A 450,977-nucleotide genomic window follows, 5' to 3' on the forward strand; every position below is an offset into this window, starting at 1 on the left:
CCTGGCGGGGGGGCGGCCGCGCGGTCGTGGGGGGGGGCCGGGGGGGGGGCCCCGCCCCCCCGACACTCGGGACGGCGAGTCGTACGTTCAGGACGGCGAGTCCGACGCTGGTGACCGTGGATTCGGGCGGCTTCGGCTGCTGTCGCGAGCGGGCTCAGGCGCGGCGGGTGCGGCGACGCCGGGCGTGCAGCGCGACCGGCTCCTCTTCGGGCTTGTTCCGGCGTTCTTCGAGGTACGACTGCCGGGTGCGGTCGGTGTGCTCGCGCATGATCTGGGCGGCCCGGTCGGCGTCTCCCCTGGCGATGGCGTCGATCAGCTTTCCGTGCTCCTGCCAGGATTTCTTGCCACGCTGGCGGGCGATCGGCGTGTAGTACCAGCGGACGCGGCGGTCGACCTGGGTGACGAAGTCGAGCAGCACCTGGTTGCCGGACAGCTCGGTGACGACGCGGTGCAGCTCGGCGTTCGCCGCGACCATGCCGTCGATGTCGTCGGAGGCGAGCGCCGCTTCACCGCCCGCGCAGATGTCGCGCAGCCGCTGCACACTCGCCTCGTCGGCGTGCTCGGCGGCGAGGCGGGCGGACTCACTCTCCAAAATGGACCGGACCGCGAGCAGCTGGTCGACCTCGGAGTCGGCGGGGGCGTGCACGAACGCGCCGTAGCCGGGGCGGAGGTCGACCCAGCCCTCGGAGTTCAGCAGCTGCAACGCTTCGCGGATCGGCTGGCGGGACACGCCGAGCATCTCGGCGAGCTCGCTCTCCACGAGATGCTGGCCGGGCGCGAGCTGGCGGGAAATGATCAGCTCCTGCATCGCCTGGTACACCCGTTCACGCAAAGGCACGGGCCGGTCGATCCGGCGCGCCGCCATCCCCTGCGGCAACTCACTCGGCGGCATGCGAACTCCCAGCATTTGGTCGACTGGCTACAGCATACAATGGACTGGTTCTTTCCTTCCCCGTGAGCTGCAGCACTCGCCAGAGTGATGCGGGGCGTGGGGGGTACAAGTGGCCACCAGGGCGCTCAGCGTTGCGGACCATGCCAGGCGACCACCCGGACCCCTAGCGTTGCGACCGCAGGTTGTGCGGCCACGCCAGGCGACCACGTGGTCCGCGGCGACGTCAGGTGGCCGCAGCGTCCTGCGGCGACACCAGGTGGCCGAGGAGTCCCCAGTCACGCCAAGGTGCGGCGGTGCCAGGTGGTCATGTTCGGTAGCCGCGCCGCTCGACCGCAGAGTCCACTGCCGGGGGCCATTCCCGCGAACCCTGGCGGTGACGGCAGGCCGCCCAGCTGCGCAAACCTCACCGTCGGACCCTTCTCTTCATACTGCATACAGTCTACAATATCCCCATGGACTTGTATGAGTTTCAAGCGCGAAATCTCTTCGCCGCTCATGGTGTGCCGGTTCTGCCCGGCGCTGTTGCGAGTTCCCCGGAAGAGGCGTTGGCCGCCGCCGAGCAGATCGGTGGGCAGGTTGTCGTCAAGGCCCAGGTGAAGACTGGGGGTCGGGGTAAGGCCGGTGGTGTGAAGCTGGCGAAGGATCCCGCCGAGGCCAGGGAGAAGGCGGAAGCCATCCTGGGTTTGGATATCAAGGGTCATGTCACGCACCGCGTGTTGGTGACGGAGGCCTCGGATATCGCGGAGGAGTACTACTTCTCCTTCTTGCTGGACCGCACGAATCGCACGTTCCTGGCGATGGCGTCGGCTGAGGGTGGGATGGAGATCGAGCAGCTCGCCGTCGAGCGGCCCGACGCGCTCGCGCGGATCGCCGTCGACCCGATCGCCGGGGTCGACAAGCCCAAGGCGATCGAGATCCTGACCGCGGGGAAGTTCCCGGAGGTGATCCTGGAGCAGGCCGCGGACGCGGTCGTCAAGCTGTGGGAGACCTTCGTCGCCGAAGACGCCACCTTGGTGGAGGTCAACCCCCTGGTGCGTGACCCGCAGGACCACATTGTGGCTCTGGATGGCAAGGTCACCCTGGATGAGAACGCCTCCTTCCGCCACCCTCAGCATGAGGAACTCGTGGACAAGGACGCGGAGGATCCGCTGGAGGCGAAGGCGAAGGCGAAGAACCTCAACTACGTCAAGCTCGATGGTGAGGTCGGCATCATCGGTAACGGCGCCGGCCTGGTCATGTCCACCCTGGACGTGGTCGCCTACGCCGGAGAGAAGCACGGCGGGGTGAAGCCCGCGAACTTCCTCGACATCGGCGGTGGTGCCTCCGCCGAGGTGATGGCCGCCGGCCTGGACGTGATTTTGAACGACCCGGCCGTCAAGTCGGTGTTCGTGAACGTGTTCGGGGGGATCACCGCGTGTGACGCGGTCGCCAACGGCATCGTCGAAGCGTTGAAAATCCTCGGTGACGAAGCCTCCAAACCCCTCGTCGTCCGCCTCGACGGCAACAACGTCGAGGAAGGCCGCCGGATCTTGGATGAGGCGAATCACCCGTTGGTGACGCAGGTGGACACGATGGATAACGCGGCGGACAAGGCCGCCGAGCTCGCGGCGGCAGGAGCCTGAACCATGTCGATCTTCCTGAATGCAGACTCCAAGATCATTGTGCAGGGTATTACCGGGTCCGAGGGCACCAAACACGCGACCAAGATGCTCGCCGCCGGTTCGACCATTGTGGGTGGGGTGAACGCCCGCAAAGCCGGGCAGAAGGTCACCATCGGTGGGAAGGACCTCACCGTGTTCGGCACGGTGGAGGAGGCCATCAAGGACACCGGCGCTGATGTGTCGGTGATTTTTGTGCCGCCGCGCTTCGCGAAAGACGCGGTGATCGAGGCCATCGACGCCGAAATCCCGCTCGCCGTGGTGATCACCGAAGGCATCCCGGTGCACGACTCCGCCTACTTCTGGGCGCACGCCGTCGCCACCGGGAACAAGACCCGGATCATCGGCCCGAACTGCCCCGGCGTCATCTCCCCCGGCAAGTCCAACGCCGGCATCATCCCGGCGAACATCACCGGCCCCGGCAAAATCGGGCTCGTGTCGAAGTCGGGGACTCTCACGTATCAGATGATGTATGAGTTGCGGGATATCGGGTTCTCGACCGCGGTCGGGATCGGCGGTGACCCGATCATCGGCACCACCCACATCGACGCCCTCGAAGCCTTCCAGGCCGACCCCGACACCGAGGTCATCGTCATGATCGGCGAAATCGGCGGCGACGCCGAAGAACGCGCCGCCGCCTACATCCAAGCCAACGTCACCAAACCCGTCGTCGGCTACGTCGCCGGATTCACCGCACCCGAAGGCAAAACCATGGGCCACGCCGGCGCCATCGTCTCCGGCTCCGCCGGCACCGCCCAAGCCAAAAAACAAGCCCTCGAAGCCGCTGGAGTCAAAGTCGGCAAGACGCCATCCGAAACCGCCGCACTCGCCCGGGAAGCGTTTCAGGCGTAGAGATCCCGCAACAGTGCCGCCTCAGCGGTGTGGTGGATCAGCTCGTCGACGATGTGCAGGGCGAAGGACCGCCGGGTCGCGTCACCGTAGCGCCCGGCGGGCCGCCCGATCGGCGCCCCAAAATCTTCCTCGGTCATCGACGCCAGATAGCCCCGCCACACCGCGAATGCCGACTCCACCGCGGCCAAAGCCGTTGCGGCATCGGACATTTCAGGCACCGGAACCAAAGACGGCGGCAAACCGAGCCAGCGGGCGTTGCGCTCCTCCCGCAGCAACTCGGCAATGTGCGCGAGCCGCCAACGCAGCGTGAGCCGGTCGTCAGCGGTGGGCTGCCAGCGCCACTCGTCGTCGGTCAGCCCCGCCATCCGCGCCCGGAACCGCTGCCAGCAGTAGTTGAATAGTTCGAGAATATCGTCGCGCGAACTCACCCGCGCCAGAGTGCCAGAACCGGCCGCCCCGGCTGCCGCAACGCTCCGACCAGCACGGCCGCGACCACACCGAGCACAGCCGTCACCACGAAACCCGTGGGACCGGCGACATACGCGGCGAGCAGCACACCGAGCAACCCACCCACAGCCTTGGCGCCGTAGAAGAGCCCGAAGTTCGACAGCCCGAGCCGTTCCCCGAAATGCCCTTCGACGACGCCCGGCAGTAACGCATAGCAAGCACCACACGCGGCCCCGGCCAGGCACGCCCCGACGAGTGTGAACGGCCCGATCACAAGTAGCTGCACCAAACCGGCCACCACCAACGCTCCACAAAGGACAACTCGACGGCCGAACCGGGCCCCTGCCCAGCCGACGCCGGCACGGCCGATCCCGCTCGCGCCCGCGAACAACGCCGCCGCCAGCAGACCCTTGAACGCCGACAGATAGGCGATGTCGAACAACAACACCGCGGCGGCACACGCGACCGCGAAGTACAGCGGGCGCGACTCCGGGCACCGCACGACCTCCGCGACCGAGTACTGCCTGATCGCCGGGCGGTTCCGCCGCAGGCTCGGGTTGACCGTCTTGTCCAGCGCCCACCGGCGCGGGTCGACGTGCTGGGGCCACCAGTCTTCCGGCGGGTTGCGCAGCACCAGCGCAGCCGCCCCGGCGAGCACCAGCACCACCGCCGCCGCGGGCCCGGAACCCAGCAGCATGAACGGAATCGCCCCGTACGCGAACGCCCCGCTCGTCAGCGCGACGCGCGACGAGCGCTCCGGATACCAGCGCGCGACCACGTTGACGCACGTGCCGTAGACGAGTCCCGCGCCGATCCCGCCCAGCATCGCATGGCTGACGAGCACGACCGCGAAGTCACCTGACCCGGCCAGCGCGACGAACCCCGACGCACAAAGCACCGCGCCCACTGCCAGCGCCACGGCCGGCCGCAACCGCGCCGCCGGGTACACGCTCGCGCTCTGACACACCGTCCACAGCGCGAGCACCCAGCAGCCCTGCGCCCAGGTCCAGCCTCGTTCGGCGACGAGCGCCGGCAACAGCGCGCCGTACCCGTACTGACCGACCCCGGCCGCGAGCATCGCCGCCCAGGCCGCGCCGAGCATCCAGCCGCGGGGCCTGCCGAGCAGCGCCCGGTCGCTCTCACCGATCCGGTAGCGCCTGCCGTAGAAGTCGCGAATCACTCCGGCTTTCTGCATACAGTATGTAGTATCCGCTGCAGATCACGTCCTGGTCGCGCGGAGGACTCGAAAGGGTGTACGCGTCACAGGCCCGCTTCGTAGGCTCGAACCATGACCGACGTCGACAAAGCGATCGCGGCCCTATCCCTTCCCGCGAAGGTTCGCCTGCTGACCGGTGCGGCGATGTTCAGCCTCCATCCCGACCAGACGATCGGCCTTTCCGCGCTGGTGCTCTCGGACGGACCGACAGGCGTCCGCGGCCCGGAGTTCACCGGCGGCGCGATTGCCTGCCTGCTGCCGAACGCGACGCTGATCGCCCAGCACTGGGACACCGCGACCGCCGCCGAAGCCGGTGCCCTGCTCGCCGAGGAGGCCACGGCGCAGGGCGTGCACGTCGTGCTCGGCCCGACGGTCAACCTGCACCGCAGCCCGCTCGGCGGCCGCCTGTTCGAGGCGTTCAGCGAGGACCCGCTGCTCACTGGCGCGCTCGCCGTGGCCTACGTGAAAGCGTTACAGGACAAGGGAATCGGTGCGACACCCAAGCATTTCCTGGCCAACGAGTCGGAGACCGAGCGGACGACGGTGAACTCGGTGGTCGACGAGCGCACGCTGCGCGAGGTGTACCTGCTGCCGTTCGAGATGGCGGTCCAGGACGCACATCCGTGGGCGATCATGGCTTCCTACAACAGGATCAACGGGGTCACGGCGACCGAGCACCGCGAGTTGATCGAGGATCTCCTCAAGGGCGAGTGGGGCTACGACGGTCTGGTGATGTCCGACTGGTTCGCCACCACCTCGACCGCGGCGAGCGCCAACGGCGGGCTCGATCTCGTAATGCCCGGGCCGGACGGGCCGTGGGGCGGCAAGCTGGTCGCGGCGGTCGAGGCCGGCGAGGTCGAGGAGTCCACTGTGGACGAGCACCTGCGAAGGTTGCTTCAGCTGGCGGACCGGGCGGGCGCGTTCGGCGAACAGCACGTCCGGACTGACCTCCCCGCGCCGGACAGTCCCCAGCGCCGCGAGCAGTTGCGGCGGATGGCGGCGCGGGGCATGACCGTCCTGGTCAACCGCGACTCGACGCTTCCCCTTGCGGGACAACGCATTGTGGTCGTCGGCCGGCATGCGCTGGAGACCATCGGACAGGGTGGCGGGTCCGCCCGCGTGCGGCCGCCGCATATCGTCACCATCGCGGAAGCGTTGGACGCCACCGTCGTCGACGGTGTCGAGGTGCGAACCGAACCGCTGCCGGCCGCGCCCGACGTGCTGCGCGATCCGGAGACCGGTGCGTTCGGCATCCGGGTGACCGCGCGGGACGAGGCCGGGGCTGTGCTCGAGTCCCGCGTCACCGACATCGCCGAGGTCACCGCGGGCGACGGCGGCTGGTTCGACCACGCCGCATCGATCGAGCTGTCCGCGGAAATCGTTGCCACACAACCGTTGGAGGCTGGACTGCGCGGCACGGGTGAGTGGACCTTCGAGGCCGGTGACCAGCGAGAAACGGTCCACCTCGCGGAACCGCCGGAACTCGGCGGCGCCGTCCTCAAGCCGCCCAGCTGGACGTTCGGGCAACTGGAGCCGGGAACCCAATTCAAGGCGATCACCACCGGTCAGCCGGGTATGCGCAGGCTCGGCCTGATCGCGCGGCGCCCGCCGCGGTCGGACACCGACGGCATCGCGGAAGCCACCGCAGCAGCCCACGACGCCGATGTCGCGGTGGTCGTCGTCGGGCTGACGCAGGAGCAGGAAACGGAAGGGACGGACAAAACCACGCTCGCGTTGCCGGGCGGGCAGGACGCGCTCGTGAGCGCCGTCGCGTCCGTCGCGAAACGGACCGTCGTCGTGGTCAACGCGGCGACGCCCGTGCTGATGCCGTGGCTGGACGAAGTCGACGCCGTGCTGTGGGCGGGTTTGCCGGGCCAGGAGGCCGGGGCCGCGGTGGCGGCCGCGCTCACCGGCGAGATCGAGCCGGCCGGGCGGCTCGTCACGACGTTCCCACGGCGGGACGGCGACGGCCCGGCCTGGTCCACCACCCCGGTCAACGGCGAACTTCCTTACACAGAAGGGACTTCGGTCGGCTACCGGGGTTGGACGAGCGAGCCGCTCTTCTGGTTCGGGCACGGACTCGGCTACACGGAATGGACCTACGGCGCCGCGCGCGTGGAGGCCGACGACGCGATCCGATCGGTGCACGTCGAACTGGCGAACACCGGCGACCGCGCCGGACGCGAGGTCGTGCAGGTCTACCTGCGGCCCGAGCACGAGCCGGTGCGGCTCATCGGCTGGGCCGGGGTCGAGCTGGACGCGGGCGCGCGCACCGAGGTCGAGGTGCCGTGTGATGCGCGAACGCAACGCCGGTGGGACAACGGTTCCTGGCGGCCGCTGACCGGCCAGGTACTGATCGCCCGCGGCCTCGGCGACCTCCGGATCACCGTGCGCTAGTCGTGCTCGTCGCCCAGGACGGTGTGTTCGAGGTCGAGCATCCGCTGGATCCGGCGGCGGGTGTGGTCGGTGATCTCCCCCGACTCGAACAGCCGCGCCAGTTCGGCCGCCTCCACCGCGAGCAGCTCGCGGCGCAGCCGGCGGTACGCCTGCGCGGTCGTCAGGGTGGTCATCTCGTCCGGCTCGTCCTCCGCGATCCGCTGCATCCGCGCCTTCCAGGTGTCGCGCAGCTGCTCGACCAGGAAGTCCGGCGCCGACTCGCTTTCGGTCAGCGCGTCGAGATGCTCCAGGCCCGCCTTCGCGAGCCGCAGCCGCGCCGCGCTGTGCTCCTGGCGGACGTGTTCCGTGGTGAGCCCGACGCCGGTCCGGCGCACGAGCGGTTCGAGCGTGAAACCCTGGACGACCAGCGTGATCACGATGACCGCGGTCGTGAGCAGCAGCACCAGCTCGCGGTATTCCGGTGGTGACGTCAGCGGGATCGACAGCGCGGCGGCCAGCGGCACCACGCCGCGGGCGCCCGCCCACGACACGACCGCGGGCACCTGCCACGTCGGCCGCTTACTCCGGCGCCGCTGCTGGATCGCGGACAGCGGGAACACCCACAGCACGCGGACGACGAGCAGCGTCGCGGCGATCAGCAACGCCTGCAGCGGCCACGGTGTCGTCGTCGACAGGGCACGCACGAGCTCCGGCAGCTGCAGGCCGATCAGCCCGAACACCACGCTTTCCAGCAGGAACACAACCGTGCCGTAGACGGCGCCGAGCTGGATCCGGATTCGCGCGCTGGTCACCTTGCTCGCCTGGGTGCCGAGGATGACGCTGGCGACGACGACCGCCGTCACGCCGGAACCGCCGACCGCCTCGGCGAGCACGTACGCGGCGTACGGCGTGACCAGCGAGATGATCGTCTCCAGCACGGGATCCTCGGTGTGCCGCCGGACGAGGTACGCGCCCGCGGCGACGAGACCACCGACAGCGAGACCGCCGACGACGAGCGTCCCGAACTCGGCGGCCGTGTGCCCCCACGAGACCGCGCCCGCGGCGATGCCGACGGACAGCGCGACGCGGAACAGCAGGAGGCTCGTCGCGTCGTTGAACAGGCTTTCGGCCTGCACGAGCGCTTGGACCCGGGGCGGCAGCGAGAGCCGCCGGCCGAGCGCGGTCACGGCGACCGGGTCGGTGCTGGCCAGGACGGCCCCCAGCACGAACCCCATGCCGAGCGGCAACGGCGTGACCGCCGCGGCGACGACGGCGACGGCCGCGGCGGAGGCGATGACCAGCCCGAACGCGAGGACGCTGACCGGCCGCCACACGGCGCGCAGGTCACGCCACGGCAACTCCTCCCCCGCCGCGAACAGCAACGGCGGCAGCACGACGAGGCTCACGATGTCGGGGCTGACGGTGATGTCCGGGACGCCCGGCAGCAGCCCGGCCACGACGCCGGCCACCACCAGCAGGGACGGTGCGGGGACCCGCAACCGCCCGGCGAACGCGGCCACCACGGTGGCGAGCACGACAAGAGCGAGGACGATTTCGACGCTGCGCATTTCCCGAGCAGATTACAGGCAGGGGTCGAAACCGCGCGGTAGATCAGGGCAGCCGGAAGTAGACCATCGGGTTGTCCCGCCCGGTGTGCACCGGGGCGGCGAGGCCGAGTTCGCGGCGGACTTCGGCCAGCTCAGCGGCCACGTCGACCGCTCTCACAGGCGCGGGTGTGAAATACGGGGTGCCGGTGGACTCCAGCCAGCGCACGAGCTCGGCGCCCTCGGTCAACGGCAGCGGTTTGGCGCGGTGGAACACGTCGTGCACGCTCACCGGCGTGCCGGGACGCAGGCGCGGGAAGACGTCGCCGAGATACCAGCGGGCGAAGCGGGCCCGGTGGTCCGCGTCGATGAACAGGTAGTCGAGTTCGGTCATCCAGTCCGTGGTCAGCGTGCGCGCGTCGCCCTGGCGGAACTCCCAACGGCCGGTCGCGAGCGGTCGCGGAACCGTCCAGGCGGCCGTGTCGAGGAGGTCCAGCGTGATCAGCCGGCCGTCGCCGTTGTCCGCGAGGGCGTGCAGGATCCAGCAGGTGGACCAGCCGTGCAGCGAGCCGATCTCGACGACCTTCGCCGGCCGGAAGTACCGGAGCAGCAGGTAGGTGATCTCGGCTTCGACGTCGTCGAGCTGGGTCTTCATCGCGGGCCGGTGCCGCCGGAGTGCCCGCTGGCTCTCGCGCACGGCGTGCAGCGCGCCGGCGTGTTCCCGGTACAGCCCGCGGATCAGGCCGAGGTCGATGGCCGGAGTGGTCCTGGCTTGGTTATCCATAATGGACACCAAGCTAGAATTCCTTGGCACTGACCGGAATCCGGTTGTCCCCGCGGTTGTGGTAGGGAAAACCCCGCCGGCCGGGGTCAGGTGCGGGAGAAGGCTGTGCGCATCCAGTTGGCGGCCAGCAGGATGATCGCGACCAGCGCGATGATCATGCCGATGCCCGGACCGCTGCCCGCGGCGTTGTTCGCGCCGGAGGACTGCTGCGACCACACCGCGAGCAGGCCGTCGACCGAGGAGAACCAGCCGCCGATCGCGCACACCCAGGTCAGCCACCAGCGCCGGGTGCCCAGCGCGAGCACCGAGCACAGCACGCCGATCCCGGTCGACGTGATCGCGAACAGCTGCGGAATCGTCCCGCCGTCGCCGAAGAGCACCTGCCAGCCGGCGTGGTCACCGACCCACGGCAGCAGCTGCCCGACGATCAGGATGAACACCAGCACGGAGATGATGAACCCGCGCCGCCCCAGTTCGACCGTGCGGGAGACCTTGTGGCCGATCGCGTCGACGTCCTCGGCCAGCCGCTCGACTTCGTTCTCGCTCATGCGCGCCCACCCGTCGCCCGACCGCCGCCCCTCATGGAGGCGCTTCGCACCACTGTATTTCCGGTCACCGTCGCCGGGGCGCCGAACGAGGGCAGCCCCAGGCTCACCCCGTCGGTCTTCGGCCGCAGCCCGGCCTCCACGTTGTCGCCCGCCCGCGTTCGCCGGTGGGTCAGCACATCCCCGTCCGCAACCAGGTGGTGCGGCGCGCCGTAGGTGATCACGGTCTCCACCACGTCACCCGGGCGCACGGCACGGTCCACCGCGGGCCCGGCCGGGGTGAAGTGGACGAGCCTGCCGTCGCGGGCGCGGCCGCTCATCCGGTGCGTCTCGGCGTCCTTGCGGCCCTCGCCGGTCGCGACCAGCAGCTCCACCTTGCGCCCGACGAGCTTCTTGTTCTCCTGCCAGGAGATCTCGTTCTGCAGCTCGACCAGCCGGTCGTAGCGCTCCTGCACGACCTGCTTCGGCAGCTGGCCCGGCATGTCCGCGGCAGGGGTGCCGGGGCGCTTCGAGTACTGGAACGTGAAGGCGCTCGAAAACCGGGCCTGCCGCACGACGTCCAGGGTCGCTTCGAAGTCCTCGTCGGTCTCGCCGGGGAAACCGACGATGATGTCCGTGGTGATCGCCGCGTCGGGCATCACGGCGCGCACTTTGTCCAAAATGGAGAGGTAGCGGCTGGACCGGTAGGAACGCCGCATTTCCTTCAGCACCCGGTCCGAGCCGGACTGCAGCGGCATGTGCAGCTGGTGGCAAACGTTCGAGGTCTCGGCCATCGCGTCGATCACGTCGTCGGTGAACGCCGCGGGGTGCGGCGAGGTGAAGCGGACACGCTCGAGCCCGTCGATGCCGCCGGTGGCGCGCAGGAGCTTCGAGAACGCCTGGCGGTCACCGAACTCGACGCCGTAGGAGTTGACGTTCTGGCCGAGCAGCGTCACTTCGAGCACGCCCTCCGCGACGAGCGCCTCGACCTCCGCGAGCACCTCGCCCGGTCGGCGGTCACGTTCCTTGCCGCGCAACGAAGGCACGATGCAGAAGGTGCAGGTGTTGTTACAGCCCACGGAAACCGACACCCAGCCGGCGTAGGCGGAGTCACGGCGGGCGGGCAGCGTCGAGGGGAACGTTTCGAGCGATTCGAGGATCTCGACCTCGGCCTCGGCGTTGTGCCGGGCGCGTTCGAGCAGCACCGGCAGGGCGCCGAGGTTGTGGGTGCCGAACACGACGTCGACCCACGGCGCGCGCTTGACGATCTCGCCGCGGTCCTTCTGCGCGAGGCAGCCGCCCACGGCGATCTGCATGTCCGGGTTGGCGTCCTTGGCCGGGCGCAGGTGGCCGAGGGTGCCGTACAGCTTGTTGTCCGCGTTCTCCCGGACCGCGCAGGTGTTGAACACGACGAGGTCCGGCGCGCCACCATCGGGGGCCGGCACATAACCGGCTTCCTCCAGCTGCCCGGCAAGGCGCTCGGAGTCGTGCACGTTCATCTGGCACCCGAACGTGCGTATTTGGTAGGTTTTGCCGACCTCTGCCGTAGTCATCGCCTACCAGGGTAAACCTGGGCCGTTCGCGCCTTCACAGACCCAGATGCACGCGCAGCGCGTGGTCCAGTTTCACCATCACCGAAGCCGGCACCTGACCCGCCCGGCGGCCGATCCGCTCCACCGACACCGACCGCACCTGTTCGGCCTGTGCCTTCGAGTCCACCTTCAGCCCGCACTCCGCCGCCCGCAGCAGCACCTGGAACGGATACACCCGCGCGACGTTCGAGGTGACCGGCACGACGGTCACCACCCCACGGCCCAGCCGGGTGGCGACCCCGTTGGCCCCGTCATTACTGACGATCACCGCGGGGCGCGTCTTGCTCGACTCGGCGCCACGGACCGGTTCCAGGTCGACGAGCCGGATCTCACCACGCCGCATCAGTGAGCCAGGCCGTCACCGGTCACGACGTCCCACACCGCACTGTCGACTTCCCATTCTTCCCACGCCGCCTCGTAGGCGTTCTCCAGCTGCGAGGCGCGCAGCAGGTCGATCGCGCGGTGGAGCACGGCCGAGCGGGACCCGGTCTGCGTCTGCGCCGCGTACTCGTCCAGAAAGGCGACGTCTTCCTCACCTAGACTCACACTCAGCTTCATGTCTATCATACTACCCCCAGTAGCATCAGTCTTCCTACCCTGATACTACCGCGGCCGCCCGACCAGCGCAGGTGTTGATCTCGTGACTAAGGTGCACCCGGTACCTAGATGACGCGTAGGTTGCGTTTAGTCCGATTCACGGGCGCCTACCGCCGCTTCGGTGTTAGATCGCCGGATGAGCCGGGGTTTATGGAGGGATCGATGACCGCAGCGACGCCGCCGATGATCAAGGCGGCCGGCGTGAACAAGTTCTTCGGCGAACTGCACGTGCTGAAGGACATCAACCTGGAGGTTCCGCGCGGCCAGGTCGTGGTGGTGCTCGGCCCCTCCGGCTCCGGCAAGTCGACGCTGTGCCGTGCCATCAACCGCCTCGAACCGATCAACTCCGGGGAGATCGCGGTCGACGGCAAGCCGCTGCCCGCCGAGGGCAAGGCGCTCGCGGCCCTGCGGGCCGACGTGGGGATGGTCTTCCAGTCGTTCAACCTGTTCGCGCACAAGAGCATCGTCGACAACGTGATGCTGGCGCCGCAGAAGGTGCGCAAGGTCCCCGCGGCCGAGGCTCGCAAGACCGCGATGGAGTTGCTGGAGCGGGTCGGCATCACCAACCAGGCCGACAAGTACCCGGCCCAGCTCTCCGGTGGCCAGCAGCAGCGTGCCGCGATCGCCCGCGCGCTCGCGATGAAGCCGAAGGTGATGCTCTTCGACGAGCCCACCTCGGCACTGGACCCGGAGATGGTCCAGGAGGTGCTCGACACGATGACCGGCCTGGCCAAGGACGGCATGACGATGCTCGTCGTCACGCACGAGATGGGCTTCGCCCGCCGCGCGGCGCACCGGGTGGTGTTCATGTCCGACGGCGAAATCGTCGAAGACGCCAAGCCCGACGAGTTCTTCACCGAGCCCAAATCCGACCGGGCGAAGGACTTCCTCGGCAAGATCCTGACCCACTAACCGATATCGAAGGGACCCGAACGAACCATGTGGAGTCGAATTCTGCGCGCCGGCGCGGCGGTCGCGGCGCTCAGCCTCGCACTGACCGCGTGTGGTGGCGGCGGGGGCAGCAGCAGCTCCGCGAACCTGGCCGACAAAGCGAAGAACGACAAGAAGCTGACCATCGGCATCAAGTTCGACCAGCCCGGCCTCGGCCTCAAACAGCCCAACGGCACCTATGCCGGCTTCGACGTCGACGTCGCGAAGTACATCGCCAAGCAACTCGGCGTCGACGAGAGCGGCATCACCTGGAAGGAAGCCCAGTCCGCCCAGCGTGAGGACCTGATCAAGAAGGGTGAGGTCGACTTCATCGTCGCCACCTACTCGATCACCGACAAGCGCAAGAACGAGGTCTCCTTCGGCGGCCCGTACTTCATCGCGCACCAGGACCTGCTGGTCCGCTCCGACGACACCTCGATCACCGGGCCGGAGTCGCTGACGGGCAACAAGAAGCTCTGCTCGGTCAAGGGATCCACGCCGGCGCAGAACGTGAAGGACAAGTACGCCAAGGAAGTGCAGCTCCTGGAGCGTGCCACGTACAGCCAGTGCATCACCTCCCTGCTCAACGGTGAGGTGGACGCGGTCACCACGGACGACATCATCCTGGCGGGCTACGCGCTGCAGCAGCCCGACAAGCTCAAGGTCGTCGGCAAGGGCTTCAGTGACGAGAACTACGGTGTCGGCCTGAAGAAGGACGACACCCAGGGCCGCACCGCCATCAACGACGCCATCCAGAAGATGGAACAGGACGGCACCTGGGCCGCGTCGCTCAAGACCAACCTGGGACAGGCGAAATACTCGCTCCCGACCACCCCGCCGGCCATCGCTCCCTGACGAGGAGCCGGCTGAACACGGAGACGGTGCGTCGCCCCCGACCGGCGGCGCACCGTTCCGCTACCTAGGGCAGGATTGGACACGGTGTTCGATTTCCTCAACAACCCCGACTACGACCTGGTCGGCGCCTTCTGGACGACCATCCAGCTCACGTTCTGGTCCGCGATCGGATCACTGATCTGGGGTACGTTGCTCGCCGGTATGCGGGTGAGCCCGGTGCCGCTGATGCGCGCGTTCGGCACCACCTACGTGAACATCTTCCGGAACACTCCGCTGACGGTCGTCATTCTGTTCACGTCGCTGGGCCTTTCCTCGACGCTCGGTATACAGCTCGCGTCGTCCAGCTCACCGACGTCGTTGGCGGACAACTCGTTCCGCCTCGCGATCCTCGGTTTCATCGTGTACACCTCGACCTTCGTCTGTGAATCGCTCCGGGCGGGGATCAACACCGTTCCCGTCGGCCAGGCCGAAGCCGCCCGCGCGCTCGGCCTGTCGTTCACGCAGGTGCTGCGGCTCATCGTGCTGCCGCAGGCATTCCGCTCGGTGATCGCACCGCTGGCCAACGTGCTGATCGCGTTGCTGAAGAACACCACCGTCGCCGCCGTGATCGGGGTCGGCGAGGCCGCGCTGCTGATGTCCACCATGATCGAGAACGAGTCGGACAGCCTGTTCCTCGTGTTCGCCCTCTTCGCGGTCATCTTCGCCGCGCTGGTCCTTCCGCTCGGCCTGCTGCTCGGCTGGGTCGCCAAGAAAGTCGAGGTCAAGCGGTGAGCACGTCCTCCGTCCTGTACGACGCCCCCGGGCCGAAGGCGAAGGCCCGCAACGTCCTCTACAGCATCCTGTTCGTCATCGCCCTGCTGGCGGTGGCGTACTTCGTCTACGCGGGGTTCGACAAGAAGGGGCAGTGGGCGCCCGCGCTCTGGAAGCCCTTCATCGAAGGCTCGACCTGGACGCAGTTCCTGTTGCCCGGTCTGCTCAAGACCATCGAGGCCGCGGCGCTGGCGATCGTGATCGCCTTGCCGGTCGGCGCCCTGCTCGGGATCGGCCGGCTGTCCGAGCACCGGTGGATCCGGGTGCCGGCGAGCACGATCGTCGAGTTCTTCCGCGCGATTCCCGTGCTGATGCTGATGGTCTTCGCCGCGGAGCTGTACGCGTACTACACCGACATCAGCTCCGACACCCGGCCGCTGTTCGCGGCCGTCACCGGTCTGGTCCTCTACAACGGCTCCGTGCTGGCCGAGGTGTTCCGCTCCGGGATCCTCGCGCTGCCGAAGGGACAGAACGAGGCCGCCTCCGCGCTCGGCCTGCGCAAGACACAGGTGATGACCAGCATCCTGCTGCCGCAGGCGGTGACCCTCATGCTGCCCGCCATCGTCAGCCAGCTGGTGGTCGTGCTGAAGGACACCGCGCTCGCCGGCCAGCTGACGATCGGTTATACGGAGCTGATCCGCACTTCCGGCACGATCACCGCCAACTTCAGCAACACGATCCCGACGCTGATCGTCGTCGCGATCCTCTACATCGTGCTGAACCTGATCCTGACGTCGTTCGCGTCGTGGCTCGAAGCCCGGCTTTCCCGCCGGCGCAAGTCACCGAAGGAAACGCCGCGCGGCGCCCAGGCGCCCGAGCCGGTGCACATCGCCACCGACCTCGACGTGGGCCGGGCCGTCTGATACCTGGCGGCTTCCGGCTCATTCCGGCGGATCGTAGACGACGTCCTGCTCGGTGGACATGATCGCCTTGTCGAGGCTGGCGTTGAAGGTGACCGGGACCTTCACGTGCTTCGCGACATGGGGCACCGGATTCGGCAGGTCGACATACGTCACCGGGAACCGGCAAGAACTCGATGCTTCGTTTTCATGTGGTCCGGACCTTTCAGCTCCAGCAGACGACCCCGGAGTACTGGGTGAGCACGGCACCACCGCCCGGATCACCGCTCAGCCCCGTGTAGTAGGCCTTCGCCGATGCGCAGTACTGGCTGAATCCCGTTGCGGGTGCGCTGGCCTGCGCGATCCGGCGCCGGATACCCTTCGAGGCGGCCGGAGCAGTTCCCCTTGCCGAACGGCGTGTCCGTGCCGGCATACGCCATTTCCCTTGTGATTACAGGAAATCCGAGTGGCACAAGTCACCCACACGTGCCCACCCCGGTCGGGACCGGCCATTGTGTACGGTGCGGTCAGTCGGCGCAGAGCCAGTCGAGGACGACGGCGGCGGTCCAGGACTGGTCCGTGCTGCCCAGCGGCTCACCGGTGAACGGCTCGAAGTACTCGCCGAACGAGCCGTCCTCGGTCAGCCGGATCCCGCCCTCACGCAGTTTCCGCGCCCGTTCGTGCCAGCCGCGCCGTTCGAAGGCCCAGGTGAACAACCAGACCACGACCGGCCATTGTGGACCACGCCAGTACTGCCGGGGGGTGAAACCGGGCCGCATCGGGGAAACCGAGGGTGGCACGGGCGCGAGCAGGCCGGGATGCCCGCACCAGCGATCACTGTCCAAAAGAGACAGTAGCCGTAACTGCACGTCGTCCGGCGCGCCACCGCACAGCAGCGGCGAGAACCCGGCGATGGTCTGCGTATCGAGCCAGCGGCTGGTGCGCAGGTCGCGGTCGCGCGCCATCCCCGAGACCGAGTGGCAGCTGGCCGCGACCGCCGTCCTGGCCTTGGCGGCCCAGTCCGTGAGGTCTTCGAGCTGCTCCCGTTCCTGCCCGAATTCCTTGCCCAGCTCGACCAGAACGTCACAGGACATCGCGAACAGTGCGGTGATGAACACGTCGCCGACCAGGAAGCTCGAGTTCTCGACCACCTTGCGCTGGTCGTAACCGGCGCGGCGCATCTCCTCGATCAGCCACAGGTAACGGTCGTACTCACGGTCCGTCGGCCGCTCACTCGCGTCACCCACGATCCGGACGTCCTTGCGCACATACGGCGGCAGCGCGGCGCCGGGCTGCACCGCGTCGTAGGGCACGTCCCAGCGCGGCGAGTTGTCCATGCCGGACTCCCACCCGTGCACGATCGCGACGAGGCCGCTCGACCCCGGCGTGCGGTACTCGACGAGCCAGCGATGCCAGGCGTAGAGCGAAGGCCAGATCCGCCGCGCGAAGCGCTCCGCGTCGATGCGGTCGTCCGGCCCCGAGAGACGGGCGATTTCGAGCACTCGCTGGACCGCGATCGCGTGCACCGGCGGCTGGCAGATCCCGGACGTGCGCACGTTCCGCGGTCCGTCCGGCGCCTCGTCGGTGCCCCACCGGTCGGGACCGGGGAAGTACGCGTCGTTCTCGGTGAACACGATGTGCGGCACCATGCCGTTGCGCCACTGCGCGGCGAAGAGCGTGTCCAGCTCCGCGATCGCGCGCTGGACGTCGAGCCGGGCGAGGCCGATCGAGATGAACGCGGCGTCCCAGCTCCACATGTGCGGGTACAGCGCGGGCGCGGCTGTGATGACGGAGCCGGTGTCGTTGTCCCGCAACACCCGCGCCGCTCTGGCCGCCAGTGCCGGGTGTGGGTAGCGGACCGGCCGTCTGTCGCCGGCGGCACGGGCCGCGCGCATCTGACTTCTCTCCGCATCCGGGGTTAGACTTTTGTCAGGCAATTGAACGTAAGTGTAGCTGGGAGAGCCTGCACCGTGCGACCGCATCCCACCGGCCCGCCGACCTCGGCCGGGCACATCCTCGCCGTGTTGCGCGCCGAGGGCCCGCTCACCCGCCTCGAGCTGCAGGACCGGATCGGCCTTTCGCGGCCGACCATGGTGGAGCGACTCGACGCGCTGCAACGGTTTCAGCTGATCCGCCAGACCGGGCTGCGGGCCTCCAGCGGCGGCCGCCCGGCGCAGATGCTCGCGGCCAACGACGTGGGCCGTACGGCCCTGGTCGCCGACATCGGGCAACGGCACGCCACGATCGCCGTGGTCGACCTGCGCGGCACCGTGTTCGCGCAGGTCCGCCGCCCGCTACCAGCAGGTCACGAGCCCGGGGAAACGTTTTCCGGGCTGCTGGACACCGGACGCGACCTGCTCGCGCGAACCGGGCGCGCGGACAGCCTGTGCGCGGTCGGGTTGAGCGTGCCCGGGCAGATCGACCACGGCGAGGGCACCACGATCGCGCCGCCGACGATGCCGCACTGGACGGGGGTGCGACTGCGCGAGCGGTTCACCGAGGCCCTGTCGGTGCCGGTGTTCCTGGAGAACGACGCCAACGCGCTCGCCTTTGGCGCCTACTGTGATCTGGGCCGCCCCGACGCCGCGCTGGTTGGGGTGAAAGTCGGCACCGGGATCGGCGCGGGGCTGGTGATTTCGGGCCGGGCGCATCGCGGTGAGACGGCGTCGGCCGGGGAGATCGGGCACATCCGGATCGAGGGCCGTGAGCAGCGCTGCGACTGCGGGCGGCGCGGTTGTGTTTCGGCGATCGCGAGCGGGCAGGCAGTGATCCGGGAGCTGCGGCCGACCGGTGTGCGCACGGCGGAGGACGTCGTGCGCAGGGTGCGCGCGGGGAACGCCGACGCGATCCGGGTGACCGCGGCCGCGGGACGGCTCGTCGGCACGGTGCTCGCCACCGTCGTTACCATCGTCAACCCGCGCTACCTGTGCGTCGGCGGCGCGGTCGGTGTGCTGCCACCGTTCCTGGACGGTCTGCGCGACGTCGTGCTGGCGAACGCGCACACGAGCGCACTGGACGGCGTGCACGTGGGCGCCTGCAAACTGGGCGTCGACACGACGCTCGCCGGCCTGGCCGGCCTCGTCGCGGACGAGATGCTCGCCCCCGCCGCGGTCGACGCCCTGGTGCACGCGTAACCGTGCCGCGCGGTGCTCCGGCACGCCGACATGGACATCGACCGGTGCTTCTACCCGGACACCCCGTTCCACACTTCCGACGCCCAGCCGTAGAACGCCGCGAACGCCGCACATCGTCATGCCGAGCTACACCAATGCCTGGAACTACTCGTCTTCCGGGCTCCGGGGCGGTGGTTCGTGCGGGATGATCTATAACAACAAGGCGGTCACTACAAGGGCCGGCCTTCTTCTACACCGGACGGGTCACCCCCGCCCGGCTCATCGAGTTGGCTGGGAACGGGTAGCTACTTCCGGCCACGCCCGAACAGGTTCGTGCCCAGCCAGACGATCGGGTCGTACTTGCGGTCCGCGACGCGCTCCTTCATCGGGATCAGGGCGTTGTCGGTGATGTGGATGCCCTCCGGGCACACCTCCGTGCAGCATTTGGTGATGTTGCAGTAGCCCAGCCCGTGCTCGTCCTGCGCGGCCTCGCGCCGGTCCGCGACGTCGAGCGGGTGCATCTCCAGCTCCGCGATCCGCATCAGGTACCGCGGCCCGGCGAAGTTCTCCTTGTTCTCTTCGTGATCGCGAACCACGTGACAGGTGTTCTGGCACAGGAAGCATTCGATGCACTTGCGGAACTCCTGCGAGCGCTCGACATCGACCTGCTTCATCCGGTATTCACCGGGCTCCAGCCCCGCCGGCGGCGTGAACGACGGGATCTCGCGCGCCTTGGTGTAGTTGAACGACACGTCCGTCACCAGGTCACGGATCACCGGGAACGTCCGCATCGGGGTCACCGTGATGACCTCGTCCTCGTCGAACACCGACATCCGGGTCATGCACAGCAGCCGCGGCCGCCCGTTGACCTCCGCCGAGCAGGACCCGCACTTGCCGGCCTTGCAGTTCCACCGCACCGCGAGATCCGGCGCCTGGGTGGCCTGCAGCCGGTGGATGATGTCGAGCACGACCTCGCCCTCGTTCACCTCGACCGTGAAGTCCCGCAGCTCGCCGCCTTCGGTGTCCCCGCGCCAGACCCGGAAGCTCGCCTTGTACGTCATGCCGTCCTCCCCGGGTGCCCCGCGAGCTCCCCTTCGGTGTAGTACTTCTCCAGCTCACCGAACTCGAACAGCTCCAGCAGGTCCGGCCGCATCGGCTCCTGGTCCTTCGGCTCGATGGCGACACCGTCCACACCGGACATCGAGCAGACCAGAAGCCTGTTGCGCCAATGGGAGTCCATCTGCGGATGGTCGTCCCGCGTGTGCCCGCCGCGGCTTTCCGTGCGCAGCAAGGCCGCCCGCGCCACACATTCGCTGACCAGCAGCATGTTCCGCAGGTCGAGCGCGAGATGCCAGCCGGGGTTGAACTGCCGGTGCCCTTCGACCCCGACGTTGCCGATACGCGCCTTGAGCTCGCCCAGCTTGACCAGCGCCCGCTCGATCTCCCCCGCCTTGCGGATGATGCCGACCAGATCGTTCATCGTCTGCTGCAGCTCATTGTGCAGGGTGTACGGGTTCTCCTCGACCCCCTGCTCCGGCGGGCCGAACGGCGCCACCGCGGCCCGCGCGGCTTCGTCCACATCGGACTGGGAGATCGCCGGCCTCGCGTCGAGCGATTCCACATAGGACGCCGCGCCGAGACCCGCGCGGCGGCCGAACACCAGCAGGTCCGAGAGCGAGTTGCCGCCCAGCCGGTTCGAACCGTGCATCCCGCCGGAACACTCGCCGGCCGCGAACAGGCCCGGCACCGTGGAGGACGCGGTGTCCGGGTCGACCTCGATCCCGCCCATCACGTAGTGGCAGGTGGGCCCGACCTCCATCGGCTCGGACGTGATGTCCACATCGGCCAGTTCCTTGAACTGGTGGTACATCGACGGCAGCCGCTTGGTGATCTCCTCGGGCTTCAGCCGGCTCGCGATGTCGAGGAACACCCCGCCGTGCGGGGAACCGCGCCCGGCCTTGACCTCCGAGTTGATCGCGCGGGCGACCTCGTCGCGGGGCAACAGGTCCGGCGTGCGCCGGTTGTTCTCCTGGTCGGTGTACCAGCGGTCGGCCTCGTCCTCACTGTCCGCGTACTGCCCCTTGAACACGTCGGGCACGTACTCGAACATGAACCGCTTGCCCTCGGAGTTCTTCAGCACGCCACCGTCGCCGCGCACGCCCTCGGTGACGAGGATGCCCTTCACACTCGGCGGCCAGACCATGCCCGTCGGGTGGAACTGCACGAACTCCATGTTGATCAGCGTCGCGCCCGCGCGCAGGGCGAGCGCGTGCCCGTCGCCGGTGTACTCCCACGAGTTCGACGTGACCTTGAACGACTTGCCGATCCCGCCGGTCGCCAGCACCACCGCCGGCGCCTGGAACAGGATGAACCGGCCGCTCTCCCGCCAGTACCCGAACGCGCCCGCGATCCGGCCGCCCTCGGTGAGCAGCTCGGTGACCGTGCACTCGGCGAAGACCTTCACCTTCGCCTCGTAGTCTCCGTACTTCTCGTAGTCTTCCTGTTGCAGCGAAACGATTTTCTGCTGCATCGTGCGGATCAGCTCGAGCCCGGTGCGGTCCCCGACGTGCGCCAGCCGCGGGTAGGTGTGCCCGCCGAAGTTGCGCTGGTTGATCCGGCCGTCGGGCGTGCGGTCGAACAGCGCGCCGTAGGTTTCCAGCTCCCACGCCCGGTCCGGGGCCTCTCTGGCGTGCAGCTCAGCCATGCGCCAGTTGTTGAGGAACTTGCCACCGCGCATGGTGTCGCGGAAGTGCACCTGCCAGTTGTCGTTGGAGTTCACATTGCCCATCGACGCGGCGAAGCCGCCCTCGGCCATGACCGTGTGTGCCTTGCCGAACAAGGACTTGCACACCACCGCGACGGACAACCCGCGCTGGCGGGCCTCGATGACGGCTCGCAGACCGGCACCACCCGCGCCGATCACCACCACGTCGTAGTCGAGCCGTTCGACCTCTGTCATTCAGCCACCTTTAGTTCACAAAACGAGGATCGGAGAACACGCCACTGGAAACGAGCATCACGTACAGGTCGGTGAGCACCAGCGTGCCGAGCGTGGTCCAGGCGAGCGCCATGTGCCGGTTGTTCAGTTTGGTGACCTGGGTCCACATCCAGTACCGCACCGGATGCCGCGAAAAGTGTTTGAGCCGGCCGCCGGTGATATGCCGGCACGAATGGCAGGAAACCGTGTACGCCCACAGCAGCACGACGTTCCCGACGATGATGATGTTCCCCAGCCCGAAGCCGAACCCGCCGGTACTGCCGTGGAAAGCCACGACGGCGTCATAGGTGTTGAGGACCGACACGATCATCGCGACGTAGAAGAAGTACCGGTGCACGTTCTGCACGATCAGCGGCAGCCGCGTTTCCCCGGTGTATTTCCCGTGCGGTTCCGCGACAGCACACGCCGGCGGGGAGAAATACACCGAACGATAATAGGCCTTGCGATAGTAGTAACAGGTCAGCCGGAATCCGAGCAGAAAGGGCAGCACCAGTGCGCCCAGCGGGATCCAGCTGGGAAAGTCGCCGAACCAGTGGCCAAGATGGCTCGAACCGGGCACGCAGGAAGTCGAGACGCACGGCGAATAGAACGGCGTCAGATAGTGGTATTCGGGCACCCAGTAGGCGGTCCGCACAAAGGCCCGGATCGTCGCGTAGATGACGAACGTCGCCAGGCCCAGTGTGGTCAGCAGCGGGGAGAGCCACCAACGGTCGGTGCGCAGTGTGCGCTCGGCGATGCGGGCCCGGCGTGGGGCCCGCACGCCGCCGCTGACCGCGTTGTCAGCTGGAGCAGTCACCTGTGATAGCCACCAATTCCTTCGTCGTCGGCCCCCTGCCACAGCGAGGGGTCGTAGGGGGCGTCGGGGATCTTGACGACCTCGCCGGGGTCGACCGGCTTGGGCTGCGCCGGGATCGGGCTGTCGAACTCGCCCGCGTCGATGTCGAGCCGTTCCACATCGTTGGCCAGACGGCGCACGGCCGCGGCATCGCCGTAGCGGGACCGCAGCGCGCCCATGCACTGCCGCAGCTGCCCGATCGTCCGGCGAAGTTCCGCGAGTTCGCTGGTGGACATCGCATACCTCCGAGTCATTCCGGCGGCGGAGTCGTCGCTAGCGACTCTGCCGTTCTCCTTGCAATGTGACAAGTAGCACACGGCTGCGACTCATGGTGATCGGTATCACCTTGATCGATGTTCTTAATCGATTTTGTTCTCGGCGGGTCTCGTGATTACTGTGGGAACCGTCACGACCGAACGACGTCAGCGCCGCCGTCGGAGGAGCACCCCCGAACCGAGGCGGTAACCGTGCAACCAGCACCGATCCACGTGAAAGTCGAAGAGGTCACCCGGCGCATCGCCGAGCGCAGCGCCACCACCCGCCGCGCGTACCTGGAGCGCGTCGCGGCTGCCCGGTCCGAGGGCCCGGTCCGCGCGGGACTGGCGTGCAGCAACCTCGCCCACGGCTTCGCGGCGTGCGGCGGCGAGGACCGGCTGGCGATCAGCGGGCTGCGTAAGCCCGGCGTCGCGATCGTCTCGGCCTACAACGACCTCCTCTCGGCACACCAGCCGCTGCACGAGTACCCCGAGTGGATCAAGGCCACGGTGCGCGAGGCGGGCGGTGTCGCGCAGTTCGCCGGTGGCGTGCCCGCGATGTGCGACGGGATCACGCAGGGCCGCGCGGGGATGGAGCTGTCCCTGTTCAGCCGCGAGGTGATCGCGATGGCCACCGGGATCGCGCTGTCGCACGAGATGTTCGACGGCGCGCTGCTGCTCGGCGTGTGCGACAAGATCGTGCCGGGGCTGCTGATCGGCGCACTGGCGTTCGGGCACCTGCCGGCGATCCTGGTGCCGGCCGGTCCGATGGCCTCGGGCCTGCCGAACAAGGAGAAGGCGCGGGTACGGCAGCTGTTCGCCGAGGGCCGGGCCACCCGTGAAGACCTGCTGGCAGCCGAGGCGTCGTCGTACCACTCGGCGGGCACCTGCACGTTCTACGGCACCGCGAACTCGAACCAGCTGGTCGTCGAGGTGATGGGGCTGCACCTGCCGGGCGCGAGCTTCGTGTCGCCGGGCACGCCGTTGCGGCGCGCCCTGACCGAGGAGGCGGGGCGGCGCATCGTGGCGCTGGCGCGCGACGAGTACACGCCGCTCGCGGAGATCATCAGCGAGCGGTCGGTGGTCAACGGTGTGGTGTCGCTGCTGGCCACCGGCGGGTCGACCAACCACACGATGCACCTCGTCGCGATCGCGGCCGCCGCCGGGATCCAGCTGACCTGGGACGATTTCGCCGACCTGTCCTCGGTGGTGCCGTTGCTGGCGAGCGTGTACCCGAACGGCAGCGCGGACATCAACCACTTCCACGCGGCCGGCGGGGTGCAGTTCCTGATCGGCACGCTGCTGGACGCGGGACTGCTGCACGAGGACGTGCGCACGGTGGCGGGCGACGGGCTGCACCGGTACCGCGCCGAGCCGGTGCTCATCGACGGAGTGCTGACGTGGCGCGAGGTTTCGACGCGAAGCCTGGATCCTTCGGTGCTGCGTCCCGTGCCGGATCCGTTCGCCGCGGACGGCGGGCTGCGGATGCTCAGCGGGAACCTGGGCCGCGCGGTGATCAAGGTGTCGGCGGTCGCGCCGGAGCACCGGGTGGTGCGCGCGCCCGCACGGGTTTTCACGTCGCAGCAAGGGTTTGCGGACGCGTTCCGGGCCGGTGAGCTGGACCGTGACGTCGCGGTGGTGATCAGGAACCAGGGCCCGCAGGCGAACGGGATGCCGGAGCTGCACGGGCTGACGCCGGCGCTGGGTGCGCTGATGGACCGCGGTCACCGGGTAATGCTGATCACGGACGGGCGGATGTCGGGCGCGTCGGGCAAGATCCCGTCCGCGATCCAGCTGACCCCCGAAGCGGCGGCGGGCGGCCCGCTGTCCCGGATCGAGGACGGCGACAAGATCGTGCTGGACGCCGACGCAGGCACGCTCGAGGTACTGGTCGACTTGGACGAACTCGCGTCGCGCCCGGTGCGCGATTCCGCGCCGGACGAGGCTTCGTGGATCGGGACCGGACGGGAGCTGTTCACCGCGCTGCGGCGCGCGGTCGGTCCCGCAGATCAGGGCGCGAGTGTCTTCGGCCCGATGACCCCGGGGCACTTCGGCGTCCCGGCCGGCGTCTGAACGCTTACGGTGGACGTGAATCGAGGAGGTCTGGTGAGCAACGAGTTGCTGGAACTGTCGCCCGTGATGCCGGTCGTGGTGCTGGAGGACGCGGCGGACGCGGTGCCGGTCGCGCGAGCGCTGCTGGCCGGCGGCATCGGGGTGATCGAACTGACGCTGCGCACCTCGGTAGCGCTCGCCGCGATGGAGCGGATCGCGGCCGAGGTGCCCGAGATCGTGCTCGGCGCCGGGACCGTCACCACCCCGGAGCAGGCCAAGCAGGCGGCGGACGCGGGGGCGAAGTTCCTGGTGACCCCGGGTGTCACGGATCGCGTGCTGGAAGCGGCGTTCGGCACTGGCCTGCCGTTCCTGCCCGGCGCGGGCACGGTGTCGGAGGCGATGCGGCTCGCCGAACACGGTCTCACCGCGCTGAAGTTCTTCCCGGCCGAGCCGAGCGGCGGGCTGGCGTACCTGAAGGCGATCGCGGGTCCGTTGCCAGGGCTGCGGTTCTGCCCGACCGGCGGGATCACCGCGGCGAGCGCGCCGTCGTACCTGGCACTGTCCACAGTGGGCTGTGTGGGTGGTAGCTGGCTGACACCGAAGGACGCGTTGGCGGCCAAGGACTTCGACCGCGTCACAGCTCTGGCGCGGGAGGCCGCTGCCCTGGCGGGCTGATCCGGCTGCCTTCGCTTGCCGGGGGCGCTATCCTCTGGGCGACATCACCCCGAGGAGACCGCCGTGGGATGGCACTGGTTCAGCGACCCCGACTACTGGGTGTCCCGGCTGGCCTTCCAGCGGATGCTGGCCGTCATCTATCTGATCGCGTTTCTGGTGGCTGTCAACCAGTTCCGCGCGCTCCTGGGCGCGCGGGGGCTGCTGCCGGTGCCGAAGTTCGTGGCGCGAGTGCCGTTCCGGCTCGCACCGAGCATTTTCCACCTGCACTACTCGGACACGTTCTTCGCCGCGGTCGCCTGGACGGGCGCGCTGGTGTCCGCGACGCTGGTGCTCGGCGTGTTCGACTCGGCGCCGGTGTGGGTTTCGCTCGTGGTGTGGGCGGTGCCGTGGGTGCTGTACCAGTCGATCGTGAACGTCGGGCAGCTGTGGTATTCGTTCGGCTGGGAGTCGTTGCTGCTGGAGGCCGGGTTCCTCGCGATCTTCCTCGGCCCGGCCGGGATGGCGCCGCCGGTGCCGGTGCTGTGGTTGCTGCTGTGGCTGCTGTTCCGGGTGGAGTTCGGCGCCGGCATGATCAAGATGCGCGGCGACCGGTGCTGGCGTGAGCTGACTTGCCTGTACTACCACCACGAGACGCAGCCGATGCCCGGTCCGCTGAGCTGGTACTTCCATCATCTGCCGAAGCCGCTGCACAAGGTCGAGGTGCTGGCGAGCCATTTCACGCAGCTGATCGTGCCGTTCGTGTTGTTCGCGCCGCAGCCGGTCGGCGGGGTTGCGGCGGCGATCATGATCGTCACGCAGCTCTGGCTCGTGGTGAGCGGGAACTTCTCGTGGCTCAACGTGCTGACCATCACGATCGCGGTGTCCGCTTTGGACAGTCGGCTGCTGCCGTTCTCCGCGACCGCGTTGACGGAACCGCCGGCGTGGTATCGGTTCGTGGTGCTGGCGGTGGCGGCGCTGATCCTGGTGCTGAGCTACCGTCCGGCGCGGAACCTGTTGTCCCGCAAGCAGATCATGAATTACAGCTTCGATCGGCTGCATCTGGTGAACACCTATGGCGCGTTCGGCGGGATCAGCCGGATCCGGCACGAGATCGTGTTCGAAGGCACGGACGAGCCGGAGCTGACGTCCACGACGGTGTGGCGTGAGTACGAGTTCAAGGGCAAGCCCGGCGATCCGCACCGGCGACCGCGGCAGGTGGCGCCTTACCATTTGCGGCTGGACTGGATGTTGTGGTTCGTGCCGATCTCGTTCAGGTATGGGGAAGCCTGGCTGGAGCGGCTCGCGGAGAAGCTGCTGGCCGCCGACCGTCCGATGCTGAAACTGTTGCGGTACGACCCGTTCGGCGGCGAGCGGCCGACTTTCGTGCGGGCACAGTTGTTTCGTTACCGCTTCAGCACCCCGGCCGAACGCCGCCGGACGGGCGACTGGTGGGTGCGCCGGCCGAGCGGCCCGGCGATGAAGGTGACCCGGCTGGGCCCCGACGGCGTGGTGGCCGCGGAGTAGCCCGTGTCAGTCGGTGACGGCGTCGTCCAGCGGGGTGGCGTCGGCACCGGCGTTCTTCAGTTCGTCACGGACCACGGCGTAGGCGAGCCCCTGCGGATATCCCTTGCGCGCCAAGGTACCGAGGAGACGCCGGACCGCGGTCTGCTCGTCGCGGGTGCTCATCGAGCGCAGCCGTTTGCGGACCAGTTCGCGGGCCCGGTCTTCCTCGGACTCGCGGTCGATCTCCCCCGCCGCCCGCGCGGCGATGTCGCTGTCCACGCCCTTGCGCTTGAGCTCGGCGACAAGGGCACCGCGCGCCAGGCCCTGGTAGGCGTGCCGCGAACGCACCCACTGCTCGGCGAACGCGGCGTCGTCGATCAGGCCGGAACTGTCCAGCTTGCTCAGCAGGCGTTCGCGGAGGTCCTCGTCGAAACCCTTGCGCCGCAACGCCTGCCGGAGCTCGTCCTTGGTCCGCGCCCGGATGGCGAGTAGGTCGAAGCAGACCTCCTTCGCCTTCTTCCACGCCTCGTCCGGCGACAGCTCAGCCGGATCGAACTTCGGCATGTTCCTCCTCGTTCCACATGCTCCAACGCACCCGCAGCCGGGGCCGGGGGTTCGCCCGGACGGGGCCAGGGAGCCCGAGGCTTCCTCCCGACGGGGCCAGGGTCCGGGGCTTGCCCCCCGGGTGAGGTCTGGGGTGGCACCCCCAGAAGTCACGGCGACAAGCCAGGCGAGCTGGCCCGGGTGTGGGTGTCCCGCAAGGCACTGCGCGAGCAGACCTCGCCCACGAGCGAGCGTCGAACTCGGCGTCCCGAACGTAGAATTCGGCGTCCCGAGAGTCGAACTCAGCGTCCGCAATGTCGGACTCGACTTCCCGAGCGTCGGACTCGGTATCGCGAGCGTCGGACTCGCGCGCGCTCCAAGAACCCGACGGGGGCTCCAGAACTCGCGCGCGAACTCTAGAACTCGACGGGGGCGGGGGCGGCGTCTTCGGTGTCCACCTGGGCGCCGAGGCCGAGCTTCTCCTTGATCCGCTTCTCGATCTCGTTCGCGATGTCGGGGTTGTCGCGCAGGAACTTCCGCGCGTTCTCCTTGCCCTGGCCCAGCTGGTCGCCCTCGTAGGTGTACCAGGCACCGGACTTGCGCAGGATCCCCTGGTCCACGCCCATGTCGATGAGCGAACCCTCGCGGGACACGCCCTGGCCGTAGAGCATGTCGAACTCGGCCTGCTTGAACGGCGGCGCGACCTTGTTCTTCACGACCTTGACGCGGGTGCGGTTGCCGACCGCCTCGCCGCTGTCCTTCAGCGTCTCGATCCGGCGGATGTCCAGCCGGACCGAGGCGTAGAACTTCAGCGCCTTGCCACCGGTCGTCGTCTCCGGGGAGCCGAACATGACGCCGACCTTCTCGCGCAGCTGGTTGATGAAGATCGCGGTGGTGCCGGAGTTGGACAGCGCACCGGTGATCTTGCGCAGTGCCTGGCTCATCAGGCGGGCCTGCAGACCCACGTGCGAGTCACCCATCTCGCCTTCGATCTCGGCGCGGGGAACCAGCGCCGCCACCGAGTCGATCACCAGGATGTCCAGCGCACCGGAGCGGATCAGCATGTCCGCGATCTCCAGGGCCTGCTCGCCGGTGTCCGGCTGGGAGACCAGCAACGCGTCGGTGTCCACGCCGATCGCTTTGGCGTACTCCGGGTCGAGTGCGTGCTCCGCGTCGATGAAGGCCGCGATGCCGCCCGCCTTCTGCGCGTTGGCCACGGCGTGCAGGGCCACGGTGGTCTTACCCGAGGATTCCGGGCCGTAGATCTCGACGACCCGGCCGCGGGGCAGGCCCCCGATACCGAGCGCGATGTCCAGCGCGATGGCCCCGGTGGGGATCACCTCGATCGGCACGTGCCCCTTGTCGCCGAGGCGCATCAGGGAACCTTTGCCGTACTGCTTGTCGATCTGCGCCATGGCGAGATCGAGCGCTTTGTCCTTGTCGAGTGCTGCTGCGGCCATCTGAAAATCCACCTCGTCGGTCGGAAGCCTGTGGGGGCTTGTCTCGGGTCTTCCAGCTGCTGGGCCCGACACTACGGGCGGGGGCCGACAATTCCTGATCGTCGCGAGTGATCTGTGGACAGCTGACCCCGATGTGGACAACACGATAGCCGAACACGTGTTCGACGCAAGGAGCGACACGCCTTCGGGGTGAATTTTCCGCCCAGCGGCTCAGCGACGCTCGGCGGGCACGTCGAACGCCAGGCACACCTCGCGCCAGATCTCCTTCGCCGAAACCCCCGCGGCCAGCGCCTGCTCGACCGTTCGCCCGCCCAGCCCGCTGAACACGTGATCCTTCGCCAGGACTTCGGCCCGGCCGGGACCGAACTCGTCCGCCATCAACCTTCGGAACACCGTGATGCGCATCGGAGACCAGCCTACTGTGGGGGTATGGCCTCGATCGCGCTGACCGTGGTGTCGATCGCCGTCCTCGTCGCGGCGCTCGTGGTCGCCTTGCGCGCGTTGTGGAACCTGCGCAACCGCCGCTGAGCGCTCACGGGGTGACGATCACCTTCGCCCGGGCGTGTTCCTCTTCGAGATAGCGGACGGCTTCCGGGGTCTTGCTCAGCGGGTAGGTGCGATCCACGACCGGCACGAGCACGCCGGCCTCGATGAGTTCGCGCAACGCCGCCAGGTCCGCCGTGCCGGGCCTCGCGCTGAGCACGTGCAACCGCTGACGGACGAAGCGCGCCAGCAGCATGCCCTTGACGATGAGGCCCATCGGCCCGATCAGGCTGCCGCCCTCGGACACCCCGCCGCCGGACAGGATGACCGTCCCCGCCGGGGTCGCCGCGCGCCGGAGCCTGCCCAGCGGGCGGTTGCCCACCAGATCGAACACGACGTCGTAGCGGTGCCGGTCGCGGGTGAAGTCGTCGCGCGTGTAGTCGATGATGTGGTCCGCGCCGAGCGAGCGGACCAGCTCGATGTTCCTGGTACTGCAGACGGCGGTCACGTCCGCGCCGAGCGACTTGGCGATCTGGACGGCGAAGGTGCCCACGCCACCCGACGCGCCGTTGACGACGACCCGGGTTTCCGGCCCTACCTTGGCGTCGCGCAGTCCCATCAGCGCGGTGATACCCGCCAGCGGCACCGCCGCCGCCTCCTCGAACGTGAGGTTCGCCGGCTTCGTGTCCACCACGTCGTCCGGGGCGCACACGTACTCCGCGAACGCTCCCGGATGCTCGCCGTACACCTCGTCACCGGGACGCAACCGCGTCACCGCCCGGCCGGCTGCCACCACCCGGCCCGCGAAGTCCGTGCCGCGGATCTTCGGCTCGGGTGCGCGCAGCCCGGCCGACAGGCGCGCCAGGTACGGGTCGCCCCGCATGATGTGCCAGTCGCGGGCATTGAGCGACGCCGCCTCGACCCGCACCAGCACCTCGTGGTCGCCGGGCACGGGCTGGTCGACTTCCCGCAGTGCCAGTACATCGGGTGAGCCGTACCGGTCCTGGACGATGGCCTTCATCGGATCTCCTTGACACTCGGAACGGGAGTTCGGCGGATGGCCCATTCGGCCACCGCGAGGTTGATCGCCCAGCCGGCGAACATCACGATCGTGTTGCCGAGCCGGCCGGGTGTGCCGGCGGCCAGTACCCACGCCAGGTTGGTGAAGACCTGCGTCCCGGCACCCATGGCGACGGCGTAGGCCCGGATCATCCAGGCGCGGTGGCGCGACACGTCCCGCCGCAGGATCGCGGCGAAACCGAGGACCAGGAACAGGATCCAGGCCGAGCCGAACACGAGCCGGAAGCCGGTGAGCAGGTCGCCGACGTTGCCGGGACGGGGATAGAACAACGTCATCCACAGGCCCGCGAGCGCGCCGGCGAGCCCACTGGGAACCAGCAGCCGCCCGGCCCAGCGATGCCAGCCGGGCCTTCGCCGGCGCAGGCCGGGCGCGAACTGGAAGGCACCCAGGATGGCGTACACGGTGACCGCGCAGATGTGTACGACAACGGGTAGCGGCGTGGCGAAGAACCGTGCGTTGTCCGGCGTGATCTCGGCGCCGGAGCTCAGTTCGGTCACCCGCATCGCGCCGGCCACCACCGGAACGACGCTCAGTACGAGCAGCCCGGCGGGCACGAGCCGGCGGGCCGCCACCACGGATATCCCCTGTTCGCTGGTCATGGGAAAAGCATGGCGAGCGCGGCGGCCGGGCTCATCGGACGACGGGCCCGACCTGGTCCGGCCGTGGGTACGGCGGCGAGCCGTACTTTCGGCCGAGGGTGATCAGTGCTTCACGCGGTTCGTCTCGTAGGCCCAGATGACGATCTCGACGCGGTTGCGGGCGCCGAGTTTGGCCATCAGGCTGCCGATGTGCGTCTTGACGGTGCTGAGCGTGATGTACAGCTCGTCGGCGATCTCGCTGTTGGTCCGCCCGCGCGCGACGGCGGTGAGGACCTGCTCCTCCCGGCCGGTGAGCGGCTCGATCGGTTGCCGCGGCGGCATTCCGGCGCCGGTCGCGGCGAACACCCCGAGCAGGCGCGCGGTGATACTCGGCGCGATGAGCGCGTCCCCGTTGGCCGCGGCGCGCACGGCCTGCACGAGCAGGTCCGTGTCGGCGTCCTTGAGCAGGAAACCGCGGGCGCCGGCACGCAGCGCGGCATAGACGTACTCGTCGAGGTCGAACGTGGTGATGACGACGACGGCGAGCGGGTCGTCGACGGCCGCGCCGGCGAGGGACCGGGTGGCTTCGATCCCGTCGACGACGGGCATCCGGATGTCGAACAGGCACACGTCCGGGCGCAGCCGCCGGGCGAGTTCGACCGCCCGCCGCCCTTCGGCGGCCTGGCCGATCACCTCGATACCGGGCTGGGCGTCGAGGATCATCGCCAGCCCGGTCCGGACGATCTCCTGGTCGTCCGCGACGAGCACGCGGATCGTCATCGGGTCGGCCCAGTCCGCGGTAGCACGGCTGTGACGGTCCAGCCCCGTTCCGGTCCGGGACCGGCTTCGCAGGTGCCACCGAGCAGGTCAGCGCGTTCGGCCATGCCGATGAGCCCGTACCCGGGCGCCGCGCCGGGGCGCAGGCCACCGGTCTCGCCGTCGTCGCTGACCCGCAGCCGAACCGACGTCTCGTCGACGGTGACCCGGAGCTCGATGCGGGTCGCGTGCCGGGCGTGCCGCCGCGCGTTCGTCACGGATTCCTGGGCGAGGCGGTAGATCGCGGCCGCGACGGCCGACGGCACCTCGTCGACGGCGCCGGCCAGATCGACGTCGACGGCAGGACCGGCGCCGGCCTCCCGGGCGAGTTGTTCGAGGTCGGAGATCCGCGGACCGGGCGTCAGCTCCGCCGGTTCGCTGCGACGCAAGGCATGCACCATGGTGCGCATCTCGGCCAGCGCGTTCGACGCCTCCGCCTTGATGACCCGCAGCGCGTCCTCCGCGGCACCGGCCTGCGACCCGGCGGTCGCGAGGCCGGCCTGGGCCCGGATCGCCATCGCCGACACGTGGTGGGCGACGGTGTCGTGCAGGTCGCGGGCCAGCCGCTCGCGTTCGAGCAGCCTGATCTGGTCGCGCTCGCGCAGCTTCGACCCCGCCCGGTAGCGCAGGGCGGCGCCCAGCGCGCACGCCGCGGACAGCACGACGAGCCCGCCCGCCGTGTTGCCGGGGCTGAGGTAACCGAGGCCGAGCGACAACGCGAGGTTCCCGAGCATGATCGCCGAGCCGGCCACCACCTCGCGTCCCGATCCCCACCGGAACAACGAGTACGGCAGCAACAGCAGAAACCCCATGGTGCTCAGCGGTGAATCGCCGCCCACCACGAGGGACAACAGGGCGGACACGGCGAACGCGATCGCGACCATCAGCAACGGCGAGGTGCGGCGCCACAGCAGCGTGCAGACCAGCCCGACGCCGACGATCACCGACAGCACCCGCCACGGGACTTCCGGCCGCAGGATCCCCTCCAGGACCACGCCCGGTACCAGCACGGCCACAAGTACCCAGTCGCGCCAGACCCGGGACGGCGCGTTCGGAGGTCGTGGCTCAGCCCAGCCGGACCACGCGGGTTTGCGCACCGGGCCATCGTACGAGAGCCAGGTCACGGGCGGCTCCACCCAAAGTACGGTGATGGGCGTGACGGGATACATCGAGGTGGCCGGGCGGCGCGTGTGGCACGAGGTGTCCGGCGAGGGCGATCCGCTTGTCCTGCTGCACGGCGGGTTCCTCGGCGCGTCCTCGTTCTTCGGGCAGACCCCGGCGCTGGTCGAGGCCGGCTATCGGGTCCATGTCCCCGAGCGCCGCGGGCACGCACACACCCCGGACGTCGAAGGACCGCTGAGCTACTCGGTGATGGCCGACGACATGATCGCTTACCTGGCACAGGAAGTCGGCGGGCCGGCGCACCTGGTCGGGTGGAGCGACGGGGCGGTGGTCGCGCTGCTGGTCGCCCAGCGCCGCCCGGACCTGGTGGCCAGGATGGTGCTGATCGGCCAGTACTACAACTCCGCCGGCCGGGTCGCCGGGCCCGAACTGGTGGCGTACCTCAACTCGCCGGACGCGATCACGTTCCTGCGCCGGGCTTACGACCCGTTCTCTCCCGACGGTCCCGACCATTTCCCCGTCGTGCACGCCAAGATGATGCACATGATCGCCACCGAGCCGGAGATCGCGCTGGACACCCTGGGCGGCGTCACCGCCCCCACCCTGGTGCTCCAGGGCGACCGGGACGAGGTCACGGTCGAGCACTCCCTGGCCGTCGTCGCCGCGCTGCCCGAAGCACGCCTGGCGGTGCTGCCGGGCACGCACACCCTGCCGATCGAGTACCCGGACCTGGTCAACCCGCTGATCGTCTCGTTCCTCCGCGACACCGACCCGGCTCCGGACTGGAACGCCTTCACCGGCTGAACCTAGGTTCCCGGCTGGACCGTCTGCTCGAAGTAGTCGGCGAGCTGCGACGCCGTCGACGCGGTCTGTCCGCTGCCGGCCTTCTGGTAGATCACCCCGGCGAGCGGGCGGTCGGCGACGGTGAACACCAGCACCGCCGAGATCTTGCCGCCGGCCGCGGAATAGTTGCCCGACAGCCCGTTGCCCTTCCACGGCGCCTGCACCTGGTCCCCGCCAACAGAACTGAGCAGTCGGTCGGTGTAGTCCTTCAGAGTGGCCGCGGAAGTGCCGTGCACGTAGGTGATCTGCGCCCCGGCGAGTGCCGGCGCCGAGCATGTGGTGAGCACGCCGAGGTTCGTCCCCGACGGCGGTGCGATGTCGCCGCTGCCCGCGCCGGCGACGCACTGCGAGGTGTCGGCGATCTTCCCAGCCAGCTGGCGCAGGCACCCGGTGAAGCCCTTCGCGTCGGCCTGCCCCGGCTGCGCGCAGTCCGCGGCGGTCAGCGTCGCCGTACTCGACGACGGCCACAGCACGTAGGTGAGCGCGGCCGCGAGCACGACCACCGCCGCCACGGCACCGAAGATGAGCGGTTTCCTGTTGCGGCGCTTGGGTTCCGCGGGCGGCGTGTAGCTGGGGAAGTTCGCCGGGGCCGGAAACTGGAACTGTGGCCGCGGTGGTGGGGCGGGGACGGCGGCCGCGACCTGGCCCGCGACGTTCTGGGTGCGCATGCCGATGCCGTCGCGGCTCACGTGGTGCGCGCCGAGCGCGACCGCGGTCTCCGGCTGGTCCAGGCTGGCCGGCACCACCCCGAGTTTCTCCGCGATCATCGAACCGACCAGCGGCAGCCGGCTCGACCCGCCGACGAGGTAGATACCGACCAGCCGGTCCGGGGTCAGGCCCGCGGTGGCGACCGTCCTGGACAGCAGCTCGACGCTCCGCAGCAGCGCCGGGCGCACGAGCGCCTCCAGCTCCCCGCGCGTGACCAGCACGTCGGTGAACGGTTCCGGCATCGGCACCTCGGTCTGCGGATGCCGCGACAACGCCTCCTTCGCCGCCTTGACGTCCTCCTGCAGCGCGCGCCGGGTGCGGCGGTCCGCGGTGGATTCCGGGCGGAGCAAACGCTGCCACCGCTGCGGGTCGCGATGCGAAACCTCGCGGCCGACGTGCACCATCAGCGCCTGGTCGACGTCGAGACCACCGAGATCGGGCAGGCCGTTCTCGGCCAGCACAGTGAAACCGTTCTGGGTGGCGCCGACGACGGCCACGTCGAACGTGCCGGCGCCCAGGTCGTAGACGGCGAGCGCCTGCCCCGGCGCGAGCGTGCGGCCGGGGAAGGACGCGAAATGCGCGGCGGCGGCCACCGGTTCGGGCACGAGATGGACCGGGCCGCGGAACCCGGCGAGCCGCGCGGAGGTCAGAAGTACGTTGCGGCGCAACGGACCCCACTCCGCGGGATGGGTCAGCCGCAGTTCCTCGGGCTGGTCACCGCCCAGCTGGCGGGTGGTCTCCTCCAGCACCCGGCGCAACACGGCGGCCAGCGCCTCGTTCACGGGCACCACGTCCTGCCCCAGCAGCAGCGTCTGCTCGTCGACGCGGCGCTTGGGGTTGGGCTCGAACCGGGTGGGGTCGAGACGGGCCCGCCGCTCGGCGTCGCGGCCGACCAGCAGCGTGCCGTCTTCGGCGGCGAACACCGCGGACGGCATGGTCGCGGACCCGTCCACCTCGACCACGCGTGGTGGCCTGCCGTGCGCCGACAGCACGGCGACGGTGTTGGACGTCCCAAGGTCCACGGACAGGATCCGCACTCCCGCTCCCCTCACGATCTCCCAGGTCGGACGTGATGCTGCCATGTTCACGGCCGGCCCGCGTGCGGTCCGCGCGAAAACTGTCGGTGGGTCGCGTAATGATGGATGGGTGGCAGACGCGCTCGAGGAGTTCTCCCCCGCGACCAGGGACTGGTTCGCGGGGGCCTTCGCCGCGCCCACCGAGGCCCAGACGGGTGCCTGGCGGGCGGCGCAGGCGGGCGAGCACGCGCTGGTCGTCGCGCCGACGGGGTCCGGCAAGACGCTGGCGGCGTTCCTGTGGGCGCTGGACCGGCTCGCGGCCGGGCCGCCACCCGAGACTCCGGCGCGGCGCTGCCGGGTGCTCTATGTCTCACCGTTGAAGGCGCTGGCCGTCGACGTGCAGCGGAACCTGCGCGCGCCATTGGCGGGCATCTCGCAGGCCTCGCGGCGGCTCGGGCAGACGCCGCCCGAGATCGCGGTCGGCATGCGCACCGGGGACACCCCCGCGGCCGACCGGCGGGCCTTCTCCCGCACTCCGCCGGACATCCTGGTCACCACGCCGGAGTCGCTGTTCCTGATCCTCACCTCGTCCGCGCGCGAGTCGTTGCGGGGTGTGGAGACGGTGATCGTGGACGAGGTGCACGCGGTGGCCGGCACCAAGCGCGGCGCCCATCTCGCGCTGTCGCTGGAACGGCTGGACGGGCTGCTTTCCCGCCCGGCGCAACGGATCGGGCTGTCCGCGACGGTCCGCCCGGTCGACGAGGTGAGCGCGTTCCTCGGCGGCGGGCGGCCGGTGCGCGTGGTGCAGCCGAAGCCGTTGAAGACGATCGAGGTGCGGGTCGAGGTCCCGGTCGAGGACATGGCGAATCTGGACGCGCCGTCGTCACCGCTGGAGTCGTTGCCGCTGCCCTCGGAGGGCGGCATCGGCACGAACGAGGAGATCTCGGGCGCGGCGGTGCAGCGGCCGTCGATCTGGCCGGCGGTCGAGGAACGGGTGCTCGAACTGATCCGCGAGCACCGGTCCACCATCGTGTTCGCCAACTCGCGGCGGCTCACCGAGCGGCTCACGGCACGGCTCAACGAACTCGCCACGGATGAGACAGAACTCGTTGCGGGGCAACGCTTCCCGGCCGAGGCGATCGGCGAGTCCGGGCTCACCACCGGCGCCGCGCCCACGATCGCGAAGGCGCACCACGGGTCGATGTCGCGCGAGCAGCGCACCCACGTCGAAGAAGAGCTGAAAACGGGACGGCTGCCGTGTGTCGTCGCGACGTCATCGCTCGAACTGGGCATCGACATGGGCGCGGTCGATCTGGTGGTGCAGATCGAGGCGCCGCCGACGGTCGCGTCCGGGCTGCAGCGCGTCGGCCGCGCGGGGCACCATGTCGGCGCGGTGTCCACCGGGGTGATGTTCCCGAAGTTCCGCGGCGACCTGGTTTCGTGCGCCGTGGTGTCCGAGCGGATGACGAGCGGCGCGATCGAAGCGGTGCGGTACCCGCGCAACCCGCTGGACGTGCTGGCGCAGCACGTCGTGTCGATGGTCGCGCTCGAACCGTGGACGGTCGAGGAGCTGGGCACGACGGTGCGCCGGGCCGCGCCGTTCGCCGCCCTGCCCGACGACGCTTTGCTGGCGGTGCTGGACATGCTGGCCGGGCGGTATCCGAGCGAGGAGTTCGGCGAGCTGCGGCCACGCATCACCTGGGACAGGGTGACCGGGGAGCTGCGCGGCAGGCCGGGTTCGCAGCGACTCGCGGTCACCTCCGGCGGCACGATCCCCGACCGCGGCCTGTTCACCGTGATGACCCCGGGCAGCGAGGCCGGGGCCGGCTCCCGGGTGGGCGAGCTGGACGAGGAGATGGTGTACGAGTCCCGGGTCGGAGACACGATCCTGCTCGGCACCTCGTCCTGGCGGATCACGGACATCACCCACGATCGCGTGATCGTCGTGCCGGCGCCCGGCGAGCCCGCGCGGATGCCGTTCTGGAAGGGTGACGCGCCGGGGCGGCCCCTGGAGCTGGGGCGCGCGCTCGGCGCGTTCGTCCGCGAACTGTCCACTTCGGACACCGAGAAAGCCCGCGCCCGCGCCGAATCCGCTGGGCTCGACGAGCGCGCCCGGGACAACTTGCTGACGTACCTCGAAGAGCAGCGTGCCGCGACCAGGCATGTGCCGAACGACCGGACGATCCTGCTGGAACGGTTCCGGGACGAGCTGGGCGACTGGCGGATCGTGCTGCACTCGCCGTTCGGGGCACAGGTGAACGCGCCATGGGCGCTGGCGATCGCGGCCCGGCTCCGGGAGAACCGCGGGGTCGACGCCCAGGTCATGCACTCCGACGACGGGATCGTGCTGCGCCTGCCCGACGCGCTGGACGAGAACGGGGCGGATGTCACGATCGGCGCGGACGACGTGCTGATCGACCCGGAGGAGGTCGAGCAGCTGATCGTCGGGGAGGTCGGCGGCTCGGCGCTGTTCGCGGCCCGGTTCCGGGAGTGCGCCGCCCGGTCGCTGCTGCTGCCGCGCCGTGACCCGCGCCGGCGCACGCCGTTGTGGCAGCAACGGCAGCGCGCGTCGCAGCTGCTGGCGGTGGCGGCGAAGTACGAGCGGTTCCCGGTGGTGCTCGAAGCGATGCGCGAGTGCCTGCAGGACGTGTACGACGTGGGTGGCCTGCGCGAGCTGATGACCGATGTGCGGGCCCGGCGGGTGAAGCTCGTCGAGGTGGAGACCCCGGCCGCGTCGCCGTTCGCGCGCAGCCTGATGTTCGGCTACGTCGGGATGTTCCTGTACGAGACGGACGCGCCGCTGGCCGAACGGCGGGCCGCCGCGCTCGCGCTCGACTCGGCGCTGCTGGCGGAACTCCTTGGCACGGAAGCGATCCGCGAGCTGCTCGACCCGGAGGCCGTCGCCGAAGTCGAGCGGTCGCTGCAGCGGCTCGCGCCCGACAGGCACGCGCGCAACGAGGAGGACGCCGCGGATCTGTTGCGGTTCCTCGGCGATCTGACGGTGGCGGAGGCCGCGGCCCGGGGCATCGAGGAGTCCTGGCTGACCGATCTCGTCCGGCAGCGACGAGTGATCCCGGTGCGGATCGGTGGCGAGGAACGGTATCTCGCGATCGAGGATGCCGGGCGGGCCCGGGACGCGCTCGGGGTCGCGCTGCCGATCGGGGTGCCCGAGGCGTTCACCGAACCGGTCGCCGATCCCTTGGGCGACCTGCTCGCCCGATATGCCCGGACGCACGGGCCGTTTCCCGCGCGGCAGGCGGCGGAACGGTTCGGCCTCGGCACAGCGGTGGTCTCCGGCGTGCTCGACCGGCTGACCGCCGAAGGTCGTGTGGTGCGGGGCGAGCTGAGCCCGGTCGAACGTGGGGCCGGGGTGGAGTACTGCGACGCGGCGGTGCTGCGCAGGCTCCGGCGCGCGTCGCTGGCCCGGTTGCGGGCGGAGGTCGAACCGGTCGAACCGGCGGCGCTGGGCCGGTTTTTGCCGTCGTGGCACGGGATTGGCGCGCGAATGCGAGCGGCACCGACGGCGGACGACGTGCTGTCGGTCGTCGAACAGCTCGCTGGGGCACCACTGCCGGCGAGCGCGGTCGAATCGCTGATCCTGCCGAGTCGTCTCCCGGGCTACTACCCCGCACTGCTCGATGAGCTGACGACGGCGGGCGAGGTCACCTGGGCCGGGTGTGGCGCGCTCGCGGGTGGCGACGGCTGGCTCGCGCTCGCCCCGACGGACGTGGCTGATCTGCTGCTGCCGGAGATCGAAGAGAACGCGCCGACCAGTCCATTGCACGAGGGCATACTGTCCGCTTTGGACGGTGGTGCGCTGTTCTTCCGGCAGCTCGTGGACCGGGTCACGCTGCTGGTCGACAAGGCGCCCAACGATGGGGAAGTCGTTGCGGCGCTGTGGGATCTGGTGTGGGCAGGCCAGGTCACCGGCGACACCCTGGGCCCGTTGCGGGCACTGGTGTCGGGCCGGGGCGCGACGCACAAGCCACGGCAGGCGGCTCCTCGCGGCCGGTACGCGCGGATGCGCGCGGGGCGGCCTGCGATGCCGTCGCGCACGGGTCCCCCGACCGTCGCCGGGCGATGGGGGCTGACGCCGTTGCGTGAAAGCGACCCGACCAGGCGGACGTACGCGCGCACCGAGGCGTTCCTCGAACGGCACGGGGTGCTGACCCGCGGGGCGCTGGAGACCGAACGGGTCACCGGCGGTTTTTCGGGGATCTACAAGGTTCTTCGCGGGATGGAGGACTCGGGGCAGGTCATCCGCGGGTATGTCGTCGAAGGGCTCGGCGCCGCGCAGTTCGCCGCGCGCGGCGCGGTGGACCGGTTGCGGGCGCTGTCGGACACCGCGGATGGGCGGCGGCCGTCCGATGCCGTGGTGCTCGCCGCCACCGATCCGGCGCAGCCCTACGGAGCGGCGTTGTCGTGGCCGGCGCCGGTCGGCGAGACGAAGCATCGCCCGGCGCGCAAGGCGGGTGCGCTCGTGGTGCTGGCCGACGGGGTGCCCGCGTTGTATGTCGAGCGTGGCGGGAAGTCGTTGCTGTCGTTCAGCGACGATGACACGGTGCTGCGCTCGGCGGCGCAGGCTTTGTCGCGCGCTGTCCGCGAGGGTTGGCTGGGGCAGCTCGCCGTGCAGCGCGCGGACGGTGAACAGGCGCTGACCTCGGCGCTGGCCGACGTCCTGCGGGACGCGGGTTTCCGCGCGACGCCGAAGGGACTCCGGCTGCGGGCGTGATCGCGGGCCGTAGACTTCCCGGTCGGCGGGAAGGATGGTGATCACGGTGGCGATGCGGGAGCTGCGGTACTTCGGGGATCCGGTGCTGAAGACGGTCTGCGATCCGGTGACGCGGTTCGACAAGGCGCTGCGGACGCTGGTGACGGATCTGCTGGACTCGGTGCGGCCCGATGGCCGGGCGGGGCTGGCGGCGCCGCAGGTCGGGGTGAGCCTGCGGGTGTTCAGTTATGACGTCGAAGGCCTGACGGGGTACGTGATCAATCCCGAGATCGTCGAGCTCTCCGAGGCGCGGCACGACATCGGCGAAGGGTGCCTGTCGGTGCCGGAGCTGTGGTTCCCCGTGGACCGCGCGGTGCACGCCGTGGTGCGTGGGGTCGATGTGGACAACGAACCCATTGTGGTGGAAGGGAAAGACGTGCTGGCACAGTGTCTGCAGCACGAAACCGACCACCTCGACGGAATGCTCTACCTCGACCGGCTGGCCACGGACACCAAGCGCGAGGCGCTACGCCAGGCGCGGGGAAAAGACTGGTTCTGGCGGCGCTGACCCCCGGTTAGCGCTTTCCGTGCGGCCACCCCGGTAGCGACCTTCCGTACGGCGCCTCGTGCGATGCCCGTTTTGGATGGCCAACCGAGCGCGCGGATCCCGAACGCCGAACCCGCGCGCGGCCAACATGCCCGCGGGACGCGCAAACACGGCCGCGCACATGGCAAACACACCGCCTCAGCCAGCCAACACACCGACGCCGACAGCCAACTCACCCGCGGGAGTAGCCAACACGCCCGCACAGGCGGCAAACACACCCGCGCGAACAGTCAACTCACCTGCTCGAACCGCCAACACACCCGACGCAGGCGGCAAACACGCCCGGACAGCCAGCCAACTCGCCGCGCAAGCGGCCAACACAGCCACGCAGCCAGCCAACTCACCGACGCAGCCAGCCAACACGGCCACGCGAGCAGCCAACACGGCCGCGTGCAAGCGGCCAACCCACCCGAGAGGGGCCAAGCTCGCGGGGGATCAGGCGCCGGTGAGGTGGCGCGGGGTCAGCGCGGCAGGGATGGTGATGCGAAGCAGGCCTTCCTCCTCAGGCTGGTCCGGAACCAGACCGGCGCGCCGGGCGGTGCGGAAAATCCCATCGCGGCCGGGCAGGGACACCGCCATCAGCTGCCGATGCCCTCGTGCCGCGGCAAGGACCGCGAGCCGCGCGAGAAGGGCCGTGCCGACACCCTTGCGTTGCCAGGCATCGTCCACCAGCAACGAGATCTCCGCGATCGCACCCGTCCCCGGAATGAGCTGCCCGAGCCCGATCACCTCGCGCCCGCACACCGCGAGCAGGCTCAACCCCCGCGGCGGCACCAGCAGCCGGTGCAGCCAGCGCCGCGGCACGGTCCGCATCCCCGTCCGATACCGCTGGAAAAGCGTTTCCGCCGAACAACGCTGGTGCAGCGCGAAGACCGCATCGGCGTCTCCGGGCTGCCCCGGTCTCAGCACGATCGACGCCCCATCCGTGCAGGTCGCCACCGCCGGGCCGGACACGTCAGCGCGCACGGTGTCGAGCAACCCGAGCAGCGCCTCGGCCCGCGTGAGCTCCAGCTGCACGAACGGCGCCCACCGGCGGCGGGCGACCAGCGCGCTCTCCCCGTCGACGCCGAACGCGGCCCGGTGCCCGCCCTCGGTCCGCCCGGGATTCGCCTCGGCCAGCGGCACGACCGTCACCAGATCCGCCGCCAGCACCTCACGCAGCACCTCCGCGTAGCGCGACGGGTCCTCGACCGCCCGGCTCGCCGCGACGAGCGTGGCGGCGGAGGCGTCGACCAGCTCACGGATATCCGCGTCGGTGATGGCGGAGCATTCGCAGCCTTCGCCCTGGATGGCGCGCACCAGCTGTTCCTTGGTCAGCCCGGCGGCCGGCCGGATCACGACCTCGTCGAGCACCCCGCCCGGCACCGGAAGCACTGTCAGGCCGAGGATGTTGCACTCCAGGTCGGCCATCCGGATCGCGATCCGGGCCAGCGTGCCCGGGTGGTCGTCCATCCGGATCCGCATGCGCCAGGTGATCGACACGGATTCCTCGGTGAGCGGCAGTTCGGCGTCCCGGATCGGCTGAACAGAGCGAATCTCCATTCGGTAACGATCGCCCATGCTTGTTGCTGGATGAGGACGCGTGTGTTTCGCGCGTGTCAAGCCTGGTCGAGCACCACGAACTCGTTGCCCTCACTGTCCCGCGCCTCCTGACCGCCCTCACCCACGACGGCGAGCCGCACCCGATTCGGATGGACCTTCGGATCTTCGGAAAGCAGGAATTCCAGCCACGGCCCGCGTCCGGTCGGCGCCCGGAGCCCGATGACGACCGGCTGCCGCGACCCGATCCGCCACCCGCTCCGCACGGTCCACTCCGACGCGAGCGTGGACGGATCGAGTGCGTCGACGACGATCGCCGCGAGTGCTTCGGTGCTGGTGTATCCGGGGCGCGGTTCGAGCACGCAGAATTCGTTGCCCTGCGGGTCGATCATGACCTCCCACGGCACCCGCCCCTGCCCGATGTCCCGCGGGCGCGCGCCCAGCGACTGCGCGCGTTCGACCGTCGCGCGCTGACCTTCCGGCGAATAGCTCGCCAGGTCCAGATGGATCCGGTTCTTCGTCTCCTTCGGACCCGGCTCGGGCACGAAGATCAAGTCCAGCTCACAGCCGTCCGAGGCGGGCGGGCGCACCACCTTGTCCCCGACGAGCTGCCAGTCCAGCAGCGCGGCCCAGAACCAGGCGAGCTCGGCGGGCCGGGTCGCGCCGATCCACACGGCGACCAGTCGTGTCGACATGTGTTGACGATATCGAGCCGCGCCACCAGGAAGTCTTGACGAGATCCTTACGCCCGCGCGGCCGCGAAACCGGCCGACCGCTGCATACTCTGCGTCAGTGCCATCTCCCACTACGGTGCTCAAACGACTGGTGGTGGGCCGTCCCTTCCGCAGCGACCAGCTCACCCACCAGCTACTGCCGAAGCGGATCGCGCTGCCGATCTTCGCCAGCGACCCGCTGTCCTCCGTCGCCTACGCCACCCAGGAGATCATCCTGGTGCTCGCGCTGGGCGGGGTCGCGTTCCTGCACCTGACGCCGTACGTGGGGCTCGGTGTCGTCGTGCTGCTGCTGGTGGTCGTGCTGTCCTACCGGCAGGTGGTCCAGGCGTATCCGAGCGGCGGCGGCTCGTACGAGGTCGCGTCGAGAAACCTCGGCCGCGGGGCCGGGCTCGTGGTCGCCGGGGCGCTGCTGGTGGACTACATCATGACCGTCGCGGTGTCGGTCGCGTCCGGAGTGGACAACATCATCTCGGCGGTGCCCGAGCTCAACCCGTACCGGGTGCTGATCAACATCGTGTTCCTGCTGGTGCTCACCGCGATGAACCTGCGCGGAGTCCGGGAGTCGGGGCGGGCGTTCGCGGTCCCGACGTACGCCTTCGTCGTGGGCGTGCTGGTGATGGTCGTGGTCGGGCTGGCGCGGACGCTGGCCGGGCACGCGCCGGTCGCCGAGAGCGCGGGCTGGCAGATCCGGCCGGAGCAGGTGGGACTTTCCGGGCTGGCGCTGGCTTTCCTCGTGCTGCGAGCGTTTTCGTCCGGCTGCACGGCACTGACCGGTGCCGAGGCGATCTCGAACGGCGTCCCGGCGTTCCGGAAACCGAAGGGGCTCAACGCCGCGCGCACGATGAGCGTGATGGGCGCGCTGTCGATCGTGATGTTCAGCGGCATCACGCTGCTGGCACTGATCACGCATGTGCGCGTCACCGACAACACGTGCGATCTCATCGGCTATCCCGGCGACTGCGCGAACGGCGCCCAGCGGACGGTGATCGCGCAGATCGCGGCCGCGGTGTTCGGCGGCGACCACAGTGTGCTGTTCTTCTACATGCAGACCACCACGGCGCTGATCCTGATCCTCGCCGCGAATACCGCGTTCAACGGTTTTCCGTTGCTGTGCTCGATTCTCGCGCAGGACAGCTACCTGCCGCGGCAGTTGCGCACGCGGGGTGACCGGCTGACGTACTCGAACGGGATCATCGCGCTCGCGCTGATCGCCGCGCTGCTGATCTACGCGTTCGAGGGCTCGACCACGCGGCTCATCCAGCTGTACATCGTCGGGGTGTTCACCTCGTTCACGCTTGCGCAGGCGGGCATGGTCCGGCACTGGAACCGCGCGCTGCGGGACGCCGAGACGTCGCAGCGGCCCCGGCTGCACCGGGCCCGGTTCATCAACGCGTTCGGCGCCTGCTTCACCGGGGTCGTCCTCGTGGTCGTGCTGATCACGAAGTTCACCCACGGCGCCTACCTCGTGGTGATCGCGGTTCCGGTGCTGTTCGCGGTGATGCTCGCGATCCGGCGGCACTACCTGCGGGTGCGCGAGGAACTGGCGCCGGACGACGCGAGCAAGCTGCTGCCCAGCCGCGTGCACGCGCTCGTGCTGGTGTCCATGGTGAACAAGCCGGCGTTGCGGGCGCTCGCGTTCGCGCGGGCCACCCGGCCCGACACGCTGACCGCGATCACGCTCAACATCAGCGAGGCCGAGACGCTGGAACTGCGGCGGCAGTGGGAGAAGCTGGGGATGCACGTGCCGCTGAAGGTGCTCGAATCCCCGTATCGCGAAATGACCCGGCCACTGGTGAACTACGTCAAGAACCTGCGCCGGGAGAGCCCGCGGGACATCGTCTCGGTCTACATCCCGGAGTATGTCGTGGGGCGCTGGTGGGAGAACGTGCTGCACAACCAGAGTGCGTTGCGGCTCAAGGGGCGGCTGCTGTTCGAACCCGGGGTGATGGTGACGAGCGTGCCGTGGCAGCTGCGTTCGAGCGCCCGCCGCGATCTGGAGCACACCGCTCCGCAGCCGGGTGACATCAGGCGCGGACTTCCCTGAGACACCGCGAACGTCGAATTCGCCGTCCCGAACGTCGGACTCGGCGTCTGGGGCGTCGGACTCGCGGGTGGTGCCCGGTGGGGTCAAGGTGTCAGCCTGACCTCACCGGAAACCCTTGTCCGGCAACGCTTCCCCACGCGCCGGATCACTTCGTGGCGAGCCGCATCAGCGCCCACATCTGGGCGATCGCGTCCTCGTCGCCCGACCATTCGACCTCCCGCAGGGGCAGCCGCCCCCACATCCACAGGTACAGGTGCCAGGGTGGCGCCGTGACCAGGCCGTCGGCGCGGGCAGCCTCTTCCGCCGAGCAGCGCCAGGCTTCGGTGAACCCCGGCCCGGCCCGCGCGATCCAGTGGTGCCCGCCGGTACTCACCCCGACCGAATGCCGCGCGGTGCCGGACAGCCCGATCATCGAGAGCCGCTGGCCGAACCACACGACGAGCGCCTCGTCGACCCCGTCGATCGCGAAGTCTTCGGCCACCTCGCCGGGATACGTTCCGACGGCGTCCTGGACGTCGTACCGGTGAATCGTGGTTTCGTGCGCCATGCGGCGCCGCCAGAACCCGTACGTGTGATCCGCGGGCCACCAGCTCGCGGCGTACGAATCCGGGGCGTGCACCGAAAATTCGCGCATCAGCGCGACGAGCCCGGTGCGCAGATAGTCCTCAGTGGACTGTCTGGGTGCCGGATTCCGCTGCCACTCCTGGGGAGCGTGCCCTTCGGTGAGCCACAGCCGGGCCACCCGGTAACCACCGCCCAGGTGCCGGACGACCTCGCCGACGGTGAACAGCGGGGAGCTCGGCACCGTGATGTCGGGCGACGCCGTGCGGGCGGCGCCGAGCAGCAGCTCCACCTCGGCCCCGAGCGCGTCCAGGAACCGGCCGGGTTCGATCAGGGCTTGCCCGGCCATTACCGGCGCTGGACTTTCGCACGCGCCGGCCGGGCCGTGTCGCCGCGCGGGTGCACCACGCGGCCGGCGAGCTCCACGAACCGGCCGGCCTGCTGGCACAGCTGGGCCGCGGAGCGTTCGGTGATGCGCCGGGTGATCCCGGCCTGCGCGGCCGCGCGGGCGGCCGAGTTCGCGGCGAAGTACGACGACCATTCGGCCAGCTCGGGGGCCGCCGTCTCGAGCAGCACCCACACGCTGGCCGGACGGGCGCGGCCACGGTGCGGGCGGCCGCGGGCGGCGAGTACGGCGGCGCCGGCGCGCAGGGCGGCCAGGTAGGAGGTGATGAACTTGGTGACCGGGTCCGCGGCCTGTTCGGCCTCGGCGAGACCGTGCCGGGCTTCGTTCAGCAGCGACACGGCGGCCGGTGCTACCGGCGGCCGCTCCGGCAGCGGCAGCCGGGGCTGTTCGGGTTCGGTGTGGGACGCGACGGTGGCAACGGACATTGCCCCTCCCTGTTCGTGCTGGTGATAGCGGTGCCCGGCGCCGAGACGCTTCCCCCGTCCCCGCCACCGGACACCGCTCCCGGCGAGCGCTACACCGGATGTCGAACTTGTGTTCGAGCAACTTCCACATTAGCTTCGAACACGTGTTCGTTCAAGCCCCGATCCGGCGAGGTCACACGTCTGGCCACAACACCGAAGCCGGCGTTTCCATCTCCTGTTCGAGGCCGCCGGCCTTGCCCTCACACGATCGGCTGAGCGCGGGAACCCGACCGCACCCGGAGACGACTTGGAGTACGTCACGCCGGGCCGGTCCGCCACACCGGCCCACCGGCCCGGCGTCACTTCCCACGGGTCGTCAGTTGTTGGGCAAAAGAAAGGCCTCGTCCCGGAAAAAACTCGGGACGAGGCCCCCGCAGCTTCGCTCGGCGGATGCCTAGCGACAGCCCGAACAACAACCGCATCCGGGCCCCTTGCATGATCCGCAACTGTTCCCACAGCAACTCTTCACGAGATCACCTCCTTTTCGTGGTGGTGGTGTCCCCGTACTGGTCGCAGACACCGTGCGTCGAGTTCCGGAGACCACCCGAACGTGGGCATTCGATTACGCTGCACTCATGAAGGTGCGCGAAATCCCGCCGGGCAGTGGTATCAACGGGCGACCGATCCTGGCCGGCCAACCGGGAGTTCGGCACATCGCGTTCTATCGCGGCGGCTACTGGTGGACGTGGTGTGGCGAACAGGTCCCACGCGACCACCTGTGCCCTTCCGACGCCGAAGTCGAGAGCAGTCCGCCGTACTTCCACAGGAACTGCGCACCCTGCCAAGCCGAGTACCTGAGACTCGACGGAAAGGCCTGGCCGAAGGCGCGGTAGCAGCCTGATCCCGCCGCAGCCTGATGCCGCCGCCGGCGAGGGTGGTTTCCCACCTGGGCCTGGAGCCGCTCCCGGCGCTTGCCATGGTGAGCCAAGAGGGGGCACACCGTCGCCTGCCTGGGCGGTCCGTGATCTCATAGCACTATGAGCAGCCTCGACCACCCGGCGGTCGCGAAGGTCGCCGCCGCGCTGGCGGAAGCCGGCCAGCAGCGCGCCGCGGACGGGATCCGGATCCTGCCCGCCGAGGTGCGCACCGCGGCCCAGGCGGCGGAGGCACTCGGCGTCGAGGTGGGCGCGATCGCGAACAGCCTCATCTTCCGGGCCGTCTTCGCCGACCGCACCGCGCCCCTGCTGTCGCTGACCTCCGGCGCGCACCGCGCGGACACCGGAAAACTCGCGGAACTGATCGGGGCCCTCGCCGTCGAGAAAGCCGACCCGACATTCGTCAAGGAACACACCGGGCAGGTCATCGGCGGGGTGGCCCCGGTCGGTCACCCGGCGCCGATCGAGACGCTCGTGGACACCGCACTCGAGCAGTACGACGTGATCTGGGCCGCCGCCGGGCACGCCAAATCCGTGTTCCCGACCACCTTCGCCGGCCTGGTGGCGCTGACCGGCGGGCGAGCCGCGGGAGTGGGTTCATGACCACCGTGTCGACACAGTTCGTGCCGCTGACCGCCGACGAGTTCCGCATCCGGCTCCGCGAAGCGCTGGCGATCTACGTGGAAGCCATGCGCTACCCGCCGGGCACCGCCGAGCAGCGCGCGCCGATGTGGCTCACGCACGCGCTGCGCGACGGCTGGCGCTGCTACGCGGCGCTCGACGGCGACGGCGCGATGATCGGCATCGCCTACGGGTACCGCGGCAGCCCCGGCCAGTGGTGGCACGAGCAGGTCCGGCGCGGGCTGGTGAAAAGCCGCGGCGAGCAGGCCGCCGCCGACTGGCTCGACGACTACTTCGAGCTGACCGAGATCCACGTGCGGCAGCGGAACCAGGCCGGCGGAATCGGCGAGAACCTGTTGCGCCGCCTGCTCGACGGGGTGGCGAACCAGCACGTCCTGCTGTCCACGCCGGAAGGCCCGAGCCGCGCCTGGAAGCTGTACCGCCGCGTCGGTTTCGTCGACGTGCTGCGCGACTACCACTTCGCCGGCGACCCGCGGCCGTTCGCCATCCTCGGCCGCACGCTCCCGCTGGAGCGTGCGGCCGAGTAGGTCAGCCTGCCGATGCTTCGAGGTCGGCCAGTGCCGCGGCGGCCCGGAAGAACTTGTTACGCCCCAGGTCGCGCACGGTCTTGATGTTGAACGCTTCCTTGAGCAGTTCGCCGTCCTTGTCGGTCACCCCGGCCAGCGCTCCCACCGGGGCGTCGAGCACCTCGGGCAGCGACGACCCTTCGTACGCCTTGTCCAGCACCTTGTCCAGATTCGCGGAAATCGCCATGCGTCACAGCTCCTTCATCGTCGAGGGGACAAAGCGAGTGTCGCCGCTGCCAAGGCGTCTCGCTCGGTAAGGACGGCCGATCTGACCCATGTGAGCGACCCGGACCCTCACTCACGCAGGTAACTGATCGCGAGCGCCACGACGAGCAGGGCGGCGCCGGTCCAGCCGGTCACGCCCAGTTCGTCGTGCAGCAGCACCGCGGACAACACCGCCGCCGTCAGTGGTTCCAGCAGTGCCGACAGCGCCGCGACGACAGGCGACGCTGTGCGCAGCGCCAGGAAGTACGCGCCGTACGCGATTCCTGTTGGTACCAGGGCGAAGTACAGCGCGACCGCGAGCACGTCCGGGCGCAGCGGGATCGCCATGCCGAACACCAGCGCGAGCGGCAACAGCAGCAGACCGCCGAACAGCAGGCCGAAAGCCGTGGTACAGAAGGAATCCAGGCCCGGCACCGGACGGCGGGTGACCAGGGTGATCGTCGCGAACCCGGCGCCGGCGGCGAGCGCGAGCGCCACCCCGGCAGACAACCGGCCACCGCCCGGGACACCTTCCGGGGACCAGGTCAGCAGCACCAGCCCGGCCACCGCGACCGTCATCGACACCAGTGTCATGGTGCCCGGACGGCGGCGATGCCGGATCGCCGTGGCCAGCGCGACGAACACGGGCACGCTGCCGATGGTGATCATCGTGGCGATGCTGACCGAGGTCAGCGTGACCGCCCCGAAGTAGCAGGCCTGGAACTGCGCGAGCAGCGCCCCGGCGACGACCAGCCGGCACAGCACCGGCTTCGTCCATTGTGGACGGCGCCCGGCCAGTAGCAGGAACAGCACGGTGCAGCACCCGCCCAGCAGCAGCCGGTAGGTCGCGACCGGCAACGGGGCCAGCCCGGCCTTCGAGGCCAGGATGCTGCCGGACAGACCGCCGGTACCCCACAGGATGCCGGCGAGGATCAGCGCGAACGCCGACCGGCCGCGCGCGGGCGCGGCAAGGGATGTGGACATGAAGGATCGCTCCAGCGTCGAAGTGTCAGGACAGCCGACGCGGGGCGAAAACGCTTACCCGGTAATCGCCCCGCTAGGCGCGGGGCGGTGGGGTGACGCGGTAGATCCGGTGCCTGTTACCAATCCGGTCGAAAGGTAGGCACACCCACATCAACCGGAAGCGCCCTACACAAGGCGGATCGCCGTGACTGTCGGCCGGATTGGTACCCATAGGCTCAGTAGTCCAGTTCGGCTAGTTGTGCGCGGAGGGTGTCGAGCCCCATCCCGCCGAGGCGGAGGGCCTTGGTGTGGAAGTCCTTGATGTCGAAGGAAGATCCTTGCCGCCGGCGGGCGTCCTCGCGGGCTTCGAGCCACAGCCGCTCGCCCAGTTTGTACGCGGGCGCCTGGCCGGGCCAGCCGAGGTAGCGATCGATCTCGTCGTGCACGAGCGGCGGGTCGGTGATCGTGCGGGTCAGCATGAACTCCAGGCCCAGCTCCGGCGTCCACCGCTCGCCCTCGTGGAAGCCGGTGCCGGCCGGGATCTCCAGTTCGAGGTGCATACCGAAGTCGACCAGCACCCGCCCGGCGCGGAACAGTTGCTCCGAGAGCATGCCGAACAGGTTGCCGTCGTCGGAGAGGTAGCCCAGGTCCTGCATGAGCCGCTCGGCGTACAGCGCCCAGCCTTCGCCATGTCCGGACGTGAAGGCCATCAGCCGCTGGAACCGGTTCAGCGAGCGCTCGTACACGCCCGTCCCGATCTGCAGGTGATGTCCGGGCACACCCTCGTGGTAGACGGTGCTGACCTCGCGCCAGGTGGAGAACTCGTCGCGGCCCGGCGGCAGCGACCACCACATCCGGCCGGGACGGGAGAAGTCCTCGCTCGGCCCGGTGTAGTACGCACCAGCGCCGCCACCCGGCGGGGCGATCATGCATTCGAGCGCCATCACCTCGTCGGGGATCTCGAAGTGCTTGCCGCGCAACGCTTTCAGCGCGCTGTCGGACAGATCCTGCATCCACTGCCGGAACTCGTCCCTGCCCCGCACGCGATAGCGCGGGTCGGCGTCGAGCGCCTCGGCGGTCTCGGCGAGTGACGCGCCCGGCTTGAGACGCGCGGCGACCTGGCGCATTTCCGTTTCCAGGCGGGAGAACTCGCCCCAGCCCCACTCGTAGGCCTCGCGCGGGTCGAGCGCGGCGCCGATGAAATACCGCGACCACAGCCGATACGCGTCTTCGCCGACTGCGTCCTTGGTGCGTGCCTTGGGTCCGAGCTCCGCGCGCAGGAACCCGGCGAGTTCGGCATACCCCTCGCTCGCCGTGCGGGCGCCGCGCTCCAGATCGGCGCGCAGGACTTCCGGCACGTCGGCGATGAGGTTCTCGAAGAAACTCTTCTCCCCCTTCAGGCCCGCCCAGGTCTCGGCCTGTTCGGCGACCTTCGTGACCTGGCGCAGCGCGGGCGGGTTACCCGCGTCCGCGGCGGCGAGCAGGGAGGCGCGAACGCCGTCGAGGGCTTCGGCGACCTTTCCGAGCCGCGCGGAGATGTTCGCCCACTGCTCTTCGGTGTCGGTCGGCATGAGGTCGAACACCGAGCGCAGGTCCTGGACCGGGCTGGCTATCACGTTGAGGGAGGCCTCGTCGAGACCGGCTTCGTAGATCTCCACGTCCAGCCCGACGCGTTCGGTGAAGACGGCCTTCGCGGCACGCGCGGCAGGGTCGGTGACTTCGGTGCCGGCGATCGCGGCCAGCGCCCGCCGGGCGATCGCGGCGCGCGCGGCGTGCCCTTCGGGCGAGTAGTCGGACATCTGGTCGTCGTACCCGGGGATGCCCATCTCGGTCGCCGCCAGCGGATGCGCCGCCGCGAAATCGTCGACGAACTGGTCGCTGACCTCGTGCACAGATGCCATGCGGCCCAACTTACCGGTCCGCGGCAAGCCGGTTTTTCTACGCCCGCGCGGGCACCAGACCCAGCCGGTGCACGACCTCGCGCGTGGCCTTCGACCGGTTGAACGTGTAGAAGTGCAGGTCCGGCACGCCCTCGGCGACGAGCCGCTCGCACAGCTCGGTGACCACGTCGAGCCCCTCGGCGCGGAAGGCCTTCGGGTCGTTCTCCAGCGGTTCGAGCCGGTCCAGCAGCCACTGCGGGCAGGACGCGCCGGACAGCTTGATCGTGGTCTTCAGCGTGCGCGGCGTGGTCAGCGGCATCACGCCCGGGATGAGCAGCGCGTCGCTGCCCGCCGCGGCCACCCGGTCCCGCAGCCGCAGGAAGTCCTCGGCCTCGAAGAACAGCTGGGCGATGCCGAAGTCCGCGCCCGCGTTGAACTTGCGCACGAGATACCTGGTGTCCGTGTCCAGATCGGCCGAGCGGGGGTGCCCGTAGGGGAATGCGGACACGCCGACGCAGAAGTCGCCCAGCGAACGGACGAGCTCGACCAGCTCCTCCGCGTAGTTCAGGCCGTCGGGGTGCGCGACCCAGTCGCCGTACGGGTCACCCGGCGGGTCACCGCGCAGCGCCAGGATGTTGCGCACGCCGACCGCCGCGTACCAGCCGATCACGTTGCGCAGCTCGGCGACCGAGTGGTTCACCGCGGTCAGGTGCGCCATCGGCACCAGCGTGGTCTCGGTGGCGACGCGGGCGATGTTGCGGATCGTGCCGTCGCGGCTCGAACCGCCCGCGCCGTAGGTGATCGACATGTAGGCCGGGTCGAGCGTCTCCAGCTCGCGGATCGAGCGCCACAACACGGCCTCGTCGGCGGCGTCGCGGGGCGGCATGAACTCCACGGAGAACACCGGAGACGTGCCCTGCAGGCGCTCGACGACCGATTTCATACCCTGATACTAATGGCGCGGCAGGCACGCGACATATGTCTTAGGTCCCGGTTTTCGGGTTGTCGCAGGAGCGAGTTCAGCCCAGCCAGAGCAGAACGAGCACGTCGACTGTCACGTCCCCGCGGGGGCGAGTTCGCCCTCGGGGATTTCGGCGGCCCAGCGGCGGGCGAGTACCGCGCAGATCATCAGCTGGGCCTGGTGGAACAGCATCAGCGGCAGCACGATCAGCCCCACGGTGTGCGCGGGGAACAGCACCGTGGCCATCGGCAGCCCGCTGGCCAGGCTCTTCTTCGAGCCGCAGAAGATGATCGCGATCCGGTCCTCGCGGGAGAAGCCGAGGCGCGGGGTGACGAATTTCAGCACGCCCAGCACCACGAAGAACAGCACCAGGTTCACCGCGAGCAGCCCCACCAGCGACAGCCAGCTGAGCTGGTGCCAGATCCCGGCGACGACGCCCTCGCTGAACGCGGTGTAGACGATGATCAGGATGACACTGCGGTCGGCCCGGCCGAGCACTTTCTTGTGCGCGGTGATCCAGCCGCCGATCCAGCGCCGCAGCAGCTGGCCCGCGACGAACGGCACCAGCAGCTGCAGCACGATCGACGTGAGCGCGTGCAGCGAAAACCCCGAACCGGTCGTGTGCAGCAGCAGGCCCACCAGCAGCGGGGTGAGGATGATGCCGATGATGCTGGAGAACGACGCGGCGCAGATCGCGGCCGCGACGTTGCCGCGCGCGATCGAGGTGAACGCGATCGAGGAGTTCACCGTGGACGGCAGCGCGCACAGGAAGATCACGCCGGCCGCCAGCGCCGGGGTCAGCACCGACGGCACGAGCAGCTTCGCGCCCAGGCCCAGCAGCGGGAACAGCACGAAGGTCGCGACCAGGATGGTCAGGTGCAGCCGCCAGTGCTTGAGCCCGGCCATCGCCTCCGCTGTGGACAGTCGCGCCCCGTAGAGAAAGAACAGCGCGCCGACCCCGATCGTGCTCACGGTCGAGGCGATGTCGGCGCCCTGACCCCGCGCCGGCAGCAGGCAGGCGACGCCCACCGCGGCCAGGATGGCGAGGATGAACGGGTCGATCCGGCTCTTCGTGAGCAGCGCGGCCCCACGCATGAATGCTCCCTTCGCTCACTGGATCTCCCGATCATCCGTTCGGCCACACCGATTGTGAAGTATGATCGCTGCCATAACTGTTATCACGGCACGTGATATACGGTTTTCAGCGTGCTCGATCCGGTGTGGCTCAAGACCTTTCTCGTGGTCGCCGAGACCCGCAGTTTCACGCGCGCCGCGCAGCGCCTCGGACTCCGGCAATCGACCGTCAGCCAGCACATTCGCAAGCTCGAACAGGCCAGCACGCAACAGCTTTTCGTGCGGGACACGCATTCGGTCGAGCTGACTCCGGACGGCGAGGCGATGCTCGGTTTCGCGAGCAACGTCATCGACACGATCGACCGCGCTATGAGCTATTTCACAGGCACCGAACTACGCGGAAGGGTGCGATTCGGCGCCTCCGAGGACTTCGTGGCGGGGCCGCTGCCGGAGATCCTCGGCGAGTTCCGCCGCTCGCATCCGCAGGTCGACCTGGAGCTGACCGTCGCGCTGTCCGGTGTGCTGCACGAACAACTGCGCGCGGGCGAGCTCGATCTGGTGCTGTGCAAGCGGCAGGCGGGCGGAGACGCCGCCGGTGCATTGTGGACGGAGCCGCTGGTCTGGGCCGGGCGCCCGGGCATCGAGCTGGATCCGGGCGATCCGGTGCCGCTGATCGCGTACCCGCCGCCGAGCATCACCCGCGCGCGTGCGCTGGAAGCGTTGCAGCGCAACGGAAAGCACTCGCGGATCGTGTGCACCAGCGGCAGCCTCAACGGGTTGCGCGCCGCGGCGCTGGCGGGGCTCGGCGTCGTCGTGTTCGCCCGCAGCCTCGTCCCGGACGGTCTCGTCGAGCTGCCGGAAGGGCACGGGCTGCCGGATCCGGGCTCGGTCGATTTCATCCTGAGCGCGCGGCGTTCGGCGCTGACCGGCCCCGCGGCCGCGTTATCCGAGGCGATCCAGGCCGGCGCCGGCCGGCTGCACGCCGCGCCCTGACCGTTCGGCGAGGAGCGCGCCCGGGGTGAGCCCGGCGAGCGCACGGACTTCGCGGGTCAGATGAGCCTGGTCGGCGTAACCGGCCACGGCGGCTAGATCCGCCAGCCCGGCTTTGCTCGTGTCGGCGGCGTGCAGGAAACGCTGGAACCGGCCGACCCGCTGCACCGCCTTCGGGCTGATCCCGGTGTGGTCGAGGAAAAGCCGTCGCAGGTGCCGTTCGGTGAGCCCGAGTCCGGCGGCGACTTCGGCGACCGCCGTCTCGGCCGACCACAGCTCGCGCACCGCCCGCCGCACCCGCGCGTCGACGGGGGCCGGCCGCAGGACGTCCGGGAAGCGTCCGGCCCACACCTGTTCGGCGACCGCACGCGCCACCCGATCGGGTAGTACTGCGGTCAACGGCAGCGTCCGGTCCCGCAACTCCCGCGCCGGCAGCCGGAGCAGGGGCCCGAGCGCCTCGGTCCGGAACCGGAGACCGCGCAGGTGAGAGCCCTCGGGCAGCGGTACCAGGTCGACCCGCATCGTCGGCCCCACCACCAGCGTTTCGCCGTCAGCGGACACGATCACGTCCGAGCAGCCGTCCGGGACCACGCGCTGCACGTCGTCGGCCGACGTGCGCTGCTCCCACCAGCAGCGGACCACGCCAGGCCCCTGACGTTCGCGGTAGAACGACACCTGCCGAGTATGACCGCGGTAGGTAACGGTCGCCGGTAACCGAACGACTACTCCCCTGTCCCGACCAAGAACGAACGGGGAACGGATGATCCGGGTACTCGGTGTGCATGGCATCGGCACCCACCGCTACCACCGCCGAACAGGTTCGCCCGAACAGGCGGCGACCGCACTCGCGACGGACTGGTTCCGTCACCTCGGCACAGCCATGCCCGCGAACTCGTCCGTCGACCTGCGAGTCGCGTACTACGCGCACCTGCTGCACCCCGAGTCCGGCCCGCCCGTGGACGAGGACCCGGCGATGCTGGCGCCTGCCGAGCAACAGCTGTTCCTCGACTGGATCGGGCTGCTGAACCCCGCGCTCGACGGGACCGTGGAGGCGGCCGGAGACTGGCTCGCCCGCACGCACGGTTCGGCCACCCGGCTGTTCGCGCTGACCTTCTGCCGCGAGCTGCACGCGTACCTGTCCGACACCGACGCCCGTGAGGCTGTGCGCCAGACCGTCGCGGAGGCGATCGACGCGGTCGAACCGGATGTCGTCGTGGCCCACTCGCTCGGCAGTGTCGTGGCGTACGAATCCCTTTGGGCACACCAGAATCGCGAAGTCGGCCTGCTCGTGACGCTCGGCAGCCCGCTGGCCATGCCCGGCGTCGTGGCCGACCAGCTGGAGCCGGGGGACGACGAGCGCCGGCCGCCACGGGTGTCCCGCTGGGTCAACCTCGCCGACCCCGGCGACATCGCCGCCGTCCCGCCCGGCGGGCTGGCGCGGCGGTTCGCGGTGGACGAGGACATCCGCATCACCGCGGGCATGTGGGAGTTCCAGACGCCCGGGGCCTACCTGCGCTCGACCGACGTCACCGGCGTGATCTTCGGCGCCGACTCGATCACTTGAACAGGTCGTCGGTGACGACGCCCGGTTCCTGATCGGGCCGGATGAACCATTCGGTGCCGAACGCGACGGCGAACGCCTCGTCCGGCATCGCGAGGAAAGCCGATTCCTCGCTGATCTGGCTGGGGTGGGCCCGCATCGCCTGCCGCTTGTAGGACAGCCACGGCGTCACGTCGACCACGGTTCCGATCTCCGCCTCGGGCGTGCCGACGGCCTGCAGCTGCTCCCGCGGCGGCATGGGCTGCCCGGACCGCTCCATGCCCGCGATCATCCGCTCGCGGCTCGCGGTGGCCTGGAACACCCGTGGCGTGCCGGCGAGCTCGGCCGCGCGCATCCCGACCCGGTGTACCTGGATGTGGTCGGGGTGGCCGTAGTTCCCATGGTCGTCGTAGCAGGTCAGGACTTCCGCGTTCTCCTCGCGCAGGATCGCGGCGAGCTTCTCCGCCGCTTCCTCGACGTCCGCGGTCCAGAACGACCCGGGCGCGTCGTTGGCCGGCTCGCCCATCATCCCGGAGTCGATGTACCCGAGGAACTCGACGCGGGCGACGCCCAGAATTTCCGCCGCTGCCTCGGTTTCGGCCACCCGGCGCCGCCACAGCGGTTCGCCCTCGGCCAGGAACCCTTCGGGCACCTCGCCGTTCTCCCCTCGCGTGGCGACGACGAGCACGACGCGGTGCCCGTCCTCGTAGGCTTTGCGCATCACACCGCCACACACGATGCATTCGTCGTCGGGATGGGCATGGAAGGTCACAAGAGAGGCCACGTCGCGAGATTACGTCGGTCGTCACACCGTCACCACCCCGCCGGGCGAAAGTCGCGGGAAGCCCGGACGATAGGGGCATGGAACACGACGCCGATCTGCCGGGCCGCGTCGAGCGCGTGCTGGCCCGGTTCCTGCGCGAAGCGGGCGAGCAGATCCAGGCGACCGAACCCGGGTTCGCCTCCGGCGTCGACGCGCTCACGGAATTCGTGCTACGCGGGGGAAAACGACTGCGGCCGACGTTCGCGTGGTGGGCCTGGCGCGGCACCGGCGGCGACGAGTCCGACGCGGAAGGCGTGCTGGAGGTGGTCGCGAGCCTGGAGCTGGTGCAGGCCTGCGCGCTCATCCACGACGATGTCATCGACTCCTCCGACTCGCGGCGCGGCCGGCCGACCGTGCACGTCGCGTTCGCCGATCTGCACACCGCCCAGCAGTGGTCCGGGATGCCGGCGGCGTTCGGGCGCGCGGTGGCCGTGCTCATCGGCGACCTCGCGCTCGCCTGGGCCGACGACATGTTCGGCGCGGCGCCGCTGCCCGAACGGGTCCTCGACGCGGCGCGCCCGGTGTGGCGCGCGATGCGGACGGAAGTCCTGGCAGGGCAGTACCTCGACATCCACACGCAGGCCACCGGGGACGCCTCACCCGAGGCGGCGCTGCGGGTGAGCCGCCTCAAAACCGCCGCGTACACGGTGGAACGGCCGTTGCAGCTGGGCGCCGCGCTGGCCGGGGCGCCCGCCGGGCAGGTGGCCGCGCTGCGGGAGTTCGGCCGCGATCTCGGGATCGCGTTCCAGCTGCGCGACGATCTGCTTGGGGTATTCGGCGATCCGTCGGTCACCGGCAAGCCCGCGGGCGACGATCTGCGTGAGGGCAAGCGAACCCTGTTGATCGCGCTCGGGCTGCGGCAGGCCGGTGCCGCGCAGGCCGGGATCATCACCGCGGCGCTGGGCAATCCGGCACTGTCCGAAAAGGAGGTCGACCAGGTGCGTGCGACGTTGCGGGAAGCCGGCGCGGTGTCCGCTGTGGAGCGCCGCATCGACGAGCTGACCGGTACCGCGCTTTCGGCTCTGCGTAAGGCGGATCTCACCGAGCCGGCGACCGCCGCGCTGACCGGGCTCGCGGCCAGAGCCACCCAGAGGACGTACTGAATGCGCACCGGTCAGGTCGTCGTGATCGGGGCCGGGCTCGCCGGCCTGTCCGCGGCGCTGCACCTGCTCGGCGCGGGCCGCGCGGTCACGGTGCTGGAACAGGAAGACCGGCCGGGCGGGCGGGTCGGCGGCCAGGAGTACGACGGGTACACGGCGGACACGGGCGCGACCGTGCTCACCATGCCGGAGCTGCTCGACGAGGCGCTGGCGGCGGCAGGCCAGCCGAACCCGTTGCGGCTCGTCCGGCTGGATCCGGCCTACCACGCGCGATTCGCCGACGGCAGCTCGATCGCCGTGCGCACCGACGGCGACGCGATGGAAGCGGAGATCCGCGCGTTCGCGGGCGCGCGTGAGGCCGACGGCTACCGGAAGCTGCGCCGGTGGCTGACCGAGCTGTACGCGGTCGAGAAGGACCGTTTCCTGGGCGCGAACTTCGACTCACCGCTCGATCTCGCGCGGCCGGAGTTGCTGAAACTGCTCGCACTGGGCGGATTCGGGCGGCTCGGCCCGCGGATCGGCCGGTTCCTCGGTGACGAGCGGTTGCGGCGGTTGTTCTCGTTCCAGGCGCTTTACGCGGGTCTGGACCCGCGGACCGCGCTCGCCGCGTACGGCGTCATCCCGTACATGGACACGATCGCGGGCGTGTACTACCCGCTCGGCGGCATGGGCCGGGTCGGGCGCGTGCTCGCGGACGCCGCCGAGCGGGCCGGTGCGCGGCTGCGGTTCAAGACCGAAGCCGCTTGGCTGGAAAGGGTTTCCGGGCGCGTGCGGGCGGTGCGCACGCGCGCGGGCGAGCGGATCGAATGCGACGCGGTCGTGCTGGCGACCGAGCTGACCACGGCCTACCGGCTGCTCGGCGCCCGGCCGCGGCGGCCGGTTCCGCTGCGGTTCTCGCCGTCCGCGGTGGTCATGCACGGCCGGACCGGCCGCAGCTGGCCGGAGCTGGGCCACCACACGATTTTCTTCGGTGCCGCCTGGAAAAGGACGTTCGCGGAGATCATCCGTGAAGGACGGCTGATGTCCGATCCGTCGCTGCTGGTGACCCGGCCGACCGCGACCGATCCGTCGCTGGCCTCGAGCGGGCAGGTGGTGTCCGTGCTCGCGCCCGCGCCGAACCTGCGCGCCGGCCGGATCGACTGGTCCCGCGTCGGCCCGGCCTATCGAGAGGAACTGGTGCGGGTACTGGCTTCCCGCGGACTGACCGGGTTCGGCGAGGCGTACCGAGTGGACGAACTGGTCACGCCACGGGACTGGGCGGACCGCGGGCTGGCCGCCGGCACGCCGTTCTCGCTGGCGCACACCTTCACCCAAACGGGACCATTCCGCCCACGAAACCTGGTGCGGGGCATGGAAAACGTGGCACTGGCCGGCTGCGGCACGACACCGGGCGTTGGCATCCCACCGGTGCTGATCTCCGGCCGTCTCGCCGCCGCGAGGATCACGATGATCACTTAAGCTGGGGCCATGACTTCTGCCGCAACCCGGCCCGTCCGCGTGGGCCTGCAGCTCCAGCCCCAGCACGCCGACTACAAGGCCATCCGCGAAACGGCCGCCCGCGCCGAGGATCTCGGCGCCGACATCGTCTTCAACTGGGATCACTTCTACCCGCTGAGCGGCGAACCCGAAGGCAAGCACTTCGAGTGCTGGACGATGCTCGGCGCCTGGGCCGAGCAGACGTCCCGTGTGCAGATCGGCGCGCTCGTCACGTGCAACACCTATCGCAACCCGGAACTGCTCGCCGACATGGCGCGCACCGTCGACCACATCAGCGACGGCCGGCTGATCCTCGGCATCGGCGCGGGCTGGTTCCAGAAGGACTACGACGAGTACGGCTACGAGTTCGGCACGGCGGGCAGCCGCCTGGCGGATCTCGCGGAGTCCTTGCCGCGGATCGAATCCCGCCTGGCGAAGCTCAACCCCGCGCCGACGCGGCACATCCCGGTGCTGATCGGTGGTGGCGGCGAGAAGAAGACACTGCGGCTCGTCGCACAGCACGCCGACATCTGGCACGGCTTCGGTGACCCGGCGATCGTCGAGCGCAAGGTCGGCATCCTGAAGCAGCACTGCGCCGACGTCGGCCGCGACCCGAGTGAGATCGAGATCTCGACGGGTGTCATCGGCGAGCCGGGCGAGCTCGGTCCGACGCTGCGCGACCTGGGCGTCTCGCTGTTCACCGTCGGCGTCAGCGGCCCGGACTACGACCTGGCCACGCTCAAGAAGTGGATCGACTGGCGGGACGCGCAGAACTCCTGACCCGGTGCGCGGCAACACGTTCCCGCGTCGCACAACGCGCTGAGCCATAGCGGCGCGGGGCGCGCGTACCCGGCCAGCGCGGCGTTGAGTAGCCCCGCCGCCTGATTCACGCCTCGCGCCGCGAAGATCGCGTCCTCGGCGATCGGCGGTCCGGTGTTCGGCGCACTGCTCGGTCGCCCGCACCGGCCCGGCCGTCGCGGGCGGCTGGACCTCCCAGCTGCCGCGCGGCGGCCACCCGCTGGCACGGGCGACGGCGCTGGATGCGATGACGTTCAGCGGCGCGAGCCTCACCGGCCCGGCGCTCGTCGCGGACCGGCTGGGCGCGCCGGCCGCGGTGGCGACGGCCATCGGGCTGGTCGTGCTGCCCGCTACTGGGCGCCGAGCGGCGCGAGCCGTGGCGGCGGCGCGAGCCGGGGCCGCGATCGCGGCGCTCACGAGCAACGCCCTCCTGGCGCGGCGGCCATGGCGCGGGACGCCGGACGGGCTGGTGCTCGCGAACACGCTCGTACTCGCCGCGAGCGCGGCCCTGAGCGCGTTACCCGGCCATCACCGGCTTCGCCGCGGCTTCGGCGCTCGCGGGCCTCCTGGCGGCCGGCTCGCTCACCGGCTGCCTGCTCGCGGCGGCCGCGGTTCAGCTGCTGGCGGCGGCCACGTACCTGGCGCTCAGAACGCCATTGCCTGCGCGCGCCTCTTGACCTCGGTGCCGTGGTTGGTGCGCAGGGCGTTGATCGGGGTGGTCCCCGGCAGGGACTCGTCCGCCGAGTACAGCCACCGCAGCATTTCCGTCCGGCTGAACCCGGCGTCCTGCAGCAGCGTCAGCAGGCCCGCCAGACCCTTCACCGGGGTCGAGCCGGCCAGGAAGTCGGCCGGCACGAACAGATCGCCGTCCCTGCGGACGGCGAGCAGCTGTCCATCACGCAGCAGCTGCCGCACCTTGTTCACGGACTGGCCCAACGCCTCACTGACCTTTGCCAGCGACAGCACGGCGACGTCCGGCCCGAGCACGTCATCAGCGACTGGAATCGCACTCACAGCTGACACTGTGCCACATCGGGCATCACCGAGGGCAATATCGAACCTTTGGGTTAACGAAACTTCAATCCGGCAGCCCGGGGGTTACCCACCCGGGTGGCGGAAGTCCGTACGATCGCCTCCGTGACAACCACCGACACCGGGCTGGCCGGGACGCTCCTGGAGCGGCGTTACCGGGTCGACTCACCGATCGCCAGGGGCGGCATGTCCTCGGTGTACCGGGGTGCCGACACCCGGCTGGACCGCCCCGTCGCCATCAAGATCATGGACCCGCGGTTCGCCGACGACCGGTCGTTCGTCGAGCGCTTCGAACGCGAAGCCCGCTCCGCGGCCAAGCTGCACCACCCGAACGTCGTCACGGTGCACGACCAGGGCGTCGATGACGAGCACGTCTTCCTGGTGATGGAGCTGGTCGACGGCGGCACGCTGCGTGACCTGCTGGAGGAGCGCGGCCGGCTCGACGTGCAGCTGACGCTGACCATCGCCGAGCAGATGCTCGCCGCGCTGGCCGCCGCGCACACCGCCGGTCTCGTGCACCGCGATGTCAAGCCGGAGAACGTGCTGATCGGGCGTACCGGCACGCCGCCGACGGGTGTGGTGAAGGTCGCCGACTTCGGTCTCGTGCGCGCCGTCGCGAGCTCGGGCACCACCAGCTCCAGCATCATCCTCGGCACCGTCGCCTACCTCGCGCCCGAGCAGGTCACCACCGGTCTCGCCGCCGAGCGCGGCGACGTGTACTCGGCCGGGATCGTGCTGTACGAGATGCTCACCGGCCAGGCCCCCTACACCGGCGACACCGCGATTTCCGTGGCGTACCGGCATGTCAACGACGACGTGCCCGCCCCGGGCATCGTCACACCGGGCATCCCGCCCGCGATCGACGACCTCGTACTGCGCGCCACCCGTCGCGACCCCGAAGCACGGCCGGCCGACGCGGGCGCGTTCCTGCAGGAGCTGCGGCAGATCAGGGCCGCGCTCGGCATGGCGCCGGTCGCCGTCCCGGTGCCGGGCAAGCCGGAACCCTTGCCGGACGCGGAAACCACCATCCCGGCGTTCGCTCCGGTCGGCAACACCGCGCCGGTCAGCGGACCGCGCGGCACGCGGGCGATCCCGATGGCGCCTCCCCCGCCCAGGTTCTCCCACACGTCGCCGCCCGTTCCGCCGGAAGAACCGCAGCCGGACGGCGGAACCGGGCGCCCCGCGCTGATCTGGTCACTCGCGGCGATCGCGATCGTGCTGTTCGGGATCGGGATCTGGTGGGTCACCGCCGGGCCGACCTCGGTCAGCAGCAGCTCCATCCCGCAGGTCGCCGGGATGGACCAGGCGACCGCGGCGAAAACGCTGACCGACGCCGGGTTCAGCCCCAAATTCACCCAGCAGCGCAACAACAGCGTGGCCGCGGGCCTCGCCGTACGCACCGATCCGGCGACCGGGACGGGCGCCGTGCGCGGGAGCAGCGTGACCGTCGTGCTGTCCGCCGGGCGCCCGACGGTGCCCGACATCGGCACCAGCACGTCGCTCACGCAGGCGGAGAGCGCGCTCATCGCGGCCGAGCTGATCCCGCAGCACGACGCGAACGCCGACCAGTTCAGCAACACGGTGGTCAGCGGGAACGTCATCCGGGTGGACCCGAAGCCGGGTACCCAGCTGGACGTGAACGCGCCGGTGTCGGTCATCGTGTCGAAGGGCCCGCCGCCGCAGCCGGTGCCCGACGTCGTCGGGCTGCCGCACGACCAGGCGTTCGCGACCCTGCAGCAGGCCGGTTTCCAGCCGTTCGACGCGGGCAACGAGTTCTCCAAGGACGTGCCCGCGGGCGCGGTCACGAAGACGAACCCGGCGGCCAACAGCTCGGTCTCCGACGGCACCATGCGGGTCGGCGTGTTCACCAACAACGCCGTGCAGGTGCCGTCCGTGGTCGGCCGGCAGATCCAGGACGCGATCCAGATCCTCCAGCAGGCCGGGCTGCAGCCGGACTTCAAGAGCGGCGGCGACCAGGGCGGGCGCGGCCGGGACAAAGGTGGGTTCGGTTTCGTGATTCAGCAGGATCCGCAGCCGGGTCAAGTGGTCAAAAAAGGCAGCAAGGTGGCGCTGAAAACCTTTCCCTGATCAACCGTAGCCGGCCGGAAAGCGAAATCCCTTTCAATACACAGCTGTCCTTTATGGACAGTGGGTCGTCCTTTAGAGTGAAGAAAGGCCGCTGTTAGCGCGGGCGAAACACAACGACTACGCTCTCGTCATGTCGGTGCGCTGCAGTAGTTGCCCCATCCTTTGCTGAAAAAACGACCACAGAAAGGTCGCCTATGCCCGGCCGCCAGCTCAGTGGGCTCGATGTCGCATTTCTCTGCCTGGAGGGGGAAACCTCCCCCATGCACATGGGCGCGGTGGTGATCTTTTCACCGGACGAGGAGATCCCGCCGTCGCGGATCGCGACCCTGCTGGCCGAACGAGCGGCGCGGGTGCCCCGGCTGCGGCGCCGGGCCAGCACCACGGTGCTGCCGCTCGGTGGCGCGCGCTGGATCGAGGATCCGGCATTCGACGCGGAACGTCATATCCAGGTGCGCGAGCTGCACGGTCAGTGCCGCGACGAGGCGCTCGCTTCCCATACGGCGCAATGGATCGAGGAGCCGCTGGACCTGCGCCGCCCGCCGTGGCAGGCACGCGTGGTGACCGGGCTGTCCGGCGGCAGGTTCGCGCTGCTGCTCAAGCTGCACCATGCGCTCACGGATGGTGCCGGTGCTTTTGCCGTCGCCGCCGGCCTGCTGGACGAACTGCCCGTCACCGCGACCCTCATGGCGGCGGCCGAGAAGGTGCCGCGCCCGCGCTCGCCGCTGGCCGCGGTGAAGGGCCGGATCAGCGAGGCCGGCGAGAACGTCGGGATCGCGTCGGCCATGCTGCGCGCCGCCCGGCCGTACCCGGTTTCGCCTTTGGCGGCACCGAATTCGGCCACCCGGCGGCTCGGGTTCGTCCGGCTGGAAGGCACCGACATCCGGGCGATCCGGAACGTGCACGGCGGAACGGACAACGACGCGCTGCTCGCGGTGCTTTCGGGCGCGTTACGGCGCTGGATGTCCGATCGGGGCCAGGCCGCGGGGCGCCCGGTGCGGGCGCTGATCCCGGTCAGCACGCGCGGGCGGGGCGGCGGGGCGTCGGCGAACCAGCTTTCCGGCTACCTGTGCGAACTGCCGGTGCACGTGGAGGACCCGGTCGAGCGGCTCACCGGGATCCGCGCGGCGATGGACGCCAACAAGGCGGCCGGGCCACTCGCCGGGGCCGGCGCGATTCCCGTGCTGGCGGGGCGGATCCCGGCCCAGGTGCACCGGCTGGCGACGCGTTTCGCCGGGCAGGCCGCGGGGTTGCTGTTCGACACGGTGATCACCAACGTGCCGCTGCCGAAGCTGGACCTCACGTTCGACGGTGCCCCGCTGCGGGAGGTCTACCCGCTGGTACCGCTGGCGTCGCGGCACGCGGTCGGCATCGCGGCGGCGACGTACCGCGGCTCGGTCCACATTGGACTCCAGGCGAACGGTGCCGCGGTGGCCGACATCGGCTCGCTGCGGGACGCGGTGCTGAAGTCGGCCGCGGAACTATATGAACGATCCGTCTGACTTTGTGACCTTGGTGCGTCAGAATTGAGTCATGCCGGTCCCCACTGCCGCCTGGCTTTCGCGCGCGACACGTAGCGCGCTCATCGTCCCGGTTCCCGAGACCGAACCGCTGGTGACGGCGCATCGGCGCACCCTCGGTGACGCGCCGGTGTCCACAGTGCCGACACACGTCACAGTGCTGTACCCATTCGTCCATCCGAACAGGATCGGGCCGGAGACGTTCGGTGAACTCGCGGCCGCACTGGCCGAGATCGCGGCGTTCGAGTGCGCTTTCACGCAAGTCAAATGGTTCGGTGCCGACGTCGTATGGCTGGAACCCAAGCCGGACGAGCATTTTCGCGCACTGACCGCGGCGGTCTGTAAGCGCTTTCCGGCACATTTGCCTTATGCCGGCGAACATCCGGACACGGTGCCGCACCTGACGGTGGCCGACAGCCGCAGCGGTGACGCGGCGGGCAAACAGCGCATCGCCGCGGATATCGCCGCGCACCTGCCGGTGCACGCCAGGATCGACCGCGTCCGGCTGGTGGCCGGCGAGGACGAATTCGGCCCCTGGCGCACCATCACCGAGTTCCCGCTCGCCTGACGGCGGGCGGCGTGGTGTCAGCCGCGGAGCATTTCGGCGACAAGGAAGGCCAGCTCCAGGCTCTGCTGCGTGTTCAGCCGCGGGTCGCAGGCCGTCTCGTAGCGGCCGCCCAGGTCCAGCTCCGAGATCTCCTGCGCACCGCCCAGGCACTCGGTCACGTCCTCGCCGGTCAGCTCGACGTGGATGCCGCCGGGGTAGCTGCCGAGCTTGTGGTGCACCTCGAAGAAGCCCTGCACCTCGTCGATGATCCGGTCGAAGTGCCGCGTCTTGTACCCGGTGGACGACTCGTGCGTGTTCCCGTGCATGGGGTCGCACTGCCAGATGACCTTGTGCCCGGTGGCCTCGACCTTCTCCACGATCGCGGGCAGCACCTCGCGCACCTTCCCGTTGCCCATCCGCGAGATCAGCGTCAGGCGCCCCGGCTCGTTGCGCGGGTCGAGCCGTTCGACGTAGTCCACCGCCTGGTCCGGGGTGGTCGTCGGGCCGATCTTCACCCCGATCGGGTTGGCCAGTAGCTCCGCGAACGCGATGTGCGCGCCGTCGAGCTGCCGGGTGCGCTCGCCGACCCACAGGAAGTGGGACGACAGGTTGTACAGCTTCGGGTTCGCCGCGTCCGCGTTGTCCAGCCGCAGCAGGGCCCGCTCGTAGTCGAGCAGCAGCGCCTCGTGGCTGGCGAAGATCTCCGTGGTGTGCAGCGACGTGTCCGTCACCCCGCACGCCGACATGAACCGCAGGCCGCGGTCGATCTCGCCGGCCAGCGCCTCGTACCGCTCACCCGCGGGCGAGGTGCGCACGAAGTCCTTGTTCCAGTCGTGCACCTGGGCCAGGTCCGCCAGGCCGGACGCGGTGAGCGCGCGCACCAGGTTCATCGCCGCACCGGCGTTGGCGTACGCCCGGATCATCCGGCCCGGGTCCGGGATCCGCAGCTCCGGCTTCGCGACCAGCGAGTTGACGATGTCGCCGCGGTAGACCGGCAGGCCCAGCGCGTCGAGGGCGTTCGACCGCGGCTTGGCGTACTGCCCCGCGATCCGGCCGACCTTCACCACCGGCAGGCTCGCCCCGTAGGTCAGGACCACCGCCATCTGCAGCAGCGTGCGCAGGTTCGCGCGGATGTGCGGCTCGGTGTTGGACTCGAACGTCTCCGCACAGTCGCCGCCCTGCAGCATGAACGCCTCGCCGCGCGCGACCATCCCGAGCCGCTCGCGCAGCCGGTCGATCTCGACGGGCACCGTGATCGGCGGCACGCTTTCGAGCACGGCACGGACCCGCCGGGTCGCGTCCGCATCCGGCCACTCCGGCTGCTGCGCGGCGGGGCGGGACAACGCGTCGTCGAGCCGCGCACGCAGCTCGGGCGGAAGCGGGGGCAGCTCGGGAAGGGTGTCGACGGGGACATCCACAGTCCAGTTCACAGCCACCAGGATATTCGCCTGCCTCCGCCGCCCTCAGCCGCGTCCGGTCAAGACTTGCTCGTAGGTCCCGGACGCAGAACTCGCCGTCCCGAACGTACGGCTCATCGTCCTGAACGTCGGACTCGCCGTGGTGCCTGCGAGTCCGACGTTGGCGACGGCGAGTTCGACAGTCGCGCCGCTACACCACGGCCAGCGGCAGGGCGGTCGGGTGCACGGGGGCGGGCAGGTCGCTGCCGCCGGTCAGGTACTGGTCCACCGCATTGGCCACGGAACGGCCTTCGGCGATCGCCCAGACCACCAGCGAGGCGCCCCGATGCGCGTCGCCGCAGACGAAGACGCCGGGGGCGTCCGTCTGCCAGTCGGTGCCGCACGAAACCCGGCCGTTGCGCGTCAGCTCGATGCCCAGGTCGTCCAGCAGGCGCATCTCCTCGACACCGTCGAAGCCGATCGCCAGCAGCACCAGGTCCGCCGGGATCTCCTCGACCTCGTCGCTCACCGGCACGACCTCCCGCACGCCCGTCTCCGGGTCCCGCGAGACGCGCACCTGCTGCAGCTCGATCGCCCGCACGCGGCCCCCGTCGTCGCCGACGAAACGCTTCACCGCGACCCCGAACTTCCGCTCGCCCCCCTCGTCGTGCGCGGGATACGTGCGCAGGATGTACGGCCAGGTCGGCCACGGCGACACGTCGTCGTCCCGCGTTTCCGGCGGCAACGGGTACTGGTCCAGCTGGGTCACCGACAGCGCGCCCTGCCGGGTCGCGGTGCCGTAGCAGTCGGCGCCGGTGTCCCCGCCGCCGATGACCACGACATGCTTGCCCGCCGCGTCGATCTCCGGTGGGCCGTCGCCCTCGACCTGCCTGTTGGCCTGCACCAGGTGTTCCATCGCGAGATGAACGCCGGCCAGCTCCCGGCCGGGGGTGACCGTGTCGTCCCGGCCACGCAGCGCGCCGACCGCGAGCACCACCGCGTCGTACTGCGCCCGCAGGTCCTCGACGGTCAGGTCCACCCCGACCTCGCACCCGGTGACGAACTGGGTGCCCTCCTTGCGCAGCTGCGCGAGCCGCCGGTCGAGGTGCTTCTTCTCCATCTTGAACGCCGGGATCCCGTACCGCAGCAGCCCGCCGAGCCGGTCGTCCCGCTCGAACACGGTCACCTCGTGCCCGGCCCTGGTCAGCTGCTGCGCCGCCGCCAGACCGGCCGGTCCGGAGCCGACCACCGCCACCCGCTGTCCCGAGGAGACCTCGGCCACCAGCGGCTCGACGAGACCCTTCTCCCAGGAGACGTCCGCGATCGTCGCCTCGACCCGTTTGATCGTGACGGCACCGCCGGACATCGGCGAGATGGCCAGCACACAGCCCGCTTCGCACGGCGCCGGGCACAGCTTCCCGGTGAACTCGGGGAAGTTGTTCGTCGCATGGAGACGGTCGCTCGCGGCCGCCCAATGTCCTTGCCGGACAAGGTCGTTCCACTCGGGAATCAGGTTGCCCAGCGGGCAGCCGGCACTTCCCGAGTGACAGAACGGGATACCGCAGTCCATGCACCGGGTCGCCTGGTGACGCACCTCGGCGTTGCGCTCGTCCGGCGGCGTGAGGTCGTAGACCTCGCGCCAGTCCCGCACCCGTTCCGTCCGCGGGCGCTTAGCCGGCTCTTCCCGGTCGAACTTCAGAAAACCACGGGGGTCAGCCACGAGCGGCCTCCATCACTGCCTCGTCGACGTCGCGCCCCATTGCTTTCGCCGTCTTCATTGCCTCCAGTACCCGCGCGTAGTCACGCGGCATGACCTTCGTGAACGACGCCGACCGCCGCGGCCAGTCGCCGAGCAGCGAAGCGGCCACCGACGAACCCGTCAGCTCGCGGTGCCGCGTCACGATCTCCTTGAGCCACACCAGATCCTCGGGCTCGGGCGGCAGCAGATCGACCATGTCGCCGTTGACCCGGGCGCGGTCCAGATCCAGCACGTAGCCGATGCCGCCGGACATCCCGGCCGCCAGGTTCCGCCCGGTCGGGCCGAGCACCACCGCACGGCCGCCGGTCATGTACTCGAACGCGTGATCGCCCACGCCCTCGGCGACCACGACCGCGCCGGAGTTACGCACACAGAACCGCTCCCCGACCTGGCCGCGCAGGAACATCTCGCCGCCGGTCGCGCCGTATGCGAGCGTGTTGCCCGCGATCACCTGCCGCTCCGCGACGAATTTCGCGTCCTCGTGCGGGCGGACGACGATCCGCCCGCCGGACAGGCCCTTGCCGACGTAGTCGTTGGCGTCGCCGATCATCTCGAGCGTCACGCCGCGCGGCAGGAACGCGCCGAGCGACTGCCCGGCCGAACCGGTGAGTCGCACGTGGATCGTGCCGTCCGGCAGGCCTTCGCCGCCGTAGCGGCGGGTGATCTCCGAACCGAGCAGCGTGCCCACGGTCCGGTTGACGTTGCGCACCGGCAGTTCGATGTTCACCTGGTGCGCGTCCTCCAGCGCCGCCTCGGCGAGCTGGATGAGCGTGCGGTCCAGCGCGTGCTCGAGGCCGTGGTTCTGCTCGCGGACCTTCCGCCGCGCGCCACCGTAGGGCGTCTCCGCGGGCATTTCGAAGATCGGCGAAAGGTCCAGACCATTGGCCTTCCAGTGCTCGACCGCTTCGTCGACGTCGAGCGCGTCGGCCCGGCCGATCGCCTCGTCGAGCGTGCGGAACCCCAGCGCGGCAAGGGTTTCCCGGACTTCCTGCGCCACGAACCGGAAGTAGTTCACGACGTGGTCGGCCTGACCGGTGTACCGCTTGCGCAGGTCCGGGCTCTGCGTCGCGACACCGACGGGACAGGTGTCGAGATGACAGACGCGCATCATGACGCAGCCCGCGACGACGAGCGGCGCCGTCGCGAAGCCGTACTCCTCGGCGCCGAGCAGCGCGGCGATCACCACGTCACGCCCGGTCTTCATGGCGCCGTCCACCTGCACGGTGATCCGGTCCCGCAAACCGTTGAGCATCAAGGTTTGCTGAGTTTCCGCGAGCCCGATCTCCCACGGCGTACCGGCGTGCTTGAGCGAGTTCATCGGCGAGGCACCGGTGCCACCGTCGTGCCCGGAGATGAGCACCACGTCGGCGTGCGCCTTGGAAACTCCAGCCGCGACCGTCCCTACTCCGAGCGAGCTGACCAGCTTCACGTGGATGCGGGCGTTTTCGTTGGCGTTCTTGAGATCGTGGATCAGCTGGGCCAGGTCTTCGATCGAATAGATGTCGTGATGCGGCGGCGGGGAAATGAGCCCGACGCCCGGCGTCGAGTGCCGGGTGCGCGCGATCCACGGGTACACCTTGTTCGGCGGGAGCTGGCCGCCCTCACCGGGTTTCGCGCCCTGCGCCATCTTGATCTGGATGTCGTCGGCGTTGACGAGGTATTCGCTCGTCACGCCGAACCGTCCACTCGCGACCTGTTTGATCGCGCTGCGCCGCTCCGGGTCATAGAGACGTTCGGGATCCTCGCCGCCCTCGCCGGTGTTGGAGCGGCCGCCGATCCGGTTCATCGCGATGGCCAGCGTCTGGTGCGCCTCGGCGGAAATCGAGCCGTAGGACATCGCGCCGGTGTTGAAGCGCTTGCAGATCGACTCGATCGACTCGACCTCGTCGATGGGCACCGGTGAGCGCTCGCCGCTACGGAACTTGAACATTCCGCGCAGCAGCCCGCCTTCCCGCGCCAGCCGGTGGACTTCCTCGGTGTACGCACGGTACGCCTCGTCCCGGCGGGTCGTGGCCGCGTGCTGCAGCAGGAAAACCGTCTCCGGGGTGAACAGGTGCAGCTCACCCTCGCGGCGGTAGGCGTACTCGCCGCCGGTGTCCAGCCGCCGGTGCGAACGCTCGGCCGGGTTGTCCGGGTACGCGCGGCGATGCCGGACCGCGACCTCCTCGGCGAGCACCTCGAGCCCGACGCCGCCGAGCTTCGACACCGTGCCGGTGAAGTACTCGTCGAGCACATCCTGGGACAGGCCAAGGGATTCGAAGACCTGGGCGGCGGTGTAAGCGCTCACCGTCGAGATGCCCATTTTGGACATGATCTTCTGGACGCCCTTGACCAGCGCCTTGACGTAGTTGCGCAGCGCGTGGCGCGGGTCGACGCCGGTCAGCATGCCCTGGTTGATCAGGTCCTCGATCGTCTCGAAGGCCAGGTACGGGTTCACCGCGGCGGCGCCGTAACCCAGCAGCAGCGCGATGTGGTGCACCTCGCGGGCGTCGCCGCTCTCCACGACCAGCGCGACGCGCAGTCTTTCCTTGGTGCGCACCAGATGGTGGTGTACCGCGGACACCAGCAGCAGCGACGGGATCGGCGCCATCCGGTGGTCGGAGTCGCGATCGGACAGCACGAGCGTGCGGGCGCCGGCCGCGATCGCCTCGGACGCCTCGCGGCGCACGCGCTCGATCGCCGCCCGCAGCGCCTCGCCTCCACCGTCCACTTCGAACAGTCCGGAAAGGACGGTACAGGCGAAGCCGGGCAGGTCGCCGTCGTCGTTGATGTGGATGAGCTTGGCCAGCTCGTCGTTGTCGATGACCGGGAAGGGCAGCTCGATGTGCCGGCACGAGGCCGGTCCGGGCTCGAGCAGGTTGCACTCGGGGCCCATGATCCGGCTCATCGACGTGACCAGCTCCTCGCGGATCGCGTCCAGCGGCGGGTTGGTCACCTGCGCGAAGCCCTGCTTGAAGTAGTCGTAGAGCTGGCGGGATCGCTGGGACAGCACCGCGGGCGGGGTGTCGGTGCCCATCGAGCCGATCGGCTCGGCACCGTTGCGCGCCATCGGCGTCAGCAGGATCTTGACCTCTTCTTCGGTGTAGCCGAAGGAAAGCTGGCGGCGGAGCACCGAATCATGGCTCTGCGTCACGTGATCGCGGTCGCGCAGCTCGGCCAGCTGCAGCAGGCCCGCGTGCACCCAGTCCGCGTACGGGTGCTTGCGGGCCAGCCCGGTCTTGACCTCGTTGTCGTCGACCAGCCGGCCGGCCTCGGTGTCCACCAGGAACATCCGGCCGGGTTTGAGCCGGCCCTTGGCCACGACGTTCTCCGGCGCCACGTCGAGCACGCCGGCCTCGCTGGCCAGCACCACCCTGTCGTCGGCGGTGCGCCACCAGCGCGCCGGGCGCAGGCCGTTGCGGTCGAGCACCGCGCCGACGAGCGTGCCGTCGGTGAAGGTCACGCAGGCGGGACCGTCCCACGGCTCGGTCAGGTTGGCGTGGAACTGGTAGAACGCGCGAAGTTCGGCGGACATCGCGGCCGTCGTCTCGTTCCGGTCGCCGACCGGGGTGTTCTCCCACGCCTCGGGGATCATCATCAGCACCGCGTGCGGCAGGCTGCGCCCGCCCAGATGCAGCAGTTCCAGCACCTCGTCGAAGGACGCGGAGTCCGAGGCGTCCGGCGAGCAGATGGGATACAGCCGCGACAGGTCACCGGGGATCAGGTCGGACCGCAGCAGCGCCTCGCGGGCCCGCATCCGGTTGCGGTTGCCGCGGACGGTGTTGATCTCGCCGTTGTGCGCCACGTAACGGAACGGGTGCGCCAGCGGCCACGACGGGAAGGTGTTGGTGGAAAACCGGGAGTGCACCAGGGCGATCGCACTGGTGAGCCGCTCGTCCCGCAGGTCGGCGAAGAACGCCGGCAGCTGCTCGGGCGTGAGCATTCCCTTGTACACCAACGTGCGCGCGGACAGCGACGGGAAGTAGACACCGTCGGCGCCGTCGGCCGTGGCGCTCATGCTGTCGTGCTCGGCACGCTTGCGCAGGCAGAACGTGAGCCGGTCCAGGTCCACACCGGACGGGCGGGCCCCGCTCGCGTCGGGCTTGCCCGCGACGAACAGCATCGCGAAATGCGGCATCACCGACCGGGCCGTGGGGCCGATGCCGGCGGCTTCCGCGTCGGCCGGCACGTCGCGCCAGCCGAGCACGTCGAGGCTCTCCTCGTCGGCCAGCCGCTCGATGAGGGAGACGGCCTTCATGCGCGCCTCGGCGTCCATCGGCAGGAAGGCTATTCCCGCCGCGTACCGGTGCTGCCCATGCGAATCCGGCAGCGGCAGCTCGAAGCTGGTCACCGCGCGCAGCAGCGCGTCGGGCAGTTGCAGCAGGATGCCCGCGCCGTCCCCCGACGTCGGTTCGGCACCCGCGGCACCGCGGTGGTCGAGGTTCGTCAGCGCCGTCAGGCCGTCGGTGACGATGGCGTGCGAACGCCGTCCGCGGATGTCGGCCACCATGGCGACACCGCAGGAATCCTGCTCTGTGGCAGGGTCGTACAGACCTTGCTTGCCTGGATTGGCGGAGAAGATCATACGGGGACCTCCTTCGTCGTCGTCGTGCTTGCGGAAAGTTCCCCCGGTTCTGCTCGCTCGGGACGACGATGGCCCGCTGATTAGCGCGACCTTAACACCCAGGAAACACAACGGCACCCTCTCGGACCGTGGAAATTCTCTTCGGTGAGGTAACGATCTGGCTGCGGCGAACGACATCGTTCTTGATGGGCTGGTTCGCATGCGAACGCGTGTCCAGGGCAGCTCGCGGCTATCCGTCAAGATTACGTGAGAGTTCCCCGAATCGCCCAGAAACCCTGGTGGTAGCGTTCCTCACGCTGGTCGGCGGCTCGCTGACCAGCGGACGTGTGCGGTCGCGAAATCCGGTGCGAACCCGGTGCTGTGCCGCAACTGTGATGGCCCGGACACGGTGTGTCAGGCCGAGCCAGGTCGCCTGCCGCACGCCGACGCCATCCACCTCCGGCGCAGAGGTGCGGCGTGACCGGTGACGGCACGGCGAAGCGCCGGGGCCCGTCCACAGAGGTCCAGATGTCGCGCAGATTCCCGCTGCTCATCGTCTTGCTCCTGGTGCTCGCCGGCTGCGCTTCGCATCCGCGGGACCAGGACTCCACCGCCAAACCCGACACCGAGGCGACGTTCCCGGTGACCATCGGCTCGGTGACGATCGAGCAGCAGCCGATGCGGATCGTGTCCCTGTCCCCCTCGGCCACCGAAACACTGTTCGCCCTGGGTGCGGGCCCGCAGGTGGTGGCGGTCGACTCGCAGTCGGACTACCCGCAGCAGGCGCCGCACACGTCGCTGTCCGCGTTGAGCCCGGATCCGGAGGCCATCGCCGGCTACCACCCGGACCTCGTCGTCGCGTCCGCGGACACGAACGGTTTGTCCACGGCGCTGGCGAAGACCGGCGTAAAGACGCTGGTCATGTCGGACGCGAAGACGCTCGACCAGGCGTACGACGAGTTCGTCCAGCTGGGCAAGGCCACCGGGCACCAGGCCGAGGGCGAGAGCCTGGCCAGCCAGACGCGCGGCGACATCGACAAGATCGTCGCCGGCACCCCGAAGCCGGCCAAGCCGCTGAGCTTCTATTGGGAAGTCGATCAGACCTATTACAGCGCGACCTCGAAGACTTTCATCGGTCAGGTGCTGAGCCGATTCGGCCTGACGAATATCGCGGACGGGAACGATCCGGCTATTTCCGGCGGCTATCCACAGCTATCTGCAGAACGCATTTTGCAGATCGATCCCGACCTCATTTTCCTCGCCGACTCGAAATGCTGCGGGCAGACCGCGCAGACCGTCGGCGCCCGGCCCGGCTGGAACACGCTGACCGCCGTCAAGAACGGCGACGTGTTCGCCCTCGACGACGACATCGCCTCGCGCTGGAGCCCCCGCATCGTCGACCTGGTCCGGGCCGTCTCCGATGCCGTGACGAAGGCGGCTCATGCCGGCTAGCGTCACCCGGCTGCGGCCGGTGACCGTGATCATCGCGGTGCTGGCGCTGCTCGTGGTGCTCCTGCTGGGCACCCTGATCGGCGCGGCGGACCTGGGCTGGCAGCGCGTACTCGGCGAGATCTTCGCCGAGGTGACCGGCGGGCAATCCCCTTTGTCCGCAAGGGAAGCCGCGATCGTGTGGCAGCTGCGCGTGCCGCGGGTGCTGCTCGCCGGGCTCGTCGGCGCCGCACTTGCGATGTCCGGTGCGACGTTCCAGGGCGTGTTCCGCAACCCGCTGGCCGACCCGTACCTGCTCGGCGCGGCCGCGGGCGCCGGGCTGGCGGCGACGATCGTCGTCGTGGTGTCCCCGGCGGCGGGTGGTTGGGTGCCGCCGGCGGCGTTCGCGGGCGCGCTCGGCGGGGTCGCGCTGAGCTGGCTGCTCGGCCGGGCCGGCGGCGGGACGGGCACCGCGACGCTGCTGCTCGCGGGGGTCGCCGTCGGGTCCTTCCTGACGGCCGCCCAGACGTTCGCGCAGCAGTTGAACACGGACACGATCCGGCAGGTCTACACGTGGATGCTGGGCGGGCTGAACGTCAGCGGCTGGCGCGAGGTACTGATCGCGGTGCCGTACATCGGCGTCGCCGGGGTGATCCTGTGCGTGTGCGCGCGGCTACTCGACGTGCTTTCGCTGGGCGACGCCGAGGCCGCGTCGCTGGGCGTGCATCCGGCGCGGGTCCGGCTCCTGGTGCTCGCGGCGGCTTCGCTGGCGACCGCGGCGGCCGTGTCGGTCAGCGGGCTGATCGGGTTCGTCGGCATCGTGGTACCACATGTGGTGCGGCTGCTCGCCGGCGCGAGCTACCGGGTCGTGATCCCGCTTTCCCTGCTGGGCGGGGCGGTTTTCCTGATCGCCGCGGACCAGGTGGCGCGCACGATCTTGCCGGGCGAGCTGCCGCTGGGGGTGGTGACCGCGTTCGCCGGGGCGCCGTTCTTCGTCGCGATACTGCGGTCTTCGCGCGGGAAGGTGTCATGAAGCTCCGCCTCGCCGGTGTGCACGCCGGGTACGACGGGCGCGAGGTCGTCCGCGCGGTGTCGGTGGAGGTGCCGCGCGGGAGCTGGCTCGCGATCGTCGGGCCGAACGGCGCCGGGAAGTCCACTGTGCTCAAGACGATGGCCGGCCTGCTGCCGAGTTCCGGTTCGGTCCTGATCGACGAGAAAGTGTTGTCGCGCAAGGAAAGGGCGCGACAGGTCGGTTACGCGCCGCAGGACCCGGTGCTCCCCGAAGGGCTCACCGTCACCGACTACGCGCTCCTCGGCCGCACTCCGCATCTCGGCCCGCTCGCTCGCGAGAGCGCCGCCGATCTGTCCATTGTGGAAGGAGTGCTGGACCGGCTGGACCTGACGGAACTGGCGTCCCGCAGGCTCCGCACCCTCTCGGGCGGCGAACGTCAGCGGACCGTGCTCGCGCGCGTTCTGGTGCAGCAGGCCGGACTCCTGCTGCTCGACGAGCCCACCACTGGTCTGGACATCGGGCACGCGCAGGCGATGCTGGAGCTGATCGACCGGCTGCGGCACGAGGACGGCACCACCGTGGTGTCCACTTTGCACGATCTGACGTTCGCCGCCCAGTACGCCGATCACGTACTGCTGCTGTCCGCCGGCGAGGTGGTCGCCGCCGGTACGCCGGCAGAAGTGCTTACGGCACAGGCACTCGAGCGTTACTACGGGGCAGCCGCGGACATCCTCACCGCCGGGCGCGGCGAGCTGGTGGTGGCGCCCGTCAGGCCTGCGCCGTCGGCCGCACGACCACCTCGCTGACGTCGACGTCCGCCGGCTGCTCGATGGCGAACGTGATCGCGCGGGCCATCGCCTCCGGGGCGATCGCGATCGCGTCCACCCGCGCCTTCAACTCGGGATCCGGCTTGCCGCTGCCGAAGTTCGTCGCGGTCATCCCGGGCGACACGACGGTGACGCGCAGGTTCGGGCCCGCTTCCTGGCGCAGCCCTTCGCAGAACGCGCGAACCGCGAACTTCGTCCCCGAGTAGACCGTCTGGCCCGGCACCGTCTTGAACGCCGCCGTCGAGGCGACCGTGACGAACTGCCCGTCGCCCTGGGCGCGGAACACCGGCAGGGCCGCGGCCACGCCGTACAGCACGCCCTTGAAGTTCACGTCGATCATCTCGTCCCAGTGCTCGACCTGTAGTTCGTCCAGCGGCTCCACGTACGCGATGCCCGCGTTGTTGATGAGCACGTCGAGCTTGCCGAACCGGTCACGCGCCACCGCGACGAGGTTTTCCAGGTCTTCCGGGCGTCGTACATCCGTTGCCGCGTAAGCGACTTCGCCGCCCGCCTCGCTGATCCGTGCCGCGAGCTTCTCGAGCAGGTCCGTTCGCCGGGCACCCAGGACGACCTTCGCCCCGCGCTCGGCCAGTAGCAGTGCCGTGACCTCGCCGATGCCGCTGCTGGCGCCGGTGATCGCGACGATCTTGCCTTCGATCATGGTTCCTCCCAATGTAAGACCCTACTTACTTTACACTGGGTGGGTGAGCAAGCGCGACAGCTATCACCACGGTGATCTACGTGCCGCGCTCGTCGAGGCCGCGCTGGCGCTGATCGCGGAGCGTGGGATCGACGCGCTGTCGGTGGCCGAAGCGGCCCGGCGGACGGGTGTCAGTGCGGCCGCGCCGTACCGGCATTTCCCGACGCGGCTGGCGTTGCTGAAGGCCGCGGCGACCCGCGCCGCGGAGTTGCTGGCCGAGGGTCTACGGGAGGTTCAGGAACCGGATCCGGTCGAGGCGCTCGCGGCGACCGCGCGGGTGTATGTCCGGTTCGTCGTCGAGCACCACGCCGGCCTGGACCTCATCTTCGCCGAGCAGCTACGCCCGCTCGCCGACCCCGCACTGGCCGCCGCGGGCCGCGCGGTGATCGATGTACTGTTGCCGATTGCGTTGGCACTGACCGGAAATCCCGTGTCGGCGCTCGATCTGCTGGAGCAGCACATCGCGGCCGCCCACGGGTACGCCGTACTGCACCTGAGCGGCTTCGCCCGCCGCCGCACCCCGGACGTCGAGATGGTCGCCACCGGAGCGGCGAACGTCAGCCGCGCCCTCGCAGCCGCCTTCCGCGGTTGAGCCGCCCACCGGCACCCCGCGTGGCGAGGCATACGCCGACCCGGCGCCGAGCGAAGCCAGCCACGCAGCGATCGCTACACCTCAGCGGCTTCGCCCACGCCGCACCCCAGACACCAACACAGTCGCCACTGAAGCGGCGAACGTCAGCCCCGCCCTTGCGCCACATTCCGCCACTGAACGGCCCGTCCGGCGCCGAACCAGCGCGGCGAAGCGGCGCTGAGCGAAGCCCGATACCGACACCGTCACCAACAGAGCAGCAAACGTCAGCAGCGCCCCGCAGCCACATTCCGCCACTGAACGGCACACCCGGCACCGAAACCAGCGTGGCGTGCCGGTGCTGAGCGAAGCCCGACGTCAACGCCGTCGCCACTGAAGCGGCCAACGTCAGCCGCGCCCTCGCAGCCGCCTTCCGCGGTTGATCACACGAACGGGCCGCCCGGCACCGAACGTCAGCCGCGCGCCTGCAACCGCTGCTCGCGGTTGGTCATGCGAACGGGCCGCCGGCGCCGAAGACCAGGGTGGCGAAGCGTTCACCGATGCGGCGGTGTGTGGCGGCATCGGGGTGAAGCCGGTCGGGCAGCGGCAGCTCGGCGAAGTCCGCCTCGCCGTACAGGTCGCGGCCGTCGAGGTAGTGCAGGTTCGGGTCCTCCGCCGCCCGCTGTTTCACGATGCGCGAAAGCTCCTCGCGGATCACGTTCAGCGTCAGCTTCCCGGGACCGGGCTCGCCCGTCGCCTGGAACAGCACCTGCCCGGTGCTGAAATCCGCCGCGCCGGGACCCGGGGTGTCCTCGTGGATCGGGCAGAGGATCGGCGAAACGACCAGCAGCGGGACGTCCGGCTGCCCGTCACGGATCGTGTCGAGGAAACCGTGCACCGCCGGGCCGAACGCCCGCAGCCGCATCAGGTCCATGTTCACCAGGTTGATGCCGATCTTGACGCTGATCAGATCGGCCGGCGTGTCCCGCATGGCACGGGCGGTGAACGGATCCAGCAGGGCGCTGCCACCGAGCCCGAGGTTGATCAGCTCCGCGTTGCCGGCCGCGGCGAGCGCCGGCCAGATCGTGGTGGCGCTGGCGGCGTTGGAGCCGTGGCTGATCGAACTGCCGTGATGCAGCCAGATCCGGCCCCCTCCCGGCGGCACGGGCTCGATCGGCTCGTCGGTGCGCAGCGCGACCAGCTCGGTGATCTCGTTGAACGGCAACCAGATCTCGACATCCTTCACGCGCTCGGGCAATCCGCCGAACCGGACCGTGCCGACCGGGCCGGGCTGGACTTCCGTGGCTCCGGTGGAAATGTCGATCAGCAGCACGTTGCCGCCGGTCACACTGCCCTGCGCGGCGAGGCTGCCGTCGACCAGCAGGTCGTACACGCCGTCCGGGCGCGGCGGGGCGCCCCGGTACTCCGTCTTGGTCCGCAGGGTGTCCAGCTCGACGATGGTGGCGCGGGTGCGGAACACCAACCGCACGCCGGACGGCTTCGCTTCGGCCTCCCGCAACTGCGGGTCGGCGCACTGGGCGCGGGCCCTCGCGGGCAGCCGGTGCGGTGCCAGACCGTGCTCGGTGCGCTCCAGCTCGAGCGCACCGCGCACCAGGTCCGCAGTGACGGGCGTGGTGATCATGAGCCCAGCCTGCCAGCGATACACCCGGTTCGCACGCGCATTTTCCGAACTAGAACCTGTTACTGTTCCGGGATGATCCTCGATCGTTTCCGGGTGCCCGGCAAGGTCGCCGTCGTCACCGGGTCCGGCCGTGGCATCGGCGCGGCGGCCGCCATCGCCCTGGCCGAAGCAGGCGCCGACGTCGTGCTGTCGTCCCGGACCGAGTCCGATCTGGCGAACGTCGCCGCGCAGGTGGCCGAGCGCGGCCGCAGGGCGCACGTGGTGCCGGCGGATCTCAGCGATCCGGCCGCCGCCGCGGCACTGGCGACCGCCGCGGTCGACACGTTCGGCCGGCTCGACATCGTCGTGAACAACGTCGGTGGCGCGTATCCCCGGCCACTGCTGGAATCCACGCCCGAGTTCCTCGAAGAAGCCTTCCGCTTCAACGTTTCCACCGCGCACGCGCTCACGACCGCGGCCGTGCCGGCGATGCTGGCGGCGGGCGGCGGCGCGGTGGTGGGCATCTCGTCGAACATGGGCCGGATCGCCGGGCGCGGGTTCGCCGCCTACGGCACCGCGAAAGCCGCGCTCGCGCACTACACCCGGCTGGCGGCGTACGACCTCGCGCCGAAGATCCGGGTCAACGCGATCGCCGTCGGCTCGGTGGCGACGTCCGCGCTGGACATCGTGGTGAGCAACCCGGAGATCAAGGCGAAAATGGAGGTGGCGACGCCGTTGCGGCGCGTCGGGGACCCCCGAGGACGTCGCCGCGGCGATCATTTTCCTTGTGTCGCAAGCAGGTGCGTACGTGACCGGCAAGGTGCTCGAAGTCGACGGCGGCCTGCAGGCGCCGAACCTCGACCTCGGCCTGCCGGACCTCTAAACCGCCTGTTCCTTCTCGTCGGACTTCGTGGCCGAGCTGAGCAGTTCGGGATCTTCGCGTGGACCGCGGCTACGGGCCACGATGAAGTACACGATCGCACCGATGAACACCACGGCCGAGGTGAACACGTTCACCCGCAGGCCGAGGATGTGGTTGGCGGTGTCGGTGCGGAGCAGTTCGATCCAGAACCGGCCGAGCGTGTAGCCCGCGACGTAGAGCGCGAACGCGCGGCCGTGGCCGAGCTTGAACCGCCGGTCCATCCAGACCACGAACCCGGCGACCGCGAGGTTCCACAGGAGTTCGTACAGGAACGTCGGCTGTACCGGGCTGTCGGGCAGCGGGATGGAGCCGAACGCGACACCGTCCGGGCCCTGGTCGGGGATCGTCGGGTTGTTCGGGTCGAAGCGCTGGTAGATCTCCAGGCCCCAGGGGAGGTTCGTGTGCGCGCCGTACAGTTCCTGGTTGAAGTAGTTGCCGAGGCGGCCGATGGCCTGCGCCGCCACGATCCCGGGCGCGATCGCGTCCGCCATCGCCGGCAGCGGGATTCCCTTGCGGCGGCAGGCAATCCACGCGCCGAGCCCGCCCAGCGCGATGGCGCCCCAGATGCCGAGCCCGCCGTCCCAGATGTAGAGGGCCTTGATCGGGTCCTTGCCCGGAGCGAAGTAGAGCTCCGGATCGGTGATGACGTGGTAGAGCCGCCCGCCGACGATCCCGAACGGCACCGCGAAGACGGCGATGTCGACGACCGCGCCCTTGGCCCCGCCACGCTCCTGCCAGCGTCGCTCGCCCCACCAGATGGCGACGATGATGCCGGCGATGATGCACAGCGCGTAGGCCCGGATCGGGATGGATCCCAGGTACCAGACGCCCTGCTGCGGGCTCGGGATCGTCGCGAGAAAGACGGAGTGCACGGGGCCACCGTAACCTGCGGCGGTAACGACCCGGTGTGCTGCCTCCTACGTGGCGATATACCGCGAGGAGTTCGTCGCGGTCAGTGCGACTCGCGGCCGTTGAGGAAGGCCGAGCCGACCGCCAGCACGCAGCCGGCGGCGAAGATGAGCGTCAGCCACACCGGCCCGCCACGCAGCCCGTTCCAGATCCCGGCGGCGGCCGTGAGCACCGCCATCACGATGTTGCGAACCTGCAGAGGTGTCGGCTTGGCCATACCGGCCAGCCTTGCACACGCGATCAGGCGCCGAGATCCACGGTGGCCGCCAACGGGCTGGTCAGGGTGATCCGGCCGGCCGTGCTGTGGGCGATCTCTCGGTACTCACCGTCGACCAGCTCGTGCAACGTGGCCTCGGCTGGCCGCGCGGCGGCGTCCACCAGCAGGTAGTAGCGAATGTTGGCCTCGGCGTACAGCGCACGCTTGAGCACCCGGTCCTGCATCTTGGTCGACGGAGACTCGATCTCCACCGCGAGCAGCACTTCGACCGCGGGGACGTACACGAGGTCCTCACCCGGGCACGTCACGATTACCAGATCGGGGATGAGCAGCCGTCGGCGGTTCAGGCGCACGTTGACGCCGAGCAGCATTTCGGTGCCAGCAGGAGCGGAATCGCGCAGGGAGTACAGGTTCCCCAGGATTCGTTGATGCCGCGTCGTCGGTGCGGGGCTCACGACGAGCACCCCGTCGACCAGCTCGATACGGCTGCCGCTGTCCTCGGGCAGCTCAAGGACTTCCTCGACAGTCCACTCAGCGGGGTGCCAGGGCACAAGGTTGTCAGGCTCGATATCAGGCACTGCGACCACGGTAGTTCACCCCCGCTCGTGACGAAAACAGCTCTGCACGACAAGCATGACATATCGACCCCCAGTTATGGACGAACATGGGGTTACCGTGCCACTACCCACCGACATTTCCGCTGCGCGGTGGCGCCCTGCCGCGAACCGTCGCGGTCAGGCAGAAACAGGCTGCCGGACGCCTTCGGCGAGTTCCGCGCTCAGCTCGCGCACCGCCGACGCGCCCTCGGCGGCCTTCGTCACCAGCGCCGACCCGACGATCACGGCGTCGGCGAAGCCGGCGACCTCCGCCGCCTGCGCACGCGAGCGCACGCCCAGCCCGACGCCGATCGGCAGGTCCGTGTGCACCCGCGCCCGGCGGACCAGGTCCGCGGCACCGGCGCCGACCTTGTCCCGCGCGCCGGTCACGCCCATCACCGACGTCGCGTAGAGGAAGCCCGACGCCGCCCGCGCGGTCAGGTCGATCCGCTCCTCCGACGACGACGGCGCAACCAGGAAGATCCGGTCCAGCCCGTGCTCCTCCGACGCGGCCAGCCACTCGGCCGCCTCGTCGGGGACCAGGTCCGGGGTGATCATGCCCAGCCCGCCGGCCGCCGCGAGATCGCGCGCGAACCGGTCCACGCCGTAGCGGTGCACCGGGTTCCAGTACGTCATCACGACCGCCCGTCCACCGCGCGCGGAAACCGACTCGACGACCTCGAACAGGTGCTTGATCCGGACGCCCTGCTTCAGCGCCGTGTCCGCGGCGAGCTGGATCGTCGGCCCGTCCATCACCGGGTCGGAGTACGGCATTCCGACCTCGACGAGGTCGGTGCCACCGTCGATCATGGCCGCGAGCATGTCCTTCGAGCCTTCGACGCTCGGGTACCCGGCGGGCAGGTAGCCGACCAGCGCGGCCCGGCCCTCGCCGCGGGTCTGCTCGAACAGAGCCTGCAAACTCACTTGCCCACCAACCCGAACCACTCGGCCGCCGTGTCCATGTCCTTGTCCCCGCGGCCGGACAGGTTGACCAGGATCAGCGCCTCGCGGCCGAGCTCCTGGCCCAGCTGGATCGCGCCGGCCAGGGCGTGTGCCGACTCGATCGCCGGGATGATGCCCTCGGTCCGCGACAGCAGCTTCAGCGCCTCCATCGCCTGGGCGTCGGTGATCGGCCGGTACTCGGCCCGGCCCGAGTCCTTGAGCCACGCGTGTTCCGGGCCGACGCCCGGGTAGTCGAGCCCCGCGGAGATCGAGTGCGACTCCATGGTCTGGCCGTCCTCGTCCTGCAGCAGGTACGACATCGCGCCGTGCAGGTTGCCCGGGGTGCCCTTGGTGAGTGTCGCGCCGTGCCGACCGGTCTCGACGCCGTCGCCGCCGGGCTCCAGGCCGACGAGCCGGACGTCGGGGTCGTCGATGAAGCCGTGGAAGATGCCGATCGCGTTCGACCCGCCGCCGACGCACGCGGCGACGGCGTCCGGCAGCCGGCCGGTCTGTTCCAGGACCTGCGCCCTGGCCTCCTCGCCGATCACCTTGTGGAAGTTGCGCACCATCGTCGGGAACGGGTACGGGCCCGCCGCCGTGCCGAACAGGTAGTGCGTCGTGTCGGCGTTGGTGACCCAGTCGCGCAGCGCCTCGTTGATCGCGTCCTTGAGCGTGCGCGAACCCGTCTTGACCGGCACCACCTCGGCGCCGAGCAGCCGCATCCGCGCGACGTTCAGCGACTGCCGTTGCGTGTCGACCTCGCCCATGTAGACCACGCATTCGAGGTCCAGCAGCGCGCAGGCGGTGGCCGTCGCGACCCCGTGCTGCCCGGCGCCGGTCTCGGCGATGACCCGCTTCTTGCCCATCCGCTTGGTGAGCAGTGCCTGGCCCAGCACGTTGTTGATCTTGTGGGAGCCGGTGTGGTTGAGGTCCTCGCGCTTGAGGAAGATCCGCGCGCCACCCGCGTGCTCGCCGAACCGCACCGCCTCCGTGAGCAGGCTCGGCCGGCCCGCGTAGTCGCGCAGCAGCCGCTTGAGCTCGGCGTTGAACGCCGGGTCCGCGCGGGCCTTGTCGTACTCGGTGGCGACCTCGTCGACGACCCCGATCAGCGCCTCCGGCATGAAGCGGCCGCCGTACTTGCCGCCGTAGTAGCCACGCTCGTCCGGGTCGTGCTCGGAGCGCGGGGAGCGCTCGGTCATCGCGCGGGCCTCGGGCAGGCCGGGTGCGAACCGGCGGTGACCAGTTTGATCAGCGCGCCCTTCGGGTCACCCGAGGCGACCAGGCCCTCGCCGACCAGCACCGCGTCGGCGCCGTGACCGGCGTAGGCCATCAGGTCACCGGGGCCGCGGACCCCGGACTCGGCGATCTTGGTGACGTCGAACGGCAGCCCGGGAGCGAGCCTGCCGAACACGTCGCGGTCCACTTCCAGGGTGTGCAGGTTGCGCGCGTTGATGCCGATGACCTGGGCGCCCGCCTCCAGCGCGCGGTCGGCCTCCTCGGCGTTGTGCACCTCGACCAGCGCCGCCATGCCCAGCGACTCGACCCGATCGAGCAGCGAGACCAGCGCGTTCTGCTCCAGCGCCGCGACGATCAGCAGCACCATGTCCGCGCCATGCGCGCGTGCCTCGTGCACCTGGTACGGGCTGACGACGAAGTCCTTGCGCAGCAAGGGAATGTCGACGGCGGCGCGGACCGCGTCGAGGTCGGCGAGCGAACCGCCGAAGCGGCGCTGCTCGGTGAGCACGCTGATCACGCGCGCACCGGCCTCTTCGTAGTCCTTGGCCAGCGCGGCCGGATCGGCGATCGCCGCCAGCTCGCCCTTCGACGGGCTGCGGCGCTTGACCTCGGCGACCACACCGATCGACGACTCCCGCAGCGCACCCGCGGCATCCCGCGGCGGGGCCGCCTTGGCAGCGAGAACCTTGAGCTCGTCCAACGGCAGTGCCTTCTCGCGCTCGGCGAGATCGACGCGGACACCGGCGATGATTTCTTCGAGAGCGCTCACCGGAAGCCCCCGTCCTCGGGTGTATCCGGATATTCACTCGAAAGCTGGCTCACAAACACCTTCCCCTTCCCGCAGAAAAGATGCTAACCCGCCGACAATCACGGGCCGGTCCCGGGTCGAACATGCCTTGGCAGCGGCCAAATCTCCACCACTACTTGTGATCAGTCGGGTCTTCTCCCTCGGAGAGCGCCTCCCACAGTTCGGTGTCGGGGTCACGCGCGGCCTTGCGCACGCTCGGTGCCGAATAGCGCGCGCCGAGGCGTGGCATCGCGCCGGCGCGCCTGGTGCTGATCAACCCGCCGAGGAGCACGAGAATTCCCGCGAGCAACGCGAGCCCACGGCCGAGGTAGATCTGCCAAATGGGCGCACCCGCGGGAAAACCGCCGAACGACACCCCGTCGACCGCGATCCAGCACGCCCACAGCCCGGCGACAGCGAGTACCCCACCGAGCACCCGGCGTGGCCAGCCGCCGGTCGCGATGGCACCGGCGACCCCGGCGACGGCGAGAAACGCCAGCGGCACGAGCGCGCCGGAGTGCTGCGCGCCCGTCTGGGTCTCCAGGATCGTGCCCCGCACGCCGGCGTCACGAAGCTGGGCCGACCAGACGAGCCGAGACGAACCCCACAGTGCCGCCGCCCCGAGGAGCAACGTCACCGAGACCGTCCACAGTGGACGCTTACTGGACGCTGGCGATGTCATCGGTCGGATCCAATGCCCTGGCGGGGGCCATGGTCTGCGCGGCGGCGACGGCCGAAAGCACCGTGCGCGCCTTGTTGAGCGATTCGTTGTCCTCGTAGTCGGCGACCGAGTCCGCGACCACGCCACCGCCGGCCTGCACGTACGCGACGTTGTCCCGCACCAGCGCGGTGCGGATGGCGATGGCCGTGTCGGCGTCCCCGGCGAAGTCGAGGTAACCCACGACGCCACCGTAGAGGGCGCGGCGGACCGGTTCCAGCTCCTCGATCAGTTCCATCGCGCGCACCTTGGGCGCGCCCGACAGGGTGCCGGCCGGGAAGCACGAGGCCACGGCGTCGAACGCGGTGCAGTCGTCGCGCAGCTCGCCGGTGACGGTCGACACGATGTGCATCACGTGGCTGTAGCGCTCGATGGTGAAGAAGTCGACGACGTGCACGGTGCCGGGCTTGCACACCTTGCCGAGGTCGTTGCGGCCCAGGTCGACGAGCATCAGGTGCTCGGCGCGCTCCTTCTCGTCCGCGAGCAGGTCCTTCGCCAGCTGGGCGTCCTCCTCGGGATCGACGCCGCGCCAACGGGTCCCGGCGATCGGGTGCGTGGTCGCGCGCCCTTCGTGCACGGTGACCAGTGACTCCGGGCTCGAGCCGACGATGTCGAAACCCTCCAGCCGTAGCAGGTACATGTACGGGCTGGGGTTGGAGGTGCGCAGCACGCGGTAGATGTCGAGCGCGCTCGCCTGGGTCTCGATCTCGAAACGTTGCGAGGGCACGACCTGGAATGCCTCACCGGCCTTGATCGCCTCGACGGCCGTCTCCACCGCCTGGTGGTAGTCCTCCTTCGTGCGGTGCCGGCGGAACTCCGGCGCGGGCCGGGAGAACACCGCGGTGGTCGACGGCGCGGCCACCCGCAGCTGCTCGGTCATCGCCTCCAGCCGGCGGACCGCGTCGTCGTACGCCGCGTCGACGCGCTCCGGTGAGTCGTCCCAGTTCACCGCGTTCGCGATCAGCGTGACCGTGCCCTCGTGGTGGTCGACCGCCGCGAGGTCGGTCGCGAAGAGCATCGTCAGCTCGGGGATGTCGATGTCCTTCTCGGCCAGCTCTGGCAGCTTTTCCAGCCAGCGCACGGCGTCGTAGCCGATGTAGCCGACCATGCCGCCGGTCAGCGGTGGCAGGCCGGGCAGCCGCTCGGTGTGCAGCGCGGCCACGGTCTCGCGCAGCACCTGCAGCGGGTTGCCCTCGGTGGGCAGCCCGACCGGCGGGGTGCCCACCCATACCGCCTTCCCATCACGCACGGTGAGCGCGGCGGGGCTGCGCACTCCGATGAACGACCATCGTGACCAGGACTGCCCGTTCTCCGCCGACTCGAACAGGAACGTGCCGGGCCGGTCCGCGGCCAGCTTCCGGTACACGCTGACCGGGGTCTCCCCGTCGGCGAGCAGCCGCCGGACGACCGGGATGACCCGGCGGCCCTCGGCGAGCGCGCGGAACTCGTCCCGCGGCGGGCTGACGGCACCGAGCCCGACGGGTACGGAACTCGCGGAGTGGACAGTGACCATGCGGAAAGCCTAGCCACGCGCAGCGTGTCCGTGAGGGGTGGTGGTCGGGCGAGGGGCTGGCGCTAGCCACGCGCCGCTGGGCACTCGCAGACGGCCAAGAATTCACCGCTCGTTGAATTCTGTGCCAGGGCGAGTCATGATGGACTGGTGAGCACGACTGATGAACCGAAGGCCGGCAAGCGGCGCGGCCGCCGCCCCGCCGGGGAGGACACCCGGACGGCGCTCCTGGACGCCGCCCGCGCGGTGTTCTCCGAGAACGGCTACGACGGTGCCACAGTGCGCGCCATCGCCGCCAGGGCGGGCGTCGACGCGGCCATGGTCAACCACTGGTTCGGCGGCAAGGACTCACTGTTCGCCCAGGCCGTGCTCGAATTGCCGTTCGACCCCCAGATGGTCGTCGACACGCTGCTCGAGGGCGAGGTGGACACGCTCGGCGAGCGGATCGTCCGCCGGTTCGTGACCGTGTGGGACTCGACCTCGGGCGGCGTTTTCCCCGCGCTGGTCCGGAGCCTGGCCAGCCATGACAAGGCCGCGATCGGCCTGCGGGACTTCCTGATCAAGAACATCCTCGACAAGATCGTGGCCCAGATCAAGACTGACCAACCCCAGTTGCGCGCCACCTTGTGCGCCTCCCAGCTGATCGGCATCGGCATGGCGCGCTACGTCGCGCGGTTCGAGCCACTCGGCTCGGCCGACACCGAAACGGTGGTGGCCGCGGTAGCGCCCACCCTGCAGCGCTACCTCACCGGCGACATCGGTTCCATCAGTTCGAATTAGCGTGCCGTTTGTCGCTGATCCGGCGGCAGCCACAGCGGAAACGGGTTTCTGCGAACAGGTCGTGTCCGCCTGCTTTCGACCGGATCAGTACCGCGCCGTTCGTCACCAATCCGACCACAGTCACGGGTTTCAGCCAGCAGGCCGGGCCGCGGACCGGCTTTTGCCGGATCGGTGACCTGGCTCGTTCACACGGCCGCTTTCTCCCCCGCCAGACCGAGCCTGCGCATCGCTCCCTCCACGTCGCTCGCGTGCGCCACCGCGATCCGTTCCGCGGCCCGCAGCGAGAGCCGTGCGGTGTCGAGGAACTGACGCAGGTCCTCACCGTCCGTTGTGGACAGTTCGCCAGGGTTGTCCATGTCCGCGCGCATGACCTCGTCCACGGCCCGGTCGATGGCCAGCACGCCGTCCAACGCGTCGTCGAGCCGGTTCACCAACTGCCGCGCCCTACCGCGCAATTGTTCGTAATAGAGTTGGGTGTCGCTCATGATCACTACCTTTCGGAACTGGTGGAAAACCTCGTGTCCCACAGAGTTCCGAAAGAAGTCCCCCTTGGCAACGAATCAGACAACGCGATCCGAAGTTCACCCGTAAGATCGATTTCGCCGACTTCGGGGCGGCTAGCCGCGGTCGTCCGACAGCAACAGTCTTTCCTCGGTGTCGAAGCAACTCCGGGTGTTCGTGTGGCAGGCGGGACCGACCTGGTCGACCCGCACCAGGACGGTGTCGGCGTCGCAGTCCAGGCGGACCTCGCGCACGTGCTGGGTGTGCCCCGACGTCTCGCCCTTGACCCACAACTCCTTGCGGCTGCGGGAAAAGTACGTGCCGCGGCGGGTGGTCAGGGTGGCTTCGAGCGCCTCGTCGTTCATCCACGCGACCATCAGCACGTCCGAGGTCTCGTGGTCGACGACGACCGCGCAGATCAGCCCGTCGGCGTTGCGCTTCAGGCGCGCGGCAAGCGCGGGATCGAGCGTCATGCCGCGTCTCCGAGCAGATATCGCCGCACGGGCCCCGAATTCAGCAGCACCCAGCTGTAGATGTAGCCGATCGCCAGCACCGCCGAGAACAGCTTGAACCACAGCACCGCACCGGCCAGCAACAGGAAAGCGTGCAGCAGCCCCAAAACCGCGGCCACGGCGAAGCCGAAGAACCGGGACGACGGCATCCGCAGCGCGAGCCCGCCCGCGACGAGCCCGCCCAGGACGACGCTCGCGACCGGCAACAGCAGCGTGCGCGGCGAGGCGTCGGACGTGGTCACGATGACGATGCCGAGCGCGAGGTAGGCCAGGCCGAGCCCGACCATCATCGCCATCGCCAGTTTCACTTCGATGGCCACCGATTTGAGCTTCACCGGATCTCGACTCCCCCGGCGCGCAAGGCATCCTTCACGTCGCCGATCTTCAACTGTCCGAAGTGGAACACGCTCGCGGCGAGCACCGCGTCCGCACCGGCCAGCACGGCGGGCAGGAAATGCTCCACCGCGCCCGCGCCGCCGCTCGCGATCACCGGCACCCGCACGACCTTGCGGGTCAGTTCGATCAGCTCGAGGTCGAAACCGTTCTTCGTGCCGTCCGCGTCCATCGAGTTGAGCAGGATCTCGCCCACGCCCAACTCCTCGCCGCGGGCGGCCCACTCGACGGCGTCGGTTCCGGTGCCCTTGCGACCGCCGTGCGTGGTCACCTCGAAGCCCGACGCGGTCCCGGGCGCGCGGCGCGCGTCGACCGACAGCACGATGCACTGCGCGCCGAACCGCCGCGACGCCTCGTGCAGGAACTCCGGGCGGGCGATCGCCGCCGTGTTGATGCTCACCTTGTCCGCGCCCGCGCGCAGCAGCCGGTCGACGTCCTCGCAGGCACGCACGCCACCGCCGACGGTCAGCGGGATGAACACCTGCTCGGCCGTACGGCGCACCACGTCGTAGGTGGTCTCGCGGTTGCCGGAGGACGCGGTGACGTCGAGGAAGGTCAGCTCGTCGGCGCCTTCCGCGTCGTACAGGCGGGCCAACTCGACCGGGTCACCGGCGTCACGCAGGTCGGCGAAGTTGACGCCCTTCACAACACGGCCGGCATCGACGTCCAGGCACGGAATCACCCTTACGGCTACGGACATATGCCCAGGATATCCGCGCACCCGGAGTTCCTAAGCTGGCGGCATGTGGTGGGGATGGCTGTGTGCGGTGGTGGCCGCCGTCGCGTACGGGGTGGCCTCGGTGTTGCAGGCGGTCGCGGCGCGCGCGGTCGACGGGGGTGAGCGCGGGGTCGATCCGCGGCTCCTGGTGCGCGTGTTCCGGCAGTGGCGGTACGTCGCCGGGACCGGGCTGGACGTGCTCGGCTTCCTGGCGCAGCTGGTCGCGCTGCGGGTGCTGCCGCTGTTCGCGGTGCAGGCGGCGCTCGCGGCGAGCCTGGCGGTGACGGCGGTCGCCGCGATCGGCATCGGCGCGCGGCTGCGCGCGCGGGAATGGGTCGCGGTCGCCCTGGTGTGCGGGGGCCTCGGGCTGCTGGGCGTATCGGCGCAGGGCGAGGGTTCGAACCCGGTCGGGTTCGGCTTCCACCTCTCGCTCGTGATCGCGGCGGCGGTGCTCGGTGTCGTCGGCATGGCGGCCGGGCGGGCCCCGGGGCGCGTGCGCAGCCCGGCGCTGGGCCTGGTCGCGGGGCTCGAGTTCGCACTGGTCGCGCTCGCCGGACGGATCGTCTCGGCGAACAGCCTCGGCGGGTTCCTCACCGACCCCGCGACGTACGCGATCGCGGCCGCCGGGGCGCTCGGCATGCTGTTCTTCGCCTCGGCGCTGCAACGCGGCAGCGTCACGACGGCGACCGCGCTGATGGTGGTCGGCGAGACCGTGCTGCCGTCGGTGATCGGCGTGCTGGCACTCGGCGACACCACGCGGCCCGGGTTCGGGATTCTCGCCGTGGCGGGGTTCGTCCTCGCCGTGGTCTCCGCGCTGGCGCTGGCCCGCTTCGGAGAAGTGTCTTGACCTAGGACGGCCACTGCCTCAAATTAAACACATGAGGAATTCAGCCGTCAGCGTCGACGGCCTCCGGGTGCGTCGCGGCGGGCGCGAGGTGGTGTCCGGCGTGAGCTTCGAGATCGCGGCGGGCGCCGTGACCGGTTTGCTCGGGCCGAGCGGCTGCGGCAAGACAACCGTCATGCGGTCGATCGTCGGCGTCCAGATCGTCGCGGGCGGCCGGGTGACCGTGCTCGGCGAACCGGCGGGCAGCCCGGCGTTGCGGCGCAAGATCGGTTACGCCACCCAGGATCCGGCGGTCTACTCGGATCTCACGGTCACCGAATCGCTGCGCTACTTCGCCGCGATCCTGCGTGCACCATCGTCCGATGTGGACAGAGTGATCGCGTCGGTCGGACTGGAAACCGAGGCACACAAACTGATCGGCGCGCTGTCCGGGGGCGAGCACTCGCGGGCCAACCTCGCGATCGCGTTGCTGGGCAAGCCGGAACTGCTCGTGCTGGACGAACCGACCGTCGGCCTGGATCCGGTGCTGCGGGACTCGCTGTGGGGGCTGTTCCGCTCGCTGGCCGCCGCGGGGACGACCCTGCTGGTCTCGAGCCATGTGATGGACGAGGCCGCGCGGTGCGACCGGCTCCTGCTCATGCGCGACGGCCTGCTGCTGACCGACGACACCCCGGACGGCCTGCGCGACCGCACCGGCTCGGCCGATCTGGAGCAGGCGTTCCTGCACCTGATCCGCGAACAGGAGGCGGCGCGACCGTGAACCCCGTACTGGCTTTCGCCACCGCACGGCGGATCCTGACCCAGCTCCGCCACGACCCGCGCACCGTCGTGATGCTGATCATCGTGCCGTCGCTGCTGATGGTGCTGCTGCGGTACGTGCTCAACTCGCCGCGGCTGTTCAGCGCCACCGCACCGGCGTTGCTGGGCGTGTTCCCGTTCCTGATCATGTTCCTGATCACCTCGGTCACCACGCTGCGCGAACGCACGACCGCGACCCTGGAACGGCTGATGACGCTGCCGATCGGCCGGCTGGACCTGCTGTTCGGCTACGCGCTGGCGTTCGGCGGGCTCGCGGTCGTGCAGGTCGCCGTCGCCGCCGGGGTGTCGGTGACGTGGCTCGGTCTCGACGTCCGCGGCTCGCTGTGGCTGCTGATGCTCATCGCGGTGCTCGACGCACTGCTGGGGATGGCGCTCGGCCTGTTCGTCAGCGCGTTCGCCCGTACCGAGTTCCAGGCGATCCAGTTCATGCCGGTGTTCGTGCTGCCGCAGATCCTGCTGTGCGGCCTGTTCGTGGCACGCGCGTCGATGGGCTGGGTGCTGCACTGGCTGTCGAACGTGATGCCGCTTTCCTACGCGGTGGAGGCGCTCGGCCGCGTCACCACTTCGTCCACAGTGGACATCACGTTGGTGCGGGACCTGCTGGTGGTGGCGGGCTGCGCGCTGCTCGCGCTGGTGCTGGGCGCGGCCACGTTGCGCCGGCGGACGCCGTGAGCACCGCTACTGTGGGCCCATGACGGAAGCCCTCGGCGCTGAGAAGTACGTGCTGCTGACCACGTTCCGCAAGGACGGCACCCCGGTGTCGACGCCGATCTGGGTGGCGGCCGACGGCGGCGAGCTGGTGATGTTCTCCGAACGCAAGGCCGGCAAGATCAGGCGCATCCGCCGCGACGGCAAGGTCCGGGTGCAGGCCTGCGACCTGCGCGGACGGCAGACCCACGGCCCCGAACTGACCGGCACCGCACGGTTGGTCGAGGGCGAGGACTACCGCCGCGTGCAGCGCCTGCTCGCGCGCAAGTACGGCATCATCGGGCAGGTCAGCTCTTCTTCAGCCGCCTGCGCGGGCCCAAGGACCGCACCGTCGGAATAGCGATCCGGCTCGACGCCTAGCGAACCGCGGCCAGGGCCTCGGGCAGGGTGAAGGCACCGGCGTAGAGGGCCTTGCCGACGATCGCGCCCTCGACGCCGTCGCCGGCCAGCGTCGCCAGCGCGCGCAGGTCGTCCAAACTGGACACTCCGCCGGAGGCGATGACGGGTGCGTCGGTGCGCGCCGCGACCTCGCTGAGCAGCTCGATGTTCGGGCCCTTGAGGGTGCCGTCCTTGCTGACGTCGGTGACCACGTAGCGGCTGGCGCCGTCGCGGTCGAGCCGGTCCAGCACCTCCCACAGGTCCCCGCCGTCCTTGGTCCACCCGCGCGCGGCGAGCCGGTGACCCGCCTCGGTGATGCGCACGTCCAGGCCGATCGCGACCCGGTCGCCGTGCGTGGCAACGGCTTTCGCGGTCCACTCCGGATCTTCGAGCGCGGCCGTGCCCAGGTTCACCCGCCGGGCGCCGGTGGCCAGCGCGGCCTCCAGTGACTGATCGTCACGGATCCCGCCGGACAGCTCGACCTGGACATCCAGCCGCGCCACCACATCGGCCAGCAGCTCGCGGTTCGAGCCCTTGCCGAACGCGGCGTCGAGATCGACCAGATGGATCCACTCCGCCCCGTCCCGCTGCCAGGCCAGGGCCGCCTCCAGCGGGTCGCCGTAGGCGGTCTCGGTGCCGGCTTCGCCTCGCACGAGCCGGACGGCCTGGCCGTCGGCCACATCCACAGCGGGAAGGAGCGTGAAAGTCACCCCGTCACTATAGGTGAGCCCGGTCAGAGGGTCCGCAGCCAGTTCTCCAGCAGCTGCGCGCCCGCGTCGCCGGACTTCTCCGGGTGGAACTGGGTGGCCCACAACGGCCCGTTCTCCGCCGCGGCGACGAAGTCCTCGCCGTGGTGCGCCCAGGTGACCTTGGGCTGCTGGCCGGGCAGGCCGGAGTCGAGCTCCCAGGTGCGCACGGCATAGGAGTGCACGAAGTAGAACCGTGCGTCCGGGTCGAGACCGGCGAACAGTTGCGAGTCGGCGGGCGCGCGCACGGTGTTCCAGCCCATGTGCGGCACGACGTCGGCGTGCAGGCGATCGACGGTGCCGGGCCACTCCCCGGTTCCCTTCGACTCCACTCCGTGCTCGACGCCGCGTTCGAAGAGGATCTGCATGCCGACGCAGATGCCGAGCACGGGGCGGCCGCCGGCGAGCCGGGTGCCGATGATCTTGTCGCCGTTGACGGACAGAAGTCCTTCGATACAGGCGGCGAACGCGCCGACGCCGGGCACCACGAGACCGTCCGCGGCCAGCGCCGCCCGCGGGTCCGCGGTCACTTCGACCTCGGCACCGGCGCGCCGCACGGCACGTTCGGCGGATCGAAGGTTCCCGGAACCGTAATCCAGAATCACGACACGAGTCACGACAGGAGTCTAAGGTGGCAGACCAACGGCTTCCAACAACGCCGCCCTCCCCTTGGTTTGAGTTTTTCCCAGGCGGGGAACAGTTCCACGGGCTGGCAGGCAAAGGGAGTGAGAATGCTTTCGCAAAGCGGTTCGACCACGAGACCGACCCGAAGAATCATCACGCTGGCCGATGAACTGGCCGACGAACTCTCCCGTTTCGACGCCGACGAGCTGGGCACGGCCGAACTGCGCGGGCTGATGCGCGGGATGACCGGCACCGCCTCGGCGCTCACCCGGATCCTCGACCAGCTGCGCGAGTGCCCTGTGCTCACCCAGTCCGAGCTGGACCGGCCCGCGCACCAGACGATGCGCAGCGAGCTGGACCAGGCGGCCGCCGCGGCCGAGGATCTGCGGGTGACCGCCGAGTCACTGTGCCGGCTGCTCCCGGTGGACATGTCCGGCCCGCTCAGTTCCCGCAGAAGTCGCTGATCGCGGCCTGCAGGCTGGGCAGGTCGAGGCCGTGAACGGCGTCGTGGTCGGCGGGGTTGCCGTAGACGCGCACCTCCGCGTCGCGGCGGACGCCCAGCGAACGCAGCCGGTGCGGCACGTCCGCCAGCGCCTGCGCGACCTGGTGTGCGGACGTGCCCGCCAGGTATGGCTCGACGAGCACGACGTCGGCGACATCGCCGATCGCGGCCCGTAAACCCTTGGCGTCGAAGGGGCGGATCGTGTTGGCGTACAACAAGGTCACATCCAGGTCCCCGGTCGCGGCGAGTACCCGATCCAACACGGGTCCGACGGCCAGCACGACGCCACGGCGCCCTTCGCGCAGTAGCTGGAAGCCCGCGCCGAGGTGTGGCCGCGCGTTCGTCTGGTCGCTCAGCCGCACGTAAACGGCGCTGTCGCCCGGCAAGGACTCGAGCAGCAGCCGTCGTGCCTCGCCGGGATGCCCGGGGACGTGCACGGTCCAGCCCGGCACGGTGTCGAGCAACGCGACGTCGGCCGGCGACTGGTGCGTGCGACCGGGCAGGTCGTAGGACGCGCCCGAGGACACCAGCACCGCGCCTACGCCTTGATGCGTCAGGTCGAGTTTGATCTGTTCGTACGGCCGCTCGACGAGGAAGGGCGCCAGGGCGTGCGCCACCGGACGCAGGCCGGCCAGCGCCAGCCCGCCGGCCACGCCGATGAGCGCCTGCTCGCGGTTGCCGACGTCGAGCACCCGGCCGGGATACCGGCGCCGCGCGTGCGCCACCGACTCCGCCGGGATGTCCGCGAGCACCAGCACCAGCCGCGGATCGGCGGCCAGCGCTTCGTCCATTGTGGACAGGAAGGTGGCGCGCACGGCTCAGCGTCTCGCCGGTTCGACGACCGCCACCACGCACAGCGGCTGGGCCGGATGGGGCGCGGTGAATGCGTCGTACAACGCTTCGTGGTCATGGCCGTCGACCACGCGGGTTGCCCAGCACTCGACCGCGAACCGGCGCTCGATGCCGCCGGGCCAGCCGTGGGTGGCCGACGCGCTGTCGATCACCACGGCGGTCAGCTGGTCCATCGCCAGGCGCCCGGCGAGCGCGATCGCCTCGGCGTTCGAGCCCTCGTCGAGCTCGGCGTCGCCGATGAGCACCATGACCTTCGGCCTGGTGATCCGCTGCGCGCGCAAGCCGAAGACGGTGCCGAGCGCCAGCGCCAGCCCGTGCCCGGGCGAGCCGGTCGAGATTTCCGCGCCCGGCACGCGGGTTCGGTCCGGGTGCGGGCCCAGGCGCGAGCGCACGGACGTCCGGTCGCCGAGTTCGTCCGGGTCGAGGAATCCTTTGGCGGCGAGCACGGCGTAGTACGGCATCGACTCGTGCCCGTCGGACAGCAGGAATCGGTCACGCTTCGGATCGCGCACCGTTTCCGGCGACACGTTCAGCACCCGGTCGAAAAGCACCCAGAGCACGTCCACAGTGGACCCCCACGCGGCCAGGTCCTTGGTGACGGTGGTCATGCCCCCACGGTGCAACCTCGACTTAAGTTGAAGTCAAGGCTACCCTGGCGGACGTGACCAAGCTTGCCGACCATCTCAGCATCGGCCAGGTCGCGGAACGCAGTGGAGTGCCGCACACGGCGCTGCGATTCTACGAGGATCGCGGTCTGATCTCCTCGGTGCGGTCCGCGGGCAACCAGCGCCGCTACGCGCGCACGGTCCTGCGCCGGATCGCGTTCATCCGGGCCGCTCAGCGGGTGGGTCTGAGCCTCGAAGAGATCAGCGAGGCGCTGGGCACCCTGCCCAGGGATCACGCACCGACGAAGGCGGACTGGGCGCGGCTCTCGCGCAACTGGCAGGACGAACTGGAGGCGCGGATCGACGCGCTGCAGCGGCTGCGGGACCGGCTCACCGGGTGTGTCGGCTGCGGCTGCCTGTCGTTGCGGATGTGCGGGCTGTACAACCAGGACGACCAGATGTCCCGCTTCGGCCCCGGCGCGCGCCTGCTCAGGCCCGCGATGGAGGGCGGCGCGTAGAAACCGCTTGCGCGGTAGGGGTGTTCCGTGCGCCAATCGAGGCAGCATGGAAAACAGAAGAATGATCTCGCTTTCGAAGCGACTTTCCCGGCATCTGCGCCACGCCCCCGAAGCGATCGGGGTGACCTTGGGTCCCGGCGGCTGGATCGAGGTCGAGGTCCTGCTCGCCGCGCTGGCCCGGCACGGGCTCCGGATGACGCGAGCCGAGCTCGAGGAACTGGTGGCGCGCAACGACAAACAGCGTTTCGCGTTCGATGACAGCGGCGAGTCGATCCGCGCGAGCCAGGGCCACAGTGTGGCGGTCGAGCTCGGCCCGCCGGTCGCCGATCCGCCCGCGCTCCTGTTCCACGGCACCGTCGAGCGGTTCCTCTCCGCCATTCTGAGCGAAGGCCTGCGGCCGATGGCGCGGCACGACGTACACCTTTCGCAGGCGCGCGAGACGGCCATTCGCGTAGGTGCGAGACGAGGGAAACCGGTCGTGCTCGAGATCGACGCGGCAGCGATGAGCGAGGCCGGGCACGAGTTCCGGGTGAGCGCGAACGGTGTCTGGCTGACGGCGCGGGTACCCCCGGAATTCCTCCGGCGGACGGAATGACACACATCCGCCCGGCGGTTCTCGCCGACGCCGACGCGGTTTTCGCGCTCCTGGCACAGTTCGCGACGAGCTATGAGCCGTCACGGGGGGCGTTCGACCGGAACTACGGACACCTGGTGCGGGGCGACGCCGACCTGCTGGTGGCCGAGGACGCCGGTGAGGTCGCCGGATATGCGCTCGCGACCCGGTTTCTGGTGCTGTACGCGAACGGCTGGGTCGCCGAACTGCAGGAGCTGATGGTCGCGCCGGCGTCGCGAGGACGCGGAATCGGGCGGGCGCTGGTGACCGCGATCGCCGACCGGGCCCGCGCCGCGGGGGCGGTCGAGCTCACCGTGCCGACCCGCCGGGCGCGGGACTACTACGTCGCACTGGGATTCACCGACACCGCGACCTACCTCAAACTCCCCCTGCCCTGACACCACGCCCTCCCCGGCGTGTTTGCCCCTCCCGCGCGCGTGTTTGCCGCCCACGTCGCCGTGTTTGCCCGTGGCGTCGGTGAGTTGGCCCGTGGCGTCGGTGAGTTGGCCGCCCAGGAAGCGGCGCCCGCGCCACCGGCAAACTCACCCGCACCACGCGCAAACTCACCCGCGCAGCGGGCAAACACGCGGGCGCCAGACGCAAACACGCGCGGCGGGGAGGGTCAGGCGGGGCGGCGGGGGCGGCCCAGGAGGCGGCGGCCGACGTCGAGGAGGTGACCGCGCAGGGTGTCGTCGTCGAGGGCGGCGAACTGCGGGGAACCGCCGGTGAGGGCGATGCCCGTGATGGCCGCGTGCGCGGCGATCGCCCTGTTCACATCGCCTTCCGGGCCCGTGAAGATCGCCATCATCGGCACGCTGAAGTTCTCCCGCGTCGCCCACGAAGCCGTCAGCACGCGCATGATCCCCGGGTCCCGGCTGAACAACGACACCAGCGTCCGGTGCCGCACCACGGTGTCCACGAAGCCGGTCAGCATGTGGTCGATCCGCGCGTTGCGGCCCCGCAGCCGGGAAGCCTCCTGCACCACCTGGTCCAGCTCACGCAAGCCCGGCTCGGCGACCGCGCCGGCGATCTCGTCCTTCGTCTTGAAGTGGTAGTAGACCGCGGCCTTCGTGACGCCCAGCGCATCGGCGATCATCTGCAGCGACGTGCCTTCCACGCCGTGCTCGGTGAACAGCCGCAAGGCGGTCGAGAGCAGTCGCGTCCGCGTGTCTTCCCGGCCGCTCTCAACCACAGCGGCAGGACCGGCTGCCATCGCACCCTCCCAGTGAACACGCAGAGAGTACGCGTCCCGCGCACCACCAATCAAGCCGAAACGCTAGCCGTGCGGCTAGTCACACGCTAGCCGATCGGCTTGTAAGTCCACTTGCCGATCGGCTAGCGTGGAATCACTCGATCGTATGACGGACGACCGTATTGGAGTCCTGCTCGTGGCCACTCTGCTGTACCGGCTCGCCCGCTTCTCGTTCCGCCGCCGCCTGCTCGTCACAGCCGTCTGGGGTGCCGTACTGATCGTGTTCGGGCTCGGCGCCGTGACGCTGTCCGGGCAGATGACGAACAACGTGACCATCCCCGGCACCGAGTCACAGCAGGCGATCGACCACCTCCAGGAGCGCTTCCCGCAGGCCTCGGTCGGCGGCGCGACAGCCCGGGTCGCGATCGCGGCACCGGCCGGGCAGAAGCTCACCGATCCCGCCAACAAGGCCGTGGTCGAGCAGCTCGTCACGACGCTCAAGACCGCGCCCAAGGCGCGCATGGTCACCGACCCGTTCCAGGCCGGGACCGTCTCCCCCGACGGCCGCGTCGCGCTCGCACAAGTCAGCTACGCGGTGCAGGCCTCGGACCTGACCGACGCCGACCGCCAGGGCGTCACCGCGCCCGCCGACATCGCCCGCCATGCCGGACTGACGGTCGAGTTCGGCGGCGACGCGATCCAGGGCGTGCCGGCGGTCGGTGGCACCGAAGGGATCGGCGTGATCATCGCGGCGATCGTGCTCACCGTGACGTTCGGTTCGCTCATCGCCGCCAGCCTGCCGCTGCTGACCGCGCTGATCGGGGTGGGCGTCGGGCTGGCCGGGATCATGACCGTCTCCGGGTTCACCGAGCTGAACTCGAACACCCCGATCCTCGCGCTGATGCTCGGCCTCGCCGTCGGGATCGACTACGCGCTCTTCATCGTTTCGCGCTATCGCCACGAGCTGGGCGAAGGCAACGAACCCGAGGAAGCCGCGGCGCGCAGTGTCGGTACCGCGGGTTCCGCCGTGGTGTTCGCCGGGCTGACCGTGATCATCGCGCTCGTCGGGCTGACCGTCGTGGGCATCCCGTTCCTCGGGCAGATGGGCATCGCCGCCGCGGCGACCGTCGCGGTCGCCGTGCTGATCGCGCTGACCCTGCTGCCCGCGATCCTCGGTTTCGCCGGCCGGAAGGTGCTCGGCAAGCGCGCCAAGAAGTCGGCGAAGATCACGAACGGCGAGCGCTGGGCCCGATTCGTGGCGCGGCACCGGATTCCGGTCCTGCTCGCGGGCGTCGCGGGACTGCTGATCGTCGCGATTCCCGCGCTGAGCATGCAACTCGGCCTGCCCAACGACGCGACGGCTGCGCCGGATTCGACGCAGCGCAAGGCATACGACCTCGTCACCGAGGGCTTCGGCCCCGGCGTCAACGGCCCGCTGGTCGTGGTGATCTCCGACGCGACCACCCAGAACACCGCCGAGGCCGCCGACCGGATCTCGCGGCTCGACGACGTCGCGGCCGTGACGCGGCCGCAGTTCAACGAGCAGCACGACACCGCGATGTTCACGGTGATCCCGAAGAGCGGCCCGGGCAGTGCCCAGACCGAGAAGCTGGTCGGCGACATCCGGGCGCACGCGGACGGCACGCAACTGGCCGTGACCGGGCAGACCGCGTTGCAGATCGACGTTTCCGCGAAGCTCGCGGATGCGATGCTGCCCTACCTCACGCTCATCGTCGGGCTCGCGTTCCTCTTGCTGATGCTCGTTTTCCGCTCGGTGATCGTGCCGCTGAAGGCGACGCTCGGGTTCCTCGGCTCGGTCGCCGCGACGTTCGGCGCGGTGGTCGCGGTCTTCCAGTGGGGCTGGCTGAACGACCTGCTCGGCGTCGAGTCGACCGCGCCGATCATGAGCCTGCTGCCGATCCTGCTGATCGGCGTGCTGTTCGGGCTCGCCATGGACTACCAGGTGTTCCTGGTGACGCGGATGCGCGAGGAACACGTGCACGGCGCGGACGCGCGGCAGGCGATGGTCAGCGGTTTCCGGCACGGTTCGCGTGTCGTGGTCGCCGCCGCGCTGATCATGGTCAGCGTGTTCGCCGGGTTCGTCCTCGCGGACACGACGCTCATCCAGTCGATCGGGTTCGCGCTCGCGTTCGGTGTCGCGGTGGACGCGTTCGTCGTGCGGATGACAATCGTGCCCGCGGTGATGTCGTTGCTCGGCGCGAAAGCCTGGTGGCTGCCCAAGTGGCTCGACCGGGTACTGCCCAATGTGGACGTTGAGGGCGAGAAGCTCACCAAGCGGCTGGACGAGAAGGAACTCGAGACGGTCTAGACGCTGGAACATGGCATTGCGCGTCTGAGCCATGGGAAGTCTCACCGCGGTCCGCTTCAATTCCAGGTATGACGAATGACAACCTGACTCTGATCCTTGGTGGCACAGGCAAAACCGGACGACGGGTGGCCGAGCGACTGGCCGCACTCGGCGTGCCCGTGCGCGTCGGATCTCGTGATGGCAAGCCGCCCTTCGACTGGGCGGACAAGCAAACGTGGGTGCCCGCGGTGCACGGCGCGACCGCGGCATACCTGTCGTTTTACCCCGACGTGGCCGTTCCCGGAGCCGCCGCAACGGTACGTTCGTTCGCGGAAGTCGCGGTCTCCCATGGGATTCGGAAACTCGTCCTGCTGTCCGGCCGGGGTGAACCCGAGGCACAGCTTGCCGAAGAGGCCGTACGAGAAGTCGCCCCGGATACGACTGTCTTGCGGTGCAGCTGGTTCAACCAGAACTTCAGCGAGGGCTACCTGCTGGATCCCGTGCTCGGCGGGGAAGTCGTGCTCCCGGTCGGCGACACGCCGGAGCCGTTCGTCGACGCCGACGACATCGCGGACGTCGCGGTCGCCGCGCTGACCGAAGACGGCCACGCGGGCCGGCTCTACGAACTGACCGGTCCCCGGCTGCTCAGTTTTGCCGGCGCGGTCGCGGAAATCGCGGCGGCGACCGGTCGCACGATCCGGTTCAAGCCCGTGTCGATCGACGAGTACAGGTCGATGCTGACCGAGTACGAGGTCCCCGCGGACGTGGTCCAGCTGCTGTCCTACCTGTTCACCGAAGTGCTGGACGGCCGCAATGCGTCCGTCACCGATGGTGTGCGACGCGCACTGGGCCGCGAGTCTCGCGATTTCGGCGACTACGCAAGGGAAACCGCGGCCACCGGCGTGTGGACCGTCAGCTGACGAACCAGACGATCCCGCCGCCGAGCGCGATCAGGGCCGCGACGAGCAGGACGATCGCCAGCCCTTTCGCGGTCTTGTAGGTGCTGTAAACGCCGCCGGCCAGGAAGCCCGCGACCGCCAGCAGCAGGATCCCGACGATCTCTTTGCTCACAGCACGCCCTTGGTCGAAGGGATCCCGCCCGCGCGGGGGTCCGGTTCGGTCGCCGCGCGCAGCGCGCGGGCGACGGCCTTGTACTGCGCCTCGGCGATGTGGTGCGGATCCCGGCCGTGTAGCACCCGCACGTGCAACGCCAGCTGCGCGTGGAACGACAGCGAGTCGAACACGTGCCGGGTCAGCACGAACGGATAGTTCCCGCCGATCGTGAAGGTGGTGAACTCCGGCGGCTCTCCCAAGTGGACACAGTACGGGCGGCCGGACACGTCGATCGCCGCGTGGGCAAGGGTTTCGTCCATCGGGATCCACGCGTCGCCGAACCGGCGGATGCCCTTCTTGTCACCCAGCGCCTGCCGGATCGCCTGCCCCAGCACGATCGCGGTGTCCTCGACCGTGTGGTGCGCGTCGATGTGCACGTCACCTTCCGCCTGGACCTGCAGGTCCAGCGAGCCGTGCACACCGAACGCCGTCAGCATGTGGTCGTAGAACGGCACCCCGGTGGCGATCTCCACCTGGCCCGTGCCGTCCAGGTCGAGCACGACCGAGATCGAGGACTCCTTGGTGGTCCTGGAAATCTTGCCGACCCGTGTCACCGGGGAACCTCCTTGCTCGCCGCGAGGAACGCGTCGTTCTCCTCTGGGGTGCCGATGGTCACCCGCAGGTGCCCCTCGATGCCGACGTCCCGGATCAGCACACCGTTGTCCACATAGGACTGCCAACTCGCCCTCGCGTCGGTAAACCGTCCGAAGAGGACGAAGTTGGCGTCGCTGGGCACAGTGGTGAAACCCAGGCCCCGCAAGTCTTCCACGACCCGTTCGCGCTCGGCGGCCAGCTTCGCCACCGAGGCGAGCGTCGCGTCCGCGTGCCGGAGCGCGGCGCGCGCGGCGGCCTGGGTCAGCAGCGACAGGTGGTACGGCAACCGGACGAGCTGCAGCGCGTCGACGACCGCGGGCGCCGCGGCCAGGTAGCCGAGCCGGCCGCCGGCGAAGGCGAACGCCTTGCTCATCGTGCGCGAAACGATCAACTTGGCGGGGAAGGAATCCAGCAGCTCGACCGCGCTCGGCTGCGACGAGAACTCCGCGTACGCCTCGTCCACCACGACGATGCCCGGCGCCGCACGCAGCACCGATTCCAGTTCCGCCAACGGGATCGAGCCGCCGGTCGGGTTGTTCGGGCTCGTCACGAACACCACGTCGGGGCGGCGCTCGGCGACGATCTCCGCGGCTCGCAAGGTGTCCAGAGTGAAGTCGTCACGACGCGGCGTCGGCGCCCATTCGGTCCGCGTGCCGGCCGCGATGATCGGGTGCATCGAGTACGACGGCTCGAAGCCCAGCGCTGTGCGGCCGGGACCGCCGAAGGCCTGCAGGATCTGCTGCAGCACCTCGTTGGATCCGTTGGCAGCCCACAGGTTCCGCTCGGACAGCAGCACGCCGGTGGACACCGACAGGTAGTCGGCGAGGTCCTGCCGCAGCGCGACCGCATTGCGGTCGGGGTACCGGTGCAGGCCCGCGGCCACCTCGCGGACCGCCGCGGTGACATCGTCCACAAGCGACTGTGGCGGCGGGTACGGGTTTTCGTTGGTGTTGAGCCGGATCGGTACGTCCAGCTGCGGGGCGCCGTAGGGGCTGCTGCCCCGCAGGTCCTCGCGCAGCGGCAGGTCCGCCAGCGTCACGTCGTCGCCGGTCACCGGGCTCCTCCGGAAAATCGGGCGGTCACGGCCTCGCCGTGGGCGGGCAGGTCTTCGGCTCCTGCGAGCGCGACGACCTTGTCCGCGACCTCGCGCAGCGCGTCCTCGCTGTAGTCGATGACGTGGATGCCCCGCAGGAAGCTCTGCACGGACAGGCCCGACGAGTGCCGGGCGAACCCGCCGGTCGGCAGCACGTGGTTCGATCCGGCGCAGTAGTCGCCGAGCGAAACCGGCGCGTACGGGCCGACGAACACCGCGCCCGCGTTGCGCACGCGGGCGGCGACGGCACGCGCGTCCGCCGTCTGGATCTCCAGGTGCTCGGCGGCGTACGCGTCCACCACCCGCAAGCCATCGTCCACAGTGGACACCAGCACGGTGCCGGACTGCCTGCCCGTCAAAGCTTCCGTGACGCGCTCGGTGTGCTTGGTCGCCTTCACTCGTACGGCCAGTTCGGCGTCAACCGCGTCCGCCAGCTCGACCGACGAGGTCACGAGCACGCTCGCGGCCAGCGTGTCGTGCTCGGCCTGGCTGATCAGGTCCGCGGCGACGTGCCCGGCGTCGGCGGTCTCGTCCGCGAGGATCGCGATCTCCGTCGGGCCCGCCTCGGAGTCGATGCCGATCAGCCCGCGCAGCATGCGCTTGGCCGCGGTCAGGTAGATGTTGCCGGGCCCGGTCACCAGGTCGACCGGCACCAGGGCAGTACCGTCGGTGTCCGTGCCGCCGTACGCGAGCAGCGCCACGGCCTGCGCGCCGCCGACCGCCCACACCTCGTCCACGCCCAGCAGCGCGGCGGCCGCCAGCGTCGTCGGGTGCGGGCTGCCGCCGAACTCCGCCTGCGGCGGCGTGCACAGTACGAGCGAGCCGACGCCCGCGGCCTGCGCCGGGACGACGTTCATCACCACACTCGACGGGTAGACGGCCAGCCCGCCCGGCGCGTACAGCCCAACCCGCTCGACCGGCACCCAGCGCTCGGTGACGGTGCCGCCCTCGGTCACCTTCGTGGTGACGTCGGTGCGGCGCTGGTCGGCGTGCACCGCGCGGGCGCGGGCGACGGACTCCTCCAGCGCGGCGCGCACGGCCGGGTCGAGCTCCGCCAACGTTTGCGCCAGAGCCGAAGCGGGCACCCGCACCGAGGACGGGCGGACGCGGTCGAACTTCTCCGTGTACTCGAGCACAGCCTCGACCCCACGGTCACGCACCGCTTCCACCACCGGCCGAACCTGATGCAGGGCCGCGTCCACGTCGATCTCGGCGCGCGGCAGCGTGGCACGCAGCTCGGCGGCGGACGGGGCCTTTCCACGCAGGTCGGTGCGGTTCAACATGGGTCTAGGGTACGGAGGGGGAGCCCGCCGGTGACCAGGGAGGTAGCGGTGCTGCGGATCGGCTTGTGCCAGGTCACTTCGAGCGAGGACCCGGCGGAAAACCTGGAGCTGATTCGTGGCGAGGTGGCCAGGGCCGCCGGCCGCGGCGCGCAGGTCGTGGTTTTCCCCGAGGCCGCGATGGTCCGCTTCGGGATCTCCCTCAAGCCGCTGGCCGAACCGATCGACGGGCCGTGGGCGAAGTCGGTGTCCGCGATCGCCGCCGAACACGACGTGCTGGTCGTCGCGGGCATGTTCACGCCGTCCGACGACGACCGTGTGCGCAACACGCTCCTCGTCACCGGGCTCGGCCGGCACCTCGGCTACGACAAGATCCACCTGTACGACGCGTTCGGCTTCCGCGAGTCCGACACCGTGGCGCCCGGCACCGACCTCGTCACGACGAGCGTCGACGGCGTCACGCTCGGTTTCGCCACCTGCTACGACATCCGCTTCCCGGAACTGTTCCGCCGCCTCGCCGACGACGGCGCGTCCGCCATCGTCGTGCCGACGTCCTGGGGCGCCGGCGAAGGCAAGCGCGAGCAGTGGGACGTGCTGGTCCGCGCCCGGGCCCTCGACTCCGGCTGCTGGGTGCTGGGCTGCGGCCAGGCCGACCCGGCGGCGACCGGCACCCGCGTCAATCCCAAGGCGCCCACCGGCATCGGCTACTCGACGGTCTCCGACGGGTTCGGCAAGGTGCACGCGAAGCTGGGCGCAGGGCCCGAACTCGTCGTAGTGGACGTGGACCCGGAGGTCACTGAGAAGGCACGGGTTGCGACGGGTGCACTCGCGAACCGCCGGCTGGGCTAGCTTGCGGCGCCACGAGGTGGTTACTGCGGTAGGCGAGGATCGCGATCCCCGCCACGATCACCGCGGCCGCCATCAGTTCCCCCGCGAGCACCCCCGCGCCGGTCGCCGCCGACTCGCCCATCCACCCGATCCCGATCGCGACCCCCACCAGCGGATCGATCGTGGTGATCACCGCGAGCGCCGGCGACATCGCCCGCCCCTGCTGGAACGTGTTCTGCGACAACAGGAACCCGATCGGCCCGATGACGCACACGACGTACAGCGCCCAGTGCGTGAACGGCACCCCCGCGCCCTCCCGCAGCTGCCCCGCGACCACCTTCATCAGCCCCGCCGTGACGCCGTAGAAGACGCCCGTCGCGAGCGCGAGCCCGAGCACCCGGCCGGCGCCCCGCAGCACCGTCGAGAGCCCGAGCCCGAGCAACGCGACCATCCCCAGCACCACGGCGAGCGGCCCCACGTCGCTCACCAGCTCGTTCGACCCCCCGGTCGGTTGAGCGAGTGCCAGGAAACCGGAAAGCCCGGCCACACAGACCAGCGCGCCGAGCACGACCACCCGGTCGGCATGCCGGTGGCTGAGCCATGCGGAGAACGCCGCCGCGAACGGCAAAGCCGTGACCAGCAACGGCTGCACCAGCATCAGCGGCCCGAAACCGAGCGCCAGCACCTGCAACAGCAGGCCGCCGATCGTCGCCACGATGCCGACCAGCCACAACGGCCGGTGTGCCAGTTTGACCAGGAGGCCGGGATCCAGGGTCTTGCCCTGTGGCACTTCCTTGGTGGCCTTCGCCTGCGCGGCCGACGCGAGGCCCATCAGTGCCGCGCCGACCACTGCCGCCGGCACCGCCACCGCCAGGCTGTCCCACTCCGCGGTCATCGGCTCACCTCCCCTTCACACAACATCCCACCACCTGCGGTCTCTTCCCGGATCCGGAAATTTCCCGGAGTGTTATCGAGACCCGACCCTGACTTCACAGGGTCACCGAGTACATTTGGCGGCTCCACCCGCCGCCCCGCCCCGTGCTCCCCCCGGCACGAAAAGAGACTGCGAGTTCGATGCCCCCGCACCTGACGATCCACCTGCCCGCCCTCGGTGCCACGCTGCGCCAGGGCGCCAAGAACCTGCTCGAATCGACGGTCGTCCCGCTCGGCCTCTTCTACCTTTTGCTCACGTTCGTCAGCTTCGACGGCGGTATCATCGCCGCGCTGTCGTGGTCCGTGCTCGCGCTGGGCCGCCGTATCGTGTTGCGCCAGCCGATCCCCGCGATCCTCGTGCTGACGACCGTCCTGCTGGTCGCGCGCACCGCCCTCGGGCTCGCCACCGGCAGCGTCTTCCTCTACTTTCTGCAGCCCACCCTGCAGAACTTCCTGATCGCCTTCGTGATGATCGCCTCGCTTCCGTTCGGCCGCCCGTTCATCGCGAAGCTGGCCGACGATTTCTGCGCGTTCCCCGCCGCGTTCAGTGAGCATCCGCGCGTCGTTCAGATCTTCCGCCGGTTATCGCTGTTGTGGGCCGTGGTGTTTCTCACCAACGGTGTGACGACCCTGTGGATACTGGCCCGCGAGAGCGTCGGCAACTTCCTGCTGGTGTCGACGGCCGGCACGTGGAGCATCGTCGGTCTGGCGATCGTCGTGTCGCTGTGGTGGTTCCGGCGCGTGCTGCGCGGCGAGGGCATCCACCTCCGCTGGGGCGCCCAGGCCCCCGCCGCGGTGGCCGTCTAGGAGATTCCCTCCTCGATGGCGAGCCGGGTCAGCTCCGGCCTGCGCCGGCGGCCCGTCTTGTCCCGGATGCGTTCGAGGTAGGACCGGACGGTGCGGACACTGATCGACATCGCCTCGGCGATGTCGGTGTCCCGCTCGCCCGCCGCGACCAGTGACAGCACCTGCCGCTCACGGTCGGACAGCAGGGCTTTCACCCCGCGCGTCGAGTTCAGCAGGAACGAAGCGAGCGCGGGCGAGACATAGGTGTTGCCGGCCGCGATCTCCCGGACCGCACGCAGGATGTCGGCGCCGTCGGCGTCCTTGGACAGGTACCCGCGGGCACCGGCGGAGATCGCGCCGAGCACCTCCTCCTGTCCGGCGTGCGCGGACACCACGAGGACCAGGTACCCCATCGTGACGACTTTCTGCACGGCGGCCGCGTCCGTGACACCACGCAGCTTCAGGTCGAGCACCACCACCGAGCCCGCGGGCTCGCGCGCCGCGGCGAGCCGTGGCACCGAATCCGCGACCGCGCCCAGTTCGATGTCCGCCGCCTCGCTCAGTACCCGGGCCACCGCGGACCGGTACAACGGGTGGTCCTCGACCACGCTCACCCGGATCCGCGCCGTGTTGACCGATTCGCTCGCAAGATCGCTCATGCGCGCGCTCCTCCTCATCGCGTCGGCGGCCCCCCGCTGACCCAGTGATTCTCCCGCATCGACCTGCCCTGTGGCTATTTCTACCGGCAGGAAAACGTGACGAACTTGACTATTCTGTCCCAGGCATCAACGAGAGGCGTCGAACGTGACCGCGGCCGGTGCATGGATCCGCACTTTGCCAGGGCCGCACGGCTTTACCGCCGTGCTGCCGGTACGTCCCGCCCAGATCATCGTGTGGGCGATCGCCCTAACCGCCGTGCTCGTGGACCGCGGCGCCATCGTCGTCCTGCTGGCCGCGCTGCTCATCGGCGCCACGTCGGTCCGGGTCGCCGGACTGTACCTGGCGGACTGGGTGTTCGTGTGGGTGCGGTACCGGCTGCTGCAGCACGACGACCGGCGGCTCGGCGATGACCCGTTGCTGGTGCTCGCCCCGGACTTCCGGCTGCGCCAGCACCACGACCGCGCCGGGAACTCGTTCGGCGTCGTGGGCATCGACGGCGGGTGGACCGCCGTGCTCCGGCTCGCGCCGGGCGACGAGCCGGACCTGGCGAAACTGACCGCCGTGCTGCGCGAAGCGTGCGACAACGCGGACATCCCGCTGGCTGGGGCCCAGCTCCTGGCGCGCACCGAGGGGGCGCGCCGGGTCTACCTGATCGCCGTGCGGTACCGGCCCGCGGAGGCACCGCTGGCCGCGCTGGCCCGTGGTACCGGCGAGCTCGGCGAACACCGGGCGATCGTGCGTGCGGCGCTCGGCATCGCCGGCCAACTCGCCGAAACGGGCGTCACCGCGACCGTCCTCGAAGCCGGTGACCTCGCCGCCGAATTGCGGGAAATCCTCGGCGTGAAAGGGGATCTGCTCGCGCGCAGGCACCGGCCGAGCGCCGTGGTGGACGGCTGGCGGTCGTGGTCGGCGGCGGGTACGACGCAGTCCTGCTTCACCCCGAAGTCGAGTCTTGAAAGCGCTTTCTCGGCGTCGGCCCGCGGTGCTGCGTTCACCGTCGTCTCGTACCAGTTACGCCGCACGCAGCTCGGTCGCCTGCACGAGGACGTGACGATTCGCGTCGTGAAGTACCAGGGCACGCGGCGGCCGCCGAACAGCGCGGATCTCGATGTTCCGGTGGTTCCGCTGTACGGGCGCCACGAAGCGTCCGTCCGGCACACGCTGCCGCTGGCCACCGCGCACTGACCATTTTTCCCGACTTCCGTAGGTATCAGGGCAACTCCTCCCGTGAATAGTTTTCGAGGACCTGCCCCACACCCCGGAGGTGCTCTGATGCGAAAGTCCGGTGCCGTTCTCGCCGCCGCCGCCCTGCTCGTCGGCGCGGGAACCCTGACCGCGGAAGCCGCGACGCCACTGATCATCGGCGGCGGCACGGTGAGCAGCGCGCCGTGGGGTGCCCAGGTCTACTGGGACGACGCCACGTCCTTCGGCGGGTTCGAATGCTCGGGCACGATCATCGCCGCGCAGTGGGTGCTCACCGCGCAGCACTGCCTCAACAGCCCCGGCATGCACGTCAAGGTCGGCAGCGTGACCCTGCAGCAGGGCACCGATGCCGATGTCGACCGCCAGCTCGCCTCGCCGAACGGCGACATCGCGCTGCTGCACCTGGCCACCCCGGTGAACACCACGTACATGCAGCTGGCCACCAGCGACCCGGCGACCGGCAGCACCAACCAGATCTACGGCTGGGGCCGCACCCAGGGCACCAACCCGCCGTCGAGCACGCTCAAGACCGCGAACGTCCAGGTCACCGGCACCAGCACGGACGCGTTCGGCGGTCCGGCCATCGCGAGCCGCGGGATCAACGGCTCGGCGTGGCACGGCGACTCGGGCGGGCCGGAGCTGTCCGGCGGCGTGCAGGTCGGGGTGTGCTCGACGGGCAACAACACCGGCTCGCAGACCAACGGCACGCAGAACTACGCGAAGGTGTCGGCCAGCCGCTCGTGGATCCGGCAGAACGCCGGGGTCTGATGCCTGTGGGACAGTGACGGGGTGCGTCCCTATGTCCTGGCCTCGGCGGCGGTGTCGCTCGACGGTTTCCTCGACGACACCAGCCCCGAACGGTTGCTGTTGTCGAGCCCGGCGGATTTCGACCGCGTCGACCAGGTCCGCGCCGGCGCGGACGCGATCCTGGTCGGCGCGAACACCATCCGGACCGACAACCCCCGGCTGCGGACGCGGTCCGGGCCGGATCCCGTCAAGGTCACGCTGACCACCAGCGGCAAGCTCGACCCTGATGCGAAGTTCTTCACGACCGGTGATGTCGCGAAACTCGTTTATGCGGCGTCACCGGTCGTGCCGTCTCTGGCCGCGTCGCTGGACGGACTTGCTGTTGTCGTCGACGCCGGGGACCCGCTCGACCCGCATCGCATGCTGGCGGATCTGGCGGCGCGCGGGATCGGGCGCCTGATGGTGGAGGGCGGGAGTGCCGTCCACACGCTGTTCTTCACCGAGGATCTGGTCGACGAGCTGCACCTGGTGGTGGCGCCGTTCTTCGTCGGCGAGCCGGACGCGCCCCGGTTCGTGGGCTCCGGACGCTTCCCGCAGGGCCGGATGCTGCTCGTCGAGACCCGGCAGCTCGAGGATGTCGTGCTGCTGCGGTACCTGACCGGCCAGGCGGCGGTGGACTACCGGCGGTTGCGGGAAGCCGTGGCGCTGGCGGATCTTTGCCCGCCGTCCACGACGTTCCGGGTCGGAGCCGTGATCACCGACGCCGCCGGGGAAGTGATCGCGACCGGCTATTCGGGCGAACACGACCCGCATGACCACGCTGAGGAATCGGCCCTGGCGAAGCTGGACGGCGACGATCCCCGGTTGGCCGGGGCGACGATTTACAGTTCGCTGGAGCCGTGTAGCGCGCGGGCTTCTCGGCCGGTTACGTGCACGCAGCACATTGTGAACGCGGGGATTCCGCGGGTTGTTTTCGCCTGGCGTGAGCCGGATCTGTTTGTGGACGCGCGGGGGGCGGAGTTGTTGCGGGGCGCTGGGTGTGAGGTGGTTGAGGTGCCGGATCTCGCGGCGTTGGTTCGGAAGGCGAATCGGCATTTGCCTGGGGTGGGGTGACTGGCGGCCTTGCGCCGGGCCCACCCCGATGCCGGATTGTCTAACGGTTGGCACGGCGTGTAAAGGGCGCCTTCGGCGTCGCTATCGCGATGACCGCTGGCGCGGTCACCCTTGACACGACGTGCCAACCGTCAGGGCGGCTTTCTATCGGGGTTGGCGGAGGTGCGGGTGGGCTGCTTTCGTGGTCGCCTTTTGTTGCCGGGTTCGGCTGCCGAGGGCGGGTTCCGGGGGCTCGGTGTGTTTGCCCGTTGCGCGGGTGTGTTTGCTTGTGGTGTCGGTGAGTTTGCTGGCTGCGCGCGTGAGTTGGCCCCTGACGGGGTTCGCTGGTGCTTTTTACCTCGGGACCCACATGGTGACTCGGGTTCCGTTGCCTGGGCGGGATTCGATTTGGCACCAGCCGCCGACCTCGGCGAGCCTTGCTTTCATCGACTCGCTCACGCCGAAACCTGGTGGGCGCGTGTATTCGTCGTAGCCGACACCGTGGTCGCGGGTGATCACGGCGACGCCGCCGTCCCGTTCTTCCATGCGTACCACGACTTCCTGCGTCCCAGCGTGCTTGATCGTGTTCCGCAGGGCCTCGCGCGCGGCCTCCCGCACAGCCACCCGTCGCACCTCGGACAGTTGATCGTCCCCGACATCCGAGATGGCCAGCTCCGCCCGCAAACCTTCCCGCGCCATCTCCGTGGCCAGCGTCGCCAGTTCGGCGGCCAGGCCATCCGGCGGATCCGACGCCCGCAACGACCGCCGCAAGGCTCCGGCCTGCGAGCGCGCCACATCCCGGACGCGCGCCAGCTGCCCCGGGCCGTCATCCGTCAACGCGATCGCTTCCAGGGTCTGCAGCACGGTGTCATGCAGGGTCCGCTCCATCCGCGCCTGCTCGGCGCCCTGACCCAGCCGCATCCCGATGGCGAGCGCCAGCCGTGTCGCGAGGCCCACCAGCACCAGGAAACCCACCCCACAGGCGACCGCGACCAGCACCATCCCCGCTGCGACCACGAGGCCGGCGATCTCGATCCGGCCGAACTGGGCGACCGGCCCCAGCCACAGTGTGACGCCTTCCAGCGCGATGCCGACCGCCGCGACCAGCAGCCCGGCCACGATCCCGCGGCAAATCGTCCACAGGGCGACCGTGCCGGTGAGGTACAGCAACGGGATCCACCCGTCGAGCCAGAACAACCCGGGCGGCACGGTGATGGTGAACAACAGGCTAGCCACCACCGCGAACAGCACGTCGCCACACAACAACCGCCACGTCAACCGGCCCCGCCGGTCGGGGACACGCAGCACCCACGCCACACCGGCGACGTTCGCCAGGATGCCGACCCACGTGATCGCGGTCAGCTCCGGCGTCGCGCCGAAACCCACCAGCAGCCACAACCAGACGACCGGCAGCACCAAGATCCGGTACGCCAGCGGCAACAACACCGCATACCGCGTCGCCCGGATCATCAGGGAATCGGTCGGGGGCGCCACCTCCGTGGCGGCCATCGCGCCCATCCGCCGCACAGCCGCGACGGGTTCGGGATCGTCAACCTCGGACGGCAGGTCCTGCGGCGTCGACGCGAGCACCGAGGCGCCCTGCCGCAGCAGTGCGCCCAGGAAAGTTGTGCCGCGTACCAAAATCCACCGCGCTTCCTCCCCCCGGTGGTCCCCTCACGGCAACCATAGCCCAGTGAGCCAGCCACTGACACCCGGCCGAATACGTCAGGGCAAGTCCAGCCCCAGATCGAGCGCGGGCGAGGAGTGCGTAAGACCGCCGACGGCCAGATAGTCCACACCAGACTCGGCATAAGCTCGGGCATTGTGGAGCTTCAGCCCACCCGAAGCCTCCAGCCGCGTCTTCGGCGAGCGCTTGTCCCGGATCCGCACGGCACTCGCGCAGTCACCGGGCGTGAAGTTGTCCAGCAGCACCTCGTCCGCGCCGGCCTCCAGCGCCTCCGACAGCTGCGCCAGGGTATCCACTTCGACTTCGCACGGCAGGTCCGCCGCGTGCGCCCGCACCGCCTCGATCGCCGCCGCGACCGAACCCGCCGCGACCACGTGGTTGTCCTTGATCAGCACCGCGTCGCCGAGCCCCATCCGGTGGTTCACCCCGCCACCGCAGCGCACCGCGTACTTCTGCAAGAGCCGCAGCCCCGGCAGAGTCTTGCGCGAATCCCGGATCCGGCAGCCGGTACCGTCCACTTCGGACACCCAGGCCGCGGTCGCCGTCGCGACGCCGGACAGATGGCACAACAGGTTCAAGGCCGTCCGCTCCGCCGTGAGCAGCCCCCGCACGGAACCGCGCAACACCAGCGCGGGCTCCCCGGCGACGAGCTTGCTCCCGTCTTCAACGGCGGAGATCACCTCGTAGTCGTTGCCCAGCACCTGGTCGAACACGGCGAGCGCGACCGGCATCCCGGCGAGCGTGCCGTTGACGCGCGGCGTGATCTCCGCCCGCGCGGTGGCGCTTTCGGGCACGGTCGCGTTGGTGGTCGCGTCCGGGCCGTACCGCAGGTCCTCGGCGAGCGCGAGCTCCACCACGCGCCGGGCGTCGTCCAGGTCCAGTGTCATGCCGCTCCCATCGCCGCGACCGGATCCGCCAGCACGGGCTGCCCCGACGGGCTGAGCCGGATCAGCTGGCTGCGCTGCCACGTTTCGTCGTCCCGGACCGGGAAATCCGCGCGGACGTGGCAGCCGCGCGACTCCGTCCGCCGCTCGGCCGCCGCCACCAGCGCCTGCGCGACCAGCGTCAGCGCCGCGTCCTCGACATCCCGGTGCGTCCGCAGTGGACGGTCCTGTGTGGACAGATCGAGTACCGAGCCCAGCACCGCGAGGCCATCGGCGTCCCGGCCGATGGCGGCGTACCGGCTCATCGCGCGCTGCAAGCCGTCGCGATCGGCGACCGGCGCGGTTTTCAACCGGGGTTCCCTGGCCTGCTTGGGATCCGCGAGCAGCCCGGCCGCGAGATCCGCGGCCACCGACTCGGCCGTGCCCGCGCCCGTCACCAGGCCTTCGAGCAAACTGTTGGACGCCAACCGGTTCGCGCCGTGCAGCCCCGTCCTGGCGACCTCGCCGGCCGCGTACAGCCCGGTCACTCCGGTGCGCCCGTCCGTCCCGGCCACGACGCCACCGCACGCGAAATGCGCGGCCGGGGTCACCGGGATCGGGTCCCTGGCCGGGTCGACGCCGATCGCACGGCAGGCCGCGAACACCGTCGGGAACCGCTCGGCGAAGGACGAAACACCTGTGGCATCGAGGAAAACGTGATCGTCGATCCCGCCCGGCGCCGTCGTCATCCGGCGCGTGATCGCGGCCGAGACGACATCCCGCGGCGCGAGATCACCCAGCGGATGCACGCCCCGCATCACCGACGCGCCCGCGCCGTCAACGAGGACAGCGCCCTCACCGCGGACGGCCTCCGTCACCAGCGGGCACCGGCCCCGCGCACCGGGCGTGTACAGGACGGTGGGGTGGAACTGCACGAATTCCAGATCCGCCGCCTGCGCACCCGCCCGCAACGCGAGGGCGAGCCCGTCGCCGGTCGCGATCTCGGGATTCGACGTCGCCTGGTACAGCTGGCCCAGCCCGCCGGTCGCGAGCAACACCGCGGGCGCGCGCAGCAGGCCCGGCACGCCGTTCGGATCGAGCACGGTCACGCCCCCGACCGCGCCGAGCGGCGTGAGCAACGCGTCGACCGCGATGTGCCGCTCCAGCACGGGAAGCCGCCGCCCGGTCGCCTCGGCGACGAGCGTCCGCTCCACCTCGGCACCCGTCGCGTCGCCACCGGCATGGATCACCCGGAACGCACTGTGCCCGCCTTCGCGCGTGCGCGCCAGCAACCCCGTGGCACCCGGATCGAACCGGGCGCCGACGTCGCGCAGCCACGAGACCGACCGCGGGCCGGCGTGCAGGATCGACCGCACCGCGTCGGGTTCACACAAGCCGGCGCCCGCGACGAGCGTGTCCTCGACGTGCCGGTCCACAGAGTCGCCCTCGTCGTGCTCGCCGTCCAGGACGACCGCGACACCCCCCTGGGCCCAACGCGTGTTGCCGTCCCCGACCGCGGCCTTGGTGACCACGAGGACGCGCAGCCCCAGCTCCTGAGCGCGCAGCGCGGCGGTCAGCCCGGCCACCCCGCTGCCCAGCACGAGCAGATCCGCGCGGGCTTCCCACACGGGAGTTTTCGTCTGATAGTCGGTAACCGGCGTGGTCATTCGCCGCCGCCCGGCTTGCCGATCTCGATCATCCGCTGCACCGAGGCGCGGGCCCGCGCGGCCGTCTCCGGGTCCACGTGCACCTCGTCGGCCCCCTCGCGCAGCGACCGCAGCAGTGCCGCCGGCGTGATCATCTTCATGAACCGGCACGACGCCCGCTCGTTCACCGCACGGAAGTCGATCCCCGGCGCGGCCTTGCGCAACTGGTGCAGCATGCCGATCTCGGTGGCCACCAGCACGGTCGAGGCCTTGGTGTCGCGGGCCTCGTGCACCATGTCGCCGGTCGAGAGGATCTTGACCCGCTCCGCGGGCACGGTGCCCTCACCGGCGAGATAGAGCGCCGAGGTGGCGCAGCCGCATTCGGGGTGGATGAACAGGTCCGCGTCCGGGTTCTCGGCGGCGCGCGCGGCCAGCTCGAGACCGTTGATCCCGGCGTGCACGTGGCATTCCCCGGCCCAGACGTGGATGTTGTCGCGCCCGGTCACGCGCTTGACGTGCGCGCCGAGGAACTGGTCCGGCAGGAAGAGAACCTCCTGGTCTTCCGCGATCGAGGCGACCACGTCGACCGCGTTCGAGGAGGTGCAGCAGATGTCGGTCTCCGCCTTGACCTCCGCGGTGGTGTTGACGTACGAGACCACGACCGCGCCCGGGTGCTCGGCCTTCCAGGCCCGCAGCTGCGCCCCGGTGATGGAGTCGGCGAGCGAGCAGCCGGCCCGCGCGTCGGGGATCAGCACGGTCTTCTCGGGCGCGAGGATCTTGGCGGTCTCGGCCATGAAGTGCACACCGCAGAAGACGATCGTCGACGCGTCGCTGGCGGCCGCGATGCGGGAGAGGGCCAGCGAGTCGCCCGTGTGGTCGGCGATGTCCTGGATCGCCGGGGCCTGGTAGTTGTGGGCGAGCAGCACGGCATCGCGTTCGCGGGCGAGCCGGCGCACCTCCTCCGCCCAGGCCTCATCGGGTTCGACCCCGGTGTACGGGGTGAGCTCCTGCAAAGTCGTCGAAGACATGTGGCCCTCCTGGACCGGCTCACTGGTTTTCGCCTTATAATCGAAAACCGTGCGTAGCCATATTAACAGCAGCGCCCCCCTGGCACACGAGGTTTTGGCGGCCGTATTACAGGTGCGTTACGCCACACTGCGCGTACTCCTGTGGCAGCGGGCGCTCGATCCACACGTCGGGCGCTGGTCGCTGCCCGGCGGCCGGCTCCGCCCGGACGAGGACGTGGAGACGTCGATCCGCCGTCAGCTCGCGGAGAAGGTGGATGTCCGGCAGCTGAAGCACGTCGAGCAGCTCGCGGTGTTCAGCGCGCCGGACCGGGTGCCGGGCCCGCGCGTGGTCGCGACGGCGTTCCTCGGCCTGGTGCCGTCCGACGTCGATCCCGCCGTGCCGGAGGACACGCAGTGGCACGAGGTCGACGCGCTGCCGCGCACCGCGTTCGACCACCGCGAGATCATCCTGCGCGCCCGCAACCGGCTGCGGGCGAAACTGAGCTACACCAACATCGGATTCGCGCTGGCGCCCAAGGAGTTCACCATCTCAGCGCTGCGCGAGGTGTACTCGGCGGCGTTGGGCTACAAGGTTTCCGCGACGAACCTGCAGCGGGTGCTGTCGCGGCGCGGGGCGCTGGTGCCGACCGGCCACACCGCTCCCCCCGGCCGCAGCGGTGGCCGTCCGGCCGCACTGTTCTCCTTCGCGAGCGAGGGAATCCAGGTGACGGACCCGTTCGCGGTGTTCCGGCCGCCGCCGAAACCACAGCCGAAGCGACGGTGAGCAGCGGGGACGGAATCGAAGTACCGTGTAGTCCGTGACGGATGCGGAACGGACCGGCGCCCGACAGGCGACGATTCCGCTGTTCCCGTTGCAGACGGTGCTGTTGCCCGGGGCGGCGCTGCCGCTGCACCTGTTCGAGCCGCGCTATCGCCAGCTCGCCGTCGATCTGCGCACGGGCCTGGTGCCGGAACGGCGGTTCGGCATCGTCGCGATCAAGGACGCGGCCGTCCGCGAGGTCGAGCTCGTCGAGCACGTGCACGAGATCGGCTGCACCGCGCTGCTGGAAGAGAGCGAACGCCTGCCCGACGGCCGCTTCGACATCCTGACCATGGGCGAGCGCCGCTTCCGGCTGCTGGAGATCGACGCGACCCGCGCGCCGTACCTCGTGGGCAAGGTCGAGTGGGTCGAGGACGACATGCCACCGCCGGGTGCGGCCGAAGCGACGGCCCGGCTGGCGGGCGCCGCCCGCGCGGCCTACCGGCGATACTGCGAATCCGCGTGGGACAGCGGAACCTGGACGACGCCCGCGCCGGAAACACGTGCGGTCGACCTGGCGTACCTGCTGGCCGCGGACTGCTTGCTCCCGCTGGCCGACCGCCAGCGCCTGCTGGAGGAGACGCATCCGTTGCGGCGCCTGCGAATGGTCGGCAAGCTGCTCTCCCGCGAAGCGGGCTTCCTCGCTGCCCTGCACGCGGTCCCCGCGCCGCCGGCCCAGCTCCCCCACCTGAACACCCGCGCCTGCCTGAACTAGCCGCCCGCGAGTCCGACCCTCACGACAGCGAGTCCGACGTTCGCGACGCCGAGTCCGACGTTCACGACAGCGAGTCCGACGTTCGCGACGCCGAGTCCGACGTTCACGACAGCGAGTCCGACACTCGAGGCCGGCGCGAGGCGGGGTCAGGCCAGGCGGCGGCCGAGGTCGTCGCGGCCGTTCCAGCCCGCGAGCAGGCCGTACACCAGCGCGGTCGCCAGCGGCTGGGCGACGAGCACCCACATCGACTCGAGCTGCGGCGCCTTGGTGAGCACATCCCCGAGGTTCGGCGTCCCGGTGATCGCGTAGTGGCTGTTGGCGAACGCGACACCCATCGACGTGCCGAGCCAGCCGGCGAGCAACCCACCCAGCACGGCCGCGATCATCATCACCGGCCCACGCCGTTCCCTCAGCAGCCACACGATCGCACCGGTGACGATGCCGGCCGCGAGCCCCAGCAGCAGGTAGATCCCCATGGCGTCGAACCGGTGCCAGCTCTCCAGCTGCAGCGGTACCAACTGGTTGCCGTCGTACACGCGGACCCGCTCGGGCGGCGCGAGGCGCGACCAGATCCAGCCGAGCGGGATGCCGACCAGCCCGATCAGCGACAGCACGCTCACCGCGGGCAGCAGATCGGCCTTGACCACCACGCGTGGCCTCGGGCGGGGCAGGCTGAACACCAGCCGTGGCAGTTCGTTCTCCGGTGAGCGTGACAGGTCGTCCGCGCCGACCGATCCCTCAGCCACTGGTGCCTCTCCTTCGCCGCGCCTGCTGGCACAGCGAGACTAGCCGGTCCCCTCACTCGTGCACGCACCGTGTCGGCTACATCGCGCGACCCAGCCCGCCGGGGTCACCTGCACGACCATCCGCCGCGCGCACTGCGCGCAGAACCGCGGCGGCTCGAGCGCGGTCCGCGGGTTGTGGCAGGCCGGGTGCTCGCCGCCGGCGAGCGACTGTCCGCAGTGGACACAGAACGCGACCGTCGCGGTCACAACGTCTCGCTCAGCGCCTTGATCGGCATCTTCAGCTCGTCGAGCATGGCCAGGTCCTGGCTCGCCGGGCGGCCCAGGTTGGTCAGGTAGTTGCCGACGATGATCGCGTTGATGCCGCCGAGCATGCCCTGCTCGGCGCCGAGGTCACCGAGGGTCAGCTCGCGCCCGCCGGCGAACCGCAGCATCGTGCGCGGCATCGCGAGCCGGAACGCAGCGACGACCCGCAGCGCGTCCGGGCCTTCGACGATCTCGTACTGCTCGTACGGGGTGCCCGGCTGCGGGATGAGGAAGTTCATCGGCACTTCGTCGGGCTCCAGCTCGGCCAGCTGCACCGCGAACTCCGCGCGCTGCTCGGCGGTCTCACCCATGCCGATGATGCCGCCGGAGCAGACCTCCATGCCGGCGTCGCGCACCATCCGCAGGGTGTCCCAGCGCTCCTCCCAGGAGTGCGTGGTGACGACGTTCGGGAAGTGCGAGCGGGCGGTCTCGAGGTTGTGGTTGTAGCGGTGCACGCCCATCTCGACCAGCTCGTCGACCTGCTCCTGCGTGAGCATGCCCAGCGAGCAGGCGATCTGGATGTCGTTGCCGTCGGCGCGAATGGCCTGGACGCCCTCGCGCACCTGCGACAGCAGCCGCTTGTCCGGGCCGCGCACGGCGGCGACGATGCAGAACTCGGTCGCGCCGGTCTCGGCGGTCTGCCGGGCGGCCTTGACCAGGCCCGGGATGTCCAGCCACGCCGAGCGCACCGGGGTCGGGAACCGGCCGGACTGCGAGCAGAAGTGGCAGTCCTCCGGGCAGCCGCCGGTCTTGAGGCTGACGATGCCCTCGACCTCGACCTCGGGGCCGCACCAGCGCATCCGGACCTCATGCGCGAGCGCGAGCAGGTCGGACAGCTTGTCGTCGGGCAGCCGGAGCACGTCGAGTACCTGCTGCTGGGACAGGCCGACGCCCCGTTCGAGTACCTGCTCCCGGGCGACGGCGAGCACGTCGGTCTGTTCGGGCGCTGAGGTCACGGACTCTCTCCTCTTCGAGCACGGCGCTGTCGGTAGTCATGCTGCCGGACGGAGCGCCGTAGGTATAGCGACGACGGTCACGTCCGGGCGGCGGCGGACTTCTGGAAGCTCTCGGGATCGAAGTCGCCGCCGAACCACGGCGACAGCCCGCCCCGCGCCTCGGCGAGGAACTCCGCCTGCTCCAGGCGCCCTGCCCCGGCCGGCAACGCGCCGAGCAACGGCGCGCCCGCGGCCACGGGCAGGTCGCCGACATTGGACAGCGCCGCGAGATCCGGCTCCGCGGGCCAGGAGCCGATCACGACACCGGCGACGTGCAGCCCGCGCGCGGTGGCGACCTCGGCGGTCAGCGCGGTCGCGTTCAGCGTGCCGAGACCGGCCTCGGCGACCACCAGCACGACCGCGCCGAGCGCCCACGCGACGTCCGTGAGGGTGGTGCCGTCCGGCCCGAACCGCACGAGCAGCCCGCCCGCGCCCTCGACCAGCACCAGGTCGTGCGTGTCATCGAGCTCGGTCGCGGCGCTCGCGATCTCGGCCGGGGTCAGCGGCGGAATCCCGCTGCGGCGGGCCGCCGCCTCCGGCGAGAGCGGGTCGGGATAGCGGCGAAGCTCCCGGGTGGTGACGTCCCCGGCCAGCCGGACCACCTCGGCGAGGTCACCCGGCTCGCTCGGCGCCACTCCGGTCTGCGCCGGCTTGAGCACCGCGACCCGCTGACCGCCGTCCCGGGCGAGCGCGGCGATCGCCGCCGTGACGGCAGTCTTACCGACGCCGGTACCTGTCCCCGTCACCACGAGCATGCTCACAGAACTTCACCGTAGTACCGGACCTAATTCCCCATGGTCACCGCCCGCCTGACCGGGCCGAAAGATCCCGTCTCGGGGTCGTACAGATGCACTCGCGCGCCGCCGACGTCGAAGTACATCCCCCACAGCTCCACGTCCCCGCGCGCCTCGGCACGCGCGATCGTCGGGTACTGCCGCAGCCGGTCCACCTGCTCCAGCACGTTGTGGAGGGCGAGCTGGTCCACGCCCGCCGGCACCTCGCCCGCGACGGCGATCGGCGGGCGGGTCCGCGCCCGCTCGAGGCTCGGCTCGGCGTACCGCAGCCACGAGCGCAGCGCCGTCGCGTCCTCGGGCGCACCGTGCAGCCGGGCGTTCATCGCACCGCACGAGGAATGGCCGCACACCACGATCTCCCGCACCCGGAGCACGTCCACCGCGAACTCCAGCGACGCCCCGATGGACGAGTCGGCGCTCGCGTGGTCGGGCACGAGGTTGCCGATGTTGCGGATGGTGAACAGGTCGCCCGGCCCGCTGCTGGTGATCAGGTTCGGCACGATCCGCGCGTCGCCGCACGTGATGAACAGCGTCTGCGGCTCGTGCACGTTGGCGAGCCGGCTCAGGATCGGCCGCACCAGCCGCGACGTGCGGCGGTCGAACTCGACCATGCCGCGCCGCATCGAGCTTTCCCGGCCGCGCTGCTCGGGCACCTGCGGGACGGCCTCCTGCCAGTCCGACCACGGCGCGAACCAGCGCGGCAACACCGGCGGCGCCTGCGCCTTGTGCACGGTCGGCTCACCGGCCTTGCCGCGCTGGAACCACGGGTGCCCGATCTCGTCCACGAGCACCGTGCCGCCGGCCTGCTCGTGCGAGTGCTGCCAGGCCGAGAGCAGCTCGAACGCGGCGTGGTCGAGGTAGTCGACGACCAGTTCCAGCGTCACCCGGCTGCCCTGCGGAATCCCACTGAGCACAGTGGACAGTCGCGGGATCGACAGTGACGACAGCGCGCCCTCGACGACCACCCGCCAGCCGTCGCCGTCCTGCTCGGCGTGGATCCCGGACCACAGCAGGCGCCGCAACATGACCAGGGCCGCCAGGCCGATGCCGATCAGCACGCCGGTCAGCAGGTCCACCGCTACCACGCCGACGAGCGTCACGAGGTACACGGGCAGGTCGCCGTGGCGCAGCACGTCCTTGATGTGCCCGATGTCGACCAGGTTGGCGCCGACGTAGACGAGCAGCCCGGCCAGCGCTGCGAGCGGGATGTTGCGCAGCAGCCCGGCGAGCACGGCGACGAACAGCAGGATCCACAGCCCGTGCAGCACGGCCGCGGCGCGACTACGCGCCCCGGACCGCACGTTCGTCGAGCTGCGCACGATGACGCCGGTGACCGGGAGGCCGCCGAGCGAACCCGAGGCCATGTTCGCCGCGCCCTGCCCGATCAGCTCGCGGTTGAGGTTGGCGCGCGGGCCGGTGTGCATCTTGTCCGTGGCGACCGCCGACAGCAGGCTCTCCACGCTCGCGACCAGCGCGACCGTCACGACCGCGAGCCCGAAGTCGTACCAGCCACCGCTGGGGAACTCGGGCACGAACCTGATGTCCAGCACGTTCGCCGGCACGTCGACCCGCGGCACGCTCATCCCGGCGGCGACCGACAGCACCGTGACGGCGACGATCGCGACGAGCGGCCCCGGCACCTTCCGGACCGCCGCCGGCAACCGGCCCCAGACCAGCAGGATCGCGATGGTCAGCACGCCGAGCAGGGTGGCGAGGCCGTGCGGGTTGAGCAGTTGCCGTGGCAGCTGCAGCAGGTTGCCGACGGGCGAACTCTGCGCCGTGCCACCGAGGATCACGTGCAGCTGCGCGAGCACGATCGTCACGCCGATCCCGGCGAGCATGCCGTGCACGATCGCCGGCGAGATGGCGAGCGCGGCGCGGGCGATCCGGCTCAGCCCGAGCAGGATCTGCAGTGCACCGGCCAGCACGGTGATCGCGCAGGTGACCGCCCAGCCGAACTCGGTGATGGTCTCGGCGATGATCACGGTGAGCCCGGCCGCGGGCCCGCTGACCTGCAGCGGCGATCCGCCCAGCAACCCCGCGACGATCCCGCCGACGATCGCGGCGACGAGGCCGGCGACGACGGGTGCGCCCGAGGCGAGCGCGATGCCCAGCGAGAGCGGAATGGCCACCAGGAACACCACCAGCGAGGCCGGGATGTCGTGCCTGAGGTTCTGGAATGCCTTGTGCCGACGGCCTTTCGGACGCGGTGGTGCGTGCTCGCGTGCGGTGATCACGGTGCCTCCCGGTATCGGTCCCCGATGGGGGTGGAGTGGGTTCCCGGCTCGTCCCCAGTGACCGCCGGTGACTCACTGATACCGAAAAACAGGCAGATTGTCCGTTATGTAAAGAACTCTCACGTTTTGTGCACAGCGGGTGGTGACCAGCTGACGGTGCCGGCGCCAGCGGAGTGCGTGATCATGATCACCCCATGGCGTCCACGGACGCGTTGGCCCCGACACTGCGTGACCATCCGCGGTGCCGTGTCTGTCGTCACACCAGATGGGGTGAAGTTCTCGCGAGAGGCCGTTCAGGCGGCGCGAGCGGCCGCCGTCATCGCCTCGGTGATGGCCCCGACCTCGGCGTCCGTGCAGATGTACGGCGGCATCGCGTAGATCAGGTCGCGGAACGGGCGCAGCCACACTCCGCGTTCGGTGACCACTTTCGTGGCCGCCGCGATGTCGACCTCGTGGTCCAGCTGGATGACCCCGATCGCACCGAGCACCCGCACGTCGGCGACCCCCGGCTGGTCCGCCACGCCGGCCAGGCCCGCGCGCAGGCCCGTTTCGATCCGCCGCACGGTACCCGGCCAGTCCTGGCCCAGCAGCAGGTCGATCGAGGAGTTCGCGACCGCGGCGGTCAGCGGGTTGCCCATGAACGTCGGGCCGTGCGCGAGCACCGGCAGCTCACCACGGGAGATCCCCGCGGCGACCTCCGGCGTGCACAACGCGGCGGCCATGCTGAGGTAACCGCCGGTCAGCGCCTTGCCCAGGCAGAACACGTCCGGCGTGACGCCCGCGTGTTCGGCGGCGAACAGCGTGCCCGTGCGCCCGAAGCCGGTCGCGATCTCGTCGAAGATCAGCAGCACGTCGTGCGCCTCGGTCAGCTCGCGCAGCGCGCGCAGGTAGCCGGGGTTGTGGAAGCGCATCCCGCCCGCGCCCTGCACGACGGGCTCGACGATGACGGCGGCCAGTTCGTCGGCGTGCTCCTCGATCGCGCGCGCCAGAATGTCCACATAGGACTCGTCGACGGGCGTATCGAACCCGCGGGGCGGTTCGGGCACGAACACCTGCTCGGGCAGCACCCCGCGCCACAGCGAGTGCATGCCGCCGTCCGGGTCGCACACGCTCATCGGCTGGAAGGTGTCCCCGTGGTAGCCGCCGCGCCAGGTCAGCAGGCGGCGCTTTCCCTTGCGTCCCACCGATTGCCAGTACTGCAGGCACATCTTCACCGCGACCTCGACCGAGACCGAGCCGGAGTCGCACAGGAAGACGTGCTCCAGCCCCGGCGGGGTCAGCTCGGCGAGCTTGGTGGCGAGCCGGATCGCGGGCTCGTTCGTGAGCCCGCCGAACATGACATGACTCATCCGGCCGGCCTGCTCCGCGAGGGCGGCGTCGAGCACCGGGTGCCGGTAGCCGTGGATCGCCGCCCACCACGACGACATGCCGTCGACCAGCTCGCGGCCGTCGGCCAGCCGCAGCCGCACCCCCGACGCTTCGGTCACCAGCAGCGGCTCCCCCTGGCCCGGCATCGGGCCGTAGGGGTGCCACACATGGTGCGCGTCGAGGGCGAGCAGCTGGGCGGGGTCCACGCCCCGCACCCTACGTCTGGTTTCAGCCCAGCCGGACCGGCAGGGTCTCCAGGCCGTGGATGAGCGTGCTGTCCCGCCAGCGCAGCTCCCCCGGCGCGCCGTCGAGTTCGATGGTGCCGAACCGGGCCAGCAGCTTGCCGATCGCGATCTCGGCCTCCAGCCGCGCGAGCGGGGCGCCGACGCAGTAGTGGATGCCGTGCCCGAACGCCAGATGGCCACCGGTGGGCCGGGTGACGTCCAGCTCGCCTGGATCGGGGAACCGCGCGGGATCGTGGTTGGCGCCCAGCAGGGACACCAGGACGAACTGGTGCGCCGGGATCTCCACCTCGCCGACCCGCACGGGTTCGACGGTGAACCGCAGAGTCGCGACGTTGATCGGGCCGTCGAAGCGCAGGAACTCCTCGACCGCGCCGGGCAGCAGCGCCGGGTCCGCGCGCAGCGCCTCGAGCTGCGCGGGCCGTTCGAGCAGCGCGCGCACGCCGTTGGCGATGAGGTTGACCGTGGTCTCGTGCCCGGCGACGAGCAGCAGGAACGCCATCGAGATCAGCTCGACCTCGGACAGCTGGTCGCCTTCCTCGGACACATGCACCAGGTCGGACAGCAGGTCCTCGGTCGGCTCGGCGCGCTTGGCGGCGACGAGCTCGGCGAGATAGGCGGCCAGTGCCGTGGAACTGGCCTGCAGCTGCTCGGGCGCCCCGGACGAGAGGATCGTGTTGGACCAGGTGCGGAACTTCTCCTGGTCTTCGGTGCGCACCCCGAGCAGCTCGCAGATGACGGTGATCGGGAGCGGGAACGCGTAGGCGTCCAGCAGGTCGACGCGGCCGGTGGTGGCGATCGACTCGAGCAGTTCGTCGGCGATCTGCTCGATACGCGGACGCAGCCGCGCCACCGTGCGCGCGGTGAACGCCTTGTTCACGAGCTTGCGCAGCCGGGTGTGGTCCGGCGGGTCCATGTTGAGCATGTGCGAGGCGAGGGACGAGGCGAACACGGGGCCGTTGGTGTTGTTGCTGTTGGCCTGGAACAGCTCGCGGGCGCGGTTGTTGTCCTTGCTCAGCCGGGGATCGGCGAGCAGCGCCTTGGCGTCGGCGTAGCCGGTGACGAGCCAGACCTTGAGTCCGCGGGGCATCACCGCCTGCCGGACCGGGCTCTCGGCCCGTAGCCGCTCGTAGAACGCGTGCGGGTTGCCGGAGAAATCGCTGTCGAGCCGGACCGGTTCGTCGAGCAGCCGCATTGCCTCGTTGCCTTTCGTTCAGCCGTTGATACCCGGACAACGGATCAACGGCGCTCATCGTGCCCGCTTCCCCCGATGGGGGACAATCGACGATCATGAGGTACCGCCCGATCTCCTTCGACCGGCTCGCCACCGAGCTGACCGAACGGATCCTCGCCCTGCCCGGGACGCCGTGGGTGCGAGTGGCGGTCGACGGCGCGCTGGACACCCGCGCACTGGCGGACGCGCTGGTGGATCCGTTGCGTGTCAACGGCCGCGCCGTCCTGCGGGTGTCCACTGTGGATTTCCTGCGGCCGGCCTCACTGCGGTTCGAGAAGGGCAAGGAGGATCCCGAGGCGCGGTATTCCGCCTGGCTGGACGAAAACGCGCTGCGCCGTGAGGTGCTCAACCCGTTGTCCCCGGGCGGCGACGGGATGGTGCTGCCCGCGCTGTGGGACGCCGAACGCGATCGCGCCACCCGGCTGGACAGGGTTTCGCTGCCCGCCGGCGGAATCCTCGTCGCCGACGGCGAACTGCTGCTCGGACGCGGCCTGCCGTTCGAGCTGACCGTGCACCTTTCGGTGTCGCCCAACGCTTTGCGCCGCCGTCTGCCCGATGGCGAGCACTGGGCGCTGCCGGCTTTCGCCCGGTACGAGGAGGAAGTGCGACCGGCGGAGGCGGCCGACATCCTGGTCCGCGTGGACGATCCCCGGCATCCGGCGGTCGCGGCCCCGGTGTGACCGGCGAGGGTCGGTCAGGCGCCGGTCAGCAAGGTCTGCAGGCGGGCTGCCAAGTGGTCCCAGCGCCAGTGCTCGCTGACCCACGCCCGGCCGGCGTCACCCATCTTGCGGGCCCGCGCCGGATCGGCGAGCAGCTGGGCCAGCGTCTCCACGAGCTGCGTGACATCGCGACCGTCGACCACATGCCCGGTGACCTCGTCCAGCACGGTTTCCGGCGCGCCACCGGAACGGCCGGCGACCACCGGCAGACCGGTCGCCGAGGCCTCCAGGTAGACCAGCCCCAGCCCCTCCACGTCGAGACCCCTGCCACGCGTGCGCGCCGGCATCGCGAACACGTCCCCGGCCGCGTAGTGCGCGGGCAGCTCCGGCCACGGCACCGAACCGGTGAACACGACATCGCTTTCGAGGTCCAGCTCGTGGACGAGGCGTTCAAGCGTCTTTCGGTACGGACCGCCGCCGACCACGAGCAGCGCGACGTCCGGAATCCGCTTCTGCAGCTCGGGAAGCGCGTAGACGAGCATGTCCTGGCCCTTGCGTGGCACCAGACGGGACACGCACACGACCGTGGGCCGGTCGCCCAGGTCGTGCCGGGCGCGGATCTCCTCGCGCGCGCCGTCGTCGGGCCGGAACAGCTCGACATCCACTCCGGACGGCAGATGCTCCAAGCCCGCCATCGGACCGAACGCGGACGCGAATCGGCGGCGGGTGTACTCGCTGATGTAGGTGACGACATCCGTCGTGTTACCAATGCGGCGCAACGCGTGCCACGCGCCCGGCACCATCGACCAGCCGACCTCGTGCCCGTGCGTGGAGGCGACCACCCGCCGCGCGCCGGCCGATCGCAGTGCGGGCGCCAGCAGCGCGAGCGGCGCGGCGGCGCCGAACCACACCGAATCGCAGTTCTCCGCGCGCACGATCTCCTTGGCGCGTTTGAGCACGTCGGGGGTCGGCAGCATCAGCGAGGTCGGGTGCCGCACGATCTCGAACGGCGCGGCCTCGTCGAACTCCGGATGCGAACCGGACGCCGAGCGCCACGACGGGGCGTAAACGACCAGGTCCTCCGGTGGCAGCCGCCGGGCCAGCGAGTCGAGATAGTTCTGGATCCCTCCCGGGCGGGGCGGGAAATCGTTGGTCACGAGCAGAGTCCGGGCCACGGTGGGAGATTACCGGCCACGTGGTGATGCCCCAGCGCAGACCAGGGGCGGCACCGCGCGCACGGTGTCCGCCCCTGGCCGAGTCCACGAAAGGTCAGTAGGCGACCCGGCGGGCTCCTGAATAGTCGTTCTGCAGCGGCGAGATCTTCACGACGTCACCGGTGTCGGGCGCGTGCACCATCTTGCCGTCGCCGAGGTAGATCCCGACGTGGTGCACGGGCGAGCCGAAGAACACGAGGTCACCCGGCTGCAGCTGGGATCGCGAAACCGCCATGCCGGTGCCGGACTGGGCCTGGCTCGTGCGCGGCAGGCTGATCCCGGCCTTGCCGTAGGAGTACAGCGTCAGACCCGAGCAGTCGAACGTCGAGGGACCGGTCGCCCCCCACACGTAGCTGCTGCCGAGCTTGCTGAGCGCGACGTTGATCGCCTGCTGTGCGGCCGAACTGGGCGCCGGGAGGTTCGGCGCCGCGCCACCGGTGTCGCGCTGGGCGGCGCGGTCGGCGTTACTGAGCCGGCTGCTCAGCTGCTGCAGCTGGTTGACCTGCGCCTGGAGCGCGGCGGAGCGCGTGTTCAGGTCGTTGAGCAGCTGCGCCGCCTGGTCCGAGGCCGTCTGGGCCCGGTTGCGGGCGTCCGTGGCCTGCTGGGCGGCGGACGCCGCGGTGTTGACCGCGTCGGTGTAGTTCTGCAGCGCCCGGTTCTTGTCGTCGGCCAGCACGGACAGCGCCGAGGACCGGTCCAGGAAGTCCTGCGCCGAGGTGCCGGTCAGCAGGGCGGACATCCTGTTCATCTCCGCGCCGCTGATGAACGACGCGTCGGTGAACTGGTCGACCACGACCTGGAAGCGTTCCTTGTCGGCCTGCGCCGCCTGCATCCGCTGGTTCGCGGCGGCGATGTCGCCGTTCGCCCTGGCGAGGTCGCCCTGCTTGGCGTTGAAATTGTCCTGCGCCTGCAGCTTCTGCTCGTTCAGCTGCTCGGCCTGCTGGGCGGCGGCCCGGTACTGGGCCAGCGCGTCGGCGGAGTTGGTGGGGGGATTCTGGAGGGCGGGGAGGGTGATCGCGCTGGCTGGACCACCAACGCTGACCGCGGTGATGACCGCGGTGGCTGCGATGGCTCCTGCGATCACGCGCTTGATCGGTTGCGACTGCACGCCGCGCGTGTCTCCTTTGCGGTCAGCCGCCTGCCGGTCGCCGCGCGCAGAGGTCGGGGGCCCTCTGCTCACCGGAGCGGGAAACTCACGCGTCCGGTGAACGGCATTCCCATGATGTTCGCCTGATCCGGGCACGGAGATACCGCACCTGGGTCATGCACATACACCATGGTTCCGGCACAGCTCCCCGACAAAGCTGTTTCGGCGGCGATCCCGCGTCGCTGTCGCGGGGGTGCGACGGCTGCCGTCCGCGAGATCTCGGCCAGGTTACGAAAGCAGGGCTGCCGCGTCCAGCGGGTGCCGGGTAAAAACTCTCCGTAACGCGCCCTGATCCCGTTCGGACCAGCACGGACGGCGAGGGTGTGACCAAGGTAACAATCTCCAGCGTAATGGCTACTGACCGTTCACCGACCTAAACGACCGTTTGTCGCTGACGAGGGACGAGTCCGCTTCACGCCGCATAATCCTGATGCCGATCGGTCATCGGCACGAGCCGGAGCCGCGGAATCAACCCGCCCTCGGCGAGTGCCTCGATCGCGGTCAATTCCTCGTCGTCCCATTCGATTGCCGGAGGCGCGTTCAACAGCACACTGACCGCACAGTCCGCACAGCCGATTCCGCGCACCACGCAGCGGCCACAGTCGACGATCACGGTGTCGATCACGGTGTCTTCGTGCATTTTCCTGTCTCCTTCTGCCTGCTCGGGCCGGACAGGAAACACGGTAAAGGCACCCACCGACAATTTACCGATGAGACCGAAAGCAAGCCGGCTCCAAAGGTGACCGGACCTGCCTGAACCGCTTGCTTTCGGTCGGTTCGGTATCTACCGGCACAGTTGGGCGCCTGTTCGAACGTTAGACCCGGCCGAGCCGTGTCAGCAGTACTGCGGAGGCGACCGGATGCGCGCCCGAACTCCTGGTCGAATCGGCCACCGCGCGATCCGAAGTGGCGACCACCAGCGGCCGCCCCGACGGTTCGGCGGTGACGAGCGCGCGGATCACGTCGTCGGCCAGCACCCCCGGATCGGAGAACAGCACCCGGACCCCGCGCGGCGCCGCGGTCGGCACGGACAACACACCGGCCCCGTCGAACACGACAGTCACCTCGGCGCCCGTCCGCGAGGCGAGCGCGCCGAGCTGGCGCACGAGCCGGGTGCGCTGATCGGCCAGCGGCAGCTCGGGATAACCGGTCTTGCTGACGTTGTAACCGTCCACGATCAGATGCACGCTCGGCAGCGCCAGCAGGTGGTCCAGCGCGCCGGGATCGCGCACCTGGGTGCCCCGTCCGCCAGACGCGGACGCGCCGCGCACCGCGTCCGCGGGACGGCGGGTGCTGGACCCGAGCGACAGCTCCCGGCGCAGCCCGGCGACGGCGCCGTCGATGGTGTCGGCGAGCAGCGCGAGGCGCACCTCGTCCGCCTCCCGGGCCTCGCGCGCGGCCTGACGCGCGACCTCCGCGTCCACCACGGCACGCTCCGCCCGCGCCCGTTCCGTCGCCACCCGCTGCCGCTCGCGCTCCAGCTGGGCGGTCAGCGCGGCGAGCTCGGCATCGCGCCTGCCGTCGGCATCGGCAACGCCGGCCTCGGCCGCTTCCGCCGCGTCGCGAGCCTGGCGCAGCAGCGTGCCCTGCTCCCGCAGCCGGCCGCGCAGCTTGTTCAGCTCGTCCTCACGTTCGCGGCGCGTTTCCTCGACGGCGTCCAACGCCTGGGCCAGCTCCTGCTGGAGGCGGGCGAGCTCGTTTTCCAGCTTCTGGTTACGCGCCACCGCGGCATCCCGCTCCGCGCGCAGCGCCGTCTCGGCGGCGTTCTTCGCGACCAGCCGCACGCGGGACGTCGCACTCGACTCGCCGAGCAGGATCGCGGCTGTGGCAGCGACCACCGAGTCCTCGTGGTTGGGGTTGAGCGCGTCCTGACGGTGCTCACGGACCCACTCCAGCACGGCCGTGCGGAACGCCGTCGAGTCCTGCAACGTCGTGAGCAGCGCCGTCGCGCCCAGCTTGGCGCGCTTGGCCGGGGCGAACTTCGCGACCGGGCGCAGCTGCTGGGGGACGTCGACCCGGGGCATCTTGCCCAGGGCTTCGGCGGCGAGCTCGGTGAGTCTGGCGCGCACGGGTTCCGGCAGGTCGCGCCAGGCGAAAGGCGGGGTTTGTTCGGCTGCCGGTTCCGCCTCCGGCCGCTGGGCAGCGTCGGAGCCGCGAAGACCGGGGTCTTCGGGCTCGGCGGCGTGCACTGAGGGCGGCATCCATCCAGGGTAGTCCGTCAGAGTTGAAGATCTCTCTCCCTGGGACTTCGGCACGCGGAATTGTCGGTGTCCTTACCTAGGGTGCCGATCATGCACGGTGCGCGGGATCAGCTGACCTTCGACGAGCTGGGCACGCCGCTCCGCGACACCACGTTCGTGGTGTTCGACCTGGAGACCACCGGCACCAAGCCCGGCCCGGACGGGATCACCGAGATCGGCGCGGTGAAGGTCCGCGGTGGTGAGGTGCTCAGCGAGTTCGCGACGCTGGTGAACCCGGGCATGCCGATCCCGCCGCAGATCGTCGCTCTGACCGGGATCACCGGCGCGATGGTCTACGACGCGCCGCCGATCGCGCGTGTCCTGCCCGCATTCCTGGAATTCGCCGCGGGCGCGGTGCTGGTCGCGCACAACGCCCCGTTCGACACCGGGTTCATGCGCGCCGCCTGCGCCGGATATGGCTACGCGTGGCCGAAACCGGCCGTGGTCTGCACGGTCCGGCTGGCCCGGCGGGTGCTCACCCGGCAGGACACGCCGAGCTTCCGGCTGTCCGCGCTGGCCGCCCTGTTCGGCTCGAAGACGACGCCGAACCACCGTGCCCTCGACGACGCGCGCGCCACCGTCGACGTCCTGCACGCGCTGCTCGAACGGGTCGGCACGGTCGGCGTGCACTCGCTCGAGGAGCTGATCGACTACCTGCCCGAGGTCACGCCGCAGCAGCGGCGGAAGCGGGGTATGGCGGCGCATCTGCCGGAGCTGCCCGGGGTGTACCTGTTCCGCGGCCCGAGTGACGAGGTGCTGTATGTCGGCACGGCGTCGAACCTGCGGCGGCGCGTGCGCAGCTACTTCACTGGGTCCGAGAGCCGGGGGCGGATCCGGGAGATGGTCGCGCTGGCCCAGCGGGTCGACGGCATCGAGTGCTCACACGCGCTCGAAGCGCAGATCCGGGAGCTGCGGCTGCTGGCGGCACACAAGCCGGCGTACAACCGGCGCTCGAAGAACCCGCGCAAGTCGTGGTGGGTGGTGCTGACGGACGAGACGTTCCCGCGGTTGTCCGTGGTGCGCGTACCCAAGGACGGCGCGCTCGGGCCGTTCACCTCGCAGGCGATGGCGAAGCTCGCGGGCGACGTCCTCGCGGGCGCGTCGGGCCTGCGGACCTGCACGCAGCGCATCTCCGCGGTGGCCCCGGCTGGCCGGCCGTGCGCGCTGGCGGAACTGGGGCGGTGCGGGGCGCCGTGCGCGGGGCGGCAGAGCGCGGAGGCGTACTTCCCGTCCGTGCGCGCGGTGACGCAGCTGATCGGCGGGCAGGGCACGGTGCCGCTGGAGGTCGCGTTGCGGCAGCTGGACGAGCTGGCCGAAGCGCAACACTACGAGCAGGCGGCGCGGCGGCGGGATGAGCTGGCGATCCTGGTGCGCGCGGTGGCGAAGGCGCACCGGCTGACGGCGCTGGCGGGTATCCCGGAGCTGGTCGCCGCGGCGCCCGATGGCCAGGGTGGCTGGGAGTTCGCGGTGATCCGGTACGGGCGGCTGGCGTCGGCGGGGGTCGCGCGGCGGGGAGTGCCGCCGATGCCGGTCGTCGACGCGCTGGTGGCGAGCGCGGAGACGGTGACGCCGGAGCCCGGGCCGCTGTTCGGCGCGCCTGCCGAGGAGGTCGGCCTGCTGCTGCGCTGGCTCACCCGCCCCGGCGTCCGCCTGGTACGGACGGCGATCCCGTGGGCCGAGCCCGCCCGCGGTGTCGGCAACTGGAACAACTGGCTGGAACGCGCCGCCACCGCCACGGCACTGGAAGAAGCGGTGGGCTGACTTCCGGCGATACGATCGCGGCGGTCACACTGTGCTCATTATTGCCAAGCCGACCGGCAGTCACGGCGATCGGCGAAACGTAGGTCGGCTGCCGGTTGGTCGGCTTGGCCTGCTTTCGGTCGGCTTGGCAACCGTTTGGAGGACGCTTTGATAACCGCGATCGTGCTGATTCATGCCGTGGCGGACAGCATTCCCGAGACCGCGCAGGCGATCGCGGACATCGACGGCGTGTCCGAGGTGTACTCCTGCGCGGGCGACGTCGACCTGATCGCCATGGTCGGGGTGCACACGCACGAAGAACTCGCCGACCTCATCCCGGCGAAGATCGGCCGCGTGCAGGGGGTCATCGACACCGACACCCACATCGCGTTCCGCTCCTACTCGACCGCTGACACCGAGTCGGCGTTCGCGCTCGGCGCCGACGAATAAACGCCGAAAGCCGGCTCCCCCGCGTGGGAGGAGCCGGCTTTCTCAGGCTGTCGCCTAGGACTCCGCGTGGCCCGACGTGACCTCTTCGGACGAGGACACCTGGCCGTTGCCGTGCTCGCCGTCGCCGTTGTGCCCGTTCGACCGGGCCCGCTCCAGGGCGGTGACCTCCTCAGGCGGGTCCGGCACGAGCAGCGCGCCCGCCACCGGGCGGCCCGCGGCACCGAGCTTGTTCATCTTCTTCGGCACCGCCGCGCCCTGGTACTCCAGCGGGATCGCGTGACCGTGGTCGTCCACCCCGCCCAGCGGCTGGTGCAGCTCGATGAACTCACCGTGCGGCAGGCGCTTGATGATGCCCGTCTCGATACCGTGCTCCAGCACCTCGCGGTCGGCCCGCTGCAGACCCAGGCAGATCCGGTAGGTGAGGAAGTACGCCAGCGGCGGCAGCACCAGTACCCCGATGCGGCCCGCCCACGTGGTCGCGTTCAGCGAGATGTCGAACTGGTCCGCGATGATGTCGTTGAAGCCGGAAGCCTCGATGACCCCGAAGAACGCCAGCGCCATCATGCCGATGCTGGTGCGTACCGGCGCGTCCCGCGGGCGCTGCAACAGGTTGTGGTGCGCCGTGTCGCCCGAGAGCCGCCGCTCGATGATCGGATACGCCAGCAGCAGCACGATCAGGACCGGCATGCCGACCGCACCGGCGAAGAACACCGCCGGCACCGTGTAGTTCCCGAGGTACAGCTCCCACGCGGGGAAGATCCGCAGCAGGCCGTCCGCCCAGGCCATGTACCAGTCCGGCTGCGAGCCGGCGGAGACCTGCGACGGGTTGTACGGGCCGAAGTTCCAGATCGGGTTGATCTGGAAGATGCCCGCCATGAGCGCGATCACGCCGGTGACCACCGTGAAGAACGCACCGGCCTTGAGCGCGAAGTACGGCATGATCCGAACGCCGACGACGTTGGTCTCCTTGCGCCGCACGCCCGGGAACTGGGTGTGCTTCTGATACCAGACCAGCGCCAGGTGCACGCCGACCAACGCCAGCAAGATGCCCGGCAGCAGCAGGATATGGATCGTGTACAGCCGCGGGATGATCTCGTCACCAGGGAACTTGCCGCCGAACAGCGCCCAGTGCAGCCAGGTGCCGATGACCGGGACCGACAACACGATGCCGGAGAGAGTCGCCCGGATACCGATGCCGGACAGGAGGTCGTCGGGCAGCGAGTAGCCGAAGAAGCCCTCGAACATGCCCAGCACCAGCAGCAGCACGCCGAGCAGCCAGTTCGCTTCACGCGGCCGGCGGAACGCTCCGGTGAAGAAGATCCGGAACATGTGCACCATCATCGAGGCGACGAACACCAGCGCGGACCAGTGGTGCAGCTGCCGCACGAACAGGCCGCCGCGCACGTCGAACGAGATGTCCAGCGTGGTCGCGAACGCCCGGGACATCTCGACGCCCTGCAGGTTCGTGAAGCTGCCGTGGTAGGTGACCTCGGTCATCGACGGGTCGAAGAACAACGTCAGGTAGACACCCGAGAGGAGCACGACGATGAAGCTGTAGAGCGCGATCTCCCCGAGCAGGAACGACCAGTGCGTCGGGAAAACCTTGTTCAGCTGGTGACGGATGCCTTTGGCCAGGTGGTAGCGCTGATCGAGGCCCGTCGCGGCCTCGTTGACCTGCCGCTCGACCAGGCTCGACCCCTTCGTCGGGGTGGTGAGTGAACTCATGACTTCCGCTCCCAAAAAGCCGGGCCCACGGGCTCGATGAAGTCGCTCCGCGCCACCAAGTATCCCTCAGTGTTGACAGTGATGGGCAACTGCGGGAGAGCGCGGGTCGCCGGCCCGAAAATCGGCTTGGCGTAGTGAAGTGCGTCGAACTGCGACTGGTGACACGGGCAGAGGATGCGGTTGGTCCGCTGCTCGTACAGCGACGTCGGGCAGCCGACGTGCGTACAGATCTTCGTGTACGCGTAGTACTCGCCGAAGTTGAAGTCCTCCTGGCCCTGGCGCTTGACCACCTGAGCCGCGTCTGCCGGCCGCAGACGGATCAGCATGACCGGGTTGTCCGACTTCACCAGCGCCGCGGCCAGCGCCTCGGGATGGCCGCGCTCCGACTCACGGAACGGGAATACCGTCTCCATCCCGCCCGCGTCCATGTCCTCCGGGCGCAGCAGCACGATCTCGTCCGTCTTGCCGGTGTATCGGCGCAAGTAGACGACCTCGCCGGGGAACTTCGGCTGCCAGCCGGTGTGCCAAAGATTGTCCGGGTCTTTCCACGGGTCCTTGATGAAGGAAGCGACCGGCAGGCCGACCAGGCCGAGCCCGAGCGCGCCACCCGCGAAGCCCATGCTGCGCTTGACCAGCGAGCGGCGGGCGATCGTGCTGCGGGCGCCGGCGTCCTCGAGGTGCGCGACGATCGTCTTCTTGTCGATCTCCGGCGAACCGTTGCCCTCGTTGTCGCTGCGCTGCTGGACCGCGAGCTCGTGCGGGATGAACTTCTTGACGTACACCAGAATGCCGACGCCGAGGCCGAGGACCGCCAGGCCCAGCGTCACGCCCAGCACCGGGGTGTAGAGCGAGTACAGGAGCGTCCCGTCCTGGCCGGGGGCCTTGTACCGCCACGGCCACCAGATGAGGCCCACCACGAACCCCAGTCCGGCCAGGCCCGCGATGATGAACCACAGCGCGACCTGGCGCTCCGCCCGCTTCTCCGCGCGGGTGCCCTTGACCGGCCACGGGTCCTCGTAGTCTACGAGCACGACCCCGTCGAGCTGCCCGCCCAGCTTGAGCAGCTGGTCCCGGTCCATCTCGGCGAGTTCCGCGTCGGAAGGCAGGTTCTGCTGCCCCTCGTTGCTCATACCCTCGATCCAATCCACAGGGTGACGCCGATCAGTGCGGCGATACCCACGATCCACGCGATCACGCCCTCGGAGGCCGGACCGAACCCACCGAGCGCGTCGCCGCCCGGATTGTTGTTGTTGTCCGTCACCGACTTGATGTACGCGATGATGTCCTTTTTCTCGTCCGGTGTGAGCTGGCGGTCGGAGAACTTCGGCATGTTCTGCGGGCCGGTCAGCATCGCGGTGTAGATCTGGTCCTCGGTCGCCGGGTCGAGCTCCGGCGCGAACTTGCCGGCCGAGAGCGCACCACCGCGACCGGTGAAGTTGTGGCAGGACGCGCAGTTGAGCCGGAACAGCTCGCCGCCGCGTGCCGGGTCGTCACCGCGCAGGGCCGCGCCGGTCTGGGCGGGCCGCTCGGGGCCGCCGCCGTGGGCCTGGACGTAGGCACCGACCGCGTCGATCTCCTCGGGGGTCAGCTTCGGCGGCTTCCGCTCGGCCTGGGCTTCCTGCCGCACCATCGGCATCCGGCCTGACGAGGTCTGGAAGTACACCGCCGCGTCGCCGACGCCGATCAGGCTCGGGCCGCGGTCCTGCACACCCTGCAGGTTCGCGCCGTGGCAGGTGATGCACGTGTTCTCGTACACCTGCTGGCCGAGCCGGAGCTGCGCCGGGTCCTCCTGTGCCTGCGCGGTCTGTGCCTTGGGCACGAAGACCGCGTACACCGCACCGGCGCCGAGCAGCGCGACGCCCAGCGCGAGCAGGCCGGCGATCCGCCTGCGCAGCTTGGTGCGCGCGCCGAGCCGGCGCCCGGAGGATTTCTTCGTGGTGGTCATCTTGCGGCAACCCTTGCTGTGTGAGGAGTCCGGGACGGGCTGGGCGGTCAGGGAATGATGTAGATGACCGCGAACAGGCCGACCCACACGATGTCGACGAAGTGCCAGTAGTAGGACACGACGATCGCGGAGGTCGCCTGCGCCGGCGTGAACTTGCTCAGCTTGGTGCGGATGAGCAGGAACACGAACGCGAAGAGCCCGCCGATGACGTGCAGCCCGTGGAAACCGGTGGCGAGGAAGAAGACCGTGCCCCAGGCCCCGGACGGGATCGTGACACCCTCGTTGATCAGGCTGGTGTACTCGCCCGCCTGACCGCCGATGAAGATCGCCCCCATGATCAACGTCAGCACGTACCAGCGGCGCAGCCCGTAGACGTCCCCTCGCTCGGCGGCGAACACACCGAGCTGGCAGGTGAACGACGACGCCACCAGGATGATGGTGAAGGGCAGCGCGTACGGGATGTCGAGGTGGATCGGCTCGCCGGTCGCCGCGTTGACCGGCGGCCAGATGCCGGTCGAGTTCTGCGCCTTGACGGTGAAGAACATCGCGAACAGCCCGGCGAAGAACATGAGCTCGCTGGAGAGCCACACGATGGTGCCGACACTGACCATGTTCGGCCGGTTCAGCGAGTGCACCCGCTGGCTGATGTTGGGAGCTGCCGTTGTCACGAGTCGCATTATGTCCTCCCACAATGGAGCCTGCCCGGTCGGGTCGGCACGTGGGTTGGTCACAGCGACGAATGCGGAGGGTGAGGAGCACCGGTGAGTCTGCTCGATCGAGTTCGTGACCTGCTGAGAAGGGTCCCCGAGACCGAACTGACACCCGACACGCCGGGGCTGTCGGTGGTGGCTGAGGCGTTCGACGCCGCCGAGGCGGACTCGGCGGTGCTGGCGAGATCACATCTGTGGGACCAGGGAAAACCTGCTGTGCTAAGGCATCACCTGACGCTGCCGGCGGACGGGATCGACGAGGCGGCGCGCATTCTGGCCCAGGATGGGTGGAAACTACGCACCGTGTCCGGTTCGGGCGAGGTGCGCACGGTGCACGCATTGCGCGTCCAGCACCTCGACGCGCTGCACTGCGCGCAGGAACGCGCGCGGATGGCCGGGCTCGCGCAACGGCTGGGCGGCGATTCGCTCGGCTGGGACGCTTTACAGCCCGTCGAGGCCCGCACGTAGTGGGCGCGAGTCCGCGAGCGGCCACAGAGGAGGACCGATCGGGTGCGGGTGTCCCGCATGACACCAGCCTCTCGGTGAAGCGGGGCACTGCGGATAGCATCGGACGCGTCACACTCTTACGACGATGCCGGAGGCTTGATTGTGACCGAGCAGCCGATGAGGATTCTGGTTTTCAGCCATCGGGCGGAAGTCCGTGAGTCGATCATCAACGCGATCGGCCGCCGGCCGGCCACCGATCTCGGCCGGGTGGACTACGTCGAGGCCGCCGGCGTGGCCGACGTGCTGGTCGAGATGGACGAGGGCGGGCTGGACCTGGCGATCCTGGACGGCGAGGCGCAGCCGACCGGCGGCATCGGGCTGTGCCGGCAGCTGAAGAACGAGATCCTCGACTGCCCGCCGATCGTGGTCGCCGTGCGGCGTAAGGACGATCGCTGGCTGGCCACCTGGTCGCAGGCCGACGCCGTGCTCGTGCACCCGCTCGACCCCCTGACCGCGGCGGAGACCGTCGCGGAGGTGCTGCGGGGCCAGCGGGTCCCGGCCGTCCACGCGTGATGACCGAGCATTCCTGGCCCGCGGTGCTTTCACGGCTCATCGACCGGGCGGATCTGTCCGAAGAGGACACCGCATGGGCGATGGACCAGGTGATGTCCGGCGAGGCGACGCTCGCGCAGATCGGCGGGTTCGCGGTCGCGCTGCGCGCCAAGGGTGAGACGCCCGCGGAGATCTCCGGCATGGCCGAGGCGATGCTCGCGCACGCCCGGCGGGTGCACGTCGAGGGCCGCGCGGTGGACATCGTCGGCACCGGCGGGGATCGCTCCGGTTCGGTGAACATCTCGACGATGGCGGCCATCGTGGTGGCCGCCGCCGGTGCGCCGGTGGTCAAGCACGGCAACCGCGCGGCGTCGTCCAAGGCCGGTGCGGCGGACGTGCTGGAGGCGCTCGGCGTCGCGATCGACCTGGCGCCCGACGGTGTGCAGCGGTGTGTCGCCGAGCTCGGCATCGGGTTCTGCTTCGCGCCGGTGTTCCACCCGGCGTTCCGGCACGCGGGCCCGGCGCGCAGCCAGCTCGGGGTGCCGACGACGTTCAACCTGCTCGGCCCGCTGACCAACCCCGCGCAGCCGAGCGCGGGCCTGATCGGCTGCGCCTACGCGGACCGGACGGAGCTGCTGGCGCGGGTGTTCGCGCGCCGCGGCGCCACCGCCATGGTGGTGCGCGGCGACGACGGGCTGGACGAGATCACCACCACGACCACCAGCACGCTCTGGCTCGTGTCGGACGGCGATGTGCGCGAGGAGCATTTCGACCCGCGGACGCTGGGCCTGCCGTATGTCGCGCCGGAGGACCTGCGCGGTGGTGACCCGGCGGCGAACGCCGAGGTGGTGCGCGAACTAGTGGCGGGGAAGCCGGGCCCCGTGCGGGATGCGGTGCTCGTGAACGCCGCCGGCGCGCTCGCCGCGCACGCGGGCTTTTCCGGGTCCCTGCACGACGATCTGGCGGCCGCGCTGACCCGGGCCGGCACCGCGATCGACTCCGGCGCCGCCGCCGAGCTACTGGTCCGCTGGGCCGCTTTCCGCTGAGCCACAGCGAAAAGGGCGCCTTCCCCGGCCGGGGAAGGCGCCCCGTTAGCTGTTAAGGGGGGGTGTTGGTGGGGGGGGCCGGTGTGGTACTCGAACACGAGACCGCCGACGGTGACCAGGATCAGCACGATCGCGATGACCAGCAGCCAGATGTGGAAGAACGCCAGCGCCAGGCCCGCTGTCGCGGCCGAGCCGGCCAGTGCGATCGGCCAGTAGCTGCCGGGGCTGAAGAAGCCCATCTCGCCGGCGCCGTCGCTGATCTCGGCGTCCTCGCGGTCCTCGGGGCGGGCGTCGATGCGGCGCGAGATGAACCGCATGTAGCTGCCGGCGAGCAGCGCGAGCCCGCCGGTCAGGATCAGCGCGACGAGGCCGACGACCTCGACGCCGTACCCGCTCCAGTAGTACGTGGTCACGCCGTAGACGATCGCGATGAAGAAGGCAAACACCGTGACGATGTCGAAAATCCGGGCTTCGACCTTCATGAAGCTGTCCTTACTCCTGTGTCCGGCGTCAGCGCGCTGTGCGGTCGGTGTTGAACGGCTGCGTGGTGACCGCGTGCGGGGTGCACAGCTCGCCGCAGTTCATCTTGGCCAGCGCCTCGGCGGCGGTGTAGGGCGTCCCCGTCGCCGGATTGACCTGCGTCCGCGTCTGAATGTACTGCTGGTACAGGTTGTCCGGCAGGGCACGGACCTCGAAGTTCATCATCGCGTGGTAGGTGCCGCACAGCTCCGCGCACCGGCCGACGAACGAACCTTCCTTGTCGATCGTGTTCTGGAACGACGAGTCCTGGTTGTTCTTCTCCGGGTACGGGAAGACGTCGCGCTTGAAGTGGAACTCCGGCACCCAGAAGGAGTGGATGACGTCGGTGGAGCGCAGGTCGTACTGGATCGTCTTGCCGACCGGCAGCACCAGCAGCGGGATCTCGCTCGAGCTGCCCACGGTGCGGATCATCTGGCCGGTCGCGTCCTTGGCCTCACTGGGGTAGTCGAACTCCCAGTTCCACTGGAACGCGGTGACGTTGACGGTCACGTCCGGGTTCGGCTTCTTGTCGAGCACCTGGCTCTCGGTGGTCGCGGTGAAGAAGAACAGCACGCAGACCATCACCAGCGGCACGATGACGCAGAACAGCTCCAGCGGCACGTTGTACTGGAACTGGCGCGGCAGCTCGGTCGGGTCCTGGTTCTTCTTCTTGCGGTGGAACGCCGACGCCCAGAAGATCAGGGCCCAGACGACGACGCCGACGGCGAGCGCGGCGACCACGGACCAGGTCCACAGCCAGCGCATCTTGTCGGCCTGCTCGGTGACACCCACCGGCCACCCGAAACGCAGTACCTCGTCACCGGAGCACCCGGTCGCCAACAGGGCCACGAGCCCGGCCAGCGCGGCGACCTTACCGACCCTCTTCAACCCAGGCCTCCTCGAATCCTTGCGTGACAGCCGGAGCCTAGCTGAGTTGACGTTTCCCGCTGACCAAGGGGTGACGGTTCGTGGCCGGGTCACCCGGCATACTGGCGTGCACTATCCGGCCACGAACCAGAGGTGTGTGAGTAGACGTGTGCGGCCTGCTCGGACTGGTCTGTCCCAGTGAGAACGAAGCGGCGAAGGCCCGCGACTCGGTCGGGGCGGCCCTGCGCTGCCAGCGGCACCGCGGCCCCGACGAGACCGACACCTGGGCAAACGCCGAGGTCGTGTACGGATTCAACCGGCTCGCGTTCATCGACGTGGAGCACGCGCACCAGCCGCTCGTGTGGGGTCCGCCGGAGGCCCCGGAGCGCTACACGCTGAACTTCAACGGCGAGATCTACAACTACCGCGAGCTGCGCGCGCAGCTGGTCGCGGAGCACGATGCGAAATTCGCCACAGAGGGAGACGGCGAGGCGATCGCCGCGGCCTTCCACTACTGGGGCCCGGGTGCGGTGAGCCGGTTGCGCGGCATGTTCGCGTTCCTGCTGTGGGACGCGCAGGAGAAGGTGCTGCACGGCGCACGCGACCCGTTCGGCATCAAGCCGCTGTTCTATTCGTCCGGTCCGGGCGGTACGGCGTTCTCCAGCGAGAAGAAGAGCCTGCTGGAGCTCTCGGACGTGCTCGGGGTGCGTGCGGATCTCGACACCACCGCGTTGCAGCACTACCTGACGCTGCAGTACGTGCCGGAGCCGGAGTCGCTGCACACGAGCGTCCGGCGCATCGAGTCCGGTACCTCGTTCACGATCTCGCCCGGCGGCGAGCCGAAGCAGGAGCGGTACTTCTTCCCGCAGTTCGCCGCCCGCCCGGTGACCACCGAGGCCGAGGCCGCCGACCTGCACAAGCGCATCGCCGACGTGATGCGCGATTCCGTGCGGAAGCACATGGTCGCCGACCCGGACATCACGGTCGGCGCCTTCCTGTCCGGCGGTATCGACTCGACCGCGATCGCGGCGCTGGCCAAGGAGCAGAACCCGAACCTGATCGCGTTCACCACCGGCTTCGACCGCGAGGGCTACTCGGAGGTCGACGTGGCCGCCGAGTCCGCGGAGGCGATCGGCGTCAAGCACATCGTCCGCACGGTGACCGCGGACGAGATGATGGACGTGCTGCCGCTCATCGTCTGGTACCTCGACGACCCCGTGGCCGACCCCGCGCTGGTGCCGCTGTGGTTCATCGCCCGCGAGGCACGCAAGCACGTCAAGGCGGTGCTCTCCGGCGAGGGCTCGGACGAGCTGTTCGGCGGCTACACGATCTACAAGGAGCCGATCTCCTTGGCACCGTTCGAAAAGGTGCCGGGCGGCGTGCGGAAGCTGCTGGGGAAGGTGTCGGAGCGGATCCCAGAAGGCACCCGCGGCAAGGACCTGCTGCGGCGTGGTTCGCTCACGATGGAAGAGCGCTACTACGGCAACGCCCGGATCTTCCGTGACGATCAGCTGCGCGGCGTGCTGCGCGACTACGTCGACGGCATCGGGCACCGCGACGTGACGGCCGAGCACTACCGGACCTCGCGCGGCTGGGATCCGGTGGCCCGCATGCAGCACGTCGACCTGTTCACCTGGCTGCGGGGCGACATCCTGGTCAAGGCGGACAAAATGACCATGGCAAACTCGCTGGAACTGCGCGTACCTTTCCTCGATTCCGAGGTCTTCAAGGTCGCCGCGAGCATCCCGCTCGACCAGAAGGTGACCAAGGAAACGACGAAGTACGCACTGCGCCGGGCGCTGGACGGGATCGTGCCCGCACACGTGCTGAACCGGCGCAAACTGGGCTTCCCCGTACCGATCAAGCACTGGCTGCGCGCGGAAATGTACGACTGGGCACGCGGCATCATCAACGACTCGCAAACCGACGCACTGCTGGACAAGCCCGCGGTGCTGCGGATGCTGGACGAACACCGGGACGGCACCCTCAACCACAGTCGCCGGCTGTGGGCACTGGTGGTGTTCATGCTGTGGCACGGAATCTTCATCGAACACCGGATCAAGCCAGAAATCCCGAAACCCGCCTACCCCGTCAAGATCTGAGGCGGCGGGCGTAAGCCCACGGGCCGAGTTGGGTGGTCATCCCGTCGCCTGAAACAGGAACGATCACTTTTCGTCAGGGCCGCAACCTGCGCTGGGTCCGGCGGCCGAGAACACAAAGCTTGCGGCCCTGAGGAAAAGTGATATTCGAAAACCGCAGGCGACGGGATGACCACCCAACTCAACCACCCACCCAAGGTGAGATCCCTTTGGGCCTGGCCATCCCGGAGCCAGCCCGCCGGCGAGGCATTCTTTTGATCTTTTGTCTTTGAACCGGCGGCAAGTGCCCTACCGGATTGTGTGGGAACCGGGCGCGAAGCGCCCTCGCTCCAGCGTTAGCCCTCCCCCGCCCCGATCTTTTAGTGTTCGCGGGAAGAACGGTTTATCAAGGCTGGAAAGAGTACCTTGACAAACCGTTCTGCCCGCAAGTGCGGCTTGGGATCGGGGTGGGGGAGGGTGTGGGCGGTGGCGGCGCTTGGGTTTGTGTTGCCGGGTGCTGTCGCGTTTGAACTGTGCTTATGCGCCTAGGATTGTGCCGATTTCTACGGCTGCGTCTGGGCCGTAGGCGTCCGCGATGCGTTTGAGGCCGTTCGGCTTGTCCAGTTGCCATTCTTGGGTGCCGATGGTTTCCAGTACCAGCACGGCGATGAGTGAGCCCAGTTGCGCCGCGCGTTCAAGATTCAAGCCCTCGTGCAGGCCCGCGAGGAACCCGGCACGGAAACCGTCGCCGACGCCGGTGGGGTCGGCTTTGGTCAGTTCAGGAATCGCGTCGACCTGCAGGTGCAAGTTTTCCGGGCCGACGATCTCCACACCCTTCTCGCCAAGGGTGGTGATCCGGATTCCAACGTGCTCCAAGACCTCGTCGGCACTCCAGCCGGTCTTCTGCCGCAGCAGTTCCCATTCGTAGTCGTTGGTGAACAGGTAAGTCGCGCCCTCGACGAAAGTGCGTGCCTGCGCACCGTCCATTCGGGCCAGTTGCTGCGAGGGGTCCACCGCGAACTCGTAGCCCCGCTGCCGGCACTCCTCAGCGTGCCGCAGCATGCCTTCGGGGTCGTCCGGGCTGATCAGCACCAAACCCAGCTCGCCACAATGGTCGGCGATCGGCAGCAGTTCGATGTTGCGGGCCTCCGCCATGGCACCCGCGTAGAAAGTCGCGATCTGGTTGAGATCTTCGTCGGTGGTACACACGAACCGCGCGGTGTGGGCGACCTCGGAGACCAGCACGCCCGCCGTGTCGACGCCGTGCCGTTCGAGCCAGGAGCGGTAGTCCGCGAAATCCTCGCCCACGGCCCCCACCAGCACCGGACGCACCCCGAGCACACCGAGACCGAACGCGACGTTCGCACCGATCCCGCCCCGCCGGACCACCAGATCATCAGCGAGGAAACTCAGCGAGACCCGGTGCAGCTGGTCGGCGATCAGCTGATCGGCGAACCTGCCCGGGAAATGCATCAGATGGTCGGTGGCGATGCTGCCGGACACCGCGATTCTGGCGTTGCTTGGCACCAGGTCTCCCCTGCTCTCGACACACGGATCGGCAGCCGAATTAACCCGTCTGAGGGAATTGGCCACCGCGCTCCGACACTACCGCCAAGTAGACCTGTCGCGGCAGGGCCAGGCGGCCTTAGCGTCGCGTTCGTGAACACTGCGACCGAACCCGAAACGCTCGCCGAACTGATCAGCGACTGCGCGGACATGCCAGCCGGACTCCGCCAGCAGCGGCCGACGGCCCCCACCCCGCCGGCCCCACGGGCCTGGACGGTCGACGACACCTGCCACTCCCAGGTCGAGGCCCTCGGCGAATACGCCTGACACGCGAAAACGGGCGCGGTCCTAGTCGACCGCGCCCGTTTCGTGTGTTCGGGGCTTAGTGGAACGAGTCGCCACAGGCGCAGGAGCCCGTGGCGTTCGGGTTGTCGATCGTGAAGCCCTGCTTCTCGATGCTGTCCACGAAGTCGATCACGGCGTCCTGCACGTACGGGGCGCTCATCCGGTCCACGGCGACGCGCAGGCCGTCGAAGTCACGGAACAGGTCGCCGTCGAGCTCGCGCTCGTCGAAGAACAGCTGGTAGCGCAGGCCGGCGCAGCCACCGGGCTGGACGGCGATGCGCAGGTGCATGTCGTCGCGACCCTCCTGCTCCAGCAGGGCCTTCGCCTTCGAAGCGGCCGTGGCGGTCAAGGTCACGCCGTGGGTGGCCTCGGTCTGCGGGGCGCCGGTCTCAGCGGTCGTCATGGCTCTCCCTCAGGTGTTGCTGTGGCGGGTACGGATGCCTCCTGAACCAGTCAACATCGCGCGTGCCCGTTCTGTTCCACGCCGGGGCGTTCAGTTCATCGTCGCATATCCGGCCACCGGCCGAACACCTGCGCGCCCGCCTGGAATACCCTGGTCCTGTGAGGTTCCTACGCCGCAGCGGCACGACCACCGAAGACAGCCCCGAGTCCGAGGCCGCCGAGGTGGCCGAAAGCGTCGAATCTCACAGTCGTGGGGTCACGCCGGCGAAGGGACGGGCCACCCCGAAGCGCCGCGAGGCCGAGGGCAAGCGCCGCGGCCCGGTCGCGCCGCCGCCCAAGACCACCCGCGAGGCGATGCGCCGCAGCAAGGAACTGCGCAAGTCGAACCCGCAGTCGCGGGACGACCGCCGCGCCGCCGCGAAGGAACGCCAAGCCCGGATGGCCGCCGGTGACGAGCGATACCTGCTGGCCCGCGACAAGGGCCCGGTCAAGGCGTATGTGCGCGATCTCATCGACTCGCGCCGCAACCTGACCGGACTGTTCATGCCGCTCGCGGTGCTGGTGCTGATCGCGATGATCGTGCCGTTCCCGCTGCTGCAGCAGTACGCGACGTTGCTGTGCACGGTGGTCCTGGCGGCGATGGTCGTCGAGGGCTTCTTCACCGGCCGCCGCGTCGCGCGGATGGCGCGCGAGAAGTTCCCGAAGGAGACGATCAACGGCCGGTCGCTCGGCTGGTACGCCTTCGTCCGCTCGAGCCAGATCCGCAGGCTGCGGATGCCCAAGCCGCGCGTCAAGCCGGGCGACGCGATCGCCTGAACCGCGACCGGCTGCGAGCGACCTTCACCGAGGACGCTGAACTCTACGACCGGATCCGTCCCGGCTATCCGGCCGCGCTCTTCGACGACCTCGCGACCGTGCTCGGCCATCGTGTGCTGGAGATCGGGTGCGGCACCGGGCAGGCGACCATGCCACTGGCGAAGCGCGGTTACGCGATCACGGCGGTGGAGCTCGGCGCCGAGATGGCCGCCGTCGCCCACCGGAAGCTCGCGGATTTCCCCGACGTCGAGATCACGGTCTCGGCATTCGAGGACTGGCCGTTGCTGCGCGAGCCGTTCGATTCGGTGTTCGCCGCGACCGCGTTCCACTGAGGTGCGGATGGCCAAGGCCGTGTCGAGGCATCACATCGCGGGTGGCAGCGAGCAGTTATTCGCCGATGGCAGTGCTGTTGCCAATCCGACCGAAAGTAGGCGGCGACCGTCCGCAGCGACCTGCTCATTGACACCATTATCCGCCGTGGCTGCCGTCGGGTTGGTAGCGACCGGCGCAGTACGAGCGCTTCAATCCGACGACGCCGCCCGGCGATATCCCTTGCGATACAAGCGAATTCGACGCGTCCGGGGACTTCGGGCCGAAGCGGTACCTCACCCAGCTCGCCTGGAGCCACTCCAGGTAGTTAGCTGGGCGAAGGACCTCGGTTAGGGTGGGGGCATGGAGTTTCGTCGTCTCGGCCGTAGCGGCCTCTCTGTCAGTGAGATCTCCTACGGCAACTGGCTCACCCACGCCTCACAGATCGAGGAGGAGCAGGCCCAGGCCTGCATCAAGGCCGCACTCGACGCGGGCATCACGACCTTCGACACCGCCGACGCGTATGCCAACACCGCCGCCGAGTCGGTGCTCGGGCGCGGGCTCGCCGGGCAGCGCCGCGAAAGCGTGGAGATCCTGACCAAGGTCTTCTGGCCGACCGGCCCCAAGGGCCCCAACGACAGCGGCCTCGGCCGCAAGCACATCATCGAGGCCTGCCACGGCTCGCTCCAGCGCCTGCAAACCGACCACATCGACGTCTACCAGGCCCACCGGTTCGACCGCTCGGTCCCGCTCGAGGAGACGTTCCTCGCATTCTCCGACCTTGTGCGCCAAGGAAAAATCCTCTACGTCGGTGTTTCCGAGTGGACCGCCGAGGAGATCACCCGCGGCGCCGCGATGGCCCGCGAGCTGCACGTGCCGCTGGTGTCGAACCAGCCGCAGTACAACATGCTGTGGCGCGTCATCGAGCCGCAGGTCATCCCCGCGTCCGAGCGCGAGGGGCTCAGCCAGATCGTCTTCTCCCCCATCGCCCAGGGTGCGCTGACCGGTAAGTACAAGCCCGGCCAGCCGGCGCCCGAGGGTTCGCGGGCGACCGACGAGAACGGCTCCAAGATGGTGCAGCGGTGGATGCGCGACGACGTGCTTTCGGCCGTCCAGAAGCTCGGACCGCTCGCCGAGCAGGCCGGGCTGTCGCTCGCGCAGCTCGCGGTCGCGTGGGTGCTGCAGAACCCGAACGTCGCCTCGGCGATCATCGGCGCGTCCCGGCCCGAGCAGGTGCACGAGAACGCCAAGGCCGTCGGTGTGAAGCTCGAAGCCGACCTGCTGACCGCGATCGACGACGCGCTCGCCGGCGTGATCGAGAACGACCCGCGCCGCACGGCCAGCGTGGTGCGCTAGTAGAACGTCAGGAAGACAGGACCTGCTCGGCGACAACGAGGTCGTGCGGGTAGGTCACCTTGAAGTTCCGCTCGTCCCCGGGCACCCAGTGCACCGGCAGCGTCGAGAACCGTTCCATCACCGACGCGGTGTCGGTGCCTTCGAAGCCTTCCCGCGCGGCCTGTTCATACGCGTCCAGCAACGGCGCGGCGCGAAACGCCTGCGGGGTCTGGGCACGAACGACGGTGCCGGGCAGGCGAGCGCCGTCCGCGGCGATGATGTCGTCGGCCGCCAGTCCGGGCATCGCGCCGCCGTATTGACGTGCGGTGTGCAGGACGCCGGTGATGAGCGACGGGGTGACCAGCGGGCGGGCGCCGTCGTGCAGCAGCACGGTGTCGATCGCGCCGCTGCCGATGCGGCCGGCGAGATGCCGCAGTGCGCGCAGCTCCGACTCCTGCCGGGTGCTGCCGCCGTGCACGACCTCGACCGGCGCACCCTGGTCCGCGAGCACCTCGGCGACCAGCTCCTCGTCCTGGGGACGCGTCACCAGGACGAGCAAGCCGATCTCGGACACCTTGGCGAACGCCGCGAGCGACCACGACACGATCCGGCGCCCGGCCAGCGGCAGGTACACCTTGTTCAGGCTCGCCCCGACGCGCGTCCCGGAACCGCTGGCCAGCACCACCCCGGCCGCAGAACGTTCTGTCACATGGGGGAATCTAGCTCCGTGACCCGACCCGAGTTCACCGTCCCCCAGCCCGACGAACCGGCCCGCGCCGAGGCGCTCCGGCGGCATGCGGCGCTGATCAAGCCCGCCGGCTCGCTCGGCCGGCTCGAGGAGCTGGGCGCATGGATCGCCGCGTGCCAGGGCGTCTGCCCGCCGCGCCCGTTCAAGCGGCCGCGGGTGGTGATCTTCGCCGGAGACCACGGAATCGCGGCGAAGGGTGTCTCGGCCTATCCCGTGGAGGCGACCGCCCAGCTGGTGAACGCGCTCGTGAAGGGCGACGGTGTGCCGAACGCGCTCGCGGGTGTCGCGGGCGCCGGTGTTCGGGTTGTGGACCTGGCCGTCGACGCCGAGACATCGGTGCAGGAATTCAAGGTACGCAAGGGTTCCGGCTCGATCGACACCGCCGACGCGCTCACCGAGGCCGAAGCCGAAGCCGCTCTGCAGGCGGGTGTGGACATCGCGAACGCCGAGATCGACGCGGGTGCCGATCTGCTGGCCGCGGGTGATCTCGGGGTCGGCGTGAGCACGCCGGCGTCGGTCCTCGTCGCGGCGCTGACCGGGAGCGAGCCCGTCGCCGTCGTCGGCCGTGGTTCGGGAATCGACGACAACGCGTGGATGCGCAAGGCCGCCGCGGTCCGCGACGCGCTGCGCCGGGCGCGGACGGTGCTGGCCGACCCGGTCGCGTTGCTGCGCACCTCCGCCGGCGCCGACATCGCGGCGATGACCGGTTTCCTCGCGCAAGCCGCGGTCCGCCGCACGCCAGTGCTCCTCGACGGTCTCGTCTCCGCGGCGGCAGCGCTCGTCGCGGAGGAACTGGCGCTGAACGCGCGGTCATGGTGGGTCGCGTCGCACAAGTGCGCCGAGCCGGCACACGACCTGGCGCTCGACCACCTGGACCTGGAACCGGTGCTGGACCTGAACATCCGGCTCGGCTGCGGTGCCGGCGCGCTCGCCGCGCTGCCGGCCCTGGCGATGGCCGCCCACCTGCTGACGGATGTCGCCACCTACGCGGATGCGGGCGTGCACCCGCCCGCATAAGGACAGGCCGCCGTCACCGGAGCGACGGCGGCCTGTCCAGCGGACATTGTCAGGACAGCGGGTGCATCCAGCCGTGCGGGTCGGGGCGGGTGCCCTCCTGGATGCCGATCAGCTCGCCGCGCAGCTTCATCGTCAGCTCGCCCGGCGCGCCGCCGCTCACCAGGAACTCGCCGCCTCCGTGCTTCACCCGGCCGACCGGCGTGATGACCGCCGCCGTGCCGCACGCGAACACCTCGGTCAGCTCGCCCGAAGCGGCGTCCTTCTCCCACTCCTCGGTGGAGATCCGCCGCTCCTCGACCTCGTGCCCGAAGTCCTTCGCCAGCCGCAGCAACGAACTCCGGGTCACGCCGGGCAGCAGCGAACCGCTCAGCTCGGGCGTGACGACCCGCGCGCTCGCGCCTGAGCCGTAGACGAAGAACAGGTTCATCCCGCCCATCTCCTCGACCCAGCGCCGCTCGCTCGCGTCGAGCCACACCACCTGGTCGCAGCCCTGCTCGACGGCCTGGGCCTGCGCGAGGAACGACGCCGCGTAGTTGCCGGCGCACTTGGCCGCGCCCGTCCCGCCGGGAGCCGCCCGCACGTACTCGGTGCTCAGCCACACGCTCACCGGCTGCACGCCGCCGGTGAAGTACGAACCCGCCGGCGAACCGATCAGCGTGTACAGGTACTCGCTGGCCGGCGAGTTCACGCCGAGCCCGATCGAGGTGGAGATCATGAACGGGCGCAGGTACAGCGTGTCGCCCTCGCTGGTCGGCACCCACCGCGAGTCGACGGCGATGAGCTCGTGCAGCGAGCCGAGGAACAGCTCGTCCGGCAGCTCCGGCATCGCCAGCCGCCGCGCGGAGCTGCGGAACCGCTCGGCGTTGGCCTCCGGCCGGAACGCCGCGATCGACCCGTCGGGCTGGCGGTACGCCTTGAGCCCCTCGAAGATCGACTGGCCGTAGTGCAGCACCGAGGTGGCGGGGTCCAGGGTCACCGGCTCGTACGGGCGGAGCCCGGCGTCGTGCCAGCCGCGCTCGGCGTCCCAGCGGGCGGTGACCATGTGGTCGGTGAAGTAACGACCGAAGCCCGGCGCCGCGAGTACCTCGGCTACACGTTCCGCGGAAGCGGGAGCCGGGTTCGAGGTACGCGTGAAGGGAACGGTCGTAGTCATGCCGGTCAGAATATCTCTTAGTTGGACGTCCGAGAATTCCCGCTTCCCCTAGGATCGGCGTCGTGACCGAAAACAGCACCGCCGTCAGCGTCGGCCCGGACATCCGTGCCCTGGTCGCCGCCGCCTTGCTGACCTACTCCGGTGGCGTCCTGCTGCTGGTCGGCTACCTGCTGCTGAACGGCGTGTTCGGGGCGATCCTCGGCCTCGTCGGCGCGGTCTTCGGCGTCATCTGGTGGCGCAAGGTGCACGACGACCAGGTGTTCCCGCGCGACCTGACGGTGCGGTCGCTGCTCGTGCTACTCGGGGTCGGCGTGGTGCTCACCGTGCTGGCGTTCGTGCTGGCCGCCTGAGCAGCACGCCCACCGCGATCGCGGCCACCGCGATCAGCAGGTCCATCGGCGGCAGCCAGGCCAGCAGCGTGATGGCGAGCGCCGCGCTCACCACGGACCGCACGTCCCGCCAGCGCGCGACCAGCGTGAGCAGGCTGCGCACCAGGAGTTCGGCGACAGCCAGCGCCGCCGCGACGAGCATCGCCTGGCCCGGTTCGAGCAGGACCGCCCCCGCCGCGGCCAGCAGTCCACACACGACGGAACCCCAGGGGCGCGGCAATTCCCCGCGCGCCTCGGTCAGCGCCCCGAGCGCGGCCGGTACCCCGGCGATCACCATGACGCCCGCCAGCAGGGGTGTGATCGCCTGCCCGTCGACGGCGGCGAGCAGGTCGTCGAGCGGTGCGTCCGACAGTGCCATCCGGAGCGGGCCGAGCTGGTAGAGCGCGGCCGCACTCACCGCCGCCGCGACCACGACCACGCCGGCCAGCCAGCGATCGGGTTTTCGCCGTTCGAGCAGCGGGACCAGGACCGCGGCGGCCGCGAACAGGCCGGTCACGCCCGGGCCCGCACCCATCCCGCGTTCGGGTGAGATAGCCAGGCACAGTGCGACCAGCCCGGCCGCGGCGACGAGCAGGATGCCGACGACCCAGCCGCGGAGGAACCGTGGCAGGGCGAGCCCGAACGCGTCCACCACGGTCACCACCAGCACGACCGCCACCGCCGCCGGCACCCGGTACTGCGGCAGCAGGTAGACCGCGACGACCGAGGCGAACACCGTCACCAGCGCCAGCCGCGCCATCAGCCGCGCACCGTCGGCGAGCGGTGTCATCCGCGGCGGCAGCTCGGCGCGCGGGGTCAGCCAGACGAGCACGCCGGCGAGCGCGGCGGCGGCCGGCAGCCACCAGCCACCCACGGCCGCGCCGACCGCGAGCGCGATCCCGAGTCCCGCGCCGAGCCGCACGCCCACCACCTGCCTTTCTTCGCTCGTGGTCCGCTTATTAGCATGGCGAAGCATCCACATCGTCCGATGCCCGCGAGGAGCCGTACGTGACCCTGCCGAAGTTTGCCCTGTACGAAAACACCGAGACCGCCCTGGGCAAGAGCCGCGCCGAGGCGGTCGTGATCGGCACTCTCCAGGGCGGCAAGGCGCCGGTGCTCGCACCCGGTGCGGAAGCGGTCGACGCGGCGTTCCACGGCAAGCTCGCGGAGGTGCTGGCCACGCTCGGCGCGACCGGCAAGGCCGAGGAGGTCGTCAAGCTGCCGACGCTGGGCAAGCTGACCGCCGGGGTCGTCTACGCCGTCGGTCTCGGCACCGCCGGTGAGGACGGCACGGTGTCGCCGGAGCAGATTCGCCGGGCCGGCGGCGCGGTGGCCCGCTCGCTCGCCGGTACCGCCCGCGCCGTGTTCGTACCGTCCACTTTGGACCTTCAGGCCGCGGTCGAGGGCGTCGCGCTGGGCGCGTACAAGTTCACCGAGTACAAGTCCGATGCCGGTGACGCGCCGGTGTCCGCTGTGGACTTCGTCCAGCCCGCCGACGGCCCGGCCCGCGCGCACAAGGCGGCGCTGAAAGCGGCGACCGCCGTCGCCGAGTCCGTGATCATCGCGCGCGACCTGATCAACACCCCGCCGAACGACCTGTTCCCCGCGTCGTTCGCCGAGCGGGCAAGGAAACTCGCCGAGGACAACGAGCTCGAGTACGAGGTGCTCGACGAGAAAGCGTTGAAGCGCAAGGGTTTCGGCGGCATCCTCGGCGTCGGCGGTGGGTCGTCGCGGCCGCCGCGGCTGGTGCGCGTGACCTACCGGGGCCCGAAGGCCGGCAAGAAGATCGCGCTCGTGGGCAAGGGCATCACGTTCGACTCGGGCGGTATCTCGATCAAGCCCGCGGCGAACATGGACCACATGACCTCCGACATGTCGGGCGCCGCGGCGGTGCTCGCGTCGGTCGTGCTGGCGGCGAAGCTCAAGTACCCACTGGAGGTCACCGCGAACATCCCGCTCGCGGAGAACCTCCCGTCCGGCACGTCGTACCGGCCCGGCGACGTGCTGAACATGTACGGCGGCAAGACGGTCGAGGTGCTCAACACCGACGCCGAAGGGCGCCTCGTGCTCGCCGACGCGATCGTGCGCGCCGTCGAGGACGACCCGGACTACCTGATCGACACCGCGACGCTCACCGGTGCGCAGGTGGTCGCGCTCGGCAACCGCACCGCCGGGATCATGGGCACGGACGAGTTCCGCGACCGGGTCGCGGCGCTCGCGCGGGCGACCGGCGAAGGCGGCTGGGCGATGCCGCTGCCCGACGAGCTGCGCGGCGACCTCGACTCGCGGCTGGCGGACCTCGCCAACGTGACCGGGCACCGCTGGGGCGGCATGCTCGCCGCCGGGATCTTCCTGCGCGAGTTCGTCACCGACGGCCTGCCGTGGGCGCACATCGACGTGGCCGGGCCCGCGTACAACACGGGCGGGCCGTGGGGGTATACGAGCAAGGGCGGCACCGGCGTCCCCGTCCGGACCATCGCGGCGGTCCTGGCGGACATCGCCGAAAACGGCTGAGCGCCCGCCGACCGCAGATCTCGCCGTCCTGAACGTCGGACTCACTGTCCTGAACGTCGGACTCGCTGTCCTGGGCGTACGACTCGCGCGCGCCCCGCGAGTCCGACGCTCGCACCCGCGAGTCCGACGCTCGCGACGGTGAGTCCGACGGTCGGGCTAGCCGTCCGAGCGTTTCTGGCGCTGGGTGTATTCGCGCATGCGCTTGGGGTAGCCCACTTTCGCGACCTCGTACACCGGGATGCCCCGCTTGCGGCCGAAGTGCTGCGCCGCGTCGAGGCTGCCGATCCGGCGGCGGGTCCACTCACCGTCGTGCGCGATGAGCACGACGGTGGTTTCGGTCACCGTCGTCCGCGGCTCCACGTAGGCTTCGACGCCGCGGCGCTCGGCCGCCCACGCCTCCAGATGCCGCGTGTCCCGGTCGTTGGCCCCCCGCAGCGTGCCGGGCCTGCGTCTCCTGCGCAGCGAGTCGAACAGACCCACCGTCCACCACCCCATTTCCAGCAGTTCTCACCAGTCATTATCCCGGTGCTCCGGAGTGCGCCCAGTAACACACCCGGCTACCTCGCAACTCGTAAGTCCCTAGTGACAAGATGATGAGGGTCGCGACGTAATACGACGTTGAACCGAACACTGACGAGCATCGCCGACAAGCTCCTCGAGGAGAACTGAAGTGACCGACGCTGGCGCCGACCTGGTGATCCTTGGTGGCGGATCAGGCGGCTACGCCGCGGCCTTCCGGGCCGCCGAACTGGGCCTTTCCGTGACGCTGATCGAGAAGGACAAGCTCGGCGGGACCTGCCTGCATCGCGGCTGCATCCCGACGAAGGCCCTGCTGCACGCCGCGGAGGTCGCCGACACGGCGCGCGAGGGCGAGCAGTTCGGCGTGAAGACGGTCCTCGAGGGCATCGACATCGCGGGTGTCAACAAGTACAAGGACCAGATCATCTCGCGGCTCTACAAGGGACTGCAGGGACTGGCCAAGGCGCACAAGGTCAACCTCGTCGAGGGCACCGGCACGTACACCGGCGGCACCAGCGTCGAGGTGGACGGCCAGCGTTACACCGGCAAGAACCTGCTGCTGGCCACCGGCTCGTACTCGAAGACGCTGCCGGGCCTGGAGCTGGGCGGCCGGATCATCGCCAGTGAGGACGCGCTGTCGCTGGACTACATCCCGGAGAAGGTCGTCGTGCTCGGCGGCGGCGTGATCGGGGTCGAGTTCGCCAGCGTGTGGGCCTCCTTCGGGGTGGACGTGACGATCGTCGAGGCGCTGCCGCGGCTGGTGCCGAACGAGGACGAGTTCGCGTCCAAGCAGCTCGAGCGCGCGTTCCGCCGCCGCAAGATCAACTTCAAGACCGGCGTCCGGTTCACCGGCGCGAAGCAGGACGACAACGGCATCAGCGTGTCGCTGGAGTCCGGCGAGACCCTCGAAGCCGACCTGCTGCTGGTGGCCGTCGGCCGCGGCCCGAACACCGCGGGCCACGGCTACGAGGAGGCCGGGGTCAAGATGGAGCGCGGTTTCGTGCTCACCGACGACCGGCTGCGCACCAACGTGCCGAACGTGTACGCCGTCGGCGACATCGTGCCCGGCCTGCAGCTCGCCCACCGCGGCTTCGCCCAGGGCATCTTCGTCGCCGAGGAGATCGCGGGCCAGCGGCCGCGCGTGATCGACGAGACGGGCATCCCGCGCGTCACCTACTCGCACCCCGAGGTCGCCTCCGTGGGGCTGACCGAGGCCGCGGCGAAGGACAAGTACGGCGCCGGCGTGACCACGTTCACCTACGACCTCGCCGGCAACGGCAAGAGCCAGATCCTCAAGACTTCCGGCGCGGTGAAGCTGGTCAAGGCGCCGGACGGGCCGGTCGTCGGCCTGCACCTGGTGGGCGACCGCGTCGGCGAGCTCATCGGCGAGGCCCAGCTGATCTACAACTGGGAGGCGCTCCCGGAAGATGTGGCGCCGCTGATCCACGCACACCCGACCCAGACCGAGGCTCTCGGCGAAGCACACCTTGCCCTGGCCGGCAAGCCACTGCACGTGCACAGCTGACACACCTCCGGACACCAGACCACCGCAACAAGATGTAAAGGGAGTCAGCGAACGATGGCCTACTCCGTCACATTGCCGGAGCTCGGGGAGAGCGTCACGGAGGGCACCGTCACCCGGTGGCTCAAGCAAGAGGGTGACACGGTCGCGGTCGACGAGCCGCTACTGGAGATCTCCACCGACAAGGTCGACACCGAGGTCCCGTCGCCGGTCGCCGGCGTCGTGGCCCGGATCGTCGCCAAGGAAGACGACACCGTCGAGGTCGGCGGCGAGCTCGCCGTGATCGACGACGGTTCCGGCGGCGCCGAGGCGAGCGCCCCGGCGCCTGCCGCGCCGGCCCAGCCCGAGCCGGCCGCCGAGCCCGCGCCGCAGGCGTCCGCGCCCGCGGCGGCTCCCGCGCCGGCCGCGCCCGCACCCGCCGCCGCGCCGAGCGGTTCCGCCACGGGCACCCCGGTGACCCTGCCGGAGCTGGGCGAGAGCGTCACCGAGGGCACGGTCACCCGCTGGCTCAAGCAGGTCGGTGACACGGTCGCGGTCGACGAGCCGCTGCTGGAGATCTCCACCGACAAGGTCGACACCGAGGTCCCGTCGCCGGTCGCCGGCACCCTGCTGGAGATCAGCGTCGCCGAGGACGAGACCGTCGAGGTCGGCGGCCAGCTGGCCGTGATCGGCGACGCGTCCGCCGCTCCCGCGCCGTCGGCTCCCGCACCGACGCCCGCCCCGGAACCGACGCCCGAGCCGGTGCGGCAAGCGGCTCCCACGCCGCCGCCCGCCCCGGTGCCGCCGCCCGCCCCGCAGGCACCTGCTCCGCAGCCCGTCGCACAGGCGCCCGCGGCAGCTCCGGCCGCGCAGCCTGCGGCGGCCGAGCCGGCCGACAACGGCAGCGGCCCGTATGTCACCCCGCTGGTGCGCAAGCTCGCCACCGAGCACGGCATCGACCTGGCCGCGCTCACCGGCAGCGGGGTCGGCGGCCGGATCCGCAAGCAGGACGTGCTCGCGGCGGCCGAGGCCAAGCAGCAGGCGGCGGCGCCCGCTCCGGCAGCTCCCGCCCCGGCGGCGAGTGCTCCGGCGCCCGCGGCCCAGCGGCCCAGCGCACCGGCCCCGGTGGCCTCGCCGGACCTCTCGGCGCTGCGCGGCACCGTGCAGAAGGCCAGCCGGATCCGTCAGGTCATCGCGCAGCGCACCCGCGAGTCGCTGCAGACCTCGGCCCAGCTGACCCAGGTGTTCGAGGTGGACGTCACCAAGATCGCCCGGCTGCGCCAGCTGGCCAAGGCGGGCTTCGCGGAGCGCGAGGGCGTCAAGCTGACGTTCCTGCCGTTCTTCGCGAAGGCGACGGTCGAGGCGCTCAAGCAGCACCCGAACATCAACGCGTACTTCAACGAGGACACCAAGGAGATCACCTACTTCGGTGAGGAGCACCTCGCGGTCGCGGTGGACACCGACAAGGGCCTGATCTCCCCCGTGATCCACAACGCCGGCGGGCTGAACCTGGCCGGTCTCGCGCGCGGTATCGCGGACCTCGCGTCCCGCACACGGGCCAACAAGGTCAAGCCGGACGAGCTGTCGGGCGGCACCTTCACGGTGACGAACCTGGGCAGCAACGGCGCGCTGTTCGACACGCCGATCATCAACCAGCCGCAGTCCGGGATCCTGGGCGTCGGCGCGGTGGTGAAGCGGCCGGTCGTGGTGCCCGACGCGGATGGGCAGGACACGATCGCGATCCGGTCGATGGCCTACCTGGCGCTGACCTACGATCACCGGCTCATCGACGGTGCCGACGCGGGCCGTTTCCTCACCACGATCAAGAACCGCCTCGAAGAGGGTCATTTCGAGGACGAACTCGGTCTCTGAGTACCGCCCGAAGGGCCGCTCCGTTTACTCGCGGAGCGGCCCTTCGTCGTCCTGGCGATAGGGTTGTGCCATGCGCGTCCTGGTCGCGGGTTCCCGCGGGCTCATCGGAACTGCCCTGGTCACCGCCCTGGCCGAGGCCGGACACGAGGTGCGCCGGCTCGTCCGCGGCAGCGGCGAGTACACCTGGGACCCGCCCGCCGGCCGCATCGACGACAACGCGCTCAAGGGCGTCGACGCGGTCGTGAACCTGTGCGGCTCGTCGATGGTCAACCGGTGGAGCGCGGCTCGGAAGCAGATGATCACCGACAGCCGGGTCGAGCCGACCGAGGTGCTCGCGGAAGCCGTTGCGGAGTACGAAATCCCGGTCCTGGTCAACGCGTCCGCCGTCGGCTTCTACGGCGATCGCGGGGACAGGGTGCTCGATGAGACCGAGCCGCGCGGCGAGGGTTTCCTGGCGCATCTGTGCGAGGCGTGGGAAGCGGCCGCGGCGCCTGCCAAGCGTGCGGGCGCTCGCGTCGTGCATGCTCGGACCGGGCTGGTGCTCAGCCGCCACGGTGGCCTGCTCGGCGTACTGAAACCGCTCTTCCGGTTCGGCCTGGGCGGACGGCTCGGCGACGGGAAGCAGTACCTGCCCTGGATCAGCGAGTGCGACGAGGCCGGTGCCCTGCGGTTCGTCCTCGAACACGACAGCCTGTCCGGTCCGGTCAACCTGGCCGGCCCCGAGCCCGTGACGAACGCCGAGTTCACGCGCGCGCTCGGGCTGGCGCTGCACCGGCCGGCGCCGTGGCGGGTACCCGCTTTCGCGCTGCGGCTCGCGCTCGGCGAGACCGCCGACGAGATGGCGCTGGTGTCACAGCGCGCCGTTCCCGCCGCGCTGCGCGACGCCGGTTACGCGTTCATCCATCCCACGGTCGATGCCGCGCTCGCGGCGGCGCGCTGAGCCGTCCGCGCGACCTGTGGCGCGGGTCCCACCGGGATCCGTATCTCAACGATTCCGCACCGGCGTAGCCTGCGTCTTGTGAGCGTTTCCTCTTGCCGCGCCGGCAGCGAGCCGGTCGACGTCCGGCCCATCGGCGTCATCGACTATCTCGAAGCCTGGGAGCTGCAGCGGACGTATCTCGCCGCCAGAGCCGACGGCACCGGGCCGGACACGATGCTGCTGCTGGAGCACCCGTCGGTGTACACGGCCGGCAAGCGGACCGAGGAGGCGGACCGGCCGGTCGACAGCACCCCGGTCATCGACGTGGACCGCGGCGGCAAGATCACCTGGCACGGTCCCGGCCAGCTGGTCGGCTACCCGATCATCAAGCTCGGCGACCCGATCGACGTCGTGCACTACGTGCGGCGGCTGGAAGAGGCGCTGATCAAGGTGTGCGACCAGTTCGGGGTGCACACCGGCCGGGTCGAGGGCCGCAGCGGCGTGTGGGTGCCCGCCGACGAGCGCGGGCCCGAGCGCAAGATCGCCGCGATCGGTATCCGGGTGCAGCGCGGGGTCACGATGCACGGCTTCGAGCTGAACTGCAACGCCGACCTGAGCGCGTTCGGCAAGATCATCCCGTGCGGGATCCGCGATGCCGGCGTGACTTCGCTGTCGTTCGAGCTGGAGCGGGAAGTCACCGTCGAGGAGGTCCTGCCGCTGGCGCGCGACGCTGTGCTGGCCGCGCTCGACGGCGAGCTGCCCGTCAGCGACGACCGCTGGCTCTCGCGGCCACCGGCGCCGCGGCCGTCCACCGCCACTTTCGCTTTGCAGCCATGAGAAAACGGCCCGCCCGAAGCGTTCGGGCGGGCCGCCCCGCTCAGTCCAGTTTGGACATGACCTCGGCCGCGATCAGCTCGAGGTGGTCGAGGTCCGCCAGGTCGAGCACCTGCAGGTAGGCCCGGCTGACGCCGGCCTCCTCGCGGAACCGGCCGATCTTGTCGAGCACTTCCGCCGGGGTGCCGGCCAGCCCGTTCTGCTTCAGCTCGCCGACCTCCCGCCCGGTCGCCGCGGCCCGGCGCGCCACCTCGGCGTCGTTCGCGCCGACCGCGACGGTCTGCGCGATGGAACGGGTGATCTCCTTGGGGTCGCGGCCGATTTCGCGCGCGGCGGCGTCCACCCGGTCGAACTGCACCTGGGCGCCCGACGGATCGACCCACGCCGCGTTGAACTCGTCGGCGTAGCGGGCCGCGAGCGCGGGCGTGCGCTTCTTGCCGGCCCCACCGATGATCACCGGCGGGCGCGGGCTCTGCGCCGGCTTCGGCAGCGCGGGCGCGTCGGCGAGCTGGTAGTAGTCGCCGTCGAAGCTGAACGTCGCACCCTCGGCGGTCTCCCACAGGCCGGTGATGATCGCGAGTTGCTCGGCGTAGCGGTCGAACCGCTCCTTCACCGGCGGCAGCTCGATGCCGTAGGCCTTGTGCTCCGCCTCGTACCAGCCCGCGCCGAAGCCGAACTCGACCCGTCCGCCGGACATCTGGTCCACCTGCGCGACGGAGATCGCGAGCACCGACGGGTACCGGAAGGTGGCCGAGGTGACCAGGGTGCCGAGCCGGATGCGCGAGGTCTCGCGGGCGATGGCGCCGAGCGTGACCCACGAGTCGGTCGGGCCGGGCAGCCCGGACCGGGTGCCCATGGTGAGGAAATGGTCGGAACGGAAGAACGCGTCGAAACCGGTTTCTTCGGTCTTCTTGGCTACGCGCAACAGGTCGTCATAGCTCGCCCCCAGCTGGGGCTCGGTAAAGATCCTTAGGTCCACGGGCCCCAGACTAGTCAGTCCGCCGGACCCGGGTGAGCAGCTGCAGGATCACCGTCTCGACCTGCTCGCCGACCTTCTCCGGGTCGGGTGAACTGGCGATTTCCGTTGCGGCGGCGGACAAAGCGCCGAACAGCAGGCGGGCGGTGATCTCCACCGGCACGCTGTCCACCTCGCCCGCCTGGATGAGATCCTCGAGGCTCGCCAGGATCAGCCCGAAGCTCGCGCGGTTCTCCGCCTCACGCCACCGTTCCCAGCCCATGACGACCGGGGCCTCGTGGATGACGATGCGCTGGTACGCCGGGTCGAGGCAGCTGGCGATGAACTGGCGAAGCCCGGCCAGCGCGCGCTCCCACGCCGTTTCGGGGCGGCGCATGATCTCGCCCAGCTCGCTGTGCACCCGGCTTTCCACCTGTGCGAACGCAGCTTCGAAAAGCGCCTGCTTACCGTTGAAATGGTGGTACAGCGCACCTTTGGTCACCCGTGCCCGCCGGGCGACCTCGTCCAGCGAAGTGCCCGCGTATCCCCGTTTGGTGAACAGTTCGACAGCACTGTCCACCAGGGCGGATCGCGTGGACTCCGAATAGTCGAGTCGCCTGGACCGCATTGTCGCCACCGACACAGCTTACGCCAGACCACCTTTCACATACCCGTGGTATGTTGTCGGTGTCGGCGCCATACCGACAGTATGCGGCCGACTCAGGGTATGCACAGGGTCACGGAAGGGGACTGACCCATGGGCTGGAACGACTTCTACCAACGACGAGACATCGCCGACGCGGTACTGCGACAGGCCGCGCGCGATCCACAGGCACCGTTGCCGTTCACCGAAATCCCTGGCGCGGCCGAGGTTTTCGGCACTGAGGAGCAACTACTCCTCGCACTCCGGTACCGCTGGAGCCGCCTGCTCAGCGGGTATCTCCGCAGCGAGTTCGAAGACGAGACCGGCGATCAGGTCGAGGCGGTAACCCGCGTGTGGAACCGTGCTGTGCGCCGGAATCGCACCCTGCGTGCGGTGCTCGACGCGCACGTCGAGGACTATCCCGAGCCGCGCCGGATGCACGAGGCCGAGCAGCGGATGCTGGCCGTCGCGGCGGGTCTGGCCGACCCGGGCGAGCCCGTCGAGGAGCTGGACAAGGTCGGCCGCGCGTTCGCCGCATTGCTGCGGCACGGGCCGGGTCTGGAGGCACCACGGCGCAACCCGTTCGGCCACCTGCTGAGGATGCTCGCGCCCACAGCCTGAAATGTAGTTAGCTAAGCTACATGTCGAAGTGGACGTACGCGGATATCCCGGACCAATCCGGGCGCACGGTACTGATCACCGGCGCGAACTCGGGACTCGGGCTGCAGAGCGCGAAAGTCCTTGCCGGCAAAGGAGCGCGGGTGCTGCTCGCGGCCCGCTCCGCCGAACGTGGTGAGCAGGCGCTGAGATCCGTCGAGGCCGTCGCCGAGACGAAACCCGCGCTGATCGGACTCGACCTGGCCGATCTCCGCTCCGTCCGCAACGCCGCCGCCGAGGTCCGCGAGAGCACCGGTGACCGGCTCGACGTGCTGATCAACAACGGTGGCGTGATGGCCACGCCGCTGGGCCGCACCGCCGACGGGTTCGAGCTGCAGCTCGGCACCAACTACCTCGGCCACGCGGCGCTGACCTGGCTGCTGATGCCCGCGCTGCGCGGCGGCGACGGCGCCCGCGTCGTCACGCTGACCAGTGTCGCCGCGATCGGCGGCAGGATCGACCTGCACGACCCGAACTACGAGCACCGCCACTACAACCCGGGCGCCGCGTACGCCCAGTCGAAGATCGCGAACCAGACGTTCGCCATGGAACTGGACCGGCGCCTGCGGGCGGCCGGGGAGGATGTCGTCAGCGTCGCCGCCGCACCGGGCTACGTCGGGACCAACCTCTTCCCGAACATGGTCGCGGCGTACTCGAACCCGCTGGCCCGGGCGGCGCTCTCCGGGGTGCTGAAGCTGGGTGCCGCGCTGCTCTCGCAGAGTGTCCAGAACGGCGCGCTGTCGCAGGTCTACGCCGCGACCGCGCCGGGGGTGCGCGGCGGCGTCTACCTCGCCCCGGCCCGCATTCAGATGTGGGGCCGGCCGTCGACCGTGCGGCCGCTCGCACCCGCCCGCGATCATGCGGCGGGGGCCGGATTGTGGGCGCTGACGGCGAAGTTGACGGGCGTCACGCCAGACCCGGCATAAAGGTCACCTGGGCGTACGCTGGCGATCGTGACTGTTGTGCCTGAAGGTCGGAAGCTGCTGCGGCTCGAGGTCCGCAACGCCGAGACCCCGATCGAGAAGAAGCCGTCCTGGATCAGGACCCGGGCGAAGATGGGGCCGGAGTTCACCGAACTCAAGGGCCTGGTCCGCCGCGAGGGCCTGCACACCGTGTGCGAGGAAGCCGGCTGTCCCAACATCTACGAATGCTGGGAAGACCGCGAGGCGACGTTCCTGATCGGCGGCGACCAGTGCACGCGGCGCTGCGACTTCTGCCAGATCGACACGGGCAAGCCCGCCGCGCTGGACATCACCGAGCCGCGCAAGGTCGCCGAGAGCGTGCAGGCGATGGGCCTGCGCTACTCGACCGTCACCGGCGTCGCCCGTGATGACCTGGAGGACGGGGGCGCGTGGCTGTACGCCGAGACCGTGCGCCAGATCCACGAGCTCAACCCCGGCACCGGTGTCGAGCTGCTGATCCCCGACTTCAACGCCGAGCCCGCGCAGCTCGCCGAGGTCTTCGCCGCACGACCCGAGGTGCTGGCGCACAACGTCGAGACGGTGCCGCGGATCTTCAAGCGGATCCGGCCGGGCTTCCGGTACGCGCGTTCGCTGGAGGTCATCACGAAGGCGCGCGCGGCCGGGCTGGTGACGAAGTCGAACCTGATCCTCGGCATGGGCGAGACGCCCGACGAGGTCGAGCCCGCGATGCGGGACCTGGTGAACGCCGGCTGCGAGATCCTGACGATCACCCAGTACCTGCGCCCGTCGGTGCGCCACCACCCGGTCGACCGCTGGGTGAAGCCGGAGGAGTTCGTCGAGCATTCGGCCGTGGCCGAGTCGCTCGGTTTCGCCGGGGTGATGGCGGGTCCGCTGGTGCGCTCGTCGTACCGCGCGGGCCGGTTGTACGCCCAGACGAAGCGGCACCGTGGTGAGCCGCTGCCGGAGAACCTGGCGCACCTGGCCGAGGCCGGGCCCGCCGCGCAGGAGGCCGCGAGCCTGCTGACCCGCTGATCTCAGGGTTCGTCCCGGAGGCCCCTTCCCCGCCGCTCGCGTACGTTGGGCGCTACGGCGACAAATCGGACAGGGGAGCGCGTGTGGTCACCGACATCCTGAACTGGCTGCAGAACCTGCCGCAGCCGGCGCTGGTCGGCGCGACCGGCCTGCTGGTGTTCCTGGAGTGCACCATCGGGCTGGGTTTCCTCGCGCCCGGTGAGTCGGGCCTGCTGGTGGCCGCGACGACGGCGCACACGGTGCCGCGGTTCCTGATCCTGTGGGGTGTGGTGACGGTGTGCGCCACGCTGGGCGACACGATCGGGTACGGCATCGGGCGGCGGTGGGGGCCGCGGCTGCGCGAGACGAAGCTGATCCAGCAGCACGGTGTGGACGCGTGGGACCGGGCGACCGGCATCCTGCACCGGCGCGGCGCGTGGGCGGTGTTCTTCGCGCGGTTCCTGCCGGTGATCCGGACCCTGACCCCGGCCGCCGCGGGCACGTCGGGCCTGGCGTTCCGGAAGTTCCTGCCCGCGTCCTTCGCGGGCGCCCTGTCGTGGTCGGCGCTGCACATCAGCATCGGGGTGGCGCTGGGCGAGGCGGCGAAGAAGCTCGAAAGCGCGATGAGCACCGGCGGGTTCATCGTGCTGGCCGTGTTGGCGGCCGCGGCGGTGTTCTTCTTCCTCCGCCGGCGCAAGAAGCGCGCGGCCACAACGGAAGACACCGAGTCGAAGGTCTAGGCGAGCCTCGACCTGCCGGAATACGAGTACGACGTGGCAGTCTCTTTCGCGGGCGAAGATCACGACTTCGTCAAGGATGTCGCACGAAAGCCGCAAGGCCACGGCGTCAGTGTCTTCTACGATCAGAAAGCCCGTTATGCGATTCTCTTCATCTCGCGTCATTACGCCGAGAAGAGGTGGTCGAGTTACGAGAGAAAGGCCTTCCGAGTCGTCGGCACAGATGGAATAGTCGAGGGAGTCCTTGCCAAACTGGGGTCTACGCGGACCGAGACCGCGTCTCGATTCGACGGAAAGGTCCCGAGGACCACCGACGCCATGAACCTATTGCTGACGGAACGCCCACCCGCTTGGGAGTATCTACCGTACGCGGCGGTGCTCCGGCAAGGAATGGATTCGCTCGAGGACCGGTCTCACGACTACCTGCTCGAGTACGCTCCTCGTCGCGACGAGTACTTCGACTCGGAGAATGTCTACGAAATCCTCAAGAACAATTTCGGCGCTCTCGATCGCATCATCAACGCCTTCAACAGGGTGTTCTCGGAAGACGTTCAGGAGCGGGCCTTCGGCAGACCAGGCGAAGCAGGAGACCCAGATCGGATAATCCATCTCGGGCGCCGGTTTTCCAGTGTATACGAGGAGTTGCTGGACTTCGCCAGCAAGCCGCGGTCGATGGATATCGGAGATGACAATTTGCGGACAGCCGCCCAGGTTCAGGCTCGCTGGGTTGGCCAGCCGTTGGATGCCTTGAGGTCCTTCGTCGACGACTTCGTTCGTGAGGCCGATACGATCTCCGCAAGGCTTGCATCCAGCGAACCCATCAACATTGAAATGACGGTTGTTCTGACGTTGGACTCGACCTTGACCGAAGCGATGGTCAAAGCTCTGGAACGGTATCTGCGCAGGCGCTAATCCCGCGCCGCACGCGCCAGTTCGATCAGTGCTCGGGAGGCGTCCTCGTCCAGGAGGGCGTGTGTGCCGTAGTCCACGGCGGACGGGGCGGCGGGGGCGGGACGGCGCGGGGCGGCGTGCAGGTCCCGGACGCCGGTGGCCTCGGCGATCGCCAGGGCGTTGTGGGGGCGGATGCCGCCGCAGGCCATGACTGCGAGTTCGGAGCCGGCGGCGGCGACCATCCGCCGCAGTACGGGCACGCCGTCTTCGGCGCGGGGCGCGGCGCCGGAGGACAGCACGCGCCGCACCCCCAGGGACGCCAGGACCTCAACCGCCGCAACGGGATCGCGGCAGACGTCGATCGCGCGGTGGACCGTCACCGGAAGCCCGTCGGCGGCGGCGATCAGGTCCGCGAGGACCGCGGTGTCCAGGTCGCCCCGGGTGTCGAGGGCACCGATCACGACACCCGCCGCACCGGAGATCGCCGCGTGCCGGACGTCGGTCAGCATGGCGTCCACTTCGGACGGTGCGTAGGTGAAACCGCCTTCCCGGGGCCGGATGAGGACGTGCACCTGCGCCCGGTGACACCGCGCCAGCACCGCCGCGAGCAGGCCCGGGCCCGGCGTCAGACCGCCGAGCGCGCCCGCCGAACAGAGTTCGATCCGGTCCGCGCCCAGCGCGTCCGCCGCGACCGCGCCGTCAACGGTGTCGGTACTGAGTTCGATCCGCAGAGCCACCGGCCGATCATAGGGTCAGCCGGTCACCCGCCGGTGCACCGACTTCTCCGCCGACTCGCCCGTCCGCCACTCCGAGATCCACGGGCCGGTGCCCTCACTCGGGTCGAGCACGCCCTCCTCCAACCATTCGTACCGTCCATTGAGGACATTCGCGGCGAGCTCCTGCGCCTCGTCATCGGTGTTGTCCCACAACGCATCGAACAGCGCCTCGACGCGCAGCCGTGACTGCCGGCAGAACACGTCCGCCAGCTCCCGCGCACTGTCGGTGTCCTGCATTCGCGCGCGCACGCAGGTCGCGGCCATCGCGAACAACTCGGCGCCGATATCGACGATCCGGCCCAGGAAACCCTGCCGCAGCTGGAGCGCCGCCTGCCAGCGCGCCATCCCGTAGAACGTCGAACGGGCGAGCTTCCGCGCGCTCCGGTCGAGATAGCGCAGATGAGGCGCGAGCACCCCGAACTCGTGGAACGACGTCGGCACGTTGCCCTTGCCGGTGACCAGCTGCGGCAACCACTTCGCGTAGAAGCCACTCGCCTTTGCCGCCGCCTTCGCCTTGTCCCGCGTGGTGGCGTCGATCTCGGCCAGCGCGCCCGCGGCCGCCAGGTGTGCGTCGACGGCCTCACGCGCGATGAGCAGGTGCATGATCTCCGTGGAGCCTTCGAAGATCCGGTTGATCCGCAGGTCCCGCACCAACTGCTCGACGCCGGCCGCCCGCTCGCCGCGGGCCGCGAGCGACGCCGCCGTCTCGTAGCCACGGCCACCCCGGATCTGCAGCAGCTCGTCGGCGACCTGGCACGACATCTCGCTCGCCCACAGCTTCGCGAGCGCGGCCTCGATCCGGATGTCGTTGCGGCCTTCGTCGCTCATGTGCGCGGACAGCTCCTGCACGGCCTCCATCGCGTACGTGGTCGCGGCGATGAACGAGATCTTGTTCGCCACGGCGGCATGCTCGGCGATCGGCTTGCCCCACTGGACCCGTTCGGCCGACCATTCCCGCGCGATCTTCAGGCACCACTTGCCCGCGCCCGCGCACATCGACGGGATCGACAACCGGCCGGTGTTCAGTGTCGCGAGCGCGATCTTGAGTCCCCTGCCTTCGCCGCCGACGACGTTTTCCTTGGGCACCAGCACTTTGTGGAACCGGGTCACGCCGTTTTCGATCCCGCGCAGGCCCATGAACGCGTTGCGCCGCTCGACGGTGATGCCCGGGCTGTCCATCTCGACGATGAAGGCCGTCACCCCGCCGCGGTGCCCGGCGGACTTCGGGACGCGGGCCATCACGACGACCAGTTCGGCGACCACCCCGTTGGTGGTCCACAGTTTCACGCCGTCCAGCTCGTAGGCCTCGCCGTCCTCGGTGGGCACCGCGGAGGTCGCGAGCCGGGCCGGATCGGAGCCGACGTCGGGTTCGGTGAGCAGGAACGCGGTGATCGCGCCGTTGGCGCACCGGGGCAGGAACTTCGCCTTCTGTTCGGGAGTGCCGGCGAGTTTGAGCGGTTCGGGTACGCCGATCGACTGGTGCGCCGAGAGCAGCACGCCGAGCGTCGGATGCACCGAGCCGACGAGCATCAGCGCCCGGTTGTAGGCGACCTGCGTCAGCCCGAGGCCGCCGTACTCCCCGGGGATCTTGATCCCGAAGCAGCCGAGCCTGGCCAGCCCCGTCACGTACTCGTCGGGGACCCGCGACTCGCGCTCGATGACGCCGCCGTCGATCGTCGCGCAGTACTCGCGCAGCCGGCGGAGGAAGTCGTCGGCCTTCCCGGCGGCCTCCGGCGTCGCGTGCGGATGCGGGTGCACCAGGTCCAGCCGGAACCGGCCGAGGTAAAGCTCCTTGGCGAACGAGGGCTTGCTCCAGCCGGCCTCCCGGGACTCCTCGGCCAGGGCACGCGCCTCTCGTTCGGTCACTTTCGGTTGCGTCGTCACGGGGCCTCCTCGACGTCGGCGCCAAGAGCTGTGTGAGGTGTGTTACCCCCGGGTAGCGACCGGCAAACCCCTCCGGCGAAAGGTCGCATTCGCCGTGACCGGAAATTCGGGCATGCCGATCACCACATCGCCAAGACGCGGCTCGCCCTGTACCCAGATGCGCCGGTGAAACCAGATGGCCGTGTACAGATCCAGCGGGCAGTCCTCGATTTCGACGTCGACAGGGCCGATTTCCGGCAGTACCGCCCAGGCCCGCACCCAGGGCTCGTCGTCTTCGGTGAAGTCGGCGTCGCCAACGGCGCCCGCCACCGCACGCCAAGCACGCGGCTCCGGCAGCTTGGACCGTAACCGGCGAGCCCAGAGCGCGAGAATCACGAGCGGAACGAGGACGAGCGCATACACGAAGATCGCCTCTCCGGTCTCGCCCGGCTCTGGCGGAGCGGCGATCGTGCCGGCAACCACCGCCAGCAGGGCCGCTGCGAAGAACGACGCGACCCCCGCCACTACATGGAACTTCGTGTGGCTCCCGCGGACCACCGGCTCGGGCCTGGCCACCCGCCCTGCCCAGTGCCCGGCCCTGGCGAGCCACGGCCGCCCGGATCGGTCGACACGAACGGCCGTGTAGCCGCGCGCAGCGCCGGCGAGCCAGACACGACCGGTCCGCGCGATGACGTTGCGGACGTGACGAGGCATACCGCACAAGACATAAACCGCGTCCCCGGCCACGATTCGGTTGCCGTGCAAGGCGACGTCGACCGGCCGCCACCGGTCCCGGAGCAACGGCTCCAGCAGCCTCGCACACCGGATGTACCGGCGCCGCCAGATCGTCCATCCGGTCCAGGCCGCAACTCCCGCACACACGCCGATGACGTCGGTCGTGGCGAACCCGAACACCGCGTGCAGGCCGGCCAGGACCACGATCCAGCCGAACCCCCACCACGGCACGGTTCCCCGGGCACGCAGATGCGCGAGGTGCAGGGCGGTGCTGTCACTCTCGCTCGCGGGAATGTGCGTCAACGGGATCATGGTGATGAGAAGGCTAAACGGGACGACCACCCCCGGCGATCGGATTTCCGTCGCACTCCTCACGACGAATGGCCGTACCCGGAAAGCCGAGAGACCATGGGCATCGAGGGGAGAGGGGAGGTCCCATGTCCGACGTCGTACTGCCCCGGCCGGTGGGGTTCGTGTTCGGCGGTGGCGGCAGCCTCGGCGCGATGCAGGTCGGCATGCTGCGCGCGCTCGACGAGCACGGCATCCGCGCGGACCTGGTCGCCGGCACCTCCGTCGGCTCGCTCAACGGCGCGGTGCTCGCCCACGAGCCGGACGACGCCGTGCGCCGGCTGCCCGAGATCTGGTCGCACATGACGCGGCACGAGGCGTTCCCCGGTGGCGTGTTCGGCCAGGTCCGCACCCTGCGCCACGCGAAGACCCACCTGTTCCCCAACACCGGCCTCGCCACGATCATCCGCGAGCACCTCGGCGAAAGTACGACGTTCGACGACCTCAAGCTGCCGTTCGGGGTGGTGACCACCGACGTCGACACCGCCGAGCCGCGGCTCATCCGCTCCGGCGAACTCCTGCCCACCCTGCTGGCCAGCGCGGCGATCCCGGGCATCTACCCGCCCGTCGAGGTCGACGGGCGGCTGCTCTACGACGGCGGCCTCGTCGCGAACGTGCCGATGCGGCAGGCCCTGAGCATGGGCGCGCGATCGCTCGTCGTGCTCGACTGCGCGTTCCCCGGCCAGATCCCGTCGCCGCCGCACACCTTCGCCGAAGTCCTGATGTACACGGCGATGATCAGCATGCGGAACCAGGCCGTGCTCGAAGCGCCGATCGCGGCCGCCGCGGTACCGGTCGTGTACCTGCCGGGACCGGTACCGGTCCGGTTGAGCCCACTGGATTTCAGCCATACCGCGCAACTGCGGACCAATGCCTACGAAGCGGCCCGGCGATATCTCGACGAGCTGGTCGTCGAGGGGCCCGGGCTTTACGGTGGACCGGGTGTGAAGATCCTGTCAGGCACCGAAAATGGCACGTGACACACGCCACTCTGCAACAACAAACCTCGTGGTGGGCCGTCTTGAGTAGCGCGGTAGTTTGAAGCCCGGCTGCCCTTCCGACCTCCACCAGAAGAGACTTTGATGTTCTTGAACAAGCCTTTACGTCCTTCCGGCAGATTGGGTTCCGGCATCCTCGCCGGACTCCTGGTGAGCGTGCTCGCGCTTTCGGCGTGTACCTCCGGCGATTCGAATACGGGTACCAACACAATTCCCGGAAGTACGCCGGTTTCGTCGGAGGCCGGCGCGGCGGTGACCGTGTCGATCGAGCCCGCCGCCGACGCCACGAACATCAGCCCGACCACCCCGATCGTCGTGAAGGCCGCGGGCGGCACCCTCAGCGACGTCACCGTCACGAACGCGGCCAAGGGCACGAAGGTCAAGGGCTCGCTGTCGGACGACAAGACGACGTGGACTTCGAGTGACGTCCTCGGTTACGGCGCGAAGTACTCGGTGGTCGCGCACGCTGCCGACCCGTCGGGCAAAAGCGTTGAGCAGCAAAGCACTTTGAGCACGATCGCACCGGCGAAGCAGGCGAACGCGAACCTGATCCCCGCGCCGTCCACGGTCGCGCAGACCGGGGTCGGGGTCGGCCAGCCGATCGTGTTCCAGTTCAGCTACGCGGTGAAGAACAAGGCGGCGGTGGAGAAGCAGCTGTCGGTGAAGTCGAACCCGCCGCAGCAGGGCAGCTGGTACTGGATCGACGACAAGAACGTGCACTACCGCCCGAAGGACTACTGGCAGGCGGGCACGACGCTGACGGTGAGCGCGAAGATCTACGGGGTCGATTTCGGCAACGGCGTGTTCGGCGCGGAGGACCGCACCGAGACTTACCACGTGCACGATTCGTGGATCGCGAAGGCGGACGGCAACACCGAGCAGATGCAGATCTTCCACAACGGGCAGATGGTCAAGTCGATGCCGATCTCGATGGGCAAGGACGCCACGCCCACCCACCTCGGCCCGCACGTCATCTCGTTCAAGTCCGCGAACTACACGATGGACTCGTGCACCTACGGCGTCTGCCCGCCCGACCCGAAGGCGTACCGGTCGGACGAGAAGTTCTCGAACCGCATTTCCAACGACGGCGAGTTCGTGCACGAGAACCCGAACAGCGTTGGCGCGCAAGGAAGTTCGAACGTGTCGCACGGTTGCATCAACCTCAACGAGGCGAACGCGACCTGGTTCTTCGACAACATGGGCCTCGGTGACGTCGTCGAGGTGACCAACTCGGGTGGCCCGCCGCTGCCGGTCTGGGACCTCTACGGCGACTGGGCGTTGTCGTGGGACCAGTGGCAGAAGGGCAGCGCGCTCAGCTGAGCGTTCCGGCTCACCGTGGCGGGCCGCCCGCCACGGTGAGCCGGAATCAGCCGACTGTCGGTGGCAGGTGGATGACCTGGTTCAGACCGCCGTCGACCGTGATGGCCGCGCCGGTGACGTAACTGGCTTCGGGGCTCGCCAGAAAGGCGACGACAGCGGCGATCTCCTCGGGCGTGCCCGTGCGGCGCATGGGCACGTGCCCCGCGTACGCCTCCATGGCGCCCGGGATCTCCCCCACCGGACCGGTCATGCCGGTCGGATAGATCACGCCGGGGTGCACCGTGTTCGAGCGGACACCGTCGGCGGCGTGTTCGATCGCGATGCTGGCGCTCAGGCTTTCGGCGGCACTCTTGGCCGCGCCATAGGCGGGCTGGCCGTAGTTGTTGTGCAGCGCGTTGGACGAGCCGATGTTCACGATGTTGCCTTTGGTCTTCTTCAGGTGCGGGATGGCGGCCTTGGCCGCGTAGAAGACCGCGCTCGCGTTGACGGCGATCATGTCCTGCCAGGTCTGTGCGTCCAGCTCGGCGAACCGGCCGACATCGCTGGCGCCCGCGCAGTTGACGAGCACGTCCAGCCGGCCGAATTCCTCGGCCGTGCCGTCGACCAACGCGATGACGGCGGCCTGGTCGCGGACATCCACGACCCGCTCGACGATCGCGCCGCTTTCAGGCGCCTGCTTCGCCGTCCGGCTCAGTTTCTCCGCATCCCGCCCGGCGATGACGACCGTCGCGCCCTCCTCGGCGAACCGCAGGGCGATCGCGGCTCCCATGCCGGATCCACCCCCGGTGACCAGGGCGACGTGGTCGGCAAAACGATTGAACCCCATGAAACTGCCTCTTCCCGCCACTGTGGGCCCGGGCACGAAGCCGAGCCGGTGGATGATCTTCCCGGTGGTCTCGACCGTACTGAACGCGATTCCGGCGCGGGGCCATCAGTTCCCTCGTGTGCCTGATCTGCCGCCCGGCGAGGCACCATCGAGCCGACGCCGGCCGGCTAGTCCGCCACCGCGTGGCCGTGGGTGGCGATGACCGTCGTCGCGACGAGGGCGGCGACCACGAGCGCCGCGAGGTAGACCGGCAGCGGCGTGAACGACACCACCACCACGAGCACCGCGGCCACCGGGTAGCCGATCGCGATCGGGCGGCAGGCGTTGCGCGGCCCGACGTGCAGCAGCCACACGCTGAGCAGGTACAGCGCGATCGGCACGGTGAGCGTCAGCGCGGTCCCGACGCCACCGAGATGGCTGGCGTGCGTGTCGTGGTCGATCACCAGCTCGAGCCCGACCCCGACGGCCGCGGCGGAACCGAAGATCACGTAGTGCCCGTAGCCCCAGACATAACCCTGCGTCGCCGTGGCCATCCGCACGTGCGCCGGCTGGTCGAAGTACAGCCACCACATCGAGAACACGATCACCACCCCGGCGATCCCGACCGCGACCAGACCACCCGCCGAATGCCCGCTGCCCAGCGCCTCCTGCAGCGCGTTGCTCGCCGCGAGCACCGACTCGCCGAGCACGATCAGGGTGAACAGCCCGTACCGCTCACCGATGTGGCGCGGATGCCAGCTCGTCGCCGCGGCCCGCTCGGCCCACACCGGCACCAGCAGCTCGGCCGCCATCAGCACGAGAAAACTCGGGTAGAACCACGACTCCGGCACGGCCAGCCGCAGCAGCCAGCCCACCTGCACGAGCGTGATGCCGAGCGCGTACCGCAGCGCGGCCGGGCGGCAGCGGGGCTCCTGCCTGGCCGCCCGCAGCCACTGCCCGACCATCGCGAGCCGCATCAGGACGTAGCCGGCCACCATGATCGTCAGGTCGCCGTGCCACGCGTCGGACACCCCCGCCGCGACCACGAGCGCGCCCACGATCTGCACGAACGTCGCGATCCGGTACGGCATGTCGTCGGTGTCGAAGGCCGATGCGAACCAAGAGAAGTTGACCCAGCCCCACCAGATCGCGAGGAACACGACGAGGTAGGAGGCAATGCCGTGCCCGACTTCGTGCTCGGCGAGCGAATGGTGCAGCTGCCCGGCCACCGCGCTCACCGCGACCACGAAGCACAGGTCGAACAACAGCTCGAGCGGCGTCGACGCGCGGTGCTTCTCCGAGCGGTCGCGGGCGATCATCGGCCGGTACCAGACCCGGGTCCGCCGCAGCGCGGGCTCGTCAGACATCTCGGCTCCTCGGTCAGGGGCAGGACGTCCGACATCCCATCACGAGCAGCGCTTTTGGGCCCGGGTGGGCTCGGCTCCCCCTATGTGCGAGCCCACCCGGGCGGTGCCTTCGCGCCGCTGCCGAACGGTCCCCCGCGGACGCCGACAACGGCGCCGAGAAATGAGCGTTTGTGGTCCCGTGGACTACTACGACTCGTCAGGCTGGTGGACCCATCCCCGGACCGCCAACCGGACCGCCACTTTCCGTAGCGAATCCCTCGAAGTGAAGGCCCGACCAGGTTTACCCGGTTGCTCTCAGTAGCGCTACTGAATTGGGTGGTGCATCACTCAGATGGAGCAGAGAGTGTGACTTACTGTAGTTGATTGGCCGAGCGCTGTGTTTGTCGTGGGTGGAGTTCGGCTATGGCTGTCCATGCCGCGGACACTAGGCAGGGCGGTGGGTGATCACTGGCTGAGGCTGATCATCGTGAGCTTTCGGCACTATTGGGAAGGAAGTCCGCCTGGGAGGGCTGGTGCGAGCGGCGGACTGGGGGGCGACGGAGAGTGATCGAGTCCCTCCATGCCGAGTGGGGGGCTTGCTTGGCGGTGGTGCTGTTTGGTGGTTCAGGTGGGCACCTTGGGGGCGCCACCGCCCCGAGCCCGCGAGTGTCTAACGGTCGCCACGCCGCGTCAAGGCGGGAAAGCGTGCCTTGACACGGCGTGTCGACCGCTAGGGCGGCGGGGATCGGGGTGATGGCTGCGGAGTGGACAGCTGTCTGGCGACTTTGTTGCCGGGTGCCGTTTTGTGGGTGGCGGGTCGCGTTGGGTTTGGTGCCGGGTGCCGTTTTGTGCGTTGGCGACTGTCTGGCGGCTCTGTCGGCGAGTGCGGGTTTCGCGGTGGCGGCTGTCTGGCGGCTTTGTCGCCGGGCGCGGATTCGTGGTTGGCGGGCGCGTTGGGCTTGTCGGCGGGTGCGGTCGGTTGTGCCTAGGCGCGGCTTTTAGGTGCCTGCGGTGATGCCTGGGATGCCTTTCAGCTCTCCCATGAGCATGCTGGTCACCTTGACCGGGTAGTCGTAGAGCGCGAAGACGGTTTCCCGCTGGCGGCCGATCAGCTTGAGGCGTACGGGGGTGTCGCCCTTGTGTGCCAACAGGGTCTGCTTCAGCTCACCGACCACGCTCTTGTCCAGCTTGTCCGCCGAGCAGTTCAGCATCAGCGGCGGGTCATCCTCGCCGTTGCCGATCTCCGACAAATCCAACGGTACGAGACCACCGCCGAAGACGGACATCTTGTCTTCGCGCCAGTTCACCCGGCCCTTGACCAGAACGGCGTTGTCCTCCACCAAATCCGCGGAGAACATCACGTACGACTTCGGAAAAAACAGCACCTCGAGCGAGGCGTCCATGTCCTCCACAGTGCAAATCGCCCAGGGCTCGCCCTTTTTGTTGACCCGCCGCTCCAGCGACGTGATCAACCCCGAGACGATCAGCTCGCCTTCCTTCGGCGGGTTGTCCAGGATCGCGGCGATCGGCCGGGGGGCGTGCTTGCGCAGGATCCGCTCGGCGCCGTCCAGCGGGTGCGCCGACACGTACAGGCCCAGCATCTCCCGCTCGTACGACAGCAACTGCTTGCGCGGCCACTCTTCCTCGCCGAACTTCAGATGCGCCAGCGGCGACGACGAAGACGCGGCGGCCTCATCTTCCCCGCCCGAACCGAACAGGTCGAACTGGCCCATCGCCTCCTGCCGTTTGAGCGGCACCACCGCTTCGACCGCGTCTTCGTGCACCTGGATCATCGACAACCGCGTGTTGCCGAGTGAGTCGAAACCGCCCGCCTTGATCAGCGATTCCAGCACGCGCTTGTTGCAGGCCACCAACTCCGACTTGTCCAGGAAGTCGGTGAACGACGAGTACTTGCCCTTCTCGTCACGCGTCTTGATGATCGATTCGACGACGTTCGCACCCACGTTGCGGACGGCGCCCATGCCGAACCGGATGGCGTCCCCGACGGCGGCGAAACGCTGGCCCGACTCGTTCACGTCCGGCGGCAGCACCTTGATCCCCAGCCGGCGGCACTCGGACAGGTACACCGCCGACTTGTCCTTGTTGTCTCCCACCGACGTCAGCAGCGCGGCCATGTACTCCGCGGAGTAGTTCGCCTTGAGGTACGCCGTCCAGTACGAGACCAGGCCGTACGCGGCCGCGTGGCTCTTGTTGAATGCATACCCGGCGAACGGGAGAATGGTGTCCCACAACGCTTTGATCGCGTCATCGGAGAACCCGTTCTCCTTCATCCCGCTGTGGAAACCCTCGAACTCCTTGTCGAGGACCTCCTTCTTCTTCTTGCCCATGGCGCGGCGCAGCACGTCCGCGCGGCCCATCGAGTACCCGGCCACCTTCTGGCCGATGTGCATGATCTGTTCCTGGTAGACGATCAGGCCGTAGGTGTCGGCCAGGATCTCCTTCAGGGGCTCTTCCAGCTCGGGGTGAATCGGCTTGACCTGCTGCCGGTTGTTCTTCCGGTCGGCGTAGTCGTTGTGCGCGTTCATGCCCATCGGGCCCGGCCGGTAGAGCGCGCCGACCGCGACGATGTCGTCGAACACCGTCGGCTGCATGCGGCGCAGGAGATCCCGCATCGGCCCGCCGTCCAGCTGGAACACGCCGAGCGTGTCACCTCGGGCGAGCAGCTTGTACGTCTCGGGGTCGTCGATGCCCAGGGTGTCGAGGTCGATGTCGACCCCGCGGTTGGCCTTGATGTTGTCGATCGCGTCACCGATGACCGTCAGGTTCCGCAGGCCCAGGAAGTCCATCTTCAACAGGCCGATGGCCTCGCACGACGGGTAGTCCCAGCCGGTGATGATCGAGCCGTCGTCCCGCTGCCACAACGGAATCGCGTCCATCAGCGGCTCGCTGGACATGATCACCGCACAGGCGTGCACACCCGCGTTGCGGATCAGGCCCTCGATACCGCGGGCGGTGTTGAAGATCGTCGAGACCTCTTCGTCGGTCTCGACGAGCGTGCGCACCTCCGCCGCTTCGCCGTACCGCTCGTGCTGCGGGTCGACGATGCCAGACAGCGGGATGTCCTTCGCCATGATCGGCGGCGGCAGCGCCTTGGAGATCTTGTCCGCGATCGAGTAGCCCGGCTGGCCGAAGTGCACGCGCGCGGAGTCCTTGATCGCGGCCTTCGTCTTGATCGTGCCGAACGTGATGACCTGGGCGACCTTGTCGGCGCCGTACTTCTCGGTGGCGTACCGGATCATCTCGCCGCGGCGGCGGTCGTCGAAGTCGATGTCGATATCGGGCATCGACATGCGCTCGGGGTTGAGGAACCGCTCGAACAGCAGCTTCTGCGGGATCGGGTCCAGGTTCGTGATACCCAGCACGTACGCGACGAGCGAACCCGCCGCGGAACCACGGCCCGGCCCGACCCGGATACCCACCTGGCGCGCATGGTTGATGAGGTCGGCGACGACCAGGAAGTAGGCCGGGAAGCCCTTCCCGATGATGACCTCGAGCTCCATCTCGATCCGCTCGGCATACCCCTCGGGGGCACCGTCCGGGAAGCGCCACTTCAGGCCGCGCTCCACCTCGGCCCGCAGCCAGGACGCCTCGTCATGCCCTTCGGGCACGGTGAAGACGGGCATCCGGTCCTTGTGGGTGTACACCTCGTCGTACGACTCGACACGCTCGGCGATCAGCAGCGTCGAGTCCGCCGCGCCCGGGACCTCGGAGTCCCAGTACTCGCGCATGTCCGCGGCCGACTTCAGGTAGTAGCCGTCACCGTCGAACTTGAACCGGTTCGGGTCGTTCAGGGTCTTGCCCGACTGCACGCAGAGCAACGCCGAGTGCGAGTCGGCCTGGTCCTTGGTGACGTAGTGCGAGTCGTTCGTCGCCAGCGGTTTGAGGTCGAGCAGCTTGCCGACCTCGATCAGGCCCTCCCGCACGGACCGTTCGATCGGCAGGCCGTGGTCCATCAACTCGAGGAAGAAGTTGTCCGCGCCGAAGATGTCCTTGTAGTCCGACGCCGCCTGGAACGCTTCGGCCTTCTGGCCCAGCCGCAGCCGTGTCTGCACCTCGCCCGACGGGCAGCCGGTGGTCGCGATGATGCCCGCCGCGTTCTCCGCGATCAGCTCGCGGTCCATCCGGGGCTTGCGGTAATAGCCCTGCATGGAGGCCACCGACGACAGCTTGAACAGGTTGCGCAGGCCGGTCGCGTTCTGCGCCAGCATCGTCATGTGGGTGTACGCGCCGCCGCCGGAGACGTCGCCGCCCTCACCGAACTCGTCCGCGCCACGCTGGTTCGACTGGCCCCAGAAGACGGGCTTCTTGGTGAACCGCGACTCCGGCGCGATGTACGCCTCGATGCCGATGATCGGCTTGAGCCCGGCCTTGCGGGACTCCTGGTAGAACTGGTCGGCGCCGTACATGTTGCCGTGGTCGGTCATCCCCACCGCCGGCATGCCCAGGCGTTTCGCCTCCGCGAACAGCGGAGCGATCTTCGCCGCACCATCGAGCATCGAGTACTCGGTGTGCACATGCAGGTGAACGAAGGAATCGTTCGACACCGGCGAAAACCTCCCCATGACGGTACTGCGCGACCCTGGACGGCCAGCCTAGCTCGCGGCACCGACAGTTTCGCGAAGGCGTGCCGGGCGTCCCGGGGAGAGACGTCCGACACGCCGTGCGGGGCGAGGGTCAGCCGGTGTAGGAGACGGTGAAGCCGTTACCCGAGGCGTTCGGGTTGGACGGCGTCGAGTAGTCGATACCGTTCTGTCGCAGGATGATCTTCTCCGAGCTCACCAGGCCCGGGTTCGCCTTGTTGACCTGGAGGTTGCTGAAGCCGAAGGTCGAGAAGTGCGCGACCGCCGCCTGCGAGCCGCCGACCGTCGGCGCCTCTTGGACGAACTCGGCGGACTGGCCCCGGCCGCTGTAGCTCTTCGTGGACGACCAGCTCTTGCCCGTCGTGTTGTCCTTGAGCGAAATGACCCATGAGGTACCGCTCGACTTCGCCACCGACGCGGTAATCGAATCGCCGGCCTTGACCGGGACACCGGTAATCGTCACGGAATACGCGGGCAGGATTTCCCACCACGCGGAATATTCGGCGCGACCGTTGACATAATCGGATTCGGTACCGGTCTGGATGAGGTTCGAGTTGCCGTCGCCGTCGATGCCGACCCACGCCGAGGAGTAGGTCGCGGAGCTCGTCGCGGACACCGACGGCACCGTCCAGGTCGCGGCCGCGGACGTGTAGCCGGTGCCGGTTTCGGCGTAGCCGGACCAGTTCGTGGAGTAGGACGCGTTGTGTTGATGGGAGATGAGGTGGTCGGCCGCGTCGACGGTGCCGGCAGCGGGGACGGTCGCCGCACCGAGCGTGAGCGCGGCACCGGAAACGAGAACAAGAAGCCGGCGAGGTGTCCGACTCATTTTATTTCTCCTTTACGGAATGGAGCGGGGAGTACTCCTGGAAAGAATTCCTAACGACCTGCCGGAGCCTTCGGCAAGAATTCGACCGCGAGACCCTACTTTGGTCGGGAACAAAAGGGACGAGGTATCCGCTAGCGGGCACGGTAGAGTCGGTGATCATGCGGATCGAGGATGTGCGGCGGTACCGGGACGAGACGCCGGGCGCGGCCGGTGTGGCGCACTTCAACAACGCGGGCGCCGCGCTGCCGCCCGCGGTCGTGACCGACACGGTGCTGGCGTACCTGCGGGAGGAGGCGCTGGCCGGTGGTTACGAGACGGCCGCCGCGGCCGCGGACCGGATCGACGCCGTGTATGGCTCCGTCGCGCGCTTGTTAGGCGCCGGCGCCGACGACATCGCGCTGACCGACAACGCGACGCGCTCCTGGCAGGCGGTGTTCTACGCGATGCGCTTCGAGGCGGGCGAGAAGATCCTGACCTGTCGGTCGGAGTACGCCAGCAACGCCATCGCCTACCTGCAGGTCGCGCGGCGCACGGGTGCGATCGTCGAGGTCGTGGACGACGACGAATCCGGTCAGGTCGACGTCGCCGATCTCGCCCGCCGGATCGACGGCCGGGTGAAGCTGATCTCGGTGAACCACGTGCCGACACAGGGCGGGCTGGTCAACCCGGCGGAGGAGATCGGCGCGGTCGCCGAGGAGGCCGGGATCCCGTTCCTGCTCGACGCGTGCCAGTCGGCGGGGCAACTCGATCTCGACGTCCGGCGCCTGCGCTGCGACGCGCTGAGCGGCACGGGACGCAAGTACCTGCGCGGCCCGCGCGGCACGGGTTTTCTGTATGTGCACCCGCGGCTGCGTGAGCGGCTCGAGCCCGCGATGCTCGACCTGCACTCGGCGGTGTGGACGTCGCCGGACACGTACGAGGTGCTGCCGACGGCCAAGCGGTTCGAGGTGTGGGAACGCAACTTCGGGCTCGTGCTCGGGCTGGGTGCGGCTGTCGAGTACGCGCTGGCGGTCGGACTGCCCGCGATCGAGGAGCGGGTGACGGCGCTGGCCGCCCGGCTGCGCTCGGAGCTGCGCGAGATCGACGGCGTGACAGTGCGCGACCAGGGCGTGAAGCACTGCGGGATCGTCACGTTCACCACGGAGCAGCTGCCCGCCGCGGAGATCAAGGCGCGACTGGCCGAGGCGAAGATCAACACGTCGGTGACCGGTCAGAGCTCGGCGCAGTACGACTTCACCGCCCGCGGCTTGCCGTCTTTGGTCCGCGCCTCGGTGCACTACTACAACACCGACGACGAGATCGACCACCTCACCGCCGAACTCGCGCGAGTCCTACATTCAGGACGCTGAGTCGGACGCCCAAGACGCCGAGTTCGACAGTGGCGCCACACCGTTTGTCGGACTCGCTGTCTTGAGTGTCGGACTCGGCGTCGCGAGTGTCGGACTCGCGGGTCAGGCCACGGTGGCTGGGGTGGTGAGGACTCGGGTGGGGCCGACTTCGCGGACCGAGCCCACGATGTCGAAGGAACCGGAGCAGGGGAGGTCGGCGGACGAAGGGCCGACGTGGACGTCGAAGCGGCCCGGTTCGACGATGCGGCGCAGGTCGAGGCCGGTGAAGCTGGTGCGGTCCGCGTGCAGGCCGAACGTGACCCGCCTGCTCTCCCCCGGCGCCAGCGCGACCCGGGTGAACCCGGCGAGCGCCAGCACCGGCCGCGTCACCTGAGCCTGCACGTCGTGCAGGTACAGCTGCACCGTCTCCTCACCGGCCCGCTCGCCCGCGTTCCGCACCGTGACCGACACGGACACCGTGCCGTCCGTGGGAATCTCCTTGGCGCTCAAGGAAAAGTCCGAGTACTCGTACGTCGTGTACGAGAGGCCGTGGCCGAACGGGAACAGCGGCGTCGGGTCGAGGTTGCTGATGCCCGCGCTGTTCCCGCCGAGCGGCGGGTGCAGATACGTCCCCGGCGACCCGCCCGGGACCCGCGGCACCTGCACCGGCAGCCGGCCCGACGGCGTGACCCGGCCGGACAGGATGCCCGCCAGCGCCGGACCACCCTCTTCACCGGGCATGAACGCCTGGATCATGGCGGCGGCACCCGCATGCCGGCCAAGCGCGTACGGCCGGCCCGAGACGACCACCACGATCACCGGCGTCGAGGTCGCCAGCAGGGCCGCCACCAACTCGTCCTGCACGCCGGGCAGGCTGAGATCCTCCGCGTCGCAGCCCTCGCCCGAGGTGCCTTCGCCGAACAGGCCCGCCCGGTCGCCGACAACCACGATGCAGACGTCGGCTTCTTCCGCCGCCGCAACGGCTTCCGCGAATCCTGAACGGTCCTCGTCCCGAATCGGGCAGCCGGCCCGCAGCGAGATCGAAGCATCCGGCAGCTCGGCCCGCAAAGCGTCCACAAGGGACGTTGCTTCGACGCCGATGCCCAGTTCCGGGAACCGCGGCAGGACGTGGTTCGGGTACGAGTAGCAGCCCATGAACGTCAGCGGGTCAGCCGCGCACGGTCCGACGACGGCGATCTTCCCGGCCGCCAGCGGAAGCACACCGTCGTTCGCCAGCAGCACCACCGACTTCTCGGCGATCTCACGGGCGATCGCGCGGTTGCGCGGCGAGTCGAGGTCGATCGCCTCCGCCTTCGGCGCCCAATCGGGATCGAGCAGCCCCAGCTCCGCCTTCTGCCGCAGGAGCCGGTGCACCGCCCTGTCCACCAGGTCCTCGGGCACCTCGCCGGACCGCACCAGCTCGATGAGTTCCTTGCCGTAGCAGAGGGTGTCGGGCAGTTCGACGTCCACACCGGCGGCCAGCGCGAGCGCGCCCGCACCACCGACGGAGTCGGCGACCCGGTGCATGCTCTTGAGGAACGCGATTCCCCAGTAATCGGAGACCACGACGCCCTCGAAACCCCATTCGTCGCGCAGGATTCCGGTCAGCAGCGGGATGTTCGCCCCGGCCGGGACACCGTCGAGGTCGACGTAGGCGTGCATCACCGAGCGGGCACCACCGTCGCGAATGGACATTTCGAACGGCAGCAGCATCACGTCACGGAACTCGCGCGGGCCGATGGACACCGGGGCGTGGTTGCGCGCGGCACGGGACGCCGAATACCCGGCGAAGTGTTTCAGCGTCGCCACGATCCCGGTTTTCTCCAGGCCGCGGACGTACGCCGAACCGAGCATGCCGACGAGATACGGGTCCTCGCCGAGAGTTTCCTCGACGCGGCCCCACCGGTAGTCGCGCACGACATCGAGCACCGGCGAAAGCCCTTGGTGCACACCGACCGCGCGCATGTCCGCCGCTATCGCCGCCGACATCCGTTCCACCAGCCCAGGATCGAACGTCGCGGCCCACGCGAGCGCGGCCGGGTAGACGGTGGCGCCGAACGTGGTGAACCCGGTCAGGCATTCCTCGTGCACGATCGCCGGTACGCCGAGGCGTGTCTCGTCGACGATCTCCTGCTGCAGCGCGACAACACGGGCGGCACCGTCCGCCGCCGACACCGGCGCGGTGCCGAAAACCCTTGTCAGATGGCCGATCCCGTCCGCGCGGACCTGGTCGAACGGGACCCCGCCGCGGGCGAACACGTCCTGCATCGGCGCCACGTTGCCGTTGAGCTGTTCGTTCCCCGGCCAGGCACTGCCGAGCTGCGCCACCTTCTCTTCGAGCGTCATCTCGGCTCGCAGCGCCTCGGCGCGCTCATCGGGCGAAAGCGACCTGTCGTGCCAGCGCGTCATCGTGCTCCTTGCTCGGAGATCGGGGCTGTCGAGTCGCGGACGACGAGGTTCGTCGCGAGTTCGACGTGATGGGAGTCCAGGGTTTCGCCGCCTGCCAAGCGAAGCAGTGTGCGCAGCGCGACGCGGCCCATGTCCTGCAACGGCTGGCGGACCGTGGTCAGCGCCGGAGTTGACCATTCGGCCAGCACGGTGTCGTCGAAGCCGACCAGGCTCAGGTCGTCCGGCACGCGCAGGCCACGGCGGCGGGCCGCTTCCAGCACACCGAGCGCGGCGGCGTCGTTGCCGGCGAAGATCGCGGTCGGCGGTTCGTCCAGCGCCAGCAGCCGGGTGCCCATGTCGAGGCCGTCGCTGTACTCGAAACCGCCGTGCAGCACCAGATCCGGGTCGGCCGCGCAGCCCGCGTTCTCCAGTGCCGCGCGGTAACCGTGCAGCCGGGCCTGGCTGCACGACGCCTGCGCCGGCCCACCCGCGTACGCGATCCGCCGGTGCCCCAGGCTCAGCAGGTGCCCGGTGGCGGCGAGCCCACCTGACCAGTTCGTCGCGCCGACGCTGGTCACCTCGACGCGCGGCAGGTTGAGCGGATCGATCACCACGAGCGACAGCCCGGCGCGGGCGAAACCCTCCACCTGGGCCAAACTCAGCTCGGAGGTGACCACGATGAGCCCCTCGCGACCGCTGCTCTTGAGCCGTTGCGCCCAGCTGTCCTCCGGGGTCAACGGTCCACTTTGGACGGGCACCGGCAGCCGGCCGATCACGACGTCCACGCCGGCCTCGGCACCGGCATCCGTGACACCACGCAGGATTTCGAGCGAGTAGGTGCTGTGCAGGTCGTCGAACACGAGGTCCACGACGCGCGCGGGCGGGACGGTGCGACGGCCCGTCTGCGGCACGTACCCGAACTCGCGGAGCACCCCTTCGACGCGGGCCCGGGTCGCGTCGGACACGTCGCCCCGGCCGTTGAGCACCTTCGAGGCCGTCGGCAGCGAAACCCCGGCGGCGTCGGCCACCATCGCGAGCGTCGCTCGCTTGCCCGAACCAGCCGGCACGCCAACCTCCCGTATCGGAAAAATTTCGGCCACTCTAACCCCGGCTATTCCCGTTGCACCAGTCCCTTGACGAGGCACAACGACCGGTTTAAGTTCCGTGCCACACCATAGTGTTTCCGAAACTTTTCGGAACCTTCGATGGGGAAGGCACGACGATGACACTGGGCAAGCGCCGGGTGGCGCTGATCGCGGCGGGCTTCGCCGCACTCCTGACCTTCACGGCGGCCTGCGGCAGCAGCGGTCCGTCGGGCGCGAGCGGCAGCACCCCGTCGGCCTGGGCGCTGACCGGCGGCGACGAGCAGACCTTCCGCACCTCCTTCACCGACGCCAAGATCGACGGCCAGTTCTTCGGCAACGACGCCTACAAACAGAAGATCCGGTCCGCCGTCGGCGCGGGCCAGGCACCGACGCTGCTGTTCAGCTGGGGCAACGGCGGCCTGCTCAGGTCCTGGGTGGACGCGGGCAAGGTCATGGACCTGACCCCCGAGGTGCAGAAGGACCCGACACTCGCGAGCCGGTACCTGCCCTCCGTCGCGCAGACCGGGGTGATCGACGGCAAGACCTACGCCGTGCCCAACAACGGCATGCAGCCGGTCGTGCTGTTCTACAACAAGGAGCTGTTCACCCGGATCGGCGCGCAGCCGCCGAAGACCTGGGACGACCTGATGGCGCTGGTGCCGAGGTTCAACCAGGCGAACATCGCCCCGTTCTCGATCGGCGGGCAGAGCAAGTGGCCGCAGCTGATGTGGGAGGAGTACCTCGTCGACCGGATCGGCGGGCCCGACGTGTTCAACGCGATCGCGGCGAACAAGCCGGACGCGTGGTCGGATCCCGCGGTGATCCAGGCCAACACGATGATCCAGCAACTGGTCGACGCCGGTGGGTTCATCAAGGGCTTCAACTCGATCGCCACCGACTCCAACGCCGACACCGCGTTGCTGTTCACCGGCAAGGCCGCGATGTACCTGATGGGCTCGTGGGCGTTCCCGACGATCAAGCAGGCGGACCCGGACTTCATCTCCGGCGACAAGCTCGGCTACGTCACCTTCCCCACGGTCACCGGCGGCAAGGGCGCGCCCGACGACATCGTCGGCAACCCCGCGAACTACTGGTCGGTCTCGGCCGGCGCCAGTGACCAGCAGAAGCAGGCGGCGGTCGACTACCTGCGCACCGGCGTGATGAACGACTCCTATGTGGACAGTCTGCTCGCCAACGGTTCGGTGCCGCCGGTGAACGGGATCGAGGCGAAGCTCGCCAAGACGCAGGACCCGCAGTATCTGTCCTATGTGTACGGTCTGGCGAGCAAGGCGCCGAACTTCCAGCTCTCCTGGGACCAGGCGCTCTCACCGGGACAGGCCGACGCGCTGCTGAACAACCTCGACCAGCTCTTCCTCAAGGAGATCACGCCCCAGCAGTTCTCGGCCAACATGAACGCCACGATCGGCCAGTGATGGACGCTCCCACGATCGCCTCCGAACCGGTCGAACTCGGGTCGAAGGCCGTCGGCAGGCCCGGTGCGGGACACCCCCGCACCGGGCCCAGCCCACTGATGGCCGTGCCCGCGCTGGTCTTCTTCGGTGTTTTCGCCCTGCTGCCACTGGGCGGGGTGGTCGTGCTGAGCCTGATGCGCTGGGACGGGATCGGCGACCCGTCGTGGACCGGTTTCGGCAACTGGGTCACCACCCTGTCCGACCCGGCGACCTACCACGCGATCTGGCTGAGCCTGCAGGTGATGGTGGTCAGCTGGCTCTTCCAGACCCCGGTCTCGCTGCTGCTCGGCGTGCTCCTCGCCGGGCGCGGCAGGTACCGGGCCGTGCTGGGCGTGCTGTACTTCCTGCCGCTGCTGCTGTCCGCGGCGGCGATCGCGATCGCGTTCAAAGCCTTGCTGGACCCCAACTTCGGGATGAGCCGGGCGTTCGGCGTCGCCGCGCTTTCGCAGGACTGGCTCGGCGACCCGACACTCGCACTGTATGTGGTGATCTTCGTGATCGGCTGGCAGTTCATCCCGTTCCACACGCTGCTCTACCAGGCCGGTGTGCGGCAGATCCCGCGGCAGCTGTACGAGGCCGCGGAGATCGACGGCGCGGGCCGGGTGCGGCAGTTCCTGTCGATCACGTTGCCGCAGTTGCGGTACACGATCATCACCTCGTCGACGCTGATGCTGGTCGGCTCGCTGACCTACTTCGACCTCGTGTTCGTGCTCACCGGCGGCGGGCCGGGCGACGCGACCCGGTTCCTGCCGCTGGACATGTACCTCAACGGGTTCTCCAACAACGACATGGGCCGCGCGAGCACGCTCGCCGTGCTGCTCGTCGTCGCCGGCCTCGCGCTCTCGCTCGGGCTCGCCCGGCTCGCCGGATTCCAGCGTGGCAGCCAGCTGGAGGGAGCCTGATGCGCGCCCGCCCCAACGTGCCCGCCGGGATCGCCGGGTTCGTCTGGCTCGTCATCGTGCTGGTGCCGGTGTACTACATCGTCGTGACGAGCCTGCGCGACCAGCGCGGGTTCTACGACGCGAACCCCCTCGCCATTCCAGCGAACCCGACGCTCTCCAACTACGATCTGGTGCTGCGCAACGACTTCCTGCGTTACTTCCTCAACAGCGCGGTGGTCACGCTCGGCACCGTCGCGATCACCGTCGCGGTCTCGCTGACCGCCGCCTACTACGTCGTGCGCGGGCGCACCCGGTTCTCCGGGGTGACCTACAACGCATTCCTGCTAGGCCTGGCGATCCCGTTGCAGGCGACGATCATCCCGATCTACTACCTGATCACCCGGGCACACCTCTACGACACGCTGCTCGCGGTCATCCTGCCGTCGGTCGCGTTCGCGATCCCGCTGTCCGTGGTCATCCTGGCCAACTTCCTGCGCGACGTGCCGAACGAGCTGTTCGAGTCGATGCGGGTGGACGGCGCCGGGCACTGGCGGATGCTCGTGAGCCTGGTGCTGCCGCTGGTCAAGCCCGCGGTGGTGACGGTGGCGGTCTACGACGGGCTGAACGTGTGGAACGGCTTCCTCTTCCCGCTGATCCTGACGCAGAGCTCTGACCAGCGGGTCCTGCCCATGGCATTGTGGGCATTCCAGGGTCAGTTCCGGGTCAACATCCCGGCGGTGCTCGCCGCCGTGCTGCTGTCCACGCTCCCGGTGCTGGCGCTGTACATCCTCGGCCGGCGGCAGCTCGTCACCGGGCTGACGGCCGGGTTCGGCAAGTGAGTTTCGAAGGAGTTGCAATGGCGGATTACACCCCCACCCGTGAGGACAGGTTCTCGTTCGGGTTGTGGACCGTCGGCTGGCAGGGTGTGGACGTCTTCGGCGGTGCGGCCCGCCCGCCGCTCGACCCGGCGGAGTCCGTGCACCGGCTGTCCGACCTGGGCGCCTACGGGGTCACCTTCCACGACGACGACGTCATCCCTTTCGGGTCCTCGGCGGCGGAGAAGGAGGCGGCGCTCAAGCCGCTGCGTGAGGCGCTCGCGGCGACCGGCCTGCAGGTGCCGATGATCACCACGAACCTGTTCTCGCACGCGGTGTTCCGCGACGGCGGGTTCACCAACAACGACCGCGACGTGCGCCGGTTCGCGCTGCGCAAGGTGCTGGACAACCTGGACCTGGCCGCCGAGCTGGGCGCGCGCACTTTCGTCTGCTGGGGTGGCCGCGAGGGCGCCGAGTCGGGCGCCGCCAAGGACATCAAGGCCGCGCTGGACCGGTACAAGGAAGCCGTCGACACGATGACGCAGTACATCGTCGACTCCGGCTACGACCTGCGGATCGCGATCGAGCCGAAGCCGAACGAGCCGCGCGGCGACATCCTGCTGCCCACCCTCGGGCACGCGCTCGCGTTCATCACCGAGCTGGACCGCCCGGAGCTGGTCGGGCTCAACCCCGAGGTCGGGCACGAGGAGATGGCCGGGCTCAACTACGCGCACGGGCTCGCGCAGGCGCTGTGGCACGGCAAGCTGTTCCACATCGACCTCAACGGCCAGCACGGGCCGCGGTTCGACCAGGACCTGCGGTTCGGCGCCGGCAACGCGCGCGGCGCGTTCTGGACCGTCGACATCGTCGAGAACGGCGGCTACGACGGGCCGCGGCATTTCGATTTCAAGCCGCCGCGTACCGAGGACTTCGACGGGGTCTGGGCCTCGGCCGCCGGCTGTATGCGCAACTACCTGATCCTGCGGGAGAAGGTGCGCGCGTTCCGGGAGGACCCGCAGGTACGGGAGGCGCTTTCCGCCGCACGGGTGGACGAGCTTTCCCAGCCCACGCTCACCGAGGGCGAGAGCCTGGCCGCGTTCCGCGCGGAGGAGTTCGACCCCGAGGCCGCGGCCAAGCGGGGGATGGCGTTCGAGGCGCTGGACCAGCTCGCCATCGAGCACCTGTACGGGGTTCGCTGAGCTGGTCCGTCACCGTCCGTGCGCACTCCGGTGCGCACGGCTCGCGGTGGCGTCAGCAGGCCTTGACCACGCCTGAATGGCCCTTCGCCGACGGGGCGCCGAGCGCCCGCGAGATGCCCCGGGCGGTCGCGGTGATCACCGGCACCAGTGCCCGCGGCTCGCAGTCGTCGATGTGCACGACCAGGCCCAGGGCGGCGACCACCTCGTCGCCCACGCCGCGGATCGGCGCCGCGATCGCCACGCCCTCCAGGGTGATCTGTTCCTCCGCGACGGCGACGCCGGTGTGCCGCACGTCCGCCAGCGTGCGGCGCAGCACGTTCGGGTCGGTCACGGTTTTCGCGGTGTAACGCTTGAGCGGGCCGTGCAGCACGCTTTCCTGTACTTCCGGCGTGGAATAGGCCAGCAGGACCAGACCGGTGCCGGTCACCTGGAGGGGCCAGCGCTGCCCCAGCCTGCTCAGCACGGTGACCGCGCCGCGGGCCCGGAGCGTTTCGACGTACACGACCTCCGACCCGTCGCGCACGGCGAGATGCACGTGGGCACGCGTGGAATGGAACAGGTCCTCGAGGTAGGGCTGGGCGAGTTCGCGCAGCTCCAGCCCGCGCGGGGCGAGCGCGGCGAGCTCCAGCAGGTGCAGGCCGATGCGGTAGTGGCCCTCGGCGTCGCGTTCGAGTGCGCCCCAGTTCATCAGTTCCCCGGCCAGCCGGTGCGCCGTGGTCAGGGAAAGCCCGGCGCGGCGGCTGATGTCGCTGAGGGTGAGGCTGCTGCGGCCCGGCGCGAACGCGTCGAGCACAGCGAGAAGTCGTCCGGCTGCGGTCATCGGCGTGGGCGCGTGCGACAGTAACCTCTCCATGGCGGCTCCTCGGGTCGACGGTGACCTGGGTCACCGCCAGGCTACCGCGATTCCGCCTCACCACAATGGTGCTTGATCACGGTTCGGCCACGACGACAGCGGGTAACCGCCGGTTGAAGTATCCAATGTGGACGGTCTGGCCCGGCTCGCCGAGGCGCGCCGGCAGCCAGGCGTAGGCGATCGCCGTGCCGATCGTGTAGCCGTAGGCGGCGCTCGTGACGTAGCCGACGCACGTTTCGCCGTCGTACACCGGTTCCTTGCCCATGACGACGTCGCCGAGCGTGAGGCGGCACAGCTTCCGCTCCGTGTTTTCCTTACGCCGCAGCACGGCTGCCTTACCGAGGAAGTCCTTGCCTTCGTCGACCGCGAAGCCGAGGCCGGCCTCGTACGGGTCGTGCTCGAAGGTCATGTCCGTGCCGAACGCGCGATGCCCCTGTTCGAGCCGAAGGCTGGTGAACGCGTCGTGCCCGGCCGCGATGACGCCGTGTGGTTCGCCGGCTTCCCAGAGTGTGTCCCACAGTTTCGCGCCCATGTCGGCGGTCGTGCACAGCTCCCAGCCGGGTTCGTCCAAATAGGACGAACGCAGTGCGGTCACCGGCACGGTACCGAGGTAGCCCGGTATGGTGATCAACGGTCGCACGACGTCGCGGGCCCGCGGTCCCCACACGCCCACACAGCAGGTTCCGGCTGTGCTGTCGCGGATCCACGTGTTGGCCGGGAGATGTCTTCGCAGCCAGTCGAAATCGAGGTTGCTGTTCGCGCCGATGAGGAACAGTCTGGGTTTGAGCCGGGCCACCGTGACGTCGCCGCGGATGCCGCCATCCTCGTCGAGGAGCAGGCAGTAGGCCACCGAGCCGACGGGTTTGTCGATGTCGCCGGTGACCATCCACTGCAGGAACCCGAACGCGCCAGGCCCGCCGACTTCGAGCCGTTTCAGCGACGTCATGTCATACAGGGCAACGTTTTCCCGGGTGGTCCGCGCCTCGGCGGCGCTGATCGGGGACCAGTACCACGCCACCCATTCGTCCGGCTGGGGCACGTCCCGCACCCGTCCGGCGTTCGCTTCGTACCATTGTGGACGTTCCCAGCCGCTCGCTTCCAGGAAGTAGGCGCCGAGTTCTTGTTGCCTGGCATAGAATGGACTTGTCCTCAGTGGACGCGGCTCCTGAATCGGTTCGAGCGGGTGCTTGACGTGGTAGACCTCGGTGAAGTTCTGGCACACTCGGGTGTGGACGTACTCTGGTGCGAGCTGGTGTGGTTCGAACCTGTTCACGTCGCACTCGTGGAGGTCGAACGATGAGCAGTACCCGTCGGCGATCCATTCCGCCATCGCCCGGCCGACGCCTGCCGAGTGTGTCGCCCACACCGCTTCCGCCACCCAGAACCCTGATATATCAGGGGATTCGCCGAGCAGTGGCATGTCGTCGGCGGTGAAGGAGAGGAGACCGTTGATGCCTTCCTCGATTTTCGTCTCACGGGTCGCCGGGAGGAGGGAATTCGTCTCGCGCCACGCTTCGGCGAAGTCCTCCTCGGTGAATGGCTGTATTGATGGCATTCCTTCGGCCGCGTCGACACTCAGGATGTCGTCGACGTCGACGGGCATCGGGCGGTGCCCGTAATATCCGATGCCGAGTGTTTCGAACCGCTCGCGGTAGTACAGATCTCCGTCCTGGTGCCGCACAATCGGATGGACCGCTTCCTCACGTTGGCCGGTTGGTATTTGTCCGGTCCACGCGAACTGGTGGGCGAGTGGGGTGAGTGGCAGGTTCATGCCGACCATGCGGGCGATCTTCGGTCCCCAGATCCCCGCGCAGCACACGACGATGTCCGCCGGCACTTGCCCTTTGTCGGTGATGACGCCCGTTACCCGGTCGCCGACTGTGCGGATGTCGAGGACTTCGTGTTGTTCGAGGACCCGCACGCCCCGATCTTGGGCGCGGCTGAGCTGCGCATCCACCGCGCCGACGGCTTTTGCCAGCCCGTCGGTCGGGACATGTAGCCCGCCGAGTACCTGGTCGCGGTCAAGCAGCGGGAAGAGTTGAACGCACTCGTCCGGCTCGATCACCATTCCGTCGACGCCCCAGGCGGTGAGCCAACCCTGGCGCCGGTGCAATTCGGTGAGACGTGCCGGTGTGGTCGCGATTTCGAGGCCACCTATGGGAAAATAGCACCCGAGGCCACGGAACTTGTCCACCGTGTACCGCGCGAATTGTGTCATAATTTTGGCACAATTGGCCTGGAACACCAATCCTGGTGTGTGTGACGATGATCCACCGGGTGCCGGCAACTCGCCCTGTTCGATGACGGTAATGTCGTCCCAGCCGCGGGCGGACAACTCGTCAGCGAGCGCGGCCCCCACAACCCCCGCGCCGACAATGACAACCCGCGATCCGGCCATCATGGCTCCCCCGGTGCGCTACAAGTAACACTCGGTGAGTGACGCGACAACCGTAACCGACCAGGTAGATCGCTACAAGCCTCGCTGACCTGGGAACACCGGCTCTCGGACACAACCCTCCCCGCTCCCCGCACCCCGCAATGAGCCGCGCCACCACCACCTCACCCCGCGCGCCACAGGCAAACTCACCGACACAGCGGGCAAACTCAGGCGCGCAGCCAGCAAACTCACCCGCACGGCAAGCCAACTCACCCACCCCACGGGCAAACTCACGCGCACAGCCAGCAAATTCACCGACACAGCGAGCAAACACGCCCGCGCCACAAGCAAACACGCCGGAACCTGGAACCCGGCCGCGAAACCCGGTCCACCGGCAAAACGCACCGGAACCCGGGCCACCGCCAACCAGCCCCCGGAACCTGGCAACGGAACGCAACAACGAAAGCAGCCCATCCACACCTCCCCCAACCCCGATAGAAAGCCGCCCTAGCGGTTGGCACGTCGTGTCAAGGGTGACCGCGCCAGCGGTCATCGCGCAGCGACGCCGAAGGCGCCCTTGATACGACGTGCCAACCGTTAGACGATCGGCCATCGGGGTGGGCCCGGCGGACAACGTCGCGCGGAGCGCGACGCCCTCGCGCGGAGCGCGAGGGAAAAGATCAAAAGATGTCCTCGCCGGACGGGCTGGCTCCAGGATGGCCAGGCCCAAAGGGATCTCACCTTTCCGAGGTGGTTGAGTTGGGTGGTCATCCCGTCGCCTGCGGTTTTCGAATATCACTTTTCCTCAGAGCCGCAAGCTCTGGTCTCTCGGCCGCCAGCCGGGCAGGAAGGTTGCGGCCCTGACGAAAAGTGATCGTTCCTGTGACAGGCGACGGGATGACCACCCAACTCGATCCGTGGCCGCTTCGCGCCCCGCGATCTGGGCTAGCGTCAACTCATGACGGACCCTGTCTTCGACATGGCGGACCTCTTCGGCGAGGACTACCTGTACTTCTATGCCGACCGGACCGGAGACGAGCGCAGCGACGCGGACACCGAGTTGATCTGGCGGCTCCTGGAACTCGAGCCTGGTATGGAGGTACTCGATCTCGCCTGTGGGCACGGCAGGATCGCGAACCGCTTGGCGGCGCGGGGTTGTCACGTCACCGGGTTGGACGCCACCCCGTTGTTCCTGCAGCGGGCGCGTGGGGATGCCGAGGCGTGGGGCGTTTCGGTCGACTATCACCACGGTGATGTGCGGGACCTGCCGTGGGCGTCGCGATTCGACCGGGTCGTGAACTGGTTCACGTCGTTCGGATATTTCGACGATTCCGGAAACCGTAAAGTAATCTCCGAGGTGGCCCGCGTACTCCGCCCCGGCGGGGAGTTCATTCTCGAACTCAATAATCTGCCGTGGCTGTTGCGAAATCTCCAATCGAGTGTCGTCATGGAGCGCGAAGGAAATCTGCTCGTCGACCGCAACGAGTTCGATCCGTTGACCAGCCGGGTATTGTCACGACGAGCCGTGATCCGCGACGGGAGACACCGTGACCTGCGGTTCTTCACGCGCACTTTCGGCTTTCCCGAGCTGCGGCAATGGCTGCACGAAGCCGGTTTTTCCACGGTCGCGGCATACGGCGACGGCGGTGATTCACTCACTGTTCACAGCCGGCGTTTGATCACCGTTTCCACCCACTAAGCGTCAATCATTTTCGGCGAAATTGCGCGGTAACGTTCCCGTTTCCGGAGACGACAGGGTGCACAAAGCGGCGAATGGTCGCACTCTGGAGGAAAAGGAACATTCATGCCCAAGATCAGTCGTGTGCTCGGTACGGCGGCCGCGGTCGGCGCCATTGCTCTGCTCGGTCCCGCGCCCTTCGCCCTCGCGCAGGGCGGAGTCCACTCTGCGGCGACGGCCGACAAGGACTGCGGCGATTTCCAGTATCAGGAAGACGCGCAGGCCGTCCTCGACGCGGACCCGTCCGACCCGAACCGTCTCGACGCCGACAACGACGGAAAGGCGTGCGAGACGCTGCCACACCGGGCAGGCCAGGCAGCCACCACGAAGAAACCCGCAACCACGACCAAAACCGCCAAGTCCAGCACCTCGGCCCAGGTGAAGGTCAAGCCGGTCGGCGGGGTGGACACCGGCGGCGGTGACAGCACCGGCGGCACAGGCAGCGACGCCGCGGCGTTCACACTCGGCGGGATCGCGCTCGCCGGGACGGCCGGCGCGGGAACCCTCTTCGTCATGCGGCGGCGCGCGCAGCGATGAGCCGTCCGACCTGGCGCCGGTGGCTCGCACTGCTGGCCATCGGCGCCACGCTCACCGCCTGCGGTGCGGAACCCCAAGCACCGCAGGCGATACAACAGGTCCAGACCGCACCAGCCGCCGGACCCCACCCGGCGACGCTGGAGATCCCGGCGATCGGTGTCCACACTGGACAGATCATCGATCTCGCGCTGACCCCGGGCGGGGAGCTCGAAGTCCCGAAGGACGCACGCACGACCGGCTGGTTCACGGGCAGCCCGGCACCCGGTGAAGTCGGCCCGGCCGTGCTGGCGGCACACGTCGACTACAACCACGTCCCGGGAATGTTCAACCGCCTCAAGGATCTGCACGCGGGTGACCAGGCGATCGTGCACCGCGCGGACGGCAGCACCGCGACGTTCACCGTCTACCGCGTCGCGAGCTACCCGAAGTCGGGCTTCCCGACGGACGAGGTCTACGGCGACACCGCGGGCCCCGAGCTGCGGCTGATCACCTGCGGTGGCGCGTTCGATCGGTCGAGCCGGAACTACGAGGACAACATCGTCGCCTTCGCGAAGATCACAGGCCTCGGTTGAGTGCCTTCAGCTTGCCGATCGCGGTGTCGTCGCCTTCGAACTCGACGCGGACCGCGTCGCGGCCGAAGACGAACAGCAGCAGCTCCACCGGCGCCCCGACGAGGGTCACCGGATCCGGCCCGGCCTTGACCGCCGCTTCTTGCCCGTCGGGTGTGCGCAGCAGCACGCCGACGGGCGACTTGCGCAGGTTGAGCTTCGACACCCCCTTCGTGGCCCGCCACGCGGCCTCGTCACGCGCCGGGTCGGCGTCGCGCGGCTCCCAGCCATCCTTGCCGCGGCGGACATCCTCGTGGTGCACAAGGAATTCCGAGCCGTTGGCCGCCTCGTCCACCGCGCCGATGCGCATCGGCGAGAACCTCGGCCCGGACCGCACGAGCTCGACGAGCTCGTTCCACGGTTTCGCGGCGTACCGGTCCTGCACCCGCTTCGTGTACGACGCGAGCTGCGGCAGCATGATGCCCGCGGCAGCATCCGGCCGGCGCTCACGCACCACGAGATGCGCGGCGAGATCGCGCGTCTGCCAGCCCTCGCACAACGTCGGCGCATCCGGCCCGACCTCATCGAACAGCGCACTGAGCGCCCGGCGCTCATCGGTGGCGATACCCATACCACGAAGATTACCTGCGAGTAGCGCGTAGCGTCGCAACATCGGGCCGGGTGCCGGCCACTGATGGGTGTGACCATTCAAGAGGGTGGCGTGGGGGTGCCGGTGGCCGCGGGGGACGGCGAGCTGTGGCGCCGGGCCGCGACCGGTGACCAGGGCGCCTTCACCGAACTGTTCGAACGTCATGCCCAAGCGGTGTGGAACCACGCCTACCGGCTCACCGGATCGTGGAGCGCGGCGGAGGACCTGACGTCGAACACGTTCCTCATCGCGTGGCGGAAGCGGGCCGACATCACCCTGCTGCGTGACAGCGCGCTGCCGTGGCTGTACACGGTCGCGGGCAACCTCGCGCGCACCGAGCACCGCGGCGCGAGCCGCCGCTTACGGCTGCTCCGGCGCCTTCCCGAGCCGCGTGAGGTGTCCGATCACGCCGACAGCGTCGCCGAGCAACTCGACGGCGAAGCGTTGCTGCGCACCGTGATCGCGGCCGTCCGCACCCTGCCACCCGCGCAACGCCAGGTCGTCGAACTGTGCCTGCTCGGCGACCTGTCGATCGCCGACGCCGCGACACTGCTCGACATCGCCGAGGTCACCGTCCGCGCACACCTGTCGCGCGCCCGCGCCCACCTTCGCACTCTGCTGGAGGACCAATGACGACCACCCTTCCCCCACGCCGCGAACTACCGCCGGAGGTCCGCGCCCGCCTGCGCGAGACCGTGCTGCGTGGGATCGACCGCCCGCCCCGGCGCGGTGGGCTGCTCGTCGCGGCCGCCGCGGTCATCGTGCTGGTCGCCGGCGCGGTCGCGGCCGTGCAGCTCGTGAAGCCCGTACCGGATCCGACAGCGTCCGACGGCGGCGGTCCGTTCGACCGGTGCTGGGCCGCGGCGGAACAGGCAGGCAAAACCGATCGGCTCCCGGCCCTGAACACCTGGACGATGATTTCCATGGCGTCGCAGGGCGACGACATCGTCATGGGCATCACCGCCTCGGGCAAGACGATGTTCTGCGAGATGACCGCGACCACGGTGACCCTCTCGGATCCGAACGCGAAACCGGCCTACGCCAAAGGCACCCACACCGCCCTGCTGCTCTACACCGCGACCGGACTCGCCGCGGGATTCGCCGACCCGTCCTGGCAAGGCGTGGAGCTGTCCTTGCCGAACGGGATCGGCGTGACCTACACCTGGTTCGACACCAAGGACCGGCATTTCGCGATGTTCACCGGGACCGATCCGGCCACGACCCAGCTGTCCGCGGGCAACTCGGTCAAGGGCCAGACCAAACGCCCTGGCCCGCGGGCAGCCCTGCCACCGGCGCCCGCGCCGCTGTTCAGCATCGTCGACCGGCCCGCGGACCGGGCGTCCCGGGAGGGCAGCGCGCTCGGCGCCTGCCTGGCGGCGCTGCCCGGACCACTCGACGGCGCCGACGGCTACCAACCCGGCGCGCTGCTCGAAAACGGGCCCTACCAAGTGATTCTGGCCCGGAACGCGGAACACGCGATCGCGTGCGTGACCGATCCGGCCCGGCCGAAGACCCAGCTTTACCAGGACACCTTCATCGGTGCGTCGATCCCGGTGCGGCGGCTGTCGGTGCCCGAACTCGGCGGGCGGGTACCGTTCGTGGGAATCACACCACCGTCGGCCCAGTCGATGATCGCCGACTTCGGGAACGGGGCACCTGTGTATCCCGAGGTCCTGCACGGGACCTTCGCGTGCTGGCTGCCGGCGGACGCGAAACCGATCGAGCGCGGGAACACCTGGGTCCGGGTGGATGACGACCGCGGTGCCGCCTTGTTCAACGGCTACATACCGATGAAATGAGTACGCTGGCCCGATGGCGGACGACGCCGAACTGATGACGTTGATCAAAGCGATCGTGGCTGACGACGCGGCAAAGGTGTCGGCGTTGCTCGCTGATGCACCGGCATTGGCGAGCACGCGAGCAATGCTGCGAGGTGCGACAAGGCAAACCGCGGAACAGTATTTCTTCGCCGAGATCGGGCATTACGTCTACGCGGGCGATACCGCCTTGCACATCGCGGCGGCCGCGTTCCGGGCGGCGATGATCAACGAACTCCTGGCCGCGGGAGCAGATGTGCAGGCCCGGAACCGGCGGGGCGCTCAGCCACTGCACTACGCCGCGGACGGCAATCCGGGGTCGCGGAGATGGGACCCGGAACAGCAACGAGAAGCGGTCCGCTGTCTCCTCGCCGCCGGGGCCGATCCCAACGCTGTGGACAAAAGTGGTGTCACGCCACTGCACCGCGCGGTGCGCAATCGCTGTGCGGCTGTCGTCGAGGCGCTCCTCGACGGCGGCGCCGATCCCCGCCGCCCGAACAAGAACGGCTCGACGCCGGCCCAGCTGGCGCGCTGGACGACCGGCCGGGGCGGGAGCGGATCCCCGGCGGCGCGGGAGCAACAGGAGGAGATCTTCCGTCTGCTGCGACGCCACGGCGTCACCGTCTAGGCCCAGGCACGGCAAAGGCGGGGTGGGCCCCCAGGCGCCCACCCCGCCGAAACCCGGTCTGCCGGTCAGCTGTCCCCGAAGCGGATCGACGCCACCTGCTTGTCGAACCCGATCGCACCGAGGTCCGGCACGCTGTCGGTGATGATCTTCGACTCACCCGTGCAGTTCGGGCCCTTCCACAGCTTCACCGGCCCGCCCGTGAGCTGGATCGAGGAAACGTTGGCAGGGTTGGGAACCGCGACACAGCCCGGACCGGCGACGCCCGACGATCCGGTGGGCTCGCTGAAGTTCTTGCCGCTGTCCAGGATCGCGCTGCCGTTGCCCAGTGTCACCGTGCCGGCCGACGAGGGCGCGGTGGCCGGCGCGCTGCTGCTCGCCGGGGCGCCGCTCGGCTGGGCACCGTCCTTCGGCAGCACCTTGCCACCGTTGGGCGAGACCGCGAACCAAGTACCGCCAACGCCTTCACCGTTGGTCTGGCCCGCCTTGGTGTCGCCGGAGAAGCGGTAGACGGCCCAGCCGTTGATCGTGACCTGACGCGTACCGTCGGCACGGGTGAGGACACCGATCTTCGAAGCCGGCACGCCGTTGACGAAGATCCGCGAACCGGGCTTCACCAGCACCGGCGGCCATTTCTTGGCGCAGTCGCCGTTGCAGTTCGAGGTCGGCGGCTTCGGCGAGTCGTTGTCGAAGCGGTACAAGGTGAATCCGGCGCCGTCGTGCACGATCGGGTTGAGGCCGCCGGCCGAACCGCGGGTCAGCTGCACCCATTTCATCGCCGCGTCGTCAGAGCGCGGGCCCTTGTAGAAATCGCCCGCGTTCGGGTCGGCGTTGTTCTCCTTCGCGGTGCCGGTCTGGAATTCGATGCCGCCGGGCCCGGTGCCGTTCTGCGCTTCCTGCGCCTTTTCACCGTCCGGCGTGCTGCCGAACCAGGTGCCGCCGATGCCCTGCCCGTTGGTCTGGCCCGCCTGGGTGTCACCGCTGAACCGGTAGAGCGCCCAGCCCTTGATGGTCAGCTGCAGGTTGCCGTCCTTGCGGGTCAGCACCCCGACATCGTTCTGGTCCACACCATTGACGAAGACCTTGCCACCCGGCTTGATGGTGACGGGCGGCCACTTGACGGCACAGTCACCGTCGCAATTGGACGCCGGCGGGTTCGCCGTGTCGTTGTCGAAGCGGTAGAGCACGAAGCCCTTTCCGTTGAGTACCACCGGGTTCAGCTTTCCGGCGGAGCCCGCGTCGAGCTCGACCCACTGCTGCGCGGCCGCGGTGCCCGGCGCCGCGAAGTCGCCGGTGTCCTTGGGTGCGTTGTTGTCCTGCGCCGTCCCGGCGACAAAGGCCACAGTGGACACCGCACCGGCGTCGAACACGGGCCGGCCCGCCGTAGTGTCCGCACCGCCGCCGCAGGCGGTGAGGGCGGCAACTCCGACCGCCGTCAGGGCAGCGAGCAGCACGGCTCGTTTACGTAGCATTTTCGGGAAACCCCCTTGTGGGGACCGGAATCTTCCGGCCGCTGAAGTCTTTCGGGGGGTAGACGGTCCCGGCGGGCGGGCGAGTTCAATCGACATCTGTGACCTGGGTCACAGGGCAAAACGTCAGATCGCGACCTGCACGAACTGCTTGCCATCGGTGTTCTCGACGAGCACCGAAGCCACATTCCCCGGGTCGATCAGCGCCGAGCCGTCGAGGTTGGTGCCTTCCTTGGCGCCCTTGTCCGACACCAGCCAGCTGCCCGCCTGTTCACGGGTGCCGTCCTTGCCGACGACCACGACCCGGCACTTCTGCCCGGCGGGAATGCCGGTGACCGAGGCGTTGACCCGCACCCAGCCGGCGGCAGGTGTGACGCCGACGGTGAGGCGTGCCCCGGTGGCCGCGTCGGTGCCGCTGGCGAACCGGGTGCCGGCGGGCTGGGCGGAGGCCGGCGGCGGCGCGGCGACGGGCGGCGCCGAACCATCGGTCGTGCGGCCGACGACGACGCCCACCCCGATCGCGGCGGCGGCCACGACGACGGCGGCCACGGCGGCGAACGCCCGGGTGCGGCTGCGGGCCCCGGTCGACTCCTTGCGGACCTGCCGGATCGTGCGCTGCAGCAACAGATCGGCGTCCGGGGGCGGCCCGTCCAGCATGGCTTCGGGCGGCAGCGCGGCGAGCTGGGTCTGGGTCTCGATCAAGGAGTCCACCTCTTCCCGGCACTGCGGGCACGTGGCCAGATGGTCCTCGACCGCGCGGCGCTCCTGCTCGCTCGGCTCACCGAAGAGATACTCGACGAGGTCGACATGTAGCTCGCCCTGATCGCTCATGCGACTCCCTCCGCCCGTTCCGCCTTGAAGAACTCGCGCAACGCCCGCAACCCGTAGTAGGACCGCGACTTCACGGTGCCCGGTGGGATGCCCAGCTCCTTCGCGGCCTCGTCGATGGACCGACCGCGCAGGTAGGTCTGCTCCAGCACCTCACGATGCTCCTGCTTGAGGCTGTCCAGCGCGGACAGGACCGTCATCGAGTTCACCACATTATCGGAGTGGTCGCGCTCGACCGGCACGGTCACCGGCGATTCGGCCACCTCGCGCGGGCGCGCCTTCTTGGCGCGCACCGAATCGATGACCAGGTTCCGCACGACGGTGAGCAGCCACGCCCGGGTCGAACCCTTGCCCTTGACCAGGATCTCCGGGTTCCGCCAGGCGCGCACGAGCGCCTCCTGGACGATGTCCTCGGCGGCCGCCCGGTCGGCGAGCAGGCGGGTGGCGTAGCCCAGCATCGCGTTCCCGTGCTCCTCGAAGAGGGTGCGCACGAGCGCTTCGTCGGCCACCTCACGGCGACGGGTCTTCAACCCGGCCATCGGCTGTTTCCTCCACGGTCTCAGGCAACACAGTGCTGTCCCGAGTTCACACAGGCTACAACAGCGGCCATCACCGCGTCAGGCATGACGTCGATGTAGTCCGCGTGATCGGCGATCGGGGAATTCTTCTCTTCGGGAAAGGTGTCGATGAGGTAATCGGCCCCGGCCGGGACCGAATAGGCAAGCTCGATGTGCAGCCGGGGCACCGGGAAGGTGCCGATCGGGCAGGCTCCCGCGGAATCCGGGAAGACGGTCTGCGACCGGTGGTCCGCGCTGTCGGTCGTGCGCCCGTTCCAGCAGCTGGGGAAGTCGTACCGGCGCAGCACCTGCTGACCGGGACCGCACCGCGGGTACTGCCGGGTGACATGCCCGCCCGCGCCGGAACAACTCCACTGCACGTGCTCGGTCATCTTGCCGCCGCTGGAAAATCCGTGCGCGTTCCCGGTACTGGCACGGAGAAACTCGGGCATCGGGACGACGTCCGCGACGGGGTTGCCCTGATACTCGATCACCACGGAATCCGGCACCAGGATCCGGCCGGCGACGCGCAGCACCGGCCAGTAGTAGACCGACTTGTCGCCGTCCGGGCAGGTGGTGCCGGCCGCGGCGAGACTTTCGTTGGTGGACAAGGCATTCGTGGACACGTTGCCGACGTAGTCGTGCAGGTGATGGGCCCCGCCGACCTGGCCGGGGCTCGCGACGAGGTTGTCGGAGTTGTACCTGCCCTCGGCGTTACGGCCGCAGTCGATGCGCCACGAACCGGGCGGTGGCGCGGGCGCGAGCGGGCCCGCGCGCAGATCCTGCTCGGTCGTGAAGTCCGTGAGGTCGACGACACCGTGTTCGTCGTGCGACGGCGGGGCGAGCACCCGGTAACCGAAAATCGACGCGGGAACCGCGGCCAGCACCAAGAGCACGGTGACGACGATCCAGCCGGTCGTCCACCTCTTCACGGTTTTCCACTCTACTGGGCGACAGAACTCAGCCGAACCGCCCGTTGACGTAATCCGCGGTGCGCTGGTCCATCGGTGCGTCGAACACCTTGCTCGTGGCGCCGTGCTCGACGATCGCGCCGGGCGTCCCCTCCTCCGCGAGGAAGAACGCGCACTGGTCTGACACGCGTCGTGCCTGCTGCATGTTGTGGGTGACGATGACGATCGTGACCTCGTCGGTCAGCTCGGCGATCGTCTCCTCGATCCGGCGGGTCGAGGTCGGGTCGAGCGCGGAGCACGGCTCATCCATCAACAGCACGGCCGGCCGCACGGCGAGCGAACGCGCGATGCACAACCGCTGCTGCTGACCGCCCGACAGCGCGCCGCCGGGCTGGCGCAGCCGGTCCCGCACTTCCTTCCACAGCCCGGCGCGGGTGAGGCATTCCTCCACGACGTCGTCCCGGTCGCCGCGGCGCACCTTGGTTCCGGTGAGCTTCAGCCCGGCCGTCACGTTGTCGTAGATGGACATCGCGGGGAACGGGTTGGGTTTCTGGAACACCATGCCGATATGGCGGCGCACCTCGGTCAGCTTCCGCGCCGGGTCGTAGACGTCGGTGTCGCGGAGCAGCACCTCGCCGGCGAGGGTGGCGCCGGGGATGAGCTCGTGCATGCGGTTGAGGATCCGCAGAAACGTCGACTTGCCGCAGCCGGACGGGCCGATCAGCGCGGTGACGGCGTGCGCGGGCATGGTGAGCGAAACCCGGTCGAGCACCTTGTGATCACCGAACCAGGCCGACACCGCGCGCGCCTCGAGCGTGGCGGAGCCCAGCTCCGCGTCCGGCAGGTCCAGCGGCTGGGTGATCGTCACGTCGTCCTCCATGTTCCTCCGTGTCACAACAGGTTCGGCAGCATCGAAGCGATCGCGTCCGCCACGGCGAGCCCGAGCGCGCCGAGCACCGGCACCCCGATCACCCAGCCCTGCCACAGGCCGAGCCGCTGATGGGTATAGACCACGCCGGCCGCGGCCAGCAGCAGCACGAACGCCCAGCTCACCAGCGGCACCAGCGCGCCCCGGTCGCCGGCCATCGCCTGCTCGTCGTCGGGCAGGGCGTAGGCGGGCAGCAGGCCGGAGCCCGCGACGGGGGTGCCGGTCAGCGCCGCGTCCACGCGCAGCACGTCAGTGGGCAGGTACGGCGGGCCGTCCGCGGTGACGAGGGTGAGCCTGCCTTCGTTCTTGCCCACCGCGGCGGGCTGCGGATCGCCCGCGTGCCGCACGCCGAGCACCTGGAACCGGTACTGCCCCTGGCCGGTCGTCACCGTGATCTGGTCGCCGCTGGCCAGTTCACCGATCCGCTGGAACGGGCCGCCGAACCCCGCGCGCCGCGCCATCACCACGCTCGCCCCGGGCTGCCCCGGCAGCACCGTGTCCCGGCGGTGGCCGGGACCGGACTTCAGTGCCTCCGCAGATGTGCCCTCGCCGATGACCTGCGACAGGTCGAGGCGCGGAATGCTCAGCAGCGCGACGGGAGTACCGGACTCCAGCAGGTGCCCGTCCTGGCCCAGCGGCCCGACCGGCGCGGTCGCGTTGGCCAGCTGCGTGCGGAACGCCGTGTAGGCGACGTCCTGGTCCCGGTTGTGCTGCAGGCCGCCGATGAGCACCAGCTGCACGAGCAGGCTCAGCGCGAGCACCCCGACGATCGTCAGCGCGTGTCCGGCCACCCGGACCGCGGCCGGTTTACCGGGCGGGGCAAGGGTTATTCCGGCCACTGCGACATCACGGTCTCGCGGCGCCGCCGGGTGAAGACCACCAGCAGGATCCCGGCGCCCAGCAGAACGACCCCGGCGAGCGCGAGGTAGCCGGCGGGGACACCGGTGTTGGCGAGTTTCCCGTCCGCGGCGGGCGAGACGTCACCAGCCGGTGTGTTCGGTGGCGCGCTCTGCGTATCCGTTGGCAGGGCACCGAATTCGCTGTCGGTGGTGCTGATCGTCGTCGATTCGGTGGTGCTGCTGCTCGACTCGCTGCTGCTGCTGGTTTCCGTGGTTTCGGTGCTCGACGAGGTGCCCGTCGTAGTGGTGCCGGTGGTGGGCGTGGTCGTCGTCGTGCTCCCGCCGGCCGGGTCGGTGGTCGTGTACTTGGTCGGTTCGGTGAACCACAGCGGCATGCTGAAGCTGCCCTTGACCTGCTGGCTGAACGAGTCCAGGCAGTTGGCCACCATGTCGTAGCGGCCCGGCTGGATCGTCGTCTGGTGGTCCAGCGCGATGTCCTTGAAGGACAGTCCCTGGTAGATCACGAAACCGCCGTCGTGGGCCAGGCCGACGTCCGAGGTCGTGGTCGCGATCAGGCCGCCTGCGAAGTCTCCGGGGCCGTAGATGAACATGTTGTACGCGTCGGCGTCGGCCGGGCAGCCCGCGGCGGTCGTGTAGTGCGGCGCGCTGACATCGAAGCCCGTCTTGTCGTTGTCCGAGATGGTGAGGGACCCGAGCGTGGCTTGCGGGACGGCGGCCTGTGCGACGCCGATCATCGTGCCGGCCGCGGCCACGAGGCCCAGCAGGGTCAGCGTGAGGGTGCGGTTACGCATGCTGCTCCTTCCGAAGACGGCGAGCGACCAGCAGCGCGACGATTCCCGCGCCGAGCAGCCCGACACCGGCGAGCGCGAGATACCCGGCCGGCACCCCGGTGCTGGCGAGCCCGGTGATCTTGGTGCCGACCGTCTGTGCCTGGGATCCGCCGTTCCCGCCGCTCGGACCCGGTCCCTGACCGGCAGGAATGTCGCTGGTGCTGGAGATCGTCGTGCTGGTGTCACTCGCGGACGAGGTGGTGTCGCTTGTGGACGTTTCCGAGTCGCTTGTGGACGTTCCGGTGGTGGTGGCCGACGTGGCCGTGCTGGTGGTGCCCGTCGTGGAGGTGCTCGTCGACGTGCTCGTATGGGTCGTGGTCGACGTACTCGTCGTGCTGGTCGGCTGGGTGGTGGTCGTGGTGCTCGTCGGCTGACTCGTCGACGTGCTGGTTTCCGTTGTGGTGCTGGTGGGCGACGACGTCGTTGTGCTGGTGGTGCTGGTCGGCTCGCTGGTGGTCGTGCTCGTCGGCTCCGTGGTCGTGGTCGACTCGGTCGTGGTGGTGGTGGTCGACGACGGCTCGCTCGTCGTGGTGGTCGTGCTCGTGGGCTCGCTGGTGGTGGTCGTGGTGCTGGCCGGCTCGCTCGTCGACGTGCTGGTTTCCGTTGTGCTGGTGGGAGATTCGGTGGTCGTGAGGGACGTCCCGGTCGTCGTCGTGGTCGTCGGCGGCGCGCTGGGATCGGTGCTCTGGTAGTGCGTCGCGTCGGTGAACCACAGCGGAGTCGCGAACGTCCCGATGACCTGCTGCGAGAACGCGTCCACACAGTTGGCCACCACGTCGTAGCGGCCGGGCTGCACGGTCGTCTGGTGGTCGAGCGCGATGTCGGCGAACGTCAGCCCCTGCTGGATCGGGAAGCTCGACGTGTGCGAGAGGTTCACGTCCGTGGTCGTGGTCGCGATCAGCCCGGCGGCGAACCCGCCGGGGCCGTACACGAACATGTTGTACGCGTCGGCCGTGTCCGGGCAGCCCGCCGAGGTCATGAACACCGGCGCGGTGATGTCCAGACCACTGGCCGGGGAGGCGGACAGCGAACCGAGCGTGGGCTCGGGCGTGGCGGCCTGTGCCACGGTCACCGCGGCGGTCGCGGCGACCGCGAGCAGACCGAGCCCGGCGACTGCGAGCTGGCGCTTCCTCATCTTCGTTCCTCCGTGGGGTTACCGGGCACGGTGCCTGCGCACCAACGCCGTCACGAGCACGACGGCGCCCACCGCGAGCACCAGCGCGACAATGAAAACCGTGGGTTGCGCCCAGCTGCCGCCCGACGCCGCCGGCCCGGCTGCCGCGGCGGGCGTGGCGGCCACACTCTGCGGCACCGTCTGCCCGGCGGGAGGCGGCGCGGCGGCGGCGCTGGGCGGCGGGCTCGCGGGCGCGGTCTCGAGTTCTTCGCGCGGCGCCAGGGTGTTCGGCCCCTTGGCCGCGCCGACCGCGGTGTACCGCCCGGGCGTGTCGACCCGGATGGTGGCGGTGAACTCGCTTTTCGCCTGCTGGGAGAAGGAATCGACGCAGTAGACCGACACCTGGTAGTCACCGCTGAGCGTCACGTTGTTGTCCGCTGCGAAATCGTGCAGCGTTTCCGCCGGGAACACCGTGAAGCCCTGGGTGTGCGACATGCCCGCGCTGGTCGTCGCGGTGATCACCACGCCCTGCCCGGGGAGACCTTTCCCGTGCAGCACGGCGTTGTACGCGTCCGCGTCACCGGGACAGCCCGCGTTCGTCTGCAATCGCATCGTCGCGGCGTCGGCGCTGTCGCCCGGCGACACCACGAGCGGCGGCTCAGCTGGCGCCGGCATGCTCGGTCACCTTCTGGGGATCGACGGGACCGGTGGGCGCGGTCCTGCCGCGGCGGCGGCGCCACAGCCAGAACAGCAGTGCCAGCAACAGCACGACGAGCGCGGCGAGGTAGAGCCAGGGCACCGCGCTGAACGTCACGTTCGCTTCGGCCGGCTCGCCCGGTGGGTCCGGATGTCCCGCTACCGCAACGGGATCGACGTGCACCGTGCCGGTGAGCCAGCCCGCGGGCAGCAGCCCGCCGATCTTCGTGCTCAGCTTCATCGACGAGCCGGGCAGCAGTTCCGGGATCGGCGCCAGCTCCGGACCGTCCACAGTGGATCCCCACGGGGCGGACACGTTGGCCCACTGCTTGCCGGACAGCCGGACGTTGCCGGTGTTGCGCACGACGTAGCTCAAGGTCACGTCACCGCGGCCGAGCAGGCTGCCGTGATAGTCGGCGTCGAGATCGGTGACCGTCAGCCCGGGATGCAGCTCCCCGCTGACCCGCAGGTAGATGCGCGCCCCCACGCGCTGTTCGACGGTGACCTTCTGGCCGTTGGCCTGGGTTTGGTCGGTGCTCAGCGAGGCGACGATGCCGCCGGCGTGGTCGCCGGGTGTGGCGTTCGCGGGGATGGTGAGTGCGAACGGCACGATCACGGTCGCGCGCCCCGGCACGGAGACCGCGTCCTGCCCGGGCGCGACCCAGGTGCCCAGGTCGACCGATTTCCGGTTCGAGGCAAGGAGATCGAACCCGGCCTCCGGGGTGTTGAACGCGTCGCTCGCGTAGATCCGCAGGTTCAGCGGGTGTTCGCCCACATTGGACACCGCGAGGAAGTCGGTGAGCCGGGCGCCCGGGGTCGCACTGTAGGTGAAGCTGCTGCGCTGGTCGGGCGCCTGCGCGGTGGCGGGCCGGACCCCGAAGGTCACCCGGTCCGCGGGCGGCGGCGGGGCGGGGGTCTGGGCGAGCGCGGCCGGCGCGAGCAGGACCAGCAGGAGCCCGGCGGCGAGCACACGCAGAAATGTGCGGATCATGGCTACCTTCCAGGGTCGGTTCCCCGGCGGGACGAGTCCCGCCGGGGAACCTGGTGTGGCGAATAGGTCGGGCTTCAGAAGCGGCGAAGCCGCTTGCTGTGGGCCGTCAGCTTGCGCCGACGCGGGTTCTGAGGTGGTTCCTGGCGAGGACAGCTCGAACGTGGTGAATTGGCATTCATGAGTTCGAGATCCCGGAGTCAGGGGCCGCCTCAGGTTCCGCTACCCGCACCGGCACGCAAGCCATTTGGAAACAGTCCTTAGATCGCGGTGAGAGTCAAAACCGCGGTGTAGGTGCCGGCGACGGTGGACGTCGGCACGTTCAGGGCCAGGCCGGCACCGAGGTGCGCGGTCCCGTTACCGCCGTTGGGGGTGGCGGTGGCCAAGGTGCGGGAGCCGGCAAGGCCGACTCCGTCCGGAGCGGTCACACCGGGGGCGACGGCCGCCGCCGGGTTGACCGCGGGGCCGGCGTTGACGTTCTGCGCGGCGAGCTTGTCGATCACCGACGGGGTCCAGCCGAGGTTGGCACCGTTGATCGAGTGCGACACGCCGTCGCTGAAGTCGGTCACCTGACCGGACACGTTCCAGCCGGGGTTACCGGCGCGGGTGTCGGTGACGGTGACCGGGTTGAGGTTGCCGGACGTCTGCAGCATCGAGGCGTCGGGCAGCATGGCGGGCGAAGGCAGCGTGACGTTCTGGTTCTCCACGCTGATCAGCAGCTCACCGGCGGTGACGGTGGTGGTGATGTTCTCCGTCGTCGCGACACCGGCGAAGGCCGCCACGGACAGCGGAACCGCACCGGACTCGGACGGCAGGAACACCGCCGCGTCAGTCGGCACGAACTTCGCGGTGAACGAGTGCGCGCCCACAGCGAGCGTGCTGGTGTTCAGCGAAGCCGCCCCACCGGTCAGCGGAACCGGGTTGCCCAGGTTCGCGCCGTTGTCGGTGAACTGGATGGCACCCGCGGCCGCACCCGGGGTCACGTTCGCGTTCAGCGTGACCGGCTGGTACTGGGTCGCGGTCCCGCTCGGCGTGACCGCCAGCGCGGTCGTCGTCTGCGTGGCCTGGCGGGCAGCCACGTCGTAGGCCACCGCGCTGGACGCCGAGCCGCCGATGTTCGGGGCGGCACCGGTGAACTCCGCGGTGAGCGAGTGCGAGCCGACGGTCAGCGTCGAGGTGCTGAACGTGGCCGTGCCACCGTTGACCGCCACCGGGGCGCCCAGGTTCACGCCGCCGTCCTTGAACTGCACGGTGCCGCCGGCCGACGCCGGGGTCACCGTCGCGGTCAGGGTGACCGGGTCACCGGCGGTCACCGGCGAAGCCGGGGTGACCGCCAGCGAGGTGGTCGTGCTCACCGGCTGGTTCGGGTCGGTGCTGGTGAAGTGCGTCGCGTCGGTGAAGTACACCGCCGTCGTGAAGGTGCCCTGCACCACCAGCGAGAACGAGTCGACACAGTTGATCGTGATGTCGTACTCGCCCGGCGTCACGACCGTCTGGTTGTCCTGCGCGATGTCCTTGAACGACAACCCCTGCTGCACCGGGAAACCCGAGGTGTGCGACAGGTTCACGTCCGTGGTGGTGGTGCCGATGAAGCCACCGGCCCAGGCACCCGGACCGTTGATGAACATGTTGTAGGCGTCGGCCGTGTCGGGGCAGCCCGCCGAGGTGGTGTACAGCGGCGCGTTGACGTCGAGGCCGTTGGCCACGGACACGACCGCGGTGCCGAGCGTTCCCGGCGCGGGAGCGGCCGACGCCGACACGGTGCCGAAGGCACCGCCCAGCGCGGCAGCGAGGGCGATCCCGCCCACCGCGACGCGACGCAGCATCTTCATGGATCTCATGAGTGTGTGCTTTCCTTTCGGGAAACGGGATCAGGGCGTGACGATGGAGGTGTCACCACAGTTCGGCGCGATGCCGAAGCCGTACTTGGTGACGACGTCCGTGTGCGTACAGATGGCCGAGCCGCTGCCCGGGAACACCGTGCTGTACGGCGCGGTGGCGAGCTTGCCGGTCGGCACGACGTTGTACACGTCCCGCTTGAACGACGAGTCGGTGTTCAGGTCGGTCGGGTTGATGCTGTTGAGCGTCGAGAGCATCGCCTTGCCGTGCACGTCCGGCACGACCCCGTACACCTGGGACTGGTACTGCGCGATCGAGTACGGCGCGACGTTCGCCGGGTCGGTCAGGTAGGTACCGGTGTTCTCTTCGATCGGGTTGTTGTTGACGTCCTTGTCCTTGACGCACGGGAACAAGGTCGTGTAATCAGCGGTGTTCGTCAGGCCGAGGCTCTGCATGAAGAACGCGCGGGTGCCCGAGCCGAACTGCGGCAGCAGCGGCTTGTAGGTGGTGCCGACACCAGGCGCGGTGCAGTTGTAGACGCTCTTGAGCTGAGCGGTGGTCAGCTTCTTGGAGACCGAACTGTCGGACCGCACCACGTAGGTCACCGCGTCCACGGCGAACGGGATGTAGGTCAGGTTCGCACCGGGGAACGTCGACGCGCTGTTCGCCGAGGAGCGGGCGAACTGCACGCAGTTGTTGCCCGCGGCCTGCGAGTTGACCAGCGCGGTCACGCCGGCGCCCGAACTGGCCGGGCGCGGAATGGTGCAGCCGGGGTTGGTCGTCGCGTCCTTGGTGGTGATGTTGGCGGACCCGACGGCGTCGTACGAACCGAGCACCTTGGTGCCGTTGATCGTGATGGCGTCGGCCATCCCGTTCATGATGCCCTGGGTGGTGTCGGAACCGACGCCGGCGAGGTCACGGAAGGTGGGGGTGCCCGACGGGTCGGCCTGCGCCGCACCGCCGATGGCGATCACCGCGGCCACCGCGGCCACCGCCGAAACGAGGAGTTTTCTCTTGCGTCCTGTCACTTCAAGTATCCTTTTCGCAGCAGGAGTGTCCGGGCTTGTGCCCGGATGTCTTCCGGCGCGGTTGGTGCGCCGGTCTTGCTTGTCGAAAGTCATCCGGCCGCGCCGGTGGCGGGAGCTGCCACTCCGTGCCCCGGCCTGGTCGGGTGCATCACCTCCTCATCCGCACCGACAGGCGCAGCAGGGCCGGACCGGCCCCGGCCGCGAGTCCGCCGAGTACCAGCAGCGCGGCGAGCACCCACCGCACGATGCCCACCGGTGAAGCCGGGGTGGGCCGCGCCTGGGCGACCGGCTGCTGGGCCGTGGTCTTGGTGGGCGGGGCCGCTTTGACGGGTGCCGGCCCCGCGGCGGGCGCCGATGTCGCGCCCGGCGCCGCTGTTTGCTGCTGTCCCGGCGAAGCGCCGTCCTGGCCGGCCGGGAAGGAACCGGACGGGCCGGGGAATCCGGCGCTCTCCGAGCCGCTCTCCCCGCCGTTGCCCGCCGGGCCGCCGACGGGTTTGCCGGCGAGGTCGGCGATCTGGGTCGCCGCGTCCCGGGCCTGCTGCCGCAGGTCGTCGGGCAGCGGGATGTAGCCGTCGGGCAGCTGGCCGGGCTCGATGCCCGGGGTCTGCCCGTCGCCGACCGCGTACCGGATGAACGTCGCGTAGTCCGCACCGCTCGCGGTGTCCAAAGCGGACGGTGCGGTCACCGCGTAGCTGAGGCTGGTCAACGGATACGCGCCGGCGGCCGCGGCCTGCGGGTCCGGCACCCGCACCCCGGGCACGCCGCTGTCCTTCATCGCGCCGGCCCCGGCGAGCAGGCTTTCCTGAGTGGGTGCGACGAACGCACCCGAGGAGTTGCGTAGTTTCGCCGTCGGCAGGCCGTACCGGGCCGCGGTCGCGGTGTCCACGATCGCGAGCAGGCTGCGCTGCCCCGTCGGCTCCCGGTCGCGGGCCTTGAGCTGCTTGCCCCCGTCGATCGGGTTGGCCAGCCCACTGGGCTCCTTGCCCAGGGTGTCACCACGGCTGGCGGCCCGCCCGGCGTCGTGCATGTCCGCGGCCAGCGGGTGCAGGTCCAGCGCGCAGTTCTCCAGCAGCCCGGAGCCGGCGCAGGTGAAGTCCGCCTTCGGGAAGTTCGACACGGGCAGCGCCAGGCCCTTGTACTTCGGGTTCACCGTCATACCCCACGGATCCGGCTTGCCGTCGAGGAAGGCGCGCGCGTCCGGGTCGGCGTTGATCCAGCTCCACAGCACCGCGGTCTCGTCGTAGTCCACTGTGGACACGAGGGCGTCTACAGTGGACATAAGCTTGCCGGCGTCCTCGAACTCCGGGTTGATCTTGAGAAAGTCGGGATCGCGGGTGAGGAAGTCGGAGTTGTTCTTCAGGTAGTCCTGGCGCACCGGCAGGGACAGCACGTAGGACTGGGTGAGCAGCTTCGCCAGCAGCCGCGGCGTGAGGCTCAGCGAGAAGATCTGCTCGCCGTCGCGCTGCCACACGCCGTCGGGCGCGACGCCCTCGCCGGCGGACTGGCGTTCCATCACGAACGCGACACTCAGCCCGGACAGCGCGACCGGCGCGTAGACCAGCGGCCGGGTGGCCAGGTCCGGTGGCACCGGGTCGGTCACGAACTCCAGGCCCGGCTTGTCCGACTCGACCACCTGCCGCGCCACCCCGTCGGGCAGCGAGACGTAACCGAACACCGTGCCGGTGTCCTTGCACAGCCTGGGTTGCCAGCGCAGGACGGCCTCGGAGATGAACTCGTGGCCCGACGTCAGCCGCTCGGCCGTGCCGATCGGGCAGGCCGCGCCGACCGGCTGGAAGCCCAGCTTGACCTGCATCCGCTGCGCCCAGTTCGTCTCCGACAGCGGCGAGGAGTCGAGCCCGGTGTGCAGGTAGTCCTGGCCCGCGACCTGGCCGTTGACCTCCTTCGTGCCGCGCGGCACGATCACCAGCCAGCACGGCCGGGGCGCGCCGTTGACCACGGTGCCGCAGCCGAGGCCGTAGGACTCGGTGGCGGTCTGCACCTCGAAGTCGGCCTCGCCGGTGCCGGCGAGCGAGGTCTTGGCGAGCGGGATCTCGTTCGTCGTGCCCGCGGTGAAGAAGTCGCCCGTGGCGGTGGTCGTCACGCCCGTCACCGAATGGAACGGGACGACGGCCTGGCCACCGGTCGCGGGCGGGGTCAGCGTCTCGAGCGGATCCTTCAACTGGTCGCCGTAGCTCACCTGCCGCAGCCGCACGAACGCGCCGGACGCCGGGGAGCCCTGGGCCGCGAGCCCGCCGAACTGGCACTGCTCGCGCGAGGGCCCCGCCGGGTCGTCGCCCCAGCACTGCATGATCTGCAGGAAGTTGGTGTTGAAGTTGCCCGACGGCCCGGTCGGCCCGCCGCCGGTCCAGTTCACGTGCACGGTCTGGTTGATCAGGTTCGTCGTCTGGCTGACGGTCACCTTCAGGTTCGCGAAATCGCCGGTGCCCGACACGGTCACGGCCGAGCCGGTCGCCGCCTGGGCGGGGGCGAGCGCGACCCCGATACCGGCCACCGTCAGCACGGCGGCGGCGAGCAGCCGCAGGATCCGGGTGATCACCGGTCCTCCTTCCGCAGCACGCGGGCCAGGATGGGCGGGCCGACGATGAGCCCGAGGAACAGCACCACGGCCAGCGACGCGAGCAGGGCCGTGGTCGTGTTGTCCTGCAGGCCAAGGGAAACCGGCTGGGCGAGCGCGCCGGAAGACCCACCGCGGGCGTTCACCGGCTGGCCGGTGTCGGGGTCGATCGCGACGTCACCACCGGCGTCCACCGCCGGGTTGTCCGACGGATTCGCGCTGTCGGCACCGGCTCCGTTCGCGCCATCGCTCGTGGAGCTGGCCCCCGCCGGGCCGCCCGGGCCGCCGTTGTTCGCCGCGCTGGTGTTGCTCGTCGGCGTCGGGCGCTTCGCCCCGCCGGTGCCTTCGGCGCACTGCGTCACGCCGATCTTGTCGCACGCGGACGGGAACGGCGCGCTGTTGGCGAGCGCGTTCCCGCCGTCCGGAGACAGCGTCGGGTTGTTGCACTTGTTGATGTCGGTGGGTTTCTTCGTCGATCCCGGAATGCGCGCCACCTGGTCCAGACCAGCGCGGACGAGGTTGATCGGCAGCGGCGAGTAGCCCAAACGATCGGCCTGTTGCTGTCCCTCGCAGAGGAAGTAGTACGCGAAGTCCGACAGCGTCCGTCCTTTTTCGACGGTGAACGGCGACTCGGTGCCGGTCGGCAGGATCATGTAGCTGTAGCTGGACAGCGGGTAGGTGCGCGGGTCGCCGTTGACGTACACGTCGCCGAGATCCTGGGTGAGGTCGGACCTGATGTGCGCCGCCAGCAGTGCCACCGCCACGCTGGGCGCCGTCGGCTCGATGTAGTACCCGGCCTTGTTGAGCATCTTCGCGACCGGGAAGCCCGAGTTGCGCGCGTAGGAGTACTCGACGTAGGTGATCGAGCCCTCGCTCTGCGGCTGCCGCACGTAGTTCGTCACGCCGAGCGAGCCGGACTGGCCGATCACCGGCGCGGCGGGCGGGTAGTTCGAGGTGAACCCGCACGGCGTGGCCCGGCCCGCGCGGCGGCAGAACGCGTCCCACATGCCCGGGTACTGGTTCGCCATGTACGTGGTGAACTGGGCGGTCGTGCCGGAGCCGTCGGAGCGGACCACCGGGATGATCTTGCGGGCGGGCAGGTTCAGCCCCGGGTTGTCCGCCTTGATCGCCGGATCGGCCCAGTTGGTGATGGCGCCGGTGAAGATCGCGGTGATGGTCTGCCCGGACAGCCGCAGGTTGGTCACCTGCGTGTTGCCGATCTTCAGGTTGTACATGAAGGCGGTACCGCCGGCCACGATCGGCATGTAGGCGAATCCCCGGGTGGGCTCCACGTCCTTGACCCCGCCGTCGGTGAGCCCGTACGGGATCTCCGACACCGCGAAGTCGACCTGGCCCGCCTTGAAGTCGTTGCGGCCGGCGCTGGAACCATTGGCGGCGAAGTTGATCCGCATCCCGTACTGCTCGACGTTCTTGCGCCACTGGTCGACCGCGTTGAAACTCCAGGTCGACCCCGAGCCGCTGATCGGCACATAACCCTGTGCGAACGCCGCCGGCTGCCCGGACAGCAGCAGCACGAACACGGCCGCCAGTAGGGCCCAACGCTTCACTGGTCCGTTCCCCCGTTCCGTTCGTTGATGCGCGCGATGAACCGCTCGCGGTCGGCCAGCGACGCGCGCCGGCGCCGTTCCCGCTGCCCGCGCGAGAGGTCACCGGCCGGGCGCCCGCCCAGCACCCTGGCGAGCACGAAAAGGATCAGCACGAGCAGCATCAGCACCGCGGCTGCACCGAAACCGCGTGACTTCATCGCTTCCTCCGGCGACGTGACGAGCGAGAAGGTCTCCAGTGGCAACGAAACCTGGGACCCGGAGAGTGGGTTGGTGTTGAGGTACGCGGTGAACCCGGCCGTGATCAGCACCGGCGAGGTCTCCCCGATCCCGCGCGCCGTGCCCAGCAGGATCGCCGTCGTCAGGCCCGACCGGGCGGTGGGCAGGACGACGTGCCACACCGTGCGCAGCTGGCCGGCGCCGAGCGCGAACGACGCCTCCCGCAGCGAACCGGGCACCAGACGCAGCACGACGTCCGAGGCCCTGATCACGATCGGCAGCATCATCACGCTGATCGCGCAGCCGGCGGCCAGCCCGGACCGTTCCAGGCCGAGGCCGAGGATCAGGGCGGCGTAGACGAAAAGGCCGGCGACGATCGAGGGCAGCGCGGTCATCGCGTCCACGATGGTGCGCACCAGCCGGGAGAACGCGCCGCGCGTCTCGTTGAGGAACACCGCGCAGACGAGCCCGAGCGGGACGACGATGATCAGCGCGATCGCGATCTGTTCGAGGGTGCCGACCACCGCGTGCAGGATGCCGCCCTGGGTGAGCGGATCCAGCGGTCCGGCGTTGGCCATGTCCTCGGTGAAGAAGTTGGCGTGCCGCAACGCCGCGATACCGCGCACCAGCGGGTATCCGACGATCACGATGAGCCCGACCAGCGCGACGAACGCGATGCTGTACACCAGCGCGCGGGCCAGCCGGTCCCGGACGGTCAGCGCGTTCTCCGTGAACGACGTGAGGAACCCGTAGAGGCCGAGGAACACCACCCAGGCGATGATCAGGAACCCGATCGTGCCACCGAACGGCGCGAGCCGGGTGAACACGAGCCAGGCCACCGCGACGGCGGCGGCCGCGGAGCCGATGAGCGCGACGACGTCACCGCGGTCGGCGGTGCCGGTCGTCCGGCGTCTTTCGGGCTCGTCCACAGTGGACATGTTTGTCACGCCTCGCTTTCCTGCCCGGAGCGGCTGCGCGCGATGATCGCGGAGGCGCCGAAGTTGACCACGAGGGTGAGCGCGAACAGGGCAAGCCCGGCCGCCATCAGCGCGGACAGCCCGAACGGGCTGGCCGCGCCCCACTGCTGCGCGATCATTGCGGACACCGAGTTGGCGCCGCTCTGCAGGATGTGCGGCTGGATCACGAAGACGGGCGCGATGATCATGTACACCGCGATGGTCTCGCCGAGCGCTCGGCCGAGCCCGAGCATGGTCCCGCCGATCATGCCGCCGCGCGCGAACGGCAGCACAACGGAGCGGATCATGCCCCACTTGGTGGCGCCCAGCGCGTACGCGCCTTCGCGTTCGCCGGGCGGCGCCTGGGAAAACGCCTCGCGCATCACCGAGCACGCGATGGGCATCACCATCATGCCCACGATGAGCCCGGCGAAGAACGTGGAGCTGGCGAACACCGTCTGACTGCTCAGCGGGTCGTCGGGATCGTAACCGTCCACTGTGAACAGTGGAATCCAGCCGAACCGGGTGGAGATCCAGCGCGGCACGTCGAGCAGGTTCCACTGCAGGAACACCGCGCCGAACAGGCCGTACACCACGCTGGGCACCGCGGCCATCAGGTCGACCAGACTCACCAGCGCCCGTCTGGCGCCGGGGGGCGCGTACTCGGAGATGAACAGCGCCACCCCGGCGGCCAGCGGGAACGCCACGCACAGCGCCACCAGCGCGATCAGCACCGTGCCGGCCAGCACGGCCGCGATGCCGAAGTTCCCGGAGTCCGGTTGCCAGGCCTGCGTCGTGAGAAAGGACCAGCCGGCCATGCCGAGTGCGTCGCTTCCGTTGCGCACCAGGAAAAGCCCCACCGTCGCCATGATCGCCAGCACGAGCACGCCGACGATGCGCAGCATGGCGCGGAAGACGCGGTCCGCCCCGCCGGGCGGCGCGACCCGGCGGCGCGCCTCCTCGGCCCGGGACGAGCTCATCGCGGTCCGCAGGCTTGTCATCGGCGCGCACTCCTCCCCAAAGTGGCAGTGAAATCTGGCAGAGACAGCCAATCCGGCGAAACTGGACGACCGGACGACGGATCATGAACGAGGGACGAACTGGCCCGCTCGTGAACCCTTCTCATCTTTCAGGTATCGGCACGGTCGAAAGAAACCAATTGAAGACCGGTGACATCGTGCACTTGTTTGGCCAGGGTGAGAAAGCCGCCACCAGCGGCGTGTGCCCGAATGCGGCGCTGGTACTGCCGGCTCGACACGGCCAGTGCGACCGCGCCTGCCCTGAGTTGCCAGTGCCACATTCCCTGTCCATTGCGGACGGTCACCACGTTGGCGCCGTCCAGGCCTTTGATGAGCTCTGTCAGGGAATTCAAGCAGGCATAGGCGTCGGGAAAATCGTGAACGGAACGCGCGATACTACGGTTGTTCGCCGAAAGAAAACGCCAGTCGACCCGATCGGTTGTGGCCTGGAACATCTGAAAGCGAGCGGCTGCCATCACAACTCTTTCCCCTGAAACTGCCCCCCACTTGCCGCGTAAGATTCCGGCCGCCTGATGGACGGCGTGCAAACTCCGGACGACGTGATCGTGGTTCGTCGCTTCACAAGGGATGAAGGCGCGATTCCGGCCAGAACGCTCGAACCGGGCCGAGCGTTACAAATCTTCGCCAGATGTCACCGGCGTCACGGCCACCCCGCGCGTTCGGCGGAACCCGTTGGGCCACTCGGCTTTCCGCAGTTCGCGCGGCGGTGTGCGCGCCCGGTCACCCAGCGAGCAGGTCCTGCAACTCTCCGACAGCGCGGGTGAGCTCGTCGCCGAAGCGGTACATCTCGCCGGCGACGTGGCGGGGTGTGCTCAGGTAGATGTTCCACCGGTCCGGCAGCAGCACGTACGCGATGCCGACGCACTGCGGGCTGGTCGAGCCGAACCCGAAGTACTGGATGTTCTGCGAGGGCGCGGAACTGGTGCTCAGATAGTCGTCTCGCATGACGAGCCACCCCGGCGACGAATACAGCGCCGGGCTTTCTTCGACACCGCGCCGTTTCTGGATCAGCTGCAACTCCCACAAATGCTGCTCCGGCGCGTCGCCCGCTTGACACTCCTTCGCGCGCGCCACGTGTTTCGCCGCCGCGGCACGGAAAGCCGTCCGGCGCGTTTCGACGGACGCGTCCGGGTCGTCCATCACCGCGACGAACGCCAGCACCTCGGGGGTGACGACGCGCATCGCCTCGGTCCGGCCGTTGCGGTACTGCCGGGTCGCGATGGACTCGTACGTCGCGCCGGTCAGGCCCTTGGCCCGCTTGTGCGCGAGCTGGTATGCCATCTGTGCGAAGGCGTCCGGTGACATTCCGAGTTGCTTCGCGCGGTCGGCCCCGAACTCGAACGACACCGTCTTCGTCGCCGTCGCGTTCGCGTAGGCGGCGAAGGACTCCCCGGCCGCGCGAGCGTCCTCACGCAACACATCGTTCAACACGAACTCGACGGGTTCGAACGCAGGCACACCCTCGGGCGCTTCGCGGCGCGTCCGTTCCTGGCTCAGCAGCGCGTCGGTGAAACCGAGGATCGTCGTCCCGTCGAGTTCGCAGTGCTCGACGTTGATCCCCGCCGTGCCGTCGGCGAACACCAGGAAGGAAACGGCCTTGTCGAACCACCGGTTCCCACTGTCGCCGTGCAGCAGGTTGTCGCACGCTTCCTGGGTGTCCGCCGGTGTGAAGTCTTCCAGGCACAGGCAGAACAGCGCCGTTTCGATGGTGTCGAGCGCTTCGGCGTTGCCCGCGGCCAGCAGTGCTTCGCGGCTCGACGCCCACTCCGCCCGCGCCTTGGTCGTGAAATGCCCGACCGCGGCTGCCGCGTCGTCGACGACCTTCCCGGTCTTCATGATCGACCGCAGCCCCGCCCCGAGCTGCTCCGGGTCGTACGGCCTGCCGTCCGGCGCCAGCACGTCCAGCCGGAACGGCGTGTCCCGGAAGAACACGACGATATGCCGCGCGTCCGGCGGGCTCGGCCGGTCCGTGCTGTACGGCGTGCGCGCGGAGTCCAGTACCTGTCCCGGAATCCGCGTCGAGGAGAACAGGTACTTGTGCTGCACCATCGACTGCGGCCGGCCGCGCAGGATCACCGGCGGCACCAGTTCGTCGTCCAGCTTCAGCTTGTAGTCCACCGCGGACGCGACCAGCTCGGCCGCGCGCTCGACCTGCCCGAGCGGGGATTTCCGGAAGAGGAAGAAGAAGTTGGCGTTGAGCGCGATCCGGTCGCGGCGGCCGAGGTAGCGGTACGGCCAGAACGTGTCCAGCCAGCTGTGCACGCCCTCGGACTTGTCGTACGCCTCCAGGGTCGCCTGGAGTTCGTGCGCGGGGCTGTCCGGTGCCAGGAAGTCCGCGACGGCGGCTTCGGTCCGCGCGAGCTCGTCCGGGGTCAGCAGCGGCGTACACCACTCGATGAACCGGCGGCAGGTGTCCTCGAGTGCGGGCAGCGGGACCCGGGGCAGGCTGTCCTCGTTGCCGAACGTACGGGTGGACCACTCCGGACTGCTCACGATCATCCTTTTCGTCGAAGGGTGTTCCGCGCGGACGTCAACCTAGTCCAGGAGTTCGTCGCCGCGGACGGCCTGGGCGAGATGTTCGGGCAAGACCCGGCCGAACAGCTGTCGGGTCCGCTCGGGGCTGCCGATGACCCCGGGGCGTTCGCTGTAGGCGAAGATCGCCGTGTGGCGGGCGGTCGTGCCCTCCACCGTGGTGACCCGGTGCAGCGAATACCGGCCGCGGAACAGCTGGAGATCGCCGGGACGCAGGTCCAGCCGGCGCACGAGTTCGGTCTCGCCGGCCAGCACCGACCGGACGTCGTCGAAGTTTTCGCTGGTGGTGGACCGGATGTTCGGGCAATAGTCGAACCGCCCGCCGCCGTCAGCCTCCTGGGTGAGGAGGCTGACCGTGAACTCGTTCAGGTCGAAGTGCCAGGGGTGCGCGCGGCCGGGCGCGATCACGTTGAGGGTGAGCCCGGACAGCGGGTCGGCGAGCGGATGCAGTGCGGGCAGGCCGAAGCAGTCGGCGACGAACCGCTGGAACACCGGCGCGGTGTAGAGCCGCTGGATGATCGTGGTGGCCGGGATGTGGTCGCGGGCAACGAAAGCGTTGCCGCGTTCCATGATCGTGCGGCCCGGATGATCCGGCGGCAGCGGCGTGTCGAGCGCGATGTTGTAGGCGTTGACCCGTTCCACGGTCGCGTACGCGTGTGGCGCGAGGGCGGCGCACTCGGCGCGCAGGACGTCTTGCCACTCGGGCCGGATGAAGTCCCGCAGCACGCTGCAGCCGGCTTCCCGCAGCTCGGCTCGGGTGCGCTCGACGATCTCCCGCCAGGCGGCGCCGCCGGGTTCGGTGAGCGGGTATCTCCCGGTGTCGGCGGCGTCGAGTGCGGTCGAGCCTTCAGCGGTGCTCATCGAAGGAAACGTGTAGCACAGGATCCACCGGATGAACCCGCAGTGTGTGACCGGCCACAGCCAGTGCTCGCCGCGCCGGGATCGGCCGTGGGACACTCGCCGGGTGCGTCGCATCCTGGGGATTGTCTTGTGCTCGCTGGCATTGCTGACCGCATGCGGTCGTCCACCCGCGGAACCGGCCGTCGCGCCGCCGCCGTCCGCGTCCACATCCGCCTCGCCCGTTTTCCCGCGAGACGAGGCGGCGACCCACGGCGGTGACGGCGCACCGCACGAGGCCGAAAACCGCGGCCCGCTGCAACGGAGCGATCCGCCACCCGAGTACAGCGGAACCGCCACCGACGCGGCCCACCGGATCGAGGCGGCACTGCAACCGTTGCGCGACCGGAACGACTTCCTCCCCGCCGCTGTCAGGCCCGCCATCATCGCCGCCGGATTCGGGACCGACAAGGTCAGCACCGTCGGCATGACACCGGCCGGGGTCCCCTACGACGCACCCCCGATCGGCACCTCTTTCGGCGTCTCGGTCGCCCCCCGCACCTGCGTCGTCGGCGCAATAGCCGCGGACCGCCTCACCGTCACCGTCGCCGGCACTTCCCCCGAATACGGCTGCCTAGAACCCAAACCCACTAACCGGGAGAGAGGCCAGCTGATGCTGGTCCCCACCGAACGTGCCCAGCGCCCGCCCACGCAAGAAGCTCGCACCGCGGGGGTGTGGGGGGTCGCCCCCCACAACGAGATGAGACACCGGGAAGGCGGCCAAAGGCCACCGAACACGGTGGGCGCAGCAGGGATCGAACCTGCGACCACCTCCTTGTAAGGGAGGTGCTCTACCGCTGAGCTATGCGCCCGGACCCCGGCGGCTGGGCTTGCCGCCGGGGCGAGGTGATCAGGCGGGCAGGGCCGCCATGGCCTTCTTCCACGCTTCTTGGTCGCGTGCCTCACCGGGCTGGTTGACCTCGGTGAACCGGACGATGCCGTCCTTGTCGACGAGGAACGTGCCGCGCAGGGCCATACCCGCGCCCTCGTTGAACACGCCGTAGGCCTTGGCGACGTCGCCGTGCGGCCAGAAGTCGGACAGCAGCGGGAACTGGTAGCCCTGCTGCTCGGCCCAGGCCTTGAGCGAGAACGGCGTGTCCACCGACACCCCGAGCACCTGCACGCCCTTGCCGTCGTAGTCGGCGAACTCGTCGCGCAGCTGGCACAGCTCGCCGGTGCACACACCGCTGAACGCGAACGGATAGAACACCAGCAGAACCGGCTTGTCGCCCTGGAAGGACGACAGCGTCACCTGCTGCTTGTTGGAGTCACTGAGTGTGAAGTCCGGAGCCTTGGAACCGACCTCGACCGCCATTCGGCGCACCTCTCCCGTCTCACCTGAGTCTGCGTGCCCCAACCCTACCGGTCAGCGCTTCGACTTCGACTTCGGTGAGACGAGTTTCGTACCGGCCCAGTTGGCTCCGACGCTGATGTTGGAGGTCTGCGCGAGCCCGACGGTGGGCACCGCCTCCGCGATCTCGCTCGGCTCGACGTGCCCGGGCTGCCCGGTCTTGGGGGTCAGCACCCAGATCACGCCGCTCTCGTCGAGCGGTGTCCGGGCGTCCATGATCGCGTCGACCAGGTCACCGTCGTCCTGGCGCCACCACAGCAGCACCACGTCGATGACATCGTCGGCGTCCTCCTCCAGGAGCTCGCCACCGATATGTTCTTCGACCGCCGCACGAAGGTCGTCGTCGACGTCCTCGTCCCAGCCGATCTCCTGAACCACCATGTCCGGCTTGATGCCAAGCCTCTCGGCGACGCTGTTGTAATCAGCGTCTCCAGCGGCGACCACTGCTGTCACTCCTCCAACTGAGACGGGCGACCGGACGATCCGGTCGCTCGGATACACGGATGGGGCTAGCGAACACGTCCGCGGCCCGCGGCGCAACCGTCCACACCGGATCTCTCCCAACTCGTTTCCCACGGTAGGAGCCCTTGAGCTCGGCGAACGGCCCTTCCCGACCGCTATTTCACCCCGCCGGATCACCGTGACCTAGGGTGGAGAGGTCTCGCGCGCGTGCGCGCGTGTGAATTATGCGAATCCGACCGCGGGACAGGCAAACGTTACCGCCCAGTAGCGATGACGGGGGCCGGGAAAAAGACGACGATGGCGGCAGGACACGGCCGGGAAAAGGGCCGTGTCACAGCCGCGAAGTGACGACTGGCGAGGAGATCCCTTGGCCCCCCGAAACGACCAGGCCGCACGCGACGACGCCGGCGACCGGCAGGCGCCGGCGCGGGTACGGGTCATCCGCGACGGATTGGCCGCGCACCTGCCCGACATCGACCCGGAGGAGACGGCCGAATGGCTGGACTCCTTCGACGAGGCCCTCGCCCGTGGCGGGCAGCAGCGGGCCCGGTACCTGATGCTGCGGATCCTGGAACGTGCTCGTGAGCGCAATGTCGGCGTGCCGCCGCTCACCGCGACCGACTACGTCAACACCATCCCCACCGAGAACGAGCCGTGGTTCCCCGGCGACGAGGAGATCGAGCGCCGCTACCGCGCCTACATCCGGTGGAACGCCGCGATCATGGTGCACCGGGCCCAGCGGCCCGGTGTGGGTGTCGGTGGCCACATCTCCACCTACGCCTCGTCGGCCGCGCTGTACGAGGTCGGCTTCAACCACTTCTTCCGCGGCAAGGACCACTCCGGCGGCGGTGACCAGGTCTTCTTCCAGGGCCACGCCTCCCCCGGCATGTACGCCCGCGCGTACCTCGAGGGCAGGCTCACCGAGCAGCAGCTCGACGGGTTCCGCCAGGAGTACTCGCACGCCGGTGAGGGCGGCGGCCTGCCGTCGTACCCGCACCCGCGGCTGATGCCGCAGTTCTGGGAGTACCCGACGGTGTCGATGGGCCTCGGCCCGATGAACGCGATCTACCAGGCGCGGCTCAACCGCTACCTGCGTGATCGCGGCATCCGGGACACCGACGACCAGCACGTGTGGGCGTTCCTCGGCGACGGCGAGATGGACGAGCCGGAGTCGCGCGGGCTCATCCACGTGGCGGCCGGCGAGGGCCTGGACAACCTGACCTTCGTCATCAACTGCAACCTGCAGCGGCTCGACGGCCCGGTACGCGGGAACGGCAAGATCATCCAGGAGCTGGAGGCGTACTTCCGCGGCGCGGGCTGGAACGTCATCAAGGTGATCTGGGGCCGCGAGTGGGACGCCCTGCTGTCCGCCGACCGCGACGGCGCGCTGGTCAACGTCATGAACACCACGCCAGACGGCGACTACCAGACGTACAAGGCCAACGACGGCGCGTACGTCCGCGAGCACTTCTTCGGCCGTGACCCGCGGACGAAGGAACTGGTCAAGGACCTGTCCGACGCCGAGATCTGGAACCTCAAGCGCGGCGGTCACGACTACCGCAAGGTGTACGCGGCGTACAAGTCGGCGATGGAGCACCACGGCCAGCCGACGGTGATCCTGGCGCACACCATCAAGGGCTACGGCCTCGGCCCGTCCTTCGAAGGCCGCAACGCCACGCACCAGATGAAGAAGCTCACCCTCGACGACCTGAAGCTGTTCCGGGACGCGCAGCGCATCCCGATCAGCGACGCGCAGCTGGAAGAGAACCCGAAGCTGCCGCCGTACTACCACCCCGGCCTGAACTCGCCGGAGATCGAGTACATGATCGGCCGCCGCCGCTCGCTCGGCGGGTTCCTGCCGGAGCGGCGGCCGGGCCGGGCCAAGGCGCTCGTGCTGCCGGGCGACAAGGTGTACGAGGCCGTCCGCAAGGGTTCGGGCAAGCAGGAGGTCGCCACCACGATGGCGTTCGTCCGGCTGGTCCGGGAACTGGCCAAGGACAAGGAGATCGGCTCGCGGATCGTGCCGATCATCCCGGACGAGGCGCGCACCTTCGGGCTCGACTCGATGTTCCCGACGGCCAAGATCTACAACCCGCACGGCCAGACGTACACCTCGGTGGATGCCAACCTCATGTTGGCGTACAAGGAATCCGAGCACGGCCAGCTGCTGCACGAGGGCATCAACGAGGCCGGCTCGACGTCCTCGTTCACGGCGGTCGGCACGTCGTACGCGACGCACGGCGAGCCGATGATCCCGATGTACATCTTCTATTCGATGTTCGGGTTCCAGCGCACCGGTGACGGCCTGTACGCGGCGGCGGACCAGATGGCGCGCGGGTTCGTGCTCGGCGCCACCGCGGGCCGCACGACGCTGACCGGTGAGGGCCTGCAGCACGCGGACGGGCACTCGCTGCTGCTGGCCGCGACGAACCCGGCGGTGGTCGCCTACGACCCGGCGTGGTCGTTCGAGATCGCGCACATCGTCAAGGCCGGCCTGCAGCGGATGTACGGCGAGACCGGCCCGGACGGCAACGGCGAGAACGTCTTCTACTACCTGACGATCTACAACGAGCCGTACCAGCAGCCGGCCGAGCCGGAGAACCTCGACGTGGACGGGTTGCTGCGCGGCCTGTACCGCTACGCCGAGGCGCCCGCGGGCAGCGGCCCGGAGGCGCAGATCCTGGTGTCGGGCGTGACCATGCCGGACGCGCTCAAGGCCCAGAAGTTGCTCGCCGACGAGTGGGGCGTGCGGGCCGCGGTGTGGTCGGCCACGTCGTGGTCGGAGCTGCGCCGGGAGGCCGTCGAGGTCGACCGGGAGAACCTGCTGCACCCGGGCGACGAGCCGCGCGTGCCGTACGTGACGCGGGCCCTGACCGGCCGGGGTGGCCCGGTCGTGGCGGTGTCGGACTGGATGCGCGCGGTGCCGGACCTGGTCCGCCCGTGGGTGCCGAACGACATGATCACGCTGGGCACCGACGGGTTCGGTTTCTCCGACACCCGGCCCGCGGCGCGGCGCCACTTCCTGGTGGACGCCGAGTCGATCGTGGTCGCGACGCTGACCGGGCTGGCCCGCCGCGGCGAGGTCGACCAGGCCAAGGTCGTCGAGGCGGCGAAGCGCTACCGGATCGACGACGTGTCGGCCGCGGGGCCGCAGCTGTCGGACTCGGGCAGCGCGTGACGAAGAGGCAGGTGCCGCAGGTCTCGCAACTCCGCGAGATCCTGCGGCCCAAGCCGTTCGTGCTGGACCCGGTCGAGCGCCGGCTCGGTAACGCACACACGATCGCCGACCTGCGCGCGATCGCCCGTCGCCGCACCCCGCGCGCCGTGTTCGACTACGCCGATGGCGCCGCCGAGCTCGAGGACAGCCTGCGCCGGGCGCGCGAGGCGTTCCGCCGGGTGGAGTTCCATCCGAACGTGCTGCGTGGTGTCGCCGACGTCGATACGAGTGTGACGGTGCTCGGGAAGCGTTCGGCGCTGCCGTTCGCGTTCGCGCCCACCGGGTTCACGCGGATGATGCACCACGAAGGCGAGCGCGCGGTTGCCCATGTGGCGCAACGGGAAGACATCCCGGTGTCGCTCTCGACGATGGGCACGACGTCGATCGAGGACGTCGCCGCGACCGCCCCGCAGGCCCGGAAATGGTTCCAGCTCTACGTTTGGCGTGACCACGGCGCGGGCCAGGACCTGATGCGGCGAGCACACGAGTCGGGCTACGACACGTTGCTGCTCACCGTCGACACCCCTGTCGGCGGGGCGCGGATGCGCGACGTGCGCAACGGCCTGACCATCCCGCCGACCCTGACCTTGCGCACTTTCCTCGACGGCGCAACGCATCCGGCGTGGTGGTTCAACCTGCTGACGACCGAACCGCTGCGTTTCGCCTCGCTCGACGCGTGGGGCGGAACCGTCCAGGAGCTGATCAACAAGCTGTTCGACCCGGCGCTCGATTTCGGTGATCTGGCCTGGGTCCGCGAAAGCTGGCCGGGAAAGCTTGTGGTGAAAGGGATCCAGAACCCGGACGACGCCAAGGACGTGGTGAAGTACGGCGCGGACGCGGTGGTGCTGTCGAACCACGGCGGCCGCCAGCTCGACCGGGCGCCCACCCCGCTGGAGTTGGTACGCCCCACACTCGACGCAGTCGGCGGCGACGCGGAAGTCTGGCTGGACACGGGCATCCTGTCGGGCGGTGACATCGTCGCCGCCATCGCCCAGGGCGTGACAACGTGTCTGGTCGGCCGGGCCTACCTGTACGGCCTCATGGCCGGCGGCGAGCGCGGTGTCCAGCGCTGCGCGGACATCCTGCGAACGGAAATCGTGCGGACGATGCAGCTGCTGGGCGTGCGGACCGTCGATGCCCTGCAACCGAGCCACGCCACACTACGCTGAACGGCTATCCGTCGGTAGGGCCCAGCAACGCGTCCAGGCTGAGATATTCCAGGAGCAGGTGCTTCAGATGGCTTCCTTCGATCAGCTGGATGCGGCCGTGACGGGCGGCGAAGTCGTGGGACGCCTTACCGAATCGTGAGGTCGTCACGAGTACCCCGCGGCTGGCACGTTTGTCGTCCATCACCGCGGCGAGGGCACGCACCGCATCCGGTTCGACCGTGTTCTTGTAGCGTTTGGCCTGGATCACACAAACGCCGCCCATGATCGGGTCCTCGTTCACGGCGACAGCGTCCAGGCCGTCGTCCCGGGATGCCTGGGTCACCCAGGATTTCATCCCCATGGCCTCGAAGAGCTGCTTCACCAGCACCTCGAACTCGAACGGCTTCGAAAGATCGGGGTCGAAGATCGGCCGGACGGCTTCGAGATCCCAAGGATGGGGCGACACGAGTGCGTTGAAGGGTCGTTCAGGGCGACCCGTCGCCCTGTTTCGCGTGGAGACGTGTGCGTTCACCGCCACTTCGTCGACGAGTTCGGCAGGGCGTACCTCGAACACGTCCCGCATTGTGCGCAGCACGAGCTGAGCCACCAAATCCGCGTAACGCTGCCTCACCTCCTTGACCGGCCGCGGTTTGGCGGTGATCTCGTCTCTCGTCTTGACGTAGGTGTACTCCCGGGTTTCGGGAATGATCTCGATCGGTGGTAGTTCCCGCACTACCAGCAATTTTCGCGCGTCCGGCTGATAAGCGAGTTCGATGTCCACAGCGATGTCGTCCGGCAGCGGGCTCGCCTCGACCAACAGCTCGTAGTAGTCCTCGACGGCCTCGGGCGTACGGGCTTTCACCCGCCGCTCGAGGTCGTCGACTTGCGCGTTGTATCGGTCCACTTCCTGGCGGCGTGACTCCTGCGCCTGCGCATGGCGGAATTCCGCTCCCGCCAACGCCGCCGAACGATCTCTCTCGTGGGCCTGAAAACGTCCTACGTCCTGTTCGAACCGGGAGCGCGCCTCCTGAACAGCTCGCTCGTGGCCGCCCTTGAACAACCGTGCCATTCCGGTCGGCGGCGGCGGTTCGTATCGTTCCCACTGTGGCGGATGGGCCGCCGTGGCCAGCTCCTGGTGGGGGGCCGGAACGGTTCCGGCCGGAATGTCTGCCGCAGCTGTGAGAACGAGAAAACCCCAGGATGCCGAAGACCGTCGGCAAGGATTGAACCGAGTTCGGCCACGCGCCGTTGAGCTGCGGCGGTCATCCCCGCGGCATCGGCCAGCTGGTCCTTCGTGCGCTGTTCCGGTTGTTCTCGCACGGCTTGCGCGTCAGCACGTTGTTGAGCGCGTGCGGCTCGCTCCTGCTCGCGAATGGCGCGTTGCAGGTCCAGCTGTGCTTGCTTGATTTGCCGCTGTCGTTCGCGCTCGCCGCGGACGCTCCGCATCGCGTGCGCAGCGGTGGCACTGCCGGCGAGGGGTTGCTAGCGGTGACGTACCTAATCGTGGTCGGGCAGGGCACGGTCCTCAGCGGCATGCTGCCCTGCGGCCGATGAGTTCCCGGCGGCCGCGGGGTCTGTCGTGGCATGAGTGACTTGGACAAGAGATTCACCGCGACCCTGCTGAAGAGCCCGAACGAGGGCGGCTGGACCTACGTCGTGATGCCCGGCTCAGCCGCGTTCTTCGGCACGCGGGGGCTGGTCAAGGTCCGCGGCACCATCGACGGGCTGCCGTTCCGCAGCTCGTTCATGGCGCTCGGCGACGGCACCCACAAGCTGCCGGTGAAGGCCGGCGTCCGGCGCGCGCTCGGCAAGCAGGCCGGCGCCGACGTGGAGATCCACCTCACCGAGCGGCTGGACTGACCGCCGCCCGCGCCCGCCGCGCCGACCGGGTCCAGCTCCACCAGCCGTGGATCACCAGCGCCGCGAACACCACGTAGATCGCCGCGGAGAAGTACAGCCCGGACGCGATCTGCAGCGGGACCCCGATCGCGTCCACCACCAGCCACACCAGCCAGAACTCCACCAGCCCCAGCCCCTGCGCGCCGAACGCGACCAGCGTGCCGACGAAGATGGCCGCGTCCGGCCACGGCGCCCACGACGCGTTCAGCGCCTGCAGCACCAAAGCCATCGCCACCGTGCCGACGCCGAACACCCCGGCCATCCCCAGCCGCTCGACGAGCCTGCCCTGCCGCACCACCACGCCGTATACCGGATCCTTGCGGCGCGTCCACGCCCACCAGCCGTAGAGCGAGATGAGCAGAATCGCCACCTGACGCGACGCCAGCCCACCCAGATGCGCCGACGTGTACACCGCGAACAGCAACACGGTCGCACCGACCTGCACCGGCCACGTCCACAACGTCCGGCGCTCGGCAAGGAAAACCACCGCGAGCGCGCAGATCTGCCCGGCCAGCTCGGCGATCGAGATCCACTGGCCGAAGACGGTCACACCGTGCTGCAGCAAGAAGTTCACACGAACATCAACTCGGCCGAAACGGCCAAGATTCCCCACCCACGGTAACTGTCGATCTCCACCCGCTGACCTGCGCCGCACGATTGGGTGAGTGGGGTAGCCAACGAAGATCCACAAGGTCCATAGTGGACTTACCGGTGGGGACCGGGGAGATGAGGCCGCTCGGGGATTCGATGAACCGAATCACCGGGCGGCCTCGCATATTCGCCCCTCTGTTCGCGCTGGCGCGCTCCCATCGGGGCGAGTCCGCGTAATTCTTGGGGGGCCGAGCCCCCCAAACCCCCGCGGTGCGAGCTCCTCCGGACCCAGCGTGGTTTCGTGAGCAGTCACCAGCGCTGGGCGCGTACCGCATGGACCATGCATTGGCGTCGTACCATCGGGGGGTTATGACGCAGACCAGTGCTCGGCCCTTGAAGAAGCATCATGGGCTTTCCGCGAAGACGTTGCGGGGGTTGGAGCGGGCGTCGGGGCGGCTGGCGTCGGCGAGCGTCGCCGCCATGGAACAACGGCTGCCCTGGTTCAAACGCCTCCCCGCCGACCAGCGCGCCAGCGTCCTGATGATCACCCAGACCGGCGCCGCCGGATTCGTCGACTGGCTCCGCGACTCCCAGGAAGCGCTCAAACTCACCAGCGAGGCCTTCCGCAGCGCCCCCCAGGAACTCTCCCGCTGGATCAGCCTCCGCCAGGCCGTCGGCCTCGTCCGGATGGCCATCGAGGTCTTCGAGGACGAACTACCCGCGTTCGCCGCCGACGACACCGAACGCGCCGCGCTCATCGAGGGAATCCTCCGCTACGGCCGCGAAATCGCCTTCGCCACCGCCAACTCCTACGCCGCCGCCGCCGAAGCGCGCGGCGCGTGGGACGCCCGCCTCGAAGCGCTCGTCGTCGACGGGATCGTCCGTGGCGACGCCGAAGAATCCGTCCTGTCCCGCGCCTCCGCGTTGGGCTGGGACCCCGCCGCGAAAGCCACCGTCGTCACCGGCAGCCCCAGCTCCGACGACCCGCCGACCGTCGTGTTCGAAGTCCGGCGCCTCGCCGCCCGCCTCGGCCGGCCGGTGCTGCTGAGCGTGCAGGGCTCACGGCTCATCGTCGTCGCCGGCGGCGAGGAGGACGGCATCGGCAAACTCTCCGTCGCCTTCGGGGACGGACCCGTCGTCGCCGGGCCCACCGTCGCCAACCTCGGCGACGCCCACCGCAGCGCGGCCGAGGCGCTCTCCGGGCTGCGCGCCGTCGTCGGCTGGCCCGGCGCGCCCCGCCCGGTCCGGTCCGCCGACCTGCTGCCCGAGCGCGCGCTGTCCGGGGACGCCGAAGCCGAACGCCTGCTCATCGAGGAAATCGCGCAACCACTGGAAAACGCCGGGGACACCGTGCTGCGCACCGTCGAGGCGTACCTGGAATCCGGCGGCGTGCTCGAAACCTGCGCCAAGACACTGTTCGTGCACCCCAACACCGTTCGCTACCGGCTGCGCCGCGCCACCGAACTGACCGGCCGCAACGCCACCGACCCACGTGACGCACTGGTGATGCGCGTCGCGCTGATGATCGGCAGGCTCGCCCGCGCCCGCGGTATCTGGTGACCGAAGTCACGCAAGCCACTGCCCGAACCATACAAGACCTTCTCGCTCCTTACCGACAACCGGTCAGGATGTTTGGAGGGTTTCCACAAATTCGCCGCGCGGACTTGGTGAGTCGCAGCATCCCGGTCATGGCCACGGACCGTGTTCCCTGTAGCAGTGACAGCTCTCCTCGCCCCCGGACAGGGGTCCCAGGCCCCAGGCATGTTCACTCCCTGGCTCGAGCTCGGCGGCACCCGCGAGAAGCTGCGACGCTGGTCCGACCGCGCCGGACTCGATCTCGTGCACCTGGGCACCGAGGCGGACGCCGAGACGATCCAGGACACGGCCATCGCCCAGCCGCTGATCGTCGCGCTGTCGCTGCTGGCCTTCGAGGAGCTGCACAACGTGCCGGCCGACGCGCCGGTGGCCGGGCATTCGGTCGGTGAGCTGGCGGCCGCCGCCATCGCCGGGGTGCTGTCCGCCGAGGACGCCGTCGCGCTCGCCGCCGTTCGCGGCGCCGAGATGGCGAAGGCCTGCGCGGCCGAGCCCACCAGCATGGCCGCCGTCATGCTCGGCGAGCCGGAGCAGGTCGTGACCTGGCTCGAGGACAACGGCCTGACCGCCGCGAACCGCAACGGCGCCGGCCAGATCGTCGCCTCCGGCGCCGCGGCCGCCATCGAGCACATCATCGCCGAACCCCTGGCCGGCACGAAGGTGCGCGCGCTCAAGGTCGCGGGCGCCTTCCACACGCCGTACATGGCCGCGGCGGAGGACGCGCTGCGCGCACACGCCGCGTCGATCACCCCGAACGACCCGACCCGCCCGCTGCTGTCCAACGCCGACGGCGCGGTCGTCACCAGCGGCGCGGAGTACCTGGAGCGCCTCGTCGAGCAGGTCACCCGCCCGGTGCGCTGGGACCTGACGATGGACGGGCTGATGGGTCTGAGCGTCACCGGGACCGTCGAGCTGCCGCCGGCCGGGACACTCACCGGGCTGGTCAAGCGCCAGCTCAAGGGCACCGTCACCACCACTGTCGCGTGCAAGACCCCGGCGGACCTGCCGGCTGCCGAGGAGGTTCTGTGAGCACGTTGCGCGTCAAGCAGGGTCCCGCCGCCACCCGCGTGCTCGGGGTGGGCAGCTACCAGCCCGAGCGGGTCGTCACCAACGACGACCTGTCCGAGACCATGGACACCAACGACAAGTGGATCCGCGATCGGGTCGGCATCATCGAGCGCCGGTTCGCCGAGAAGGACGAGCTGCTGGTCGACATGGCCGTCACGGCCGGTGCCGCCGCGCTCGCCGACGCCGCGCTCGAACCGTCCGAAGTGGACACCGTGATCGTGCCGAACTGCACGATGCCCGCCCCCATCCCGAACGCGGCCGCGCAGGTGGCCGACCGGATCGGGGTCAAGGCCGCCGGTGCCTTCGACCTCAACGCCGCGTGCGCCGGGTTCTGCTACGGCCTCGGCATCGCCTCCGACCTCATCCGCGCCGGCTCCGCGCGCAAGGTGCTCGTGGTCGGGGCGGAAAAACTCACCGACGTGGTGGACCCGACCGACCGCTCGAACGCGATCATCTTCGCCGACGGCGCGGGCGCCGCCGTGGTCGGGCCGTCGGACGAGCCGGGCATCGGGCCGGTGGCCTGGGGCAGCGCGGGCGACCTGGTCGACACGATCTACATGCGCGATCACCGGTACCTCTACCAGGAGGGCCAGGCGGTGTTCCGCTGGGCGACCACCCAGATCGCCCCGATCGCGCTCAAAGCGCTGGAGCTGGCCGGGCTGACACCGTCCGATGTGGACGCACTGATCCCGCACCAGGCCAACCTCCGCATCGTGGAAGCGATCGCGAAGAAGCTGCGCGCCGGCGGCGCGCGCGAGGACATGGCCGTGGCCGACGACATCAAGTACTCGGGCAACACCTCTTCGGCCTCGATCCCGATCGCGCTGGACCACATGCGCAAGGCGGGCACGGTGAAGAGCGGTGACGTGGTGCTGATGGTCGGTTTCGGCGCCGGACTGTCCTACGCCGGACAGGTCGTCATCTGCCCGTGATACCACTTACCCCGGCGGGCACCCGCCCGTCGGGGTGGAAGACCCCGAAAACCAGAAAGGGAAACCAACAGTGGCGGACAAAGAAGAGATCCTCGCCGGCCTCGCCGAGATCGTGGAGGAGGTCGCCGGTGTCGCGCAGGACGACGTGAGCTCGGAGAAGTCGTTCGTCGACGACCTGGACATCGACTCGCTGTCGATGGTCGAGATCGCGGTGCAGGCCGAGGACAAGTTCGGGGTGAAGATCCCGGACGACGAGCTCGCCAACCTCAAGACCGTGGGTGACGCCGTCGACTACGTCGCGGCCAACTCGAAGTAAGCATTCTCTGAACACGATTCCTCGGGGAGAGTTCATGAGCAACATCGATGTCGTGATCACCGGACTCGGTGCGACCACGCCACTCGGTGGAAACGTCGCGTCCACCTGGGACGGTCTGCTCGCCGGCCGCAGCGGCATCCGCCGGATCGAGGCCGACTGGGTCGAGCGGTTCGATCTGCCCGTGAAGATCGCCGCGACCCTCGCCGAGGAACCGACAGAGACCCTGCCGCGTGTGCAGGCACGCCGGCTGGACCGGTGTGAGCAGATCGCTGTCATCGCCGCACGGCAGGCGTGGGCGGACGCCGGGTTCACGGAGCCGACGGACGAGCACACCGACGTCGAGCCCGAGCGGCTCGGCGTGTCCATCGGCACCGGGATCGGCGGTCCGATCACCCTGCTGTCGCAGGACGATCTGCTGGAGGAGCACGGCATCCGCAAGGTGTCGCCGCTGACCGTGCCCATGCTGATGCCCAACGGTCCGGCCGCTCAGGTCAGCATCGAGCTGAGGGCCCGCGCCGGAGTGCACTCGCCGGCGTCGGCGTGTGCCTCCGGTGCGGAGGGCATCGCGAACGGGTTCCAGATGATCCAGAACGGGCGGGCCGACGTGGTGGTCGCGGGCGGCACGGAAGCCTGCATCATGCCGATCACGATCGCCGGGTTCGCCCAGGCGCGCACCGTGTCCACGAACAACGACGACCCGGAGCACGCGTCACGCCCGTTCGACACCGCGCGGGACGGGTTCGTCCTCGGCGAGGGTTCGGGTGTGGTGGTCCTCGAGCGCGCGGACCGCGCGAGGGCGCGCGGCGCCAAGATCTACGGCCGGCTCGCCGGCTACGGGATCACCTCCGACGCCTACCACATCACCGGCAACCACCCCGAAGGCATCGGGCAGATCGCGGCCATCACCAACGCGATCCAGATGGCCGGGCTGACCAGCGCCGACATCCAGCACGTCAACGCGCACGCCACCGCCACGACGGTCGGCGACATCGGCGAGGCGGCCGCGATCCGCAAGGCGATCGGCACGCACGCGGTGGTCACGGCGCCGAAGGGCGCGCTGGGGCACCTCGTCGGCGGCGCCGGCGCGGTCGAAGGCATCGCGACGCTGCTGTCGATCTACCACGGCCTCGTGCCGGCCACCCGGAACCTGGAGAACCTCGACCCGAAGGTCGACCTCGACGTGGTGTCCGGCGAGCCGCGCAAGGGCGATTACACCGCGGCGATCAGCAACTCGTTCGGTTTCGGCGGGCACAACACGGCGCTGCTGTTCACGGCCGCGTAGTTCGTTCGTTCAGCGAATCGGCCGGTTCCGTCGGGGGACCGGCCGTTTCAGCATCTGGCGGCTTCCGGGGTCGTGTAGCCGGCGACCGTGTCGACCCGCCAGTGGCCCGATTCGAGCGTGATCGGCAGCGTCAGCTTCCAGTGCACGCACGAGGCGCCGGGCAGTTCCTGGGGCGCGGCCTTCGGGTCCTGGACGCTCGTGAAGCCCACCAGCACGCGCAGGTCCTGTTCGGACACCGCGTCGATCCGGTAGACGAGGATGCTGCCGTCCTTCGTGGACAGGTAGTCCTGCTGCCAGGCCGGGCGTGACTTCGCCAGGATCCGGGCCCTGGTGACCGTCGTCTTCCACTGCTCGTAGTCGCGGTTGTTGATCGAGTCGAAGTACGTTTGCAGCAGCTGCCGGATCACCTCGTGCTGCGGATGCGCGGCCGCGTCCGGGGTCAGCTCCACGGTGCCCGGGCCCGGCTGCTGCGCGAGCGGGCGCGCGGTGGTGCTCGGCAGGGCGAGGATGGCGTCCGGCTGCGGATCCGGCACGCGGTAGAACTCCCTGGCCAGCAGCCCGCCCCCGACCATCAGGGAGACGACCACGATCACGGCGGGCAGCAACCAGCGCTGGGGACTCGGTGAGGCCGGCACAGCTGACACATCGGCAGCCTAGTAGGCGCCGTTAACTCACGCTGAGCAACCGGTGAACTCGCCCGCCACGTCATCGCGAATGTCGGACTCACCGTCCCGAACGTACGACTCGCGGGACCGCGCGCGAGTCCGACGCTCGCGACGCCGAGTCCGACGTTGGGGACAGCGAGTTCTGCGCTCAGCCCACGCGGTGCAGCCAGGTGACGGGGGCGCCGTCGCCGGCGTGGCGGAAGGGTTCGAGGGCTTCGTCCCAGTTGGCGGCCAGCAGCTCGTCGAGGCGGTGCGCGAAGGCCTCGCCCGCGCGGGCCTGGCTCACCAGGGCGCGCAGCTGGTCCTCACCCACCACGATGTCGCCGTTGGCGCTGGTCCGCCCGTGCCACAGGCCGAGCCCGGGCGCGTAGCAGTACCGTTCGCCGTCAACCCCGGGACTGGGGTCCTCGGTGACCTCGAAGCGCAGCATCGGCCACGCCTTCAGGCCGGCGACCAGTTTCCCGGCGGTGCCTGCGGGCGCGGTCCAGCCGCACTCGGCGCGGAGCTGTCCTGGCGCGGCGGGCTGCGCCGTCCACTTCAGATCCACTCGGGTACCCAGGGTGCCCGAAATAGCCCACTCGACGTGCGGGCAAACCGCAGACGGCGACGAGTGGACGTACACCACACCACGGGTGTTTCCACGGGTGCTCACTGCTGACCTCCGCTACTCGACGAGGGGCGTCTTCCCCTACGACCTCGCGAGCCTCGGTTGCCGTGCACTCATGACGTGGCTTAGCACATTGTGCACTGCGATCACCTGTTTGGCCACATGAACCTCAGGCGTCGCAGGCTTCACCGCCGTACGGGGCATCCCCGGCACCCGGAAATGCCCCGCACAGCAAGCATTCGTACGCGGAGCGTGCTACCCGGCGGCACCGAGTGACCGGGCGGCCGCGACCGTGTCGACGAGTCCGGTTCCCTTGTCGTAGCTGGAAGTGTAGGGACCGACCGGCTGGTACGGGGCCCCGTTCGCGTACTTGTGCGCGGTCGCCTTGATGGCGTTTTCGATCTGCCCCGGCGTCGCGCCCGGGTCCGCCTGGAACAGCTGCGCGACGATTCCGGTGATCTGCGGGGTCGCCATCGACGTCCCGCTGATCACGTTGTAGGTCCCGATGTCCAGCGCGCCTGGGCCGTTCTCCGGCTGCCCCCCTTCGGAACAGATGAGCAGATACGGCCGGCACGAGGACAGGATGTTCTCGCCGGGCGCCGACACGTCGGGCCAGGTGGCCGAATTGCTCGCCAGGCCACGGGAAGAGAAGTCCGACACCACGCCGTCGCGGGTCCCGGTGCCCTGGTCGTTGTAGGACGCCACCGAAATGATGCCGGGGGTCGGGTCCTGGCCGGGCGGGTTGGACAGGTCCGCCGACCCGTCGCCGCCGTCGTTTCCGTTGGCCCACACCGTGACCACGCCCTCGGCCGCGAGCGCGCGCTGCAGCTGGACCGTGGCCGAGCTCGGGTCGAAGGCACCGCCGCCGCTGGGGCCGTAGGAATTGTTGATCACTTTGATCGGCGGGCAGGTCGACGCCGGGACGCCCGCGCCGCACGGCGCGTTGTGGTTCTCCAGCACCCAGTTCAGCGCCGCGTCGGTGCCGAGCACGAGGATCGCCAGCCCGGTCGAGATCGCGACGATCTTCGAGCCGGGCGCGGAACCGCCGACCTTCGAACCGTCGGGCAGGGTGAACGCGTTGCCCGCCGCGATCCCGGTGACGTGCGTGCCGTGCCCGCCCAGCGACGTGGTGTCGGTGTCGACCGAGGTCGGCACGTCGAGGAGACACGACGTGCCGGTGCCGGCGGTGCACACGCTCTTCAGGCTGCGCACGACCCGGGTCTTGCCGTCGGCCTGGAACGCCGGGTGCGTCGGGTCGACCCCGGTGTCGATGATCGCGATCGAGACACCGCTGCCGTCGAGGGCCTTGCCGTTGGCGCCGGTGAGCGTGGTGCGGGCTTCGGCACTGCGCGTGGCCACCGTGCCCGAGCTGCCGTGCGTGGCGAGCTTGTCGTTGTTCTCCAGGTAGGTGACACCCGCCATTCGCCGGGCCGCCTTCACCTGCGCGGCCGTGCCCCGCGCGGCGACCACACCGATCTTGGCGAACTTCGTGATCTCGGTCAGCCCGGCCTGCTTGACCGCCCGCTCGGCGGTGGCGACGGTGCGCGCGTGCACCAGTGTGGTCACCTGGGTGGACGTGGAAGCCTTGCCCAGCAAGGTGTTCAGCGTGCGCGAGACCGGGGCGAGCGGTCCCGCGGCATCGGCGGCCGGGGCCAGGGTGAGCAGGGGTAGGACGAGCACGGCGGCGATCGCGGACGATCGTCGCCACCGTGGTGGGCTCCAGCGCATCGGCATCTCCTCGGTCGGGCAGCGGCCAGCAGGGGGTTACCTACTAACGAGTTACACACGTAAGAGTGATGACCCTCACGGATAATGACGCCTGGGCGGAGAGTGCCTGGGATTTTCACACCGCCGGTCCCACCGACCCGGCTGATACCCGCGCGCTAGCGTGTGCACCCAGCAGCCACTGTTCTGGGAGGTTCAGGTGCGGCTAGTCCGCCTCGGGCAACAGCCGTCTCGCGTCGCCGACGACATCCGCGCGGCACTGGCCTCACTCGGCCGGGGCGCGACCGTCGTCGGCGGGGTCGCGCTCGTCGGGGTGCGCCCGATGCCGTCGGTCCGCAGCGTCGACGCGGTGGTCGTGCTCCCGCGCGGCGTCCTGCTCGTGCTCGGCGTCGACCTGCCCGATCCGGCGATGAAGCTCGAGGCACCGCTCACCGGCCCTTGGAAGGCGGACGGGTGGCTGCTGCCCGTGCCGGACAAGGAGGTCAACCCGGCGACGCCGAAGCTCGCGCTCGCCGAGTCGATCACCAAGCACCTGCGCCCCAGCGTGCCGGCCGCGTTGCCCATCGGGACGATCCTCGCGGTGGGCCCGTTCGTCGATCAGGTCGACCAGCCGCCCACGGATGTCACGGGCCCGGTGCGCGTGCTGCATCCGACGGCGACCCACATGCTCGCCGCGACCGTCTCGCTCGCCGCCGCGCCGCAGCCGTGTTCGGTCGAGGAAGCCCAGGCGCTGCTCAAGGTCCTCGCCCCGGAGGCGCCGGCGCTGTCGGACGAGATCCTGGCCGCGGAGGGTTTCGCCGTGACGCCACGGGAAACGACCGAGAAGATCGAACCGCCGTCGCCGGACACGACGGAGAAGATGGACTCGCCGACACCGGCGAAGGCCGAGAAGAAGGTGCCGCCGCCGGCCCCGGTGACGATCACGCCGCCGCCGGCACCGAGGCTGGTGACCCGGGTTCCGCCGCCCCCGCCCCCGATCGAGGTGACCATGCCGGTCCCGCGGATCACGGCGGCGGTGCCGATCCACGCGCCGGAGGCGAAGTCGCGGACGGTGCGCTGGCTGCCGTTCGCCGCGCTCGGGCTGCTGGCCGTGTTGCTCGTGACCGCGATCGTGCTCGCGACGACGAGCGGCGAGGCGCCACAGACCGCGCCGCCGCCATCGCCGCCACAGGTCGTCGACGGTATCTCGCTCATCCAGCGTGCCGCCGCGACCGACAGCAAGTGCGCCGCGCACGCGGTCGGCGATCTGCAGGCGAGCCTGCAGAAGACGCCGTGCGTGACGATGCAGCGCGCCAGCTTCGAGGGCACGGTGAACGGGAAACCGGTGGCGGTCTCGGTCGCGATCGTGACCTTCCGCGACCCGGAGACGGCGTCCGCGTTCAAGAAGACCGCGGACACCCCGGGCGGCGGGGGCGTGACCGACCTCGCCGGAGAGACCGGGAAATGGCCCCGCACACCGCATTTCGACGGCACGGCGGCGTACGTCGGCGTGGTGAGCGGGACCGAGGTGCGGCTGGCGCTCGCGGCCTGGTTCGACCAGCCGTCGACCGCCGACGACCCGGCCCTGCTGCGGGCAGCGCAGGCCGGGGTGGCGGCGAAGATCTCCTAGCGTCGGGCTAGCGGTCAGAGCCCGTAAGCCTCCAAGAGCCGCAGCCAGACTTCGCTGATGGTGGGGAACGACGGGACGGCGTGCCAGAGGCGATGCAAGGGCACTTCCCCGACGATGGCGATCGTCGCGGAGTGCAGCAGGTCGGCGACGTCCTGGCCGACGAACGTGACGCCCACGAGCACCTCGCGCTCGGTGTCCACCACGATCCGCGCCTTGCCCTGGTACCCGTCCGCGTGCAGTGACGAGCCCGCGACCGCGATGTCGATATCGACCGCGCGGTGCGGTTTCCCTTCCTCCGGCGACGCGAGGCCGACCGAGGCCACCTCCGGATCGGTGAACACGACCTGCGGGACGGCATAGTGATCGGCCGTACTCGTGTACGGGCTCCACGGCGATTCACCGACCGGTCTGCCCGCCGCTTTCGCGGTGATCACGTCGGCCGCGACGCGGGCGGCGTACTTGCCCTGATGGGTCAGCGGCGCCCGGCCCGTCACATCGCCGGCCGCGTACAGCCACTCACCGTCCACATCGGACACCACTCCGCTGTCGGCGGTGGTGAGCGTCGAACCCGCCTTGAGCCCGACGGACTCCAGGCCGAGGTCGTCGGTGCCGGGGCGGCGGCCGGTGGCGACGAGCAGCTTGTCGGCCGTGAGCGTCTCGCCGCCGGTCAGCTCCAGCCGGGCGGCTCCGTCCACTTCGGAGGCCGCGACGAGACCGGAGTTCGCGTGCACCCGCACCCCGTCCTCGATCAGCCCTTCGACGACGAGGTCGCCCGCGAAATCCGGATACTTCGGCAGCGGGCGAGCGCCGGTGATGATGAGATCCACCCGCGAACCAAACCGGGCCCACGCCTGCGCCATCTCGACGCCGACCACCCCGCCGCCGAGCACCGCGAGCCTGCCGGGTACCTCACTGGCCGACGTGGCTTCACGCGAACCCCACACGGAGATCTCGTCCAGCCCGGGGATGTCGGGAATCCTCGGCACGCTGCCCGTGCAGACGACCACGGCGTGGGTCGCGCGCAGCACGTGCTCACCGTCCACTGTGACCTGTCGCTCACCGGTGATCCGCGCGTGCCCGCGGCGGGTCTCGATACCGGCGCCGTGTGCCCACTCGACCTGACCCGAGTCGTCGCCCTTGCCGGTGAAATAGTCACGACGCTCGAACACTTTCGCCGGGTCGAGCGCGCCGCCCACCTGCACGCCGGGCAGCCGCCGCGCCGCGGCGAGCGCGTTTCCCGGACGCAACAAGGCTTTGCTCGGGACACACGCCCAGAACGAGCACTCACCACCGAATCGTTCGTGGTCCACCAGCACGGTTTTCAGCCCGCCGCGCACGGCCCGCGCCGCCGCGTTCTCCCCCACCGGGCCGCCGCCGATCACCACCACGTCGAAAGTTTCATCGGTCATCCGCCCAGCGCACACCAGGCAGGCGCGGCACGCAAGCGGGGGGAGGTATTCTCACCGCAGCAATTCGAGTACGGGAGGTATCGGTGGCCAAGAACACCGCGGTGCAGTTACTGGACGACCTGAATGGCGAGCCGGCTCAGGAGCAGGTGCGGTTCGGGCTGGACGGCGTCGACTACGACATCGACCTCTCCGACGACAACGCGGAAGTTCTGCGGGAGATCCTGGCGCGCTACGTCGAGCACGGCCGGCGCACCGGTGGCCGCAAGCGCGCGACGCGCCGTCTCGGACCGCCCACCCGCGGCCGCAAGAAGCCGGCGAATTCCCGTGCGGCGACGCAGAAAACAGCGGAAGCGCCGGCCACCCGCAAGCGCGCGGCCACGAAGGCGACGGCCCCGGCGAAGACGACGGCGCCCGCGAAGGCCGCTCCCGCCAAGGCTGCTCCGGCCAAGGCCGCGCCGGCGAAACCGGCCGCCAAGAAGCCGGCCGCCGCGAAGACCACGACCACGAAGAAGGCGGCCCCCGCGAAATCGGCGCCCGCCAAGAGCACGGCGGCGAAATCGACGGCCAAGGCGAGCACCGCGAAATCGCGCACGGCGAAGACCACCGCCACGAAGCCGGCGGCGACGAAATCGACCGCCGCGAAATCGACGGCGGCCGAGAAGTCCACCGCTTCGAAGCCCGCCGCCGCCAAGGCGAGCGCGAAGAAGCCCGCCGCCGCCAAGAAGACGTCGGCCGCCGAGAAGGCACCGCGCAGGTCCACCCGCAAGGCGCCGCCGGTCGTGTTCTCCAACCCCGAATAGGCCCGGGCAGTCAAGTCCGGCCAATCGGCGCTCTCAGAGATTCTTCAACTCTTCGACGATCTCTCCGACGGAGGACTTGGCGTCGCCGAAGAGCATGCTCGTTCGTGGTTCGTAGAAAAGGTCGTTGTCGATTCCGGCGAAACCCGAGCTCATCGACCTTTTCAGCACGATGACCGATCGGCTCGCGCTCACGTCGAGGATCGGCATACCGTAGATCGGGGAGCCCGGATCGGTGCGGGCGGCGGGATTCGTCACGTCGTTCGCGCCGATCACCAGCGCCACATCGGTTTGCGGGAACTCGGAATTGATCTCGTCCATTTCCTTCAGCTGCTCATAGGGCACGTCCGCCTCGGCGAGCAGCACGTTCATGTGCCCGGGCATCCGGCCCGCGACCGGATGAATCGCATAAGCGACGGAAATCCCTTTCGCCTCCAGCAGCTGAGCCATTTCCCGGACGGCGTGCTGTGCCTGCGCGACGGCCATGCCGTACCCGGGCACCACGACGATGTTCGTCGCGTAGGCCATCTGGATCGCGGTGTCGGCCGCGGTGGTGCTGCGGACCGGACGCGCTTCCTTCGTGCCCGATGGGAGCGCCGTCGTGCCGCCGAACCCGCCGGCGGCGATCGCCGGGATCGAGCGGTTCATCGCCTTCGCCATCAGGTTCGTCAGAATCGACCCCGAGGCACCGACGATCATGCCGGCCACGATCAGCGCCGTGTTGTCCAGCGCCAGGCCCATCGCCGCGGCGGACAGCCCGGTGCACGCGTTGAGCAGCGAGATGACCACCGGCATGTCGGCGCCGCCGATCGGCAGCACCACCATCACGCCGAGCACCGCGGCCGCGAGCAGCACCACGATCATCAGGATTTCGGCGTCGCTACCCGCGATGATCGCCACCGCGGCGGCGATCGCGACCAGCAGCAGCACGATGTTCGCCGGTTGTTGCAGCTGCCGCAAGGTGATCGGCCGGCCCGGCAGGATCTCCTGCAACTTGCCGAACGCGATGAGCGAGCCCCAGAACGAGATCGAGCCGATGAGCGCGGCGAACAGCGACGCGATCGCGACATAGAGCGGCTCGGCCGCGTAGCCGCCGGTGGTGCGGAACTCGACCCATGCGATGAGCGCGACCGCGCCGCCGCCGACCCCGTTGAACAGCGCGACCATCTGCGGCATCGCGGTCATCTTGACCCGGCGCGCCGCGGGCACTCCGACGAGCGCGCCGAGCACGATGCCGAGCGCGATCAGCACCCAGTTGCTCATCCCGGGCGTGAGCAGGGTGGCGACCACGGCGATGCCCATGCCGGTGGCGGCGATCCAGTTGCCGCGGACCGCGGTGCGCGGGCCGGTCAGTCCCATCAGCCCGTAGATGAACAGGGCGAACGCGATGATGTAGAGGACTCCGATGAGGTTCGTCATTCGGGGTCCTTCTTCTTGTGGCCCTTGAACATCGAGAGCATCCGGTCGGTGACGAGGAACCCGCCGACGATGTTGATGGTGCCGAACGCGATGGCGATCACCAGCAGGACCTTGTTCAGCACCCCGTCCGCGCCGAGGCCGAGCACGATCAGCCCGCCGAGCAGCACGATGCCGTGAATGGCGTTGGTGCCCGACATCAGCGGCGTGTGCAACGTGTTGGGCACCTTGGAGATCACGGCGAAGCCGACGAATCCGGCGAGCACGAGCACAGCCAGGCTTTCCACGAGCATCAGGACGCTCCCCTCTCCCGGCCGGCGACGCACGCGCCGGCGATGATCTCGTCCGAGAAGTCGAGTGCGAGCTCGCCGTCGGCGTCCACCAGCAGCTCGACCAGTTCGGTCAGGTTCCGGGCATAGAGTTCGCTGGCGTGGCCGGGCATTTCGGCGGCCAGGTTCAGCGGCGAGCAGATCGTGACGTCGTGCGCGACGATCTCCTTGCCCGGTTCGGTCAGCTCGCAGTTCCCGCCGGACTCGCCGGCCATGTCGACGACGACGCTGCCCGCCGGCATCCCGCGGACGGCTTCGGCGGTGACGAGTGTGGGCGCGCGGCGGCCGGGCACGAGTGCGGTGGTGATGACGGCGTCGAACTGCGTCGTCGCTTCGGTCAGCCTGCGCTGCTGTTCGGCGCGTTCGTCCTCGGTCAGCTCGCGGGCGTACCCGCCTTCGCCGGCGGCTTCGATCCCCAGGTCGAGCCAGCTCGCGCCGACGGACCGGACCTGCTCGGCGACCTCCGGCCGCACGTCGTACCCGGTCGTCCGCGAGCCGAGGCGTTTCGCCGTCGCCAGTGCCTGCAGGCCCGCGACACCGACGCCGAGCACGAGCACCTTGGCGGGCGGCACGGTGCCGGCCGCGGTGGTGAGCATCGGGAAGAACCGGGGCAGCCGCTCGGCGGCGAGCAGCACGGCCCGGTAGCCGGCGACGCTGCTCTGCGAGGACAACGCGTCCATCGCCTGCGCGCGGGTGATCCGGGGAATGGCCTCCATCGCGAACGCCGTCACCCCGGCCTTTTCGAGCGCGGCGATACCGTCCACATCGGACCGTGGTTTGAGGAAGCCGATCAGCACCGCGCCGGGTTTGAGCCGGGCGACCTCGGCGGGTGCCGGCGGCGCGACCTTGAGCACGAGATCGGCCTGCCAGGCGTGCCCGATCTCGGCCCCGGCCTCCTCGAACACCTCGTCCGCGAGGAACACGCCTTCGCCCGCACCGGATTCGACGACGACACGCAGCTTGCGCCGGATCAGCCTGCCGACCAGCTTCGGCACCAGCGCCACCCGTCGTTCACCCGGCGACGATTCGCGGACGACACCGACCGAAAGCGGTTCGACCACGCTGCACCACCTCCTCGCTGAGGGCCGGGAGATCGTCCCCGCGCTATCAGCAAAGGTCCAGCGGCACGGTCCGTCAAGAGCCGAAGCTCGGCGTCGCGAGTGTCGGACTCGGCGTCGCGAGTGTCGGACTCGCGGTCGTGAGTGTCGGACTCGCGGGGGGGTTACGGGATGCCGAGGTGGTCGCGCAGGGTCGGGCCGCTGTACTCGGTGCGGAAGACGCCGCGTTCCTGCAGCAGCGGCACGACCTTGTCGGCGAACGGGTCGAGGCCGCCGGGCGTCACGTGCGGGACGAGGATGAACCCGTCGCAGGCGTCGGACTGGACGAGATCGTCGATCGACTCGGCGACCGTCCGCGGCGAGCCGATGAACGTCTGCCGCGCCTGGATCTGGATCATCAGCTCCCGGATCGACAGGTTCTTCTCCGCCGCCAGCGCCCGCCACTGCTTCGCGGTGTCCAGCGGGTCCCGGTACATCCGCGTCTGGGCCCGGCCCTTCGCGATCGTGTGCTCACCGACCAGCGGGTCCACCTCGGGCAGCGGGCCGTCCGGGTCGTACGCCGACAGGTCGCGGTTCCACACCTGCTCCAGGAACCTGATCGCGGTCTGCCCGCTGACCTGCTGATGCCGCACGACATCCGCGAGTTCCTGGGCCTCCGCGTCGGTGTCGCCGAGCACGAACGTCGCCGCCGGCAGCACGACCAGATCCGAGCGCTCGCGGCCGTACTTCGCGAGCCTGCCCTTGACGTCGGCATAGAACTGCTGCCCGGCCTCCTTCGTGCCGTGGCGGGTGAAGATCGCGTCCGCGGTCGCGGCGGCGAACTCGCGGCCCTCCTCGGAGTCCCCGGCCTGCAGGATCACCGGTCGCCCCTGCGGGCCGCGCGGCACGGTGAACCGGCCGTGGATGTCGAACTGCTCGTCGTGCCGCTCGAACGCGCCGACGTCCGCGCGCGCCACGAACCGGCCGGATTCCTTGTCCGCCAGCACATCCCCGGCACGCCACGAGTCGAACAGCTCCGCCGCGGTCTCGAGGAAACGCTTCGCGCGCACGTATCGCTGGTCCTCGGGCAGGTACCCGCCGCGGCGGAAGTTCTCGCCGGTGAAGGCGTCCCACGACGTGACGACGTTCCAGCCGGCCCGCCCGGCGGACAGGTGGTCGAGGCTCGCGAACTGGCGCGCGACCTCGTACGGCTCGTTGAACGTGGAGTTGATCGTGCCGGTCAGGCCGAGCCGGTCGGTCACCGCCGCGAGCGCGGCGAGCACGGCGAACGTGTCCGGCCGCCCGACCACGTCGAGGTCGTAGATCCGGCCGCCCTGCTCGCGCAGCCGCAGGCCCTCGGCGAGGAAGAAGAAGTCGAACTTGGCCCGCTCGGCGGTCTGCGCGAGGTGGACGAACGAGCTGAACTCGATGTGGCTCCCGGCTTCCGGGTCGCTCCACACGGTCGTGTTGTTGACGCCGGGAAAGTGCGCTGCGAGGTGAATCTGCTTCGGCATCTTGAGACTCCTAGGCGGCGTAACGGTTTGCCGGGCGGTCGAGGCCGAGCAGGCCCCGCAGGGTGTTCGCTTCGTATTCGCGGCGGAACGCGCCACGCCGTTGCAGTTCGGGCACCAGGCCCCGGGTGATCGCGGTCAGGTCGTGCGGGAGCACGGCCGGGCGCAGCCGGTAGCCGAACGCGCCGTGGTCGAGCAGCCGGTCCGCCAGCTGCGCCGGGGTGCCGACGAAGATCTCCGCGTCGGACCTGTATTCCGCACCGGCGATCGCGTCCAGCCGTGCCTTCCGTTCTTCGGCCTCCTGTTCGCTGTCGCCGAAGAACACCACCAGATCCGTGAACACGAGCGGGCCCTGCACTGGCGCCTCCGGCTCGGTCACGAACACGACGTCGGCGCTCCGCTCCGCGAGCCGGTACGCGACCGGCACGTGCGCGAGCACCGCGACCGGGGGTTGGCCCTGCGGTGGCCGCGGGGTGATCGACGGGCCCTTGACGCTGAAGAACCGGCCCTCGAAATCGATGTAGTGCAGCTTGTCGCGGTCGACGAACCGGCCGGTGGCGGCGTCCCGGATCTCGGCGTCGTCCTCCCAGCTGTCCCAGAGCCGCCGGACGACCTCGACGTAGTCCGCGGCCTCGTCGAACAGCTCCTCGTGCGCGGGCACCTGGCGGCGGCCGAAGTGGTCGGATTCGCTCTGTTGAGCCGAAATCCGCACCCGGACACCGCCCCGCCCGCTGCTGACGTAGTCGAGCGTCGCGATGGCTTTCGAGATGTGGAACGGTTCGGTGTGCGTCGTGACAATGGTCGGGATGAAGCCGAGATGCCGGGTCAGCGGCGCGATTCGCGACGCGATCAGCACCGCATCGAGCCGCCCTTGCACCCGGTCGGTCCGGTCGGTCTGCGGGCCCAGGGAATCCTCGATCGTGACGAAGTCCAGCAGGCCGCGCTCGGCTTCGGCCGCGAGATCGGCCCAGTACCGGGCCGTGAACAGCTCGCCGGGCCGGGCGTCCGGCGCACGCCACGCGGCCGGATGCCAGCCGGCTCCGTCGAGAGCGGCGGCGAGGCGGAGATTCTGGGGCATGCCTGATCCTTTCGCCGGACGGGTCCTCCCCTGATTCAAGCGATCCGCCGGACTCCGGTATTTCCGTACCAAAGTGTGGGAAAACCGGATAGGCGGGCCGGCCGCGGCCAGGGCAAGCTGAGGCCGTGAACAGCACTCTTCCGCGCCTTTTCGCCGCACTGCGCAGCCGGCAGTTCCGGGGCGAACTGGTCTGGGTGCTGTTCGGTTTCCCGCCGACCCTCCTGTTCGTCGTCGTGCTGCTCGTCTGGCTGGTACTGGGCATCGGGCTGTCCCCGCTGTTCCTCGGCGTCCTGCTGGCGGCGGGTGCGCTGCTCACGATGCGCAAGCTCGGCGGGCTGCACCGGCGGCTCGCCCGCGCCCTGCTGGACGCCCAGGTCTCCGACCCACCGGCACCGGTCATGCGGCCGGGGCTGTGGGGCTGGCTGCGGGCCCGGATCGGCGATCCGGTGGCCTGGCGGTCGTTCGGCTACCTGCTCGTGCGGCTACCGCTGTCGCTGCTGAACCTGACGGTCGCGGGCGCGTTGCTGATGTACGGCCTGGGCTGCCTCAGCTATCCGTTCTACTACTTCGCGACCGGCGGGAACATGCTGCCGATCTTCAGCATCCACACCTCCACCTGGCCGGCGTCCATCCCGGTCGGGGCGCTCGGCGCGGTGCTCGTGCTCGCGACGCCGTGGGTGCTGCACGGCCTGACGGCGATGGACCGGGTGCTCGTGTTCAGCCTGCTGGGCCCGACGACGCTCAGCGAACGGGTCCGCGACCTGGAGGAGAGCCGCGCGAACGCGATCGAGGACGCGACCGTCCGGCTGCGGCGGATCGAACGCGATCTGCACGACGGCGCGCAGGCGCAACTGGTGGCGCTGGCGATGAAACTCGGGATCGCGCGGGACGAACTGGAGAATGGCGACGCCGATCTCGGCGGCGTCCGGAAGCTGGTGGACGCCGCGCACGGCGACGCGAAGCAAGCGCTTGCGGAGCTGCGTGACCTGGCCCGCGGCATCCGGCCACCGGCCCTGGACGCGGGCCTCGACGTCGCGCTCACGACGCTGGCCGCGCGCAGCGCCGTGGACGTGCGGCTGCGGGTCGACCTGCCGGAACGGCCGTCACCGGCGATCGAGACGCTGCTCTACTTCACCGCGGCCGAGCTGTTGACCAACGCCGTCAAGCACGGCGGCGCGCCGGTCGTGCACCTCGACGTGACCGCGGCCCGGCTGACCGTCACCGACGAGGGCACGGGCGGCGCGCGGATCGTGCGCGGCGGCGGCCTGGCCGGGGTCGCCGAGCGGCTCGGTACCGTGGACGGGCGGCTGGATATCGACAGCCCGCCGGGTGGTCCGACGGTGATCACCGCACATGTGCTGGGGGGTGGATAGTGCGGATCGTGGTGGCCGAGGACTCGGCGATCCTGCGCGCGGGACTGGTGGAGCTGCTCACGTTGCGGGGGCACGACGTGGTCGCCGAGGTGAAGGACGCCGAGGCGTTGCGCCGCGCGGTGGCCGAACACAGCCCGGACGTGTCCATTGTGGACATCCGGATGCCGCCGTCGTTCACCGACGAGGGCCTGCGCGCGACGCTCGATCTGCGCCGGGCCGACCCGTCGCGGCCGGTTCTGCTGTTCTCCCAGTATGTCGAGACCGCCTATGCCGCCGAACTGCTGGCCGACCGGGCCGGCGGAGTGGGGTACCTGCTCAAGGACCGGGTCGCCGACGTGTCGGACTTCCTCGACGCGCTGCGCCGGGTCGCCGCCGGGGAGACCGTGCTGGACCCGGAAGTGGTGAGCCAGTTGTTCGGCGCCACCAGGAAAACCGCGGCGCTGGACCGGCTGACCGGCCGGGAACGCGAGGTACTCGGGCTGATGGCAGAAGGCCGGTCGAACGCCGCGATCGCCGGGAAGTTGTTCCTGTCCGCGGGTTCGGTGGAGAAGTACGTGACCCGGCTGTTCGACAAACTCGGCCTGCCACCGTCCGAAGAGGACAATCGACGGGTGCTCGCCGTGCTGAGGTATCTGGAGTCGTAATGCTTTCCGAAGAGATCGAGGTCCGCACCGGCAATTCGCCCGTGGTGCACGACCTCACCAGGCAGGCCGAGTCGTTCCTCGCCGGAGCCGGCGCCGAGGACGGGCTGCTGCACGTGTGGGTCCCGCATGCCACCGCCGGGCTGGCGGTGCTCGAGACCGGCGCGGGCAGCGACGACGACCTGCTCGCCGCGATCGACGAGCTGCTGCCGCGGGACGACCGCTGGCGTCACCGGCACGGCAGCGGCGGGCACGGCCGCGATCACGTGCTGCCCGCCTTCCTTCCGCCGTATGCCAGCGTTCCGGTGCTCGGCGGCGTGCTCGCGCTCGGCACCTGGCAGTCGATCTGTTTGGTCGATACCAATGTCGACAACCCGGTGCGGAAGGTTCGGTTCAGCTTTCTCGCCGGGGAAGCGCCGTAACATCGCCGACATGCGCCGGTGCTGAGATCATCCGCATGCTCGAAGCACTGGGACTGGGCGCCGCCGAGGAAGCGGTGCTGGGTTCGCTCGTCGACTACCGGTCGCGGCCGGGTTCGATCGCGGCCGCGACCGGCCTGCCGCTCGCGGAGGTCGAGTCGATTCTGCGGACCCTGCTGGCGAAACAGCTGATCAGCCGCAACGGTGAGGAGTACGCGCCCGCGCCGCCGGACGTGAGCCTCGGTCCGTTGCTGGTGCGGGAGCAGGCCGAACTGGAGGTGGCCCGCGCCGCGATCACCACGCTGGCCGAGCGGTACCGGGACGGCGCCCGCCGCCGGGACCCGGCCCAGCTGGTCGAGGTGATCATCGGCGCGGACGCGATCCGCGGGCAGGCGCTTTCGCTGCAGCGGAACGCCCGCGAGGAGATGCTGTGGTTCTGCCGCGGCGGGGCGATCGCACTAGAATCCTCGGAGAACATCGAGGAGTTCCGGGCGCTCGAACGCGGTGTGCGGTACCGCGTCCTGTACGAGAACTCCTGGCTCGAAGGGCCGGGCGCGATGGAGAGCCTCATCGAAGGAATACGCGCGGGCGAGATCGCCAGGACGACGCCGACGCTGCCCATCCGGCTCGCCGTGTCGGACCGGTCGGTCGCGCTGTGCCCTCTACCGGTCGACGAGACGACCGGTGAGCCGACGGCCGCGCTGATCCTGGGCAGCAGCCTGCTCGTCGCACTCATCGCGCTGTTCGACAGCTACTGGGAACGGGGCGCGCCGGTCCGCATCGACGGCACCACGGGCGTGCCGCTGAGCGCCGAGGAGCGGCAACTGCTTTCGCTGCTGGTAAGCGGTATCGGGGACAAGTCGATCGCAAAGGCGCTGCAGGTCAGCCTCCGCACCGTGCAGCGGCGGGTGCAGGAGATGATGCTGCGCGCCAACGCGCGGAGCCGGATGCAGCTGGCCTGGCAGGCGAGCAAGCTCGGTTGGCTCGACGGTGCCGGGGGCCCGGCACCGTCGAGTGCCTCAACTCAGTGGCACGCGGTACACGCCGCCACGGGTTCCGGCGAACAGCCAACGGCCGTCGCCTGAGGCCGCCAGCGAACGCACGTCCTGGTCGGGCAGCGACGCGGACATGCTCGCCCAGTGCAGACCACCATCGGTACTACGGAACACCCCCTGGCCGGGCTCGTAGTAGTCACGGGTTGCGGCGAAGATCGCCCCGCGCGCACCGAACACGACAGAGCCGTAGGTCGCCATCGGCAGCCGGGCCGCCTCGGCGAACGTCTTTCCGCCGTCACGGCTGACCTTGATGAACCCATGACCCGCGGCGACGACGTGCCGTGGGTCGGCGGGGTCGACCGCGACGGACGAGACTTCGTCGCCGTCGAGGATCCGGCTCGTCGTGATCCCGCCGTCCGTGCTGCGGTAGAGCCCGCCCCCGTCGCCGATCCACAGCGTGTGTTTGCCGTCCGTGGCAAGGGAACTCACGCCGAGGAACTCCGGGTGGTCGTAGAACGTGAACGTGCTGCCGCTGTCGTCGCTGACGTAGACGCCGGCCCGCACCGAGCTTCCCGCGTACACCCGCTTCGGGTTGGCCGGGTCCACCGCGATCGAGGTCGCATGGCCCGGCAGCATGGTCAGCGGCTCCCAGGTGGCGCCGGCGTCGCGACTGCGTTCCACCGCGAAGCAGTCCTGTCCGCAGAAGGCGTTGCGCACGCGGAGCAGGGCCCCGCCGGGCAGGTTGGCGAACGCCTGGATCGTGTTCCCGATCGTCGGCGGCGCGTCGGCATCCCTTTTCTGGCCCCATTCCTGGTACCCCAGTGGCGGCCGCGGCAGGACGGCCGCGGTCGAGGTGTAGGTACCGGTCATGGTGCCCGCGACGAGTGCCGGGCCGGCCATCGCGAGCGACTGCACGTTGCCGCCGGGAAAACCGATGCGCTGGAAGCCGAGCACGTCACGGGTGGTGTAGATGCCGGCGGGCCCCGAGATGACCTGTTCCTGCGGCCGGTCGGGAAAGTTCCCGATATCGGTGACGACGTCGACCTTCGAGATCAGGCCCGGCCGGTCGCGCCAGGTCCGGCCCTGGTCGCCGGAAATCCAGAAGTCCTTGGCCCCGGTCGCATCCTGGGACGGCGCAATGGTCTGGACCTCGATGTCGCCGGTCGCGGTCACCCCGGCGTAGGTGAGCGCGTCGGCGTCATCCCACGGACCGCGCAGCACATGCCAGTGGCGCCCGCCGTCCGTGGACAGCAGCCCGCCCCCGCCGATGAGGGTCGACGCCACGGCCACCGGACCGCGGGCCGACACCCGGGTCATCGCGGCGGCGACGTGGACGGGCACCGGGTTCGAAATCCTGGGCCGGGTAAACGCGTCCTCGATCCGGTAGAGCCCGGACTCCGCGGTGACGAGGAGGGCGCCGTCGGACAGGGCGATCCGGCTGACCCCGGCCGGCGCGTCCGGCAGCTGATTCCAGCGCCGCCCGCCGTCGTAGCCGGCGTACACCCCGGCATTCCCGGCGGCGAGCACCTGCCGGCCGGACGGGGACACGACGACGTCGTTCACCGGGGCCGTGCTGTTCAGCACCGGCTGGAACGTCTGCGCGCCGTCCTCGCTGCGGTAGACGAGACCGGTGTTCGTGCCCAGGTCGGTCGCCGCCGCGTAGACCACCTTCGCGTTCCCGGGGTCGGCCGCGATCCGGTTCACGATGACGTTCGGCCCGCCCAGTCTCGTTCCCGGCAGCCAGGTCAGGCCATGGTCGTCGGTGCGGTAGACGCGCGGGACGCCCTCGGGCACGGCGTACATCCGGGACGGCATCGCGGCGGTGAACGCGATCTGGCCGCCCAGGTCGTTCGGACCGATCAGCTGCCAGCCGGGCACCTCGGCCTGTGCGGGGTTACCGCCGACCGGCAGCACGGTCGCCGCCAGGACGAGGCCCAGCGCGACCGCGACCCGGTTCCAAGATCTCCGTTTCATCGGCACAGCATCGGGGGAACCGGGCACCCGGGTCACTACCCGGCGGTTGGCGCAAACGCGTCACGTCGCATGTTCGCCGCTTCCGGGATTCGGCGACGGCCGGGCCAGACGATCACGACGAGGCCGACCGCCAGCATCACGCCGAGCACCCACAACGCGGTCGTCACGTCGGGCGCGCCGGACGTGCCCTGAAGGAGGCTGCGCAGCCCCTCGGTGGAGAACCGGAACGGGGTCCACGACCACAGCGCCGCCCGGTACGCCGGGTTCAGCAGCTCCGGCACCTGGCCGGCGACGGCGGGCGCGAGCAGGTAGAGCGGCCCGAGGATCGCCATCGCGGGGAGTCCCAGCAGGCGCAGCAGCGCGCCCTGGATCGCCGCGAACGCCGTCGAGACCAGGAACATGAAGCCCAGCACCTGCCAGTCCAGCGGCAGGCTGGCGTCCCACAGTTTCAGGAATCCGGCCAGCACGGCGGTCATCAGGACCCCGCTCAGGAACACCCGGGTCAGCCGGGCGCCGAGCGAGAGGGACAGCCGGGCGCGGCGGGCCAGGACGAGCGCCGCGGCACCGGCGGCGAGTGACCCCAGCCAGGCCAGGATGCTCACGGCCAGCGGCGCGACCCGGCCGGCCGCGCTCGCCGGATGGACGGTTTCGACCTGCGCGCCCGGCACGGCCGTGGTCAGGATCTGTTGCACCACTTGGGTTCCGGCGGGGTTGATGGCGCCGGAGACGATGACCTTGGTCGGCTGGCCGAGTTCGAGGATCCCGTAGACCTCCTTGTCGTCCAACAGCTTCCGGGCTTCGTCCGGGGTCGCGATCCACCACGAGACCGTGCCCGCGCCCTCGGTCGCGACGTGTTCCGCGGCGGGGCGCAGCTGCGGTGGCGCGGCCACCGCGACGGGGATGTCGTGTGGGCTGACGGTCGCCTGGACGCCGACCGTGAGCAGGCCCAGCACGATCGCGATCACGGCACCGGCCAGCGCCGCGAGCGAGGCCAGCTTCATGGGTCCTCCGCTATTCTTCGTCCGTTGAATTTAACGCCCACGGTAGCCCGGTCGTCAGCGAGAAGTCAACGGTTGTTGAAAAGCGGGCGGACGTCAGGGTGCGCTGGTCGTGGCCACGTAGTAGATGTTGATCGGGTCTCCTTCGACCGACCGGGCTTCGATGCCGGTGAAGCCCGCGGCGCCGAGCATCTGACGGGCGGTCTGCTCGCCCCAGACGGTGCCGAGGCCCGCGCCACCGGTACTCAGTGACGTGGTCATGCAGTAGAAGACGGAGAAGCCGAAGAGCGCCGGCGCGAAGGGATGGTCCACGTTCTCCTCCAGCTTGCTGGAGGCGGCGATGTCGCCCATCAGGAAAGTGCCGCCGTCGCGCAGGGAGGCGGCGATGGCGTCGAGGGTCTCCTGTGGCCGGGCCAGATCGTGGATCACGTCGAAGGCGGTGACCAGGTCGTACTGTCCGCTGATCCGGGTCGAGTCGCCGACCGTGTAGCTGACGTTGGAGAGGGCGAGCCGGTCGGCCTCCGCCCGGGCCGTCGCGATGCCCTGCTCCGACTGGTCGAGGCCGTGGAACCGGCTGCGCGGGAATGCCTGGGCCAGCACGATGGGCGCGTGCCCTTGACCGGTGCCGACGTCCAGGACGTCGACACCCTCGCGCAGCCGTTCGGTGAGGCCCGGAACGAGCGGGACGATCGTGTCGACGAGGGCCACGTCGTACACCCTGGCCGTCTCCTCCGCCTGCAATTTCTGGAAGCGCGGATAGGCCGAATAGGGCACACCGCCGCCATTGCGGAAGGCGGCGACGACCTGTTGCTCGACCTCGCCCATCAACGCGACGTACGGCATCATCCCGGCCAGGTTGTCCGGCCCGGCGGCAGTCGTGAGCGACGCCGCGTGCTCGGGCGGTAGCGAGTATGTCGCACTGCCCGGCTCGTACTCCAGGATCCCGCCGACGACCATGCCACCGAGCCACTCGCGGACATACCGTTCGTCTAGCCGCGCCGCCTTCGCGATTTCATCGCTGGTGGACGGTGGCAACGTGCTCATCGTGTCGAACAAACCGGCCTGCTGGCCGACGCTGATCAGAAGCGCCAGCGCCGCCTTGTTGAGCACATCCGCCATGAGGCCGGCGAATGCTTCCTGCCGTGACTGATCCACTGTCATAATCCCTCCTCAGGGCGGCGCATTTGCTCCTGCTCGCGACGCTACGCCCATTCCCTTGACGCCGCGACGGACCGCGCGCACCATGGCTTTCCCAGCAAAGAAGGGAAGGAAAATGACTTTCGTACAGATTATCGAGTACAAAACTTCACACGCAGATGAGATCAACGGGATCATGGACCGGTGGCTGAGCGAGACGCAGGGCAAGCGCACCGCCACGCACGCGGTTCTGATGAGCGACCGGGACCAGCCCGGCACCTATGTGGAGTTCGTCGAGTTCCCGTCCTACGACGAGGCGATGCGGAATTCCGCCCTGCCGGAAACCGGCAAGTTCGCCCAGGAGATCACCAATCTCTGCAGTGAACCGCCAATTTTCCACAATCTCGAGGTCATCCGGAACGAAAGACTTTGATCGTCCGCACGGAAAATTCTGTTGGGCCCTTCTCCTCTAGTGCGGGACAGGACGCGGATCGATACTCACGCCGGAGCCGAATAGCGTCCCGCTACCCGCGTGAAGGAGGTCGTCATGACTGGTCTGCTCAAAATGAGCCTGGACACGCCGGAAGAGGTTCGCCGGTTCGAAGACGATTCCGGGCAGCTGGAGCTGGTGAACGTCACCGGCGGCGCGGTCGGCCGGGCCACTTTCCGGCCCGGCTGGCAGTGGTCGAAGCACGTCAAGCCGATCGCGGGGACCGAGAGCTGCCAGGCCTCCCACATGGGTTATGTCCTTTCCGGACAGATGACGATCCGCATGGACGACGGCGAGGAAGCCAGTTTCCGCACCGGCGACTTCATGATCTGCCCGCCGGGACACGACGCGTGGGTGGTGGGTGACGAGCCGTGCGTGGTCATCGACTGGCAAGGAGTCGCGGACTACGCCAAGCGGTGACCGACCGGGCCGCGGCGAGGAGGCGTCGCGCGGATCCCCGGTACCGTCGGGTGCGTGAACAAGCGACTCGTGCTGTGGGACATCGACCAGACCCTCATCGACCTGCGCGGCACGGGCCGCGAGTGGTACGCCCAGGTGCTGCCGGAGGTGACCGGCGTCGCCTTCACCGGGATGCCAGGTTTCTTCGGGCGCACCGAACTCGCGATCACGTCAGAGCTGCTGACCCTGCACGGCGTGCAGCCGGATGACGAGACCGTGCGCAAGATGTGGGCGGGACTCGTGGCCGCGGCCGAGCGGGCGGTGCCGACGCTCCCCACGCGCGGCATCGCCCTGCCCGGCGCCGAAGCGGCGTTGAGCGCGCTGTCCGGTGAGGTGGTGCAGACGCTGGTCACCGGGAACCTGCGTGAGATTTCGTGGCACAAGCTGACGGCGTTCGGCCTGCACGAACACCTGGACTTCGAAATCGGCGGCTACGGCTCGCTGTCGGCGCACCGGCCGGATCTCGTCGCGCACGCCGTGTCGCTGGCGGGGGCGCGGCACAGCCCGTTCGCGCCGGACGCGGTCGTCGTCATCGGCGACACCCCGCACGACATCGACGCCGCCCTCGCCCACGGTGCGCTCGCGGTCGGTGTCGCCACCGGCCGCTTCGACGAAGCAACCCTGCGCGACGCCGGCGCCCACGTCGTCTTCGCGGACCTGTCGGACACGCCCGCAGTCGTCGAGGCCGTCCTCGGCTGACCGGCGAGTCCTACGCTCACGACCGCGAGATCTACATTCGGGACGGCGAGTCCGACGTCCACGACCGCGAGTTCGACATCAGCCGCGGACGAGCTTCACCAGTTGCGCGACGACCTCGTCCACCGGGACATCGGCGCGGTCACCGGAAGCGCGGTCCTTGACCTCGACCACGCCCTTCGCCAGGCCACGGCCCACGACGAGGATCGTCGGCACGCCGATCAGCTCGGCGTCGGCGAACTTCACGCCCGGCGTGGCCTTGCGGTCGTCGAGCAGCACGCTCACCCCGGCCGCGTCGAGCTCGGCGGCGAGCTTCTCCGCGCCCTCGAACACGGCTTCGTCCTTGCCCGCGATGACGACGTGCACGTCGGCGGGCGCGACCTCGCGCGGCCAGACCAGGCCCAGCTCGTCGAGGTACTGCTCGGCGAGCACGCCGACCAGCCGCGACACGCCCACCCCGTACGAGCCCATGGTGATCCGGATCGGCTTCGAGTCGGCGCCGAGCGCGTCCACCTCGAACGCGTCGGTGTACTTGCGGCCCAGCTGGAAGATGTGCCCGATCTCGATGCCGCGCGCCGCGACCAGCGTGCCGTGCCCGTCGGGCGACGCGTCGCCCTCGCGGACCTCGGCCGCCTCGATCGTGCCGTCCGGGGTGAAGTCGCGGCCAGCGACCAGGTCCACGACGTGGTGGTCGGCCTTGTCCGCACCGGTCACCCACGCTGTCCCGGTGACCACTCGCGGGTCGACGAGGTAGCGAACTCCGTTGTCCTGCAAGGACTTCGGCCCGATGTAGCCCTTGACGAGGAACGGGTTGGCGGTGAAGTCGGCCTCTTCGAGCAGCGCGACCTCGGCGGGTTCGAGCGCGGCTTCGAGCCGTTTCTGGTCGACCTCGCGGTCACCGGGAACGCCGACGCCGAGGATCTCCCACTCCTTCGCGCCGGGCTTGCGGATCTTCAGCATGACGTTCTTGAGCGTGTCCGCGGCGGTGAACGCCCGGCCGAGGTCGGTCTTCGTGCTGAGGTACTCGACCAGCGTCGCGATGGTCGGCGTGCCGGGCGTGTGGTGCACCTGCGCCTCGGCCAGCCCGTCGAGCGGGCGCGCGGGCGGCGCGGGCGTCACGACGGCCTCGACGTTGGCCGCGTAACCCGACTCGGTACTGCGGACGTAGGTGTCCTCACCCGTCTCGGCGACGGCGAGGAACTCCTCCGACGCCGAGCCGCCCATCGCCCCGGAGGTCGCCGCGACGATCACGTACTCGAGGCCGAGCCGGTCGAAGATCTTGATGTAGGCGTCGCGGTGCAGCTGGTAGGAGTGCGCCAGGCCCGCGTCGTCCAGGTCGAACGAGTACGAGTCCTTCATGACGAACTCGCGGCCGCGCAGGATGCCGGCCCGCGGCCGCGCCTCGTCCCGGTACTTGGTCTGGATTTGGTACAGGACCACGGGGTAGTCCTTGTAGGAGCTGTACTCACCCTTCACGGTGAGCGCGAACAGCTCCTCGTGCGTGGGCCCGAGCAGGTAGTCGGCGCCCTTGCGGTCCTTGAGCCGGAACAGGCTGTCGCCGTACTCGGTCCAGCGGCCGGTCTTCTCGTACGGCTCGCGGGGCAGCAGCGCGGGGAACTGGATCTCCTGCGCGCCGATCGCGTCCATCTCCTCGCGCACCACCCGTTCGACATTGCGCAGCACCCGCAGGCCCAGCGGCAGCCAGGAGTACCCGCCCGGGGCCACGCGGCGGACATAGCCGGCGCGCACCAGCAGCTTGTGGCTGGGCACTTCGGCGTCCGCCGGGTCCTCACGCAGGGTGCGAAGGAACAGCGACGACATCCTGGTGATCACTGGGTACTCCTCGGGTGGCGCGCTCGGCGCCGATAGACGACCAGCCCAGCGTAGTCAACCCCCCGTCCGCGACTCCAACCGGTTTCCGGCGCGAGGCATGATGGGCGCATGTTCGGCATCCTGGGGCCGGTGCTGGCCGACGGGGAGGTCGGCGGGCCGCGGCCGCGTGCGCTGCTCGCCCTGCTGCTGCTCGACGCGGGCCGGGTGGTCGGCACGGACCGGCTGATCGACGCGCTGTACGGCGAAGAGCCACCGGGCGATGCCACGAATGCCTTACAGGCACAGGTTTCCCGGCTCCGCCGGCGGCTCGGCGTGCCGATCGAGCGGCAGCCGGCCGGGTACCGGCTCGTGGTCGATCCCGATGACGTCGACGTGCACCGGTTCACCCGGCTGGCGCGCGACGGGCGGCAGGCGCTCCACGCGGGTGAACACGCCGAAGCGGCCCGGCTGCTCCGGGACGCGCTTTCGTTGTGGCGAGGCCCCGCACTGGCCGATGTCGAGGCGCCGTTCGCGGAACCGCAGGCCGCGAGGCTGGCCGAGGAACGCGTCGCCGCGATCGAGGACCGGGCGGACGCGGAACTGGCGCTCGGCAATACCGACCTGGTCCCGGAACTCCGTGCGCTGGCGAAGGATCATCCGCTGCGCGAGCGGACGCAGAGCTTGCTGGTGCGTGCGCTGAGCGGCGCCGGCCAGCAGGCCGAGGCCCTGGTCACGTTCGAGGACACCCGGGAGCGGCTCGCCGACGAACTCGGCGCCGACCCGTCCCCCGAGCTGGCCGCGGCGCATCTGGCCGCGCTGCGCGCCGAACCGTTGCGCAGCACGAGCGTTCCCGCGCAGCTGACGAGTTTTGTCGGCCGCGAGGACGAGCTGAAACGGGTCGCCGAGCTGCTCACCGGCGCGCGGCTGGTCACGCTGACCGGCCCGGGCGGGGCGGGTAAAACGCGGCTCGCGATCGAGGCGAGCGGTCCCGAGGCCTGCTTCGTCGACCTCGCCCCGGCCGATGGCAGCACGGTGCCGCAAGCGGTGCTGGACGCGCTGGGCCTGCGCGAGACGCGCATGTTCGGCGCGCCCGGTGACGCGGATCCGGTGCGGCGCCTGGTATCCGCGCTCGCGGACCGCGCACTGCTACTCGTGTTCGACAACTGCGAGCACGTGATCGGCGAGGCCGCCGCGCTGGCGCACAGGCTGCTCAGCGGCTGCCCGGGCCTGCGCATCCTCGCGACGAGCCGCGAACCGCTCGGCATCACCGGTGAAGCCCTGTGTCCCGTGCCCCCACTGCGTGAGGCGACGGCACTGCGCCTGTTCGCCGAGCGCGCCGCCGCGGTGTCGCCGCAGTTCGCCATGGATCCCGCCGTCGTCGGGCGGATCTGTGCGGCACTCGACGGGCTGCCGCTCGCGATCGAGCTCGCCGCGGCCCGGCTGCGCACGATTCCCTTGGCGCAGCTGGAAACCCGGCTCGCCGACCGGTTCCGGTTACTGTCGCGTGGCAGCCGGACAGCCGCGCCACGGCACCAGACGCTGCGTGCCGTCGTCGCGTGGAGCTGGGAACTTCTCGGCGTCGAGGAACAGGACCTGTTGCGGCGCTTGGCGGTCTTCTCCGGTGGTGTCACCACCGAGTCGGCCGCGGACGTGTGTGGACTGTCCGAAGTAGACGCCGATGAGCTGCTGACCGGGCTCGCCGACAAGTCACTGCTCGACGCGCAGGGCGACCGGTTCCGGATGCTCGACACCATCCGCGCGTACGCGGCCGAACGGCTCGCCGAGTCCGGCGAGCTGGACGCGGTTTCCCGCGCCCACGCCGAATTCTTCCTCGAACTGGCCCAGACAGCCGATCCGCACCTGCGGCGGACGGAGCAGCTGACTTGGCTCGCCCGGCTGACGGCCGAGCACGCGAACCTGCACGCGGCGATGCGCTGGGCGGTGGACGCGGCCCCCGAGCTGGCGCTGCGGCTCATCGGCGCGCAGACCGCGTACTGGCGGCTGCGCGGGGTGCTCAGCGAGAACATCCCGCTGGCCGCGCGGCTGCTGGACAAGCTGGGTCCGGAGACGCCGCCCGGCCTGGAAGAGGAGTACGTGCTGACCGTGCTGAGCGCCGGACCGTCCGAAATGGACCGTCACCGGCATCGGGCGGAAGCGATCATGAACACGCTCGACTGGCCGCTACGGCAACCGCATCTGCTGGTCGCGTGGGCGACGTTCGCCGGGCCGCCCGATCCGGACGAGCCGCCGACGCCGATGCAACGCCGGATGGCGACCGTCGACGACCCGTGGTTCCGGGCGCTTTTCCATTTCTCACAGAGCTATCTGGCCCTGTTCAACGGCAACATCGACACCGCGGAGCCGGATCTGCGGGCCGCGCTGGACGGTTTTCGCGAGGTGGGCGACCGCTGGGGTATTTCGCAGACCCTCGACGGGCTGGCCACGCACGCCGACCTGACCGGTGAATGGACCCGGGCCGTCGAGCTGACCGACGAGGCGATCGAGCTGCTGGACCAGCTCGGCGCGATCGAGGACTTGGCCGAGCTGTGGGCCCGGCGCGCCGACCGGCTGCTCCACGGGGGTGACCTGGCCGGAGCCGAGGCCGGTTACGAACGCGCCGTCGAACTCGCCCGGCGCGGCGGCGTTCCCGCGATCCTGGCGAGTGCGTACCTGGGCCACGGCCTGCTCGCAGCCCGACGCGGTGACCTGCCCGGCGCGCGGCGGTGGTACGGACGCGCGCTCGACGAGTGCGGCGGCGACTGGCTGAGCACGGGGACGCGGTCGCGGGTGCTCACCGCGCTGGGGCGGGTCACGGACGATCTCGCGGAGGCCGGGTCGCTGCACCGGCAGGCGGTGCGGAGCGCGCTGAGCCAGCAGTTCGGCATCGACGTCGCCGAGGCCGTCGAAGGGCTCGCCGGTTTCACGGCCGCGAGCGGGGACCCAGGCCAAGCCGCCTACCTGCTCGGCCTCGCCGAGGCACTCCGTGGCCGCGCCCCGGTCGGCGACCCGGATCTCGCCGCGCTTCGCCGCCGGCTGGCCGGCCACCCGGAGTTCACCCGCGGCAAGTCGACCCCCGCCGCGACCGCCCGCACCCACCTGTCCCACTCGCTCTAACGCGAGTACCCGGGGATCGGATAATCCTTCAGCGTCAAGGCGTTTGCCGCCTTAATGGCCATCTTCTGGAACAGGCCCATCAGCGGCCGCGTGAACAGCAGCCGGTAGGTGAAGTTGCGCCGCCGGATCGCGCCGGACGTCGCGGGCGCCAGGAATCCGCCGGCCCCCTTGGCCTGCTTCAGCCCCGCCTCAGCGGCCGCCCGCACCTCGCGCTCGTAGGCGGCGAACCCGGCCTCGTGGTCACCGCCTGCGGCCGCAAGCTCACCGGCGAGCACATACGCCGCCATCATCGCCAGCCCGGTCCCGCTGCCGCCCGGCCCCGCGCCCCAGCCGGCGTCGCCTACCAGCGCGATCCGGCCGCGCGTGTAGTGGTCGAGGTGGATCTGGCACAGCGAGTCGAAGAACACGTCGTCCGCGTCGCGCAGCGCCGCCAGCAGCGCCGGCAGTTCCCACCCGGCGTCGCGGTAGAGCTCGTGCAGAATCCTCTTCTGCTGCTCGACGTCGTGCCGGTCGTACTCCAGCCCGTCCGCGCGGAACCAGAACCCGACGTTCGCCTGGGTGTTGCCGCGCTTGCTCTGCAGCATCACGCCCCGCCCGGGCACGTTGTAGACGAACCCGCTGCGGTCCAGCCCGAGGTGGTTCGGCGCGGTGAACCCGGCGAAGTGGAAGTGGGCCTCCTTGCGGAACCGTGATTCCGGTCCGAACGCCAGCGCCCGCACCACCGAATGCATCCCGTCGGCGCCGACGACCAGGTCGAACTTGCGCGGACCGCCATGCGTGAAGGTGACTTCGACGCCATCGGCGACCTCGGTCAGCGACGTGATCGAATCCCCGAAGATGTACTCGGTCCGGTCCTTCGTCGCGTCGAACAGGATGCGGCTGAGGTCGCCACGCAGGATCTCGACCTCGCCGCTGGTGAACTCCGGCGGCATCACCCCGGCCCGGCGGCCCCGCTCGTCGAGGATGATCTGCGCGCCCATGTTCGTCTGGTGACGGCGGACCTCATCCAGCAGGCCCGACCGCCGCAACACGTCCAGCTGGTTGCCGCGGAAGTCGACCGCCTGGCCGCCGTCGCGCAACTCCGGGGCCTTTTCCACGACCGTGGTGGCGAAGCCGTGCCGGTTCAGCCAGAGCGCCAGGGTCGGGCCCGCGATGCTCGCGCCGGAGATGAGGATGTTCTTGTTTCGCATTGCCAGCTCCTTCGTCGTCTCGGTGACCCAAGATTCGGCGAGGGCGCTGACCGGAGGCTGACCGTCCGCTGACGGCCCTGGTCAGGACGCTTTCGCGAACTCCTCGACGAAGACCGCCGTGCAGTGGCAGCCGCCGTCGACGTCGGCGCAGGTGGCGGTGAAGACGTGCCGCGCGAGGTCGAGATCGCGGCAGCCGGAATCGGTGCACTCCACGAAGTCGTCTTCGTGGCTGACCAGCGTGCCGTGGCAGTGGTCCAGTTCGCTGACGCAGCTAAGGCACTCCATGCGACTGTGGTAGCACCGGGTCATGATCGACTCGGGGACGAGCGTCCGGCGTGTCACGCACTTTTCGGCGAGCGCCTGCTCCGCGTCGTTGTGCTCTTGGCCGCGGTGGGCTTCGCCGGGGTCTTCTTGGCCGGTGTCTTGCGCGCCGCGGGCTTGCGGGCCTTCTTGGCCTCCGAAACGCTGGCCTCCAGCGCCGCCATCAGGTCCACGACATCGGACTTCGCGGTCTTCTTCACCGGTTTCGTGGTGTCCTGGCCCGCGACCTTGGCCTCGATGACCGATTCGAGGGCCTCGCGGTAGCTGTCGGTGTACTTGTCCGGTTCGAACACCGGCTCGGTCAGCGAATCGATCAGCGAACCGGCCATGGCCAGCTCCTGCGAGCGCACCTGCGGGGCGTCCTCGTTCAGGAAGCCGAAGTCCGGGGTGCGGACCTCGTCCGGCCACAGCATCGTGGTCATCACCATGACGTCCGCGTGCACCCGCAGCAGCGCGAGACTCTCCCGCTGCCGCAACGCGACCTTCGCGATCGCCACGTTCTGCGACTTGTGCAGCGCGTCCCGGAGCAGCACATACGGCTTGAGCGCCGACTTCTGCGGTTCGAGGTAGTAGTGCCGGTCGTAGTGCAGCGGGTCGATCGCCTCCAGCGGCACGAACTCCAGCACGTCGATGACGTTCGAGCTGGACAGCGGCAGCCCTTCGAGATCGGCGTCCGTGATCACGACCATCTCGCCGTCGTCCAGCTCGTAGCCCTTGGCGATCTCCGCGTACGGCACTTCGACGCCCTCGATCGAGCAGAACCGCTTGTACTGGATCCGGCCGCCGTCGGACTCGTGGACCTGCCGCAGTGTGACGTTCTTGTTCTCCGTCGCCGCGTACAGGTTGATCGGAATCGTGACCAACCCGAACGACACGGATCCCTTCCACATCGATCGCATCGCAGGTGCCCTCCTGCCGTCGCGGCTATATCCCCTGGCCACACCGTACGCGGCGACCCCGCGATGCGACTAGTTGTTCTTCGCGGCGCCGACCAGGACCGCGGCCGCCGTCCGGCCGTGCCGCGCGGGGTCCGTCCGGCCGAAGATCCCGGCCGTGACCATGGCCCCTTCGGCGAGAAGCAGCAGGTTGTCGGCCAGTTCGCCGGGCAGGCCGGCGGCGGCGACCAGTTCACCCAGATAGTCCCGGAACGCCGTTTTGTGCCGCAGGGCCTGCCGCCGCACACTGTCGGACACCGCGCCGAGCTCGCCGAAGGAGTTGATCCAGGCGCAGCCGCGGAACCCGGGCTCGCCGAACCACAGTTCGAGCCAGTCGAAGACGGCGAGGATGCGGCGCTCGGGATCGTCGTGAGTCTCGACATGCTCGGCCAGGCGGCCGCGCCAGCGGGTGTCGCGGCGTTCGAGATAGGCCTCGATCAGCTGCTCCTTGGCGGGAAACACCTGGTAGAGCCGCTTGAGGGAGACGCCGGACGCGCTGCGGATGTCGTCCATGCCGACGGTCTGGATACCACGGGCGTAGAACAGCTCCTCGGCTGCGTCGAGCAGCTTCGTCTGCGCGGCTTCGCGATCCATGGTCACCTTACTACCCGGAGAACCTACGTTCTCCACAGTAGCCGTAGCGCATCGACCGCAGCCGATTCAGCGTGACAGAATCACGCGATGACCGCACCGGCGCAACGACTCGCGTGGGTCGAGCAAGGGTCGCGACTCTTCCTCGACCAGCTCGCGTCGATACCGGACAGCGCGTTCCCGGAACCGGGCACGTTGCCGGGCTGGACGACGGCCCATCTGGTCGCGCACGTCGGCTACAACGCGAAAGCGCTTTCCCGGCTCGTGCGGTGGGCGCGCACCGGCGAGGAGTCGCCGATGTACCCCAGCCCCGAATCCCGCAACGCCGAGATCGAGCAAGGCGCGAAGTTGCCTGCCGGCGAAATACGTGAGCTGGCAACGGAAACCGACTCCCGGCTGCGGGCGGATCTCACCGCGCTGACCGCGTGGGACGCGCAAGTCCGGACAGCACAAGGAAGACTGGTCCCGGCGACCGAAATCCCGTGGCTGCGCACGCGCGAAGTGTGGATTCACGCAGTCGACCTCGGCACCGGTGTGGGATTCGACGACTTCCCCGATGAGCTGGTCGACGCGCTGATCGCGGATGTGGTCGGTCTGCGCGCGAGCCGCGACCAGGGGCCAGCCTTCGTCCTCGAAGCGTCGGATCGCGCGTCGGACTGGCGGATCCCCGGCGAGGAGCCGGTCGTCGTCCGTGGCACCGCGGCAGAACTCTGCCGCTGGATCTGCGGGCGCGGCGGTCTCGACGGGCCGGATCTCGGCAAGTGGCTGTAGCCCCCGCTAGCCGCCGAGGACGTCGCGCGTCAGTTCGAGGTGTCCGCGATGCTGCGCCAGCTCCTCGTACACATGTTGCAGCGCCGCACCCTGCGTGCGCCCGATCAGCGTGTCACCGTAAGGCGGCGCCGCTTCCTCGTGCAGCGGCGCCCGCATGTCGGCGACAGCGACGTACTCGCGCAGCCGCTGCTTCGCCTCGCCGAGCCGCGTGACGAGATCCGCGACCTTCCCCGACGCATGGAACTCCGCGTCGCGATCCCGCTCTACCGCGCGGCCCGCGACGAGCCGCCCCGCCCAGTGATCGACCACGCCGATGCAGTGCGTCACGATCGCGTACGGCGTGTTCGCGCCGGGCAGCTCCGGCCGCCGGTTCGCCAGGTCGTCGCCGAGTTCCTCCAGCACGGCCGCCATCCCGTCGAGGGCCCGGCCGGTGAAGTACAGGTACTCGTCCGTGGTGATCATGTGTCAACGGTAGCGGGGCTCAGCCCGGCAGCAGCTCGGTGACCAGCCGCGTCAGCTGCCGCAGGTTCCGGCATTCGTGCATCGGCACCTCCCGGGCGTACTCGAGCGCGGCGGAATCGCCTGTGCCCCAAGCAGAACGCGGTTCGGGGTTGAGCCAGTGGACGTGCTTGGCGCGGCCGGCGATCTCGCGGACGGCGGCCAGGTTCGGGTCGCCGCCGTTGGTCCGGCCGTCGCCGAGGATCAGTACCGACGTGCGCGGGCCGACGGCGTCCGGCCAGCCCTCGACGAAACTGCCGAGCGAATCGCCGTAGTCGCTGCTCATCCCCCAGCGGGTCAGCCGCGCCTGGGTCATGATCCGGCGCGCGAGCCCCTCGGGATCGGCCGCGCCGGCGGTGACCAGCTCGGTGATCTCGTCGGTCAGCTCGACGAACGCGAACGTGCGCACCTTGCTGAACTGGTCGGCGAGCGCCTGCACGAGCTGCAATGTGAACTGCGCGAACCCCGCGACGGAGCCGGACATGTCGCACAGCAGCACCAGTTCCGGCCGGCCGGGACGGCGCTCGCGCATCGCGGGGCGCATCGGGACACCGCCGGTCGCGAGGGAGCGGCGAAGCGTGCGACGCAGGTCGATCTGCCCGCGGCGGGAGCGGCGCCGGCGCGCGGCGAGCCGGGTCGCGAGCTTGCGGGACAACGGCTGGATCGTCCGCCGCAGCTCGGCCAGCTGCTGGCTGCTGGCGTTGGTGAAGCTGACGAGATCCGGTTGCGGCGCCACCGCGTAGCGCGCAATCCTTTCCCTGCCACGGAATTCCGCAGTGCGGCGACGTGCTTCGGCCTGCACCTGATCGCGGAACGACGCGATGCGCGACTGGGCTTCCTGGCGAGAAAGCGCTTCCCCGAGCCCGTCCCCCTGCTCGCCGCGAATCGCCGCGAGCACCCGGCTCAGCAACGCGTCCGGCCGGACGCGCTCCAGCGTCTGGTACGCCGACCAGCCGCTCATGCCGCCACCGCCGGACCCACCCTCGCCGAACGAGCCGTACTGGCCGAACACCTCGACCCCGGCGGCCGCGAGCGCGCGCATCCGTTCGGTGTCGCCCTGCGCGAGCGCGGTAACCAGCGCGTTGCGCAGCTCGCCGAGATCTTCTGTCTCCGCCGCGGTTTCCGCCGATCCGATCGCGATCGGGAAGTACAGATCGAACAACGCGTCGAAGGCCGCGCGCTGCCCCGACCGGCGAAGCACGGTGGCCGCCAGGGCCGCCCGCACCTGCTCGCGGTCGGCAAGGCCGAGCACGTCGACCGCGGCCGCCGCGTCGATCGTTTCGCCGGGCCCGACCGGGATTCCGTGTTCCCGCAAGGCACCGACGAACTCGACCAGCCGGTCCGGCAGCCCGGTCATGCCAGCAGCCGGTCCAGCCGCAGCTCGGCGGCGGCCTTGCGGTGGTCGCTCTGGTACTTGAGGATCACGCCCAGCGTGGACTCGACGACCTGCTCGTCGATGGTGTCCGCGCCGAGCGCGAGCAGGGTGCGCGCCCAGTCCACGGTTTCCGCGATCGACGGCGCCTTGCGCAGTTCCATCGAGCGCAGCGCGCCGACCACGCGCACGACGGATTCGGTCAGCCGCGCGTCGAGGTCGGGCACCTTGAGCGTCACGATGTCGCGTTCGAGCTCGGGCGACGGGAAGTCCAGGTGCAGGAACAGGCAGCGGCGTTTGAGCGCCTCGGACAGCTCGCGTGTCGCGTTGGACGTCAGCAGCACGAACGGGCGGCGGGTCGCGGTGATCGTGCCCAGCTCCGGCACGGTGACCTGGAAGTCGCCGAGGATTTCGAGCAGCAGGCCCTCCATCTCGACGTCCGATTTATCGGTCTCGTCGATCAGCAGCACGGTCGGCTCGGGGTTGCGGATCGCCTTCAGCAGCGGGCGGGGCAGCAGGAACTCCTCGCTGAACACCTCGTCGCGGGTGTCTTCCCAGCCCTGGTCGCGGCCGGCGGTGATGCGCAGGAGCTGCTTGGCGTGGTTCCACTCGTAGAGCGCGCGGGCCTCGTCGATGCCCTCGTAGCACTGGAGCCGGACGAGATCGCTGGCCGTCGCCTGGGCGAGCGCGCGGGCCAGTTCGGTCTTGCCGACCCCGGCCGGGCCTTCGACCAGCAGCGGTTTGCCGAGGCGGTCCGCGAGGTAGACGGTGGTCGCGACCGGGGTGGAGGCGAGGTACCCGGCACCGGCCAGCAGCTCGACGACCTCGTCCACCGAGCCGAACAACGGTTCCTGCATCAGCCCATTGTCCGGTTCGGTTCGCTCGACGGCGGGGTCAGGGTGCGCAAGGTCACTGTCGGACGACCGCGCCGGGCATCGGCGCCGGTGCGGATAGCATGTCGCTCGTTCGCCGCCCGAGGGAAGGTTGTCGCAGCCCGATGCGTGTCGTGGTCGCCGGTGCGTCCGGCGTGATCGGAACCGCTCTCGTCCCTGTGTTGCGCGAGGCAGGGCATCACGTGATCCGCCTGGTTCGCCGGGCACCGGCCGCCGCAGATGAGCGCCGGTGGGATCCCGCCGCGGGAAGTGTCGACCCGGGGACGTTCGACGGTGTCGATGCCGTCGTGAACCTGTGTGCCGTCGACACCACCGGCAAGCGCTGGTCGCCGGAGTTCAAGGTGGCGCTGCGCGACAGCCGGGTGGTCCCGAGCCGCGTGCTCGCCGGTGCGGTCGTCGAGAGCGGCGTTCCCGTGCTGCTCAACAGTTCCTCGGTCGCCTACTACGGCGACACCGGCGACAGAGTCGTGGACGAGACTGCGCCGCCCGGCCCGGGATTCCTGGCGGAGATGGATCGCGACCGGGAACTGGCGACTGAGCCGGCGACGTCGGCCGCGCGGGTTGTGTTGCTGCGCACCGGGATCGTGCTGTCCCCGACCGGTGGCCTGCTCGGCCAGCTACGGCCCATGGTCGCCTACGGCCTCGGCGGCCGGATAGGCAGCGGGCGGCAGTATTTGTCGTGGATCTCGCTGGCAGACGAGGTTGCCGCGATCCGCTTCGCACTGGAACACGACGATGTTCGCGGCCCGGTCAACCTTTCCGCCCCGCAGCCGGTGACGAATGCCGAAATGGTCCGCGCCGTGGGCAAGGCCCTGCACCGGCCGACCCCGTGGGTGTACCCACGCGCCCTGCTACGCGCGGCCGTCGGCGAACTCGCCGACGCCGGCGCCCTCACCGGCCAGCGAGCCGTGCCGAATGTGTTGTCCCGACAGGGTTTCGAGTTCCGTCACTCCACTGTGGACACCGCGCTACGAGCCGCCCTGTTCGGCAGCAACTGAGTCCACCACTCACTCGCGGGATGAAGAAGCTCACCGAGGCCGTTCGTCGACGCCTTGAGCGACGAGGCGGAGCTGTGCACTCTCACCTGCGGAAACAAGGCTAATGCCAAGTGGGCGCGGTTGGTCGCGGTCCCGACTGACGGGGCGCGGCAAGGCGCCATCGCCCAAAACGCGCCGGGATGCGGTCAGGCACGATCAGAGGGTCAGCTCGTCGATAACGGAATGACCACACCGAGCTGACAACCGGGGCTTCCGGCACCTCTTGGAGGTGCCGGAAGCTTCCCACGGACGAGCCGCGTTGCCGAAGATCTGCCCGCGCCGCGGTTGGTCAACACCGAGACGCCCCACAACTACTTGGGTAGCTCTTGCATGGGTCAGGCCGCCGATTTATCAGAAACTCGTTTTCCTGCTCCAACTCCCGGACACGGCGTTCCAACTCCTTGAGCCGAGCACGTTCCGGCCCAGTAACCCAGAGTCACCCCGCTCCAGACTATGCGCTCTAGACTGTCGAATACCACAGATCTTCCGCAGAAAAACAGTCGAAATTTAACGCGGTAGACGATAAACGGCCACCAAACATGGTGACGATCGATTCGGGATCACATCTAAATATTGCATCGTCCACCCGTGGAACGAAAATAACAACTGGGCCATCGGGTGATTCATTGTGAATAGCTTCTCCATGAAGAGCCTGGATAAAGACTAAGGGCCTTACCATCGATACAAATCCGATGACCCCACCGTCTTGCATCAGCCTCGCCCAATCCTCTCCGGCATCGTCGTCGAAGTCGACTGTCAGCGTAAGCGCCTCTGCTTCTGCTCTCGCCCAAGCTTCGGCGGCACGACGAACCCAGGACCGCCGCGCTAACAAACTAAAATCTTCAGTCAAGTCAATCAAACCGGGCTCCTCGACGAACCGCGCACCATCCCCTTATCACAACGATACACGTTGATCCAGACGAGGAATTGACTCCTGCACTCGAAGGCGCGTCTTGCTTCCCTCGTCGCTGGTAAGCGGACTGGCCCCACCCGCGGTTTGCCGGGCCGATCTTTTCATCCTTCCCCAACGATTTCCTGCGCGCGGAACAACGTCGCATTCCATGCCGCGAGGTAATCAGTATTCGAAACTCGCCAACGCTCTCGAAAATCCGGCTCATCGTCGCTGTCAGCCTGAGCAATGAAGACGTCATCGCCGATCCTCCAAATAAGAATAAACCAGCTCTGCTCGAAATCACCAAAGGGACGACTAGCGGTGCCGCCCGGAATATTTGACGAGTTCCATCGTGCCAGATCTCGTTCTACGTGATCCCACCATGGAAATTCTGCAAGCGATTCGCCGTTGCCGTCGACGAAACGTAGGGCCCAGCCAGACTCGTTCGACCGCCAGAATAGCGACACCTCGAATCCCTCAACCTTGACGAAGTCGTCCAGATCAAGAGCAGAAACCAAAGGGGTGTACATCTCACTCATTCGCCTATAGTACCCGCAGCAAACTTTTTCAAAGACATGTAGAAAACCCCAGGCATTGCCGGACCGCGGACTACTCCCTCGGTCAATGATCAGCTCCGTCGCCGAGAAGTCGCGCAGCTTGTGGAATGTCGTCGCGATTCCCAGACGCTCGGCGAGTCGGCCGTACCACTGCATCACGGTGTCGGGCTTCAGCTGCGACATGTTCATTCCATCGAGCGCGGTGCTCGCGCGAGCCACACGAGGGTGCCCCGTCCGGGTCCCGCCAGGCCGCGCTAACGATCTGAGCTGCCTCCTCCGGCGGCGGGGCTGCGGCGCGCGGGACGGAGGCTCAGCGACCGAACATGGGTTCACACCGATCCAGCCCGTCGCACAGCGCCCTTGAAAGCTCCGCTCAGCAGGAAGTAAATGCGCCGGTCGAGGAGCCAAGCCCTTACACTCGTGTGGCCGACCGCGCCTGTCGCAGACGTGCGCCTTGTCGGTGCGGCGGTCCACGAGCGGCGTGCCACCCTTGCCTTCCGGGTAGGCGACGACGACAGGGACGAACGCCATCCGACCGCTCGATCATCCCTGCTCAACCGCGGCGCCCTGGGCAGGACTCGAACCTGCGACCTAGAGATTAGAAGGCTCTTGCTCTATCCGGCTGAGCTACCAGGGCCTGACGCCGACGGCCGCCGCGGGCGCGGTCACGTCCGCAGTTTAGTCGACGTCACCCTACGTATCGCTCGACACTGGCCGAGCGTTTCAACCTCTGCCGAGGTACGGCATCTTGGTCGCCGTGATCGTCATGAACTGCACGTTCGCATCGAGCGGCAAGCCTGCCATGTAGAGCACCGCGTCCGCGACATGGGACGGGGCGAAAGTCGGCTCCGGGCGAACCGTGCCATCGGCCTGGCGCGCGCCCTCGCTGATGCCGGCCGTCATCTCGGTCGCCGCGTTGCCGATGTCGATCTGGCCGCACGCGATGTCAAAAGGCCGCCCATCCAGGGAAATCGACTTAGTCAGGCCGGTGATCGCGTGCTTCGTCGCGGTGTAGGCGACACTCCCCGGCCGCGGGGTGTGCGCCGAGATCGACCCGTTGTTGATGATGCGTCCCCCTTGCGGCCGCTGCTCCTTCATCAGCCGCACCGCCGCCCGCGCGCACAGGAACGCACCCGTCAGATTGGTGTCCACGGTGCGTCGCCAAGCGCTCACGTCCAGCTCGGCGACGTCACCCGATGGGCCGAATGTGCCGGCGTTGTTGACCAGCAGATCGAGCCGGCCCCATTCGGCGCGAACGGCATCAAAAAGGGCCTCGACCTGTTCCTCGTCGCCGACATCGGTGGGCACCACCAATGCCGGCCGGCCCCCGGCGGTTTCCGCGAGCGCCGAGGGCCGGCGCCCGGCCAGCGCCACGTCATACCCCGCGCCGAGCAGCGCCCGCGCGATCACCCTGCCGAGACCCGAACCGGCCCCCGTCACCACCGCGACCGGCATGGCTCAGAAGTTGATCATGTGGCCGGCGAGGCCGTGGATGGCTTCCTTGACCGCTTCGCCGAGTGTCGGGTGCGCGTGCACGTTCCGCGCCACCTCGTGCACGGTCAGGTCCCACTGCTGCGCGAGCGTCAGCTCCGGCAGCAACTCCGTCACGTCCGGCCCGATCAGGTGCGCGCCCAGCAGTTCGCCGTACTTCGCGTCGGACAGGATCTTCACGAAGCCGCCCGGGTCGGCGAGGCCGTGCGCCTTGCCGTTGGCGGTGAACGGGAACTTCGCGACCTGCACGTCGAACCCCTTCTCCCGCGCCTGCTCCTCGGTCCAGCCGAACGAGGCGATCTGCGGCTGGCAGTACGTCGCGCGCGGGATCATCGGGTAGTCCAGCGGCATCGTCTCCGCACCACCGATGGTCTCCGCCGCCACGATCCCCATCGACTCGGCCGCGTGCGCGAGCATCAGCTTCGCTGTCACGTCACCGATCGCGAAGATGTTCGGCACGTTCGTCCGGCAGTACTCGTCCACCGCGATCGCACCGCGCTGGGTGAGCTCGACACCCGTGTTCTCCAGCCCGTACCCCTCGACGCGCGGCTGGAAACCGATCGCCTGCAAGACCTTGTCGGCCTCCAGGATCTGCGTCGCGCCGCCCGAGGTGACGGTGACCTTGACCTTCGCGCCGCTGTCGTCGATCGACTCGACGCGGGTGGAGGTCAGCACGTTGATGCCGAGCTTCTTGTACCGCCGCGCCAGCTCCTTGGACACCTCGGCGTCCTCGAGCGGGACCATCCGGTCCAGGAACTCGACGATCGTCACGTCGACGCCGTAGTTGTGCAGCACGTAGGCGAACTCGACGCCGATCGCGCCCGCGCCGGCGATGATGATGCTGCTGGGCAGCTCCCGCGAAAGGATCTGCTCTTCGTAGGTCACCACGCGCTCGCTGAGCGACGTCCCGGGCAGCAGCTTCGTCGTCGCGCCCGCCGCGATGATGCAGTTGTCGAACGTGATGGTGTCACCGCCGACCCGCAGCGTGTGCGAGTCGACGAACGTGCCGCGCGCGTCGTACTCGGTGATCTTGTTCTTCTTCATCAGGAAGTGGACGCCCTTGACCCGGCCGTCCGCCACCGACCGGCTGCGGTCGTACGCCGCGCCGTAGTCGAAGCGGATCTCACCGTCGGACGAGATCCCGAAGGTCTTGGCCTCGTTCGTCACCAGGTGGGCGAGCTCCGCGTTGCGCAGCAGCGCCTTGGACGGGATGCAGCCGACGTTCAGGCAGACACCGCCCCAGTACTTCTCCTCCACCACGGCCGTCTTCAGTCCGAGCTGCGCCGCCCGGATCGCCGCGACATAACCGCCAGGCCCGGCGCCCAGCACCACAACGTCGAAATGTTCAGACATGCATTCAGCCTATGCCCGCAGGTTCCGTGGTGGCGAAGGCGCCGGACCGCGGAAAATCAGGCCCGTTCGAGGACGACGATCGGGATCTGACGGTCGGTCTTCTGCTGGTAGTTGTCGTAGTCCGGCCACACCTTCGCCATGATCGACCAGAGCTTCGCGCGCTCCGCGCCGTCGGCGGTGCGCGCCTTGGCGGCGAACCTGTCGCCCTTGACCTGCACCTTCACCTGGGGGTCCGCCTGCAGGTTGAGATACCAGCCCGGGTTGGCCGGGGCGCCGCCCTTGGACGCGACGATCACGTAGTCGCCGTCGACCTCCTGATAGATGAGCGCGAACTTGCGGTCCTCGCCGGTCTTGCGGCCGGTGGTGGTGAGGACCAGCGCGGGGACACCGTCCTTCCAGTCGTGACCCACTTCACCGTCGGTCTCCTCGTAGCGGCGGACGTGCTCATCGCCGAAAAGCATCGCGTCTTTCCTTTCCTGGTAGGGAACGACCCCCTCCCGTCAGTGCAACGCAGGCTGCCCGATCGTTAATCCGACCCGATCGTGTGCATCTGACCAGGCAAAATCCGCGAATCCACCTAGAATTCGGCTCTACTGAGAGCGCTTACCGGCAAGGGAGGTCCGATGATCACCAGGAGCCACGTGACGCTCGAAGACGTCGCACAGGTCGCCAATGTGTCGCTGGCCACGGCGTCGCGAGTGCTCAACGGCACCACCAACGTCCGCGACGATCTGCGCGACCGGGTACTGGCCGCCGCGACCGACCTCGACTACACGCCGAACGTGCACGCTCAGGCGCTCGCCGGCACGTCCCGCCAGGCGGTCGGGGTCGTCTGCCACGACGCGGGCGACCCGTACTTCGCCTCGATCATCCGCGGCGTGCTGCGGGTGGCCGACCGCAACGGGCTGCTCGTCATGCTGGTGAACACGTTCAGCGATCCCGAAAAGGAGGTCGCGGCGGTGTCCGTCCTGCGCAGCCAGCGTGCCTCCGCGATCCTGCTCGCCGGCTCGGCGTTCGAGGACAAGACGTGGGAACGCGCGCTGGCGGCGGAGCTGGAACCTTATCGCCGCGGCGGCGGGCAGGTCGGTGTGCTCACGCGGCACCGCAATCTCAAGGCCGACAGCGTGCAGCCGGAGAACCGGGCCGGCGCGAAAGCGCTCGCGGAAGCGCTGCTCGGGCTGGGGCACCGGCGGTTCGCCGTGCTCACCGGCCCGCGCACGATGACCACGGTGCTCGACCGGTTCGCCGGGTTCCGGGAAGGACTTGCCGAGGCCGGGATCGAACTGTCCGAACAAGACGTGTTCGAAGGCGGCCTCGACCGGGACGGCGGCCACGCGGCGGCGGGCGCGCTGCTCGCGGCCGGGCACAAGGCGAGCTGCGTGTTCGCGGTGAACGACCAGATGGCGCTCGGCGCGATGACCGCGCTGCGTGCGGCGGGACGGTCGATTCCGGACGACGTCTCGGTCGCGGGCTTCGACGACATCCCGGTGGCGCGGGACCTGAACCCGTCGCTCACCACCGTCTCCCTGCCGCTGGAGGAGCTCGGCGAGCAGGTGCTGGACCTGGCGCTCAGCGGAACCCGCGCCGGCCGGAGCCGGGTCCGGCGGGTGGCCGCCGACGTCGTCCTGCGCGACAGCACGGCGAAGGTCCGGCGCCGCCACTGAAAATCCACAGTGGACTGCTCTACTCATAGTAGAAAACGTGTGCCAGAGCCATCCGGTGGAATTCGTCCCTACGTTCTGCACGTGCAGATTCACACGAGCGGAACCACCTGCCCAAGTAGTCATGCTCCGATCGACTGACACTCGATGACAGTTGGCGGGAAAACCGCTCACCCACTCGATAATCATGCCACGATGAGCCGTATGACAACTGCTTCCGAACCCCGCTGGCGAAGACTCGAGCCCGACCAACGGAGAGAGCAGATTTTCACCTGCGCCGCACGCTTGTTCGGTGAACGCCCGTATGCCGACGTGTCCACTTCGGACATCGCCGCCGAGGCCGGGGTGGCGCGCGGTCTGATCAATCACTATTTCGGCACGAAGCGGGAGCTGTACCTCGCCGTGATCCGCCGCGCGGTCACGATGCCGGCACCGGACACCCGGGACGACGGGATCGCCGGTTCCTTGCCCGAACGGGCACATGCGACCGTCGAATGGTTCCTCGACATGGTGCTCGACCAGGGAAAGATGTGGCTGGTCGCCACTTCGGAGGGCATCGGGCAGGACCACGAGGTGGAGCAGATCATCATGGACGCCGAACGGAAATCCGCCGAACGGCTGCTGGACGCGTTCGATCTGCCGTCGGACAGTAGTGTCCGGCCGCGGCTGAATGCGTTTTGCCGGGCTTTCGCCGGAATGGTGAAGGCCGCCGGGCGCGAATGGCTGGTACGCGGCGAACTCGACCGCGCCCAGGTGCATTTACTGCTGGACCAAACGCTGATCACGCTTCTCGAGGACGTGTTCCCGAAGGTGATCGAAGAACGCACCGCCCGCTGAGAATGTGCCGGAACGGCAAAAGCCCTGTCCCCGCTTTTCCCTCAGCGGTAGGTCAACATCCGCGAGGTCCGGCCGTCGAAATGCGAATGCTCGTTGAACGACACCAATGAGACGCCACTGCGCCCGGACACCAGTTTCGTGATCCCTCCGTTGACCGTGACCTGATGCAACTTCCGCAAGCCGGCTTCAGGACTCCCGAGCAGGTGGCCGGCGAGCGTGCCGATCACCCCGCCCGAGGTGAACACGACAGCGTTCTCTCCCTTGCCCAGCAAGGAGACCAGGTCCGCGAGCGCACCGCGCACGCGGTCGACGAACATCGGCCAGGTCTGCGCGCACGGGCTGTCGTCGCCGGCCTCGATCCACTGGTCGAGCGCGTTGTCGAGGACCGCCTGGTAGCCGCGGGGGTCGCCGGCGTCCTGCGGAGCGCCGCCCCCGTACTGGCCCACGATGTCGATGGGGTCGTACTCGTTCCACCGCGGGTCCTCGTCGGCGGGTGTCTTGACACCCAGCCAGTCGAGCACGGTCTCGGCTGTCTTTCGTTGCCGCACAAGCGACCCCGAACGTGCTTCGGTGAAGCGGACATCGCGGCGCAGGAGTTCCGCGCCGACCATCGCGCCCTGCTCGATGCCGAGCGGGGACAGCCGGTCGTAGTCCGCTTCACCGAAGGTGGCCTGACCATGTCTGATCAGGTAGATCGCTCCCATGTAAGGCCTGTCTTGAGTTGGCTCGCCTGGCGGCGCGGGTGGCGGGCCGCGCCGCTTCTCAACCTACCTACCTGCCTGCCTATTCGCCCGTGTACAGCAGCTTGTTGGGCGTACCCGCGGTCGCGTTGCTGATCTTGTCGGTGGTCGCCGCGGCGGTCAGCGCGTCGGACACCTCGGCGGGCGTCGCGTCGGGGTGATCGGCCAGGTAGAGCGCGGCCGCGCCGGTGACGTGCGGGGTCGCCATCGACGTGCCGCTGATCGTGTTGGTCGCGGTGTCGCCGGTGCCCCAGGACGAGGTGATGTTCACGCCCGGCGCGTAGAGGTCGACATCGCTGCCATAGTTGGAGAAGCTGGCCTGCCGGTCGGTCCGGTCGCTGGCGGCGACGGTGATCGCCGTCGGCACCCGGGCCGGTGAGTAGCCGCTCGCGTCGGCGCTGCTGTTGCCGGCCGCGACGGCAAACGTCACGCCCTTCGCGATCGCGCCCGCGACGGCCTGGTCGAGCGCGTCGTCGGCGGTGCCGCCGAGGCTCATGTTGGCGACCGAGGGGCCGGACGCGTTCTGCGCGACCCAGTTGATCCCGGCGACGACCTGCTCGGTGGTGCCGCTGCCGTCCGCGTCGAGCACCCGGACCGGCACGATCTTGACGCCCTTGGCGACGCCGTATTCGCTGCCGCCGATGGTGCCCGCGACATGCGTGCCGTGGCCGTTCTCGTCGGTCGGGTCGTCGTCGTTGTCGATGAAGTCGTGCCCGCCGGACACGCGGCCGCCGAAGGTCTCGTGCGTGGCGCGGACGCCGGTGTCGATGACGTACGCGGTCACGTTCGACGCCGCCGTGCTGTAGGTGTAGGACGAGTCGAGCGGGCGGTCGTGCTGGTCGATCCGGTCCAGACCCCACGAAGGCGGGTTGTCCTGGGTGTCGGAGACGTGGAAGACGTGGTTCTGCACGACGAAGGCGACGTTGCTGTCCGCGGCCATCCGCTTGGCCTCGCGCTCGGTGGCGTGGATCGAGAATCCGTGCAGCGCCGAGTCGAACGTGTGCAGGATGCTCGTGTCGTAACGGCCCGCCAGGGTCTGCGAAAGCGTGTTGACGATGCCGGCCTTCTTGAGCACCACGATGTAGCTGCCCGAGACCGCACCCGCGGTGTTCGCGTCGCGGATCTGGCCCTCCTGGGCCTGGGCGCTTGCCGTCCCGCCGGCAACGGTCACCAGCGCCACGCCGATGACGACGAACTTCCGAGCGTTACCCATGGACTGTCCTCCCCGCACGTTCTAGTGATGTGAGGCCACTCAATCGGGTTTTGAAACGCCTGGGCAACGATTCACAGTTACCAGTACTAATCCATTTGGAGTAATGCTGATCCGTTACCAATCAGACCGAAAGTAGGCGGCACGGTCCGCAGCCGAACTGCTTTAGACATCCGTTTCCGCCGTGGCTGCCGTCGGATTGGTAACGAACGGCGCTGTAAGGTAGAGGCGTAGCCGACGCGAGGCGGAGAGGGTGACCAGTTCCGACACCGCGTTCTCGAACGCGCTCCGCGCCGCGATCGCCCGCAGCGGCCTGAGCCTCGACCGTCTGCAGGCCCGGCTCCAGACCAATGGCATCCCGGTGAGCGTGACCGCGCTCAGCTATTGGCAGTCCGGCAAGCGCCAGCCCGAACGGCAAAGTTCGCTGTCGGCGGTGCGCGTACTGGAAGACGTGCTCGGACTGCGGCCCGGCGAGCTGCTGAGCCTGCTCCCGCCACCCCGCCCGCGCGGCACCGCCCGGCACCGGACGGAGCCGGTCAACTTCCCGCTGGAAGCGCTGCGGGCACTGCTCGAACGCGTCGGCGCGCCGCATGCCCTCGAACAGCAGCACCAACTCACCCTCGCCAGCCTGCACGACCGCTGCGAGATCGCGGACGACGGTGGTCAGCGCTCGATGACAGCGCGGGCGGTGTTCCAGTCCACTGCGGACGGTCAGGACCGGTGGCTGCTCGTCTACGACCATGGCGGCGCCGATCCGCCCCGTTTGCACGCTTTGCGTAATTGTCAGGCGGGCCGGGTCGAGGTCGATACCGAACACGGCCTCACCGCCGCGGAGCTGATTTTCGACCGGACCATCGATCGCGGCGAGACGCACCTGATCGAGTACACGCTCACGAACGCCGGCCCGCCCTATCCCGAGTGCGCGAACACCTACTACCGCGAGTTCCGCCGCCCGGTGCGCGAGTACCTGCTGGAGATCCAGTTCGACGCGGCGCCCGAGCGGTGCTGGCAGTACGCGCGGACCGGGGAGGCCGAGGACAGACGCGACCTGAAGCTGGACGGGACCGGTGGAGTGCACGCGGTGGCACTGGACTTCGGGCCGGGCGTGTTCGGCATCGGGTGGCGGTGAGCGCGGGAAACCGCCACCCGACAACGAAAACGTCAGCCGACGGGACGGCCGCCGAACTGCGGGCGCGCCGGGCCTTGCTCCAGCACGTTCCGCAGCACCTTGCCCGTCGCGTTCCTGGGCAACTGCGCCAGAAACTCCACATCCCGGGGCACTTTGTACCGCGCCAGGTTCGACTTCACGTACTCCCGCACGACGTCGGCGTCCAGCCGGCTCCCGTCCGCGCGCACGATGAAAGCCTTGAGCCGCTGACCGAACTGCGCGTCGGGGACGCCGATCACCGCCGCCTCGATCACGTCCGGCCGTTCCACCAGAAGGTTTTCCACCTCGACGGGGAACACGTTCTCCCCGCCCGAAACGATCATCTCGTCGTCCCGGCCGTCGATGAACAGCAGACCGTCCTCGTCGAAGTGCCCGACATCGCCGGTGGACAGCAGTCCGTCGATCAGCTCCTTGTGCCGGCCGTCGGTGTACCCGTGGAAGCTCAGCCCGCTCCCGACGAAAACCCGGCCCGTCACACCGGGTTCGGTGATCTGGTTGCCGCCCGCGTCGTACAGCGCGACCTTGCAGCCCACCGGCGCGCGCCCGACGGTGCCCGGCGCCTTGCGCCAGTCCTCGGGTGTCGCGACCGTCGCGACCGCGACTTCCGTTGAGCCGTAAAGGTTGTGGATCACGTCGCCGAAGGCGGCCGTCGCCCGGTTACCGAGGTCCGGCGACAGTGCCGAGCCCGCGACGAAGATGATCCGCAGCGACGAGGTGTCGTACCTGCTGAGCACCTGCGGCCCCAGGTCGACGATCCGCTGCAGCATCGTCGGCACCAGCACCAGCGTCGTGCACTGGTGTTCCTGCACGCCCCGCAGCGTCGCCTCCGGGTCGAACCGGCGGCGCATCACGACCTTGCAGCCCAGCGCGTACGACAGGATGAACTGCGAAACCCCGGTGCCGTGGAACAGCGGCGCGCCGAGATAGGTGGCTTCCCCGGACCGCAACGGGATCCGGTCCAGGAACTGCACCGAGGACATCAGCGAGGTGTGATCGCGCGGCGCGCCCTTGGGGGTGCCGGTGGTCCCGCTCGTCAGCAACACGAAGCCGCCGCGCCGTTCCGGGGACGGCACCGGCCGGTCGTCGGTGATCGCGATCAGCTGGTCGAGCACGGGGAAACCGTGCACCGGGGGGCGGTCGACCCACGCCAGATAGCGCTCGACATAACCCGGGACCGCGGACAGCAGCTCGGTGAACTCCTGGTCGTAGACGAGCACGGTGGCCTTCTCGCGCTGGACCACGTCGGCGAGCTGCCGCTGGCCGAACCCGGTGTTCAGCAGCACCAGGCGGGCGCCGAGCTTGCCCGCGGCCGACGTCGACAGCACCAGCCCGCGGTGGTCGCGGCACAGCGCGGCGATCACGGTGCCGGTCGTCACGCCACGCTCCGCCCAGGCCCGGGCGAGCGCGTTGGACTGCAGTTCGAGCTGCTGGAACGTGAGCGGGCCCCGGTCGTCAACGAGGCCGACATTGTTGGGGTAACGGCGGGCCGCGACCTGCGCCGCCGCCGCGAACGGACCGATTCTGCGCATCGCCAGCAGGGCGAACAGGCCCTCGTCCACGCGCGGGAAGGGGATCAGGCCCGCTCTCCACATCACCTCGACGCTGCGGACGGTCTCCGTTACCTTGCCGAGCATGGTGCCTCCGTTGGTCCGACCGGGGGAACGAACCTACCGGAGAGTAGTGAAGGACCGGCCGGGTGGCCAGGGCACCCCGCAAAAAATTGTCGGTGCTCCAGCGCAGAATCTCTGTGTGTACATCTTCGTCGGTCAGGAGGAGGACGGCACCTTTTCGGTGCTGGAATCCGCCGGCCGGCGCAGCGTCGATCTCGCCGGGCTGGCCGAGCTGGAGCGGGCACACCGGCCACGCTGGGTTTTCGCGTCGGTCGAGCGGCTGTATCCGGAGCTGGTGCGCGGCGGGCTGCGCGTGAGCAGGTGCCATGACCTGTCGCTCGCCGAGGGGTTGCTGCTCGGGCACGAGGGCCGTGGTGGTCCTCGTGGCCTGCCCGCGGCGCTGGCCCGGGCGAACGGGCAGGAGCCGCCGCCGGATGAACCGACGCACGCCGACGCGCAGCCCGCGCTGTTCGAGACCCGGGGCTCCGGGCTGCCGCCCGGCGTGGCGGAGGTCGACGCGGCGAAGATCGTACTGGCCGAACAGGAGCGCCGGGTTCGCGCGACGGAACATCCGGAGCGCCTGCGGCTGCTGATCGCGGCCGAGTCGGCGAGCGCGCTCGTCGCCGCCGAGATGACGCACGACGGATTGCCGTGGCGGCCGGACATCCACGACGAGTTGCTGACGGAGATCCTCGGTCCGCGGGTACCGGCCGGGCAGCGACCCAAGACGCTGATCGAGCTCGCCGCCCGGATCACCGAGGTGTTCGGCGGCAAACCGGTGAACCCGGACAGCCCGGCTTCGATCGCGCGCGCCTTCAGCCGCGAGGGGATCTCGATCTCCTCGGCGCGGGCACATGTGCTGCGCCAGATCGACCATCCCGCGGTGCCACTGCTGATCGAGTACCGCGAACTGTCCCGGTTGTATTCGGCCAACGGCTGGACGTGGCTCGACGAGTGGGTGCACGACGGCCGGTTCCGCCCGGCGTGGGTGGTCGGCGGGGTGGTCTCGGGGCGGTGGGCCAGCCAGGGCGGTGGTGCGCTGCAGATTCCGAAGACGCTGCGGGTGTGCGTGCGCGCGGATCCGGGCTGGAAGCTCGTGGTCGCGGACGCGGCGCAGCTCGAACCCCGGATCCTGACAGCGCTTTCCGGGGACCGGCGCCTCGCCGAGGTGTCGGCGTCGACGGACCTGTACGCGCGACTGGCCGAGGCGATGTTCCCGGTGGTGGACGAGAAATCGCGTGGCCGGGCGAAGATCGCGATGCTGTCGGCGATGTACGGCGGCACGGCCGGTGAGGCGTCGTCGCTGCTCGCCTTGCTGCGCCAGCGTTTCCCGGACGCGGTGTCCTATGTGGAGCGTGCCGCGCAGGCCGGGGAGCGTGGTGAGCGAGTGCGCTCGCGGCTGGGGCGTACCTCCCCCGCGCCGTCCGAGGCGTGGCGCGCGCTGACCGGCGCGGCCGAGGACGACGGCCGCGCCCGGCAGGCGTCGCGCAACTGGGGCCGGTTCACACGCAACTTCGTGGTCCAGGCCAGCGCCGCCGATTTCACGGCGGTCCTGCTCGCCACCCTGCGCAGCCGCCTGCCGGCGCGAGCGCAATTGGTTTTCTTCCAGCACGACGAGGTCATCGTGCACGCGCCGGACGACCTGGCCGGCGAGGTCCCGGCCCTGATCGAGTCCTCGGTCGCCGAGACGTCAGCCCTGATGTTCGGAGCGTCCTGCCCGGTCCACTTCCCCATGCACACCGCAGTGGTAGACACCTACGCGGACGCGAAGTAGCGATTGCCTGTACCTGACCTGTCGGGTCTACTTGTGTCTTCGCTCTCGTCGACGACGAGAAGCAAGAAAAACTCGAGGCCATAGCCACTTTCTCGGACCCGCGCGTCAGCTCGCAGGTGCCCTGAACCGTGCCGTGGATGGCGTCCCCCAGAGCATTAAAGCAGCAGTCGAACAGCTGGCAGCCGTCATCACCAAAGACCTCGAACTCGGAGCACCCATGGCGGAGTTCGTCCCACTGCTCCGGCACGCCCCGGTGGACGGAACGCGGACCTCTATCGACAAACGGCGCGAGTATTCGACGATCTCGAATCAGGAAGATTCCGCACCCCAATTGCATGACGAGAGAGGTGGCCTTGACGAGGCTGATCGGATCAACACGGATGACGACAAACTCACGGACATCTCACCGAAATGTTTCGATGGTCGAATAGAGCCAGAAGGGGCCCTCGATCACTGGTTCGAGTTGTTCCGTTCCGAAGACGAGCGTGATCCGGAACGCGGCTTTCGGCGGTGAGTCAGGCCGCCGCGTCGAGGGCTTTGAGGATGCGCTTGGTGGACACCGGGTACGCGGTGCCGAGGGTTTGCGCGAAGTAGCTGACCCGCAGTTCTTCCAGCATCCAGCGGACATCGACGAGCGCCGGGCCTGGGTCGACGCCCGGTGGCAGGGTATCGACCACGCTTTGGTACTCGCCGCGGAGCCATTGCACGTCCCGCATCAGGTCGAGGTCTTTCGCGGCGGCGCTGGAGAGTTTCTCGATCCGGCGCTCGATCGCGCGCAGGTACCGGACCAGGTTCGGCAGCCGGTCGAAACCCGTCGCGGTGACGAAACCCGGGAACACCAACGCATCCAGCTGCTGCCGGATGTCTGCGAGCGACTCCGCCGGGCCACGGGCATCGGCCAGGCGGGTTTCCACATCGTTGGCCGCGCGCAGGATATGCTCCACTTCGGACAGTACATCCAGGACAGTCGGGTTCACCCCGCCGCGGACCTTTTCCAGCAGCACGGCGAACCCGGCCTCCTCCCACACCGGCCCACCGTTGTCGGCAATCAGCTTGTCCACCGCGCAGTTCACGCAGTCTTCCAGCAAACCCGCCACGCTGCCATGCGGATTCCGTCCCAGCACCAGCTTCGCGGAGTTCGACAGGCTGCGGCTGATGAACTTCATCGGCGACGGAAGGTTCAGCCGCAACAGCTTCCGCGTACCCAGCCACATCTGCTGCCGCTGCTGGACCGGCGTGTCGAGCATCCGCACGGCCACGCTCTCGCCCTCGTCGACGAGCGCGGGAAACGCCTTCACCTCATGCCCGCGCTGGGTGCTCGCGAACACCCGCGGCAGCTCACCGAACGCCGGCCTGGTCAGCCCGCCACGCTCGATACTGTTGGCCGCCTTGGAAATCGTCGCCCGGACCTGCCCGCTCAGCTGCTCCTTCAGCGCGGCGAGATCCTTGCCCTCACGGAGTTTCCGGCCCCTCTCGTCCACCACACGGAAGCTCACGCGCAAATGCTCGGGCACGGTGGAAAGCTGCCACGCGTCCGGCGGCACGGCCACCCCGCGCAGCTCCTCCAACTCCGCCGCCAGCACGTCGAGCAGTGGGCCGTCGGCTGGCGAAACCCTTGACAGCACATACTTCGCGGTGTCCGGCGCCGGGACGAAATTGCGCCGCAACACCTTCGGCAACGACTTGATCAGCGCCGTCACCAGCTCCTCACGCAGACCCGGCACCTGCCAGTCGAACCCGTCGGGCGTGATCTGGTTCAGCACCGGGAGTGGAATGTGGACGGTCACGCCGTCGGCATCGGCGCCCGGCTCGAACTGGTAGGTCAGCGTCAGCGCCTGCGAGCCCCGCACCCACGTGTCCGGGTAGTCGGACTCGCGCACCTGCTGCGCCGACGCGTTGATCAGCATGGCCTTCTCGAAGTTGAGCAGGTCCGGCTGATCGTGCCGGGTCTTCTTCCACCAGCTGTCGAAATGCCGCCCGGACACCACTTCCTCGCCGACCCGCTGGTCGTAGAACTCGAACAGCGTCTGGTCGTCGACCATCAGATCCCGGCGGCGGGCCCGGTTCTCCAGGTCCTCGACCTCGTCGAGCAGGGCGCGGTTTTCGGCGAAGAACTTGTGGTTCGTGTCCCAGTCGCCCTCGACCAGCGCGTGCCGGATGAACAGCTCGCGCGACAGCGACGGGTCGATACGGCCGTAGTTCACCTTGCGGTCGGCCACCAGCGGCACGCCGTACAGCGTCACGCGCTCGTTCGCCATCACCGCACCGCGCTTACGTTCCCAGTGCGGCTCGGAGTAGTTGCGCTTGACCAGATGCCCGGCGAGCGGCTCGACCCATTCCGGCTCGATACGCGCGTTCACCCGCGCCCACAACCGCGACGTCTCGACCAGCTCGGCGGAAATCAGCCAGCGCGGCTGCTTCCGGAACAGCGCGGAGCCCGGGAACACCGCGAACCGCGCGCCGCGGGCACCGACATAGTCACCCTTGTCGGGATCCTTCAACCCGATGTGCGACAACAACCCGGCGATCAGCGAAACGTGCACGCGCTGCGGGTCGGCCGGTTCGCTGTTGAGTGTGACGCCGAGCGGCTTGGCGAGCTGGCGCAGCTGGCTGTAGATGTCCTGCCATTCGCGCACGCGCAGGTAGTTGAGGAACTCGGTCCGGCACAGCTTGCGGAACTGGTTGCTGGAAAGGGCTTTCTGCTGCTCCCGCAGGTACTCCCACAGGTTCAGGTACGCCAGGAAGTCCGAGGTCTTGTCGATGAACCGGGCGTGCTGTTGCTGTGCGGCCTCCTGCTTGTCCGCCGGACGCTCACGTGGGTCCTGAATGGACAGTGCCGCGGCGATGATCATCACCTCGCGGACACAGCCGTTCTTCGCTGCCTCCAGCACCATCCGGCCCAGCCGCGGGTCGACGGGCAGCTGCGCCAGGCCGCGCCCGGTCTCGGTCAGCTTCCCGGACTCCAGTGCGCCGAGCTCCTGCAGAAGCTGTACGCCGTCGGCGATCTGGCGGCGGTCCGGCGGTTCGACGAACGGGAACGCCGCGATGTCCCCGAGTCCGAGCGAAGTCATCTGCAGGATCACGGACGCGAGGTTGGTCCGCAGGATCTCCGGGTCGGTGAACTCCGGCCGCGACTCGAAATCCTCTTCCGTGTACAGCCGAATGCAGATACCGTCAGACGTACGGCCGCTGCGACCCTTACGCTGGTTGGCAGACGCCTGCGAGACCGGTTCGATCGGCAGCCGCTGCACCTTGGTGCGGTGGGAATACCGCGAAATCCGGGCCGTACCAGGGTCGATGACATACTTGATACCCGGCACGGTCAGCGAGGTCTCGGCGACGTTCGTGGCGAGCACGATCCGGCGCCCGGCGTGGCGCTGGAACACGCGATGCTGGTCCGCCGCGGAAAGCCGCGCGTACAGCGGGAGGATCTCCGTATTTCGGCGGTCCTGTTTGGACAGTGCGTCGGCGGTGTCGCGGATTTCCCGTTCGCCGGAAAGGAAGACCAGGATGTCGCCCGGCTCCTCGGCGCACAGTTCGTCGACCGCGTCGGAGATCGCCGTGACCTGGTCCCGTTCCTGGTCGTCCGGCCGGTCCGGGTCGACGATGGGCCGGTAGCGCACCTCGACCGGATAGGTGCGCCCGGACACCTCGACGATCGGCGCATCCCCGAAGTGCGCCGAGAACCGCTCGGGATCGATCGTCGCGGAGGTGATGATCACCTTGAGATCGGGGCGGCGCGGCAGGAGTTGCTTGAGGTAGCCGAGCAAGAAGTCGATGTTGAGACTGCGCTCGTGCGCCTCGTCGATGATCAGCGTGTCGTACCGGCGGAGCATCCGGTCGGTCTGGATCTCGGCGAGCAGTATGCCGTCGGTCATCAGCTTGACCAGCGTGTCGTCGCCGCTGGAATCGGTGAACCGGACCTTGTACCCGACCGTGCCGCCCAGCTCCGTGCCCAGTTCGCTCGCGATCCGCTCGGCGACGGTGCGCGCGGCGAGGCGGCGGGGTTGGGTGTGCCCGATCTGCCCGCGCACGCCGAGGCCCAGTTCGAGGCAGATCTTCGGCAGCTGCGTGGTCTTGCCCGACCCGGTCTCGCCCGCGACGATCACGACCTGGTTGTCCCGGATCGCGGCCGCGATGTCGTCCCGGCGCTGGCTGACCGGCAGCTCGGCGGGGTAGGTGATCTTCGGCAGGCTTTCCCGCCGCTGCCGGACCCGCAGCTCCGCGGCGTCCACGTCCCCCGCGAGCTGCCGCGCGATGCGCTCGGGATCCCGCGATTTGCGCGCACCGTCGAGCCGGCGACGGAGCCGGTGCTCGTCGCGCAACATCAACTCGGGCAGCCTGGCCCGCAGCTCAGCAAGGGGGGATGGCGTAGACATACGGCTCCCAGTCTAGCCGCCGCGCGCCACGGGATTTCGGCGTCAGCCTCGCTGCAGGGCGGCCGGTGTCAGCTCCCCCGGCGTCCGGTACCCGGCCAGCCCGAGCGTCAGTTCCAGCTCCGCGAGCAGGCTGCGCAGCACGTGCCGCACCCCGTCCTCCCCGCCCAGCGCCAGCCCGTACACAAAAGGCCGGCCGAGCAGGACCGCCTTCGCGCCCAGCGCCAGCGCCTTGAACGCGTCGGCCCCCGTGCGCACACCCGAGTCGAACAGGATCTCCGCCTGGTCGCCGACCGCCCGCGCGATACCCGGCAGGGCTTCGAGCGCGCCGAGCGCCCCGTCGACCTGGCGGCCGCCGTGGTTGGACACCACGATCCCGTCCACCCCGGCATCGACCGCGCGCCGCGCGTCGTCGATGTGCTGGATGCCCTTGAGCAGGATCGGGCCGTCCCACAGCTCGCGCAGCACCGGCAACTGGCCCCAGTGGCGGTCGGTCCCGGTGAACATGCCGATCCAGTGCAGGATCGCCGTCGGCTGGTCCTCCTCCGGGGTTTTCTCCAGCCGCGCCCGGAACGCCGGGTCGGACATCGGGATCGCGGTGCCCTCGTTCCTGATGAACGGCAGGTACGCGCGGTCGAGATCCCGCGGCCGCCAGGCGAGCGTCCAGGTGTCGAGGGTGACGACGAGCGCCGTGAAACCGGCTTTGCGCGCCCGCTCCAGGATGCTCGCGCAGACGTCCGGATCGTTGGGCCAGTACAGCTGGAACCAGCGCGGCCCGTCTCCGCTCGCGTCCGCGACCTGTTCGATCGTGCGGGACGAGGCGGTGGACAGGATCATCGGCAGGCCGAGGCCCGCGGCCGCGCGCGCCGTCGCCAGCTCGGCCTCGGGGTGCGCGATCGACTGCACGCCAACAGGAGCGAGCAGGACCGGCGCGGGCAACTGGGTGCCGAACACCGTGGTGGTCAGGTCGCGGTCGGTCGCGTCGGCCAGCATCCGGGGCACGATCTTCCAGCGGTCGAACGCCTCCCGGTTGGCCCGCATCGTCGTGCCCGCACCGGCGCCGCCCGCGACGTAACCGAGGGCCTCCGGGGTGAGCACCGCCGCGGCGGCCTCTTCGAGCGCGGTCAGGTCGGTGCTCATCGGCGGGGTCGTGCCGGCCAGCCCTTGCAGGTAGATCTCGTTCTGGTAGCCACCGAATCGCCCGGCCACGCGCACCTCCTCGTCGACGCTGGGCGCAGCCTACGTCTTCCGCGTAGCGGTCAGGGTACGGACCGCGTCAGGAATAGAAACGATGTTGTGGTCGTTCGGCCAGCGGTAGAACGGGAGGACCTCGTTGACGACCACGCTCGCCCCAGCCCGCCCCAGAACGCTGCGCTACCTGCTGATTCTCGGCGGCCTCACCGCGTTCGCTCCGCTCTCGATCGACATGTACCTGCCGGCCCTGCCGACGATGACCGGCGATCTGCACACGTCCGACTCGACCCTGCAGCTGACGCTGACCGCGTTCATCATCGGGCTGGCGCTGGGCCAGCTGGTGCTCGGCCCGATCTCGGACACGGTGGGCCGGCGCAAGCCGCTGCTCGCCGGCCTCGCGCTGTACGCGGTTGCGTCGGTGCTGTGCGCGCTGAGCCCGTCGGTCGAAGTACTCATCGCGGCGCGGGCGCTGCAGTCCGTCGGCGCGGCGGCGGGCATCGTGATCGCCCGTGCCGTCGTGCGGGACCTGTATTCCGGCACCGCGATGACGAAGTTCTTCTCGGTACTGATGCTGGTGAGCGGTCTGGCGCCGATCCTCGCGCCGGTGATCGGCGGGCAGCTCCTGCGGCTGGCCTCGTGGCGCGGGGTGTTCGTGGTGCTGACCGTGGTCGGCGCGCTGCTGCTGATCGCGACCGCGCTCGCGCTGCGCGAATCACTGCCGCCGGACCGCCGCACCCCCGGCCGCCTCGGCGCCACGCTGCGTACCTACGGCACATTGCTCGCCGACCGCTCGTTCCTCGGTTACGCGCTCTCCGGTGGCGTGATGTTCGCCGGCATGTTCGCCTACATCTCGGCGTCTTCGTTCGTGCTGCAGGACGTTTACGGGCTCAGCCCGCAGGAGTACAGCCTGGTGTTCGGCGCGAACGGCGTCGGGATCGTGCTGGCCGGGCAGCTCAACGGGTGGCTCGTGGGGCGGGTTCCGGAGCGGACGCTGCTCGCGGCCGGGCTGACCGCTTCCGCGGTAGGCGGGCTCGGGGTGCTCGCCGCGACGGCCTTCACGCTGCCACTCGTCGCGCTGCTGATTCCGTTGCTGCTGCTGGTTTCCAGCATCGGCCTGGTGATGCCGAACGCGTCGTCGCTCGCGCTGGCCGAGCACGCCCGCAGCGCCGGCGCGGCGTCGGCGCTGCTGGGCGTGCTGCAGTTCGCGATCGGCGGGCTCGCGACCCCGCTGGTCGGCATCGGCAGCGGGGCGCTGCCGATGGGTGTGGTGATGGCGTCCTTCGCGGTGGCGGCGCTGGTCATCTTCCTGACGCTGACTCGGCGAGTGCGGACAGATCCGACTCCCGCAGCTGTTCAGGCGTAGCCGGCAGCTGCCCGTCGACCAGGGCGGCCAGCGCGTCGCCGGCGTCCCAGATGTTCACGTTCATCGCGGCGACGACGTGCCCGAGGCGTAGCCAGAACGCGAGGAACTCGCGCTTGGCGAGGTCACCGCGGACGACGAGCTGGTCGGTGTCCACATTGGCCAGTCCGCGGTACTCGCAGCCCAGCGCGTACTGGTCGCTGAAGAAGTACGGCGACCGGAGATACGGCTGGTCGGCGCCCAGCAGGTTCGCCGCCACGTGCGCGCCCTGGTTCTTCGCGTTCGCCCAGTGCTCGACGCGGACGCGTTTCCCGTAGTGCTGGTGGTAATGCGACGCGATGTCACCGACGGCGAAGACATCCGGCGCCGACGTGTGCAGGGTGGCGTCGACCGCGACCCCGCCGTCGTCGGCCAGGTCGAGACCGGCCGCGTGCGCCAGGTCGACGCGCGGCGCGGCGCCGATCGCGACGAGCACCAGGTCCGCCCGCAGCAGGGTCCCGTCGGTCAGGCGCACCGTGCCCGCACTGACCTCGGCGACCCCCGTGCCGAGCTTCCAGTGCACGCCGTTCTCGGTGTGCAGGTCCTGGAACACGCCCGCGATCTCCGGCCCCAGCACCGGTAGCAGCGGCGCCGCCGCCTGCTCGACCACCGTCACGTCGGCCCCGTGCCGGCGGGCGGCGGCCGCGGCCTCGGTACCGATCCAGCCCGCGCCGATGATCACCACCCGCTGCGCACGGGAGAACGCGTCCCGCAACGAAAGCGAGTCGTCGATCGTCCGCAGCGTCCGTACGTCGGGTGCACCGGGGAGCGCCCGCGGAGACGAGCCGGTCGCCAGGAGTAGCCGGTCGTAGGTGTGCTCGCCGCCCCTGTCGTCGACCACCAGCCGTGCGCCGCGCTCGATGCGGACCGCAGTGGTACCCAGGCGCAGATCGACCTCGTGCTCACGGTAGAAGCCCTCGTCACGCACCCAGTCCGGTTCGTCGGCGGCCCCCAGTAGCACGGCTTTCGACAGCGGCGGCAACTCGTACGGCCGATGGTTTTCCGTCCCCAGGACGACGATTTCGCCCGGATAGCCTTGCTCACGCAGGGTGGCGGCGGCGGTCGCACCGCCGAGGCCGGCACCGATGATCACGATGCGCCGTGGGTCGGACATCAGGTTCTCCCTTCGCCGGTGGCCTCGCTCACGCTAGGCGTTCGGGTGACTTTTCGCGCCCCCATCGTCACGATTCCCGCCCGGCCCGGTCCCATCCACGGCTCGGGCGAACTTGAGCGAGGGGAAGGCGGCCGAGGTGGTGGCGCAGGAGGAATGGACCGTCTCTTGCCGGGACCTGGCAGGCAGGAAACGCGATCTGACCGTGTTCATCAGCAGTGATCGCATCGTGGTGGTGGCGCCGCCGGGTGAGGCGGCGGTGCTGGAACCGCTCGACGTGGGGAGGTTGCGGGCGGCGCTGCGGGACGCGGTCGTCGCGATCGGCCGGCGAACACGAGACTGATCACAGGTTCCACCCGGCAGCGAGCTAGGTTAGCCTAACTTCATGACCGCGATCGCCGAAACCACGACCGCCACCCGGCTGCACGGCGAGGGCCTCACCCTCGCCTACGACGGGCGCATGGTCGCCGAGGACCTCGGCGTCACCATCCCGGACAAGTCGTTCACGGTGATCGTCGGCCCGAACGCGTGCGGGAAGACGACGCTGCTGCGTGCCCTCGCACGGCTGCTGAAGCCGCGCAAGGGCATGGTGTACCTGGACGGCGAGGTCATCTCGTCGATGCCGGCGAAGCACGTCGCTCGCCGGCTCGGGCTGCTGCCGCAGAGCTCGATCGCGCCGGAGGGCATCACGGTGTCCGACCTCGTGGCCCGTGGCCGGTACCCGCACCAGCGGCTGCTGCGCCAGTGGTCGAAGGAGGACGCCGCGGTGGTCGAGCGGTCGATGGCCGCGACCGGGGTGAGCGAACTGGCCGACCGCCTCGTCGACGAGCTGTCCGGTGGACAGCGGCAGCGCGTGTGGCTGGCGATGGCGCTCGCCCAGGAGACCGAGCTGTTGCTGCTGGACGAGCCGACGACGTTCCTCGACATCTCGCACCAGATGGACATCCTCGACCTGTGCGCGCAGCTGCACGCCGAGCAGGGCCGCACGCTCGTCGCGGTGCTGCACGACCTCAACCACGCGGCCCGCTACGGCACACACGTCATCGCGATGCGCGGCGGCGAGGTGATCGCCACCGGCACGCCCGAGGAGGTCGTGACGGCGGAGCTGGTGGCGGAGATCTTCGACCTGCCGTGCCGCGTCATCCCCGACCCGGAAACGGGCACCCCCCTGGTGATCCCCAAATCCCGCCGCTGACCCCCGCGAGTCCGACGCTCACGACCGCGAGTCCGACACCCACGACGGCGAGTTCTACGTTCGCGCGCGCCGATTGTCGAACTCGGCGTCGCGAATGTCGAACTCGGCGTACTGAGCGTCTGACTCAGCTGAGGAAGGCGCGGAGGAGGGACGCCGTGCCGTCCAGGTGTTCGGCCATGGCGGCGCGGGCGGCGGGCGGGTCACCGTCGAGGATGGCGGCGACGACAACGCGGTGCTGGGCGTTGGAGTGGTCCAGATTCGGCTCCAGCAAAGGGATTTCGTCCAGCAGGCGGTTGACGCGCATGCGTGCGTCGGCGACCGCCGAGGTCAGTGAAGCCGAGCCGGTTGCTTCCGCGATTGCCAGGTGCAGGCGCGAGTCCCGCCGCCGGTAGTCGCTCAGGTCCGCTGCCGACGCCTCCGCCAGCGTCGCCATCAGGTGGTCCCGGGCCGAAAGCCGCGTCGCGGCCAGCTCCGCCGCACCCGTCTCCAGCACGTACCGCAGGCTCAGCGTGTCCTCCAGCTCCGGCCGCGGTCCCGAAACCGGCGCCGGCAGCGGTTCCCGCACGAAGGACCCGCCGTAACGTCCGCGCCGCGATTCGACATACCCGGCGTCGGACAGGGCGTGCAGCGCTTCCCGCAGTGTCACGCGGCTCACGCCGAGACGCTCGGCCAGCTCCCGTTCCGGCGGGAGCCGCTCCCCCGCGCCCACGACGCCCAGCCGGATCGACTGCAGCAGCCGCTCGACCGTCTCCTCGAAGGCGTTGCCCGCGCGGACCGGCCGGAACAGTGCTTCGTCGGCGCCTGCCATCTCAGCATTCGATCACGTTGACGTGGCTGACAGCCAGTTCAGGTGCGCTTGTAGAAGGGGGTGGCGACGACTTCGACCGGTTCGATCCGGCCGCGGATGTCGACCGACAGGCTCGTGCCCGGTTCGCTCAATTCCGTTGCCACGTAAGCGAGAGCGATCGGATGGCCGAGCGTCGGCGACAGCGCCCCGCTCGTCACCTCGCCGATCTCGCGCGCCCCGTCGAGCACCTTGTACCCGTGGCGCGGGGCGCGACGGCCCTCACCGCGAAGGCCCACCAGCACCTGGGACGGTTCCCGGCGGCCTTCGAGCGCGGCCTTGCCCACGAACTCCGGCTTCTCGAACTTCACGACCCGGCCGAGCCCGGCTTCGAACGGTGTCAGCGCACTGGTCAACTCGTTGCCGTACAACGGCATGCCGGCTTCGAGCCGAAGCGTGTCCCGGCAGGCGAGACCGGCCGGCAGCAGCCCGTGCGGCTCACCGGCCGCGGCGAGCACGTGCCAGACGTCGACGGCCTCGCCGGCGGGCACGTACAGCTCGAACCCGTCCTCGCCGGTGTAGCCGGTGCGGGCGAGCAGCACGTCATGACCGCGAACGTGGGCCTGCATGCTCGCGTAGTACTTGAGACCACTCACGTCCACATCGGACACCGAGCCGACGATCGCCGCCGAGTTCGGGCCCTGCACGGCGATCAGCGCGGTATCGGCCGAACGGTCCTCGACCGTCACGTCGAACTTCTCCGCGCGCGACTTCAGTTCCGCGGCCACGAGCGCCGCGTTCCCGGCGTTGGCCACGACGAGGAACTTCTCGTCGGCGAGCCGGTAGACCACGAGATCGTCGAGCACGCCGCCGTCTTCGGCGCAGATCATCGTGTACCGGGCGCGGCCCGGCTTGACCGCGGACAGGGTACCGACCATCGCGTGGTCGAGCGCGTCCCCGGCCTGTGGCCCGGTCAGCTCGATCTCGCCCATGTGCGACAGGTCGAACAGGCCGGCGGCCTGGCGCACGGCGCGGTGCTCGGCGAGTTCGCTGGAATACCGCACCGGCATCTCCCAACCGGCGAAGTCGGTGAACAGCGCATTGAGTCCTTTGTGGACACCATAGAGCGCGGTGTGCATGTCAGCTCCCGTAGGCTTCGATCGGCGGGCACGAGCAGACGAGGTTGCGGTCGCCGAAGGCGCCGTCGATGCGGCGGACCGGCGGCCAGTACTTGCCCTTCGGCGAGACCCCGGGCGGATAGACGGCGAGCTTGCGGTCGTACGGCAGATCCCATTCGCCGGTCAGCGTTTCCGCGGTGTGCGGGGCGTTCCGCAGCGGGCTCCGCTCGATCGCCCAGCGGCCGTCGGCCACCTCTTCGATCTCGCGGCGGATCGCGATCATCGCGTCGCAGAACCGGTCGATCTCGGCGACGTCCTCGCTCTCGGTGGGCTCCACCATGAGCGTGCCGGCCACGGGGAACGACATCGTCGGGGCGTGGAAACCGTAGTCCACCAAGCGTTTCGCGACGTCGTCCACGGTCACGCCGGTGCGCTTGGTGAGCGCCCGCAGGTCGAGGATGCACTCGTGCGCGACCAGCCCGTGGCGGCCGGTGTAGAGCACCGGGTAGTGCGGACCGAGCCGCGCGGCGACGTAGTTCGCGGCGAGCACGGCCACCTTGGTCGCGCTGGTCAGGCCTTCGGCGCCCATCATCCGCACGTACGCCCAGGAGATCGGCAGGATCGAGGCGGAACCGAACGGGGCGGCCGAAACCGGTCCGACGCCCGACTCCGGCAGCTCGGGATGCCCCGGCAGGTACGGCGCGAGGTGCGCGCGCACCGCGACCGGACCGACCCCGGGCCCGCCGCCGCCGTGCGGGATGCAGAACGTCTTGTGCAGGTTCAGATGCGACACGTCGCCGCCGAACTCGCCGGGCTTCGCCAGGCCGAGCAACGCGTTGAGGTTCGCACCGTCCACATAGACCTGACCGCCGCCCTCGTGCACGATGCGGGCGATATCGCCGATCCCGTTCTCGTAGACGCCGTGCGTGGACGGGTAGGTGATCATGATCGCGGCGAGCGTGTCACGGTGTTCGTCCACTTTGGCCCGAAGGTCGCCGAGATCGACGTCACCGCTGGCATTGCAGGCGACGACCACCACGCGCATTCCGGCCAGCACGGCCGACGCGGCGTTGGTGCCGTGCGCGGACGACGGGATCAGGCACACCTCGCGCTCGGGCTGCCCGTTCGCCTTGTGATAGGCGCGGATCGCGAGCAGGCCGGCGAACTCGCCCTGCGAACCGGCGTTCGGCTGCAGCGAAACCTTGTCGTAGCCGGTGACCTCGGCGAGCCAGCCGCACAGCTGGTCGATCAGCTCGTGATAGCCCGCGGCGTCCTCGGCCGGGGCGAACGGGTGCAGGCCCGCGAATTCGGGCCAGCTGATCGGCTCCACTTCGGCCGTGGCGTTGAGCTTCATGGTGCACGAGCCGAGTGGGATCATCCCGCGGTCGAGCGCGTAGTCCATATCGGACAGGCGGCGCAGGTAGCGCAGCATGGACGTCTCGGAGCGGTGATGGTGGAACACCTGGTGCGTCAGGTATTCGCTCTCCCGCGGCAGCCCGGTCGGCAACACCGGCGGTCCGGGTTCGGCGTGCGCCTCGAGCTCGAAGGCCAGCAGCACCCGGCGCAGAGTGTCCACAGTGGTCACTTCGTCGCAGGCGATGCGGACGTGATCGGCATCGACGGGGCCGAGATTGATCCCGAACCGGCGCGCGTCCGCGATCACTTGCCCGGCGCGGCCCGGGACGCGCGCGAGCACGGTGTCGAAGAAGCTTTCGTGGACGACCTCGACGCCGCCCTCGCGCAACGCGGTCGCGAGCCCGCTCGCCAGGCCGTGCACGCGCTCGGCGATGGCCTTGAGGCCGTCCGGCCCGTGGTACACGGCGTACATCGCGGCGAGCACGGCCGGCAGCACCTGCGCGGTGCAGATGTTGGACGTCGCCTTCTCGCGGCGGATGTGCTGCTCGCGGGTCTGCAGCGCGAGCCGGTACGCGGGGTTGCCGTCCGCGTCGACCGACACGCCGACCAGGCGTCCCGGCAGCGAGCGCTCCAATCCCTTGCGCACAGCCAAATATCCGGCGTGCGGGCCGCCGTAGCCCAGCGGCACCCCGAATCGCTGCGTCGTCCCGGCCGCGATGTCCGCGCCGAAGTCACCGGGCGCGGTGACGATCGTGAGCGCGAGCAGATCGGCGGCGACGGTGTAGAGCGCGCCCGCGTCCTTGGCGACGGTGCCGATCGCCTCGTAGAAACCCTTGCCCCGCAACACTCCGGAGGCGCCCGGATACTGCACGACGACGCCGAAGAAGTCCTCGGGGAGCCCGGTGGTCAGGTCCCGCACGTCGACCTCGATGCCGACCGCCTCCGCGCGGGTCCGCACGACCGCGATGGTCTGCGGCAGGCATTCGGCGTCGAGCACCACGCGCTGCGACTTGGCCTTCGACTGGCGGCGCATCAGCATGACGGCCTCGGCGACCGCGGTCGACTCGTCGAGCAGCGAGGCGTTGGCGGTGTCCAGCGAGGTCAACGTGGACACCATCGTCTGGAAGTTGAGCAGCGCTTCGAGGCGGCCCTGCGAGATCTCCGGCTGATACGGCGTGTACGCGGTGTACCAGGCCGGGCTCTCCAGCACGTTGCGGCGGATGACCGGCGGCGTGATCGTGTCGCTGAAGCCGAGCCCGATCATCTGCGTCATCGGGCGGTTCTTCGCGGCGAGCGCGCGCAGTTCGGCGGTCGCTTCCTGCTCGCTGGCCGGCGGCAGGAGAGCCAGCTCGCGCGGGTTGCGGATGGCGGCCGGGACGGCGGCTTCGACCAGCGCGTCGAGGCTCCCGTACCCGCATTCGGCGAGCATCTTGGCTTGCTCGTGCTCGGCAGGGCCGATGTGACGATCGGCGAAAGTGGACATCGGGAGCTCCTCCATCAGCGGCTGCGGGAACTCCCCCTCTGTCATCGGCACCTGAGAGTTTCACCGCCGGAGCGGCTTTCACCTTGGGTGAGACGCGGTTTCGCGCCTGCTTTCCAGAGTGGCCTGGCCCGAGCGGTAACTGGTACCTGAGAGATTGGCGGGGATGTTGCTCCTTCGGTGCCCCGTGTGCACGGGGGCTCTCCCGCTCCGGCTCATGACGGCCCATGTTCAGTTGTCCGGTCAGTCTATAGCGCCGCTAGCCCGGCGCGCAGTGACACACGCCGCCGTTATAGCGGTGTCACGTACGCGCCGCTGATCCCACCGTCCACCAGGAACTGGGACGCGGTGATGAACGACGCGTCGTCACTGGCCAGAAAGGCCACCGCGGCGGCGATTTCCGTCGGCTCGGCGAAGCGGCCCATCGGCACGTGGACCAGCCGCCGCGCCGCGCGCTCGGGGTCCTTCGCGAACAGTTCCCGGAGCAGCGGGGTGTTGACCGGGCCCGGGCACAGCGCGTTGACCCGGATCCCTTCCCGCGCGAACTGCACGCCCAGCTCACGCGTCATCGACAGCACGCCGCCCTTGGACGCGGTGTACGAGATCTGCGAGGTCGCGGCGCCCAGCACGGCGACGAACGAGGCGGTGTTGACGATCGAGCCCTTGCCCTGCCGCAGCATGTGCGGGATCGCGTACTTGCAGCACAGGTAGACCGAGGTCAGGTTGACCTCCTGCACCTTCTTCCACGCTTCGAGTCCCGTGGTGAGGATCGAGTCGTCTTCGGGTGGGGAGATGCCGGCGTTGTTGAACGCGACGTCGACCGAGCCGAACCTGTCCACAGTGGTCTGGAAAAGCGCCTCCACCTGGGATTCACTGGTGACGTCCGTTGCGACGAACTCGCCTTCGACCTCGTCGGCCGCCGCTTTGCCGGCGCCCTCGTCGACGTCGGCGATGACGACCTTCGCGCCCTCGCTCGCCAGGCGCCGGGCCGTCGCCAGGCCGATCCCGCTCCCGCCGCCGGTGATGACGACGACGCGTCCCTCGAACCGCTGCATGTCTATTCCTCCGTGCTGATGAAGACGTTCTTGAGCTCGGTGAAGGACTCCAGCGCGTCCGGGCCGAGCTCCCGGCCGAGTCCGGACTGCTTGTACCCGCCGAACGGCGTCGAATACCGGACGGACGAGTGCGAGTTGACCGACAGGTTCCCCGCTTCGACCGCTCGCGACACCCGGAGCGCACGTCCAACGTTGGATGTCCAGATCGACCCGGACAGCCCGTACTCGGTGTCGTTCGCGAGCCGGACCGCGTCGGCCTCGTCGGTGAACGGCACAACAGCCACCACCGGGCCGAAGATCTCCTCCGTGACCAGCGGGTCCGTGAGCGAGGCCGGGGTGACCACGGTCGGCGGGAACCAGAAGCCCGGCCCCTCGGGCGCGCTGCCGCGGAACGCGATCGGCGCGTCGTCGGGGAGGTAGGACGTCACACGTTGTTTGTGCTGTGCGGAGATCAACGGTCCCATCTCGGTGCCCTCGGCCGCCGGGTCGCCGACCACGACCCCCTTGACCGCCGGTTCGAGCAGCTCCATGAACTTGTCGTAGACCGGCGCCTGCACCAGGATTCGCGACCGGGCGCAGCAGTCCTGGCCGGCGTTGTCGAACACGCCGTAGGGCGCGGTGGCGGCGGCCTTCTCCAGGTCGGCGTCGGCGAAGACGATGTTCGCGCTCTTGCCGCCGAGTTCCAACGTCGTACGTTTGACCTGCTCGGCGCAGCCCGCCATGATCCGCTTGCCGACCGCGGTCGAGCCGGTGAACACGACCTTCCGCACGGCCGGATGCGTCACGAACCGCTGCCCGACGACCGGGCCGGCGCCGGGCAGCACCTGGAACACGTCCTCGGGGATGCCGGATTCGCGCGCCAGTTCGGCGAGGCGGAGCGCGGTGAGCGGGGTCAACTCGGCCGGTTTGAGCACGACGGTGTTCCCGGCGGCCAGCGCGGGCGCGAAGCCCCAGCCCGCGATCGGCATCGGGAAGTTCCACGGGACGATGATCCCGACGACACCGAGCGGCTCGTAGAACGTCATATCTACCCCACCGGCCACCGGGATCTGCTTACCGTGCAAGCGTTCCGGGGCCGCGGCGTAGAAGTGCAGGACGTCTCGGACGTTCCCGGCCTCCCAGCGGGCGTTGCCGATCGTGTGGCCAGAGTTGACCACTTCCAGCCGCGCCAGGTTCTCGACGTCGGCGTCGACCGCGTCGGCGAACCGCCGCAGCAGCCGGGCCCGGTCGCCCGGCGCGACGGCCCGCCACGCCGGGAAGGCGACCTGCGCCCGGGCGATCGCCGCGTCGGTCTCCTCCAGCGACGTCAGCTCGACCGAGCGGACGACCTCTTCGGTCGCCGGGTTGATCACGTCCATGCCGCCTCCACCAGTGCCGCGAACAGCCTCACGTCTTCGATGTCCTGCTCGGGATGCCACTGCACGCCCAGCACGAACCGGTCGCCCGGCGCCTCGACGGCTTCGACGGTGCCGTCCGCCGCCCAGCCGACGGCCGTGAGACCCGCGCCCAGCGCATCGACCGCCTGGTGGTGGTAGCACTGCGCTTTCGCTTCCGCGCCAAGGATTTTCGCCGCGCGGCTGCCGGGCGCGAGGGTGATCCGCTGGTGCCCGTACACCGCGGGCGAGGGCTGGTGCTCGTCGTGCCGCAGCAGCTCGGGCAGGTGCTGGGTGAGCGTCCCGCCGTAGGCCACATTGAGCACCTGCATCCCGCGGCACACGCCGAGCACCGGCAAACCGCGCTCGGCGGCGGCCCGGACGGCGGCGAACTCGAACCCGTCCCGCTCGGGGCGCGACACCGTCTTCTCGTGCGGCTCCCGCCCATAACGCTCCGGGCCGACGTCGGCGCCACCGGCGATCACCAGGCCATCCAGCGCGGCCAACGCCGACATGTCCTCGCCGACAGCCGGCAGCAGCACCGGCGCCCCACCAGCCTTCACCACACCATCCACATAGGACCGAGGCACCAGCGCGGCCGCGGTGTCCCAGACACCCCAGCGAGCACGTTCGACGTAGGACGTTATACCAATGACCGGCCTAGAGCCGTTCGAACCCACGCACACGCTCCCAGTCGGTGACGGCGGCATCGAACGCGGTCAGCTCGACGCGGGCCGCGTTGAGATAGTGCTCGACGACGTCGTCGCCGAACGCCGTGCGGGCGATCTTGCTCTCCGCCAGCAACTGTGCGGCGTCGCGCAGGGTGGCGGGCACGTTCGGCCTGCCCGAGTCGTAGGCGTTGCCGATGAACTCCGGCTCCAGCGGCAACTCGTTCTCGATTCCGTGCAGGCCGGCCGCGACGAGCGCCGCGACCGCGAGGTACGGGTTCACGTCCCCGCCGGGCACCCGGTTCTCCACCCGCAGCGACGGCCCGTGCCCCACGACGCGCAGCGCGCACGTCCGGTTGTCCATGCCCCACGCGACCGCGGTCGGCGCGAAACTGCCGGGCACGTAACGCTTGTAGGAGTTGATGTTCGGCGCGAAGAAGTACGTCAGCTCGCGCAGGCAGGCGAGCTGGCCGGCGAGGAAATGCTCCATGAGCTTCGAGAACCCGCCCGGCCCGTCGCCCGCGAGCACCGGATCACCGTCGGCCGAGCGCAGGCTGATATGGATGTGACAGGAGTTGCCCTCGCGCTCGTTGTACTTCGCCATGAAGGTCAGGCTCTTGCCCTCCTGCGCGGCGATCTCCTTGGCGCCCGTCTTGTAGATACCGTGGTTGTCGCATGTGGACAGTGCGTCGGTGTAGCGGAACGCGATCTCGTGCTGACCCGGATTGCACTCGCCCTTCGCGGACTCGACGTACATCCCGGCGGCGCCCATCTCGTTGCGGATACGCCGCAGCAACGGTTCCAGCCGCCCGGTGCCGAGCAGTGAATAGTCCACATTGTACTGATTGGCCGGGGTCAGCTCGCGATAGCCGCGCTGCCAGGCCTGCTCGTAACCGTCGTCGAAGACGATGAACTCCAGTTCCGTGCCGACATACGCGGTGAGCCCACGCTCGGCGAGCCGGGACAACTGCCGCTTGAGCACCTGCCGCGGGGAAGCGGGGACATCGCCACCCTGCACCCACTCGATGTCCGCGAGCACCAGCGCCGTGCCCTCATGCCACGGGACCCGCCGTAGCGTCGAAAAGTCCGGCCGCAGCACGAAATCCCCGTACCCGCGCGCCCACGACGACATCTCGTAGCCGTCCACAGTGTTCATGTCGACGTCCACGGCCAGCAGGTAGTTGCACGCCTCCGTCGCGTGCGGGACGACCTCGTTGAGGAAGTATTCGGCGGCGCAGCGCTTGCCCTGCAGGCGCCCCTGCATGTCGGTCATCGCGACGAGAACGGTGTCGATCACGCCCTCGTCGACGAGCTCACGCAAACGGTCCACGGTGAGCATGCCCCTGGCACTGTTCATCCGCACACCCTTCCGTGGCGCGACCTGCCCCGTCAAAGGGCCACTATTGATCCATTGAGCTCGGCTGTCAACACGGCGAAGATGAACACGTGCCTGACGAGATCATCGATGTCTGGATGCAGCAACCCAACGAGCGGTTCATGACCCAGCCGTGGCTGGAGTCGTTGCTGCGCTGGACGGACATGGAACGCGTCACGCCGCCGCTGCCCGCGACGCTCGGCGCGATGGACCAGGCCGGGGTCCGGGTGGGCCTGCTCGCGGCGTGGCACGGCCCGCACGGGGTGCTGATCTCCAACGACGAGGTCGCCGAAGTGGTCGGCAAGCATCCGGACCGGTTCGCCGGGGTCGCGACCGTCGATCTGACCGATCCTGTCGGCGCCGTGCGCGAGATCCGGCGCTGTGTGCGGGAACTCGGGTTCGTCGCGGTGCGCGTCGTGCCGTGGCTGTGGAACCTGCCGCCGAACGACCGCCGCTACTACCCGGTGTACGTCGCGTGCGTCGAGGAGGACGTGCCGTTCTGCACGCAGATCGGGCACACCGGACCGCTGTGCCCGTCCGAACCGGGGCGGCCGATCCCGTACCTCGACGAGGTGCTGCTGGACTTCCCGCAGCTGGTCGTCGTCGGCGGGCACGTCGGGTTCCCGTGGATGGCGGAAGTCCTTTCCCTGGCCCGGAAATACCCGAACTTCTACGTGGACACCTCGGCGTACGCACTGCACCGGCTGCCGCCGGAGCTGGTCGAGTTCATGCGCGGCCGCGGCCGGACGCGCGTGCTGTTCGGCAGCAACTACCCGATGGTCACGCCCGCGCAATGCCTCAACCGGCTGGACGACCTCGGGCTCGGCGCGGAGGCGAGAGAACTGTTCCTCGGCGGCAACGCCCGGCGCGTCTTTTCTCTGCCTGTCTAGGGAAGCCCACCACGGCGGCGCCCGCCGAACTCGGCTAACTGTCCAGGAGCCGGCGGATCTCCGTCACCGCGGAACGTCCGGCCCGGTTGGCGCCGATGGTGCTCGCCGACGGGCCGTACCCGACGAGATGCAGCCGCGGTTCGCTGACCACGCGAGTCCCGTCCATCCGGATCCCGCCGCCCTGCCCGCGTAGATGTAGCGGCGCTAGATGTTCGAGCGCCGCTCGGAAACCGGTCGCCCACAGAATGACGTCCGCACGCTGGGTCGTGCCGTCCGCCCAGACGACGCCGTGTTCGGTGATGTGCTCGAACATCGGCTTGCGGTCGAGGATCCCGCGCTCGATGCCGCGGCGGACGTCGGGCGTGAGCGCCAGCCCGGTCACGCTCACCACGCTGCCCGGCGGGAGTCCGGCCCGCACACGGACGTCGACTTTCGCGACGGACTCGCGGCCGCGGTCGGGTGTGAAGTCGCGGTCGAACCACTCGGGCTCGCGCCGGGTCACCCATGTCGTACCGCTCGCGACCTCGGCGATCTCGAGCAGCAGCTGCACCCCCGACGCGCCGCCGCCGACCACGATCACGTGCTTGCCGCGGAACTCCTCGACGCTCTGGAAGTCCGCCGTGTGCAACTGGCGCCCCCGGAACGTCTCCTGGCCCGGGTAGTGCGGCCAGAACGGCCGGTCCCAGGTGCCGGTGGCGTTGATGACCGCGCGAGCCGACCACGAGTCGGCCGCGCTCTCCACGAGCAGCCGCTCGCCCTCGTCCCGCACGGCCAGCACGTCGACCGGGCGCAGCACAGGAAGGTCGAAAACCCGTTCGTACCGCCCGAAATACTCCGAGACCACATCCGAGGCGGGACGGCTCAGGTCGGGCGTGCCGAACGCCATCCCGGGCAGATCGTGGATGCCGTGCACCTTGCCCAGTCGCAGCGACGGCCATCGATACTGCCACGCGCCGCCGGGCCGCTTGCCGTGGTCCAGCACGACGAACCCGGAACCATTGCGGAATCCTGTCCGCCGCAAGTGATACGCGGCCGACAACCCCGCCTGGCCCGCGCCGATCACCACCACGTCAGTACGCACGTACCGTTCAACGGCCGCGTGAGCGCACTGCTTCCTGCTGTGTCCGGCGACACTTCCGCGCCGTGGCAGCGCTTACTTCCGCCGGAACGCCCGGAAGATCGCCACGATCACCAGCAGGCCGGCGACCCCCGCCAGCACCGGCGCGAGCCGCTTCACGACCGAGGACCCGGCCAGGTCGAACAGGTCGATCGCCTCGGTTTCCTTCGGCTCGGCGGGCTTCACGGCCTCGAGCTTCGGCTTCGAGTCCGCGGTCTGGGCGGCGGCCTCGGCCGCGGGCGCCGGCGCGTCCGCCTCGGTGAGCTTCTCCGCGAGGTTCGTCGCGAACTGGTCCAGGATCTTGCCGCTGACCTCGGAGATCATGCCGCGGCCGAACTGCGCCGGTCGCCCGGTCACGTTCAGGTCCGTCTCGACCGCGCCCTTGGTCTGCCCATCGTTCTCGGTCAGCGTCACCGTCACGGTGGCGGCCGCCGTGCCGGCGCCGCGGGAGTCCTTGCCCGACGCCTTGATCACGATCTTGCGGGCCGCCTCGTCCTTCTCCAGGAACTCGCCGGAACCCTTGTACAGCAAGGAGATCGGGCCCAGCTTGACCTTGACCGTGCCGGTGAACGAGTCACCCTCGACCTTCGTCAGCGTGGCACCGGGCATGCAGGGCGCGACGCTCTCCGGATCGGTGACGGCCTGCCACACCTTGGCGGGCGGCGCCGGGACGGTGAACTCGTGGTCAAGCCGCACGGCCTGACTCCTTTCTCGTCTTCACGTGAACGGGGGCTCTGGACGGCAACTTTACGCCCCGCCAGAGCCCCGTCCACCTCTGTTACGCGGTCACCGCCGCGGTGACGGCGCGGCCGGTGAGCACCCGGGCCAGTTCCTGCCGGAACTCGACATCGGCGTTGCTGTCCGGCGTCGGGCTCGTCCCTTCGGCGGCGTGCGCGGCCGCCGCGCGGATGTTCTCCGCCGTCGCCGCCTGGCCGACCAGCGCCTGCTCGACGGCGGTCGCCCGGACCGGGGTCGAGGCCATGTTGGTCAGCCCGATCCGCGCCTCGGCGACAGCGCCGCCCTCGGTGCGGACCGTGACCGCCACGCCCACCATCGACCAGGCCTGCGCGACCCGGTTGAACTTCTCGTAGTGCGCACGCCAGCCGGTGTACTTCGGCACCCGGACCTCGACCAGGATCTCGTCCGCCGCGAGCGCCGTGGTGAACAGGTCCTGGAAGAACTCCGCCGCGGGCACCGTGCGCCGCCCGTCCATCCCGGCGATGACCATCTCGGCGTCCAGCGCGAGCGCGGGGGCCAGCAGGTCACCGGCCGGGTCGGCGTGCGCGAGCGAACCGCCGAACGTGCCACGGTGGCGCACCTGCGGGTCGGCCACCGTGTCCGTCACCCTGGCCAGCAGCGCGGCGTGCTCGGCGATCAGGTGGTCGCGCTGCACGTCGTAGTGCGTGGTCATGGACCCGATCACGAGGCCGTCGCCCTCTTCGCGGATGCCGCGCAGCTCGGCGATCTTGCCGAGATCGATGATCGTCGAGGGCGCGGCGAGCCGCATCCGCAGCACCGGCAGCAGGCTCTGCCCGCCAGCCAGCACCTTCGCGTCCTCACCGGCGCCTGCCAGCGCCTGCACCGCTTCGTCCACTGTGGACGGAGCTACGTAGTCGAAGGCCGCAGGGATCACTGGGCACCTCCAGCAGATTTGATCGCCGACCACACCCGCATCGGCGAGCATGGCATCTCGATGTCGTTGACGCCCAGGTGCCGCACGGCGTCGACCACGGCGTTGACCACCGCCGGGGTCGAGGCGATCGTGCCCGCCTCACCAACTCCCTTGACGCCCAACGGGTTCGTGGTCGCCCTGGTCTCCGTGCGGTCCGTGGTGTAGCTCGGCAGGTCCGCCGCCGACGGCAGCAGGTAGTCGACGAACGTGCCCGTGGTCAGCGTGCCCGAGTCGTCGTAGGTCGCCTCCTCGAACAGCGCCTGCGCGATGCCCTGCGCGAGCCCACCGTGCACCTGCCCCTCGACGAGCAGCGGGTTGACCACCGCGCCGATGTCGTCCACGCACACGTACTGGCGGATCTTGACGCGGCCCGTCTCCGTGTCCACCTCCGCGGCGCACAAGTGTGTGCCGTGCGGGAACGAGAAGTTCTCCGGGTCGAACGTGTAGTCCGCGTCGATCGAGGGCTCGACCCCCTCGGGGAAGTCGTGCGCGGTGAAGGTCGCGAACGCGACCTCCTGGATCGTGACGCCCTTGTCCGTGCCCTTGACCGCGAACCGGCCGCCGCTGAACTCGAGGTCGTCCTCGGCCGCCTCGAGCAGATGCGCCGCGACCTTGCGGGCCTTGTCGATCACCTTGTCCGCGGCCTTGACCACCGCGATGCCGCCCACCGCCAGCGAGCGCGACCCGTAGGTGTCCAGGCCCTTGGGCGCGACCTGCGTGTCGCCGTGCAGCACCTCGACGTCCTCGAACGGGACCCCGAGCCGGTCGGCCACGATTTGGCTCCACGCCGTCTCGTGTCCCTGCCCGTGCGGCGACGTGCCGGTGACCACCTCGACCTTGCCGGTGGCCAGCATCCGGATGCTCGCGTGCTCCCAGCCGCCGGCGCCGACGCCGAGCTGGCCCAGCACCCGCGACGGCGCCAGCCCGCACATCTCGGTGAAGGTCGAGATGCCGATGCCGAGCTGGATCGGGTCCCTGCGCTCGCGCCGCTCGGTCTGCTCACGGCGCAGGCCTTCGTAGTCGAACAGCTCCAGCGCCCTGGCCGTGGCGGCCTCGTAGTTGCCCGAATCGTAGGTGAGGCCCGCGACCGTGGTGAACGGGAACTCCTCGTGCTTGATCCAGTTCTTCTCGCGCAGCTGGAGCGGGTCCGTGCCCAGTTCGGCGGCCAGCTCGTCCATCATCCGCTCGATGGCGAACGTGGCCTCCGGCCGGCCCGCGCCGCGGTAGGCGTCGGTGAAGGTCTTGTTCGTGAACACGTCGGTGAGCTCGAACCGGTAGGCTGGGAACTTGTAGATCGCGTTGAACATGAACGCGCCGAAGGTCGGCACCGCGGGCGTGAACAACCCGAAGTACGCGCCCATGTCGGCCATCAGCTGGACCTTGAGCGCGGTGACCGTGCCGTCCTTCTTCGCCGCGATCGTCATGTCCTGGATCTGGTCGCGGCCATGGTGCGCGGCCAGCAGCGACTCCGAGCGACTCTCGGTCCACTTGACCGGCCGGTTCAGCCGCTTCGCCGCGAGAATCGTCAGCATCTCCTCGCGGGTCACCTGCAGCTTGCCGCCGAACCCGCCGCCGACGTCCGGCGCGATCACGCGGACCTTCTGCTCGGGCAGGCCCAGCGTCAGCGCCGCCATCGTCTTGAGGATGTGCGGTACCTGTGTGGCCGACCAGATCGTCACCTGGTCGCCGGTCGGGTCGACGACGACCGAACGCGGCTCCATGAACGCGGGAATCAGGCGCTGCTGGCGGAACCGGCGCTTGAGGACGATCGAGTCCGGGTCGGCCTCGGCGGCGCGGATCGCCTCGTCGGAGTTGCCGCCTGTGCCGGCCTCGGCCGAGTCGAACGCGAAGAACGCCCACTTGTTCGTGCCGAGTTCGGGATGCACCAGCGGTGCGCCGTCTTCGAGCGCCGCCTCCATGTCGAGCACGACCGGCAGGTCGTCGTAGTCGACGTCCACCGCGTCGACGGCGTCGCGCGCCGTCGCGGCGTCACGGGCGACGACGATCGCCACGACGTCACCGGCGAAGCGCACCTTGTCGACCGCGGCCGGGGCGTGCCGCGGCACCGTCGCGTCGGCGTTGACCGGTGCGGCGACCGGCATGGTGCCCTGCTCGGCGTCCAGGTCGGCGCCGGTGTAGACGGCGAGCACACCCGGCATCCGGCGGGCCACGTCGGTGTCGATGCGCCCGATGTTCGCGTGCGCGATCGGGCTGCGCACGGTGGCGAGGTGCAGCAGGCCCGGCAGCGTCATGTTGTCGGTCCAGCGGGTGCGACCGGTGATCAGCCGCGCGTCCTCTTTCCGGGCGCGGGCCCGGCCGACCTCGGGTTCGATCGTGGCGGTCATGTCACTCGCCTCCGATCGCGGACGGTGCGCGCACGTCCTCGGACATGCGCTCGGCCTCGGGGCCGGCGCCCGGGCGCATGTGGTCCGCGGCGTCGCGGACGGCCCGCACGATGTTCTGGTAACCGGTGCAGCGGCACAGGTTTCCTTCGAGGCCTTCGCGAACGGCCTTCTCGTCCGGGTTGGGGTTGTCGGCGAGCAGGTCGATCGACTGCATGATCATGCCGGGCGTGCAGAAACCGCACTGCAGCGCGTGGTTGTCGTGGAAGGCCTGCTGCACGGGATGCAGTTGCCCGTCGCGCGCCAGGCCTTCGATGGTGGTGATCTCACAGCCGTCGGCCTGCACGGCGAGCATCGAGCAGGATTTCACGCTGTGGCCGTTGAGATGGACGGTGCAGGCACCGCAGTTGCTGGTATCGCAACCGATGACTGTGCCGACTTTCCCGAGTGTTTCCCGCAGGTAGTGAACGAGCAACGTGCGGGGTTCGACCTCGTCGGAGTACTCGGTTCCGTCGACGGTGACGGTGATACGCATTTGAGGCCCTCCAGTGCTGGGAGCTGGGTGATCGGCTTCACACCGGAGCCTCCTACTTAAGTCGCCGCCGGACAAGTCCCCGGCGGGTGACCAATTTCGGGTAGTTCCGCAGACGCGACGTTTTCCCTTATTTCTCACCGATTTCGCGGAGATCCACAATGCACGATCCGACAGAATTCTCGCGGGCGATCACTCGGTTGTGGAATTATTACGAGGCGTGGATCCGGCCGGACATTTCCGCCAGCCGCTGCCCGCCGCCGCCCCACCGCAGCGCGATGATCTCCGCCGCGATCGACACCGCCGTCTCCTCCGGGGTGCGCGCGCCGAGGTCGAGCCCGATCGGCGAGGACAGCCGCGCCAGTTCTTCTTCTGTCATACCGATTTCGCGGAGCCGCGCCAGCCGGTCCTCGTGCGTGCGCCGCGAACCCATCGCACCGACGTAACCGACGTCGAGCCGGAGCGCGACCTCCAGCAGCGGCACATCGAACTTCGGATCGTGAGTCAATACCGCAACTACGGTGCGCCCGTCGATCCGGCCCGCTTCGGCTTCGGCCCGCAGGTAACGATGTGGCCAATCGACGACGACCTCGTCCGCGTCGGGGAAGCGGCTCGCGGTCGCGAACACCGGCCGGGCATCACAAACCGTGACCTGGAATCCGAGATAGCCACCCATCCGTGCCATCGCGGCGGCGAAGTCGATCGCACCGAACACCAGCATCCGGGGCGCCGGCTCGAACGCGTTCACGAACACGGACATGCCTTCACCGCGGCGCTCGCCTTCCAGGCCGTAGTGCAGCGTCCCGGTGCGGCCCGTGGCCAGCAGGCCGCGCGCGTCGTCGGCCACCGCGGCGTCGATCCGGCTGGTGCCGAGGGTGCCCTTGGTGCGGTCCGGCCAGACGATCATGCGCCTGCCGATGCGCCCGGCGTCAGCGTGCTCGATCACGGTCACCACCGCCACCGGCTGTCCTTTGTGGACTGAATCGACGACCTCTTCCAGCTCCGGCATGGTGTTCTTGTCGACCCGCTCGACGTAGATGTCGATGATCCCGCCGCAGGTCAGGCCGACCGCGAAGGCGTCGTTGTCGCTGACGCCGTAGCGCTGGAGCACGGGGTTGCGCTCGGCGACGACCTCCTGCGCCAGCTCGTAGACCGCGCCCTCGACACAGCCGCCGGAAACGCTGCCGACGACCTCCCCGTCCTCACCGACGAGCATCGCGGCGCCGGGCGCGCGTGGGGCGGAGGAGAAGGTGGACACGACCGTGCCGAGACCGACGGCCTCGCCCTCGGCCCAGCGCTTGTAGAGCTCGTCCAGTACGTCATGCATCGCGTATCTCCACCAGCAGTCGTTCCAGAGTGGCCAGGCTGTGCCCGGCCAGCAGATGATCGAGGTGCGGGAGCGCCGCGGCTATGCCCGACTGCACCGGAGCGTAACCGTCGCGTCCCGCGTGGGGGTTCACCCACAGCACAGCGTGCGCCAACCTGCGCATTCTGGCCAGTTCCTCGCCGAGCAGCGCGGGGTCGCCGCGTTCCCAGCCGTCCGAAAAGATCACGACCACGGCCCGGCGGGCCAGCCCGCGCTGGCCCCAGCGGTCGAGGAAGACGCGAAGTGTTTCGCCGAGCCTGGTGCCGCCGGCGAAGTCGGGCACGGCCTGGCCGGCGCCGAGCATCGCGCGCTCGGGGTCACGCTGGCGGAGCTGGCGGGAGACGCGGGTCAGCCTGGTGCCGAGCGTGAAGACTTCGGTCTGCGGTGCGTGCCGGACGACGACATGTGCGAAGCGGAGCAGGGAATCGGCGTACGGGCTCATCGAGCCGGACACGTCGAGCAGCAGCACGACCCGGCGTGGTCGCGTGGTTTTCTTGCGGTAAGCCAGTTTCACGGGTTCGCCGCCGCCGGCGATCATGCCGCGGAGGGTGCGGCCCGGGTCGAGCGCGCCATTCTTGGCGTGCTTCCGCCGCTGGGACTTGCGGACCGGCGGGACCGGTTTGAGCGTCGCGAGCAGCTCCCGCAGATGGCGTCGCTCGGCGGCGGTCAGTTCGGCGAGGTCGCGCTGGCGGAGCAGCTCGGTATCGGTCGCCGCGACGCGGAGTTCGTCGGCTTCCTGCTCGCCCTTGCCTTCGGTTTCCTGTTCGCCGGCCATCGCGGCCATCCGCGCCCGCTGTTCCCTGGTGACCGTCACCGGCCGCGCGGCCGGCGGTTCGGCGGCGAACCACTGGGCGAACGCGTCGTCGTAGCGCGGCAGATCGTCGGGATCGGCGCACAGCGTCACCCGTCCGGCCCAGTACAGGTTGGCGATATCGGCCAGATCTACGCTCTGTACCGCCTCGAGATAGGAGTGCACGCGCTGGGGCCCGGCGGGCACCCCGGCCTCCCGCAGGGCGGTCGCGAAACCGACCAGGGAGGGCAGTGGATCGGCGGTGCTCACCACACCATTGTGCCCTCGTTCACGGGAACCGTCCGCTAGGCTCGGTGCGTCAGACGGTCACCATCCAGTAGCGGGGAGGCAGCAGTGCTGGAGCCGATGGGAGCGGCGACTTCAGCCGCCGAACAGATCTTCGGTGACGTGTCGACGTGGTCCGCCGTAGGCACGGTCGCGGGCTCGGCGGGTGGCTCGTTCGAATTCCCGAGCGTCGAGGAGATCGACGCGGTGCTGGCCTCGTGGCGGGAACGGCAGGACAGCATAACCAAGCGGGGTGACACGCTGGAATTCATGGTGGCCTCGGTCTACAACGCCCCTGCCAACGATGACGCGACAACGGGATACATGGGGATTTGGGGGACGTCGCTCAGTCAACTACGCGACCAGCACAAATCCATGCTCGACTATGTCAACAATTACATCCAGAAGCTGGAAGCGGCGAAGAAGGCCAAGCAAACCGGCGAGGACGAGACCACCGACGCGATACGCAAGTCAGCGGGAGGCATCACCCAGTGAGGGGAACCATCCTGCGCCTGGGGTTCTGCCTGGCATTCGGAGCCATGTTCGCGCTCGCAGGCTGTTCACAATCCACTCCCGGTTCACCCATACCCGCCGATACAGGTACTTCCGGGCCTGCGGCATCCGGCACGCCATCCCAGCCCGCACTCGATGCCGAGCCGTACCGCACGAAGCCGTGCGATCTCCTGCCAGCGGACCTGCTGAAATCATTGGGATACACCGCAGCCGGCATGGTGGTTGCCCCCGACAAGGCAGCCATTGCCGGCGATGCGTGTGCCTGGCATGACTACAGCGGGCCCAAAGCGAAGAGCATTCAGGCCCACATCCTGAAGAAGATCACCGATCCGAATTTTCCGGGTCTCGCTGCCATCTTCAACAACTACAAGAAGGGCCTGATCGCGTACGCCGACCCCACCGACGTGTCCGGCTACCAGGGAGTCTTCGCCGATCTGCAGGATGACCGCTCCTCAGGTAAGTGCGACCTTTCGGTCGCCATCAGCGATACTCAGGTCCTGACCGCCAGCGCCGACGGCTACAACAACGCCCAGGATTCGTGTGATACCGCGAAGCAGCTGGCTGAGGCTATGATCAAGACGCTGCAGGGTTCCTGAGGGGGAGCGATGGGGACGATGGACGGCACGCAGATCTACAACAACTTCAACGCCGGTAGACCCGAGGTTTTCCAGGCGCTGGGGGATTCGATCGACGACCTCAACAAGGGTTACCTCGACGAGGCCAAGGCGATCATGGAGTTGCAGATGCGGATGAGCCAGTCCTGGACGGGCGCTTCCGGCGACGCGGCCAGTGCGGGGGCTGGCCCGCTCGCCGCGGCGTTCCGGGATTCGTCGGTGCCGCTCGACGAGACCACCAACGCGATGAGCACCCAGACCGGCTCGCTGGAGACGGCCAAGAGTGCGGTTGTGCCAGTGCCGCCCGCGCCCGAGAAACCCAGTGGCTGGTCGACCGTCTTCAAGGCCGCCATTCCGATCGTCGGGCCGAGCATGGCGGTCAGCGACATCAAGTCGTACCAGGACGGGCTCGACAAGCACAACACCGCCAACGAGACCAACGTCCGGGTGATGGCCCAGTACTCCTCGGCCACCAGTTCCACCCAGAGCACCATCCCGATGAGCTACCGGCCCCTCGCGATCGACGGCGCGTCGGTCAGCGTCAAGCCGCCCGAGCTGAACGTGACGACCGGGCACCTCACCTCCCAATACGTCGGGCCCACCCAGCAGTCCCCCTCGTCGACACCTTCGCCATCAGGCAGCGGACCGATCGGGTCCGGGCCGGTCAGCCCGCCGCCGAACGTCCGGCCGACCGGGCCCGTCACGGCGGTCACGCCACCGACCGGCCTGAACGTCAGTCCTGTGACCAGGCCGCCGAGCCTGCCGGGCCCGGGCGGCACCAGCCAGGGCGGCGGGACCGGCAGCAGCGGCTACGTGCCCGGCGGCGGCTCGAACTCCGCCGACCCGCAGCGGCGCGGGCCCAGCGGCAACCGCGGCCCGACCGGCACCGGCGGCGGGAACTCCTCGAACTCCGGGCGCAACAACAGTGCGGCCAGCCGCCTCTACGGCACCGACGACGAGAACACGAACCGGCGCGGGACGGGCAGCGGCGGGCGCGGCAGCGGCTCAGGCTCCGGCGCGGCTGACGAGCGGGTCGGACGCGGCGCCGGCGAGAGCAGCAAGGTCGCCGAGAACCGGCTCGGCGCCGGCAAGGGCAGCGGCGCGGGCAACCTCGGCAACGCGGCCGCGGCCGAGCAAGCCGCGGCCGGTCGCGGCGCCGCCAAGGGCGCCAACGGCTCGCCGATGGGCGCCGCCGGGCAGCGCGGGCGCGGCGAGGACGACGAGGAACACCAGCGTCCCGACTACCTGCTCGAAGCCGACCCCGACTCGATCTTCGGCAACGACATCCGGGCGACCCCGCCGGTCATCGGCGAATAGGCATGCCGGCGGTTCGCAGCGACTACCTCACCCTCCCACTCGACGCGCTCGCGGGCGCCGTCGAGCGGGAGAACCTGGGGACCCTGCACCTCGTCCTGCGCCCGGAACCGATCTGGCTTCCCGACACCGAGAAGCTCGCCGCCGAGCAGCGGATGCGCGACGCACTCCAGGAAGCGGGCCTGCTGAACCGGCGGGGCCAGCTCGATGTCGAGTTCCTCGACTGGCTCCCGCTCCTGACGAGCGCCTCCGTCGAGTACTACGGCTGGGTCCACGATGGACAGAAGACCTACGGGATTCTCACGGCAGCGCGCGGACTTCAGGGCATCGTCGCCATCCGGGTCGGCGACGGGATCGCGCTCAAACCCATCCAGCGGGAGCACCTCGCCGAAGCGCTGATCGCCGAACTGCCCGACGTCCGCCCCGGCGGCGGGCGCCCGCTGATGATCCGCGTCGCCGAGCTCGAGGCCGCGAGCCGCGAGGACCGCAGGCCCAGCTGGGACATCCGCGACCTCGTGAACGTCCTGCAACGACCGGTCACCGGCACCGGCGAGCTCTACGCCGCCCGCCGCGACGACCTCAACCGCTACCACCGGCTCGAAGAACCGCTGCACTACGCCGACACCGACTGGGGCCGCTACCTCAACTACTCGTCCGGCACCGGCAAGGAAGCCGCGGTCCACCTGGCGCCCGGCTCACCCGGCGCCCTCATCGAGCACCTGCTCCGGCTCGAACAAACGCTGCCGAGCTAACCGAACCACCGCGACAACGCGTCCGCCAAACCGTCCGGCCCATCATCGCTCGCCCACGCGACAAAACCGTCCGGACGGACCAGCGCACCCGCCAACCGCGGATGGCTCACACACTTCGCGGTCAGGACCCGCACCCGCGAACGCCACGGAGCCACAACCTGGCGCAAGGCCTCGGAGTCCGTCGAATCCAGCAGCACCGCCGAACCATCCTGACAATGCTCACCGAACCGGCTGCCGTCCGCGAACTCGAAATCCGGGGCGCTCAAACCTGCCAGCTCATGCGTGCTGTCGACCGGATACCGGTTCAGCACACCGGAAAGCTTCTTCGCGAGATACGTCGCGCCGTCGGGCGTGTCGAGCAAATCCGTGACCACGTCACGCAAAGCGCGCGTGCGCGGGTCCGTGCGCATCAGCGCCACCTGCGCCCGCGTCCACTCCAGCACCCACGCGCCGATCGGATGCCGTTCCGTCGTATAGGTATCCAGCAACCCTTCCGGCGCCCAGCCATGAATCGTCGCCGCGAGTTTCCAGCCCAGGTTGGCCGCGTCGCCGATGCCGAGGTTCAGTCCCTGCCCGCCGAACGGTGAGTGCACATGTGCCGCGTCGCCCGCGAGGAGCACCCGTCCGTGGCGGTAAGTCGTTGCCTGGCGGGCATTGTCGGTGAACCGGGTCGCGGTGTGCACGGCGGTGATCGTGACGTCCACACCGGACACCCGCCGCATGCTCTCTTGCAGTTCCGCCGCCGTGATCGGCGCTTCGCGATCCGCGGGCACACCGGGTTCGACGGTCAGGATCCGGCCCGGAACCGGTCCGTGCACATAAATTCCGCGATCCGTCCGGTGCCAGCCCATCCCGAGCCCTTCGGCCCCGGTGATCTCGACCAGCGCCTGCCGCCCGGTGATCTCCGGATCGGTACCGGGAAAATCGAACTCGCCGAGCTTCCGCACCAGGCTGCGCCCACCGTCGCAGCCGACGAGCCAGCCCGCGCGCACGACCTCCTCCCCCAACCGCACGCCGACCCCGGACTCGTCAACGTCGAAGCCCGTCAACGCGGTGCCCCGCCGGATTTCCGCGCCAAGCTCGGAAGCCTTGTCCGCCAGCACAATTTCCAGCGCCTGCTGCCCGATCGGCAGCGTCTCACCCGCCGGCCCGGGGTCGCCGAAAGCCGGATCAGTGAAATCGACCCGGCTGCCGTCCACCATGATGCCCGCGAAATGGCCGGCCATCCTGGGCGGCCGGCCTCCCGAGCCCCGGCCGAGGAACGCCCGCATCCGTTCGTACGCAAGACGTTTCTGCTCCTCCAGCGCCGGCCACAGGCCGCGCCGGTACAGCACCTCGGCCGTCGACCTGCCGAACCCGCCCGCCTTGATCGTCTGGTCCATTTCGGACAGTCGCTCGACGACGAGCACGCGCACCCCGGCCAGCCGCAGTTCCACGGCGAGCATCAGTCCGACGGGGCCACCCCCGGCCACCACCACATCGAAGTCCATGGCCACAAAATATATCGAGTAAAAGTTTATGTCCAGTACACTATCGAGCCATGGGACTCCGCGAGCAGAAGAAGCAGGCCACGCGACGGCAGATCTCGAACGTCGCGACCGGGTTGTTCCTGGTCAGAGGCTTCGACAAGGTGACGGTCGCGGAGATCGCCGACGCGGCGGGCGTGTCGAAGATGACGGTCTTCAACTATTTCCCGCGCAAGGAGGACCTGTTCCTGGACCGGCACGCGGACCGGCTCGACGACCTCGAGAGGACGATCCGTACCCGCGCGCCCGGCGAGCCCGTGGTCGCCGCGCTGCGCCGGTATCACCACGAACTGCACGAAGCGCGGCATCCGCTCACCGGCACCAGGCCTGGTTCGGCGCAGTTCCTGCGCGTGGTGCACGCGAGCCCCGCCTTGCTGAACCGGACGCTCGAACAGTCACGTGAGATCGCCGAAAAGCTGCGGACCTTGCTCGCCGAGGAGACCGATCCGCTCGACGCCGAGCTGATGGCGAATCTCCTGGCCGCCACCATTGATTCGATCTACGAGTACACCGCGAAGCGGATGCTCGCCGGCGACGATCCCGACGAGGTGCACCGCGATCAGGCCGCCGTCATCGACCGGGCCTTCGACCTGGTCGAACACGGGACCGGGTCACGCGAGTAGCGCGTCCAGCTTCGCCCGCACCCGCTCCATGTCCTCGGTGTACTTGAGCACCGCGCCGAGCGTGCGGGCCGCCGTCTCGACGTCCAGCTCGTCGCGATCCAGCGCGAGCAGCGCCTGCGCCCAGTCCAGCGACTCGGCGACCCCGGGCGGCTTCAGCAGCTCCAGCTCGCGCAGCCGCCGGACGGCCACCGCCACCTGGGTCGCGAGGCGCTCGCCGACGCCGGGCAGCCGCCGCCGCAGGATGGCGACCTCGCGCGCGAGGTCCGGGTGCTCCAGCCAGTGGTACAGGCACCGCCGCTTGAGGGCGTCGTGCACCTCGCGCGTGCGGTTCGACGTGAGAATCACCAACGGCGGCTGCTCGGCGCGCACCTCGCCGAACTCCGGGATGGTCACCGCGTTCTCGTCCAGCAGCTGCAACAGGAACGCCTCGAACTCGTCGTCCGCGCGGTCGATCTCGTCGACGAGCAGCACACACGGCGCGGTGGTAAGCGCTTTCAGCAGCGGCCGGGCGAGCAGGAAACGCTCGGTGTAGAGCGACTGCTCGGCGGTTTCGACGTCGAGCGACTCGCTGCCCGCTTCGAGCGCGCGCAGGTGCAGCAGCTGCCGCGGGAAATCCCATTCGTAGAGCGCCTGCGCCGCGTCGATTCCTTCGTGGCACTGCAACCGGATCAGCGGCAACTCCAGCGAGCGCGACAGCGCGACCGCGAGCGAGGTCTTCCCGGTGCCGGGTTCGCCTTCGCAGAACAGCGGCCGCTTCATGCGCAGGGCGAGGAACGCGGCCGTGGCGACGCCTTCGTCGGCGAGGTAGCCCGTGCCTTCGAGCGCCGTCGCCAGCTCTTCCGGTGAGTTGACCATCACTGTTCCAGAGTAGAGGGCAAGTCCTCGGGCGTGTCGACGTCGAACCCGCTGCCGAGGTCGGCGCACTCGACGAGGCGCAGATCCTGCCTGGTGGCAAGCCAATCTCGGGCACCGCGGTCACCGCTCGCGGAAGCGGCGACGCCGGGCCACCACGTGCGCCCGAAAAGCACCGGATGTCCGGGAACGCCGTCGTACGCGGCGCGCGCGACGACCTCCGGCGAGGCTTGCGCGGCTAGCCGGGCGATCACCCGCGCGTCCACTTTGGGCAGGTCCACCAGGTGCACCAGCACGGCGTCGGCTTCCGGCAGCGCGCGCAGGCCGGCCCGCAGCGACGCGCCCATCCCGGTCGCCCAGTCCTCGGCGAACACCGCCAGTGACGGGTCCGGCAGCAGCGCTCGGGCGTCCTCGGCCTGCGCGCCGAGCACGACCCGGATCGGCGCGCAGCCACCGTCGGCCAGCACGCGCAATGCCCGGCGCACCAACGGTTCTCCATCGAGTTCGACGAGCGCTTTGGGGCGGCCGAAACGCCGGCCGGCACCGGCGGCGAGCAGCAGCCCGGCGCAGCGGGCCCCTCCCGCTGGAGGCGCCAGCGAATCAGCCACGGCGGTGGGCCTGTGCGGGGGTGACGGCGAGGTCGTCCTCGATCCGTTTCGCGGCGGCGAGCAGCGGCGGGACCATCTCGTCCCGCACCGACTCGCGGGTCGTCCGGCTGGCGTGAGTGGACACGTTGATCGCGGCGACGACCGTGCCGCGCCGGTCGCGGATCGGCGCGGCGGCCGACCGCAGGCCTTCCTCCAGCTCCTGGTCGACGAGCGCCCAGCCCTGCTCACGCACGGCATCCAGCTCGGCACGCAACGCCTCGGGCTCGGTCAGCGTGCGCGCGGTCAGCCGGTCCAATGCGGTCTCGGCCAGGTACTTCTCCAACGCCGGCCGCTCCAGGCCGGCCAGCAGGACGTGCCCCATCGAGGTGGCGTGCGCGGGGAAACGCGTGCCGACGTTGATGGTCACGGTCATGATCCGCGAGACCGCGACGCGCGCGACGTACACGATGTCCGTGCCTTCGAGTACGGACACCGAACTGGACTCGCGCACCTCGGCGGACAGCCGTTCCAGGTGCGGCTGGGCGACCTCCGGCAGCGTCATGCTGGACAGGAACGCGTAGCCGAGTTCGAGGACGCGCGCGGTCAGGGAGAAGTACTTGCCGTCCGTGCGGACGTAACCGAGATCGGTGAGCGTCAACAGGAATCGCCGTGCCGCCGCCCGGGTCAGGCCGGTCACCCTGGCCACATCGGACAGGGTGAGTTCGGGCGCGCCCGCGTCGAACGCCCGGATCACGGCCAGGCCGCGCTCCAGCGACTGCACGTGATGCGCGGCACGTTCTTCCATGGCCTTAACTTACTTCGCCCATTTCCGAAAGGGTCTTCTGGGCGATCGCGAAGGCCGCGTTCGACGCGGGAACGCCCGCGTAGACGCTCGTGTGCAGGAGCACTTCGCCGATCTCGTCGGGGGTCAGCCCGTTCGTGATCGCGGCGCGGACGTGCATGGCGATCTCGTTCTCGCAGTGCAGCGCGGTGAGCACGGCGAGCGTGATGCAGCTGCGGGTCTTGCGATCGAGGCCCTCGCGCGTCCAGACCGAGCCCCATGCCGAGCGCGTGATGTAGTCCTGGAACTTTGCCGTGAACTCGGTGGTGTTCGCGACCGCGCGGTCGACGTGGGCCTCGCCCAGGACCTCGCGGCGGACCTTCATCCCCGCGTCGTAAAGCTCGTCGCTCATGCGACTCCCTTCAGATGGTCGAGAATCAGCTGGGTGAACCGGCCGGCCTGTTCGTAGCTGCCCAGGTGTGCCGCGTTGTCGACGATCTCGAACCTAGCGCCGCTAATGCCGTCGGCGATCACGCGGCCGTGGTCGGGCGGCAGCGCCTTGTCCTCCGCGCCCGAGATGACCAACGTCGGCGCGGTGATCTTCGGCAGGCCGGGCACGAGGTCGAGATCCGCGAGCAACTCGCAGCAGGACGCGTAGCCCTCGACCGGCGTGGTGGCCGTCATCTCGCTCAGCTTCGCGGCCTGCTCGGGGTTCGCGTCGATCCAGGGCTGGGTGAACCAGCGGCCGATGGCGCCCTGCGCGATACCCGCCAGGCCTTCGGCGCGCACGGTTTTGGCGCGGTCGAGCCACATCCGGGTGTTGCCGGGCTGCGCGGAGGTGCAGCACGCGACCAGGCTCCGGACGTGTTCCGGCGCGTTCTGCGCCAGCCAGACGCCGGTCATGCCGCCGAGGGACAGGCCGGCGAAATGCGCCGACTCGACGCCCAGCCGTGCCAGCAACGCGAGCACGTCGCCGCCGAGGTCGTCGATGCCGTACGGCCCGTTCGGCACGGGCGATTCACCGTGCCCCCGGGTGTCGTAGCGGATCACACGGAAACCGTTGTCCACCAATGGTTTCACTTGCGGTTCCCACATCCGCAGCGTGCTGCCGATGGAGTTGCTCAGCACGACGACGGGACCGTCGGCCGGACCCTCCACGACGTGATGCACCGCGATGGTCACTGGCTCCCCTTTCGGTCGGCGTGCGCGGTCAGCGCGCGTTCGACGAACACCCGCGCGCTCCCCAGATAGTCGGCCGGATCCAGCAGCCGCGCGATTTGCTCCCGGCTCAAATGCTTGCCCACCAACGGATGCTCGGCGAGCAGATCGAGCAACGCACCCTCGCCCGCGAGCGCGCGCTTGGCGCAGGCGGTGACCGCGTCGTGCGCCGCGAGCCGTCCGGTGTACTTCGCCAGCTCCGTGGTGACGCGTTCGGACAGGATCGCGCCGCCGGTCGCGTCGAGGTTCTCGCGCATCCGCGCGGGGTCCACTCGCAGGCGCTCGAAACTCGTGCGCAGCCAGTGGATCGCGGATCCGGTGCTGCGGAAAAGTTCCGTGATCGGCCGCCATTCGGCGTGCCAGGACCCGGCGGCCCGCTGGTGTTCCTGGGGCATCGCGGCGAGCAGCGTGCTCACCAAGCCGGGCGCCTGCTGAGCGGCGGCCTGCGCGGCGATCGCGGCGATCGCGTTCCGCTTGTGCGGCATGGTGGACGAACCGCCGCTGCCTTCGGCGATTTCGGCGACCTCGGCGACCTCGGTCTGCGCCAGCAGCGTGATCGTCCGGCTCGCGCCGCCGACGACCCCGCACAGTTCGCCGAGAGCACCGGCCAGCTCGGCGATCCGGGTGCGTTCGGTGTGCCACGGCAGCACGGGCTCGTCCAGCCCCAGCCGCCGACTGAACGCCGCGAGCACTAGCGGCCCTCGCTCGCCTAGCGACGCTAGCGTGCCGGTCGCGCCGCCGAGCTGAGCCGCGAGCCGGACGCCGCGCAGCCGCTGGGCGGCAGCGTCCAAACCGGACAGCCAGCCCGCCACCGTGAACCCGAAGGTCACCGGAATCGCCTGCTGTAAGAGGCTTCTGCCGACCTGGACCGTGCCCGCGTGCTCGCTCGCCAGCCGCGCGGCCTCGGCCGCCGCGGCCTCGAGGTCCTCGAAGAGCGGGATCAGCGCTCGCTTCGCGAGCAGCATCACGGCGCTGTCCATGATGTCCTGGCTGGTCGCACCGAAATGGACGTACCGGCCGGCTTCGCCCGCCTGGCTGGTGATCTCGCGGACGAGCGCCGCCGGTGGGCTGCCGACGCCGACCGCCTTCGCGCCGATCTCCGCCACGTCGAAGTACCCCTCGCGGCACACCTCGGCGATCCGGTCGGCCTGCTCGCGAGGGACGAGGCCGACGTCCGCTTCCGCGGCCGCTAGCGCCGCTTCAACGTCTAGCAACGCTCGCAACCAGGCGGCGTCGCTCACCTCATCGCGGACCGCACCGGCCGCGAGCACGGGATCGAACAGCTCAGACATCAAAGAACACTGTCTCGCCTTCGCCCTGCAGTCGCACGTCAAAGCGGTACCCGTCGCCGGTCTTCGACGCGATCAGCGTGTGCCGCCGGTCCTCCGGGACGGTCCGCAGCACCTCGTCCGCCGCGTTCGCGTCGGCCTTGTCGGCGAAGTAGATCCGGGTGACGACACGGTCGAGCAGGCCGCGGGCGAACACCGAGACGTCGATGTGCGGGGCCTGACCCTGCACCACACCGGGCACCTGGGTTAGGACGTTGTACGTCCCATCTTTGCCGGTCGGGCACCGGCCGAAGCCGCGGAAGCCGGGGACGCGGCCGCGCGGGTCGTCGGGGTGGTCGAACCGGCCGTCCGGGTCCGCCTGCCAGGTCTCGATCAGCGCGTCCGGGACCACGTCGCCGTTCCCGTCATAGACGGTGCCGCGGATCCACACCGCGTCCGGCGTGCCTTCGGGCACGACGGTCGGCCCGTCCTCCCAAGGCAGTCCGATCGACAGGAACGGCCCGACGGTCTGCGACGGCGTGGTCACTGGTCATCCTCCTCGTCCTCGAAGACCGACTGCTCGCGGCCGCGCACCACGATGTCCCACTCGAAGCCGAGCGCCCATTGGGCAGTGGTGCGGCTGTGGTCGTAGCGCGAGACCATCCGCTGCCGGGCCTTCTCGTCCGGCACCGAGTTGAAGATCGGGTCCTGGAAGAACAGCGGGTCGTCGGGGAAGTACATCTGGGTGACCAGCCGCTGCGGGAATGCCTGGCCGAACACGGAAAAGTGGATGTGCGCCGGACGCCAGGCGTTGTCGTGGTTGCCCCACGGGTAGGCGCCGGGCTTGATCGTGGTGAACTCGTACCGGCCTTCCGAGTCGGTGGTCGTACGTCCTACGCCGGTGAAGTTCGGGTCGATCGGTGACGGCCAGTTGTCGTTGACGTGCCGGTAACGGCCGCCGGCGTTGGCCTGCCAGATCTCGATCAGCGAGTCCGGAATCGGCCGCCCGTCGCCGTCGAGCAGCCTGCCGTGCACGATGATGCGCTGTCCCTGCGGCTCGCCGTCGTGCTGCACGGTCAGGTCGTTGTCGTGCTCGCCGAGCCGGCCGGGGCCGAGCAGCGGCCCGGTGACCTCGGTCAGCTTCTGCGGCAACAGGACGAGCGGCTGCTTCGGGTGGCGCAGCCGGGTCGAGCCGTAGCCGGGCGAACCGAGCGGCGGCTGCGTGCCCTCGGGATCCCGCCGGTAGCGCGGCAAGATCAGCTTGTCACTGGCCGGAGCTGCCATAACATCTTCTCCTCAACCTTCGAGTACGACTGCCAAACCCTGTCCGACACCGATGCAGATCGCGGCAAGCCCCCAGCCACCGCCACGGCGGCGCAGCTCGTGCGCGAGCGTGCCGAGAATGCGGCCGCCGGACGCGCCGAGCGGGTGGCCGATCGCGATCGCCCCGCCGTTGACGTTGACGATCGAGGGATCCAGCTTCGGCCAGTCCGCGAAGCAGGCCAGCGACTGCGCGGCGAAGGCTTCGTTCAGCTCGACCGCGGCGAGATCGGACCAGCCGATGCCCGCGCGCTGCAGCGCGATCTCCGCCGCACGCACCGGGCCGATGCCGAACACGTCGGGATCCACGCCCGCCGCGCCGCGGCCCGCGATCCGCGCCAGCGGCGTCTTGCCGAGGCGGTCGGCGGCCTTCTGGTCGCCGAGCAGGACCGCGGACGCGCCGTCGTTGAGCGGCGACGCGTTGCCCGCGGTGACCGTGCCATCCTTGCGGAACGCGGGTTTGAGCTTCGCCAGTTTGTCCAATGTGGAGTCCGCGCGGATGCTCTCGTCGCGGGTCAGCTCGGCACCCGGCACCGGGATGACGTGCGAGTCGTAGAAACCGGAGTCCCACGCCTTCGCCGCGTTCAGGTGGCTGCGCAGCGCGAACTCGTCCTGCGCCTCGCGGCCGATGCCGTAGCGCTCGGCGAGCCGTTCGGTGCTCTCACCCAGCGAGATCGTCCACTGCTCCGGCATCTCCGGGTTGACCATGCGCCAGCCGAGCGTGCTCGAATGCAGCGTCTGGTTGCTTGCGGCGTAAGGCTTTTCCGGCTTCAACAGGATCATCGGCGCGCGGGTCATGGACTCCACGCCACCGGCGACGACGAGCGACGCGTCGCCGACCGCGATGGACCGGCTGGCCTGCATCGCCGCGTCGAGGCCGGAACCGCAGAGGCGGTTGACGGTGCTGCCGGGCACGCTCGTCGGCCAGCCCGCGAGCAGCGCCGCCATCCTGGCCACGTTCCGGTTGTCCTCACCGGCCTGGTTGGCGTCGCCGAGCACCACTTCGTCCACAGTGGATGGATCAAGATCGTTGCGGGAAGCCAGTTCCCGAAGTACGTGTGCGGCCAGGTCGTCGGGCCGAACCTTCGCGAGCGCCCCGCCGTAGCGGCCGAAGGGCGTGCGGATGGCGTCGAGAACGAACGCGTCGGTCATCATGCCGCCTTCAATTCGCGCAGGGTCGCGAGTTCGGTTTCGGTCGGTGGCGGTGTGGCGGACAGCTCGGGCGAGACCTTCAGGTCCCAGCCCGTGGCCTCGCGCACCTGCTCGACCGTCACGCCCTCGTGGACCTCGGTCAGCACCAGCTCGGACGTGTCCGGAGCGGGCCGGAACACGCCGAGGTCGGTGATCACCAGCGTCGGCCCGGCGCCACGCAGGCCCAGCTTCTCGCGGTCACCCTTGCCGCGGCCGTGGCCGAACGAGGTGACGAAGTCGACCCGGTCGACGAAGCTGCGCTTGCTCTGCCGCACCACCACGTACACCTCTCGACACGACGCGGCGATCTCCGGCGCGCCACCGGCTCCCGGCAGCCGCACCTTCGGGTGCTCGTAGTCGGCGCCGATGACCGTGGTGTTGATGTTGCCGAACCTGTCCAGCTGCGCGGCCCCGAGGAAGCCGACGTCGATCCGGCCGGGCTGCAGCCAGTAGTTGAACACCTCGGGCACGCTGATCACCGCGTCCGCGGTCTCGGCGAGGATGCCGTCGCCGATCGACGCGGGCAGGCGGCCCGGCTTCGAGCCGAGCGTGCCCGATTCGTAGACGAGGACCAGGTCCGGCGCGTGCGTGCGGCGCGCGAGGTTGGCCGCGGTGGAGGGCAGGCCGATGCCGACGAAGCAGCGCTGGCCGCTGGACAGCGCGCGGGCGGCGGCGATCGACATCATCTCGTCGGACGTGTACGTCCGCTCTTCCGTCGCGGTCACTTGGTCCCCTCCATCGCGAACACCTTCTCGTTAAGCCATTCCTCGAACGAGTCCCGATTCCGCCCAATGGAATCCCAATACTCGTAATACTCGTTGTCCCGCTCGTAGTAGCCCTGCGCGTAGGACGGGTGCGCGCCGCGCGGTACTTCGGCGACCGCGGTGACCGCCCAGGACGGCAGGATCAGCTGGCCGGGCACGGGAGCCAGCTCGTCGACGACTTCCTCGACGGTGACCAGGCTGCGCTTCGCGGCGAGTACCGCTTCCTTCTGCACGCCGACGAGTCCCCAGATCTGCACGTTGCCGGCCCGGTCGGCGCGTTGCGCGTGGATGATCGAGACGTCCGGGTTGATCGCCGGCACGGCGGCCAGCTGCTCGCCGGTGAACGGGCAGGTGATCTGCTTGATCGTCTCGGTGTGCTCAGGCAGATCCGTGCCCGAGTAGCCGCGCAGCACCGCGAACGGCAGTCCGGACGCGCCGGCGACGTAGCGGTTGGCCATCCCGGCGTGGCTGTGCTCCTCGATCTCCAGCGGCACCGGCCACGAGTTCTGCACCGCGTCGCGGAACCGGTGCAGCGAGCCGACGCCGGGGTTGCCACCCCAGGAGAAGATCAGCTTGCGCGCGCAGCCGGCGCCGATGAGCTGGTCGTACACGATGTCCGGGGTCATCCGCACGAGCGTCAGGTCCTTGCGCCGCTGCCGGATGATCTCCTGCCCGGCCGCATGCGGGATCAGGTGCGTGAACCCTTCCAGCGCAACGGTTTCGCCGTCGTGGACCAGCTGCGCGACCGCGTCACGCAAGGACAGTATCTCAACCATGAGCTACCTCGTTCGCATTCCGCACATAAGTTCTCCATATGAACGTACTTGGTGACTCCGGGCCGCGCAAGGGAAGGTGGAGCCATGCGGATCGTGGTCACGAGGCGGATACCCGAAGCTGCGCTGGTCGAACTCCGGGCACTGGGTGAGGTGTGGATGCCCGAGGAGGACCGGGCGCTCGATCCGGACGAGCTGCGCAAGACCGTCGCGGGCGCGGCCGCGATCGTCTGCATGCTGCACGACCGCATCGACGCGTCCGTCGCCGAAGCCGCCGGCCCCAGCCTGCGGATCGTCGCGAACGTGGCGGTGGGGTACGACAACATCGACGTGCCCGCGCTCACCAGCCGCGATGTCTTCGTCACGAACACACCGGGAGTCCTCACCGACGCCACCGCCGATCTCGCGTTCGGGCTGCTGCTCGCGCTCACCCGCCGGATCGCCGAGGGCGACCGGCTGCTCCGGTCGCGCGAGCCCTGGTCGTTCCACCTGGGCTTCATGCTCGGCACCGGGTTGCAGGCCAAGACACTCGGCATCATCGGCCCCGGCCAAATCGGACGGGCGATGGGCAAGCGGGCCGAGGCGTTCGGCATGCACGTTGTCTACAGTGGACGGTCGGAGCCGAAGGAGGACCTGCTGCGGCGGGCCGATGTCGTGTCGCTGCACTGCCCGCTCACCCCTGAGACGCACCACCTGATCGACGCCGAAGCGCTGAAGGTCATGAAACCGACCGCCGTCCTGATCAACACCACGCGCGGCCCGGTGGTCGACGAGGCGGCGCTCGCCGACGCGCTGCTCGGCCGCGAGATCGCGGGCGCGGCGCTGGACGTCTTCGAGCGGGAGCCGGAGGTCGAGCCGCGCCTGCTGGAACTGGACAACGTGGTGCTCACGCCGCATCTGGGTTCGGCGACCGTGGAGACCCGGACGCAGATGGCCCTGCTCGCCGCCGAGAACGTGACGGCGGTACTCACCGGCAAGGAAGCGATAAATCCGGTGCGCGGCTGACTGGTACGGCAGTACTGTTTTCCGCGTGCGACAGACCCTCATCTTCGACGCCGACGACACGTTGTGGGAGAACAACGTCGTCTTCGAGCGCGTCATCGACGACTACCTCGACTGGCTCGCGCACCCGACGCTCGACCGAGCCGAACTCCGCGCGATCCTCGACGACATCGAGCGTGCGAACGCGGCCGTGCACGGCTACGGCACCAAGGTCTTCCTGCGCAGCCTGCACGAATGCGTGGCGCGGCTGCGGCAACGCCCGGCGACCGAGCAGGAGGGGCGGCAGATCCTCGAGCTGGCCGACCAGCTCATCAACCACCGGATCGAGCTCATCCCCGGTGTCGCCGACACGCTCGGCGACCTCGCCGCGCGGCACGAACTGTTGCTGCTGACCAAGGGCGATCAGGAGGAGCAGCAGCGCAAGATCGACGCGTCCGGGCTCGACCACCACTTCTCACACGTACATATCGTTCGGGAGAAACACGCGGGCACGTACCTGGAGCTGGTGGAGGAGCACTCGCTGCGGCCGGCGCACGCCTGGATGATCGGCAACTCGCCGAAGTCGGACATCGTGCCCGCCCGGCAGGCGGGGCTGAACGCCGTCTTCATCCCGAACGAGAGCACCTGGGTCCTCGAACACGATGTCGTCGACCCCGCCGACGACCGGGTACTGCACCTCTCGCGCTTCCCCGAGCTGCTCTCTCACTTCTGACCGTGGAAGGCCGGCCCCGCGGGAGCCGGCCTTCCACGATTCGTCAGACTCCGGTCGGCGCCTCGGGCGAGGGCATCACGGCGAAGTTGAGCTGACCCTGGTCGTCCTGCTGCACGTCCAGCACCTTGTCGTCGAGGAACTGGGCGGCCTGCGGCTCCAGGAACACGCGGGCCCCGGCGTCGGTGCCCAGCACCTGGTCACCGTCTTCCGGCTGCTCCGCCACGGACAGCGCCAGCTGCGCGCCCGCGTCCTGCTGGGCCTGCACGGCGAAGCGCAGTCCACCGGTCTCCTGCTTGCCCTCCTGGGCGGTCAGCGCGCTGATCGCCTCGGCGGCGGCATCGGTCAAAGCGAGCATGGTGTTCATCCCTTCGGTTACGTGCGCTCGTATCTCCCGACCATAGGGGTCTCGGAATGGTCACGCTCGCCAGACCCGGGCACCGGATCGCCCGCTCGACCGGTTACAAGTCTTCGGCCACTGTTCAGGATGGCCGGATCCGTTCCCCGGCATCATGGACGCGTGACCGCGCCGAACCCGGAGAACGCCGGAGAGCAAGGTCACTCAGTTGTACAGTGCAAGAAGTTGTTGAGGCTAGGTAAGTTGATGTCATGACCACTGCGCAGTGGACCGCAGAGCGAGCGGAGCGCCGGCGCGACTCCGCGCACCCGGTGGTCTGGTATGTCGCGGCGGGTGTGGTCACCACCGGACTACAGGAAGTGATCTTCCTCGCCGGGCGTCCGCTCATGGCGTCGGTCGCGGCGAACATCGTGGCGATCGCGGTCACGACACTGCTGAACACCGAGTTCCACCGCCGGGTCACCTTCGCGCACATGCGGACCTCCAGGGTGAAGCTGCACCTGCAGTCGCTCGGCACGTTCGCGTTCTACGCCGGCTACGGATCGGTCGTCCTGCTGGTACTCCAGGCGATCGTCGGCTCACCGTCCGCGACACTCGAAGCGGTGACGCTTGCCGTCACTAGTGCGGTGGGTGGAGTCTTACGATTCGTAGTCCTTCGCTGGTGGGTTTTCACTACTCGGCGATAACTGACCCGACAGGTCACGCGGAGATGTCACTTGTGTGCAAAAACCGCTCGGAACTGCACGGAGTGACCAACCGGCGATCGTCCGCAAGCAGGTCGCTGCGACAAATGGGGTATCTCCGCAAGTTCTCTTGTTGAAATCTGGACTGTCGAACACGCGCCGCTTACGATTACGCTCAGTCGCATCGGTGGCGGGTCGGCAGGGACCAAATGGGAGTGTCCGCTTACCGAGGGTGACAGACGTGGGCTCCCGATCGCGACCGATCGTGGGGTCGCCGTTGTCGTTGGGGAGTCGACCTATGAGAACCGAAGTCCCACCGGATACCGTCGTGCCTGTCGAAGCGTCGGTGCCCGGCTTCACCATTCCACAGTCGTTTCCGCGGGGTCCCGCGCAACGGCTGACCAAGGAAGAGCTCGATCCCGCGGTCAAGGATGCCGCGACCGGGGATCCGGCGGCCATTGCCAGGCTGATCAGCATGATCACGCCCGTCGCGGTGCGGTACTGCCGCGCTCGCCTCGGCGGTCGTGACCTGTCCTACCTGTCGGCGGACGACGTCGCGCAGGAGGTCTGCCTGGCGGTGCTGCACGCGTTGCCGAACTATCAGGATCGAGGAGGGTCGTTCCTGTACCTCGTGCACGCGATCGCGTCGAACAAGGTGGCCGACGCCTACCGGCTCGTGTCACGCGACCGGTCGGACCCGGTCGCCGAACTGCCCGAGCGCCCGCTGACCGACAACGAGCCGGAGAAACGCGCGCTCGACGTGGATCTGGGTGCCCGGCTCAACAAGCTGGTCGCCACGCTTCCGCCGCTGCAACAGGAAATCCTGACGCTGCGGCTGATCGTGGGCCTGTCCGCGAGCGAGACCGCCGAGGCGCTCGGCATCTCGGCCGGCAACGTCCGGGTCACCCAGCACCGGGCGCTCACCAAACTGCGCGCCATGATCACCCGTGACGGAGATCTCGTTCAGCCGTAAGCCTTTTTCGAGCTCGGGCAGGAGCTCGCAGGAGGCGGAAGAAGAAGTAGTCCCCGATGGTCGCCACCGATCTGGACCCCGTGCCAGATCGGTGAACCCACTGACTTTGTTCCGCTCGTCGCCCCCAGGCCTTGATGGCGTCCGCGACCTAGCGCTCACCTCGAACCCGTTGCCCGACGCGGCTTTCGCAGGCCGGACCAGGCCCCCCGGTCCGGCCTTCCCGGTTGTCAGCGCGTGGCCGAAACGTACTTCTTGCCGTCCTCCGCACGCTGCTTGCGGCGCATGATCGCGGCCCGGCGCTCGGCCTCGTCGAGACCACCCCAGACGCCGAACGGTTCCTCGGCGGTCAGCGCGTGATGGCGGCATTCGACGATGACGGGACAGGACCGGCAAACCCGCTTGGCCCTGGCAACCCGGTCCGCGCGGGCGAACCCGCGTTCCCCGTCCGGGTGGAAGAAGACCGAGCTGTCGAGATTCCGGCAATTGCCGTTGCGCTGCCACTCCCAGATTTCCGCGACCGGATTGGGCAGCCGTGTCGTATCAGCCATTGGTCAGACTCCCTCCCGAAGCGCTGTCGCAACAGGACTACCCAGGCGGGACGGCTGCTACACCTGACTTTCCTCGGTGGTTCTCATTGGAATTGGGCCGTGGGAATCAAATGACGAACAGCAGGGCGGCGCTGACGAGGACGACGACCGCGGTGGCGAAGTGGATCCCGAACGCCACGGCCCTCGTACCGCCGTTGCGCAGCACGACGATCGTGTCGCCGAGCGGGACCAGTGCGACCAGCAGCATGAACCAGGCTTCGGCGTGGGCGCCGGCGAAGGCCAGCAGCGCCAGGCCGACCAGGCCGTAGCTGCCGTCGCGCACGCCCTTGATCGTCAGGTACGCGGGATCGCCGTCGGCTTTCGCGGGCACGCCATACGCGGCGGCCGCCGGGCGGGGCACAAACAGGAACCGCAACCCGATGAACAGGATCATCAGGTTCAGCAAGATGGCTAGCCCGTAGGCGATGGGGGTGAGCATCTCGAACTCCGATCTAGCAACGCTAGGAACGAGAACAACGCTAACAGGTCAATGACATGAAGTCTAGCGGTGCTAGAATCGCTGCCATGTCCATTCAGACGCGCCGGGAGCGCGAGCGCGCGGACCGGGAGAAGCTGATCGTCGCGACCGCGCGCGAGCTGGCGGAGACCGAGGGCTGGGACGCGGTGACGACGCGCCGGCTGGCCGAGAAGGTCGAGTACAGCCAGCCCGTGCTCTACAGCCATTTCAGGGGCAAGGACGCCATCGTGATCGCGGTCGCGCTGGAGGGTTTCGCCGAGCTGGCCGAGCAGCTGCGCGGCGCCAGGGCGAGAGCCGACCAGACCCTCGCCGCAGTCAGTCGCGCCTACATCGCCTTCGCCGACCGGCACCCCGCCCTCTACGACGCGATGTTCAGCCGGTCCGTCGATCTGCCGTTCGCCACGCCCGACGCCCCGCCGGCCCTGCACGCCGCGTTCGACGAGCTGGCCGACGCCATCCGGCTGCAGACCCAGGAGGACGAAGTCGGCCTGCTCACCGAAACCTTCTGGGCGGCCCTCCACGGGCTGGTCACCCTCACCCGCAGCGGACGGCTCCCCCGCGACGCCGCCGACCGCAGGCTCGAACTACTGCTCGCGCGCTTCGACGGATAGCCGTTTCTCGAAGAAGTGATCCGCGTACAGCCGGTCGCCGTACGGCTCGACCTCCTGGTATCCGTGCCGCGCGTACAGCGCCCGCGCCTCGACCAGATCGCTTCGCGTGTCCAGGCGCATGACGTGGACACCGGCTTCCCGGGCGGCGTCCTCGGCCGCCCGCAACAACCGCGCGGCCCAGCCGTTTCCGCGCGCGCTCGCCTTGACGAACATGCGGGTCAGCTCGGCCGTGCCGGGTTCGGTGGACACCACGCCGACGCAGCCGACGATCTCGTTTCCCTGCCGCGAGACGAAGAACGGGTCGACGTGCTCGCTCGGCTCGTCGGCCTGCGCCTTGTCGATCTCCTCGCCGGTGGCCTGGCGGCCGTGGTAGCGGCTCACGATGTCGTCGAAATACTCGCGCAGCACCGCCGCGACGTCCGGATGGCCGACGGGCAGGCGCGTGATCAACGCCGGCGTACGAAGTTGAGCGCGACCGCAGAGATGACGATGTCGTCGTCCTGGTTGAAACCTTCGATGAGGCTGCGTACCAGCCCGCGGTCCGGCTTCGATTGCGACGGACGCGCCTCGAGCACCTGGACCCGGACGCGCAGCTCGTCGCCGGGCCGCACCGGCTTGAGCCAGCGCAGCTCGTCGATGCCGGGGCTGGCGAGGCTCGACACCGGAGACAGGTAGTTCCGCGCGAGCAGCTTCATCATCATCGCCGCGGTGTGCCAGCCGCTCGCGATCAGGCCGCCGAACGGGCTGCTCGCGGCGGCGACCGGGTCGACGTGAAAGGGCTGCGGGTCGTACTTCGTGGCGAACTCCAGGATCTCTGCCTCGGTCACCTTGGTACTGCCCAGCTCGTGCGTCGAACCCTGGACGTAGTCCTCGAAGTAGCGGTCGGTCATGGTCAGCAGCATCCCACACGGCCGGCGTTACAGTTCCCCCATGACGGGCTACGACCTGGTCCTGTTCGGCGCGACGGGGTTCACCGGCGCGCTCACCGCCGAGTACCTGGCGCGGCAGCTGCCCGCACATGGGAGCTGGGCGCTCGCCGGGCGTGACCGCGCCAAGCTCGAAGCCGTGCGCGACCGGCTCGGCCCGGCGCACTCGGCGCTCCCACTGCTGCACGCCGACGTCACGGATGCCGCGTCACTGCGGGAAATCGCGACCTCCGCCAAGGTCGTGATCAACGCCGTCGGTCCATATCTCACGTACGGCGAGCCGCTCGTCGCCGCCTGCGCCGAGGCGGGTACCGACTACGTGGACCTCACCGGCGAACCAGAGTTCTTCGACCGGATGTACGTGCGGCATCACGAAACCGCGCGGCGGACGGGGGCGCGCCTCGTGCACGCCTGCGGGTTCGACTCGATTCCTCATGACCTGGGCGTTTTCTACACGGTCAAGCAGCTGCCCGAAGGCGTGCCGTTGCGGATCTCCGGTCAGGTGCGCGTGTCCGCGACGGTTTCCGGCGGCACGTTCGCGACGGCGCTGACGTCGTTCTCGCGACTGGTGCCGTTGGTGCGGGCCGCACGCGACCGCGCCCGCCTGGAGCCGCGGAGCGAGCGGAAGGTTCGCGCGGAACTCGGTGTCCCGCACCGGGATGCGGGGCGCTGGCAGATGCCGCTGCTCACGATCGACCCGCAGATCGTCGCGCTGTCGGGGCGGCTCATCGACTGCTACGGGCCGGACTTCCGCTACCGCCACTACGCGTCGTTCGAGACCCTGCCCTCTGCCATCGGAGCGGCCGCGGGCGTCGGTGCGCTAGCAGTGCTCGCGCAGCTGCCGCCGCTACGCAAAGCGCTGTCGGGCCTGCGGAAACCGGGCGACGGCCCGGACGAGGACCGCCGCGCGCAGTCGTGGTTCAAGGTGCGGTTCGTCGGCGAAGGCGGCGGGAAACGCGTGGTCACGGAGGTCGCGGGCGGCGACCCGGGCTACGACGAGGCGGCGAAGATGCTCGCGGAATCCGCGCTGTGCCTGGCTTTCGACGACCTCGCGCCGGCCGCGGGCCAGCTCAGCCCGGCCGCGGCGATGGGTGACGCGCTGCTGGCGCGGCTGGTGGACGCGGGCCTGATGTTCCGCGTGGTACCGCAGGCACGATGAACCGCCGACCCGTCGCGAACCCGTCAAACACCGTGGAGACGCACGTCGGTGAGTTTCCCGTGGGAGATCCGCGCGGTCAGGTAAGTGCATTCGGGCTGGCGGCGGCGATCGGTCGGTGAGCCGGGGTTGAGCAGGCGCAACCCGTTGTCCGCCACGGTGTCCCACGGGATGTGGCTGTGGCCGAACACCAGCACGTCGGTGTCCGGGAACGCGGCCGCGCACCGCTGCTCGCGGCCTTTCGCCGCGCCGGTCTCGTGCACGACCGCCAGCCTGACGCCGTCCAGCTCCGCGCGGGCGATCTCGGGCAGGCGCGCCCGCAGGTCCGGGCCGTCGTTGTTGCCGTACACGCCGAGCAACCGGGCACTGCGCTCTTCGAGCTCGTCGAGCAGGGTTGCCTCGACCCAGTCACCCGCGTGGATCACGAGATCGGCCTCGTCGACCGCGCGCCAGACTTGTTCGGGCAATGCGCGCGCCCGCTTGGGTACGTGCGTGTCCGCGAGGATCACGAGTCGCATGTCTCAGCTGTACACACCCGCCGTCCACCGCGCCACCGGCCGGTCGTAACCTTTCTCCCTGTTGTCCGGATTTCCGCCTGGCCCAGGGAAGGTGCCCCTTGCCGCAGGAACCCGTGTGGCCCACGGCCGATGCCGAAAAGACCGACTTCTTCGAGCCGCCCACCCAGGTCATCCCGAAGGTCCAGCCGCCGAAAAAGCCGCGCACGGCACTGCGCCGCGCCGGCTTCATCGCGGGCTCGGTGCTGGGCGTGCTCGTCGCGCTGTACGCGGTGGACCTGCTGGTGAGCCAGGGCAACGTGCCGCGCGGGGTGACCGTCGCGGGCGTGGACGTCGGCGGGCTCAAGCGCGCGGACGCCGAGCAGCGCCTCCGCGAGCAGATCCAGCCGCGGCTGGTCAAGCCGGTGACCGTGCATGCCGGTGACGTCAGCGCGACCATCGAACCCGCGCGCGCCGGGCTGAGCCTCGATTGGGCGTCCACTTTGGACCAGGCGGGCGCGCAGCCCGCGAACCCGTTCACCCGGCTCACCTCGTTCTTCACCACCCGCGAGGTCGGTGTGGTGACGACCGCCGACAAGCCACAGTTGGTCAACACGCTGGAAAACCTGCGCCCGCAGATCGATCGCGAACCCGCCGAGGGTTCGATCCGGTTCCAGGGCGTGACCCCGGTTCCCGTCGAACCCAAGCAGGGGCAGCGTCTTCGGGTCGACGACGCGGCGATCGCGGTGCTGGCGAACTGGGCCTCGGGGCAGATCGTGACGCTGCCGGTGGAGCAGACCCCGGTGAACGTGTCGGCGCAGGCGGTGCAGACCGCGCTCACCCAGCTGGCGCGGCCCGCGGTTTCGGGCCCGCTGGTGATCCGCGGCGACGGCGCGAACGCGACCGTGGCCCCGGCGGCGATCGCCGCTGCGCTGCGGTTCGAGCCCGCCGAGGGCGGCACGCTCGCGATGAAGGTGGACAACGCGAAAATCGTCGAGGCGGCCGGGCCGCAGCTGAAGTCCACGGAGAAGCAGGGCAAGGATGCGCAGATCGTGTTCTCCGGCGGCCACCCGTCGGTGGAACCCTCGGTGGACGGCCATGGCGTGGACTGGAACCCGACCCTCGAACCGCTGCCCGAACTGCTCAAGCGGACCGGTCAACGCGAGCTGCCGGCGAAGTACGTCGACACGCCCGCGAAGGTCACCACGGACCAGGCGAACCAGCTGGGCGTCAAGGAAGTGATCGGCGAGTTCAGCACCGGCGGGTTCGCCGCGGACTCGGGCGTCAACATCCGCACGGTCGCGCAGAAGGTCAACGGCGCGATCGTCAAACCCGGGGAAACGTTCAGCCTCAACGGTTTCACCGGCCCGCGGGGCGCCGCGCAGGGATACGTCGAGGCCGGCGTGATCGAGAACGGCGCGCCCGCGCGTGAGGTCGGCGGCGGCATCTCGCAGTTCGCGACCACGCTCTACAACGCGTCATACTTCGGCGGGATGAAGGACGCCGGACACCGCGAGCACAGCTACTACATCAGCCGCTATCCCGCCGCGCGCGAGGCGACGGTGTTCCAGAATCCCGATGGCTCCAGCGTGATCGACCTGAAGTTCACCAACGACTCGCCGACCGGGGTGGCGATCCAGGCGATCTGGACCCCGTCGTCGATCACGGTAAAACTGTGGGGTACCAAGCGATACAACGTCGAGTCGGTGCCGGGCGAGCGGGTCAACCCGGTCGATCCGCAGCCCAAACCGGGCCCGCCGGTGAACTGTCACGCGTCGAACGGCGCGCCCGGGTTCACCACCTCGGACACGCGCGTGCTGCGGGATGTGAACACCGGTCAGGTCATCCGCTCGGACAAGCGCACGGTGCACTACAACCCGCAGCCGAAGATCACTTGCGGATGATGTCCAGCCTGGCGGCGACACCGTCCAGGCAGCGCTCGATCGAATAGTCGAAGGTGTCCGCGAAGTAGCTCTCCCGGCGCGCCGGGTCCGAGGCGACGGCGTGGATGGACGCGCTGAGCGCCGCGAGTCCCGGCATCGTCTGGTCGTCGCGGTGGCTGCTCCACAGGGCAAGATTGCGGGCGCGGACGTCGGCGTGGCGCACTTGTTCGTCCTCGACCGAGATGAACTGGCAGATAACGTTGGACAGGAACACGTAGACGTCGGGACTCTCTGCGCCGAAGCCGGCTTCCTGCAGGATGCGTACCCCGCGGTCGATCGAGGGTGCGGCGGCCCACACGGTCAGGCCGTACACGGAGATCCGGCGCGCGACACCCGGGTAGCGGGTCAGGACCGCGCGCAGGTCCGTGGCGAGGCGGCGGAACCACTCGCGCCACGGGAGGTCCTCCGGTGGCAGCTCGAACATGCCGATAACCTGGTTCACGACGGCGCTCACCACCGCCTCGCGGTCGCCGACGTGGTGGTATACAACGGCGGGGTAGGCCTGCACCTCCGCGGCGAGCTGGCGCAGTGTCCAGCTGTCGAGGTCGTGGCGGGCGGTGAGCTCCAGCGCCGCGGCCACGATCCCGTCCGGTGTGACGGCGGGCAGTCCTGCCGCATCACGCGAACGAGGTCGGCCGGGTACCGCAGCAGAGTTCGCCATGGCGCTAACCCTAGCTGGCGCCCGTGCCGTTACTGGCAGGCTGCCAGTTTCTGTCGCCGAGCCGGAAACGGAGTTGGCCAAGGGGTGCGGGGCGTGACAGGCTGATGGGGTTCGTCCGTAGCCAGGAGGGTGTCATGTCCGAGTCCACGCCTTCTTCCACGCCTCCGTCCGAGACCCCTGAGGACGACCAGAAGCGCAAGTTCCGGGAGGCGCTGGAACGTAAGCAGGCGCACGCCCGGGCCGGTGACCAGCACGGCAACGGCGGTGGCCGGAACCAGCACGCCCAGGGCCCCGCCGCTTCGAAGCGCCAATTCCGCCGCAAGTCCGGCTGACCCTAGTGTCGGACTCGCGGTCCTGACTGTCGGACTCGCCGTTCTGAACGTCGGACTCGCGACCGCCTGGGCTGGGGACCGCGAGACCGACGTTCACGACGGCGAGTCCGACACTCAGCGCAGCCACCCTTGAACCTCCCCTTTGGCAGCAAACGCGACCAGCAACGCCCATTCGGGCGAACCTCGGCGCGCAGCCAGCCAACTCACCCGCGCAGCGGGCAAACACGCCCGCACGACAAGCAAACACGCCCGCGCAGCCAGCAAACACGCCCGCGCCACGAGCAAACTCAGGCGCGCAGCCAGCCAACTCACCGACATAGCGGGCAAACACGCCGACGCAGCCAGCAAACACGCCCCGGCACCCGAGCCCGGCACCTGGCACGACGGGAGACGGGAGACGGGAGACGGGAGACGGGAGACGGGAGACGGGAAGGGTACGGAACCACCGAACCCAGCCCATCCACACCTCCCCCAACCCCGATAGAAAGCCGCCCTAGCGGTTGGCACGTCGTGTCAAGGGTGACCGCGCCAGCGGTCATCGCGAAGCGACGCCGAAGGCGCCCTTGATACGACGTGCCAACCGTTAGACACTCGGCCATCGGGGTGGGCCCGGCGACAACCCCGGCGCGAAGCGCCGGAACCCCTCGCGCGGAGCGCGAGGGAAAAGAGAAAAAGATGTCCTCGCCGGACGGGCAGGCTCCAGGATGACTGACCCCAAGGGATCTCACCTTGAGTGGGTGGTTGAGTTGGGTGGTCATCCCGTCGCCTGCGGTTTTCGAATATCACTTTGAGGACCAGCCGCAAGCTTTGTGTTCTCGGGTGCCAGTTCCGGCGCAGGTTGCGGCTGCTCCCCAAAGTGATCGTTCCTGTTCAGGCGACGGGATGACCACCCAACTCGGCCCTTGGCCTTACGGCGCCCAGGCCTACGTCGTCAGAATCGACCGCAGCCGGCCTACCTGCGACATTCGCCGCTCTGCCAAGCGGTCCGCCGCAGTCGCCGGTGGTACGCCTTCTGCTTCCGCGAGCGCGAAAACGTCCAGTGTGGTGTTGAAAATCGCGGTGGCCTTGCGCTTTGCGCGGGCGAAATCGAAACCGTGTAGCTCGTCGCTGACCTGGATGACCCCGCCGGCGTTCACAAGGTAATCAGGCGCGTAAAGGATTCCGCGGTCTTCCAGCTGCTTTTCGACATCCGGTGTCGCCAGTTGATTGTTCGCCGCACCGCACACGATTTCGGCCCGCAGTACCGGCACCGTCCGGTCGTTCAGCGCGCCGCCCAGCGCGCAGGGGGCGAACACGTCCAGCGGCGAAGCGGCCAGGGCATCGGCGTCCGGTGCGACTTCGACTTCCGGGTGCGCCGCCCGTACCCGCTCGATCGCCGCCGGGGACACGTCGCTGATCACGACCTGCGCCCCCGCCTCGACGAGGTGGTCGACGAGGATGTGCCCGACCTTCCCGACCCCGGCGACGCCGACCCGCCGCCCGTTCAGGTCCGTGGTGCCCCAGCGGTGCGACGCGGACGCGCGCAGGCCTTGGAACACGCCGAAAGCCGTGAGCACCGAGGAGTCACCGGCCCCGCCGTCATCGGGCGAGCGGCCCGTCACGAACCGGGATTCGCGCGCCACCACATCCATGTCCTGGACATACGTGCCCACATCGCAAGCCGTGATGTACCGCCCGCCGAGCGACTGCACGAAACGTCCGTACGCCCGCAGCAGCGCCTCCGTCTTGACGGTCGCGGGGTCACCGATGATCACGGCCTTGCCGCCGCCGAGGTCGAGCCCGGCGAGCGCGTTCTTGTAGGCCATCCCCTTGGACAGCGCCAGCACATCGGCGAGCGCCTCGTCTTCGGACGCGTACGGGTAGAACCGGGTACCGCCGAGCGCCGGGCCCAGCGCGGTGGAGTAGATCGCGATGATCGCCTTCAGGCCGGACGCCCGATCCTGGCAGAACACGACCTGTTCATGACCGCTTTCACGGCCGAAAATCCCATCGGTCACGGTTGGTGACTCCTCGTCGATGACGGCCGGCGGCTCGTGGCACCGGCCTGTTCGGTTGTGGTGAGCGGAAAGGTCATTTCCACCCACCAGCAACTTAACGCCCCCGGCGGCGCCGCGCCTAGAGATCACGCCGGATAGCCCACAACTCGGGAAAGACCGGCCGGAAAAGGGTCCCGCGCAGGTATTCCGCGCCGGACGAGCCGCCGGTGCCCGACTTGTCACCGATCGTGCGCTCCACCATTTTCACGTGCCGGTAACGCCACTCCTGCATACCTTCGTCAAGATCCACGAGGTGCTCGGCGACCAGCGCCGGGCCGTCGTCATCGGCATAGACCCGCGCGAGGTCGCCGTCGTAACCCTGGGTCTTCAGGTACGCCTGGAACGACTCCCACAGCGACGGCCGCGCCATCGCCTCGACGATCCGCCGCCGTCCCGGGCTGTCCGCCGGGTAGTGCTCGAACGCCCGCTCGTCGCGCCGGCCGAGCACCGCCTCCAGCTCCCGGAACTGCGCCGACTGGAACCCGCTGGACGCGTCGAGCCGGGCCCGGAAGCTCGTGAACTGGCTCGGCGTCATGGTTTCCAGCACGTCGATCTGCGCGACCACCACCTTCAGCACGGTCAGGATCCGCCGCAGGGTCCGGATCGCGCGGGCGGTGTCGCCGGCCTCGAGCCGCTGCTGCAGGTACGCGAGCTCGTGCAGCAACTGCTTGAACCACAGCTCGTACACCTGGTGGATGACGATGAACAGCATCTCGTCGTGCTCGTCGGAGCGCGGCCGCTGCGCGCCGAGGATCTCGTCGAGCGCGAGGTAGGACGTGTACGTCATTGAGGCGTCTTGTGCCATGCCGTCAGGCTAAGGCGGCGGTGACGTCCAGCTCGACAAGCTGGCCCGGGAAACCCAAGCAGGTCACCCCCAGCAGGGTGCTCGCCGTGCTGAAGGCGGGTCCGAGCGCGGACTCCGTGAGCCGCCGCCAGACCGCCGACAGGTCCGGGCGATCGGCGCTCGCGACGTAGATCGTCGTACGTACGACGTCCTCCCGCGTGGCGCCCCCATCCGCAAGGGCCAGCAGGGTGTTCGCGACGATCTGGTCCGTCTGGTCGAGCAGGCCCGGCGGGACGGAACCGTCGGGCGCGAGCGGGCACTGGCCGGCGAGGAACACGAGCCGCCGGGCTTCGACGGTGGTGACGTGGTGGTATCCGGGCGTCGCGTGCAGGCCGGGCGGGTTGCGGCGTTCAATGGTCACCGGCCCACCATGTCAGGCGCCCACCATCGTCCACAATGGACATAACTGTGAGCCGTCGGGTCTATTTTTTCACTTTTGGGTGAAATGCCCCTTTACCTACGAAGTATGGGAATCGGACTTCGGCTCGTCGGGCGACTTTTTTCTTCCCCTGAAGGGTTTTCGCATCTAATCTCTCCGCAGTTCCGCTTTCACGTCAAGAGGGGAAGTCCTCAGTGCGAAGAACCCTTACCCTTTTCGTCTCGCTCGCCCTCGTGGGTGGTGCGGCGGCCGCGATTCCCGCGACCGCGTCCGCACAAGGACGTGCGGTGATCCCGCTGTCCCACCCGCTCTGGGCCACTCCGCAGGCCAAGGTCGCCGACACCACGCCGTCGGCCAAGCTGAACTTCCGCGTGTACCTGGCGATGCGTGACCAGGCGGGCGCGGAATCCGCGGCGCAGGCTGTCAGCGATCCGTCGAGCCAGACGTATCGCCAGTACCTGGACCCGAACCAGGTCCGCGACCGGTTCGCCGCCGGCGACACCACGGTGAAGTCGGTGCGCGACTGGCTTGCCGGCAGCGGTTTCGCGATCGGCGACGTGCCTTCGAACAAGGCGTACGTCGAGGCGACCGGTACCGCTGACCAGGTGGAGAAGGCGTTCTCGGTCGACCTCGCCAAGTACAAGGTCGAGGGCCAGGTTCTGCGGGCCGCCGACAAGGAGCTGTCGGTGCCCGCGGCGCTGGCGAGCGACGTGCTCGGCGTCGTCGGCGTCGACCAGGCCACGCAGCTGCTCAAGCCCGACCACACCGACGGCACCCCGAGCGACGTGCCGCCCGCGGCCGGCTTCCGCAACGCGCCGCCGTGCAGCAGCTACTACGGCCAGAAGACCGACACCACCGACCCGGCCTACAACGGCAAGAACCTGCCGTACGCGCCGTGTGGTTACACCCCGGCGCAGCTGCGTTCGGCGTACGGCATCGACCAGGCGCACGCGGACGGCAAGGGCACCACAGTGGCCATTGTGGACGCTTTCGCCTCGCCGACGCTGTACGCGGACGCGTCCCAGTACGCCAAGCGCAACGACCCGGGAAACCCGCTCACCAAGGCGCAGTTCTCGGAGAAGATCTTCCCGACCAACCCGGAGCTGGAGCCGCCGGACCAGTGTGACGCCGCCGGCTGGTACGGCGAGCAGACGCTGGACGTCGAGGCCGTGCACGCCATGGCCCCGGGCGCGAAGATCCTCTACGTGGGCAGTTCCGACTGCCAGGACTCGTCCCTGGACCAGGCCCTGAACTGGATCGTCGCCGGGCACAACGCCGACATCATCAGCAACTCCTACGGTGACGCGGGCGAGGACATCCCCGCCTCCGAGGTCCGCGTGTGGAACCAGATCGCGATCCAGGCCGCGCTCGAGGGCATCGGCGTCTACTTCTCCTCCGGTGACAGCGGTGACGAGGCAGCCCGTCTCGGCACCCCGTCCGCCGACTTCCCGGCGTCGGGCTCGTGGGTGACCGCGGTCGGCGGCACCAGCCTCGCGGTCGGCAAGGACGGCAAGAAGCTGTTCGAAACCGGCTGGGAGACCGGCAAGAGCACCCTCACCAACGGTGCGTACGTGCCCGGCGCGCCCGGGGCGTACACCTCCGGTTCCGGTGGCGGCACCAGTGTCCTGTTCGACCAGCCCTTCTACCAGAAGGGAATCGTGCCGGACGCACTGTCCACTCAGAACCAGCACGGGAACCACAAGGGCCGCGTCGTGCCCGACATCTCGGCGGTCGGTGACCCCAACACCGGCTTCCTCGTCGGCCAGACCCAGACCTTCCCGGACGGCGTGTACTACGACCAGTACCGCCTGGGTGGGACGAGCCTGTCGTCGCCGCTGCTCGCGGGGATCATGGCGGTGTCGGACAGCCTGACGCACTTCCACCACGGGTTCGTGAACCCGCTGGCGTACCAGGCCGCCTCGCACACGCCGGCGATCAGCGACGTCAAGCACGTGGACGCCGCGGTGCAGCGGGTCGACTACGCCAACTCGGTCGACGCCACGAACGGGCTGATCACCTCGGCCCGGACGTTCGACTGGCCGAACCTGGCGATCCACACCACGGGTGGCTACGACAACGTCACCGGCCTCGGCTCGCCGAACGGCCTGGCGTTCCTCCTGTTGCCGTAACACGGTTCGGAGAAAGGGCCGGCTTCTGCCAAGGGAAGCCGGCCCTTTCGTATGCGCGACCGGGTACGTCTGATGGTCCGGACGGGCAAGATCGCCGGGCCCGCAATGTGCTGCCGCGTATGAATGAATTGGTGATGAACTTTTCGCCACTCTCGGCTGATCGTGCTGAAACCGATGCCGTCGTCGATCAGGCGGCCGCGGCGGACGGGCACACGCGCGCCGCGCTCAGGCTGGAACTCCGGCGTATCGGCGACGCCACGGTCATCGCGGCGCGCGGCGGTGTCGACAAGTTTCCCAGCCGGGTCTACCGGCTCGGCTACGAGCGGCCGGTCACCGGGGACGCCGTGGCTGGTATCTGCGAATGGCTCGAAGAGACCGCCATCCCCCGTGCCGTCTTCACGATCGACCCGCTCGCGCTGCCCGATGACTGGGCCGAGATCTGTACCAAGCTGAACATCTCCGCGGGACCGCGGATGATCAAGCTGGCGACCACGCCGGGCGTCGTGCTCACCCACGCCGGCCAGGTCGAGCTCGACCCGTCGCTGCGGGTGGCACTGGTCGGCCGGAACCGTGCCCGCGAGTGGGCGACGGCCACCGAACTCGCCACGGAAACCACGCCCGCCGCCATCCTCGCCCTCCGAGCGGCCTCGATCGGCAGGCCTGGGTGGCGTGCGGTGGCGGCCTTCGACGGCGACCGGATCGTCGCCACCGGGAAGCTGCATGTCCACGGGGACACCGGTTACCTGATGAGCGACACCACGATTCCCGGATACCGCAACCGAGGTGCGCAGACCGCGCTGCTCGTCGAGCGGGCCCGGCTGGCCACCGAAACCGGCTGCCGCTGGCTCGTCGTCGATACGGACGGCCCGGGGACCGCCCTGAACAACTTGCTGCGACTCGGGTTCGAGCAGCTGTACGAGCGCCCGCAGTGGCTATGGCAGGCCGCCGGTTCCTAAGGCGTCTCGTCCTTGGTGGGCGGGCGGAGTGCGGCGCGGACCAGCTCCGCGAGGTGGACGGCGGTCCGCTCGGACTCCTGGGCGATCTGGGTGCGGCAGCTGAAACCGTTGGAGATGACAACGGTTTCTGCCGCGGCGTCGCGGATCGCGGGCAGCATCCGGTCCTCGGCCACCGCGACGGACACGTCGTAGTGCCCGCGCTCGAAGCCGAAGTTGCCGGCCAGCCCACAGCAGCCGGAGTCCATTGTGGAGTTCCGGATACCGGCCCGCGCCATGAGCTTCTCGTCGGCGCCGAAACCGAGTTCGGCGTGCTGGTGGCAGTGCACCTGGGTGATGGCGTCGATGTCCAGGTCCCGCAAGGGAAGTTCGGCGTCGGCGAGCAGTTCGGCGAACGTGCGGGTGCGCCGGGCGAGCAGAGCCGCTGTCTCGTCGCCGGGCATGAGGTGCCCGAGGTCGCCACGGAACAGCGCGGTGCAGCTGGGCTCAAGACCGACCACTTCGTACCCGGCGTCGAGGTAGGGCTTGAGGACTGAAAGCGTTTTCCGCAACACTCGCTTCGCCATGCCCAGCTGTCCGGTGGAGACCCAGGTCAGTCCACAACAGACATTCTGTTCCGGCACGACCACCTGGTAGCCCGCGGCTTCCAGCACCTCGGTCGCCGCGTGCAGCACCTGCGGCGTGAGATAGTTGTTGAACGAGTCCGGCCACAGCACGACGGGTTTGCCGCCGTCGCGCCGCTTGCGCGAACGCGTGTACGGCTTGTCGGCGAACGTCGGCAACTGCCGTTCCGCCGCGATACCGCCGAGTCGTTTGACGAGCGCGGCGACGCGCGGCCGGCGCAGCACGGCGTTGGCGAACTTCGGTGCCAGCGCGGAGAAGCGCAACCACAGCGGGAGCCAGCCCATCGAGTAGTGCGACAACGGCCGGATCCGGCCCTGGTAATGGTGGTGCTGAAACTCGGCCTTGTAGGTCGCCATATCGACATCGACCGGACAGTCGGAGAGACATCCCTTGCAGGACAAGCAAAGGTCGAGTGCGTCGCGTACCTCTTCGGACCGCCAGCCGTCGGTGATCAGCTCGCCGTTGATCATCTCGGCGAGCAGGTGCGCGCGCCCGCGGGTCGAGTGCTTCTCCTCGCGGGTGGCGCGGTAGCTCGGGCACATCACGCCGCCACCGCCGGTGTTGCGGCATTTGCCGACGCCGACGCACCGGCGCATCGCCTCGCCGAAACTGCCGTGGTCGTGCGGATATCCCAGCACCACCGGGACATTCGCCGCGCGCACGCGGATGTCCGCGTCCACCGGCCGCGGTTTCACCAGCACGCCGGGGTTCATCCGGTTGTCCGGGTCGAAGATTCCCTTGAACCGCTCGAACAACGCCATCATCTCGGCGCTGTACATCCGCGGCAGCAACTCCGACCGCGCCTGCCCGTCGCCGTGCTCGCCGGACAGTGACCCGCCGTGCGCGGCGACCAGGTCGGCCGCGTCCTCCAGGAACGACCGGAAGTCCGCGACCCCCGGCTTCGTCAGCAGGTCGAAGTCGATCCGCATGTGCAGGCAGCCCTCGCCGAAATGGCCGTACACCACGGTTTTCCGGCCGTGCCGGGCCAGCAGCTGCTTGAACTCGCGCAGGTACGAGCCGAGCCGGTCCGGCGGCACCGCCGCGTCCTCCCAGCCCGGCCATCCCTCGGAACCGTCGGACATCCGGGTCGCGAGACCGGCGCCTTCCTCGCGAATACGCCACAATCGGCGCTGTGCCACGGGATCTGTCACCACCACATGCGGGCGCCGCAGTTCGCGGGCCAGCTCCTCGGCCCGCTGCCGCGCGTCTTCCCCGGCCAGCTCGACCAGCAGCCAGGCCTGCCCGTCCGGGAGGTCCGAACCGGTCACGCCGGGCAGTGCGATGTCGATCCCTTCCACGGTAAGGGGATTCCTGGTCAGGATGGCAGGCACGGCATCGGCCGCTTCCACATCGGTGCCGAAGCCGAACACGGCCAGCGCGCGGTGCCGGGGCAGGTCGACCAGCTGTACCGTCGCGTCGAGGACGGTCACGCAGGTGCCCTCGCTGCCTACGAGGGCGCGGGCGACGTTGAACCCGTTCTCCGGCAACAGATGTTCGAGCCCGTAACCGGAGACGCGGCGGCCCCACCCGGATAACTCGTTGCGCAGCAAGGCAAGATTTCCGTCCACGAGATCGCGCAGCTCGCGGAACACCCGGCCTTCGGTGCCCGGCAGCGCGGCACGACTGTCCACTTCGGACCGCGAGGTCGCGCCGACGGTCAACCGTGTGCCGTCGTAGAGCAGGACGTCCATGCTCTCCAGGTTGTCCGCCGTGCGGCCCCACGCCACGGAATGCGAGCCGCACGCGTTGTTGCCGATCATGCCGCCGATCGTGCAGCGCGAATGCGTGGACGGGTCGGGCCCGAACCGCAGGCCGTGCGGCGCGGCGACGGCCTGCAGGTCGTCGAGCACCGTGCCGGGTGCGACCCGGGCCAGGTGGCCGTCCAGCTCGTGTACCCCGCTGAAGTAGCGAGAGGTGTCCAGCACCAGGCCGGGGCCGCACGAGTTGCCCGCGATGCTGGTGCCGCCGCCGCGCGCGATGACGGGCGCCCCGGCCTCGCGGCAGGCGGCGACGGTCGCGACCACGTCGTCGGCCGTTCTCGGCCGGACCACGCCGAGCGGCGCGTGCCGGTAGTTGGAGGCGTCGGTGGTGTAAAGCGCGAGGGTGCCGGCGTCGAAGGCCGCGTCCTGGCCGGTCAGAAGCTCACGGATGTCACGCACTCCCCTATTGAAACACCCCGTCGTGCCGCCCACCGGAACGATGCTCTTGCTCACATGTCCATCCCCGGCTTAGCTGGGGACCATGGAGAACTCATCGGTCCGTGATGCCGCCGCGCGCCTGCTTCTCGCGCATGAGAAGGGCGAGCCGACGGCGCCGGTGATCGAGTCGTTCCCCGAGGCGACGATCGCCGACGCCTACCAGATCCAGCAGGAGCAGGTGCGCACCTGGGTCGGGCAGGGCGACGCGATCAAGGGGCACAAGGTCGGGCTCGCCTCGAAGGCCATGCAGCAGCAGATGGGTGTCGACCAGCCGGACTACGGGCACCTGCTGGCGAGCATGTTCCACCTCGAGCACCAGCCGATCAGCGCGGCGTCGTTCGTGCAGCCGCGCGTCGAGCCGGAGATCGCGTTCGTCCTCGGGAAGCGGCTGAGCGGCCCCGGTGTGACGGTCGCGGACGCGATCCGCGCGGTGGACTTCGTGGTGCCGTCGCTGGAGATCGTGGCTTCGCGGATCACGGACTGGAAGATCTCGATCGTCGACACGATCGCGGACAACGCCTCCTCGGGCGGGGTGGTGCTGGGCAGCAAGCCCACCGCACTGTCCGATGTGGACCTTCGGCTGGTGGGCTGCACGCTGCAGATCGGCAGCGAGATCGTGGCCACCGGTGCCGGCGCGGCCGTGCTCGGCTCGCCGATCAACGCCCTCGTCTGGCTGGCGAACACGGTCGGCCCGCTGGGCGTGGACCTGGAGCCCGGCCACGTGATCCTGCCCGGCTCGATGACCCGGGCCTTCCCCGTGCAGGCGGGCGACACCGTGTTCGCGGACATGGGCGCGCTGGGCACGGTCACCGCGGTCTTCACGGACTGAACCGGACGTAGAAACCGCGCGGGAACTGGGGACTCGCGGTGCTCGCGAGGTGGTCTCGACCGTGGCTTGAGTAACACTACGGTTACCGCCTCGCGCGGCACACTCGTGGAGTGAATCGATCACGGGGGACCTGTTCGAACGCCATCTGACCTGGTCAGACCTGGTGCGACGGGCACCTAGCGCAAGAACCCCCGCAGTCAATGATCGCGTGGCATTTCCCACGCGGGGCGATCGACGTGTGTCGATAACAGCCAATTCACACTACTGTCATAAGACCCGGCGAACCCGGGGGGACGACCACGCCGTGGAAACGGGCCCACCACCGGGTTCCTCGGCTGTACCCAAGACCGACGCACAACGACCTGCATACCGACGACCCCAGCGGCCACCCAACGACGTGTGGCCGGGCGATGACTTCTGCGCTGACGCGTACCCACGTGCCGTTTCGCTCGCAGTCACTGCCCGTTTTTCTTTCTCGACTGACCATCGCGGCCCGGGACCATGCCGTTAGCCAGGTCTGCCAGACCTGCCCGATCGGGTGAACCCGTGCCGCCGACGCCCAAGGAGGCGGCCAGCCGTGACCCGCCACAGTTCGACCAGGCCCGAGGGCCTGTATGACGCGCACTACGAGCACGACGCCTGCGGCGTTGCCTTCGTGGCCGATCTCGCAGGCCGCAGAGATCACGAGATCGTGCGGCAAGCCCTTGTCGCACTGCGCAATCTCGAACATCGTGGCGCCCGGGGAGCCGAACCGGACACCGGCGACGGAGCCGGCATCCTGATCCAGGTCCCCGACGCTTTCTACCGCGACGTGGTGGACTTCACGCTGCCCGAACCGGGCGGATACGCGGTGGGGACGGCATTTCTGCCGACAGACGACCTCCAGCGCGGCCGCGCGATGAGCGCGATCGAAAGCATCGCCGCGGAAGAGGGTATGTCCGTTTTGGGCTGGCGTGAGCTGCCCGTCGACGCCGAGCACGTGGGGCCGAGCGCGAAGCGCGTCATGCCGCATTTCACCCAGATCTTCCTGGCGTCCCGCGAAGACGGCCTGACCGGGCTGGAACTCGAGCGCCTCGCGTTCTGCGTGCGCAAGCGCGCCGAGCACGCGCTGGAGCCGGAAGGCGTCTACTTCCCGAGCCTGTCCTCGCGCACGATCGTCTACAAAGGAATGCTGACCGAGGGTCAGGTATCCGAGTTCTTCCGGGACCTGACCGACGAGCGCGTCGTGAGCGCGATCGGGCTGGTGCACTCCCGGTTCTCCACCAACACGTTCCCGTCCTGGCCGCTGGCGCACCCGTACCGGTACGTGGCGCACAACGGCGAGATCAACACCTTGCGCGGCAACCGGAACTGGATGGACGCGCGCGAGTCGATGCTGTCCACCGACCTGATTCCCGGTGCCCTCAAGCGCATCTACCCGATCATCACCCGCGGCGCGAGCGACTCGGCGACGTTCGACGAAGTCCTCGAACTGCTGCACCTCGGCGGCCGCAGCCTGCCGCATTCGGTGCTGATGATGATCCCCGAGGCATGGGAGAACCACGAGGAGATGGACCCGGCCCGCCGGGCCTTCTACGAGTTCCACTCCGCGCTGATGGAACCGTGGGACGGGCCCGCGCTGGTGTCGTTCACCGACGGCACCCAGATCGGCGCGGTGCTCGACCGCAACGGCCTGCGCCCGGCGCGGTACTGGGTCACCGAGGACGGGCTGGTCGTGCTCGCCAGCGAGGTCGGCGTGCTCGAACTGGACCCGGCGAGCATCGTGCGCAAGGGACGGCTCGAGCCCGGCCGGATGTTCCTCGTCGACACCGCCGAAGGGCGGATCATCGACGACGAGGAGATCAAGGGTGAGCTGGCCGCCGAGCTGCCCTACGCCGAATGGGTCGACAAGGGCCTGGTACGGCTGGAAGAACTGCCCGAGCGGGAACGCGAGGTACCGACGCACGCGTCACTCGTGCGGCGGCAGCAGTCCTTCGGCTACACCGACGAGGAGCTGGACACGCTGCTGGAGCCGATGGCCTCGGGCGGTGCGGAGCCGATCGGTTCGATGGGCAACGATTCCCCGCTCGCCCCGCTGTCGAGCAAACCGCGGCAGATCTTCGACTACTTCACCCAGCTGTTCGCGCAGGTGACGAACCCGCCACTGGACGCGATCCGCGAGGAGCTGGTGACCTCGCTCGGCACGCAGCTGGGCGCCGAGCCGAACCTGCTGGCGGCCGGGCCGGCGCACTGCCGCAAGATCGTGCTGCCGTTTCCGGTGCTGGACAACGACGAGCTGGCCAAGCTCGTGCACATCAACGACGACGGCGACCTGCCCGAGTTCCAGGCCGTGACAGTGCTCGGCCGGTACGAAGTGGACGGTGGCGGGGCGGCGCTCATCGCGCGGCTCAACGAGATCTGTGCCGAAGTGTCCGAGGCGATCGCGGACGGTGCGCGGCTGATCGTGCTTTCCGACCGCGGGGTCGACGAGCGGCACGCGGCGATCCCGTCGCTGTTGCTCACCGGCGCGGTGCACCATCATCTGATCCGGGAGAAGACGCGCACCCAGGTCGGCCTGGTCGTGGAGTCCGGGGATGCTCGCGAGGTGCACCACATCGCGCTGCTCATCGGGTACGGCGTGGCCGCGGTCAACCCGTACCTCGCGATGGCGACCGTCGAGGAACTGGCGCATCAGGGCAGGATCCCCGGTGTCACGCCGCAGCAGGCGACCCGGAACCTGATCAAGGCGCTGGGCAAGGGTGTGCGCAAGACGATGTCCAAGATGGGAGTGTCCACTGTGGCCTCCTACACCGGCGCCCAGATCTTCGAGGCGATCGGACTCGGCGAGGAGGTCATCGACACCTGTTTCGCGGGCACGACTTCGCGGCTGGGCGGGGTCGGTTTCGAGACGCTCGCGCTCGAGGTGTCCGAGCGGCACAAGCGCGCGTTCCCGCGGGACGGCATGCACGCCTCGCACCGCGAGCTGGAGACCGGCGCCGACTACCAGTGGCGCCGCGAGGGTGAAGCGCACCTGTTCAACCCGCGCACGGTGTTCAAGCTGCAGCACTCGACGCGGTCGGGGAAGTACGAGATCTTCAAGGAGTACACGCAGGCGGTCAACGACCAGGCCGAAAAGCTGATGACGTTGCGCGGCCTGTTCGACTTCAAGACGGACGAGCGCCAACCGGTGCCGATTGAAGAGGTCGAGCCGGTCTCGGAAATCGTCAAGCGGTTCGCGACCGGCGCGATCTCCTACGGCTCGATCTCGATGGAGATGCACCAGACCCTGGCCATCGCGATGAACCGGCTGGGCGGCAAGTCCAACACCGGTGAGGGCGGCGAGGATCCCGAGCGGCTGTACGACCCGGAGCGCCGCAGTGCGGTCAAGCAGGTCGCAAGTGGACGGTTCGGAGTGACGAGTGAGTACCTCGTCAACGCCGACGACATCCAGATCAAGATGGCGCAGGGCGCGAAGCCCGGCGAGGGCGGGCAGTTGCCCGGCGCGAAGGTGTACCCGTGGATCGCGCGCACCCGGTATTCGACGCCGGGCGTCGGGCTGATCTCCCCGCCGCCGCACCACGACATCTATTCGATCGAAGACCTGGCGCAGCTGATCCACGATCTGAAGAACGCCAACCCGGCGGCGCGAATCCACGTGAAGCTCGTGTCCGAGGTCGGCGTGGGCACGGTGGCTGCCGGAGTCTCGAAGGCACACGCCGATGTCGTGCTCATCTCCGGGCACGACGGCGGCACCGGTGCTTCGCCGCTGTCGTCGATCAAGCACGCCGGCGGGCCATGGGAGCTGGGCCTGGCCGAGACGCAGCAAACGTTGTTGGCCAACAGGTTGCGCGACCGGATCGTGGTGCAGACCGACGGGCAGCTCAAGACCGGGCGGGACGTGATGATCGCGGCGCTGCTCGGCGCCGAGGAGTTCGGCTTCGCCACCGCGCCGCTCGTCGTCTCGGGCTGCATCATGATGCGGGTCTGTCATCTCGACACGTGCCCGGTCGGGGTCGCGACGCAGAACCCGAAGCTGCGCGAGAAGTTCAGCGGCAAGGCCGAATACGTGGTGAACTTCTTCGAGTTCATCGCGCAGGAGGTCCGGGAGTACTTGGCAGAACTGGGTTTCCGGTCGATCGAGGAGGCCGTCGGACACGCCGAGCTGCTCGACAAGCGACGCGCGATCGAGCACTGGAAGGCAGCCGGGCTTAACCTCGCGCCGATCTTCCACGTGCCCGAGCTGGCGCCGCGTGCCGCCCGGCACCGCGTGGTCGGGCAGGACCACGGGCTGGAGAAGGCGCTCGACAACACGCTGATCCAGCTGGCCGAGGGCGCGCTTTCGGCCGGGGACCGGGTGAAACTCGATCTGCCCGTGCGCAACGTGAACCGGACCGTGGGCACCATGCTCGGTTCGGAGCTGACGAAACGGTGGGGCGGCGAGGGCCTGCCCGACGACACGATCGACGTGACGTTCACGGGCACCGCGGGCCAGTCGTTCGGCGCGTTCCTGCCGCGCGGCATCACGTTGCGGCTCATCGGTGACGGAAACGACTACGTGGCAAAGGGTCTGTCCGGTGGGCGGATCATCATCCGGCCGCCGCGCGAGTCGCAGTTCACCGCGGAGGAGCACATCATCGCGGGCAACGTGATCGGCTACGGCGCGACCGCCGGCGAGATCTTCTTGCGGGGCAAGGTCGGCGAGCGGTTCTGCGTGCGCAACTCGGGTGCGCTGGCGGTCGTCGAGGGCGTCGGCGACCACGGCTGCGAATACATGACCGGCGGCCGGGTGGTCGTACTCGGGCCGGTCGGGCGCAACTTCGCGGCCGGGATGTCCGGCGGCATCGCGTATGTGCTGGATCTGCCCGCGCTGCGGGTCAACCGCGAGATGGTGGACCTGGATCCGCTGGACGACGAGGACACCGAGTTCCTGCGGGACGCGGTCGAACGGCACTACGCCGAAACGGATTCGGCGGTGGCGCACGCGCTGCTGGCCGACTGGGACGTCGCGGTGGAGCGGTTCGGCAAGGTCATGCCCAAGGACTACAAGCGAGTACTGCACGCGCAGGCCGCGGCCGAACGCGACGGCCGCGACGTGAACGAGGCGATCATGGAGGCCGCACATGGCTGACCCCAAAGGGTTTCTGACCACACGGCGGGAGACCCCCAAGAGCCGGCCGGTCGACATCCGGATCATGGACTGGCGCGAGGTCTACGAGGACTTCGCTTCGTCGAAGCTGGAAAAGCAGGCCGGGCGCTGTATGGACTGCGGTATCCCGTTCTGTCACGAGGGTTGTCCGCTGGGGAACCTGATCCCCGAGTGGAACACGCTGGTGTGGCGGGAAGACTGGCAGGACGCGAGCGAGCGGCTGCACGCGACCAACAACTTCCCGGAGTTCACCGGCACGCTGTGCCCGGCTCCGTGTGAGACCGCGTGCGTGCTCGGGATCAACGACGATCCCGTCACCATCAAGCGGGTCGAAATCTCCATTGTGGACCGTGCGTGGGAGGAAGGCTGGGTCACGCCGCAGCCGCCGAAGACCCGCACCGGCAAGAAGGTCGCGGTGGTCGGCTCCGGACCGTCCGGGCTCGCCGCCGCGCAGCAGCTGACCCGCGCCGGGCACGACGTGGTCGTGTTCGAGCGGGCGGACGCGATCGGCGGCCTGCTGCGCTACGGCATCCCGGCGTTCAAGATGGAGAAGTGGCGGTTGGACCGCCGGCTCGACCAGATGCGCGCGGAGGGCACGGAGTTCCGCGCGGGCGTCAACGTCGGTGTGGATATCACGGCCGACGAGCTGCGTGCGCGGTACGACGCGGTCGTGCTGGCGGGCGGTGCGACGGCGTGGCGCGACCTGCCGATCACCGGGCGCGAGATTCCCGGTGTGTACCAGGCGATGGAGTTCCTGCCACCGGCGAACCGGGTCGCGGCCGGGCTGCTCGAGTCGACGCCGATTTCGGCCGAGGGCAAGGATGTCGTCGTGATCGGCGGCGGCGACACCGGCGCGGACTGTGTCGGCACCGCGCACCGGCAGGGCGCCGCTTCGGTGACCCAGCTGGAGATCATGCCGCGGCCGCCGGAATCGCGTTCGGGCGCGCACCCGTGGCCGACGTACCCGATGATCTTCCGCGTGTCCTCGGCGCACGAAGAGGGCGGTGAGCGGCTGTACGCGGTGAACACGCAGGAGTTCCTCGCCGATTCGGAGGGGAATCTGCGCGCGCTGCGGCTGGTCGAGGTGCGCAACGAGGGCGGGAAGTTCGTGCCCGTCGACGGCACCGAGCGGGAACTGCCGGCGCAACTGGTGCTGCTCGCGATGGGTTTCGTCGGCCCGCAGCGCGAGGGCCTGCTCGACTCGCTGGGTGTCGAGCTGGACGCACGGGGGAATGTGGCGCGGGACAAGGCTTTCCGCACCAGCCTGGACAACGTGTTCGTGGCCGGTGACATGGGCCGCGGCCAGTCGCTGATCGTCTGGGCGATCGCGGAAGGCCGCTCCGCGGCAGCGGCGGTCGACCGTTTCCTCGTCCCGACCCGGGACCTGCTCCCCGCCCCGATCGCCCCGACCGACCGCCCGATCGCTTAGCCCGTCGCCGTGTTCGCCCCTCCCGCGGGCGTGTTCGCCGCGCCCGTCGGTGACTTTGCCGCGCCGGGCGCCAACTCATCGACGTGGCGGGCAAACACGACGACGTGGCGGGCAAACACGCGCGGCTAGTTCGGGACCAGGGTGTAGTAGCCGGCCGTCGGCGCGCCGGCCCCGTGCCACGGGGAACCGACCGGCCAGGCCGGTGCGCCGGGCAGCGGCTCGGGGACGTAGTGCAGGAAGTACGCCGTGGGTATCGGCGGGGCGCCGCGGTCGAAGAAGTGGTAGTTGACGTCGAGCAGCCACCGCTTCACCGGCCCGGCCTCCGCCGCCTCATGGTTGATCATCGGGATCACCTGGGTGCGGTCGGACAACGGGTCGAGCAGCGTGCAGTCGCAGAAGTAGGCGATCGTGCCGATCTCGCCCTCTAGCCGGACCGGCCGGTCGCCGGCGATGGCGTGTACGTTGCGCCCGATCGCGGCGTACCCGCTGACACCGGCCCAGTTCGTGGTGACCGGCGCCCACCGCCACGGCACGCCGTGCTGCACGACGAATCCGACCTGCGCCACCACGAGAATCCCCGCCACGACGGCGAAACCGCGTGTCACCGCACTCAGCGCGAGCATCAGGAAGATGGACAGGCAGATCAGCGCGGGACCGTAGTACCAGTGGTACGGCGGAACGCCGAGCGCGGTGTAGGCGGCGTAGTGCAGCACACCGGCCACGCCGAAGGCCGCCGGCACCACGGTTTTCCGGCGCGCGGCTAGCAGCGCTAGCAGGCCGAGCACCGCTGGCACGAAGGCCAGCGCGATCGCGGCCGGGTAGACCTTCAGGTACAGGAACGGGCCGTTGCCGAACTGGTAGGCGCCCCAGGAATGCTGCTGCGTCTTGATGATCAGTGTGTCGGGCACGACCGAGCCGAGCACGACCCAGCTGAACAGGAACCACGGCACGGCGACCAGTGCGGCCGCGATGAGGGCCTTCCACCAGCCCCGCCACAGCGATCGCGCGGCCACGGCCAGCACCACGACGACGATGACGAGATCGATGCGTGTCAGCACCGCGAGGCCCGCACAGACCCCGAACAGCCACGGGCGGCCTTCCACCGCTGTCATAAGCAGCAGACCGAGCACTGCTGCGGTGAGTGCGACCTCAAGTCCGACCGTGGACAGCAGCAGCGGGTTCGCCAGCACCGCCAGCCAGGCGGCGACCGCGCCCCAGCGCGGCAGCGACAGGGCACGGCTGGTGCGCAGCAAGGCGACGCCGAGCACCACGTTCGCCGCCACGAACAGCACACCGAGCGCCCAGATCGGGTGCCGCACCACCGCGGTGAGCGCGCCCAGCAGCAGCACGTTGAGCGGTGACGTGGCCGTGTTGGACGTCTGCCCGGCGATCAGCCCCCAGTGACCGTGCAACCCGAGGTTCCGCGCGTAGTCGAGCGTGATGTACGCGTCGTCGATGATGCTGTCGTGCACCAGCCAGAACACGGCTGCCGCCACGACCGCCATCACGGCCGGGACCACCTGTCTGAGTACGCGCGGACGCGCCTGCGTCGCGGGTGCGGCCAGCACAGCCATCGTCACCACCCCCTGCTGTCCAGAACCAGCGCAGCCTACGTGACCAGGCCGGTCACCAGATTCGCGCGTACGGGAAGACGTGCGGCAGAACAGCACTACGGGTAAAACGCCCGCTACGACATTCGGGTGATTCTGTGACTCGAACGCATCTACGGAAGTCGCCCCCGCCACTTAGCGGTGCAAGCAGGTTGATCGAAGAGGGGGCTCTGATGGCCGTTGACCTGTCCACCCCGCTGACGTGGAAGTCCGCCACCGGCGACGCCGCGACCATGCTGGACGAGTTGCAGCCGAACATCGTGAAGGCGCATGTTCGCGATCATCTTTCCGTGCTGTTCCTCGGTTTCGGGGACGCCGGCGAGGCGAAGACGTTCCTCAAGGCGCTCGCCGGGCTGATGAAGTCCGCGAAGAAGCACCTCGAAGAGATCGAGGCGTTCAAGACGAGCCAGAGTGGTGGGACGTCCTACGTCGGCGTCGGGCTGACCGCGACGGGCTACGGGAAACTGGGGATCGGGACGGCGCCGGGGGATCCGTCGTTCCAGGGTGGCGCGAAGAAGGCCGCGGGGAACCTGGTCGACCCGCCCGTCGAGTCGTGGGACGACGCGTACCAGGAGCCGATCGACGCGGTCGTGCTCGTCGGCGACGCCAGCGCGGACGCGACGCAGGCGAAGCGCGCCGAGGTGCTCGCGCTGCTGCCCGGGTCGGTCACGGTGCTGGGGGAGGAAACCGGCAGCGGGCTGACGAACGAGAACGGTGACGGTATCGAGCATTTCGGATATGTCGACGGGCGCAGCCAGCCACTGTTTCTCACCGAGGACGTCGATACCGAACGTGACACCACCGACGGAATCAACGAATGGGATCCGTCGGCTCCGTTGAGCCAGGTCCTGGTCGCCGATTCGGCGGCACCCGATCCGAACGTGCACTTCGGCAGCTACTTCGTTTTCCGGAAACTGGAACAGAATGTTCAGCTGTTCAAGCAGGCCGAACAGGATCTGGCCGCGCGGCTCGGCCTGAAGGACGAGGACGCGGAACGGGCGGGCGCGATGCTCATCGGCCGTTTCGAGGACGGGACTCCGCTCGTGGTGCAAAGCGCGGCCGGTTCGCATCATCCGGTGGAGAACGATTTCAGCTATGACAGCGACAAACTGGGTCAGAAATGCCCGTTCCAGGCGCATATCCGCAAGACGAATCCGCGCGGTTCGGGCGGCGCCGAAGCACCGGAAGCCGAGCGGCTGCACCTGATGGCGCGGCGTGGTCAGACCTACGGCCGGCGCTCGGACGACCCCACCGCGGAACTGCCGCCGGCGTACCGGCCAACCAAGGACGTCGGCCTGTTGTTCATGGCGTTCAACAGCAATCTGGGCAACCAGTTCGAGTTCACGCAGCGGCTGTGGGCGAACAACCCCGGTTTCCCGATCACCGCCGACGGCTCGAAGCCCGGGCTCGACCCGGTCATCGGGCAGGGCGAGCGGCCCGGTTCGAACTATTCGCGGGATTGGGGCCGGAACAATGTTCAACCGATCGACGCGATACCGCAGGCGGTCACGCTCAAGGGCGGTGAATACTTCTTCATGCCTTCGCTCGCCTTCCTACGGAGCTTGTGAGTGAACGTCCAACCGATGACCGGAGAATACCCCGGATAGCCGATTTCCTTTTCGCCGGGAAAGCAGGTAGTAGTTAGGCGTGGATCGTCATGAACGCCTGAACGCGCTGCTCGAAATGGTCGGGCAGCGCGCCAGGATCGACGTCGAAGAAAGCGCGAGGGAACTCCGGGTCTCCCCCGCGACGATTCGGCGCGACCTCGATCACCTGGCCAGCCGGCAATTGCTGACCCGGACTCGTGGCGGCGCCGTGACGAGCAATGTCGCCTACGATTTGCCGTTGCGGCACAAAACGGGAAGCCACGCTTCGGAAAAGCAGCGAATCGGCCTGGCGGCGGCGCGTCTCGTGCACCGGGGCATGATCGTCGGTGTCAACGGGGGTACCACCGCGACCGAGGTCAGCCGCGCGCTGGCCACCCGCCCGGAGTTCAACGAAGGTGACGCCACCCTCACGGTGGTCACGAACGCGCTCAACATCGCACACGAGCTGACCCTGCGACAGAGCATCAAGATCGTGACCACCGGTGGCGTCACCCGGACGCGGTCGTTCGAATTGACCGGTCCGCTGGCGGCGCTGGTGCTGCACGAGGTCAGTCTCGATCTCGCCTTCATCGGCGTGGATGCGATCGACCCCGTGCGCGGGCTGTACGCGCACCATGAGGCCGAGGCCAGCGTCAACCGCCTGATCGCGTCGCGTGCCCAGGAGGTCGTGGTGGTGGCCGACAGTTCGAAGCTTGGTGGTTTCGCTTTCGCCAGGATCAGTGGACCCGCGGATATTCAGGTCCTGATCACGGATACCGCGGCCGATCCGGACTATGTGGCGGCGTTCGAGCAGCTGGGCGTGAAGGTCATTTTGGCTTAGCGCCTACAGAATCCGCTGTCCCGCAGGAACTCCGTCCCGGATCAGCCGCATCAGGACTGCCGTGTCCAGATGCTCCTCGATGGCATCCGCCAAGCGGTCCAGCATCGACTCGCGTAAGGCCGCGAAGCCTGGTGCGCCGGGGCTCGGGGACCATGTCACCCCGGCCTGCGCGGCCGCTTCGGTGAGCCAGGCGCGGCGGAAGGCATCGTTGTCCAGGGTGCCGTGCCAGGTGGTGCCCCAGATCGACCCCCGACGCCAACCGTCCAGAAAAGGTTCCGCCTCGGCATCGGCGAAAGCGGTGCCATGGTGGATCTCGTAGGCCTCGACGTCGTGTCCGCGCCACGAGCCGACCGGGCGGCCGAGCACCTTCTCCGCCGAGAAAGAAACCGTCGTTGGCAACAGGCCCAGCCCGGGCACGGTACCGGCATCGGATTCGACGTCATCATGGATCTCGCGCGCCAGCATCTGATAGCCACCACAGATTCCGAGCACCGGGCGGCCGGCGGCAGCCCGCTCGGAAAGCGCTTCCTCGAGACCGCGCGAACGCAGCCAGCGCAAATCGTCCACTGTGGACCGGGTGCCGGGGAGGACCACGATATCGCTCGTACGCACGACATCCGGGTCCGCGGTCAGCTGCACGGTCACCCCGGGCTCGGCGGCGAGTGCGTCCACATCGGTGGCGTTCGAGGCGCGCGGGAACCGGACCACGGCCACCGTCAGGGTCCCGCCACCCTGCTCCCGCCGCCATCCTGCCGCGGCGAGCGCGTCCTCCGAGTCGATCCACACGCCGTCGAGCCACGGCAGCACACCCAGCACCGGGCGGCCGGTCAACTCCGAGATCCGGTCCAGGCCAGGGCGCAACAGATCAACGTCCCCACGGAACTTGTTGACGATCCAGCCCGCGAGCAACTCTTGATCCTCGGCCGAAAGCAGGGCTTGCGTCCCGTACATCGCGGCCAGCACGCCGCCGCGATCGATATCGCCGACCACGAGAACCGGCAGCCCGAAGCGCCGCGCCAGGCCCATGTTCACGTAGTCGCCCGCCCGCAGGTTGATCTCCGCGGGACTGCCCGCGCCCTCGCACACGATCACCTCGAACCGGCTCCGCAGCTCGGAAAAAGTGTCGAACGCGATCTCCGCGAGCCCGGCCCGGCCGGTCGCGTACTCACCCGCTTCGAGGGTGCCGAACGGTTTCCCGAGCGCGATCACGTGACTCCGGTGGTCACTGCCCGGCTTCAGCAGCACGGGGTTCATCGCGGCCTCCGGCTCGACCCCGGCGGCCCGCGCCTGAAGCCATTGCGCCCGCCCGATTTCCGCCCCATCGGCGCACACCATCGAGTTGTTCGACATGTTCTGCGCCTTGAACGGCGCGACCCGCAGGCCCTGCCGCGCGAGCCACCGGCAGATCCCGGCGGTGACCAGGCTCTTGCCGGCATCGGACGTCGTCCCGGCGATGAGCAGGCCGGTCATCGCAAGACCGCCGCGGTGAGTGCCGCCAAGCCGACGGCCTTCGACAAGGTCACCGAACGTCGTACGTCCAACGTCCTAGGAGCGATGCCGTCGCCGAGGGTGCCTCGGTCCTCGGTGCGTCCGCCGTAGGTGTTGACCCCGCCGAGCCGGACGTCGAGCGCGCCCGCGAAGGCGGCCTCGACCTGGCCGGCATTCGGACTCGGGTGCCGCGAACCATCGCGCCGCCACACCCGCCACGTGGAGGTAGAACGTCCTCCCACCAGCGGAGCGCACACCATCGCGGCCAAAGCGCCGAGCCGGGCCGGCACCAGGTTCGCCACGTCGTCCGCACGCGCTGCAGCCCAGCCGAACCGTTCGTAGCGCGGCGAGTGGTGACCGACCATCGCGTCCAAAGTGTTCAAGGCCCGATACCCGAGCAGGCCGGGAATCCCGGCCACCGCACCCCAGAACAGCGGCGCCACAACGGCATCGGAGGTGTTCTCGGCAATGGATTCGGTGGTCGCCCGCGCCAGCTCACCCCGGTCCAGCTCGGTCGCGTCCCGGCCGCACAGGTGCGACAACCGCGCCCGCGCGCCGGGAAGATCGCCGGAGTCCAGTAGCTGAGCCATCGCCGTCCCCTCGCGTGCGAGCCCCCGCCCGCCGAGGACGGTCCACGTGGCGAGCGCCGTCGTCACGAACCGCGCCACCGGCCGCCGCCGCGTCGCGACCTGGGCGGCCACCCCGAGCCCGGCCGCCGCACCAGCGCAGGCCCCCGCGAAGAGAACGCCCCGAGATCGCGAGTCCGCCCAGACCCGGCGCTCCAGCGCACCGGCCGCACGACCGAACAGCGCCACCGGATGCCCGCGCCGCGGATCGCCGAGCGCCAAGTCCAGTGCGTACCCGGCGGCCATGCCCAGCCGGGCCGGCGATCTTCCATCCACCACGCAGCGACGGTAGCGCCTGCGTGAGAATGCCGGGTATGACCAAGCTGACCCAGCGGTTCGCCGCCACCCTGGAGGTCACCGCCCGGCTGCTCCGCCGGTATTCCGGCGACGAGGGCAAGGTGCTCGTCCTCGGCGGGGTCCGGTCCGGCAAGTCCCGGCACGCCGAGCGACTGATGAGCGAGCATCCCGAGGTCGTGTACGTGGCGCCGGGCTACCCGGCGACCGACGACGATCCCGAGTGGGCGGCCCGGATCGCGCAGCACCAGGCCCGCCGCCCGGCGCACTGGCGCACGGTGGAGAGCACGGACCTGGCGGCGACGGTGCGCAAGGCGACCGGCCCGCTGCTGATCGACTGCCTCGGTGTGTGGGTCAGCCGGGTGCTCGGCGAGGTCGGCGCGTGGGACCAGACGGACGGCTGGGAGCTGCGCCTGGACGAGCGGCTCGAGGATTTCCTGGCCGCCTGGGTGAGCACGCGGGTACCGATCGTGGCGGTGACCAACGAGGTCGGCATGGGTGTGGTGCCCGCGACGATGTCCGGCCGGGTGTTTCGTGATGTGCTGGGCGCACTGAACGGCCGGGTCGCCGCGGAGTCGGACAGCGTCCAGCTCGTGGTGGCCGGCCGCGTCCTGCGCCTCGACGAAAGGGCTCTGCTGTGATCGACGTTCCGCTCCCCGACGCCGGCGCTCGCGAGGAAGCGCTGACCCGGCTCGACGCGCTGGTGAAACCCGTGGGCGCGCTCGGCAGGCTCGAAGAACTGGCCGCGTGGCTGAGCGCCGCGCACGGCACGGTGCCGCCGCGCCCGGTGGACGACGTGCGGGTGGTCGTGTTCGCCGGTGACCACGGGGTTTCGGCGACGTCAGCGTACCCGCGCGAGGTCACCGCCGCGATGGTGCGCGTGTTCCTCGCGGGCAAGAGCGGCGTGAACGTGCTGGCGCGGCAGGTCGGCGCGCGGGTGCGCGTGCTGGACATCGCGGTGGACGACGATCTCGCCGGCGTGCCCGAGGAGGTGCGGGCACACAAAGTCCGCCGCGGTTCGGGTGCGATCGACGTCGAGGACGCGCTCGCCCCGGGCGAAGCCGAGCGCGCCTTCGAGGTAGGACGTTCTACCGCCGACGCGGAGATCGCCGAGGGTGCGGACCTGTTGATCCCGGGCGACATGGGCATCGGCAACACCGCGGTCGCGGCCGCACTGGTCGCCGCCGTGCTCGGCCTGCCCGCGGACGACGTCGTCGGGACGGGCACCGGCATCGACGAGGCCGGCCGGGCCCGCAAGGTCGAGGTGGTCGCGCGCGCCCTGGCCCGGCCACGCGGCTCGGGGCCGTTCGAACTGCTGACAGCGCTGGGCAGCGCGTGCGCCGCGGCGACAGCGGGCTTTCTCGTGCAGGGCGCCGTACGCGGGGTGCCGGTCCTGCTCGACGGTGTCTTTTCCGGTGCCGCCGCGCTGGTGGCGCGGGAGATCGCGCCGGACGCGGTGCGCTGGTGGCTCGCCGGGCACCGGTCGACCGAACCGTCGCAAGCGTTTGCGCTCAAGGCATTGGGCCTCACACCGATCCTCGATCTCGGACTGCGGCTGGGCGAGGGCAGCGGTGCGGTGCAGGCGGTGCCGACCCTGCGCGCGGCGCAGGCGATCATCGCCGACATGGGTCTGCTGGCCGATCTTGCTTGACGCGTTGCGGATGGCGGTCGGCACGCTGACCGCGCTGCCGGTGCCACCGCCACGGAGGATCGACCGGCGGGTCGCCGGCGGCGCGATGCTGCTAGCACCGCTAGCCGCGCTGCCATTGGCCGCGGTCGCCGGGTTGATCATGTACGGCGGACACGCGCTCGGCCTGCCGTCGCTGGCCGTCGCCGGAGTCGCGGTCGGCGCGGTCGCGCTGGGCAACCGCGGCCTGCACCTCGATGGGCTCGCCGACACCGCGGACGGCCTCGGCGCGTCCTACGACCGCGGGCGGGCGCTGGAGATCATGCGCCGCGGCGACTCCGGGCCGACCGGGGTGGCCGCGCTCGTCCTGGTCCTGATCGTCCAATGTGGAGCATTGGCGGGCGGGAACGTGACTACGGCGGTCATCGGTGTGCTCACCGGACGGTGCGTACTCTCGCTGTGCTGTGCGCGCGGCGTGCCGTCGGCGCGGCCGGAAGGGCTCGGCGCGACCGTCGCGGGCGCCGTGCCGATTCCCTTGGCGGCACTGGTTTTCCTGCTCGCGGCCGGTGCCGCCGCGGCGGCACCGGGCCTGCCGTGGTGGCGCGGTCCGGTCGCGGTCGCGGCCGGGTACGCGGCCGCCGGTCTGCTGCTGTGGCGCTGTACCCGCAGGCTCGGCGGCATCACCGGTGACGTGCTCGGCGCGTGCGTGGAAGCCGCGACCGCCGCCGCACTGCTCGCGTCAGTCTGAGGCCTTATCCACGGCGCTTCGCAACGCGTGCTCGGTGATCCGGAAGTGCTCGCCCGCGATCTTCGCGGCCTCGCCCGCGTCGTTGCCGATGATCGCGTTGACGAGCGCTCGGTGTTGCGGCAGCGCCATTTCCCGCAGTGCCGGGGTGAACGGCTCGTGGCTGATGCCGAGGCTGACCTGAGCCAGCAACTGCCGGCTGAGACCGGCGAGCAACGGGTTGTGCGTCGCGCTAGCGATGCTCCGATGCAATTCGACGTCCGCCGACCTAGCGGTGACAGCGTCCTCGGCGTCGTCATAGCGCTTCAGGGCACTGATCATCGCCGCGTCGTCCTCGACCGTGTGCCGTTCGGCGGCCGTGCGTGCGATCAGCGACTCGATCAGCCGTCGCAGGTCGAACAGCTGCTCGCGCTGGGCCCAGTCCTTGCCGAGCAGGTCGCGCACCGCGCCGGCGGTGCGCTCGCCCCAGTCCTGCCGCACGAACGAACCGCCCGTGCGGCCGCGCCGGATGTCGACATACCCGGCCTCGCGCAGGTCGGCGAGCGCGGCACGGACGGTCACCCGGCTGACGGCGAGCATGTCGGCGAGGTCGCGTTCCGCGGGCAGGCGCTCGCCCGCCGAGTAGTCGCCGACGGCGATCGCGGCGATCAGCCGGTCCGCGACGGCCTTGGCCGCGGACACGGGCTGCACCGGTGTCGACAACTCGCGCTCTGGTGTCACCGGCCCATCGTAAATTCAGGCGCCGAGAATCCGCGCCAGCGTCCGGAGAAAGCCCGTCGTCGTCGCCTCGTCACGCACCGCGAGACGCAGGTGGTCGCCGTCCAGTCCGGGGAACGTGTCGCCCCGGCGGACGGCGTAGCCAGCATCGCGCAGTCTCTCCCGGATTCCCTGCGCCCCAGGGATTCTGACGAGCACGAACGGACCGCGCGGGATGCTCGGTATCTCGATGCCGAGGTGTTCGAGCCCCGCGACGAGCCGTTCGCGGTCGCGTTCGGCGAGGGCCGCGAGCTTGTCGGCCTCGTCGAGTGCGGCCGGGCGACAGCAGGCGACGACGGCTCTCGCCGCCAGCGTCGACACCGACCACGGCGGCTGCACTTCTCGCAGCCGCCCCACGATCTCCGGTTCCGCCAGGAGATACCCGGCCCGCAGGCCGGCGATGCCCCACGTCTTGGTGAGACTACGGAGCACGACGACTCCGGGAAGCGCTTTCCCAGCCAGGGACTCGGGTTCGCCGGGGATCGCGTCGAGGAACGCCTCGTCGACGACGAGAATCCGCCCCGGCCGCACGAGCGCTTCGAGCGTCGCGGCCGGATGCAGCACCGAGGTCGGGTTCGTCGGGTTGCCGACGAAGACGAGGTCGGCGTCGTCCGGCACCGCTTCCGGGTCGAGGAGGTAGCCGGGCGCGAGGATCACCCGCCTCGGCTCGTTCCCCGCAGCCCGCAGCGCCGCCTCTGGCTCGGTGAACTGAGGATGCACGACGACCGCGTCGCGGTCCCGGAAAGCGTTTGCCAGCAAGGTGAACGCTTCCGCCGCACCCGCCGTCACGAGTACTTCGCCCGGGTCGCAGCCGTGCCTTGCGGCGACAGCTTCCCTAGCAGCGCTCGCATCCGGGTAAGCGGCCAGGTCTGCGAGCGCCTCGGCCAGCTCCTGCCGCAACCAGTCCGGCGGCCGGGGAAGCCGGACGTTGACCGCGAGGTCGATCAGGCCTCCGCCGACCTCGCGATCGCCGTGATGGTGCAGGTCGTAGTCACTCATACGCGTGCACCGCGGCCGCGAACCTGCCGGCCAACCCGGGATGCCCGGCCCAGTGGACGTGCAGATACGACGCGTGCAGGGTCGGTGTCGCGAACCCTTCGCCGGTCCCGTCCCATTCCCACGCGGGCGTTTTCCCTTGCCGTGGCAGGACCTCCGTGCGGTGGAACTCGTGCCCGGTGACCCGCGTCCCGGCCTCGCCCAGCAGGTGCGCCGCCGGAGCAAGCGCTTTCCGGTACCCGAGCGCACCGCGTTTCGTCATGCGCGCGACGGCGTCCAGCGCGCCCACCATCGGCTGCCCGTCGAGTTCCCGGCACAGGTACAGCAGTCCGGCGCACTCGGCGACCACCGGTATTCCACTGTGGACGGCGGCGGCGATCTCCTCGCGCAACGGGACGTTCGCGGACAGCTCTTCGACGTGCACCTCCGGGAACCCGCCACCGAAGTACAGCCCGGCGCATCCGTCGGGAAGTGTCTTGTCCCGCAACGGGTCCAGGTCCACCAGGTCGATCCCGTGCGCGGCCAGCAGTTCGGCGGTCTCGGTGTAGCGGAAGGTGAACGCCGACCCGGCGGCCGAGGCGACGATCCGGCGCGGACCGTCCCAGGAAACCGCCGGCGCCCAGGGCGTTCCACCGAGACGTGCGGCACCTCGCGCGATCCGGACGATCGCTTCGAGGTCGACCCCGGCGTCGACCCAGGAAGCCAGTTCGGGCAGCAGGCGCTGGGATTCCGTCGCCCGCTCGGCGGCCGGTACCAGCCCGAGATGGCGGCTCGGCGCGTGGATGTTCTCGCTGCGGCGCAAGGCACCCAGCACCGGGATGCCGGTCGGGGCCAGCGCCGCGCGGATCTCGTCCTCGTGCCGCTGCGAGCCGAGCTTGTTCAAGATCACCCCGGCCAGCTCGAGCCCCGGGTCGTATTTCGCGAACCCCAGCACGGTCGCGGCCACGCTCCGGCTCGCCGCGCTCGCGTCGACGACGAGCACGACGGGCGCGTCGATCAGCCGGGCGACATGCGCTGTCGAGGCGAAGCCCTCGGTGCCCAGCGCGCCGTCGAACAGGCCCATCACGCCCTCGATCACCGCGAGTTCGCCGGCACCGTGCAGCAGCAGCGGGACGAGCAGTTCTTCGCTCTGCAGAAAGGGATCCAGGTTCCGCGGCGGCCGCCCGGTCGCCAGCTCGTGATAGCTCGGGTCGATGAAGTCGGGGCCGACCTTGTGCCCGGACACGTCGAGTCCGCGCGCCCGCAGCGCGGCCATCAGGCCCGCCGCGATCGTCGTCTTGCCGTGTCCCGAACCCGGTGCCGCGATGACGACACGGGCTACCATTCGATCCCCCGCTGGCCCTTTTGCCCCGCGTCCATCGGGTGCTTGACCTTCGTCATCTCGACGACGAGATCCGCGGCCTCGATGAGTTCCGGCGGCGCGTCCCGGCCGGTGATCACGACATGCTGGCGCCCCGGCCGCTCGCCGATCGCCGTCACGACGTCGGAAACGTCGATCCAGCCCCATTTCAGCGGATAGGTGAACTCGTCGAGCACATAGAAATCGTGCTGCTCGGCGGCGAGGCGGCGTTTGATCTCCGCCCAGCCTTCGCGCGCGTTCGCGGCGTGGTCCTCGTCGGTGCCGGCCTTGCGTGACCAGCTCCAGCCTTCGCCCATCTTGTGCCACTCGACCGGCCCACCCTGGCCGGTCCGCTCGTGCACCTCGCCGAGCGCACGGAAAGCGCTTTCTTCCCCGACCCGCCATTTCGCGGACTTGACGAACTGGAACACGCCGACGGACCAGCCCTGGTTCCACGCGCGCAACGCCATCCCGAACGCGGCGGTGGATTTTCCCTTCATCGCTCCCGTGTGGACGGCGAAGATCGGCCGGTTGCGCCGTTGTCGCGTGCTGAGCCCGTCGTCCGGGACGACCTCCGGTTTGCCCTGTGGCATCTCAGGCCGCCTTCCTCAAGCGGGTTTTTACCGCGCCCGCAAGGGAATCCGCGGCGACCTCACCCAGCGGCACGTGCTCGCCACCGAGCTGCTCGGCCAGTTCGGCGGCGAGGCCCAGGCGCATCCGCCCGCTCTCGCAGTCCATCACGATGGAGGTCACGCCGTTGAGCAGCCGCGCCGCCGCGTGCGATCGGCCCACAGCGTCCGGCCCACTCGTCGCCCGGCCGTCGGTCACCACGACGAGCAGCGGGCGGCGGCGCGGATCCCGCAGCTCCTCGACCCGCAAAACCCTTGCCGCTTCGAGAAGTCCTTCGGCGAGCGGCGTCCGGCCGCCGGTCGGCAGCGCCTCCAGCCGCGCCGCGGCGGCTTCGACGCTGATCGTCGGCGGCAGTGCCAGGTCCGCCGCGCCGGCCCGGAAGGTGACCAGCCCGACCTTGTCACGCCGCTGGTAGGCGTCCAGCAGCAGCGACAGCACGGCGGCCTTGACCTCGCGCATCCGCGCCTTCGCGCCCATCGAGCCGGACGCGTCGACGCAGAACAGCACCAGGTTGCCCTCGTTGCCTTCGCGCCGCGCGTACCGCAGATCTCCCTTACGCAGCACCAATCCCGGCCCGGACCGGCCGCGCCCACGCTGATGCGGCGCCGCCGCCGTCATGGTCGCGACAAGATGCGGCTTGGTCCCGCCCGGCTGCACACCGACCGTCCGTCCCGAGTCGGTCACCGCCCGCGAACGACGGCCACGCTCACCCTCGCCGACCCCGGCGACCCGGAACACTCGCGCCCGGAACGGTTTCCCCGCCCCGGTCCGCTGCTCCCCGTCGTTCCCGGCGGCAGGCTGCTGCTCACCATCAGTCGACATGGAGTCCTCTTCGGACGGTGCTTCCGAGCCCGGGCCCGGCCCGTCGTCGTCCGGCTCCGGTGGCTGCGAGTCCTGCAGCGCCTGGTCCAGCTGCTCCTCGTCGATGCCCGGTGCGTCGAAGGGGTTGCGGCGACGGCGATGTGGCAGCGCCAGCCTTGCGGCGACGCGAATGTCCTCAGTGGACACATCGGTCCGGCCCGCCCAGGCGGCGTGCGCGACGGCCGTGCGCGCGGTGACGATGTCCGCCCGCATCCCGTCGACGTCAAACGACGCGCACACCTCGGCGATCTGCCGGAGCGCGTCGTCGGTCAGTACCACCGAGGGCAGCAGCCGTTGCGCCGCTTCGATTTCCGCGGCGAGCGCGGCGTCCTCGGAGTCGTATTTGGACGCGAACGCGTCCGGATCCGCCTCGTACGCCAGACGGCGGCGGATGACCTCGGCACGCTGCTCGGGGTCACGACTGGAGGCGACCTCGACGGTCAGCCCGAACCGGTCGAGCAACTGCGGCCGCAGCTCGCCCTCCTCCGGGTTCATCGTGCCGATCAGCACGAATCGCGCGGCATGCGAGACCGAGACCCCCTCACGCTCGACGGTCGCGCGGCCCATCGCGGCGGCGTCGAGCAACGTGTCCACGAGGTGGTCGTGCAGGAGGTTCACCTCGTCGACGTACAGCAGACCGCGATGCGCCGCGGCGAGCAGGCCGGGCTGGTAGTCCGTGACACCTTCGGCGAGCGCCCGTTCGAGGTTCAGCGAGCCGACCACCCTGTCCTCGGCCGCGCCGACCGGCAGCTCGACGAGCCGCGCGGGCCTGCGGGCGGCGCCGCCGGCGTGCGGGGCGTCGGGACAGGCCGGGTCGGGAGCGCTGGGGGCACACGAAAAGCGGCAGCCCTCGACGACCTCGACCTCGGGCAGCAGTCCGGCGAGCGCGCGCACCATCGTGGACTTCGCCGTGCCCTTCTCACCGCGGACGAGGACACCGCCGATCGCGGGTGAGATCGCGGACAGCACGAGTGCCAGCCGGAGATCCGCCATCCCGACGACGGCGGTGAACGGGAACGGCCTCACGAAGACTCCTTCGCCACGCGGGTGTCCTCGCCCGCTCCAACAGGCTCACAACGGACGTCGAAGCTCTGGCTCCCGGTCGCGGACGACCGGTCACAGTGGCGGGACCGCCCCGGTTTCGCACCGGGTTCCACAACGACCGTCCCCGGCATCATCGCATACGGTTCCAGATCGTGACGATTGTCGTTGTGGGTGTGGGCGCCGACGGCTGGGCCGGGCTCACCGACCCCGCCAGAGCCGAGCTGACCAGCTGCGACGTGCTGTTCGGCAGCTCGCGGCAGCTCGCGCTGATCCCACTAGAGACGCCGAAGAAAACGTGGCCGAGCCCACTGCTGCCGGCGCTCGGCGACCTGCTCGCAGGCCATCCGGGCAGGCGGTTAGGGGTGCTCGCCAGCGGCGACCCGCTGTTGTCGGGCATCGGCACGACGCTGGTGAAACGGTTCGACGACGTGCGGATCGTGCCCGCGGTGTCGTCGGTCACGCTGGCCCGCGCGCGGCTCGGCTGGTCCGCGGAGGAGACCGAGGTGGTCAGCGTTGTCGGCCGGAACGTGCACCGGGTGGCCCGATTTCTAGCGCCGCTAGCACGCCTGCTGGTGCTAAGTTCCGACGCGTCGAGCCCGGCCGCGATCGCGGAACTGCTTACTGCACAAGGCTTCGGCGACAGCGCGCTGACGGTCTTCGAGCAACTCGGGTCGGCGGCCGAACGACGCGTCGAGGGCATCGCGCGCACGTGGTCGGCGCAGGTCGATCCGCTGAACCTCGTCGCGATCTCGTGTGCAGGCGGCCCGGGACTGCCGTTGCTGGGGCTGCCGGACGACGTGTTCGAGCACGACGGCCAGCTGACCAAACGGGACCTGCGCGCACTCGCCCTCGCGCGCCTCGAACCGCTGCCCGGACAGCTGTTGTGGGACGTCGGCGCCGGCGCCGGCAGCGTCGCGATCGAATGGTCCCGGGCGCATCCGTCGAACCGGGCGATCGCGATCGAGCGGGACGCCGAGCGCGCCGCCTGCATCGGACGGAACGCGGAAACCCTTGGCGTGCCTGATCTTCAGGTGGTCACGGGCGCCGTCCCGGACGCGCTCGACCGGCTGCCCGCGCCCAACGCGGTGTTCCTCGGCGGCGGGCTCTCGTCCTGGCGCCGGTGCTTCGACGCGCTCGCGCCCGGCGGGCGGCTCGTCGCGCACGCCGTCACCCTCGAATCCGAACAGGTGCTCGCGCAGGCCTACCGCGAATGCGGCGGCGAGCTGACCCGCGTCGCCGTGGAGCATGCCGCCCCACTCGGCGGGTTCACCGGCTGGACCCCGGCCCGCACCGTGACCCAGTGGAGCGTCCGGAAATGACCGTTTACTTCATCGGCGCCGGCCCCGGCGCGGCGGACCTGATCACCGTGCGCGGCCGCGATCTCCTCGCGCGCTGCCCGGTTTGCCTCTATCCGGGCAGCCTCACCCCGCCTGACCTGCTGGCGCACTGCCCGCCCGGCGCGCGGCAGGTCGACACGGCCGGGCTGAACCTCGACCAGATCGCGGCCGAGCTGGTCGCCGCACACGAAGCCGGGCACGACGTCGCGCGGCTGTGCTCGGGCGACCCGTCGATCTACAGCGCGGTGGCCGAGCAGATGCGGCGGCTCGACGCGGCCGGGGTGCCGTACCAGGTCGTGCCCGGGGTGCCCGCGTTCGCCGCGGCGGCCGCGGAGCTGGGCCGGGAGCTGACGGTGCCGGCGGTCGGGCAGAGCCTGGTCATCACCCGTGTCCAGGCCCGGTCGACGGCGATGCCGCCCGGTGAAACCCTGGCCGCCTTCGCCGCGACGGGCACGACCCTCGCCGTGCACCTGGCGATCAACCGGGTCGAGCAGGTGGTCGAGGAGTTACTGCCGCACTACGGCCCGGACTGCCCGACCGCCGTCGTCGCCCGCGCGAGCCAGGCGGACCAGCAGGTCCTGCGCGGGCCACTGTCGGACCTGGCCACCACCGTCCGCGGCGCGGGCATCACCCGGGCCGCGGTGATCTTCGTCGGCCGCGTACTGACGGCGGACGCCTTCCCGGACAGCTTTCTCTACTCGACGGCACGGGAACGAAGGCCATAGCCGCGCAGAAGCACCGACACCCGCCCGTGCGCGGTCACCAGCTCTGACGCGGTCTCGTTGTGCTGCTGCGCGCGGGCGCAGTCCAATGCGCGCCGCAGCACGGCCAGGGTGTCGGGCTCGACCGCGGTCAGCAGCGCGGCGGCCGCGGCGGTGGTGTCGGCCAGGCCCGCGAGCATGGCGGCGACCTCGGGCGTGTCCGGTGCGACGGTCAGCACTGGGGTGAGCAGGCGCAGCTGAGTCTGCAGGCGGTGGAGCACCGCCAGCGGATCTGCGCTTGGTTCGGCCACGGGGGTGGGACGCGCGCGCCCGGTGATCGTGACGGCACGATCACCGGTGGTTACTGACCGGCCCGTCCGACGATCGTGCCCGCGCGGTCGATCACCACGACGTCCACCTCGATCGGCGCCGGGCCGATCACCTCGACCGCGGTGGCCAGCGCCCGCGCCGCGACCAGATCGCCCAGCGGCACCTGCGCCGCCTGCGCCAGTTCGAGTGCGTGCAGGGCCGTGTTCGCCGCCAGGACCTGTTCGCCGATCGCGGGCGCCAGCGAGGCCAGCAGCCGCAGGTCCACCTGCGAACGCTTCGAGTGCAGGTCCAGGTGCCCGGCCGCGAGCTTGGAGAACTTCGCGAACCCGCCGGCCAGCGTCAGCCGTGGCACCGGATGCCGCCGCAGGTATTTCAGCACCGCGCCGGCGAAATCCCCCATGTCCAGCAGCGCGCCCTCGGGCAGCCCGTACAGCTCGGCGACCACTCGCTCCGACGTGCTCCCCGTCGCGCCCGCGACATGCGGATAGCCCATCGCCCGCGCCACGTCCACGCCGCGCCGGATGCTGTCGATCCACGCCGAGCACGAGTACGGCACGACGACGCCCGTCGTGCCGAGCACCGAAAGCCCGCCGAGGATCCCGAGCCGCGGGTTCCACGTCCGCCGCGCGATCTCCTCGCCGTCGGGGATCGAGATCTCCACGACGACGTCGCCGGTCCCGCCGTGCGCGGCCGCGACGCGGGCGATCGCCTCGGTCATCAGCCGCCGCGGCACCGGGTTGATCGCCGGCTCGCCCACGGCCAGCGGCAGACCCGGCCGCGTCACGGTGCCGACCCCTTCGCCCGCCCGGAACGTCACCCCGCTGCCCGGTTCGCCGGGCGAAACCGTGGACAGGATCAGCGCGCCGTGCGTGACATCGGGATCGTCGCCCGCGTCCTTGATCACCCCGGCCGTCGCCGAGCCTGCCGAAAGCCGCTCGGTCGCCAGCGCGAACGCCGGCCGCCGGTCCTTCGGCAGCAGCACCTCGACCGGATCGGGGAACTCGCCGGTGAGCAGCGCGGTGTACGCGGCCGTCGTCGCCGCGGTCGCGCACGCCCCGGTCGTCCACCCGTACCGCATGAACAGGGATTATGGCTGGCGTGCAGACAGTTCTCGTCCTCGGCGGCACCGCGGAGGCCCGCGCGCTCGCGGCGGAGCTCACCGAACGCGGCGTCCACGTGGTCTCGTCGCTCGCCGGCCGGGTGGCCAACCCGCGGCTGCCGGTCGGCGAAGTGCGCATCGGCGGTTTCGGCGGTGCGGACGGACTTGCCCGCTATGTCACCGAAAACGACGTCGTCGCTGTCGTCGACGCCACGCATCCGTTCGCTCAGCGAATCGGGAACTCCGCCGTGAAAGGGACTTCCCAGGCCAAAATTCCGTTGCTGCGCCTGGAAAGGAAGGGCTGGGAAGCCGGTCCCGGTGATGACTGGCACTGGGTCGGCAGCCTCGACGACGCAGCGACGAAGATCACAGAACTGGGCGAGCGGATCTTCCTGACCAGCGGTCGCCAGGGACTGGCCGCCTTCGCGGGCTGCCCTCAATGGTTCCTCGCGCGCTGCGTGGATCCGCCCGAACCGCCGTTGCCGCCGAACATCGAAATCCTCCTCGACCGCGGCCCGTACGACCTCGTCCGCGAACGCGCGCTGCAGGACGAGTACCGGATCGACGTGCTCGTCACGAAGGACAGCGGCGGCACGATGACCGTCGCGAAACTCGTCGCCGCGCGCGAACGCGGCATTCCGGTCGTCATCGTGCGCCGTCCCGCGCGACCCGTAACGGAAACCGTCGGGGACGTGAGTGCGGCAACGGACTGGGTTTCGGAGATGCTGAGAAAATGACGCAAGCTTTTTACGAAGTCGTGATGCGCCGCCGTGATGTTCGCGCAGAATTCACCGGTGAGCCGATTCCGCGCGATGTGCTCGACCGGATCTTGACCGCCGCGCACTCCGCGCCCAGCGTCGGGCTCACCCAGCCCTGGGACTTCGTGCTCGTCTCCAGCACCGAGACCCGGGCGGCGTTCCGCGAGCACGTGCTCGCGGAGCGTGCCGTTTTCGCCGAAAGCCTTGCTGCTGAGCGGAACGCGACGTTCGACCGGATCAAGATCGAAGGCATCGTGGAGTCCAGCCTCGGCATCGTGGTGACCTACGACCCGGCCCGCGGCGCGCCGGATGTCCTTGGCCGCCACGCGATCGCCGACGCGGGCCTGTACTCGGTGTGCCTGGCCATCGAGAACCTGTGGCTCGCCGCGACCGCCGAGAACCTCGGCGTGGGCTGGGTGAGCTTCTACCGCGAGGAATTCCTGTCCCAGCTCATCGGCATCCCCAAGGGCATCCGGCCGGTCGCGTGGTTGTGCGTCGGACCGGTCAGCCGGTTGCACGAAACGCCCGATCTGGAACGGCACGGCTGGCGCCGGCGCCGGCCGCTGGCGGCCGCAACCCATCTCGAACGCTTCGGCGATCAAGGCGGCGTGCATAATTCGACCGCGACAGAACCCGAAGAAACCTCGACTCACTAGGGCGATAGCGTTCGTTCAATGTGGATGGCCAGCAAAACGCCGACAGTCACCCCGGAAGAGGTGACCGATCCGGAGCAGGTAAGTCCGGAGACCACACACTCCAGCAGGCCCGGCACCACGCTGTGGCGCTGGCTGGCCATCGTGCTCGGAGTGTTCTCCGCCGCGTGCGCGATCGCCTACCCGCTGATGCCGGTGGTGCAGGACACCGCCGAGATCACGTGGCCGGTCGGCAGCGACACCAGGCCGGTGAACGCCCCGCTCACCGGGTACTGGGCGCAGGAGATGCAGGTCGACGTCCCGTGCGCCACGATCCAGTCGGTCAACTCGCGGATGCCGGGCGGCGCGTTCCTGTTCTCCACCGTGCCGGGGGCACGCACCGGGAACGGCGCCGGGGTGTTCCTGCGGGTCGAGAACAACGTGCTGACGGCGTTCAACCGCGGCCAGCAGGTCGCCCGCCAGCCGCTGCCGGCGACCGGGTGTGACGTCCGGTTCTCCTCCACGGCCACGCACACCTCGCTGACCATCGGCGGCACCCCGCTCTACGACGCGAGCGGCGACGTCCGGCCCCGGGTCATCGGGATCTACACCGACATCACGTCGGCGAGCGACCCCATCAACGGGCTGCACGTGTCGATCACGCCCGACACCCGCTACCAGTCCTCGCCGACCGGCCTGAAGGTCGGCCTCGGCGTGTTCGGCGTACTGGCGCTGATCGGCTGCCTGATCGCGGTCAACCGGCTCGACCGCGGTGGCGCGCGGCGGGCGCCCCGCTGGGCGCCGGTCGGCTGGTGGAAGCTCACCAAACGCGACTTCACCGTCTTCGGCGTGCTCGGCGCCTGGGTCTTCATCGGCCCGGTGACCTCGGACGACGGCTACATCCTGACCATGGCGAGAGTCGCCGGCGCGGTCGGCTACCTCACCAACTACCACCGCTGGTTCGGCGTCGCGGAGGCGCCGTTCGGCTGGAACGACCACATCTACGAGCTGATGGCCACGGTGTCCACGGTGCCGCCGTGGATCCGGCTGCCGTCGTTCATCATCGCGCTCATCTGCTGGCTGTTGATCAGCCGCGAGGTCATGCCACGGCTGGGCAACCAGGTCCGGCAGAGTCCGGCGGCGAGCTGGGCCGCCGCGATGGTGTTCCTCGTCTGGTGGCTGCCGTTCAACAACGGGGTGCGCCCCGAGCCGTGGGCCGCGCTCGGCTCGCTGCTCGCGTGGTGCGCCGTCGAGCGGACGCTCGTCACGCGCCGCCTGCTGCCGCTGTGCCTCGGTCTGCTGTCCGCGGCGTTCGCGCTGGCCGCGACACCGACCGCGCTGATCGCGGTGGCGCCGTTCCTGGTGGCCGCTCGCCCGCTGTTCCAGATGCTGCGCGCCCGGGCCCGGGAAGCCGGCTGGGCGCCGGTGCTGGGGCCGATCGCGGCCGCCGGGTTCATCGTGCTCATCGTCGTGTTCGCCGACCAGACGATGGCGACCGTGGCGGAGGCGACCCGGCTGCGCGGCAATGTCGGGCCGAACCTGCCCTGGTACAACGAACTCTCGCGGTACGAGCTGTTGTTCGAGGACAGCGCCGACGGGTCGATGACCCGAAGGTTCCCGGTGCTGCTGCTGATGCTGTGCACCGGCGCCTGCCTGGTGGTGCTGCTGCGCCGGGGCCGGATCCAGGGCGCCGCGCTCGGCCCGGCCCGGCGGCTCATCGGCACCACCGCGCTGTTCTTCCTGCTGCTGGCGCTGACCCCGACCAAGTGGACCCACCACTTCGGCGCGTTCGCCGCAGTCGGCTCGGCGATGGCGGCGCTCACGGCGCTCGCCACGAGTTCCACCGTGCTGCGTTCCAAACGCAACCGGGCCGCGTTCACGGCCGGGTTGCTGGTGGTGGCCGCGCTCGCGGCGACCGGGCCGAACGCGTACTGGTTCGTGTCGGGCATCGGGGTGCCGTGGTTCGACAAGGCGCCGTCCATCCACGGCTACCACCTGTCGACGGTGCTGCTGATCGGCGCCGGTGTCGCGGCGGTGATCGCGTTCGTGGAGAACCTGAAGGCGCAACGACCGGTGTATGTGCCACCACCGACGCAGGAGCGGCGGCTGCGCGCACTGAAGCTCGGCTCGATCTCGCTCGTCGTGGTCTGTGGCGTGGTCGTCGCGTTCGAGTTCGCCAGCATGGGCAAGGCGATCCAGAAGCAGTGGGACAGCTACAGCCTCGGCGCGGCGAACGTCAAGCACCTGTTCACCAGCAGCTGCAACCTCTCCGATCACGTGATGGTCGAGAAGGACCCGGTGTCGAGCGTGCTCAAGCCGGTGTCCGTGCGGACCGTGCCGGTCGAGCAGCCGCAGACCAGCACCGGGCTGCCGCCGGTCGACGAGGACAACGGCACGACCTCGGCCGGGTTCCACTCGACCGCGCAGCCCGGCGACGACCCGCTGGGCGGCCCGCCGCACGGGTTCACCACGAGCACCGTGCCGATGTGGAGCAGCTACGGGTCGGACACCCGGACCGGCCGGTTGCGCACCGACTGGTACCAGCTGCCGGACAACCGGGCGAACTCGCAGGTCGCGGTCGCCGCCGCGACGAAGGGCGGCAAGGCGACGGCCATCTGGCTCGAGTACGGCACCGAGACCCCGCAAGGCGTCAAGGTGGTCAAGTCGGACCTGGTGAACCCGCCGGGCGTGGGCACCAAGTCGGGCAGCGGAACCGACACCGGCAAGTGGGCCGACGAGCGGGACGACATCAGTGGCCTGCCCAAGGACGTCACGCTGGTGCGCGTGGTCGCGAAGGACGACGACGTCACCGACGACGGCTGGGTGGCGGTCAGCGCGCCGCGTGTCCCGACGTTCACCACGCTGACCCAGCGGGTCGGCAACGCGCCGGTGTACATGGACTGGCCCGCGGCGTTCGTCTACCCGTGCATGAACCCGGTGACCTCGCACGACGGGATCTCGCAGGTGCCGGCCTACCGGATCACCGCGGGCACCCTCGCGCCGGAAGCCGGGATCGCGGACAACATCGGTGGCGGTCCGCTCGGCTGGCTCGAGGAGGTCGCGAGTGAGCCGGAGGTGCCGAGTTATCTGGAGGGCGACCCCGGGCAGTCGTGGGGTCAGCTGATGCAGATCGAGCCGTACACCGAGGGCACGACGCCGCATGTCACCCAAGGTGAGAAGACCGTGTGGGGCTGGTGGTCGCCGGGTCCGGGTCCGCAGCAGCCGAACGGGTCGACGCCGACGCGCTGACATTGTTCGTCCAGTGTTGGGCTGAATGTCGGGATTAGATCGTTGAAGGCAGTTTGGATTCCCTGGTCGTATTCGCGTGTTTTCGACCAGGGAGGTCGTCATGGCTTTGACCCGACGGGATCTGCTGCGCACCGGCGCGCTGGGGATCATGGTCGCCGGCAGTGTGGAGGCGATCGCCGCGCCGTCCGCCGCCGCGCAGACCCGGCGTCCCGCCGGCTACGGCGCCCTGGTGGACGACCCGGCCGGCCTGCTGTCGCTGCCGAAGGGCTTCAAGTACCAGGTGGTCGCGCAGGCCGGCGTGACCACGCTGGAGAGTGGCCAGCCCACGCCGAGCGACGCCGACGGGACGGCGTGCTTCCGTGACGGCCGCGGGTTCGTGCTGGTCAACAACCACGAGATCGACGGTTCGGAGCCGTTCAAGGTGCCGGCGCTGCCCGGGCTCACCTACGACGCGGGGGCCGGCGGCGGCACCACGAACATCGTCGTCGACCATTCCGGCAAGCGGGTGCGCGAGTACGTGAGCCTGGCCGGCACGCACAACAACTGCGCCGGCGGGCCCACCCCGTGGGGTACCTGGCTGACCTGCGAGGAGACCGAGCAGCGCGCGGGCGGGGTGTTCCAGCAGGACCATGGTTACGTCTTCGAGGTGGACCCGGTCGACCGGGACGCGAACCAGCACCCGGTGGCGCTGAAGTTCCTCGGCCGCTACGCGCACGAAGCCGTCGCGGTGGACCCGCACAACTCGACGATCTACCTGACCGAGGACGCGGGCGACCCGCACGGGCTGTACTACCGCTGGACGCCGCCGAAGGGGTTCCACGGTCGCAAGGGCGCGCTCAAGCACCTGCAGCAGACGGTGGGCGACAACGCCGGGCGGCTGCAGGCGATGAGCTGTTTCAAGGGCGGCAAGCACATCGACGACCTGTCGGAGGCCACCCAGCCGGGCACGAAGTACCGGGTCAAGTGGGTGGACGTGGCCGAGCGGCAGGCGGCGGCGGTGTCGGTCCGCAAGCAGTTCGCGGCCGGTGAGGTGACGAACAGCCGGAAACTGGAAGGCGCCTACTGGGGCGACGGCGGTGCGTACTTCGTGGCCAGCTTCGCGCGTGCCGACGACGGTAGCGTCAACGAGCACGACGGCCAGGTGTGGTTCTACGACCCGCGGGCGGAGACCGTCGAGCTGAAGACCATCTTCGGCGTCAACCCCGACCCCGACGTGGACACCTTCTACGACGGCCCGGACAACATCACGGTCTCGCCGTTCGGCGGCTTGATCCTGGCCGAAGACGGTGAGGGCCTGTCACACCTGGTCGGCGTGACCGAGCGCGGCGCGGCGTATGCGTTGGCGCGCAACGAGTTGAACGACAGCGAGTTCACCGGCCCGACGTTCAGCCAGGATGGGCGCTACCTGTTCGCCAACATCCAGACGCCGGGGTACGTGTTCTCGATCAGCGGCCCCTGGGAAACCTGCCGCTGAGCGGCGCTAGTAGGTGCGGGGGGTCCAGACCTGACCGTTGGTGACCTTGGTCCGCGACGATCCGATGATCAGCAGGCAGCGCATGTCTACTGTGGACGGATCAAGGTCACCGAGGGTCGTGATGCGCACGTCCTCTTCCGGGCCGCCGACGTCACGTGCGATCACCACCGGGGTCTCGGTGGTGCGGTGACGCATGAGGACTTCCCGCGCCTGCGCCAACTGTGTGGTCCGCGAACGAGAAGCCGGATTGTAGATCGCGATCACGAGGTCCGCGGCACCAGCCGCGTCCAGGCGTTTTTCGATGACGTCCCAAGGCTTCAGCCTGTCCGACAAGGAAAGTACGCAGTAGTCGTGTCCGAGCGGTGCGCCGGCCCGCGACGCGGCAGCTTGCGCGGCCGTGACACCGGGGAGCACCCGCACCGTAACCGGATCGTCCTGCAGCGCAGCCTGTTCCAGCACAGCCGAAGCCATCGCGAAAACACCCGGGTCGCCCGAAGAAACGACCGCCACCCGGCCACCGGACCGCGCGAGAGAAAGCGCTTCCCGGGCACGGTCGGCCTCGACGCGATTGCCGGACGCGTGCCGCCGCTGCCCTGACCGCTGCGGCACTTTCGCCAAGTACGGCCCATATCCGACGAGATGATCGGCCGCTTCCAAGGTCTCCGCGGCTTCCGGGGTGAGCCACTGTGGACCGGCCGGGCCGAGGCCGACGACCACGACCTCGCCCCCAACTGCCGGCTCCGCGGCCACGGAAGTACCGGATTTCCTTGCCGCATAAGCAGGACTGGGCACGAGCGCCAGCGAAAAGTACGGCACCGACTCGGGATCGACGTCGGCGAACGGCTCGACCCGTTGCGCCTGCCACGTCGCGCGCTCCACGTAGTAGGCGTCGTCCAGCCGGCCCGACTCCGCGAGCGCGTCGCGCACCGAAGCGAACGTGCGCCCCAGCTTCAGCACCGCCGCCGACTCGGTGTCGGCCAAGCGCCGCGCCAACTCCGGCGCGGGAAGTGTGCCCGGCAGCACGGTGAGAACCTCGTCCCGTTGCACCAAAGGGCGCCCCAGCACGGAAGAGGCCGCGCTGACCGAAGTCACACCCGGCACCGCCTCGGCCTCGTACCGGTCACAAAGCCGTTCGTGCATGTACATGTACGAGCCGTAGAAGAACGGATCGCCCTCACACAGGACGACCACATCGCGCCCGGCGTCGAGATGCTCGGCGAGCCGTTTCGCGCTCAGCTCGTAGAATTCCGCGATCGCGCCCTCGTAGCCACCGGGATGATCGGTGGTCTCCGTGGTCACCGGGTAGACCAGCCGCTCCTCGATCTGCCCCTCCCGGAGGTAGGGCTCGGCGACCGACCGCGCGATGCTCCTGCCGTGCCGCGCGCTGTGGTAGGCGATCACCTGTGCGTCGCCGATCAGCCGCGCCGCCTTGACCGTCAGCAGTTCGGGGTCGCCGGGGCCGAGGCCGACACCCCAGAGTTTGCCGGTCATTCGGCCTCGCTCGCGAGGGCGTTCACCGCGGCGACGGCCATCGCGCTGCCGCCGCGCCGGCCGTGCACCACGAGGTACGGCGCCGGTGCCCGCTTCGCCAGTTCCACTTTGGACTCGGCGGCGCCGACGAAACCCACCGGCACACCGATGATCGCCGCGGGCACCCCCGCGCCGTCCTCCAGCATCTCCAGCAAGCGGAACAGCGCGGTGGGCGCGTTGCCGATCGCGACCACGGAACCGGCCAGCCGGTCCCGCCAGAGTTCGAGCGCGGCCGCGGACCGCGTCGTGCCCAGGCGTTCGGCGAGGCCGGGGACCCGCGGGTCGGACAGGGTGCACACGACGTCGTTGTCCGCCGGCAACCGGCGGCGGGTGATGCCACTGGCGATCATGTTCGCGTCACACAGCACGGGCGCACCGGCCCGCAAGGCGGCGCGCGCCGACTCGGCGACCTCCAGTGAGTAGGCGAGATCGTCGATCAGGTCGACCATGCCGCAGGAGTGGATCATGCGCACCGCGACGGGTTCGAGGTCCTCCGGCAGGATCGCGACATCGGCCTCGTCGCGGATCGTGGCGAACGAGTGACGGTAGATTTCCGCCCCGTCCTTCAGATAGTCGATCACCGGTTTCCCTTCTGTCCCAACACATCCACCACCGCTTCGGCGGGTACCCAGGTCCCATCGACCAAGTAGCCCCCATCGGCTGCCACGACATCCACCGCGCCGCGTGGCTTACCGCACCGCCGCTCACATCCGGAAAAGTGCGCTCGCGCTGTCACGCGCCGGGCGTCGGCCCGCACGTCCGCGCGTGACTTCGCGCAGCCGGGGCGCCCGATGCAGGCGGTGACCTCAGTGTCGTTCGACAACGCCAGCAGGTCCGCGCGGAATTCGGGCACTACGATGCTGCGCCACGGCGTTACCACCACGTCGCAGCGGAACGACCGCAACTGCGCGGCGGTGAGCTGTCCGAACAGCGGTGCCACACACATCCCGCGCCCGCCGTCGTCCCTCGCGAACGGGCCTACGGGGACCGGCCTCGCCGGCCGCGTCTCGCCGGAGAACCCGGGAAGCTCCCGCATCCGCCACGCACTGCCGCGAATTTCCAGGAACCGCAACGCTTCCCGCACGAGCGCCCGCGCCGCCTCGCCGACGGGCACCCTCGGACCGGCCTCGCCCGCGCGCAGCACCACGCCGGTCCGGGAGTCGAGCGCCTGCCAGCACAGGTCGGCGTCCTCGGCCGCGACGTCGCCGCGACCGTCGTCGAGCGCGAAAAGGAACCGCCCGGGCAGCTCGGCCAGCTCGGGTTCGGCGCACACCGCGGCGTCGAGTTCCGCGACGAGCGGGCGCACGTCGACGGCTCCCCCGGCGAGCCCGGACAGCGGTGACGCGAGGAAGTTCCGGACGCGTTCGTGCGAGGGTGCGGGCAGTAACCCGGCGTCGGACAGGCGGCCCACCAACTCGCCCGTGTCCCGGGAAAGCCCGCGCAGCTGCACGTTCCCGCGCGATGTCAGGTGCACCGACCCGTCGCCGAGATCGTCCGCGCAGCCGGCCAGCACGTCCAGCTGCGCCGCGGTGACCCGGCCGCCGGGCAACCGGACCCTGGCCAGCGCCCCGTCCGCGGCGTCGTGCGTCGCGAAGACACCGGGGCAGGCGTCGGGGCGGGCACGGACGGACATGGCCCAACTGTAAACGCCGGTGCACAGCTCACCCGCGCGCAGCTCATGGACCAGATGTAGTACCTCTGCTACATTTCACCGCAGGGTCTCTACATTGGGGAGAACAACTATGACAACCATGAGCGGGGCACGGGGGGTCGTGCACCCGGTCAGATCCGCCGTCGAGGGCGCCGCTCTCGACGTGCGTGACCTGCGAATGCGGTACGGCACCACCGATGTGCTGAAGGGGGTGGACTTCACCGCCCAGCGCGGTGAAGTCCTGGCACTGCTGGGGCCGAACGGTGCGGGCAAGACGACGACGATCGAGATTCTCGAGGGGTTCCGGATGCGCTCGGCGGGGGACGTCCGGGTGCTGGGGATCGATCCGGCGCGCGGGGACGAGACGTGGCGCGCGCGGCTCGGCGTCGTCTTGCAGTCCTGGCGCGACCACGCGAAATGGCGCGTTCGCGAGCTGCTCCAGCACCTCGGCTCGTACTACCGCGACTACTCGACCGAACACATCCGGCGGCCGTGGGACGTGGACGAGCTCATCGACACCGTCGGGCTGCGGGAGCACGCGCAGAAGCGCGCCGGATCCCTCTCGGGCGGGCAGCGGCGCCGGCTCGACGTCGCGATCGGCATCGTCGGCCGGCCGGAACTGCTGTTCCTCGACGAGCCGACCGCCGGGTTCGACCCGTCGGCCCGCCGCGAGTTCCACGAACTCGTGCACCGGCTCTCGGACGACGACACCACGATCTTGCTCACCACGCATGACCTGGACGAGGCCGAGAAGCTCGCCGACCGGATCCTCATCCTCGCCAACGGTTCCATCATCGCCAACGGGTCGGCGGACGAGCTGTCACGTCAGATGGCGACCGAGGCCGAGGTCAAGTGGACCCGCGACGGCCAGCGGTTCGTGCATTCGACCATGGCAGCGACCAAGTTCGTGCACGAGCTGTTCCTGCAGTACGGCGACGAGATCGGGGACCTGGAGGTTCGCCGGGCGAGCCTGGAGGACACCTACATGGCGATGGTCCGCGACTTCGAGAGGGGCGAGCGATGAGTGCTCTCGTCAGTGCCGGGCGGATCGGCCTCGCTCGCGGCCGGATCGAGCTGCGGCAGACGTTCACCAACACCCAGGACCTGTGGTCCTACCTGTTCCCGACGATCGTGGTCATCGTGGTGATGCTGTTCATGCGCGACTCGAAGGTGCCGGGCGTGAACTTCTCGCTCGGCTCGCTCACGCTGCCCAGCGTGATCGGCATGAGCATCGCGTTCGGTGGCCTGGTCAACCTGGCACAGCAGCTGGTCACCGAGCGCGAGGACGGCACGCTGCTGCGCGCCAAGGCGATCCCGAACGGGATGCTCGGCTACCTGATCGGCAAGATCGTGCAGTCCGCCGGGATGGTGCTGATCGGCGTCGTGCTGACGCTGGTCCCCGGCATCTTCCTGTTCCAGGGCCTCGACCTCGGGCTCGGCTCGTGGCTGTCCCTGATCGGCATCGTGGCGCTGGGCCTGGTCGCGACCATGCCGCTCGGCGCCGTCATCGGCTCGCTGATCGGCAGCCCGCGCAGCATGGGCCTGGTGATGATGCCGATCATGGGCACGGTGGGCATTTCCGGGATCTTCTACCCGATCACCAGCCTGCCCAGCTGGCTGCAGGGCATCGCCCAGATGTTCCCGATCTACTGGACCGGCCTCGGCACCCGCGCCGCGCTGCTGCCGGGCTCGCTCGCCGTGGTCGAGCTCGGCCATTCGTGGCGGCATCTGGAGACCGTGGGCGTGCTGGCCGCGTGGGCGGTGGCCGGGCTGATCCTGGCGCCGATCGTGCTGCGTAGGATGGCGCGACGTGAGTCCGGTTCGGCCGTGGCGGCTCGCCGGGAGAAGGCACTGCAGCGTGTACCACGATGAGTAGTAGTGAGACGATCTACAACCGGATCGCGATGCTGCGCGCGGAACGGGGCATCTCGCGGCGCGAGCTGGCCGACGCGCTCGGCGTGCACTACCAGACGATCGGTTATCTCGAACGCGGCGAGTACAGCCCGAGCCTCTACCTGGCGCTGAAGCTCGCGCGGCACTTCGAGGTCGGCGTGGAGGTGATTTTCTCCACTGAGCCGTTCCCGCGGCTGGGTGAGCGATCTGCTTGACGCGGGGCCTCCCGCCCCCGGAAGGTGAAGGGGCGAGAACCACCAGGGAGGCCCCGCGTGATCCTGTTACTGTCCACTTCGGACACCGACCTGCTGAGCGCGCGTGCGTGCGCGGCCGGGTACCGGCTGGCGAACCCGGCACGGCTCGACCTCGGCGAGCTGCCCGCGCTGCTCGACGGGGTGCGGATCGTGGTGGTGCGCATCCTCGGCTCGGCGCGGACCTGGCAGCAGGGCCTTGACACGGTGCGCGCGAGCGGCGCGCACGTGGTGGTGCTCGGCGGTGAGCAGACGCCGGACGCGGAGCTGATGGAGCTGTCCACGGTGCCGGCGGGCATCGCGACCGAGTCGCACGCGTACCTGGCGCAGGGCGGCCCGGAGAATCTCACCCAGTTGCACCGGTTCCTCTCCGACACGCTGCTGCTGACCGGCGATGGGTTCGAGCCGCCCGCGCCGCAGCCGATGTGGGGTGTGCCCGATCGGGCGCCCCGCCGCAATGAGGGGCCGGTCGTCGCGATCCTGTACTACCGGGCACATCAGCTGTCCGGCAACACGGCGTTCGTCGAGGCGCTGGCCCGCGCGGTCGAGGATGCCGGTGGGCAGGCCCTGCCGATCCACTGCGCGTCGCTGCGCACGCGCGAGCCGGAGATGATGGCCGAGCTGGGCAAGGCCGACGCGCTGCTGGTCACCGTGCTCGCCGCGGGCGGCACCAGGCCGTCGGCGGTCGGCGCCGGTGGTGACGACGAGGCCTGGGACGTCGCGGAGATGGCCGCCCTGGACATCCCGATCCTGCAGGCGCTCTGCCTGACGAGCGACCACGAGACGTGGGCGGCGAGCGACGAAGGACTGTCCCCTTTGGACGCCGGGAACCAGATGGCGGTCCCCGAGTTCGACGGCCGGATCATCACGGTTCCCTTCTCCTTCAAGGAACTCGACGAGGACGGGCTGCCGCGTTACGTGCCCGACGCCGAGCGTGCGTCCCGGGTCGCGCGGATCGCGCTGGCGCACGCGCGGCTGCGCCACACCCCGCCGCCGCAGCGGCGGATCGCGCTGATGCTGTCCGCGTACCCGACGAAGCATTCGCGCGTCGGCAACGCCGTCGGCCTCGACACGCCCGCGTCCGCGGTGAAGTTGTTGCGCCGCATGATCTCCGAGGGCTACGACCTCGGCGACCCGTTCCCCGGTGTCGAATCCGGGGACGGCGACGAGCTGATCCACGCGTTGATCGCGGCGGGCGGGCAGGATCCCGAGTGGCTCACCGAGGAACAGTTGGCGGGCAACCCGATCCGGGTCCCCGCGGCGCGCTACCGCGAGTGGTTCGCCGCGCTGCCCGAGGATCTGCGCGCCGAGATGGAGCAACACTGGGGTCCGCCACCGGGCGAGTTGTACGTGGACGACGGTGACATCGTGCTGGCGTCGCTGCGGGCGGGCAACGTGGTGCTGATGATCCAGCCGCCGCGCGGGTTCGGCGAGAACCCGGTCGCCATCTACCACAACCCGGACCTGCCGCCGAGCCACCACTACCTCGCCGCGTACCGCTGGCTGGAGGAGGAGTTCGGCGCGCACGCGATCGTCCACTTGGGAAAGCACGGTTCGCTGGAATGGTTGCCGGGCAAGACCGCCGGCCTGTCCGCGTCGTGCGCACCGGACGCGGTGCTGGGCAACCTGCCGCTGATCTACCCGTTCCTGATCAACGATCCCGGCGAGGGCGCGCAGGCGAAACGCCGGGCGCACGCGACGATCATCGACCATCTCATCCCGCCGATGGCGCGCGCCGAAAGCTACGGCGACCTCGCGCGCCTCGAACAACTGATGGACGAGCACGCGAACATCGCGGCGATGGACCCGGCGAAGCTGCCCGCGATCCGCGCCCAGATCTGGACACTCATCCAGGCCGCGAAGCTCGACCACGACCTGGGGGTGGCGGAACGGCCGCACGACGCGGAATTCGACGACTTCCTGCTGCACATCGACGGCTGGCTGTGTGAGGTCAAGGACGCGCAGATCCGCGACGGGTTGCACATCCTCGGCGAGGCGCCGGTCGGCGAAGCGCGCGTGAACCTTGTGCTGGCGATGCTGCGCGCGCAGCAGATGTGGGGTGGCCAGGCGGGCGCGGTCCCCGGCCTGCGTTCCGCGCTGGGCCTCAAGGAAGACGCGCCACTGTCCGATGTGGACTCCGTCGAGCAGACCGCTCGCGCTCTTGTCGAGGCCATGGAAGCCGCCGACTGGTCGGTGGACGCCATCACCGCCGAGGAGCCGGTCGCCTCGGTGCTGCGGTTCGCCGCGACGGAGATCGTGCCGCGGCTGGCGGGCACCAGCGGGGAGATCGACGCGATCCTGCACGCCCTGGACGGCGGGTACATCCCGGCCGGGCCGAGCGGTTCTCCCTTGCGGGGCTTGGTGAATGTGCTGCCGACCGGCCGCAACTTCTACACCGTCGACCCGAAGGCGATCCCGAGCCGTCTGGCCTGGGAAACCGGTCAGGCGTTGGCGGACTCGCTGCTTCGCCGCTACCGCGAGGACACCGGAGACTGGCCACAGTCCGTCGGCCTGTCCGTCTGGGGCACGTCGGCGATGCGCACTTCGGGCGACGACGCCGCGGAAGTCCTTGCGCTGCTTGGAGTGCAGCCGGTCTGGGACGAGGCGTCCCGGCGCGTAACTGGCCTTGAGCCGATCCCGCTGGCCGAGCTGGGCCGTCCGCGGATCGACGTGACGGTACGGATCTCCGGCTTCTTCCGGGACGCGTTCCCGCACGTGATCGACCTGCTCGACGACGCGGTCGGGCTGGTGTCGCGTTTGGACGAACCGGTCACGGAGAACTACGTCCGCGCGCATTATCTGTCCGATCTGGACACTCATGGCGACGAACGTCGTGCCACCACCAGGATCTTCGGCTCGAAGCCTGGCGCTTACGGAGCGGGCCTGCTGCCGCTGATGGACTCCGGCAACTGGCGCGACGACGCCGACCTGGCCGAGGTGTATGCGACGTGGGGCGGCTACGCCTACGGCCGCGAGCTCGACGGCAAACCCGCCCGCGAGGACATGGAAAGCTCGTACCGCCGGATCGTCGTCGCGGCGAAGAACACCGACACCCGCGAGCACGACATCGCCGACTCCGACGACTATTTCCAGTACCACGGCGGCATGATCGCGTTCACCAGGGCGCTGACCGGCGAGGCCCCGGCGTCCTATATCGGCGACTCGACCAGCCCGGACGTCGTGCGCACGCGCTCGCTGCACGAGGAGACCGCGCGTGTGTTCCGCGCCCGCGTGGTCAACCCGCGCTGGCTGGCCGCGATGCGCAAACACGGCTACAAGGGCGCCTTCGAACTCGCCGCGACCGTCGACTACCTGTTCGGCTTCGACGCGACGGCCGGCGTGGTGGACGACTGGATGTACGAAAAGCTGTCCGAGTCGTACGTGCTGGACAAGCAGAACCAGGAGTTCCTCGCGAAGTCGAACCCGTGGGCGCTGCGCGGCATCATCGAGCGGCTGACCGAAGCGGCGGACCGCGGCCTCTGGGCCGAGCCGGACCCTGACTTGCTGGACCAGCTGCGGGACGTCTACCTCCGCACCGAGGGCGATCTCGAAGGCGACTAGGTCCGGATCCACAGGCAGAACGGGTGCCCGGCCGGATCAAGGTAGACGCGGGTATCGTCCTGCGGCTGGAACTCCGCCTTGGTGGCACCCGCCGCCTCGACCATCGCCGACGCGGCGTCCAGGTCGCCGACCTCGAAGTCCAGGTGGAGCTGCATCTGCTGGTCGTCGCGCCGCGAAGGCCAGACGGGCGGCACGTGGTCCGGTTCGAGTTGGAACGACAGGCCCGCGCCGCCGGTCTCGGGGCGCAGCGCCACCCACGTCGGGTCCGCGCTGGTGACCGGCCAGCCGAGGAACGCCCGGTAGAACTCGGCCAGCCCGCGCGGGTCCGGCGTGCCCAGCACGGTGGAGGTCAAGGTGAACGGCGTGGTCACGCGATGAATCGTAAGCAGTCACCGCGACAGCGGCAGCGCGATGGTGAAGGCCGCACCGCCCTCGGGCGCCGGGCCGGCGGAGATCGTGCCGCCCATTCGGGTCACGAGGCCGTGCGCCAGGGCCAGGCCGATGCCGGAACCGACCGGGCGGCGGCCGCGGTACTTGGCGTTGAGCGCGCCCCGTTCGAAGGCCAGCGCGTAGTCCTCCGGCGCCAGGCCCGGCCCGCCGTCACGCACCTGCAGCACGCCGGATGCGTTGAGCGACAAGGTAAGCAGCGGTGCGACGCGCAGTGCGTTCTCCGCCAGGCCATCGAGCACCTGCCGCAGCCGCCGGGCGTCGACGACCGCGAACACCGGGTGCGGCGGGATTTCCAGCCGGAACGCCACCCCGGCCCGCTCGCACCGCACCCGCCACACGTCCGCGCACCGCGCCACCGTCTCGGTCAGGTCGACCTGCGCGAGATCGAGGTGGAACTCGTCCGCGCCCAGCCGCGCCAGATCGAGGAGATCGCTCACCAGCCGTTCCAGCCGCTGCGATTCACGCTGGATCGTCTGGCCCGCGTGCCGCGCCTCCTCCCCCGACACGACACCGTCCGCCAGCGACTCGGCGAACCCGTGCACCGCGGTCAACGGTGTGCGCAGCTCGTGCGAGACCGACAGCAGGAACTCGCGCTGCCGTGACTCACTTTGTTGCAGCGCCGCGGAAAGCTCGTTGACCGCGGTCGCCACCTCGGCGACCTCGACCGGCCCCTCGACCGGCGCCCGCAGATCCCGCCGCCCCTGCCGCATCGTCGTCGCGACGGCCGCTGTCCGGCGCAGCGGGCGCGCCAGGAGCCGTCCCAGGCCCAGCCCCGCGATCGCGGCGACGAGCAGCCCCGCGCCGAGCGCGAACAGGATGTTGCGCACCAACGCGCGTTGCGTCGCCCGGCCCATCTGCACGGGTTCCACGAGCGCGAACCCGGAACCCGCGGAGACTCCGCGTGCCTCGACAAGATATTCCTGCCCGCCGACGGTCCGGCTCGCCGAGATCGCTTGCCCCGCACCGATTGCGGTCAACCCGGCCTCGTTGGCGGCGCGGACCGCGACCGGATCACCGATCTCCGCGCGCGGCCGCGCCACCACGACGGAAATCCCTTGCCCCCGAACCACATCGGCGACCTTGGTGAGCCCGAGCCGCGAGCCGAGGCCGGTCTCGTCGACCTGGCTGGCGACCACATCCGCCTGTGCCGCAAGGGAGTTCCGCAACACGTCCGTCCCGGTCCGGCGCACCAGGCCGGCCGCGACCAGGCCCGCGACGAGAACCGCGATGCCGGCGACCGCGAGACACACCACGGTGATCCGGAAGGCCAGCGAACGGCGCATCATGCGCCGTCCGCCGCGTACCCGACCCCGCGTACTGTCCTAATCGGACTCTCATCACCCAGTTTCGACCGCAGCTGCGCGATGTGCACGTCGACCGTCCGGGTGCCGGCGGACGCCGAGTAACCCCACACCGTGCTGAGCAGCTGCCCGCGCTCGAACACCCGGCCCGGCTGCCGCAGCAGCTGCGCGAGCAGCTCGAACTCGGTCGAGGTCAGCGCGACCTCCCGGTCCGCGGCCCAGGCCCGCCGCTGCGTGACGTCGAGCCGGATCTGCCCGACGGTCAGCACCTCAGCCGGGGCGGCGGCACCCCGGCGGAGCACCGTCCGGACCCGCGCGGCCAGCTCGCGCGGGCTGAACGGTTTCGTCACGTAGTCGTCCGCGCCCAGTTCGAGCCCGAGCAGCCGGTCGACCTCGTCGTCGCGCGCGGTCACGAACAGCACCGGTGTCCAGTCACCGGCCGCGCGCATGGTCCGGCAGACCTCCACACCGTCCTTACCGGACAGTCCGATGTCGAGCACCACGGCCACCGGGCGGAGCCGCCGCACGGCGGCCAGCGCGGCGTCCCCATCGGACTCCAGGTGCACGCCGAACCCGTCCCGCCGCAGGTAGAGCGCGATGAGCTCGGCGATCGCGGTCTCGTCTTCGACGACGAGAACGAGACCTTTCATGGCTCTCCCGGGCTCACGGCGAGCCGTCGCCCGCCATCTCCGAATCGATCGCGTCCAGCGTAGTCTGGATCTGGTTCAGTTCGTCCTGTGCCTGTTGCGGGGCGGGCGGCGTGCTCGACGCCTGACCGCCGTGGCAGCCCGCGCAGCCCAGCGTCACGGCGAACAGCGCCATCCCGGTCACGATCGCCTTGCGCATGTTCATTTCGCCACGCAGTGCGTGTTCTTGAAGTTCGTCAGCCGTTCCTGAACGGCCTTGAGGTCGTCAGCCCGCTTGGCGCGCCGGTCGGCCCGCGCCACGAGCTGGTCGGCGATCTTGGTGTGCCCGTCGGCGCGCTGCTTGTCGGCGCGGGCCCGCAGCCACGCCACGGACCCCTTGGTGTTGGCGTCGCCGTTGATCCGCGCGGCGAGCTTGTCGCGCCGGTCGATCATCTTCGGCAGCCGGTCGGCGCACAGCTGCTGGGACTCCTCGGGGCTCAGCGTGACCTGGCCGTAGCTGGGCGGCGGCGGGGTCGTGGTCTGGGCCGACGCGGCGGGGACGCCGATGGCGAGTGCCGCGACGGCGCTGCCTCCGATGATCGCCGCCCGAACAGAACTACGCATGTTTCCTCCTTGGTCGGTACTGCGCTGACTCTGGAGGACGAGCATTCGAGGAAAGTGGACGCTTTGTTCGGGGTTTGTAAGAGTGCGCGCCGGGGCGCAGATACGGTCCTTGCCCGAAGGCCAGGTGGTCGTTCGGCTCGCGGGCGGCGAGTTCCTGGGCGCAGCCGAACATGTCGGCGAGCATCGGAGGCGAGCGCGGGCTGACCAGCTTGCCGTCAGTGCCGTGGACGACCTCGGCGTGCTCCGGGTCGGCCTAGCGTTCGAGCCGCCGCGTGGTGAACACGGCCGAGACGATCCGCCGGAGCCGGTTGTGCTCCGGCGGGTCTAACGAGTGCGCCGACCTCCGGCGTCCGCAACGCGTCAGTGCTCGTCGAGGAACACTTCGATCGCGTTGGCGAGCGTCACCGGCACCTCGTCGGCGGGGTAGTGGCCCGCGTCGGGCAGCACCTCGAGTTCGAGGTTCGGGTACCACTGGGCGAACGTGGTGAGCATGGTCTGCTCGCCCAGGGCGGGATCGTGCTCGCCGACGAACACCTTGATCGGCACCTCGGCCCCGGCGATCCGGTCGTGGAAGTCGGTGTGCGCCCAGGCTTCCAGGTACCCGGCGAAGGCATCCTTGTCGGAATTCTCCTCGGAGAACAGCACCATCCCGTCGAGCCACGCGGCGGGAAGCCGGTGGCCCGTGGAGAAGTCGATGATCGCCCGGCGGTTCGCGGAGTCCTCGGCCGCGCTCGTGAACACCTGCCAGGTGTCGTCGTCGAACGGCATGCCGTTCGCGGGCACCGGCGCGACACCGACCAGGGCACGGACCTTGTCGGGCGCATCGGCGTAGATCCACTGCATGACGCTGGCGCCCATCGAGTGGCCGACGAGGGAGAACCGGCTCACGCCCAGCTCAGCGGCGAGCGCGAGCACGTCGGACGCCGCTTCGGCGAGGGTGTGCTCGCCGGATTCTCCTTTGCGGGCGCCATATCCGCGATAGTTGGGGAAGATGTAGGTGTAGCGCTCGGTGTCCAGATGCGGGATCAGGTTGCCCCAGGCGTCCGCGGACGCGAACCACCCGTGCAGCACGAAAACGTTGTGCTCGCCGTTGCCGATGCGCCGGTGACCGGTCACTGCCCCTCCTCGCCGGGTGTGCGGTCGAGCTTGGCACACCGCGACGAGTTTCGCGTCGCGTGCGAGTCTGACCGGTATGGAAACCCGACTGGACTCCCGTTACAGCGCACCGGATGCGGCCGCGATCGCCTGGCCGGAGGCGGCAAAGGTGCTTGCCGAGGCGGAGGTGTCGTGGCTGTCCACCGTCCGCCCCGACGGCCGCCCGCATGTCACGTCGCTCATCACGGTGTGGCTCGACGACGCGGCATACTTCGGCACCGGCGCCGGCGAGCGCAAGGCGCGCAACCTCGCCGCAAATCCGCACGTGACCCTGACGACCGGCAACAACCGGCTGCACGACGGGCTCGACGTGGTGATCGAAGGCGATGCCACCCGGGTGCGCGACGCGGCGAAACTACGACGCGTCGCCGAGGCGTACGAAGCGAAGTACGGCGCCGAGTGGCGCTTCACCGTGAACGAGAACGGCACCTTCAGCAATGACATGGGCGGCGAGGCACTGGTGTACGAGATCGCCCCGGTGACCGTTTTCGGCTTCGGCAAAGGCTTGTACAGCCAGACCCGCTGGCGTTTCTGAGGCTCACGCCATCGCGGGCGCCCACAGCTCGTCGATCTCGCGCTCCGCCGCCGCGCGGCTCTGCTCGGCCAGCGGCACCAGGTCCGCCATCGCGGGGTTCGTCGCGGCCAGCGTCAGCTCCGCCGTGATGAACCGCGGCTCCAGACCGGTCAGCGACAGCCCGTGCGGCAGCCACGGCTCGGCATGGTCCCAGCCCGCACGCGGGGTGCCCTCGCCGTACCCGCCGCCACGCGCCGCGAGCACCACGAACTGGCGGCCGCCCAGCAGGCCGGTGCCGGCCTCCGGGTCGAAGGCCAGGCCAGGGACGATCAGATGGTCGACCCACGACTTGACGCTGCTCGGCGGGCCGTAGTTGTACAGCGGCAGCCCCAGCAGGAGCGCGTCCGCCCGCTTGATGTCGTTGACCAGCTCCTGGCTGAGCGCGAACGACTCCGCCTGCTCGGGCGTGTGGTCCGACGACGCCACCATGCGCGCGAGCCCGCTCGCCGTGTCGAAATGCGGCAAGGGCTCGGCGCCGAAGTCGCGGTAGGTGACCGTGCCGTCGGGGTGCGCCGCCTGCCAGACCTTGGCCGCTCGCGCGGTGAGCTGCCGGGTCACCGACCTCTCCCCCTGGATACTCGTGTCGATGTGCAGCAGATGGGCCATATCGATGATCCTTCACAGATAGTTTGTGTGAGACAAGCTATTGATACCATATCGACCGCTGATTTGGCCCGTAGACTGTGGTCATGGCCTCTTTGCCGGTCGTCAACCAGCCGCCGCACCGGTGCGGCGCGCTGCTCCAACGCCTCACACGGGCGATCCAGCTGCGCTCGGAATCCGTGCTGACGCCGATGGGCCTGCGGCCGCGGCATCTCGTGATGCTCACCGTGCTGCGTGACACCGGGGGCTGTGGCCAGCAGTCGCTCGCGAAGATGCTGGAGATGGACGGCACGAACATCGTCGGCCTGCTCAACGAGCTGGAGGCCGAGGACCTGGTCGAACGGCGCCGCTCACCGGAGGACCGGCGCCGGCACGTCGTGGAGCTCACCGACGCCGGCCGCGCGAAGCTCGCGAAGGCCGAGTTCGCCCTGGCCGCGGTCGAAGACGAGGTGTTCGCCAAGCTCGACGACGATCAGCGCGAGCAGCTGTACACCCTGCTCCAGCAGGTCACCGGCGGCCCCCTGAACTGGGCCGACGCGGCGAAGTGCTAGCAGTCGGGCAGCTCCTGCTGCTGCCACAACAGCGCGCGGTGTAACGCCTGGATCAGGCGCTCGTCGTCCTCCTCGGTCGGGTGTTCGCCGAACGGCACCCAGCGCTCCCAGGCCTGTTGTCCGTCTTCGAACCCGGTGAGCAGGATTCCGGGGTAGGAAAGGGAAATCTCCCTGCCCCCGGCGTCGACGGTCACCTGCCGCAGCTGTACCGCGACGTGTACCGCCCGTTCGGACATGGCGCACCTACCGAAGGGTCTTGCGGGCGATCTATACCCGACAGTCGCGCGGCACGGGCCTTTGGTTACTGGGCGGCCCCCTCGCTCTGGGCGGGCCTGTGCGGGCACAATGCCTCGGGTGCCGGTGGACCCCACCGGACTTTCGACGAGGGAGTGGATCAACAACGTGACAGGCAGCTCGAGCAGCGCCGTGCAGTCGGTCGAGCGCAGGATCGCCGAGGAGCTCGGTGTGCGCGACGGACAGGTCAAAGCGGCCGTCGACCTCCTCGACGGCGGCTCGACGGTGCCGTTCATCGCGCGGTACCGCAAGGAAGTCACCGGCATGCTCGACGACGCCCAGCTGCGCACGCTCGAAGAGCGGCTGCGGTACCTGCGGGAGCTCGACGAGCGGCGCGAAGCCGTGCTCGACTCGATCCGTACCCAGGGCAAGCTGACGCCCGAGCTGGAGGAGCAGATCCAGCTCGCCGAGACGAAGGCGCGCCTGGAGGACATCTACCTGCCGTACAAGCCGAAGCGGCGCACGAAGGCGCAGATCGCGCGCGAGGCGGGCCTCGAACCGCTGGCCGACGGCCTCCTGGACGACCCGTCGACCGATCCGCAGGCCGCCGCCGCGGTGTTCGTCGACGCCGAGAAGGGCGTGGCCGACGCGCAGGCAGCGCTGGACGGCGCGCGGGCGATCCTGGTCGAGCGGTTCGGCGAGGACGCGGACCTGCTCGGCGAGCTGCGCGAGAAGATGTGGGGGCAGGGCCGGCTCGGCTCGAAGGTACGTCCCGGCAAGGAAACCGACGGCGCGAAGTTCTCGGACTACTTCGACTTCTCCGAGCCGTTCACGAAGATGCCGTCGCACCGCGTGCTGGCGATGTTCCGCGGTGAGAAGGAAGAGGTCCTCGACCTCACCCTGGAGTCGGAGGAGCCGAGCGAAGAGCCGCGCACCGGGCCGGGCGAGTACGAGCAGCGGATCGCGCAGCGCTTCGGCGTCGCCGACCAGGGCCGTCCGGCCGACAAGTGGCTGATGGACACGGTCCGCTGGGCCTGGCGCACGAAGATCCTGCTGCACCTGGGCATCGACCTGCGGTTGCGGCTGCGTCAGGCGGCCGAGGACGACGCCGTCCGGGTGTTCGCGGCCAACCTGCGTGACCTGCTGCTGGCCGCGCCGGCCGGCACCCGCGCGACGATGGGTCTCGACCCGGGTTTCCGCACCGGGGTGAAGGTGGCCGTTGTGGACGCGACCGGCAAGGTCGTCGCGACGCACACCATCTACCCGCACCAGCCCGCCAACAAGTGGGACGAGTCGATCGCGATCCTCGCGAAGCTCGCCGGCGAGCACAAGGTCGACCTGATCGCGATCGGCAACGGCACCGCTTCCCGGGAGACCGACAAGCTGGCGCTCGAGCTGATCAAGAAACACCCGGACCTGAAGCTCACCAAAGCGGTCGTGTCGGAGGCCGGGGCGTCGGTGTACTCGGCGTCGGCGTTCGCTTCGCAGGAGCTGCCCGGCATGGACGTTTCCCTGCGCGGCGCGGTTTCCATCGCGCGCCGCCTGCAGGATCCGCTGGCCGAGCTGGTGAAGATCGACCCGAAGTCGATCGGGGTCGGGCAGTACCAGCACGACGTGTCCGAGGTTTCGCTGTCGCGCTCGCTCGACGCGGTGGTCGAGGACTGCGTGAACGCCGTCGGGGTGGACGTGAACACCGCGTCCGCGCCGCTGTTGACCCGCGTTTCGGGCATCACGTCTTCGCTCGCGGAGAACATCGTGAGCCACCGCGACACCAACGGCCCGTTCACCTCGCGCGAGGTGCTCAAGCAGGTGCCGCGGCTGGGCCCGAAGGCGTTCGAGCAGTGCGCGGGCTTCCTGCGCATCCGCGGCGGGGACGACCCGCTGGACTTCTCCAGCGTGCACCCCGAGTCCTATCCGGTGGTGCGGCGAATCCTGTCCACCACGGGCAAGGAGCTGCCCGAGCTGATCGGCAACGAGCGGGTGCTGAAGTCCGTGCGGCCCGAGCAGTTCGTGGACGACACCGTCGGCCTGCCGACGGTCACGGACATCCTGTCGGAGCTGGAAAAGCCGGGCCGTGACCCGCGTCCGGCGTTCAAGACCGCGACGTTCGCCGAGGGTGTGGAGAAGCTCGCGGACCTCAAGCCGGGCATGCGGCTGGAAGGCGTCGTGACGAACGTGGCGGCGTTCGGCGCGTTCATCGACATCGGCGTGCACCAGGACGGGCTCGCGCACGTCTCGGCGCTGTCGAAGAACTTCGTGAAGGATCCACGGGATGTGGTGAAACCCGGCGATATCGTCAAGGTGAAGGTGCTCGACGTCGACATCCCACGGAAGCGAATTTCGCTGACCCTGCGTCTCGACGACGAGCCCGGCGGCGGTCCGAAGCAGCCGCGGGAGAAGAACGAACGCCAAGGACAGCAAGGGCAGGGCCAGCGCAAGGGCGGCGGGCAGTCGCGCAACCGCCGGGACTCGGGCAACGCCGCCGGTGGCGCGCTCGCCGACGCACTACGCCGAGCCGGTTACGGCCGCTGATCGCGGTCACCCTGTGTCAACGGGCTGCTGAGTGTTACAGGCCATTCCGGCGAAACACCCGACCTCCGGGTGGCGTAACGGCGTTCATCGGCTCATCATCAGAGGCATGGGCTGGGCCGACACTCTGGCGGACCGATCCGCCCGGCGATGGTTCGAGACAATCGCCGGGCGGATCGAGCCTGGGTGGTCCGCACTCTCCGCCGATCCGGCGTTGTGGTCGCGGTACGAGCACCATCTGGCCGCGGTGACCGATGCGGTGCACGTCGAGGGTCAGCTGGTGGGCCGGCAGGAGCCGGTGAGCGACCTGGTGCTGATCGCGTCACACGCCCATGACGTCTGGACCGCGGCGGAGAAGGAAGGCTGGACCCCGCCCAGCGACGCCGCGCGCTGGGCGCCGTCGGAGTGGACCGGCCTGCGCCTGCTGGCGTGCTTTCGGCTCGCCGCGGCGGAACCACACGGCCCGAAGCTGAGCCGCGAGGCCGCCCTCCTGCGCCGCACCACAGCGGAACCCCGCAAACGCGTCCGCTGACCCCGGCGTGTTGGCCGCCCGCGTCGGTGAGTTGGCCGCCCGCGTCGGTGAGTTGGCCGCCCACGTCGGTGAGTTGGCCGCCCACGTCGGCGTGTTGGCCGCCCACGTCGGCGTGTTGGCCGCCCGCGTCGGTGAGTTGGCCGCTCACGTCGGTGAACCGGACTCCGCACCACGCTCCGCTGCGGCGAACACCACGACGATTGGCTGCGCACACACGAGATAGCGCTTTCAGCGGCTCGCCGGTCCGGCTGTCCGCACGGAGCTGGCGGCGGAGATCGGCGACCGGCACCGCGAAGCCCATGCGCCGCAACGACTCGCGCTGCTGCACCAGACCCACCGGAACCTCGCCGCGGCCCGCGAGGAACTCGACCACTCGACCGCGATCTTCGACGAGCTGGGCGGCGACCGTGTGTCGGCTACGCGGCTGCTGCTGTGAATTCGCTTTCGGTGCACCAGCGCGGCCACGACCGCCGGTCCGAAGCGGAGGCCGCGAAACCGCGCGCTCGGCGCGCCAGGCGGCCTGATGAGCATGCCGGGCACCGGAACCATTGACCCAGAAGTTGATCACGACCATTCTGTGTCAACAAGGCGAGTCGGGGAGGCACCGATGAGCAGCTTCGTGGTGGTGGGCGGCACCGGGCGGACGGGACGCCGGGTCGTCGACCGGCTCACCGATGGTGGGCACAATGTCGTGGTGGCGAGCCGGGACGGGACGGCGAAACTGGATCTCGCCGCGCCCGATCCGGCGGTGTTCGCGGGCGCCGAGGGCGTCGTGATCTGCGTCGAGCCGCCGAAGGGCGCGGAGACGGTGATGCACGAGGGCGTCGCGGAAATCGCGGCCATCGCCGCCCGGGAGGACATCCCCGTGGTGCTGGTTTCGCAGATCTACGTGACCAGGCCCGCCGAGCATCCCGAGATGTCTACCCGCATCGAGGCGCGGGCGCGCGGTGAACAGTCCTTGCGGGACAGCGGCGCGCAGTACACCATCATCCGGCCGAGCTGGCTGCACGACCTCGCGTCCGACGGCATCCGCATCGAGCAGGGCGACACCGGCGAGGGCCGGGTCAGCCGGGACGCGGTGGCCGCGGCCGCCGTCGCCGCGTTGTTCGACCCGTCCGCGTCCGGCAAGACTTTCGAGCTGTACGACGACCCGGACTCCACGGAACCGGACTGGGCCACGGTTTTCGCCGCGCTCAGCCCGGATCCCGAAGCCGCGAACGCCTAGCTCGCCACCGAAAACGCCGTGTCGCGGTGTGCGTCGTGCTCGGCCAGCCGCGCGACGAGCGAGGCCCGCACGTCGCGGTAGGCGTCCGGGCCAAGCGGCAACCCGCTGCGTCGGCGAGTTTGCCCGTCACGTCGGTGAGTTTGCCTCGCATGCGGCCAACTCACCGACGCGGGCGGCAAACACGCCGGGTGGCGTGCGCGGGGCTCAGCGGCTGCCGTCCCGTTCGGTCAGTTCCGGCGTGGATGGCTTGTCGGACAAGCCTTTCTTCACCGAGTCGAGGATCGCCAGGCCCTGACCGACCAGTCCGGAAGCCAGCTCGCCCAGACCATCGGCACCGTTGAGGATGTTGACGTTCGCGCCCGCGAGCCCGCCCGCCGCCTCCTTCACGATCTGCGGCAGCTGGTCGATGAGCATCCGGTCGAGCGCGACCCGGTTGTGCGACGCGGCCGCCTCGGCCTGGATGCGCATCTTCTCCGCCTCCGCCTGCGCCAGGATCCGCACCCGCTCGGCCTCCGCGTCGGCCGGCTTCACGACCTCCGCGACCAGCTGCTGCTGCCGCAGTTCCGCCTCGCGCTGCGCGAGTTCGGTCTGCATCGCGATGACCTCGCGCTGCGCCTGTGCCTGCGCGAGCGGTCCCGCCTGCGAGGCCGCGGCCTGGGCCCGGTCGACCTCCGCCTTGTACTGCGCCTGCACGACCGCGGTCTGCCGCGCGTACTCGGCCTGCCGCCGCTGCGACTCCTGCTCGGCCTCGGCCGCGGCCTGGTTCGCCTGCGCCTGCGCGATCTGCGCCTGCCGCTGGATCGCCGCGTTGTGCGGAGCGGCCATCGCCGCGATGTACCCGAGTTTCATGTCGTCGATCGACTGGATCTGCAGCGAATCCACGGTCAGGCCGATCTTCGCCATCTCGGCCTTCGACCCGTCGAGCACCTCGGTGGCGAGCTTCTGCCGTTCGGTCACGATCTCCTCGACCGTCATCGACCCGACAATGGAACGCAGGTGCCCGGCGAAAATCCGGCCGGTCAGCACCGACATCTGGTCCTGATCGGACAGAAAGCGCTGCCCGGCGTTGACGATGCTTTCCTCGTCGTTGCCGACCTTGAAGGCGATCACCGCGCGCACGTTGAGCGCGATGCCCTGTTTCGTCACGCACGCCTCGCCGACCTCGGCCTCGCACATCGCGAGCGTGAGGTACCGGACCTTCCGGAAGAACGGCAGGACGAAACTGCCGTGCCCGGTCACCACCCGGAACGGTGTCTCACCCGAGCCGCCCTTGCCGCCGGAGATGAGCATCGCCTGGTCAGGGGCGGGCACGTGATAGCCAAACATTTTCTTTGCCGTCTCCTCGTCATTGAGTGCCGGGAAGGTCCGACCAGGGCACGACGTCGACGCTGCGCGCACCACGCGATTCGACGACGAGTACCGAAGTGCCCGGCGGGAGTGGTTCCGCGGACCAAGCCAGATAGATTTCCGTGCCACCGCGAATCCGCACCCGCACCTCGCCGGGACCATCGGGGCCCCGGGTCGCGTGGACGAGTTTGCCGACCCGGCCCACGACGGAGGAATCGCCGTTCACAGCGCAAATCTACGCCCGGCGACGAGTTTTCCGCAGGAGAATCTGCTATTACGGCAAACCGGTTGATTCACCCAAATCCCAGAACAGTCCGGCCATGATTCGGAGCCCTTCACGCGCCACCGGCGCGAGAAGATGCTCGTCCGGCGCGTGCTGCGAACACGCGGGGTACGAATGCGGGAGCCAGATGGTGCACAGCCCCAGTTCTTCGGCGAACGCGTCGTTCGGGATGCTGCCGCCGAGGTTGGGCAGTACCGCCGGTTCCGCGCCCGTGGTGGTGGCGATCGACTGCCGCGCCCAGCGGACCCACGGGTCGCCGGGATCGGTGCGGGTCGGCATCATCGAGCCGCCGACCTCCACCTCGACCATCGGAAACCCTTGCCGGTCAAGGTGTTCACGCAGGATCGGGCCCACATCGTCCACTTTGGTGCCGACCACGGAGCGCAGCTGGCAGTGGGCGTGGGCCTTGCCGGGGATGGCATTGGTGGGTTTCTCCGGGTTACCCGCCGAGAACGCCAGCACCTCGACGGTATTCCAGGCCACGAGTCGTTCGGCTGCCGTTAGACCCGGTTCGCCCCAGCCGTCGTCGATCTCCGGATCGTCCGGGCCGCCGCCGACTTCGATGTCCAGCAAGGCTTTCCGCACGTTCTCCGGGATCTCTGGCGGCCGGAGACCGGGCACCAGGATCCGGCCGCGCGAGTCCACAATAGACGCGATCGCGCCGGCGAGCACGGTCGCCGGGTTCCGCAACAGGCCACCCCAGTTGCCGGAGTGATGCGCGCCTTCCCGTGCCTTGAACCGCAGGGTGAACGGCGTGGCACCACGGGAGCCGAGAAAGATCGTCGGCCGCGCGGCGGACACCCGGGGACCGTCGGACGCGATGAACACGTCCGCCGCCAGCTCGTCGCGCAGCTGCCCGCACACCTGCCGCAGGCCCGGCGAGCCCGCCTCTTCTCCCGTCTCCACCAGGAACTTCAGGTTGAACCCGAGTTTCCCGCGCACGTGCAGGACCTGGCCGAGGGCGGCGAGGTTGATCGTGTGCTGCCCCTTGTTGTCGGCCGTGCCCCGCCCGTACCAGCGGTCACCCTCGACGACGACCCGCCACGGATCGAGCCCGGACCGCCATCGCTCGGCATGCCCCCACACGACGTCGCCGTGTCCATAGCAGAGCACGGTCGGCAGCGAGTCGTCCTCGTGCCGGGCGGCGACGAGAAACGGCCAGCGGCCGGCGGGATTGTCCACGATCCTTGTCGTGCAACCGATCCGCTCGAACGACGGCGCCAGCTCATCGTCCAAATAGGACCGGAGCACGGCACCGGCGTGCTTGTTCTCGCTCTCGGTGCGAAAGCCCACCCGCCGGTTGAGATCTTCCAGGAACCGCCCGGAATCGAAGTACCCCTCGGCGGCTTCGATCGCGCCGGCCCGGCTCACAGCTTGCGGGCCAGCTCGTCCAGGCCCGCCGCGTACGCGTCGGCGATCTCCTGGATCTGCTCGGCCTGGATGGTCAGCGGCGGCGATGTCGCGAGCGCCTTGCCGAGCGGCCGCAGCAAGACCCCGTGCCGCCGGGCGAGCATTTGCAGGTCGGTCACCGCGGACGGCAGGCGCCGCAACACGTCCGGCGTCAGCTCGACCGCACCGAGCAGACCGATCCCGGCCCGGACATCCGCGACGAGCTCGTGCGACGCGAGCGGCTTGAGCGCCTCCGCCAGCTCGCTCTCCATGGTCCGGCCACGCTCGACGAGCCCGTCTTGCTCCAGCAGGTCGATGTTGACCAGACCCGCCGCGCACGCGGCCGGATGACCGGAGTACGTCGAGCCGTGCCGGAGCGCGGTGCCCGGCCGCGACCAGAACGGCTCCGCGACCCGGCCGTGCGCGACGACCCCGCCGAGCGGCAGATAGCCGCTGGTCACACCCTTGGCGAAGGTGATCAGGTCAGGTTCGGCGTCCCAGCGCTCGACACCGAACCAGGTGCCGAGCCGGCCGAACCCGCAGATCACCGCGTCCGCGATGGCGAGCACGCCGAACTCGTGGCAGACGTCGATCACACCGCGCACGTAACCCTCGGGCGGCAGCAGCAGGCCACCGGCGCCGATCACCGGCTCGAACAGGAAGGCCGCGACGTTTTCCGGCCCCACGCGCAGGATTTCGGCACGCAGCGCGTCGACCGAATCGAACGGCACACGCGACGACGACGGCAGGATCTCGCCGAATCCGGCGCGGTTGGCCTCGATCCCGGCGATGCCGGTGCCGATGCCGTTGGTGCCGTGGTAGGAGTTCTCGCGGCTGATCACGTGCACGCGGCCGGGTTCGCCCTGCGCGGCGTGATAGCGGCGGGCGATCTTGACCGCGGAGTCGATGGCCTCGCCGCCGCCGGCGGTGAAGAAGACCTTCGCGTCGGGCATCGGCGCCAGCCCGGCGACCCGTGCCGCGAGCGCGCGAGCGGGTTCGTTCGCGATGTCACCGAAGATCGAGTACCCGGCCAGCTTGCGCATCTGCTCGGCCGCGGCGTCGGCGATCTCGGTCCGGCCGTGGCCGACGTTGACGTACCAGAGGCTGGCTGTGGCATCGAGGTACCGGTTGCCATCGGTGTCGTAGACCCAGACGTCCTCACCGCGCTCGACGACGAACTCGTCCGCGCGTACGACCGCCATGTCCGAAAACGGATGCCACAGTGCTGTCTCCATGCGATCAGCATGGCGGGCGGCAGATCACTTTTCCAGGGGTTACTCAGCCCTGGCAGTTCTTACTTGTCCGAGGTACCGTTTACTCATGCAGGTAAGGAGCTTCACCGCAGAGGCGCGGCGAGCACAGATCGTGGGGGCGGCGATCGAGGTGATCGCCGAGGTCGGCTACCCGCAGGCGTCGTTCGCGCGCATCGCCGAGCGCGCGGGGCTGAGCAGCACGCGGCTGATCTCGTACCACTTCGCCGGCAAACAGGAGCTGATCCAGGAGGTCGTCGCCCAGCTGTACGGCGAGATCGGCGAGTTCATGACCGGGCGCGTCACTGCGGCGGGCACGCCGACGGAGGCACTGCACGCGTACATCGAGGGGTACATCGAGTTCGTCACCGCGCACCGCACGCAGATGAAGGCGCTGCTGAGCATCTTCCTGAACGGAGGGCTGGAATGGGACCCGCAAACGCAGGAACCGGTGGTCTTGTCGCCGGTGGAGCGGATACTGACGGACGGGCAGTCCGCGGGCGAGTTCCGCGAGTGCGACGTCCGGATCGTCGCGGCGACGATCCAGCGCAGCCTCGACGGGATCCCGCTGATGCTGGAAGCGCATCCGGACCTGGACCTCGCGACGTGCGCGCGGGAACTGGTGACGCTGTTCGACCGCGCGCTCAGACCGTCGTGAACCGGCTCCGCCACGGCGCGATCATCGCGTTCGACATCGGGGCCCCGATCGCGCTCTACTACGTGCTGCGCGCGGCCGGGCTGAGCGTTTATCTGTCGCTGCTGATCAGCGCGGTGCTGCCGGTGCTCAGCACGCTGGTGCAGATCGTGCGCGGGCGGAAGCTGGACCAGCTGGGCATCTTCATGGCCGGGATCACGATCCTGTCCGCCGGCGTCGCGACGATCAGCGGCAGCGACCGCTTCCTGCTCGCCAAGGACGGCTGGGTCACCGCGGTCACCGGCCTGTGGATGCTGTCCACCACCCGCAGTGACCGGCCGATTGTCTACCATTTCGCCCGCGTGCTGCTGGAAGGCCGGATCGGCCCGAAGGGCGAATCGTGGGCGTCGATGTGGGACCGGCTGCCGCGTTTCCGGCGCGTCTGGCGCGTGGCGTGCGTCATCTGGGGCGTCGCGACTCTGCTGGACGCCGGCGTCCGCGTGGCGATGGCCTACACGCTGCCGGTCAACGTGGTCCCCGCGCTGAACGGCGTGCAGTATCTCGTGCTGTTCCTGCTCCTGCAGATCGCGACGAACATCTACTACTTCCGCGCAGGCCTGTTCAACCCGCAGTCCGCGCTGTACCAGGCCTGATCCCCGCGGGTCAGCTGGTGGGTTCCAGGGATTCCTGGCGCGGTGCGGGGACTTCCGCGGGTTCGACCTGGAGCATCGGGGTCGCTTCGGCGAGGAGTTGCTGGATGGCGTGCAGCTCCCCGATTGTCCGGTTGCGCTGCGCGTGCACAGTGTCGGCCTCGCGCTGTGCCTGGCCGAGGAGGTTCCTCGCCTTCTCCTCGGTGCCGGCCAGCAGCCGGGCGCGCTCGGCCGCCGCCTCCTGCTCCTCCTGCTCGATGGAGGCCATCGCCTCCGTGCGGCGGACGCGCATCGCCTGCTCGAAGTCCTCCTCGACCTCCTGCCGCCGCTGCGCCGCCTCCTCGTCGAGCTTCTTGCGCTCGTCCTCAGCCTGCCCGGCCAGCTCTTCGAGCTCCTCACGCGTCCGGCGAATCTGCGCGTCGTGCTCGTCGGCGAGCTCCTTGCGGCGCGCGGCCACCTCCGCGACCAGGGCGTCGTGCCGCTCGCGCAGCCGTTGCGCGGCCTGCTCGGCCGACGCCCAGCTGCGTTCGGCGGCGGCCCGCGCCCGCTCGGTGATCTCGGTCGCCTCTTCCTGCGCCAGCTCGACCATCTGGAACAGCCGGCTGCTGAGCCCGTCGGCCTCGATCGGGCTCCGGCTGATCCGGTCGATCTTCGCGCGCAACCGGTCGTTCTCGGACCGCAGATCTTCGAGCTGTCGCGCGAGATTCTCGGCGCTGGCCGCCGCCGCGTCCCGGTCCGCGAGAACCAGCCGCAGGTCCGCTTCGACCCGCCGGACGTACTCCCGGACCTGACGCGTTTTGAGCCCCCGCCAAGATCGACCGAAATCCGTGCGTGGCGGATCCAGATCCTCGCGAGAGTCAACGGTGGCCATCAGCACCTCCCGAAGCGACAGTCCTCTGTGGACTGGCAACAAAAACTCGTTACTGTAGAGCATCCTCTCTTCGCGACGCTCCGTCTACCACCTTGCCCGGTCCAGCGTAATCTTCCAGTGTGACGCCGCCGGCCTTGCCTTGAAGATCACCGGTGAGCATCGACCGCCACGGCCCGGCGAGCATCAGCCGGGTGGTCTGGTTGCCCAGCCAGATCATCCCGCGCCCCTTCGGCAGGAACAGGTTTTTCCCGCCAGGCATCGGTTTCTTGTTATCCCGGACGTAACCATCGAGCACTTGACGGTATCGCGCGAACGCCCGAACATGATCACCATCGGCCGCCGCGAGCTCACCCGCGAGCACGTACGCGCCGACTACTGCCATGCTCGTCCCCATGCCGGCCGAACCACCGAACACGGCGTCGCCGAGTAGCGCCACCCGTCCTCTCGACCACTCTTCGATGGTGACCAGGTACTCCCGGTCGATATAGAAATCCGTTGTGTCCCACATGGATTCGAGCATTCGCGGCACCTGCCAGCCGGCCCCAGCCATCGCGTCGGCGACGAACCGTTTCTGGCGCTGGACGTCCCGCCGGTCGTGGTCGATCTCGGGTCCGGCGAAGAAGAACATGCCTCGGGTCCGGCCGCCGCGCGTCGGGTAGAGACTCGCGCGGCGGCGGCCGGGCATCACGTACATCAACTGCCAGTCGTCGAGCGGCACATCCGCGCCGGTCGCGAAGATCACCTTGTAGTACCCCTGGTCCTGCACGAATCCCGGCTCCGGCCCGAAGGCCAGGCGCCGGACGTTCGAGTGCAGCCCGTCCGCGCCCACCACGACGTCGAACGTGCGTGACCCCCCGCTGGCGAACGTCACGTCCACGCCGCCGGCATGTTCGTGCAGCGCGATGATCGAGTCGTCGAAGATGTATTCGACGCCGTCGCGGCTGGCCTCGTACAGAATCCGGCCAAGATCGGCACGCAGGATTTCCAGATCGGCGATGATCCCGCCGGAATCACCGCTCAGGTCGCTGCCCCAGCTCCAGACTCGCCGGTTCCGCTGGTCGACGGCGCTCAACCCGACGACGCCGGTGTGGTGTGCGCGCACGGTGTCCAGCAGACCCATCCGCTCGATCACGTCGCGGGCCGCGCCGCGCAGGTCGACCGCCTGCCCGCCTTCGCGGGGTTTCGGTGCCCGCTCGACGACGGTCACGGTGAAGCCGTGGCGGCGCAGCCAGTAGGCCAGCGTCGGTCCGGCAATGCTTGCTCCCGAGATCAGTACCTTAGTCATGCGTACACCGTACAGACACTGAATATACGGTGTAAAGTTTCCTAGTGCACCGACACTGAGCTGCAGATGAGCACGGAAGTGCACTAGTACACCGAAAGGCCCTGAGATGACGCACCCGTACGCCAGGATCGTCGCCGAACTGCAGCGGAGGATCGCCGCCGGCGAGCTGCGCCCCGGTGACCGCGTGCCCTCGACTCGCCAGCTGACCGAGGAGTGGGGCGTCGCGATGGCTACCGCGACCAAGGCGCTCTCAGCCTTGCGGCAGCAGGGACTGGTGCGGGCGGTGCAAGGCGTCGGGACGGTCGTCGCCGACGGGCGGCGGACCCAGCAGACGGCGCCGGGAACCGAGCTGACCCAGGCCCGTATCGTCCGCGCGGCCATCGAAATCGCCGACGCCGAAGGGCTGGCTGCGGTGTCGATGCGGCGCATCGCGACCGAACTCGGCGTCGCGACGATGTCGCTCTACCGGCACGTGCCCGGTAAGGACGACCTGGTCGTGCTGATGGCCGACGCCGCGATCGCCGAGCAGCCCCTGCCCGAAACCCCGCCGCCCGGCTGGCGCGACCGGCTCGAACTGTCCTCTCGCCTGATGTGGCAGCACTTCCGCAAACACACGTGGCTCGCACCCGCGATCTCGATGACCAGACCACAGGTCTTGCCGAATGCCGTCCGGTACACCGAATGGTCGCTGCAAGCGCTCGCCGGGCTCGAACCGACGGCCAAGCTCTACGCCTACCTGACGGTATTCGGGTTCGTCCGCGGTCTCGCGGTGAACCTCGAGGCCGAGGCGCAGGCGGAGCAGGACACCGGGCTGACGCCGGACGAGTGGATGCAGACCCAGAGCAATGACCTGCTGTCCGGGATCTTCGAGCACGCCGAACTGCCCGCGTTCGCCGAGCTGATCACGCACGACATCCCGTTCGACCTCGACAATCTGTTCGAGTTCGGCCTCGCACGAGTGCTCGATGGACTGGAAAGATTGCTGATACGGGCAAATCAGTGAGACAGAGGGTAGCTCCGTGATCGTCCTCAACCCGACGCCGTAGCCTGACCGGGTGACCGGGACGGAAACGAAAGACGAGGGGCGTCTGATCGCCGGCCGCTACCGGCTGGAGCGCCGCATCGGCGGCGGGGCGATGGGCGTGGTGTGGCTCGCGAAGGACGAGCTGCTCGATCGAACCGTTGCGCTGAAACAACTTCTGCTCACCGCGGGGCTCAGCGAGAAAGAGGCGGAGCAGGCGCGAAAACGGTCGTCGCGCGAGGCCCGGCTGGCCGCGCGACTACAGCACCGGCACGCCATCACGGTCTTCGACGTCGCCGACGACGACGGGATGCCCGTGCTGGTCATGGAATACCTGCCGTCGCAGAGCCTCGCCGAGGTGCTCGCCGCACGCGGTCCGCTGCCGCCCGCGGAGGTCACGCGGATCGGCGCGCATGCCGCGTCCGCGCTGGCCGCCGCGCATGCCGCCGGGATCGTGCACCGCGACGTCAAGCCCGGCAACATCCTGCTCGGCGAGGAAGGCACCGCGAAGATCACCGATTTCGGCATCTCGCGCGCGGCGGACGACGGCACGCTGACCGGCAGCGGCCGCTTCGCCGGCACCCCCGCGTACCTCTCCCCCGAAGCCGCACGCGGGGAGAAACCGACACCGGCCTCGGACGTCTTCTCCCTCGGGGCGACGTTGTACGCGATCGTCGAGGGCCGTTTTCCTTACGGTGACACCGAAAACCAGATGGCACTGCTGTACGCCGCGGCCGCCGGGCGGTTCGCGCCGCCGAACCAGGCCGGGCCGCTGACCGCCCCGCTGGAGCGGATGATGCGGTTCGCCCCGGACGAGCGCCCGACGATGGCCGAGGTGGCCGACGAGCTGGCGAAACTCGCCGAGCCCACCCAGGAGGAGCGCCGCCGCGGCCGGGCGCTGGTGTGGGCCGGGGTGGCCGCGGTCGTGGTGGTGGCGGCCGCGGTGACCACGATCGTGCTGCTCAACAATGGATCCGGCGGGCAGAACGCCTCGCCCCCGCCGGCTTCCGTCACGCAAAGCCCCGTGGCCCAGCAGCCGACCTCGTCGGCGCAGCAGCAGCAACAACCCACGACCGGCGCGACCTCCAGCCAGTCGACGGCGCCGTCGTCCTCGACCGCCGCAGCGCCCCCGGCCGCCCCGCCGCCCGCGACCACCGACCTCGTCCAGTTCGTCAAGGACTACTACGCGGCGATGCCGGGCGGGACCGCCGCCGGCTGGACCAAGCTCAGCCCTGACATGCAGCGGCGCGTCGGGCACGACTACTACCTGCGGTACTGGGGCGAGATGTCGAAGTTCGAGGTCAAGGTCGCGCCGCACCAGACCGGGCCGAACACCGTCGAGTCCGTGCTCGACTTCGTCCAGAACGGCACGCACTACGAGGAGCGGCACCGGCTGACCGTGATCAACGTCGGCGGCCAGCTCCTGATCGACAACGACAGCTCCTCGGGCGTCTAGGTGCGGGTGGCCTCGCAGAGGAAGGCGACCGGGGAACGGCCGATCCTGGTCAACACCACCGTCGCCTCGTTCGGGCCGCGAGGTTTGAGCCGTTTGCGCAACGCGTCCGGGTCGACGTCGAGGCCGCGGACGAGGATCTCCAGCCGGCCGACCTCACGCCGTTTCAGCACGGCACGCAGGGCTTTCTCCTGGTACGGCCCGTGTTCGAGCACGCGGAAGGCGCGCACGCCGGGCGGCGGCCGGTCGCCCGTCAGGTAGGCGATGCGTTCGTCGAGCTGCCACAGGCCGTGCCGCGCGCCGTAGTGCTTCACCAGCCCGGCGCGGACCACGGCGCCGTCCGGATCGATGATCCACTCGCCGGGCTCGCGCGCTCCGATGTCGTCGGGGTCCTCCGACGTGATCGTCCATTGTGGACTTTCGCCGCGCAGCACGGTCGCCCGGCGCGCCGCCGTGGCGAGCGAACCCGTCCACAGGCAGGCCTCGCGCACCTGCCCGTCCAGTGACACCAGCTCGACCTCGTCCGCCCAGGTCAACGGGCTGAAGTCAAGGCCCGGCGACACCTTGACGGCCAGCTCGCGCCCGCCGTACACCTCCGCGAGCCGATCCAGCGGCGGCGCGAAATCCTCGGGCCGCCAACGCCGCCCGCGAGCGTCCCGGCGCGCCGGGTCGGCGACGATCACGGTGCCGCGGCTCACCGGGTGCAACGCGTCGGCCCGCACGAGCGGCACATCGGGGCAGTTGTGCCGGGCCATCGCCAGCCGCACACTGTCCACATCGGACCCGACGACCCGCCGCGCGACCGCGGCCAGCTCCACCAGGTCCGCGCCGACCGAGCAAGTCACGTCGTGCACATCACGGCCGGCCAGCCGCGCCGCGCGATGCCGGGCCACCGCCGACGCGCTCGCCTGCTGCATCGCGTCACCGGTGAACAGCCACCCGTCGGCGTCGAGCTTCGCGCGCGCCTTCCGCCGCAGCACCACGGTCTCCAGCACCGCGGCCGCGTGCTCGCCCGCGATCCGCCGGGCGGCCTCGACATCGGCGATCCGCGACGCGTCCAGCCCGGCGCACCCGGCGAGCGCGGCCGCACCCGAAGCCGAGCGCAGGAACCGGACGTCGTCGAGCGTGAACGCGTAGGCCAACTACAGCTCGACCGGCGAGGACGGCTTGATGCCGGTGACCATCACGTTGTAGAACAGCTCCCTCGGCAGCACCCTGGCCAGCAGTTTCTTGTCCAGCGCGGACAGCCGCAGCCACAGGTGGTAGGCGAACATCCGCCAGCGCACGGTCAGCTTCTCCTGCGGTACCGCGGCTTCGAACGTGCGGATCGGCCAGCCGGTCAGCGCCGCGGCGAACTCGTCGGTGACCGCTCGCACGTCCACCGCGCCCGCGCCGAGAGACATCCGCTCCAGCTCGCTCGGATCGAACGTGTGGATGTCCACCACGGCCTCCAGCGCCGCCGCGCGCGAGGACTCGTCGAGCTCCTCCTGCGGCCGGCGCCACCCGTTCAGCGGGCCGAACTTCGTCACGTTCGTGGTGAGCCACCAGGTGAACTGGCCGAGCTTGCGGGCATAGAAGTCGCCGATCTTCGTCGGCTCGCCCGCGAACACGAACCGCCCTCCCGGCTTGAGTACCCGAAGGACTTCGCGCAGGGCAGCGGAGACGTCCGGGATGTGGTGCAGCACCGCGTGCCCGACGACGAGGTCGAAACTGTTGTCCGGGTAGGGAATCCGCTCCGCGTCGGCGACCCGGCCGTCGACGTCGAGGCCCAGCTTCTCCGCGTTGCGCAGCGCCACGGCCACCATGCCCGGCGACAGGTCGGTGACCGAGCCCTTCTTGATCACCCCGCCCTGCATGAGGTTCAGCAGGAAGAACCCGGTGCCGCTGCCCAGTTCCATCGCCGTCGGGTACGGCTGGCCGTCCTCGCCCGCGACCGCGTTGAACACGTCGGTGGCGTAGGAGATGCAGCGCTCGTCGTACGAGATCGACCACTTCTCGTCGTAGGTGCCGGCTTCCCAGTCGTGGTAGAGGACGTTGGCCAGCCTCGGGTCGTCGAACGCGGCCCTGACCTGCTCGGCGGTCGCGTGCGGGTTCGGCATGGGATCGGGCACGGCGTCGCTCACCGGTTACTTCCCTTCGAAGGTGGCCTTGCCGGGACCGTTCTCGATGAACGAGTTCATCCCGTTCCGCTGGTCCTCGGTGGCCCACAACGAGGTGAACAGGTACGTCTCCAGCTTGAGCCCGCTCGCGAGATCGCCGTCGAGGCCGCCGTCGATCGCGGCCTTCGCGTTGGCCAGCGCGACCGCGGGCCCGCCCGCGAACTGCGCCGCCCACTTCTGCGCGGTCTTGTAGACGTCGTCGGCCGGCACCAGCTCGTCCACGATGCCCAGGCTCAGCGCCTCCTCGGCGGCCGCGAACCGGCCGGTGAACACGAGGTCCTTGGCCTTGCTCGGGCCGACCAGCCGCGCGAGCCGCTGCGTGCCGCCGGCGCCGGGGATGATGCCGAGCAGGATCTCGGGCTGGCCGACCTTCACGTTGTCGCCGGCGATCCGCCGGTCCGCGGCCAGTGCCAGCTCCAGCCCGCCGCCGAGGGCGTAGCCGGTGAGGGCGGCGACGACCGGCTTCGGGATCGCGGCGACCGCGGCGACGGTGTTCTGCAGCGCCGCGCCGAAGGACCGCATCTCCGAGTACGACCGGGCGGCCATCTCCTTGACGTCGGCGCCACCGCAGAAGGTCTTCTCGCCGCCGTACAGGATCACGGCGCGGACGTCGGCGCGCTCCGCGGCCTCGCGCGCCACCTCGGCCAGCTCCGCCTGGAGCTGGTTGTTGATGGCGTTGACCGGTGGCCGCTCCAACCGGATCGTGCCGATCCCGCCGTCCGCCTCGAGCCGTACGAACTCACCCACGCTGGATCCTCCTAGAACGGTGCTGTGTCGTTGGTACCAATCCGACCGGCAGCCACGGCGATCCGCCTCGCGTAGGTCGGCTTCCGGCTGGTGGGGTCGGCCTACTTTCGGTCGGATTGGTACCGGCCGGTACCTTACCGCCGTCGCGCGAAGAAACGGTCGCCCGAACGCTCCAGGATCAGGTCCTGGTCGAACGTCTTGGACAGGTTCTCCGCCGTCAGCACATCGTCGATCAACCCGGCCACCACGGCGCGCCCTTCGCGGAGCAGCAGCGCGTGCGTGAACCCGGGCGGGATCTCCTCGACGTGGTGGGTGACCAGCACGATCGCCGGGGCGTCCGCGTCGAGCGCCAGCGTGGACAGCCGCGCGACCAGGTCCTCGCGGCCGCCGAGGTCGAGGCCTGCGGCCGGCTCGTCGAGCAGCAGCATCTCCGGGTCGGTCATCAGCGCGCGGGCGATCAGGACGCGCTTGCGCTCGCCCTCGGACAGGGTGCCGAAAGTGCGCTCCGCGAGATGCGTCACACCCATCGCGCCGAGCAGCTCCATCGCGCGGTTCACATCGAGGGTGTCGTAGTGCTCGCGCCAGCGGCCGACGACCGCGTACCCGGCGCTGACCACGACGTCACGGACCATTTCGTCGCCCGGCACGCGGCTCGCGAGGGCGGCGGAGGTGAAGCCGATGCGGGGCCGCAACTCGAAGATGCTGACCTTGCCGATCCGTTCGCCGAGCAGGTCCACGGTGCCGGTGGTGGGGTGCAGTTCGGCGGCCGCGAGGCGCAGCAGCGTCGTCTTGCCGGCGCCGTTCGGGCCGAGCACCACCCAGCGCTCATCCAGCTCGACGGCCCAGTCCAGGCCCGCGAGCAGGTCGTTGCGGCTACGGCGGACCCCCACGCCCGACATTCGCACCACGAGGTCGTCAAGGTTGTCCGTCTCGCTCACGAGGCCCATTGTGGTGGTCGATGGCCGTCCTCGTGGCAGCGGCCCCGTACCAGAACGTGAGACGTCACCAGGGGTAGCGGGAACCCGTGGCAGGATGCGCTCTGTGCACACCGCCACGCCTTTGCCGCCCACCGGGCGCTTCTGGCGTGACCGCACCGTGGATCTGCTCCTCGTCGCCTCGTGCGGCTGTACCGGTCCGTCGACCGTGTCCAGTCCCCGAGTTCGTCCAGGAGCCTTCGTTGACCCAGTCTGTCCTTGATATCGAGATCCACCCGCACCTGTCCGATGTGCTCTCGCACGATCTGCTCACCCCGTCGCGTCTACTGTGGACATCCGGGCAGCTGGCCGCGCTGACCGGGTACGTCGCGCGTGAGCTGGCGGGTCCGCTGCGCGAGATCCTGCATTTCGACACCGACCAGCGCTGGTGGGCGCGGCTCGCGCTGACCGACGGTGTGGAGCTGTGGCTGCTGTCGTGGCTGCCCGGCCAGCAGACGAAGCCGCACGACCACGGCGGTGCGTCCGGCTCGTTTTCCGTGCTGCAGGGCGAACTGACCGAGCAGTACCGCTATCCGGGCCGCCCGATCCGGACTCGCACGCACGGCGCCGGAGTCGGCATCGGGTTCGGCGCGGGCCGGGCACATCAGATGACCGGCACCGGTACCGAGCCGGCCGCGAGCGTGCACGCGTACTCGCCGCCGCTGGTGCCGACTCGCGAGTACCGGTCGCTGGCCGACGTGCCCAGCGAGATGCCGTCGCTGCCAGTGATACTGAGCCGGTGACCATCGAAGATGTTCTCGCCGAGGCGCGGGCCAAGCTGAAGCGGGTCGACCCGGCGGGCGCGCGGGCGCTGCAGGAGCAGGGCGCGCTGATCGTGGACATCCGGCCCGAGTCGGACCGCGCGGCCGAGGGCGAGATCCCCGGCTCGGTGCCGATCGAGCGGATCCACCTGGAGTGGCGCCTCGACCCGGCCGGCTCGCACCGCCTGCCCGAGGCGCGAGCCGACCGGCCGGTCGTCGTGGTGTGCAACGAGGGTTACGCCTCGAGCCTCGCCGCCGCCGATCTGCTGCGGCTCGGCGTGCGGGCGACGGATCTCGACGGCGGTTTCCGGGCGTGGGCGGCCGCGGGGTTGCCCATGCGGCAAGGCCCGACGCCCGCGGCTCCCTAGGCGTAGAAGAGGCTCGGGTCCTTCGCCAGCGAGGCCTTGACGTGGGCGCTCCAGTCGTCGAAGACCACTTCGATCTCGCCCGCCTCGACCGAGTCCAGCGCGGCCTTGGCGACGTCGGCGGGATCACCCATCGGACCGTCGTAGTCGATGCCCTTCACCATGTCCGTGTCCGCCACCCCGAGGTGCACGCCGGTGACGAACGTGCCCTGCCCGGCCAGCTCCAGCCGGATCGCGTTGGTCAGGTTCCATTCGGCGGCCTTGGCCGCGGCGTAGGCATTGGCTCCGTCGAAGGCGAACCAGGACAGCGCGGACAACATGTTGACGATCGCCCCGCCGCCGTTCGCCGCGAGGACCGGCGCGAACGCCCGCACCATGCCGAGCGTGCCGAAGTAGTGCGTGTCCATTTCGAGGCGGATCTTGGCGAGATCCCCGGTGACGAGGTTGGTGTTCGTGCTGGTACCGGCGTTGTTGACCAGCAACGTCACGTCCTGCGCGACGGCCGCCACCTCCGCGATCGACGCCGGGTCGGTGATGTCGAGCCGCAGCGCCTCGACGCCGGGGACGTCGATGTGTTCCGGGTTCCGCGCGGTCGCGTAGACCTTCGCCGCGCCGCGTTGCACCAGCACCCGTGCGAACTGCCTGCCGATGCCGCGGTTCGAACCGGTCACGAGAGCGACCGAGCCCGGGATCTTCATGCTTCCTCCAAATCAGTCGGGACACCAGCCACCATATGAAGCACGAAGGTGCACAGACGATGATCGGAAAGCACGCAAAGATATCCGTTTGTCTCACACGCGACGTATCGTTGCGTCATGGATCTTCTTGCTGACGTACTCGCGGTGGGCGGCGTGCGCGGCACCGCCGCGAGGCGGGTCGAAGCTGCCGAACCATGGGGAATGTCGTGGCGCGAAATCTCGGGCGCGGCCTTCTACGCGGTCACCGCCGGGACCACCTGGCTCGGCCTGCCGGACAGCCCGCCACGGCAGCTCCTGCCCGGCGACGTCGTGCTGCTGCCGACCGGCACCGGGCATACGCTCACCAGTGACCCCGCGGGCGCGGCGAACCCGTGCGAGCACATGGCGCCCGCGCGGACCCCGTCCGGGGAAAAGGTCATGCGGTTCGGGTCCGGCGAGACCACGACGCACATCCTCGGCGCCTGCTACGAATACGATCCCGCCGTCTCGACGCAGATCATCACCCTGCTGCCGGAGATCGTGCACATCCGCGCCGACAACGGCGCCACCTGCCTCGACGACACCGTGCGGCTGCTGGCGCGCGAGCTGGCGCATCCGCAGCTCGCGGCCTCGGTCGTGCTCGACCGGCTGGTGGACATCCTGCTCATCCAGCTGCTGCGGGTGTGGCTCGCCGGGAAACCCGCCGAGGCGCAAGGGACCTGGCTGGGCGTGCTCGACGATCCGCTCGTCGGCGTCGCGATGGCCAAGGTGCACGAGGATCCCGCGCGCGCCTGGACCACCGAGACGCTCGCCGCGGAGCTGGCCGTGTCACGGGCCACGCTCTCCCGGCGTTTCCTCGTCGTGGCCGGGGAAACGCCCGGCGCCTACCTCACGCGCTGGCGCATGGACCTCGCCGCGATCCGGCTCCGGGACACCGACGACACGCTGGAGAGCATCGCCCACTCCGTCGGCTACACGTCGGTCTACGCGTTCAGCCGGGCGTTCCGGCGGGCCCGCGCCCAGGCACCGGGCCGGTACCGCGTCGAGGCGCGAGCCGCCGCCCAGGACCGCCAGGTCAGCTAGCCAGTACCACCTTCCCGAGTTCGGCCGGCGTGGCCAGCAGCGGGTGTTTCGGCAGCACACGCACGGTGTAGCCGATCGAACCGGCGTGCGGCAGCTGCAACGTCGCCGTGAACAGCCCGATCCCGGCCGGCTCCATCGGCACCGTCACCGGTTCCGACAGGTCGTCGCTGTCGCCGACCCGGCCGACCACCACCTGAACGTCCACTTCGGACACATCGAGGCCGGCGAGGTCGATGCGCGCCTCCACGTGCACCTCGCTGCCGACGACGAGCCGGTCCGCGGTCAGCTCGCTGTCGAAGATCTTCACCTGCGGCCACACCGTGTCGATCCGGGTGCGGTACTCCGCCAGCGACTTGGCGCCCTGGTAGGAATCCCTGGCCGCGGCCTCGACCGTCGACGCCGCCGGGTGGTAGCTGGTCTCGACGTACTCGCGGACCATTCGCGACGCCTGCACGCGCGGGCCGAGGGTGTCGAGCGTGTGCCACACCATCGACATCCAGCCCTTCGGCACCCCGTTCCCGTCGCGGTCGTAGAACAGCGGCGCCACCTGCTGCCCGAGCAGGTCGTACAACGCGGCGGACTCCAGCTCGTCGCGCCGCAGCGGGTCGCGGATGCCGTCGGCGGTGGGGATCGCCCAGCCGTCGCTGCCGTCGTAGCACTCATCCCACCAACCGTCGCGAATGGACAGGTTGAGCCCGCCGTTGAGCGCCGACTTCATGCCCGACGTGCCACACGCCTCGAGCGGCCTGGTCGGGTTGTTGAGCCAGACGTCGCAGCCGCGGTAGAGGTAGCGGGCCATCGACATGTCGTAGTCCGGCAGGAACACCATGCGGCGCCGGACCGCCGGGTCGTCGACGAACCGGACGATCTGCTGGATCAGCTGCTTGCCACCCTCGTCGGCCGGATGCGACTTGCCCGCGACGACGATCTGGATCGGACGGTCGTCGTCGAGCAGCAGCGCGCGCAGCCGTTCCGGGTCGCGCAGCATCAGCGTCAGCCGCTTGTACGTCGGCACGCGGCGGGCGAACCCGACGGTCAGCACGTCCGGGTCGAACACCGTGGTGATCCAGCCCAGTTCGAGCGCCGACGCGCCGCGCTGCAGCCAGGAGTCACGGACGCGGCGCCGCACCTCGGCGACCAGTTTCTGCCGCAGATCGCGGCGCAGCGCCCACAGTTCCTCGTCGCTGACGCCCTGCTGGCTGGGCAACTGCCCCTTGTGGCCCCATTCCTTGTGCTTGCCGCCGAGCAGCGCGGTGAGCTCGCGGGCGACCCACGTCGGGCCGTGCACGCCGTTGGTGACCGACGTGATCGGCACCTCGTCCTCGTCGAACCCGGGCCACAGCCGCCCGAACATGCGGCGGGACACCCGGCCGTGCAGCCGCGAAACGCCGTTCGCGCGCTGGGCCAGCCGCAGGCCCATGTGCGCCATGTTGAACATGCCGGGGTTGTCCTCGGCGCCGAGCGCCAGCACGCGCCGCGTCTCGATCCCGGGCAGCAGCCGCCCGTCGCCGAAGTAGTGCTGCACGAGGTCGACCGGGAACCGGTCGATGCCCGCGGCGACCGGGGTGTGCGTGGTGAACACCGTGCCCGCGCGGACCGCGGACAGCACCTCGTCGAAGCCGAGGCCGTGCTCGCCGATGATCTCGCGGGCGCGCTCCAGGCCGAGGAACCCGGCGTGCCCTTCGTTGGTGTGGAACACCTCGGGCTGCGGGTGCCCGGTCAGCTCGCAGTACCGGCGCACCGCGCGCATCCCGCCGATCCCGGCGAGGATCTCCTGGCGGATCCGGTGGTCGGCGTCGCCGCCGTAGAGCCGGTCGGTGACCCGGCGCAGGTCCTCGTCGTTCGCGTCCACGTCGGTGTCCAGCAGCAGCAACGGCACCCGGCCGACGTGCGCCTGCCACACCTGCGCGTACAGGTCGCGCCCGCCCGGCATGGCGACGTCGACCAGCACCGGCTCGCCTGCCTCGTCGGTCAGCAACTCCAGCGGCAGCGCGTTGGGGTCGATCACCGGGTAGTGCTCCAGCTGCCAGCCGTCGAGCGACAGGCCCTGGCGGAAGTAGCCCGCGCGGTACAGCGGGCCGACGCCGATCATGGGCACACCCAGGTCGGACGCGGCTTTGAGATGATCGCCGGCGAGCACGCCGAGGCCGCCGGAGTAGTTCGGCAGCGCTTCGTGCACGCCGAACTCCATGCAGAAGTACGCGATGGCGGCCGGCCCGTCGGCCTGTTGTTCCTGGTACCAGCGCTCCTCGGTGAGATAGCGTTCCAGATCCTCCGTCGCCGCGCGGGCTCTGGCCAGGAAGTCCTCGTCGCCCGCCAGCTCCGCCAGCCGGGCCGGGGCCACCCCGAGCAGCATCCGCAGCGGGTCCTTGACCCGGCGGAACAGCTCGTCATCCATCGAGGCGAACAGGTCCCGGGTCGGCGGATGCCAGGTCCAGCGGAGGTTGGTCGCCAGGGCACGCAAGCCGGCCAGCGAGTCCGGCAGGCTCGCGCGCACGGTGAACCGACGGATTGCTCTCATGAGGAGCGACGATATCGGTTAGTGTCCGGGGGTCGAAGCGGATCAGGGAGCGGGTGGGGATGCGCGCAGGGGGGCTGGCCGTCGCGATGGCCGGGGTGCTGCTGCTCGGGCTGACGGCATGTGGCGCAGATGACACCGGATCCGCGGCCGGTTCGGTCGCCGGGCTGCCGATCACGCACTTCCAAAGCGGCCTGCGCGCGAATGCCCCGGCGCCGAACCTCGACGTGGAAAATGCCAGTGACGACGAGGCGGACAAGCTGGCGACGTCGACCATCGCCGATGTCGAGGACTACTGGTCCAAACAGCTGCCCGACGACTTCGGGGTCGCGTTCGAGCCGGTGAGTTCCCTGCTGTCGTACGAGTCGAACGGCGAGAACCAGCAGAACGGCTGCGGGAACACGCGGAAGAACGTCAACGCGTTCTACTGCGGGGCGGACGATTCGGTCGCGTGGGACCGGGGTGTGCTGCTGCCCACGATGATCCAGCAGTTCGGGCCACTGTCGGTGGTGACGGTGCTGGCGCACGAGTTCGGGCATGCCGTGCAGTTCCGGCTGGGGGCCAAGGCGGGTATCACCCGCAGCACGCCGACGATCGTGAAGGAGCAGCAGGCGGATTGCTTCGCCGGCAGCTACTACCGGTGGGTTGTCGAGGGGAACAGCAAGTACTTCACGGTTTCGACGGCGGAGGGCCTGAACGCGGCCTTGTCGTCGTTGTTCCTGGTGCGGGACAGCGCGGGCACGTCGGCCGAGGACCGGCAGGCACATGGGACGGCTTTCGACCGGCTCTTCGCATTCCAGTTGGGCTTCGAAAAGGGCCCGAAGGACTGCGCGGCGATCACCATGGACAACATCAAGCCGCGCCTGGTCGAGCGGCCGTTCGATCCGGCGGACAAGAACGAGGGCACGATCGACATCGACGATCAGACGGTCGGCCTGCTGAAGGAAAGCCTGGACGCCGCCTTCGCCGGGGCCAAGGCGCCCGCACCCGAGATCGTCGACGGCGGTGGAACCTGTCAGGGCGGGCCGGCTACGCCCCCGGCGTCGTACTGCCCGTCGGACAACACGGTCAACATCGACCTGAACACACTGGCGGAACTGGGCCGGCCGGTGGACCAGAGCGGTGAATTCACGGGCCAGTCCAACGGCGGTTTCGGTGACTTCGCGGCCCTGTCGGAAATCGCTTCACGGTATGCCCTGGCGATTCAAAAGGGCGTCGGCGCTTCCCTGGACAATGCGAATGCCGGTTTGCGGACAGCATGCCTGGTAGGTGCCTGGGCCGCGGCGGCGAACAACCTGCAAGACACGAAACTGCGTCTTTCAGCAGGGGATTTGGACGAGGCCATCTCGGACCTACTCCGCCCGGACAGCCTCGTCGCAGCGGACGTCAACGGAAAACGCGTCGATGCCGGCTTCACCCGAGTCGAAGCCATGCGGACAGGCTACCTACAAGGCTCCACCCCCTGCACCAAACAATACGGCTAAGACCCACCACAAAAACCGTCAAACCGCCACCCGGCAACAAAACGCAACAACAACCCCAGCCCACCCACACCTCCCCCAACCCCGATAGAAAGCCGCCCTAGCGGTTGGCACGTCGTGTCAAGGGTGACCGCGCCAGCGGTCATCGCGATAGCGACGCCGAAGGCGCCCTTGATACGACGTGCCAACCGTTAGACGATCGGCGATCGGGGTGGGCTGCCGGCTTTTACGTCGCGCGGAGCGCGACGCCCCTCGCGCGGAGCGCGAGGGAAAAAGATCAAAAGATGCCTCGCCGGCGGGCAGGCTCCAGGATGACTGACCCCAAGGGATCTCACCTTGGGTGGGTGGTTGAGTTGGGTGGTCATCCCGTCGCCTGCGGTTTTCGAATATCACTTTTCCTCAGAGCCGCAAGCTTTGGTCTCTCGGCTGCCCGCCGGGCAGGAAGGTTGCGGCCCTGACGAAAAGTGATCGTTCCTGTGTCAGGCGACGGGATGACCACCCAACTCGGGCCGTGGGCATTCGCCCCGGCTCTGCCGTGGGTGTTCGCTCTCGTTCCGTTGCCTTTTAAAACAGTGCGGAGGCTAGGTCCCTTCGGGCTTTTGCCACCCGTTCGTCCGCTGGGTCGAACAGGTCGAAGAGGCCTACCAGGTGTTGCCGTACGCGGTTACGGTCGTCGCCGAAGGTGCGGCGGATTGTGGTGATCAGCCTGGCGAAGGCGTCCTCGATCTTGTTCTGTGCCACTTCGAAGTCCGCCGCCGCGAGTTGGGCGTCCAGGTCGCCCGGGTCGGCGTCGGCGCGGGCCACGGCTGACGGATCCGCCGACTCGGCCCTGGCGGCGAACCGGACCTGGGTGAGCGCGGCCTTCGCCAGCTCGTTCGCCGGTTCGACGTCGAGGATCCGCTGGTAAGCCGCCTCGGCACCGGGGTAGTCACCGCGCTCGAAGGCGTCTTCGGCCTCGGTGAAGCGCGGGTCGTCCGGCTCCTCGACCTCTTCCCCTCCGCCGGGCTGTGCGTCCCGGATGCTGGGCAGTTTGTCCTTGAGCGCGTCCAGCAGCGCGTTGAGCCACTTCTTGATCTCGGGTTCCGGCAGGGCACCCGCGAAGGCGTCGACCGGCTGGCCACCGGCGATCGCGACCACCGTCGGGATGCTCTGCGCCCCGAACAGCTGCGCGATCCGCGGGTTCGCGTCCACATCGACCTTCGCCAGCACCCAGGCACCGCCGGCCTGCGAAGCGAGCCGCTCCAGCACCGGGCTGAGCTGCTTGCACGGCCCGCACCAGTCGGCCCACAGGTCCACGATCACGAGCTGCTGCAGGGAACGGTCGACGACCTCGGCCTGGAAGGAGGCCTCGGTGACCTCGATGATCGCGCCGCCGGCGGCCGGTGCCTGCTGCTGCGGGGACCCCGACGTAGAGGTGGCCGGCTGCTGGCGTGCGGCGTCCGCGCGTGCCTTCAGCGCGGACAGATCGACCGCACCCGACAGCGCGGCCGACATGGCTGCTGAGTTCGCTGCTGATCCGCGTGGGTTCGTCACGCTTCCATCCTGGCACGCGTTCCCACAGGAATCACCGCAGGTGCTGTTCCACCCGCTCCACTTTCGCCTCCAGCTGACCGGTGTACCCGGGCCGGATGTCGGCCTTCAACACCAGCGACACCCGCGCAGCGCCCTGACCAGCGGCTTCCACCGCGCGTTTGACGACGTCCAGCACCTCGTCCCACTCGCCTTCGACGTTGGTGAACATCGCGTTGGTGGAATTCGGCAGTCCCGAATCCCGGACAACCTGGACCGCCCGCGCGACGGCCTCGCTGACTCCCCCATCCGGGTCTCCGCCGGACGGGCTGACACTGAATGCGACGAGCATGATGGTCCCTTCCTTGGCTTTCCCGCCCCCACCCTGCCCCATCGGGTGGTTACACGCTGGTAGCTTGCCTGGTCATGAACCGCCCACTGCCGTTCGACCCGATCGCCCGCGCCGCCGAGCTGTGGGAGGACCGGGTCGGCCCCTCCGGCACGATGGCCGCGGTGACCGGGTTGATGCGCGTCCAGCAGATCGTCCAATCCTCCGTGGACGGCGCGCTGAAACCCCACGGGCTCACCTTCGCCCGCTACGAGGCGCTCGTGCTGCTGAGTTTCGCCCGCCGCTCCAGCCTGCCGATGCGGGTGATGGGCGAGCGCCTGCAGCTGCATCCCACCAGCGTGACGAACATCGTCGACCGGCTCGAGCGCGACGGGCTGGTCAAGCGCGTCCCGCACCCGACCGACCGCCGCACGACGCTGGTCGAGATCACCGACGACGGCCGCGCCCGGCACGCCGAGGCGACCAAAGCGGTCACCGGGATCGACTTCGGGCTCGTCGGCCTCACCGCGAACCAGACCGTCCAGCTGACCGACCTGCTCACGAAGATCCGCAAAGCCACCGGCGACTTCGTCGACTGACGAGAAAGCCCCCGCCCGGAGCCGGGCGGGGGCTTTCTCGTGCGCATAAGGTCAGGCGGCCGCGGCGTCCGCGGCGGTCTCCCGGACGAACAGGCCGGTGCCGCCGTGGGTGAGCCGCTGCGGGCCGTCGAGCTTGCCGGTGCGCAGCGCCCACTTCTCGAACCACCAGGTGAACAGCGGCGGGATGCTGGCGAGCAGCGCGATGATGAGGGTCTTCGGCTTCCAGCCGAGGGGCTTGAACACGGAGAGCGTCACCAGCACATAGCAGATGAAGATCACCCCGTGCACCATGCCCAGCACCGGGACCCCACCCTCGTGGGACGCGGAGAAGCCGTACTTCAGGATCATCCCGATCACCAACGCGGCCCAGGAGAGCGCCTCGGCGACTGCGGCCACGCGGAATGCGAGTGCGGCCTTGCTGGACACTGCTTCCTCCTCAGTGGATAGACACAAAAAAAGTCCGGCAACGTGTCAACCACGATGTCGGACGTTCTTGGTGTCCAGTGTGCGCCGTGACGGTGCTCACGGGAACAGCGGGGGTCGTGAGCATTCTCACGACCCCCGCTGTCCGGCGTTTTTCAGCTGGCGCAGGGGGAAGGCGGCGCCCCGCCCGGACCGGTCGCCCACGTTGCTCTCGCGGCGTCGGTGGTGAGCCGGAAGTCCAAGGTGGACCCCCGGGTCAGCTGCTCGAGACCGATGTAAGCCCGGTCACTGGCCACACCGTTGACGCGCAGTCCCTGCACGTACTGGATGCGCGACGCGTCGGCCCCACCGGCCTCGAGCACGATGTCCCGCCGGTTTTCCAGGTGCACCACGGCTTTCGCGAACTGTGGTGCGCTCAGCACGAATTGTCCGGTGCCCGGCACGGCCGGGTAGAGCCCGAGGCCACTGAACACGTACCAAGCGGACATCTCGCCGAGATCGTCGTTCCCCGTGACCCCGTTGGGCGCGTTGGTGAACAACGTGTGCGCCGCCCGGACCACCGCGGAGGTCTTCCACGGCTGGCCGACGAGCGTGTACATCCACGGCGTGTGCAGATCCGGTTCGTTGTTGGGGTTGTACCGGAACTGGTTGTAGTAGTTGTACGGCCCGGTGACCCATTCGTCGCGCACAGTGCCCGCCGGATCCGTCAGCAGGTCGTTATAGGCGAAGAAGTCGTCGAGCCGCGCGGCCGCCTGCAGCGGCCCTCCCATCCGCTGGACCAGCCCGGGGATGTCCTGCTGGACCAGCCATTGGTACTGCCAGGCGGTGCCCTCGTGGAACCCGTCCTGGCCCTCCGGGGTGTAGGGCCCGGAAGCCGGGGTGAACCAGTCGCCGCCGGTGACCTTCGGGCGCGGGAACCCGGTGAACCCGCGATCGGAAACCGTGCTGTCCCAAAGGTTCTGGTAGCTGCGTCCCTTGGCCGCGAGCGCCTGGGCGTCCTGCGTCCGGCCCAGGCTCTTCGCCATGATCGACAGCGAGCAGTCCGCGAGCGCGTACTCCAACGTCGCCGACGCACCGTGCGCCGGGTCGGTGTCCTGCCCCTTGCTCGGGAAGTTCGGGTCGTACTGCACGAACCCGCCCGCCTGGTAGCTCTCGTTGCCCGCGCGGCCCTGGAACGGCGAGCTGGCCGGCGGGATCTGCGTGGAGTTCTGCAGAAGTGCTTGGTAGGCCTGGACTTCCAGGCCGTTCAGCGCACCGAACCACCAGAGGTCGACCAGGAACGGCGTGACCGGATCGCCGGTCATCGTGTTCGTCTCCTGGTTCGCGTACGCCCACCGCGGCAGCCAGCCACCCTGGTCGTGGATCGCGAGCAGGGTCCGCGCGATGTCCCGCGCCCGGTCGGGCCGCAGCAACGCCAGCAGCTGGTTCTGCGAGCGATACGTGTCCCACAGCGAGAAGTACTGGTAGTACGTCCAGCCGGCGGCGCGGTGCACCTGGTTGTCGAAGCCGCGGTAGCGACCGTCGACATCGTTGCCCGTCAACGGTTGCAGCAACGTGTGGTACAGCGAGGTGTAGAATACGGTCCGGTTGTCCGTACTGCCGCCGCTGATATCCACAGTGGACAGTTCTTGGCGCCAGTCGCGCTGTGCCGCTGCCTTGACCCGGTCGAAGCTCTTGCCTCCTTCGGCCGCGAGGTTCCGGCGGGCGCCATCAGCGTCCACATAGGAAATCGCCGTGGTGGCGGTGATCGAGCCGGGATCGGCGAACGTGAGCCACGCACCGCGCAGCCCGGCACCACCCGCCGACTCCTTGCTGCCCGCGGTGCCACCGGTCGGCGACCACGTGCCGTAGGAGGCGAACGGCTTGTCGAACGTGGTACGGAAGTACGTCGTGTACGGCTTGCCGCCACAGAACGCCTGCGACTGGACCGTTCCCTCGACGGTCCGGTCGTCGACGATCCGGACGCTGCTGCCGCTCACCGGTTCCTTGTCGTTGGCCTGCCCGGTGTTGACGAACACGTTGGCCGGACCGGACTTGTCGAACGTGTACCGCTCGACGCCGGTGTGCGTCGTCGCCGTGGTCTCGACGTCGATCCCGCCGGAGCCGGTGAGATGCACCTTGTAGTAGCCGGGTTTCCCGACCTCACCGTCGTGCGTGTACGGCGAGGCGTACTGCGTCTGGTCGAAAGTGGACGGTTTCGTGATGTCGAACGTGCCGGTGGACGGCAGGGTCGACACCAGGCCACCCTGCTCCCAGCAGCCGGCGCCGGAAAGGAAGAAGTGCCCGAACCCGCGGATCGCGGTGTCGGTGTACTGATAGCCCGCGTAGTGCGAACCGATCGGACTTACTTGCGTCATACCGAAAGGAGCCGACGCACCCGGGAACGTGTTGCCCTCGTCCTGGGTGCCGATGAACGTGTTGACGGAGTCGAGCACGTCGCCCGGCGAGGCCGCCGCCACTGGAGTGACGACGGCCGCCGGAACGAGTGCCAGCACCGCGAGAAGTGCCTTCAAGCTTCAGCCCACCCCGATCGCGAAGACGTGCAACTGTCCACCCGAGACGGTCGACGGCAATGTGACACTTTGGACGGTCTTGCCCGCCGCGAGCGTGATCGGCGTGCTCGCGAACACATAGGTGTTGATCTGCTGCGGATCGCCGCCGCCGCTGTTGCGGTACGGCGTGGTGAACGCGATCTGGTTACCGAAGGACGGTTGCCCGCCACCGCCACCGAGCGTCCAGTCCGAGAACCCGAGGCTCGCGGTGCTGGTGCTGCCGTCGGTGTAGGTGATCGTCACGGTGCCGGACGCGTTGCCGTTCGACCCCGCACCGAGGAACGCGAGCCGCCCACTGCCGGACAGGTTCACGGTTTGCCCTTGCACGGCAACGTTGTTCGGTGCGCCGACCGGGTAGTTCGGCCAGCTGTAGGACAATCCGTTCACCGTCACCGTGCTGCCCGCCTTCGCACCGGCCGCGGCCAGCGCATCGGACGAATAGCTGAAGCCGCCGCCGTCGAAGTTCGCCGCGGCGGGCTTGGCATCGGGCGAGATCCCCGCGTTGTTCACGGTCGCCAGCCAGCTGCCCGGTTGCGCGACCAGCACGCCGAGTGTCGCGGACAGCTGCTGCCCGGCGCCGGTCAACGTGACCGGTACCTGGTAGGAACCTTCGGCGGTACCGTCCGCGACGGCGACCGTCACCGAAACCTGAGCCTTGCCACCAGCGGGAATCGCGAGGTCACCGGAGGCCGGGGTGACCGTGATGCCCGCCGGTGGCGCGGCAGTCCAGTGCCAGGTCCGGGCGGTGCCGGACAGGTCCTGCGCGCCGATCGCCGCGGTACCGCTCGCGCCGCCCGGCACCACCACCCGCGACGGGTCCACAAAGGACAACGCCGGGGTTTCGCCTTCCCGGAACGACGGTGGCGCGTCAGCGGGAGCAGCGCCCCACGACGTGTCAGGCGTGCTGGACAGCGTGTAGTCGAGCGTGCCGCCGGACGTAACGAACGACTCGGGCAACCACGGCTTGGTCGTGCTGGTGCCGTTGACCTTCAGCCCCGTCACGTACTGCCCGCTGCCGCTGGCGTTGATGGTGATCTTCTTGCCCAGCCCCGTGGTCAGCACGACCTTCGAGAACAGCGGCGAGCCGAGCACCAGCTCCGAGCGACCGGGGATCTCCGGGTACATGCCGAGCGCCGACCACACGTACCAGGACGACATCTGACCGAGATCGTCGTTGCCGACCAGGCCTTCCGGGTTCGGGTTGTACAACTCGGTCATCGACCGGCGCACGATCGCCTGTGTCTTGTACGGCGCGCCCGCGAAGTCGTACAGCCACGGCGCGTTGGCGTTGGGCTCGTTGCCCATGAACGCGTGCGGATCCTGGGTTCCCGCGTTCAGTTCGGTGAAGAATTCGTCCAAACGCGACTGAACGGCCTGGTTCCCGCCGAACGCCGTGACCAGTCCGGCGACGTCGTAGGGCACCATCCAGCTGTACTGCGCGCCGTTGCCCTCGACCCAGCCCGATGAACTGCCCGGGTTGTACGGCGAGGTGAACGTGCCGTCCGCCTGCCGCGGCTGCAGGTAACCACTCGCCGGGTTGTAGAGGTTCTGCCAGTTCTGGGCCCGCTTCATGAAGTTCTGGTACGTCGAACTGTCCCCGAGCCGCGCCGCGAGCTGCGCGATCGAGAAGTCCGCGCTGGTGTACTCGAGCGTGTCCGCACCGGCACCCGGCACGTACCCGAGGTTCTGGTAGTCCTCGAGCCCCGGCCGTTCGGTGTAGCCCTGCGTGGTCGGCTGCGTGGCGCCGCGGATCATCGACAACAACGCGTTGTTCGCGCCGAAGTCCTTGGCGCCGAAGGCATACGCGCTGGACACGATGATGTGGTACGGGTCGCCGTTCATCACGCCCGTGTAGTCGTTCGCCACCGTCCAGCGGTCCCACGACCCGCCCTGGGCCGCGTAGGCGATCATCGACCGGGCGATGTCGGAGGTCTCCTTTGGCGCCAGCAAAGCCAAAAGCTGGATTTCCGAACGATAGATGTCCCAGCCGGAGAAGTTCGTGTACATGGCGTGGCCGCGATCGGCCGTGTGCACGCGACCGTCGAAGCCGGTGTACTTACCGTCCACATCGGAGAAGATGTTCGGCTGGATCAGCGAGTGGTACAGCGCGGTGTAGAAGGTGGTCTTGTCCGCGTCCGAGCCGCCGGTCACCTGGACCTGGTTCAACCGGTCGTTCCACGCCTTCCGGGCCGCGGCCGCGACGTCTTCGAACGAGCGGCGGCTGTTCTCCGCCTTGACGTTCGCCTGTGCTCCATCAGCGGATACAAAGGACAGTCCGACTTGGACATTGACCGTCGAGCCTGGCGCGAACGTGACGTAGCCGCCGCTGCCGGGACCGCTCACCGTGGTGTTCGTCGGCGGCCTCGACTGCGAGCGGGCCATCGCCGTCTGTGGAGCGAGTTTCGCTTGTGCGCCACCGTTTTCGGCGGCCTTGTTCGGGGTGACGGTACCGTTGCGCCAGGTCCCGATCGACGCGAACGGGGTGTCGAACTTCGCGTAGAAGTACACGCGGTAGTGCGAGTCGGTGCCGCAGAACCGGCCGCTGGACGCCCAGCCGCTGATGCTGTCGCGGCCGATGGTGATCTGCGCGTCATCGGTGCCCATGATCGAGCCGGAGCTGTTGACCATCAGCGTCGCCGGGCTGTTCTGCGGGTAGGTGAACCGCCCGGAGCCGGTGCGCTGGGTCGCGCTCAGCTCGACGTTCACGCCGCTGTCCAGCTTGACCGAGTACTTGCCGGCGCTCGCCTGCTCGTTCGCGTGCGAGAACGGCATCGTGTAGCGGCCGGGATCGGTCGCGGGCGATGTGGTGACCTCACCCGCGTAGGGGATGAACGGGATGTCTTCGTACGTGTCGCAGCCCGCGCCGGACAGGTGCGTCAGGCTGAAACCCTTGAGCGCGGTGCTGTCGTAGAAGTAGCCGCCCTGCTGTTCGGTGACCGTGTCCGGGCTCCACTGGACCATCCCGAACGGGACCACCGCGCCGGGGAAGGTGTTCCCCGCGCCGCCGCCGGTGCCCTGGTCCGCGCCGCCCGGCCGGGTGCCGACGAAGGGGTTGACCCACTTCGCCAGGTCCTGCGGCGGGGGCGCCGCGTCCGCCTGCACGGCCGGCAGCACACCTGAGGTAACCACGAGGCCGGCGAAGAGCGCCAGCGCCCGTCTGCTGCGCCGTTGGTTACCAACCCGCGAAAGCCTCATCAGCCCCTCCTGACAACCTTGTCGTGGCGCTTCACTGTCGTTATCCGCTGACAAGCAGGTCAAGGATCAGGGCAAATCCTGTCTCGTTCCGGACAGGACATACTCCATACGTCGCAAGGGATACAGCCGACATCTCGTCCGGACCATTGACAACCGGACGGCGCGGGTGTCCAATGCCCGATATTATGACAACGTTGTCGGAGGGTGCTCCTGGGCCGGGCTCGACGAGACGCGCCACGATGAGTGACGTCGCCCGGCTGGCGGGGGTCAGCATCAAGACGGTGTCGCGCGTGGTCAACGACGAGCCGGCGGTGCATCCGGAGACCGCCCGGCGGGTGCTCGCCGCCATCGAGCAGCTCGGGTTCCGCCGCAACCTCGGCGCCCGCAACCTGCGCCGCGGCTCCACCACCGGCACGATCGGCGTCGTCGTGGAGGACGTCGGCAACCCGTTCTACTCCGAGCTCAACCGCGCCGTGGAGAAGATCGCGTTCTCCTACGGGCGCCACGTGCTGACCGGCTCCTCGGAGGAGGATGCCGACCGCGAACGCGAGCTCGTGCTGGAGTTCTGCGCCCGCCGCGTGGACGGGCTGCTGCTCGTGCCCGCCGGCGCCCAGCACCACTACCTGGTGCCGGAGATGCGCGCGGGCATGCCGGTGGTGTTCCTCGACCGCCCGGCCGGCGACATCGTGGCCGACACGGTCCTGCTCGACAACCTCGACGGCATGATCGAAGCGGTCGGGCACCTGGCCCGGCACGGCCATCGCCGGATCGCGTTCATCGCCGACCGGCCGGACATCTTCACCGCCGCCGAGCGGCTACGGGGTTTTCGCGAAGGCTGCGTCCGCGCCGGTATCCGGTACGACGACCGGCTGACCGCGCTGAGCACCCCGACCCAGGAAAGCGTGCTGGACGCGGTGGACCGGCTGCTGACCGGCCCGGACCGCGCGACGGCCGTCATCGCGGGCAACAACCGGATCGCCGTGCACGTGCTGCGCGCGCTGGCCCAGGTCGCCCCGCGCCCCGCGCTGGTGAGCTTCGACGATTTCGAGCTCGCCGACCTGCTCGACCCACCCGTCACCGTGATCGGCCATGACGTCGGCCGGCTCGGCAAGGCGGCGGCCGAGCTGCTGTTCGCTCGTATCCACGGCGAGGTCTCCCCGCCGAGAAAGGTAGTTCTGCCCGTGCATCTCGTCCCCCGTGGCTCCGGTGAGGTCTCACCGTGACCGAACCCATCAAGCTCGCGGCCAACCAGCCGCCCCAGTTCTACCGTGGTGGCGAGGCGATCGCCTCCCTCCGCGGCGCCAGCCCTGACAAGGAGTTCGGCCCCGAAGACTGGGTAGCCTCGACCACCACCCTGTTCGGCCAGGCGGAAAACGGCCTCACCAGGCTGCCCGACGGCCGGTGGCTGCGCGACGCCGTGCGCGCCGATCCGCAGGCGTGGCTGGGCGCCGCGCACGTGTCGGCGCTGGGCGACTCGACCGCGCTGCTGGTCAAGCTGCTCGACGCCGGCCAGCGGCTGCCGGTGCATTTCCACCCGTCGAACTCCTTTGCCGAGCAGCATTTCGACTCGCACTTCGGCAAGACCGAGGCGTGGATCGTGGTCGGCACGAGCGGCGACGATCCGCGCGTGTACCCCGGGTTCAAGCAGAGCGTGGACCCGGCGACGGTCGGCGAATGGGTGCGGGAGCAGGACACCGAGGCGATGCTCGGCGCTCTGAACAGCGTGCCGGTCGCGCCGGGGGACAACGTGTACATCCCGGCGGGGCTGCCGCACGCGATCGGCGAGGGCGTGTTCGTCGTCGAGCTGCAGCAGCCGACGGACTTCTCGCTCACCATCGAATGGCGCGATTTCCTGGACAGCCCGGAAAAGGGGCATCTCGGAATCGGCTTCGACACGGCGTTGCAGGCGCTGGACACTTCGGCGCGTGACCCCGAGTCGGTCATCCGGCGCACCGGCGGCGCGAACGAGTCCATTGTGGATCTCCTGGTGCCCGGCGCGGCGGAGTTCTTCCGCGCCGACCGGTTGCACCCGAAACCCACGCTGGCACTCGACCCGTCGTTCACCGTGTTCGTGGTCCTCGACGGCGAGGGCACCTGCCGGACCGAGCACGGCGGCGAGCTGGCACTGTCCAAAGGCGACACCGTGGTGGTGCCGTATGCCGCCGGGCAGCACGAGGTCTCGGGTGAGCTGACCATCATCCGCTGCCGACCCCCAGCACCGGGAGCCTGACATGACTGATGCCGTCCTGCTGGACGCCCAGAACATCGTGAAGCACTACGGCTCGGTCGAGGCGCTACGGGGCGCCTCGTTCCAGGCGAGAGCCGGCGAGGTCACCGCGCTGATCGGCGACAACGGCGCCGGGAAGTCCACGCTGATCAAGTGCCTCTCCGGGGCCGAGCAACCCACGTCGGGCAGAATCCTGTTGGACGGCAAGGAAGTTCACTTCGACTCGCCCACCACCGCGCGGCGGCTGGGCATCGAGACGGTGTACCAGGATCTCGCGGTCGCGCCCGACCTGGACCCGGCCGCGAACCTGTTCCTGGGCCGGGAGATCCACCGCCGTGGCATCCTCGGCAAGCTCGGCATGCTGGACAACGGGGCGATGCGGCGGCAGGCGGTCGAGGAGTTCAAGCGGCTCGGCGTGACGCTGCAGAGCACCGACGTGTCCATCGGCTCGCTGTCCGGCGGGCAGCGCCAGAGCGTGGCGGTGGCGCGGTCGGTGGTGTGGGCGAGCAAGGTCGTGTTCATGGACGAGCCGACCGCCGCCCTCGGTGTGGTGCAACGGGAACGCGTGCTCGACGTGATCCGCCGGGTCCGCGACGAGGGCATCGCGGTGGTGCTGATCAGCCACAACATGCCCGAGGTGCTGTCGGTGTCCGACCGGATCGAGGTGCTGCGCCTGGGCGCCCGGGTGGCCAGGTTCCACGCCGCGGACACGTCGCTCGAGGATCTCGTGGCGGCCATGACGGGCGCTCTCACCCAGGAGGAGGCGGCATGACGGCCACGCGGGAGATCCAGTCCACCGTGGACGGTGGGTTCGGAAAGCGCTCTCTGGGCCAGCGCCTGATCGGCGCGAACACGTTCTGGATCGCGCTGGTGTTGATCGCCCTGATCGTGGTGTTCACCGTGCTCAAACCGGGCCAGTTCGCCACCCTGTTCACGTTCCAGACCCTGCTGATCGAGACGTCGGTGCTGCTGGTGCTTTCGGTCGGGATGACGTTCGTGATCATCACGTCCGGTATCGACCTGTCCGTCGGCTCGGTGCTGATCTTCGCGGGCATGGTCTGCGGCAAAACGATGGAAGCGCTTTCTCCCGGCGGCAACGCGAGCACCGCCGGCTGGGGCGTGATCGGCATCGGGCTCGTCGCGGCGATCCTGTCGGGCACGATCTGGGGCCTGATCAACGGTTTCCTCATCGCGATCGCGAAGATCCCGCCGCTGATCGTGACCCTCGGCACGATGGGCGCGGCGCTCGGCGCGGCGTACCTGCTCAACAACGGCTCGGACGTGCGCAGCGTGCCGACCGTGCTGAACAGGACGCTCGGCTACGGCACCTCGTTCGGCGGCGTCCCGAACCTGGTGCTGGTGGCGGTGGTCATCACGCTGATCGGCGCCTGGTTGTTGCACACCACCAAGTTCGGCCGATACACGTACGCGGTCGGGTCGAGTGCCGAGGCCGCTCGCCGGGCGGGTATCGGTGTCACCGCGCACCTGCTGAAGGTGTACCTGCTGACCGGTTTTCTGGCCGGCATAGCGGGTTTCATGTCGCTGGCCTACTACGCGTCGACCACGATCACCGCGCACACCACGGACAACCTGAACGCGATCGCGGCGACGGTGATGGGTGGCACGAGCCTGTTCGGCGGGGTCGGCTCGGTGCTCGGCACGGTCATCGGGGTGTTCATCCCCGCCGTGCTGAAGAAGGGTTTCAACATCACGCAGGTACCGGACTTCTGGCAGATGATCGCGGTCGGCGCGGTGCTCATCGCCGCCGTGTGGTTCGACCAGCGCCGCCGCCGGCAGCGCAATTCCCGTTAACTACAACGAAGTAGGGAGTCCCCACTGATGAAGAAAGCGCTTACCGCCGGTACGGCTGTCGCAGCGGCGGTCCTGCTGGCAGCCTGTGGCTCCGGCCAGGTCGGCGGCTCCGGCGGCAACAGCGTGCAGAACAACAAGCAGCTGGCGCTGATCCCCGGCGTGCAGGCCGAGCCGTTCTACATCTCGATGCAATGCGGCGCGGAGGCCGAGGCGAAGAAGCTCGGCTACACCATCAACACCTCGGCGCCGCAGAAGTTCGACGCGGCGCTACAGACCGAAAAGGTCAACGCGCTCGGCTCGAACCCGCCGGCGGCGCTGCTGATCGCGCCGACCGACGACACGGCGATGCTCGCGCCGATCCAGCAGGTCGCCAACCGCGGCACGAAGATCGTCCAGGTGGACACGGCGTTGAAGGACTCCAGCATCGCGGTCTCGTCGATCTCCTCCGACAACACCGAGGGCGGCAAGCTCGCCGCGCAGACCCTGGCGCAGTTGGTGGGTGACAAGTCCGGTTCGGTGCTGGTGCTCGACACCATCGCGGGCACGTCGACCACGGCGGCGCGGGCGCAGGGCTTCAGCGACGAGCTGAAGACCCACCCGAACCTCAAGTCGATCGGCATTCAGTTCACCCAGAACGAGCCGGAACAGGCCGCGGCGAAGGTGACCGCGGCGCTCGCGTCCACTCCGGACCTGGTGGGTATCTTCGCCACCAACCTGAACACCGGTGAGGGTGCGGCGACCGGCCTGCGCAACGCCGGCAAGATCGGCCAGGTCAACCTGATCGGTTTCGACGCCAGTCCGTCCGAAGTGGATGGTCTGCGCAGCGGCGAGTACCAGGGCCTCATCGCGCAGGACCCGGCCGCGATCGGGCAGCAGGGCGTGGACCAGGCCGTCGCCGCACTGGAGGGCAAGCCGGTGACGAAGACGCTCACCGCCGGCCTGCACTCGCTCACCAAGTCCAATATGGACGCCAACGCGCAGTACTTCTACAAGCAGCAGTGTTAGTCCGCCTCACAGCTCCTTGAGGCGTTCGCTGAGCCAGGTGCGCATGTCGTGCCACAGTGCGCCGCCGAGTGAAACCCTTGCCACACCGAGGGAAGCGAGGTCGGCACCCGGCAGGCGGTTCGCGTTGACCGCCGCCGGGTGCACGGCTTTGACCAGTTCTGCCAGCACCTCGGGCGAGCGGATCGCGATCGGGTACACGCAGTCCGCGCCCGCCGCAAGATACGCCTTCGCCCGCTCGATTGCCTCCGGCAGCACCTGTTGCTGGTCTCCCCTCAGGAAAAGATCGATCCGCGCGTTGATCACCAGCGCGTCCCCCGCCGCCTCGCGCACCGCCGCAAACCGCTCGGCCTGCTCGGCGAGCGGCCGGATCCGGCCCTGCGCGTGGTCGGTGTCCTCCAGATTGCAGCCCACCGCGCCGGTCGCGAGTAGCCGGTCCACCAACTCCGGCGCCGGCAGCCCGTAGCCCGCCTCGGCATCGACGGTCACCGGCACCTCGACGGCCCGGGCGATCCGCGCCGCGGCGGCGAACATCTCGTCCACCGGCGCCTGTTCCCCGTCGGGATAGCCGAGCGAGGTCGCCACCGCGACCGAACTCGTTGCCACCACGGGAAAACCGGCCTCTTCGACGAGCCGTGCGGTGCCCGCGTCCCAGACGTTCGGCAACACCAGCGGGCTACCGGGGACATGCAGCGCGCGCAGCGCGGCGGCCGTCACTTCTCGTCGTCCGGCAGCGGCTTGTGACTGGTGACACCGAGCCGGTTCCACGCGTTGATCGTCAGGATCGCCCAGGCGACCGCCACGTACTGCTCCTCGGTCAGGGCCTTGGTGGCCTGCTCGTACACGTCGTCCGGCACATCCTGGACCTGCGCCAGCTTCGTCATTGCGTCGGTGAGCGCGAGCGCGGCCCGCTCCTGCTCGGTGTAGAGGTCCGTCTCCCACCAGGTGCCGAGGAGCACGATCCGGCGCTCGGACTCGCCGAGCCTGCGCGCGTCCCGGGAGTGCATGTCGAGGCAGTACGCGCAGCCGTTCAGCAGCGAGGCGCGGATCTTGACCAGCTCGATCAGGCGCTGGTCCAGGCCCGCGTTCGCGGCGGCCTTCTCTACCGCCACGTGCAGCGCGGACAGGTGCTTACGGAGGTCGGGGGCCGCTTCGCTGAGGTCGATTCGGTTTCTCATGACTTTCACGCTAGCCCCAACTGGCCCACGAGTATGGTCCAGTTTCATGACAGATTCGTGGTCCAGTTGGGATGTGCACCTCGATTGGCAGCCCGATGCGGGCCGGCAGGGGCTCGCGGACGCGCTGCGCCAGGCGATCCGCGACGGCCGGCTCGCGCCGGGCACCATCGTGCCGTCGACTCGGGCGCTCGCGAAGGACCTCGGCATCGCGCGCGGCACGGTCACCCGGGTGTACGCCGACCTGACTGTCGAAGGCTACCTGCGCACGAGCCAGGGCGCGCCGACCCGCGTTGGCGCGGTGAGTTCTCCCTTGCCGCCGAAGGAAAAGCCGCACGCGGCGCCGTGGGTGCCGGGCGCGCGCTGGGACCTCTATCCCGGCCGGCCGGACCTGTCGTCCTTTCCGCGTGAGGCTTGGGTTGCGGCAACGCGGCGAGTCCTGCACGACGCGCCCGCGAGCGTGTTCGACTACGGCGACGGGCTGGGCTCGGCGGTGTTGCGGGAAGCGCTTTCACGGTACTTGTCGCGGAGTCGCGGCGTGCTCGCGGAACCCGACCGGATCGTCGTCTGCGGCGGGTTCGGTCATGGTCTGGCGGTGCTGGCTCGCGTCCTGCATGCCCGGGGCGACCGCGAGTTGTCCTTCGAAAACCCTTGCCTGCCACAGTTTCGCGAGCATGCGACACGAGCCGGCCTGCACGTCGCCGCCGTTCCCGTCGACGAGCAGGGTCTTGAAGTGTCCAAACTGGACAGTCCAGCCGTCGTGGTGACGCCCGCGCATCAGTACCCGCTGGGCGTCACGCTGGCTCCGGAGCGACGAACCGCCCTCGCGCGGTGGGGCGGCCTGGTGATCGAGGACGACTACGACGGCGAGTTCCGCTTCGATCGCCATCCGGTCGGCGCACTGCAAGCCCTTGCGCCGGAACGGATCGTATACGCGGGGTCGGTCAGCAAGACGCTCGCGCCGGCGTTGCGGATCGGCTGGCTGGTGCTGCCGCGGTTCCTGGTCGAGCCGGTGCGCGCGGAGCTGGCGGCGACCGGCTGGCACCCGCCCGTCGTGGACCATCTGGTGCTGGCCGACATGCTGAGTTCCGGGGCGTACGACCGGCATGTCCGGCAGCGGCGGATCGCCTACCGCAAGCGGCGCGATCGGCTGTTGTCCTTGCTACCACGCGAGATCACGCCCGTGGGTATCTCGGCCGGCCTGCATGTGCTGCTGCGGTTGCCGCCGGGCCGCTCGGAGGAGCAGGTGATTCGCGCGGCGCTGCGGGAGTCGGTCGCGATCGACGGCCTCGGCCGGCATTGGTTCGGCGACGGCCGGCGGTCGCGGGGCATCGTGCTCGGCTACGCGACGCCGGCGGAGCACGCGTTCGGGCCGGCGATCGAGGCGCTGCTGAAGGCGATTACGCCGTGAGCGGATCGGGTTCGGCGTGCTGGTCCGGCGTTCTAGCTTGGGGCATATGGAGATCCGCGAGTTGACGCCGAGGCTGCGCATGCTGCGGGTCGGCGGCTGGCTGCTGTACCTGTGGCAGGAGGGCGGCCGGCAGACGTTGATCGACACCGGCGCGCCTGGTGGCGCCGAGGAGATCGCGCCGCTGGTGCCCGGCCTCGAACGGATCGTGCTCACGCATTTCCACACCGACCACACCGGCAACGCGGAGGAACTGCGAACGCGCACCGGCGCCACGGTTATCGCGGGCGCCGCGGATGCGGCCGTTCTGCGCGGACTCGATCCGGGCGCGCCGGCCGTACTGGAAGACTGGGAGCGGCCGATCTTCGAACGCACGTCGGCGGGTCTGCCGTGGACAGTGACGGTGACCGTGGATGTCACCGTCACCGGCGGCGAAACCCTGGACTTCGGGGGCAGTGCCCAGGTGGTCGCCGTCCCCGGGCATACCGAAGGCAGCATCGCGGTCTACCTGCCGCGCGACCGCGTACTGCTCACCGGCGACGCGATCGCCGAGACCGAAGGCCGGGTCATCCTGGGGGTGTTCAACCAGGACCGCGCCCGCACGGTGGCTTCGTTCCGCCGCCTGGCTGCCCTCGACGTCGACGTCGCCTGCTTCGGCCACGGCGAGCCGCTGCTCTCGGATGCCGGCAAACGCTTGCGCGAGGCAGCGGAGGGCCTGGCGTGAACGATCCCGCCTGGGCACACGAACGCCCCGACGTCGTCGCCCACGATCCGCGGTGGAGCGCCCTGGCTGCGGCCGAACGAGCACCTCAAGCGTGACCTCGCCGAGCGGCACGGGCGCGACCGCGAGGCCTACACCGAGGCGAAAGCCGAGTTCATCACCCGCGCCCTGACCATTTGATCCGGTCAGACTCGCCGCCGCCAAACGACGGACTCGGCGTCCCGAACGTCGGACTCGCCGCCGCCAGCGTCCGACTCGCGCACCACCCTGCACCCTGGCCACTTGACGAACGCCGAACTCACCGTCCCCAACGCCGAACTCACCGTCCCCAACGCCGAACTCACCGTCCCCAACGCCGAACTCACCGTCCCCAACGTCCGACTCGCGCGAGCGCCCGCCCGGGCCACTTGATCAGGTCGCCCTCGCCGCCGCCACGTCGAACTCGCCACCGCCAACGCCGGACTAGTCCTCCTCGACCGGCCCGGGGTGGGCCAGGTCCGGGGGCATCGGCTTGTTCGGCGCGTAGGCGGGCGGGTTCCCGTCGGCGAGGGCGGCCGCCGCGTCGACCAGGCCGAACCGGTCCCGCACCTTGCCCAGGAAATCCGGCTCCGACAGGCGAACCAGCTTGGAACGTTTCGGCGCGCCGTACACGCTGATCCAGTCGCCCGGCCCGAGCACACCCCGCAGCTGCCCGTCCACGCTGATCGCGACCTGCCCCGAATGCTCCAGCACCAGGATGCCGATCTGCTGCGAGCTGTCGAGCACCACGCTCCGGTTGAACACCATGTGCGGCGCCACCGGCGTGAACACCAGCGCGTCCAGGTGCGGCGACACGATCGGCCCGCCTGCCGCGAAACTGTAGGCCGTCGAGCCGGTCGACGACGCGACGATCAACGCATCGGCCGAATACGACGCGAAGAGCTTCCCGCCGGCGTACACCGCGAGGCTCGCCTGCCGGTCACGCGCGAGCTTCTCCACGACGATGTCGTTGAGCGCCAGCACATCCAGCGGCACCCCCCAGCCGACCTCGCTCTTCAGCCCCGGCCGCACATGCGGCGGCGGCAGCATCGGCCCGCGCCCGTACCGCAGCATCGCCTCGATACCGTGCGGGATCTCCAGCGGCCGCGACGAGCGCATGGTCAGCGCCATCCGCGCGTCCACGGTCGTCTCGCCGCGTCGCACCTGTTCCAGCGCACCGGTCACGCCGTCCGTGGTGACCTCGGTGAGGAACCCGACCCGCCCGACGTTCACACCCAGCACCCGCGCCCCGATCGGCCCGGCCACCCGAACCCCGCGGAGGAACGTCCCGTCGCCGCCGACCGTCACGATCAGATCCGGGTTCCCGGCGCGCTCCGCCTCTTCCCGCGCGTGCCGCCGGTGCCCGTCGCCGTCGTGCCACACGTCGATGTCGGCGCACGGGATTTCGTGGCCCGCCGCCCATCGCCGCACTTCGCGAGCCGCGGCGAGGGCCTCTTCCTTACCGCCGTGAACGACGAGTCCGATCCGCCCGACTGGCACCATGTCCCTATTCTCCCGTTCGGAGCGCGTCGAGCAGGACATCGGCGGCCGCGAACGGGTCCAGCGTGCGGTCGACGACCCGGGCGGCCAGATCGTTCAGCCGGCCGGCCTGGAAGTCCGCGGCCCGCAGCTCCCGCAACGCGATCGCCTCGACCTCACTCGCCGCGCGGCGCACCCGCCGCCGGTCGAGTTCGCCGTGCGCTTCGAGCCAATCGTGGTGCTCGCCGAGCGCGCGCACCAGATCCGGCCCGCCCTCGCCGCGTGCGGCCACCATGGGCACGATCGGCTGCGGCCAGCCATCGCGGTGCGCCATCGCGATCAGCTGTTTGAGGTCCCGCACCACGGTCCGGGCGCCGTCGCGGTCGGCCTTGTTCACCACGAACACGTCCGCGATCTCCAGCACGCCCGCCTTCGCCGCCTGGATCCCGTCGCCCATCCCCGGCGCCAGCAACACCACCGTGGTGTCGGCGAGCCGCACAACGTCCACTTCGGACTGTCCAACCCCGACGGTCTCGATCAGCACGACGTCGAACCCGGCCGCGTCGAGGACCCGCACGGCCTGCGGGGTCGCCCAGGCGAGCCCGCCGAGATGCCCGCGGGTGGCCATCGAGCGGATGAACACGCCGGGGTCGGTCGCGTGCTCGGTCATCCGGATCCGGTCGCCGAGCAACGCGCCACCGGAGAACGGTGACGACGGGTCGATCGCGAGCACCCCGACCCGCTTGCCTTCCTTGCGCAGCACGGAAAGCAGCATCGAGGTCGAGGTGGACTTGCCGACGCCGGGTGGACCGGTCAGCCCGATCACGCGAGCGTGCCCGGTGAACGGGGTCAGCGCGGCCGCGACCTCACGCAGCCGCGGATGCGCGTCCTCGACCAGCGAGATCAGCTTCGCGACCGCGCGCGGTTGTCCCTCCCGCGCGCGGTCGACCAGCTCCGAAATGTCCAGTGACACAAAGCCAATCTAGGCGGTCGGAACGCGCAGCAGCAGGGCGTCACCCTGACCGCCGCCGCCGCACAGCGCCGCCGCGCCGAGGCCACCGCCGCGCCGCCGCAACTCGTAGATCAAGTGCACCGCCAGCCGCGCGCCCGAAGCGCCGATCGGGTGGCCGAGCGCGATCGCGCCGCCGTTGACGTTGACCTGCTCCGGGGTCAGCCCCAGCTTGTCGCTCGACACCACGCCGACCGCCGCGAACGCCTCGTTGATCTCCACCAGGTCCAGCGCGCTCACGTCGAGCTTCGCCTTGGCCAGCGCCTTCTTGATCGCGTTCGACGGCTGCTCGTGCAGGCTCGCGTCGGGCCCGGCGACCACGCCGTGCGCGCCGATCTCGGCGAGCGGGGTGATGCCCAGCTCCTCGGCCTTCTCCCGGCTTGCCACGACGACCGCCGCCGCACCGTCGGAAATCTGCGAGGACGAGCCCGCGGTGATCGTGCCGTCCGACGCGAACGCGGGGCGCAGCTTCGCCAGCCCTTCGGTCGTGGTGTCGCCGCGCACGCCCTCGTCGGTGTCGAAGATGACCGGGTCACCCTTGCGCTGCGGGATCGCGACGGGCGCGATCTCCTCCTTGAACACGCCCGACGCGATCGCGGCCGCCGCCCGCTGGTGCGAGCGCGCGGAGAACTCGTCCTGTTGCTCGCGGGTGACGCCGTAGCGCGCGTTGTACTTCTCCGTCGAAGAGCCCATGGCGACCTGGTCGAACGCGCAGAACAAGCCGTCGTACGCCATGTGGTCCACCAGCGTGGTGTCGCCGTACTTGAAGCCCGAGCGCGACTTCGGCAGCAGGTGCGGCGACTGCGTCATCGACTCCTGGCCACCCGCGACGACCAGGTCGAACTCGCCGGCGCGGATCAGCTGGTCGGCCAGCGCGATCGCGTCCAGGCCGGACAGGCACACCTTGTTGATCGTCAGCGCCGGCACGTCCATCGGGATGCCCCCGGCGACCGCGGCCTGCCGGGCCGGGATCTGCCCCGCACCGGCCGTGAGCACCTGGCCCATGATCGTGTACTCGACGGCTTCGGGCGCGACACCGGCGCGTTCGAGTGCGGCCTTGATCGCCACCCCGCCGAGCTGAGCACCTGAGAAGTCCTTCAGGGAACCCAGCAGTCGACCGATCGGGGTGCGGGCAGCACCCAGGATCACCGAACCGGACACGGCAGCCTCCAAAAACGCGAGCAACGACGGTCGATTCGACGATACCGGGCGAGCCGCTCCAGTACAGGTGTGAGCCGTGGCACGGGTAGGCCCCGGACGCGGCCTCTATGCTCGGAAACTATGGATGACGCGCTGAAAACGCTCGTGACCACCGTCGATCACGTCGGCATCGCGGTGCCCGATCTCGATGCCGCGATCGCGTTCTACGCCGAGAACTTCGGAATGCTCGCCACCCATACCGAGGTCAACGAGGAGCAGGGCGTCCGCGAGGCGATGCTGCACGCGCCGGGCGACGAGTCCGGTCCCGCGGTCCAGCTGCTCGCGCCGCTGCGCCCGGACTCGACGATCGCGAAGTTCCTCGACTCGAAGGGCCCAGGCCTGCAGCAGGTCGCGTACCGCGTGGCGGACGTCGAGGCCGCCGCGGAAACGTTGCGCGCCAAGGGTTTGCGCCTGCTCTACGACAAGGCGAAGCGCGGCACGGCCGACAGCAAGGTCAACTTCGTGCACCCGAAGGACGCCGGCGGCGTGCTCGTGGAACTCGTCGAACCGGCTACGTGACGGGTCGCGCCATCAGCGCGTCGGCGATGAAGTTCAGCTCCCGCTCCATCAGCTCCGCCGCCCCGTGCCGGGCCACGGAATGGCGGTAGCTCACGGCGAGCGCGAGCAGTCCGGCCGCGCTGTCCACGTCCGCGACCGCGACGTCGCCCTCGCCCGCCGCGAGGATCACCGCCCGCACCTGCCGCACCAGCTGCTGGAACCGCTCGTTCAGCGCGTCACGCACCGCGCGATGCGTGTCCGCCTCACGCCACAACAGGTGTGAAAGCATGCGCGAGCGGGCGAGCCGGGCGTCCAGCTCGGAAACCAGACGCCGCAAGCTCTCCGCGATATCCCCCGGCACCACCACCAGCGCCGGGTCGATCTGCTCCGCGGGCAGCCGTTTGATCAGCGCGCCCAGCAGATCGGCCTTGCGCCGGAAGTAGTAGTGCACCAGACCTTTCGGCACGTTCGCGCGTTCCGCGATCCGTGAGGTCGGTGTGGCGTCGAAACCGTTCTCGGCGAAAAGTTCTTCCGCCGCGAGAAGAATGCGCTCCTTCGCCGGGGGCTCTTCGTTCTTCAGTGCTGGCCCGCCATCCTTCCGTGTTCGGCATTGGCCACGGGCAGCGCGGCCGCGCCGACGAGCACGGTCAGCCCGCCGATGATCCACGCGTACAGCGACGGGGTGCTCTGATCCGTGTAGCTCATCACCCACGGCGAAATCACCAGCAGCGCGCCGAGCACGATCTGGACTCCTTCGCCGTACACAAGCCCCGGCATCGCCAGCGACAGCAAGCCGTCCAGGGCGATCAGCGCACCCAGCACAATCATCGTCCACATCGCGGTGTTGCTCATGTCCACCCACAAGAAGGTCAGCACCGCAACCACCCCGAGTACCACCTCGGCCCAGTCGTGCGGACGCGTCCATGCACGAGTCGAAGTTCCAGCCATCGTGACCACCTCCTGAGAAAGCGCCGTTGCTTTCTCGTCAAGTTTGCGTCTTGGTTGGCCGGCCGGTCAAGAATTATCGACGAGATACGCCGGACCCGCGAAACGCGCCTCGGCCGAATCAACGCGTTCCCGGAGGCATAAGTAGTCTGGCCCCATGAGCCTTGGCGAGGAACGGGAGCTTGTACCGCTGGGCGCCGGCTTCGACCTGGCGAAACGCGGCTACGACCGGCATCAGGTCGACGAGCATCTGGAGCGCCTCGACGGTGACCTGAAGATGCTCGCCGCCGACCGCGACGCCGCGATCACCCAGGCCGGCGACCTGGCGCGGCAACTGGAAGCCGCGCGCGGCGAGATCGACAACCTGCGCGGCCAGGTCGAACGGCTGGGCCAGCCGCCGACGACGGTCGAGGGCCTGTCCGAACGCCTGCAGCGCATGCTCCGCCTCGCGCAGGACGAAGCGGCCGACACCCGGGCGCGCGCCGAAGCCGAAGCCGGGCACATCCGGGCGAAGGCCGAGGCCGACGCGAGCGCGATGCGGGCCCGGTACGAGCAACTGCTGTCCGAGCTCGACGCGCGGCGCAAGGAGATGGAAGCCGAACACCGCAAGGTTCTCGAGACCGCGCGCGCCGAAGCCGAGAAGATCACGCAGCAGGCCAAGGACGAGCGCGACCGCCTCGACGCCGAGGCCGAGGCGCATCGCACCAAGATCGAAGAGGACTTCGAGATCGCGATGGCCTCCCGACGCACCGAGGCCATGCGCGTGCTCGCCGAGAAGGAGGCCGCGAGCAAGGCCGAGGCGGAGCGCCGCGTCCGCGAAGCGACCGACGAGGCCACGACGATCCGCACGAAGGTCGCCGAAGAGGAGAAGACGACCAAGGCGGACCTCGAACGCCGCCGCCGTGAGTCGCTCGAAGACGCGAACCGCCGCAAGCAGGCGTCGATCACCGAAGCCAACGCCCGGCTCGCCGAAGCGACCGACGAGGCCCAGCGCCGGGTGCGCGAGGCAACCGAGGAGTCGAACAAGCGGATCAACGCCGCCGCCGACCGCGTCGAGGCGCTGCGCTCGCTGCGGGAAAGCATCGCGGAGCAGGTCAAGGCGGCGCGGACCGTGCTCGCGGACGCGAGTGCGGTACTCGGCGAAGCGGGCCCGGCGGTCGAGCCATCGCCGGCGGAACAGCCCACGAAGCCGGCCACGCCGCGCCCTTCACCGAGCCCGCAAAAAGCTAACCCGAACGGGGCTGCGGGCAAACCGACTGGCGAGTAGCCTTCACAGCCACTTGGGTTGCGCGCACTCGCCGGAGGGACTCGGATGGCGGCTTACCAGACGGTTGTCGTAGGTACGGACGGTTCGGACTCGTCGTTTCGCGCGGTCGACCGCGCCGCGGCGGTATCGGCGGACGCGGGTGCGCGGCTGGTGATCGTCTGTGCCTACTACCCGGCGACCCAGACCGACGTCGACAAGGCGCAGGATGTGCTCCGCGACGAGGCGTACCAGGTGGTCGGCTCGGCGCCCGCCGAGGACACGCTGCAGAGCGCCCGCGACCGCGCGGTGAAGCAGGGCGCGGCGACCGTGGAGACGGTCGCGATCGTCGGTGAGCCGGTCGAGTCGCTGCGGAAGGTCGTGTCGGAGCGGTCCGCGGATCTGCTCGTCGTCGGCAACCGGGGGCTCAACACGCTCGCCGGGCGGATCCTGGGCTCGGTCCCGTCGGAGGCCGCCCGCAAGTCCGGGGTCGACGTGCTGATCGTGCACACGACCTGACGGATCTCGAGTGGATCCGGAGCGGCTCGAACGCATCCTCCTCGGCGAACGCCGGTACACGCGACTCGAGGTCGCGCAGAAGGCGGGCGTGCCGTTGGAGCGCACGACCAGGTTGTGGCGGGCGCTGGGTTTCGCCACCGTCGCGGACAACGATGTCGTGTTCACCGATGCCGACGTCGACGCGGTGCGCACGGCGGACCAGCTGATCTCGTCGGGGCTGCTCGACGCGCGGCTGGAGAGCTCGGTGGCCAGGGCGCTCGGCCAGCACCTGTCGCGGCTCGCGGAGTGGCAGGTGTACATGCTGTGGTCGCTGATCACGGAAAACGAGGAGTTGCGGCGCGACGGCAAGCAGGTGGAGTCGCTGGTCGAACGGCTGGTGCCGGAGCTGCGGCGGGTGCAGGACTTCGTCTGGCGGCGGCACCTGGCGGCGTTCGCGGGGCGAGCGCTGACCTCGACGGACGAGGATCCGGATGCCCGGACCGAGGTGGTGGGCTTCGTCGACATGGTCGGGTACACGCGGCTGACCCGGCGGATCGGCGAGACCGAGCTGAGCGCGATCCTGGAGCGTTTCGAAGCGCTGGCGACCGAGGTCGTGGCCGAGCACCATGGGCGGGTCGTGAAGATGATCGGGGACGAGGTCCTGTTCGTGGCCGACAGCCCGGCCGATGCCGCGGGGATCGCGCTGACGTTGACGGAACGGACTTCGGCGGATCCCGCCGCGCCCGACGTGCGGGCGGGCATGGCGGCGGGCCGGATCCTCAGCCGGCTCGGCGACGTGTACGGGTCGGTCGTCAACCTGGCGGCGCGCCTGACGTCGATCGCCCGCCCCGGCACGATCCTCATCAACCGCGAACTGGCCCGGGACCTGGCGTCCGTGCGGGGCTACTCGGTACGCCCCCGCCGCGCGGTCTCGGTCCGCGGCTACAGCCGCCTACGCCCCTACTCCCTCCGGCGGGGTTGATCCCTAGCGCTGGACGAAGGTCCCTTTCACCGGCACGGTGTGCACGAGGCCCCGCTGGCGAAGCTCCGCGATGGCCCGGCGCACGGTGACCACCGCGACTCCGTAGTCCACGGCCAGGTCGCGTTCCGTCGGCAGGCGTGCGCCAGGCCGTAACTCACCGGAATCGATGCGTCCGGCAATGTGGTCGGCCACCTGTACGTAGACGTACACCGGGCTCTCTGGATCCGGCTCGAACCGCTCGACGTGCCTGCTCACCGCAACAACATAGACCATCCTTGACCTGCGGATATCACTGAAGTGCTATACAGAGCTTTGTATATAATTGCAGAACATATAGAATCATCGGCGCTCAGCAGGAACGCGACGAAAGGGACCGAGCAGATGGCTACCGAGAGCAACCGCGAGCTGGATGACGCGCCCGGCTACATCTACGACAAGGTGGCCGACTCGCTCATGGCCCGGATCGCGGCCGGCGAACTCTCACCGCATGACAAGTTACCGAGCGAACGTCATCTGGCCAAGGACTACGGCGTGGCCCAAGGCACCATGCGGCAAGCGATCCGGGTTCTCCGCGAGCGCGAACTCATCGTCACGCTCCGCGCAAAGGGCAACTATGTCGCGCCGGCGGCGCTGGCAATCGCTTGCCGGCCCCACCGATAAGGCCTCAGCGGTCCTCGGGGAGGACCGCGTACTGGCGGATGTAGAGGTCGGTGTACGTGACCGGGCCGCGGGGGCCGGGGACCTTGTCCAGGTTGATCCCCGTCTCCGGGACGGCGAGCAGTTTGAAGCCGTCGAGCAGGCGGGTGGGGGCGTTCCAGAAGACACCGGTGCCGGTGTAGCCGTCGAAGAACGCCTCGGCGGCGGCGGCATTCTCGGTCGCGATGCCGGCTGCCAGGCCCGAGGTCTGCTCGTTCGCGATCCGCACCGCGTCCGTCAGGTTCTCGACCGGCGCGACGGTCACCGTCGCCTCATGATCCGAGTCCAGCGCCCATTCGTAGCCGATCGCGTGCTCGTGCGGCGGCAGTGAGGGGGTCACGTGCCGCTCCGCCAGCGCTTCCGAGATCACCGGCCACATGGCGTCGTACGCCGCGGCGTGGATCAGTAGCAGGTTCAGCCGGTTGCACACCCCGAGCCGATCGAGACTTCCGGACACCAGCGACCGGACCTTCTCGGCGTTCGCCGCGGCATCGACGTACAGCACGCCACCGCCATCCGCATGGGCGAGCGTGCGCACGCCATGCGTCGCCGCCTCGGTGGCCAGCGCGCGCGTGCTTTCCCCACTGCCGCGCAGGATCACCAGCGGCACCAGGTTCGGCAGCTGCACCAGCGCCGCCGCGGCCTCGCGCTCCACACGCGGCACGAGCTGGATGACGTCCGAGTCGATACCCGCCTCGGCGAGCGCGGGCGCGATCACCGCGTTCAGCAGCCGCTGCGCCGACCCCAGCGCGGCGGAACCGGTACGCAGCACGCCCGCGTTGCGCGATTTCACCAGCTGCGAAGCCACATCGACGGTCACGTTCGGCCGGGCCTCGTAGTTCGCGCCGATCACGCCCACCGGCCGCCGCCGCTCGACCAACCGCAGTCCACCGTCCAATGTGGACAACGTGATCGAGCGTTCCTGGTGTGGCGCGCCCGCGAGCAGGCGCAGCTGCTCGGCCATCCCGGTCAACCGCTCGGCGGTGATGGTCAGCCGGTCCAGCAGGCCCGCGCTCATGCCGTCTTCGCGCGCCTTGGCCACGTCGGCGCGATTGGCCTCGAGCACCGCGTCGCGATTCTCGAGCAGCAGTCGCGCCATCGCCGTCAGTGCGGCATCGATCGCCTCGTCCGATGCTGTCGCCAGTGACGGCGCCGCGACCTTGGCCGCCCGCGCACACTCCTCGACCGCCTTCGCCACCTCGTCGGACACCGCGCACCCACCTTTCGCCGCTTTCGCGCACTCCAGTGTGCCGTACGAGCAGCTCAGGACTGCAGCGCGGGCTCCAGCAGCCAGGCACCGCCGACGAACAGGCAGCCGAGCGCGATCACGGCCAGCATCAGCACCCAGAGGGCCGCGGGCACACCGGTCAAGCGCGCGAGCTGATCCGCGTCGGAGTCACGGGCCAACCCGCGCCGTCGCTTGTGCTGCAGCTCGAACACCGGCCTGATGCCGCCGAACAGCAGGAACCAGGTGATGAAGTAGACGAACCACGCCTGCACCTGCGGACTGGCAACGAGCGCCACCGCGGCGAGCCCGGCTGCCGTCAGCACGACGGACAGGACGCCGTAGGCGTTGCGCACCATCACCAGCACGCCGAGCAGCAGCACGGCGGCAACCGCGAGCAGCACCGTGATGCGGTCCGCCACGAGCAGCGCCGCGAACCCCAGGCCGAGCACCGCCGGCGCCGGATAGCCACCCAGCGACGTGAGCACCATCCCCGGTCCCGTCGGACGGCCACGCGACACCGTCACACCCGAGGTGTCCGAGTGCAGTTTGATGCCCTCCAGGCGTCTGCCCGCGAGCACCGCGATCAGCGCGTGCCCACCCTCGTGCACGATCGTGACGAGGTTGCGGGCCAGCCGCCACGGCGCGCCGGACAGCACCAGCAGCAAGGCCAGCCCGCCGGTCACCAATGGCACCCAGACCGCGGGGTTCGGTTGCGCACCGAAGATCCCGGTCGGCGAGACGAGGTCACCCGTGTCCGTAAGTTGCACGCGCGCAGCTCACCACATCGGGTGTCCAGCCTCTGTTATAGGTCCGACCGAAAGTAGACGGACACGGTCCGCGGCCGACGCAGTATCACCCCCTTTCGATTCACAGGTCCGCTGTTCAGAACGTCATGACGGCGCGGCCGGGCGAATCTCCCGGTGGGCTCGGAACAACAGGGCGATCCAGCTTCGGTACGGGCGCCAGCTCTCGGCAACCTCGGCGAGGTCGGCCACCGTCGCCTCCGGCAAGCCATAGAGCTCCCGCATCTCGGCGTGCAGCCGCGCTTCCTTGTCCGGGAAGACATCAGGATGGCCGGCGCCGCGGACGAGGATCAGCTGCGCGGAGAACGGCCCGATACCTGGCAGACGTTGTAGTTGCCGCAACGCCTCCTCGGCGTCGAGAGCACGCAAGGATTCCGCCTCCAGCAGCCCTTCCTGTGCCGCGCGAGCTGTCGCGCGCAGTCGCCCGATCTTCACCTCGGGCAGCCCCAGCGGTTGCTCGATCTGCTGCAGCGCCTCGGGAGCCGGGAACGACGCGAGCCGCTGCCCGTCGACCTCGACGATTTCACCGTAGTTTTCGGCTATGCGCTGCTTGATCCGCGCCGCCTGGGTCGTCCTGATCCGGTTCGTGATGATCGTCCAGCACGCGGCCTCGTACGGCGAATGGAACAGCACCGGCCGCAGTCCCGGATACCGCGCCTGCAACTCCCCCACCACCGGATCCTTCGCCCCGATCGTGGAAAAGCCACCGCCGTCCACGTCGAGGGACAGGATCCGGCGCGCCTGACTGATCGCCGGTTCGACAGCTTCTCCTTCTGCCACAACGGACATCTCGACCGTGCCGGGCGCTCGCTGCCGGACCAGGACGCCGGCATGCCACCGGCTCCCGTCGACCGGGAACGCGAATCTGAGCGTTCCGGGCTCGCCCGCGGCGTCCGGCCTCGCCGCGGGCGTGAACGCTTCGAGGAATCGCGCGGACGCCGCGAGGTCGAACGGGCCCTGCGCGCGGAGCTCTGCCGGCTGGTGCAACGTGCTGGTCATCGGGTACCTCCCATGGTCGGGTTCGGATGCGCCGACCATAACGACACCCACCGACAATTTCGGATGCGGCGAAAACCGGTTGCCCCGGTTGCTAGCGTCGGGCGCATGGGAACGTTGTTGAAGTCCTGCGTCGCGTGCGCCCGGCCCCGGCCGCGGCTCGCCTGAACGCAGCGGCTGTCCCCCTCTCTTGCTGACGCGCCTGTCCGGCGCGTCCCCTTCTCCTGCACTCCGGCCGCTGCGTCATGAGCCCCTCTTCCCTTCTCATGACGTGGAGTCCTCATGCCTGCGGCACCTCGTGCCCGGCAGTCCGGCGGCGTGCACACTGCAGTTTCTCTTGCCACGCAAGCCTTTCTCCGTCGTCGCGAGCATCCCGTACGCCTTGTCCACCGCACTGCTGGTTCGCCCGTCGTGTCGCGGCCACCCGTCCCGAGAGACCTCGAACAGGCGTGGTGGGCCGCGCGTTTCAAAACAGAAGTGGCCGCACGGATTCCGGCCGGCTGCTTTTCCCCGCCGCCCCGAGTCGATTCCGCCCACCTGACATTCACCCGCCGTCGCTCGGTACCCGACCGGCCACTGTGGACACTCATCACGGCCGCCCACCGCAACCCACGACAACCGGCCCGCGCCCTCGCACGCCCGAAAGTTCTTCGTGCGAACGGAATCGACCCGGCCGCGCCCGCGGGCCAGGTACCACCAGCCGCCTGGGCCGGACTCGCCCGGCACCTGAGCGCCGATCGCAGCCTGCACTGGCGACCGCTTCCCCGAAGAATCCGCTGAGAATTCTCAGGAAATTCTTCTCAGCTGTTTTCCAGGCTGTTCCACAGGTTTCTCACAACAACCGGGCCGAAGCTGGATGCCATGAGCGAGAACGACTTCCGGCCGGGCCCGGCGGGCGGGTACCAGCCACCACAGCAGACCTACCCGTACTACGCGCAGCCGCAACCCGCTCCCGCCGCGCAGGTCCTCGCACCGCCCCCGCCTCGCAAGAAAGGCAAGCGGGTCGCGGCGCTGGTCAGCGCCACCGCGGTCGCGGCCGCGCTGGTCGGTGGTGTCGGGGGCGCCGCCATCGTCGGCCTGGAAGGCGGATCCTCCTCGGCATCGAGCACCGCGCCGACCGCGACCACGGTCGCGGGCTCGACGAACACCGACGTCAGCGCGGTCGCCGCGAAAGTGCTGCCGAGCGTCGTTCAGGTGAACGTCACCACCAGGCAGGGTGAAGCCATCGGCTCCGGCGTGATCCTCAGTTCCGACGGCAAGATCCTCACCAACGCGCATGTCGTGTCCGGCGCGGCCGGCGACGTGACGATCACGCTGTCCGACGGCACGAAGTACCAGGCGAGCGTGCTCGGCTCGGACACCGCCGCCGACATCGCCGTCCTGCAGGCGAAGGGTGCCAGCGGCCTCACCGCCGCCACCCTCGGCGACTCCAGCCGGCTGCAGGTCGGACAGCAGGTCGTCGCCATCGGCTCGCCGGCCGGGCTGCAGAACACCGTCACGTCCGGCATCATCAGCGCGCTCAACCGGCAGCTGTCGGACATCGGCACCGGCGACCAGCAGCAGTCCTCGCCGTTCGACCAGACCGCCAACCAGGCCGGCAACTCGCCCAGCTACACCGCCATCCAGACCGACGCCGCCATCAACCAGGGCAACTCCGGCGGCGCACTGGTCGACATGGCGGGTCAGGTCATCGGCATCAACTCGGCGCTCTACAGCCCTTCGTCGTCCGCGGGATCGGTCGGCATCGGCTTCAGCATCCCGATCAACGACGCGAAAACCATCGTGAGCCAGATCGAGAACAGCTGAGCCGGTCGGGAAAGCAGCGGAACGGGCCGTGGTCGGGGCAGCCCGTTCCGCTGTGTCGTGCGAAGGCCAGGTAGGCGGCGCGTTAAGGTTTTTCGGTGACCGACCGTCTTGTCTGGATCGACTGCGAGATGACGGGGCTCGACCTCGCCAAGGACGCACTGATCGAAATCGCCGTGCTGGTGACCGATGCCGAGCTCAACATTCTCGGCGACGGCCTCGACCTCGTCATCCACGCCGACGACGAAATGCTGGGAAACATGCCCGACGTGGTCCGCGAGATGCACGCCAAATCCGGGCTCACCGAAGAGGTCCGCCGCTCGACGGTCACCCTCGCCGAGGCCGAACAGCAGGTCCTCGCCTACGTCCGCCGGTATGTGCCCGACGCGAGAAGCGCGCCACTGGCCGGCAACTCGATCGCCACCGACCGCGGATTCATCGTGCGCGACATGCCCGCCCTCGACGCACACCTGCACTACCGGATGGTCGACGTGTCGTCGGTCAAGGAACTCGTCCGGCGCTGGTACCCGCGGATCTACTACGCCAAGCCGGAGAAAGGCCTCGCCCACCGCGCACTCGCCGACATCCGCGAGTCCATCGGGGAGCTCGACTACTACCGGAAGACGGCGTTCGTGCCCCAGCCAGGGCCGACCAGCGACCAGGCCCGCGCCGCCGCCGCTGAAGTGCAGCAACATCACCGCGGATAACCCCGTGCACGACCGCGGGGGCGGCACGTTACGATGTCGAGGCTGAGGTTGACCGGGTGCCGGAACCTCACTTGGTGGGTGTAGCTCAGATGGTAGAGCACCTGGTTGTGGTCCAGGATGTCGCGGGTTCGAGTCCCGTCACTCACCCCAATGGCCCCACCATGCTCGCCGCTCGAGCGGCTTCGGCGTGGTGGGGTTCGTTATTTCTCCCGGGGGCCGAGCCCCCGGAGCCCCCGCGGTGCGGGCTCCTTGCGGGGGCGAGCGCTGGTGGCGTTGGGTGGGGACCAGCGGCGGTTGGGGTAACTGGGGTGGCTACCCCCGGTGAGGGGTGGGTGTTGGGGCGTGCTAATCTTTTTTTCGTTGCCGGGGCGGTTGGCTCTGGCTCGCGCCATTAGCTCAACTGGCAGAGCAGCTGACTCTTAATCAGCGGGTTCGGGGTTCGAGTCCCTGATGGCGCACTCAACCCCAGGTCGCAGGCCTGGGGTTTTTGCTTTCAAGATCATGGCCAACCCAGGCCCTCTTGGAGGGCGTGCGCGGCGGCGGGGTTGGCGACCTTCCGGCCCACGTACACGTCCTGGGTGAGCGAGGGCCGCGCGTGTCCCAACTGGTCGGCGATCTGCCGCGGGGTGAACCGGGCTTCGTCCAAGATCGTGGCGCATGTCTTGCGGAACACATGCGAGGTGACCCACGCGAAGCCCTCTGTCCCGCGAGCCGACCGCAGATCCCGGCGGGTGTTGCTCGGATCACGCCAGCCACCCACCGTATCCGGGAAAACGGGTGCCTCGCTACCGAGCGTGAGATCCCTGTTCAGCTCTGCGAGCCGTCGCCGACGACGAAGCATGTCCACAGCGAACGGAGGCAGCGGGAGCGTCCGTTCGCCGCTGTCGGTCTTCGGTGGCATCCGGCGAAGGCCCTGCCCACGAATCCGGGTCACCTTCCACTCAATGTCCACCGTCGCCGCGTCGAGATCGACGTCATCCCACGACACCGCGAGGGCCTCGCCGATCCGCACGCGACCTTCGGTGTACCCGGGAAGACAGGGAGCGGTTGCATCCACCTCTCCAGTCGTTCCCGGCGGGGGAGAGCCCACGAGCCAGATGCATCCAATTGTTCAGCTCGCCCAGCGTCACGAACGTGATCGCGGGACGGTAGCCCACCAGCTTCGCTGCAAGCCACGCCGGGAGGTCCCGCTGAACAAACCCGACGCCACGTCTGTATCGAGCACGATCTGCGCCGCCACTACCCCAGGTTGGCCTTCCGCTCCGCGGCCACCCAGTCCAAGAACTCGTGCAGCTCGTCGTCGGACTCGAAAATGCCCTCGCACGCCCAGTCATCGACCGAGCGAATCGGCTGCACATCCTTCTCAGCGAACACCGCATCCCGAAGGGCAGGACCATCCAGCCCTGGTGCCACGGCTGCTCGGCGTCACTCGTCGTTATAGTCCATCTCCCTTGCACACGGACCGCCCTGATCGTACCCAGACCAGCGCGATACCAGTGTTTTCAGAGTTTCTTTTCTTGTTCAAGGCGGCCCCTGCGGGGCCGCTGATCCTGTCGAACCGCCAGACGCGGGCGTGCGGCTGGCGCCGGTCCCGCGTGGCGGTTCGACACAGGCCGGGCGACCCCGCAGCCGCCGCCGAGAGAAGAAGAACTTGCCCTCGCCGGGCGGGCAGGTATCCGGGATGGCTGAGAAGGCTCGAACGCTGCGGTCCGTGGGCGCCGGCCGCTGCCATCGGGGCACCCACGCAGAGGGGTTGGGAAACCCCCGACCCACATTCGTCCAACATGACCCCGGCAGGGCACCCAACTGACGACAAGCGACGAACAAGAACTTGCATGTCAGGGGACTTTCGACAGTCAGCGGTCCTGGTCGGCATTTGCGTGAACAAGGTCAGGAGGTCGCAGGTCAAATCCTGTCATCCCGACGGTCACTCGAAGCCTCCCGATCCGGGTAGAAGACCAGGTCAGGGACGCTTTGTTGGCTTCGTGCAAGCCCGGCCTACTGCTGGCCGTTCTCGGCAGCTCCGTGCTGTTGCCTGCGCCCACGTGATCAACACCACTGGCCCTCTGGACTCTGGCTGACGGGGCCCTGTGGTGTACCTGCGCGCTCCACACCGTATGGAACTTGCTACCGAACCTGGTCGGAACACACTCCGAAGCGGCGGCAGGCGATTCACCACGGAGACCAATGTGGCGACGTGCGCCGTGCTGGCACTTATGATCTGTGCCGCGTTCTGGAGCTTCCGCCGCAGCCTCAGAATTCCGGATGAAGCTGTTCGATCTGGTCGCGTCCTATCAGGTGCCGGCCGCAATTCCGAAAGCGACCAGTGAGGCGCACATCACCAGGTTCACCAGCGGGTGTCCGGCCAGGATGGCGGCGAACTCGCGGAGTGTCGCACTGGGCCAGTAGTAGCGAGCGGTGGGAGAACCGAGAACCTGCCCGTTGAGGCGGACCCGGCGCGCGGTGAGGGCTGCCCGGAAGACGTGGAAGTTGTTGGTGACGATCACACACCGCGCCGCAGGGTCCCGCTCGGCCATCAATGCCTTGCTGAAGGTCAGGTTGTCCTGCGTGGTCCGGGACTGGTCCTCGCGCAGGATCCTGTCCTCAGGGAACCCGCGCGCGATGAGATAGTCGGCCATCGCGTGTGACTCGGCCACCGGCTCGTCCGGACCCTGCCCACCGGAGGTGATCAGGACCGGGCTACCGCCGGCGTCGTCCTCTTCGCGCCACACCGCGGCCGCGCGGTCGAGCCGGGCGGCGAGCAGCGGCGGGACCTTCCCCCGGACCAACCCCGACCCCAGCACCACCACGAAACCGGCACCGGGACGCGCCCCCAGACGTCCGTAGACCACCGCGTACACGAGGTAGCTGCAGAACAGGAACGCGACGTAACCGGTCACGAGCATCAACACCAGCGCCGCCGTCATGGCCAGCCGGTGCTGCGTGTAGTAGGCAAGCAGCGGCAAACCGACGACCACCAGGCAGGCCACTCCGGCCAGCAGGGACAGCAGGTTCGCCAGGCGAAGCCCCTCCCGCCGTATCATCGTCATACCGTTAACCAGCAGAAATCCGGCCAGCACCAGCACCGCCAGCGCGGGAAGCACGACCACGGCGAACACGAACCGATCGAACGCCTCCGGACCGAGCCGGGAGGACTCCCCCAGCAGCCCCAGCGCCAGGCAGACAATCGAGAGCCCGAGCAGGACGGCATTACGGAATCGGCGCCGGTCCCGCAGGACGGCCGCACCAAAACCAACGGCGAACACCCCCGCGGCCAGGTAGAAGATCCACACGCCGGTGATCTTGCCGGACCGAGACCTTGACAATGCCCGGTCCGCCAGAACGTCACGCCATCGGGCGGCACAACAGGGCCTGCACAGACGTCGCTTGCCCGGACTGCCGCGGCGCACAGAGATCTCACCCAGACACATCTTCAATTGTGGACCAGATCGGCACAGGCGGTGAACGCGCGTCATGCCACCTATATGCCCACTCGACAAGCAGCCTTATCCAGCTGGCGCTCGGCGCGACGCCAACCGAAACCCAACCCGAACACAGGAAATAACGCCGATTCAGGAGCCATTACCATCGTTTGCTTTCGCGATTCCTCCAGCTCGTATGCGACAACGAGAAGCATCGGCGAACGTTCCTAAACGGGCGCCGATAATCAGCGGGTTCGGGGTTCGAGTCCCTGATGGCGCACCTAGCCCCAAGTCACAGACTTGGGGCCTTTTTCATTTCCCGAGGCTGGCACTCCGGCGAATCGATGCGGTGCCATCGGAAACCGCCGGCCGGTCAGGGCATGCACCCGCGCCGAAGGCGAACGCGAATTGGTCTCGGTCATCGTGCGGGTGACATGGCGTCCGTCGCACACTCGGTAGATGCGCATCAGGCTGTCACCACGGTCGTACGGGGTGATGGTCGCCGGGTCCAGGATGAGGGTGGGTGCTGAGCCGTCGCGTCGTTGGCGGTCAGCCAGGCCCCGCTCGGCGAGGCCATCCGCCGGGTTGACCGCCGCGAACCCGCTCGAGCAGCAGCGGACCGGCGACACCGTCGTGCCGCGGCCCGTCCCCCGATAGGTCGGTCGGAGGTGCCGACCGGGAGCGCGTCGGCGAGGCTGGAACCGCTGGGAGTCGATCCGCGGGAGGCCAGGATGCGGTTGCTGTTGATGAGCAATGCCAAGCGGGAAGGCTTGGGCTACCTCGAGCACGCCCAAGAGCACATCGGGAACTTCCTCCCGCCCGAAACGAGGACGGTGTTGTTCGTCCCGTACGCGGCCGTCACCAAGTCCTACGACCAGTACGTCGCAGACGTGACGCCCGCCCTGGCCCATTCCGGCCGCACCGCACTGGGGATTCACACCGTCGCCGATCCGGTAGCCGCCATGAACACAGCCGACGCGATCATGGTGGGCGGCGGCAACACCTGGCGCATGCTGTCGATCCTGCGCGAGCAGAACCTGCTCGACCCGATCCGGGCACGGGTACGCGCCGGCGTGCCCTATCTGGGCTGGAGTGCGGGCACCAACCTCACCTGCCCGACCATCATGACCACCAACGACATGCCGATCGTGGACCCCGGCGGCATGCAGGCACTGAACCTGATCCCGTTCCAGATCAACCCGCACTACCTGCACGGCAACCCGCCCGGGTTCAAGGGCGAGACCCGCCAGCAACGCATCGACGAGTACCTGCAGCTGAACCGCGACATGTGGGTCGCCGGGCTCCGGGAGGGGCTGATGTTCCGGATCGAGGACGGCGCGATCTCGCTACACGGGATCGACGACACGGTCCGTGTGTTCGGGTACGGGCAGCAGCCGGTCGAGATCGGCGCCGACGGCGACTTCTCCTTCCTGCTGTCCCCCGTGGCCGCACCCCAGGGAGCGCTTCGTGGATAACCCCATGTCCCGGGCGAAGATGCGCGAGCTGAGCCGGCTGAGCCCGTTCGAACTGAAGGACACGCTCCTGGCACTCGCCGGGGAGAACCAGCGCGCGAACGCGGTCGACATGCTGAACGCGGGCGTCGGCAACCCGAACTGGATCGCCACCACCCCGCGCGAAGCCTTCTTCACCCTCGGCCAGTTCGCGCTCGGTGAAAGCCGACGGCTGCTGGCCGGTGACGACATCGGCGGCGCCCCCGAACGATCCGGGATCGCCCACCGGTTCAACCGGTTCATCGAGGCGTACCCCGGCCTGCCCGGCGCGGACCTGCTGCGGCGCGCGGTCGAGTACGGGGTGCTCAAGCTCGGGTTCGACCCGGACACCTGGATGCACGAGCTGACCGACGGCGTACTGGGCGACCACTATCCGGCCCCGAACCGGATGCTCCGGTGTGCGGAACGGGTCGTGCGGGCGTACCTCGCGCGCGAGGTCTACGACGGGTGCCCGCCGGCCGGTGACCTCCAGCTGTTCGCGACCGAGGGCGGCACGGCGGCGATGTGCGCGATCTTCGACTCCCTGACGGTGAACCGCGTGCTGCATCCTGGTGACCGCATCGCGCTGATGGTGCCGGTGTTCACGCCGTACCTGGAGATTCCCCAGCTCGACCGCTACCACTTCGACACCGTGCCGATCGTCGCCGGCCAGACCACCGAGCAGGGTGTGCACACCTGGCACTACGCACCGTCCGAAGTGGACAAACTGCGCGACCCGTCGGTCAAGGCGCTGTTCCTGGTGAACCCGAGCAACCCGCCGTCGCAGGCACTGCCGGCCGAGATCCGGGCCCAGATCGTGGACATCGTCGCCCGCGACAACCCGAACCTGATCATCATCACCGACGACGTGTACGCCACGTTCGTGCAGGGTTTCCGGTCACTGGCAGCGGATCTGCCGCACAACACGCTGCTGGTCTACTCCTATTCGAAGCACTACGGGGCGACCGGCTGGCGCCTCGGCGTGATCGGCGTGCACGAGGACAACGTCGTGGACCACATGATCGCCACGCTGCCCGAGGACGACCGCGCCGCGCTCACCCACCGGTACCGATCCTTGGCGCTGGAGCCCGCGAAGGTGCGGTTCATCGACCGCCTGGTGGCCGATTCGCGACAGGTCGCGCTCAACCACACCGCGGGGCTTTCCCTGCCGCAGCAGGTG

General features: G+C 69.5%; 423 protein-coding genes, 4 tRNA genes, 3 pseudogenes and 2 riboswitches (1 of these 432 only partly in view). Of the genes and pseudogenes, 180 read left to right on the forward strand and 250 right to left on the reverse strand.

The genetic code is table 11. The features are described 5' to 3' along the window. Positions 1-154: 154 nt before the first annotated feature. A complete protein-coding gene (locus tag LOZ83_RS03430; protein WP_236788682.1) occupies positions 155-892 on the reverse strand; it encodes a GntR family transcriptional regulator in 738 nt (245 codons plus the stop codon). A gap of 452 nt (positions 893-1,344) precedes the next feature. Here LOZ83_RS03430 and sucC point away from each other — a divergent pair, with 452 nt between their 5' ends. Both sucC and sucD read left to right on the forward strand, forming a co-directional pair. Next, positions 1,345-2,514, forward strand: a complete 1,170-nt coding sequence (gene sucC / locus LOZ83_RS03435) for an ADP-forming succinate--CoA ligase subunit beta (protein WP_236788683.1) — start codon at positions 1,345-1,347, stop codon at positions 2,512-2,514. Between the two features lie 3 nt (positions 2,515-2,517). Next, positions 2,518-3,402, forward strand: coding sequence for a succinate--CoA ligase subunit alpha (gene sucD, locus LOZ83_RS03440; protein ID WP_236788684.1), 885 nt, complete (start codon positions 2,518-2,520; stop codon positions 3,400-3,402). On the opposite strand, the gene LOZ83_RS03445 is transcribed toward sucD, so the two are convergent. Both LOZ83_RS03445 and LOZ83_RS03450 read right to left on the reverse strand, forming a co-directional pair. Beyond that, positions 3,393-3,830 carry a DinB family protein gene (locus tag LOZ83_RS03445; protein ID WP_236788685.1) on the reverse strand — a complete coding sequence of 146 codons (438 nt, stop codon included), beginning with the start codon at positions 3,828-3,830 and terminating at the stop codon, positions 3,393-3,395. The two genes, sucD and LOZ83_RS03445, sit on opposite strands and share 10 nt — an antisense overlap. Further along, complete coding sequence (locus tag LOZ83_RS03450) at positions 3,827-5,044, reverse strand: MFS transporter (protein WP_236788687.1); 1,218 nt, start codon at positions 5,042-5,044, stop codon at positions 3,827-3,829. Before LOZ83_RS03450 ends, LOZ83_RS03445 begins: the two co-directional genes overlap by 4 nt. Positions 5,045-5,137: 93 nt before the next feature. Here LOZ83_RS03450 and LOZ83_RS03455 point away from each other — a divergent pair, with 93 nt between their 5' ends. After that, positions 5,138-7,462 (forward strand): glycoside hydrolase family 3 C-terminal domain-containing protein, encoded by a 2,325-nt coding sequence (locus LOZ83_RS03455; protein ID WP_236788689.1) that lies wholly within the window; start codon positions 5,138-5,140, stop codon positions 7,460-7,462. Here LOZ83_RS03455 and LOZ83_RS03460 read toward each other — a convergent pair. The 6 genes from LOZ83_RS03460 to LOZ83_RS03485 all read right to left on the reverse strand — a co-directional run bounded on the left by LOZ83_RS03460 (position 7,459) and on the right by LOZ83_RS03485 (position 12,443). Further along, positions 7,459-9,009: a Na+/H+ antiporter gene (locus LOZ83_RS03460; RefSeq protein WP_236788690.1), complete on the reverse strand. Its 1,551-nt coding sequence runs from the start codon at positions 9,007-9,009 to the stop codon at positions 7,459-7,461. The genes LOZ83_RS03455 and LOZ83_RS03460 overlap by 4 nt on opposite strands. A 43-nt stretch (positions 9,010-9,052) precedes the next feature. Beyond that, positions 9,053-9,769, reverse strand: a complete 717-nt coding sequence (locus tag LOZ83_RS03465; protein WP_236789423.1) for a class I SAM-dependent methyltransferase — start codon at positions 9,767-9,769, stop codon at positions 9,053-9,055. Between the two features lie 86 nt (positions 9,770-9,855). Then, positions 9,856-10,317 (reverse strand): hypothetical protein, encoded by a 462-nt coding sequence (locus LOZ83_RS03470; protein WP_236788691.1) that lies wholly within the window; start codon positions 10,315-10,317, stop codon positions 9,856-9,858. Further along, the gene (miaB, locus tag LOZ83_RS03475; protein WP_236788692.1) at positions 10,314-11,846 is read right to left on the reverse strand and encodes a tRNA (N6-isopentenyl adenosine(37)-C2)-methylthiotransferase MiaB; all 1,533 of its coding nucleotides are present in this window, start codon (positions 11,844-11,846) and stop codon (positions 10,314-10,316) included. The genes LOZ83_RS03470 and miaB overlap by 4 nt, the downstream gene beginning before the upstream one ends. A 34-nt stretch (positions 11,847-11,880) precedes the next feature. Next, entirely contained in the window at positions 11,881-12,228 is a 348-nt protein-coding gene (locus LOZ83_RS03480; RefSeq protein WP_304512144.1) for a type II toxin-antitoxin system PemK/MazF family toxin, read from the reverse strand. Then, the gene (locus LOZ83_RS03485) at positions 12,228-12,443 is read right to left on the reverse strand and encodes an antitoxin (RefSeq protein ID WP_236788693.1); all 216 of its coding nucleotides are present in this window, start codon (positions 12,441-12,443) and stop codon (positions 12,228-12,230) included. Before LOZ83_RS03485 ends, LOZ83_RS03480 begins: the two co-directional genes overlap by 1 nt. A 222-nt stretch (positions 12,444-12,665) precedes the next feature. Here LOZ83_RS03485 and LOZ83_RS03490 point away from each other — a divergent pair, with 222 nt between their 5' ends. The 4 genes from LOZ83_RS03490 to LOZ83_RS03505 all read left to right on the forward strand — a co-directional run bounded on the left by LOZ83_RS03490 (position 12,666) and on the right by LOZ83_RS03505 (position 15,940). Then, on the forward strand, positions 12,666-13,394 hold the full coding sequence (locus LOZ83_RS03490) for an amino acid ABC transporter ATP-binding protein (protein ID WP_236789425.1): 729 nt from the start codon (positions 12,666-12,668) through the stop codon (positions 13,392-13,394). A gap of 27 nt (positions 13,395-13,421) precedes the next feature. Then, positions 13,422-14,267 (forward strand): glutamate ABC transporter substrate-binding protein, encoded by an 846-nt coding sequence (locus LOZ83_RS03495; RefSeq protein ID WP_236788694.1) that lies wholly within the window; start codon positions 13,422-13,424, stop codon positions 14,265-14,267. Between the two features lie 75 nt (positions 14,268-14,342). Then, complete coding sequence (locus LOZ83_RS03500) at positions 14,343-15,038, forward strand: amino acid ABC transporter permease (protein WP_255823056.1); 696 nt, start codon at positions 14,343-14,345, stop codon at positions 15,036-15,038. Next, positions 15,035-15,940: an amino acid ABC transporter permease gene (locus LOZ83_RS03505; RefSeq protein ID WP_236788698.1), complete on the forward strand. Its 906-nt coding sequence runs from the start codon at positions 15,035-15,037 to the stop codon at positions 15,938-15,940. Before LOZ83_RS03500 ends, LOZ83_RS03505 begins: the two co-directional genes overlap by 4 nt. An 18-nt stretch (positions 15,941-15,958) precedes the next feature. Here LOZ83_RS03505 and LOZ83_RS39685 read toward each other — a convergent pair whose 3' ends face one another. The 3 genes from LOZ83_RS39685 to LOZ83_RS03515 all read right to left on the reverse strand — a co-directional run bounded on the left by LOZ83_RS39685 (position 15,959) and on the right by LOZ83_RS03515 (position 17,811). Further along, positions 15,959-16,093, reverse strand: a complete 135-nt coding sequence (locus LOZ83_RS39685) for a hypothetical protein (RefSeq protein ID WP_255823057.1) — start codon at positions 16,091-16,093, stop codon at positions 15,959-15,961. Between the two features lie 49 nt (positions 16,094-16,142). After that, positions 16,143-16,349, reverse strand: a complete 207-nt coding sequence (locus LOZ83_RS03510) for a hypothetical protein (protein WP_236788700.1) — start codon at positions 16,347-16,349, stop codon at positions 16,143-16,145. 94 nt (positions 16,350-16,443) lie between these two features. Next, positions 16,444-17,811, reverse strand: coding sequence for a glycogen debranching protein (locus LOZ83_RS03515; RefSeq protein ID WP_236788702.1), 1,368 nt, complete (start codon positions 17,809-17,811; stop codon positions 16,444-16,446). A gap of 75 nt (positions 17,812-17,886) precedes the next feature. Between LOZ83_RS03515 and LOZ83_RS03520 the strand changes: the two genes are divergently transcribed. Next, complete coding sequence (locus LOZ83_RS03520) at positions 17,887-19,050, forward strand: ROK family transcriptional regulator (protein WP_236788704.1); 1,164 nt, start codon at positions 17,887-17,889, stop codon at positions 19,048-19,050. Positions 19,051-19,334: 284 nt separating this feature from the next. Here the strand turns inward: LOZ83_RS03520 and LOZ83_RS03525 are convergent, their stop codons facing one another. The 4 genes from LOZ83_RS03525 to LOZ83_RS03540 are packed head-to-tail and all read right to left on the reverse strand — an operon-like array spanning position 19,335 to position 23,098. Continuing rightward, positions 19,335-20,090, reverse strand: a complete 756-nt coding sequence (locus LOZ83_RS03525; RefSeq protein ID WP_236788706.1) for a succinate dehydrogenase/fumarate reductase iron-sulfur subunit — start codon at positions 20,088-20,090, stop codon at positions 19,335-19,337. After that, entirely contained in the window at positions 20,087-21,988 is a 1,902-nt protein-coding gene (locus LOZ83_RS03530) for a fumarate reductase/succinate dehydrogenase flavoprotein subunit (protein WP_236788710.1), read from the reverse strand. The genes LOZ83_RS03525 and LOZ83_RS03530 overlap by 4 nt, the downstream gene beginning before the upstream one ends. Positions 21,989-21,998: 10 nt before the next feature. After that, positions 21,999-22,823 (reverse strand): hypothetical protein, encoded by an 825-nt coding sequence (locus tag LOZ83_RS03535; protein WP_236788711.1) that lies wholly within the window; start codon positions 22,821-22,823, stop codon positions 21,999-22,001. Continuing rightward, positions 22,820-23,098: a hypothetical protein gene (locus tag LOZ83_RS03540; RefSeq protein ID WP_236788713.1), complete on the reverse strand. Its 279-nt coding sequence runs from the start codon at positions 23,096-23,098 to the stop codon at positions 22,820-22,822. The genes LOZ83_RS03535 and LOZ83_RS03540 overlap by 4 nt, the downstream gene beginning before the upstream one ends. 231 nt (positions 23,099-23,329) lie before the next feature. Between LOZ83_RS03540 and edd the strand changes: the two genes are divergently transcribed. The 3 genes from edd (at position 23,330) to LOZ83_RS03555 (ending at position 27,346) form a co-directional block, all read left to right on the forward strand. Next, positions 23,330-25,189, forward strand: a complete 1,860-nt coding sequence (edd, locus tag LOZ83_RS03545; RefSeq protein ID WP_236788714.1) for a phosphogluconate dehydratase — start codon at positions 23,330-23,332, stop codon at positions 25,187-25,189. A 33-nt stretch (positions 25,190-25,222) separates the two neighbouring features. Continuing rightward, entirely contained in the window at positions 25,223-25,843 is a 621-nt protein-coding gene (gene eda, locus LOZ83_RS03550; RefSeq protein ID WP_374202615.1) for a bifunctional 4-hydroxy-2-oxoglutarate aldolase/2-dehydro-3-deoxy-phosphogluconate aldolase, read from the forward strand. A gap of 63 nt (positions 25,844-25,906) precedes the next feature. Then, entirely contained in the window at positions 25,907-27,346 is a 1,440-nt protein-coding gene (locus LOZ83_RS03555) for a lipase maturation factor family protein (RefSeq protein ID WP_236788715.1), read from the forward strand. 6 nt (positions 27,347-27,352) lie between these two features. Here the strand turns inward: LOZ83_RS03555 and LOZ83_RS03560 are convergent, their stop codons facing one another. From LOZ83_RS03560 to LOZ83_RS03590, 7 genes are all read right to left on the reverse strand, one after another. Continuing rightward, positions 27,353-27,889 carry a regulatory protein RecX gene (locus tag LOZ83_RS03560; protein ID WP_236788717.1) on the reverse strand — a complete coding sequence of 179 codons (537 nt, stop codon included), beginning with the start codon at positions 27,887-27,889 and terminating at the stop codon, positions 27,353-27,355. A 395-nt stretch (positions 27,890-28,284) separates the two neighbouring features. Then, entirely contained in the window at positions 28,285-29,328 is a 1,044-nt protein-coding gene (recA, locus tag LOZ83_RS03565; protein WP_236788719.1) for a recombinase RecA, read from the reverse strand. Positions 29,329-29,538: 210 nt separating this feature from the next. Next, positions 29,539-29,733 carry a DUF3046 domain-containing protein gene (locus tag LOZ83_RS03570; RefSeq protein WP_144640555.1) on the reverse strand — a complete coding sequence of 65 codons (195 nt, stop codon included), beginning with the start codon at positions 29,731-29,733 and terminating at the stop codon, positions 29,539-29,541. Positions 29,734-29,860: 127 nt separating this feature from the next. Beyond that, the gene (locus LOZ83_RS03575) at positions 29,861-30,832 is read right to left on the reverse strand and encodes an NAD(P)-dependent alcohol dehydrogenase (RefSeq protein ID WP_236788721.1); all 972 of its coding nucleotides are present in this window, start codon (positions 30,830-30,832) and stop codon (positions 29,861-29,863) included. Beyond that, complete coding sequence (locus LOZ83_RS03580) at positions 30,829-31,491, reverse strand: DUF2306 domain-containing protein (protein ID WP_236788724.1); 663 nt, start codon at positions 31,489-31,491, stop codon at positions 30,829-30,831. Before LOZ83_RS03580 ends, LOZ83_RS03575 begins: the two co-directional genes overlap by 4 nt. Positions 31,492-31,593: 102 nt before the next feature. Continuing rightward, positions 31,594-32,250, reverse strand: a complete 657-nt coding sequence (locus LOZ83_RS03585; RefSeq protein WP_236788726.1) for a response regulator transcription factor — start codon at positions 32,248-32,250, stop codon at positions 31,594-31,596. After that, positions 32,247-33,383 (reverse strand): sensor histidine kinase, encoded by a 1,137-nt coding sequence (locus LOZ83_RS03590; RefSeq protein ID WP_236788728.1) that lies wholly within the window; start codon positions 33,381-33,383, stop codon positions 32,247-32,249. Before LOZ83_RS03590 ends, LOZ83_RS03585 begins: the two co-directional genes overlap by 4 nt. A 58-nt stretch (positions 33,384-33,441) precedes the next feature. Here LOZ83_RS03590 and LOZ83_RS03595 point away from each other — a divergent pair, with 58 nt between their 5' ends. Further along, positions 33,442-34,212, forward strand: a complete 771-nt coding sequence (locus tag LOZ83_RS03595) for an alpha/beta fold hydrolase (RefSeq protein WP_236788730.1) — start codon at positions 33,442-33,444, stop codon at positions 34,210-34,212. Positions 34,213-34,214: 2 nt separating this feature from the next. On the opposite strand, the gene LOZ83_RS03600 is transcribed toward LOZ83_RS03595, so the two are convergent. Then, entirely contained in the window at positions 34,215-35,996 is a 1,782-nt protein-coding gene (locus LOZ83_RS03600) for an Hsp70 family protein (protein ID WP_236788732.1), read from the reverse strand. Between the two features lie 109 nt (positions 35,997-36,105). On the opposite strand from LOZ83_RS03600, the gene LOZ83_RS03605 reads away from it, so the two are divergent. Both LOZ83_RS03605 and def read left to right on the forward strand, forming a co-directional pair. Next, the gene (locus LOZ83_RS03605; protein ID WP_236788734.1) at positions 36,106-40,707 is read left to right on the forward strand and encodes an ATP-dependent helicase; all 4,602 of its coding nucleotides are present in this window, start codon (positions 36,106-36,108) and stop codon (positions 40,705-40,707) included. Between the two features lie 46 nt (positions 40,708-40,753). Beyond that, complete coding sequence (def, locus tag LOZ83_RS03610) at positions 40,754-41,254, forward strand: peptide deformylase (protein ID WP_236789427.1); 501 nt, start codon at positions 40,754-40,756, stop codon at positions 41,252-41,254. A 474-nt stretch (positions 41,255-41,728) separates the two neighbouring features. Here def and LOZ83_RS03615 read toward each other — a convergent pair whose 3' ends face one another. Together LOZ83_RS03615 and LOZ83_RS03620 are read right to left on the reverse strand one after the other, a co-directional pair. Next, on the reverse strand, positions 41,729-42,835 hold the full coding sequence (locus LOZ83_RS03615; protein ID WP_374202616.1) for an N-acetyltransferase family protein: 1,107 nt from the start codon (positions 42,833-42,835) through the stop codon (positions 41,729-41,731). 56 nt (positions 42,836-42,891) lie between these two features. Beyond that, positions 42,892-43,527, reverse strand: coding sequence for a VOC family protein (locus tag LOZ83_RS03620; RefSeq protein ID WP_236788736.1), 636 nt, complete (start codon positions 43,525-43,527; stop codon positions 42,892-42,894). 97 nt (positions 43,528-43,624) lie between these two features. On the opposite strand from LOZ83_RS03620, the gene LOZ83_RS03625 reads away from it, so the two are divergent. Further along, the gene (locus LOZ83_RS03625; RefSeq protein WP_236788737.1) at positions 43,625-45,610 is read left to right on the forward strand and encodes an APC family permease; all 1,986 of its coding nucleotides are present in this window, start codon (positions 43,625-43,627) and stop codon (positions 45,608-45,610) included. A gap of 145 nt (positions 45,611-45,755) precedes the next feature. On the opposite strand, the gene LOZ83_RS03630 is transcribed toward LOZ83_RS03625, so the two are convergent. Together LOZ83_RS03630 and LOZ83_RS03635 are read right to left on the reverse strand one after the other, a co-directional pair. After that, positions 45,756-46,520, reverse strand: a complete 765-nt coding sequence (locus LOZ83_RS03630; protein ID WP_236788738.1) for a maleylpyruvate isomerase N-terminal domain-containing protein — start codon at positions 46,518-46,520, stop codon at positions 45,756-45,758. Beyond that, positions 46,520-47,002, reverse strand: a complete 483-nt coding sequence (locus LOZ83_RS03635; protein WP_236788739.1) for an SAV_6107 family HEPN domain-containing protein — start codon at positions 47,000-47,002, stop codon at positions 46,520-46,522. The genes LOZ83_RS03630 and LOZ83_RS03635 overlap by 1 nt, the downstream gene beginning before the upstream one ends. 1,016 nt (positions 47,003-48,018) lie before the next feature. On the opposite strand from LOZ83_RS03635, the gene LOZ83_RS03640 reads away from it, so the two are divergent. Continuing rightward, positions 48,019-48,519 (forward strand): YbaK/EbsC family protein, encoded by a 501-nt coding sequence (locus LOZ83_RS03640; RefSeq protein WP_236788740.1) that lies wholly within the window; start codon positions 48,019-48,021, stop codon positions 48,517-48,519. After that, positions 48,516-49,085 (forward strand): N-acetyltransferase, encoded by a 570-nt coding sequence (locus LOZ83_RS03645; protein WP_236788741.1) that lies wholly within the window; start codon positions 48,516-48,518, stop codon positions 49,083-49,085. The genes LOZ83_RS03640 and LOZ83_RS03645 overlap by 4 nt, the downstream gene beginning before the upstream one ends. A gap of 1 nt (position 49,086) precedes the next feature. Here LOZ83_RS03645 and LOZ83_RS03650 read toward each other — a convergent pair whose 3' ends face one another. The 5 genes from LOZ83_RS03650 to LOZ83_RS03670 form a co-directional block, all read right to left on the reverse strand. After that, a complete protein-coding gene (locus LOZ83_RS03650) occupies positions 49,087-49,311 on the reverse strand; it encodes a hypothetical protein (RefSeq protein ID WP_236788742.1) in 225 nt (74 codons plus the stop codon). Positions 49,312-49,418: 107 nt separating this feature from the next. Then, positions 49,419-50,312: a DMT family transporter gene (locus tag LOZ83_RS03655; protein ID WP_236788743.1), complete on the reverse strand. Its 894-nt coding sequence runs from the start codon at positions 50,310-50,312 to the stop codon at positions 49,419-49,421. Positions 50,313-50,527: 215 nt separating this feature from the next. Then, the gene (locus LOZ83_RS03660) at positions 50,528-52,192 is read right to left on the reverse strand and encodes a DUF885 domain-containing protein (RefSeq protein ID WP_236788744.1); all 1,665 of its coding nucleotides are present in this window, start codon (positions 52,190-52,192) and stop codon (positions 50,528-50,530) included. Between the two features lie 37 nt (positions 52,193-52,229). After that, the gene (locus LOZ83_RS03665; protein ID WP_236788745.1) at positions 52,230-53,114 is read right to left on the reverse strand and encodes a methylenetetrahydrofolate reductase; all 885 of its coding nucleotides are present in this window, start codon (positions 53,112-53,114) and stop codon (positions 52,230-52,232) included. 111 nt (positions 53,115-53,225) lie between these two features. Further along, on the reverse strand, positions 53,226-54,227 hold the full coding sequence (locus LOZ83_RS03670; RefSeq protein ID WP_236788746.1) for a bile acid:sodium symporter family protein: 1,002 nt from the start codon (positions 54,225-54,227) through the stop codon (positions 53,226-53,228). Between the two features lie 111 nt (positions 54,228-54,338). On the opposite strand from LOZ83_RS03670, the gene LOZ83_RS03675 reads away from it, so the two are divergent. Beyond that, the gene (locus LOZ83_RS03675) at positions 54,339-55,199 is read left to right on the forward strand and encodes a LysR family transcriptional regulator (RefSeq protein WP_236788747.1); all 861 of its coding nucleotides are present in this window, start codon (positions 54,339-54,341) and stop codon (positions 55,197-55,199) included. Here the strand turns inward: LOZ83_RS03675 and LOZ83_RS03680 are convergent. Further along, positions 55,149-55,871, reverse strand: coding sequence for a helix-turn-helix domain-containing protein (locus LOZ83_RS03680; protein ID WP_236788748.1), 723 nt, complete (start codon positions 55,869-55,871; stop codon positions 55,149-55,151). The genes LOZ83_RS03675 and LOZ83_RS03680 overlap by 51 nt on opposite strands. An 85-nt stretch (positions 55,872-55,956) precedes the next feature. On the opposite strand from LOZ83_RS03680, the gene LOZ83_RS03685 reads away from it, so the two are divergent. After that, a complete protein-coding gene (locus tag LOZ83_RS03685; protein ID WP_236788749.1) occupies positions 55,957-56,760 on the forward strand; it encodes a serine peptidase in 804 nt (267 codons plus the stop codon). On the opposite strand, the gene LOZ83_RS03690 is transcribed toward LOZ83_RS03685, so the two are convergent. Continuing rightward, a complete protein-coding gene (locus LOZ83_RS03690) occupies positions 56,753-57,520 on the reverse strand; it encodes a PIG-L family deacetylase (protein WP_236788750.1) in 768 nt (255 codons plus the stop codon). The genes LOZ83_RS03685 and LOZ83_RS03690 overlap by 8 nt on opposite strands. Before the next feature lie 77 nt (positions 57,521-57,597). Here LOZ83_RS03690 and LOZ83_RS03695 point away from each other — a divergent pair, with 77 nt between their 5' ends. The 3 genes from LOZ83_RS03695 to LOZ83_RS03705 are packed head-to-tail and all read left to right on the forward strand — an operon-like array spanning position 57,598 to position 60,915. After that, entirely contained in the window at positions 57,598-58,662 is a 1,065-nt protein-coding gene (locus LOZ83_RS03695; RefSeq protein WP_236788751.1) for a polyprenyl synthetase family protein, read from the forward strand. Further along, on the forward strand, positions 58,663-60,117 hold the full coding sequence (gene crtI / locus LOZ83_RS03700) for a phytoene desaturase family protein (protein ID WP_236788752.1): 1,455 nt from the start codon (positions 58,663-58,665) through the stop codon (positions 60,115-60,117). A 9-nt stretch (positions 60,118-60,126) separates the two neighbouring features. After that, complete coding sequence (locus LOZ83_RS03705) at positions 60,127-60,915, forward strand: LLM class F420-dependent oxidoreductase (protein WP_236788753.1); 789 nt, start codon at positions 60,127-60,129, stop codon at positions 60,913-60,915. Between the two features lie 663 nt (positions 60,916-61,578). Here the strand turns inward: LOZ83_RS03705 and LOZ83_RS03710 are convergent. Continuing rightward, entirely contained in the window at positions 61,579-61,947 is a 369-nt protein-coding gene (locus tag LOZ83_RS03710; RefSeq protein ID WP_236788754.1) for an Rv2175c family DNA-binding protein, read from the reverse strand. Positions 61,948-62,070: 123 nt separating this feature from the next. Here LOZ83_RS03710 and LOZ83_RS03715 point away from each other — a divergent pair, with 123 nt between their 5' ends. From LOZ83_RS03715 to LOZ83_RS03725, 3 genes are all read left to right on the forward strand, one after another. Then, on the forward strand, positions 62,071-64,053 hold the full coding sequence (locus tag LOZ83_RS03715) for a Stk1 family PASTA domain-containing Ser/Thr kinase (RefSeq protein ID WP_236788755.1): 1,983 nt from the start codon (positions 62,071-62,073) through the stop codon (positions 64,051-64,053). Positions 64,054-64,247: 194 nt separating this feature from the next. Beyond that, the gene (locus LOZ83_RS03720; RefSeq protein WP_236788756.1) at positions 64,248-65,552 is read left to right on the forward strand and encodes a wax ester/triacylglycerol synthase family O-acyltransferase; all 1,305 of its coding nucleotides are present in this window, start codon (positions 64,248-64,250) and stop codon (positions 65,550-65,552) included. A gap of 31 nt (positions 65,553-65,583) precedes the next feature. Further along, complete coding sequence (locus LOZ83_RS03725) at positions 65,584-66,138, forward strand: 2'-5' RNA ligase family protein (RefSeq protein ID WP_236788757.1); 555 nt, start codon at positions 65,584-65,586, stop codon at positions 66,136-66,138. 17 nt (positions 66,139-66,155) lie between these two features. Here the strand turns inward: LOZ83_RS03725 and LOZ83_RS03730 are convergent, their stop codons facing one another. From LOZ83_RS03730 to gltB (LOZ83_RS03740), 3 genes are all read right to left on the reverse strand, one after another. Beyond that, a complete protein-coding gene (locus LOZ83_RS03730) occupies positions 66,156-67,547 on the reverse strand; it encodes a class II 3-deoxy-7-phosphoheptulonate synthase (RefSeq protein ID WP_236788758.1) in 1,392 nt (463 codons plus the stop codon). Between the two features lie 178 nt (positions 67,548-67,725). Continuing rightward, complete coding sequence (locus tag LOZ83_RS03735) at positions 67,726-69,234, reverse strand: glutamate synthase subunit beta (protein WP_236788759.1); 1,509 nt, start codon at positions 69,232-69,234, stop codon at positions 67,726-67,728. Next, a complete protein-coding gene (gltB, locus tag LOZ83_RS03740; RefSeq protein WP_236788760.1) occupies positions 69,227-73,837 on the reverse strand; it encodes a glutamate synthase large subunit in 4,611 nt (1,536 codons plus the stop codon). The genes LOZ83_RS03735 and gltB (LOZ83_RS03740) overlap by 8 nt, the downstream gene beginning before the upstream one ends. Before the next feature lie 456 nt (positions 73,838-74,293). Between gltB (LOZ83_RS03740) and LOZ83_RS03745 the strand changes: the two genes are divergently transcribed. The 3 genes from LOZ83_RS03745 to LOZ83_RS03755 are packed head-to-tail and all read left to right on the forward strand — an operon-like array spanning position 74,294 to position 77,062. After that, positions 74,294-75,268 carry an ABC transporter substrate-binding protein gene (locus LOZ83_RS03745; protein ID WP_374202617.1) on the forward strand — a complete coding sequence of 325 codons (975 nt, stop codon included), beginning with the start codon at positions 74,294-74,296 and terminating at the stop codon, positions 75,266-75,268. Further along, on the forward strand, positions 75,258-76,277 hold the full coding sequence (locus LOZ83_RS03750) for an iron ABC transporter permease (RefSeq protein WP_236788761.1): 1,020 nt from the start codon (positions 75,258-75,260) through the stop codon (positions 76,275-76,277). Before LOZ83_RS03745 ends, LOZ83_RS03750 begins: the two co-directional genes overlap by 11 nt. Further along, positions 76,274-77,062 (forward strand): ABC transporter ATP-binding protein, encoded by a 789-nt coding sequence (locus LOZ83_RS03755; RefSeq protein ID WP_236788762.1) that lies wholly within the window; start codon positions 76,274-76,276, stop codon positions 77,060-77,062. The genes LOZ83_RS03750 and LOZ83_RS03755 overlap by 4 nt, the downstream gene beginning before the upstream one ends. Here LOZ83_RS03755 and LOZ83_RS03760 read toward each other — a convergent pair. After that, positions 77,025-77,744 (reverse strand): SDR family oxidoreductase, encoded by a 720-nt coding sequence (locus tag LOZ83_RS03760; protein ID WP_236788763.1) that lies wholly within the window; start codon positions 77,742-77,744, stop codon positions 77,025-77,027. The genes LOZ83_RS03755 and LOZ83_RS03760 overlap by 38 nt on opposite strands. 43 nt (positions 77,745-77,787) lie before the next feature. Here LOZ83_RS03760 and LOZ83_RS03765 point away from each other — a divergent pair, with 43 nt between their 5' ends. Next, a complete protein-coding gene (locus LOZ83_RS03765) occupies positions 77,788-78,375 on the forward strand; it encodes a TetR/AcrR family transcriptional regulator (protein ID WP_236788764.1) in 588 nt (195 codons plus the stop codon). Positions 78,376-78,859: 484 nt separating this feature from the next. Here LOZ83_RS03765 and LOZ83_RS03770 read toward each other — a convergent pair whose 3' ends face one another. Then, complete coding sequence (locus LOZ83_RS03770) at positions 78,860-79,993, reverse strand: GDSL-type esterase/lipase family protein (RefSeq protein WP_236788765.1); 1,134 nt, start codon at positions 79,991-79,993, stop codon at positions 78,860-78,862. 72 nt (positions 79,994-80,065) lie between these two features. On the opposite strand from LOZ83_RS03770, the pseudogene LOZ83_RS03775 reads away from it, so the two are divergent. Next, positions 80,066-80,855 (forward strand): annotated as a pseudogene (locus tag LOZ83_RS03775) (SDR family oxidoreductase). Here LOZ83_RS03775 and lgt read toward each other — a convergent pair. The 8 genes from lgt to LOZ83_RS03815 all read right to left on the reverse strand — a co-directional run bounded on the left by lgt (position 80,852) and on the right by LOZ83_RS03815 (position 87,812). Further along, positions 80,852-81,766, reverse strand: a complete 915-nt coding sequence (gene lgt / locus LOZ83_RS03780; RefSeq protein WP_236788766.1) for a prolipoprotein diacylglyceryl transferase — start codon at positions 81,764-81,766, stop codon at positions 80,852-80,854. The pseudogene LOZ83_RS03775 and the gene lgt overlap by 4 nt on opposite strands. An 80-nt stretch (positions 81,767-81,846) precedes the next feature. Continuing rightward, positions 81,847-82,020, reverse strand: coding sequence for a hypothetical protein (locus LOZ83_RS03785; RefSeq protein WP_236788767.1), 174 nt, complete (start codon positions 82,018-82,020; stop codon positions 81,847-81,849). A gap of 23 nt (positions 82,021-82,043) precedes the next feature. After that, positions 82,044-82,598, reverse strand: a complete 555-nt coding sequence (locus tag LOZ83_RS03790; protein ID WP_236788768.1) for a Uma2 family endonuclease — start codon at positions 82,596-82,598, stop codon at positions 82,044-82,046. A gap of 156 nt (positions 82,599-82,754) precedes the next feature. Continuing rightward, complete coding sequence (trpA, locus tag LOZ83_RS03795) at positions 82,755-83,540, reverse strand: tryptophan synthase subunit alpha (RefSeq protein ID WP_236788769.1); 786 nt, start codon at positions 83,538-83,540, stop codon at positions 82,755-82,757. Continuing rightward, positions 83,537-84,757: a tryptophan synthase subunit beta gene (gene trpB, locus LOZ83_RS03800; protein ID WP_236788770.1), complete on the reverse strand. Its 1,221-nt coding sequence runs from the start codon at positions 84,755-84,757 to the stop codon at positions 83,537-83,539. The genes trpA and trpB overlap by 4 nt, the downstream gene beginning before the upstream one ends. Further along, positions 84,754-85,563: an indole-3-glycerol phosphate synthase TrpC gene (trpC, locus tag LOZ83_RS03805; RefSeq protein ID WP_236788771.1), complete on the reverse strand. Its 810-nt coding sequence runs from the start codon at positions 85,561-85,563 to the stop codon at positions 84,754-84,756. The genes trpB and trpC overlap by 4 nt, the downstream gene beginning before the upstream one ends. Before the next feature lie 151 nt (positions 85,564-85,714). Continuing rightward, the gene (locus LOZ83_RS03810; protein ID WP_236788772.1) at positions 85,715-86,263 is read right to left on the reverse strand and encodes a Trp biosynthesis-associated membrane protein; all 549 of its coding nucleotides are present in this window, start codon (positions 86,261-86,263) and stop codon (positions 85,715-85,717) included. Further along, the gene (locus tag LOZ83_RS03815) at positions 86,241-87,812 is read right to left on the reverse strand and encodes an anthranilate synthase component I (protein ID WP_236788773.1); all 1,572 of its coding nucleotides are present in this window, start codon (positions 87,810-87,812) and stop codon (positions 86,241-86,243) included. Before LOZ83_RS03815 ends, LOZ83_RS03810 begins: the two co-directional genes overlap by 23 nt. Positions 87,813-87,959: 147 nt before the next feature. Here LOZ83_RS03815 and LOZ83_RS03820 point away from each other — a divergent pair, with 147 nt between their 5' ends. Next, a complete protein-coding gene (locus LOZ83_RS03820; protein ID WP_236788774.1) occupies positions 87,960-88,589 on the forward strand; it encodes a TetR/AcrR family transcriptional regulator in 630 nt (209 codons plus the stop codon). A gap of 185 nt (positions 88,590-88,774) precedes the next feature. Here the strand turns inward: LOZ83_RS03820 and LOZ83_RS03825 are convergent, their stop codons facing one another. The 4 genes from LOZ83_RS03825 to hisF all read right to left on the reverse strand — a co-directional run bounded on the left by LOZ83_RS03825 (position 88,775) and on the right by hisF (position 90,695). After that, entirely contained in the window at positions 88,775-89,074 is a 300-nt protein-coding gene (locus LOZ83_RS03825; RefSeq protein ID WP_236788775.1) for a hypothetical protein, read from the reverse strand. A 132-nt stretch (positions 89,075-89,206) separates the two neighbouring features. After that, positions 89,207-89,563: a phosphoribosyl-AMP cyclohydrolase gene (gene hisI / locus LOZ83_RS03830; RefSeq protein ID WP_236788776.1), complete on the reverse strand. Its 357-nt coding sequence runs from the start codon at positions 89,561-89,563 to the stop codon at positions 89,207-89,209. Further along, positions 89,560-89,922 carry a hypothetical protein gene (locus tag LOZ83_RS03835; RefSeq protein ID WP_236788777.1) on the reverse strand — a complete coding sequence of 121 codons (363 nt, stop codon included), beginning with the start codon at positions 89,920-89,922 and terminating at the stop codon, positions 89,560-89,562. The genes hisI and LOZ83_RS03835 overlap by 4 nt, the downstream gene beginning before the upstream one ends. Positions 89,923-89,933: 11 nt before the next feature. Next, a complete protein-coding gene (gene hisF, locus LOZ83_RS03840; protein WP_236788778.1) occupies positions 89,934-90,695 on the reverse strand; it encodes an imidazole glycerol phosphate synthase subunit HisF in 762 nt (253 codons plus the stop codon). 43 nt (positions 90,696-90,738) lie between these two features. On the opposite strand from hisF, the gene LOZ83_RS03845 reads away from it, so the two are divergent. The 4 genes and pseudogenes from LOZ83_RS03845 (at position 90,739) to LOZ83_RS03860 (ending at position 93,444) form a co-directional block, all read left to right on the forward strand. Beyond that, a complete protein-coding gene (locus LOZ83_RS03845) occupies positions 90,739-91,560 on the forward strand; it encodes a hypothetical protein (RefSeq protein ID WP_236788779.1) in 822 nt (273 codons plus the stop codon). Between the two features lie 31 nt (positions 91,561-91,591). Further along, positions 91,592-92,317: an ABC transporter ATP-binding protein gene (locus tag LOZ83_RS03850; protein WP_236788780.1), complete on the forward strand. Its 726-nt coding sequence runs from the start codon at positions 91,592-91,594 to the stop codon at positions 92,315-92,317. Then, positions 92,314-93,048 (forward strand): ABC transporter permease, encoded by a 735-nt coding sequence (locus tag LOZ83_RS03855; protein WP_236788781.1) that lies wholly within the window; start codon positions 92,314-92,316, stop codon positions 93,046-93,048. The genes LOZ83_RS03850 and LOZ83_RS03855 overlap by 4 nt, the downstream gene beginning before the upstream one ends. A 19-nt stretch (positions 93,049-93,067) precedes the next feature. Then, positions 93,068-93,444: pseudogene (locus LOZ83_RS03860) on the forward strand (PPOX class F420-dependent oxidoreductase). On the opposite strand, the gene priA reads toward LOZ83_RS03860, so the two are convergent. Then, positions 93,441-94,172, reverse strand: a complete 732-nt coding sequence (priA, locus tag LOZ83_RS03865) for a bifunctional 1-(5-phosphoribosyl)-5-((5-phosphoribosylamino)methylideneamino)imidazole-4-carboxamide isomerase/phosphoribosylanthranilate isomerase PriA (RefSeq protein WP_236788782.1) — start codon at positions 94,170-94,172, stop codon at positions 93,441-93,443. The pseudogene LOZ83_RS03860 and the gene priA sit on opposite strands and share 4 nt — an antisense overlap. A gap of 23 nt (positions 94,173-94,195) precedes the next feature. Then, the gene (gene hisH / locus LOZ83_RS03870) at positions 94,196-94,825 is read right to left on the reverse strand and encodes an imidazole glycerol phosphate synthase subunit HisH (protein WP_236788783.1); all 630 of its coding nucleotides are present in this window, start codon (positions 94,823-94,825) and stop codon (positions 94,196-94,198) included. A 114-nt stretch (positions 94,826-94,939) separates the two neighbouring features. Here hisH and LOZ83_RS03875 point away from each other — a divergent pair, with 114 nt between their 5' ends. Continuing rightward, positions 94,940-95,296 carry a hypothetical protein gene (locus LOZ83_RS03875; RefSeq protein ID WP_236788784.1) on the forward strand — a complete coding sequence of 119 codons (357 nt, stop codon included), beginning with the start codon at positions 94,940-94,942 and terminating at the stop codon, positions 95,294-95,296. Here LOZ83_RS03875 and LOZ83_RS03880 read toward each other — a convergent pair. Continuing rightward, complete coding sequence (locus tag LOZ83_RS03880; RefSeq protein ID WP_308190184.1) at positions 95,274-96,149, reverse strand: transketolase; 876 nt, start codon at positions 96,147-96,149, stop codon at positions 95,274-95,276. The two genes, LOZ83_RS03875 and LOZ83_RS03880, sit on opposite strands and share 23 nt — an antisense overlap. Before the next feature lie 3 nt (positions 96,150-96,152). Next, positions 96,153-96,794, reverse strand: a complete 642-nt coding sequence (locus LOZ83_RS03885) for a transketolase (protein ID WP_236788785.1) — start codon at positions 96,792-96,794, stop codon at positions 96,153-96,155. Positions 96,795-96,847: 53 nt separating this feature from the next. Here LOZ83_RS03885 and soxR point away from each other — a divergent pair, with 53 nt between their 5' ends. The 3 genes from soxR to LOZ83_RS03900 are packed head-to-tail and all read left to right on the forward strand — an operon-like array spanning position 96,848 to position 98,320. After that, positions 96,848-97,309 carry a redox-sensitive transcriptional activator SoxR gene (gene soxR, locus LOZ83_RS03890; RefSeq protein WP_236788786.1) on the forward strand — a complete coding sequence of 154 codons (462 nt, stop codon included), beginning with the start codon at positions 96,848-96,850 and terminating at the stop codon, positions 97,307-97,309. A 46-nt stretch (positions 97,310-97,355) separates the two neighbouring features. Next, complete coding sequence (locus tag LOZ83_RS03895; protein ID WP_236788787.1) at positions 97,356-97,904, forward strand: RNA 2'-phosphotransferase; 549 nt, start codon at positions 97,356-97,358, stop codon at positions 97,902-97,904. After that, entirely contained in the window at positions 97,901-98,320 is a 420-nt protein-coding gene (locus LOZ83_RS03900) for a GNAT family N-acetyltransferase (RefSeq protein WP_236788788.1), read from the forward strand. The genes LOZ83_RS03895 and LOZ83_RS03900 overlap by 4 nt, the downstream gene beginning before the upstream one ends. A 224-nt stretch (positions 98,321-98,544) precedes the next feature. Here LOZ83_RS03900 and LOZ83_RS03905 read toward each other — a convergent pair whose 3' ends face one another. Beyond that, positions 98,545-99,135: a TetR/AcrR family transcriptional regulator gene (locus tag LOZ83_RS03905; protein WP_236788789.1), complete on the reverse strand. Its 591-nt coding sequence runs from the start codon at positions 99,133-99,135 to the stop codon at positions 98,545-98,547. A 175-nt stretch (positions 99,136-99,310) separates the two neighbouring features. On the opposite strand from LOZ83_RS03905, the gene LOZ83_RS03910 reads away from it, so the two are divergent. Both LOZ83_RS03910 and LOZ83_RS03915 read left to right on the forward strand, forming a co-directional pair. Then, positions 99,311-101,443, forward strand: a complete 2,133-nt coding sequence (locus LOZ83_RS03910) for an MMPL family transporter (protein ID WP_236789431.1) — start codon at positions 99,311-99,313, stop codon at positions 101,441-101,443. A gap of 68 nt (positions 101,444-101,511) precedes the next feature. After that, positions 101,512-102,342, forward strand: coding sequence for an NmrA family transcriptional regulator (locus LOZ83_RS03915; RefSeq protein WP_236788790.1), 831 nt, complete (start codon positions 101,512-101,514; stop codon positions 102,340-102,342). On the opposite strand, the gene LOZ83_RS03920 is transcribed toward LOZ83_RS03915, so the two are convergent. From LOZ83_RS03920 to hisD, 4 genes are read right to left on the reverse strand one after another with little or no spacing between them, the layout of a single operon-like run. Continuing rightward, the gene (locus LOZ83_RS03920; RefSeq protein WP_236788791.1) at positions 102,335-102,493 is read right to left on the reverse strand and encodes a hypothetical protein; all 159 of its coding nucleotides are present in this window, start codon (positions 102,491-102,493) and stop codon (positions 102,335-102,337) included. The genes LOZ83_RS03915 and LOZ83_RS03920 overlap by 8 nt on opposite strands. Further along, positions 102,490-103,089 carry an imidazoleglycerol-phosphate dehydratase HisB gene (gene hisB, locus LOZ83_RS03925; RefSeq protein ID WP_236788792.1) on the reverse strand — a complete coding sequence of 200 codons (600 nt, stop codon included), beginning with the start codon at positions 103,087-103,089 and terminating at the stop codon, positions 102,490-102,492. The genes LOZ83_RS03920 and hisB overlap by 4 nt, the downstream gene beginning before the upstream one ends. Next, positions 103,086-104,183, reverse strand: coding sequence for a histidinol-phosphate transaminase (locus tag LOZ83_RS03930; RefSeq protein ID WP_236788793.1), 1,098 nt, complete (start codon positions 104,181-104,183; stop codon positions 103,086-103,088). Before LOZ83_RS03930 ends, hisB begins: the two co-directional genes overlap by 4 nt. After that, on the reverse strand, positions 104,180-105,505 hold the full coding sequence (gene hisD / locus LOZ83_RS03935) for a histidinol dehydrogenase (protein ID WP_236788794.1): 1,326 nt from the start codon (positions 105,503-105,505) through the stop codon (positions 104,180-104,182). Before hisD ends, LOZ83_RS03930 begins: the two co-directional genes overlap by 4 nt. A gap of 48 nt (positions 105,506-105,553) precedes the next feature. Here hisD and LOZ83_RS03940 point away from each other — a divergent pair, with 48 nt between their 5' ends. Continuing rightward, positions 105,554-106,351: a carbon-nitrogen hydrolase family protein gene (locus LOZ83_RS03940; RefSeq protein WP_236789432.1), complete on the forward strand. Its 798-nt coding sequence runs from the start codon at positions 105,554-105,556 to the stop codon at positions 106,349-106,351. Here the strand turns inward: LOZ83_RS03940 and LOZ83_RS03945 are convergent. Then, on the reverse strand, positions 106,296-107,225 hold the full coding sequence (locus LOZ83_RS03945) for a DMT family transporter (protein WP_236788795.1): 930 nt from the start codon (positions 107,223-107,225) through the stop codon (positions 106,296-106,298). The genes LOZ83_RS03940 and LOZ83_RS03945 overlap by 56 nt on opposite strands. A 179-nt stretch (positions 107,226-107,404) precedes the next feature. On the opposite strand from LOZ83_RS03945, the gene LOZ83_RS03950 reads away from it, so the two are divergent. Continuing rightward, entirely contained in the window at positions 107,405-108,070 is a 666-nt protein-coding gene (locus tag LOZ83_RS03950) for a VC0807 family protein (RefSeq protein ID WP_236788796.1), read from the forward strand. Here the strand turns inward: LOZ83_RS03950 and LOZ83_RS03955 are convergent. Beyond that, positions 108,067-108,708: a response regulator transcription factor gene (locus LOZ83_RS03955; protein ID WP_236788797.1), complete on the reverse strand. Its 642-nt coding sequence runs from the start codon at positions 108,706-108,708 to the stop codon at positions 108,067-108,069. The genes LOZ83_RS03950 and LOZ83_RS03955 overlap by 4 nt on opposite strands. A gap of 145 nt (positions 108,709-108,853) precedes the next feature. Between LOZ83_RS03955 and LOZ83_RS03960 the strand changes: the two genes are divergently transcribed. From LOZ83_RS03960 to LOZ83_RS03970, 3 genes are all read left to right on the forward strand, one after another. After that, positions 108,854-109,894, forward strand: a complete 1,041-nt coding sequence (locus tag LOZ83_RS03960; RefSeq protein WP_236788798.1) for a type VII secretion protein EccE — start codon at positions 108,854-108,856, stop codon at positions 109,892-109,894. Positions 109,895-109,981: 87 nt separating this feature from the next. After that, positions 109,982-110,680 carry a trypsin-like serine protease gene (locus LOZ83_RS03965; RefSeq protein WP_236788799.1) on the forward strand — a complete coding sequence of 233 codons (699 nt, stop codon included), beginning with the start codon at positions 109,982-109,984 and terminating at the stop codon, positions 110,678-110,680. A gap of 21 nt (positions 110,681-110,701) precedes the next feature. Beyond that, a complete protein-coding gene (locus LOZ83_RS03970; protein WP_236788800.1) occupies positions 110,702-111,772 on the forward strand; it encodes a dihydrofolate reductase family protein in 1,071 nt (356 codons plus the stop codon). A 333-nt stretch (positions 111,773-112,105) separates the two neighbouring features. Here the strand turns inward: LOZ83_RS03970 and LOZ83_RS03975 are convergent, their stop codons facing one another. The 4 genes from LOZ83_RS03975 to nadA all read right to left on the reverse strand — a co-directional run bounded on the left by LOZ83_RS03975 (position 112,106) and on the right by nadA (position 116,975). After that, complete coding sequence (locus LOZ83_RS03975) at positions 112,106-113,392, reverse strand: sensor histidine kinase (protein ID WP_236788801.1); 1,287 nt, start codon at positions 113,390-113,392, stop codon at positions 112,106-112,108. Between the two features lie 84 nt (positions 113,393-113,476). Next, the gene (gene nadC / locus LOZ83_RS03980; protein WP_236788802.1) at positions 113,477-114,325 is read right to left on the reverse strand and encodes a carboxylating nicotinate-nucleotide diphosphorylase; all 849 of its coding nucleotides are present in this window, start codon (positions 114,323-114,325) and stop codon (positions 113,477-113,479) included. Continuing rightward, a complete protein-coding gene (locus LOZ83_RS03985) occupies positions 114,322-115,968 on the reverse strand; it encodes an L-aspartate oxidase (protein WP_236788803.1) in 1,647 nt (548 codons plus the stop codon). The genes nadC and LOZ83_RS03985 overlap by 4 nt, the downstream gene beginning before the upstream one ends. Beyond that, a complete protein-coding gene (gene nadA, locus LOZ83_RS03990) occupies positions 115,965-116,975 on the reverse strand; it encodes a quinolinate synthase NadA (protein WP_236788804.1) in 1,011 nt (336 codons plus the stop codon). Before nadA ends, LOZ83_RS03985 begins: the two co-directional genes overlap by 4 nt. Positions 116,976-117,087: 112 nt before the next feature. On the opposite strand from nadA, the gene LOZ83_RS03995 reads away from it, so the two are divergent. Together LOZ83_RS03995 and LOZ83_RS04000 are read left to right on the forward strand one after the other, a co-directional pair. Then, the gene (locus tag LOZ83_RS03995; protein WP_236788805.1) at positions 117,088-117,738 is read left to right on the forward strand and encodes an NUDIX domain-containing protein; all 651 of its coding nucleotides are present in this window, start codon (positions 117,088-117,090) and stop codon (positions 117,736-117,738) included. Between the two features lie 34 nt (positions 117,739-117,772). Then, complete coding sequence (locus LOZ83_RS04000; RefSeq protein WP_236788806.1) at positions 117,773-118,489, forward strand: LON peptidase substrate-binding domain-containing protein; 717 nt, start codon at positions 117,773-117,775, stop codon at positions 118,487-118,489. A 146-nt stretch (positions 118,490-118,635) separates the two neighbouring features. Here LOZ83_RS04000 and LOZ83_RS04005 read toward each other — a convergent pair whose 3' ends face one another. From LOZ83_RS04005 to LOZ83_RS04035, 7 genes are all read right to left on the reverse strand, one after another. Continuing rightward, positions 118,636-119,205, reverse strand: coding sequence for a DUF2567 domain-containing protein (locus LOZ83_RS04005; RefSeq protein ID WP_374202633.1), 570 nt, complete (start codon positions 119,203-119,205; stop codon positions 118,636-118,638). Positions 119,206-119,274: 69 nt separating this feature from the next. After that, positions 119,275-119,481 (reverse strand): hypothetical protein, encoded by a 207-nt coding sequence (locus tag LOZ83_RS04010; RefSeq protein WP_236788807.1) that lies wholly within the window; start codon positions 119,479-119,481, stop codon positions 119,275-119,277. Beyond that, complete coding sequence (gene bioB / locus LOZ83_RS04015) at positions 119,478-120,494, reverse strand: biotin synthase BioB (protein WP_236788808.1); 1,017 nt, start codon at positions 120,492-120,494, stop codon at positions 119,478-119,480. Before bioB ends, LOZ83_RS04010 begins: the two co-directional genes overlap by 4 nt. A 77-nt stretch (positions 120,495-120,571) precedes the next feature. Then, the gene (gene bioD / locus LOZ83_RS04020; RefSeq protein ID WP_255823283.1) at positions 120,572-121,288 is read right to left on the reverse strand and encodes a dethiobiotin synthase; all 717 of its coding nucleotides are present in this window, start codon (positions 121,286-121,288) and stop codon (positions 120,572-120,574) included. A 29-nt stretch (positions 121,289-121,317) separates the two neighbouring features. Continuing rightward, a complete protein-coding gene (locus LOZ83_RS04025; protein WP_374202618.1) occupies positions 121,318-123,564 on the reverse strand; it encodes a SulP family inorganic anion transporter in 2,247 nt (748 codons plus the stop codon). A 293-nt stretch (positions 123,565-123,857) separates the two neighbouring features. After that, on the reverse strand, positions 123,858-125,138 hold the full coding sequence (locus LOZ83_RS04030) for an adenosylmethionine--8-amino-7-oxononanoate transaminase (RefSeq protein WP_308190185.1): 1,281 nt from the start codon (positions 125,136-125,138) through the stop codon (positions 123,858-123,860). A 22-nt stretch (positions 125,139-125,160) separates the two neighbouring features. Further along, on the reverse strand, positions 125,161-126,369 hold the full coding sequence (locus LOZ83_RS04035; protein WP_236788810.1) for a cytochrome P450: 1,209 nt from the start codon (positions 126,367-126,369) through the stop codon (positions 125,161-125,163). Between the two features lie 95 nt (positions 126,370-126,464). Here LOZ83_RS04035 and LOZ83_RS04040 point away from each other — a divergent pair, with 95 nt between their 5' ends. Continuing rightward, positions 126,465-127,088 (forward strand): uridine kinase, encoded by a 624-nt coding sequence (locus tag LOZ83_RS04040; RefSeq protein ID WP_236788811.1) that lies wholly within the window; start codon positions 126,465-126,467, stop codon positions 127,086-127,088. Positions 127,089-127,102: 14 nt separating this feature from the next. Here the strand turns inward: LOZ83_RS04040 and LOZ83_RS04045 are convergent, their stop codons facing one another. The 4 genes from LOZ83_RS04045 to LOZ83_RS04060 form a co-directional block, all read right to left on the reverse strand. After that, positions 127,103-128,242, reverse strand: a complete 1,140-nt coding sequence (locus LOZ83_RS04045) for a glycosyltransferase family 4 protein (protein ID WP_236788812.1) — start codon at positions 128,240-128,242, stop codon at positions 127,103-127,105. 94 nt (positions 128,243-128,336) lie between these two features. Then, positions 128,337-129,389: a C40 family peptidase gene (locus LOZ83_RS04050; RefSeq protein ID WP_236788813.1), complete on the reverse strand. Its 1,053-nt coding sequence runs from the start codon at positions 129,387-129,389 to the stop codon at positions 128,337-128,339. Positions 129,390-129,840: 451 nt separating this feature from the next. Beyond that, on the reverse strand, positions 129,841-130,125 hold the full coding sequence (locus LOZ83_RS04055; protein WP_374202634.1) for a hypothetical protein: 285 nt from the start codon (positions 130,123-130,125) through the stop codon (positions 129,841-129,843). Between the two features lie 118 nt (positions 130,126-130,243). Beyond that, positions 130,244-131,629, reverse strand: coding sequence for an NYN domain-containing protein (locus LOZ83_RS04060; RefSeq protein ID WP_236788814.1), 1,386 nt, complete (start codon positions 131,627-131,629; stop codon positions 130,244-130,246). A 90-nt stretch (positions 131,630-131,719) separates the two neighbouring features. On the opposite strand from LOZ83_RS04060, the gene LOZ83_RS04065 reads away from it, so the two are divergent. Next, a complete protein-coding gene (locus LOZ83_RS04065; RefSeq protein WP_236788815.1) occupies positions 131,720-133,429 on the forward strand; it encodes a DEDD exonuclease domain-containing protein in 1,710 nt (569 codons plus the stop codon). A gap of 147 nt (positions 133,430-133,576) precedes the next feature. Beyond that, the gene (locus LOZ83_RS04070) at positions 133,577-133,858 is read left to right on the forward strand and encodes an Lrp/AsnC family transcriptional regulator (protein ID WP_236788816.1); all 282 of its coding nucleotides are present in this window, start codon (positions 133,577-133,579) and stop codon (positions 133,856-133,858) included. A 54-nt stretch (positions 133,859-133,912) separates the two neighbouring features. Here LOZ83_RS04070 and LOZ83_RS04075 read toward each other — a convergent pair whose 3' ends face one another. From LOZ83_RS04075 to LOZ83_RS04090, 4 genes are read right to left on the reverse strand one after another with little or no spacing between them, the layout of a single operon-like run. Further along, complete coding sequence (locus LOZ83_RS04075; RefSeq protein ID WP_236788817.1) at positions 133,913-135,583, reverse strand: cytochrome bc complex cytochrome b subunit; 1,671 nt, start codon at positions 135,581-135,583, stop codon at positions 133,913-133,915. Further along, positions 135,580-136,713, reverse strand: a complete 1,134-nt coding sequence (locus LOZ83_RS04080; protein WP_236788818.1) for a ubiquinol-cytochrome c reductase iron-sulfur subunit — start codon at positions 136,711-136,713, stop codon at positions 135,580-135,582. Before LOZ83_RS04080 ends, LOZ83_RS04075 begins: the two co-directional genes overlap by 4 nt. After that, the gene (locus LOZ83_RS04085) at positions 136,710-137,528 is read right to left on the reverse strand and encodes a c-type cytochrome (protein WP_236788819.1); all 819 of its coding nucleotides are present in this window, start codon (positions 137,526-137,528) and stop codon (positions 136,710-136,712) included. The genes LOZ83_RS04080 and LOZ83_RS04085 overlap by 4 nt, the downstream gene beginning before the upstream one ends. Before the next feature lie 47 nt (positions 137,529-137,575). Then, positions 137,576-138,205, reverse strand: a complete 630-nt coding sequence (locus LOZ83_RS04090) for a heme-copper oxidase subunit III (RefSeq protein WP_236788820.1) — start codon at positions 138,203-138,205, stop codon at positions 137,576-137,578. An 84-nt stretch (positions 138,206-138,289) separates the two neighbouring features. On the opposite strand from LOZ83_RS04090, the gene LOZ83_RS04095 reads away from it, so the two are divergent. The 3 genes from LOZ83_RS04095 to trpD all read left to right on the forward strand — a co-directional run bounded on the left by LOZ83_RS04095 (position 138,290) and on the right by trpD (position 140,283). Beyond that, positions 138,290-138,706, forward strand: a complete 417-nt coding sequence (locus LOZ83_RS04095; protein ID WP_236788821.1) for a hypothetical protein — start codon at positions 138,290-138,292, stop codon at positions 138,704-138,706. Positions 138,707-138,847: 141 nt separating this feature from the next. Next, positions 138,848-139,258 carry a hypothetical protein gene (locus LOZ83_RS04100; RefSeq protein ID WP_236788822.1) on the forward strand — a complete coding sequence of 137 codons (411 nt, stop codon included), beginning with the start codon at positions 138,848-138,850 and terminating at the stop codon, positions 139,256-139,258. Continuing rightward, positions 139,258-140,283, forward strand: a complete 1,026-nt coding sequence (gene trpD, locus LOZ83_RS04105; RefSeq protein WP_236788823.1) for an anthranilate phosphoribosyltransferase — start codon at positions 139,258-139,260, stop codon at positions 140,281-140,283. The genes LOZ83_RS04100 and trpD overlap by 1 nt, the downstream gene beginning before the upstream one ends. Positions 140,284-140,351: 68 nt before the next feature. Here trpD and LOZ83_RS04110 read toward each other — a convergent pair. After that, positions 140,352-140,765, reverse strand: a pseudogene (locus tag LOZ83_RS04110) (cytochrome c oxidase subunit 4); the annotation flags it as partial. Between the two features lie 28 nt (positions 140,766-140,793). Further along, positions 140,794-141,690: a cytochrome c oxidase subunit II gene (locus LOZ83_RS04115; RefSeq protein WP_236788824.1), complete on the reverse strand. Its 897-nt coding sequence runs from the start codon at positions 141,688-141,690 to the stop codon at positions 140,794-140,796. A gap of 146 nt (positions 141,691-141,836) precedes the next feature. Here LOZ83_RS04115 and asnB point away from each other — a divergent pair, with 146 nt between their 5' ends. Then, positions 141,837-143,771: an asparagine synthase (glutamine-hydrolyzing) gene (gene asnB, locus LOZ83_RS04120; RefSeq protein WP_236788825.1), complete on the forward strand. Its 1,935-nt coding sequence runs from the start codon at positions 141,837-141,839 to the stop codon at positions 143,769-143,771. 513 nt (positions 143,772-144,284) lie between these two features. Here asnB and LOZ83_RS04125 read toward each other — a convergent pair. After that, positions 144,285-145,274 carry a carbohydrate kinase family protein gene (locus LOZ83_RS04125; protein ID WP_236789437.1) on the reverse strand — a complete coding sequence of 330 codons (990 nt, stop codon included), beginning with the start codon at positions 145,272-145,274 and terminating at the stop codon, positions 144,285-144,287. Between the two features lie 132 nt (positions 145,275-145,406). Between LOZ83_RS04125 and LOZ83_RS04130 the strand changes: the two genes are divergently transcribed. Beyond that, entirely contained in the window at positions 145,407-145,580 is a 174-nt protein-coding gene (locus LOZ83_RS04130; RefSeq protein ID WP_236788826.1) for a hypothetical protein, read from the forward strand. Positions 145,581-145,635: 55 nt separating this feature from the next. Here the strand turns inward: LOZ83_RS04130 and LOZ83_RS04135 are convergent, their stop codons facing one another. Beyond that, a complete protein-coding gene (locus tag LOZ83_RS04135) occupies positions 145,636-146,001 on the reverse strand; it encodes an iron-sulfur cluster assembly accessory protein (protein WP_236788827.1) in 366 nt (121 codons plus the stop codon). A 158-nt stretch (positions 146,002-146,159) separates the two neighbouring features. Between LOZ83_RS04135 and LOZ83_RS04140 the strand changes: the two genes are divergently transcribed. The 3 genes from LOZ83_RS04140 (at position 146,160) to LOZ83_RS04150 (ending at position 148,481) form a co-directional block, all read left to right on the forward strand. Continuing rightward, a complete protein-coding gene (locus tag LOZ83_RS04140; protein WP_236788828.1) occupies positions 146,160-146,816 on the forward strand; it encodes a DUF3043 domain-containing protein in 657 nt (218 codons plus the stop codon). A gap of 98 nt (positions 146,817-146,914) precedes the next feature. Next, a complete protein-coding gene (locus LOZ83_RS04145) occupies positions 146,915-147,148 on the forward strand; it encodes a bifunctional 2-polyprenyl-6-hydroxyphenol methylase/3-demethylubiquinol 3-O-methyltransferase UbiG (RefSeq protein ID WP_236788829.1) in 234 nt (77 codons plus the stop codon). 340 nt (positions 147,149-147,488) lie between these two features. Continuing rightward, complete coding sequence (locus LOZ83_RS04150; RefSeq protein ID WP_236788830.1) at positions 147,489-148,481, forward strand: aldo/keto reductase family protein; 993 nt, start codon at positions 147,489-147,491, stop codon at positions 148,479-148,481. Positions 148,482-148,488: 7 nt separating this feature from the next. Here LOZ83_RS04150 and LOZ83_RS04155 read toward each other — a convergent pair whose 3' ends face one another. Next, positions 148,489-149,145: a 2-C-methyl-D-erythritol 4-phosphate cytidylyltransferase gene (locus LOZ83_RS04155; protein WP_236789438.1), complete on the reverse strand. Its 657-nt coding sequence runs from the start codon at positions 149,143-149,145 to the stop codon at positions 148,489-148,491. 42 nt (positions 149,146-149,187) lie between these two features. Here LOZ83_RS04155 and cobT (LOZ83_RS04160) point away from each other — a divergent pair, with 42 nt between their 5' ends. Further along, entirely contained in the window at positions 149,188-150,225 is a 1,038-nt protein-coding gene (gene cobT / locus LOZ83_RS04160) for a nicotinate-nucleotide--dimethylbenzimidazole phosphoribosyltransferase (RefSeq protein ID WP_236788831.1), read from the forward strand. A gap of 49 nt (positions 150,226-150,274) precedes the next feature. Here cobT (LOZ83_RS04160) and LOZ83_RS04165 read toward each other — a convergent pair whose 3' ends face one another. Next, positions 150,275-151,378 (reverse strand): branched-chain amino acid aminotransferase, encoded by a 1,104-nt coding sequence (locus tag LOZ83_RS04165; protein WP_236788832.1) that lies wholly within the window; start codon positions 151,376-151,378, stop codon positions 150,275-150,277. Between the two features lie 62 nt (positions 151,379-151,440). On the opposite strand from LOZ83_RS04165, the gene LOZ83_RS04170 reads away from it, so the two are divergent. Then, on the forward strand, positions 151,441-151,728 hold the full coding sequence (locus LOZ83_RS04170) for a hypothetical protein (protein WP_236788833.1): 288 nt from the start codon (positions 151,441-151,443) through the stop codon (positions 151,726-151,728). Here LOZ83_RS04170 and LOZ83_RS04175 read toward each other — a convergent pair. Continuing rightward, positions 151,697-152,677, reverse strand: coding sequence for a hypothetical protein (locus tag LOZ83_RS04175; protein ID WP_236788834.1), 981 nt, complete (start codon positions 152,675-152,677; stop codon positions 151,697-151,699). The two genes, LOZ83_RS04170 and LOZ83_RS04175, sit on opposite strands and share 32 nt — an antisense overlap. A gap of 77 nt (positions 152,678-152,754) precedes the next feature. Here LOZ83_RS04175 and LOZ83_RS04180 point away from each other — a divergent pair, with 77 nt between their 5' ends. Continuing rightward, positions 152,755-154,260, forward strand: coding sequence for a leucyl aminopeptidase (locus tag LOZ83_RS04180; protein WP_236788835.1), 1,506 nt, complete (start codon positions 152,755-152,757; stop codon positions 154,258-154,260). A 156-nt stretch (positions 154,261-154,416) separates the two neighbouring features. Here LOZ83_RS04180 and LOZ83_RS04185 read toward each other — a convergent pair whose 3' ends face one another. Further along, positions 154,417-154,740, reverse strand: a complete 324-nt coding sequence (locus LOZ83_RS04185) for an oxidoreductase (RefSeq protein WP_236788836.1) — start codon at positions 154,738-154,740, stop codon at positions 154,417-154,419. A 190-nt stretch (positions 154,741-154,930) separates the two neighbouring features. Between LOZ83_RS04185 and lpdA (LOZ83_RS04190) the strand changes: the two genes are divergently transcribed. The 4 genes from lpdA (LOZ83_RS04190) to lipB all read left to right on the forward strand — a co-directional run bounded on the left by lpdA (LOZ83_RS04190) (position 154,931) and on the right by lipB (position 159,908). After that, the gene (gene lpdA / locus LOZ83_RS04190; RefSeq protein WP_236788837.1) at positions 154,931-156,304 is read left to right on the forward strand and encodes a dihydrolipoyl dehydrogenase; all 1,374 of its coding nucleotides are present in this window, start codon (positions 154,931-154,933) and stop codon (positions 156,302-156,304) included. Between the two features lie 54 nt (positions 156,305-156,358). After that, on the forward strand, positions 156,359-158,152 hold the full coding sequence (gene sucB / locus LOZ83_RS04195) for a 2-oxoglutarate dehydrogenase, E2 component, dihydrolipoamide succinyltransferase (RefSeq protein ID WP_236788838.1): 1,794 nt from the start codon (positions 156,359-156,361) through the stop codon (positions 158,150-158,152). Between the two features lie 70 nt (positions 158,153-158,222). Further along, positions 158,223-159,092, forward strand: coding sequence for a TIGR01777 family oxidoreductase (locus LOZ83_RS04200; RefSeq protein WP_236788839.1), 870 nt, complete (start codon positions 158,223-158,225; stop codon positions 159,090-159,092). A 78-nt stretch (positions 159,093-159,170) separates the two neighbouring features. Continuing rightward, entirely contained in the window at positions 159,171-159,908 is a 738-nt protein-coding gene (gene lipB / locus LOZ83_RS04205) for a lipoyl(octanoyl) transferase LipB (protein WP_236788840.1), read from the forward strand. Positions 159,909-159,948: 40 nt separating this feature from the next. Here the strand turns inward: lipB and LOZ83_RS04210 are convergent, their stop codons facing one another. Both LOZ83_RS04210 and LOZ83_RS04215 read right to left on the reverse strand, forming a co-directional pair. Next, on the reverse strand, positions 159,949-160,884 hold the full coding sequence (locus LOZ83_RS04210; RefSeq protein WP_236788841.1) for an LLM class F420-dependent oxidoreductase: 936 nt from the start codon (positions 160,882-160,884) through the stop codon (positions 159,949-159,951). Positions 160,885-160,894: 10 nt separating this feature from the next. Further along, the gene (locus tag LOZ83_RS04215) at positions 160,895-161,488 is read right to left on the reverse strand and encodes a TetR/AcrR family transcriptional regulator (protein ID WP_236789439.1); all 594 of its coding nucleotides are present in this window, start codon (positions 161,486-161,488) and stop codon (positions 160,895-160,897) included. 129 nt (positions 161,489-161,617) lie between these two features. Here LOZ83_RS04215 and LOZ83_RS04220 point away from each other — a divergent pair, with 129 nt between their 5' ends. The 5 genes from LOZ83_RS04220 to LOZ83_RS04240 all read left to right on the forward strand — a co-directional run bounded on the left by LOZ83_RS04220 (position 161,618) and on the right by LOZ83_RS04240 (position 165,743). Next, entirely contained in the window at positions 161,618-162,124 is a 507-nt protein-coding gene (locus LOZ83_RS04220; RefSeq protein ID WP_236788842.1) for a hypothetical protein, read from the forward strand. Positions 162,125-162,144: 20 nt separating this feature from the next. Beyond that, positions 162,145-163,086, forward strand: a complete 942-nt coding sequence (locus LOZ83_RS04225; protein WP_236788843.1) for an oxidoreductase — start codon at positions 162,145-162,147, stop codon at positions 163,084-163,086. 27 nt (positions 163,087-163,113) lie between these two features. After that, a complete protein-coding gene (gene lipA, locus LOZ83_RS04230) occupies positions 163,114-164,115 on the forward strand; it encodes a lipoyl synthase (protein WP_236788844.1) in 1,002 nt (333 codons plus the stop codon). Between the two features lie 83 nt (positions 164,116-164,198). Next, complete coding sequence (locus tag LOZ83_RS04235) at positions 164,199-164,834, forward strand: DedA family protein (protein ID WP_236788845.1); 636 nt, start codon at positions 164,199-164,201, stop codon at positions 164,832-164,834. 33 nt (positions 164,835-164,867) lie between these two features. Beyond that, entirely contained in the window at positions 164,868-165,743 is an 876-nt protein-coding gene (locus tag LOZ83_RS04240) for a toll/interleukin-1 receptor domain-containing protein (RefSeq protein ID WP_236788846.1), read from the forward strand. On the opposite strand, the gene LOZ83_RS04245 is transcribed toward LOZ83_RS04240, so the two are convergent. From LOZ83_RS04245 to LOZ83_RS04255, 3 genes are read right to left on the reverse strand one after another with little or no spacing between them, the layout of a single operon-like run. Continuing rightward, positions 165,740-166,459, reverse strand: coding sequence for a copper homeostasis protein CutC (locus tag LOZ83_RS04245; protein ID WP_236788847.1), 720 nt, complete (start codon positions 166,457-166,459; stop codon positions 165,740-165,742). The genes LOZ83_RS04240 and LOZ83_RS04245 overlap by 4 nt on opposite strands. A gap of 15 nt (positions 166,460-166,474) precedes the next feature. Continuing rightward, a complete protein-coding gene (locus LOZ83_RS04250; RefSeq protein WP_236788848.1) occupies positions 166,475-168,382 on the reverse strand; it encodes an acyl-CoA dehydrogenase family protein in 1,908 nt (635 codons plus the stop codon). Between the two features lie 42 nt (positions 168,383-168,424). Further along, complete coding sequence (locus LOZ83_RS04255; RefSeq protein ID WP_236788849.1) at positions 168,425-169,408, reverse strand: hypothetical protein; 984 nt, start codon at positions 169,406-169,408, stop codon at positions 168,425-168,427. Positions 169,409-169,533: 125 nt separating this feature from the next. Between LOZ83_RS04255 and LOZ83_RS04260 the strand changes: the two genes are divergently transcribed. Further along, a complete protein-coding gene (locus LOZ83_RS04260; RefSeq protein ID WP_236788850.1) occupies positions 169,534-170,424 on the forward strand; it encodes a patatin-like phospholipase family protein in 891 nt (296 codons plus the stop codon). A 102-nt stretch (positions 170,425-170,526) separates the two neighbouring features. After that, positions 170,527-171,762 carry an Ig-like domain-containing protein gene (locus LOZ83_RS04265; RefSeq protein ID WP_236788851.1) on the forward strand — a complete coding sequence of 412 codons (1,236 nt, stop codon included), beginning with the start codon at positions 170,527-170,529 and terminating at the stop codon, positions 171,760-171,762. Positions 171,763-171,808: 46 nt separating this feature from the next. Here the strand turns inward: LOZ83_RS04265 and LOZ83_RS04270 are convergent, their stop codons facing one another. From LOZ83_RS04270 to LOZ83_RS04285, 4 genes are all read right to left on the reverse strand, one after another. Further along, on the reverse strand, positions 171,809-172,588 hold the full coding sequence (locus LOZ83_RS04270; protein WP_255823069.1) for an SDR family NAD(P)-dependent oxidoreductase: 780 nt from the start codon (positions 172,586-172,588) through the stop codon (positions 171,809-171,811). 167 nt (positions 172,589-172,755) lie between these two features. Next, positions 172,756-173,934 carry a low temperature requirement protein A gene (locus LOZ83_RS04275; protein ID WP_236788853.1) on the reverse strand — a complete coding sequence of 393 codons (1,179 nt, stop codon included), beginning with the start codon at positions 173,932-173,934 and terminating at the stop codon, positions 172,756-172,758. Positions 173,935-174,911: 977 nt separating this feature from the next. Then, positions 174,912-178,478 carry a DNA polymerase III subunit alpha gene (dnaE, locus tag LOZ83_RS04280; protein WP_236788854.1) on the reverse strand — a complete coding sequence of 1,189 codons (3,567 nt, stop codon included), beginning with the start codon at positions 178,476-178,478 and terminating at the stop codon, positions 174,912-174,914. A 130-nt stretch (positions 178,479-178,608) separates the two neighbouring features. After that, positions 178,609-179,340, reverse strand: coding sequence for a G1 family glutamic endopeptidase (locus tag LOZ83_RS04285; protein ID WP_236788855.1), 732 nt, complete (start codon positions 179,338-179,340; stop codon positions 178,609-178,611). 158 nt (positions 179,341-179,498) lie between these two features. Between LOZ83_RS04285 and LOZ83_RS04290 the strand changes: the two genes are divergently transcribed. Next, positions 179,499-180,689, forward strand: a complete 1,191-nt coding sequence (locus LOZ83_RS04290) for an aminotransferase class V-fold PLP-dependent enzyme (protein WP_236788856.1) — start codon at positions 179,499-179,501, stop codon at positions 180,687-180,689. A gap of 102 nt (positions 180,690-180,791) precedes the next feature. Here the strand turns inward: LOZ83_RS04290 and LOZ83_RS04295 are convergent, their stop codons facing one another. Next, positions 180,792-183,077, reverse strand: coding sequence for a glycoside hydrolase family 3 N-terminal domain-containing protein (locus LOZ83_RS04295; RefSeq protein WP_236788857.1), 2,286 nt, complete (start codon positions 183,075-183,077; stop codon positions 180,792-180,794). Further along, positions 183,074-184,123, reverse strand: a complete 1,050-nt coding sequence (locus LOZ83_RS04300) for a LacI family DNA-binding transcriptional regulator (protein WP_236788858.1) — start codon at positions 184,121-184,123, stop codon at positions 183,074-183,076. Before LOZ83_RS04300 ends, LOZ83_RS04295 begins: the two co-directional genes overlap by 4 nt. A gap of 155 nt (positions 184,124-184,278) precedes the next feature. Here LOZ83_RS04300 and LOZ83_RS04305 point away from each other — a divergent pair, with 155 nt between their 5' ends. The 4 genes from LOZ83_RS04305 to xylA are packed head-to-tail and all read left to right on the forward strand — an operon-like array spanning position 184,279 to position 188,508. Continuing rightward, a complete protein-coding gene (locus LOZ83_RS04305) occupies positions 184,279-185,574 on the forward strand; it encodes an extracellular solute-binding protein (protein WP_236788859.1) in 1,296 nt (431 codons plus the stop codon). Next, complete coding sequence (locus LOZ83_RS04310; RefSeq protein ID WP_236789440.1) at positions 185,574-186,515, forward strand: carbohydrate ABC transporter permease; 942 nt, start codon at positions 185,574-185,576, stop codon at positions 186,513-186,515. The genes LOZ83_RS04305 and LOZ83_RS04310 overlap by 1 nt, the downstream gene beginning before the upstream one ends. Then, a complete protein-coding gene (locus tag LOZ83_RS04315; protein ID WP_236788860.1) occupies positions 186,515-187,333 on the forward strand; it encodes a carbohydrate ABC transporter permease in 819 nt (272 codons plus the stop codon). Before LOZ83_RS04310 ends, LOZ83_RS04315 begins: the two co-directional genes overlap by 1 nt. Positions 187,334-187,350: 17 nt before the next feature. Beyond that, entirely contained in the window at positions 187,351-188,508 is a 1,158-nt protein-coding gene (gene xylA / locus LOZ83_RS04320) for a xylose isomerase (RefSeq protein ID WP_236788861.1), read from the forward strand. Positions 188,509-188,560: 52 nt separating this feature from the next. Here xylA and LOZ83_RS04325 read toward each other — a convergent pair whose 3' ends face one another. Continuing rightward, a complete protein-coding gene (locus LOZ83_RS04325; RefSeq protein WP_374202619.1) occupies positions 188,561-189,361 on the reverse strand; it encodes an IclR family transcriptional regulator in 801 nt (266 codons plus the stop codon). 76 nt (positions 189,362-189,437) lie between these two features. Further along, positions 189,438-191,759: an FAD-dependent oxidoreductase gene (locus LOZ83_RS04330; RefSeq protein WP_236788862.1), complete on the reverse strand. Its 2,322-nt coding sequence runs from the start codon at positions 191,757-191,759 to the stop codon at positions 189,438-189,440. A 937-nt stretch (positions 191,760-192,696) separates the two neighbouring features. Here LOZ83_RS04330 and LOZ83_RS04335 point away from each other — a divergent pair. The 3 genes from LOZ83_RS04335 to LOZ83_RS04345 all read left to right on the forward strand — a co-directional run bounded on the left by LOZ83_RS04335 (position 192,697) and on the right by LOZ83_RS04345 (position 194,585). Further along, positions 192,697-193,437, forward strand: a complete 741-nt coding sequence (locus LOZ83_RS04335) for a class I SAM-dependent methyltransferase (RefSeq protein WP_236788863.1) — start codon at positions 192,697-192,699, stop codon at positions 193,435-193,437. Between the two features lie 105 nt (positions 193,438-193,542). Beyond that, a complete protein-coding gene (locus tag LOZ83_RS04340; protein ID WP_236788864.1) occupies positions 193,543-194,013 on the forward strand; it encodes a calcium-binding protein in 471 nt (156 codons plus the stop codon). Next, positions 194,010-194,585, forward strand: coding sequence for a class F sortase (locus LOZ83_RS04345; protein ID WP_236788865.1), 576 nt, complete (start codon positions 194,010-194,012; stop codon positions 194,583-194,585). Before LOZ83_RS04340 ends, LOZ83_RS04345 begins: the two co-directional genes overlap by 4 nt. On the opposite strand, the gene LOZ83_RS04350 is transcribed toward LOZ83_RS04345, so the two are convergent. Continuing rightward, positions 194,569-195,192 carry a TIGR03085 family metal-binding protein gene (locus LOZ83_RS04350; RefSeq protein ID WP_236788866.1) on the reverse strand — a complete coding sequence of 208 codons (624 nt, stop codon included), beginning with the start codon at positions 195,190-195,192 and terminating at the stop codon, positions 194,569-194,571. The two genes, LOZ83_RS04345 and LOZ83_RS04350, sit on opposite strands and share 17 nt — an antisense overlap. A 63-nt stretch (positions 195,193-195,255) precedes the next feature. Between LOZ83_RS04350 and LOZ83_RS04355 the strand changes: the two genes are divergently transcribed. From LOZ83_RS04355 to LOZ83_RS04365, 3 genes are read left to right on the forward strand one after another with little or no spacing between them, the layout of a single operon-like run. Further along, entirely contained in the window at positions 195,256-195,843 is a 588-nt protein-coding gene (locus tag LOZ83_RS04355) for an RNA polymerase sigma factor (protein WP_374202620.1), read from the forward strand. Next, entirely contained in the window at positions 195,840-197,009 is a 1,170-nt protein-coding gene (locus tag LOZ83_RS04360; protein ID WP_236788868.1) for a hypothetical protein, read from the forward strand. Before LOZ83_RS04355 ends, LOZ83_RS04360 begins: the two co-directional genes overlap by 4 nt. Before the next feature lie 13 nt (positions 197,010-197,022). Beyond that, complete coding sequence (locus tag LOZ83_RS04365) at positions 197,023-197,655, forward strand: ankyrin repeat domain-containing protein (protein ID WP_236788869.1); 633 nt, start codon at positions 197,023-197,025, stop codon at positions 197,653-197,655. Positions 197,656-197,720: 65 nt separating this feature from the next. Here LOZ83_RS04365 and LOZ83_RS04370 read toward each other — a convergent pair whose 3' ends face one another. The 22 genes from LOZ83_RS04370 to LOZ83_RS04475 form a co-directional block, all read right to left on the reverse strand. Further along, entirely contained in the window at positions 197,721-199,124 is a 1,404-nt protein-coding gene (locus LOZ83_RS04370) for a hypothetical protein (RefSeq protein WP_236788870.1), read from the reverse strand. Between the two features lie 123 nt (positions 199,125-199,247). Beyond that, positions 199,248-199,952, reverse strand: a complete 705-nt coding sequence (locus tag LOZ83_RS04375; protein WP_236788871.1) for an anti-sigma factor — start codon at positions 199,950-199,952, stop codon at positions 199,248-199,250. Next, on the reverse strand, positions 199,949-200,488 hold the full coding sequence (locus LOZ83_RS04380) for a sigma-70 family RNA polymerase sigma factor (RefSeq protein ID WP_236788872.1): 540 nt from the start codon (positions 200,486-200,488) through the stop codon (positions 199,949-199,951). The genes LOZ83_RS04375 and LOZ83_RS04380 overlap by 4 nt, the downstream gene beginning before the upstream one ends. Before the next feature lie 20 nt (positions 200,489-200,508). Further along, positions 200,509-201,438 (reverse strand): DUF1996 domain-containing protein, encoded by a 930-nt coding sequence (locus LOZ83_RS04385; RefSeq protein WP_236788873.1) that lies wholly within the window; start codon positions 201,436-201,438, stop codon positions 200,509-200,511. A 28-nt stretch (positions 201,439-201,466) separates the two neighbouring features. After that, entirely contained in the window at positions 201,467-202,297 is an 831-nt protein-coding gene (locus LOZ83_RS04390; RefSeq protein ID WP_236788874.1) for a phosphate ABC transporter ATP-binding protein, read from the reverse strand. Between the two features lie 11 nt (positions 202,298-202,308). Beyond that, entirely contained in the window at positions 202,309-203,184 is an 876-nt protein-coding gene (locus LOZ83_RS04395; protein ID WP_236788875.1) for a sortase domain-bontaining protein, read from the reverse strand. Next, positions 203,172-203,996, reverse strand: a complete 825-nt coding sequence (locus LOZ83_RS04400; protein WP_236788876.1) for an LPXTG cell wall anchor domain-containing protein — start codon at positions 203,994-203,996, stop codon at positions 203,172-203,174. The genes LOZ83_RS04395 and LOZ83_RS04400 overlap by 13 nt, the downstream gene beginning before the upstream one ends. Beyond that, complete coding sequence (locus tag LOZ83_RS04405) at positions 203,989-205,170, reverse strand: hypothetical protein (RefSeq protein ID WP_236788877.1); 1,182 nt, start codon at positions 205,168-205,170, stop codon at positions 203,989-203,991. Before LOZ83_RS04405 ends, LOZ83_RS04400 begins: the two co-directional genes overlap by 8 nt. An 18-nt stretch (positions 205,171-205,188) precedes the next feature. Continuing rightward, positions 205,189-205,824: a hypothetical protein gene (locus tag LOZ83_RS04410; protein WP_236788878.1), complete on the reverse strand. Its 636-nt coding sequence runs from the start codon at positions 205,822-205,824 to the stop codon at positions 205,189-205,191. Next, positions 205,808-206,836, reverse strand: a complete 1,029-nt coding sequence (locus LOZ83_RS04415) for a WxL protein peptidoglycan domain-containing protein (RefSeq protein ID WP_236788879.1) — start codon at positions 206,834-206,836, stop codon at positions 205,808-205,810. Before LOZ83_RS04415 ends, LOZ83_RS04410 begins: the two co-directional genes overlap by 17 nt. A 257-nt stretch (positions 206,837-207,093) precedes the next feature. Continuing rightward, positions 207,094-208,674 (reverse strand): Ig-like domain repeat protein, encoded by a 1,581-nt coding sequence (locus tag LOZ83_RS04420; RefSeq protein ID WP_236788880.1) that lies wholly within the window; start codon positions 208,672-208,674, stop codon positions 207,094-207,096. Positions 208,675-208,704: 30 nt separating this feature from the next. Next, positions 208,705-209,700, reverse strand: coding sequence for a hypothetical protein (locus LOZ83_RS04425; protein WP_236788881.1), 996 nt, complete (start codon positions 209,698-209,700; stop codon positions 208,705-208,707). Between the two features lie 148 nt (positions 209,701-209,848). After that, complete coding sequence (locus LOZ83_RS04430) at positions 209,849-212,257, reverse strand: hypothetical protein (protein WP_236788882.1); 2,409 nt, start codon at positions 212,255-212,257, stop codon at positions 209,849-209,851. After that, a complete protein-coding gene (pstS, locus tag LOZ83_RS04435; RefSeq protein ID WP_236788883.1) occupies positions 212,254-213,843 on the reverse strand; it encodes a phosphate ABC transporter substrate-binding protein PstS in 1,590 nt (529 codons plus the stop codon). Before pstS ends, LOZ83_RS04430 begins: the two co-directional genes overlap by 4 nt. Continuing rightward, on the reverse strand, positions 213,840-214,997 hold the full coding sequence (gene pstA, locus LOZ83_RS04440; protein WP_236788884.1) for a phosphate ABC transporter permease PstA: 1,158 nt from the start codon (positions 214,995-214,997) through the stop codon (positions 213,840-213,842). Before pstA ends, pstS begins: the two co-directional genes overlap by 4 nt. Positions 214,998-215,002: 5 nt before the next feature. Next, positions 215,003-216,016, reverse strand: coding sequence for a phosphate ABC transporter permease subunit PstC (gene pstC / locus LOZ83_RS04445; RefSeq protein WP_236788885.1), 1,014 nt, complete (start codon positions 216,014-216,016; stop codon positions 215,003-215,005). Between the two features lie 128 nt (positions 216,017-216,144). After that, complete coding sequence (locus tag LOZ83_RS04450; RefSeq protein ID WP_236788886.1) at positions 216,145-216,510, reverse strand: hypothetical protein; 366 nt, start codon at positions 216,508-216,510, stop codon at positions 216,145-216,147. A gap of 265 nt (positions 216,511-216,775) precedes the next feature. Next, positions 216,776-218,554 carry a choline/carnitine O-acyltransferase gene (locus LOZ83_RS04455; protein WP_236788887.1) on the reverse strand — a complete coding sequence of 593 codons (1,779 nt, stop codon included), beginning with the start codon at positions 218,552-218,554 and terminating at the stop codon, positions 216,776-216,778. 36 nt (positions 218,555-218,590) lie between these two features. After that, complete coding sequence (locus tag LOZ83_RS04460; protein WP_236788888.1) at positions 218,591-219,448, reverse strand: arpA protein; 858 nt, start codon at positions 219,446-219,448, stop codon at positions 218,591-218,593. Between the two features lie 776 nt (positions 219,449-220,224). Continuing rightward, a tRNA-Val gene (locus LOZ83_RS04465) sits at positions 220,225-220,296 on the reverse strand. Positions 220,297-220,334: 38 nt separating this feature from the next. Then, entirely contained in the window at positions 220,335-220,799 is a 465-nt protein-coding gene (locus LOZ83_RS04470) for a peroxiredoxin (protein ID WP_236788889.1), read from the reverse strand. A 51-nt stretch (positions 220,800-220,850) separates the two neighbouring features. Continuing rightward, entirely contained in the window at positions 220,851-221,279 is a 429-nt protein-coding gene (locus LOZ83_RS04475; protein ID WP_236788890.1) for a DUF3052 domain-containing protein, read from the reverse strand. Between the two features lie 385 nt (positions 221,280-221,664). On the opposite strand from LOZ83_RS04475, the gene aceE reads away from it, so the two are divergent. Further along, positions 221,665-224,475, forward strand: coding sequence for a pyruvate dehydrogenase (acetyl-transferring), homodimeric type (gene aceE, locus LOZ83_RS04480; RefSeq protein WP_236788891.1), 2,811 nt, complete (start codon positions 221,665-221,667; stop codon positions 224,473-224,475). Then, a complete protein-coding gene (locus LOZ83_RS04485) occupies positions 224,472-225,683 on the forward strand; it encodes an alpha-hydroxy acid oxidase (RefSeq protein WP_236788892.1) in 1,212 nt (403 codons plus the stop codon). The genes aceE and LOZ83_RS04485 overlap by 4 nt, the downstream gene beginning before the upstream one ends. A gap of 4 nt (positions 225,684-225,687) precedes the next feature. Here the strand turns inward: LOZ83_RS04485 and LOZ83_RS04490 are convergent, their stop codons facing one another. Continuing rightward, positions 225,688-226,731 carry a restriction endonuclease gene (locus LOZ83_RS04490; protein ID WP_236788893.1) on the reverse strand — a complete coding sequence of 348 codons (1,044 nt, stop codon included), beginning with the start codon at positions 226,729-226,731 and terminating at the stop codon, positions 225,688-225,690. 179 nt (positions 226,732-226,910) lie between these two features. Here LOZ83_RS04490 and LOZ83_RS04495 point away from each other — a divergent pair, with 179 nt between their 5' ends. Together LOZ83_RS04495 and LOZ83_RS04500 are read left to right on the forward strand one after the other, a co-directional pair. Then, positions 226,911-227,216: a hypothetical protein gene (locus tag LOZ83_RS04495; protein WP_236788894.1), complete on the forward strand. Its 306-nt coding sequence runs from the start codon at positions 226,911-226,913 to the stop codon at positions 227,214-227,216. Between the two features lie 30 nt (positions 227,217-227,246). After that, positions 227,247-227,522: a DUF1905 domain-containing protein gene (locus LOZ83_RS04500; protein WP_236788895.1), complete on the forward strand. Its 276-nt coding sequence runs from the start codon at positions 227,247-227,249 to the stop codon at positions 227,520-227,522. Here the strand turns inward: LOZ83_RS04500 and LOZ83_RS04505 are convergent. After that, a complete protein-coding gene (locus tag LOZ83_RS04505) occupies positions 227,503-228,135 on the reverse strand; it encodes a nicotinamide mononucleotide transporter family protein (protein WP_236788896.1) in 633 nt (210 codons plus the stop codon). The two genes, LOZ83_RS04500 and LOZ83_RS04505, sit on opposite strands and share 20 nt — an antisense overlap. 386 nt (positions 228,136-228,521) lie before the next feature. Between LOZ83_RS04505 and LOZ83_RS04510 the strand changes: the two genes are divergently transcribed. From LOZ83_RS04510 to LOZ83_RS04530, 5 genes are all read left to right on the forward strand, one after another. Then, positions 228,522-229,712, forward strand: a complete 1,191-nt coding sequence (locus LOZ83_RS04510) for a CdaR family transcriptional regulator (protein WP_236788897.1) — start codon at positions 228,522-228,524, stop codon at positions 229,710-229,712. A gap of 141 nt (positions 229,713-229,853) precedes the next feature. Further along, positions 229,854-230,774 (forward strand): ACP S-malonyltransferase, encoded by a 921-nt coding sequence (locus LOZ83_RS04515; protein ID WP_308190186.1) that lies wholly within the window; start codon positions 229,854-229,856, stop codon positions 230,772-230,774. Beyond that, entirely contained in the window at positions 230,771-231,745 is a 975-nt protein-coding gene (locus tag LOZ83_RS04520) for a beta-ketoacyl-ACP synthase III (RefSeq protein ID WP_236788899.1), read from the forward strand. The genes LOZ83_RS04515 and LOZ83_RS04520 overlap by 4 nt, the downstream gene beginning before the upstream one ends. Before the next feature lie 70 nt (positions 231,746-231,815). After that, positions 231,816-232,061, forward strand: a complete 246-nt coding sequence (locus LOZ83_RS04525; protein ID WP_139099344.1) for an acyl carrier protein — start codon at positions 231,816-231,818, stop codon at positions 232,059-232,061. A 34-nt stretch (positions 232,062-232,095) separates the two neighbouring features. Then, positions 232,096-233,343 (forward strand): beta-ketoacyl synthase, encoded by a 1,248-nt coding sequence (locus tag LOZ83_RS04530; RefSeq protein ID WP_236788900.1) that lies wholly within the window; start codon positions 232,096-232,098, stop codon positions 233,341-233,343. Positions 233,344-233,390: 47 nt separating this feature from the next. Here LOZ83_RS04530 and LOZ83_RS04535 read toward each other — a convergent pair whose 3' ends face one another. From LOZ83_RS04535 to LOZ83_RS04545, 3 genes are all read right to left on the reverse strand, one after another. Next, positions 233,391-233,987 (reverse strand): hypothetical protein, encoded by a 597-nt coding sequence (locus LOZ83_RS04535; protein WP_236788901.1) that lies wholly within the window; start codon positions 233,985-233,987, stop codon positions 233,391-233,393. 169 nt (positions 233,988-234,156) lie between these two features. Next, positions 234,157-234,660 (reverse strand): DUF3145 domain-containing protein, encoded by a 504-nt coding sequence (locus tag LOZ83_RS04540; RefSeq protein ID WP_236788902.1) that lies wholly within the window; start codon positions 234,658-234,660, stop codon positions 234,157-234,159. Positions 234,661-234,870: 210 nt separating this feature from the next. After that, the gene (locus LOZ83_RS04545; protein WP_236788903.1) at positions 234,871-236,343 is read right to left on the reverse strand and encodes a S8 family serine peptidase; all 1,473 of its coding nucleotides are present in this window, start codon (positions 236,341-236,343) and stop codon (positions 234,871-234,873) included. 196 nt (positions 236,344-236,539) lie between these two features. Between LOZ83_RS04545 and LOZ83_RS04550 the strand changes: the two genes are divergently transcribed. Then, positions 236,540-237,949: a hypothetical protein gene (locus tag LOZ83_RS04550; protein WP_236788904.1), complete on the forward strand. Its 1,410-nt coding sequence runs from the start codon at positions 236,540-236,542 to the stop codon at positions 237,947-237,949. Positions 237,950-237,963: 14 nt separating this feature from the next. Here LOZ83_RS04550 and LOZ83_RS04555 read toward each other — a convergent pair whose 3' ends face one another. After that, positions 237,964-239,358 carry an NAD(P)/FAD-dependent oxidoreductase gene (locus LOZ83_RS04555; protein WP_236788905.1) on the reverse strand — a complete coding sequence of 465 codons (1,395 nt, stop codon included), beginning with the start codon at positions 239,356-239,358 and terminating at the stop codon, positions 237,964-237,966. An 83-nt stretch (positions 239,359-239,441) separates the two neighbouring features. Here LOZ83_RS04555 and LOZ83_RS04560 point away from each other — a divergent pair, with 83 nt between their 5' ends. After that, on the forward strand, positions 239,442-240,158 hold the full coding sequence (locus LOZ83_RS04560) for an Lsr2 family protein (protein WP_236788906.1): 717 nt from the start codon (positions 239,442-239,444) through the stop codon (positions 240,156-240,158). 33 nt (positions 240,159-240,191) lie between these two features. Here the strand turns inward: LOZ83_RS04560 and LOZ83_RS04565 are convergent, their stop codons facing one another. The 5 genes from LOZ83_RS04565 to LOZ83_RS04585 all read right to left on the reverse strand — a co-directional run bounded on the left by LOZ83_RS04565 (position 240,192) and on the right by LOZ83_RS04585 (position 245,526). Beyond that, a complete protein-coding gene (locus LOZ83_RS04565; RefSeq protein ID WP_236788907.1) occupies positions 240,192-241,574 on the reverse strand; it encodes an NAD(P)(+) transhydrogenase (Re/Si-specific) subunit beta in 1,383 nt (460 codons plus the stop codon). Then, positions 241,571-241,864 carry an NAD(P) transhydrogenase subunit alpha gene (locus LOZ83_RS04570; protein ID WP_236788908.1) on the reverse strand — a complete coding sequence of 98 codons (294 nt, stop codon included), beginning with the start codon at positions 241,862-241,864 and terminating at the stop codon, positions 241,571-241,573. The genes LOZ83_RS04565 and LOZ83_RS04570 overlap by 4 nt, the downstream gene beginning before the upstream one ends. Further along, positions 241,864-242,961, reverse strand: a complete 1,098-nt coding sequence (locus LOZ83_RS04575; RefSeq protein ID WP_236788909.1) for a Re/Si-specific NAD(P)(+) transhydrogenase subunit alpha — start codon at positions 242,959-242,961, stop codon at positions 241,864-241,866. Before LOZ83_RS04575 ends, LOZ83_RS04570 begins: the two co-directional genes overlap by 1 nt. A gap of 161 nt (positions 242,962-243,122) precedes the next feature. Further along, positions 243,123-244,451: an NtaA/DmoA family FMN-dependent monooxygenase gene (locus tag LOZ83_RS04580; RefSeq protein WP_236788910.1), complete on the reverse strand. Its 1,329-nt coding sequence runs from the start codon at positions 244,449-244,451 to the stop codon at positions 243,123-243,125. Between the two features lie 10 nt (positions 244,452-244,461). Next, a complete protein-coding gene (locus LOZ83_RS04585) occupies positions 244,462-245,526 on the reverse strand; it encodes an LLM class flavin-dependent oxidoreductase (RefSeq protein ID WP_236788911.1) in 1,065 nt (354 codons plus the stop codon). Positions 245,527-245,651: 125 nt separating this feature from the next. On the opposite strand from LOZ83_RS04585, the gene LOZ83_RS04590 reads away from it, so the two are divergent. Genes LOZ83_RS04590 through LOZ83_RS04605 form a run of 4 tightly spaced genes read left to right on the forward strand, consistent with a single transcriptional unit; the run spans position 245,652 to position 249,044 of the window. Continuing rightward, positions 245,652-246,899: a sensor histidine kinase gene (locus LOZ83_RS04590; RefSeq protein ID WP_236788912.1), complete on the forward strand. Its 1,248-nt coding sequence runs from the start codon at positions 245,652-245,654 to the stop codon at positions 246,897-246,899. Next, positions 246,899-247,543 (forward strand): response regulator transcription factor, encoded by a 645-nt coding sequence (locus LOZ83_RS04595; protein WP_236788913.1) that lies wholly within the window; start codon positions 246,899-246,901, stop codon positions 247,541-247,543. The genes LOZ83_RS04590 and LOZ83_RS04595 overlap by 1 nt, the downstream gene beginning before the upstream one ends. Further along, on the forward strand, positions 247,543-247,962 hold the full coding sequence (locus LOZ83_RS04600; protein WP_236788914.1) for a YjbQ family protein: 420 nt from the start codon (positions 247,543-247,545) through the stop codon (positions 247,960-247,962). The genes LOZ83_RS04595 and LOZ83_RS04600 overlap by 1 nt, the downstream gene beginning before the upstream one ends. A gap of 35 nt (positions 247,963-247,997) precedes the next feature. Next, on the forward strand, positions 247,998-249,044 hold the full coding sequence (locus LOZ83_RS04605) for a LuxR C-terminal-related transcriptional regulator (RefSeq protein WP_236788915.1): 1,047 nt from the start codon (positions 247,998-248,000) through the stop codon (positions 249,042-249,044). Here the strand turns inward: LOZ83_RS04605 and LOZ83_RS04610 are convergent. The 3 genes from LOZ83_RS04610 to LOZ83_RS04620 form a co-directional block, all read right to left on the reverse strand. Continuing rightward, positions 248,979-250,928 carry a sialidase family protein gene (locus LOZ83_RS04610; protein WP_236788916.1) on the reverse strand — a complete coding sequence of 650 codons (1,950 nt, stop codon included), beginning with the start codon at positions 250,926-250,928 and terminating at the stop codon, positions 248,979-248,981. The genes LOZ83_RS04605 and LOZ83_RS04610 overlap by 66 nt on opposite strands. 35 nt (positions 250,929-250,963) lie before the next feature. Continuing rightward, positions 250,964-251,929, reverse strand: a complete 966-nt coding sequence (locus tag LOZ83_RS04615; RefSeq protein WP_236788917.1) for an ABC transporter permease — start codon at positions 251,927-251,929, stop codon at positions 250,964-250,966. Between the two features lie 93 nt (positions 251,930-252,022). Next, a complete protein-coding gene (locus LOZ83_RS04620; protein ID WP_236788918.1) occupies positions 252,023-253,087 on the reverse strand; it encodes a class I SAM-dependent methyltransferase in 1,065 nt (354 codons plus the stop codon). 112 nt (positions 253,088-253,199) lie between these two features. On the opposite strand from LOZ83_RS04620, the gene LOZ83_RS04625 reads away from it, so the two are divergent. From LOZ83_RS04625 to LOZ83_RS04635, 3 genes are all read left to right on the forward strand, one after another. Next, positions 253,200-253,496: a hypothetical protein gene (locus LOZ83_RS04625; RefSeq protein WP_236788919.1), complete on the forward strand. Its 297-nt coding sequence runs from the start codon at positions 253,200-253,202 to the stop codon at positions 253,494-253,496. Between the two features lie 114 nt (positions 253,497-253,610). Continuing rightward, complete coding sequence (locus LOZ83_RS04630; protein ID WP_236788920.1) at positions 253,611-253,973, forward strand: cupin domain-containing protein; 363 nt, start codon at positions 253,611-253,613, stop codon at positions 253,971-253,973. A gap of 54 nt (positions 253,974-254,027) precedes the next feature. After that, complete coding sequence (locus LOZ83_RS04635) at positions 254,028-254,711, forward strand: haloacid dehalogenase-like hydrolase (RefSeq protein ID WP_236788921.1); 684 nt, start codon at positions 254,028-254,030, stop codon at positions 254,709-254,711. Between the two features lie 78 nt (positions 254,712-254,789). On the opposite strand, the gene LOZ83_RS04640 is transcribed toward LOZ83_RS04635, so the two are convergent. Further along, the gene (locus LOZ83_RS04640; protein ID WP_236788922.1) at positions 254,790-256,541 is read right to left on the reverse strand and encodes a proline--tRNA ligase; all 1,752 of its coding nucleotides are present in this window, start codon (positions 256,539-256,541) and stop codon (positions 254,790-254,792) included. 108 nt (positions 256,542-256,649) lie between these two features. Between LOZ83_RS04640 and LOZ83_RS04645 the strand changes: the two genes are divergently transcribed. After that, positions 256,650-259,634: a BTAD domain-containing putative transcriptional regulator gene (locus tag LOZ83_RS04645; RefSeq protein ID WP_236788923.1), complete on the forward strand. Its 2,985-nt coding sequence runs from the start codon at positions 256,650-256,652 to the stop codon at positions 259,632-259,634. On the opposite strand, the gene LOZ83_RS04650 is transcribed toward LOZ83_RS04645, so the two are convergent. The 4 genes from LOZ83_RS04650 to LOZ83_RS04665 all read right to left on the reverse strand — a co-directional run bounded on the left by LOZ83_RS04650 (position 259,631) and on the right by LOZ83_RS04665 (position 262,674). Then, positions 259,631-260,824: an FAD-dependent monooxygenase gene (locus LOZ83_RS04650; protein WP_236788924.1), complete on the reverse strand. Its 1,194-nt coding sequence runs from the start codon at positions 260,822-260,824 to the stop codon at positions 259,631-259,633. The two genes, LOZ83_RS04645 and LOZ83_RS04650, sit on opposite strands and share 4 nt — an antisense overlap. Positions 260,825-260,905: 81 nt before the next feature. Beyond that, positions 260,906-261,109, reverse strand: coding sequence for a hypothetical protein (locus tag LOZ83_RS04655; RefSeq protein WP_236788925.1), 204 nt, complete (start codon positions 261,107-261,109; stop codon positions 260,906-260,908). A 53-nt stretch (positions 261,110-261,162) separates the two neighbouring features. After that, on the reverse strand, positions 261,163-262,044 hold the full coding sequence (locus LOZ83_RS04660) for a Ku protein (protein WP_236788926.1): 882 nt from the start codon (positions 262,042-262,044) through the stop codon (positions 261,163-261,165). 69 nt (positions 262,045-262,113) lie between these two features. Beyond that, positions 262,114-262,674 (reverse strand): TetR/AcrR family transcriptional regulator, encoded by a 561-nt coding sequence (locus LOZ83_RS04665; protein ID WP_236788927.1) that lies wholly within the window; start codon positions 262,672-262,674, stop codon positions 262,114-262,116. Positions 262,675-262,761: 87 nt separating this feature from the next. Between LOZ83_RS04665 and LOZ83_RS04670 the strand changes: the two genes are divergently transcribed. Beyond that, positions 262,762-263,442, forward strand: coding sequence for a maleylpyruvate isomerase family mycothiol-dependent enzyme (locus LOZ83_RS04670; protein ID WP_236788928.1), 681 nt, complete (start codon positions 262,762-262,764; stop codon positions 263,440-263,442). Positions 263,443-263,448: 6 nt separating this feature from the next. Here LOZ83_RS04670 and LOZ83_RS04675 read toward each other — a convergent pair whose 3' ends face one another. Genes LOZ83_RS04675 through LOZ83_RS04685 form a run of 3 tightly spaced genes read right to left on the reverse strand, consistent with a single transcriptional unit; the run spans position 263,449 to position 266,169 of the window. Further along, a complete protein-coding gene (locus LOZ83_RS04675) occupies positions 263,449-263,904 on the reverse strand; it encodes a DUF664 domain-containing protein (RefSeq protein ID WP_236788929.1) in 456 nt (151 codons plus the stop codon). A 19-nt stretch (positions 263,905-263,923) separates the two neighbouring features. Next, a complete protein-coding gene (locus LOZ83_RS04680) occupies positions 263,924-265,297 on the reverse strand; it encodes a VWA domain-containing protein (RefSeq protein ID WP_236788930.1) in 1,374 nt (457 codons plus the stop codon). Further along, positions 265,294-266,169, reverse strand: a complete 876-nt coding sequence (locus LOZ83_RS04685; RefSeq protein WP_236788931.1) for a MoxR family ATPase — start codon at positions 266,167-266,169, stop codon at positions 265,294-265,296. The genes LOZ83_RS04680 and LOZ83_RS04685 overlap by 4 nt, the downstream gene beginning before the upstream one ends. Positions 266,170-266,309: 140 nt before the next feature. Here LOZ83_RS04685 and LOZ83_RS04690 point away from each other — a divergent pair, with 140 nt between their 5' ends. Further along, complete coding sequence (locus LOZ83_RS04690; RefSeq protein ID WP_236788932.1) at positions 266,310-267,203, forward strand: TIGR01777 family oxidoreductase; 894 nt, start codon at positions 266,310-266,312, stop codon at positions 267,201-267,203. A 499-nt stretch (positions 267,204-267,702) separates the two neighbouring features. Here the strand turns inward: LOZ83_RS04690 and LOZ83_RS04695 are convergent, their stop codons facing one another. The 6 genes from LOZ83_RS04695 to LOZ83_RS04720 all read right to left on the reverse strand — a co-directional run bounded on the left by LOZ83_RS04695 (position 267,703) and on the right by LOZ83_RS04720 (position 271,996). Further along, a complete protein-coding gene (locus LOZ83_RS04695; RefSeq protein WP_236788933.1) occupies positions 267,703-268,101 on the reverse strand; it encodes a hypothetical protein in 399 nt (132 codons plus the stop codon). Positions 268,102-268,256: 155 nt separating this feature from the next. Further along, positions 268,257-268,874, reverse strand: coding sequence for a hypothetical protein (locus LOZ83_RS04700; protein WP_236788934.1), 618 nt, complete (start codon positions 268,872-268,874; stop codon positions 268,257-268,259). Between the two features lie 380 nt (positions 268,875-269,254). Beyond that, a tRNA-Arg gene (locus LOZ83_RS04705) sits at positions 269,255-269,328 on the reverse strand. 86 nt (positions 269,329-269,414) lie between these two features. Further along, positions 269,415-270,146, reverse strand: coding sequence for an SDR family oxidoreductase (locus tag LOZ83_RS04710; protein ID WP_236788935.1), 732 nt, complete (start codon positions 270,144-270,146; stop codon positions 269,415-269,417). A gap of 3 nt (positions 270,147-270,149) precedes the next feature. Beyond that, the gene (lpdA, locus tag LOZ83_RS04715) at positions 270,150-271,535 is read right to left on the reverse strand and encodes a dihydrolipoyl dehydrogenase (RefSeq protein ID WP_236788936.1); all 1,386 of its coding nucleotides are present in this window, start codon (positions 271,533-271,535) and stop codon (positions 270,150-270,152) included. Positions 271,536-271,591: 56 nt separating this feature from the next. Beyond that, positions 271,592-271,996 carry a nitroreductase family deazaflavin-dependent oxidoreductase gene (locus LOZ83_RS04720; RefSeq protein ID WP_236788937.1) on the reverse strand — a complete coding sequence of 135 codons (405 nt, stop codon included), beginning with the start codon at positions 271,994-271,996 and terminating at the stop codon, positions 271,592-271,594. Between the two features lie 162 nt (positions 271,997-272,158). Here LOZ83_RS04720 and LOZ83_RS04725 point away from each other — a divergent pair, with 162 nt between their 5' ends. Beyond that, on the forward strand, positions 272,159-273,199 hold the full coding sequence (locus tag LOZ83_RS04725) for a LacI family DNA-binding transcriptional regulator (protein WP_236788938.1): 1,041 nt from the start codon (positions 272,159-272,161) through the stop codon (positions 273,197-273,199). A gap of 201 nt (positions 273,200-273,400) precedes the next feature. Next, entirely contained in the window at positions 273,401-274,033 is a 633-nt protein-coding gene (locus LOZ83_RS04730; RefSeq protein ID WP_236788939.1) for a TetR/AcrR family transcriptional regulator, read from the forward strand. Positions 274,034-274,074: 41 nt separating this feature from the next. Here LOZ83_RS04730 and LOZ83_RS04735 read toward each other — a convergent pair whose 3' ends face one another. Together LOZ83_RS04735 and LOZ83_RS04740 are read right to left on the reverse strand one after the other, a co-directional pair. Beyond that, positions 274,075-274,737, reverse strand: a complete 663-nt coding sequence (locus tag LOZ83_RS04735; RefSeq protein WP_236788940.1) for a histidine phosphatase family protein — start codon at positions 274,735-274,737, stop codon at positions 274,075-274,077. A gap of 79 nt (positions 274,738-274,816) precedes the next feature. Next, positions 274,817-275,986 carry a S8 family peptidase gene (locus tag LOZ83_RS04740; RefSeq protein ID WP_236788941.1) on the reverse strand — a complete coding sequence of 390 codons (1,170 nt, stop codon included), beginning with the start codon at positions 275,984-275,986 and terminating at the stop codon, positions 274,817-274,819. A gap of 250 nt (positions 275,987-276,236) precedes the next feature. On the opposite strand from LOZ83_RS04740, the gene LOZ83_RS04745 reads away from it, so the two are divergent. After that, entirely contained in the window at positions 276,237-277,112 is an 876-nt protein-coding gene (locus LOZ83_RS04745; protein ID WP_236788942.1) for a hypothetical protein, read from the forward strand. Positions 277,113-277,144: 32 nt separating this feature from the next. Here LOZ83_RS04745 and LOZ83_RS04750 read toward each other — a convergent pair whose 3' ends face one another. Continuing rightward, positions 277,145-278,785 (reverse strand): acyl-CoA synthetase, encoded by a 1,641-nt coding sequence (locus LOZ83_RS04750; RefSeq protein ID WP_236788943.1) that lies wholly within the window; start codon positions 278,783-278,785, stop codon positions 277,145-277,147. 115 nt (positions 278,786-278,900) lie between these two features. Between LOZ83_RS04750 and LOZ83_RS04755 the strand changes: the two genes are divergently transcribed. Then, positions 278,901-280,535: a bifunctional 3'-5' exonuclease/DNA polymerase gene (locus tag LOZ83_RS04755; protein ID WP_374202621.1), complete on the forward strand. Its 1,635-nt coding sequence runs from the start codon at positions 278,901-278,903 to the stop codon at positions 280,533-280,535. 133 nt (positions 280,536-280,668) lie between these two features. Beyond that, positions 280,669-281,049: a hypothetical protein gene (locus LOZ83_RS04760; RefSeq protein WP_236788944.1), complete on the forward strand. Its 381-nt coding sequence runs from the start codon at positions 280,669-280,671 to the stop codon at positions 281,047-281,049. A gap of 1 nt (position 281,050) precedes the next feature. Here the strand turns inward: LOZ83_RS04760 and hrpA are convergent, their stop codons facing one another. Then, on the reverse strand, positions 281,051-284,863 hold the full coding sequence (hrpA, locus tag LOZ83_RS04765; protein ID WP_236789443.1) for an ATP-dependent RNA helicase HrpA: 3,813 nt from the start codon (positions 284,861-284,863) through the stop codon (positions 281,051-281,053). A gap of 93 nt (positions 284,864-284,956) precedes the next feature. Further along, on the reverse strand, positions 284,957-286,120 hold the full coding sequence (locus tag LOZ83_RS04770; protein ID WP_236788945.1) for an alpha-hydroxy-acid oxidizing protein: 1,164 nt from the start codon (positions 286,118-286,120) through the stop codon (positions 284,957-284,959). A 124-nt stretch (positions 286,121-286,244) separates the two neighbouring features. Between LOZ83_RS04770 and LOZ83_RS04775 the strand changes: the two genes are divergently transcribed. Continuing rightward, complete coding sequence (locus tag LOZ83_RS04775; RefSeq protein ID WP_236788946.1) at positions 286,245-287,468, forward strand: Bcr/CflA family multidrug efflux MFS transporter; 1,224 nt, start codon at positions 286,245-286,247, stop codon at positions 287,466-287,468. Here the strand turns inward: LOZ83_RS04775 and LOZ83_RS04780 are convergent. Continuing rightward, entirely contained in the window at positions 287,404-288,618 is a 1,215-nt protein-coding gene (locus tag LOZ83_RS04780) for an NAD(P)/FAD-dependent oxidoreductase (protein ID WP_236788947.1), read from the reverse strand. The two genes, LOZ83_RS04775 and LOZ83_RS04780, sit on opposite strands and share 65 nt — an antisense overlap. A 136-nt stretch (positions 288,619-288,754) precedes the next feature. Here LOZ83_RS04780 and LOZ83_RS04785 point away from each other — a divergent pair, with 136 nt between their 5' ends. Next, positions 288,755-288,958, forward strand: a complete 204-nt coding sequence (locus LOZ83_RS04785; RefSeq protein WP_236789444.1) for a hypothetical protein — start codon at positions 288,755-288,757, stop codon at positions 288,956-288,958. 42 nt (positions 288,959-289,000) lie between these two features. Next, complete coding sequence (locus LOZ83_RS04790) at positions 289,001-289,810, forward strand: ABC transporter ATP-binding protein (protein ID WP_236788948.1); 810 nt, start codon at positions 289,001-289,003, stop codon at positions 289,808-289,810. Between the two features lie 124 nt (positions 289,811-289,934). Here the strand turns inward: LOZ83_RS04790 and LOZ83_RS04795 are convergent, their stop codons facing one another. The 7 genes from LOZ83_RS04795 to LOZ83_RS04825 all read right to left on the reverse strand — a co-directional run bounded on the left by LOZ83_RS04795 (position 289,935) and on the right by LOZ83_RS04825 (position 299,001). Beyond that, positions 289,935-290,618, reverse strand: a complete 684-nt coding sequence (locus tag LOZ83_RS04795) for a FadR/GntR family transcriptional regulator (protein ID WP_236788949.1) — start codon at positions 290,616-290,618, stop codon at positions 289,935-289,937. A gap of 38 nt (positions 290,619-290,656) precedes the next feature. Next, a complete protein-coding gene (gene gcvT / locus LOZ83_RS04800) occupies positions 290,657-291,733 on the reverse strand; it encodes a glycine cleavage system aminomethyltransferase GcvT (RefSeq protein WP_236788950.1) in 1,077 nt (358 codons plus the stop codon). Between the two features lies 1 nt (position 291,734). Further along, on the reverse strand, positions 291,735-294,596 hold the full coding sequence (gcvP, locus tag LOZ83_RS04805) for an aminomethyl-transferring glycine dehydrogenase (protein ID WP_236788951.1): 2,862 nt from the start codon (positions 294,594-294,596) through the stop codon (positions 291,735-291,737). A gap of 78 nt (positions 294,597-294,674) precedes the next feature. Continuing rightward, positions 294,675-294,766, reverse strand: a riboswitch (glycine riboswitch). Between the two features lie 72 nt (positions 294,767-294,838). Continuing rightward, a complete protein-coding gene (locus LOZ83_RS04810; protein ID WP_236788952.1) occupies positions 294,839-295,603 on the reverse strand; it encodes a 3-oxoacyl-ACP reductase in 765 nt (254 codons plus the stop codon). Positions 295,604-295,605: 2 nt separating this feature from the next. Beyond that, on the reverse strand, positions 295,606-296,961 hold the full coding sequence (locus LOZ83_RS04815; RefSeq protein ID WP_236788953.1) for an aldehyde dehydrogenase: 1,356 nt from the start codon (positions 296,959-296,961) through the stop codon (positions 295,606-295,608). Further along, positions 296,952-297,656, reverse strand: coding sequence for a gamma-glutamyl-gamma-aminobutyrate hydrolase family protein (locus tag LOZ83_RS04820; protein WP_236788954.1), 705 nt, complete (start codon positions 297,654-297,656; stop codon positions 296,952-296,954). Before LOZ83_RS04820 ends, LOZ83_RS04815 begins: the two co-directional genes overlap by 10 nt. Further along, complete coding sequence (locus tag LOZ83_RS04825) at positions 297,637-299,001, reverse strand: glutamine synthetase family protein (RefSeq protein WP_236788955.1); 1,365 nt, start codon at positions 298,999-299,001, stop codon at positions 297,637-297,639. Before LOZ83_RS04825 ends, LOZ83_RS04820 begins: the two co-directional genes overlap by 20 nt. An 89-nt stretch (positions 299,002-299,090) precedes the next feature. Here LOZ83_RS04825 and LOZ83_RS04830 point away from each other — a divergent pair, with 89 nt between their 5' ends. Then, on the forward strand, positions 299,091-299,909 hold the full coding sequence (locus tag LOZ83_RS04830) for an amidohydrolase family protein (RefSeq protein ID WP_236788956.1): 819 nt from the start codon (positions 299,091-299,093) through the stop codon (positions 299,907-299,909). A 34-nt stretch (positions 299,910-299,943) separates the two neighbouring features. On the opposite strand, the gene LOZ83_RS04835 is transcribed toward LOZ83_RS04830, so the two are convergent. The 7 genes from LOZ83_RS04835 to LOZ83_RS04865 all read right to left on the reverse strand — a co-directional run bounded on the left by LOZ83_RS04835 (position 299,944) and on the right by LOZ83_RS04865 (position 308,001). Then, positions 299,944-300,990, reverse strand: a complete 1,047-nt coding sequence (locus LOZ83_RS04835; RefSeq protein WP_236788957.1) for an NAD(P)-binding domain-containing protein — start codon at positions 300,988-300,990, stop codon at positions 299,944-299,946. Between the two features lie 72 nt (positions 300,991-301,062). After that, positions 301,063-301,722, reverse strand: a complete 660-nt coding sequence (locus tag LOZ83_RS04840) for an SRPBCC family protein (RefSeq protein ID WP_236788958.1) — start codon at positions 301,720-301,722, stop codon at positions 301,063-301,065. An 82-nt stretch (positions 301,723-301,804) separates the two neighbouring features. Next, the gene (locus LOZ83_RS04845) at positions 301,805-302,659 is read right to left on the reverse strand and encodes a xanthine dehydrogenase family protein subunit M (protein WP_236788959.1); all 855 of its coding nucleotides are present in this window, start codon (positions 302,657-302,659) and stop codon (positions 301,805-301,807) included. Then, positions 302,656-305,043 (reverse strand): xanthine dehydrogenase family protein molybdopterin-binding subunit, encoded by a 2,388-nt coding sequence (locus LOZ83_RS04850; protein WP_236788960.1) that lies wholly within the window; start codon positions 305,041-305,043, stop codon positions 302,656-302,658. The genes LOZ83_RS04845 and LOZ83_RS04850 overlap by 4 nt, the downstream gene beginning before the upstream one ends. A 1-nt stretch (position 305,044) precedes the next feature. Further along, a complete protein-coding gene (locus LOZ83_RS04855; protein ID WP_236788961.1) occupies positions 305,045-305,575 on the reverse strand; it encodes a (2Fe-2S)-binding protein in 531 nt (176 codons plus the stop codon). Between the two features lie 208 nt (positions 305,576-305,783). After that, complete coding sequence (locus LOZ83_RS04860) at positions 305,784-306,899, reverse strand: XdhC/CoxI family protein (RefSeq protein ID WP_236788962.1); 1,116 nt, start codon at positions 306,897-306,899, stop codon at positions 305,784-305,786. Then, positions 306,892-308,001 carry a VWA domain-containing protein gene (locus LOZ83_RS04865; protein ID WP_236788963.1) on the reverse strand — a complete coding sequence of 370 codons (1,110 nt, stop codon included), beginning with the start codon at positions 307,999-308,001 and terminating at the stop codon, positions 306,892-306,894. Before LOZ83_RS04865 ends, LOZ83_RS04860 begins: the two co-directional genes overlap by 8 nt. Positions 308,002-308,082: 81 nt before the next feature. Between LOZ83_RS04865 and LOZ83_RS04870 the strand changes: the two genes are divergently transcribed. Genes LOZ83_RS04870 through LOZ83_RS04885 form a run of 4 tightly spaced genes read left to right on the forward strand, consistent with a single transcriptional unit; the run spans position 308,083 to position 311,206 of the window. Beyond that, entirely contained in the window at positions 308,083-308,508 is a 426-nt protein-coding gene (locus tag LOZ83_RS04870) for a hypothetical protein (RefSeq protein WP_236788964.1), read from the forward strand. Beyond that, positions 308,505-309,122: a DUF3558 domain-containing protein gene (locus LOZ83_RS04875; RefSeq protein WP_236788965.1), complete on the forward strand. Its 618-nt coding sequence runs from the start codon at positions 308,505-308,507 to the stop codon at positions 309,120-309,122. Before LOZ83_RS04870 ends, LOZ83_RS04875 begins: the two co-directional genes overlap by 4 nt. Positions 309,123-309,131: 9 nt before the next feature. Next, complete coding sequence (locus tag LOZ83_RS04880) at positions 309,132-310,457, forward strand: hypothetical protein (protein WP_236788966.1); 1,326 nt, start codon at positions 309,132-309,134, stop codon at positions 310,455-310,457. 2 nt (positions 310,458-310,459) lie between these two features. Further along, positions 310,460-311,206, forward strand: a complete 747-nt coding sequence (locus LOZ83_RS04885) for an ESX secretion-associated protein EspG (RefSeq protein ID WP_236788967.1) — start codon at positions 310,460-310,462, stop codon at positions 311,204-311,206. Here LOZ83_RS04885 and LOZ83_RS04890 read toward each other — a convergent pair. Continuing rightward, on the reverse strand, positions 311,203-312,696 hold the full coding sequence (locus LOZ83_RS04890; RefSeq protein ID WP_236788968.1) for an FAD-dependent monooxygenase: 1,494 nt from the start codon (positions 312,694-312,696) through the stop codon (positions 311,203-311,205). The two genes, LOZ83_RS04885 and LOZ83_RS04890, sit on opposite strands and share 4 nt — an antisense overlap. A gap of 50 nt (positions 312,697-312,746) precedes the next feature. Here LOZ83_RS04890 and LOZ83_RS04895 point away from each other — a divergent pair, with 50 nt between their 5' ends. Further along, positions 312,747-313,355: a TetR/AcrR family transcriptional regulator gene (locus LOZ83_RS04895; RefSeq protein ID WP_236788969.1), complete on the forward strand. Its 609-nt coding sequence runs from the start codon at positions 312,747-312,749 to the stop codon at positions 313,353-313,355. Here the strand turns inward: LOZ83_RS04895 and LOZ83_RS04900 are convergent. The 11 genes from LOZ83_RS04900 to LOZ83_RS04950 are packed head-to-tail and all read right to left on the reverse strand — an operon-like array spanning position 313,344 to position 322,112. After that, positions 313,344-314,210 carry a MoxR family ATPase gene (locus LOZ83_RS04900; protein WP_236789445.1) on the reverse strand — a complete coding sequence of 289 codons (867 nt, stop codon included), beginning with the start codon at positions 314,208-314,210 and terminating at the stop codon, positions 313,344-313,346. The genes LOZ83_RS04895 and LOZ83_RS04900 overlap by 12 nt on opposite strands. After that, positions 314,210-314,815 carry an NTP transferase domain-containing protein gene (locus tag LOZ83_RS04905; protein ID WP_236788970.1) on the reverse strand — a complete coding sequence of 202 codons (606 nt, stop codon included), beginning with the start codon at positions 314,813-314,815 and terminating at the stop codon, positions 314,210-314,212. The genes LOZ83_RS04900 and LOZ83_RS04905 overlap by 1 nt, the downstream gene beginning before the upstream one ends. Next, entirely contained in the window at positions 314,808-315,599 is a 792-nt protein-coding gene (locus LOZ83_RS04910) for an IclR family transcriptional regulator C-terminal domain-containing protein (protein WP_236788971.1), read from the reverse strand. Before LOZ83_RS04910 ends, LOZ83_RS04905 begins: the two co-directional genes overlap by 8 nt. Before the next feature lie 4 nt (positions 315,600-315,603). Then, positions 315,604-315,987, reverse strand: a complete 384-nt coding sequence (pcaC, locus tag LOZ83_RS04915) for a 4-carboxymuconolactone decarboxylase (RefSeq protein WP_236788972.1) — start codon at positions 315,985-315,987, stop codon at positions 315,604-315,606. Then, positions 315,984-316,751: a 3-oxoadipate enol-lactonase gene (gene pcaD, locus LOZ83_RS04920; protein WP_236789446.1), complete on the reverse strand. Its 768-nt coding sequence runs from the start codon at positions 316,749-316,751 to the stop codon at positions 315,984-315,986. Before pcaD ends, pcaC begins: the two co-directional genes overlap by 4 nt. A gap of 2 nt (positions 316,752-316,753) precedes the next feature. Then, on the reverse strand, positions 316,754-318,085 hold the full coding sequence (locus LOZ83_RS04925) for an adenylosuccinate lyase family protein (protein WP_236788973.1): 1,332 nt from the start codon (positions 318,083-318,085) through the stop codon (positions 316,754-316,756). Next, positions 318,078-318,608, reverse strand: a complete 531-nt coding sequence (gene pcaG, locus LOZ83_RS04930; RefSeq protein WP_236788974.1) for a protocatechuate 3,4-dioxygenase subunit alpha — start codon at positions 318,606-318,608, stop codon at positions 318,078-318,080. Before pcaG ends, LOZ83_RS04925 begins: the two co-directional genes overlap by 8 nt. Next, positions 318,605-319,345 carry a protocatechuate 3,4-dioxygenase subunit beta gene (gene pcaH / locus LOZ83_RS04935; RefSeq protein ID WP_236788975.1) on the reverse strand — a complete coding sequence of 247 codons (741 nt, stop codon included), beginning with the start codon at positions 319,343-319,345 and terminating at the stop codon, positions 318,605-318,607. Before pcaH ends, pcaG begins: the two co-directional genes overlap by 4 nt. Before the next feature lie 12 nt (positions 319,346-319,357). After that, entirely contained in the window at positions 319,358-320,533 is a 1,176-nt protein-coding gene (locus LOZ83_RS04940; RefSeq protein ID WP_236788976.1) for a thiolase family protein, read from the reverse strand. Continuing rightward, complete coding sequence (locus LOZ83_RS04945; RefSeq protein ID WP_236789447.1) at positions 320,533-321,258, reverse strand: CoA-transferase subunit beta; 726 nt, start codon at positions 321,256-321,258, stop codon at positions 320,533-320,535. The genes LOZ83_RS04940 and LOZ83_RS04945 overlap by 1 nt, the downstream gene beginning before the upstream one ends. 35 nt (positions 321,259-321,293) lie before the next feature. Then, positions 321,294-322,112 carry a CoA transferase subunit A gene (locus LOZ83_RS04950; protein WP_236788977.1) on the reverse strand — a complete coding sequence of 273 codons (819 nt, stop codon included), beginning with the start codon at positions 322,110-322,112 and terminating at the stop codon, positions 321,294-321,296. Between the two features lie 84 nt (positions 322,113-322,196). On the opposite strand from LOZ83_RS04950, the gene LOZ83_RS04955 reads away from it, so the two are divergent. Together LOZ83_RS04955 and LOZ83_RS04960 are read left to right on the forward strand one after the other, a co-directional pair. Further along, on the forward strand, positions 322,197-323,114 hold the full coding sequence (locus LOZ83_RS04955) for a D-glycerate dehydrogenase (protein ID WP_236788978.1): 918 nt from the start codon (positions 322,197-322,199) through the stop codon (positions 323,112-323,114). A gap of 25 nt (positions 323,115-323,139) precedes the next feature. Next, positions 323,140-323,823 carry an HAD family hydrolase gene (locus LOZ83_RS04960; protein ID WP_236788979.1) on the forward strand — a complete coding sequence of 228 codons (684 nt, stop codon included), beginning with the start codon at positions 323,140-323,142 and terminating at the stop codon, positions 323,821-323,823. Positions 323,824-323,866: 43 nt separating this feature from the next. Here LOZ83_RS04960 and LOZ83_RS04965 read toward each other — a convergent pair whose 3' ends face one another. Beyond that, entirely contained in the window at positions 323,867-324,178 is a 312-nt protein-coding gene (locus tag LOZ83_RS04965) for an iron-sulfur cluster assembly accessory protein (protein ID WP_236788980.1), read from the reverse strand. Positions 324,179-324,429: 251 nt separating this feature from the next. Between LOZ83_RS04965 and LOZ83_RS04970 the strand changes: the two genes are divergently transcribed. Then, complete coding sequence (locus tag LOZ83_RS04970; RefSeq protein WP_236788981.1) at positions 324,430-324,864, forward strand: GtrA family protein; 435 nt, start codon at positions 324,430-324,432, stop codon at positions 324,862-324,864. A 295-nt stretch (positions 324,865-325,159) separates the two neighbouring features. Next, positions 325,160-325,834: an RNA polymerase sigma factor ShbA gene (gene shbA, locus LOZ83_RS04975; RefSeq protein ID WP_236788982.1), complete on the forward strand. Its 675-nt coding sequence runs from the start codon at positions 325,160-325,162 to the stop codon at positions 325,832-325,834. A gap of 227 nt (positions 325,835-326,061) precedes the next feature. On the opposite strand, the gene LOZ83_RS04980 is transcribed toward shbA, so the two are convergent. Both LOZ83_RS04980 and LOZ83_RS04985 read right to left on the reverse strand, forming a co-directional pair. Further along, entirely contained in the window at positions 326,062-326,382 is a 321-nt protein-coding gene (locus tag LOZ83_RS04980; protein WP_236788983.1) for a WhiB family transcriptional regulator, read from the reverse strand. Between the two features lie 106 nt (positions 326,383-326,488). Continuing rightward, a complete protein-coding gene (locus LOZ83_RS04985; RefSeq protein ID WP_236788984.1) occupies positions 326,489-326,860 on the reverse strand; it encodes a DUF4267 domain-containing protein in 372 nt (123 codons plus the stop codon). Positions 326,861-326,946: 86 nt separating this feature from the next. Between LOZ83_RS04985 and LOZ83_RS04990 the strand changes: the two genes are divergently transcribed. Then, entirely contained in the window at positions 326,947-327,510 is a 564-nt protein-coding gene (locus LOZ83_RS04990; RefSeq protein ID WP_236788985.1) for a TetR/AcrR family transcriptional regulator, read from the forward strand. On the opposite strand, the gene LOZ83_RS04995 is transcribed toward LOZ83_RS04990, so the two are convergent. Both LOZ83_RS04995 and LOZ83_RS05000 read right to left on the reverse strand, forming a co-directional pair. Further along, entirely contained in the window at positions 327,484-327,960 is a 477-nt protein-coding gene (locus tag LOZ83_RS04995; protein WP_236788986.1) for a GNAT family N-acetyltransferase, read from the reverse strand. The two genes, LOZ83_RS04990 and LOZ83_RS04995, sit on opposite strands and share 27 nt — an antisense overlap. Next, positions 327,957-328,400 (reverse strand): MaoC family dehydratase, encoded by a 444-nt coding sequence (locus LOZ83_RS05000; protein WP_236788987.1) that lies wholly within the window; start codon positions 328,398-328,400, stop codon positions 327,957-327,959. The genes LOZ83_RS04995 and LOZ83_RS05000 overlap by 4 nt, the downstream gene beginning before the upstream one ends. A 40-nt stretch (positions 328,401-328,440) precedes the next feature. On the opposite strand from LOZ83_RS05000, the gene LOZ83_RS05005 reads away from it, so the two are divergent. Beyond that, positions 328,441-329,595 (forward strand): trans-acting enoyl reductase family protein, encoded by a 1,155-nt coding sequence (locus LOZ83_RS05005; RefSeq protein WP_236788988.1) that lies wholly within the window; start codon positions 328,441-328,443, stop codon positions 329,593-329,595. 23 nt (positions 329,596-329,618) lie between these two features. Here the strand turns inward: LOZ83_RS05005 and LOZ83_RS05010 are convergent, their stop codons facing one another. Then, positions 329,619-330,110: a metallophosphoesterase family protein gene (locus LOZ83_RS05010; RefSeq protein WP_236788989.1), complete on the reverse strand. Its 492-nt coding sequence runs from the start codon at positions 330,108-330,110 to the stop codon at positions 329,619-329,621. Positions 330,111-330,208: 98 nt separating this feature from the next. Between LOZ83_RS05010 and LOZ83_RS05015 the strand changes: the two genes are divergently transcribed. Next, a complete protein-coding gene (locus LOZ83_RS05015) occupies positions 330,209-331,990 on the forward strand; it encodes a VanW family protein (RefSeq protein WP_236788990.1) in 1,782 nt (593 codons plus the stop codon). Here LOZ83_RS05015 and LOZ83_RS05020 read toward each other — a convergent pair. Continuing rightward, positions 331,977-332,690, reverse strand: coding sequence for a TetR/AcrR family transcriptional regulator (locus tag LOZ83_RS05020; RefSeq protein WP_236788991.1), 714 nt, complete (start codon positions 332,688-332,690; stop codon positions 331,977-331,979). The two genes, LOZ83_RS05015 and LOZ83_RS05020, sit on opposite strands and share 14 nt — an antisense overlap. Positions 332,691-332,824: 134 nt before the next feature. Between LOZ83_RS05020 and LOZ83_RS05025 the strand changes: the two genes are divergently transcribed. Beyond that, positions 332,825-333,022 (forward strand): DUF5302 domain-containing protein, encoded by a 198-nt coding sequence (locus LOZ83_RS05025; RefSeq protein WP_236788992.1) that lies wholly within the window; start codon positions 332,825-332,827, stop codon positions 333,020-333,022. A 923-nt stretch (positions 333,023-333,945) separates the two neighbouring features. Here the strand turns inward: LOZ83_RS05025 and LOZ83_RS05030 are convergent. The 3 genes from LOZ83_RS05030 to LOZ83_RS05040 form a co-directional block, all read right to left on the reverse strand. Further along, positions 333,946-335,019 (reverse strand): Glu/Leu/Phe/Val dehydrogenase, encoded by a 1,074-nt coding sequence (locus tag LOZ83_RS05030; RefSeq protein ID WP_236788993.1) that lies wholly within the window; start codon positions 335,017-335,019, stop codon positions 333,946-333,948. A gap of 118 nt (positions 335,020-335,137) precedes the next feature. Further along, positions 335,138-335,863: a tryptophan 2,3-dioxygenase gene (locus tag LOZ83_RS05035; protein ID WP_236788994.1), complete on the reverse strand. Its 726-nt coding sequence runs from the start codon at positions 335,861-335,863 to the stop codon at positions 335,138-335,140. A gap of 4 nt (positions 335,864-335,867) precedes the next feature. Then, positions 335,868-336,263, reverse strand: coding sequence for a RidA family protein (locus LOZ83_RS05040; protein ID WP_236788995.1), 396 nt, complete (start codon positions 336,261-336,263; stop codon positions 335,868-335,870). A gap of 212 nt (positions 336,264-336,475) precedes the next feature. On the opposite strand from LOZ83_RS05040, the gene LOZ83_RS05045 reads away from it, so the two are divergent. Together LOZ83_RS05045 and LOZ83_RS05050 are read left to right on the forward strand one after the other, a co-directional pair. Next, complete coding sequence (locus LOZ83_RS05045) at positions 336,476-338,410, forward strand: protease pro-enzyme activation domain-containing protein (RefSeq protein WP_236788996.1); 1,935 nt, start codon at positions 336,476-336,478, stop codon at positions 338,408-338,410. Between the two features lie 134 nt (positions 338,411-338,544). Further along, positions 338,545-339,366 (forward strand): GNAT family N-acetyltransferase, encoded by an 822-nt coding sequence (locus LOZ83_RS05050; RefSeq protein ID WP_236788997.1) that lies wholly within the window; start codon positions 338,545-338,547, stop codon positions 339,364-339,366. Here the strand turns inward: LOZ83_RS05050 and LOZ83_RS05055 are convergent. After that, on the reverse strand, positions 339,363-342,146 hold the full coding sequence (locus LOZ83_RS05055) for an FAD-binding and (Fe-S)-binding domain-containing protein (RefSeq protein ID WP_236788998.1): 2,784 nt from the start codon (positions 342,144-342,146) through the stop codon (positions 339,363-339,365). The genes LOZ83_RS05050 and LOZ83_RS05055 overlap by 4 nt on opposite strands. An 82-nt stretch (positions 342,147-342,228) precedes the next feature. Between LOZ83_RS05055 and LOZ83_RS05060 the strand changes: the two genes are divergently transcribed. From LOZ83_RS05060 to LOZ83_RS05070, 3 genes are all read left to right on the forward strand, one after another. Beyond that, positions 342,229-343,014, forward strand: a complete 786-nt coding sequence (locus LOZ83_RS05060) for a 2-keto-4-pentenoate hydratase (protein ID WP_236788999.1) — start codon at positions 342,229-342,231, stop codon at positions 343,012-343,014. A gap of 577 nt (positions 343,015-343,591) precedes the next feature. Further along, positions 343,592-348,121, forward strand: a complete 4,530-nt coding sequence (gene gltB / locus LOZ83_RS05065; protein ID WP_236789000.1) for a glutamate synthase large subunit — start codon at positions 343,592-343,594, stop codon at positions 348,119-348,121. Continuing rightward, positions 348,114-349,568: a glutamate synthase subunit beta gene (locus LOZ83_RS05070; RefSeq protein WP_236789001.1), complete on the forward strand. Its 1,455-nt coding sequence runs from the start codon at positions 348,114-348,116 to the stop codon at positions 349,566-349,568. Before gltB (LOZ83_RS05065) ends, LOZ83_RS05070 begins: the two co-directional genes overlap by 8 nt. 125 nt (positions 349,569-349,693) lie before the next feature. Here LOZ83_RS05070 and LOZ83_RS05075 read toward each other — a convergent pair whose 3' ends face one another. Continuing rightward, a complete protein-coding gene (locus tag LOZ83_RS05075; protein ID WP_236789002.1) occupies positions 349,694-351,142 on the reverse strand; it encodes a hypothetical protein in 1,449 nt (482 codons plus the stop codon). Between the two features lie 209 nt (positions 351,143-351,351). On the opposite strand from LOZ83_RS05075, the gene LOZ83_RS05080 reads away from it, so the two are divergent. Then, positions 351,352-352,746, forward strand: coding sequence for a Dyp-type peroxidase (locus tag LOZ83_RS05080; RefSeq protein WP_236789003.1), 1,395 nt, complete (start codon positions 351,352-351,354; stop codon positions 352,744-352,746). Positions 352,747-352,825: 79 nt separating this feature from the next. Further along, positions 352,826-353,605, forward strand: coding sequence for a DeoR/GlpR family DNA-binding transcription regulator (locus LOZ83_RS05085; protein WP_236789004.1), 780 nt, complete (start codon positions 352,826-352,828; stop codon positions 353,603-353,605). A 3-nt stretch (positions 353,606-353,608) separates the two neighbouring features. On the opposite strand, the gene LOZ83_RS05090 is transcribed toward LOZ83_RS05085, so the two are convergent. Both LOZ83_RS05090 and LOZ83_RS05095 read right to left on the reverse strand, forming a co-directional pair. Further along, complete coding sequence (locus tag LOZ83_RS05090) at positions 353,609-355,075, reverse strand: cobyric acid synthase (protein WP_236789005.1); 1,467 nt, start codon at positions 355,073-355,075, stop codon at positions 353,609-353,611. After that, positions 355,072-355,965: a cobalamin biosynthesis protein gene (locus LOZ83_RS05095; RefSeq protein ID WP_236789448.1), complete on the reverse strand. Its 894-nt coding sequence runs from the start codon at positions 355,963-355,965 to the stop codon at positions 355,072-355,074. The genes LOZ83_RS05090 and LOZ83_RS05095 overlap by 4 nt, the downstream gene beginning before the upstream one ends. Positions 355,966-356,033: 68 nt before the next feature. Between LOZ83_RS05095 and cobU the strand changes: the two genes are divergently transcribed. Genes cobU through LOZ83_RS05110 form a run of 3 tightly spaced genes read left to right on the forward strand, consistent with a single transcriptional unit; the run spans position 356,034 to position 358,388 of the window. Further along, positions 356,034-356,654, forward strand: a complete 621-nt coding sequence (gene cobU, locus LOZ83_RS05100; protein ID WP_236789006.1) for a bifunctional adenosylcobinamide kinase/adenosylcobinamide-phosphate guanylyltransferase — start codon at positions 356,034-356,036, stop codon at positions 356,652-356,654. Beyond that, positions 356,651-357,664, forward strand: coding sequence for a nicotinate-nucleotide--dimethylbenzimidazole phosphoribosyltransferase (gene cobT / locus LOZ83_RS05105; RefSeq protein ID WP_236789007.1), 1,014 nt, complete (start codon positions 356,651-356,653; stop codon positions 357,662-357,664). The genes cobU and cobT (LOZ83_RS05105) overlap by 4 nt, the downstream gene beginning before the upstream one ends. 10 nt (positions 357,665-357,674) lie before the next feature. Beyond that, on the forward strand, positions 357,675-358,388 hold the full coding sequence (locus tag LOZ83_RS05110; protein ID WP_236789449.1) for an adenosylcobinamide-GDP ribazoletransferase: 714 nt from the start codon (positions 357,675-357,677) through the stop codon (positions 358,386-358,388). Here the strand turns inward: LOZ83_RS05110 and LOZ83_RS05115 are convergent. Genes LOZ83_RS05115 through LOZ83_RS05135 form a run of 5 tightly spaced genes read right to left on the reverse strand, consistent with a single transcriptional unit; the run spans position 358,380 to position 363,993 of the window. After that, a complete protein-coding gene (locus LOZ83_RS05115; protein ID WP_236789008.1) occupies positions 358,380-359,105 on the reverse strand; it encodes a FadR/GntR family transcriptional regulator in 726 nt (241 codons plus the stop codon). The genes LOZ83_RS05110 and LOZ83_RS05115 overlap by 9 nt on opposite strands. A gap of 15 nt (positions 359,106-359,120) precedes the next feature. Further along, positions 359,121-360,140 (reverse strand): Rv2231c family pyridoxal phosphate-dependent protein CobC, encoded by a 1,020-nt coding sequence (cobC, locus tag LOZ83_RS05120; RefSeq protein ID WP_236789009.1) that lies wholly within the window; start codon positions 360,138-360,140, stop codon positions 359,121-359,123. Next, entirely contained in the window at positions 360,133-361,461 is a 1,329-nt protein-coding gene (locus LOZ83_RS05125; protein WP_236789010.1) for a cobyrinate a,c-diamide synthase, read from the reverse strand. The genes cobC and LOZ83_RS05125 overlap by 8 nt, the downstream gene beginning before the upstream one ends. Beyond that, a complete protein-coding gene (gene cobO / locus LOZ83_RS05130) occupies positions 361,455-362,069 on the reverse strand; it encodes a cob(I)yrinic acid a,c-diamide adenosyltransferase (RefSeq protein ID WP_236789011.1) in 615 nt (204 codons plus the stop codon). The genes LOZ83_RS05125 and cobO overlap by 7 nt, the downstream gene beginning before the upstream one ends. A gap of 1 nt (position 362,070) precedes the next feature. Further along, entirely contained in the window at positions 362,071-363,993 is a 1,923-nt protein-coding gene (locus LOZ83_RS05135) for a magnesium chelatase subunit D family protein (protein WP_236789012.1), read from the reverse strand. 38 nt (positions 363,994-364,031) lie between these two features. Continuing rightward, a riboswitch (cobalamin riboswitch) is annotated at positions 364,032-364,161 on the reverse strand. A 2-nt stretch (positions 364,162-364,163) separates the two neighbouring features. Here LOZ83_RS05135 and cbiE point away from each other — a divergent pair. Both cbiE and cobM read left to right on the forward strand, forming a co-directional pair. Beyond that, complete coding sequence (gene cbiE / locus LOZ83_RS05140) at positions 364,164-365,330, forward strand: precorrin-6y C5,15-methyltransferase (decarboxylating) subunit CbiE (protein WP_236789013.1); 1,167 nt, start codon at positions 364,164-364,166, stop codon at positions 365,328-365,330. Beyond that, a complete protein-coding gene (gene cobM / locus LOZ83_RS05145; protein WP_236789014.1) occupies positions 365,327-366,073 on the forward strand; it encodes a precorrin-4 C(11)-methyltransferase in 747 nt (248 codons plus the stop codon). Before cbiE ends, cobM begins: the two co-directional genes overlap by 4 nt. Here cobM and LOZ83_RS05150 read toward each other — a convergent pair. Continuing rightward, a complete protein-coding gene (locus LOZ83_RS05150; protein WP_236789015.1) occupies positions 366,043-366,360 on the reverse strand; it encodes a hypothetical protein in 318 nt (105 codons plus the stop codon). The two genes, cobM and LOZ83_RS05150, sit on opposite strands and share 31 nt — an antisense overlap. Before the next feature lie 50 nt (positions 366,361-366,410). Next, complete coding sequence (locus tag LOZ83_RS05155; protein ID WP_236789016.1) at positions 366,411-367,457, reverse strand: cobalt-precorrin-5B (C(1))-methyltransferase; 1,047 nt, start codon at positions 367,455-367,457, stop codon at positions 366,411-366,413. Between the two features lie 11 nt (positions 367,458-367,468). On the opposite strand from LOZ83_RS05155, the gene LOZ83_RS05160 reads away from it, so the two are divergent. From LOZ83_RS05160 to LOZ83_RS05175, 4 genes are all read left to right on the forward strand, one after another. After that, on the forward strand, positions 367,469-368,215 hold the full coding sequence (locus LOZ83_RS05160) for a cobalt-precorrin-6A reductase (protein ID WP_236789017.1): 747 nt from the start codon (positions 367,469-367,471) through the stop codon (positions 368,213-368,215). Then, a complete protein-coding gene (gene bluB, locus LOZ83_RS05165) occupies positions 368,212-368,892 on the forward strand; it encodes a 5,6-dimethylbenzimidazole synthase (RefSeq protein WP_236789018.1) in 681 nt (226 codons plus the stop codon). Before LOZ83_RS05160 ends, bluB begins: the two co-directional genes overlap by 4 nt. Positions 368,893-368,910: 18 nt before the next feature. Continuing rightward, positions 368,911-372,117: an arabinosyltransferase domain-containing protein gene (locus LOZ83_RS05170; RefSeq protein ID WP_374202622.1), complete on the forward strand. Its 3,207-nt coding sequence runs from the start codon at positions 368,911-368,913 to the stop codon at positions 372,115-372,117. 100 nt (positions 372,118-372,217) lie between these two features. Beyond that, on the forward strand, positions 372,218-373,591 hold the full coding sequence (locus LOZ83_RS05175) for an alkaline phosphatase PhoX (RefSeq protein ID WP_236789020.1): 1,374 nt from the start codon (positions 372,218-372,220) through the stop codon (positions 373,589-373,591). A 6-nt stretch (positions 373,592-373,597) separates the two neighbouring features. Here LOZ83_RS05175 and LOZ83_RS05180 read toward each other — a convergent pair whose 3' ends face one another. From LOZ83_RS05180 to LOZ83_RS05190, 3 genes are read right to left on the reverse strand one after another with little or no spacing between them, the layout of a single operon-like run. Beyond that, the gene (locus LOZ83_RS05180; protein WP_236789021.1) at positions 373,598-375,082 is read right to left on the reverse strand and encodes a precorrin-2 C(20)-methyltransferase; all 1,485 of its coding nucleotides are present in this window, start codon (positions 375,080-375,082) and stop codon (positions 373,598-373,600) included. Next, on the reverse strand, positions 375,079-375,702 hold the full coding sequence (locus LOZ83_RS05185) for a precorrin-8X methylmutase (protein WP_236789022.1): 624 nt from the start codon (positions 375,700-375,702) through the stop codon (positions 375,079-375,081). Before LOZ83_RS05185 ends, LOZ83_RS05180 begins: the two co-directional genes overlap by 4 nt. Continuing rightward, positions 375,699-376,754, reverse strand: a complete 1,056-nt coding sequence (locus LOZ83_RS05190; protein ID WP_236789023.1) for a precorrin-3B synthase — start codon at positions 376,752-376,754, stop codon at positions 375,699-375,701. Before LOZ83_RS05190 ends, LOZ83_RS05185 begins: the two co-directional genes overlap by 4 nt. 118 nt (positions 376,755-376,872) lie before the next feature. Between LOZ83_RS05190 and LOZ83_RS05195 the strand changes: the two genes are divergently transcribed. The 4 genes from LOZ83_RS05195 to cobN are packed head-to-tail and all read left to right on the forward strand — an operon-like array spanning position 376,873 to position 382,477. After that, positions 376,873-377,796 carry an ABC transporter ATP-binding protein gene (locus tag LOZ83_RS05195; RefSeq protein WP_374202623.1) on the forward strand — a complete coding sequence of 308 codons (924 nt, stop codon included), beginning with the start codon at positions 376,873-376,875 and terminating at the stop codon, positions 377,794-377,796. Beyond that, positions 377,793-378,644, forward strand: a complete 852-nt coding sequence (locus LOZ83_RS05200; RefSeq protein WP_236789024.1) for an ABC transporter permease — start codon at positions 377,793-377,795, stop codon at positions 378,642-378,644. Before LOZ83_RS05195 ends, LOZ83_RS05200 begins: the two co-directional genes overlap by 4 nt. Next, a complete protein-coding gene (locus LOZ83_RS05205) occupies positions 378,641-378,880 on the forward strand; it encodes a helix-turn-helix transcriptional regulator (RefSeq protein WP_236789025.1) in 240 nt (79 codons plus the stop codon). The genes LOZ83_RS05200 and LOZ83_RS05205 overlap by 4 nt, the downstream gene beginning before the upstream one ends. A gap of 57 nt (positions 378,881-378,937) precedes the next feature. Beyond that, a complete protein-coding gene (cobN, locus tag LOZ83_RS05210) occupies positions 378,938-382,477 on the forward strand; it encodes a cobaltochelatase subunit CobN (RefSeq protein ID WP_236789026.1) in 3,540 nt (1,179 codons plus the stop codon). Here the strand turns inward: cobN and LOZ83_RS05215 are convergent. The 6 genes from LOZ83_RS05215 to LOZ83_RS05240 all read right to left on the reverse strand — a co-directional run bounded on the left by LOZ83_RS05215 (position 382,474) and on the right by LOZ83_RS05240 (position 386,594). Beyond that, entirely contained in the window at positions 382,474-382,848 is a 375-nt protein-coding gene (locus LOZ83_RS05215) for a VOC family protein (RefSeq protein WP_236789027.1), read from the reverse strand. The genes cobN and LOZ83_RS05215 overlap by 4 nt on opposite strands. An 18-nt stretch (positions 382,849-382,866) precedes the next feature. Next, complete coding sequence (locus LOZ83_RS05220) at positions 382,867-384,213, reverse strand: HAMP domain-containing sensor histidine kinase (RefSeq protein ID WP_236789028.1); 1,347 nt, start codon at positions 384,211-384,213, stop codon at positions 382,867-382,869. Continuing rightward, positions 384,210-384,878, reverse strand: coding sequence for a response regulator (locus LOZ83_RS05225; RefSeq protein ID WP_236789029.1), 669 nt, complete (start codon positions 384,876-384,878; stop codon positions 384,210-384,212). Before LOZ83_RS05225 ends, LOZ83_RS05220 begins: the two co-directional genes overlap by 4 nt. 13 nt (positions 384,879-384,891) lie before the next feature. Then, positions 384,892-385,080 carry a hypothetical protein gene (locus tag LOZ83_RS05230; protein ID WP_236789030.1) on the reverse strand — a complete coding sequence of 63 codons (189 nt, stop codon included), beginning with the start codon at positions 385,078-385,080 and terminating at the stop codon, positions 384,892-384,894. Then, positions 385,077-385,478, reverse strand: a complete 402-nt coding sequence (locus LOZ83_RS05235) for a hypothetical protein (RefSeq protein ID WP_236789031.1) — start codon at positions 385,476-385,478, stop codon at positions 385,077-385,079. The genes LOZ83_RS05230 and LOZ83_RS05235 overlap by 4 nt, the downstream gene beginning before the upstream one ends. Before the next feature lie 360 nt (positions 385,479-385,838). Then, positions 385,839-386,594, reverse strand: coding sequence for an alpha/beta fold hydrolase (locus LOZ83_RS05240; protein ID WP_236789032.1), 756 nt, complete (start codon positions 386,592-386,594; stop codon positions 385,839-385,841). A 76-nt stretch (positions 386,595-386,670) separates the two neighbouring features. Between LOZ83_RS05240 and LOZ83_RS05245 the strand changes: the two genes are divergently transcribed. Next, on the forward strand, positions 386,671-387,168 hold the full coding sequence (locus LOZ83_RS05245) for a pyridoxamine 5'-phosphate oxidase family protein (RefSeq protein ID WP_236789033.1): 498 nt from the start codon (positions 386,671-386,673) through the stop codon (positions 387,166-387,168). Between the two features lie 3 nt (positions 387,169-387,171). On the opposite strand, the gene LOZ83_RS05250 is transcribed toward LOZ83_RS05245, so the two are convergent. Then, positions 387,172-387,813 (reverse strand): FMN-dependent NADH-azoreductase, encoded by a 642-nt coding sequence (locus LOZ83_RS05250; protein ID WP_236789034.1) that lies wholly within the window; start codon positions 387,811-387,813, stop codon positions 387,172-387,174. Between the two features lie 83 nt (positions 387,814-387,896). Between LOZ83_RS05250 and LOZ83_RS05255 the strand changes: the two genes are divergently transcribed. After that, positions 387,897-388,361 carry a MarR family winged helix-turn-helix transcriptional regulator gene (locus tag LOZ83_RS05255; protein ID WP_236789035.1) on the forward strand — a complete coding sequence of 155 codons (465 nt, stop codon included), beginning with the start codon at positions 387,897-387,899 and terminating at the stop codon, positions 388,359-388,361. On the opposite strand, the gene LOZ83_RS05260 is transcribed toward LOZ83_RS05255, so the two are convergent. Continuing rightward, positions 388,358-388,597: a hypothetical protein gene (locus LOZ83_RS05260; protein ID WP_236789036.1), complete on the reverse strand. Its 240-nt coding sequence runs from the start codon at positions 388,595-388,597 to the stop codon at positions 388,358-388,360. The genes LOZ83_RS05255 and LOZ83_RS05260 overlap by 4 nt on opposite strands. Before the next feature lie 166 nt (positions 388,598-388,763). Between LOZ83_RS05260 and LOZ83_RS05265 the strand changes: the two genes are divergently transcribed. From LOZ83_RS05265 to LOZ83_RS05275, 3 genes are all read left to right on the forward strand, one after another. Then, the gene (locus LOZ83_RS05265; protein ID WP_236789451.1) at positions 388,764-391,127 is read left to right on the forward strand and encodes a Tex family protein; all 2,364 of its coding nucleotides are present in this window, start codon (positions 388,764-388,766) and stop codon (positions 391,125-391,127) included. 106 nt (positions 391,128-391,233) lie between these two features. Beyond that, entirely contained in the window at positions 391,234-391,656 is a 423-nt protein-coding gene (locus tag LOZ83_RS05270) for a DUF6401 family natural product biosynthesis protein (protein WP_236789037.1), read from the forward strand. A gap of 607 nt (positions 391,657-392,263) precedes the next feature. After that, entirely contained in the window at positions 392,264-392,881 is a 618-nt protein-coding gene (locus LOZ83_RS05275) for an NAD(P)H-binding protein (RefSeq protein WP_236789038.1), read from the forward strand. Between the two features lie 204 nt (positions 392,882-393,085). Here LOZ83_RS05275 and LOZ83_RS05280 read toward each other — a convergent pair whose 3' ends face one another. Genes LOZ83_RS05280 through LOZ83_RS05295 form a run of 4 tightly spaced genes read right to left on the reverse strand, consistent with a single transcriptional unit; the run spans position 393,086 to position 397,135 of the window. Next, positions 393,086-394,192, reverse strand: coding sequence for a flotillin family protein (locus LOZ83_RS05280; RefSeq protein ID WP_236789039.1), 1,107 nt, complete (start codon positions 394,190-394,192; stop codon positions 393,086-393,088). A gap of 34 nt (positions 394,193-394,226) precedes the next feature. Next, on the reverse strand, positions 394,227-394,454 hold the full coding sequence (locus tag LOZ83_RS05285; RefSeq protein WP_236789040.1) for an NfeD family protein: 228 nt from the start codon (positions 394,452-394,454) through the stop codon (positions 394,227-394,229). A gap of 48 nt (positions 394,455-394,502) precedes the next feature. After that, positions 394,503-395,882, reverse strand: a complete 1,380-nt coding sequence (locus tag LOZ83_RS05290; RefSeq protein WP_236789041.1) for a M20 family metallopeptidase — start codon at positions 395,880-395,882, stop codon at positions 394,503-394,505. Further along, positions 395,879-397,135, reverse strand: a complete 1,257-nt coding sequence (locus tag LOZ83_RS05295; RefSeq protein WP_236789042.1) for an aspartate aminotransferase family protein — start codon at positions 397,133-397,135, stop codon at positions 395,879-395,881. Before LOZ83_RS05295 ends, LOZ83_RS05290 begins: the two co-directional genes overlap by 4 nt. An 85-nt stretch (positions 397,136-397,220) precedes the next feature. On the opposite strand from LOZ83_RS05295, the gene LOZ83_RS05300 reads away from it, so the two are divergent. Both LOZ83_RS05300 and LOZ83_RS05305 read left to right on the forward strand, forming a co-directional pair. Further along, positions 397,221-397,808, forward strand: coding sequence for a TetR/AcrR family transcriptional regulator (locus tag LOZ83_RS05300; protein ID WP_236789043.1), 588 nt, complete (start codon positions 397,221-397,223; stop codon positions 397,806-397,808). Next, positions 397,805-398,437, forward strand: a complete 633-nt coding sequence (locus LOZ83_RS05305; RefSeq protein ID WP_236789044.1) for a VC0807 family protein — start codon at positions 397,805-397,807, stop codon at positions 398,435-398,437. Before LOZ83_RS05300 ends, LOZ83_RS05305 begins: the two co-directional genes overlap by 4 nt. 10 nt (positions 398,438-398,447) lie before the next feature. On the opposite strand, the gene LOZ83_RS05310 is transcribed toward LOZ83_RS05305, so the two are convergent. Both LOZ83_RS05310 and LOZ83_RS05315 read right to left on the reverse strand, forming a co-directional pair. Then, the gene (locus tag LOZ83_RS05310) at positions 398,448-399,305 is read right to left on the reverse strand and encodes a metallopeptidase (protein WP_236789045.1); all 858 of its coding nucleotides are present in this window, start codon (positions 399,303-399,305) and stop codon (positions 398,448-398,450) included. Between the two features lie 49 nt (positions 399,306-399,354). Then, complete coding sequence (locus LOZ83_RS05315) at positions 399,355-400,590, reverse strand: FAD-dependent monooxygenase (RefSeq protein WP_236789046.1); 1,236 nt, start codon at positions 400,588-400,590, stop codon at positions 399,355-399,357. Between the two features lie 106 nt (positions 400,591-400,696). Between LOZ83_RS05315 and LOZ83_RS05320 the strand changes: the two genes are divergently transcribed. Further along, a complete protein-coding gene (locus LOZ83_RS05320) occupies positions 400,697-401,593 on the forward strand; it encodes a GntR family transcriptional regulator (RefSeq protein ID WP_236789047.1) in 897 nt (298 codons plus the stop codon). A gap of 52 nt (positions 401,594-401,645) precedes the next feature. Continuing rightward, positions 401,646-403,067 (forward strand): serine/threonine-protein kinase, encoded by a 1,422-nt coding sequence (locus LOZ83_RS05325; RefSeq protein WP_236789048.1) that lies wholly within the window; start codon positions 401,646-401,648, stop codon positions 403,065-403,067. Here LOZ83_RS05325 and LOZ83_RS05330 read toward each other — a convergent pair. The 4 genes from LOZ83_RS05330 to LOZ83_RS05345 form a co-directional block, all read right to left on the reverse strand. Further along, on the reverse strand, positions 403,064-404,206 hold the full coding sequence (locus tag LOZ83_RS05330) for a class I SAM-dependent methyltransferase (protein WP_236789049.1): 1,143 nt from the start codon (positions 404,204-404,206) through the stop codon (positions 403,064-403,066). The genes LOZ83_RS05325 and LOZ83_RS05330 overlap by 4 nt on opposite strands. Next, complete coding sequence (locus tag LOZ83_RS05335) at positions 404,207-405,163, reverse strand: class I SAM-dependent methyltransferase (RefSeq protein WP_236789452.1); 957 nt, start codon at positions 405,161-405,163, stop codon at positions 404,207-404,209. A 27-nt stretch (positions 405,164-405,190) separates the two neighbouring features. After that, entirely contained in the window at positions 405,191-405,970 is a 780-nt protein-coding gene (locus LOZ83_RS05340) for an enoyl-CoA hydratase/isomerase family protein (RefSeq protein ID WP_236789050.1), read from the reverse strand. 134 nt (positions 405,971-406,104) lie between these two features. Continuing rightward, complete coding sequence (locus LOZ83_RS05345) at positions 406,105-406,917, reverse strand: ABC transporter ATP-binding protein (RefSeq protein WP_236789051.1); 813 nt, start codon at positions 406,915-406,917, stop codon at positions 406,105-406,107. Between the two features lie 230 nt (positions 406,918-407,147). On the opposite strand from LOZ83_RS05345, the gene LOZ83_RS05350 reads away from it, so the two are divergent. Further along, positions 407,148-407,687, forward strand: a complete 540-nt coding sequence (locus tag LOZ83_RS05350; protein WP_236789052.1) for a cysteine dioxygenase family protein — start codon at positions 407,148-407,150, stop codon at positions 407,685-407,687. Continuing rightward, a complete protein-coding gene (locus LOZ83_RS05355; protein ID WP_236789053.1) occupies positions 407,684-408,073 on the forward strand; it encodes a rhodanese-like domain-containing protein in 390 nt (129 codons plus the stop codon). Before LOZ83_RS05350 ends, LOZ83_RS05355 begins: the two co-directional genes overlap by 4 nt. Here the strand turns inward: LOZ83_RS05355 and LOZ83_RS05360 are convergent. After that, on the reverse strand, positions 408,070-408,768 hold the full coding sequence (locus tag LOZ83_RS05360) for an SDR family oxidoreductase (protein WP_236789054.1): 699 nt from the start codon (positions 408,766-408,768) through the stop codon (positions 408,070-408,072). The genes LOZ83_RS05355 and LOZ83_RS05360 overlap by 4 nt on opposite strands. Before the next feature lie 117 nt (positions 408,769-408,885). On the opposite strand from LOZ83_RS05360, the gene LOZ83_RS05365 reads away from it, so the two are divergent. Beyond that, entirely contained in the window at positions 408,886-409,830 is a 945-nt protein-coding gene (locus tag LOZ83_RS05365) for an AraC family transcriptional regulator (RefSeq protein WP_236789055.1), read from the forward strand. Here the strand turns inward: LOZ83_RS05365 and glgP are convergent. Next, the gene (glgP, locus tag LOZ83_RS05370) at positions 409,823-412,351 is read right to left on the reverse strand and encodes an alpha-glucan family phosphorylase (protein ID WP_236789056.1); all 2,529 of its coding nucleotides are present in this window, start codon (positions 412,349-412,351) and stop codon (positions 409,823-409,825) included. The genes LOZ83_RS05365 and glgP overlap by 8 nt on opposite strands. Before the next feature lie 59 nt (positions 412,352-412,410). Here glgP and LOZ83_RS05375 point away from each other — a divergent pair, with 59 nt between their 5' ends. Continuing rightward, the gene (locus tag LOZ83_RS05375) at positions 412,411-413,832 is read left to right on the forward strand and encodes a neutral zinc metallopeptidase (RefSeq protein WP_236789057.1); all 1,422 of its coding nucleotides are present in this window, start codon (positions 412,411-412,413) and stop codon (positions 413,830-413,832) included. Positions 413,833-414,393: 561 nt separating this feature from the next. Here LOZ83_RS05375 and LOZ83_RS05380 read toward each other — a convergent pair. Together LOZ83_RS05380 and LOZ83_RS05385 are read right to left on the reverse strand one after the other, a co-directional pair. Then, complete coding sequence (locus LOZ83_RS05380; RefSeq protein ID WP_236789058.1) at positions 414,394-415,362, reverse strand: tetratricopeptide repeat protein; 969 nt, start codon at positions 415,360-415,362, stop codon at positions 414,394-414,396. A gap of 31 nt (positions 415,363-415,393) precedes the next feature. Next, positions 415,394-415,690, reverse strand: coding sequence for a thiamine-binding protein (locus LOZ83_RS05385; protein ID WP_236789059.1), 297 nt, complete (start codon positions 415,688-415,690; stop codon positions 415,394-415,396). Positions 415,691-415,764: 74 nt separating this feature from the next. Here LOZ83_RS05385 and LOZ83_RS05390 point away from each other — a divergent pair, with 74 nt between their 5' ends. Continuing rightward, entirely contained in the window at positions 415,765-416,265 is a 501-nt protein-coding gene (locus LOZ83_RS05390; protein WP_236789060.1) for a MarR family winged helix-turn-helix transcriptional regulator, read from the forward strand. A 51-nt stretch (positions 416,266-416,316) separates the two neighbouring features. Here the strand turns inward: LOZ83_RS05390 and LOZ83_RS05395 are convergent, their stop codons facing one another. The 3 genes from LOZ83_RS05395 to LOZ83_RS05405 form a co-directional block, all read right to left on the reverse strand. After that, positions 416,317-416,691, reverse strand: a complete 375-nt coding sequence (locus tag LOZ83_RS05395; protein ID WP_236789061.1) for a DUF3817 domain-containing protein — start codon at positions 416,689-416,691, stop codon at positions 416,317-416,319. A gap of 152 nt (positions 416,692-416,843) precedes the next feature. After that, complete coding sequence (locus LOZ83_RS05400; protein WP_236789062.1) at positions 416,844-419,201, reverse strand: GH92 family glycosyl hydrolase; 2,358 nt, start codon at positions 419,199-419,201, stop codon at positions 416,844-416,846. Positions 419,202-419,204: 3 nt separating this feature from the next. Next, positions 419,205-422,435, reverse strand: coding sequence for a GH92 family glycosyl hydrolase (locus LOZ83_RS05405; protein WP_236789063.1), 3,231 nt, complete (start codon positions 422,433-422,435; stop codon positions 419,205-419,207). A gap of 239 nt (positions 422,436-422,674) precedes the next feature. Here LOZ83_RS05405 and LOZ83_RS05410 point away from each other — a divergent pair, with 239 nt between their 5' ends. The 5 genes from LOZ83_RS05410 to LOZ83_RS05430 are packed head-to-tail and all read left to right on the forward strand — an operon-like array spanning position 422,675 to position 427,479. Further along, positions 422,675-423,658, forward strand: a complete 984-nt coding sequence (locus tag LOZ83_RS05410; protein ID WP_236789064.1) for a LacI family DNA-binding transcriptional regulator — start codon at positions 422,675-422,677, stop codon at positions 423,656-423,658. After that, positions 423,655-424,665: a class I mannose-6-phosphate isomerase gene (locus LOZ83_RS05415; protein ID WP_236789065.1), complete on the forward strand. Its 1,011-nt coding sequence runs from the start codon at positions 423,655-423,657 to the stop codon at positions 424,663-424,665. Before LOZ83_RS05410 ends, LOZ83_RS05415 begins: the two co-directional genes overlap by 4 nt. Position 424,666: 1 nt before the next feature. Further along, on the forward strand, positions 424,667-425,434 hold the full coding sequence (locus LOZ83_RS05420) for an ATP-binding cassette domain-containing protein (RefSeq protein ID WP_236789066.1): 768 nt from the start codon (positions 424,667-424,669) through the stop codon (positions 425,432-425,434). Beyond that, positions 425,431-426,474 (forward strand): ABC transporter permease, encoded by a 1,044-nt coding sequence (locus tag LOZ83_RS05425; protein WP_236789067.1) that lies wholly within the window; start codon positions 425,431-425,433, stop codon positions 426,472-426,474. The genes LOZ83_RS05420 and LOZ83_RS05425 overlap by 4 nt, the downstream gene beginning before the upstream one ends. Positions 426,475-426,501: 27 nt before the next feature. Further along, on the forward strand, positions 426,502-427,479 hold the full coding sequence (locus LOZ83_RS05430; RefSeq protein ID WP_236789068.1) for an ABC transporter substrate-binding protein: 978 nt from the start codon (positions 426,502-426,504) through the stop codon (positions 427,477-427,479). Between the two features lie 6 nt (positions 427,480-427,485). Here the strand turns inward: LOZ83_RS05430 and LOZ83_RS05435 are convergent, their stop codons facing one another. Further along, positions 427,486-428,193 (reverse strand): isocitrate lyase/phosphoenolpyruvate mutase family protein, encoded by a 708-nt coding sequence (locus LOZ83_RS05435; protein WP_236789069.1) that lies wholly within the window; start codon positions 428,191-428,193, stop codon positions 427,486-427,488. Further along, complete coding sequence (locus tag LOZ83_RS05440) at positions 428,190-428,654, reverse strand: carboxymuconolactone decarboxylase family protein (RefSeq protein WP_236789070.1); 465 nt, start codon at positions 428,652-428,654, stop codon at positions 428,190-428,192. Before LOZ83_RS05440 ends, LOZ83_RS05435 begins: the two co-directional genes overlap by 4 nt. Before the next feature lie 46 nt (positions 428,655-428,700). On the opposite strand from LOZ83_RS05440, the gene LOZ83_RS05445 reads away from it, so the two are divergent. From LOZ83_RS05445 to LOZ83_RS39690, 3 genes are all read left to right on the forward strand, one after another. Further along, positions 428,701-430,062: a PLP-dependent aminotransferase family protein gene (locus LOZ83_RS05445; protein WP_236789071.1), complete on the forward strand. Its 1,362-nt coding sequence runs from the start codon at positions 428,701-428,703 to the stop codon at positions 430,060-430,062. A gap of 46 nt (positions 430,063-430,108) precedes the next feature. Next, a complete protein-coding gene (locus LOZ83_RS05450) occupies positions 430,109-430,783 on the forward strand; it encodes an MBL fold metallo-hydrolase (protein WP_236789072.1) in 675 nt (224 codons plus the stop codon). Positions 430,784-431,062: 279 nt separating this feature from the next. After that, complete coding sequence (locus LOZ83_RS39690) at positions 431,063-431,191, forward strand: hypothetical protein (RefSeq protein ID WP_255823084.1); 129 nt, start codon at positions 431,063-431,065, stop codon at positions 431,189-431,191. Positions 431,192-431,242: 51 nt separating this feature from the next. On the opposite strand, the gene LOZ83_RS05455 is transcribed toward LOZ83_RS39690, so the two are convergent. Genes LOZ83_RS05455 through LOZ83_RS05465 form a run of 3 tightly spaced genes read right to left on the reverse strand, consistent with a single transcriptional unit; the run spans position 431,243 to position 434,447 of the window. Next, on the reverse strand, positions 431,243-432,301 hold the full coding sequence (locus tag LOZ83_RS05455) for an NAD(+)/NADH kinase (RefSeq protein WP_236789073.1): 1,059 nt from the start codon (positions 432,299-432,301) through the stop codon (positions 431,243-431,245). A 4-nt stretch (positions 432,302-432,305) separates the two neighbouring features. After that, a complete protein-coding gene (meaB, locus tag LOZ83_RS05460; RefSeq protein ID WP_236789074.1) occupies positions 432,306-433,250 on the reverse strand; it encodes a methylmalonyl Co-A mutase-associated GTPase MeaB in 945 nt (314 codons plus the stop codon). A 9-nt stretch (positions 433,251-433,259) separates the two neighbouring features. After that, positions 433,260-434,447: an acetyl-CoA C-acetyltransferase gene (locus tag LOZ83_RS05465; RefSeq protein WP_236789075.1), complete on the reverse strand. Its 1,188-nt coding sequence runs from the start codon at positions 434,445-434,447 to the stop codon at positions 433,260-433,262. A gap of 120 nt (positions 434,448-434,567) precedes the next feature. Between LOZ83_RS05465 and mce the strand changes: the two genes are divergently transcribed. Next, positions 434,568-435,005 carry a methylmalonyl-CoA epimerase gene (gene mce, locus LOZ83_RS05470; RefSeq protein ID WP_236789076.1) on the forward strand — a complete coding sequence of 146 codons (438 nt, stop codon included), beginning with the start codon at positions 434,568-434,570 and terminating at the stop codon, positions 435,003-435,005. Here mce and LOZ83_RS05475 read toward each other — a convergent pair. Continuing rightward, positions 434,998-435,564 (reverse strand): TetR/AcrR family transcriptional regulator, encoded by a 567-nt coding sequence (locus LOZ83_RS05475; protein WP_236789453.1) that lies wholly within the window; start codon positions 435,562-435,564, stop codon positions 434,998-435,000. The two genes, mce and LOZ83_RS05475, sit on opposite strands and share 8 nt — an antisense overlap. Continuing rightward, positions 435,561-435,932 carry an SPW repeat protein gene (locus LOZ83_RS05480; RefSeq protein WP_236789077.1) on the reverse strand — a complete coding sequence of 124 codons (372 nt, stop codon included), beginning with the start codon at positions 435,930-435,932 and terminating at the stop codon, positions 435,561-435,563. Before LOZ83_RS05480 ends, LOZ83_RS05475 begins: the two co-directional genes overlap by 4 nt. A 154-nt stretch (positions 435,933-436,086) precedes the next feature. Between LOZ83_RS05480 and LOZ83_RS05485 the strand changes: the two genes are divergently transcribed. From LOZ83_RS05485 to LOZ83_RS05495, 3 genes are read left to right on the forward strand one after another with little or no spacing between them, the layout of a single operon-like run. After that, positions 436,087-437,196 carry a chromosome segregation protein gene (locus tag LOZ83_RS05485; protein ID WP_236789078.1) on the forward strand — a complete coding sequence of 370 codons (1,110 nt, stop codon included), beginning with the start codon at positions 436,087-436,089 and terminating at the stop codon, positions 437,194-437,196. Positions 437,197-437,241: 45 nt separating this feature from the next. After that, entirely contained in the window at positions 437,242-437,691 is a 450-nt protein-coding gene (locus LOZ83_RS05490) for a universal stress protein (protein ID WP_236789079.1), read from the forward strand. A 10-nt stretch (positions 437,692-437,701) separates the two neighbouring features. After that, a complete protein-coding gene (locus LOZ83_RS05495) occupies positions 437,702-438,652 on the forward strand; it encodes an adenylate/guanylate cyclase domain-containing protein (protein ID WP_236789080.1) in 951 nt (316 codons plus the stop codon). Positions 438,653-438,655: 3 nt separating this feature from the next. Here LOZ83_RS05495 and LOZ83_RS05500 read toward each other — a convergent pair whose 3' ends face one another. Continuing rightward, on the reverse strand, positions 438,656-438,907 hold the full coding sequence (locus LOZ83_RS05500; RefSeq protein WP_236789081.1) for a GntR family transcriptional regulator: 252 nt from the start codon (positions 438,905-438,907) through the stop codon (positions 438,656-438,658). Between the two features lie 126 nt (positions 438,908-439,033). On the opposite strand from LOZ83_RS05500, the gene LOZ83_RS05505 reads away from it, so the two are divergent. Continuing rightward, positions 439,034-439,312: a winged helix-turn-helix domain-containing protein gene (locus LOZ83_RS05505; protein ID WP_236789082.1), complete on the forward strand. Its 279-nt coding sequence runs from the start codon at positions 439,034-439,036 to the stop codon at positions 439,310-439,312. A gap of 4 nt (positions 439,313-439,316) precedes the next feature. On the opposite strand, the gene LOZ83_RS05510 is transcribed toward LOZ83_RS05505, so the two are convergent. The 3 genes from LOZ83_RS05510 to LOZ83_RS05520 form a co-directional block, all read right to left on the reverse strand. Next, on the reverse strand, positions 439,317-440,558 hold the full coding sequence (locus LOZ83_RS05510; protein ID WP_236789083.1) for an aldehyde dehydrogenase family protein: 1,242 nt from the start codon (positions 440,556-440,558) through the stop codon (positions 439,317-439,319). Positions 440,559-440,611: 53 nt separating this feature from the next. Then, entirely contained in the window at positions 440,612-441,301 is a 690-nt protein-coding gene (locus LOZ83_RS05515; protein ID WP_236789454.1) for a M50 family metallopeptidase, read from the reverse strand. Positions 441,302-441,466: 165 nt separating this feature from the next. Beyond that, positions 441,467-442,378 carry a DNA-3-methyladenine glycosylase gene (locus tag LOZ83_RS05520; protein WP_236789084.1) on the reverse strand — a complete coding sequence of 304 codons (912 nt, stop codon included), beginning with the start codon at positions 442,376-442,378 and terminating at the stop codon, positions 441,467-441,469. Positions 442,379-443,236: 858 nt separating this feature from the next. On the opposite strand from LOZ83_RS05520, the gene LOZ83_RS05525 reads away from it, so the two are divergent. The 4 genes from LOZ83_RS05525 (at position 443,237) to LOZ83_RS05540 (ending at position 445,343) form a co-directional block, all read left to right on the forward strand. Continuing rightward, positions 443,237-444,181: a S1C family serine protease gene (locus tag LOZ83_RS05525; RefSeq protein WP_236789085.1), complete on the forward strand. Its 945-nt coding sequence runs from the start codon at positions 443,237-443,239 to the stop codon at positions 444,179-444,181. A 95-nt stretch (positions 444,182-444,276) separates the two neighbouring features. Next, positions 444,277-444,885, forward strand: coding sequence for an oligoribonuclease (gene orn / locus LOZ83_RS05530; protein ID WP_236789086.1), 609 nt, complete (start codon positions 444,277-444,279; stop codon positions 444,883-444,885). A gap of 74 nt (positions 444,886-444,959) precedes the next feature. Then, positions 444,960-445,035: transfer RNA gene (locus LOZ83_RS05535), tRNA-His, on the forward strand. Positions 445,036-445,270: 235 nt separating this feature from the next. Then, a tRNA-Lys gene (locus tag LOZ83_RS05540) sits at positions 445,271-445,343 on the forward strand. A 41-nt stretch (positions 445,344-445,384) separates the two neighbouring features. On the opposite strand, the gene LOZ83_RS05545 is transcribed toward LOZ83_RS05540, so the two are convergent. The 3 genes from LOZ83_RS05545 to LOZ83_RS05550 all read right to left on the reverse strand — a co-directional run bounded on the left by LOZ83_RS05545 (position 445,385) and on the right by LOZ83_RS05550 (position 448,211). Beyond that, complete coding sequence (locus LOZ83_RS05545; RefSeq protein ID WP_236789087.1) at positions 445,385-445,897, reverse strand: site-specific integrase; 513 nt, start codon at positions 445,895-445,897, stop codon at positions 445,385-445,387. A 227-nt stretch (positions 445,898-446,124) separates the two neighbouring features. Further along, positions 446,125-446,259, reverse strand: coding sequence for a hypothetical protein (locus LOZ83_RS39695; RefSeq protein ID WP_255823085.1), 135 nt, complete (start codon positions 446,257-446,259; stop codon positions 446,125-446,127). Positions 446,260-447,179: 920 nt separating this feature from the next. Further along, positions 447,180-448,211 carry a YdcF family protein gene (locus LOZ83_RS05550; RefSeq protein WP_236789088.1) on the reverse strand — a complete coding sequence of 344 codons (1,032 nt, stop codon included), beginning with the start codon at positions 448,209-448,211 and terminating at the stop codon, positions 447,180-447,182. An 827-nt stretch (positions 448,212-449,038) separates the two neighbouring features. On the opposite strand from LOZ83_RS05550, the gene pepE reads away from it, so the two are divergent. After that, positions 449,039-449,782, forward strand: a complete 744-nt coding sequence (pepE, locus tag LOZ83_RS05555) for a dipeptidase PepE (protein ID WP_236789089.1) — start codon at positions 449,039-449,041, stop codon at positions 449,780-449,782. Then, positions 449,775-450,977, forward strand: partial view of a bifunctional aspartate transaminase/aspartate 4-decarboxylase gene (locus LOZ83_RS05560; RefSeq protein ID WP_236789090.1) — the 5' portion only. It continues 420 nt past the right edge of the window; 1,203 of the gene's 1,623 nt are visible here — the first part of the coding sequence; it begins with the start codon at positions 449,775-449,777; the stop codon falls past the right edge of the window. The genes pepE and LOZ83_RS05560 overlap by 8 nt, the downstream gene beginning before the upstream one ends.

The organism is Amycolatopsis sp. GM8 (genome assembly GCF_021653975.1).
GTDB lineage: Bacteria > Actinomycetota > Actinomycetes > Mycobacteriales > Pseudonocardiaceae > Amycolatopsis_E.

Excerpts from the sequence above, each read along its gene's own strand:
- LOZ83_RS03430 (WP_236788682.1), bottom strand. The coding sequence starts at position 892 with ATGCCGCCGAGTGAGTTGCCGCAGGGGATGGCGGCGCGCCGGATCGAC.
- sucC (WP_236788683.1), top strand. The coding sequence starts at position 1,345 with ATGGACTTGTATGAGTTTCAAGCGCGAAATCTCTTCGCCGCTCATGGT.
- sucD (WP_236788684.1), top strand. The coding sequence starts at position 2,518 with ATGTCGATCTTCCTGAATGCAGACTCCAAGATCATTGTGCAGGGTATT.
- LOZ83_RS03450 (WP_236788687.1), bottom strand. The coding sequence starts at position 5,044 with ATGCAGAAAGCCGGAGTGATTCGCGACTTCTACGGCAGGCGCTACCGG.
- LOZ83_RS03455 (WP_236788689.1), top strand. The coding sequence starts at position 5,138 with ATGACCGACGTCGACAAAGCGATCGCGGCCCTATCCCTTCCCGCGAAG.
- LOZ83_RS03460 (WP_236788690.1), bottom strand. The coding sequence starts at position 9,009 with ATGCGCAGCGTCGAAATCGTCCTCGCTCTTGTCGTGCTCGCCACCGTG.
- LOZ83_RS03465 (WP_236789423.1), bottom strand. The coding sequence starts at position 9,769 with ATGGATAACCAAGCCAGGACCACTCCGGCCATCGACCTCGGCCTGATC.
- LOZ83_RS03470 (WP_236788691.1), bottom strand. The coding sequence starts at position 10,317 with ATGAGCGAGAACGAAGTCGAGCGGCTGGCCGAGGACGTCGACGCGATC.
- miaB (WP_236788692.1), bottom strand. The coding sequence starts at position 11,846 with ATGACTACGGCAGAGGTCGGCAAAACCTACCAAATACGCACGTTCGGG.
- LOZ83_RS03480 (WP_304512144.1), bottom strand. The coding sequence starts at position 12,228 with ATGCGGCGTGGTGAGATCCGGCTCGTCGACCTGGAACCGGTCCGTGGC.
- LOZ83_RS03485 (WP_236788693.1), bottom strand. The coding sequence starts at position 12,443 with ATGAAGCTGAGTGTGAGTCTAGGTGAGGAAGACGTCGCCTTTCTGGAC.
- LOZ83_RS03490 (WP_236789425.1), top strand. The coding sequence starts at position 12,666 with ATGATCAAGGCGGCCGGCGTGAACAAGTTCTTCGGCGAACTGCACGTG.
- LOZ83_RS03495 (WP_236788694.1), top strand. The coding sequence starts at position 13,422 with ATGTGGAGTCGAATTCTGCGCGCCGGCGCGGCGGTCGCGGCGCTCAGC.
- LOZ83_RS03510 (WP_236788700.1), bottom strand. The coding sequence starts at position 16,349 with ATGCCGGCACGGACACGCCGTTCGGCAAGGGGAACTGCTCCGGCCGCC.
- LOZ83_RS03515 (WP_236788702.1), bottom strand. The coding sequence starts at position 17,811 with ATGCGCGCGGCCCGTGCCGCCGGCGACAGACGGCCGGTCCGCTACCCA.
- LOZ83_RS03525 (WP_236788706.1), bottom strand. The coding sequence starts at position 20,090 with ATGACGTACAAGGCGAGCTTCCGGGTCTGGCGCGGGGACACCGAAGGC.
- LOZ83_RS03530 (WP_236788710.1), bottom strand. The coding sequence starts at position 21,988 with ATGACAGAGGTCGAACGGCTCGACTACGACGTGGTGGTGATCGGCGCG.
- LOZ83_RS03540 (WP_236788713.1), bottom strand. The coding sequence starts at position 23,098 with ATGTCCACCAGCGAACTCGCGGAACTTCGCCGGACGATCGGGCAGCTG.
- LOZ83_RS03560 (WP_236788717.1), bottom strand. The coding sequence starts at position 27,889 with ATGCCGAAGTTCGATCCGGCTGAGCTGTCGCCGGACGAGGCGTGGAAG.
- recA (WP_236788719.1), bottom strand. The coding sequence starts at position 29,328 with ATGGCCGCAGCAGCACTCGACAAGGACAAAGCGCTCGATCTCGCCATG.
- LOZ83_RS03570 (WP_144640555.1), bottom strand. The coding sequence starts at position 29,733 with ATGCGCATCACGGTGTTCCGAAGGTTGATGGCGGACGAGTTCGGTCCC.
- LOZ83_RS03575 (WP_236788721.1), bottom strand. The coding sequence starts at position 30,832 with ATGAAGGCCATCGTCCAGGACCGGTACGGCTCACCCGATGTACTGGCA.
- LOZ83_RS03580 (WP_236788724.1), bottom strand. The coding sequence starts at position 31,491 with ATGACCAGCGAACAGGGGATATCCGTGGTGGCGGCCCGCCGGCTCGTG.
- LOZ83_RS03585 (WP_236788726.1), bottom strand. The coding sequence starts at position 32,250 with ATGACGATCCGCGTGCTCGTCGCGGACGACCAGGAGATCGTCCGGACC.
- LOZ83_RS03615 (WP_374202616.1), bottom strand. The coding sequence starts at position 42,835 with ATGGAGATTCGCTCTGTTCAGCCGATCCGGGACGCCGAACTGCCGCTC.
- LOZ83_RS03620 (WP_236788736.1), bottom strand. The coding sequence starts at position 43,527 with ATGTCGACACGACTGGTCGCCGTGTGGATCGGCGCGACCCGGCCCGCC.
- LOZ83_RS03630 (WP_236788738.1), bottom strand. The coding sequence starts at position 46,520 with ATGGCCGGGCAAGCCCTGATCGAACCCGGCCGGTTCCTGGACGCGCTC.
- LOZ83_RS03635 (WP_236788739.1), bottom strand. The coding sequence starts at position 47,002 with ATGTCCGTTGCCACCGTCGCGTCCCACACCGAACCCGAACAGCCCCGG.
- LOZ83_RS03640 (WP_236788740.1), top strand. The coding sequence starts at position 48,019 with ATGAGCAGCCTCGACCACCCGGCGGTCGCGAAGGTCGCCGCCGCGCTG.
- LOZ83_RS03645 (WP_236788741.1), top strand. The coding sequence starts at position 48,516 with ATGACCACCGTGTCGACACAGTTCGTGCCGCTGACCGCCGACGAGTTC.
- LOZ83_RS03650 (WP_236788742.1), bottom strand. The coding sequence starts at position 49,311 with ATGGCGATTTCCGCGAATCTGGACAAGGTGCTGGACAAGGCGTACGAA.
- LOZ83_RS03655 (WP_236788743.1), bottom strand. The coding sequence starts at position 50,312 with ATGTCCACATCCCTTGCCGCGCCCGCGCGCGGCCGGTCGGCGTTCGCG.
- LOZ83_RS03660 (WP_236788744.1), bottom strand. The coding sequence starts at position 52,192 with ATGGCATCTGTGCACGAGGTCAGCGACCAGTTCGTCGACGATTTCGCG.
- LOZ83_RS03665 (WP_236788745.1), bottom strand. The coding sequence starts at position 53,114 with ATGAAATCGGTCGTCGAGCGCCTGCAGGGCACGTCTCCGGTGTTCTCC.
- LOZ83_RS03670 (WP_236788746.1), bottom strand. The coding sequence starts at position 54,227 with ATGCGTGGGGCCGCGCTGCTCACGAAGAGCCGGATCGACCCGTTCATC.
- LOZ83_RS03685 (WP_236788749.1), top strand. The coding sequence starts at position 55,957 with ATGATCCGGGTACTCGGTGTGCATGGCATCGGCACCCACCGCTACCAC.
- LOZ83_RS03695 (WP_236788751.1), top strand. The coding sequence starts at position 57,598 with ATGGAACACGACGCCGATCTGCCGGGCCGCGTCGAGCGCGTGCTGGCC.
- crtI (WP_236788752.1), top strand. The coding sequence starts at position 58,663 with ATGCGCACCGGTCAGGTCGTCGTGATCGGGGCCGGGCTCGCCGGCCTG.
- LOZ83_RS03705 (WP_236788753.1), top strand. The coding sequence starts at position 60,127 with ATGACTTCTGCCGCAACCCGGCCCGTCCGCGTGGGCCTGCAGCTCCAG.
- LOZ83_RS03720 (WP_236788756.1), top strand. The coding sequence starts at position 64,248 with ATGCCCGGCCGCCAGCTCAGTGGGCTCGATGTCGCATTTCTCTGCCTG.
- LOZ83_RS03725 (WP_236788757.1), top strand. The coding sequence starts at position 65,584 with ATGCCGGTCCCCACTGCCGCCTGGCTTTCGCGCGCGACACGTAGCGCG.
- gltB (WP_236788760.1), bottom strand. The coding sequence starts at position 73,837 with ATGATCTTCTCCGCCAATCCAGGCAAGCAAGGTCTGTACGACCCTGCC.
- LOZ83_RS03750 (WP_236788761.1), top strand. The coding sequence starts at position 75,258 with ATGCCGGCTAGCGTCACCCGGCTGCGGCCGGTGACCGTGATCATCGCG.
- LOZ83_RS03755 (WP_236788762.1), top strand. The coding sequence starts at position 76,274 with ATGAAGCTCCGCCTCGCCGGTGTGCACGCCGGGTACGACGGGCGCGAG.
- LOZ83_RS03760 (WP_236788763.1), bottom strand. The coding sequence starts at position 77,744 with ATGATCGAAGGCAAGATCGTCGCGATCACCGGCGCCAGCAGCGGCATC.
- LOZ83_RS03770 (WP_236788765.1), bottom strand. The coding sequence starts at position 79,993 with ATGATCACCACGCCCGTCACTGCGGACCTGGTGCGCGGTGCGCTCGAG.
- LOZ83_RS03785 (WP_236788767.1), bottom strand. The coding sequence starts at position 82,020 with ATGGCCAAGCCGACACCTCTGCAGGTTCGCAACATCGTGATGGCGGTG.
- trpB (WP_236788770.1), bottom strand. The coding sequence starts at position 84,757 with ATGACCGAGCGCTCCCCGCGCTCCGAGCACGACCCGGACGAGCGTGGC.
- LOZ83_RS03810 (WP_236788772.1), bottom strand. The coding sequence starts at position 86,263 with ATGACATCGCCAGCGTCCAGTAAGCGTCCACTGTGGACGGTCTCGGTG.
- LOZ83_RS03815 (WP_236788773.1), bottom strand. The coding sequence starts at position 87,812 with ATGGTCACTGTCCACTCCGCGAGTTCCGTACCCGTCGGGCTCGGTGCC.
- LOZ83_RS03825 (WP_236788775.1), bottom strand. The coding sequence starts at position 89,074 with ATGAGCGACACCCAACTCTATTACGAACAATTGCGCGGTAGGGCGCGG.
- hisI (WP_236788776.1), bottom strand. The coding sequence starts at position 89,563 with ATGACGCTCGATCCCGCGCTTGCCGCGCGCCTGAAGCGCAACGCCGAC.
- hisF (WP_236788778.1), bottom strand. The coding sequence starts at position 90,695 with ATGTCCGTAGCCGTAAGGGTGATTCCGTGCCTGGACGTCGATGCCGGC.
- LOZ83_RS03845 (WP_236788779.1), top strand. The coding sequence starts at position 90,739 with ATGTGGTGGGGATGGCTGTGTGCGGTGGTGGCCGCCGTCGCGTACGGG.
- LOZ83_RS03850 (WP_236788780.1), top strand. The coding sequence starts at position 91,592 with ATGAGGAATTCAGCCGTCAGCGTCGACGGCCTCCGGGTGCGTCGCGGC.
- LOZ83_RS03875 (WP_236788784.1), top strand. The coding sequence starts at position 94,940 with ATGCTTTCGCAAAGCGGTTCGACCACGAGACCGACCCGAAGAATCATC.
- LOZ83_RS03885 (WP_236788785.1), bottom strand. The coding sequence starts at position 96,794 with ATGACCACCGTCACCAAGGACCTGGCCGCGTGGGGGTCCACTGTGGAC.
- LOZ83_RS03895 (WP_236788787.1), top strand. The coding sequence starts at position 97,356 with ATGGAAAACAGAAGAATGATCTCGCTTTCGAAGCGACTTTCCCGGCAT.
- LOZ83_RS03900 (WP_236788788.1), top strand. The coding sequence starts at position 97,901 with ATGACACACATCCGCCCGGCGGTTCTCGCCGACGCCGACGCGGTTTTC.
- LOZ83_RS03905 (WP_236788789.1), bottom strand. The coding sequence starts at position 99,135 with ATGGCAGCCGGTCCTGCCGCTGTGGTTGAGAGCGGCCGGGAAGACACG.
- LOZ83_RS03915 (WP_236788790.1), top strand. The coding sequence starts at position 101,512 with ATGACGAATGACAACCTGACTCTGATCCTTGGTGGCACAGGCAAAACC.
- hisD (WP_236788794.1), bottom strand. The coding sequence starts at position 105,505 with ATGTTGAACCGCACCGACCTGCGTGGAAAGGCCCCGTCCGCCGCCGAG.
- LOZ83_RS03945 (WP_236788795.1), bottom strand. The coding sequence starts at position 107,225 with ATGACCGCGGAGTGGGACAGCCTGGCGGTGGCGGTGCCGGCGGCAGTG.
- LOZ83_RS03950 (WP_236788796.1), top strand. The coding sequence starts at position 107,405 with ATGCCCCCGCACCTGACGATCCACCTGCCCGCCCTCGGTGCCACGCTG.
- LOZ83_RS03955 (WP_236788797.1), bottom strand. The coding sequence starts at position 108,708 with ATGAGCGATCTTGCGAGCGAATCGGTCAACACGGCGCGGATCCGGGTG.
- LOZ83_RS03965 (WP_236788799.1), top strand. The coding sequence starts at position 109,982 with ATGCGAAAGTCCGGTGCCGTTCTCGCCGCCGCCGCCCTGCTCGTCGGC.
- nadC (WP_236788802.1), bottom strand. The coding sequence starts at position 114,325 with ATGACACTGGACCTGGACGACGCCCGGCGCGTGGTGGAGCTCGCGCTC.
- LOZ83_RS03985 (WP_236788803.1), bottom strand. The coding sequence starts at position 115,968 with ATGACCACGCCGGTTACCGACTATCAGACGAAAACTCCCGTGTGGGAA.
- nadA (WP_236788804.1), bottom strand. The coding sequence starts at position 116,975 with ATGTCTTCGACGACTTTGCAGGAGCTCACCCCGTACACCGGGGTCGAA.
- bioD (WP_255823283.1), bottom strand. The coding sequence starts at position 121,288 with ATGCTCGTGGTGACGGGGACAGGTACCGGCGTCGGTAAGACTGCCGTC.
- LOZ83_RS04035 (WP_236788810.1), bottom strand. The coding sequence starts at position 126,369 with ATGCGGCTGCTCGACGAACCGGTCCGGCTCGACAGCGATTTCTCCGGC.
- LOZ83_RS04040 (WP_236788811.1), top strand. The coding sequence starts at position 126,465 with ATGAGGTACCGCCCGATCTCCTTCGACCGGCTCGCCACCGAGCTGACC.
- LOZ83_RS04060 (WP_236788814.1), bottom strand. The coding sequence starts at position 131,629 with ATGCCGCCCTCAGTGCACGCCGCCGAGCCCGAAGACCCCGGTCTTCGC.
- LOZ83_RS04065 (WP_236788815.1), top strand. The coding sequence starts at position 131,720 with ATGCACGGTGCGCGGGATCAGCTGACCTTCGACGAGCTGGGCACGCCG.
- LOZ83_RS04075 (WP_236788817.1), bottom strand. The coding sequence starts at position 135,583 with ATGAGTTCACTCACCACCCCGACGAAGGGGTCGAGCCTGGTCGAGCGG.
- LOZ83_RS04080 (WP_236788818.1), bottom strand. The coding sequence starts at position 136,713 with ATGAGCAACGAGGGGCAGCAGAACCTGCCTTCCGACGCGGAACTCGCC.
- LOZ83_RS04085 (WP_236788819.1), bottom strand. The coding sequence starts at position 137,528 with ATGACCACCACGAAGAAATCCTCCGGGCGCCGGCTCGGCGCGCGCACC.
- LOZ83_RS04090 (WP_236788820.1), bottom strand. The coding sequence starts at position 138,205 with ATGCGACTCGTGACAACGGCAGCTCCCAACATCAGCCAGCGGGTGCAC.
- trpD (WP_236788823.1), top strand. The coding sequence starts at position 139,258 with ATGACCGAGCATTCCTGGCCCGCGGTGCTTTCACGGCTCATCGACCGG.
- LOZ83_RS04135 (WP_236788827.1), bottom strand. The coding sequence starts at position 146,001 with ATGACGACCGCTGAGACCGGCGCCCCGCAGACCGAGGCCACCCACGGC.
- LOZ83_RS04150 (WP_236788830.1), top strand. The coding sequence starts at position 147,489 with ATGGAGTTTCGTCGTCTCGGCCGTAGCGGCCTCTCTGTCAGTGAGATC.
- LOZ83_RS04165 (WP_236788832.1), bottom strand. The coding sequence starts at position 151,378 with ATGACTACGACCGTTCCCTTCACGCGTACCTCGAACCCGGCTCCCGCT.
- sucB (WP_236788838.1), top strand. The coding sequence starts at position 156,359 with ATGGCCTACTCCGTCACATTGCCGGAGCTCGGGGAGAGCGTCACGGAG.
- LOZ83_RS04200 (WP_236788839.1), top strand. The coding sequence starts at position 158,223 with ATGCGCGTCCTGGTCGCGGGTTCCCGCGGGCTCATCGGAACTGCCCTG.
- LOZ83_RS04215 (WP_236789439.1), bottom strand. The coding sequence starts at position 161,488 with ATGCGGTCCAGGCGACTCGACTATTCGGAGTCCACGCGATCCGCCCTG.
- LOZ83_RS04220 (WP_236788842.1), top strand. The coding sequence starts at position 161,618 with ATGGGCTGGAACGACTTCTACCAACGACGAGACATCGCCGACGCGGTA.
- LOZ83_RS04225 (WP_236788843.1), top strand. The coding sequence starts at position 162,145 with ATGTCGAAGTGGACGTACGCGGATATCCCGGACCAATCCGGGCGCACG.
- LOZ83_RS04255 (WP_236788849.1), bottom strand. The coding sequence starts at position 169,408 with ATGATCCCGTTGACGCACATTCCCGCGAGCGAGAGTGACAGCACCGCC.
- LOZ83_RS04260 (WP_236788850.1), top strand. The coding sequence starts at position 169,534 with ATGTCCGACGTCGTACTGCCCCGGCCGGTGGGGTTCGTGTTCGGCGGT.
- LOZ83_RS04265 (WP_236788851.1), top strand. The coding sequence starts at position 170,527 with ATGTTCTTGAACAAGCCTTTACGTCCTTCCGGCAGATTGGGTTCCGGC.
- LOZ83_RS04270 (WP_255823069.1), bottom strand. The coding sequence starts at position 172,588 with ATGGGGTTCAATCGTTTTGCCGACCACGTCGCCCTGGTCACCGGGGGT.
- LOZ83_RS04275 (WP_236788853.1), bottom strand. The coding sequence starts at position 173,934 with ATGTCTGACGAGCCCGCGCTGCGGCGGACCCGGGTCTGGTACCGGCCG.
- LOZ83_RS04285 (WP_236788855.1), bottom strand. The coding sequence starts at position 179,340 with ATGAGTCGGACACCTCGCCGGCTTCTTGTTCTCGTTTCCGGTGCCGCG.
- LOZ83_RS04290 (WP_236788856.1), top strand. The coding sequence starts at position 179,499 with ATGCGGATCGAGGATGTGCGGCGGTACCGGGACGAGACGCCGGGCGCG.
- LOZ83_RS04295 (WP_236788857.1), bottom strand. The coding sequence starts at position 183,077 with ATGACGCGCTGGCACGACAGGTCGCTTTCGCCCGATGAGCGCGCCGAG.
- LOZ83_RS04305 (WP_236788859.1), top strand. The coding sequence starts at position 184,279 with ATGACACTGGGCAAGCGCCGGGTGGCGCTGATCGCGGCGGGCTTCGCC.
- LOZ83_RS04310 (WP_236789440.1), top strand. The coding sequence starts at position 185,574 with ATGGACGCTCCCACGATCGCCTCCGAACCGGTCGAACTCGGGTCGAAG.
- LOZ83_RS04315 (WP_236788860.1), top strand. The coding sequence starts at position 186,515 with ATGCGCGCCCGCCCCAACGTGCCCGCCGGGATCGCCGGGTTCGTCTGG.
- xylA (WP_236788861.1), top strand. The coding sequence starts at position 187,351 with ATGGCGGATTACACCCCCACCCGTGAGGACAGGTTCTCGTTCGGGTTG.
- LOZ83_RS04325 (WP_374202619.1), bottom strand. The coding sequence starts at position 189,361 with ATGGAGAGGTTACTGTCGCACGCGCCCACGCCGATGACCGCAGCCGGA.
- LOZ83_RS04330 (WP_236788862.1), bottom strand. The coding sequence starts at position 191,759 with ATGGCCGGATCGCGGGTTGTCATTGTCGGCGCGGGGGTTGTGGGGGCC.
- LOZ83_RS04335 (WP_236788863.1), top strand. The coding sequence starts at position 192,697 with ATGACGGACCCTGTCTTCGACATGGCGGACCTCTTCGGCGAGGACTAC.
- LOZ83_RS04340 (WP_236788864.1), top strand. The coding sequence starts at position 193,543 with ATGCCCAAGATCAGTCGTGTGCTCGGTACGGCGGCCGCGGTCGGCGCC.
- LOZ83_RS04345 (WP_236788865.1), top strand. The coding sequence starts at position 194,010 with ATGAGCCGTCCGACCTGGCGCCGGTGGCTCGCACTGCTGGCCATCGGC.
- LOZ83_RS04350 (WP_236788866.1), bottom strand. The coding sequence starts at position 195,192 with ATGGGTATCGCCACCGATGAGCGCCGGGCGCTCAGTGCGCTGTTCGAT.
- LOZ83_RS04355 (WP_374202620.1), top strand. The coding sequence starts at position 195,256 with ATGGGTGTGACCATTCAAGAGGGTGGCGTGGGGGTGCCGGTGGCCGCG.
- LOZ83_RS04360 (WP_236788868.1), top strand. The coding sequence starts at position 195,840 with ATGACGACCACCCTTCCCCCACGCCGCGAACTACCGCCGGAGGTCCGC.
- LOZ83_RS04365 (WP_236788869.1), top strand. The coding sequence starts at position 197,023 with ATGGCGGACGACGCCGAACTGATGACGTTGATCAAAGCGATCGTGGCT.
- LOZ83_RS04370 (WP_236788870.1), bottom strand. The coding sequence starts at position 199,124 with ATGCTACGTAAACGAGCCGTGCTGCTCGCTGCCCTGACGGCGGTCGGA.
- LOZ83_RS04375 (WP_236788871.1), bottom strand. The coding sequence starts at position 199,952 with ATGAGCGATCAGGGCGAGCTACATGTCGACCTCGTCGAGTATCTCTTC.
- LOZ83_RS04380 (WP_236788872.1), bottom strand. The coding sequence starts at position 200,488 with ATGGCCGGGTTGAAGACCCGTCGCCGTGAGGTGGCCGACGAAGCGCTC.
- LOZ83_RS04390 (WP_236788874.1), bottom strand. The coding sequence starts at position 202,297 with ATGGAGGACGACGTGACGATCACCCAGCCGCTGGACCTGCCGGACGCG.
- LOZ83_RS04400 (WP_236788876.1), bottom strand. The coding sequence starts at position 203,996 with ATGCGTAACCGCACCCTCACGCTGACCCTGCTGGGCCTCGTGGCCGCG.
- LOZ83_RS04405 (WP_236788877.1), bottom strand. The coding sequence starts at position 205,170 with ATGAGGAAGCGCCAGCTCGCAGTCGCCGGGCTCGGTCTGCTCGCGGTC.
- LOZ83_RS04410 (WP_236788878.1), bottom strand. The coding sequence starts at position 205,824 with ATGCCGGCGCCAGCTGAGCCGCCGCTCGTGGTGTCGCCGGGCGACAGC.
- LOZ83_RS04415 (WP_236788879.1), bottom strand. The coding sequence starts at position 206,836 with ATGATCCGCACATTTCTGCGTGTGCTCGCCGCCGGGCTCCTGCTGGTC.
- LOZ83_RS04420 (WP_236788880.1), bottom strand. The coding sequence starts at position 208,674 with ATGAGATCCATGAAGATGCTGCGTCGCGTCGCGGTGGGCGGGATCGCC.
- pstA (WP_236788884.1), bottom strand. The coding sequence starts at position 214,997 with ATGTCCACTGTGGACGAGCCCGAAAGACGCCGGACGACCGGCACCGCC.
- pstC (WP_236788885.1), bottom strand. The coding sequence starts at position 216,016 with ATGACAAGCCTGCGGACCGCGATGAGCTCGTCCCGGGCCGAGGAGGCG.
- LOZ83_RS04450 (WP_236788886.1), bottom strand. The coding sequence starts at position 216,510 with ATGGCAGCCGCTCGCTTTCAGATGTTCCAGGCCACAACCGATCGGGTC.
- LOZ83_RS04455 (WP_236788887.1), bottom strand. The coding sequence starts at position 218,554 with ATGATCGTGAGCAGTCCGGAGTGGTCCACCCGTACGTTCGGCAACGAG.
- LOZ83_RS04460 (WP_236788888.1), bottom strand. The coding sequence starts at position 219,448 with ATGAGCACCGCTGAAGGCTCGACCGCACTCGACGCCGCCGACACCGGG.
- LOZ83_RS04470 (WP_236788889.1), bottom strand. The coding sequence starts at position 220,799 with ATGGCGGTCGAGGTCGGTTCCAAGGCTCCGGACTTCACACTCAGTGAC.
- LOZ83_RS04490 (WP_236788893.1), bottom strand. The coding sequence starts at position 226,731 with ATGGCACGGTTGTTCAAGGGCGGCCACGAGCGAGCTGTTCAGGAGGCG.
- LOZ83_RS04500 (WP_236788895.1), top strand. The coding sequence starts at position 227,247 with ATGAGTGACTTGGACAAGAGATTCACCGCGACCCTGCTGAAGAGCCCG.
- LOZ83_RS04510 (WP_236788897.1), top strand. The coding sequence starts at position 228,522 with ATGACGCAGACCAGTGCTCGGCCCTTGAAGAAGCATCATGGGCTTTCC.
- LOZ83_RS04530 (WP_236788900.1), top strand. The coding sequence starts at position 232,096 with ATGAGCAACATCGATGTCGTGATCACCGGACTCGGTGCGACCACGCCA.
- LOZ83_RS04545 (WP_236788903.1), bottom strand. The coding sequence starts at position 236,343 with ATGCGCTGGAGCCCACCACGGTGGCGACGATCGTCCGCGATCGCCGCC.
- LOZ83_RS04555 (WP_236788905.1), bottom strand. The coding sequence starts at position 239,358 with ATGACCGATGAAACTTTCGACGTGGTGGTGATCGGCGGCGGCCCGGTG.
- LOZ83_RS04565 (WP_236788907.1), bottom strand. The coding sequence starts at position 241,574 with ATGACGAACCTCATCGGAGTCCTCTACATCATCGCGTTCGCCCTGTTC.
- LOZ83_RS04570 (WP_236788908.1), bottom strand. The coding sequence starts at position 241,864 with ATGCTCGTGGAAAGCCTGGCTGTGCTCGTGCTCGCCGGATTCGTCGGC.
- LOZ83_RS04580 (WP_236788910.1), bottom strand. The coding sequence starts at position 244,451 with ATGCCGAAGCAGATTCACCTCGCAGCGCACTTTCCCGGCGTCAACAAC.
- LOZ83_RS04585 (WP_236788911.1), bottom strand. The coding sequence starts at position 245,526 with ATGCCCCAGAATCTCCGCCTCGCCGCCGCTCTCGACGGAGCCGGCTGG.
- LOZ83_RS04600 (WP_236788914.1), top strand. The coding sequence starts at position 247,543 with ATGCTTTCCGAAGAGATCGAGGTCCGCACCGGCAATTCGCCCGTGGTG.
- LOZ83_RS04605 (WP_236788915.1), top strand. The coding sequence starts at position 247,998 with ATGCTCGAAGCACTGGGACTGGGCGCCGCCGAGGAAGCGGTGCTGGGT.
- LOZ83_RS04610 (WP_236788916.1), bottom strand. The coding sequence starts at position 250,928 with ATGAAACGGAGATCTTGGAACCGGGTCGCGGTCGCGCTGGGCCTCGTC.
- LOZ83_RS04615 (WP_236788917.1), bottom strand. The coding sequence starts at position 251,929 with ATGAAGCTGGCCTCGCTCGCGGCGCTGGCCGGTGCCGTGATCGCGATC.
- LOZ83_RS04620 (WP_236788918.1), bottom strand. The coding sequence starts at position 253,087 with ATGACAGTGGATCAGTCACGGCAGGAAGCATTCGCCGGCCTCATGGCG.
- LOZ83_RS04625 (WP_236788919.1), top strand. The coding sequence starts at position 253,200 with ATGACTTTCGTACAGATTATCGAGTACAAAACTTCACACGCAGATGAG.
- LOZ83_RS04630 (WP_236788920.1), top strand. The coding sequence starts at position 253,611 with ATGACTGGTCTGCTCAAAATGAGCCTGGACACGCCGGAAGAGGTTCGC.
- LOZ83_RS04645 (WP_236788923.1), top strand. The coding sequence starts at position 256,650 with ATGTTCGGCATCCTGGGGCCGGTGCTGGCCGACGGGGAGGTCGGCGGG.
- LOZ83_RS04650 (WP_236788924.1), bottom strand. The coding sequence starts at position 260,824 with ATGCGAAACAAGAACATCCTCATCTCCGGCGCGAGCATCGCGGGCCCG.
- LOZ83_RS04655 (WP_236788925.1), bottom strand. The coding sequence starts at position 261,109 with ATGGAGTGCCTTAGCTGCGTCAGCGAACTGGACCACTGCCACGGCACG.
- LOZ83_RS04660 (WP_236788926.1), bottom strand. The coding sequence starts at position 262,044 with ATGCGATCGATGTGGAAGGGATCCGTGTCGTTCGGGTTGGTCACGATT.
- LOZ83_RS04665 (WP_236788927.1), bottom strand. The coding sequence starts at position 262,674 with ATGGATCGCGAAGCCGCGCAGACGAAGCTGCTCGACGCAGCCGAGGAG.
- LOZ83_RS04670 (WP_236788928.1), top strand. The coding sequence starts at position 262,762 with ATGACCGCACCGGCGCAACGACTCGCGTGGGTCGAGCAAGGGTCGCGA.
- LOZ83_RS04675 (WP_236788929.1), bottom strand. The coding sequence starts at position 263,904 with ATGATCACCACGGACGAGTACCTGTACTTCACCGGCCGGGCCCTCGAC.
- LOZ83_RS04680 (WP_236788930.1), bottom strand. The coding sequence starts at position 265,297 with ATGACCGGGCTGCCGGACCGGCTGGTCGAGTTCGTCGGTGCCTTGCGG.
- LOZ83_RS04685 (WP_236788931.1), bottom strand. The coding sequence starts at position 266,169 with ATGCAGGAACCGTTGTTCGGCTCGGTGGACGAGGTCGTCGAGCTGCTG.
- LOZ83_RS04690 (WP_236788932.1), top strand. The coding sequence starts at position 266,310 with ATGCGTGTCGTGGTCGCCGGTGCGTCCGGCGTGATCGGAACCGCTCTC.
- LOZ83_RS04700 (WP_236788934.1), bottom strand. The coding sequence starts at position 268,874 with ATGTCGCAGCTGAAGCCCGACACCGTGATGCAGTGGTACGGCCGACTC.
- LOZ83_RS04710 (WP_236788935.1), bottom strand. The coding sequence starts at position 270,146 with ATGCCGGTCGCGGTGGTGACGGGGGCCGGTTCGGGTCTCGGCAGGGTG.
- lpdA (WP_236788936.1), bottom strand. The coding sequence starts at position 271,535 with ATGTCTGAACATTTCGACGTTGTGGTGCTGGGCGCCGGGCCTGGCGGT.
- LOZ83_RS04720 (WP_236788937.1), bottom strand. The coding sequence starts at position 271,996 with ATGCTTTTCGGCGATGAGCACGTCCGCCGCTACGAGGAGACCGACGGT.
- LOZ83_RS04725 (WP_236788938.1), top strand. The coding sequence starts at position 272,159 with ATGATCACCAGGAGCCACGTGACGCTCGAAGACGTCGCACAGGTCGCC.
- LOZ83_RS04730 (WP_236788939.1), top strand. The coding sequence starts at position 273,401 with ATGACAACTGCTTCCGAACCCCGCTGGCGAAGACTCGAGCCCGACCAA.
- LOZ83_RS04735 (WP_236788940.1), bottom strand. The coding sequence starts at position 274,737 with ATGGGAGCGATCTACCTGATCAGACATGGTCAGGCCACCTTCGGTGAA.
- LOZ83_RS04740 (WP_236788941.1), bottom strand. The coding sequence starts at position 275,986 with ATGGGTAACGCTCGGAAGTTCGTCGTCATCGGCGTGGCGCTGGTGACC.
- LOZ83_RS04750 (WP_236788943.1), bottom strand. The coding sequence starts at position 278,785 with ATGCTCGGCAAGGTAACGGAGACCGTCCGCAGCGTCGAGGTGATGTGG.
- hrpA (WP_236789443.1), bottom strand. The coding sequence starts at position 284,863 with ATGTTGCGCGACGAGCACCGGCTCCGTCGCCGGCTCGACGGTGCGCGC.
- LOZ83_RS04780 (WP_236788947.1), bottom strand. The coding sequence starts at position 288,618 with ATGTCCGACCCACGGCGCATCGTGATCATCGGTGCCGGCCTCGGCGGT.
- LOZ83_RS04790 (WP_236788948.1), top strand. The coding sequence starts at position 289,001 with ATGACCGCGATCGCCGAAACCACGACCGCCACCCGGCTGCACGGCGAG.
- LOZ83_RS04795 (WP_236788949.1), bottom strand. The coding sequence starts at position 290,618 with ATGGCAGGCGCCGACGAAGCACTGTTCCGGCCGGTCCGCGCGGGCAAC.
- gcvT (WP_236788950.1), bottom strand. The coding sequence starts at position 291,733 with ATGCACACCGCGCTCTATGGTGTCCACAAAGGACTCAATGCGCTGTTC.
- gcvP (WP_236788951.1), bottom strand. The coding sequence starts at position 294,596 with ATGACAGAGGGGGAGTTCCCGCAGCCGCTGATGGAGGAGCTCCCGATG.
- LOZ83_RS04810 (WP_236788952.1), bottom strand. The coding sequence starts at position 295,603 with ATGCAGCGGTTCGAGGGACGCGTCGTCGTCATCACCGGCGGCGGGAGC.
- LOZ83_RS04815 (WP_236788953.1), bottom strand. The coding sequence starts at position 296,961 with ATGGACGTGATCAACCCGGCGACCGAAGAGGTCGTCCGCTCGGTCGAG.
- LOZ83_RS04825 (WP_236788955.1), bottom strand. The coding sequence starts at position 299,001 with ATGAACAGTGCCAGGGGCATGCTCACCGTGGACCGTTTGCGTGAGCTC.
- LOZ83_RS04850 (WP_236788960.1), bottom strand. The coding sequence starts at position 305,043 with ATGACCGCCACGATCGAACCCGAGGTCGGCCGGGCCCGCGCCCGGAAA.
- LOZ83_RS04855 (WP_236788961.1), bottom strand. The coding sequence starts at position 305,575 with ATGCGTATCACCGTCACCGTCGACGGAACCGAGTACTCCGACGAGGTC.
- LOZ83_RS04860 (WP_236788962.1), bottom strand. The coding sequence starts at position 306,899 with ATGCATGACGTACTGGACGAGCTCTACAAGCGCTGGGCCGAGGGCGAG.
- LOZ83_RS04880 (WP_236788966.1), top strand. The coding sequence starts at position 309,132 with ATGGGGACGATGGACGGCACGCAGATCTACAACAACTTCAACGCCGGT.
- LOZ83_RS04885 (WP_236788967.1), top strand. The coding sequence starts at position 310,460 with ATGCCGGCGGTTCGCAGCGACTACCTCACCCTCCCACTCGACGCGCTC.
- LOZ83_RS04890 (WP_236788968.1), bottom strand. The coding sequence starts at position 312,696 with ATGGACTTCGATGTGGTGGTGGCCGGGGGTGGCCCCGTCGGACTGATG.
- LOZ83_RS04895 (WP_236788969.1), top strand. The coding sequence starts at position 312,747 with ATGGGACTCCGCGAGCAGAAGAAGCAGGCCACGCGACGGCAGATCTCG.
- LOZ83_RS04900 (WP_236789445.1), bottom strand. The coding sequence starts at position 314,210 with ATGGTCAACTCACCGGAAGAGCTGGCGACGGCGCTCGAAGGCACGGGC.
- LOZ83_RS04910 (WP_236788971.1), bottom strand. The coding sequence starts at position 315,599 with ATGGAAGAACGTGCCGCGCATCACGTGCAGTCGCTGGAGCGCGGCCTG.
- pcaC (WP_236788972.1), bottom strand. The coding sequence starts at position 315,987 with ATGAGCGACGAGCTTTACGACGCGGGGATGAAGGTCCGCCGCGAGGTC.
- LOZ83_RS04925 (WP_236788973.1), bottom strand. The coding sequence starts at position 318,085 with ATGTCTGAGCTGTTCGATCCCGTGCTCGCGGCCGGTGCGGTCCGCGAT.
- pcaH (WP_236788975.1), bottom strand. The coding sequence starts at position 319,345 with ATGGCAGCTCCGGCCAGTGACAAGCTGATCTTGCCGCGCTACCGGCGG.
- LOZ83_RS04940 (WP_236788976.1), bottom strand. The coding sequence starts at position 320,533 with ATGACCGACGCGTTCGTTCTCGACGCCATCCGCACGCCCTTCGGCCGC.
- LOZ83_RS04945 (WP_236789447.1), bottom strand. The coding sequence starts at position 321,258 with ATGATGTCGATCGCCGCCGCCCGCGCGCTGTCCAGCGGCCAGCGCTGC.
- LOZ83_RS04950 (WP_236788977.1), bottom strand. The coding sequence starts at position 322,112 with ATGGTTGAGATACTGTCCTTGCGTGACGCGGTCGCGCAGCTGGTCCAC.
- LOZ83_RS04955 (WP_236788978.1), top strand. The coding sequence starts at position 322,197 with ATGCGGATCGTGGTCACGAGGCGGATACCCGAAGCTGCGCTGGTCGAA.
- LOZ83_RS04965 (WP_236788980.1), bottom strand. The coding sequence starts at position 324,178 with ATGCTCGCTTTGACCGATGCCGCCGCCGAGGCGATCAGCGCGCTGACC.
- LOZ83_RS04970 (WP_236788981.1), top strand. The coding sequence starts at position 324,430 with ATGACCACTGCGCAGTGGACCGCAGAGCGAGCGGAGCGCCGGCGCGAC.
- shbA (WP_236788982.1), top strand. The coding sequence starts at position 325,160 with ATGAGAACCGAAGTCCCACCGGATACCGTCGTGCCTGTCGAAGCGTCG.
- LOZ83_RS04980 (WP_236788983.1), bottom strand. The coding sequence starts at position 326,382 with ATGGCTGATACGACACGGCTGCCCAATCCGGTCGCGGAAATCTGGGAG.
- LOZ83_RS04985 (WP_236788984.1), bottom strand. The coding sequence starts at position 326,860 with ATGCTCACCCCCATCGCCTACGGGCTAGCCATCTTGCTGAACCTGATG.
- LOZ83_RS04990 (WP_236788985.1), top strand. The coding sequence starts at position 326,947 with ATGTCCATTCAGACGCGCCGGGAGCGCGAGCGCGCGGACCGGGAGAAG.
- LOZ83_RS05000 (WP_236788987.1), bottom strand. The coding sequence starts at position 328,400 with ATGACCGACCGCTACTTCGAGGACTACGTCCAGGGTTCGACGCACGAG.
- LOZ83_RS05005 (WP_236788988.1), top strand. The coding sequence starts at position 328,441 with ATGACGGGCTACGACCTGGTCCTGTTCGGCGCGACGGGGTTCACCGGC.
- LOZ83_RS05010 (WP_236788989.1), bottom strand. The coding sequence starts at position 330,110 with ATGCGACTCGTGATCCTCGCGGACACGCACGTACCCAAGCGGGCGCGC.
- LOZ83_RS05020 (WP_236788991.1), bottom strand. The coding sequence starts at position 332,690 with ATGGCGAACTCTGCTGCGGTACCCGGCCGACCTCGTTCGCGTGATGCG.
- LOZ83_RS05025 (WP_236788992.1), top strand. The coding sequence starts at position 332,825 with ATGTCCGAGTCCACGCCTTCTTCCACGCCTCCGTCCGAGACCCCTGAG.
- LOZ83_RS05035 (WP_236788994.1), bottom strand. The coding sequence starts at position 335,863 with ATGGCACAAGACGCCTCAATGACGTACACGTCCTACCTCGCGCTCGAC.
- LOZ83_RS05050 (WP_236788997.1), top strand. The coding sequence starts at position 338,545 with ATGAACTTTTCGCCACTCTCGGCTGATCGTGCTGAAACCGATGCCGTC.
- LOZ83_RS05060 (WP_236788999.1), top strand. The coding sequence starts at position 342,229 with ATGGAGAACTCATCGGTCCGTGATGCCGCCGCGCGCCTGCTTCTCGCG.
- LOZ83_RS05070 (WP_236789001.1), top strand. The coding sequence starts at position 348,114 with ATGGCTGACCCCAAAGGGTTTCTGACCACACGGCGGGAGACCCCCAAG.
- LOZ83_RS05075 (WP_236789002.1), bottom strand. The coding sequence starts at position 351,142 with ATGGCTGTGCTGGCCGCACCCGCGACGCAGGCGCGTCCGCGCGTACTC.
- LOZ83_RS05080 (WP_236789003.1), top strand. The coding sequence starts at position 351,352 with ATGGCCGTTGACCTGTCCACCCCGCTGACGTGGAAGTCCGCCACCGGC.
- LOZ83_RS05090 (WP_236789005.1), bottom strand. The coding sequence starts at position 355,075 with ATGACCGGCCTGCTCATCGCCGGGACGACGTCCGATGCCGGCAAGAGC.
- LOZ83_RS05095 (WP_236789448.1), bottom strand. The coding sequence starts at position 355,965 with ATGGCCGCCGGGTACGCACTGGACTTGGCGCTCGGCGATCCGCGGCGC.
- cobU (WP_236789006.1), top strand. The coding sequence starts at position 356,034 with ATGACCAAGCTGACCCAGCGGTTCGCCGCCACCCTGGAGGTCACCGCC.
- LOZ83_RS05110 (WP_236789449.1), top strand. The coding sequence starts at position 357,675 with ATGGCGGTCGGCACGCTGACCGCGCTGCCGGTGCCACCGCCACGGAGG.
- cobC (WP_236789009.1), bottom strand. The coding sequence starts at position 360,140 with ATGAGTGACTACGACCTGCACCATCACGGCGATCGCGAGGTCGGCGGA.
- LOZ83_RS05125 (WP_236789010.1), bottom strand. The coding sequence starts at position 361,461 with ATGGTAGCCCGTGTCGTCATCGCGGCACCGGGTTCGGGACACGGCAAG.
- cobO (WP_236789011.1), bottom strand. The coding sequence starts at position 362,069 with ATGCCACAGGGCAAACCGGAGGTCGTCCCGGACGACGGGCTCAGCACG.
- cobM (WP_236789014.1), top strand. The coding sequence starts at position 365,327 with ATGACCGTTTACTTCATCGGCGCCGGCCCCGGCGCGGCGGACCTGATC.
- LOZ83_RS05155 (WP_236789016.1), bottom strand. The coding sequence starts at position 367,457 with ATGCGGTACGGGTGGACGACCGGGGCGTGCGCGACCGCGGCGACGACG.
- LOZ83_RS05160 (WP_236789017.1), top strand. The coding sequence starts at position 367,469 with ATGGCTGGCGTGCAGACAGTTCTCGTCCTCGGCGGCACCGCGGAGGCC.
- bluB (WP_236789018.1), top strand. The coding sequence starts at position 368,212 with ATGACGCAAGCTTTTTACGAAGTCGTGATGCGCCGCCGTGATGTTCGC.
- LOZ83_RS05170 (WP_374202622.1), top strand. The coding sequence starts at position 368,911 with ATGTGGATGGCCAGCAAAACGCCGACAGTCACCCCGGAAGAGGTGACC.
- LOZ83_RS05175 (WP_236789020.1), top strand. The coding sequence starts at position 372,218 with ATGGCTTTGACCCGACGGGATCTGCTGCGCACCGGCGCGCTGGGGATC.
- LOZ83_RS05180 (WP_236789021.1), bottom strand. The coding sequence starts at position 375,082 with ATGACCGGCAAACTCTGGGGTGTCGGCCTCGGCCCCGGCGACCCCGAA.
- LOZ83_RS05190 (WP_236789023.1), bottom strand. The coding sequence starts at position 376,754 with ATGTCCGTCCGTGCCCGCCCCGACGCCTGCCCCGGTGTCTTCGCGACG.
- LOZ83_RS05195 (WP_374202623.1), top strand. The coding sequence starts at position 376,873 with ATGAGCGGGGCACGGGGGGTCGTGCACCCGGTCAGATCCGCCGTCGAG.
- LOZ83_RS05200 (WP_236789024.1), top strand. The coding sequence starts at position 377,793 with ATGAGTGCTCTCGTCAGTGCCGGGCGGATCGGCCTCGCTCGCGGCCGG.
- LOZ83_RS05205 (WP_236789025.1), top strand. The coding sequence starts at position 378,641 with ATGAGTAGTAGTGAGACGATCTACAACCGGATCGCGATGCTGCGCGCG.
- LOZ83_RS05220 (WP_236789028.1), bottom strand. The coding sequence starts at position 384,213 with ATGATGCGCCGTTCGCTGGCCTTCCGGATCACCGTGGTGTGTCTCGCG.
- LOZ83_RS05225 (WP_236789029.1), bottom strand. The coding sequence starts at position 384,878 with ATGAAAGGTCTCGTTCTCGTCGTCGAAGACGAGACCGCGATCGCCGAG.
- LOZ83_RS05230 (WP_236789030.1), bottom strand. The coding sequence starts at position 385,080 with ATGAACATGCGCAAGGCGATCGTGACCGGGATGGCGCTGTTCGCCGTG.
- LOZ83_RS05235 (WP_236789031.1), bottom strand. The coding sequence starts at position 385,478 with ATGCGTAGTTCTGTTCGGGCGGCGATCATCGGAGGCAGCGCCGTCGCG.
- LOZ83_RS05245 (WP_236789033.1), top strand. The coding sequence starts at position 386,671 with ATGGAAACCCGACTGGACTCCCGTTACAGCGCACCGGATGCGGCCGCG.
- LOZ83_RS05250 (WP_236789034.1), bottom strand. The coding sequence starts at position 387,813 with ATGGCCCATCTGCTGCACATCGACACGAGTATCCAGGGGGAGAGGTCG.
- LOZ83_RS05255 (WP_236789035.1), top strand. The coding sequence starts at position 387,897 with ATGGCCTCTTTGCCGGTCGTCAACCAGCCGCCGCACCGGTGCGGCGCG.
- LOZ83_RS05260 (WP_236789036.1), bottom strand. The coding sequence starts at position 388,597 with ATGTCCGAACGGGCGGTACACGTCGCGGTACAGCTGCGGCAGGTGACC.
- LOZ83_RS05270 (WP_236789037.1), top strand. The coding sequence starts at position 391,234 with ATGGGCTGGGCCGACACTCTGGCGGACCGATCCGCCCGGCGATGGTTC.
- LOZ83_RS05275 (WP_236789038.1), top strand. The coding sequence starts at position 392,264 with ATGAGCAGCTTCGTGGTGGTGGGCGGCACCGGGCGGACGGGACGCCGG.
- LOZ83_RS05295 (WP_236789042.1), bottom strand. The coding sequence starts at position 397,135 with ATGGAGACAGCACTGTGGCATCCGTTTTCGGACATGGCGGTCGTACGC.
- LOZ83_RS05300 (WP_236789043.1), top strand. The coding sequence starts at position 397,221 with ATGCAGGTAAGGAGCTTCACCGCAGAGGCGCGGCGAGCACAGATCGTG.
- LOZ83_RS05310 (WP_236789045.1), bottom strand. The coding sequence starts at position 399,305 with ATGGCCACCGTTGACTCTCGCGAGGATCTGGATCCGCCACGCACGGAT.
- LOZ83_RS05315 (WP_236789046.1), bottom strand. The coding sequence starts at position 400,590 with ATGACTAAGGTACTGATCTCGGGAGCAAGCATTGCCGGACCGACGCTG.
- LOZ83_RS05320 (WP_236789047.1), top strand. The coding sequence starts at position 400,697 with ATGACGCACCCGTACGCCAGGATCGTCGCCGAACTGCAGCGGAGGATC.
- LOZ83_RS05335 (WP_236789452.1), bottom strand. The coding sequence starts at position 405,163 with ATGCCGAACCCGCACGCGACCGCCGAGCAGGTCAGGGCCGCGTTCGAC.
- LOZ83_RS05345 (WP_236789051.1), bottom strand. The coding sequence starts at position 406,917 with ATGGGCCTCGTGAGCGAGACGGACAACCTTGACGACCTCGTGGTGCGA.
- LOZ83_RS05360 (WP_236789054.1), bottom strand. The coding sequence starts at position 408,768 with ATGAAGATCCCGGGCTCGGTCGCTCTCGTGACCGGTTCGAACCGCGGC.
- LOZ83_RS05365 (WP_236789055.1), top strand. The coding sequence starts at position 408,886 with ATGGATCTTCTTGCTGACGTACTCGCGGTGGGCGGCGTGCGCGGCACC.
- glgP (WP_236789056.1), bottom strand. The coding sequence starts at position 412,351 with ATGAGAGCAATCCGTCGGTTCACCGTGCGCGCGAGCCTGCCGGACTCG.
- LOZ83_RS05375 (WP_236789057.1), top strand. The coding sequence starts at position 412,411 with ATGCGCGCAGGGGGGCTGGCCGTCGCGATGGCCGGGGTGCTGCTGCTC.
- LOZ83_RS05385 (WP_236789059.1), bottom strand. The coding sequence starts at position 415,690 with ATGCTCGTCGCATTCAGTGTCAGCCCGTCCGGCGGAGACCCGGATGGG.
- LOZ83_RS05390 (WP_236789060.1), top strand. The coding sequence starts at position 415,765 with ATGAACCGCCCACTGCCGTTCGACCCGATCGCCCGCGCCGCCGAGCTG.
- LOZ83_RS05405 (WP_236789063.1), bottom strand. The coding sequence starts at position 422,435 with ATGAGGCTTTCGCGGGTTGGTAACCAACGGCGCAGCAGACGGGCGCTG.
- LOZ83_RS05410 (WP_236789064.1), top strand. The coding sequence starts at position 422,675 with ATGAGTGACGTCGCCCGGCTGGCGGGGGTCAGCATCAAGACGGTGTCG.
- LOZ83_RS05420 (WP_236789066.1), top strand. The coding sequence starts at position 424,667 with ATGACTGATGCCGTCCTGCTGGACGCCCAGAACATCGTGAAGCACTAC.
- LOZ83_RS05425 (WP_236789067.1), top strand. The coding sequence starts at position 425,431 with ATGACGGCCACGCGGGAGATCCAGTCCACCGTGGACGGTGGGTTCGGA.
- LOZ83_RS05430 (WP_236789068.1), top strand. The coding sequence starts at position 426,502 with ATGAAGAAAGCGCTTACCGCCGGTACGGCTGTCGCAGCGGCGGTCCTG.
- LOZ83_RS05440 (WP_236789070.1), bottom strand. The coding sequence starts at position 428,654 with ATGAGAAACCGAATCGACCTCAGCGAAGCGGCCCCCGACCTCCGTAAG.
- LOZ83_RS05445 (WP_236789071.1), top strand. The coding sequence starts at position 428,701 with ATGACAGATTCGTGGTCCAGTTGGGATGTGCACCTCGATTGGCAGCCC.
- LOZ83_RS05450 (WP_236789072.1), top strand. The coding sequence starts at position 430,109 with ATGGAGATCCGCGAGTTGACGCCGAGGCTGCGCATGCTGCGGGTCGGC.
- LOZ83_RS05455 (WP_236789073.1), bottom strand. The coding sequence starts at position 432,301 with ATGGTGCCAGTCGGGCGGATCGGACTCGTCGTTCACGGCGGTAAGGAA.
- mce (WP_236789076.1), top strand. The coding sequence starts at position 434,568 with ATGGATGACGCGCTGAAAACGCTCGTGACCACCGTCGATCACGTCGGC.
- LOZ83_RS05480 (WP_236789077.1), bottom strand. The coding sequence starts at position 435,932 with ATGGCTGGAACTTCGACTCGTGCATGGACGCGTCCGCACGACTGGGCC.
- LOZ83_RS05485 (WP_236789078.1), top strand. The coding sequence starts at position 436,087 with ATGAGCCTTGGCGAGGAACGGGAGCTTGTACCGCTGGGCGCCGGCTTC.
- LOZ83_RS05490 (WP_236789079.1), top strand. The coding sequence starts at position 437,242 with ATGGCGGCTTACCAGACGGTTGTCGTAGGTACGGACGGTTCGGACTCG.
- LOZ83_RS05505 (WP_236789082.1), top strand. The coding sequence starts at position 439,034 with ATGGCTACCGAGAGCAACCGCGAGCTGGATGACGCGCCCGGCTACATC.
- LOZ83_RS05520 (WP_236789084.1), bottom strand. The coding sequence starts at position 442,378 with ATGACCAGCACGTTGCACCAGCCGGCAGAGCTCCGCGCGCAGGGCCCG.
- LOZ83_RS05525 (WP_236789085.1), top strand. The coding sequence starts at position 443,237 with ATGAGCGAGAACGACTTCCGGCCGGGCCCGGCGGGCGGGTACCAGCCA.
- pepE (WP_236789089.1), top strand. The coding sequence starts at position 449,039 with ATGCGGTTGCTGTTGATGAGCAATGCCAAGCGGGAAGGCTTGGGCTAC.